Genomic DNA, 461,373 nt, shown 5'->3' with positions numbered 1-461,373 from the left:
CGAGATCGGCGCCATTGACGCCGGCGGCGCGGAAGAGCGCGCGGGCGCCTGCCATGTTGCGGCCGTGGGTGACTGTAAACGAGCGATAGGTCGGCATATGACCATTGAGCCAGAGCGTTAGGCTCTGTGGAAGTGAGTAGTTGTACTAGTACTGGTGATACTATGATCTGATGATTCGGCCACGGACCGCCCGCGGCGTGCAGCTCGGTGAGTTCTTGACCGCACGACGCAGAGCTCAGCCACGCGCGGAGCACGGGCTCCCGCCGGGGAGTCGGCGCAGTGAAGTGGGGCTTAGCCGGGAAGAGGTTGCGACGCTCTCGGGAATTAGCGTGAGCTGGTACACCTGGCTGGAACAGGGGCGCGAAATCAACGCCTCGCGCCAGGTGCTGAGCGCGGTGGCGCGGGTGCTGCGCCTCACCGATTCGGAGACCGAGTACGTCTTCGCGCTCGCTGGCCCCGGGCGCGAGCCCGTGTCGGTGCCCGTGGATCGCGCGCCCGCCCACCTGCTCCACCTCATCGCTGCGTTCGACTTCCCCGCGTTCATTCTTGCGAGCGATTGGACCATAGTGGGCTGGAATGCCGGCTATGAGTGGCTCTACGGCTCGATCGCGACCACCGCGCCCGCGGAGCGCAACCTCCTGCGCCTCGTCTACACCGATCCGCGGCTCCGTGACATCCTGCCCAACTGGGAGCTCGACAGTCGGAGCTTCCTTGCGGAGTTTCGTGCGGAGTCCGGCATTCGATTGGGATCGGCACGGCACAGCGCCGTCGTGCAGGGGCTCATTGAGGAAAGTGCCGACTTTCGCGCGCACTGGGCTGAGCAGTCCGTCGTTCGGTTCCGCTCCCGCCTGCGCACCTTTGCCCACCCTGAAGCGGGCGAGCTCGTGTTCGAGCACCACCGGCTCGTGCCGTCGGATGCACCGGACCTGCACATCGTCATGTACCCACCGGCGGGCGAAAAGTAGCGTTCCTGGGCGCGTGCGTGCGCGCGTGTCGGGGGTGCCCGCTAGCGTTCTCGCATGACTGAAACACTCAGCGCCGCGGAGGCGAGGCGAATCGCTCTCGCCGCGCAGGGCTTTTCCAGTTCCGCGCGGCTGCGGCAGCGGCGACCGTTCGACCCCGCGTTGGAAGCCCTGCACGTGCTGCAGATTGACTCGGTGAATGTGTTCTCGCGCAGCCACTACCTCCCCGTATTCTCGCGGCACGGTGCGTACTCGCACGCGGCGCTTGATCGCCATCTGTGGGAGGGCAGCGAGTACACGGAGTACTGGGCGCATGAGGCAGCGTTTCTCCCCGTGGCCGACCGACCCCTATTTGGGTGGCGCATGGCTGACTTCCGGGATCGCTTCGCCGCGAACGGTCGAGCCGCACAGCTTGCGCCCGAGATCGCGCGCCTGCGCAGGCTGCTCGCCGACGGGCAGCCGCGTTTTGTTCGCGAACTCGAGGAAGGGCCGCGCGAGAAGCGCGGTCCCTGGTGGGACTGGAGCGACACCAAGCAGGCCGTTGAGGTCATGTTTGCGGAGGGGGAGGTGGTGTCGGCCGGGCGCGAGGGCTTTCAGCGCCGCTACACCCTGGCCGAGCACGCTCTCCCAGCGGCCGCGCTTGCTGAGGTGCCGCGGGCGGATGCTCAGCGCCAGCTCATTTCCCGCGCGGCGCGCTCACTCGGTGTCGGCACACTCGCGGACCTCGCCGACTATCACCGGCTCAAGGCTGCCCCCGCTCGCGCGGCAGTCCGCGCCCTGGAGGAATCAGGGGAGCTCGTGCCCGTGCAGGTTGCGGGGTGGCGCCGAGCCTCAGGCGCGGTGGAATCCGCGTGGCGGCACCGCGACGCGCGGCTTCCATCCCGGCTCGCGCCCGACGCGCTTCTCACCCCGTTTGATCCGGTGGTGTGGTTTCGGCCGCGCGCCGAGCGCATGTTCGACTTTCACTACCGCATCGAGATCTACACACCCAAGGAGCAGCGCCAGTTTGGGTACTACTGCCTGCCACTCATGGTGGCGGGAAAACTGGCGGGCCGGATCGACCTGAAAGCGGATCGTGAGGCGCGGGTGCTGCTCGTGCAGGCTGCCTGGCGCGAACCGGGCGCGCCCGGCCGCACGAGTGAGGTCGCCACAGCACTCCTCGCCCGTGCCGCAGCGTGGCAGGGGCTTGCCGAAGTGCGGGTCTCAGGCGTCGGGAACCTGCCGTTGCCCGCGCGGTTTGACGCCGCCTGAGCCGCACCGAATGCGGCGTATCAGACGCGGAGAGTCCCCGATCCCACCCTCCCGACTCGATCTCGACACGCGGTAGTGCGCGGTGCGCGGTGGCTGGTCACATGTGCACAGTGCTGGGCTGCACTGTGTGTGGTGGGCTGCCCGCTGCCCTGCAAGAGCCAGATTTGCCCGTCTGGCGCGGGGTGTGCCCGCTGATCGAGTCGGTACCGACTCCGCTGTGTGAAGTTGTGTCGTACACTGCGCCGGGCGGAGTCCGCCGCCCCGGCGGCTAGTCCCCGAGGAGCTCGTGCGCCCAGTTCGCCTGCTGCACGCGCGCATCAAGCTCACGCAACTCGCGGGCCAGCGCGTCTGCCTGCGTGCGGAGCGTCGGCACCTCGAGGGCACTGAGCTCGCGGAGCTCCGAGCGCATCTGACGGTACGCGCCACTGCCCTGTGCGGCCTCCGCAGCCTCGACGAGGATCGCGTGGCGCATGCGCAGGCTATCGCGGAGCGCGAGCGCGTCGGTCATGGTGACGGTCTTCGCCTCCGTTGCGCCCGCATCTCGCCGGCGGCCGCCCGAACTGCGCGTGGGTGCCGTTGGGAGCGCGACCTCGATCGCTGAGTTCGTGGCGTTGATGCTGCGGACCAGCTGCTCGAGCTCACCGACAGCGAGCGCGGCCTCGGCGAGCAGCGCCTTCGCGTCCTCCGAGGGTTCCTCGCCCTCCTGGTAGCGCGCGTTTGCGACGATGCGTGCTCGGAGCTGTGCGATGCGCTTCTGCGTATCAGCGCGGAGCGCAAGCGCTTCTGCGAGTTTCACCCGGTGCCTCAATTCTCGTGGTGTGCTCGGCGGGAACGCCAGGCTAGCACGCGCGGGCGCGGGGATTCTGCGGAGAGGTGAGATCAGCTGTGCGCGGATCCCGATCTGAATGTCAGAGGGTGGCGTTAGTCTTTTTGGTATGGAACCTACGCGCAGCGTCCGCCCCTTCGAGGTGATCAGCGAGTACGAGCCGAGCGGCGATCAGCCCAAGGCAATCGCAGAGCTTGCCGACCGAATTAACGCTGGTGAGACCGATGTTGTGCTCCTCGGTGCAACGGGTACGGGCAAGTCGGCGACGACCGCTTGGCTCATCGAGGCGGTGCAGCGCCCCACGCTCATCCTCGCCCACAATAAGACGCTCGCCGCGCAGCTCGCGAGCGAGTTCCGTCAGCTCATGCCGAACAACTCGGTTGAGTACTTCGTGAGCTACTACGACTACTACCAGCCGGAAGCGTACGTACCGCAGACGGACACGTTCATCGAGAAGGACTCCTCCGTGAACGCGGAGGTAGAACGGCTGCGTCACTCTACGACGAACGCGCTCCTCAGTCGGCGTGACACCGTCGTCGTCTCGACCGTCTCGTGCATCTACGGTCTCGGCAAGCCCGAGGAGTACTACGAGGCAATGGTGCCGCTCGTGGTGGGGGACGTGCTGAATCGCGATGTGCTCCTGCGGCGCTTCGTGGACATGCAGTACCAGCGCAACGACATCGAGTTTGTGCGCGGCAACTTCCGCGTTCGGGGCGACACGGTCGAGATCATCCCGATGTACGAGGAGCTCGCGATCCGCATCGAGTTCTTCGGTGACGAGATCGAGGCGCTGTACTACCTACACCCAGTCACGGGCGATGTGATCAAGCAGGTCGAGACCGTCTCGGTGTTCCCCGGCTCGCACTACGTTGCAAGCCGCGAGGTGATGAACCGAGCGATGGGCACCATCTCCGACGAGCTCGACGCTCGGCTCGACGAGCTGAAGCGACAGAACAAGCTGGTAGAAGAGCAGCGGCTGCGCATGCGCACCACCTTTGACCTCGAGATGATGGAACAGATCGGGTTCTGCTCGGGCATCGAGAACTACTCGCGTCACATCGACGGACGTGAGAAGGGCGAGGCGCCGCACTGCTTGCTCGACTACTTCCCGGACGATTTCCTGGTGGTCATCGACGAGTCGCACGTCACGGTGCCGCAGATCGGTGCGATGTATGAGGGCGATGCATCACGCAAGCGCACGCTCGTCGATCATGGGTTCCGGCTGCCGAGCGCGCTCGACAACCGGCCGCTCACCTTCGGCGAGTTCAACGATCGGGTGGGCCAGATCGTGTATCTGTCGGCCACCCCGGGCAAGTACGAGCTCGAGCGGGCAGACGGCATCGTTGAGCAGATCATCCGCCCGACCGGATTGATCGACCCCGAAATCATTGTGAAGCCGAGTGAGGGGCAGATCGATGATCTGCTCGAGGAAGTGCGCGTCCGAGCAGAGCGCGATGAGCGCGTGCTCGTCACGACCCTCACGAAGAAGATGGCCGAGCAGCTCACCACCTTCATGGAGGAGGCGGGGGTGCGCGTGCGCTACTTGCACTCCGATGTCGATACGCTGCGCCGCGTCGAGTTGCTGACCGAGCTACGCGCGGGGGTCTACGACGTGCTCGTCGGCATCAACCTGCTGCGTGAGGGCCTCGACCTGCCCGAGGTCTCGCTGGTGGCGATCCTCGACGCCGACAAGGAGGGGTTCCTCCGCTCCAGTACCTCGCTCATTCAGACGATCGGCCGCGCGGCACGAAACGTTTCCGGGCAAGTGCACATGTACGCCGACAAGATCACCCGCTCCATGCGCGAAGCAATTGACGAGACGAATCGTCGTCGCGAGATCCAGGTCGCGTACAACACGGAGCACGGCATCGATCCACAGCCGCTGCGCAAGAAGATCGGCGACATCACCGAGATGCTCGCGCGAGAGGCTGCTGACACGGAGGACGTGCTCTCACGGACGGGCGCGCATTCCCAGCGCAAGGGCGATTCGCCGCAGCGTGCGAAGGGCAAGGCCGCGGCGCGCGCCGGCGCGATCGCGGCCGAGGGCTCGGCGAAGCTTGAGGAGCTGATCGGTGATCTCACAGAGCAGATGCTCGCGGCCGCCGAGGAGCTGAAGTTTGAGCTCGCGGCGCGACTGCGCGACGAGGTGTCTGAGCTGAAGCGAGAGCTGCGGAGCATGGACGCCGCCGGGCACCTCTAAGCGCTCGGCGCGGTCGTGTACCACGAACTCCGAGTCCCCGCAGTGGGGACGCTCTGGTGGGCTCACGCGGAGCATCCAGCGTCATTCTCTGATGGTGAGGCTGGTGGGGCGACTGGTGGAGAGGCTGGCGGTCGGATCATCGCGGCGGATGGGAGCGCCGACCTCATCCTCCGTGATGACTCGCTGCTCGTCGCCGGCCCGTCGACACGCGCTCTCCGCGCGCAGGGATCCCGATCCGGGGTCACCGTGGGGGTGCGCTTTGACCCCGGGGCTGCCGGCCTCGCGCTCTCGCAGTCCGCGGCGCCGCTTCGCGATGCGCAGCTCGCCGGGACGGCGGTGCTCAGCCCGCTACAGCTGCGCTCCGCGCTGAGTCTCCTCCGGCGTGTCCGTGGCGCGGTTGTAGAAGCAGGTCAGGCGGGCGACACGGCCTCCCGCCTGCCCGGTGAGGCGCAAGCTCGTGCGGTTCAGGCTGCAGCGGCCGCGTTGCAGCTCGCCTACGCTCCCGTGCTCGCGGAGCAGCGGCACTGGCGCTCCGCGGTGCGCAGCGCAGCGGCGAGTGGCGCCCCCGCGGCTGCGGTGGCGGGTGAGTTCGGGGTGTCCGAGCGCCACTTTCGACGGCGGATGACGGAGGACTTCGGCTACGGATTCACGAGCCTGCGACGGGTGCTCCGCGCGGAACGCGCGCATGAGCTGCTCCGCGGCGGAGTGCCGGTTGTGGACGTCGCCGCGCGTGGGGGCTATGCCGACCAGGCTCACCTCACCCGCGAGCTGCGCGACATCGCGGGCACCACCCCGGGGCGAGTCTCACGCTACGCCGCGGGGAGCGGCGCGTAGAGATCGACCGCGTTGCCGTCGGGGTCGTGCACGGTGGCGTAGCGCTGGCCCCACGGCGCATCCCAGGGGGCGGTTGCGGCAGCGGCGGGGAAGCGAGCGGTGACCTCGGCGTACGCGGCATCAACCGCGGCGGGGGAGTCCGCCTCGCACGCGAAGCCGATGCGGCCCGGGCCAGTCGGCAGCACGAAGTCGGGATTGAAGCTGTGGATCGTAGTGAGCGGATCCCACGCGAGCGTGGTACCGCCCGGGAGCGCCACCTCCACGTGGGGTTCCGCGTCGAGCCCCTCGGGAATGTCGAGACCAAGCGTGCGATAAAAGGCGAGCGAGGCCGAGAGGTCGCTCGTGACGATGCCGATGAAGTTCAGTGCGAGTGTCATGCGGCAAGCGTACGCTCACGCGTGATGGCCGTCTTGAAGAAAACGGCCATCACGCGTTCGTGAGCGCGGGTGCTCACGCGGCGCAGAAGACCAGGCGCCCCGAAAAGTTCAGACCTGGCCGATCGGCTCGCGCTTCTCCGCCTGGAAAGCGTCCTCACGACGGCCGTAGGCCCAGTACGGCGAAAGGGACAGCTGTGCGCGGTCCAGGCCGCGCTCGTCGGTGAAGTACGGCCGCAGCGCCTTCATCGCCCCCCGCTCGCCGTGCACGAACACCTGCACACGGCCGGGCAGCCACGTTGCAGCGCGTACCGCATCGACAAGCACTGTTGAGGTGCCGGCTTCGGCGTCACCGCGATGCAGCCAGGTGACGTTGATTCCGGTGGGGGCGTCGAGGGAAAGCTCGTCCTCCGGGCCGCCCACCTCGATGAGAGCGGTGCCGACCGCGTCGCGCGGCATGGCCTCAAGCGCCGCCGCGATCGCGGGGATGGCGGCCTCATCGCCCGCCAGGAGGTGCCAATCCGCGGTGGGGTCGGGGGCATAGCCACCGCCGATGCCACGGAGAACGACAGCGTCGCCCGGCTGCGCGCGGTCAGCCCAGGGCCCTGCGACTCCCGCTTCGCCGTGGGTCACGAAGTCGATCCAAATCTCGCCGGCGTCGAGATCAAAGCGCCGGATCGAGTAGGTGCGCGTCGAGGGCATCTGCTCCGGGCTCAGTTCCTCCCGCAGCGCATCGAGATCGTACGGCGGTTTCAGCGGCGTATCGGGCTGCGTGAACAGCATCTTGCTGTACGCGTCCGTCTTTCCGTTCGGCTCAATCTGCGCGACCCCTGGACCGCCGGCGACGATGCGCACGAGGTGACGGGAGAGCTGAACGCGTTCGAGCACCTCGAGTACGATTTGCGGCCGCGCGGTGCGTGCGGCGCGCGTCGGCGCTGCTGCTGCTGCGGGAGCGGCGGCGGGGGACTCGGGAGTGCTCATGGGGACCTCAATCGTCTGATGTTTGTGCACCCTCCACCCTGTCACACCCGTATGTTTCCTGCCAGGGTGGGGCACGGGAAGCCCCTCATGCGCGAGATCGGTTCGCTCAGGGCGTCGCGAGCGCCGCGCGACCCATCGCACATATGTTCGAATTTCCAGTCAGTGCAGCATAAGATGGTGGGGTGAGCTCGAAGAACCCCGCACCGATCCGTTCCTCCGCCGCCCACGCGCAGATCAGCGTGCAGGGCGCCCGCGTGCATAACCTGCAGAACGTGGATTTGGCGATCCCGCGCGACTCGATGGTCGTGTTCACCGGCCTCTCGGGGAGCGGGAAGTCGAGCCTTGCGTTCGACACGATCTTCGCCGAGGGGCAGCGCCGCTATGTCGAGTCGCTGAGCGCGTACGCCCGGCAGTTCCTAGGTCAGGTGGATCGCCCCGACGTTGATTTCATCGAGGGGTTGAGCCCCGCGGTGTCCATCGACCAGAAGTCAACGAATCGCAACCCGCGCTCTACCGTGGGCACGATTACCGAGATCTATGACTACATGCGACTGCTCTGGGCGCGCATCGGCGTGCCGCACTGTGCGGTGTGCGGCGAACGCATCGCGTCGCAGACCGTGCAGCAGATCGCTGATCAGCTGATGGAGCTCGAGGAGCGCACGCGTTTCCAGGTGCTTGCCCCGGTGGTGAGTAAGAAGAAGGGCGAGTTCGTCGACCTCTTCCAGGACCTCGCGGCGAGCGGTTACTCGCGCGCGCACGTGGATGGCGAGCTCATTCAGCTGTCCGACCCGCCGAAGCTGAAGAAGCAGATCAAACACGATATCTCAGTGGTGATCGACCGCCTGGTCGCGGGCCCTGAGGTCCTCGGCCGGTTGACCGACTCCCTAGAGACCGCACTGCGCCTGTCCGGGGGACTCGTCACGATTGACTTCGTTGACCGTGAAGCCGGGGCGGCGGATCGCACCCAACTCTTCTCCGAGCACCTGTCGTGCCCGAACCAGCACCCCGTGCAGCTCACCGAGATCGAGCCGCGCACCTTTTCCTTCAACGCGCCCTTCGGTGCCTGCAGTACCTGCTCCGGTCTCGGAACTAGCATGTCGGTCGACGATGACCTCGTGCTCGGTGATCCCGAGCTGTCGATTGGCGAGGGCGTCATCATCCCGTGGACGAGCCAAGGCAAGAGCCTCTACCAGTACTACGAGAAGCTGTTGATCGGTCTCGCGAACGATCTCGAGTTCTCGCTTGATACGCCCTGGGGTGAATTGAGTGACGAGGTGCGCGAAGCGGTGCTTCACGGCAATAACTTCAAGGTCAACGTGCGCTGGAAGAACCGCTTCGGCCGTGAGGTGAAGTACTCCTCGGGGTTTGAAGGCGTGATCCCGTTCATCGAGCGGCAGTACGCCGAAGCCGAGAGCGACACGAAGCGCGATCGGTGGTCCGAGTTCCTCCGTGAGGTGCCCTGCCACGCTTGCAACGGTCAGCGGCTGAAGCCCGAGGTGCTTGCGGTCACGGTCAACGAGCAGTCGATCGCGGGGGTGGGCGAATTCAGCCTGAGCGACGCGAAGCGCTTCTTCGACGAGGTGACGCTCTCCGAGCGCGAGGCGAAGATTGCCGCGCAGGTGCTGCGTGAGATCCGACTCCGCTTCGACTTCCTCATCGAGGTGGGGCTCGGCTACCTGACTCTCGCGCGCGGCGCAGGCACACTCTCAGGCGGTGAGGCGCAGCGCATTCGCCTCGCCACGCAGATCGGCTCCGGCCTCACGGGTGTGCTCTACGTGCTCGACGAGCCCTCCATCGGTCTCCACCAGCGAGACAACCGACGCCTGATTGAAACCCTCATCAAGCTGCGCGATCTCGGCAACACGCTCATCGTGGTGGAACACGACGAAGAAACGATCGAGGCCGCCGATTGGATCGTCGACATCGGTCCCGGCGCCGGGGTTGAGGGCGGCACGGTGGTGCACTCAGGTGAGTACGCGGAGCTGATTGCCAACGAGCGATCCATCACCGGTGACTACCTGGCGGGGCGCCGTTCGATCGAGACGCCCAAGAAGCGGCGCAAGCGCGATCGGAAGCGCGAGCTGAAGGTGGTGGGTGCCCGGTCGAACAACCTGCAGAACGTCGATGCCACCTTCCCGCTCGGCGTGATGACTGCGGTGACCGGCGTGTCTGGCTCGGGGAAGTCGACGCTTGTGAACGACATCCTCTACCGGGTGCTCGCGAACCAGCTCAACGGGGCGCGCCTGGTGCCCGGCAAGCACACTCGCATCACCGGTCTGGAGCACCTCGACAAGGTGGTGCACGTCGATCAGGCACCCATCGGTCGGACCCCGCGATCGAACCCCGCGACCTACACCGGTGTGTTCGACAAGATCCGCACGCTGTTCTCAGAGACTCCCGAGGCGAAGACTCGCGGCTATCTCCCGGGTCGCTTCAGCTTCAACGTCAAGGGTGGCCGCTGCGAGGCATGCTCGGGCGATGGCACGCTGAAGATCGAGATGAACTTCCTGCCCGACGTGTACGTCGCGTGCGAGGTGTGCGGTGGTTCGCGCTACAACCGCGAGACCCTCCAGGTGCGCTACAAGGGCAAGAACATCTCCGAGGTGCTCGAGATGCCGATCGCTGAGGCGGAGGAGTTCTTCAAGCCGATCTCGTCGATCCACCGCTACATGAAGACGCTCGTCGATGTGGGGCTTGGCTACGTTCGTCTCGGGCAGAGCGCGACGACGCTCTCGGGTGGCGAGGCGCAGCGCGTCAAGCTTGCCACTGAGCTGCAGAAGCGTTCGAACGGCCGCAGCATCTACGTCCTCGACGAGCCCACCACCGGCCTGCACTTCGAAGACGTTCGCAAGCTTCTCCTTGTGCTCAACGGCCTGGTCGATAAGGGCAATACCGTGATTACGATTGAGCACAACCTGGACGTGATCCGGAGCGCAGACTGGATTATCGATCTCGGGCCCGAGGGGGGCTCGGGCGGTGGCACGATCCTTGCCGAGGGGACGCCGGAGCAGCTCGCGAAGCATCCGGAGAGCCACACTGGTCGCTTCCTTGCCGAGGTGCTCGAGGGCTGGGCTGCGAAGTCCGCGCGCGCGGTGGAAGCGAGCGCGAAGGCGAGCGCGTGATCGCCGCCTCAGGGGGCATTGAGGGACCGCACGCAGCCGCCCCGGCCGACGGGGAGCCTGCGGGGAGGAACGCGAGCGCAGATTCTGTGACCTCGGAGATCGGGATCACGGACAACCGCGCGTCGTTCCGGCCTGCGCAGGGCGAGATCCCGACCTCGCCGGGCGTCTATCGCTTCAGCGACAAGTACGGCCGCGTGCTGTACATCGGAAAGGCGAAAAACCTTCGGGCCAGGCTCGCAAACTACTTCCAGCCGCTGCACTCACTCATGCCGCGGACCCGGCGCATGCTGGCGCTCGCGGCGAAACTGGATTGGACCGTTGTCGCCACCGACACCGAGTCTCTCGTGCTCGAGCACACGTGGATCACGGAGTTCAAGCCACCGTTCAACGTCCAGTTCAAGGACGACAAGACCTATCCGTACCTCGCGGTCACCCTGCGCGAGGAGTCGCCGCGGCTGATCATCACCCGCAACGAGAAGATTCGCGGTGCCCGGTATTTCGGCCCGTACCCCAAGGTGTGGGCGCTGCGCGAGACGACGGGGCTGCTGCAGCAGGCGTTTCCGATTCGCACCTGCAACGACGCCGATTACAAACGTGCGATGTCGAGCGGTCGTCCCTGCCTCGCGGGGCAGATCGGCCGGTGCCACGGCCCGTGTTCGCAGCTCATCTCGATTGAGGATCACCGGGCGCGAGTCGAGGAGCTCGTCGCGTTCCTCGCAGGCGGAGACACGAGCCACCTGCGGGCACTGCAACACGGGATGCGCGAGGCGGCACTCGAGCAGCGCTACGAGGAGGCAGCGCGGCTCCGTGATCAGGTGCAGGCCGTGCAGCACGTGCTCGAGAAGAACGCGGTGGTGCTCGGGCACGACGTGAACCTCGACGTGTTCGGTTTGCGGGCCGATGAGCTCGCGGCTGCGGCTCACCAGTTCATCATTCGCGGGGGGCGCATTCGCGGTGAGCGCAGCTGGATCGTCGACGTTGAGCTCGACGATTCGCCGAGCACGCTGCTCGAACAGGTTGTCCAGTCGGCGTACGAGGGGGAGCGCGAGCCCCCGCCCGAGATTCTTGTCCCGCTGCTGCCCGAGGGCTCCGAAGCGCTCGAGAACGCGCTCAGCGCGAAGCGTCCCCGGCGCGGCAGGGTCCGCGTGCGCGTACCCGAGCGTGGCGAAAAGGTACAGCTCATGGAGCGCGCGGTGCTGAACGCTGGTGAGCACCTCATCAGGCACAAGCTCAAGCGAGCCGCCGACCTCACGGCGCGTACGGACGCGCTCGCCGAGCTGCAGCGCGCGCTCGGCATGATTGAGGCGCCACTTCGGATCGAGTGTGTGGACGTCTCGCACCTGCAGGGCACCGGGGTGGTGGCCTCCCTTGTCGTGTTCGAAGACGGGCTTCCCGCGAAGGGGGCATATCGCAAGTACCGGATCGAAGAGACCACCGACGATACCGACTCGATTTACCAGGTGATCTCACGCCGCGCTGCGCAGTTGAACGCCGCCCGCGAAGCTGGCGAGCAGCCGAGCGGGATCTATCGCGATCGCCCACAGCTCCTCATCGTTGACGGTGGGGAGCCGCAGGTGAAGGCAGCCGCCCGCGCGTTGCGGGAGGCGGGAATCACGGACATCGCGCTGTGTGGCGTCGCCAAGCGACTCGAAGAGCTCTGGCTGCCCGATGATCCGTTCCCTGTCATTTTGCCGCGCACGAGTGAGGCGCTGTTCCTCGTGCAGCGCGTGCGCGACGAGGCGCACCGCTTCGCGATCACCTTCCAGCGGCAGCGACGCAGCACGGCGATTGCGAGCCAACTTTCGGAGATCCCGGGCCTTGGACCGAAGCGAGTGCAGGGCCTGCTCAAATACTTCGGCTCCGTAGCGCGTCTGCGGGCTGCAAGTCTTGAGGAGCTCTCTGCGGCGCCCGGGCTCGGGCCCAGGCTCGCCGAACAGGTGCGAGCGCACCTCGGGGAGGTGCCAGCGGATTCTGCTTCGAGTGATGTGGCTGACGCTAAGCTGGAGACGGCATCCACGACGGAGCCGGGCGAGGAGGGAAGCGCATGAGCGAGGTGGAATCCACGCAGGAGATACTGATCGTGACGGGGATGTCAGGGGCCGGTCGAAGCACCGTCGCCAACACCCTCGAAGACCTGGGCTGGTACGTTGTCGACAACCTCCCGCTCACGATGCTGAAGACCCTGGCTGACATGGCAGACCGCTCGGGCGGGGCGCTGCCAAAGATCGCCGCGGTCGTTGATGTTCGTGGTCGTGACCTGTTCGCCGATATTCAGCACACCGTCACTGAGCTTCGCGAGAATGCCACCGTTCGTGTGGTGTTCCTAGACGCTACCGATGAGATTCTCGTTCGACGCTATGAGTCTGTCCGGCGTCCGCACCCCTTCCAGGCCGAGGCCGGCAGCCTGCTCGAGGGCATTCGTTTGGAGCGTGATCGGCTGCAAGAGTTGCGCGCTTCGAGCGACGTAGCGATCGATACCTCGCGCTACAACGTGCACGATCTTTCGACGGCTACACGGGAACTTTTCTCCGACGACAACACGCCCGGCCTGCAGCTGTCGGTGGTGAGCTTCGGCTTCAAGTACGGTGCGCCCACAGACGTGGACCTGATGGTCGATATGCGCTTCCTCCCGAACCCGTTTTGGGAGCCTGAGCTGCGCGCTCTCACCGGAGTTGACGCGGAAGTCAAGGACTACGTTCTGAGTCGTGACGGCGCAACGGAATTCCTCGACAACTACGTTGCAGCGCTCACTCCGGTGCTTGCTGGCTTCCAGCGCGAGAACAAGCGACACGCCTCACTCGCGGTAGGATGCACCGGCGGCAAACATCGTTCTGTCGCCACCGCACGCGAGCTCGCTGATCGACTCGCGGGCCTTCCGGGCGTCAGTGTCAGTCTGCGCCACCGCGACCTCGGTCGCGAGTAGATTCTGCAGCGCTGCTTCGGCGCCCCGCCTTCCCATATCCTGATTTTTGAGAGGACTCATTCGTGCTGTCGACCCTTGAGGTGAAGAGTGAGCTGGTACGTTTCCCCGTCCAGCGCACTGGAGAGCGTGTCGCCGAGGTCGCAACGATCCTCCGCCTGGCTGGCGGACTCCACACCATTTCCGGGCGCATTGCGCTCGAGGCGGAGCTCCACACTCCACAGATCGTGCAGCGGGTCCGCAAGGACCTCGCCGAACTGTACGGCGTGCGCTCCGAGGCCAAGCAGCTGCCTCCGTCGAGCACCCGCCCGGGCGCACCGCAGTTCCTCGTTCGTGTACTGGACGGTGAGACGCTTGCTCGCCAGCTTGGCCTGCTTGATCCTCGCCGCCGGCAGATCCGTGGTTTGCCGAACCGGCTCACGACGGGAGCGCAGCCCGAGCTTGCCGCCGTGTGGCGCGGTGCGTTCATGGCGCGCGGAGGTCTGACTGCCCCCGGCCGTTCCGCAAGCCTCGAGGTCGTGTGCCCGAGCAACGAGGTCGCGATGGCACTCGTCGGAGCCGCGAGCCGTCTGGGCATCGATGCAAAGAGCCGCGAGATCCGGGGTCAGAATAAGGTTTTGATTCGTGACGCCGAGGCGATCGGCGCGATGCTTGGCGCGATGGGCGCAGAGCAAGCCCGCAACAGCTGGGACGAGCTCCGTCGCGCGCGCGAGACCCGCGCGACTGCGAACCGTCTCGTGAACTTCGACGATGCAAACCTTCGTCGTTCCGCACAGGCTTCCGTCGCGGCGTGCGCACGCGTGGAGCGCGCCCTGGAGATTCTTGGCGACGAGATTCCCGAGCACCTCAAGTACGCCGGCGAGCTGCGACTGCAGCACCGGGAGGCAAGCCTCGATGACCTCGGCGCGCGTGCTGAGCCCGTGCTCACGAAGGACGCGATCGCTGGGCGAATCCGGCGCCTGCTCGCGATGGCCGACAAGGAGGCCGCGGCTCGCGGCATTCCCGGCACTGAGGCGAGCCTCCCCGAGGAACTCGACCGGATCTGACCCCCAGGCGGGGCCCGGCAGGGCCCCGCCTTTCCTGTGGAGTTTCCCGCCACCTCGACCCGCGTCGTCGATAGACTGTGATGGACCACTGCCCGTCGCAGAGATTGGAGCGCCTCATGGCTGCCTATTCACTTCCTGAACTTCCGTACGATTACGCTGCCCTCGAGCCGCACATCAGCGGCAAGATCATGCAGCTGCACCACGACAAGCACCACCAGGCCTACGTCACGGGTGCGAACACCGCCCTCGACCAGTTGGCCGAGGCGCGCGACTCCGGCAACCTCGCTGCGGTCAACAAGCTCGAGAAGGACCTCGCGTTCAACGTTGGCGGCCACGTCAACCACACCATCTTCTGGAACAACATGTCGCCCGAGGGCGGCGAGCGCCCCGAGGGTGAGCTCGCAGCGGCAATCGACGAGTTCTTCGGCGACTTCGAGAAGTTCCAGGCACACTTCACCGCGACCGCGATGGGCGTGCAGGGCTCCGGCTGGGCCGTTTTGGCGTGGGATGCACTGGGGCAGCGCCCGAACATCGTCCAGCTGTTCGACCAGCAGGGCAACCTCCCCGCGGGCACCGTGCCGCTCCTCATGCTCGATGTGTGGGAGCACGCGTACTACCTCGATTACCTCAACGTTCGCGCGGACTACGTGAAGGCGTTCTGGAACATCGCGAACTGGCAGGACGTCGCGAAGCGCTTCGAAGCTGCTCGCACACAGACGCCCGGCCTGATCTAACCGCCGACTCAAGGAGCCCGCCGCACCCATGCGCACCATTGAATCCCTGGGATCGCTCAGCGAGAAGACGGTCATCGTCCGCTGCGATCTGAACGTCCCGCTTTCGGATGGCGTGATCACCGACGACGGCCGCATTCGCGCGTCGCTCGCAACGATCACCGAACTCCGTGAAGCAGGAGCAAAGATCGTTCTCATCAGCCACCTCGGTCGCCCGAAGGGTGAGCCCGAGGAGCGCTTCTCGCTTCGCCCAGTGGCGACGCGGATGGCGGAACTGCTCGGCGCTCCCGTGCAGTTCGTGGCGGAGACGGTGGGGGAGATCGCCGCCGCAGCGGTCGCAGCGCTGGCCCCCGGGGATGTGGTGTTGCTCGAGAACCTCCGCTTCAACGCGGGAGAGACGAGCAAGGATGATGCGGAGCGCGCCGCGTTCGCGCAGCAGCTCGCCGCTTTCGGAGACGCCTTCGTGTCCGATGGCTTTGGGGTCGTGCACCGCCGCCAGGCGAGCGTGTATGACCTCGCGAAGCTGCTGCCGAGCGCGGCGGGCCGCCTCGTTGCGGCAGAGCTCGAGGTGCTCAAGCGCCTCACCGAGTCCGCTGAGCGGCCGTACGCGGTCGTGTTGGGCGGCTCGAAGGTTTCGGACAAGCTGGGCGTCATCTCGCACCTCTTGGAGCGAGTCGATACGCTGCTCATCGGCGGCGGCATGCTGTTCACCTTCCTTGCTGCGCAGGGCTTCAAGGTGGGCGCGAGCCTCTTGGAGGTCGACCAGCTCGACACCGTTCGCGGCTACCTGCAGACCGCTGCGGAGCGTGGAGTACAGATCGTTCTGCCGAGCGACGTTGTCGTGGCCGAGGCGTTTGCAGCGGATGCGGCTCACGAGGTCGTTCCCGCGGATTCGATCGAGTCCTCAACGTTCGGCGCAAATGGGCTTGGCCTCGATATCGGCCCCGAGTCCGCCCTCGCATTTGCGACGGTGATCGCGGAGTCGCAGACGGTGTTCTGGAACGGCCCAATGGGTGTCTTCGAGATGCCCGCGTTCGCGAACGGCACGCGCACGGTTGCCGAGGCCCTCACGAAGACTGCGGGCTTCACCGTCGTCGGTGGTGGTGATTCCGCTGCCGCGGTGCGCGCGCTCGGTTTTGCCGATGACCAGTTTGGTCACATCTCAACCGGCGGCGGCGCGAGCCTCGAGTTCCTCGAGGGCAAGCAGCTGCCCGGGCTCGAGGTGCTCGCATGAGCGACGAGAACCTGACCACCGCGCCGGCCCGTGAACCTCTGCCCTTTGCTGCCCGCACCCCGCTGATTGCCGGCAACTGGAAGATGAACCTCGACCACCTCCAGGCCATCGCGCTCGTGCAGAAGCTTGCGTGGGCGCTGAAGGATGCGCGGCATGACTATGCGGACGGGGAGGTGGCGGTTTTCCCGCCCTTTACTGATCTTCGCTCCGTGCAGACTCTGCTCACCGCAGACAAGCTTCCGCTCGCGCTCGGCGCGCAGGACCTGTCTCCGCATGATGCGGGTGCGTACACGGGAGACATTTCCGCGGCGATGCTCGCGAAGCTCGACGTGCGCTACGCGCTCGTTGGGCACTCCGAGCGACGTCATGGGCATGGCGAGTCAGACGAGACGGTCGGTGCGAAGGCTCTCGCCGCGCACCGGGGCGGCATGATTCCCATGATCTGCGTCGGGGAGACTGCCGCGGATCTTGAGGAGCACGGTGCCGCGGCGGTGCCGCTTGCCCAGCTCGCGGCTGCCCTTGCTCCGCTCCCGAAGGGTGCGGAGTATGTGATCGCGTACGAGCCCGTGTGGGCAATTGGCAGTGGTCAGGCAGCTACCGCCGATCAGGCTGAAGAGGTCGCCCGTGCGCTGCGCGAAGCTCTGCGCGATCTGCGCGATGACGCAGAGGCCGCTGCGACCAGGATCCTCTACGGCGGTTCGGTGACGAGCCAGAACATTGCCGGCTTCCTGAAACAGCCGAACGTCGATGGCGCGCTGGTCGGTGGCGCCAGCCTCAAGGCTGATGAGTTCAGCCGGATCGTGCAGTTCAAGAAGCACGTTACCGCTGCGTAGCCTGTCGCACCCCGTATTTTCGTCGCCGCCGGTATACTGGCAGCTGGCGCTTCACGCCCTCAACTCCGAAAGGTGCTCTGCGTGCTCATCCTCAAGATCGCACTGATCGTGATTCTCGTGCTCACGAGTCTCCTGCTGACCCTGTTCATCCTCCTCCACAAGGGACGCGGTGGCGGGCTTTCCGACATGTTCGGTGGCGGGGTGACCTCGAGCCTGGGCTCTTCGGGGGTCGCGGAGCGCAACCTCAATCGCATTACCGTGGTCGTGTCGATCATCTGGGTTGCTTCGATCGTCGGACTCGGGCTGATCGCCCGCTTCTCCGTCGTCTAACCACCCCACCCGACACACCACTCAGAAAGGGATTCCGTGGCAGGCAGTAACGCCATCCGCGGCGCCCGCGTCGGTTCTGGCCCCATGGGGGAGAAGGACCACGGCGCGCGCGCTGAACGCACTCAGGTTTCGTACTGGGACGCCCTCGGCAACGAGACCGTCCGCTACTTCGCGGCCGATGTCTCCGACGAGGAGATCCCCGAGCAGATTGACTCGCCGACCTCGGGCCTTCCCGCTGGTCGCGACAAGGCGAACCCGCCGCAGCTGCTCAAGAACGAGCCGTACAAGACGCACCTCGCCTACGTGAAGGAGCGGCGCACCCCCGAGGAAGCCGAAGAGCTCCTCGAAGCAGCACTGCTCAAGCTTCGCCAGCGTCGCGGGACGGCCCGCGCAACGGCCTAAGCATTCGGCCGGCGCTCTGCCGGCCTGAACACCGCAATACGGCAGCGGCCCCGATGCATTCCATCGGGGCCGCTGCCGTATTGCTTCGTGCTGCTCTGGTGGCGCTAGGCCAGTGCCCGGAGCAGCTGTGCGACAAGTGCCGAAGGATCAACGGTCTCCAGCGCAAACACTGAACGCCCGCGAGAGGCGAGCACTTCGCGATCCCCGCGTGCCTGTGCCGCAATCAGCGTTGCAAACCCTGAGTCCGCGCCCGGGATCGCGACGTCTTCACTGCTCCCACCGCTGAGCTGCAGGAACGAGCCAAGCGCCGGGCCACCCTTGTGAAGCTGCCCCACTGAATGCAGGTAGCGTGGGCCCCAGCCGAGCGCCACGGGTACCTCAAACTCTTGCGCGAGCGCGTCTCGCAGGCGCTCGAGCTCAGCCGCATACGGAGCGGTGGGATCGAGATAGGCCTGAATTGCGAGGTATCCGTTCGCGGGCACGGATGCGCGCAGAGCCGCGAGGAGTTCCGCGCAGTCACCGGGGCCGGGAACGACAGGACTCGCGAGCAGCCGAGCGGGGAGATCCACGATCCTTGACCCCGGTGTGGTTCCGTCCGAATCATTGCTCTGGGTAAGCACCGCGCGCGCCGCAACCTTTGCCGATTCAACATCGGGCTGATTGAACGGATCGATGTTCATGAGATGGCCGAGGAGTGCCGTCGCGGTCTCCCACAGCAAAAGCTGTGCGCCCAGGCCGCCAGCGACCTGGAGTTCCGGTGCGTTCGGCCCGGACTCTGGTGCGGCACCGGCCTCGCGTACGAGCACGCGGGTGAGATTCGCGGGGTGAGTGCCAGCCTCGGGCGCCCCAGCATGCAGCGCTATCGGTAGCACTCCGTAGCCCGACTTGCCTGTCGACTCCGCGACGAGCTGCTCGACCCAGGTGCCGAGGCCCCACGCCGTGTCCGCACGCTCGATGATCCCCAGCACGTACTCTTCCGGAAGGTCCGCATGGATCGCGGCGGCCAGTTGCAGTGCAGGATTCTCCTGCGAGTCCTCAAGCAGGAATGGGCGCAGCGCGCACGCTTCAGCGAGGAGCGCCCGCACGTCGATTCCCGCGAGCGCGGTCGGCACTAGGCCGAAGGCGGTCAGGGCAGAAAACCTACCACCGACGTCGGGGTCTGCATAGCACACCCGCTGTCCGGCAGCGCGCGCAGCAGCGGCGAGCGGGGAGCCGGGATCCGTGACCACGATAATGCGCTCGGCCGGATCCAGTCCGGCAGCGGTGAACGCGGCCGTGAACGCAGCACGGTGGCTCTGCGTCTCAATGGTGCTTCCGGATTTTGAGCTCACCACAACGAGTGTTCTGCTGAGATCCGAACCGAGCGTCTGGGCGATGAATGCCGGGTGGGTTGAATCGACGACGGTGAGTGGCCGGCCGGCCCAGCGCGCAATCACCTCTGGGGCGAGGCTCGATCCACCCATGCCGCACAGCACCACGCGGTCCAGTCCGAGCGCATCGAGCTCTGCGCGGATGTCCTCCGCCGCAGCGATTGCCGAGAGCGCGTTCCGCTCAAAATCAGTCCATCCCAGTCGATACGCGGCCGAAGAGGTTGCGGGCCAGAGGGTGGTGTCTCGGGCGAACAGGCGGCTTGCCGCTCGATCCGCGACGAGTGCCGCCATGGTTGCTGCGTACCGGGCCGGGGGCTGCGCAATCGTCACGGTGAGCGGGGCCGAGGCGCGCATTAGGCAACCGCCTCCTCGAGGGCGCTCGCAACCGTGGCGCACAGCTCATCCCACGAGGCGTCGAACTTCGCGAGTCCTTCCGATTCAAGCACCTCAGTCACTGCAACGTAGTCGATGCCGAGTCCGTCAAGCGTGTTGAGTACCTGGTTGGACTCGAGGTACTGCGTCGTGACGGTATCGCCGCGAATCTCACCGTGGTCGGCTAGCGCCTCCAGCGTTGCTGCGGGCATGGTGTTCACCGTGCCGGAGGCGACGAGCTCAGTAACGTAGAGCGTGTCCGGGAGCTTCGGGTTCTTCACGCCGGTGGACGCCCAGAGCGGGCGCTGCGCTTGTGCTCCGAGCGACAGGAGCATCTGTGCTCGCTCGCTGTTAAACGTCTCTGCGTACACCTCGTAGGCGAGCCGCGCGTTTGCGATCCCTGCCTGGCTCTCAAGCGCGAGCGCCTCGGGGGTGCCGAGCGCGGCGAGGCGGGCGTCGACCTCAGTGTCGAGACGCGAAACGAAGAAGGATGCGACCGAGTGAATCTCGTTCAGGTTCTTTCCTGCGGCGCGAGAGAGCTCGAGGCCAGTCAGGTACGCGTTGATGACCTGGCGGTAACGCTGAATGCTGAAGATCAGTGTCACGTTCACGCTGATTCCCTCGGCAATCAGTGCGGTAATTGCGGGAAGCCCCTCGGTCGTCGCGGGAACCTTGATCATGGCATTCGGGCGATTCACCCGGGCCCAGAGTTCCCGGCCTTGTTGGATGGTGCCCTCGGTGTCGCGTGCGAGTCGCGGCTCAACCTCGATCGACACACGGCCGTCAGCGCCGCCGCTCCCCGTGTAGGTCTCGGCAAAAAGGTCACACGCGTCGGCAACGTCGCTGGTGGTGAGCTCGATAATTGTCTCCGCGACCCCGAGCCCCCGGGCGGCGCAAGACGCGATGCGCTCTCCATAGCCGACGCCACCCGCGAGAGCCGACGCAAAGATCGTGGGGTTCGTGGTGACCCCGACGACGTTGTGGCTCGCGCGTAGCGTGCTAAGCTCCCCGCTCTCGATCCGGCTCCGGGAAAGATCATCAAGCCAGATGCTGACGCCGGCCTCGCTCAGGTCGGCGGTGGGGGAGTTCGTCATGGTGGGGTGCTCCTTGAAATCGTGTGGGGCGGGGCGCCGGGTCTTGTGAACCCGGGCACCCCGCCAAGATGCGCTCGGGACTAGGCCGCGAGCGAGGCGCGAGCCGCGGAAACAACGGCCTCGGTCGTGATGCCAAACTCGCGGAAGAGGGTCTCGAAGTCGGCAGAGGCGCCGAAGTGCTCGATCGAGACAGAACGACCGCGGTCGCCCACGAAGCGCTCCCAGCCCAGGCTGAGCCCTGCTTCGACGCTGACGCGAGCCGTGACGGCCGCGGGAATCACGCTGTCTCGGTACTCCGTAGTCTGCTCGGCAAACCACTCGAGGCAGGGAGCGGAGATCACGCGTGCTCCCACGCCCTCCGCAGCCAGGCGTTCCCGGGCTTCAACGGCGAGCTGCACCTCGGATCCGGTGGCGATCAAGAGCACGTCGAGCGAGTCAGTGGGCGTGTCTGCGAGCACGTAGGCGCCCCGACGCACGCCTTCCGCTGCCTGCTCGGGCGTGGCGAAGTCGCCACCGCGGGGGAGTACGGGCACGTTCTGGCGAGTCAGCGCCAGGCCTGCGGGGCCGGCGTGACGCGTGAGAATCTCGTGCCAGGCAATCGACACCTCATTGGCATCTGCGGGGCGCACAACCGCCAGGTTCGGGATCGCACGGAGCGTGGCGAGCTGCTCGATCGGCTGGTGGGTGGGGCCATCCTCACCCAGTGCGATGGAGTCGTGCGTCCACACGAACACGCTCGGAACGTTCATCAGCGCAGCGAGGCGCACGGCGGGCCGCATGTAGTCGCTGAAGATGAGGAAGGTGCCACCGTAGCTGCGCGTCTTGCCATGCAGCTGGATGCCGTTCAGAATGGCACCCATCGCGTGCTCGCGGATGCCGAAGTGCAGCACGCGACCGTAGGGGTCGCCTGACCAGGTGCTGGTCGAGTGGCCAGCCGGTACGAACGACGGAACCCCAGGAATGGTCGTGTTGTTTGAGCCCGCGAGGTCAGCAGAGCCACCCCACAGCTCGGGCATGATCGGACCGAGCGCGGCGAGGACCTTCCCGCTCGCTGAACGGGTGGCCACGCTCGCGCCTGGCTCGAACGTCGGAAGCGCCTCAAGCGCGCCCTCGGGCAGCTCCTGCGCCTCGACGCGATCGAAGAGCGCCTTCCGCTCCGGGTTGGCCGCAGCCCAGGCGTCAAAACTCTGCTGCCACTCTGCGCGGTGCGCGGCTCCGCGATCCGCGGCCTTACGCGTGTGGGCGATGACCTCGGGGGCGACAGCGAAGTGCTCCGCGGGATCGAAACCGAGGGCCTCCTTCAGGCCGGCGAGTTCCTCTGCGCCAAGCTTTGCGCCGTGGATTCCGCCCGTGTTCTGTTTGCCGGGGGAAGGCCAGCCGATGATGGTCTTGAGGATGATGAGGCTCGGCTTCGTCGTTTCGGACTTCGCCTCCTCGATCGCGCGGTTGAGCTCCGCGAGATCCTCGACGTATGCGCCCGTCTTCTTCCAGTCGACCTCGATGACCTGCCAGCCGTAGGACTCGTAGCGCTTCGCAACGTCCTCGGAGAACGAGATATCCGTGTCGTCCTCGATGGAAATCTGGTTGGAGTCGTAGATGGCGATCAGGTTGCCGAGCTCCTGGTGCCCCGCGAGTGAGGACGCCTCGCTCGTCACTCCCTCCTGCAGGTCGCCGTCGCCGGCCACGACGTAGATGAAGTGATCGAACGGGCTCGTGCCCGGCGCGGCCTCGGGATCGAAGAGACCGCGCTCGTAGCGGGCGGCATAGGCGAAGCCCACGGCGGAAGCGAGCCCCTGGCCGAGGGGGCCAGTGGTGATCTCAACGCCGTCGGTGTGACCGTACTCGGGATGACCGGGCGTCTTTGAGCCCCAGGTGCGGAGCGCCTTCAGGTCGTCGAGCTCCAGGCCATAGCCGCCCATGTAGAGCTGCACGTACTGCGTGAGTGAGGAGTGGCCCACAGAGAGGATGAAGCGGTCGCGGCCCACCCATCCGCTGTCGCTCGGGTCGTGGCGCATCACCTTCTGGTGCAGCAGGTACGAAACGGGTGCGAGGCTGATCGCCGTACCGGGATGCCCGTTCCCGACCTTCTCAACGGCATCCGCCGCGAGGACGCGCGCGGTGTTGACCGCGAGATCGTCGATTTCATCCCACTGCAATTCGATTCCCAAGACTGACCTTTCATTGGGGAAGAAGATACGGAGGCGCCGCCCGGCGGTCCACGGACAATCCTAGCCGGAAGGGGGTACCATGGGGGTGTGATGTCCACGCAGATCCCCACGCAGGAAGCGCAGCCCCGCCGCTCATTCGGTCGCACCGTCAAGAACTACGTTGCGCTGACCAAGCCACGAGTGATGGAGCTACTGCTCGTGGTCACCGTCCCCGCGATGATTCTCGCGCAGGGAGGGCTGCCGAACCTGTGGTTGGTACTCGCCACGCTTATCGGCGGTGCGATGAGTGCCGGGTCTGCGGGAGCGTTCAACTGCTACATCGATCGCGACATGGACCGCAAGATGAAGCGCACGGAGAACCGGCCGCTCGTCACCGGCGAGATCTCCGATCGCAATGCGCTGGTGTTCGCCTGGGTACTCGGTGCGCTCTCCGTGGTCTGGCTGTTGGCCACCACGAACTGGCTCGCTGCGGCACTCTCGGCCGCCGCGATCTTCTTCTACGTGGTCATTTACACTCTGCTGCTCAAGCGGCACAGCGAGCAGAACATCATCTGGGGCGGCATCGCCGGCTGCTTCCCCGTGCTCATCGGCTGGGCCGCAGTGACGGGTTCGCTTGACTGGCCAGCCTGGGTCTTCTTCCTCATCATCTTCCTCTGGACTCCGGCGCACTACTGGCCGCTCTCCATGCGGTACCGCGACGACTACGCTGCAGCGGGGGTACCGATGCTCGGCGTGGTGCGCGGGCGCGCCACCGTCGGCCTGCAGGTGATCCTCTACGCGTGGGCGACCGTCGTGTCGAGCCTCCTGCTGATCCCCGCCCCAGGCATTGGCTGGCTGTACACGTCCGTCGCGCTCCTCGCTGGTGGCTACTTCATCCTCCAGTCGCACCGCCTCTACGGCAGCGCAATTCGTGGCCAGGAGGGAAAGCCGATGCAGGTGTTCCACGGCTCGATCACCTACCTCTCGGTACTCTCGATCGCAATCGCGGTCGACCCGCTCCTCCCGTTCTAAGAACGGCGAGTCGTCGTCGTGACGGAGCAGAGCTCCGGCGAACGAGTTGCACTACCGCAACGACCACTTTCACGTCGCAGCGTGGTGATCGCCTCGTGCGCTGCGGGAGCGCTCGTACTTGGCGCTGGCGTTGCGAGCGCGGTGGTGCTTCGCGAGTACTCGCAGGAGACCGAACGTTTGTGTGCGGCCGCGCTGAGCGAGTACCGTGAGCTGCTCAGCACGGAGCTCAGCGGCGCGCGGGGCGACGCAGCGACCGCGATTGCGTCCGCAACGCCGGCCGAGCTCGCTGCCGCGATGGCCGGGGCGAGTGACATCGCCCCCTCGCGGGCGGTGCAGGATGGGGTCGATGCGACGGAGCGCGCGCTCGACGACGCGAGTCAGGTGCGTATGAAGCCAGCGTGCACGGACCGCAGCCAACTTGCCGCACTGGCAACAACGAAGAGCGAGGCGGAGGACCTCATCGCGGGGCTCACAACCGCTACGACTGCGCTCGCTGACGAAGTGCGCGTGTTCAGCGCGGCGGAGCAGCAACGGATCGACGCCGCACGATCCCGGGCAGATGCAGAGCGACGCGCGAAAGAAGCAGCCGAACGCGAAGCTGCTGCCGCTGCGGAGGAAGCAGCGTTGGCCGAGCAGAACCAGCTCGTCGAGGAACCCGCCCAGGAGTTTGTGCCGGGCATGGGTGAAGGAGAGTGGCTGTCCGGCCCCGAACTCGCCGAGTCGCTCGAAGTCACCTGGGACCCGAGTGCCGGGCATGACAACTACCTGCCGAACACGCAGCCTGGCGGCGGCGGGGATGGGAGCGGCGGGCAACCCTGGTAGGGCCGCCCGCCCCACCGCGACTAGGCGCGCTCGGTGACCGGCGCCACCCGTTGGCGGGTTTCGACGAGCGCGAGGAAGAGCCCAGCGGCCAACAGGCACGCGAGCACCATGTGGATGCCCACAAGGATCGGTGGAAGTGCCATCCGTGCCTGGAGCACGCCGACAATGATCTGCGCGATCATTACCACGATTGACCAGCCTGCCCAGCGAGCGACGCGGTAGGCGCGCTCGCTCCGGGCCAGGAACACCGTTACTGCTGTGAAGAGCAGCGTGCCGTACGCGGCGACCGCGTGCACGGTCTGCAGCGCTTCGGAATCAAGTCCATTGCGAGCGGCTCCGCCGTCTCCGGCGTGCGGGCCCGAGCCCGTGGTGAGAATGCCGAGAACGACCGCGACGAAGCCAAAGATCCCTGCGAGCCACACGGTCTGCAGCAGGGGAGCGGACACCGAGAGACGACGCGGACCCGGGCCGCTGTACACGCGGAGCACGAGCAGAGCAGCGAGCATGACGAGCACCACGCTCGAGAGGAAGTGCAGCCCGACCACGTAGGGGTTCAGGCCAGTGAGTACCGTGATGCCGCCAATGATCGCTTGGATGAACACACTCAGTGCGGGCACCACGGTAAGCCAGAACAGGTCACGGCGCTGCTTGCGGAAGCGCCACACGGCGATGACCGCGAGGATCGCAACGATCTCCAGCAGGAAGAACAGCGTCCGGTTACCGAACTCGATGTAGGAGTGGATGCCCATCGCTGGGTTGTTGACGAAGGACTCGTCGGTGCACTTGGGCCAAGTATCGCAGCCCAAGCCAGAGCCGGTGAGACGCACGGCGCCGCCGGTCGCAACGATCAGCACCTGCGTGGCAAAGACCCACCAGGCGAGCGCCCGGACGCGGGAAGTCACCCCATCGGGCATCCAGCCGGAGAACCGGCGTGCTGTGGTCGCTTCGGTCGTGGTGGCGCTGGACACCGGGGCTCCTCTCGGGTGCCTCTCAGAGGTTGCTGAGGCGCTGCGCGCGCCCCTCCCGAAACCGGGTTAAAACCTGTAGAATGAGAAGCTGTGGTTGCGTACGGCGAACCCGGGTCAGGTGCAGGGCACCGGATCGGTTCCGTCCGAAGCCCAGACTACTGCACCGCTGCAGGGAACCCGATGCGTGCACTCCGCACCTCGCGAGCCGGATTCTCCGGATTTGCGCTGGGTTGCCCGGCGAGACGAATAATGAGGGAGGGATCATGCCGGAGGTATTGATCGACCGGCCCGAGCTTGAAGGCTTGGGTCAGTACGAATTCGGCTGGCACGACAGCGATAAGGCTGGCTCGGAAGCGAAACGCGGCCTGAGCGAGCAGGTCGTGCGCGAGATTTCGGAGCTCAAGAATGAGCCCGAGTGGATGCTGCAGCGTCGCCTGAAAGCTCTGCAGATCTTTGGTCGGAAGCCGATGCCCGCGTGGGGCGCGGATCTCTCCGGCATCGATTTCGACAACATCAAGTACTTCGTGCGCTCCACGGAGAAGCAGGCAACCTCCTGGGAGGAACTGCCTGAGGAGATCAAGGAGACGTACGAGCGGCTCGGCATCCCCGAGGCTGAGCGCCAGCGCCTCGTTGCCGGCGTTGCTGCGCAGTACGAGTCGGAGGTTGTCTACCACCAGATCCGCGAGGATCTGGAAGAGCAGGGCGTCCTCTTCCTGGACACGGACACCGCGCTCAAGGAGCACCCCGAGATCTTCGAGGAGTACTTCGGTACGGTCATCCCGTCGGGTGACAACAAGTTTGCCGCGCTGAACACGGCCGTCTGGTCGGGCGGCTCGTTCGTGTACGTCCCCAAGGGTGTGCACGTAGAGATCCCGCTCCAGGCCTACTTCCGTATCAACACGGAGAACATGGGCCAGTTCGAGCGCACGCTCATCATCGCCGACGAAGGCAGCTACGTGCACTACATCGAGGGTTGCACGGCTCCCATTTACAAGTCGGACTCGCTGCACTCGGCCGTGGTTGAGATCATCGTGAAGAAGAACGCGCGCGTTCGCTACACGACGATTCAGAACTGGTCGAACAACGTGTACAACCTCGTGACGAAGCGTGCGATCGCTGAAGAGGGCGCGACCATGGAGTGGGTCGATGGCAACATCGGCTCGAAGGTCACGATGAAGTACCCGTCGATCTACCTCACGGGCGAGCACGCCAAGGGTGAAACGCTCTCCGTCGCGTTCGCTGGCCCCGGTCAGCACCAGGACACCGGCGCGAAGATGATTCACCTCGCACCGCACACGAAGTCCTCGATCCTCGCGAAGTCGATCGCTCGCGGCGGCGGCCGTAGCGGCTACCGAGGTGAGGTTCGTGTTGAGGCCAACGCGCACCACGCAGCTAACTCTGTGGTCTGTGACGCGCTGCTCGTCGATACGATTTCTCGTTCGGACACGTACCCCGCGATTGACATCCGCACCGATGATGCGACCCTCGCGCACGAGGCCACCGTCACCCGCGTGAGCGAAGAGCAGCTCTTCTACCTCATGAGCCGCGGCCTCTCGGAGGAGGAGTCGATGGCGATGATCGTTCGCGGCTTCATCGAGCCGATCGCCCGTGAGCTCCCGATGGAGTACGCACTCGAGCTGAACAAGCTCATCGAGATGAGCATGGAAGGATCCGTCGGTTAACGATGACAACGCTTCAGACTGAACAGCACGGCGCAAAGGCGCACAGCGATGGCGATTGGGAGAACCGGGTCCCGGTTCAAACTCGTTCGGACCGCCTGAAGTCGGCGAATATTGCTGACTTTGCAGACGTCACGGGCCGCGAGGTGAACTGGAAGTACACTCCGGTCGCCGAGCTCGCTGAGCTTCTCTCCGGCGAACTCGCTGATGGGGCCTCCGCGCTTGAGATCTCGGAGGCCGAGGGCGTCGAGGTCACCTCGATCCCCATGGACTCCGAGCTCGTTGGCCGCGGTGGACTTCCCGAAGACCGCGCCGCAGCGAACGCGTGGGGCCAGGCCGGAACCGCGCAGCGTATTCTCCTCACGAGCGAGGAGCGTCAGACGGTCACCGTGAAGCGCACCGCGCTCACGAGTACACCGACCGCAGCGCACACGATCATCGAGGCGGCCGCGCAGGCGAACGCCCTCGTGATTCTCGAGAACACGGGCGACGCGAACCTGACGGAGACCGTTGAAATCGTGGTCGGCGAGGGCGCAAACCTCACCGTTGTTTCGCTTCAGGAGTGGAACGAGGGCGCCGTTCACCTCGCGAGCCACAATGCGGTTGTTGCCCGCGACGGCAACCTCCAGCACATTGTGGTCTCGCTCGGCGGCAAGATCGTGCGGGTCAACCCCTCGATTCACCTCGATGGTCAGGGCGCGAACGGTGAGGCCTACGGTGCTTACTTCGCAGACGCCGGCCAGCACCTCGAGCACCAGGTCTACATCGACCACAATGCGCCTCACACCCGCAGCCGTGTCGCCTACAAGGGTGCACTGCAGGGTGAGGCCGCGCACGCGGTGTGGATCGGCGATGTGCTGATTCGTCGCGTCGCGACAGGCACGGACAGCTACGAGGAGAACCGCAACCTCACGCTCACCGAGGGCACCCGTGCGGACTCGATCCCGAACCTGGAAATCGAGACCGGTGATATCGAGGGCGCCGGTCACGCCTCGACGACGGGCCGTTTCGACGAGGAGCACATCTTCTACCTCCAGAGCCGCGGTATCTCTGAGGATGAGGCACGCAAGCTTGTGGTGCGCGGCTTCCTCTTCGAGGTCATCCAGCGCATCGGAAACGAGCAGATCGAAGAGCGCCTCCAGGCCGCAATTGAGGCCGAGCTGCAGCAGAGCGTGTTGGCGTAATGTCCCGAATGAAGGCGCTCGATTTGAGCGATCTTGTGCAGGACCAGGCGACCCGTGTCGTCCTGGACGGCGTGCCGATGGCCGTCGTTCTGGACGGCCAGGGCGCCGTCCACGCCATTGGCGACGTCTGCACGCACGGCGACATCAGCCTCTCCGAGGGCTTCGTCGAGGGTGACACACTCGAGTGCTGGGCCCACGGCTCCGCATTCTCGCTGTGCACCGGCAAGCCGCTCAACCTCCCGGCCTACGAGCCGGTACCCGTTTACGTCGTCGAAATCGAAGACGGCGTCGTATACATTGATCCCCACGTTACGAAAGAGATTGCCGTATGACTTCTGTGCTTGAAATCAAGGACCTGCACGTCAGCGTTGAGACTGAGCAGGGCCCCAAGCCCATCCTCAAGGGTGTGGATCTCACGATCCGCAAGGGCGAGACGCACGCGATCATGGGCCCCAACGGCTCGGGCAAGTCGACGCTCGCGTACGCTGTCGCCGGCCACCCCCGCTACGAGATCACCAGCGGGCAGATTCTGCTCGACGGTGAGGACATCACCGAGATGGGTCCCGACGAGCGCGCACAGGCGGGTATGTTCCTCGCCATGCAGTACCCCGTCGAGATCCCCGGTGTGACGAACGCGAACTTCCTCCGTACCGCGAAGACGGCAATCGACGGCGAAGCGCCCGCGATCCGCTCGTGGATGGGCGAGGTGAAGGAAGCCATGGCGAACCTGCGCATGGATGAGTCCTTCGCGTCGCGCAACGTGAACGAGGGCTTCTCGGGTGGCGAGAAGAAGCGCAACGAGATTCTTCAGCTGGAGCTCCTCAAGCCGAAGTTCGCTGTGCTCGACGAGACCGACTCCGGCCTCGACGTTGACGCGCTGAAGATCGTCTCGGAGGGCGTCAACCGTGCCAAGGAGAACACCGGTCTCGGTGTACTCCTGATCACGCACTACACCCGCATCCTGCGGTACATCAAGCCCGACTTCGTGCACGTCTTCGTCAACGGTCGCGTTGCCGAAGAGGGCGGCCCGGAGCTCGCCAACCGTCTTGAGGAAGAGGGCTACGACCGTTTCCTCGAGACTGCGTAAGGCGTAGGCTGATCGCATGAGCGAGGAAGCAGCAGTCGTTCCGCAGTCCATCGACCCGGAGTTTCGTGAGCAGGCGCTCGATGCGTTGAAGAACGTATCGGACCCTGAGCTTGGTGTGAACATCGTCGACCTCGGCCTGATCTACGATCTCGCCTTCGACGAGGAGCACGATGCGTTGGTCATCAGCATGACCCTCACGAGCGCCGGCTGCCCGCTCACTGACGTCATCGAGAACGACATCGCAGAGGCGCTGGACGGGCTCGTGACGGCATTCCGCATCAACTGGGTGTGGATGCCGCCGTGGACGCCGGAGCGGATCACCGACGACGGCCGGGATATGATGAGAGCTTTGGGCTTCTCGATCTAACCCGATCGCACCACGATGGTTCGGCCCGGGGCAGGGTTCTCCTGCCCCGGGCCGAACCGCGTGCTGGCCCAGGCTTCACACGCGGAGCCCGCACGCTACTACAGAAGAAGAAGGACCCATGATTATCGTCGAGGATCTCGCCATCGACGTTGGCGCGCGTCGACTCATGTCGGGCGTGAACTTCCGGGTGAACCCCGGTGACAAGATCGGCCTCGTCGGCCGCAACGGCGCGGGCAAGACGACGCTGACGCGCACGCTCTCGGGTGAGCTACAGCCTGCTGAGGGAAAGATCACCATCTCAGGGGAGCTCGGCTTCCTCCCGCAGGACCCGCGCACGGGAGATCCCGAGCAGATTGCGCGGCACCGGATCCTCGATGCGCGCGGCCTCGGCACACTTCAGCAAAACCTCGCAAAGGCCTCATCGGACATGGCGTCCGACGACCCCGCTGTTGCCGAGAAGGCAATGAAGCGCTTCGGCAACTTGACCGATCGCTTTCAGGCGCTGGGCGGCTACGCGGCGGAGTCTGAGGCAGCGTCGATCTCGCACAACCTCGGCCTGCCCGATCGTATTCTCGATCAGCCGCTCAAGACCCTCTCCGGCGGTCAGCGTCGTCGTATCGAGCTCGCCCGCATTCTGTTCTCCGATGCGGACACGATGATCCTGGACGAGCCCACGAACCACCTTGACGCTGATTCAATCGTGTGGCTGCGCGAGTTTTTGAAGACCTATAAGGGTGGCGTGATTGTAATTAGCCACGACATCGATCTTGTGGGAGAGACCGTCAACCGTGTCTTCTACCTGGACGCCAACCGCCAGGTCATCGATGTCTACAACATGGGTTGGAAGCTCTACCAGCGCCAGCGCGCCGCCGACGAAGAACGTCGTCGCAAGGAACGCGCGAACGTGGAGAAGAAGGCCTCCGCACTCAAGGACCAGGCCGCAAAGTTTGGTGCAAAGGCGTCGAAGGCGGCCGCTGCGCACCAGATGGTGGCGCGCGCCGACAAGATGCTCTCAGGCCTTGAAGAGGTGCGCCAGGTCGAGCGCGTGGCGAAGTTGCGTTTCCCCGATCCTGCGCCCTGCGGCAAAACCCCGCTGATGGCCGAGGGGCTCTCGAAGTCCTACGGCTCGCTCGAAATTTTCGCGGGCGTTGATCTCGCGATCGATCGAGGCTCAAAGGTGGTAATCCTGGGGCTGAACGGCGCCGGCAAGACGACACTGCTCCGCCTGCTTGCTCAGGTCGACGAGCCGGACACGGGTCAGATCGTCGCGGGCCATGGGCTCAAGGTCGGGTATTACGCGCAGGAGCACGAGACGCTTGACGTGAAGGCGAGCGTCCTGCAGAACATGATCTCGGTGTCGCAGCACCTCACCGAGATGGAAGCACGCAAGGTGCTCGGTTCGTTCCTCTTCACCGGCGACGATGTGCACAAACCCGCCGGTGTGCTCTCGGGCGGTGAGAAGACCCGCCTCGCCCTTGCAATGCTGGTCGTCTCAAGCGCCAACGTGCTGTTGCTCGACGAGCCGACGAATAACCTCGACCCCGCGAGCCGCGCGGAGATCCTCGACGCGCTTGCGCACTTCACCGGCGCCGTCGTGCTGGTTTCGCACGATGCGGGTGCCGTCGAGGCCCTCAACCCCGAGCGTGTGCTCATCATGCCCGAGGCAACCGAGGATCACTGGTCGAAGGAATACCTCGAGCTCATCGAGCTCGCATAACCGACTCGCATAGCCGACGAGTCATGCATAAGGGGGCGTGCCCGGGAGATTTTCCCTGGGCACGCCCCCTTGTGCATTGCGCGGCGCCTACCCGAGAAGCGCGTCCTCGATATCCGCGTCGCTCGGCCCACGGCGCTTCTTTCGTTCGGCGGCGCGGCGATCCTGCGCCTGAACAAGCCCGCTGTCCGCATTGAGGCTGCGATACTCACGGCGCGCGGCGATGATGACCCCGATGCTGGCGATGATGATGAAAACGTACCACTGCAGCGCGTAGGAAAGATGCGGCCCCTCGTCGCGCTCTGGCTCCGGGGGGAGCACGCCGTGCTCGCCCGCGGGATCCTCTGAGACGAGCATGCCGTACGCGCCCGTGTACGCGTCCGCTTCGGTGCCGGTGAGCCGGGCGAGCTCGGGGAGCTCGATGCTGGCCACGGTGATGCCGACACTCGAACGACCCGCGATCTCGGGTTCGGACGCGCGCAGGCGCGCCTCTACCCGCACCGGCCCTTCTGGCGGAGCGGGGAGATCGGCGAGCTTCACCTCACCGCGCTCCGCGGCGCCACCGTCGGCGTTGACCCAGCCACGATCCACGAAGAACACCTCACCGTCATCGGTGCGGAACGCCTGAATGAGATCCGAGCCGACTCCTCCGGGGCCCGGTCGATTTCGTGCGAGGAAGGGGTCGCCCTCGTACTCGCCGCTCACCCAAACGGTGCGCCACTTTTGGCGGTCGGAGTCAAATGATGAGGGGTCGGGAAGCTCTTCGGCGAGCGGAGCGGCCTCGGAACCGTAGTTCGTGTCGAGCCGTTCGATCTCAGCGCGCGCCTCGGCGCGTCGTTCGAACTGCCAGTTGCCGAGCAGCACGCACGCGACGGAGAAGATGATGAGCATGGTGAAATAGCCAAACCAGCGTCCAGAGCGCAGGAATGACCACCCCACGGCGGGGGCGGCGGGGGAGTGATCGGTGGGTGGCAGCTGCGGCATCTCGTCCTCAGTCGTCAAGCTCGGTCACGGGCACGACCTCAAGCGGAAAGTCGCGTGCGGCGAGGAAATCGTGCAGTGTCTCGCGGTGCGCCTCGCACGCGAGCCAGGTCTTTCGTCGGTCGGGCGTGTGGATCTTCGGATTGCGCCAGTGGATCGCCCAGCTTGCCTCGTCCCGGCACCCCGCGCGCGAGCAGCTGAAGCGATGCTCCGGGGGAAGTCCCAGCGTGACCTGGGGGTTCACGATCCCGCTCATCCCTCGGCCCCGCCGTTCGCAGTTGGGTCATCCGGTGAGCCCGAGCTGCTCGCTCGGCGCGTCGGTTCGACATCGATCACGATGACTTCTGGCGCAACCGTGTCGCCGCGCTGATCGGGATCGGGTTCGGCCGACGCGAGCTGCAGCGGTTCCGGCGCCTCGGGCGCCTCACCCTCGCCGTGCGCAACGGCGTTGCCCACCATGACGGCGAACCAGGGGAGTAGCACGGCGCCCGCGGCAACGAGCAGGATCCACCACCCACGCACCCAGAAGAGCGACACGACGCACAGTACGCGGAGCACCATCGCGATGAAATACATTCGCATCCGATGGGCGCGATCGTCAGCCGGGTTCACTCCTGCTGACGTGACGCTCACACTCTTGGCCATGCGCTCCCTCTCCGGTCCAAGGGACAAGCCTACGCTGCCCAGCTGAACCCCAGCGCATTCCCGCCCGGCAGCGCGTCCCCGGGATGCGGTATGCGCCCTCCCGTAGGCTTGAGAGCAACTGTCAGGACGGAAGGACCCCCATGACCACCTCGCGCACCGTACTCATCACCGGCGGCAACCGCGGCATTGGCTACGCCATCGCTGAGCGGATGATCGCCGACGGGCACCGTGTCGCCGTCACCTCCCGCTCGGGTGAAGGCCCCGCCGGTTCGCTCACCGTGCGTGCCGAGATGACCGATGCTGCCTCGATCGACGCCGCATTCACCGAGGTCGAGGCCCAGCTCGGCCCCGTGGAGGTTGTGGTGGCCAACGCGGGCATCACGAAGGACACGCTGCTGCTCCGCATGACGGAGGAGGAGTTCACCTCGGTGATCGACACGAACCTGACCGGCACCTTCCGCGTGGTAAAGCGCGCCGCAAAGGGGCTGCTGAAGGGACGCTTCGGTCGCGTGATCCTGATCTCGAGCGTAGTCGGGCTCTACGGCGGGCCCGGCCAGATCAACTACTCCTCTTCCAAGGCGGCGCTCGTTGGCTTTGCGCGCTCCCTCACGCGCGAGCTGGGCAGCCGCGGCATCACGGCCAACGTCATCGCCCCGGGCTTCATCGAAACCGACATGACGGCAGAGTTGCCTGAGGCACAGCAGCAGCAGTACCTCGGCTCGATCCCTGCCGGGCGTTTCGGTCAGGTTGCCGAGATCGCAGGCGCCGCCTCGTTCCTCGCAGGTGATGACGCGGCGTACATTTCCGGCGCGGTGATCCCGGTTGACGGTGGCCTGGGGATGGGCCACTAATCTGCTGAACACCCCTGTTCACGCGGGTGGGGCGAGCGTAGCCTGAGTGTATGAACACTCACGCACATCATCGCAGCCCCACCCGCGTCGCCGTTGACGCTCAGGCTCTGGCCGAGCTGTACGCAGCGCCGGAGATTCTGCGCGTCGTGAACGTCTGGGACCCCGTCAGCGCCCGGGTCATCGCTGAACTCCCCGGCACGCGCGCCATCGCCACCGCAGGGCACGCAATCGCGGCGAGCCACGGCTACGGCGACGGCGAGCAGATCCCGCTCGAACTCATGCTCGCGGCGATTGAACGGATCACCGAGGTTGTTGATCTTCCGGTCACCGCGGACCTCGACGGCGGGTACGGGGACGCCGGCGAGACCGTGCGCCGCGCGATTGGCGTGGGAGCTTCGGGCGCCAACATTGAAGACCAGCTGCTGCCGCTCGACGCTTCGGTGGCGCGGATGCGCGCAGCGGTGCGCGCGGGTCGCGACGAGCACGTCGCCTTTGTGCTCAATGCACGCACCGATGCTCTGGTGCGCGCGGGCGACCGCCCCCGCGCAGACTCGATTGCGGATGCGATCAAGCGCGGCCGGGCCTATCTTGCTGAGGGCGCCAGCTGCGTCTTCGTTCCCGGCGTGCTCACGCGCACGGAGACCGAGGACCTCGTCGCGGGCATCGGCGAGCGTGCGATCAGCGTGATTGGCCTCCCCGGCGCGCTCTCGGCTGCGGAGTACGAGGCCCTCGGGGTTGCGCGAATCTCCTACGGCCCGGCGCCGCAGAATGTCGCGCTCACCGCCCTCAAGCGTCTGGGCGAGAGCCTGCTCGACGCCGGCGTGATTCCCGCGGATACCGAGCAGCTCAACAACTTCTAGCTTGGAGAACCGTGCCCGAACTGTCCCCGCGCGGGTGCTGCGCGGGGACGGCGCCTGGCGCTACGCGGTGAGCTGATCGAGGAGCGGGATCGCGGCTGAGAGGTCGTGCTCAATCGACACGTCCGCCTGCTCTCGCACCACGGGCTTCCCGTTGAACGACACGCCGATGGCGGCGACGCGCATCATCTCGAGGTCGTTCGCGCCATCGCCGATCGCAACGGTCGCGGAGAGCGGGATGCCTGACTCCGCGGCCCACTCGCGCAGCGCGGCGGCCTTGGCGGCTGCGTCGATAACGGCTCCGACAGTGCGGCCCGTGAGCACGCCGTCCGCGAGCTCCAGGCGGTTTGCGCGCCAGAAGTCCAGGCCAAGATCCTTCGCGAGCGGGTCGAGGACCTCGTGGAAGCCGCCCGACACGACGGCCACCTTGCCGCCCCGCTCGTGCACCGCGGTGATCAGTTCACGGATGCCGGGCGTGAGCCGCACCCGCTCGTAGGTCTCCTGGAAGACGGACTCCGGCGTGCCGGCCAGCGTGGCCACCCGCTCACCAAGGCTCGCCGAGAAATCGAGTTCACCGCGCATGGCGCGCTCGGTTACCGCCGCAACCTCTTCGCGGGTCCCGGCGACGTCTGCGATCAGCTCGATCACCTCGTCCTGAATGGTGGTGGAATCACAGTCGAGCACTACAAGCGGTGTCACGGTCATGCGCTCCAGTTTAGGCACTCCGCGGTGCGTGGCGTGGCGCGCTCCGCGGCATGGCGCACTCGCTAGGCTGGGCCTATGGTCAATGTGCTGCGCCTCACCGATGTGTCTTATGTGCGCGACCGCCGCCCGATCCTTGACGGGGTCTCCTGGTCGGTCGATGAGTCCGAGCGGTGGGTGATTCTCGGCCCGAACGGCGCGGGCAAGTCCACGCTACTGAAGCTCGCCACCTCTGCAGACCACCCCACCCGGGGCACGGTTGAGGTGCTCAGCGAACAGCTCGGCAAGGTGGACGTGTTCGAACTGCGCAACCGCATCGGTTTCGTTTCCTCCGCAACCGCCCGCCGCATCCCGCCCACGGAGACCGTGCGAGACATCGTGCTCACTGCCGCGTACGCGGTAGAGGGACGTTGGAACGAACAGTACGAGGACATGGACGTGCGACAGGCCGATCGCGTCCTCGCGGAGTGGGATCTCGCCCATCTCGCAGACCGCATCTTCGCCACACTGAGCGACGGTGAGCGCAAGCGCACACTCATCGCGCGTGCGGTCATGACGGACCCCGAGATGCTGCTGCTTGACGAGCCGAGCGCCAGCCTGGATCTCGGCGCACGTGAGCGCCTGCTGCAGATGCTCTCCGGTTTCGCCGCGTCGCCCGCGTCGCCCGCAATGGTGATGGTGACGCACCACGTCGAAGAGATTCCGCCCGGCTTCACTCACGTCCTCATGCTCCGCGACGGCAAGATTCAGGCCGCCGGACCCGTCGCCGACACGCTGACGGCAGAAAACCTCGAGGCCACCTTCGGGATGGCATTCGACCTCACGGTGAGCGGCGGTCGCTACGCGGCTGTGGCTCGTCCCTGATCTCAATCGCGATAAACACCGCCCTCGTCTGCTAAAGTGGATCCTTGGCGCGGTAGTACCGCAAGACTTCGGTGCGCTGAGCGCATCATCATCACGCGAAAATAAGGACACTCATGAAGACCGACATCCACCCCGAGTACAACGCAATCGTGTTCCGCGACCTGGCGTCGGGGGAGACGTTCCTCACTCGCTCCACGCTGACCAGCGAGAAGACCATCGAGCTCGACGGCGTCACCTACCCCGTTCTCGACGTCGAGATCTCGAGCGCTTCGCACCCCTTCTACACGGGCAAGCAGCGCATCATGGACTCGGCCGGCCGCGTCGAGAAGTTCAACCAGCGCTTCAAGGGCTTCGGCGCCTAAGCACTCGGTACACAACGGGCGGCCCGGATCGAAAGATCCGGGCCGCCCGTTGTCGTGTGTGGGGCCGTAGCCTGTGGGCGCGTGGCCGGTGCCGGCACGCGCCTGGCGCTGTGCGTGCGGGGGAGTGGCCCGGCCTGCGCCGACCGGGCCACGCGCGCCTAGCGAATCGGCCAGCGTCCGTCCGCGACGAAGTGCGGATCGCGCTGGCGCCGCATGTAGTCCTGGAAGCTCGCGGCCTGCGCTGCTGCCCAACCCACCTGCGCGGCGTGCAGTTGCTCGAGATCTTCAGGAATCACGTCGGCGTACTTCCGGGCGAGCACCTGCAGTACCCGGCCCGAGGCGATCGCGTCGTCACCGGCGTCGTGCGCGTTCCCGAGTTCGACGCCATGGTGTGCGGCAACTGCCTCAAGCGTGCGCTTGCCCTTGCGGTAGCGATCAAGCTGCTTGTCGAGGATGAGCGGGTCGATTACGGGAGAGATCGTCTCCGGAAGGGGTACACCGTGACGTCGCGCCTCCGCCTGCAGCAGCGTGAGGTCATACGGGGCGTTGTACGCGACGATCGGAAAGCCGCGCTCAATCATCTCGAGCAACTGCGCCACGATCTGCTGCACGCCGACGTTCGCGGCGATCCCGCTTGAGCGCGCGATCTCGGTCGTGATGCCGTGTACGCGTGCAGCTGCGTCCGGGATCTCAACGCCGGGATCGAGCAGCCAGTCGTATCGTTCGGCGACTTCACCGCCGGGCCCAAGCAGGGCGATCGTCGCGCTGACGATGCGCGCCTCGGCGGTGTCGATGCCGGTGGTCTCCGTGTCGAACACGGCGAGGTTCGCGGCCCAAAGGGGGAGTTGCGCGGTCACGGCGCTCCTTTCGTTTCCCTCGATGCTACCGAGCATCGCCACAGTGTGCCGCGCCGCGCGCCCGCGTGGCCTAAGGAGCCTGTCAGCGGCCGCCAGTAAGATCGCTTCGTGAGCATCGCCCCCGTTTCCTTTTCCGAAGCGACGCTCGGGATCGATACCCGCGCGTGGCAGTACGGCGCGCCCGAAGGGCCCACGCTGATCCTCGTCCACGGCTTCCGTGGTGACCACCACGGGCTCGAGGGCATCGCCGTTCGCCTGGCCGAGCAGGCGCCCGAGCTGCGCATCATCGTGCCCGATCTGCCGGGCTTCGGGGAGACGCCCGCTGTGCCGGGCCGGACGCACGACATCGCCCTCTACGGCGAGTGGCTGCGCGCCTTCGCGGCAGCGGCCGCACCGACGGGATACGCAATCCTGGGCCACTCGTTTGGCTCGCTCGTCGTTGCCTCGGCGCTTGACGGGGGGCTGGACCCGCGACGCACGATCCTGATCAATCCGATCTCTGCCCCGGCCCTCGAAGGACCGCAGGCGCTCATGACGCAGCTTGCCATCGGCTACTACCGGGCGGCGGACCTGCTGCCGGAACGTGCGGCGCGCGGCCTGCTCGGCAATCCTGTGATCGTTCGCGTGATGAGCGAGGTGATGGCGAAGACGAGCGACCGCGAGCTGCGTGCGTGGATTCATGCGCAGCACGGCGCGTACTTCAGTACGTTCTCGGATCCGCGGACGCTGCTTGAGGCGTTCCGCGCGTCGGTCTCGCACACGGTTCCCGAGTTCGCTTCCGCGTTCACCGCGCCCACGCTGCTCATCGCGGGGGAGCGGGACGACATCACCCCGCTCGCGAAGCAGCTTGAACTGCAGCACCGCATTCCAGGCGCGCAGCTGGTCATTCTGCCCGGTACCGGGCACCTCGTGCACTACGAGGCAGTCTCCGAGGCGGTCGACGCCATCACTGGATTTCTGCGGGGGAGCGGCGCATGAGGGTCATTGAGATCACTGAGCTCGGGATCCCGGAGCTCGCCGACTACACACAGCTCACCGATGTCGCGCTGCGACGCGTGCGTGAGCCCGAGGAAGGTCTGTACCTCGCCGAGTCGCCGAAGGTCATCGAGCGCGCCCTGCGAGCGGGACACCAGCCGCGCTCGGTGCTTATCCTGCCCGAGTGGCTCGAAAAGATTGAGCCGCTGCTCTCCGATCATCCCGACGTGCCTGTGTATGTGGGGTCCTCAGCGCAGCTCGAGCAACTCACCGGTTTCCACATGCACCGCGGTGCGCTCGCTTCAATGCATCGCCCTGCGCCGCGTGACCCTGCAGAGCTGCTCCGTGCGTCGCGGCGAGTGGTGGTGCTCGAAGACCTCACCGATCACACGAACGTGGGCGCGATCTTCCGCTCGGTGGCCGCGCTCGGCGCCGACGCCGTTCTCCTGAGCCCTGCCTGCGCCGATCCGCTCTACCGTCGGGCGGTGCGCGTCAGCATGGGCGCGGTGCTGCAGGTGCCCTGGGCTCGTTTGCCCGAGTGGCGCGAGGCGGGGCCGCTCTTCCGCGAGGAAGGGTATGAGCTCACCGCGTTCGCGCTGCGAGATGATGCGGAGGATCTCGCGGAGTACGTCGACGAGCTGCCCGAGCGACTCGCACTCATGTTCGGCACCGAGGGCGACGGCCTGAGTCGGCGCGCGCTCGCCTCCTCTGCGCGCTCGGTTGTGATCCCGATGGAGCACGGTGTTGACTCGCTGAACGTGGCCACCGCGGCCGCGCTTGCCCTGTGGGCGGTGCGTACGGGAGATCAACGCGCAGCGCGGGAGTCGCTGAGTGCGGCCGCGGCAGGGGAGGGGAGCCTCCGGTGACGGTGGCAGCCTCCGGTCCCGGGATCGTCGCGGGCGGGCGCAGCCGCGCGCTGTGGGCCACACTGTTCTGGCTCGCGGTGGGCATCGGCTCGTACGTGCTCGGCGTGCGCAATGCGCTCGGTCAGCGCGCGGAGAACAGTGTGCTCGACGCGGCGGAGTTCACCACGAATCCGCCGCCGCCGCTCAATCTTGTGTCGATTCCCACGGTCGCGCTCACGCTCGTGGCGATCGGGCTGCTCGCGCTGTGGGCGCACGGAGTGAAACGCGCGTTCGTCGTCACGCTCGTGCCGGCTCTCGCGGTGATCGCTTCGCAGCTCTTGAAACTGCAACTGCTCACGCGGCCACAGCTCTTCGAGCTCGACGCGCCGAACACTTTTCCGAGCGGCCACATGACCGTGTTCACCGCGGTCGTGGGCGCGCTCATCTGGGCTGTGACCGCACGGATTCGATCACTCGTAGCGCTCGCCGGCGCGGCGTTGCTCGGGGCGGTCGGCTGGCAGCTGCTCGCGTACGGCTGGCACCGCCCGAGCGACGTGTTTGGCGGGGTTGCGCTCGTGTGCTGTGTGTTCGCACTCGCTGGGCTCATTCGCCCCGCGCACACTCGGGGGCGCATGGCTGCAGGGCGCACGGTATCCGTGGGGCTCGCGCTCGTCGGTTGGATTGTGGCGGGCGCTGCGCTTGTGCTTGCCGCTCTCGCCGGCGTGCAGTCCAGCGCTGACCTCATGCTCAGTGCCGGAGAGTTCGGTGCGGTGGCGGCCGGTGCAATCGCTGCACGTTCGCTTCTGCGGCTGAGCGCCGGACAAGACTAAGCCGGGCAACGCCAGAGCCAACGGCGCCAGGGTCGACCGTCAGCACGAGCTGCGAGCACCCAGGCAACGAGGCGCGATGAGCGCTCCGTCACGTTATGTCAGCTTGTGCTGTGGTGGGTCACGGAGCGCGGGGGTGCGGCGTCAGGTGGCACCGGAACCGGCACCGGCACATGTGCGGTCACCTGGCTCTGGCGGCTTCGTGGGGGTCGGTGTCTGCCTGAGCGCAGCTGAGTCGCCTGAGCGCAGCTGAGCTGCCTGAGCGCAGCCGGACCGTCGGTGTGCAGTAGGCCATGCGAGCCCGCACCCGCACACCACTTCGTTGATAATCTATATTATGTCAGCTCAAGCGGATTCAGTCGCCTGTGGGGTCTCCCCGCCCGCCTCCCTATGGACGTCGACTGTGCAAGGTGAGCCTTGCCAAAGTTGGGGTTGAACTGGGGTTTAGTGCAGCCTCACCTTGCTTGCGCAAGTGTGCAAGCGGGTGCATGCTGGTGTCAACGAAGCCACCCGGCGCAGCGAAGGAGTTTACAGATGACGCAGAACGCGGCAGCAACAATCCCCGTGGCTGGTGCTGTTCACGAGGCTGATCGCGCTTCCGGACGCGTGGGCGCAAAGCTCAACTGGCTCCGCGCGGGCGTGCTTGGTGCGAACGACGGCATCGTGTCCGTGGCGGGCGTGGTGATCGGCGTGGCCGCAGCGACGCCGGGCAACACCGTGGCGATCGCAAGCGCCGGCCTTGCGGCGCTGGTTGCAGGCGCCTTCTCTATGGCCGGCGGTGAGTACGTCTCCGTAAGCACCCAGCGTGACACCGAGCGCGCGTTGCTCGAACTGGAGCGTCGGGAGCTTGAGGAGATGCCGGACGCTGAGCTCGCCGAGCTGGCGGATCTGTATCGTCAGAAGGGCCTCTCCCCTGCGGTTGCGCAGCAGGTCGCCGAGGAACTCACGGCGCACGACGCGCTCGCAGCGCACGCGGATATTGAGTTGGGAATTCGGCCCGACGAGCTGACGAACCCCTGGCACGCGGCGCTCTCGTCGTTCATCGCGTTCTTCGCTGGCGCGTTGATCCCGCTCGTGGTCATTCTCTTGCCGCTTGGTGATCCCGCGATCTGGGTGACCGTCGCCTCGGTGATCGTGGGCCTGGTGGCGACCGGCTGGATCAGCGCGGCGCTGGGCGAGGCCCCGAGGCGCCCCGCCATTCGCCGGAACGTGATCATGGGCTCGGCTACGATGGCCGCCACCTATCTGATCGGACTGATGTTTGGTGTCGCGGTGGGATAGCGCCACTGCTCCCCCGCGACTCGCAAAACAGACCGAGGCCCGACCCCGCACACGCGGGGTCGGGCCTCGGGACTGAGATCGTGCGACCTACTCGTTGCCGAGCTTGCCGTCGATGTTGTCGCGCACTTCCTGGATCTTGTCGGCGTGGCTGCCGCCCGTCACCTTGTTTGCGAGATCTGCGGCGCCGTCGAGGATCTTGTCGCTGATCGACTCGGCCTGGTCGCTCTTCAGCGCCTCACCGACCTTCTCCGCGTTCTCCTTCGCGAACTCCCCCACCTTGCCAGCGACCTCAGTCGCCTTCTTACCCAGTTCTTCGATACTCATCATCTATCCTTCGGAGTCGACGTGCCGCCGAGGTTTCGGCTTGCTGTTGCCAGTATGCCGCTTTTGACGTCGCTCGGAAAGCCCTGAACTAGATTTTTGTTCTCCGTCCACCCGCGGAGCATCCGCCAGCAAAGAAAAGCGTGACCTGGGAGGCGTTTCGGGCAAGACTGAGCGGAGTACCCCGTGGTGCGGGGCCACTCGCACCCCCGGATGAGGAGGCCTGTATGTCCATGACCGTACCCATCGGAACCCTGTCAAGCGTCGTCTTCGACTGTCCTGATCCGGCCGCACTCGCCACGTTCTACCAGGGGGTATTCGGCGGCGTCTTGGAACCGGACGATGATGACTGGGTCGATCTCATTCTCCCCGGCGGTGGGCTGCGGATCGGCTTCCAGCGCGCGCCGGGCTACGTTGCTCCGGTGTGGCCCGGAGACGACGGGGCGCAGCAGCTCCACCTCGACATCGCGGTGGGAGATTTGGATCTCGCCCAGCGGCGACTCCTCGAGATCGGCGCGCGTCTGGTGGATGCGCAGCCCACGTTCCGGGTGTATCTCGATCCGGTGGGCCACCCATTCTGCACAATCCACTGAGCGGATCGCAGCGTGCCCGGGCTACTTGCCGTGGCTACTCGCCGCGGCGCTCGCGCAGCACCGCGCGCACGGCAGGTTCGAAGCGCTCGCGCGATAGCACGGTTCCTTCACGGCGCATACCGTCGTGGGTGACGCGGAGGAACCGCTCGGGTGAGATGAAACTCTCGCGTCCCTGGCTGTCCCACGGCCCGGATCCGATCGAGACGAAACCGCGGTGCTGCTTGGTGCTGAGGTAGCAACCGACCGTTGCGTTCTCGTCGAGGCGTGCGATGATCAGCACCGGCCGGTCTTTTCCGCGCCCGTCGTTCTCCACGTAGGGCACCCAGGTCCATACGATCTCGCCCGGATCCGGATCGCCGTCGACTTCCGGCGAGTAGCTCGGCGAGATGCCCGCGAGTTCCTCCGGGCGTAGGTCGCGCGTCGCGCCCGCGCCGAACTGGCCGGGGCTCGCCTCGTACTCCTGCGGTCGGTCGGACGTGCGTTGCTCAGCCGTGCGCTGCTGCTTCGGTTGTTGGGGCCGCGGCTGTTGCGTGGTCTTCCGTGGGGCGGGCTGCTTCGCGGCGCCAGCGTTCGACGACTTGCGGGTCGCCTGCAGGAACGCGTTGATGAACGAGCGGAAGAATTCCGCCCAGCCCCCGGAAGATCCGCTCACGCTGCGGTCTCGCTTGCGGTGAGCGCGTTGAGACGCGAGATGCAGCGGAGGTACTTCTTCCGGTACCCGCCGTCGATCATGCCACCGCCGAAGATAGAGGTCAGCGGAACGCCGGTCGCACGGAGCGGAATCTGTGCGTCGTACACCCGGTCGATGAAGGCGACGAAGCGGAGCGCAGCCGACTGATCGGTGAGCTCCTGCACGTCGCGCAGGCCGATGCACTGGACTCCCCCGAGCAGCCCTGAGTACGCCGAGGGGTGCACGGTCGCGAGATGGGCGATCAGCTCCGAGAAGTCATCGTCGGTCATGCGATCACCCGCGGCAGCAACATCCGCGAGAGCGAAGCGGTACGCATCGTCCGAGAGCACCCGTGCATCGCCCTCGATGTCGCGCTGGCGGTAGTCGACGCCGTCGATGCGAATCGTGCGGAAACGATCCGACATCGCCTGGATTTCGCGCATGAAGTCGGACGCGGCGAAGCGGCCTTCGCCGAGCGCATTCGGCGGCGTGTTCGACGTTGCAACGATCTTTGATCCGGTCGAGGTGAGATCGCCGATGAGTCGGGTCATGAGCATGGTGTCCCCCGGATCATCGAGCTCAAACTCGTCGATACAGATGAGCTTCGCGCCCTGGAGCACTCCCACGGCGCCCGAGTACCCGAGCGCGCCAACGAGCGCCGTGTACTCGATGAATGTGCCGAAGTACTTCCGGCCCGCCGTCGCGTGCCAGGTCGCGGCGAGCAGGTGCGTCTTGCCGACGCCAAAGCCACCGTCGAGGTACACGCCCGGCTTCGTGGGCGCCGGTGCTTCCGCGGGCTTCTTCCGGCCGAAGCCGAAGAACCCGCCGCCGCCGTTGCGCGGTGCGGCCTTCGCGGGGCCTGCAAACGAGCTGAGGATGTCGCGTGCCTCTGCCTGCGACGGGTAGTCGGGATCGGGTCGGTACGACTCGAACGAGGCATGATCGAACTGGGGTGGCGGAACGAGAGTCGCGACGAGTTCGGTTCCGGAAACGCTCGGGCGCCGGTCTACCAGGCGGGCGGCGCTGTGCTGCTTGTCAGAGGACATCGGAGTCAGTCTAGCCCTATGACACGCCCCATACGGAGTCGGGCAGTTCACCGCGCCATCCTGGTTTCGGGAGCGCCCGCACGAAGCTCTCCGTCTGCTTTTCCCACCCGATGGGATCGGTATTCCAGATCTTGACATGCTCGCCATCACGGCTGAGGTGCAGCTGCACGAGGTCCGGGCGCGCGGCGGCGAGCCGTTCGGCGCCGGCGCTCGGCACGAAGGTGTCGCCGCGGCTTGCGTGCACGAGCACGGGCACGGTGAGAGCGGCGGCTACCGTCTCAGGTTGAATGCTCTCGAAATCGATTCCCGCGGCTTCGCCGCCGCGCACTACGCCGCGTTCAAGCAGCGAGATGCCGACGTCGGCGAGCCCCTGCGGAACGGGGATGCGGCTCGCCTGGTGGCGCAGCAGAGCTGGCCAATCAACAGCCGGTGAGTCAAGCACGATGCCGTCAACGGCGGCAGCGCACGGTCCGGCCGTCGCCGAGCGCAGCACCGCGGTGCCGCCCATGGACCAGCCGACGAGGGTCACTCGCTCCGCGCCCCGCCGCACGGCTTCCGCGATCGCCGCGTCGACGTCGCGGCTCTCCGCGATCCCAATCCCGTAGCGGCCGTGCTCTCCCGCGGGTGCGCCGGGATCATTGCGGTACGAGATTACGAGGCTCGTGATACCAGCACGTGCAAGCGGCGCGACGCCGCGCAGCGTCTCAGCGGGCAACGCGCCGCGGCCATGCACATGCACCGCCCAGCGGCCCCGGCTCCCCCGCCGCACACGATCCGGGTGGATGATCCAGGCATCAGCCGTGCCGAGCTCGGTCTCGTACGTGATGCGCTCGGTCCGGAACCCGGTTTCCTCCGGCTCCGTGAACCACCAGCCGGTGATCCGGCCGGTTGTGCCGGGCTCGAGCGACCCGCTCGGGATCCCGACCAGCTCGCGGCGTGCCTCGGTGCCGGAGCGCGCGATCACCGGGCCCAGGCGCGCGTGGCCCGCTCCCCCGGAGAACAGGAGGGAGTACTGGCCCGGCAGCGCAGCGTGGTCACCGCGGAGCTGCACGATGAGGCGCTCGCCCTCGCGGTCAATGCGCGTCACAGTCACGGGCTCACCCGGCGATCGCTCGGGAGTGACGAGAATTCTGGCGAGAGTGGCTCCGCCCACACCGATGACTGCGGCGCCCGCTGCCGCAACGCCCACGCCCACTCCGAGTGCGCGCCCGAGTTTGCTCTGCCAGTTCTGCATCGTCCGTCCTCACCTCGGTGATCCGGCGGAACCCGGCGTGGCTCCGCGAGTTGGTTCACAGGAAACTCTAGTGTCACGAGTGTGATGGCAATGATCGGCGGGTCCTCGATCGAGTTCGACGTCGCAGCAGCGCAGCTCCGAAACGCGCGGTTGCGTAGCGAACTCGTGTCTCAGGAGATCCCCGCACCCGAGCGGATCGCACCGCGTTCGATCGCGCTGGCCGCCGGCATCGTGCGGGGCCCGCGCCGGGACACTGATCGCGCGGCAGACCGCGCGGCAGCGCTCGAGTCCGCCTATGGCGCCGGGCGCATCGTGTTAATGCACGATCCCGAGTCGGCTGCCGAGTGGGGCAGCCCGTTCCGTATTGTGTGTTTCGCGCAGGCGCCGCTCGAGGTGGAGATCGGTGTGGATCCGTTCATCTCCGATGTCGCTTGGTCATGGCTCGTCGACGCGCTCGACTCCCGCGAGGCGGAGTACACGGCGCTCTCCGGCACCGCCACGAAGACGCTCTCAACCGGGTTCGGTACGCTGGAGTCGAGGGGCGATGCCGCTCAGATCGAGCTGCGCGCCTCATGGACGCCGCTCGGAGCCGATTTCACCGCTCACGCGGAGGCTTGGTCGGAGCTGCTCTGCCTGCTCGCCGGTCTCCCCCACGCGGAAGGGGTCGACTCGATCGCGGCGCGACGGGCGCGCCCGACACCCGAGGGAGCCGAGTAGAGCGTGGTAGAACAGTCGGAACTTGAGACCAATTGGTCGCTGATCACCGACAACGAGGGGCTTGCGCGCGCCGCGGCTGAGCTGGCGGCGGCCTCCGGCCCCGTGGGCGTGGACGCCGAGCGTGCATCGGGCTTTACCTACGGCTCGGAGGCGTACCTGGTTCAGGTGTTCCGACGGGACGCTGGCCCCTATCTCTTTGACCCCACCGGTATCACCGATTTTGCGCCGCTCGCTGACGCGATCCGCGGCGAGGAATGGGTGCTGCACGCCGCGAGCCAGGACATCCCCTGCCTCGCTGACCTGGGACTGCACCCGGACCACCTCTTCGACACCGAGCTTGCCGCTCGGTTGCTGGGATACGAGCGCGTGGGGCTCGGCGCCATTGTTGAGTCGCTGCTCGGGATCCATCTGGAGAAGGCGCACTCGGCGGCCGACTGGTCGAAGCGACCGCTGCCCGAGTCCTGGCTCGACTATGCCGCATTCGATGTCGCGCTGCTGCCCGATCTGCGCGATGCCGTGGCCCGCGACCTCGCCGCCCAGGGCAAAGAGGAGTACGCCGCGCAGGAGTTCGAGGCCGCCCGCACCAAGCGGCCGAAGCCGAAGAACCCCGAACCCTGGCGCAAGCTGTCCGGCGGCCACGCCCTGCGCACTCCGCGCAGCCTGGCGCTCGCCCGCGAACTCTGGGAAGCGCGTGATGCACTTGCCCGCGAGCGTGACGTCGCGCCCGGCCGACTCATTCCCGACTCTTCGGTCGTCGCTGCAGCCGCCGCGAACCCCCGCTCGAAGGGGGATCTCGCGCGCCTGCCCAACTTCAAGGGCCGCGCAAGTCGCACCGAGATCGATCGTTGGTGGCGGGCAATCCTCACGGGCAAGACGACCGAGGATCTGCCCGGCGCGAAGCCGCGCGATCCCGATGCGATCCCCCACCACCGCGGCTGGGCGCAGCGGCATCCCGAAGCCGCTGAGCGTCTCACCGAAGCCCGCGCGGTCGTGGAGACGGAGGCGGAGCGCCAGGGAATCCCAATCGAGAACCTGCTCACCCCGGATCACCTGCGGCGACTGGTGTGGCGCCCGCCCGCAGACCGCTCCCCCGAAGGAATTGCACTCCGTCTCACGGAGCTCGGGGCTCGGGCCTGGCAGGTTGGAATTGTCGCACCAATTCTGGCTCCCGTTTTTGTAGAGTAGCGCTAATCCTCCTCCCGATTTCTCGGGAAATATCAGGGAACGCGCACCGCCTCTTCTGAGTTTGAGACTCCGTCTCTAATATGGTGGAAGACCGATCACATACCTGATGGAGGCGAAGTGGCCGCAATGAGAGAAGTCGTGTTCGTAGATGGGGTGCGCACACCCTTCGGACGCGCGGGCGAAAAGGGCATGTACGCGGGAACCCGCGCCGACGACCTCGCGGTCAAGGCGCTGCAGGGGCTGTTGGCACGCAACGAGTCGCTCCCCCTCGACCGAATCGACGATGTCGGCATTGCCGCAACCTCGCAGCAGGGCGACCAGGGCCTCACCCTCGGCCGTACAGTGTCGATCCTTGCTGGAATCCCGCTCAGCGTCCCGGGCTTCGCGCTCGATCGCATGTGCGCGGGCGCGCTCACGGTTGCCTCGTTCATGGGCGCCGCGATCGGCTCCGGCCAGTACGACATCGCCGTCGCAGGCGGTGTCGAGCACATGGGGCGTCACCCGCTCGGCCTCGACGCCGATCCCAATCCCCGCTTTGTTGCAGAGAAGCTGGTGAGCCCCGATGCGCTGAACATGGGTCTCACCGCAGAGCGTCTGCACGACCGCTTCCCGGCACTCACGAAGGAGCGCGCCGATCGCTTCGGCATGCTGAGCCAGCACAAGGTGCAGGCCGCCTACGATCGCGGCGACATCCAGGCCGACCTGGTGCCCGTTGCCACACGCTCTGCGGCTGGCTGGGGCCTCGCGACTGAGGATGAGGGCCGCCGCCCCGAGACCACGATGGAGGGCCTCGCCGGCCTCAAGACGCCGTTCCGTCCGCACGGTCGCGTCACCGCGGGAACCTCGTCACCACTGACCGACGGTGCGACCATGTCGCTGCTTGCCGGCGCGGATACGGCGCGCGAGCTCGGTCTCGGCGCGAAGATGAAGCTCGTGGGCTTCGGCTTTGCGGGTGTGGAGCCGGAGGTGATGGGACTCGGTCCCGTGCCCTCCACCGAGAAGGCGCTGAAGCGCGCGGGCCTTACGATCGATGACATCGGGCTGTTCGAGCTCAACGAGGCGTTTGCGGTGCAGGTGCTCTCGTTCCTCGACCACTTCGGAATCGCCGATGAGGATCCCCGGGTGAACCCGTGGGGCGGTGCGATTGCGCTGGGACACCCGTTGGCAGCGTCGGGCGTGCGTCTGATGATCCAGCTGGCTCGCCAGTTCGCTGAGCGCCCGGACGTGCGCTACGGCATCACCGCGATGTGTGTTGGCCTGGGCCAGGGCGGTACTGCGATCTGGGAGAATCCTCACTTCAACGGCAAGAAGGGCAAGTAACTCGCCATGACTGACTACACCGGTATCGACTTCGCGCCGCTCCTCGCCGCATCGGACGACGAGGTCATCACGGACATGTTCGTGCGCGATGTTGCGCTCGCCTCTGGCGGCACGCTCGCGCTCATCACGATGGACAATGGGCGGGATCACACCCGGCCGAACACGCTCGGGCCGCGCACGCTCGAGCGACTCGGCGGCGTGCTCGACGAGCTCACGAAGCGTGCGGCCGTCGGCGAGATCACAGCAGTGGGCATCACGGGCAAGCCGTTCATCTTCGCCGCTGGCGCGGACCTCTCGAAGGTTTCCACGCTCGCCACCGCCGAGAACGCCCGACTCATGGCTCAGTACGGCCACCACATCCTTGGCAAGCTCGGCACCGTGGGCGTGCCCTCGTTCGCGTTTGTGAACGGCCTCGCGCTCGGCGGCGCGATGGAGATCGCGTTGCACTGCACCTACCGCTCAGTCGACGCGTCGGCCGCGGCCCTCGCCTTCCCTGAGGTCTTCCTCGGCATCATTCCCGGTTGGGGCGGCGCCACCATCGTTCCCAATCTGATCGGGATCGAGAAGGCGCTCGAAGTGATCGTCTCCAACCCGCTGAAGAACAACCGCATGCTCAAGCCGGCGCAGGCCAAGGAGATGGGCCTGTTCGACGAGCTGTTTGGTTCCGCAAGTTTCCTTGAGGAGTCGCTTGCGTGGGCGGATGCAGTGGTGAGCGGTGCGAAGAAGGTGGAACGTCCGAACGTTCCTGGCAAGCTCGAGCGCCTCACCAAGTGGCCCGCTGCGATCAAGATCGCTCGCGACATGCTCAAGGCGCGCATTGGTACGGCTGCGAAGGCGCCCTACGTCGCACTTGACCTGCTGAGCGCCGCGAAGGACAACGACTTGACGCGCGGTTTCGAGCGCGAGGACGATGCGCTGACCGAGCTCATCGCGGGTGATCAGTTCGTCGCGTCGATCTACGCGTTCGACCTCGTGCAGAAGCGTGCGAAGCGACCCGCTGGCGCCCCGGACAAGTCGCTCGCGAAGCCCGTGCAGAAGGTTGGCGTCATCGGCGCAGGCCTGATGGCCAGCCAGTTCGCGCTGCTCTTTGCGCGGAAGCTTCGTGTCCCCGTGGTTATCACGGACTTGGATCAGGGCCGCGTGGATAAGGGCCTCGAGTACATCCGTGGTGAGGTCGACAAGCTGCGCGACAAGGGCCGGCTGTCCTCGGACGACGCGAACCAGGTGAAGGCCCTCGTGAGCGGCACGACCGACAAGGCACTGTTCGCAGATTGCGATTGGGTGATCGAGGCTGTGTTCGAAGAACTCGGTGTCAAGCAGCAGGTCTTCGCAGAGATCGAGCCGATCATCTCGGAGACCGCGGTGATCGCCACGAACACTTCTTCGCTCTCCGTGGAGGAGATCGGTGCGAAGCTCGCGCACCCCGAGCGACTCGTCGGCTTCCACTTCTTCAACCCGGTCGCGGTGATGCCGCTCATCGAGGTTGTGAAGACGCCGAGCACCGACGACGCGACGCTTGCCACCGCCATGGTTGCGGCGCGTAGGCTCGGCAAGAGCGCCGTGATCACCGCCGACCGCCCGGGCTTCGTGGTGAACCGTCTGCTCGCTAAGGTGATGGGCGAAGCAGCGCGGGCGCTCGATGAGGGCACCCCGATGCCTGTGGTCGAGCGTTCGCTTGCCCCGATCGGCCTGCCGATGGGTCCGTTCGAGCTGATCGACCTGGTGGGCTGGAAGGTTGCGGCACACGTACAGGACACGATGGTGAGCGCATTCCCTGAGCGTTTCTACGCCTCACCGAACCTGCACGCGCTTGCTGAGGTGGAAGCCCCGCTCGTGAAGTCGAAGCAGGGCAAGGTTGAGGATCTGTCGAAGGCGGGCCGAAAGGCGCTCAAGCTGGGTTCGACGGCCGTGAGCGAGGAAGAGATCCTCCGCCGCGTGGAGGATGAGCTCGCTGGCGAGATCAAGATCATGCTCGACGAAGGCGTGGTTGCGGCGGCCGAGGATATCGACCTGTGCCTCATCCTGGGCGCCGGCTGGCCCTTCCAAGCGGGTGGCGCGACGCCGTACCTGGATCGTGTGGGCGCAAGCGAGCGTACCTTCGGCGGCACGTTCCACGATCCGCGTATCGCGGCGGCGGGCTAACCCCCTCCCTCGTCAATCACGACGCTGCGTGTGGCCCCGGCCTCGGCCGGGGCCACACCTGCTTTCTCACCTACTGCAACGCATGTTCTCTCTCTACTTGAGGGTGAGGCGACTTTCCGGAGTGGGATCAGGGCTTCCTCGGATTCCCTTGTTTTGCCGCGTGTTTCCGCGGTTTTCTGGGGTCTGAATGTCAGTGGTCACTGCTTGAATGAGCACATGACCACCACCCGAGGTTCTCCCGCTACTGGCTCGCCGACCGCGCCCCGCCGGGCTTCCCGGGTGCGCTTCCAGAAGACCTCCGCGGCTCACACTTCTGCTCCACCCCAGCCACCGGAGTTCGATCCCACCGAGCTCATCACCAAAGCGTTCGCGTCCGCAATCCCGGGTGTCATCCCACCCGTGTTCTCTGTTCGGGTGGTGGATGACGTGGTCGGCATGCTGGAACAGTTTGACCGCTTCCAGAACATTCTCACCGCCGCACGTTTGAACGTTCTTTCGTTCGCGATGGAGACCGCGGTGCACCGCGCCCCTTCCGGAAGCGGTGACATCCCGTACCGTTCCCTGCGTGCCGAGATCGCGACCGCCCTTCATCAGAGCGAACATGTTGTGGAGCGCGATCTGAACCTTGCGAGCGCGCTCACGATGCGTTTCCCTGCGACTCTGCCGCGCATGCTCACCGGGCAGGTTTCTCCCGAGCATGTGCGGGCACTTGTGGAATCCGCGGACGCGTTGGGGCTTGGGCAGGATCCGGATTCGGTGCGTGTGCGGGGCAGGTACGAGGCGGAGGTGTTGCGGCGCGCTGAGTCCCAGACGCCGCAGCGTTTGCGGCCGATCGCGCGGAAGCTTGCCCGTGAGCTCGCGAGATCCCTTCCGAAGCCGGCCCTGTTCCCGGGCGTTGACCCCACGATCGATGACCCATCCACTACTGACCCGGCCAGCACGGGCCCGATTGCCCCTGACCCAGCCAGCACGGACCCAAACGCCGCCGACCCAACGAGCACCGGTCCCGACGGCGCTGCCCCGAGCAGCCTCGACCCCAGCAGCCTCGACCCGAACACCGGGACCTCTGCGGGTGGCGCCCCTGTTCCTTCGCCGGAGTGTGAGCGGCGTGTGTGGGTGCGTGATCACGAGAACGGGATGGCGGAGCTTGTGGCGTTCATGCCGTCACCGGTGGCGTATGCGATTCATGATCGTTTGACGCGGCTCGCGAAGTCCGCGGAAGTCACCGAGCACCAACTCACACGCACCCTCACTGGTCGCGATGGTGTTTCCGCGGGTGCAGGCACCGGCACCGGCACAGGCGCCGTCACGGGTGAAGCGTCACGCGCGCACACCACCGGCAGAACCCAGCGAGTCAGCACGAAGAGCATCGCAGAACGCCGGCGCCTCCTCCGGGAACTCCGTCCGGGTATGAAGGGTGGGCGTCCCGGGGTGCGAGAGATCCGGGCCGGGCTCCCCAAGCGCAGTCGCGCGCAGACTCGCACTGATGTGCTCCGGGATCTGCTCCTTGTCGGGGATCCGATGCGGCTTGTTGCGGGGTCCCCGGAGGAGGCGGTGCGGGCGCACATCCAGGTCGTGGTGACCACCACAGCACCCCCGGCAAGCGCCAATGCGGGCCCCGTCCCGGGCGCACGCCCTGCCGGTCCGACCGGCACTGACTCCACTGCTTCGGCGCCGCCGGAGTTCACGGATGCCGAACTCATCGGGTCCGGACCCATCGACCCTGAACAGATTCGTGGCTACGCAGGTCACGCCGACTTCTGGGAGAAAGTCACCGTGTCCGGTGAGGCCGGGGATGTGCTGAGTGTGGACCGGTACCGGCCCAGTGCACAGATGCGCCGTTTCCTCGGGGCCCGCGACCTGCACTGCAGGTTCCCCGGTTGCCGGGTGCCGGTGAACCGCTGCGATATCGACCACACGATCCCCGCAGCAGATGGCGGCACGACATCCACAGACAACCTTGCCCATCTCTGCCGTGGCCACCACACCATGAAGCACAATTCCGACTGGGACCACCGTTTGTTGCCGGACGGGACAATGCGCTGGCGATCCCCAACCGGACGCGTGTACGACGATGAACCGCCAAGCCGGGTGAGGTTCCTGAAACACGAGAACACCGGACCACCACCCCTATCGTCAGCATCGCCAGGACTGCCAGCACCCTCGGCCTGGCCCCTCGTTCCGCCGGGGCCGGTGGAGGAAGAAGCGCCGGACGACCATCCCTTTTAGCGTGGGTGGGTTTCACCAACGCGGGTGCACGATCCGCGGTGCATGTTCCCGGCCTGTGGTCGGAATGCCACTACGAAGTAGACGAGGTTCAGAACTAAGTCGAAGTGACTGCGCGTTCGGAGAGGACGAGCACCCCTCGTATGGTCTCCGGAGGACTAGATTGCGTGATCAGGCCGCGCGATCGGGATCTTGTCTCCGCGCACCTGCGCGGAAACATCAGCTGCAATCTGCGCGGCGGTGAGTCCCGCGTCCTCCAGCAGCTCATCGCGACTCGCGTGTGCCGGGAACTCGTCGGGTGTGCCCAGCTCACTGACTGCGGTATCGACAGCGGCATCGCGGAGCGCCTGCCGAATTCGAGTGCCGACACCTCCGACCCGGATGCCATCCTCAATGCTGATGAGGAGCCGATGCGTGCGAGCCAGATCGACCACCGAGGCTGCGACGGGAACCACCCAACGAGGATCGACAACGGTCGACGAGATTCCCTCCGCAGCGAGGAGCTCAGCAGCTTCATGAGCGATGTGAGCCATCGGGCCGACAGTCACGAAGAGCACATCGCGTTCGCTCGCCTCGGGCGGTACCTCGCGCAGAATGTCCACACCATCTTCGGTGCGCCGCACAGCGGGAAGTGGGGCTCCAACGGAGCCCTTCGGGTAGCGGATGACCGTTGGGCCGTCGGTGATTGCGACCGCCTCGCCCAAGAGCTCTCGGAGCGACGCCTCGTCGCGGGGAGACGCGATCCGAATGCCGGGAACGACCTGCAGCGTGGCCAGATCCCACACGCCATTGTGGCTGGCGCCGTCTGGTCCAGTGAGGCCAGCTCGATCGAGCACAAAGGTCACGCCAGCGCGGTGGAGCGCCACATCCATCAGCAACTGATCGAAGGCGCGATTCATGAAGGTCGCGTAGATCGCTACGACAGGGTGCAAGCCCCCGTACGCCAGGCCGGCGGCGCTGGTGACTGCGTGCTGCTCAGCGATACCAACGTCGTAGACGCGGCCGGGGTGTCGCTCCGCAAGCGCGTCGAGCCCGGTCGGGGCGAGCATCGCCGCGGTGATCCCCACGATCCGCTCGTCCGTGTCGGCGAGTTCCACGATCCGATCTCGGAAGACACCCGTCCAGCTGGGGCCACTTGAGACCGAAACGGGTTCACCGTTGCCCGGGTTGATCTGGCCTACCGAGTGGAACTGATCTGCCTCGTCGTTTTCCGCGGGAGCGTAGCCGCGTCCCTTCTCTGTGATGACGTGCACCAGCGTGGGCCGGCCGTAGCCCTTGGCCTGACGCAACACCTCTTCGACCGCGGCGAGATCGTGGCCGTCCACAGGACCGAGATACTTGATATCGAGGTTGGAGTATAGGTGGTCGTTGTTGCTGGCACGGCTGAGGAAACCGTGCAGCGCGCCGCGAGCCCCGCGGTAGATGGTGCGGCCGGGGCGACCGAAGCGGGAGAAGAGCTTCTCGCTCCCCTCCTGAAGGTCACGATAGGTGTCCTTCGACCGGACGGAGTTCAGGAAGCGCGCCATCCCGCCGATCGTCGGTGCATACGAACGACCATTGTCGTTGACGACAATGACGAGGTTCCGATCATTATCGTCGGTGATGTTGTTGAGCGCTTCCCAGGTCATTCCGCCCGTGAGTGCGCCGTCGCCGACCAGCGCGACCACGTGGCGGTTCTCCTGGCCGGTGCGGGCGAAGGCGCGTGAGATGCCGTCCGCCCAGCTCAACGAGCTGGAAGCGTGCGAGCTCTCGACGATGTCATGCTCGGACTCTGCGCGCTGTGGGTAGCCTGCAAGACCCCCGCGACGGCGAAGCAGCGAGAAGTCCTTGCGGCCGGTGAGAAGCTTGTGCACGTAGCTCTGGTGCCCCGTGTCGAAGACGATCGGGTCACGCGGCGACTCAAACACGCGGTGCATGGCGATGGTCAGCTCAACCACACCGAGGTTGGGGCCGAGATGGCCGCCAGTCTTCGCGACTTCAGCGATGAGAAACTCGCGAATCTCAGCAGCGAGCGTGCGACACTCCTCTGGGGTCAGGTGATCGAGATCGCGTGGACCGTCGATTCCATCCAGGATCGCCACCCGCATACCTCCCCTTCAGCCCGCCACGTGCGGCGGAGCATCCCATCAGTCTACCCGGCGGCGGATACCGCGCTGAGCAGACCGGCCCGCGTATCGCCGGGGTGGGGCCGGCCATGCCGTGCTCACACGATGGGAGCGCGACGGCGTTGGACGTGGGAATCTCGTGAAGGGTCAGAGTAATGACCCCTCCTTTCTGCGGCGTATCGGTGGGCGGCAGAACGCACAGCGCCCCGCACGATTCGTGCGGGGCGCTGTGCGTTCTCTCCAGGAGATGCCGGTGACTAGACCAGCGAACGGAGCACGTACTGCAGGATGCCGCCGTTGCGGTAGTAGTCGGCTTCGCCCGGGGTGTCGATGCGCACGACCGCGTCGAAGCTGACGGTGCTGCCGTCTTCCTTCGTGGCGGTGACCGCGACCGTCTTCGGGGTGACACCCTCGTTCAGTGCGGTGACGCCGACGATGTCGAAGGACTCGGTGCCGTCAAGGCCGAGCGAATCTGCGCTCTCGCCCGCCGGGAACTGCAGCGGCAGCACGCCCATACCGATCAGGTTCGAGCGGTGAATACGCTCGAAGCTCTCGGTGATGACGGCCTTGACGCCCAGCAGGCGGGTGCCCTTCGCCGCCCAGTCGCGCGACGAGCCCGAGCCGTACTCCTTGCCACCAAGCACCACGAGCGGAACACCAGCTGCCTGGTAGTTCTGCGACGCGTCGTAGATGTACGACTTGGGGCCGCCCTCGAGCGTGAAGTCGCGGGTGAAGCCACCCTCGACGCCAGCGCCATCATTCTCAGCCGCAAGCAGCTGGTTGCGCAGGCGGATGTTCGCGAAGGTGCCGCGAATCATGACCTCGTGGTTGCCGCGGCGCGAGCCGTAGGTGTTGAAGTCGCGAACGGCGATACCATTCTCGATCAGGTACTGGCCAGCAGGCGTCTCGGCGCGGAAGCTGCCCGCGGGGCTGATGTGGTCAGTCGTGACCGAATCGCCCAGCTTCGCGAGGACGCGGGCGCTGGAGATGTCGGTGACGGGCACCGGCTCGAGCGTCATGCCCTCGAAGTAGGGCGCCTTGCGTACGTAGGTCGACTTCTCATCCCACGCGAAGGTGTTCCCGTCCGGGGTGGGCAGCGAGGTCCAGTGCTCGTCGCCATCGAAGACCGTCGCGTACTTCGACTTGAACATGTCCGAGTCGATGGATGCGTCGGCGATCTTCTGCACCTCGGTGGGGTCGGGCCAGATGTCGCGGAGGAAGACGTCGTTACCGTCCTGGTCCTGCCCCAGCGCCTGAGTCTCGAAGTCGAAGTCCATCGTGCCGGCAAGCGAGTACGCGATCACGAGCGGGGGGCTCGCGAGGTAGTTCATCTTGATGTCCGGGTTGATGCGACCCTCGAAGTTACGGTTACCCGAGAGGACAGCGGTGACCGCGAGGTCGTTGTCGTTGACCGCCTGCGAGATCTCCTCGTTGAGGGGGCCCGAGTTACCGATGCAGGTGACGCAGCCGTACCCGACCGTGTAGAAGCCGAGCGCCTCGAGGTCCTGGTTCAGGCCGGACTTCTCGTAGTAGTCCGTCACTACCTTGGATCCGGGAGCGAGCGTGGTCTTGACCCACGGCTGCGCCTTCAGGCCCTTCGCAACCGCGTTGCGAGCGAGCACGCCGGCGGCGAGCATCACGGAAGGGTTCGAGGTGTTCGTGCAGGAGGTGATCGAGGCGAGGGTGACCGCGCCGTGATCGAGCTCGAACTCGTTGCCGGCCTGATCCTTCACCTTGGCGGGGTTCGCTGCCGCAGCGTAGTTCTTGAGATCGGTCTCGAACTGCGTCTTCGCTGCGGTGAGCTCGATGCGATCCTGCGGGCGCTTCGGGCCGGCGATCGAGGACACCACCGTGCTGAGGTCCAGCTCAAGGTACTCACTGAACGAGGGCTCAACGGCGGGGTCGTGCCACATGCCCTGCGCCTGCGTGTACGCCTTGATGAGCTCGATCTGCTCTTCGCTACGGCCGGTGAGGCGCAGGTAGTCGAGGGTGACGTCGTCGACCGGGAACATCGCCGCGGTCGAACCGAACTCGGGGCTCATGTTGCCGATGGTGGCGCGGTTCGCGAGCGGCACGGAACCAACACCCTCGCCGTAGAACTCGACAAACTTGCCGACGACGCCGTGCTTGCGGAGCATCTGCGTGATCGTGAGCACGACATCGGTCGCGGTCACGCCAGCGGGGATCTTGCCCGAGAGCTTGAAGCCCACAACGCGCGGGATAAGCATGGAGATGGGCTGGCCCAGCATGGCTGCCTCAGCCTCGATGCCGCCAACACCCCAGCCGAGAACGCCGAGGCCGTTCTCCATGGTGGTGTGCGAGTCAGTGCCGACACAGGTGTCGGGGTACGCCTGCAGCTTGCCGTCCACCTCGCGGGTGAACGTGACGCGCGCAAGGTACTCGATGTTGACCTGGTGCACGATGCCGGTCCCCGGGGGAACGACCTTGAACTCGTCGAACGCGCCCTGGCCCCAGCGGAGGAACTGGTAGCGCTCGCCGTTGCGCTGGTACTCGATCTCCACGTTGCGGGCAGCCGCGCCTGCGGTGCCGTAGACGTCGGAGATGACCGAGTGGTCGATGACCATCTCGGCGGGTGCGAGCGGGTTGATCTTGTCGGGCGTGCCACCCAGGTCGACAACGGCCTCGCGCATGGTGGCAAGGTCGACGACACAGGGCACGCCGGTGAAGTCCTGCATGATGACGCGCGCGGGCGTGAACTGGATCTCGGTGTCGGGCTCAGCCGACGGATCCCAGTTGCCGAGAGCCTCAATGTGCGCGCGGGTGACGTTTGCGTCATCCTCCGTGCGGAGCAGGTTCTCGAGCAGTACCTTCAGGCTGTACGGCAGACGCTCGTGACCTGGGACCTGATCGATCCGGTAGATCTCGTACTCCCGCTCGCCGACGGCGAGGGTGCTCTTCGCGTCGAAGCTGTTGACGGCTCCCATGAGGCTCCTCCAATTTATCTCGATGTCAAGATAACTCTACACCGAAGTGGAGCCCTTCGCTGTCACTCCGGCGGGGCGTTTTGCCCTGTGCTCTCAACGATATCGGGGTTCGAATCATCAGATGATTTACTCACCCGGTGCACGACAAACCATGTCAGCGCGATGACTGCAGCGAAGAGGGGCGTTCCCATGACGATTCGCGCCGTTCCGAGTGCGGCGACCTGCTCGCCGAGATACATCGGCAGCTGCACGGCGAGCCGCGCGACGAACATGGCGAGCCAGAGGAGCGTGAGCAGCGTTGCGGCGCGTCGCAGCTTCAGGTCGTGGCGCCAGGCGCGGAAGTTTCCGCGGGTGAAGCCGATCACCAGGCCGATTGCGGGCCACCCCACAAGCAGTGAGATCACGAGGCCGAGCGACCAAGCCGCGTTGACCACGAAGCCCCACACGAAGTAGTCGACGCCGCGTCCGGTGATCAACGTAATGACGACCGCGATGCCGACGCCGAGCATGCCGGAGAGCGCCGCGATGGGCGTCTCCCGGCGTACCAGTCGTACGACGAAGAGAAGAACGGCGAGTGCACCGGGGATTACTGCGGCGAGTCGTGCGTCCTGCGTCGGCACGTAGATGCCGAGGAACAGCAAGCTCGGGATCAGGGTCTCTGCGACGCCGCGCCAGCCGCCGATCGCGGCGAGGACGCTTTCCGCGGTGAGTTCTTCGCCGGAGACTCCGCCCTGAACCGCGCGGGCCATGCCGCCGAGCCGGCCCAGGGGCGACTCGGTGGCGTTCTCTGCGGCATTCTTAGCCGAGGGCTGCGCGCCGCTCTCCTCCGCCTCGCTCACGCGGGCTGGGCCCCGCCCTGAGCAGCAGCGTCGCCCTGAGGGCGCTGAGCCTGCACGCCGGCAGGAACGCGCAGCGGGAGCAGCTCGCTCGGGGGCATCGGCTGGTCGCCGCGCACAACGACCACCTCGCGGAACAGGTCGATCACCCGTTCGCGTGCAGAAGCATCGACTGCCGCCTTGCCCATGATCACACCGCGCAGCATCCAGCGGGGGCCGTCCACGGCGATAAAGCGTGCCGTGCGCGTGCCGCCCTGCTCGGCCGGTGCGGGGGTCTCGACGAGGAGCTCGGGGCCGAGCGGACCGGTCTCTTCGACCGCGCTGGCGCCCTGGGCGGCCATCTGCTGAGTGAGCTCGCGGCGCACGCCGTGCCACAGTCCGGTGGTCTTGGGTGCCGCAAACGCCTGTACCTGAAGCAGCGACTCTGCGTACTCAAGGGACACAGCAACGACGCGATTCGCGCGCTCATCGACCTCGAGGCGCAGCTGCAGGCCCTCGCGCGGAGCGACCTTGATGCCGCCAAGATCGACGTACGGGCGCATTGCGGGGACCTCTGCCGCGTCGAACGGGCCGGCAGTATCTCGGTCCGCGGGGTGGGACTTGCTCTCGTCGAGCTCCTCGCCCGCGCTCTCGTGGAGCTCGAGGGCCTCCGCGGAATCTGCGGCCTCCGGGGTGTTCTTCTCGACGTCCTGCGTCTCTGACTTGTCGCTCATGCTCTCTTCGTTTCTTTCGTGTCCTGCGAAATCTGGGTGGTCTGCCCGTGCCGGCCTAGTGCGTCCCCGACTGCACTCCGGTGGAGCCAAAGCCGTTTGCGCCGCGGACGCTGTCGGGCAGCGTGTCGACGGGAACAAACACGGCGCGCGACACGGGCATCACGATCATCTGAGCGATTCGATCCCCCACTGCCACGTCAAAGGAGTGCTCGCGGTCGGTGTTCAACAGAGTGACTTTGATCTCCCCGCGGTACCCGGCGTCGACGGTGCCCGGGGAATTGACCACCGTGATACCGTGCTTCGCCGCGAGGCCGCTTCGCGGTACGACGAATGCGGCATATCCCGTTGGTAACGCGATTGACACCCCGGTGCCAATGAGGGCGCGCTCGCCGGGGCCGAGTGTCACAGCCTCCGTGGCCATCAGATCGGCGCCTGCATCGTCCGCGTGGGCATAGCGGGGCGCGTGCTCGGCCAGAAGTGGAATCTCTACTACATCGCTCACCCGGCCAGGGTATCGGATGCGCATGGGGCGCGCCCGCGCGCACACGCGTCGCGCAGGTGTTCAGGCGATAATGGAGGCATGACGAGTGACGCCGCCGCGGTCCCCGCGGCCTCCGCTGCCCCCAGCTCCGCCGAGTACCGGGAGCGCCTCGTTCCCGGGCCGGGAATGTTCATTGCGCTGCTGCTGGTGGCCCCGGCCGTGGCGCTCATCACGACGCCGATCAACATCAACGCTGCAATCCCCGCCGGGATCATCGTGTACCTCATCGCCGCGGTGACGCTGATCCTGCTCTCCCCCACGATTCGCGTGACGGGCGGGACGCTGGTGGCGGGACACGCATCGATCCCAGTCTCCCAGCTCGGCGAGATTGAGCTACTGGGCGCGAGCCGGCTCCGCGCCGCGATCGGGCCCGGCCTTGATGCGCGAAGCTACCTGTTGGTGCGCGGCTGGGTGAACCGTGGGATTCGCATCGAGAACATCGACCCCAATGATCCCGCTCCCGTGTGGATCATTACGACCCGGCATCCGCAGAAGCTCGCGGACACGATTCGGTCAGCGCAAACGGGCAAGTGACACGTGGGCGCCACCATTGTGGCGCCCACGTGTCGGCACACCCGACGAAAAAGCCTTCGGGCCCGGCTCCACCACTCAGGTGGGGCCGGGCCCGAAGGCGTCTGTCGCGAAGATCCGCGTCGGAAACGCAGCGCTCGTTAGGCCGCGCACTCCGCACAGATCGGACCGAGGTCGGTCTGGTGGTCCATCTGCGAGCGGTGTCGCACCAGGAAGCAGCTCACGCACGTGAACTCATCATCCTGCTGGGGAAGCACGACAACGTCGAGCTCAACGTCAGAGAGGTCCGAGCCGCCCAGGTCGAAACTCGGGTTGTCCGCATCCTCCGAGTCGAGTCCAGATGCACCCTTCGCCGGGCCGCGTTCTTTCAGGGCCTCGATGGAGTCGGCTTCTTCTTCGGACTTCCGGGGGGCGTCGTAATCGGTGGCCATTCTCTCCTGCAATCTTGTGCCGCACTTCGGCACCTCAACCTTCGAGCGGCCACAGTCTGCCGTACGATTCCCCTTTCGCGCAAACTGTGAGGCTTAGAGTTCTCTGTGCGCGTACTCGGAGCAGTTCCTCGGAGCACGAACTTTCCCACGCGCCGCGGCAATGTCGCCTGCTGCCCGCGAGGTGTGCCACCCTGGTTCGCGAGCGAGGAAGGGATGCGCCGATGGACGAACTGCGCTTTGTGCGACGCGAGGATCAGACACTGATCGTTGCGAATGATGCCGACCAGGAATTCCGGCTTGTCGTGGACGACGCCGTGCTCAGCGAGCTCCGGAACCTCAGTCGCCGTGAACGAGATGCCTCGAAGGTGCGTCCGCGTGAGATTCAGTCACTGATTCGTGCGGGTAAGACCCGCGCGCAGGTGATGGAGATCACCGGGCTTGAGGCCTCCGACATCGAGCGGTATGAGGAGCCGGTTCTTGCAGAGCGTCGGTACATCCTTGAACGCGCGCACGCCGTCCCGGTGCGCGCAGATGCACACAGCGAGGCTGATCAACACTTCGGTTCCGTGATTGCGGAGCGCCTGGTGTCGCTTGCGGCAGAGGCCAGTGAGTGGGCATCGTGGCGCGACGAGGAGACAGGCTGGATGGTCAGCCTCGAATTCATCTCACGCGATGTTGCGCACCGTGCCGTGTGGGCGTTCGACCACCGCAAGGGTGGGCTTTCTCCCGTGACCCCGGACGCGGTGACGCTCTCGAAACAGGGCGACGTGGGCGATCGACTGATCCCCAAGCTCCGCGCTGTGGGCGGCAACGACGGCGCATCGAAGTTCGACTCGGGCGCGTTCGACGCCGCCGATCTCCCGGAGGCGACCGATGCGGACGGCGCGGCGCCCGCGGCTGACCCCGAGAGCGCAGCTGGAGACACTGCCGGTGCGAGTGCCCCGACCAACACCCCGATCGGCGTCAGTGGCGGTGCGAGCACCACGGGCAGCCCGGACGATGACATCGAAGCTGACTATGCTCGTCGGCGCGAGATCGATCAGCGCGCCATTAAGACGCACGAGACCCAGCCGATTGACCTGAGTCAGACCGCCGACCTGCTCGATGCCCTCCGCCGCAGACGGGGTGAGCGTGACGAGGCGAACCGCGCCGCGGCACAGGCAGACGTCGATTCGCTCGAGGCGGCGCTTGAAGCGCCCGTCTCCCAGCTCACCGATGGTGAACTGGACGATCGTTCGCAGAAGCTGGACTCGCCGGCTCCTGCTCGGCCTGCCCCCGCCGCTGAGCCGAAGCCAAGCGCCCCACGCAGCATTTGGGGTGCGAGTGGAGTGAGCGGTTCCGCTCCCCCGCTCCGCAGCGCCCACGATCAGCCATCGGCTCCAAGCGGCTCGCGTGCCGCCGGCCCGAGCGACGCTGACGACGATGACAACGACACGGCCCCCGTGGTGCGTGGTGGACGTCCGGCGTTGCCAAGCATCGGCCTTGCGGCCCGTCCTGGTGCCGACACCAACGGCGCTCGACCGGAGGCGGAGGATCGCACGCCCGGTCGACCGAACAGCGATGCGGAGAAGGGCGGCCGGAAGGGACGCGCCTCGATTCCGAGCTGGGACGACATCCTCTTCGGCACCCGGAGTGACGAAGACCCGAACTAGCCGGCGAGCGCCGCGCCGCGCAGCGCGGCAACTCGCGTGACGAGCGCGGTGAAGCCCGTGCCGGCCAGTGCACCGGCAAGCGCCAGGGGCACACCGCGCTCGTCCTCGCTGAAGGATCCGTGCTGCCCAACGAGTGACCGTGCCGACGGGGTATCCGCGCTGACGTAGTACGCAACGCGTTTGCGCGCTGCGATGAACACATCGCCCAGCCTGGGCGCAACCTCTGGCGCAACCGGGCCGAACACGTCGGCGGCGATTGCTTCATCGCGCGTGAAGACCCAGGCGCGATCGCCCTCTGCCGCTGCGATGCGATCTCGCACCTCTGCAATCAGCGCGGGATCGGCCTCGGCCCCGTTCTCTGCGAGGTACAGCGCGCGGAATCGCGGCTCGCCTCCGATTTCGACGACCCCGTCAAGCAGACCGGGAACTGAGTCGAGCAGCACGTGCTGCTCAGCGGGCACGTCAATGATGCCGTGGTCCGCCGTCACTGCGACTCCGACGCCACCAGGAAGTGCGCGCAGGAAGTCGGCGAGCGCGGCGTCAAGGTGCTCCAGACGACGGACCCACTCCGCGCTCTCCCAGCCGTTCTCGTGGGCCGCGCGGTCGAGCTCATCGACGTAGAGATAGATGAGCGTTGACTCCTGGGCTGGTCCGGCTGCCGCGGCGCGGAGTGTCTGCGACGCAATGGCGAAGCGGTCATCGATGCGCTGGCCGGACAGGTAGTCGGCGTCGCTCAGGATCGCGCGTGTGAGCCCGCCCTCTTCGTGCGCTGGCCGGCCGATGACGACGGGGCGGGCGCCGACCTCGCGTGCCTGGGCGAAGAGTGGCGTGGCCCGCTGCCATGAACGCACGTCCGTGATGCCGTCCCACTCGCTGAGCGTGGTGCGAAGGCCGAACTCGGGGTGGCGGATACGGTAGCCCGCGAGACCGTGCTCGCCCGGCAGTCTGCCGGTCGTGATCGCGGTGAGCGCGGCTCCCGTCGTCGACGGGGCGACGGTCTCGATCCTGCGCTGCTGGAGTCCCGCGAGGGTGGGCGCGTGCCCTTTTCGTGCGGCGAGGTTCGCGTGACCCAGCCCATCGACCACGATCAGTACGAATGAGCGAAGCTCGGGCACGAGTGAGACATCAAGGTCATCAAACGATCCTGGGGCGCTCGCGTGTGCGAGAACCGCACGAGGATCTTTGCCCTGACCACGGGAGATGGCGGCCAAACCGCTTGGCAGAATTGCGGCAAGCCTCGCGCCGTTGTCGGCGGCTGTCGGTAGCATATTGACCATTATGACCGAATCGTCCGGAGCACCCCACGAGATCGCCGGCGAACGCATCGAGGACATTGACATCTCGGAAGAGATGGAGGGTTCGTTCCTCGAGTACGCCTACTCCGTGATCTATTCCCGCGCGCTGCCAGATGCGCGCGATGGCCTGAAGCCTGTGCAGCGCCGCATCCTCTTCATGATGACTGACATGGGCCTGCGCCCCGAGAAGGGGCACGTGAAGTCGGCCCGCGTGGTTGGCGAAGTGATGGGCAAGCTGCACCCGCACGGCGATTCGTCGATCTACGACGCACTCGTGCGGATGGCGCAGGGCTTTGCCATGCGCCTGCCGCTCGTCGACGGGCACGGAAACTTCGGTTCGCTCGATGATGGTCCCGCCGCGTCGCGGTACACGGAGGCGCGCCTCGCGGGCGCTGCGCTCGCGATGACCGAGTCGCTCGACGAAAATGTCGTCGATTTCGTGCCGAACTACGACAACCAGATTATGCAGCCGGATGTTCTGCCCTCCGCAGTGCCCAACCTGCTCGTCAATGGCGCGAGCGGTATTGCTGTGGGTATGGCGACGAACCTCGCACCGCACAACCTCATCGAGGTCGTCGATGGGGCGAAGCATCTGCTCCAGCATCCCGAAGCGACGGTTGATGAACTCATGGAGTTCATCCCGGGGCCCGATCTCCCCGGCGGTGGCACCATCGTTGGGCTTGATGGCGTCAAGGATGCGTACCGGACCGGGCGCGGCGCGTTCCGCACGCGAGCGAAGGTTGCTGTTGAGCAGCTCGGCCCGCGTCGTACCGGCCTCATTGTGACCGAGCTCCCGTATCTCGTGGGGCCCGAACGAGTCATCGAGAAGATCAAGCAGGGCGTCGAGGCGAAGAAGCTTTCCGGCATCTCCGATGTGGCCGATCTCACGGATCGCAAAAATGGCTTGCGCCTGGTGATCACGCTGAAGACGGGCTTCGCGCCCGAGGCCGTACTCGAGCAGCTCTACCGCTACACGCCGCTCGAGGACTCCTTCAGCATCAACTCGGTTGCCTTGGTGCAGGGTCAGCCCCAGACGCTCGGGCTGCGCGAGATGTTGCGCGTCTTCCTTGACCACCGCATCTCGGTGATCACCCGTCGCACTGAGCACCGCTTGAGCAAGCGCCGTGACCGCCTGCACCTGGTTGAGGGCCTGCTCATCGCGATCCTCGACATTGACGAGGTGATTCAGCTCATTCGCACGAGCGATGACGCTGAGACCGCACGCACGCGCCTCATGCAGGTCTTCGATCTGTCCGAGCTGCAGGCGGAGTACATTCTCGAGCTGCGACTGCGTCGCCTCACGAAGTTCTCGCGCGTTGAGCTCGAGGCCGAGCGTGATGAGCTGAACGCCGAGATCGCGCAGCTGCTCGAGATACTCGGAAGCGACGAGCGCCTCCGTGGCGTGGTGTCCGATGAGCTGGATCAGGCCGCCGCCGCCTGGGGCACTCCGCGACGCACACTGCTCACGGGTGCGGTGATTCGTCCCACCCGCGCTGCCGCAGCGTCTGCCTCGCTCGAGGTTGCTGACTCCCCGTGCACCGTGCTGCTCTCCGTGACGGGGCGCATGCTGCGGATTGATCGGGATCCGGAAGCCGCTGACGCTCCGCGCGGTCCCTCACGCGCGACCAAGCACGGCGCCATTCTCGCGAGCGTTGACGGCACTGTCCGCGGCGAGCTTGGTGCGGTGATGAACGATGGGACGCTGCACCGCTTTACGCCGGTGGATCTGCCCGTTGTGCCGACCGCGAGCATCGCATTCTCGGCTGGCGTGAAGCTCGCGGACTACCTCGGGATCACGGACAAGAAGCTCCGCGTCGTGGGGATCGTGCCGATCGATACGGATACGCCGATCGGCATGTTCACACAGCAGGGCATCGTGAAGCGCGTGCTGCTCACGGACCTCCCGGCGAAGCCGAGCTTCGAGGTGATCGGACTGAAGGCGGGCGACCAGCTCGTGGGCATCTTCCCCGCACCCGACGGCACCGAGTTTGCAGCGGTGACGAGCGATGCACAGCTGCTGCGCTTCGACGCGACATCCGTGCGCCCGCAGGGCCGCCCGGCCGGCGGCATGGCCGGCATCCGCCTCGGCGACGAGGCGCGTGTGGTGTTCGCCACGGCGATCCCCGCCGCCGGCGAGGCCCGGGTAGTGACGGTGGCGGACAGCTCGATCACGCTTCCCGGCACTGACGTCGCCACCGCCAAGATCACGGACTGGGCAGAGATCCCCGCGAAGGGCCGCGCCACGGGCGGCGTGCGCATTCAGCGCTTCCTGAAGTGGGAAGACCAAATCGCGTGCGCCTGGGTGGGCGTCGGCGAGGCGCGTGCGTTGGCCGCTGACGGCACCGCCCGAAAGCTGCCCAGTGAACTCGGCAAGCGCGATGGCTCGGGCACGCCAATTGACGGGGCCGCAGCGTTCGTCGGGCTCGCATCCTAGACGTGCGTCGCGTGGGGGTTATCCACCGATGAGGGTGACCCCCACGACCACCACGAGCGCCGCCGCGATGCGCAGCACGGGGCGAGACTCGCGGAAGCGCCACGCGCCGTACAATCCCACAAGCACAACGCTCACCTCGCGCATCGGTGCGACGAGCGCAACCGGTGCCAGCGTGATCGCGGTGAGCACGAGCACGTAGGAGAGCGGTGACAGCACGCCGAACGCGAGCAGCCGCTTCCAGCTGCCGCGCCACTCCGCGGCGAGGCGCGCGGCCGCGGTCCGGGCACCGCCACGGCGCAGCAATGCGAGGGTGAAGAACGGCACCTCAGCGAGCGCGCAACCGACCATAAACGCGACGGGTGCAACCCCGAGTTCGGTGACCGTGTAGGCATCCCACACCGTGTAGCTCGCGATCGCGACGCCAGTAAGAAGCCCATAGACGAGCGCGGGATCGAGGCCTGGCTGGCGCCGCCCCTGCCGTCCCACGAGCCCGAAGGCAACGACACCGAGAATGATGAGCGCGACGCCACCGAGCGCCCACCCGCCAGGCCGCTCCCCCAGGAAGAGCACCGCGATGAGCACGGTGAGCAGCGGCCCAGTGCCGCGCGCTGTTGCGTACACCGTAGAGAGGTCCCCGCGGGCATATCCCCGCTGCAGCACGACCATGTAGACGACGTGCAGCACCCCGGAAACGAGCACGCCCAGGAGCACGCCCCCAAGGGTGGCGTCCCCGATTCCTCCCGTGAACGGGATGACCCACACCCAGATGAGTGCGGAGACCAGTGAGCCCCACCACAGGAACGGCATGCCGGAACCGCTCGCGCGGTGGGCGATGATGTTCCACGCAGCGTGGCAAACCGCAGCGGTGAGAACGAGGAGGAGCGCGGTGGGCGACATGGGGGAACCTTCTCTTCGCCGCGGGCACGACGAAGTGGTTCCTCCAGGCTTTTGTCCGTTCAGATGACGCCCGGCCGGGTGGCGGAGCGTGGCGCCGCTCGGACCACGGCGGACGGATGTCCCGGAACCCTAGGCGCTATCACTCTCCACCCTAGCGAGCCTTCGCGGACCTGGCCGACGGCACGCACGGTGGCGCCGAGTGTTCACCTGATCGCCGAGTGTGACACTCAGAGTTCACCTGGCGTGGTTATGCGTCGATGCGATCCCGATCGAGATCGTCAGCGTTCTCAATAATGAACTCCTTGCGGGGCGCAACCTCGTTGCCCATGAGCAACTCGAACACCTGAGACGCAGCGTGCGCGTCCTCGACGCGAACCCGGCGCAGCGTGCGGTGCTCCCGGTCCATGGTCGTTTCAGCCAGCTGATCTGCGTCCATCTCGCCGAGGCCCTTGTAGCGCTGAATCGGCTCCTGGTACTTCTTATTGCGCTTTCGGAGGTCCGTAAGCAGCGCGGTGAGCTCGCGCTCGCTGTACGTGTAGATCACGTCATTGGGCTTGCGGCCCGCATTTTGCACGATGACGCGGTGCAGTGGCGGCACCGCGGCATACACGCGCCCGGCCTCGAGCATCGGTCGCATGTAGCGGAAGAACAGCGTGAGCAGCAGCGTGCGGATGTGCGCGCCGTCGACGTCGGCGTCGCTCATCAAGATCACCTTGCCGTACCGTGCGGATTCGATGTCGAAGTCGCGTCCGGAGCCCGCGCCGATCACCTTGATGATCGCGCCGCATTCCGCGTTGCTCAGCATCTCAGCAACCGACGCCTTCTGCACATTCAGGATCTTGCCGCGAATGGGCAGCAATGCCTGGAACTCGCTGTCGCGCGCAGGACGCGCAGTGCCGAGCGCGCTGTCGCCCTCCACGATGAAGAGTTCAGTCTCGGCGACGTTCTTCGAGCGGCAATCGATGAGTTTTGCCGGCAGTGAGGAGCTCTCGAGCGAACTCTTCCTGCGTGCAGTGTCGCGCTGGGCACGGAGCGCGATGCGCGCCTTCATCTCCGAGACCATCTTCTCGAGCAGCGCGCCGGTCTGCGCCTTATCCGGCTTCTTCGTCGATTCGTAGCGCTCCGTGAGTCCCTTGACGATGGCGCGGGTGACGATCTGGCGCACGGCCGCGGTGCCGAGCACCTCCTTCGTTTGGCCCTCGAACTGTGGCTCGGGCACGCGCACTGTCACGACGGCGGTGAGGCCGGTGAGGATGTCGTCCTTCTCGGGCTTATCGCTGCCCGCCTTGAGTTTTCGTGCGTTCTGCTCAATCTGCTTGCGGAAGAACTTCGTGAGCCCCTGCTCGAAGCCGGCCAGGTGCGTGCCACCCTTGGGGGTCGAGATGATGTTGACGAAGCTCTGAATTTCCGTGTCGTAACCGGTGCCCCAGCGGAGCGCAATGTCCACCTCGCACTCGCGCTCAACCTCGCGGGACACGAGGTGCCCGGTCGCCTCATCCATGACGGGCACGGTCTCCCGGAACGTGCCGGAGTCAGTCACGCGCCAGGTATCGGTGAGCGCGGCGTCAACGGCGAGGTAATCCACGAACTCCGAGATCCCGCCCTCGTATGCGAAGCGGTGCACCGACGCGGCACCGTCTTCCCCGAGCGACTCGGGCCGCTCATCGGTGATCTCAATGCCGAGACCCGGGACGAGGAACGCGGTCTGACGGGCACGCGCCACGAGCGAGTCGGGCTCGAACTGGGCGGAGGCGAGGAAGATCTGAGGGTCAGCCCAGTACCGAACGCGCGTTCCCGTGACGCCCTTCTTGACTTTCCCCACGGCGCGCAGTTCAGAGGAGCTCTCAAACGGGGTGAACGGGCTGTCCGGGCCCTCACCTGCAAAGGTGCCCGGTTCGCCGTGGCGGAACGACATGGCCCAGGTCTTCCCATCGCGGTCGACCTCGACGTCGAGACGTGACGACAGTGCGTTGACAACCGAGGCGCCCACGCCATGCAGGCCGCCCGAGGAGGCGTAGCCGCCGCCGCCGAACTTTCCGCCCGCGTGCAACTTCGTGAAGACGAGCTCGACACCGGAGAGGCCACTCTTTGGCTCGATGTCTACCGGGATCCCGCGACCGTTGTCGGTGACCGTCACGCTGCCGTCAGCGTGCAGGCGGATGCCGATCTCGTCACCGTGACCGGCGAGCGCCTCATCGACAGAGTTATCGATGATCTCCCAGAGGCAGTGCATCAGGCCGCGTGAGTCGGTCGTGCCGATGTACATGCCGGGGCGCTTGCGGACCGCCTCGAGTCCCTCGAGGACGGTGAGATGGCGCGCGGAGTAGTTCGACTCCGCCGCCTGCGATGCTCGCTCAGTGGCCACGTGCAAGGACCCCTTCTGTAAGTTGACTCCCCCACCCTAGGACACGCCACCGACACCCACGTGCAGCGACCCCGGCGAGTGCTGAAGCGGTGCCGCACGCTACGCGGTCAGCGAACCTGAGCGTTCGGAACGCGAGAAAGCTCGCTCGACGTGTTTGGATAGACGTGAACAAAACCCTAGATGGACGGGAGGTCGCCATGACGACAATCGAGCAGGATCGTACGGATACGATCGATGCCGCGGATCGCCCGCTCTCCGCACTCGACCGCTGCGACAGCTGCGGCGCACAGGCATACGTGCGCGTCATGCTGAGCGGGAGCGAGCTGCTGTTCTGCGCGCACCACGCCCACAAGCACGAGGCCAAGCTTCGCCCCATGGCGGAGGTCTGGCACGACGAGAGCCACAAGCTGAACGCGTAGGCGTTCGAGTCCACTTCCACCGCGGGAGCGGGCCCAAGCAACACAGAGAAGGGGCCCGGGAGCAAATGCTCCCGGGCCCCTTCGCGTTCTCCGCCGAAGCGGCAAATGCCGGCCTACTCGAGGTAGTCGCGCAGCTGCTGGCTGCGCGAGGGGTGGCGAAGCTTCGCCATCGTCTTCGATTCAATCTGACGAATGCGCTCACGCGTCACACCGAACGTGTCGCCGATCTGGTCCAGCGTCTTCGGCATGCCGTCGCCGAGGCCGAAGCGCATCCGGATGACGCCCGCCTCGCGCTCGGAGAGCGAATCGAGCAGCTGCTCGAGCTGCTGCTGGAGCATGGTGAAGCCGACCGCGTCAGCCGGGACAACCGCCTCGGTGTCCTCGATGAGGTCACCGAACTCGCTGTCGCCATCCTCGCCCAGCGGCGTGTGCAGGGAGATCGGCTCGCGACCGTACTTCTGCACCTCGATGACCTTCTCGGGGGTCATGTCGAGTTCGCGGCTCAGCTCCTCGGGGGTGGGCTCGCGGCCCAGGTCCTGAAGCATCTGGCGCTGTACACGTGCCAGCTTGTTGATGACCTCGACCATGTGCACGGGGATACGGATTGTGCGGGCCTGGTCTGCCATTGCGCGAGTGATGGCCTGGCGGATCCACCACGTCGCGTAGGTGGAAAACTTGAAGCCCTTCGTGTAGTCGAACTTCTCGACCGCTCGAATGAGGCCCAGGTTGCCTTCCTGGATGAGATCCAGGAACTGCATGCCACGACCCGTGTAGCGCTTCGCAAGCGACACGACGAGGCGGAGGTTCGCTCCCAGCAGGTGGCTCTTGGCGCGCTGGCCATCGCGTGCCACCCACTTGAGCTCGCGCTCAAGCTTCTTCGGAAGCCCCTTCTCGGTTGCCAGCTTCTCCTCTGCGAACAGGCCGGCCTCGATGCGCATCGCAAGCTCAACCTCTTCAGCGGCGTTGAGGAGCGCGACCTTGCCGATCTGCTTCAGGTAGTCCTTCACCGGGTCGGCCGTTGCGCCGGGAATCGCGGTCGTGACGGTCGGAACGTCCTCTTCCTCGCCCGCCTTCAGCACGATCGCGCCACGGGGAAGGGGAACGGTCGGCGCAGGGGCCGGCTTTTCTTCCTCGGCAGCTTCGTGTGACTCGTCATCAACGTCGTCAACGTCGATGTCGTCGAGTGCCTTCGCCGCGGCCCGCTTGGTGACAGGCTTCTTCGCGGGTGCCTTCTTTGCCGCCGGCTTCTTTGCCGCCGGCTTCTTTGCGGCCGGTGACTCTTCGGTTTCGCCAGCCGCGGCAGCCTCAGCTGCGGCCTTGTTGGCCGCACGTGTTGCCGCGGCCTTCTTTGCGGCCTCGGAACGGGCCGATGCCGACTTCGTGGTGGTCGCCTTCGCCGCAGTCTTCGTTGCGGCAGGCTTCGTTGCCGCCGCGGTCGACTCCTGGGCTGTCTCGACGGTGTTCTCGATCGCATCAGCGTCGGACGCGGTGGAAGCCGCCTTCGTCGTTGCGCGAGTCTTGGGGGTGGATGCAGTTGCCACGCAGCCGCCTCTCTCTATCGAATGCCGCGCTGTGCTGTCGAGGCGTCTCGACAAGTGCTCACAGCATGAAAACCCATGTCAAGCCCGAACGATTTCCTCGCAGAGGAAACCGACTCGGATTGAATGGGTTGGTCAGGTTCATTTTAGCACGGCAGCGCCTGCATGGTTGACAGGAGCGGCTGCGCGTCGGATACTCGCGCGGGTTTACTTCGCGTCGCTTCCGGGCTCCTCGTCACCTTCCGCGGTGCGCTGCTGCTCCGCAAGGAAGCGTTCGAGCTCGCTGGCGATCTGGTCGGCAGTCGGGATCGTGCCGTCCTCACTCATCAGGGGTGAGCGCGTGGTCTGGTCCTCCATGTAGGCGTCGTAGCGACGCTCAAGCGTGCGAACCATCTCGAGGGATTCGTCGTTGTCGGCGAGTTGCGAATCGAGCTGAGTCTCGAAGCGTCGCGCCGCCTCACGCACCTCGTCGGTCGACAGCATGAGCCCCGTGGCGGCCATGATGCTGTCGAGCGCGACTCGGAGCGCTTCGGGGTACTCGGTGTTCGCCAGGTAGTGCGGGATCAGGAGCGCAAACCCGGCCACCTCCTCCCCCAAGCTGTGGAGACGGTACTCAAGCACATGCGCGGCAGATGCTGAGATCTTCGTCTTCGGCCGCCACACGGACCGGGCCTCAATGAGGTCGTCGCGTGATCCACTCACGGTGAGCGACAGTGGCCTCGTGTGCGGAACCGGCATCGGGATCGCGTGCGACCAGACGGTGATCGACACCTCGAACTCATGCACCAGCAGGAGCACCGTGTCAATGAAGTGGTCCCAGCGGAAGTCAGGTTCAAAACCGCTCAGCAGAAGGAAGGGGGCACCAAACTCGTCGCGTGCCAGGCTGAGGCTGAGCTCCTCCGGGGCGTAGTCGACGAAGTGATCCTCATCGAACGTGATGATCGGTCGCCGCGCGCGGTAGTCAAGGAGCATGTCGGCGTTGAACCGCAGAATCTCCTCCGGCTGGTACTTGCGCCACAGGTACTCCTCGAGTTGCGCGACTGTCCCGCCGGCGTCGCTCAGGCCCTGCATGGCGATGATCAGCGGGAGACCGCGCGGAACGCTCGCTCGGCGCTCGGCGTACTCGGCGGAGAAGATTGATTCGGTCACGCTTCCATCCTACGAATTCCCACGTTTTCTGGTGTGGAAAACATCACGCCAGCAGCGAACCCGATATTCCCTCCGTGTGCTGCCGGGTGCGCCACCCCTCCGGGTGCGCAGCATCGCGGAGGAACCCGCCGCAGACCCTGCGGGATCCCGGCCGAAGGCAGAGTCGCGGGTGTAGGGTGGGCAAGGACTGCCCGCACACGAGCGGGTACCCGCCTCTATTGCGTACATACCGAGGGAGATCCCACTTGGCCGATCAGCAGTTTGACATCGTCGTCTTGGGCGGCGGAAGCGCCGGATACGCCACCGCGATCCGCGCAACGCAGCTCGGGCTCACCGCAGCCGTTATTGAGAAAGACAAGCTGGGCGGCACCTGCCTGCACCGAGGCTGTGTGCCGACGAAGGCGCTGCTTCACGCGGCGGAGGTCGCGGATGTGGCGCGCGACGGCGAGACCTACGGCATCCTTTCGAGCGTCGCAGGCATCGATATCGCAAAGGTGAACAGCTACCGCGAGAACCTTGTCGCCGGCAAGCACAAGGGCCTGCAGGGCCTCCTCAAGGCGAACAAGATCACCGTCATTGAGGGTGAGGGCAAGCTCGTCGCCGCGAACACCGTGCAGGTTGGCGCGGATCGCGTGATCGGAAAGCACGTCGTGCTCGCAACCGGTTCCTACTCGCGTTCGCTTCCCGGTCTTGAGATCGGTGGGCGTGTCATCACGAGCGAGCACGCGCTTGAGCTCCAGGAGGTGCCCGCTCGGGTCATCATCCTCGGCGGCGGTGTGATTGGCGTCGAGTTTGCAAGCGTTTGGCGCTCCTTCGGGGCTGAAGTGACCATCGTTGAGGGTCTCCCCCATCTCGTGCCGAACGAGGAGGAGTCCGTCTCGAAGCAGCTCGAGCGTGCCTTCCGCAAGCGCAAGATCGACTTCAAGCTCGGAGTTCGTTTCCAGTCGGTCACGCAGGACGCATCGAGCGTCACCGTCAACCTCGAAGACGGCACGGTGCTCACCGCTGACTACCTCCTCGTTGCAGTGGGCCGTGGCCCCTCGACGCAGGGGCTCGGCTACGAAGAGGTCGGCATCCAGATGGATCGTGGCTTTGTGCTGACGAACGAGCGACTCGCTACGAACGTGCCCGGCGTATACGCCGTTGGCGATATCGTTCCCGGCCTGCAGCTCGCGCACCGTGGCTACCAGCAGGGCATCTTCGTTGCCGAGGAGATTGCTGGCCTGAACCCGGTCATCGTTGAAGACGTGAACATCCCCAAGGTGACCTACTGCGACCCGGAGATTGCCTCCGTCGGTCTGACCGAGGCCAAGGCCAAGGAGAAGTACGGCGCTGAGAACGTGACCAGCTACGAGTACAACCTGGCAGGGAACGCGAAGAGCTCGATCCTCGGCACCGCGGGTTCGGTGAAGGCCGTTCGTGTGGTTGATGGCCCCGTCGTCGGTGTCCACATGATCGGCGCCCGCGTGGGCGAGCTGGTGGGCGAGGCACAGCTCATCGTGAACTGGGAGGCGTACCCGGAGGACGTTGCACCGTTTGTGCACGGCCACCCCACGCAGAACGAGACCATCGGCGAGACGATGCTGAAGCTCGCCGGCAAGCCGCTGCACGCAATCTAAGCGCGGCGATAGACAGACTGATACGAACGGAGAAATACACGATGAGTGAATCGGTGGTCCTCCCCGCACTGGGTGAGAGCGTGACCGAGGGCACGGTGACCCGCTGGCTGAAGAACATCGGGGACACCGTCGAGATCGATGAGCCCCTGCTTGAGGTCTCGACCGACAAGGTCGACACTGAGATCCCCTCGCCCGTGGCGGGCGTGCTCCAGGAGATCCTGGTGCAGGAGGATGAGACCGCTGAGGTTGGCGCGATTCTCGCGGTCGTGGGCGACGGATCGGCCGCTCCCGCGGCACCTGCCGCTCCGGCAGCAGAGGCGCCCGCAGCTCCGGCCGCACCCGTGGCAGAGGCCCCCGCGGCCGCTGCGCCCGCGGCTCCTGCTGCGCCCGCGGCTCCGGCCGGCGGTGAAGAGGTTGTGCTGCCCTCGCTTGGCGAGAGCATCACCGAGGGTACCGTGACGCGCTGGCTCAAGAATGTTGGTGATGCGGTCGAGGTCGACGAGCCGCTGCTTGAGGTGTCGACTGACAAGGTTGACACCGAGGTGCCCTCGCCGATCGCCGGTGTGCTTCAGGAGATCCTGGTGCAGGAAGACGAGACCGTCGAGGTCGGTGCAGCGCTCGCTCGTATCGGCTCGGGCGCAGTGCAGGCAGATCCGGCCCCGGTCGCAGAGGCTCCCGCGGCGGCTCCGGCCCCCGAAACTCCTGCTGCCGCCGCCGCCCCGGCACCTGCTGCCGCCCCGGCACCTGCTGCTGCTCCGGCACCTGCTGCTGCACCGGCACCCGCACCCGCACCCGCAGCTGCACCGGCACCGGCACCGGCAGCCCCCGCGGCAGCTCCCGCCGCTGCTGCGAACTACGTCACCCCGATCGTGCGCAAGCTCGCGAACGAACGTGGCGTTGATCTGAGCACGGTGACCGGCACCGGTGTGGGCGGTCGCATCCGCAAGGAGGACGTGCTCGCCGCGGCTCCCGCTGCGCAGGCCGCGGCTCCCGCACCTGCAACCGCTGCTGCCCCCGTGGTCGAGGTTTCGGAGCTGCGTGGCACCACGCAGAAGATGAGCCGCCTTCGCAAGGTCATCGCGGAGCGCGCGGTCGCATCGCTGCAGGAGACCGCACAGCTGACTACCGTGGTCGAGGTCGATGTGACCAAGGTCGCCCAGCTGCGCCAGGCAAAGAAGGACGAGTTCCTCGCGAAGACCGGGTCGAAGCTCTCCTTCCTGCCTTTCTTTGCATTCGCTGCCGCCGAGGCGCTGCGAACTTACCCGATCATCAACGCCACCGTTGAGGGCGACTCGATCGTCTACCCCGATACTGAGAACATCAGCATCGCGGTGGACACCGAGCGCGGGCTGCTGACCCCGGTGCTCCGCGCTGCCGGTGAGAAGAACCTCGCAGAGATTTCGGGCGAGATCGCGGACCTTGCCGCGCGTACGCGCGACAACAAGCTGACCCCGGATGAGCTGAGCGGCGGAACCTTCACGCTGACCAACACCGGATCACGTGGCGCGCTCTTCGACACGCCGCTGGTCTTCCTCCCGCAGGTCGCCATCCTCGGTACCGGTGCGGTCGTGAAGAAGCCCGTGGTGGTCTCGGGGCCCGAGGGCGATGCGATCGCCGTGCGCTCCACGGTCTACCTGGCGCTCTCCTATGATCACCGAATCGTCGACGGTGCAGACGCAGCGCGCTTCCTGACGCAGGTCCGCCTGCGTCTTGAGGCAGGCGACTTCGCGGCGAATCTCGGAATCTAAACACACATCCCGCGGTGTTCGGCTCGGTCGGCCACCGCGCGGATGAACCCATGTAGGGCCGCAGCACTCACAGAGCGCTGCGGCCCTACGTGCGTCTGTGGGCTGTGCGCCTTCGTCTCTGCTTCGCAGCCTCAACGCCCCCGTCCTGTGTGGCCTCCGCCGGGGTGATGCGACTCCGGACGGCTGCCTGCACCGCCTCACGTGCGCGAACCGGGTGCCACGTTTTGCCGAGTGCGCTGAGCTCTGCGAGGCACTCTGCAAGCGCCTCCATGAGGAGTGCTGCGCCGCTCATCTCCCGCCGCCCGGTTTGCCGCACCCGAATGCAGCGATGGAGCTGTTCCAGGGGCACGCCGAGCACCTCGCAGCCGACATCGTGCCCCACGCGTGCGTGTGCGCCTCCCATCGCCTCGCCCAGGCACCGGCCGATTGTTCGCGCGGCGATCCCCCGTTCGCACAAGGCTTCGAGTCGTGCTGCGGCTCGCGCGGCTGATCCCGGGTGTGAAGCTTCAGGGTGAGCAGCCGCTGCGCGCGTGGCTCCGGGGCGGGCGTCCGGAGTATTCACACAGTATCGTTTCATGCGGCAAGCCTGACTGATCATTCAGCGTGCGAACGAGTTCTGTGATGCACTCCACAGAGTTCGACTGAGGCTCGCGTTGACCGCGGGGTGTGAGCGGCTTTCGCTCACGGCACAGCGATGGGCGACTCCCCGTGTTCGGGGAAGGGCGCGAGAACCGATATCCTAAGGGGTATGGCAGCAGAGAAGGCGAAGCGCGACGGTCGCATCAAGCAGATGATCGAGATCTATCGGACCACGAAGGTCCATGATCGGAATCTCCCTTGGGTGTTGCTCGCGGTCTTTATCGCCCCGATCCTCGTGGCCGTGCTGCTTGCATGGCTGCTCCCCGGCGGTTGGTTCGGCTGGGTCATCTGGCCGATCTCGGGCATCCTTGTGGGCCTGCTCCTGGTCATGATTGTGCTTGGACGGCGCGCCGAGAAGATGGCGTACCAGCAGATTGAGGGCCGCGCGGGCGCTGTGGGCGCCGTCGTGCAGGGCGCGCTTCGCCGTTCGTGGCGCGGTTCAGAGGTTCCGATTGCAATCAACCGCAACCAGGATGCTGTGTACCGCGTCGTGGGCCGCGGTGGTGTCGTGCTGATCTCGGAGGGCTCGCGCAGCCGTACCGAGCGCATGGCAGCTGATGAAGAGCGGAAGGTCAAGCGAGCGCTTCGCAATGTCGAGGTTGTGCACCTCTACGTCGGCCCGGACGGTGACGGAATCCCCCTCGCCAAGCTTTCGAAGACGCTGGTGAAGCTGAAGCCGAAGCTCTCGCGCAACGAGGTTGCAGCGGTCTACAACCGACTGAGCTCCCTACAGGCGGCTCCCGTCGGTATCCCGAAGGGCATGGACCCGAACCGCATCCGTTCGCAGCGCCCGCGCTAAGCACGATGCCCGCTTCGACTCCCCAGCGCTTCGGCGACCTCGAGCCCAGCAAGTGGCCCGGCGAACGGCTCGGACTCCCTGAGTCTGGGCCGCGCTCGGTTGGCAGAATCGGTCGGCGCATCGTCGCGATCCTGATCGACTGGGGCCTCGCAGCGCTCCCGGCCTACTTTCTTGTGGGTGGCCCCAATGCGAGCCTGTGGAACTTCCTGTTCTTCGCGTTGATGCAGATCATTTTTATCCCGACTATTGGCGGTTCGATCGGTCACCGACTGGTGGGGCTCCGCGTCGTGCCGATTGCCGGCGGATGGGTCGGCGTCTGGCGGCCGTTCGTGCGCACCCTGCTCCTCTGCCTCGTCATCCCCCTCCTCGTGTGGGATTCGGATCAGCGCGCATTCCACGACAAGATCGCGGGAACCGTTCTCGTCAGGGGATGAATTCGGATCACTTTTCTGCGTCGTGTAACACTCGCGAAACATGAGAATCACGGTTCCGAAACGGTGGGCGCATAAGCTGGAGTGAAGCGAACGGTGCCGAAGGGCACACTGGCAATGAGGAGCAGCATGTTCACCACCCCCCAGGAAGTCATCGACTTCATCAAGGAAACCGACGTCAAGTTTGTTGATATCCGGTTCACCGATCTCCCCGGGGTGCAGCAGCACTTCAACATCCCCGCAGCAACAGTCGAGGACGATTTCTTCGAGGTCGGCCAGATGTTCGACGGTTCCTCCATTCGCGGGTTCTCCGGCATTGCTGAGTCGGATCTGCAGCTGATCCCCGATGTGACCACGTGCTACGTCGACCAGTTCCGCCTCGAGCGCACCCTCATCGTGGTGTGCGACATCTTCAACCCGCGCACCGGCGAGATCTACTCGAAGGATCCCCGCCAGGTCGCCAAGAAGGCGGAGCAGTACCTCATCTCGACCGGCATCGCGGACACCGCGTTCTTCGCGCCCGAAGCCGAGTTCTACATCCTCGACTCCGTTCGGTATGAGAATACCCCGCAGCGCACCTTCTACGAGATCGACTCCGAAGAAGCGCACTGGAACTCGGGCCGCAAGGTCGAGGGCGGCAATCTTGGAAACACGACGCCCGCGAAGGGCGGCTACTTCCCCGTCTCCCCCGTCGATAAGCAAGCCGATCTGCGCGACGACATCTCGCTGCGCCTCGTCGAGGCCGGCCTGCACCTCGAGCGCGCGCACCACGAGGTGGGCGCGCCCGGCCAGGCGGAGATCAATTACCGATTCGACACCATGGTGAACGCGGCTGACGATGTGCTGAAGTTCAAGTACATCGTGAAGAACACGGCAGAGCTGTGGGGCAAGACGGCCACGTTCATGCCGAAGCCTGTCTTCGGCGACAATGGCTCGGGCATGCACACCCACATGTCGCTCTGGAAGGGTGGGGATCCCCTCTTCTACGATGAGAACGGCTACGCAGGCCTCTCGGACACCGCGCGCTGGTACATCGGGGGCATCCTCCACCACGCGCCTGCGCTGCTCGCGTTCACGAACCCCACGATCAACAGCTACCGCCGCCTGGTGAAGGGCTACGAGGCCCCGGTGAACCTCGCGTACTCGGCAGGAAACCGCTCCGCCGCCGTGCGGATCCCGCTCACCGGTTCGAACCCGAAGGCAAAGCGCATCGAGTTCCGCGCTCCCGATGCATCGGGCAACCCGTACCTCGCGTTCGCGGCGCAGCTGATGGCGGGCCTGGACGGCATCCGCAACCGCATCGAGCCGATGGAGCCGATCGACAAGGATCTCTACGAGCTCCCGCCGGAGGAGGCAAAGAACATCCCGCAGGTGCCGGGTTCGCTCGAGGAAGCTCTTGCGGCGCTCGAGGCTGACCACGACTTCCTGCTCGAGGGAGGCGTGTTCACCGAGGAGCTGATTCAGACCTGGATCGATCTCAAGCACGAGCTCGAGATTGCCCCGATGGCGCTCCGCCCGCACCCGTTCGAGTTCGAGCTCTACTACGGCGTGTAACTCACACAGCGCGCGGGTTGGCGACCGGTTTCGGTGCCAACCCGCGCGTGCGTTTCTGCTACCTTCCCCCCGCCTCCGCCGTTGGGTCGGGGATCTCATGATGCTGTGCGTTGGGCAGGCGGCTCGCGGGAAGGATCGCGACGGCGCTGACGCCAGCGAGGATCAATAGCCCGAGCTTGAGTGCCGCCAAGCGGGCGCTCTCGTTCACCTCGATGAAAGCCGCGACTTGCGCGGGGCTCGCATCAGTTTCATCGAGGGCTTCGGCAAGCTGGTCGTTGGAAACAAAGCTCGATGCGTCGATATCGGCCTGAGCAATCAATTCCGGTGAGACATCGACATGGCTCGCGAGGGATGCCGCGATGTTTGCGCTCAAGAGCCCCACGAGGAGCGCACCGGCAACTGCAGTGCCGACAGCGCTTGCGAGGTTCTGCGTAGTCCCACGCACAGAACCCACGTCACCAGCAAGTTCCTTGGGGGCCGAGGTCACCAGCACGTTGAAGACCAGCGTGACCAAGGCGCCCTGACCCACCCCGAACACGAACAGCCCGAGGATGGTCGGGAGCGTCTCCCAATTGTTGGTGACGACGAGCGCGAGCCAGACAAGCGCAACAGTAGTGAGCGTGAAAGAAAACACGCCAATCGCTCGCGGGGTAAACCGCCGGTAGAAGCGAACCACGAGCGTCGCCGTGATGAACACGGTGAGGTTGAACGGCAGCATCGCCAGCGACGTATCAAACGGGGTTCTGCCCTGAACAATCTGAATGTACAGCGGAACAGTGAAGTTCAGCGCTGCTTCAAGCCCAACGACAATAAACATCGCATAGATTGCAGCGCGTTCAGGGCCTGAGCCAAACACGCGGAGGCTGACGAGTGGTTCTTCTCCACGGCGAGTCCGGCGTCTCGTCCAGACGAAGAATGCCTGGACGAGAACGATGCCGAGCACAACGAGAAGCGGGGCCGGGGACAGGCCCACCACGGAGAACGGGGCTTCGTCCGTCGAACTCAGCACTCCCCACCGGTTGAGATTGTTCACGCCGAGGGTCAGCGCGACGATACCGGCGCCGATGAGCGTAGCGCCACCAACATCGATCTGAACCCTGCCGTCCCCGCGATCGGCTCGAAGCCGAAAACTGAGTACAAACACTGCGAGCGCGATCACGAGCACCACGAGAAACACGGGTCGCCAGCCGACAAATGTTGCGAGCGTGCCCCCCAGCAGGAACGCGGTGACTCCGGCAAGTGCGCGTGCGGAGCCCAGCGAACCGATCGCTGTCGCCTGCTGCGCGCCCCGGTAGTTCTCCGCGATCAACGCGACGAGACTCGGAACGATGATTGCCGCGGATGCGCCCGCGAGCGCCTGAGCGAGCACCACCCAGCCCACGCTGGGCGCGAGCACCATAGTCAACGCGGAGAGCGCGAACACAGCGATCACGCTCCGAAACATGATGACCCAGCCGATTCGTTGACCGAGTTTTGCGCCCACCATCACGAGTGCGGCGACGACGAGTCCGTAGGTGACGATCGCTGTGCTGACGTCCGTGGCGGGGACATTGAACTCCGCGACCATACCCCCGAGCGTCACCGGAAGGGCCGCGACGTTGTACGACATCAAGATCTGCGCGAGGAACAGCCCGATCATTGGCACCCAGGATCTTCGGGGCATGACGTCAGATACGTCAGGACGTGCTGCGAGTGACATGAGGCTCTCCATCCTGGACAAAGTGTGAAGCTGAAGCGAAGACGTTGAGTCCCAGCGCCCGCGAGAGATAGGCGGCGGCGATCTGCCCGCGTACGCTGTTTCCTGCCGAGTCGAGCGGAGGCGCAAACGTTCCGATGCCGGCCTTCCCCGGGGCGACAGCGATGAGGCCCCCTGAAACGCCTGACTTTCCGGGGAGGCCGACTTCGAGCAGCCATTCTCCCGAGTTCTCGTAGAGGCCGGAGGACGCCATGACGGCAAGTGTGTCGCGTGCCACGTGCGCGGAGACGACTCGCTCACCAGTGACGGGATTGACTCCGCCGTCTGCAAGCGTGGCGGCCATCACCGCGAGATCGTGAGCATCGACGCTCAGTGCGCACTGGCGGGTGTACACATCAACGAGTTCGTCGGGGTCCTGCCGAATGCGTCCGTAGCTCACGAGCAACTGGGCGATTGCCGTGTTTCGGTGACGGGTCTCAAGCTCTGATCGATACACCCGCTCATCCACCTGCAGTGCGCGTCCAGCGAACCGCGATAGCCCGTCGTGAATGAACTCCCAGCGTTCGGCGGTACTCGCGCCCGGAACAAGCCCGGTGGTCGTCAGTGCACCCGCATTCACCATTGGATTCCGCGGGTGCCCGTCGTACAGCTCAAGCGCGATGATGGAGTTGAACGCGAGCCCGGTGTTGTTCACGCCGACCGTCGAAAAGGCGGCGTCGTGCCCAAGGTGCTCGCAGACAAGCGCGTACACAAACACTTTGGAAATCGACTGGATCGAGAACTCGTCTCGCGTGTTTCCTTCCTCATGTGCTTCACCATGAACATCAACAACGCTGACCCCGAAGGCTTCTGGGTCGGCGAGGGCGAGGGCCGGGATATAGCTGGCGAGCTCGCCTTCGGCATGACGACCAGCGTGCCGGTAGGCAGCTTCGACAAGCTCGTCAATGCGGTGGCGCTCTGGAAGTCGCCCCGTGGCTACCTGCTGGTCAACATGCGCGACATCGAGCTCCATCACTCCCCCACCTTCAATGGCGTGGGTGGCGTCGACCACGGCTCGCACCGCGATCACCGTCACTCTCTGTGCACAATGTAAACCCATCACGGGTCCATGTCACGGTTTTCTTTGCGCGATGCTGGGCGCATGCGAAGCCCTGCTGCTCCCCCGCGCCCTGCACCGCGTATGGGGACGCGAACAGGCCCGCGACCAGTTGCCTGGTCGCGGGCCTGTTGGTGCGGGCGGGAAACCCTCCCGATGCAACGTCGCTGTTGCGGCGCTGAGTAGCGCGGTGGCGCTAGGACTCGAGTTCGTCGTCGAACTCGGAGCCATCCTCGGCGAGGATAGCCTCAAGAAGTGACTGTAAGTAATGCATAACGATCAGGTTACGCTTCGATAACGTCCTTGGGAAGCCCTTTGGGTAAACACAGGGGAAACACTTCGTAAGGAGCGCGTGACTCCCCCGGGTCAGCGACGCTAGAGGCGCTCGGGAAACTCGAGCTCGTCATACCCGAAGAACTCCCGCTCGACCACGCCGCGGGCACGACGAGACACCGAGAACCAACGCTCCTCGAGTTCGGATGTGCGTCGCTCAGGCAGGCCGAGCACGCTCGCGATCCCCTCGAGCTCCACGCGATCGGTGGGAAGCGAGTCGCTCGCGCGCCCATTCCAAAGCTTCAGGGCGGAACGCACACTGCTCGCGTATCGCCACGAGTCGGCAAGGTGGGCCGCGTCCTCCGCGCCGATGAGCTCATGGTCAACAGCCGCATCGAGCGCCGACAGCGTCGACACCGTGCGAAGCGCCGGGATCTCGGCACCATTTCTGAGCTGCAGCAGCTGTACCAGCCATTCGACGTCGGTGAGCCCGCCGGGACCGAGCTTGAGATGCCGCTTGGGATCCGCACCGCGCGGCAAGCGCTCCGCCTCGACCCGGGCCTTCATGCGGCGCACCTCGCGCACCTGCTCGTCGGTGAACGTTGCCGGATAACGGATCTGGTCGGCGAGCGCTACGAACGCGGCGCCGAGCGTGCTGTCACCCGCGACGGGGCGAGCCCGGAGCAGCGCCTGTGCTTCCCAGGTGACGGACCAGCGCTCGTAGTAGACACGTGAGGCCTCGAGGCTGCGTGCGATGGGACCGTTCTTCCCCTCGGGTCGGAGATCGAAATCGAGGTCGACCGGAAAACGAGGATCCGACACCAGCCGACGAAGCTCGGTGACGCGCTTGATCGCGGCGCGGGCGGCCTGGTCAACCGCGATGCTCGGTGCGGGTTGGAACACAGCGATCAGATCGATGTCCGAGGCAAACCCGAGCTCGCCACCCCCGTAGCGACCCATGCCGATGAGCGCGAGATCAAATTCGTGCGGTTGTTCCGCCGCGACCGCAGCCCGGTCCAGCATGATGAGCAGGGCGTCGAGGAGTGCTGTGTGCGCCGCGTCGAGACCCTGCGCGACCTCGGGCTCATCAATCACGCCCGTGATGCGCCCCATCGCGAGCCGGAGCACCTCTCGCCGGTGCACGCCGCGGAGCGCTGCTCCGGCCTCATCCACAGTGGCGCGCCGTGATGCGAGTGAGCGCATCTCGTCGCGCAGCGTATCGAGCGCTCGCGGGAGGAGGGCCGCATCGCTTTCGAGCCAGGCGACTGCCTCAGGAATCGTCTCCAAGAGCTCCGCCGCGAAGCGAGAGGAGGAGAGCACGCGCGTGAGCCGCTCGGCAGCCTCAGCTCCGTCGCGGAGGAGGCGCAGGTACCAGGGTGATTCACGGTTCGCCTCGCTGACCCGACGGAATGCGAGGAGCCCGAAGTCTGGGTCCGTGCCGTCTGCAAGCCATTGCAGCAGAACCGGGAGGAGATTCCGGTGAATGCGCGCGCGACGCGATGTGCCGCGCGTGAGTTCAGCGAGGTGTCGAATGGCGCCCTCGGGGTCGCGGAAACCGATGCTCGCGAGTCGGGCGCGCGCCTCGGCGCTGCCGAGGGCGAACTCCTCCTCGGGGAGCGCCGCGACGGCACTGAGGAGCGGAGCGTAGAAGATCTTGAGGTGCAGCTCGCGCACCTCGCGCTTGACGCTCTCCCACTCGCGCAGCAGGGCAACACCCGTCGGTGCGAGTCCGCTCGCACGGGCAAGTACTCGGAGGCCCTCCTCGTCGAGCGGCATGATCGCCGTTCGACGAAGCTCGCGCAGCTGAAGCCGATGCTCCAGAACACGGAGGAACCGATAGTCGGTCGCGAGTCGCTCGCCGTCGCTGCGCGCAATGTAGCCACCGTCTACGAGCGCCTGGAGTGCCGGTAAGGTCCCGCGGAGGTGCAAGCGGTCGTCGTACTGGCCATGGACGAGCTGCAGAAGCTGCACACTGAACTCGATGTCGCGCAGCCCACCTGGGCCAAGCTTCAACTGGACTTCAAGGTCATCCGTGTCGATGTGCTCCGTGACTCGCTCGCGCATGCGCTGCACCGAACCGACGAAGTCCTCACGATTGGACGACGCCCACACCGCGTCCCGCGTGCCAGCGACAAACTCGTCGCCAAGCTCGAGGTCGCCGGCAAGCGGCCGAGCTTTGAGCAGCGCCTGGAACTCCCACCCCTTCGCCCAGCGCTCGTAGTACGTGAGCATCGAACCGAGTGTGCGCACGAGCGCACCGTGGCGTCCCTCGGGACGCAAGTTCGCGTCGAGTTCCCACAGGGGCGGTTCGATGCACGGGTCGTGGATTCCGCGCATCGTCTCGCTCGCGAGGCGGGTGGCGATCCTGATCAGCGTGTCTGTGTTGAGGAGATCTGCGCCAGCATCTTCGTCGGTGCCCGGCTGCGTGGCGCTGCGCGCGATGAACACGACGTCAACGTCCGAGACGACGTTCAGCTCTTCGGCGCCGCACTTGCCCATGGCAATCACCGCGAGCTGCGTGGCGTCAATGCGCTCGCGCCGCACCGCCGGTCCGCTCACTCCAGCAGCAAGGCTGGCGCGGGCGACGGCGAGCGAGGCTTCCACCGCGGCGCCCGCAAGCGCGGAGAGGCTCGAAGCGACGTGCTCAAACGACTCGAGCGCGAGTCCCTCGGCCGTGCGCTCGAGATCGAAGAGCATGACGCTCGCGAGAAGTGAGCGATACGCCACACGCAACTCGGCCCAGCCGGCAGGACCCGCGAGCGCAACGCCCGTTGCTGTGTCGTGCACCGAAGAGAGGAGCACCGCGAGCGCCTGCTCCGCGGGCACGAGGGCTCCCCCGCGTGCAAGGAGCTCCGCGAGCCCCTCGGGTCGGCGCACGAAGAAGTCGCCAAGCGCGGGAGACGCGCCGACGAGACGGCACAGGCGAACGAGCTGCTCGGCATCCAGCGACGCGACAAGCTCCGTCTCCCCCTCAGCGAGCGCTCGAATGCGCACGAGCGCCGCATCGGGGTCAGCTGCGGCAGCGAATGCCGCGAGCAGCTCACTCTGCGTCACGCTCACGCAGGGCAGCAGCTCCTGGAGTGCCGTGCGTGAGGCGGTGAGCTCCTGGAAACCGGCGCGCGCGAGCTCGGCGAGCTTCAATTCGGGGCGTGGATCCGCCATTGCGGGGAGAATCCTCGCCTAGACCGTGTCGAGCATGGATGACAGCTCGTACGGCGTGACCTGGCTCCGGTACTCGGCTACCTCGCGCCGCTTGTCACGCAGGAAGTAGGCGAACACCTGCTCACCGAGAGTCTCTGCAACCAGCTCGGAGCGTTCCATCACCGCAAGCGCGTGGTCGAGGCTCGTGGGAAGTGCGTCGAAGCCCATTGCGCGGCGCTCGCCGTCCGAGAGCGCCCACACGTTGTTCTCGGCCTCGGGCGGCAGCTCGTACTCTTCCTCGATGCCCTTGAGGCCGGCCGCGAGGAGCACGGAGAACCCAAGATAGGGGTTCACGGCGCTGTCGAGTGCGCGGTACTCCACGCGGGCCGCGCCACCCTTGCCCGGCTTGTACATCGGGACGCGTACAAGCGCAGAGCGGTTGTTGTGCCCCCAGCTCACGAATGAGGGGGCCTCGTCGCCGCCCCACAGGCGCTTATAGGAGTTGATGTACTGGTTGGTGACCGCGGTGATCTCCGGAGCGTGGCGAAGCAGGCCCGCGACGAAACGCCGGCCAGTCTGCGAAAGCTGGTACTTCGCACCCGGGTCGTAGAACGCGTTCGTGTCGCCCTCGAATAGCGAGAGATGGGTGTGCATGCCGGAGCCGGGGTGCCCGGCGAGCGGTTTCGGCATGAAGGTTGCGTGCACGCCCTGGGTGATCGCCACCTCTTTCACGACCGTGCGGAAGGTCATGAGGTTGTCGGCCGTGGTCAGTGCGTCGGCGTACCGCAGGTCGATCTCGTTCTGCCCGGGGCCGGCCTCGTGGTGGCTGAACTCGACCGAGATTCCGAGATCCTCAAGCATCGCGACGCTCTCGCGCCGGAAGTCATGTGCGGTGCCGCCCGGCACGTTGTCGAAGTAGCCCGCGCGGTCGACCGGGGTCGGGCCCTCAGCTCCAAACTCCTTGGACTTCAGGAGGTAGAACTCGATTTCCGGGTGCGTGTAGAAGGTGAACCCACGGTCGGCGGCGTGCGCGAGTGTGCGCTTCAACACGTTGCGCGGATCCGCAACCGCGGGCTCCCCGTTCGGGGTGCGGATGTCGCAGAACATGCGCGCGGTCGGCGCGTCCTGACTGCGCCAGGGCAGCAGTTGGAACGTTGCGGGGTCGGGGATCGCGAGCAGGTCTGACTCATACGCCCGGGTGAGGCCCTCAATCGCGGAGCCGTCGAAGCCGATGCCTTCGCTGAAGGCACCCTCCACCTCGGCCGGCGCAAGCGCAACCGATTTCAAAGTCCCGGAAACATCGCTGAACCAGAGGCGCACGAACTTGACGCCCCGCTCCTCGATCGTGCGAAGGACGAAATCGCGCTGCTTGCTCACACCGGCTCCGTTCGTTGCCGCGCGGCGGCTCGCGCCACGCGTGGGTGTCTCGCGCGCCGCGTGCTCCGCGGTGCGCTCGCGTTCAGACTACCGCGCACGCGTGTCAGGCGTGTTACGGCGACCGGAGAGTGCGCCGAGTAGCGGTCTAGTTGTCCTCGGTCGACTCTTCTTCCTCGCGCCACGCACGTGCGCGCTCCTCGAGAATCTGGTTGGCGTGCGCCGCTTCCTCCCGTGTCGAGAACGGTCCCACGCGATCTACGGACAGCGACTGCGGCCCCTCCTCGACCTCACCGGTGCGCGTGTTGAACCAGTAGGTCTCCTCGGGATCCTCGATCCCCCAGTCCCGCTTACTCATGATCCGAGTCCTTCCGCTTCGGCGGTGCCCGCAGCAAGCACTGCGTGCACTTCATAGACTAGAGCCATGCCCTTCGACGCACACGGACATTTGATTCCCGGTATTCGCCCCGCGCAGCGGCAGGTTCCCGCAAGCATTGCGCGGCCGCCCTACGTTGGCCTCGTGACGCCGCCGCCGTACGAGGGCGACAACACGTACACGGCGGAAGAGGTCGCGAAGATTCGCGCGGCCGGACGGATTGCTTCCCGCGCGCTCGACGCGGTGGGCGAGGCGGTTCGCCCCGGCGTCACGACCGCAGAGTTGGATCGCGTAGCGCACGAGGTGGTCGTCGCCGCCGGCGCGTACCCCTCGACTCTCGGCTACCGCGGTTACCCCGCGTCATCGTGCACCTCGGTGAACGAGGTGATCTGTCACGGCATCCCCGATGACACTGTGCTGCGCGAGGGTGACCTTGTGAACGTCGACGTGACCGCGTATCTGGATGGCTTCCATGGCGACACGAACCGCACCTATCGCGTGGGTGAGGTGGCCGAAGAGGTTGACCTGCTCATCGAGCGCACGCACGAGGCGATGATGCGCGGCATCAAAGCCGCGAAGCCGGGCCGCGCCGTCAACGTGATCGGTCGTGTCATCGAAACGTACGCGAAGCGCTTCGGCTATGGGGTGGTGCGTGACTTTACCGGACACGGCGTCGGCTCTTCATTCCACTCCGGGCTCATCATCCCACACTACGACTCGGCGCCGAGCTACGGCGACATCATCGTTCCGGGCATGGTGTTCACGGTCGAGCCGATGCTCACGCTCGGCGGACATGAGTGGGATCAGTGGGACGACGGCTGGACGGTCACGACGCGCGACAAGAGCATCACCGCGCAGTTTGAGCACACCGTCGTGATTCGCGAGGATGGCTTCGAGCTGCTCACGGTCTCGGACTAGCGGCCTGCCACGATCGCTCACACCCGGTAGGTGCTCAGCCCGAAGCTCCGGTCCAGAATTCTGGACCGGAGCTTCGCACAGGCTTAGCGAACGATACGGCGGATCGTAAGGAGGCCGGCACCGACGAGCAGCAACGCTCCCGCTGCGAACCCCAGGGTGCTGGGGCTCATGGGGCTGCCGGTTCGAGCGAGTTCGGTAGCAGTGCCCTTTCCGGAGTTCGGAGACGTCGTACCGGAGTCGGTGGTGCCTGCGTCGGTCGTTCCGGGCTCGGTGGTCCCGGGGTCGGTCGTTCCGGGGTCGGTGGTGCCAGGGTCGGTCGTTCCGGGCTCGGTGGTGCCAGGGTCGGTCGTTCCGGGCTCGGTGGTGCCAGGGTCGGTGGTCCCGGGGTCGGTGGTCCCGGGGTCGGTCGACTCGTCCTCGAACTCTACCGAGCAGGTGACGGGCGTGCTGAACTCTACGTCTTGGTCCTTGCTCCAGGTCCACGTGGCCTGACTCCAAGCCGTAGTGACGAAGGAGCCGGCAAGTGACGTGATCAATGGGACGGTGCCAGTCGCATCATCGGGAACCGTGAGCGTGAACTGAAGCACGCTGGTCGAGTCTTCACTCAGGAGCCACGGAAGCGGAAAATCGCTCGGTCGCACTTGCTCCCCGACGACACCATTTGTGACGACGGTGCGGGCGTCGACGTCGTGTACCCAGGTGATTTCCTGGTGTGCAAGCGCGGCGCTTTCCCAGGGTGCGGCCTCGTTGCCGATCACTTGATCGACCTGCCAGTCGGATTGTGAGGGGTCACTCGCAGGCCCTGTCACCACACTCTGGCTCACACGCAACGCACTTGCGGCAACCGCATCCCCGAGGGTGATCCTGTTTGTTGCATCGCGGAACTCCGCGGGAAGCGGCGCATAGCGGTCATCCACGCCGGGTGTGGTGTCCTGACCGGCGAGCGTGTTCTGGTCAACGTAGGTCACCTCGAAGGTCCGGTCGCCGGATTGCACAACCTGGAGGTTTCGGATGCCGCCGTGGAAGATGTCGCACACAATGTCACCAGCGGCTGCCTGCGCAGGTTCGGTGTTCCCCGGCCCCAAAGTGATTCCTGTCGCGACGCCGACTCCGAGGGTCGCGATTGCTCCGGCAGCGAGGATCTTCTTGTTCTTCAATACCGTTCCCTTACCTTCTCGCGAGCATGCGCCCGAGGTCTCAAGTTCGAGACCATGAGTGACCCGTCTCACTGTGCACGGGCGGGCTGGGCGAGGCGGTGATCGCCACGCATTCCCATTCTGGCCCGACCAGCACACTAACACGGATGTGGCGTTCTCTCAGAAAGACAAAAGGTCACGGCCGAGATTTACATAGTGGCGCGCATTGCGGTCACCCGTCATCGCGAGCGAAGTGCGCGTGAGCTCGCGTACTCCCAACCCAGTGGCACAGCGAGCGCAGCGGGGGCAGCCATGAGCAGGAAGATGGGGTCCCCCAGGTTGACGGCGGAGATCCCCCCGGCGGACGAGGCGATGAGACCGAGCTCGGTGAGCACCCCCACGGCTGCGCCCAAGCCAGTAAAGGCAACCCGATGCACCCACTTGTTCGACTGGGACCGCAGGAGCTTGCCGAGCAGCCAAGCGAGAGCCGGCCCGTACGTGACGCACGCGAACGCGGACGCCATCAGCGAGAACATGAAAACTGGCAGCAGGTACATGGCGTCTTCGAGGGTGGGCGGGGCAAATGTTGCCGTGCCAGCCAGCCACGTAGCGAGGGCGGTGACCATCTGTGCGAGGATCAGCGTGCCGATCAGCAGCGCCTGGTAGAGCACGAATGCGACGATCACGCCGGGAACCAGCTCGTCGAAGGTGAAGTCCATCGGGAAGCGTGCGGAGCGCACTGAGCTGCGCGCGTACCGATCCGGGCGCGACGCCTCGAGAAACTCGCTCATAGGCTCAGCATAGGTCAGTCGCTGGGGCGGCCCGAGCGGCCAAGTAGGCGGAGGAGCTGTGCACGCGAAGGGTGGAATGGGCCGGATCATACGCCGGGTTCTGTCTCCCCGACCGCAGCCGGGGTGACGGTCATCTCTCTCGGGGCACTGTTGCCAGTACCCTCTAGCGGCCTACCCGAGGACTCGGCGGGGCGCGTCATCATCCTCTGTCTGGCCTTGCTCCGAACGAGGTTTACCTGGCCGCCCGTGTCACCACGAGCGCCGGTGGTCTCTTACACCACCCTTTCAGCCTTACCGCGCTCAGCATGCTGGGCGCGGCGGTCTACTCTCTGTTGCACTTTCTCGCGGGTTACCCCGGGTGGGCGTTACCCACCGTTCTCCCCTGCGGAGCCCGGACGTTCCTCGGCGCGTGCACTTTCGTGCCGCGACGCGACCGTCTCACCAGCCCATTCCAACGTCGATTCTACACCTCGGGGGTCGTGTCCTCCGCGACGCGCACCAAGATCGCGCCAGTGCCGGGGCAGAACAGCAGCTCGTCGGGTGCGGCGGCGTTGAAATCACTGAGCTCGGCCGGGGTGAGTGCCATGTTGCTGGCCTCAGACACGGCACCGCGCAGACGCGCAGCCCCGATCCCGATCCGGCCGCGCAGCTCCTCGTACACACCGAGCAGATCACGCTGGATCTCGGCTGCAAGCCCGCCACGCTCCTCGGTGTTCGACGCAAGCTCGCGGTCGATCTGCGCCTCTGCGCTGTCAATCGACTCCTGAATCTTCGCGCGCCGGGCATCTACGCCACCAAGCACGCGCTCTGCTTCGGTGAAGGCTGCCTGTGCGGTCTCCTGCTGCTCCATGAGCTCGAGCTCGCGTTCCTCAAGCTCGCCCATGCGGCGCGCCAGCGTGTCGAGTTCGCTCTGCAGTGCCTGTGCCTCCTTCGGGGAGGTGCTGACCGCCATGAGTTCCTCGTCGCGTGTGCGGCGCTGGCGCACCATCGCGACGTCCGCCTCGATGCGCTCAATCTCCGCGGTGAGCGTGTCGAGCTCACGCTGCGCGGCCATGAACTGCTCGCGTGAGGCCGCGATCTCGTCGGCGAGGCCGTCAAGTTCAGCGCGCTCCGGCAGCGTTGTGCGCTTGCGGCGCAGGCGCGCAATCGTCGTGTCGAGGTCGTGGAGATCGAGCAGCAGTTGCTGCTGCCGGGGGCTAGCCTTCATAGGGCTAGCCTACCGTCGCGCACCGGCCACTGGGTTACGCGGCGGCACCCGGTTCAGCGAGAGCGCCCACCGAAAAGGCCCACGGGTCAGTGCGCGCGCTGCTCACGCTGAATGCCACGCCGGGGAGCCTCGCGCCGAGCGTCTCTGCGGCGCCCGCGAGCCACAACGACTCGCTCGCCCAGTGCGCGACGTCGATGAGCGCGGGGCCACCCGCCGCTGCGCCGAGCTCCAGTGACTCCTGAGCGGGGTGATGCCGCAGATCAGACGTCACGTAGACATCCGCTGCGCGCACGAGCGGATGGTCGAGCAAGCTGTCTCCCGCACCGCCGAGAAGCGCGACGCGAGATACCTCTCGATTGGGATCCCCTCCGACCCGTACTCCGCTCACGGTCTGCGGGAGGATCTCTGCGAGACGCTCAGCGAGTTCGCGGAGCGACGTCGGGTGCGGCAGCGTGCCCACTCGGCCGATTCCTGCGCCAGGGTGCGCGGCGGGGTGCTGGCTCGGGACAATGGGCTGCGCGTGCACAAGCCCCAGACGGCGCGCGAAAACATCGGACACCCCGTCTGCCGGCGCATCGGCGTTCGTGTGCGCCGAGTAGAGCGCGCAGCCACCTCGAATGAGCCGAGCAACGAGCGCCCCCTTCGCCGTGTCTTCGGCGAGGGTGTGCACGCCGCGGAGCAACAGCGGGTGGTGAGTGAAGAGGAGATCCGCTCCCGTGTCGAGCGCCTCGGTCACCGTCGCCTCGGTCACGTCGACCGCAAGGAGTGCGCGCGTCAGGGCGGCCCGCGGGTCACCAGAGGTGAGGCCCACGCGGTCCCAGCTCTCCGCCGTGGCGAGCGGCCAGAGTTCGTCTGCCACCTCGAGGAAGTCTGCAAGCCGGGTGTCCGGCTCGGTGGCGGACGCCTCGGGTGTGGTGAACTCTGAGCGATCGGACACGCTTACCTCCGGAGCAGCTTGCGGGCGATGACGTTGCCGAGCAGCTGCACGAGCTGCACGATCACGATGATGACGAGCACGGCAGACCAGGTAACCCACGGGTTGAACTGCCGATACCCGTACTGTAGCGCGAGGTTGCCGAGCCCGCCGCCGCCCACGACTCCCGCCATCGCGGTCATGTCGACCACCGCAATGAACGCGAAGGTGTAGCCGAGTACCAGCGGCCCGAGCCCCTCCGGGATGAGCACCGTGAAGATCGTGCGGACCGGTCCCGCACCCATGGCGCGCGCGGCCTCGATGACACCGGGCGATACCGTGAGCAAGTTTTGCTCAACGAGGCGTGCGATGCCAAACATCGCCGCGAATGTCAGCACGAATAGCAGCGCGCGTGCGCCCATACCCGTGCCCACGACGAGACGAGCGAGCGGGGTAAGCGCGCCAATCAACACCACGAAAGGAATGGGGCGGAAGAAATTCACGAGGAAGTTCAGAGTCCAGAAGACCGGACGATTCTCGAGGAGCCCGCCCTGCCGAGTCACAGTGAGCGCAACGCCCACGATGAGGCCGAGCGCGCCACCGACGCCGAGCGTGAAGACGGCGTAGAAGATCGTCTCGAGGGTTGCCTCGAGGAATTTGCCGTTCGCGAGGAGTTCAAGCAAGCGATCCATTATGCGAGCACCTCCAGCTCGGTCTCCTGCGCGAGCGCCGCAACCGCGTGCTCGACGCGCAGCTCGTCGCCGATGAGCTCCAGCGTGAGCTTGCCAAAGCTGCGTCCGCCCACGTCGGTGATCCCGCCGTGAATGATACTGACGCCCACACCGCGTTCCGCCAGGGTGCGGAACACGACGGGCTGATCGACATCACCGTCGCGGAAGGTCAGGCTGACGAGCCGGCCGCGATGACGCCGGCGGAGTTGCTCAAGATGCTCGGATCCCGGCTCGCTCGGCAGCGCGGTGGCAACGAACTTGCGCGTTGTCTCGCTCGTGGGCGCCGAAAAGACCTCGAACACGTCGCCCTGCTCGACTGCGCGACCGCTGTCCATCACGGTGACTCGGTGGGCAATCTCTCGCACCACGTCCATCTCGTGCGTGATCAAAATGATCGTGATGCCGAGCTCGTCGTTGACGCGCTTCAACAGGCCGAGTACCTCACGGGAGGTCTCGGGATCGAGCGCGCTCGTCGCCTCGTCAGCGAGCAGCACGCCAGGGTTCGTCGCAAGCGCGCGAGCGATGCCCACACGCTGCTTCTGGCCTCCGGAAAGCTCATCCGGATAGGCCCCCGCGCGATCCTGGAGCCCTACGAAGCTGAGCAGCTCGGCGACGCGGGCAGCGCGCTCGTCGGGAGCGACGCCCGCCACTACGAGCGGGTACTCCACGTTCTTCGCAATCGTCTTCGACTGGAAGAGGTTGAACTGCTGGAAGATCATGCCGATCTGTGAGCGCACCGGCCGCAGCTGACGCTCGCTGAGTGCGGTCAGCTCGTTGGCGCCAACGGAGATCGTGCCGCTCGTGGCGCGCTCCAGCCCGTTGATCAGGCGGAGAAGCGTGCTCTTGCCCGCACCGGAGTACCCGATGATGGCGTGGATCTCGCCCGACGCAACCTCGATGGAGACATCGTCGACCGCAACAATCTCAGGATCGTTCTTGCCACGGCCGGGATACCGTTTTCCCACCCCGCTCAGTTGCACGCGTGTCACCCTGTGGGTCCTCTCGCTCGGCTGTGGCCGCCTCGCGCGGCCGGAATCTATTGTGACGGGCGCGTGCCCGAAGACCACAATCGGGGCGGTGAGAATTCTCACCGCCCCGATGCGGGACGCGGGCCAAGGCCCGCGCTGAGTGCTCGCGTGACTACTTCGTAGCTGCGTAGTCCTTCTGCGCCTGGGCGAGAATGTCGGCAAGCTCAGCAGCCGGCGTGTTGAGCGGCACCGCGCCCTCACCGACGTAGTCCTTCACTGCCTTCTGAACCTCGGGATTGTTCTGGTAGATGTCCACGAGCTTCAGGTAGGTCTTATTGTTCTTGTCCTCCGCACGCGCAGCGAAGATGTTCGTGTACGGTGCGGCCGCGGGATCCTCGGCGCTGTCGGAACCGAGCGAGTCGGAGAACTTCAGGCCCGCCGGCTCCACAAAGTCGTTGTTCACGACGCCGCCATCAACGTCGGGCAGCACGCCCGGGATGCCGGCCGCGTCGAGCTCGGTGACCTTCACCTTCGACGAATCGGCGAGGACGTCCTCGAGCGTGGAGCCCGAGTTGCCGCCGTCCTTCAGCTCAATGAGGCCGAGCTTCTGGAGCACGAGCAGCGCGCGTGCGCGGTTCGAGGGATCGTTCGGCACCGCCACGGTGCCACCCTTCGGGATGTCCTCGATCTTGTCGTACTTTGCCGAGAACAGGTTCATTGGGTAGATCACGGTGGAGCCGAGGGCCACCAGGTCGTCGCTGGCCTCCTCGTTGTACTCGGCGAGGTAAGCGATGTGCTGGAACTGGTTGAGGTCGAGCTCGCCCTCGGCCAGCAGCGGGTTCGGCTGCGGGTACTCGGCGAAGTCAACGATCTCGACGGTGATTCCCTCGTCAGCTGCCGCTGCAACAAAGGTGTCCCAGTAGGGCTGACCGCCGGGCACGACGCCGATCTTCACAGTCTCGCTCTCGCTGTCCGCTGCGGGCGCGCAGCCCGCGAGGGCAGCTGCGCCGGCGAGGGCGAGGGCGGTGAATGAGGCGGCGATGGTGCGGCGCTTCGTGAAAGTCATGGGGATCCCCTTGGCTCGGTGCGATGAAATGTCGGTGGTGGCTGCGAGGCTGGGCTCGAGCCGAACACCTCAAGCCTCAGGCATGTCCGCCGCCACGCGGTAATCGCGGTGTCACACAGCGTCATGCGCGTGGGATACTGGAGGTGACGCGACAGCGTACCGGCGGGCAGGCCGATCCCTCTTCATACCGTTTGGAAGGAACCCTCCGTTCACATGAACCAGCGTGCTGATGCTCACCTCGAAGCTTGGAAGGCGAAGCAGGAACTCGCAGAGCGGATGATTCCGCTGATCGGTCAGCTGTACCGCGACCACGATGTGGTGATGTCGGTGCACGGCCGCAGCCTCATCGGCCGTTCCTCCGTCGACATCATCCGCGCCCACCGCTCGGCGCGCAAGATTGACGACGTTGAGCTCCCCCTCGCTGAGACCTCGGCGATCGTCGAGACGCTCGCGCAGCTGCAGCCCGGCCCGGTATCCGTGGACCTGGCGCTCCTCGCCAACGGCTTCCGCGCGTCGGGCAGCTCCGACCTTGCGGCGTACCTCCGCGAGGTGCTCGCTCCCGCGTTCGAGGCGAAGCCCGGTACCGGCACCGACGTGGTGCTGTACGGCTTCGGTCGAATCGGGCGCCTCCTCGCTCGCATCATCATCGACCACTCGGGCTCGGGCAACGGGCTCAACCTGCGCGCCATCGTGGTGCGTAAGGGCTCCGAGAACGACCTGCAGAAGCGCGCAAACCTCCTGCGCCGCGACTCGGTGCACGGCCCCTTCAACGGCACCATCACCGTACTCGAGGACGAGGACGCGATCCTTGCAAACGGCGTGCGGATCCAGGTCATCTACTCGAACGATCCCGCAAGCGTTGACTACACGCAGTACGGCATCGAGGACGCGATCCTCGTTGACAACACGGGCCGCTGGCGCGACGCCGAGGGCCTCGGTCAGCACCTGAAGAACCAGGGCATCGCCCGCGTGCTGCTCACCGCTCCCGGTAAGGGCGACATGCTGAACGTCGTCTACGGCGTCAACAACGACAAGATCACCGACGCAGACACGATCGTGTCGGCCGCATCGTGCACCACGAACGCGATCACCCCGGTGCTCAAGGTGATGAACGATCAGTTCGGAGTGAAGCGTGGGCACGTTGAGACCGTGCACGCGTACACGAACGATCAGAACCTCATCGACAACTTCCACAAGGGCGATCGTCGTGGCCGCTCGGCAGCACTCAACATGGTGCTCACCGAGACCGGTGCGGCGAAGGCCGTGTCGAAGGCGCTGCCCGAGTTCGAGGGCAAGCTGACGGGCAACGCTATTCGCGTTCCCACCCCGGACGTGTCGATGGCTGTGCTGAACCTGCAGCTCGAGCGCGAGACCACCGTCGAGGAGATCAACTCCTTCCTCGAGCAGGTGTCGCTCACGGGTGCACTGCGCACGCAGATCGACTACGTCGAGTCGCCCGAGATCGTCTCGACCGACTTCGTTGGCGCGAACCGCGCGGGCATCGTCGATGGCCTCGCAACGATCGTCACTGGCGATTCCGCGGTGCTCTACGTCTGGTATGACAACGAGTACGGATACAGCTGCCAGGTCGTGCGCGTCATCGAGCAGCTCGCAGGGAGCCACCCGGCTCAGCTGCCCGCGCTGACGGCGTAACCGCGTCGCCGCGCCGCGCGGCTACGCTCACGAAACATCCCGAGAGAAAGGACCGAACATGTCGGAGAAGTACCTCATCGGAGTAGACGGATCGGAGCAGAGCCGCGTGGCGCTCGCGTGGGGCCTTGCGCGCGCCACGGAGCGTGGGGCAAGCGTTCGCTTGCTGCACGTTGCGGATGACTCGTTCCTTTCGGAGAGTGTCGCATTCCTCTCCGAGGCTCAGAAGGCCTCAGAACAGATGCTCGAGGCAGAAATCGCGCACGCGCGCAGCCTCGGATTCGTTGGCGAAATCAGCGGCACGGCGGTTGTGGGACACCCGATCGCCGAGGTCGAGGAAGCCTCGAAGCAGGCCGATCTGCTGGTCCTGGGCCAGCACGCCGGCAGTCGCTTCTCGGGCTCCTTCTTCGGCACGCGCGCGGTGAAGGTCGCAGCGACGGCGCACTGCCCCGTAGCGGTGATCCCGAACAGCGAGGTGCAGCCCAACGCCGGCGTGGTCGTCGGCATCGACGGCTCTGAGGCCTCGCAGCGTGCCATCGCCTACGCCGCAGAGGAAGCGTCGTTCCGCGGCGTGCCCCTCATCGCGGTCTACGCGTGGATGCCGCCCCTCACGCCGGGGCTCGAGTACCTCTGGAGTGAGGAACTCGTCGAGTCCCAGAGGAGTGCCGCGGAGGAAGCAATCGCCATTGGTGTGGCTGGTCTTGCGGAGCGCTACCCTGATCTCGAGGTGCGCCGCGAGATCGTGCAGTCGCCTCCGGTTGCCGCGCTGGTGCAGGTGGCGCAGGGTGCAGAACTGCTCGTCGTCGGAAGCCGCGGCCGCGGTGGGATCTCCCGCCTGCTGCTCGGATCCGTCAGCCACGGCGTACTGCAGGCGCTGCCCTGCCCCGTGATTGTTACGCGCGCGGACTAGCCCGCACACTACGGCACGTACAGTGCCGGGGAGGGGCGCGCTCGGTCGGATTTAATCCGCTCCGGGGGCGCCCCTCCCCCTTTGTCTCGGCCCGGGCCCGGGCGCCGCCGCCGCCGAGTGTCAGTCTGGAATGCCCGGGATGTATCTCAATGAATCAGAAAGAAGGCGTCGCCATGGCTGCCGTGTCAATCGAACGCATCATCACCAGTGGCTTCATCGGCGCGGGGCGACCTGGCTTCCCGGCCGGGGGCATTGCCCTCGAGAACAACGTCTGGTTGGTGGGCGACGAGGAGCGCGTACTCATTATCGACGCAGCGCACGATGCTGACGCTATTGTCGCGGCTGTCGGCGACCGGGAGGTCCTCGGACTGCTCCTCACCCACGGGCACGAAGACCATGTCAACGCCGCGGTGCAGGTGGCTCAGGCGCTCGACACGCACATCTACCTGCACCCTGCCGACCTGCTCCTCTGGCACGAGACCCACGGCGAGGCGCTCCCGGACTTCGAGCTGGCACACGGTGCGACGTTCCAGGTGGGCGACATTGAACTCGCAACCCGTCACACCCCGGGCCACACCCCGGGCTCCGTCTGCTTCGTCGCCCCCGCGCTCGACACCGTGTTCTCCGGGGACACACTCTTCCAGGGTGGTCCCGGTGCAACTCGCTGGGAGTACTCGAGCTTTCCGGGCATCGTCGAGTCCATCCGAACGCAGCTCTTCACGCTGCCAACGGAGCTTACGGTGCAGCCCGGACACGGCGACCACACGACGATTGGGATCGAGCAGCCCGCGCTCGAAGCTTGGCTCTCGCAGCGCCCGTAACCTCACGGTCGCTCGCGGCGGGTAAGATTCCGGGGTGTTCTCCCCCGCTTCTCCCGCCGCCACTGCCCTGTCCCGCAACCGTCGCGTCATTGCGCTCTTCGCGCTCGCCCTCGGCGGTTTCGGGATCGGGGTGACCGAGTTCGCCACGATGGGCTTGCTGCCCAACATTGCCCAGGATCTGCTGCCCGGATTTGCAGCGGCGCCGGAGGCGGAAATCGCGCGTGCGGGGATCCTGATCACGGCATACGCTCTCGGCGTTGTGGTGGGGGCACCGACCGTCGCGATCGCGGCCTCCCGCATGTCGCAGTCAAGCCTCACCTTCTGGCTGCTCGGCGTCTTTGTGCTGGGCTCGCTCGCCTCTGCGCTGATGCCGAGCTTCGGAACACTTGCCCTCGCTCGGTTCATTGCGGCGCTCCCCCACGGCGCGTACTTTGGTGTCGCCTCGCTGCTCGCTGCGCGGCTCATGGGACCGGGCAAGCAGGGGCAGGGCATCGCGCTCGCGCTGTCGGGGCTGACGATCGCAAATGTCGTGGGCGTTCCGCTCGCAACCTGGTTGGGGCAGCTCGCCGGGTGGCGGGCCGCGTACATCTTCGTCGCGGCGATCTTTGCGATCACCCTTGTGCTGACGCTCGTTTTTCTCCCACGGGTTCCAGGAAATCCGTCGCGTACGCCCGCGCGCGAGCTCGTGGCCTTTACGAATCCTCGCATCTGGCTCATGATCGGGGTTGGGGCGATCGGTTTTGGCGGTTTCTTCGCCGTCTACTCGTACATCGCAGAGGTGGCAACGCGGGTGGCCGGACTGCCAGCCGGCGCGGTGCCGTGGGTGCTCGCGTGTGTGGGCGTTGGCATGACGCTCGGAAACCTCCTCGGCGGGTGGGCGAGCGACCGTCACCTGAGCAGAACGATTGTGTGGGGGTTCAGCAGCCTGATCGTGGCGTTGATCGCCTACGCCCTGTGGGCGGACACTGCGGTGTCACTCATCGTGCTCGCAGTTCTCGTGGGGCTCACCTCGTCGGTGCTGGTGCCGTCAATTCAGGCGCGACTCATTCGCATTGCCCACGAGGCGGAACTGCTGGGCGCTGCGGTGAACCACGCAGCCTTCAATATCGGTAACAGCCTCGGTGCGTGGCTCGGCGGTCTCGTGATTGCGGCAGGCTTGGGCTATCTCGCGCCGGGCTGGGTCGGCGCAACGCTTGCCGCGGTGGGCCTGGCGCTCGCAGGGGTGAGCTTCGCGGTGGAGCGCCGTGACAAGCTGCGAGGCCGCGACACCGTGGGCATTCGCGTCGTTGGCGACCCGAAGCTGGACTAATCGATCGTTTCGCCCAGCTCGTGGAACTCGCGGTCGATGTAACTCATGGCCGGCCCGACCTCACCAAATACGGCGCCCACAACTTCCGCCACGACGATCACCGACGAGCCAACGCCGAGCGAATGCAGCGTACGGCAGCGGAGCGCGACACGCGTGTTCGGGAGGTACGGTTCGCCGGTAACGAGCTCCGCCCATCCCTGCTCCGGGGTAAAGCGCTCCGCGCCGGAGACAGCGAAGGAGCGCGCCACCTCTGCGTGCCGCGCATCAAGCAGGTGTACGAGGTAGCTGTCTGCACCCAGAACACCACCGGCGCTGCCCGTCGCCCGTGTCACGGAAAATGAGAGCGTGGGCGGATCGATCCCAACCGAAGAGACGCTCGACGCGGTGAGCCCGACGGGGCCTTCCTCGGTCAGCGCCGTGATCACGGCGACACCCATGGGGTGGTGCCTGAACGCGAGCTTCAATGCATCGACGCCCTCATTCAGATCGGCATCGTAGCGCCGCAAGCCCGGATCCTGATCAGTCACGTGAGTCCTCCTGTGTCTCCAGTGCGTAGCGGAACGCAGCACTCCGGTGCGCCCGTGCCGTGAACTGCAACGTCTGCGCGACGCACAGCATTCCCGAAGGGCGATCGCGCCGTTTCGAGCGTACCCTGAGGGTATGCAGCTTCGAGATATTCCCCTCACCACGATTAGCGGGACACGCACCTCGCTCGCAGAGTTCGGCGAGCAAGCGATTCTGGTCGTGAACGTCGCATCGAAGTGTGGGCTCACGCCGCAGTATGCGAAGCTCGAGGCGCTGCAGCGGGAGTATGGTCCGCGCGGCTTCACCGTACTTGGCGTACCGTGCAATCAGTTTCTGGGGCAGGAGCCGGGTACGGCAGATGAGATTGCGACGTTCTGCTCGGCGAGCTACGGGGTCACCTTCCCCCTACTGGAGAAGACACTCGTGAATGGGCGCCGCTCCCACGCGCTCTACCGCGAGCTTCGCTCAGTTCCCGATGCGGGTGGCCGCGCCGGGCGGGTGCAGTGGAACTTTGAGAAATTCCTCATTGCTCCTGATGGCCGGGTCTCTCGGTTCCGCCCGAAGACGGAGCCGGATGATCCGTCGATCATCGCGGCAATCGAGGCGGCGCTTCCCGCCGCATAACCGAATCCGTGGCGTGGGGGCGTATCCTCTTCGGATGACCGTTCTCATTGATCCTCCCGCCTGGCCGGCGCACAACCGGTTGTGGTCGCATCTCGTGAGCGACTCATCGCTCGGCGAGCTGCATGCGTTTGCAGCAGCGAACGGGATCCCTGAGCGTGGCTTCGATTGGGATCACTACGATGTGCCCGAGGAGATGCACGCGCGTCTCGTCAGCGCTGGCGCGGTGACGGTGAGCGGCAACGAGCTTGTGCGCAGGCTCATCGCCTCGGGCCTCCGCGTGCGGGCGCGGGATCGCCGAGCGGCGTAGCGGAGCGCTCGATCTCTGCGCGGCTAGGAAACCTCCTCGCGCAGATCCGGCACCTCGTCAAGGGTGAGCACATCCGCGGTATTCACGGCGCGTCCAGGCGACGCAGCGTGCAGGGCCGCAGCGCCGAGTGCCGTCAGCACCCCGGTCGCGCGAGACTGGCCGAGACCGCGAGCCGAGAGCAGCGTCCCGGTGCGTCGATTGACAGCTACGAGTGACCACTCCGCGCTCCCCCAGTGCGGCACCTTGGCGAGCAGCGGCGCGAGTTTGGGTGCCCGGCCAACGAGTCTGAGCGCCGCTGTCTTCGGGCGGTTCCCCGTTACCAGGTAGCTACGCACCGTCACCTTCTGAGCAGAGCCAAGTAGTAGGTGATCGGGGAAGTCGGCGCGGAGGTAGCTCCGCGTACCCGTCGGCGAGGGGAGACGACGGAGCTCTCGCAGATTGATGATCGCGCGTCGCTCGGGGGGCTCGTGGATCGGCGCGCCAGCGAGCCCCGCCGTCCAGGCGACCGCCGCAGGCCCGTGTGCCTCGCCCGTCCCGAGCGCGATACCGAGATCGATCTCATCGTCCGGCTGCGTCGGAAGCGCGTGGACCAGCAGCGTGCTGAGCCCAGGGGCGAGGCCCGCCCCGAGCAGCACCGACTGCCCCGGGGCGGCCTCAGCAGCGACGCGTTCAAGGTACCTCCCGGTGGCCGAGATATCGACGAACGCGGCTGGGAATGACGCCGCCGCGAGCGCCGGGTTCTCAACGCCCGAAGCGTTGATCACGACATCGTGCGTGCTCGCATGTGCCATGAGCTGCCCGATCCCGGCAGGCGTGGACAGGTCGATGCGGGCGGCAGCGCTCCGCCGTCCGGCAACGGTCGTCGTGTGGCCCGCTCGTTCAAGCTCTGCGACGATGACTTGGCCCACCGCCCCGCTGCCGCCGAGCACGAGCGCCCTCACGCTTGCGCTCCCGTGGAGGGACGCGTGCGGAGCCGCCGAGCGCGAATTGTGGCGATGCCACGCAGCGCGAGCGGCACCGCCCACAGCACCGCGACGGGAACCACGATGCTGATGGTGAGGGCGAGGGCGAGCGGTTCGGGCCAGCCTGCCGCGAGGGGCGCGATGAGGGCGCGCGTTGCGAGCGCGAGAGGGAGGATTGCGGCCCAGGTGGCCAGCACGCGCAGGTGCGCGGGAAGCGGTGACATGTTTCTCCAAACGTATGTTTGGAAGTGAGCATATGTCCCGTGGTGCCCATTTGCAAACATACGTTTGGAAATGGGCTACGCTGTCCCCATGGCATGGGACACGGCAGCAACGCGGCACGCACTCCTCGAAGCGGGGGTGCGTCAGTTCTCGCGTCACGGCTTCGCCGGTGCGCGCATGGATGCAATTGGGGTCGACGCGGGCGTCAATAAAGAGCGCGTCTATCAGTACTTTGGGAACAAGCGCGGACTGTTCGATGCCGTGCTGGCAGACCGACTCGGCGATCTGCTCGGCGCCGCAGGAAGCCCAGCTCCTGGCTCCGGCCCCCGAGGTGTTGGTGAGTACGCTGGCGCCCTCTTTGACCGCTTTGCGGAGCACCCAGAACTTGCGCGACTCCTCGCGTGGGAGAGCTTGGAGCTGGAGGACGCGGCTGACGCGAATGATCGCGCTGCCAACTGTGCTGTGCAGGCGCGTGCGCTCAGCGCCGCACTTCCGGGCCTCTCCGTCAACGCGGCACCGCAGTTGCTCTTGTCTGTGGTGTCCCTCTGCGCGAGCTGGTGGGCGCTTGGTTGCATTGCGGAGATGATTGCGCCCGCCGTCACGGTGTCGGCGCGGCGCGCGGAAATCGTCGCGCAGGCGATCCTCCTTGCGGAAGCGACCCAGGCGCCGCGCGCGGAGACGCCGAGTTCTCACACCGCCTCACCGTGAAAAGCACAACGCCCCATCCGCCGTGGGCGGATGGGGCGTTTCTGGTGGGCCCGGCCGGGATCGAACCGACGACATCCACGGTGTAAACGTGGCGCTCTACCAGCTGAGCTACAGGCCCGAGCGAATCGGACTCCCCAAGTGTAGGGGATTCCGATCCGCGAATGCGAATTAGGCGATTTCCGCGAGTGCCGTGCGGTACGACGCGAAGTCGCGAGCCTCGCCGGGAGCAGTCTCGAAGGATGCGAGCACGCGACGATCCTCACCAATCACGAGGGTGGCGCGCGTCGCGATGCCGGCTTCCTCGACGAAGACACCGTACTCCTTGGCGACCTGGCCGTGCGGCCAGAAGTCGGAGAGGATCGAGAACTCGTAGCCCTCCTGATCCGCCCACGCCTTCAGCGCCCACACGGAGTCAACCGAGATGCCGAGCAGGCGAACCTTGCTATCGGCAAAGATAGCGAGGTTGTCACGCAGCTCGCACAGCTCGCCCGTGCAGATTCCGGAGAACGCAAGCGGGAAGAAGACGAGAGCAACCGGCCCCTCCGCCACGAGCTCCGAGAGCGTCAGCTCTTCACCGTGCTGATCCGACAGGGTGAAATCGGGCGCCTGTGCGCCGACCTCGAGCACCATAGTGTGCTCCTTTCTCGGTGCGAAGCACCGGGGTGAACAGTCCGTCGGCTCAACACTAGCGAGGAGGCGGCGCCGACAGAACATGTCGGGTGTCCGAACATTCTGCGAATCACCCCTGCTCCCGGGCGCGGCGACCGCACGAAACGCCCGGCGCATCCGCGACTTTTCGCCATGCAGGCACGCGGATCCGAATCTCATACCATTCCACATCGTGGATGTTCGATAGTGTGGGAATCACACCCGCGAACCACGCGGGCGCCTCTCGTGCTGCGTTCCGTCGCATCAAGCCGCTTCGCAAGCGCAGCACGCCTCTGGTGAATGGAGCACAATCTTGGCTGTGAACACGCAGGATCCGTACGCACCCGACAGCGACGATCTGGATCCCCAGGAGACCGCCGAGTGGCGCGAGTCTCTCGACGCGGTGGTGGAGGAGCGCGGCGCTGGCCGCGGTCGCGAAATCATGACGAGCCTCTTGGACCGCTCGCGTCAGCTTCACTTGAATGTGCCGCAGGTCCCCACGACGGACTACGTCAACACGATCGCCTCTGAGGATGAGCCGGACTTCCCCGGCAACGAAGAGCTTGAGCGCCGCTACCGCTCCTGGATCCGCTGGAACGCAGCGATGACGGTGCACCGCGCGCAGGCGCCCGGCATCGGCGTTGGCGGACACATCTCGACGTACGCCTCGGCGGCGTCGCTGTATGAGGTGGGCTTCAACCACTTCTTCCGCGGCCAGGATCACCCGGGCGGCGGTGACCAGATCTTCGTGCAGGGCCACGCCTCCCCCGGCATGTACTCGCGCGCGTTCCTCGAGGGTCGGCTCACCGCGGATCAGCTCGATGGCTTCCGCCAGGAGAAGTCGCACGCTGGTGGCGGGCTCCCCTCCTACCCGCACCCGCGACTCGCTCCCGACTTCTGGCAGTTCCCCACGGTCTCCATGGGGCTCGGCCCGATCAACGCCATCTACCAGGCGCAGGTCAACAAGTACCTGACGAACCGCGGCATCAAGGACGCCTCGGACCAGCACGTCTGGGCCTTCCTCGGCGACGGGGAGATGGACGAGGTGGAGAGCCGCGGCCAGTTGCAGGTTGCGGCGAACGAGGGTCTCGACAACCTCACCTTCGTGATCAACGCAAACCTCCAGCGCCTCGACGGCCCCGTTCGCGGCAACGGCAAGATCATCCAGGAGCTTGAGAGCTACTTCCGTGGCGCGGGCTGGAACGTCATCAAGGTGATCTGGGGACGCGAGTGGGATGACCTCCTCAACCGTGACTCCGACGGCGCGCTGCTCAACCTGATGAACACCACGCCCGACGGCGACTTCCAGACCTACAAGGCGGAGAATGGCGGCTTCGTGCGCGACCACTTCTTCGGACGCGACGAGCGCGCGCTGCGCCTCGTTGAGAACTACTCGGACGAGCAGGTCTGGGGCCTTCGCCGCGGTGGCCACGACTACCGCAAGGTCTACGCAGCCTACAAGGCGGCGATGGAGCACAAGGGGCGTCCCACCGTCATCATCGCGAAGACGATCAAGGGCTATGGCCTCGGCCCCCACTTCGAGGGGCGCAATGCCACGCACCAGATGAAGAAGATGACGCTGGAAGATCTGAAGATGTTCCGCGACACGATGCACATCCCGATCACGGACGCGCAGCTCGAAGCGGATCCGTACCGCCCGCCGTACTACCACCCGGGCGCACAGGACGAGGCGATCGAGTACATCCACGAGCGTCGACGCTCGCTCGGCGGCTACCTGCCCGAGCGCCGCTCCACGCACGTTGACCTCGCCGTGCCCGTCGAGAAGTCGTACGCAATCGCGGCGAAGGGCTCGGGAACGCAGGAAGCCGCGACCACCATGGTGTTCGTGCGCCTGCTCAAGGACCTGATGCGCGACGGCGAGTTCGGCAAGCGCATCGTTCCGATCATCCCCGACGAGGCACGCACCTTCGGGATGGACTCCTTCTTCCCCACGAAGAAGATCTACAACCCGCACGGTCAGAACTACGTCTCCGTCGACCGCGACCTGCTGCTCGCCTACAAGGAGAGCCCCGAGGGTGTACTCATCCACGTGGGCATCAACGAGGCCGGCGCATCGGCGGCCTTCACCGCGGTGGGGACCTCGTACTCGACGCACGGTGAGCCGCTCATCCCGGTCTACATCTTCTACTCGATGTTTGGTTTCCAGCGCACCGGAGATGCGCTGTGGGCAGCTGGCGACCAGATGGCTCGCGGCTTCCTGATCGGTGCCACCGCCGGGCGGACCACGCTCACCGGCGAGGGACTGCAGCACGCGGACGGACACTCGCTTGCGCTCGCTTCGACCAACCCCGCAGTGGTCGCGTACGACCCCGCATACGGCTACGAGATCGGGCACATCATGCGCGCCGGTATCGAGCGGATGTACGGCGGCACCCACCCGGATCCCAATGTGATCTACTACCTCACCGTCTACAACGAGCCGATGATTCATCCCGCGGAGCCCGCGGATGTGGACGTCGACGGCATCGTGCGCGGCATCCACCGCGTGCAGGCTGCGAGCTCGGGCACGCACCGCGCGCAGATCCTCGCCTCCGGCGTCGCTGTGCCGTGGGCGCGGGAAGCCGCAGAGCTCCTCGCGAAGGACTGGGACGTGGCCGCCGACGTGTGGAGCGTCACGAGCTGGAACGAGCTGCAGCGCGACGGTGCGGCGGCAGAGCGCGATGCACTTCGCGATCTCGCGGCGACGCCGCGCACGCCGTACCTCACGGAGAAGCTCGCAGGTGCTGAAGGTCCCGTGGTTGCGGTCAGCGACTGGGCGACCCAGGTGCCCGAGCAGATCCGCCCCTACGTCCCGGGTGACTACTCGGTGCTTGGAGCCGATGGCTTCGGCTTCTCTGACACGCGCGCAGCGGCACGTCGGTACTTCGGCATCGACCGCGAGTCCGTCGTTGTGAAGGTGCTTCAGCGCCTCGCCGCGCAGGGCAAGATCGCCGCTGACATCCCGGCACGCGCCGCGGCACAGTACCGCCTGAACGACGTGAACGCCGGCACCACCGGCGGCGCGGGCGGGGACGCGTAGGAAAGATGGCTCGGAGGGTCGGTCGCTGATGGACCGTGCGAAAGAGCAGGAGTTGGCGTGGCTGCGCACCATTACCGGTGAGCTGTCCACGCTAACTCTGACGCGCCTCGACGAGACGCTGCCCTGGTACGGAAGTATGCCGCCGAGCCGCCGTTCTGCGGTGGGGCTCGTGGCGCAGACCGGTATCACCTCCTTCATCCAGTGGTACGAGGACCCCACCTCAACGCCCTGGATCGCCTCCGACGTGTTCAGCGCTGCGCCGCGCGAACTACTGCGCTCGATCAGTCTGCAGGAGACCCTGCAGCTGATTCGCGTAGTGGTCACGGTCGTCGAAGAGCGCGTCGGGCCCCGAAGCGAAGCGCTCCGGGAAGCGATCATGCACTACTCCCGGGACGTGGCTTTCGCGGCCGCGGACGTCTACGCCCGCGCCGCGGAGGCGCGCGGTCTCTGGGACGCACGCCTTGAGGCGCTCGTCGTCGACTCGATCCTCACGGGCGAGAGCGACGACGAGCTGCCGAGCCGCATCGCCGCCCTCGGGTGGCACGGTGACGGTGAAGCGGCGGTGCTCGTCGGTTCTGCTGAGCGCACCGTCGATGTTGATCAGCTGCGTCGTTCGGCACGCCACGCCGGGGCCGACGTGCTCATCGGTTTGCAGGGCACCCGCCTGGTGCTGGTGCTCGGCCGCGTCGACCCCGCACAACAGGAGAGTTCGTCAGCAACGCCAGCACCGGAGCCACTCCCCTTCATCGAGATTGCGACTCGGCTTGCGGACGGATTCTCCGATGGACCGCTCGTGCTCGGACCGGCGGTGGCCAACCTCGTTGACGCATCGCGGAGCGCTCGAGCGGCGCTCGCAGGCGTCGCGGTCGCGCGATCGTGGCGAAAGGCGCCGCGCCCGGTGCTCGCGGACGACCTCCTCCCCGAGCGTGCGCTCGCCGGAGACGGGCTTGCTCGCCGCACGTTGATCGAGCAGATCTACGAGCCGCTTGCCGCACACTCGGGCGAACTGCTCGAAACGCTCTGGTGCTATCTCGACAACGGACGCTCGCTTGAGGCCACCGCCCGCGAGCTGTTCGTGCACCCCAACACCGTGCGCTATCGGCTCAAGAAGGTGTCCGATGTCATCGGCTGGAACGCGACTGGCGCCCGCGAAGCGCTGATCCTGCAATCCGCACTGATCGCGGGCTCCATCGCGCAGCACGGCCGCCGTCCGAGTACCCAGAAGTAGCTGCCGAGCCCCCTGGGACGAGCGCAGGCGCGCCGGATTCCACCAAAAATACGCGATCTCTACAACGATCTTTTGGATTTATGGTGGGGAATATGCAGGATGAGCGCCCCTGATCTGAGAAACTGGAACACGTGATTGTCATCGCCTGCCCTGGACAGGGCTCCCAGACCCCCGGTTTTCTGAGCGAGTGGCTCGAGCTGCCCGGCGGCCGCGAGTTCCTCACCGAGGCCTCCGAACGCGCCGGAGTGGACCTCATCGCTCACGGTACGCAGAGCGACGCCGACACCATCCGCGATACCGCGATCGCCCAGCCGCTCATTGTGGCCGCGAGCATTCTGGCCTGGCGTGAGCTTTCCGCGCGCACAGACCTCAGCGGCGTTGGCGTGGCCGGTCACTCGGTTGGCGAGTTCGCTGCGGCCACCGTAGCGGGCGTCCTCACCGCCGGGGACGCACTGGAACTCGTTGGAGTGCGCGGCCGCGCGATGGCGGAGGCCGCTGCTCGCGAAGAGACCGGCATGGCAGCTGTGGTCGGTGGCGTTGAGGACGACGTGCTCGCACGAATCGCCGCACACGGACTGACGCCTGCGAACCGCAACGGCGGCGGGCAGATCGTCGCTGCCGGATCCCGATCTGCTCTTGCCGCGCTCGCTGAGGATGCCCCCCGCGGCGCACGCGTGATCGCACTGCAGGTGGCGGGCGCGTTCCACACCGAGTACATGGCCAGCGCGATCCCCGCCCTGCGCGACGCGGCCGCGAACGTCACCGCGACAGACCCGAGCCACCCCTTGTGGACGAATGCCGACGGGTCGCGCGTTGCGAGCGGCGCACAGTACGTCGAGCTGCTCGTCTCGCAGATCGCACAGCCCGTGCGCTGGGACGCCTGCATGACAGACTTCCAGGAGGCCGGCATCACCGGCCTCATCGAGCTCACTCCCGCGGGGGCGCTCACCGGTATCGCGAAGCGCGCGCTCAAGGGCGTGCCCGCGGTCGCCGTCAAGTCACCCGCCGATCTCGACGCGGCGGTCGCTCTGATCGCCGACGCCGCCTGACCGAAGGACACCTCACTATGTCTCCTCTCGTGCAGCCCACCGGGCCGATGCACTCCCGGATCCTTTCCATCGGCGCCGCCCGCGGCGACCTCGATGTGCCGAACGATGATCTCGTCGGGCCGATCGATTCCTCGGATGAGTGGATCCGCCAGCGCACGGGCATCATCCAGCGTCGCCGAGCGAGCGCAGAGCTCTCGGCCGTCGACCTCGCGGTTGCCGCAGGTGAAGAGGCAATCACGCGCTCCGGCCTCGACCGCGCCGCGATCGACGGCGTGATCATCTCCACGATCTCGAACGTGGCAGTGACGCCCTCCATGGCCTCGCTCGCCGCGCACCGACTCGGCCTGACCCCCGCCGCCGCGTTCGACATCTCGGCCGCATGCGCCGGATATGTGTACGGCGTCGCGCAGGCGGATGCTCTGGTGCGTTCGGGCGTGTGCACCAACGTGCTCGTCATCGGCGCTGAGAAGTTGTCGGATCTCGTGGACCCCACGGATCGCAGCATCTCCTTCCTGCTCGCTGACGGCGCCGGTGCTGTCGTGGTGGGGGCCAGCGATCACGCTGCGATCGGCCCGACCGTGTGGGGCTCGGACGGCGAGAAGTGGGACACGATCCGGATGACCTCGACGTTCGAGGAGTACCGGAACAATCCGACCGAGGTCGCCTGGCCGACGCTCCGCCAGGACGGCCAGACCGTGTTCCGCTGGGCCGTCTGGGAGATGGCCAAGGTCGCGCGCCAGACGCTCGAGGAATCGGGCATCGAGGCGAAGGATCTCGCGGCGTTCATCCCCCACCAGGCAAACGCGCGTATCGTCGACGAGTTCGCGAAGCAGCTGAAGCTCCCGGAGAGCGTTGTCGTTGCCCGAGACATCGAGATGCAGGGCAACACCTCCGCAGCATCGATCCCGCTCGCGATGCACGCATTGCTCGAAGAGCACCCCGAACTGTCCGGTGGCCTGGCCCTGACGATCGGCTTCGGCGCCGGTCTCGTCTACGGCGCACAGGTCGTCGAACTCCCGTAGGCGTTCTCGCGCGCGGCTCCCGCCCGCGGCAGCGACGCCCCGATACACTTCATCAGCCAGAACCAATCTAAGGAGAAACACCATGGCATTCAGCAACGAAGAGGTCCTCGCAGGTCTTGCAGAGCTCATCAACGACGAGACCGGGATCGCGGCTGACGTCGTCGCACTCGACAAGTCGTTCACCGACGATCTCGACATCGACTCGATCTCCATGATGACGATCGTCGTCAACGCGGAGGAGAAGTTCGACGTGAAGATCCCCGACGAGGAAGTCAAGAACCTCAAGACCGTCGGCGACGCCGTCGATTTCATCGTCAAGGCTCAGGCCTAAGACGCCCCGGCTGCCGGGAGACGGGCACCTGCCCGTCTCCCCGCCCGGAACCCACGCCCAGCCCAGGATTTCACCACACCGGAGCACCAACACATGACGAAGAAGATTGTCGTTACCGGCATCGGCGCCACCTCCCCGATCGGCGGAACTGCCGCGGAGAGCTGGGACGCGCTCATCGCCGGCGCCTCTGGCGCGAAGACCCTTGCCCACGACTGGGTGGCACAGTACGACCTTCCCGTGCACTTCGCCGCCGAGGCGAAGGTACGACCCGAGGAAGTTCTCGCGCGCCCCGTCGCGAAGCGCCTCGACCCCTCGAGCCAGTTCGCCCTGATTGCGGCGATGGAAGCGTTTGCCGACGCAGGCTCCCCAGAACTTGATTCCGAGCGCCTCGGCGTTGACTGGGCCACCGGTATTGGTGGGCTCTGGTCGCTCCTCGATGCTTGGGATACCCTCCGCGAGAAGGGGCCGCGCCGGGTGATGCCGCTGACGGTTCCGATGCTCATGCCCAACGCTCCCGCTGCGGCTGTGTCGATGCACTTCGAGGCACGCGCCTACGCCCGCACCGTGGCCTCCGCGTGCGCGTCGAGCACCGAGTCGATCGCCGCAGCGTACGAGCACATTCAGGCGGGCTACGCCGATGTGGTCATCGCCGGTGGCTCGGAGTCCGCGATTCACCCCATCACGCTTGCCGCGTTCTCGTCGATGCAGGCACTCTCGAAGCGCAACGACTCCCCCGAGACCGCGTCGCGACCGTACAGTATTGACCGCGACGGCTTCGTCATGGGTGAGGGCGCCGCGGCGCTCGTCATCGAGAGCGAGGAACACGCACTTGCTCGCGGCGCAAAGATCTATGCAGAGATCGCGGGCGGAGGCGTGACTGCTGATTCGTACCACATCACCGCGAACGATCCCGAGGGTCGTGGCGCCAGCCGTGCGGTTGAGCTCGCGCTCACGCAGGCCGGTGCGACGCCGGATGAGGTCACGCACATTAACGCGCACGCGACCTCCACCCCCGTCGGTGACATTGCCGAGTACGCCGCGCTCCGCAAGGTGTTCGGCGACCGGATCGACGAGATTCCCGTATCCGCGACCAAGGGTGCGACCGGGCACCTGCTCGGCGGCACCGGCGCACTCGAGGCGCTCTTCACCATTCTCGCGGTGAAGAACCGGGTCGCTCCCCCGACGATCAACCTCTCCGAGCAGGATCCCGAGATTCCGCTTCAGGTATCGGGCACGCCGCAGCAACTCGGTGATGCGCCTCAGCTGGCCATCTCGAACTCCTTCGGTTTCGGTGGCCACAATGCTGTTGTAGCGATCCGCTCCTACGACGCGTAGACACCCGGAAATGACTGAGGCCCGCTCCCATTCGGGAGCGGGCCTCAGTCGTTTCTCAGCTGATGCGGAGCGTGGCTTACGCTGCGATGTGCGAGGCGAGGAACCAGCGATCCTTGTCGAGCTGCTGTGCGATCGCGATTGCGATGTCCTGGCTCACGGGATCGATCTCCTCGAGGCCCTTTACCGCCGCGTAGACGGTGACCAACGTCGCGTCAATCTGCGCAACCATGTCACGAATGGCTGCCTCGGCCTGCTGGAAGCCATCGGCGAGCTCGGGCGTGGTCGTGCGGGCCGCAACGGTGCCGATGCGGCCGTCAACGGGAAGGCCCAGAGCGACGATGCGCTCCGCGACCTCGTCGTACGCGTCGCGGGCGCGGTCGACGACCTCGTCAAGGAGCTCGTGCACCGCAATGAAGTTCGCGCCGCGCACGTGCCAGTGAGCCTGCTTGCCGTTCACCGACAGTGCGATGAGGTCGTGTACGACGGGCGTGAGGTACTGAGACACACCGCTCGGGCGGTGCAGCTCGCCCTGGGCTGCGGGAACAGTGATCTGAGTCGTTGCCATGAAGTGATCCCCTTCGTTTTGGATGAGCCTGAACCGTGTGGATCCGTAGCTCCTATCAACCAACAACACCTACGCTACGCCGATTATTTCGGAGCGCAAGCAAGGAAAGGCTCGGCTAACCGGCGCAAAACTGCCAGATGGGGCGAAGATTTCCGCCCCATCTGCGCGCCGCTACGCGAGCACCTGTGCGAGGAAATCGAGCGGCTCGACACGAGGTCCGGTAAAGAACGGGACCTCTTCCTTCACGTGCCGACGCGCGTCGGTGGCACGCAGCTCGCGCATCAGGTCGACGATGCGGAGGAGGTCACCGGACTCAAACGCCAGCAGCCACTCATAGTCCCCGAGTGCGAACGATGCGACCGTGTTGGCAAGCACGTCGCCGTAGTCGCGGGCGGCAGCACCGTGCTCGCGCAGCATCTCCCGGCGCTCCGCATCCGGCAGGAGGTACCAGTCGTTGCTGCGCACGAACGGGTACACGCACACGAAGTCACCGGGGGCGTCTCCCGCGAGGAAGGCGGGCACGTGGCCGCGGTTAAACTCGGCTGCGCGGTGGACGCCGATGTTCGACCAGACCGGCTCGAGTCGGCCGGCGGTCCACTCAAGTACGGTGCGGTACGCCTGCTGCAGCGCGCCGGTCGTGGGCGCGTGCCACCAGATCATCAGATCGGAGTCGGCGCGGAACCCTGCGACGTCGTACCAGCCACGCGTCGAAAGGCCAGGGATCGCCTCGAGCTCGGCGACCAGCCCGGATGCAATCCCGCGCCATGCGGGGGTGACTCCTACCCCGCTCTGGGCACGAGTCTCCCGGAAGACCGCGTACATCGTGTAGTTGGTTTCGGCGTTGATCCGCTCCGCGTGCGCGCTGTGGTCAACGACAGGGGTAGTCGTAGTCATGATTCTCCTTGGCAGATTCGGCTGTGGTGAACGGCTAGTCGTCGGCGCCGGCGATGACGGGAATCCCGGTGACCTCGTCGTGGCGCATGCGGCAGCTGCCGGGCGGGGCAACATCAGGGAAGGCCCCGAGCGAACCGGCGGTGTCCACGGGAACCTCGGTTCCGCGCTCGCGGGCCGCACGCTCAAGGATCATGTCCACGAGCCCACGAATGAACGGCTCACGCACACTCACCGTGCCGGCCCGTGCCGCGGCGATGCCGTGCTCGGCAGCCGTTTCCAGCGCCTCGACGTCGAGATCGAATGCGACCTCCATGTGGTCCGAGATGAACCCGATCGGCGCGATGACAATCTTGGTCACGCCGGCCTGCGCAAGCTCGGCAATGTGGTCGTTCACGTCCGGCTCGAGCCAGGGAGTGCGGGGGTCGCCAGAGCGTGAGCAGTATGCGAGCGACGAGGGCAGCGGGGCCCCGGTCTCCTGTGCCAGCGCCGCATCGATCACCGCGCGAACGTCCTCGTGCTGCTCGCGATACCCCGGCCCGGTGACCGCCGAAGCTTCCTGCATGGTGTTGGGAATCGAGTGCGTCACATAGACGATGTGAGCGCCAGCGATGCCGCCCTCGAGGGAGGCGCCCGCCTCACGGATCGCGTCGAGGTTTGCCTGCACGAAGCCCGGGTCGTTGAAGAACGGACGCAGGATGTCGATCTCCGGTGCAGCGGCGCCCAGCTCGGTCGTTGCCGCCGCGAGGTGCTCACGATACTGGCGGCTCCCTGAATACGATGCGTAGGCACTCGTGACCAGCGTGATGACCCGTTTCACACCAAAGGCGTGGGCGTCGCGCAGCGTATCAACCGTGTAGGGGTGCCAGTTCCGGTTTCCCCACACGACCGGGAGGGTGATCTCGCGGCGTGCAAGTTCCGCCTGCAGCGCGGCGACGAGCTCAAGATTCTGCTCGTTGATGGGGCTCCGCCCGCCGAAGTGGTGGTAATGCTCGCCCACCTCGGCGAGGCGAGCCTCGGGAATTCCCTTTCCGCGGGTGACGTTGCGGAGGAAGGGAATGACATCGTCGGTCTCGTTCGGACCGCCGAAAGAACACACGAGGAGGGCGTCGTAAGGCAGGGCGTTTTCCGTCATGCTTTGCACCGTACCACCAGGTTTCCTGTAGATCTGATGTATAACATCGGATGTGTAAGATCTGATCTGGAATTCCGTGATTCGCACGAGTTTTCGGCCCGCCACAAGCGCGGCCACGCCACGCACTCATCGACAGGACCCCCGTGCCCCGCTCCCGCATCTGGCTCGCAGCCGGGCTTTCCGTGACCCTGCTGCTGGGCGTCTCGCTCGCTTCGCTGGCGCTCGGGATCGTGCGGATCCCCGTTGGCGAGACACTCGCGGGGCTCTTCTCCCCGAACGATGTGCCGCACCGCACCTCGGCGGTGCTTTGGACGATACGCCTGCCCCGCGTTGTGGTGGCCATGCTCGTTGGCGCCGCGCTCGCAATCTCCGGTGTGGTGATGCAGGCAATCCTCCGGAACCCCCTCGCAGAGCCGGGCATTACGGGTGTGTCTGCCGGTGCCGCCGTCGGTGCGGTCGCGAGCATGACGCTGGGTTTCACCGGCTCGGCCCAGTGGGGAATACCCATCGCCGCCTTCATTGGCGCTGCGGCGGTGACCCTCGTGCTGCAGTTCGTGCTCCACACCCGACGTGACCTCGGCTCTGCCACCGTGATCCTCATCGGCGTCTCCCTCAGCGCACTCGCCGGGGCGCTCATCAACATCCTCGTCGCAAACGCGAGCGACGATGCGGTCGTGCGGAGCGCAATGTTCTGGCTCGCCGGCGATCTTGAGCTGCGCACCTGGCAGCACGCGGCGCTCGCCGTCGCACCGATCGTGCTTGGCGGAGCCTGGATCCTCGGCCGCCATCGTCAGCTTGACGCCCTCGCTCTCGGCGATCAGATCGCCGCAACTTCCGGGGTGCACGTCCACCGGGAGCGTTTCACCCTGCTACTCGTCGCTTCGCTCGTGACCGGCGCAGCCGTCGCGGTGAGCGGCGTGATCAGCTTTGTGGGCCTGGTCGTGCCGCACGCGATGCGATTGCTCATCGGCGCATCGCACGCGCGGCTGCTGCCGCTTTCGGCGCTCGGCGGCGCGCTATTCATGGTGGTGGCGGACACGATTGCACGCACGGCGTTCGGAGCGGTGGTGGTACAGACGGGCGTGGTGGCGGCGCTGATTGGGGCCCCCGTCTTCCTCGCCCTCCTGCTCCGGAGAGGAGCGCGCTCGTGAATCGCATGCGTCACGGCCGTGAAGGCACGGCATTCGGCGGCGCACGCCTCGCTCGCTTTGCCGCTATTCGTGGGGGCCTGACGCTCAGCGATCCCATCTCCCTCGAACTTCGTCCCGGCAGCGTTCTCGGCCTGGTCGGTCCGAACGGCGCGGGGAAGTCTTCTCTCCTCGCGGCGCTTGCGCATACCGGGGTCGAGCACGTGGGGAGCTTCGACATCAACGGTGTGCCGCTTGACCGGATGCGCCCCCGCGCCCGAGCGGAGGCCCTCGCGCTTCTCCCCCAGGATCTGGCAGCGCCCGCCGAGCTCACCGTCGGGGAGCTCGTCGGCGTGGGCGCGCGTGCCGGCGGAGCAACGAACGTCGCAGAGACCGTTGGATCCGCGCTGCAGCGCAGCGGAATCCCAGAGCTCCACGCGCGACGCTTCGGGAGCCTTTCCGGGGGCCAGCGTCAGCTCGCGCACCTGGCACGAGTGCTTGCTCAGGGCACGCCGGTGGTGCTCCTCGACGAACCCACCTCGGCGCTTGACCTTGCGCACCAGCGGTCGGTCGAGCAGACGATCACTGCCCTCGCCGCGAGCGGTCGAATTGTGGTCGCCGCGCTGCACGACCTCGGCTTCGCGCTCCACGTGAGTACCGCGGTGCTCCTGCTCAACGGGGATGGCACAACTGTGGCGGGCCCACCTGAGCAAGTGCTCACCGCCGAGCGCGTGCATGCGGCATATGGCGTCCCGACCGAGGTGCACACCACGCCCGGCGGCCGACGCGTGATCGTGCCCCGTGAGTGACGCGAACGAATCCCATCCCCCATTCGTGCTCTGAATTCCCGAAGCCCTGAACTCTTGAATCCGTACCTTTCGAAAGGATCGCCGTGCTTGCCCGTCGACGTACCTCCTCCGCTCTGCTCGCATCCGCCGCAGCGCTGACCCTGCTGCTGAGCGGCTGCGCACCGAGTTCAGCAGCACCTGTGGCGAGTGACCACACCACAACAGACGACACTGCGGGCTTCCCGCGCACCATCGAGATCCCTGGTGCGCACGGCACCAAGGCAACAAGCCTCACGCTCGAGGCGGCACCCGAGACGATCGCCGCCCTCGACTACGAGAGCGCTGAGGTGCTCGCCGAGCTCGGGCTTGCCGAACATCTCGTGTTGGTGCCCGAAGCGGTGTTGAACCCGGCCCTTGGCGGTCACATTGATGAGCTGAGCGCAGTTCCAGAGACGATTCCGGTGGCAATGGAGCTCGACCCGGAAACGGTGATCGCCCTCGATCCCGATCTCGTGGTCATGAGTCCCCGGCACGGCGCCGAATCGCGGATGGGTGGGGTGTTTGCGCAAGCGGGCGTGCCGACATTGCAGCTTCCCGATTCGTGGACCGGCATCCCTGAGCTGACCGCAAACATCGAGTTGATCGGAGAGGCGACGGGTGCCGATGACACAGCGAACGCGCTCGCGAAGCAGCTGGAGACTGGGCTGGCGTCGAGCGCGACTCCGAGCAACGCGCGAGTGCTGGTGCTCAGCAACCAGGCTGGGCGCCCGTTTGTCACCGCGGGGAACGCCTTCCCGCTGCGGCTACTCGAACTTACCGGCGCACAGGATGTGAGCGCGGAGCTCGGGATCACTGCGACGGGCCCCATCAGTGCCGAACAAATCATCGAGGCAAATCCCGACGGCATCCTGCTCGTCGATATGAACGGCAGCGGCGAGCGACTCTTCAGCGAGCTGCTGAAGAACCCCGCGGTCGCCGCGCTCACCGGCGCCGAGCGCACGCTGCTCGTTACCGGTCGCGAAGTGCAGGCCCTCGGCCTGAGTTCTACCGTCGACGGCTTGGCCACGCTGACGCAGTGGGTGGCCACGCTCGACGCGCCGTAGCGCTACGCGCGGGTGCCGCCTGCCCGCGTCCCACTCCGCGGAGAAATCTTCGATCTCGGTGCTATTCCCCGAGAGTCCACCGAGATTTTGGATTTCTCCGGGGAAAAGTGCGGGCAGCTGGCGGCGCGTGCCCAGCCGCGCCGAGCACGCGCTCGCTATAGTTGAGCCACGTATTCAGTTTCTCCACAGGAGTTGCTTCGATGGCTACCACAACACGCGGATCGCAGAAAGCGCGCGACACGCTCGAGTTTCTGCGCGAAAAAATTTCGAGCAGCGAGTGGGACGTCGGCACCCTCATTCCCAAGGAGCCCGAGCTCATGGAGCTCATCGGGGTCGGGAAATCGACCGTGCGCGAGGCGGTGCGCTCCCTCGCAGCGTTTGGCATGCTCGAGACAGTGCCGGGCGTCGGCACGTTCGTGCGCGCACGGACGCCGGTGAGCACCCTGCTCACCGAGTTTCTCGCTGACCACGACCTCGAAGAGGTGCTCGTCTACCGACGCTCGCTCGAAATCGAAGCAGCCCAGCACGCTGCAGTGCACCGCACGGAGGAGCAGCTCGCGGGCCTGCGTGAAGCGGTGCGCCGGGCGCAGGAGGCAGCACCGGGCAGCGCGGTCGACTCGTGCGACCACAGCACCAACCCCGGGTCCTTCCACCTCCTTGTGGTCGAAGCGAGCGGAAGCAAGCTGCTGCTTGATCTCTACCTCGGCGTGATGTCTCTCCTGCAGCGCGCCGCTGCGGAGGGCCGCGTTATTCTCGGCACGACCCTCGACACTATGCACCTCGATCATGGCGCGGTTCTGGACGCGATCGCCGAGCGCGACGTGCGCAGCGCCGCCCACTCGATGGCTCTGCATGTGGACCGCGATCTGGGCCTTCGCACGGACATGCTTGACTTCTCCGCACAGACTGAGCGCGCAGCGTCATTGATTGGCGCGGGTTTTGACCCGGGGGCTCACCCGGATAGCGATGAGTCCGCGCCGGTCGAACTCACGCTGCGGATGGGTGGCCAGGAGCCGGCTCGCCCCTAGTCCCTCGTGAGGCGATCACGAATCGCAGCAAGATCCGGCTCGCCGAGCCCGAGCCCCTCGCTGATGTAGCTCGACATATTCCCGAACCTGGTGCGCACCTCGGTGCGAGCGGCCGCGAGGTAGCTCTCGTCCACACCCAGCAACGGGATGAGCAGATCGGGATCGACCCCAGCCGCAGCAACCCGCGCGAAGAGCGGGGAGAACGTGGGCAGAAGGTCGCGGTTTGTTTGGAGGTAGTCGGCGAGAATGTCCGCTTCCGACGCGCCGGCAATCGTGAGAAGCGTGACCGCGGCCCAGCCCGTGCGATCCTTCCCCGTGGTGCAGTGAAAGAGCACCGTTTCGTCGTGAGCGCCGTGAGCAAGACCCCGGAAAAACTCGCGGTAGGCCTCGAGCGCCGACGGGAGCGCCACAATGTCTCGATAGGAGTCGCGGAGGAGCTCGGCCGCGTCGCCTCCCTGGAGGAGCGTCAGAAACTGACTGGGATCCGCCATGAGCTCCGCAAGATTCGCGGCAGCCGCGGCGTGCGCGCTATCCGCCAGCACATCGAGCGCGGAGCTGGTGATGTCGGGCGGCAACTGATCTGGCGCTGCGGAGATCTCCCCCGCCGTACGAAAGTCCACCACCGCGGTGACGCCGCGCGATACGAGGGCCGCCCCGTCTGTCGCATCGAGCTTCGCAAGACTTGCTGAACGCAGGACGCGCCCGGGCGCGATCGTGCCTGTCGGAGTCGAGATGCCCCCGAAGTCCCGGAGGTTCGCAACAGTGCCGAGCGGGATGTGGCGGTCAAGCGTGTGCATGGGAGCTCCTTTGCGGGTGCCGAGCAAGTGATCTCAGCCTACCCACTCTGCGGGGGCACGGCCTGAGCGCCACGACCCCATAGGATAGAGGGGTTGTTTCGGGGCGGTAGCTCAGTTGGTTAGAGCATCGGACTCATAATCCGCCGGTCACGGGTTCAAGCCCCGTCCGCCCTACCATGCATGACCGGCTCCGCTGTGGTGCGAGGCGTGCGCCGCGGGAGTATCGATTCTCGCGGGTGCGCTCTTTCCGGATCGAGACTCGGCGATACATGCCCGGGACTCCGCGCTCCCTCGCCGCCTAATTTGCTATAGCATATAGGGATGTGGCACATCGGACCGAAGGAGACGAGATGACGACCACCACCGGAGCGCAGGCCGCGCACGCGGAGGAACAGGCGGCGATTGGCCGCAGCGCGATGAAAAAGGCAATCTGGCGCCTCGCCCCATTCTTGGGCGTGCTCTACCTGGTTGCGTACATTGACCGAAACAATGCCGGTTTCGCAAAACTTGAGATGACCGCTTCGCTCGGCATGACCGAGGCCGCGTTTGGGCTCGCCGCCGGTATCTTCTTCATCGGGTATCTCCTCTTCGAGGTGCCCAGCAACCTGCTCCTTGAGCGCTTCGGTGCGCGGAAGTGGATTGCCCGAATCATGGCGAGCTGGGGCATTGTCGCCGTCATCACCGCGTTCGTGCAGGACGCAGTGCAATTCGGTGTCATTCGCTTCATTCTGGGTGTCGCGGAAGCCGGCTTCTTCCCCGGGGTGCTGCTCTACCTCACGCTCTGGTTCCCTCGCGAGTACCGCACGCAGGTCCTCGTGATCTTCAGCCTCTCGAACCCACTCGCAAACGCGATCGCTGCCCCCATCTCGGGGTGGATCATGAATCTTCACGGCATGTGGGGACTCGAGGGCTGGCAGCTCGTCTTCATCCTCGAGGGCATTCCCGCGGTGCTGCTCGCGTTCGCTGTGTTGAAGTGGCTGCCGGATAGCCCGAAGGATGCCAAGTGGCTTACCGCCGCCGAGCGCGACTGGATCGCGGATTCACTCGCTCGCGAGGCGGCGGACACCGAGTCGCGCCACGGCAAGATTCGCCTGCGTGAGGTGTTCAGCAACGGCAAGCTCTGGGCGCTGATCTTCCTCTTCTTTGGCATCGTGTTCGGCGCGTACGGGCTTGGATTGTGGCTGCCCACCATCGTGAAGAGCATGGGAGATTTCGACAACGGCACCACCGGCCTACTGGTTGCGATCCCGAACCTGTGCGCTGCGCTCGTGATGATCCCATGGGAGCGTGCAGCACGTCGGCAGGGCAACATTCCACGGCAGGTCGGTATCGCGCTCACCATCACCGCGCTTGCGCTCATCGCAGCGGTCGCCGCACAGGGAACCCCCGTCTTGGCGCTCGGCGCGCTGTGCGTGGGCATGTCCGCGCTCTTCTCGTCCACGCCGCTCTTCTGGAGCCTGCCGCCGCTGCTGCTCACCGGCACGGCGGCAGCAGCTGGCCTCGCCTTCATCAACTCGGTCGGCAACCTCGCAGGCTTCGCCGGTCCGTACGCGATCGGCTGGGTCAGCCAGACCACCGGTTCTGCGGTCTGGGGCCTGTTGCTCATCGCGGCGCTCACACTCATGGGCGCCACGATCGCCTTCATTCTGGGCCGGCGTGGCCTCTTCGCGGGCCAGTTGCCCGGCGATGCCGCGCAGCTGAAGAGCTCGTAGCGGGAGGCCCACCGCGGCACGGGGGCGCGGAGTGCAGATGCACTCCGCGCCCCCGCTGCATTACGCGGGTGCGCACGCCATGGCGAGCGTGGCCGCACACAGGAGGCCGAGGTACGACCACGCGTGCGCCCGGTCAGGAAGTCGCAGCGGCCGCCTGCGCAGCCACACGATCACGGGAATGGACCCTGTGAGCAAGGCGGCAGCGGCGGCGAGATCGACTGCGCCGAACAGCCCGACATGGGCGTTCTGCATGGACACGCCACCACCAAGCGTGAGGAACACCGCAAGCGCGGGCGCGCTGAGCGCGAGTGTGAGGGGATTGGCGAGCGCCGTGGCGTCCGACATGGGGGCGCCAGCGCGACGAAGCAGCGGGACGGTCATCACGCTTCCCCCGACGCCGAGGAACGCGGCGAGCGCTCCAATCGGCAGGCCGAGCCAGCTCGGCACGCCGAACCGTGGTGCGGTCTGGCCCGGTGCCGCAACCGGACGAAAGAATCCGGGACGCAGCAGCAGGTCGGCAATCGTCACGCATAGGTACGCGACAAATCCCCAGCGCACGAGCCACGGCGAGGCGCCGAGCCCCGCGACCGCCCCGAGTGCGCCGCCCAGCGCGAGCAACGGGAGGAGCGCGCGGGCGCCGCGCAGTTGCACGAGCGTGCGGCGTGGGGTCGCGGCGGTTGCGACTCCGGCGCCCACGAGCATCACAGCGGAGGACGTGGCGACGGCCACAGTAAGTGCTCCCGCACCGAGGCTGGCGTCCGCCCACGCGATCACGGGGACCGCGACAAAGCCGCCGCCGAACCCGAACAGCACGGTGGTGAGGCCAGAAAGGAGACCGATCCCACAGAGAACGGCAAGCGTCGCAAAGTCCATGCATTCAGTTCAGCAGCATGAGTGGCGGCTGACATTCGAAGTGCGGCAGAGTTTCAGAGATTGTCAGCCAAACCCGCGTACGATGAAGACCATGCCGACCGCACACGAGGCGCTCCTCTCCGACCTCGATCCACTGCCGCGAGCGATCGTCGCGATTGCGACCGACTACCCGCCCGGCCACCTGCTCGACTGGCACGAGCACCGCCGTGCGCAGCTCCTGTACGGCGCGACGGGCACGATGCTTGTCGAAACAGCTGACGGCGCGTGGACAGTGCCGCCGGAGCGCGCGGTCGCGATCCCGCCCGAAACTCCGCACCGCGTGCGCATGCTCGACGTGGTGACGAACAGTCTGTACCTCGAGCCGAGCGCCGTTCCCTGGTGGCCGCAGGAGTGCACGGTCGTCGAGGTCTCCGCGCTGCTGCGAGAGCTCCTCGCGGCAGCCGTGCGTATGCCTGCCGAGTACGATCTCGCAGGCAGGGATGGCGCGCTCGCGGCGCTCCTCCTGCACGAGCTGCACGAGCTCGCACCGCTCCCCTTCCACATCAGCCTCCCTCGCACGCCAGAGTTCGTACGCCTCTGCCGCGCATACCTCAGGGAGCCTGATGCAGGAGTCTCGAACGCTGAGTGGGCGCGGACGCTCGCGATGAGCGAACGGAGCTTCACACGAGCTTTTCGAGCCGACGTCGGCGAGAGCCCCGCGGCCTGGCGCATGCGAGCGCGCTTGCTCGCGGCGCTCCCGCTGCTACAGCAGCACACGGTCACCGAGGTGGCCATGCAGCTGGGCTATTCGAGCCCGGCGAGCTTCTCCGCAGCGTTCACGCACACCTTCGGCCGCGCGCCATCAGCGCTTTCAGGGCCCCGAGTCACTCGACGATGATGGTGGTCTGCTCCACGCGGGTTCCGCGCAGGCGCACCGCACCCCAGCACAGCGAGATACCAAAGAGCAGCATCGCGATGCCCGCGCAGAAGGCCACGATGCCAAGCGCCGTCGCAGGCCAGATCAGGGCGAAGACGCCGCCCAGGATCGCGAGGATCCCCGGGACGAGAAGGAAGCCGGAGCCGCCTCGAGCCATGCGGAGCGACAGGATGAGCCAGGAGACGCCCACGACGATCAATGCGGCGCCCACAAGAATCACGAGCGCTTTTCCAGTGAGTGCTGAGAACACCATCGCGAGGATCCCGGCGAGAATGAAAACTGAGCCGACCACCCGCGTACCCACGCTCGCGCTTCCGCGGACAAGCATCGCGAGCCCGTTCGCAATCAGTGCGGCGCCGAAGATCACCGCGAGCATTCCGCTCGCCGCGACGAACGGCCACACGAGCAGACCAATGCCCGCGAGCGCGACGAAGATGCCGACGATGAGCAGCACCCACCAGGGTGCGCGGCGAGACTCCGTCGTGATGATCCGGATCGGCTGCTCACTCATGTTCGCTCCTTGTTCGGGCTGCGGGGTTAGGGCTCGCCACCGCCCCCGTCGTCAGTATCTCACGCCGTGTGTTCAGGTGCACCCTGTTGCGCGGATTCCTCTCCCCCGGCCTGGGGGTGGAACCGCGCGAGTCCAAGCACCCCGGCGATCGCGACCAGACCGGAGGCAATGTAGACCAGGATCGCCCAGCCCGGCGCTCCCGCTGCTTCCTGCAGCACGACAATGCCGATGAGTACTGCGACGATCGGATCGATCACGGTGAGGCCGGCGACGACGAGGTCCGGCGGCCCCGAGGAGTAGGCGTTCTGTACGAACACCATACCGAGGAGCGCGCCGACCACCAGGGCGGCCACGCAGGCCCAGGTGAGCCACTCGAACTCGCCCTGCTGCAGCCGGCCGATCACGGCCTTCGCAAAGGTCGCCACGAAGCCATAGAGAATCCCGGCTCCTACGATGTAGAGGAGCGCAATGCCGCGGTGCCGGAAAGCGACAAACAGGACAAGGGAAAGCGCGAGCACCGCAGCGAACGTGAGCAAAATCACGATGAGCTTCGTGTCGGTGACCGGGCGATCCCGTGCCGTGAACGCAGCGATTGTGACGAACGCGACGATTCCCAGTACCGCGAGGGCGAGGGAGGCACGGACGCGCTTGCCGAGATGGACTCCGCTCACGCGGGAGTTGAGAATCGACGTGATGATGAGCCCGACCACGCCGATCGGCTGCACGATGATCAGCGGTGAGAGGGATAGCGAGCCGATCTGAAAGGCGACCGCCAGGCCGAGCAGCACCGTGCCGACCACCCACGACGGGCGGCGGAGCAGGTTGCGGATATGACCCCAGGAGAGCCCAGAACCGGCGCTCTCCCCCACAATGCGCTCGACCTTGTTCAGGCCGCGCGACTGATATTGCGCGCCGAAGGCGAGGAGCGCAGCTCCCACTAGCGCGAGTGGGATCCCGAGAAACTGGGTGGGGTCGAGATCCGCAACCTGCATCATCACGCCCCGTTCAGCTCGAGGTCGCGTTCGCCGCCACGCATCACATCGAGGAGCCGGGCCGCAGCCCGGGGAACCTCGTCGTTCACGATGATCTCATCGAACTCGTCGGCGGCCGCAAGCTCAATCTTTGCGGTCTCGAGGCGACGCGTGCGTTCCTCCTCGTCCTCGGTGCCGCGGCCCACGAGTCGGTGCACAAGCTCGTCCCAGCTCGGCGGGGCGAGGAACACCAGGCGTGCCTCCGGCATGCTCGCGCGTACCTGACGCGCGCCCTGGAGGTCGATCTCCAGCAGCATGAGCTCACCGCGAGCGGCGGCCTCGTCGACCGGACCGCGCGGGGTGCCGTAGCGGTGCTTGTTGTGCACGGTCGCCCACTCGAGGAGTTCATCGGACGCGAGCATCCGGTCAAAGCCCTCGTCATCAACGAAGATGTAGTGCGAACCATCGACCTCGCCGGGCCGCGGATCCCGCGTCGTCGCGGAGACTGAGTGCCGCACCTCGGGGTAGTGCTCGCGAATGTACGCGGCGACTGTGCCCTTGCCCACCGCGGTGGGACCGGCGAGCACCGTGAGCGGCGGGCGCCCCGTGGCCGTCTCTGCACCCGTGCGTTCACGCACAAAACGCTCAAGTCGCTCGCGCTGGAGCGCACCGAGACCGCCGAGACGTTTCCGTTCGGAGATGTCGAGCTGTTCACGCACGCGTTCCGCCTTCACCACGCCAATCGCGGGGAAGGACAGGAGGAAGTCGGTGATACGCAGCGTCGCTGCGGGGCTTCCCGGAACACGCGACTGTTCAAGCACGCGGAGCGGCGACAGCTCCCCGTTTCGCAAGCGACGCTTCAATTCGGCGCGCGCCTGTCGCGCCGCGATCGCGGCGCGATTCGCCGCGACGCGATCAACCGCAGGCATGGAGCGTGCGGTGGGATCGGTTGAGTTGCTCATCTTCTCTCCACTCATCTTCGTTCCCCCAGCCAGCTACACCGTCAGCGCGGTCGCGACGGCGTCGGCCCGAGCGCGAACGCGCGCTGCGAGCCCCTCGGCGCCCCCGGCGAGCACGCTGCGAGACTCGCTCGCGAGCAGCGCCCAGCCCAGGCCACCGAAGATCTTTCCCGCGTCCTCGACGCGGGCGCCCTGGAACCCGAAACCGGGCGCCAAGACGGGAAGTGCGGGCCGCGCGGGAGGCGCGGCCGGGTCGATGCCGAACTCGGCAAGGTCGAGTGTTGCGCCGAGCACAACCCCCACCGAGTTCACGTGGTCGTCTGCGACGCCCTCGATCGCGAGCGCGTCGTCAAGCATCGCGCGTGCCACCGATCGGCCATCGGCGCGCTTCGCGAGCTGTACCTCGCGCGCCTCCGGATTGGAAGTCGCCGCGAGCACGAACAAGCCCTTGCCATGCTCGCGAACGTGCGGGAGGGCGCCGTCCAGGCTCCCGAACCCCTGGTATGCGGCGACGGTCATCGCGTCGGCCTCGAGCGGCGAGCCTGGCTGGAGCCAGGCGTCCGCGTATGCGGCGAAGCTTGATCCAATGTCGCCACGCTTCACGTCCGCGATGACGAGCACCCCAGCAGCGCGGGCATCTGCGAGAACGCGCTCGAGCGCGATAAAGCCTGCAGAACCGAAGCGCTCGAAGAAAGCGATCTGCGGCTTCACGCAGGCGGCAACGCCGGCCGCGGCCGCGACCACATCGCGACCCATCCGCTCGGCCCCAGCCGCATCATCGGCGAGCCCCCAATCGGCGAGCAGCGGTGCGTGGGGATCGATCCCCACGCACAGGTGTCGCTTCGCAGCGAGCTCTGACGCGAGCCGGGTACCGAACGTCGGGGTGCTCATCGTGCAGCGGCCTCCTCAGCGCGTGCGGCCACGCGATCCGCTTCATACTCCTGCAACGACTTGACGTCGAAGCCGAGCTTCTGGGCAGACACAGCACCCACCGCAGCTGACAGCTCGGAGACGGTCGTGAAGATCGGCTTGTCGGCAGCAACGGCAGCCGCCCGAATCTCGTAGCCGTCAGCGCGCGCGGAGCTGCCCGAGGGGGTGTTGACGATCATGTCGACCTCGCCGCGGTTGATGAGATCAACGATCGTGTCACCCTCCGCCTGCGCGTGGTGCTTCCGGACCACCTCGGACTCGATGCCGTTGCGGGCAAGCACGACCTGCGTGCCGGGGGTTGCGAGAATGCGGTAGCCGAGTTCCTGCATGCGGAGTGCGGGGAGCACGACCGAGCGCTTGTCGCGATCGGCGACCGAGAGAAAGACCGTGCCCGAGACCGGCAGCTCGCTGCCCGCGGCAGACTGGCTCTTCGCAAACGCGGTCGGGAAGTCGCGGTCCATGCCCATGACCTCACCGGTCGAGCGCATCTCGGGGCCGAGCAGCGAGTCGACAACGAGACCCTCGTGCGTGCGGAAGCGCTTGAACGGCAGCACCGCCTCCTTCACAGCGATCGGCGAATCGATTGGAGCGCGCGAACCATCGCGCTCGGGCAGGAGACCCGCCTCGATGAGCTGAGCGATCGACTCGCCCGCCATCACGCGCGACGCGGCCTTTGCGAGAGGAATACCGAGCGCCTTCGAAACGAAGGGCACCGTGCGGCTCGCGCGGGGGTTCGCCTCGAGGACGTAGAGCACGCCCTGCCCAATGGCGAACTGCACATTGAGCAGGCCGCGCACGCCCAGGCCCGCAGCGATGCCGAGCGTGGCCTCGCGTACCTGTGCGATCTGGTCGTGGCCGAGCGTTACGGGCGGCAGCGTGCAGCTCGAGTCGCCCGAGTGCACACCCGCTTCCTCGATGTGCTCCATGACTCCGCCGACGTAGAGCTGCTCGCCGTCGTAGAGGGCGTCAACGTCAATCTCGATCGCGTCGTCCAGGAAACGGTCGACGAGCAGCGGGTGGCCAGGGCCCACGAGGGCGTGGCCCTCAATACGGCCAAAGTAGCCACGCAGCGACTCGGTGTCGTACACGATCTCCATGCCACGGCCGCCGAGCACGAACGACGGGCGAACGAGTACGGGGTACCCGATCTCCTCGGCGATGCGCACGGCACCCTCCTCGTCGATCGCGGTGCCGTTGCGCGGTGCCACAAGGCCGGCCCGCTCAAGGATTCCCGCGAACGCACCTCGCTCCTCCGCGAGATCGATCGCCTCGGGGGTGGTACCGAGGATCGGGATCCCGGCATCCTTCAGCGGCTGCGCGAGGCCCAGTGCGGTCTGGCCGCCCAGCTGGACGACGACGCCCAAAAGCTCGCCCGATGCCTGCTCGGCGTGAATCACTTCAAGCACGTCCTCGAGCGTGAGGGGCTCGAAGTAAAGGCGATCCGAGGTGTCGTAGTCGGTCGACACGGTCTCGGGGTTGCAGTTGATCATGATGGTCTCGTAGCCCGCGTCCGAGAGTGCGAACGAGGCGTGCACGCAGGAGTAGTCGAACTCGACGCCCTGGCCAATGCGGTTGGGGCCCGAACCGAGGATGACGACCTTCTTGCGGTCGGACGGCGTGACCTCGGTCTCCAGGTCGTACGACGAGTAGTGGTACGGGGTCAGCGCAGGGAACTCGCCGGCGCAGGTATCCACCGTCTTGAAGACCGGGCGCAGGCCGAGGCCGTGACGGAGGCCGCGCACCTCGGACTCCGAGATGCCGCGAATCGCAGCGATCTGGGCATCAGAGAAGCCGTGGTCCTTTGCCTCGCGCAGCACATCAAGGGTGAGCTGCGGAGCCGCCTTGACGAGCTCTGCGACCTCGTTGATCAGCACGATCTGGTCGAGGAACCAGGGGTCGATCGCGGTCGACTCAAAGACCTGCTCGATCGTCGCGCCGAGGCGAAGCGCCTGCTGCACGTCAACGATGCGGCCGTCGGTGGGACGCTTGATCGTCTCAAGCAGCGTTGCGACGCGGTCCGCAGCAGTCGCCGAGTCGATCGCGTCCCAGTGGAACGAGGTGCCGCGCTTCTCGAGTGAACGCAGCGACTTCTGCAGGGCGGTCGTGAAGTTCCGGCCGATCGCCATCGCCTCGCCGACCGACTTCATGGTCGTGGTGAGCGTGTCGTCGGCGGCGGGGAACTTCTCGAACGCGAAGCGCGGAGTCTTCACAACGATGTAGTCGATCGCGGGCTCGAAGGAGGCCGGGGTCTTCTGCGTGATGTCGTTCGGGATCTCGTCGAGCGTGTAGCCGATCGCAAGCTTCGCGGCGATCTTGGCAATCGGGAAGCCCGTCGCCTTCGAAGCGAGCGCGGAGGAACGCGAGACGCGCGGGTTCATCTCGATGACCACCACACGACCATCAACCGGATCGATTGCGAACTGAATGTTGCAGCCGCCCGTGTCCACGCCGACGCGACGAATGATGTCGATCGAGATGTCGCGAAGGTTCTGGAACTCACGGTCGGTGAGCGTCAGCGCCGGGGCAACGGTGATCGAGTCGCCCGTGTGCACGCCCACGGCGTCGACGTTTTCGATGGAGCACACGACAACCGCGTTGTCCTTGGTGTCGCGCATGAGCTCAAGCTCATACTCCTTCCAACCGAGGATCGACTCCTCGAGGAGCACCTCCGTCGTCGGGCTGTAGTGCAGGCCGTCGGTGACGATGCGTACGAGCTCTTCCTCGGTGTAGGCGAAGCCCGAACCGAGACCACCCATGGTGAAGGACGGACGCACGACGAGCGGGTACCCGAGGTCCAGGGCGTACTCCTTCGCCTCCTCGAGGGTGTGTGCCACGTAGGACTTCGCGACGCCCGCACCAGCGGCGATGGCGATGTCCTTGAACAGCTGGCGATCCTCACCCTTCTGGATGGCGTCGACCTTCGCGCCGATCAGCTCGACGTTGTACTTCTCGAGGATGCCCTGCTCGTGCAGCTCCATGGCCGCGTTGAGCGCTGTCTGGCCACCCAGGGTGGGCAGGATCGCGTCGGGCTTCTCCTTCTGAATGATCGTCTCGATGACCGCGGCGGTGATCGGCTCGACGTAGGTCGCGTCGGCGAAGTCGGGGTCGGTCATGATCGTCGCGGGGTTCGAGTTCACGAGGATGACGCGCACGCCCTCCTCCCGCAGCACACGGCAGGCCTGAGTACCGGAGTAATCGAACTCGCAGGCCTGGCCGATGACGATCGGGCCGGAACCGATGACGAGAACGGAATTAATGTCTGAACGCTTGGGCATGGCTCTTAGGCTCCCTGGGTGGTCGTGTCGGCGGCTGCGGCGCGGTCTTGGACCAGAGCGCGGAAGCGGTCGAAGAGGTAGAAGGCGTCGTGCGGGCCAGCGGCCGCCTCAGGGTGGTACTGCACGGAGAACGCGGGGATATCGAGGCACTCGAGACCCTCAACGACCTGATCGTTGAGGCTCACGTGGCTGACCTGCACGCGGCCGAAGCCGGCGGGCGACTCAGTCTCGCCCTCGAGCGGGGCGTCGACAGCGAAGCCGTGGTTCTGCGCGGTGATTTCAACGCGACCCGTGCGCTTGTCGAGCACCGGCTGGTTGATTCCGCGGTGACCGAAGGGCAGCTTGTAGGTGTCGAAGCCGAGCGCGCGGCCGAGCAGCTGGTTGCCGAAGCAGATGCCGAAGTACGGGATGCCGTCGCGCAGCAGCTGCTCGAGGAGTTCCACCTGCGCCGTGCTTGCCGAGGGGTCGCCGGGGCCGTTCGAGTAGAAGAGCGCGTCGGGAGCGAGCGCGCGGATCTCCTCGAGTGTCGTGCCCGCGGGGAGCACGATCACGTCGAAGCCGTGCTCAGACAGGTAACGCACGGTGGCGCGCTTGATGCCCAGGTCGAGGACCGCGATCGAGCCAACTCGTGCAACGCCCTCTGCTGCGGGGACGTCGTAGCGCTCGGGCGTCGTGACCTCCTGCGAGAGGTTCTTGCCTGCCATACCAGCCTGCTCGCGCACGAGCTCGAGCTGCGCCTCGTCGGAGAGATCAAGCTCGGCGCCGGAGAAGACTCCGGCGCGCATCGCACCAGCGGAGCGGATGCGGCGCGTGACCGCACGGGTGTCGATGCCTGAAATGCCGACGACGCCATCATTCGCGAGATCCTCATCGAGCGAGCGCTCGGCACGGAAGTTCGAGACGCGGCGTGCGGGATCGCGCACGATGAAGCCGGAGACCCAGATCTTGCGCGACTCCATGTCGTCGTCGTTCGAGCCGGTGTTTCCGATGTGCGGCGCGGTCATGAGCACGATCTGTCCTGCGTAGGACGGGTCAGTCAGGGTCTCCTGGTACCCGGTCATGCCGGTAGAGAAGACGATCTCGCCCAGGGTGCGACCCGTTGCGCCATACGCGCGGCCGGTGTATCGGGTGCCGTCCTCGAGAACGAGCACCGCAGCGCCGTTCGGCACTACGGCGGCTGGCGGCGCCGTTACTTCGGTCGTGTTCGTGGTCACGCTTCCTCCTGGATCGTGGGGTGAGTGGTGTTGGTCTGTGTGCCGGCCGCGGAACCCGAGGTTCTGTGCTGGCTGACTGCGGCGACGGCTTCGGCGAAGCGAGCCTGTTCCGCGGGGTCTGCGAGTCGGAAACTCGACTCAAGTTCGCGCGCGTCACTTCCCGGAGCGGGAAGTGCCCAGCGCAGGAGCGAGAGACCGCCGGGCTCGACGGCCTTCCCGATTCGGCCGCCGGCGGCGCCGGAGCCAATGATCTGCGATGCGGGGATCGTCACGGGTGCCTCGCCGGTCACGGCAATGGTCACGCCGTCACCGTGCACCGTGACCTCTGCGTACCCCTTGTAGCGCAGCCCGGGAATGGCTACACGCTCGAGCGGGGCTCCGGCAGGCGTGGTGGAGACGTAGCTCGCACGCGGGAAGTGCGCAAGCGGTGCGCCGGTGAGCTCGGGCTGCGGCGTCGCGCTCGCGATTGCCGCATCGCGGCGAGTCCGCCCGCGCCACGCGATCCACATTCCGGCGAACGCGAGTACCGCGATCGACGACATGAGGATGATGAATGTGGTGCGGCTCATCGCACACCTCCCTGAACTGCGCCGGCAGTGTGAGCGGCTGCTGCGACCTGCGCCGCGTCAATCAGCTCGCCGTCAGCCACCGTGAGGTAGCCCCGGCGCACGGTGTGCACGATGCGGCCGGGCAGCTCCATACCAAGGTACGGCGAGTTCTCGCTGAGGCCCTGCAGGCGAGCGAGGTCGAATGTGCTGCTCCCCGCAGGGTCCACGAGCACGAGGTCGGCCACCTGGCCGGCGTCGAGCACGCTCGGGTGGTCGCTGAGCCCGCCGATCTGTGCGGGGCGCTGCGACAGCAGCTGCTCAAGCTCGGCCCAGCTGATGTGTCCCTCGGCGATGAGCGTGAGGAGCGCAATCGGGAGCGCCGACTCCAGGCCGACCATGCCAAACGCGGCGGCGTCCCACTCGCACTCCTTCGCCTCGATCGGGTGCGGAGCATGGTCGGTGGCGATGATGTCAATGACGCCCTCGGCGACCGCGCGGCGCAAGGCCTGCACGTCCTCCTCGCGGCGCAGCGGAGGGTTGACCTTGTAGCGCGCATCGTAGCTGCGAACGAGCTCTTCGGTCAGGATGAGGTGGTGTGGTGTTACCTCAGCGGTCACCTGCACGCCCCGGGCCTTCGCCCAGCGCACCACCTCAACCGAGCCGGCCGTCGAGAGGTGGCAGATGTGCAGTCGCGAGCCCGTGTGTTCGGCGAGCAACACATCGCGAGCGATGATCGATTCCTCGGCAACCGCGGGCCAGCCCTTCAGCCCGAGCTCGCTCGAGAGAGTGCCCTCGTTCATCTGCGCGCCTTCAGTGAGCCGGGGATCCTGTGCGTGCTGCGCGATGACACCGCCGAACGTCTTCACGTACTCGAGCGCCCGACGCATGAGCAGCGGGTCATGCACGCACTTGCCATCGTCGGAAAAGACGCGCACCTGGGCGCGGGACTGCGCCATCGCGCCGATCTCGCTGAGCTTCTCGCCAGCGAGATCCTCGGTTACCGCGCCAATCGGGCGCACCGTTGCGTAGCCACCAGCATCGCCGAGGGCCTGCACCTGCTCCACCACACCCGCCGTGTCCTGCACGGGGAGCGTGTTTGCCATTGCGAAGACACTCGTGAAGCCGCCAGCGGCCGCCGCGCGAGTGCCGGTGAGCACCGTCTCCGACTGCTCAAAACCTGGCTCGCGCAGGTGCGTGTGCAGGTCGACAAGTCCAGTCAGTGCGATGAGTCCGGCAGCGTCAATGACGCGCTCGTCCGCGCGTGCTTCGAGGCCCGTGCCACGCTCCACGATGCGCCCATCGGCGATGCGCAGGTCCACCGGCTCCGCGGCGAGTGTGTCGCTGCCGCGCTCGGTGAGCGTCGCAGCGAGGCGCGCCCCGCGGATCAGGATTCCGGGATTCGTGGTCATTCGGTCTCTCCTCCACGGGGGGTGATTCGTTCAGGTGTTGCTTGGGCGCCGCGCTCGCCGGAGAGCAGCAGATACAGGGCAGCCATTCGCACGGACACGCCGTTCGCGACCTGCTCAAGCACCGTGGAACGCGGCGAGTCGGCAGCGCGCGAGGAAATCTCGAGCCCCCGATTCATGGGTCCCGGGTGCATCACAATCGCCCGCTCGGTGAGGGCGGCCAACCGGGCGTCGTCGAGGCCCCAGTTGCGGGCGTACTCTCGCTCGTTCGGGAAGAACGCGGCGTGCATGCGCTCCGTCTGGATGCGCAGCAGCATGACGACGTCGGGGCGCTCTACGCGCAGCGCAGTGTCGAGGGAGTGATGGATCGTCACGGGCCACTCGCGCGTGCCGTAGGGCAGGAGCGTCTCCGGGGCGACAAAGCTGACGCGTGCGCCGAGCACATTCAGGAGCCACAGGTTCGAGCGGGCCACGCGAGAGTGCGCAATGTCGCCCACAATGACCACGGAGACGCCGTCAAGATCGCGACCACGGCTTGCCTCGCCAAAGAGCCTCCGTCGCATGGTAAACGCGTCAAGGAGGGCCTGCGTCGGGTGCTCGTGCGTCCCATCACCGGCGTTCAGCACGCCAGCGTCGATCCAGCCGCTCGAGGCGAGTCGCGCAGGGGCGCCGGATGCGGGGTGCCGGATCACGACGCCGTCCGCGCCGATCGCCTGCAGGGTCTGAGCGGTGTCCTTTAGCGATTCGCCCTTCGACACCGAGGAACCCTTCGCGCTGAAGTTGATCACATCTGCGGAGAGGCGCTTTGCGGCGGCCTCGAACGAGATGCGCGTGCGTGTCGAATCCTCGAAGAAGAGGTTCACGACAGTCTTTCCGCGCAGGGTCGGTAGCTTCTTGACCTCGCGCTGCTGCGTCGCGGCCATGTCCTCCGCGGTGTCGAGGATAAGAATCGCCTCATCGCGGGTGAGTGTCTTCGTGTCGAGCAGGTGCCTCACGCGCGAGCCTCCTCGGCCTGGTGCGTACCCTCGCCCGTGTCATCGGAGGAGATCGTCACCTCGTCGACCCCGTCGTGCTCGGCGAGACGCACGGAGATGCGCTCATGCTTCGCGCTCGGGAGGTTCTTCCCGATGTAGTCCGCGCGAATGGGCAGCTCGCGGTGCCCGCGATCGATCAGCGCGGCAAGGCGAACCGCCTTCGGCCGACCATGATCGCCCAGCGCATCGAGTGCCGCGCGGACGGTGCGCCCGGAGTACAACACATCATCGACCAGCACGACCGTGCTGCCGTCGATGCCGCTCACGGGCATGTCCGTCGGGTGCGGCGTCCGGGTCGGATTCTGCGCAAGATCGTCACGGTACATCGTGACATCGAGGCTTGCAACGGGAACGCGCTCGCCCTCAATGCGGGAGATCGTGTCGGCAATCCGCGCGGCGAGAAACGTGCCACGCGTGGGGATGCCCACGAGAACAAGGCCAGCAACGCCCTTGTTCGCCTCGATAATTTCGTGCGAGATTCGAGTCAGCGCCCGCGAGATTTCTGCGCTTTCCAGCACAACACGCGTACCCATATTCGAGCCCCCCTTCTCCGCCTCACAGGACGGCAGTTAAAGAAAAGCTGATGAGAACCATCATAGCGGATCAGAACCGCTGCGGTGTGCGGGCGCGCACAGGGGCGCGCCCGCACCGGCGTTAGTCGTGCGCGTGGTCCGCGATACGACCCAGCACGCCGTTGACGAAACGACCGGAGTCATCCGTCGAGTATTCCTTTGCGAGCTCCACGGCCTCGTCGATCGCGACGGGCGTGGGAACTTCAGCGTTGAAGAGGATCTCCCACGCGGCAAGGCGCAGAAGCGCGCGGTCCACGTTGGGCATCCGATCGAGCGTCCATCCCTGGGCGTAGCTCATGATGAGCTCGTCGATCTCGTCGCGGTGGTCGGTGACCCCATCGACGATTTCACGCGCGTACAGCCAGGAGGCTGCCCGGTCGGGCTCCCCCGCAGCACGCTTCGCCTCAGCGTTGACGATGGTGAGGATCGACTCTCCACGCACATCGGCCTGGTAGAGCATGTCAAGCGCGCGCTTGCGCGCCTTCGTCCGAGCCGACAACGTTAGTCGTTCACGCGGCCGAGGTAGTCACCCGTGCGGGTGTCCACCTTGATCTTGGTGCCTGCCTCGAGGAAGAGCGGCACCTGGATCTCAGCGCCCGTCTCGACGGTTGCGGGCTTCGTGCCGCCGGTGGAGCGATCACCCTGCAGACCGGGCTCGGTGTACGTGACCTCGAGCACCACGGAGGCGGGCATCTCAAGGTAGAGGGGCTCGCCCTCGTGGAGGCCGATCTGCACCTGCTGGCTCTCCAGCATGTACTTCGCGGCGTCGCCCACGACAACGGCGGACACAGTCAACTGGTCGTAGTCAGACTGGTCCATGAACACGAAGTCAGCGCCATCCTGGTAGAGGTACTGGAAGTCGCGGCGGTCCACGTTCGCGGTCTCGATCTTCGCGCCGGCGTTGTACGTCTTGTCGATGATCTTGCCCGACACTACGTTCTTCTGCTTCGTGCGAACGAACGCGCCACCCTTGCCCGGCTTGACGTGCTGGAACTCGACCACGCTCCAGAGCTGACCGTTCTCCTTGATAACGGTGCCGTTCTTGATGTCGTTCGAGGTTGCCATGCAGGTTCTCCGGGTTCTGTGAGGTTCAGGCGCGCGACTGCGCCGAACCAGTGTACACCTGCGCCCCACCCGTCCCGCCTGATTCGTTCAGGGTGTTTCATCCCCCGCTGGCCCAGCACCCCACGCTTGTGCCCTCGCCGCAGACTTCGGCGCGGGCAGTGCCGCCAGGCATAGGCTGGCGCGCATGCATATGATCTTCCGCACTCTGTGGCACTTGTGGTTCGTCGGACGGCGCGGCACCGCGCTCGGCTTTGGCGATGTGGGGCGATCACGGTTCCGCGTGTGGCCGACCGACATGGACATGCTCCGCCACATGAACAACGGCAAGTACCTGTCGATCATGGACGTCGCGCGCTTCGACCTGCTGCAGCGCAACGGCGTGTGGGAGCTGTTCCAGCGCGAAGGGTGGTACCCGGTGGTTGTCGGGCAAACCATCTCGTACCGGAAGTCGCTGAACCCGTGGCAGCGCTTCTGGATCGAGACCCGCATTCTGGGCTTCGACGAGCAGGCGGTGTACATCGAGCAGCGCTTCGTGCGCCCGGACTCGGCGCGACGCCCCGAGATCTATGCCCGCGCGTATGTTCGGTCCCGAATCCTCCGCCGCACCGGAGGTGTCGTCCCCATCGCAGAGATCATCGAGAAGAGCGGTGCGAACCCTGCAGAGTTGCAGGTGCCCACCGAGGTGCTCGAGTGGGGGCAGGCCACCAGGTTGCCGTCGACGCGCGATGCCGCGACGAGCGAGTGGGACTGATCTCGATCCGATTAGGCGAGCGGGGCGCGCGAGCCGAGATGGGGGCCTTGGTTTCCCGTCTCGCGGCAGGTGATTCGAATCACGCGTTCGCCAGCATCGTAAACGTGACGAGCCGCAAGCCGGCCGTCCGCGATGGACCCCGCGAGCCAGGTGAACGTGCCCGTGTCGATCGGCTGCTCCCCCGCGAGAATGCGCATGAGCTGCAGCATGAGCAGTTCGGGCAGTGACACGTGTGGTCCGTGTGCAAAACCGAGCCCGAGCACGCTTGGCGTGGGCTGCCCCGGCACGAGGCGCAGGGTCCACCGCGCCACCGCGCCGGACGAGGGACGCTGCGCAACGACCGGCAACGGCCCCGCACCCTCGGGAATACGATCGAGCGCGTCGAATCCGCGCTCCGCGTCTGCGGCGAGGATCAGTGGGGAGACGCCGTCCGCGCTCTTCAGCACATCCGGGTGCGCTGAGCCCGCCCGGGTGAACGCCGCGCGCCAGCGGTCGATCCCCAGGCCGTACGGTGCCGGTACGGGAACCAGATCGGGGCGATCGCCTAAGAGCTCACCAAAATGGCCGAGGTCGCTTCCTGCTGCGGCAAACGCTTCCGGTTCGGGGAGCTCAGCCTCGAGGAGCCGCGCCGCAGCGCGGGCGCGGGCAAAGGCCGTGTCGAAGCGCCCGGCAACCGCGGGGTCAGTGATCGCGGTGAACGCGGCGCCGGCGAGCACCGCACCAGCCTCGCGATCGAGCCAGGCGTCGAACTCTGCCGCCGCACCCGAGCCGGCCGCGGGTGCGCTCATCGACTCGAAGTCGCGCGCGAGGCTTGGAAAGAGCGCTCGCACCAACTGCAACTGCTCATCATGCCCTGGCTGCACCATCATGTCCCCAGGCTACTACCGGCCCGGGTGCGCGAGCTGCTGCGCAACATCCGCGGCAATGATGTCGTGGAGCGCGCCCGCAAGCTGCGTGGGATCATCGACGCGGATACCGTCAGGGGCATAGCGCGCACGCAGGTCGTCCGTGCCGAGTCCACACCCGATCACACGGACGCCCGCCTGCTGCAAGAGCCGGAGCTGGCGCGCGGCCGCGAGCGGGTCGTTCGATCCGCCATCGCTGATGAGGAACACGAGGCGCGTTCGGGCGATCCCGTCCGCGTCGCTCACGGGGCGGCCGCCGGCCAGTCCCAGCTCGGCACCGGCCGCCGCAAGCGCCGCGCCGTCGTTCGTGGAGCCCTGCGGGCTGCGGATCGCGGCGTCGAGCTCGCGCCGTACCGCGTCGCTCAACCCGCGGGACAGCGGCTTCACCGTGTGCGCCTCAGCGTCGAACACGACGAGCGCGGTGCGCACGTCGAGCTCGAGACCGGTCCCGGTCGCCCGCTCAGCGAACTCGATATCACGCTCCACCGCGGCGAGCGACTCGAGCAGCACGATCATCGCGTCGGACGCCGCCGCCGCGATGCGCCCCTGCATGGATGCCGATCGATCGATGAGAAACACGTAGTCCGTGCTCCCCGCGCGCCGGGCACGGCGGGGCATCTGCACGCGACTGCGGTATGCGTCTGGCCGGGGAATGCCGGCGCGCGCCTGGGCGAGGGCCGTGGGGAGCGCCTCTCCGGCAAGTTCCTCGCCCTCCGGCCGGGGCCGCCGACTGAGCGTGGGCCGCAGCGCAATGCGCTCGGCGATCACCCGCGCCCAGACCTCCCGCATGCGCTCGATCGCGGCTCCGAGGTCAGCGACCCGTGCGCGATACTCGTGCAGCGCCGTCGCGCCGGCGTAGCCGCCCCCACCGGCGTACTCGCCAGGTTCACGCGGTGCGGCGTCGTCATCCCGGCCGGCCTCTGCCTCGGCGGCGAGAGCCGCTTCCCAGAACGCGCCAGCGCCCGGGAGCGGGGTCTCCAGCATGCGCTCGACGAAGCCCGCCTGCTCAGCCGCGAAGAGATCCGCTCCCTCCGCGCGCTCCTGTCCCTCCCCAGCGCGAGCGCGCTCTTGCTCATCTGCGGCAGCATCGGCGGCGCCCTCGCTCAGCTCAGCATCAGCTCCCGGTGCAGCCTCGTCCTCGGCGCCGGGGGCGCCCGCAAGGCCTTCGACCCCTGGCTCCGGCTTGTCCACGACACCGGCTTCGGAGCCCGAATCCAGGCCCGCCGCTGCGAGATCGGCGGTGAGCAGGCGCTCATACGGCGGGAGCAGCAGCACGAGCGCACGCTCGTACCGCTGCAGGGCGGGCCGTGTGGAGTCCGGCGCCAGCACGAGACTCAGGGCATCACGGCCAGCGCCGCCGGCAGTGGCGAGCTGCGCAAGCTCCGCGGCGACGAGCGCGTCGCTCGGTGCACCCCCGAATCGGAAGCCCATGCCGCGCGCGAGCAGCTGGGTCACCCACTGCACGTGCCGGGGCAGCGTATCGGGGTCCGCAGGCAGACTGCGCGTCAGCGCCGCCGCGAGAGGCACGCGCAGACCCGGCATCGCTTGGAGGAGCTCGCGCGCAGACTGCAGCCGAATCACCGCGTCCAGAAGCGGCGTAAGCTCGGGGCGCTGCGCCACCACAGAGTCGCGGCGCCGAGCGCGAGCCGGTGCGAGTCGTGCAGCCCGGGGGCCCTCCCACAGGTGCAGCAGTGCAAGCGCGACGGCTTCCTCCGCGGAGTGACCACGCACGCTGTACCAACCAAGGCCGACGTGCAGCACGCCATCAGCAATTGACCAGTCATCACCCTCGTGGACTTCGATGGGAAGGCCGAGTACTGCCCCCGCCGCGGCGAGCCGTGCCCGCAGCTCCGCTCCCGCCTCGCTCGTCATGCACTTCACCCTAGCGGGCGGATGCGCGGCGACCCGCCGCTCATCATCCGGGTGGTAGCGTGACGAGCATGCACTCCTTCGATCCCACCGCGGTGCTTGCTGAAGCGCGCGAACTCCAAGCTGAACTGCGCCGCGTGCGCCGTGCGATCGTAGCCGAGGGTGACCCCGAGCGGAGTGCAGAGCATGTCGCGGATCGTGACGCGCTTCGCACCAAGCTGAACGCGCTCGCCGCAGAACCGGAGCACCAAGAGGTGCTCGAAGGCGCACTCACTGCGCGGGCTGCTGCGCTCCGGACCGCGGTGATGGCACGCCGGAGAGAGCTCGCGAGCCGCGCAGCTGGCGCTGAGGCAGACGAGCTCGTTTCCCGGGCCATCGCGCAACACCGTAGCCTCACGTCGCGCGAGCGCACGCGCGTGGCGGCCCTGCGCGCCGACGCCGCAGCCCCCGCATGCCCTGCCGGAGCGGACCAGGACGCCATGCTCTCACCGCTCGACGGAGTGCTCGAGGCGCTCGGCACACTCCGCCTGCGCGAAGCACGCGATCAGTTGCGGAATGGTTTGCTCCTCACTGGACAGATGCGCGGGATCATCGCGGAGGCCGCGCCCGCCCTCCTCCGCGGCGATCCCGTGCTGCTCCTGGGTGAAACCGGCGGCGCGAAGACCGCACTCGCCGAGCATCTCGCACGCACTACGACAGGTGCGGAACCCGAGCTCGTATCCGGCTACGGCGACATCTCCTCGGCGCAGGTGATCGGCACCCACGAACTCCGGGCCGAGAACGGCGCGACCGTGAGTGTGTTTACGCCGGGTCCCCTGCTTCGCGCGATGCAGGAGGGGCGAGCGGTGATCCTCGACGAGGTGAACGCGATGCCTGCGGAGTTCCTGAAACGCCTCAACCGGATCCTGCAGTTGCGCCCGGGCGATACGCTTCGCGTGCAGGAGGATGCGGGCCGCGAAGTGCGCATCGCGCCGGGCTTCGCGATCCTCGCGACGGCAAATGAGCAGACTCCCCACCGCTACCGCGGCGTCGACCGGCTGAGCTCCGAACTCGTCAACCGCTTCGGGGCGAACAGCTATCGCGTGCACTACCCGGACACCGGGGTCCGCTTTGAGGACTTCCCCGTGGAGAACGGCCTGCTCGCGGCGGCCGCGGCCGTCGACTCGGACGGCCTGTTGCCGAGCGAGTGGCGGGCGGACGAGCTCGTGCGCGTGGCGCGCGCCGCCTTCATCAGTCAGCAGGTGTTCTCTGGAGCGGTATCGGACGGCTTCGGAGAATACGTCAGCACCGAGCGCGAGATCGACGGCCGGCCGGGTCTCGAAGAGTCAGTCCTGGCCCCGCGCACACTCGTCGCGATGGTGCAGAAGGTCAGCGCGAGCGCGGGATCCGTGACGCTTGAAGGCGCGCTCACCCGCTTCGTGGAGGGTGTCATGCACCGTGAGGATCGACGCGTCCTCGCGCTCATCTTGGAAGGTCAGGGCTTCAGCCTGGGCACGCGGTAGCGCGCCTAGGGTCGCGTCCAGACGAGCACTGGCGGCGCCGCTACGCTCCAATTCGTATGTCTCGCCGTGCGATGAGCGGCTGTCCCAGGAGCGCGAGTATCGCGGTCCCCACCGCGAGCCAAAGCGGTTGCCACCATCCCCAGCGGTCTTCGCCCGCCGCGCTCAGCAGCGTCGACCCAAAGTAGCTCAACAGCGCGAAGCCGGTGGGGATCCACGTTGCGCGCGCGGTCCGCCCCGTCGCCGCGGCAGAGAACAACGCAAGCGCGGCGAACCACCACCCGAGCAGGATGAGCAACGCGCAGGCGATCACCAGATGGGCACTGCTGATGCCGACACCCGACACCGCTATCCCCACCCAGCACCCCAGCCCGAGCGCCACTCCCACGAGCGCGACATTCACGGCGGCGGCCGCCCCGACGGTCCAGTACGCGCGGGCCCGAGAGAAGGGCTGAGCGAGCAGCAGAGACATGCGGCGGTGCTGCTCCTCGCCGGCGAGGCCCGCGCTCGCCGCAACAACGCCCACCAGGATGACCGCGGCCGGGGCGAGCAGCCCGAAGATTTCCAAATGCAGAAAACCTGCGGGAGTGGCAAGGTCGCCGCCCCCGAAGAGCGCGGCAATCGCTGCGGGAAAAGTCGCGGCAAAGCTGCCCGCTGCTCTCAGGAGCAGGCGGATGCCGGGCAGCGCTTGGAGTCGTGTGAGCACTCCCGTCGCCACGCTCAGGCGCAGTTCGCGTGTCCGGAAGCCGAGCACGCCCGCTCCAGTCAGCGCGATCGCGCCGCCCACGGACAGGGCGATCTGGCCGACGTCCACGCCGTTCACGAGCGGACTCGAGCCATTGCACCAGTGCCAGGGAATCCAATTCGCCGCGCCCGCGTGCCAGAGCGGCAGGAGGCTGGAGCCCAACCAACCGAGCACCATGACGGCCACCGCGGCGCCCGCGGCCGCGGTTTTCCGCCCCGTTGCGGCGCCGATCGCGAGTGCGAGCGCTGCGTGGAAGAGCGCGGCGGCCCCCCAGAGCAGCACTCCGCCGGCGCACACGAGCACGAGGATCGCAGTTGCGGGGGCGAGCACATAGCCCGCGCGAGACACGGGGGCGGCGAGAATCAGCGAGAGCGTGCGGTCCTGTTCCTCGCCAGCGACGGCGTGAGCGCCCAGCGCGATCGCGACGCCGACGAATGCGAGTGACCCAAGGACGCCAGCATCTCGCTGTAGGCCAGGACCGCCGGGGCTGCGTGCGCGGGGATGCCGATGAGCGCGCGCACCGCTTCCGGGAGCTCGGCGTAGATCCCCAGATCGATGCGCGCGTACACCGAAAGGCCGAGTACAAGCATCGCAGCCGTACTCGGTGCGTTACCGCGTTGAGCAACTCGGCGAACTCGCCAACGAGGTTCAGCTCCACGCGATCCGGGTGGAGCACCAGATCGCGCACGCCCGGCACCGCGCTGAGATCCGCTTCGGTGAGCACCCCTTCGAAGTCAATCTCGACTCGGCGCATCTGGCGACCGCGCAGCGCTGAGACCGTCTCGACGGCGACGAGGTGGCCCTGCCGGATGATGCCGACTCGGTCGGTCACTCGTTCCACCTCGGCGAGGGTGTGACTCGAGAGGAACACCGTGCGTCCATCCTCGGCGACCTCGCGCATCATTGCCCAAAACTCGTGCTGCACGAGCAGGTCGAGGCCCGCGTTTGGTTCATCGAGGATGACGAGCTCGGGCCGATGCATGAATGCGGCAATGAGGCCGACCTTCTGTCGATTGCCTGTGGAGAGCTCCCCCACCCGCTTGTCGAGATCTGCGCTGAGCCGCTCGGCGAGCTCGGCGGCAAAGGCCCAGGCGGCATCGGTGTCAGCGCCTCGTCGCAGTCGACTGAGAAACTGGAGGGTCTCTCGCCCCGTCATGGCTGGCCAGAGGGCAAGATCAGCGGGAAGATATCCGAGCTTTCCCCGCACGCTCACATCGGGCGGGGGCTGGCCGAGCACGAACGCACGGCCCGCGCTCTGCCGCAGCTCCCCCATGAGCGTGCGAATGAGGGTCGACTTCTCGGCCCCGTTGGGGCCCAGAAAGCCGAACACCTCACCCGCTGATACCTCGAGGTCGATTCCTGAAAGCGCCGGAAACGACCCATACTGCTTCGCCAACCCGGTGGTGAGGATGGGATGCATGTCTCCTCCTGCGGGTGCGCGGCGCCGCGGGGTGGCGAGTGTCACCCGGAAGGAGAGGCGGTGCCTGCCTTCGCCTTGTTCTGAGCGTAAAACTGACGGGGGGATTGCGCAATCGGTGATCCCCGAATTGTTCTCGGGGCTACGTGGCAGGCGCCTCGTACGTGAGCACGCGGGCCACATCATTGGCTGGCTTCTTCTCGCCGGCGAGCACCTCGAAATCAAGGTGGTTCTGGCGGGGCGGCAACGGGCAGGTCACGAAGTTCGTCACCGCGCAGGGCAGCGCATGCGCGTAGTTGAAGTCGATGAAGTCGATCCGCTCCGCGCCATCGCCGGAGAACTGCAGCTCGACGACGCGGCCAGCGCCGTAGCTCACGGGCCCGCTCGTGCGGTCCCGAATGTGGGCCACCGGCTGCACACCGTGTGCTGAGTCCTTCCCGATGAGCACAACCTCGTAGTCGGTCCCGCCGTGTGAGAACGCGAGCGTGCCAATCTGCGTGGTCGTCTCGCGCACGCCGGTCTCAACGGTCACCGCTTCGATGTCGTTGCGCGCGCTCGGGGTGAACACCGAGGGAATACGCCAAGCAGGGTCGTATTCGAACGCGGTGAGGCCGATCTCTGCGGCAGATACCGAGACGTGCGGATCGCGCACGCGCACGCCGAGGATTCGATCCCCCGCATCGTTCGTCCGCGGCACGGTCTCGACCTCGCGGTCGCCGAAGTAGACGGGCACACTGCCGCCGTGCCCGTACGTCTGGTTTCGGCCCGTCGGGATCTCGACGGGCGCACTCGGGTACTCGCCGTTGACGGAGAGGTTCGGCCCGGACACCGGGGGCGTGTAGAGAACCCGCCCCTCGGACACCGCCCAGGTGCCGGGCAGCCCCTCAAGCACCGCGCCCGCCGTGCCTTCGTGCAGCCAGAACTGCGCCACAAGCGCGGTCCACCCGTATGGGCGAGTCAGCTCGGCGACGCGCGTGTGGCGCCACTCGCGCCATTGGCCAGCAAGATGCTCATTCGTGGGCATCAGATCTCCTTCGTGTTGGGAAAAACTTCGGGGTCCCTCGTGCCGAGTACGGGAGCCGCGGAACTCGCTGCCTCGGGCAGGTGACCCGCGGCAGCCCGCGCGCTTCGGTGCACAAACTCGCACACTCGGGCGAACGAGTCGGCGCTCGCGTGTGCGTTGCCGTGCGGCGTGCCGCCGTTCGAGTACGAGACGCCCGACACCGGATGCCGCCGTGCGATTTCCGTCGCCGGCAGATGCGGGATCGTAATGCCGTGTCCCGCGTCTGCGTAGTCAAGGTGCAGTCGCTCAGCACGATGCCCGCTGTGCGCAAGCGCATCGAGCGCCAGCTGCGACGCGAAGCTCGAGGGCCACGCACGATCATCGAGGCCGGACACACAGAGTACGGGGCCACGGAACTTCTCGATAGGGATCCGGGTCTGCCGTGCAAGCTGCCGATCCCGGAGGCCATCAACGTAGATGTCCGAGGCTCGCGTGGGCGGCACGTCGCCACCCCAGGGGTGCCAGGTGACCCCCGCGTTCTCACGCCAGAGGTGCGGCAGCGGGGCGTCGTTCTCCGTCCAGGTCGGCCCGCTCCAGCCCTCGCTGGGGTCTGCCGCCCCCTGCGCGCCAAAGACAAACGCGCCGGGGACGAACGCCACCGCAGCCAGAATGCGCTCCGGGAAACGGGAGGCGAGCAGCAGGGTGAGCTCGCCGCCGCGGGACTGTCCGCTCACGACCGGGGCGCCGCCGAGCGGAGCGAGCTCGCGGGCGGTGTACGCGAGTGCGCGCTCGAAGTATTCAAGCGGCGTATGCGAGATGTAGTGCGACAGCCCGGGCACACGGAAGTAGCCGAGTGCAAACGCCTGGATCCCTTCCGCCGCGTAGAGTGCGGCTCGCGCCTCGTTGATCCCGCCGCCCGATCCGTTCATCACGATGATCGTGGGAAATGGGCCGGCACCCGTCGGGCGAAACAGCGTACCAACGAGCCCATCCGCGCGCACCTCCGTGCGGGTCACTCCGGGCGCGAGGAGGTGCTGTTCCACCGTGGCCTCAGCGGTCTCGTCCCCGCTTGCAGCGGTGTCGCTGAAGTAGCTGCCGGTCCCCGCAACGAGGCGCGCGGTGAGGCGCGTGAGGATCGGCGCGGTAACGTCCTCGGGCTCCGAACTCCCGCCGTGCGAGGTCTCCCGCGCCTGAGCCCAGAACAAGCCCATCGCGTCGGGCACACGGTAGTCGCCCGATACGGGGGCAGCGGTGTCGAGGTCGACAGTCCCTTGAGCATCCACAAGGAACGTTGCCTCTGCGGCCCAACGCTCGACGCCCCGCACCGTCTCCGCGCGCAGCGAGACCAGCGAGCCCGGGATCGCGCCGGTCACCCGGATCAAGCGACGTGCGGAGAGGAGCCCGCTCTCAGGGCTCACGTGGAGTGCCAGCTGCGCGTTCATCGTGGTGCCTCCCCCGAGGTTCGCGCTGCGTCCGCCGCGGCCCGAAGAGCGGTGAGCGCCAAACTCTCGACCTGAACGCGTGCCGTCGAGTCCAGCGTCAACTCGTTCCCGAGCGCATCGAACCGTGCCGGGAGGTGACCGCCCGCGTGTACCCAGTCCGCCGCGAGACGCGCCGCATCGTCGGCCGCCGCCACGCCACCGGCCCGAGCAGGATCAAACGCGAGGACCATCGCACCCCGTCCCGCCGCCCCGGGTCCGGTCTCGCGGCCACCGACGGCGACGCCTGCGAGCAGCTCAACGAGCAGCCCGCCGAGGGAGCCGACGAGACTCTCGGGGAGAATCGCGAACACGCGTGCGGGGTCGAGCGTCGCGTCGCCCGCCGTGTCAACGGCCACGCCCTCGGGCAGTCGCTCGCCGCGAGCCGTGCGGGCCCGCAGCTCGGCAAGCGTCAGTGGTGCGGTCGCGAAATCGGCGACGAGCGGCGGCGAGTTGCGCCGTGGTGTCGCAATCGCAATCGGGTTTGTACCGATCGCGGGCTGCGAGCTCCCCCAGGGCGCCACGATCGCGGGTGCTTGTGCGGCGACCAGGGCCACTCGCCCCTCCAGAGCAAGGTCTCGTGCCGCAAGCCCGAGCACGCCGAGCGCGCCCACTCGGCGCAAGCCGATCAGGCCGATGCCGTGCGTCGCAGTCGCGGATCCCGCGCGAGAGACCGCGACCGCGAGAGCGAGCGGTCCAGGAACGCCCGCTCCATCGAGACTGAGAATGGCTGTGCCGGGCGCGCTCACCGCGGGCGCAGAATGCACGCCCGCCGCAGGCGCGCCGATGCGCGCGAGATCCTTCACCAGCATGCTGAGACCGAAAGCGCCGAGACCGAGCACTTCAGCCTCGACGAGCCAGCGCGCCGCGCGGTCGAGGTCCGCGGGCGTTGCGCTCGCAGCGGCGGCGTACGGTGCGAAAACGGCGACGAGTTCGGCGCGGAGTTCACCGCAGCTGAGTTCCGTCCGGTTCGTCGCGACCGCGCCCGCCGAGCCAGCGCGCTGCGGGGTCGCCATTAGTACTTCACCCAGGGAACAAGTCGCCGCTCGATGAAGCCCTCGAGTGCGGTGGCCGCATACCCCAAGACCGAAATCGTCACGATGCCGACGTACATTTTCGACACCGCGAACGTGGACCAGGAACTCCAGATGAGGTACCCCAGGCCGCTCTGCGAACCGACGAACTCGGATGCCGCAATAATCACGAACGCGCCTCCCGTGGCGAGCTTGATCCCCGTAAAGATCGAGGGCAGCGCGTACGGGAAGGACACCGTGAACCAGCGCTGCACGGGCGACGCGCCATTCGCCTTCGCAACATCGTTGAAGAGCGGCGGGGTTTGCATCACACCGCTCATCGTGTTGAAGAACAGGTAGAAGAACACGCCAATTGCCACGATGACGTACTTGCTCGTCTCGCCGAGGCCGAAGATCAGCAGCAGGAGCGGGAAGATCGCCACCTTCGGAATGGGTAGGAGGCTTGCGAAGATCGGTTCGAGGAGCTGGCGCAGCGGGCGCACCGAGCCCAGCAAGACGCCGAGCAGCACGCCGGGCACGGCGCCCAGCACGAAACCGATCGCAATTCGCGAGAGCGTCATCGCGGTGTGTTCGAGCAGCACACCGTCGAGCAGCATCGCGACGAACGTCTCGACAATCGAGCTTGGGGCCGGGAAGAAGCGTGCATCGAGCACACCCACGCGGCTGAGCAGCTCCCAGACGAGCAGCAGCATGAGCGGCGTGTACGGCCCGATTCGTCGAATCCACGGGGAGCCCCGTTCCGCCGCAACTGCGGAGTGCAGCTCCTGTTCAATCTCTGCCGGGATCGCCGGCGTCGTGCGATCGCTCATGCGGCCGACTCCTCCTCAGGGCGCTGCTCGAGCAGCTCCCACAGCTTCACCGTGATCTCGCCATAGCGCGGGTCGCGGCGCAATTCCTTGATGTCGCGCGGGCGCCCGAACGGGATTTCGATCTCATCGATGATGCGGCCAGGTCGGTGCGACATCACCACCACGCGGTCGGCAAGTGTCAGCGCCTCATCGACCGAGTGCGTGATGAAGAGCACCGATTTGGAGGTCTGTTCCCAGATGCGCAGGAGTTCCTGCTGGAGCACGACGCGGGTCTGCTCATCGAGCGCGCCAAACGGCTCATCCATGAGAAGCACATCACCATCATCCGCGAGCGCACGCGCAACCGAGGTGCGCTGACGCATTCCGCCGGAAATCTGCGCCGGATAGTAACTCGCGAAGTCCTGGAGGCCCACGAGTTCGAGGAGCTCCGTCACCCGGGTTCGTCGCTCAGCGCGAGGCACCCCGCGCAGCTTGAGCGGGTACGCGACATTCTCGGCGATCGTGAGCCATGGGAAGATCCCGTGCTCCTGAAACACCACTGACGGTCGGCTCTGGGTCGTCACGCTTCCCGAGCTCGGCTTCTCCAGCCCGGCCGCGACACGCAGAAGTGTGCTCTTCCCGCACCCCGAGGGGCCAAGCACGCACACAAACTCGCGTTCCTTGATCTCGAGGGACACGTCCTGCACCGCGACAAGGAGCTCGTCTCGCGACTCAGCGTTCGGGAACGCCTTCCAGAGGTTCTGGATCGAGATTCCGGTCACTTGGCGGCAGCCTCCTGCGACTGCTTCACAGCTGCAGCGAGAATGTCTGCGCGGAAGATGTCCTTGATCCCTGAGTCGCCCGTGAACTCCAGAGTCTTCCGCTCACGGAAGAACTCTTCCTGCTCGGCAACGTCTGCCCAGTCGATCGCGCCCTCGGGGTCCTGCACCGTGAGGCCAATTTCGGTCAGCGTCTCAACCGGGAGATCAGTGTACTCGGCGATGATCGCCTGGTCGGCGGGATCCTTCCAGCCGCCGTCTTCAAGCTCCTGGACCGCACGGAGGTAGGCCGCGGTGAACGCGGTGACCGCCTCCGGGTACTTGTCGACGTACTCGCTGTTGAACGCGAGCGCACCAAGCTCGACACCGGCCTGGTAGCTGACGTCAAGGATCTCGTGGCCGAGGCCCTGCGCCGTGATGGCCGAGGAGATCGGTTCGATCGTCCAGCTCGCGTCGATCGAGCCGTTCGCAAGCGCCGGCGGAATATCGCCGGGCGAAAGGTTGACGAGCTCGACGTCGTCGAGCGTCAGCCCCGCCGTGTCGAGTGCGCGGTACACCGAGTACACCCCGAAGCCACCGGTTCCGGGGACGCCAATCTTCTTCCCCTTGAGCTCAGCGACATCGGTGATGCCCGACTTCTCGGACGCCATCAGTGGCGCAGGGTTCTTCCCCTCGTCGGGCACGCGGGAGACGCTCGCAATCACCGAGATCGATGCGCCCGCCTTCGTCGCGTTGAAGAGACCTGCGCCCCAGGTTGCGCCGCCCGCGACAATGCCGCCCGTGCTGACCTGCTGGTACGTCTCCCCCGAGCTTCCGCTCTTCGAGATCAGTTCGACGTCCACGCCGGCGTCCTCGAAGTAGCCCTTCTCCTCCGCGATGAAGAACGGCGCGTAGTCGGCGTAGGGCGAGTAGAGGAAAGTGATCTTCGGGGCGTCAGCCGGATCTCCGCTTCCCGCAGGGGCATCGGCTGTGGCGCAGCTCGTCAGCAGTGCGGCTCCGGCAAGGAGGGCGATGCCTCCGGCGATTCGGCGGCGAAGGCTCATGTGTAGGCTCCCGGGTCGAGGCAGGGCGCGGCCCATCGCCGCGCATTCCGCCAATCTATCGGCAGGCACGTGCCGCGCGCGGCACGTTGCGTCACAATTGGTCACACCCGTGATCGAGCCTGGCGAGCGGCCAGAAGGAAGCCTGCGAACTAGTTCGCGATCTCCTGGTAAGCGAACTGCAGCATAGAGTCGTCGACGCCGGCCAGAACACGCGGCTTGCCGATCTCGTCGAGCACGATGAACCGCAGCATCCCGGCGCGCGCCTTCTTGTCTCGCTGCATCGTCGCGAGGAGGCCGGCCCAGCGCCCTGCCGGGTAATTGAGCGGCAGCGTGAGCGAGGAGAGAATACGGCGGTGGCGATCCACCGCTGCGTCCGAGAGTGCACCCGCCATGCGGCCAAGCTCCGCGGCGTACATCATGCCGATGGAGATCGCGACGCCGTGACGCCACTGGTAGCGCTCCGCGTGCTCAATCGCGTGCCCAAGCGTGTGGCCGTAGTTCAAAATCTCGCGCAGCCCACCCTCGCGGAAGTCTTCCGACACCACTCGCGCTTTCACACCGACGGCAAGCTCGATGAGGCGCTGGAACTCCGGGGTCTGCGGATCGGTCGCGCGATCGACGTCAGCCTCGAGGATGTCGAGAATTTCGGGCTCGGCGATGAAGCCGCACTTCGCAACCTCAGCGAAGCCCGCGAGAATCTCATTGCGCGGCAGCGAGTCGACGAGATCGATATCGCAGATGACGCCCGCGGGAGCAGTGAAGGTGCCGACGAGGTTCTTGCCCTCGTTGGTATTGATGCCCGTCTTGCCGCCAACGGCCGCATCGACCATTCCGAGAACGCTCGTGGGGATCTGCACGAGGCGGACACCCCGCAACCAGGTGCCAGCGACAAAGCCCGCAAGGTCAGTCACGGCACCGCCGCCGAGTCCGATGATCGCGTCGGTGCGGGTGAAGTCCGACTGGCCGAGGATCTGCCAGCAGAACGCGGCGACCTCAACACGCTTCGCGGACTCGGCATCAGGGACCTCCGCGAGCAGCACGTGCGCGTAACGCTCCTGCAGCGAGTCGCGCAGGTCGCTCGCGATCTTCCCGACCGTGGGAGTGTGGATGATGAGCACCTTCGCCACGCGGTCCCCGAGAGCCTCGGGCACTCGCTCGATGGCACCACGGCCGATCGTGATCGTGTACTCGGATTCACCCGTGACCTGAATCTCCGTGAACGGGCTGGTGGTGCCGTCGGTGGCCTGGTCCTGCGGGGTCATGCTTCACTCCTTGTCGGTGGCGTCTGTTCGCCGGTTCCGGGGATGGGGCCGCGCTTCTTGCCAAAGCTGCGTGCCCACTGCGCGACGCGTCGCGCAAGCTGTTCTTTCGTCGCACGATCGGTGCGGTAGGTCACGTCGGAGACCTCCTCATAGAGCGGCCGGCGCTCCTCGAGGATGCGGCCCCACGCGTTCGGGTCATCGCGCAACAGCGGCCGGCGCGAGAGATTCGCGGTACGGAGCACCGCCTCTTGCGTGGTCATCAGCAGCACAACCGGGAACGAGGCGAGCAACTCACGCGTCCGCTCGGTCAGCACGGCGCCGCCGCCGAGTGCCACGATCCTGCCCCCGCGGTGCGCGAGCTCCTGCGCGATCACATCGGCCTCAATCCGGCGGAACTCGGGCTCGCCGTGGGCCGCGAAGAAATCGGTGATCGCCCCGTGCTGGCGCACGAACACGGCGTCCGTGTCCACGAACGGCACGCCGAGTTCGCGCGCAACGCGCTTGCCGAGGCTTGTCTTGCCTGCGGCCATGGGACCAACGAAGACGATTGCACGATCCGGCAGACGCACAGCAGAGCGTCGCCGTCGCCGTCGCCGACTGCGCGAGGCCGCCCGGCTGCGAGGCGCGCCAGCTGACGCACCCGACTCTCCGCTCTCAGGCGGATGCTGCAGCTCGGGCGTACTCGGCGGCGCGGGTTTCGGCGCAGCCGCGGGCGGGCCGCTTGGCCGCCCCGCCCGGCGCTTCCCGGTCACGACTCGATGGCGGTCGACAAGCGCTCGGGGATCGCGGCGAGATAGGACTCGAGGTTCCGCTTCGTCTCCGCGACACTGTCGCCGCCGAACTTCTCGGTTACCGCGTCTGCGAGCACGAGAGCCACCATCGCCTCGGCGACAACGCCAGCGGCAGGAACCGCGGACACATCCGAACGCTGGTGGTGAGCCTTCGCTTCTTCGCCCGTCGCGACGTCCACCGTCGGCAGAGCGTGGGGCACCGTGGCGATGGGCTTCATCCCCGCGCGGACGCGGAGCACCTGACCCGTGGTCATCCCACCCTCGATACCGCCAGCGCGGCCCGTCTCGCGGGCGATCTGTCCGTCAGCGATGTGCAACTCGTCATGCGCTTCCGAGCCGCGGCGGCGCGTGGTCTCAAACCCATCGCCCACCTCGACGGCCTTGATCGCCTGGATACCCATGAGCGCTCCTGCGAGGCGGGAATCGAGTCGACGATCCCAGTGCACGTAGGAACCGAGCCCCGGCGGCAGACCGTAGGCAAGCACCTCGACGATGCCTCCGATCGTGTCGCCAGATTTCTTCGTATCGTCGACTTCCGCAACCATGCGGGCGCTCGTTACGGCATCAAAGCAGCGGAGCGGATCCGCGTCGAGTGCCGGTGTGTCCTCGGGTCGGGGCAGCGGGCCGCCGGCGGGCGCCTCAATCGTGCCGAGCGACACCGTGTGGCTCACGAGACCAATGCCCAACTCACTGAGGAAGGCACGGGCCACGGCCCCGAGTGCCACGCGGGCAGCGGTCTCGCGCGCGCTTGCACGCTCGAGCACGGGTCGTGCCTCGTCGAAGCCGTACTTCTGCATGCCGGCGAGATCAGCGTGCCCGGGTCGCGGGCGCGTCAGCGCCGCGCCGCGGCCGCGAGACTTCTCCGACAGCTCGGTCGGCTCCGCGCTCATCACCTCGGCCCACTTCGGCCACTCCGTGTTCCCGATGCGGATCGCGACGGGCCCTCCGATGGAGACGCCCTGGACGACACCGCCCGAGACGTTCAGCTCGTCCTGCTCGAACTTCATCCGCGAGCCACGGCCATAGCCGAGCTTGCGGCGCGCGAGATCAGCACGGATCTCTGCGAGCGAGACGGGCACGCCAGCCGGCAGCCCTTCGAGGACAGCAATCAGTTCGGGTCCGTGGGACTCTCCAGCGGTAAGCCAACGCAGCATAAGGACTATCCTCCCACACTGGAGGGTGCTGTCGCTGCGCGCATGGCCGCGCGCACCGCTGATTCCTCAGCCAGCGGGATACTGGGATCGCCCCCGCTGAAGATCCGAATCTGCACGATCGCCTGTTCAACAAGCATGTCGGTGCCGGGCAAGGCTCGCCCACCGGCGCGTTCGTGGCGCCGCGCGAGCGGGGAGGGCCACGGGTCGTATGCGACGTCGAAGAGCGGTGCCGCGTGCAGGGTGTCGGGCAGGTCAAGAGAGGTAGCGGCGGGTCCCGGGAGTGTCGAGATGGCGAGCGTTGGCTGCCACTCACGGAGCTCGGGATCGCTGAGCCCCATTCCTGCGCAGTGCATATCGCTCGAGCCGTCGAAGCGCTGCGCAAGCGCGATGGCGGCTTCGGGCCTGCGGCCCACTACGTGAAGTTCGCGGGCCCCGAGCTGGCGGGCCGCCAGCACCGCCGAGACCGCAGTGGCCCCCGTGCCCAGCACCACCGTGCGCGCCGCGTCGAGGTTCGCCGCGGCGATCGCGCGAGCGAGCCCCGCAACGTCGGTGTTGAAGCCGTCCCACCCGCCATCGTCGCGGTGTCGAAGGGTATTCACGACTCCGCTCTCGCGCGCGATCGGATCGAGGGAGGTCGCGAGTCGGAAGGCTTCCTCCTTCAGCGGCATCGTGAGCGACAGACCGCGCCATTCCGGGCCGCGGCCGGCGAGGAAGGGGCCGAGGCCCGCCGCACCGCACCGCACCGCGGAGTAGCGCCAGTCCAGTCCAAGCACTGTATACGCCGCGCGGTGAATGCGCGGCGACAGCGAGTGCCCGATCGGCGAGCCGAGAACAGCGAGCTGTTCGGGCACCTAGCACCCCTTGCCGGGGTTGGCCGCACACCACTCGTTGAGCTTCGCAACCGACGCCTCGTGCTCCTCCTGCGTCACACTGAACGCGGATTCGCGTGTGTCAAGGTTGATCGCCACGAAGTAGATCCAGTCCCCCGGCTCAGGGTTGAGAGCGGCGTCGATCGCGTCACGCCCGGGATTCGCGATCGGCCCCTTCGGTAGCCCCTTGTGCACGTACGTGTTCCACGGGTTGTCATCGGAGAGTGCTTCGTCCGTCGACCAGACCGAGCCGTCCTCGTGCTGTCCCATCCCGTACTGCGCCGTGGAGTCCATCTGGAGCAGCATGTCGTCGGCCAGACGGTTTGCGATGACGCGCGACACCTTGCCAAAGTCCTCGATGCGCCCGCCCTCCTTCTGCACCATCGCGGCAATGGTCAGCACCCGCTCGCGGTCGGCCTCAGCGACCCCCGCCTCGTCAAGCACTTGCTTCTGCTGATCGACCAAGCGCTGGATGGCCTCTGCGCCCGTGGTGTCAGACTCGAACTCGTACGTCGCCGGGAAGAGCCAGCCCTCCAGGCTGTCCACACCATCGGGCAGGCCGTACGCTGCGGGATCCTTGATGGCATCCTGCAACTCGGAGAGCGGAATGTCAGCGCCCGCTGCGACGAGTTCAATCGTCTGCTCGACGGTTTTCCCCTCGGGAATCATGGCGGTGAAGTTCATCCGGTTCTCCGGGTCCTGCAACGCTTCGAGCGCGGCCTGCGAGCTCATCTGCAGTTTCATCCGGTACGAGCCGGGCTGGAACTCGACCGCGGGATCCTGGTCGAGCAGCAGCCGGTAGAACGCCTCTGAGGTCTTCACGACATCCGCCTCTGCCAGGGTGATGGCCACGTTTTCGCCGATCTCGCCCTCGGTGATCACGATGATCGCGTCTCCCGTGCCGGGGCCCTCGTAGTCGTTCGAGGTCCACCCCAGGGTTTCAGAGATTCGCTCCCCGAACTGCGACCAGAGGTAGGCTCCTGCGGCCGCAAGGCCACCGAGGAGGGCGACCGTGACGATCAGTGAGATCGCAATGCGCTTCCCACGCCCGGAGGCGCGCTCCCGCTCGCGTGCTCGTGCGTTCATGCGTCTGACTCCTTCGCATTCGCGCCGGCCACCGCGACCGGGCTCCCGGGTGCCGTCCCCTGCGCGCGCTCGGTATCGAGTGCGTGCTGCAGGATCACCACCGCTGCCGCTTGATCGATGATCGAGCGACTCTGTTTGGTCTTCTTCCCGGCCTGGCGCAGTTGCCCCTGAGCCGAAACTGTGGACAGGCGCTCGTCAACGAGGCGCACGGGCACAGTGGTGCTCGCGAGTCGCGCTGCAAGTTGCTCGGCGAACCCAACGGCGTCATCCGTAGAGAGCGTCCGCTCGCCGCGCATATTGAGCGGCAGGCCGACGATCACCTCGAACGCATCGAGCTCAGCTGCAATCGCTGCGATGCGTGCGAGATCGGCATCGCCGTCCGTCGCGCGCGCCACGGTTTCCAAGGGCGTGGCAAGCATGCCGTGGAGGTCTGAGCGGGCGACACCGACGCGGGCCTTGCCCACGTCGATGCCGAGTCGCACTCCGCTACGCACGCCGCCTACTCCGCGAGCCGACCGCGGATCGCAGCGAGAGCCGCGTCAATCTGGGTGGGATCAGCGCCACCGCCCTGCGCGAGATCCGGCTTGCCGCCACCGCCGCCGCCGAGCACCTGGGCGCCCAGCTTGGCCAGATCGCCCGCGCGAACTCCAGCATTCCGAGCGCCTTCAGTGGTTGCCGCAATGACGACCGGCTTGCCGCCCGCATCGCCCGCGAGCACCACGACGGCCGCGTCGGCTGCCAGACGATCGCGGGCCTGGATTGCGAGGCCACGGACATCGTCAGCCGAGCCCACCGCACCCAGCGAGTGGAGCACCGCACGCACGTTGCCAATCGGCTCGGCGCTCGCGACCAGTTCGGGGACGCGCTGAGCCAGCTTCTCCGCCTCGAACGCCGCAATCTTTTTCTCCGCGGCCTTCAGCTGCGCACCGAGATCCTGCACACGGCCTACGAGCTCCGCGCGCGGCACACGCAGGCCGCTCGCGAGCTGCTGCACGATGGCGCGCTCCGCAGCGAAGCTCTGGAACGCTTCGAGCCCAACGAGCGACTCCACGCGCCGGTTGGTGGAGCCGACCGAGCTCTCGGAGACGAGGTTGATCATTCCGACCTCGGAGGAGCTCGACACGTGGGTTCCCGCGCACAGTTCGCGCGACCACGGCCCTCCAATGTCAACCACGCGCACGCGGTCGCCATACTTCTCGCCAAAGAGCGCCATGGCACCCATCGCCTTCGCCTCGTCAATACCCATCTCACGGGTGACGACCTCGTAGTTGGAGCGAATCGCGAGGTTTGAAATCTCCTCGATCTCACTCTTCGTTTCCGCGCTGAGCGCTTCCGAGTGCGTGAAGTCGAGACGCATGTAGCCGGCCTTGTTGTAGGAGCCCGCCTGGTGGGCGCTCGCGCCCAGAACGTCACGCAGCGCCGCATGGACGATGTGCGTTGCGGAGTGGGCCTGCGTCGCTCCGCGACGGTAGTTGGCATCCACACGAGTCTCCGCGCGCTGATCGATGCCGATCGTACCGACGCTGACCTTGACGGTGTGCACAATGAGGCCGGGGACGGGCTTCTGCACGTCAAGCACCTCGGCCTCGAAGCCGTCGCCCACGATCACGCCCTGATCCGAGTCCTGTCCGCCGGACTCTGCCCACAGCGAGGTCTCGGACAGCACGAGTTCGGCGATCTGGCCCTCGTGCGCCTCACGCACGGGCACGCCGTCAACGACGAGGCCGAGCACGCGGCTCTCGTGAACAAGCTCGTCGTACCCCGTGAATAGAGTCTCGCCCAGGCCGCGGAGCTCCTTGTACACGGAGAGATCCGCGCGCTGCCCCTTCTTCGCCTTTGCGTCGGCCTTCGCGCGGTCGCGCTGCTCCTGCATCAGCTCGGTGAACACCGTGCGGTCCACTGCAACGCCGGCCTCCTCCGCGATCTCGAGCGTGAGCTCGATCGGGAAGCCGTGAGTGTCGTGCAGTAGAAACGCGGTGTCGCCGGGAACGGCGACTGAGCCGGCCTTGGCCGTCTCGACCGCGGTGTCGAGGATCTGAATGCCCGATGCAAGCGTGCGCAGGAAGGTCTTCTCCTCTGCGTAGGCAGCTCGTGAAATGAAGTCAAAGTCGCGCGCGACCGCCGGGTACGCCTCCTGCATCGCGTCCCGCGAGACTGGGAAGAGCTCAGAGAAGCTCGCGCCGTCGAAGCCGAGCAGACGCATCGAGAGAATCACCCGGCGCAGCAGACGCCGCAGAATGTACCCGCGCCCCTCGTTCGAGGGCGTCACTCCGTCGGCGATCAGCATGAGGCCGCTACGCACGTGGTCAGCGATGACGCGCAGGCGCACGTCATCGGCGTGATCGGCGCCGTAGGTCTTGCCCGTGAGCTCTGCCGCGCGGTCGAGCACGGGGCGCACCTGATCGATCTCGTACATGTTCTGGACGCCCTGCTTGATGAACGCGACGCGCTCAAGGCCCATGCCCGTATCGATGTTCTTCTTGGGCAGCTCTCCGAGAATCGTGAAGTCAGTCTTCGACTTCACGTCGGCGACCTCGTACTGCATGAAGACCAGGTTCCAGATCTCCACGTAGCGATCGTCATCGGTCGCCGGGCCGCCATCGATCCCGTGCTCGGGGCCGAGATCGAAGAAGATCTCCGAGCACGGGCCCGCGGGACCGGGCTGCCCCGTCGACCAGTAGTTCGTGTCCTTCCCGAGACGCTGAATTCGCTCGTCGGGCAGGCTCGAGTGTTCGCGCCACAGCGCGATCGCTTCCTCGTCCTCCTCGTACACGGTGACCCACAGGTCCTTCGCGTCGAAGCCGAGGCCCCCGTCCACCTCGGGCGTGGTGAGGAGCTCCCAGGCGAACTGGATCGCGCCCTCCTTGAAGTAGTCGCCGAAGGAGAAGTTTCCGCACATCTGGAAGAAGGTGCCGTGACGCGGCGTGCGCCCCACCTCCTCGATGTCGTTCGTTCGGATGCACTTCTGCACGCTCGTCGCTCGGGAGTACGGCGCGGGCACCAGACCGGAAAGGTACGGCACAAACGGGACCATTCCGGCGACCGTGAACATCAGGCTGGGGTCATCGCTCACCAGAGAAGCGGACGGGACAACGGTGTGTCCTCGCTTCTCGAAGAAGTCAAGCCAGCGGCGGTGGATTTCAGCGGTCTGCATCCGTGAATCTTTCTTGTGATGGGGATTGTCGTTCGAGCGCTCGCGCGGTGCAGACCAACGGTCTCCCTGCGGGCAGCGCGTGAAGCTTGGGGGAGGCTAGGCCTTATCGCGCAGATCGCGCAGCGCGTCCTCGAGGTCATCAGCGAGATCTGACTCGTCAGCTTCCGACTCATAGCCGCTCGCAAAGGCGCGACTGAACTCACTCATGCCGCGGTTCACACGGTCAAAAAAGCGGCGACCCTCGGGGCTCTGGTTCACGAAGTGTGCCGCGACGAAGCCCAGCACAACTCCACCCAGCAGCAACATCAGCTTGCGCATGTCTCATTCCTCCTGTCGGCGAACGAACGCGGTGGGGGCCGCGCCGGAAAACACCGACCAGCTTAGCGGGTTCCTTCTCCCCCGGGCCGGATATCCACTGACACCACGCAGGCCCGGAAACGCCTCAGGGGCGCCGGATCACTCCGACGCCCCTGAGGCGGCTGTGCGCAAACGTGCGGCTTAGCGTCCCGAGTAGTACTCGACGACGAGCTGCACTTCACAGGTCACGGGGACCTCAGCGCGCTTCGGGCGACGCACGAGGCGTGCCTGGAGCTTGTCGAGCTCAACCTCGAGGTAGCCCGGAACGGGGGGCAGCACCTCGGCGTGGCCACCGGCAGCGGCGACCTGGAAAGGCTCGGTGCCCTCGGAGCGCTCCTTGACGTGGATGAGCTGTCCCGGCTTCACACGGAAGGAGGGACGGTCAACGATCTTGCCGTCGACGAGGATGTGGCGGTGCACAACCATCTGACGAGCCTGTGCGGTGGTGCGGGCGAAGCCGGCACGGAGCACGAGGGCGTCGAGGCGCATTTCGAGGAGCTCGACGAGGTTCTCACCCGTCAGACCGTCCTGGCGGCGAGCTTCCTTGAACGCAATGGTGAGCTGCTTCTCGCGGATGCCGTACTGAGCCCGGAGACGCTGCTTCTCGCGCAGACGAACGGCGTAGTCGCTGTCGCTCTTACGCTTGGTGCGGCCGTGCTGGCCGGGGCCGTAGGGGCGCTTCTCGAGGTAACGAGCTGCCTTCGGCGTGAGCGCGATCCCGAGCGAGCGGGAAAGGCGGGTCTTGGAACGGGTACGCGACGTAGTCGACACGTGAGTCCTTTCGGGTTTTCTGGAAATAGCGCACACAATCTGACGATCGTGCGGCGTGTGTTCTCTCGGCCACGCTGCGCCCGCATTCACGACCCTCGGAAGGGCACGCAATGCACGCGACGCAGCACACCGTTTTCGGTGAGGGAACGACCAGCGCAGAAACCCGGCTACAGGGCGACTGCCACAAGGGCCCGTGCGCAGCCAGCGTCGGGTCCAGTGTTGGCCAGCGTCTAGCTTAGCACGAAGCAGGCGCGGCGTGCGGGCGGTTCATGACTGCCCGGCGCGGGTGATCCTCCGCAGCTTGTCCAGACGTTCCGCGAGCTCGCGCTCGTTGCCGTGTGTCGTCGGTGAGTAATACACCCGCTCACGAATCTCCTCGGGCAGGTACTGCTGCGTCGACACCCCGCGCGGGTCGGAGTGCGGGTAAATGTAGCCTTTTCCGTGCCCCATCCGTTTCGCGCCCGGATAGTGCGCGTCGCGGAGATGCAGCGGGACCGGTCCGAATCGCCCGGCCTTCACATCTGCGATCGCCGTATCGATTGCAGAGATGACCGCGTTCGACTTGGGTGCAGTTGCAATGTAGATCGTGGCCTCGGCGAGCGGGATTCGTGCTTCTGGCAGACCAATCAGCTGTGCGGCCTCGGCGGCGGCGACCGCGACCTGGAGCGCGCGCGGATCAGCGAGCCCCACGTCTTCTGCGGCGTGGACGATGAGCCTGCGCGCAATGAATCGGGGATCCTCGCCTGCCTCGATCATGCGAGCGAGGTAGTGAATCGCCGCATCGGGATCGGAGCCGCGCATGGATTTGATGAACGCGCTCGTGACGTCGTAGTGCTGATCGCCGTTTCGGTCGTAGCGGAGAAGGGCACGATTCACGGCGGCCGAGACGACGTCGGGCGTGATGACGGGGCGCGCAGGCGCCTCCGCGCTTGCCGACTCCTCGCGTACCGTCTCCTCACTTGCTGAATCGCTGCTCTCCAGCGCTGCAGCCGAGGCCGCGGCAGCCTCAAGTCCGGTCAGCGCGCGCCGCGCATCACCTGAAGCGAGCTGCACGAGCGCATCCAGGGCCTCCGGCTCCACCTCGACGGCGCCATCGAGCCCCCGTGGCTCCGTGAGCGCCCGCTCCAACAGCGTGCGCAGGTCGGAATCGTCAAGCGGCTCGAGCGTCAGGAGCAGGGAGCGCGAGAGGAGCGGGCTGATCACCGAGAACGAAGGGTTTTCGGTGGTTGCAGCGACGAGCGTCACCCAACCGTTCTCCACGCCCGGCAGGAGCGCGTCTTGCTGCGCCTTCGTGAAGCGGTGGATCTCGTCGAGAAAGAGCACGGTCGCAATTCCGTAGAGATCGCGGTCGTTGAGCGCGCGCTCCATCACGGTGCGCACGTCCTTCACCCCAGCGGTGATGGCCGAAAGCTCGACGAAGCGGCGGCCACTCGAGTGCGCGATCGCCTGGGCCAGCGTGGTCTTGCCCGTGCCCGGCGGACCCCAGAGGATCACCGAGACGGCTCCCCCGCCGCCCTCCGTGTCGGCGGCGAGCACGCGAAGCGGCGAGCCGGGGTGCAGCAGGTGTTGCTGTCCCACGACCTCGTCGAGAGAGCGCGGGCGCATTCGTACCGCGAGGGGCGCGGTTGCCGCGGGAAGAGCTGGGGTGTCCACGTCACCATGCTAACCGGCGCCTCTGACAGGGCGGAGACAAGGTCCTCCCGCGCACGCCACTCCCGGAAACACAGCACTCCAAGGGGCATCCCGGCGCCCGCTGTGGCATAGTGGAGGAGTCTATTCCGTATGGTCGGCACGGCCGGCCCCCACACCCGACAAGTGAGCAGAACCGTGAGCGAAGCGACCAACGAAACGCCCTGGGGACGAGTCGACGACGACCGGACCGTATATGTGCGGGAGGGCGAGGGCGAACGAGCGGTCGGGTCATACCCAGACGGCACCCCCGAGGAGGCGCTTGCCTACTTCACCCGCAAGTTTGCGGACCTTGAGGGTCAGGTCAGCCTGCTTGAGGCGCGCATTGCGCGCGGCACCGCCGACGGCTCGGCTGCTGAGTCGGTCACGAAGCTGCAGGAGCAGCTCGTTGAGCCCGCAGCGGTGGGTGACATCGCCGGACTGCGCACGCGCGTCGAGGCGCTCGTCACGAAGACTGCCGCGCTGAGCGAGAAGCAGCAGGCCGAGCGCGAGGCCGCACGCCAGGAGGCCGTCGCCAAGCGCGAAGCCATCGCGGCGGAGGCTGAGCGCCTCGCTGCCCAGCCCGAGAACTCGATTCGCTGGAAGGACACGAGCCAGGCGTTTGAGCAGCTGTTCACCGACTGGCAGACCGCCCAGCGCAGTGGGCCGCAGATCCCCAAGGCGCAGGCAGACGCCCTGTGGAAGCGCTTCCGCTCCGCTCGTCAGTCCTTCGACACGGCTCGTCGCGCGCACTTCGCGCAGATGGACGCCACCAACAAGGACGTGAAGCAGCGCAAGGAGCGCATCATCGCGGCCGCAGAGGCACTTGCCCCGAAGGGCGTCGATGGCATCCCCGCGTACCGCGGCCTGCTCGACGAGTGGAAGGCTTCGGGCCGCGCGAGCCGCAAGATCGATGATCAGCTGTGGGCTCGATTTAAGGCTGCCGGCGACGTGCTCTACCAGGCGAAGGCCGCAGAGGCCGCGCAGACGAATGAGGAGTACGCGGCGAACCTTGCACAGAAGCAGGAGATTCTCGGCGAAGCCGAGCCTATCCTGCAGGTGAGCGAGCACACTGCCGCGCGGAAGCAGCTCACGGCAATCCAGCTGCGTTGGGACGAGGTGGGTCGAGTCCCCCGCGAGGCGCTGCGCGATGTTGAGGGCCGGCTCCGAAAGATCGAGGACCACGTCAAGCACCTCGAGGAGGAGCACTGGCGGAAGACGAACCCGGAGACCAAGGCACGCAGCGAGGGCCTCCGCGGACAGCTTGAGAACTCGATCGCTGAGCTCACCGCGGAGATCTCCGCCGCTGAGGCGGCGGGCGACGCGAAGGCGAAGCAGGCCGCGGAAGAGAAGCTCGCCACGCAGCAGTCCTGGCTCGCGGCACTCGGCGACTAGTTTGTTGCGTCCCGGCTGCCTCACCTGAGCGCGGTCGGAGAAGGAGCGCCCCGGGAACTGCACAGTTCCCGGGGCGTTCTGCGTGTATAAGACTCGTGCTCGGTGCGCGTCGCCCACACACTCAGGATCTACCGACATGCAGCAAGTTATCCACACGAGCGCTCCGAGTGCAGCTGTGTGTTGCTCAGGTCGGCGAGACTCGAGGCATGCCAGCTCTTATCGCACCGCAGCACAGAACCGCTCCACTCGGGGTGCCCCGACACGATCTCCTGCCGGGCCCCGTGCAGCGCGCAGAGCTCATCCGCGGGACGCTCGTGCACTGTGGACCGGGTGTGCGTGGCGCTGGGTGGCCGGATACTCCCCTCGTCCGCGCTGTGGCGCTCGCGCCATGGCTGACGCCGGACCGCACGGCGATACTCCTCACCGCGGCGTGGATCTGGGGAGCAGCCCACAGCGCTGGTGCTCCGCTCGAGTTCGCCTCAGCGGCACGCGCGAACACGGCCAGTGAACGCGGTGTGCGAGCGCGTTCGCGCCAGCTCTCGCCCCGGGAGCCTGAGCTGCTGCACCTCGGTCGTGCGACGGTGACCACGCCCACGAGAACCGTCGCCGATCTCCTTCGATTGAGCGCCGTGCTCACGCGGGAGATCCACATCGCCTGCCGCGTCCTCGCGGTCTTCCGTGGTGCAGACGCCGCGCAGGTCGCTGCGGCGCTCACCGCTGGGCCTGCGCCGCACCGGCGCAGAGCGCTCACGCGGCTCTCGCGGGTCTCTCCAGTCTGGCTCGAATCAGGCGCTGAGAGCGCTGCGCCTAGTTCGTGATCCGATAGACGTCGTAGACGCCATCAATGCGACGCACGGCATTGAGTACGTGGTCCAAGTGGGTCGCGTTCGCCATCTCGAAGACGAAGCGACTGATCGCCAGCCGTGAACTTGACGTGTTCACCGAAGCAGAGAGGATGTTCACGTGATGCTCGGAGAGCGTGCGCGTCACGTCGGACAGCAGCCCGGAGCGGTCGAGCGCCTCGACCTGAATCTGCACGAGGAAGACGCTCTTCGAGGTGGGTGCCCACTCGACATCAACGAGCCGGTCCTGCTGGGTGCGCAGGTTCTGGAAGTTGTGGCAGTCGATCCGGTGCACAGAAACGCCCTGCCCCTTCGTCACGAAGCCCTGGATCTCATCCCCCGGAACGGGGGTGCAGCACTTCGCGAGCTTTGCAAGCACGTCGGACGCGCCCGTCACCACGACACCGCTCGAGTCGGTGTGACGCTGCGGACGCGGTGCGTCAATGATCGGAACGGTTGCAAGCGCGGGCTCCGTGGAGCTCTGTTCGTCGAGCACCAGCGCGGTGACCTTCTCGACCACAGACTGGGCGGAGACGTGGTTGGCGCCCACCGCGGCGTACAGCGCAGTCACGTCCGCGTAGCGCAGCTGCAGCGCAACCTGCTGCAGCGCCTCCGAGTTCATGACGCGATGGAGCGGCAAGCCTTGCTTCCGGAGCGCCTTCGCGATCTCCGTCTTCCCGGTCTCGGCGGCTTCCTCGCGGCGCTCCTTCGTGAACCACTGGCGAATCTTATTCTGGGCGCGCTTGCTCTTGACGAAGGTGAGCCAGTTCTTATTTGGGCCCGCGTTCGGGTCCTTCGAGGTGAATACCTCGACGACATCGCCGTTCTGGAGCGCGGTCTCGAGCGGAACGAGCCTGCCGTTGACGCGCGCGCCCATCGTGCGGTGCCCCACCTCGGTGTGCACCGCATACGCGAAGTCGACGGTCGTGCCCCCGGCGGGGAGCCCGATGACGCGTCCCTTCGGGGTGAAGACGTAGACTTCCTTCGCGCCGATCTCGAAACGCAGCGCGTCGAGGAACTCGCTCGGGTCCTCCGTCTCAGCCTGCCAGTCAGAGATGTGGGCAAGCCAGGCCATATCGTTCGACGACGGCGCGGCGCCCGGTGCCTGGCGCTGCTTGTACTTCCAGTGCGCAGCAACGCCGTACTCCGCACGCTGATGCATCTCAACGGTGCGGATCTGGATCTCAACGGCGCGACCATCGGGCCCGATCACCGTGGTGTGCAGCGACTGGTACAGATTGAACTTCGGCGTGGCGATGTAGTCCTTGAACCGGCCGGGAATCGGAGTCCACCGCGCATGGACCGCACCGAGCACCGCGTAGCAATCTCGAATCGACTGGACCAGCACGCGGATCCCGACGAGGTCATAGATGTCGTCAAAGTCACGGCCCCGGACAATCATCTTCTGGTAGATCGAGTAGAGCTCCTTGGGGCGCCCCGTCACCTCGCCGCGAATTCGGGCGTCGCGAAGATCAGCCTCGATCGAGCTGATCACCACACCCACGAGCTCGTCGCGCTGGGGATTGCGCTGCGAGATGAGATTTTCGATCTCGGCGTAGAGCTTCGGCTTCAGCACCGCGAAGGAGAGATCCTCAAGCTCGGCCTTGATCGACTGAATGCCCAGGCGATGCGCAAGCGGGGCGTAAATCTCGAGCGTCTCCTGCGCCTTCCGCTTCGCGGAGTCACCAGAGACAAAGCCCCAGGTCCGGGCGTTGTGCAGGCGGTCGGCGAGCTTGATGACCAGCACCCGGATGTCCTTCGACATCGCAACGACCATCTTGCGCACGGTCTCGGCCTGCGCCGAGTCGCCGTACTTGACCTTGTCAAGCTTCGTGACGCCGTCGACGAGCATGGCGATCTCCTCGCCAAAATCTTCGGTCAGCTGCTCGAGCGTGTAGTCCGTATCCTCCACCGTGTCGTGGAGCAACGCTGCCGCAATCGCCACGGGGGCGACACCGAGCTCGGCGAGGATCTGCGCGACCGCAATCGGGTGTGTGATGTACGGCTCACCGGAGCGACGCTTCTGGCCACGGTGCGCGCGCTCCGCTGTGGTGTACGCCCGCTCGATCACCGAGAGATCCGCGCGCGGGTAGTTGCCGCGCACAGTACGCACCAACTGGTCTACCGCACCCGGCGCGCTGCCTCGAGAGAAGATTCTGGGCACAAGCCTGCGCAGCGCGGTCGTGCCGCCGTGCGTTACATCACTCGTTGCCACCCTGCCTCCTCCTCGAATGTTTGAACGCTACACCACGGGCGCCCATTCCGACGAACTGGGCGCCCGCGCCGCGCGTGCTACTTCGATTCGGTGGGAGTAGGGACTTCCTCGACCGCGTCCTCACCACGTGCACGACGCACACGAGCGTCATGCCGCTTGATCTCGGGCTCACCCTCGCGCAGGTGTGCGTACGCCGGCGCAGCGATGAAGATCGTCGAGTACGCGCCGACCAGGATGCCAATGAAGAGCGCAAGAGAGATGTCGCGTAGCGTGCCTGCACCGAGCATAAATGCGCCGATGAAGAGGATCGAGCCGACCGGCAGCAGCGCAACGATCGATGTGTTGATCGAACGCACAAGCGTCTGATTCACGCCCAGGTTGACGGCCTCACCAAAGGTACGACGCTCATTGAGTTCACCCGGGAGCGTGTTCTCGCGGATCTTATCGAAGACCACAACGGTGTCGTAGAGCGAATACCCGAGGATCGTCAGGAAGCCGATCATCGCCGCCGGAGTGATCTCGAAGCCCGAGATTCCGTAAATCCCAGCGGTGATCACGAGGTCGTGCAGCAGCGCAACGATCGCCGCGAGCGACATCTTCCAGGTACGGAAGTAGATCGCCATGACCAACGCTGCGAAGAGGATGAACACCACGAGCGCGATAATCGCCTGCCGGGTGATGTCCTGTCCCCAAGCAGGACCAATGTAGGAGTAGGTGACTTCCTGCTCCTGGACGCCATACGCCTCAGCCAGCGCTGCGGTGACCTCGCGGTTCTCCGCTTCCTTGAGGGCTTCGGTCTGCACACGGATGTCCGTGGGACCGAGCAGGCTCACGCGAGGCGTGCTCTTCGGCAGCACCGATGCGACGGCCTTCTCAGCCACCTGGGGATCACGTTCCTCACCCTGGGTGAGGTGCACCTGGAACTGGCTGCCACCGGTGAACTCGATACCGAAGCTGAAACCGCCGCGGAGCATCGGTCCAACGATCGAGAGAATGATGAGCACGATCGAGATCGCGTACCAGCGCTTGCGGCGCCCCACGAAGTCAATCGACTTCTCGCCGGTGTAGAGCGCGTTGCCGAACTCTGAGAATGAGCGAGCCATGTCAGCTCTCCTTTCCGACGGTAGCGCCCGCAGCCTCGGCTGCCTTGCGCTCCGCGATCGTCTGACGGCGTTCCGCTTCCTTCTGGCTTCGAGCGACCTTCTTGCCCGCACCCTTTGAAGCGATCACCGGTTCGCGGAACTGCGCACGGCCGCGGTAGACCGCGCCCAGGCGCTTCGGGTCGAGGCCCGAGAACGGGTGTCCGCTCTGGTAGAAGCGAGTACGCGCGAGGAGCGTCATCATCGGGTGCGTGAAGAGCGCGACCACCAGCACGTCAACGAGCGTGGTGAGACCGAGCGTGAACGCGAAGCCCTTCACGTTGCCGACCGCCAGGATGAAGAGAATCACGGCGGCGAGGAAGTTCACACCGTCTGATGCAAGGACCGTGCGGAACGCGCGCTTCCAGCCGTGCTCCACTGCCCGATCGATCGAGAACCCGTCGCGCAGGGCGTCACGAATTCGCTCGAAGTACACAATGAACGAGTCCGCGGTGAAGCCGACCGCAACGATGATGCCGGCGACGCCCGCGAGCGAAAGGCGGTATCCCTGTCGCCACGAGAAGAAGGTGAGCAGCAGGTACGTCAGCACGCCGGCGATCGCGAGCGACGCGATGGTCAGAGATCCAAGCGCGCGGTACTGGAAGAGCGAGTAGACCATAACGAGCAGCAGACCGATCAGGCCGGCGAGCAGGCCGTAGCCGAGCTGGCTTGCGCCCAGCGTCGCGGAGATGTCTTCCTGGCTCTGCACCGTGAAGTCGATCGGCAGCGCACCGAACTTCAACTGGTCCGCAAGCGCCTGCGACGTCTCCTGCGTGAAGTTGCCACTAATCGAGGGGCGACCATCAAGAATCTGCCCCTGCATCTGCGGGGCGGAGAGGACGCGGCCATCAAGCACGAACGCAAACTGGTCCTGCGGCGTCGGCGCACCGTACAGGCGCGTGCTGATCTTGCCGAAGACCTCGGTGCCCTTCTTGTTCATCGTGATCTGCACGACCCAACCACCGGTGGTCGCACCGTTCTGGTTCGTCGCCATCTGTGCGGACGCGTCCGTGATGACATCGCCCTTCAGTTCGACCGGGCCGAGGATGTACTTCTGAGTGCCCGTTTCGTCACACGTGATGAGCGGCACATCGGGATCAGCGTTGCCGGTCTCGAGCGCGGCATCAGACTGACAGGTGAACGCGTCGAACTTTGTCTGCAAGCCGGGCGTAATCCACGCGAGGTCACCGGCGTTGTCCGGCTTGGTCTCTGGCACGAGATCCTCGGGCGTGAGCGCGTCAGCCTTGGCTCGTGCCTCTTCGGCCGCGGCGATCGCCTGCTGGCGGGTCTCCTCAGCAGCCTTCTCCGCGTCGGTGAGCTCTACCGGGTTCCCGTCCTCATCCGTCTTGGGTTCGGGCGCGGGCTGCTGCGTGAGATCGACGCCGATTCCGGTGGCGAGCACCGGGCGGAAGTCGAGCTTTGCGGAGGCCTCAATTCGGTTCAGCGTGGCTTCGTCGGCCTTGCCGGGAATCGACACCGAAATGTGCTGATTTCCCTGCGTGGTAATTTCCGCCTCGGAAACACCCGCCGCATCAACGCGCTGACGAATGATGGAAACGGCTTGCTGGAGCTGCTCACCACTGACGGTCTTGCCGTCGGTCTGCTCGGCGGCGAGCAGGATCTGCGTGCCTCCCTGCAGATCGAGGGCGAGTTTCGGCGTCCACGTCGCATCGCTTCTGAACACGCCATAGGTGATCAGACCCGCGAGGCCCACGAGGAGGACCAATAGGAAGACCAGGGAGCGACGGGCTCCCCGGACGGCTGGAGTGGACGCCAAAACGACTGCTTTCTCTCAGTGCTGGGGTGGAACGGTCGCGGGTCTCCCCGCGACCACGCGGCTACGCCTTCGGCGTCTGCTCGCCACCCTGCGGGTCGGTGTCCGGGCGATCGGTGTCGCTCTCAGCCGCGGGCGTCTCGGTCTCTGCAGCGGGGGCCACCGGCTCTTCAGCGGCCGCGGCAGCTTCGCCGTTCGCGTTTGCGATGCGCTCGCCGAACTCGGGATCATCGTCGGGCGCAAGGGTGCTCGTCGCGTCCTCTGCGGGCGCCTCGTTGGGCGTGACGATCTGAGCGATCGCGTTGCGGTGCGCAACGAGGGTCGACGTGCCACTGCGCACGACAACCTTGTTGTCTTCCTCGTCGACCGACTCGATCGTCCCGAAGATGCCGGACTGGAGCATGACCTCCGCGCCCGGACGCAGCCCGTTCTGGAGCTCCTGCATCGCCTGCTGGCGCTTCTTCCCGTTGCGGAACATGAAGAAGATAAGCAGCGCGATCAGCGCAAACATCAGAATGGTAATCGGGTCCATCGGAACTGAGGTCCTTTCGTGGGCGTGCCCGTGCGGTTGCAGTTGGCACAATCCTTACGAGTCTAGCGCTCAGCCTCTGTACCGTGTGTGGGTTTTTCCACCGAATATGCAGCTTTAGCTGGGCGGAACGAGGCCGACGTGCTCCCACCCCAGCCGCGTAGCGATGCGACCGCGAGGTGTGCGCGTCACGAGCCCGGTGCGTACCAAGAACGGCTCGACGACCGCCTCGATCGTCTCGGCTTCCTCACCCACCGAGACCGCCAGCGTGGAGAGCCCCACCGGTCCCCCACCAAAGCGCTCGACGATCGCGCGGAGCACCTCGCGGTCGAGGCGATCGAGACCGTGCTCATCGACGTCATAGAGGGCGAGAGCCGCCTGCACCGATGCGGTATCCCCTGGGGTACCGTGGACAAGTGCGTAGTCGCGCACACGCCGCAGCAGCCGGTTCGCGATTCGAGGGGTTCCTCGGGAACGGCCAGCAATCTCATCGATGCCGTGATCCGAGAGTTCGAAGCCGAGCAGGCCAGCGGCACGGCGCACCACACTCGCGAGTTCATGGTCCGCGTAAAACTCGAGGTGCGCCGTGAATCCGAAGCGATCGCGCAGCGGGTTCGGCAACAAACCGGATCGCGTCGTCGCGCCAACAAGCGTGAACGGCGCAAGCTCGAGCGGCACTGACGTAGCGCCTGCCCCCTTGCCCACCATGATGTCGACCTTGAAGTCTTCCATCGCGAGGTACAGCATCTCTTCGGCGCTGCGGGCCATTCGATGAATCTCGTCAATAAAGAGCACCTCGCCCGGAGTGAGCGCGGACAGCACCGCGGCGAGGTCCCCCGCGTGCTGAATCGCCGGACCGGAGGTTTGATGCAGCGGCTTGTCGAGCTCGGCCGCAACGATCATCGAGAGCGTCGTCTTGCCGAGCCCTGGCGGACCCGCGAGGAGGATGTGATCAGGCGTGCGCTGCTGGATGGTCGCGGCATTCAGGAGGAGCGACAGCTGGCTCCGCACCTTCGCCTGACCCACGAACTCGGCGAGCGTCGCGGGCCTGAGGGCCCCCTCATAGCCCTGCTCCGATGGGGTGGCCTGCGCGGAGAGCTCGCCGGTCACCGCGTGGCCCCGCTGTTCGCCCGGGATCCTGGCCGGCCGGCCTGGAGCAGCGCAAGTGCTGCACGCAACAGGCCCGCATGTTCCTCAGGGGCGCCCGCGGTGAGCGCATCGGCGACCGCGCCCTCTGCGTCGCCCTGACTCCACCCGAGGCCAACAAGGCCCTCGGCGACCGCCTCGGCAGCACCAGTCGCGATGGGTGCGGCCAGCTGCTCGGACCCCGCCCCGAGATCGAGCGTGTCGAGCTTCCCAGCGAGCGACACCACGATGAGCTTCGCGGTCTTCGGGCCGATACCCGACACCTTGCGAAACGGCTTCTCATCCTCAGCGGCCACCGCGCGCGCAATCTCCGCCGGCGAGAGCCCAGACAAGACACCGAGTGCGCTTCTTGGCCCCACACCGGATACCGCGATGAGGTGTCCAAAGACGTCGAGTTCGGCCTGCTCAGCGAAGCCAAACAGCGTGAGCGAGTCCTCGCGCACCACAAGCGAGGTGTGCATCGATACCACGTCGCCTGGATGGTGCTGCGGTACGCGGCCGCTCGGCACCTCAACACGAACGCCCAGGCCGCCGAGGCCCACTACTGCCCAGCCGGCGCCCGAGGACAAGACCGGACCCTGAATCGATGCAATCACATCGCCCACCCTATGGGTTGCGACCGACACGTCGGGCCCGCCACTCCGCGCCATTCGAACAAAAGTACGAATGCGCGAGTGGCGGGCCCGACGTCGGCAAACTCCCTAGACGGCCGCGGCGGCCACCTCCGGCTGAGCCGCCCCGCGCACCGCGCGGTTGACCGAGGAGATGATGGCCTTGAGCGTGGCGCGGCTCGTGTCCGGGTCGATGCCGACGCCCCACAGTCGCTGCCCGTCGACCTCGAGGTCCACATAGGCCGCTGCGACGGCGTCGCCGCCGGAGCTCATCGCGTGCTCAACGTAGTCAAAGAGCGTGACGGAGTGACCATCTTCGGTCAGCGCCGCGATGAAGGCGTCGACGGGGCCATTGCCGCGGGCGGTCGCCTGCTTCTGCTCGGTACCGTCACGGTAGTCAACGACGAGTTCGGTGACTCCGTCGCCCGTGCTCGTGGCCGCGGTGCGGAAGATCTCGTAGCGGCCCCAGCGCTCAGCACCATTCCCGTTTGCGGGGAGGTACTCGTCCTGGAAAATGCGCCAGATCGCCTCGCTCGACATCTCGCCACCCTCGCTGTCGGTGACGTTCTGAACGACAGCGCTGAACTCGATCTGCAGTCGACGCGGCAGGTCGAGGTTGTGGTCCGTCTTCAGCAGGTACGCGACCCCGCCCTTCCCGGACTGCGAGTTCACGCGGATGACCGCCTCGTAGGAACGACCCAGATCCTTCGGATCGACGGGCAGGTAGGGAACCGCCCACTCGATATCGTCGATGGACTTTCCAGCGGCTTCGGCATCCTGCGCCATGCGCTCGAAGCCCTTCTTGATCGCGTCCTGGTGAGATCCGGAGAACGCGGTGTAGACGAGGTCGCCCGCCCAAGGGCTGCGCTCGGGGACGCGGAGCTGGTTGCAGTACTCGGCGGTGCGTCGCACCTCGTCCAGGCGCGAGAAGTCGATCATGGGATCGATTCCCTGCGTGAACATGTTGATGCCGAGCGCAACGAGATCGACGTTGCCGGTGCGCTCGCCGTTGCCGAACAGGCACCCCTCAATGCGATCCGCTCCCGCGAGGTAGCCGAGCTCTGCCGCGGCGACGCCGGTGCCTCGATCGTTGTGGGGGTGCAGCGAGAGGATGACGTTCTCGCGGTGGTTCAGGTTGCGGCCCATCCACTCGATGGAGTCGGCGTAGACATTCGGCGTTGCCATCTCGACCGTGGCGGGCAGGTTGATGATCACCTTACGCTCGGGAGTGGGCTCGAACACCTCGAGTACCGCGTTGCAGACCTCGGCGGCGTACTCGAGCTCGGTGCCGGTGTACGACTCGGGCGAGTACTCGTAGTAAATCTCGGTGCCCTCGGCAATGTGCTCCGCGGCCTTGCACATCTTGGCGCCCTCGACAGCAATCTGCTTGATGCCCTCGCGGTCGGAGCGGAACACCACGTCGCGCTGAAGGATTGACGTGGAGTTGTAGAGGTGCACGATGGCCTGCTTCGCTCCGATGAGCGACTCGTACGTGCGGGTGATGAGGTGCTCTCGCGCTTGCGTCAGTACCTGAATCGTCACATCGTCCGGGATCGCGCCCTCTTCGATGAGCTGGCGAACAAAGTCGAAGTCAGTCTGGCTTGCCGAGGGGAAGCCCACCTCGATCTCCTTGTAGCCCATCTTGACGAGCAGATCGAACATGATCCGCTTGCGCTCGGGGCTCATGGGATCGATGAGCGCCTGATTCCCATCGCGGAGATCAACTGCGCACCAGCGCGGTGCCTCGGTAATCCGCTTGGTGGGCCAGGTGCGATCCGGCAGCTCCACGGGGATAATCTCGTGGAAGGGGCGGTAGCGGTGAATCGGCATACCAGAAGGCTGCTGCGTGTTCTTCATGGGCTCGTCTTTCTCGTCGGGTTCTCATATCGCTCAGCCAAACACGAACACCGCGACGAGGGAGGCCTGAGAATTAGGACTCGTCGCGGCAGCTAAGGAGAAGCGAGCCGAACAGCATGTGGCCACCCTATCACGGGCGCCGCACCGCCCGAGTCGCCCCGTGGATCTGCTACGCCTGCGTAGGCTGGAGTCCATGACACATCTTCGCCGGTTCGGGCTCTCGCTCATCACCTTGCTTGGGGCCGTTGGGCTCGCACTGTTCGCACCGGGTGCTGCCTCCGCGAACGCCGATGGCGACTTGGATGCGTTCAGCTACCGCAGCTGGCACGTTGAGATTGAGCTGGATCGCACTGCCGACGGCCGTGCCACCGCGCACCTGGTTGAGCGGATCACCGCGGAGTTTCCCGATGTCGATCAGAACAAGGGGATGGTGCGCGGGATCCCGGATGTGTACCAGGGTGCCCGAACCGATCCCCGCGACTTCAGCGTGACCGACGCGGCCGGCACCCCCATCCCGTTCGAGGTCGACACCGTCAGCTCCGACTCGGGAGACGACTTCCTCGCCGTGCTCACCGGCGACGACCGCTATGTCCACGGCGCGCAGGACTACGTGATCAGTTACACGCTGGACGATGTGGTCCTCGCGCGTGACGACGGGAAGGCCGACGAGTTCTACTGGGATCTCGTACCATTCACGCGCGCTCAGCCGATCGGCGAATTCGCCGCCGAAGTCACCCTCTCCCCCGCACTGAGTGCGGAACTCACGGGCCAGTCACGCTGCTACGCCGGCACGGAAGGTTCGAAGTCTCAGTGCACGGTTGCTCGGATTCCTGGCAGCGATCCCGCGCTGTTCCAGGTCGCACCGACGTCGCTCGCGCCCAACGAGGGGGTCTCCGTTGCGATTGGGATGGCACCCGGCACGATCACTCAGCCTGAGGAGCGATTGCCGAACTTCGCGCTCGATACTTTGCCACTCATTGTTGCGGGCGGCGGCCTTGCCGCGGGCGGTGCAAGCACCCTGGCCGTGGTGCACATGCGGCGGGCGCGACGCGGCACCCGAGCGGTCGTGGCCCAGTACGACGTGCCGGCTGGGCTCCCGCCGCTCCTGGCAGGACCGCTCGCGGGCGCGTCGCATCCCACCACTCCCGCTGAGCTGGTGCATCTGGCACTGCTCGGCGCCACCCGCATTGAGGAGGTGCCGCGGAAGGACGGCAAGCCTCGCAAGAAACCGCGTCTGGGATTCCGCCTGCTCGATGCCACCAGGGTGGGCGATCCGCTGGACACCGCGGCCGTCGATACCCTCTTCGCGGGGAAGGCCGCGGGCACGCTCTTTCCGATCCCGAAGGAGAGCTCGAAGTTCTCCTCGCAGATGACTGAGCTCGCGGCTCGCGGGCCTCAGGCGGCACTCGATCGCGGCTATCAAGAGAAGGTGCGAAGTCCGCTCGGGCGGACGCTGGGCTTTGTGAGCCTCGCGACTGCCGCGGTACTCGTCGTGTTCGTCGTGTTGGGGGCGTCCACGCGGCTCTCAGCGACGCCGGCGATCGCTGCGATCCTCGCGGTGCTGTGCCTCGGCTTCGGCATCGCCGGAGTCATCAAGCACCGAGTCCTCACTGCCGCGGGCGCGGAGGCACGGAACTACCTGTTGGGCGTCCGCGAGTTCATTCGCGTGGCGGAAGCGGATCGGATCGCCATGCTTCAGGCGGCGTCGACCGCTGAGCGACGCAGGGTCGATGGCAGCGAAGTCATCGAGGTGTACGAGCGCCTGCTCCCCTACGCCATGCTGTTCGGACTCGAAAAGGAGTGGGGCAAGGCGCTCGCGACCCGCTATGAGCAGGAGCCAACGTATCTGCCGCTGTGGTACCCGGGGGTCGTTTCGGCAGGATTCGGCAACTTCGATCGCTCAATCTCGCAGCTCACGTCTTCGCTGGCCAATGCGACAAGCACGTCGTCCAGCAGCGCGGGCGGTTCGAGCGGAGGTGGCTTCGCGGGCGGTGGCGGCGGCGGCGGCTTCGCCGGCGGCCGCTAGCTCGTTGGTCGTCCGCTGACCGCTCCGACCGGGGTAGGTACGCAACACGGGGGTAGGTTTCCACGCATGGAAACCTACCCCCGTGTTGACAAGCTGCCCAGCGCGGGTGCACGGGGCGCGACTGGAAGATCTAGCCGCGCGGTCGGTACTGTGCCTCGCCGAAACCGATGATGAAGTAGCCGATCGGGTTCAACAGCCAGAGCAGGAAGATCGCGAACGCGCCACCCTTGCCAAAGCGCTCAGCCATGCGGATCGCGACGAACAGCGCGAAGATAAAGCCCACGATCGGGATGATGTAGAGCAGCGTCATCCAGGCCGAGTAGCCGGCGACCTTTACGAGGATGAAAATGTTGACGATCGGGATGAGCGCCAGAATGCCCGGGTACCCGGCCTTCGAGAAGACCCGCCAGAGCGCAATTGCTGAGAGCACGTACCAAACTAGGGCGGCTGCGCCGCTCACTGCGCCGAGCGCGCTGAAGTCGGCCTGTGCGGTGATATCGTCCATCGTTCCCTTCCCCCGCTTCCCGGGGCGGAAGCGTTAGAAGCCGAGTTTACCGAGCGCCTTCGGGTCGCGCTGCCACTCCTTGAGCACCTTGACGCGCATCGACAGGTAGACCCGTCGTCCGAGGAGGGTCTCAATTTCGCGTCGGGCAGTCTCGCCGACGTGGCGCAAGCGAGAGCCACCCTTGCCGATCACGATGCCCTTCTGGCTGTCGCGCTCAACATAGAGTGACGCGTAGATCTCGAGGAGGCCCGGGGTGCCGTCCTCCTCGGGATCACGCTCAACGCGATCGTCCACCGTGGCGGCAAGCGAGTGCGGCAGCTCGTCGCGCACACCGTCGAGGGCGGCCTCACGGATCAGCTCAGCGATCCGATCGTCCTCGCTCTCTTCGGTCGTCTCTTCCGAGTCGTAGAGCGGAGGCGACTGCGGCATGAGCTCGAGGAGCACGTCCGAGAGCACATCCAGCTGCTCACGCGTCACAGCCGAGATCGGCACCACGGCGTCCCACTCGCGGAGGGTGCCGAGGCGTGTCAACTGATCGATGATCTCGGTCTGCGATGCCTCGTCGACCTTCGTCAGGATGGCGACCTTCTTCGCCCGAGGGAAGTCATCGAGCCGCTCGTTGATGAAGCGGTCGCCGGGGCCGAGCTTCTCGGTTGCAGGCACGCAAAAACCAATGACATCGACATCACCCAGAGTTGCCTCCACGAGTGCGTTCAGCCGCTCACCAAGCAGCGTGCGCGGCCGGTGAATTCCGGGCGTGTCCACGATAATCAACTGGCCGTTCGGGCGGTGCGCGATGCCGCGAATCGCCCGCCGGGTGGTCTGCGGCTTCGGGCTCGTGATGGCGATCTTCTCGCCAACGAGCGCGTTCGTGAGGGTCGACTTGCCAACGTTCGGGCGGCCCACAAAGGAGACGAACCCGGCACGGAAGTCAGCGTCCGCACCGCCCGCCGCGCTCACAGCGTCGCTCTCGTGCTGCTCCGTCATACTTCTTCCTCCGAGTCTGTTTCGCCCAACCAACGGGCTTCGACGGCCAGCAGTCGCTGCCGTCGACGTTCAAGTGCTGTTGCTGTGAGACCGATTCCGGCGACGGTCACGGTGTCGCCCTGTTCTGGCAAGCGGCCCAGGGTCTTCGCGAAGAGGCCACCCACGGTGTCCACCTCATCATCGTCAAGTTCGATGCCGAACAGCTCGCCCAGGTCGTCCACGGACAAGCGCGCGCTCACCAGGTACGAGCCGTCGGCCTGCTCCGCCGCCTCAGGAACGTCCCGGTCGTACTCGTCGCTGATCTCGCCGAGGAGCTCCTCGATCAGATCCTCAAGCGTCACGAGGCCGGAGATGCCACCGTACTCGTCGACAACGAGCGCAAGGTGGTTCGCCTCCTGCTGCATCTGCCGCAGGAGCTTGTCCGCACGCTGTGTCTCGGGTACAAACACCGCGGGCTTCATCACGCGGGTCACGGGCGACGAGAGCGCTTCCTCGGTGCGCCGCAGGTGGAAACCACTGAGATCACGCAGGTAGGCAATTCCCACCACATCGTCCACGTCGCCGGAGATCACTGGCACGCGTGAGTGACGCGAGGCGATCACGAAGTCGAGCGCTTCACGCACCGTCGCTGTGCTCTCAAGCGTGACCATATCAATCCGCGGCACCATCACCTCGCGCACGAGCGTGTCGCCGAACTCCATGATGGAGTGAATGTACTCGCGATCGTCGTCTTCCAGAAGTTCTCGCTCGGCGGCCTGATCCACCATCGAGAGGAGCTGCTGCTCGTCGCGGATCCGTGAGCTGCCCGCCCCACGGCCAGGCGTGACCCGATCCCCAAATCGCTTCAGCGCAACGGCGATGGGCCCGAGGATCACCGTTATCCCGCGAATCGTTGGTGCCGCGAAGCGGATCACTTGATCCGGATGGTGCGTTCCCACCGTGCGCGGGCTGGAGCCGACAAGCACGAACGTGAGCGCGGTCATCACGAGCGAGGCGAGCACCAGCTCGAGCCAGAGCTCGTCAAGTGAGTACGCAAGCACGAGGGTGATGAGCACCGCGGCGAGCGTCTCCGCGAACACACGCGCAAAGCTCAGCGCGTTCGAGTGGCGATCCTCATCATCCGCGATTGCGCGAATTGCGGATCCGGTGCGCGGTGAGGCCTCAGCCAGCGTGAGGAGCTCCGCACGCGACCGCACCCCCAGCGCGGCGTCTGCTGCGGCGAGCAGACCACCACTCGCGAGCAGAACAACCGCCGCTCCGAGCAGCAGTGCGACGAGCGCAGGGCTCATCGAGAGCGCTCGCGCATGGCGAAGGAGAGGAGCAGATCGCGCTGGAGACCGAACATCTCAGCCTCCTCATCGGGCGTCGCGTGGTCGTAACCCAGCAAATGCAGCATGCCGTGCGTGAGGAGCACGGAAATCTCTTGCGCGAGATCGTGCCCGGCTGCCTCAGCCTGGGCCTCGGCGACCTGGGGGCAGATCACGATGTCGCCCAGCAACCCAGCCGGGGTCTGCGCGTCAACACGGCCGGGGCGCAGCTCGTCCATCGGAAAGCTCAGCACATCGGTCGGGCCGGGCTCGTCCATCCACTGCACGTGGAGCTGCTCAATCGCAGCCTCGTTCACCAGCACCACACCGAGCTCCGTATCCGGGTGCACGTGCATTGACTCGAGCACAAACGCGGCGAGCCGCTGCATGCGGCTCTCCTCGACCTCGATCTCCGACTCGTTGTTGATCTCCACGCTCATCGCTGTGCCTCCTCGGCAGTGTCGTTCTCTTCGGCGGGGCGCACCGCCGCCTGGCGCGCAGCGAACTGGCGCTCATCAAATGCTGTGTAGGCGTCGACGATGCGACCCACGAGGCTGTGTCGCACGATGTCGTCGGCGCCGAGTTCTGCGAAGTGGATGTCCTCGACGCCCCGCAAAATCTTGTTCACCACGCGCAGACCGCTCGCCTTCGCGGGCACATCAACCTGCGTGATATCGCCCGTGACGACCATCTTCGAGCCGTACCCGAGCCGTGTCAGGAACATCTTCATCTGCTCGGGCGTGGTGTTTTGCGCTTCGTCGAGAATCACAAACGCCTCGTTCAGCGTGCGGCCGCGCATGTAGGCGAGCGGAGCGACCTCGATCGTGCCGCTCGCGAGCAGCTTGGGTACGAGCTCCGCGTCCATCATCGAGCCGATCGCGTCGAAGAGCGGGCGCAGGTACGGGTCGATCTTGTCCTCAAGGCTGCCGGGGAGGTAGCCGAGCCGTTCACCGGCCTCAACCGCGGGTCGCGTCAGGATAATCTTCGCCACCTCGCGCCGCTGCAACGCCTGCACGGCCTTCGCCATCGCGAGGTAGGTCTTTCCGGTGCCGGCGGGCCCGATTCCAAACACGATGGTGTTCGCATCAATGGCGTCGACGTAGGCGCGCTGACCACGTGTCTGCGGGCGAATCGAGTTGCCACGCACTGAGAGAATGGGTTCGCTCAGCACCTGCGCGGCGGTTGCCCCGCTTCCCTCCTGCACCATACGAGTGACCTCTCTCACGTCGTTTCGGGAGACCGGCCCGCTGCGGCGCGCAATCTCGAGCACCTCGAGCACGACCGCCTCGGCGGCTCGTACTTCAGATGCGGGGCCGCGCAACGTGAGCACCTCGTCGCGGGCGTGGAACCTCACCGTCGGGTGCTGCGCTTCAAGGTCGCGAATGAGCTGGTCACGGTGCCCCAGGAACGAGGCCAAGTCGACGCCGCGCATCAGCAGCGTGCGTTGCAGCTGCGCCGCTTCTGGGGTGCCGTCTGCCAAGGGTGGTTCAGGCTCCACCGAGCGACCCCTCCTCGAGGCTGCCGGCGAGCACGTGCGCGTGCACGTGGAACACGGTCTGGCCGGCCGATGCACCGCTATTGAACACGAGGCGGAACTCGCCGTTAGCGTGCTCGGACGCGAGCTGCTTCGCAACCGCCACCATTTCCGCGAGCGTCTCGGGCTCGGCGGCCGCGAGCTCAACCACGTTGTCGTATGCGGTCGTCTTCGGGATCACGAGGATGTGGACGGGTGCCTGGGGGTGCATATCGGGGAACGCGATGACGCGCTCCGTCTCCGCGAGGAGCTCGACGGGGATCTCCCCCGAAACGATCTTGCCGAACACCGTATCTGCTGCCATGCCGCTCATTCTACGCCAGCGCTTCGAATGAGCAGATCGGGATCGGGCCCACTGCCACCCAAACGCACAGGGTTGGCGCTCACCAGCGACCGAGGGCAACGTTGAGCACCGCGAGCGCGGCGGGGCCGGCGCTCGATGTGCGGAGCACCGTCTCGCCGAGCACGAGGATTGTGGCGCCGGCCGCTTCAAGCGTGTCGAGCTCGGCGTCACTGAAACCGCCCTCGGGTCCAATCACCACACGGATCTCGGCGAGCGCTACACCCTTCGCTCCGGCGGCCCATGCGCTGAGCGCGGTTTCGCCCCGGGGGTGGAGCACCAGTACGGCGGTGTCCTCGCGTGCGGCGGCGGCCGCGAGATCATCGATCCCGAGCTGATCGGTGACCTCCGGAAGCCAGGCGCGAAGCGATTGCTTTGCGGCCTCGCGCGCAATGCGCTGCCACTTTGCGGTGCCCCGTTCGGCCTTCTCTGCGCCGGTCCAGCGAGACACCGAACGCTCGGCGCCCCACGGCGAGATGGCGTCGACGCCGAACTCGGTGGCCTGTTCGACGGCACGCTCGTCGCGGTCACCCTTCGCAAGCGCTTGGACGAGCGTCAGCCGGGTCGCCGGTCGCGCGTGCTCGCGCACACGGTCAATCTGCACCGCGAAACGCTGCTTCTCCACAACGGTGACGTCGCCCTCCGCGAGCAGGCCCGCACCGTTTCCCACGAGGATTCGCTCGCCGACGCGCAGTCGGCTCACCCGCACCGCGTGGTGGGCCTCATCGCCATCGATCTCGACGGTGGCGCCGGCCGCGAACGCCGTTGCCGGCAGCCCCTCGCGATAGTAGAGGTTCGCCACGACTAGCCCTGCCGGAAGAAGCGGTCTCGAATCTTGCCGAAGAAGCCCTGGTGGAACTCGCCGAGGTGGGGCGGATCGTCCTTGCGCAGCGTAGCGAACTGGCGCACAAGATCCTTCTCGCGACTCGAAAGCTTCTGCGGGGTCTGTACCTGCACCGCGATCTTCAGGTCGCCCCGCGTGGTGCTGCGCAGACCCTGGATGCCGCGTCCGCGAACCGTGATGACGTCGCCAGACTGTACGCCGGCGGTCACCTCGGTTTCTACCGTGCCATCGAGGCCTTCCAGGCTCGCCTCGGCGCCGAGAATTGCGTCGGCCATCGACACCTGCATCGTGCAGAGCAGGTCGTTGCCATCGCGGCTGAAGATATCGTGGTGCATCACGCGGAACTCAATGAAGAGATCACCGTTCGGCCCGCCGCCGGGGCCCACCTCGCCGCCGCCGCGCATCTGCAGGCGGGTCCCGGTGTCGATTCCAGAGGGCACGTCGACGTTGAGGGTGCGGCGCTCGCGCACGCGCCCCTTGCCCGCGCACTCCACACAGGGGTGTTCAATAATGGTGCCGTAGCCCTGGCAGCTACCGCACGGGTGCATCGTCATGACGTTGCCAAAGAGCGAACGAACTTGGCGCTGCACCTGCCCCTGGCCGCCGCACACGTCACAGGTGACGGGGTGCGTACCGGGCTGCGTGCAGCTGCCCTGGCACACCGAGCACAGCACGGCGGTGTTGATCGTCACTTCGCGCTGCACGCCAAAGATGACGTCCTCGAGCGACACGTCGACGCGGATCATCGCGTCGTCGCCGCGCTCGGCGCGCGACCGAGGGCCGCGCTGACCACCACCGAAGCCGCCGCCGAAGAAGGTCTCGAAGATGTCCCCGAAGCCGTTCGCGCCACCCTGGCCGCCGCCCATGTCGTAGCGCTGACGCTGCTCAGGATCGCTCAGCACGTCGTACGCGTGGGTCACGCCCTTGAAGCGCTCCGCCGCATCCTCGCTCGGGTTCACGTCGGGGTGGAGCTCGCGGGCAAGCCGACGGTACGCCTTCTTGATCTCCTCGGGCGTCGCCTCGCGCGATACGCCCAGCGTCTCGTAGTGATCAGCCACGGGTGAAACTCCTCAGATGTGTTGCTTGGGTGAGTGGAGCAGAAGCTGTACAGGCTACCGCTCCTCCCCCAGAATTCGATTCAGGTAACGGGCGACCGCCCGTACCGCGGAAATATTGCCGGCATAGTCCATGCGCAGAGGGCCAAGCACGCCGATCTTCGAGACCGAGGCGCCCTCTTCCTCATAGTTCGAAGCGATCACGGACGCCGCGGAAAGCCCGTAGGCGTGATTCTCGCGCCCGATCGACGCAGCAACGTCCCGGCCGTCTTGCACGAGCTCGTCGAAGAGCCGCAGGAGGGTGACCTGCTCTTCGATCGCCTCCAGGACCACGGGGAGTGAGCCCTGAAATTCCCCCGGGCGAGAGAGATTCGCGGCCCCCGCCACGGCAATCCGGTCGCTGCGGTTTGCGCGGAGCTGGGTCTCAACGACTTCCAGCACGCGCCGCACCAGCTCGGCCTCGTCCGGGGTTGACCAGTCGTCAACGCGCTCGGCGAGCTCGGTGATCGCCGCTGCTGCGGCTTCCACGTCGCTCCCCACGGCGGCCGCCGCGATCCGATCGCGCAGGCCGTGTACCCAGGCCTCGGTGACCTGCGCAGCGGGCAGCCAAGCGATCTGCTGCTCCACCACGCCGCTGCCAAGGATAAGCACGCAGAGCACACGATCCTCAGCGATCGCCACCAGGTCGATGTGGCGCACCACGGTGCGGCGCAGCGAGGGATACTGCGCGACCGCAACCTGGTTTGTCAGCTGGGAGAGGAGGCGTACCGTGCGGCCCATGACGTCGTGCAGATCGCTCGACTCCCCGAGGAACCGCTCAATCGCGGTGCGCTGAGCGGCCGTCAGCGGGCGCACCTTCGCGAGGGTGTCAACGTATAGCCGGTAGCCCTTGTCCGTGGGCACCCGCCCCGAGGAGGTATGCGGCTGGGCGATCAACTCGTCGTCTTCGAGCAACGCCATGTCGTTGCGAATCGTGGCTGCGGACACACCGAACTGGTGTCGATCCACGATCGCTTTGGATCCGACGGGCTCGTTCGACGAGACGTAATCGCTCACGATCGCATGCAGGACGGCCAGGCTGCGTTCTGAAACCACTCGCCCCTCCTCGCCGTCTTGCCGGGTTGGCACTCCCAAACCCTGAGTGCTAAGTCTAGCGCAGCAGGTGCCCGCCGCAGCCCGCCTCGCTCAGAGCGAACCCGCGTGTCTTCCGCAGAGCTCGCTCCGGGCGGCGTTCACGCACCCAGCAATCGGTGCACCACAGTGTCTGCGAGGAGTCGACCGCGCAGCGTCGGCACGATGCGGCCGCTAATCGCGGCTCGGCCGTCGATGAGCCCGTCAGCGATCAGCTGTGGCACCGCCCGGCGTTCATCTGCCGTCAGGGTGTCCGTGGAAAGGCCGTCGAAGATCCGAGTCTCAAGCAGCACGCGCTCCTCGCGACGCGCATCCTCGGTCAGCGTCTCCCGCGAGTGCGCAGGAGAAACTTCCGCGTGCACACGGCTCGCGTAGGCGCCCGGATGCTTCACGTTCCACCAGCGGACGCCGCCGACGTGGCTGTGCGCGCCCGGCCCTGCTGCCCACCAGTCCTCACCGGTCCAGTACGAGAGGTTGTGGCGCGAGCGTGTGTCCGCGGAGCGCGACCAGTTGCTGATCTCGTACCAGCTGAACCCCGCCTCGGCGAAGCGCGCGTCCGCCAGCTCGTACATCTCTGCGTGGAGATCCTCGTCCGGCTCCGCAACTTCACCGCGCTTGATCTGCGCGGCGAGCTTCGTGCCGGCCTCAACAATCAGCGCGTAGGCGGAGATATGATCCGGTTCGCTCGCGAGCGCTGCGTCAATCGAGCGCTGCCAGTCATCGAGCGACTCCCCTGGTGTGCCATAGATCAGATCGACGCTCACCTGCAGGCCGGCTTCTTTCGCCCAGGCCACAACCTGTGGCACACGCTCCGGGGTATGGGTGCGATCGAGCGTGGCCAGTACGTGCGGCACGGCCGACTGCATCCCCACGCTCACCCGCGTAAAACCTGCCGCTGCAAGTTCGCGGAGGTAGTCGAGGTCCACCGAATCCGGGTTGGCCTCGGTGGTAACCTCGGCCCCAGGGGCGAGGCCCCACTCGCTTTGGATCGTGCTCAGCATCGCGGTGAGGTCTGACGCGGGCAAAAGCGTCGGCGTGCCTCCTCCAAAGAACACCGTCGAAACTGGCCGCTCTGGAAGGCCCGATTCGCGGAGCACGCGCGCTCCAAACTCGAGCTCCCACTGCACCTGCTCGGCGTACTCATCGCGACGGGTTCCGCCGAGCTCGCTTGCCGTATAGGTGTTGAAGTCACAGTAGCCACAGCGCACCCTGCAGTACGGCACGTGGACGTAGACGCCAAAGCGGCGATCCTCGGCCCCGGCGATCACGCTCCCGGGGAGCGCTCCGTTCTCGGGTGCTGGGTCGCCCTCGGGCAGCACACTCGGCATGAGCTACGCCGACCGCGGCGAACTTGGCCGCCGCTGATGCGAGTTGCTCGAGATGGGAGCGTCGCTCGCAGTGGACGGCACTTCTGGGCGCACTTCAGCCGCTGCTTCGGTTTCAACCTCTGTCGCTCCTTCGCCCGCGGGCTCGGCGTCAGGCTCGGCTTCCTCCGCGTCGGTCTCAGACAGCTCGATCACCGCGGTGACGGGAGCCTCATCGACGACCTCCGCGGGTGCCGCTGGTTCCTCCGATGCCTCGGCAGGGGCCGTCGGCTCGGGGGCGACGTCGGAGACACCCTCCCCGCTGGCACCGAGCGTTGCGCTCGGCTGAGCGCCAGGCAGCAGTGCAGCAAGTTGCGCGCGCACCGCTGCAACCGCGCCGCGCACCTCGGCGCGTGCACGCAGACCAAAGAGCCCGCCCTTTGGCGCAGCAAGAAAACCGCGCGCGACCGCCCACACCGTGTCATCGTCGCGCAGCTCGACCCTGAAAAGCTGCTCGCCAACGGCACCGTTCTCGTCGCTCGTGCCCCAGGCGAAGCCGATGACGCGGGCCTCGGTGATCGTGTAGATCACCAGCACCGCTCGGTCTTCGTTGCCCGGGATGCTGAGCGTCGCACGAGTACCCGCAACCACGAACGGCTCACCATTCGGGCCGAAGTGCTCTTCAGGCTCCGCGGCGGCCTGCGGCACACCGTCGCTGTCGAACTGCGGACCCTGGTACTCGGATCCGGCGCCGCGCTCGTTCTCGGTCACCGTCGCGCCAGCACCTCGCTGGGCACCCCAGGTCATGAGCAAGCTCGAGGCCAGGATGAATCGCTCCTGGCCGCTCCCAAGACGCAGCTCCTCTCGGTACGGCGTGCTGCCCTCCGGCGGGAAGCGCAGCAAATCGGGTGCGCGCGAAGCGCCCACCGCGGCGTACGCAACGGGCATGTCGACGTGACTCTTGCGCCGGGTTCCTTCCCCAGAGCTCATCGCTTCGACTGCTCCTTGCCCTCCACATCGCCGGAAAGCGCCGCAATGAAAGCTTCCTGCGGCACCTCGACGCGACCGACCATCTTCATGCGCTTCTTGCCTTCCTTCTGCTTCTCGAGCAGCTTGCGCTTCCGGCTGATGTCGCCGCCGTAGCACTTGGCAAGCACGTCCTTGCGGATGGCGCGAATGTTCTCTCGAGCAATGACGCGCGCGCCAATCGCCGCCTGAATCGGGACCTCGAACTGCTGACGCGGGATCAGCTTCCGCAGGCGCTCCGTCATCATCGTGCCGTAGTGGTACGCGTTGTCGCGGTGCACGATCGCGCTAAATGCGTCGACCTTGTCGCCCTGCAGCAGGATGTCAACCTTCACGAGGTCGGCTTCCTGGTCTCCCATGGGCTCGTAGTCGAGGCTCGCGTAGCCCTGCGTGCGGCTCTTCAGGTGATCGAAGAAGTCGAACACGATCTCACCGAGCGGAATGCTGTAGCGCAGCTCGACGCGCTCGCCCAGGTATTCCATGCCCAGCAGGCTGCCGCGACGGCTCTGGCACAGCTCCATGATCGCGCCAACGTAGTCCTTCGGCGCGAGGATGGCGGTCTTGACGACGGGCTCACGCACGCTCGAGATCTTGCCATCGGGGTACTCAGACGGGTTGGTCACAGTGACGGTGCTGCCGTCCTCGGTGACCACCTGGTAGACCACGCTCGGCGCGGTCGCGATCAGATCGAGATCGAACTCACGGCGCAGACGCTCCGAGATGATCTCGAGGTGCAAGAGGCCCAGGAAGCCACAGCGGAAGCCGAAGCCAAGCGCCACAGACGTCTCGGGTTCGAACTGCAGCGCGGCGTCCTCAAGCTTCAACTTGTCGAGCGCCTCGCGCAGAATCGGGTAGTCGCTCCCGTCGAGCGGGTACAGTCCCGAGAACACCATCGGCTTCGGATCGGTGTAGCCGGGCAGCGCCTCCGTTGCAGGGTTGCGCTTCGCGGTGACCGTGTCGCCCACCTTCGACTGACGCACGTCCTTCACGCCGGTGATCAGGTAGCCGACCTCGCCAACGGCAAGGCCCTTGGTGGGCGTGGGCTCGGGCGAGGACACGCCGATCTCGAGCGCCTCAAGATCCGATCCGTTCGACATCATCTGGATCTTCTCGCGCGGGCTGAGCTTTCCGTCGACCATGCGCACGTAGGTCACAACGCCGCGGTACGGGTCATACACGGAGTCGAAGATCATCGCGCGCGGCGGCGCATCAGCGACACCGACGGGAGCCGGGATGCGTGCGACCACGAGGTCGAGCAGTTCCTCGACGCCGGCGCCGGTCTTGCCCGAAACCTTCAGGATCTCGTCGGGGTTGCCGCCGATCAGTTCGGCGATCTCGCGCGACACCCGCTCGGGGTCGGCGGCGGGAAGATCAATCTTGTTCAGCACGGGAATGATCTCGAGATCGTTCTCCATCGCGAGGTACAGGTTCGCGAGAGTCTGAGCCTCGATGCCCTGCGCTGCGTCGACGAGGAGGATCGCACCCTCGCACGCGGCGAGTGAGCGAGATACCTCGTAGCTGAAGTCGACGTGACCGGGCGTATCGATCATGTTGAGGGCGTAGGAGTTGCCATCGGCATCCCAGTGCATGCGCACTGCCTGCGACTTGATCGTGATGCCGCGCTCGCGCTCGATATCCATGCGATCGAGGTATTGCGCCCGCATCTCGCGGTCAGGGACAGTGCCCGTGACCTGCAGCATGCGGTCGGCAAGCGTCGACTTGCCGTGATCGATGTGCGCGATGATGCAGAAGTTGCGAATGCGCGCGGGGTCGGTCGACGCCGGGACTGGGGGGTTGACGCTGCGTGGAGACATTGTGAGCCATTATCGCACGGCCCACGTGCGAGGTGTCCATTTCACGCGCGTGCGCGCGGCGCGTGTGATCAGGGGCATATCTTCCAGGCACGTGCGCCCCGAGGCGTCGCACTCGTGGAGGCAGTAGTGCAACACACCTCCGAGAAGACGTTTCTCTGGGCCCGGGCGTCTGATAGAGTGGGCTCTTGGCTTGCGTGTGGCTCACACCACACAACCCGCAAGGTGCCCTCTCTCGCCGCGCGGATCCATCTGTTTCACCCGTACCGGATAAGGACACACCACAACGTGGCAAACATCAAGTCGCAGATCAAGCGCATCAAGACCAACCTGAAGGCGACTGAGCGCAACAAGGCGTACAAGAGCGAGCTCCGCACCGCCGTGCGCGCTACCCGCACCGCGATCGCCGCTGGCGACAAGGCGCTTGCGCAGGAGAAGCTGCAGCTTGCCACCCGCAAGCTCGACAAGGCTGTCTCCAAGGGCGTCATCCACAAGAACCAGGCTGCGAACCGCAAGTCGGCTCTCGCTGCGAAGGTTGCTGCGCTCTAAGCTTCTGGCTTTCTGACCTACATGGGTCACGAAGGGGCTCCGCTTCGGCGGGGCCCCTTTTGCATGCCCCAGGGTTCGTTCAATATCACCCCGTCCACCCCGCGCAGAGCCGATTGCCTGCGCGGGGTAGTGAGTTAGCGGGCGCGACCGCGCCGCGCAACGAGCAGCACGAACTTCTCGAGCGCGTACTCCGGGTCGCGGGTGCCGCCCTTGAGCATCCATTCCGTTTCGGCAGCCTGGTCAATACAGCGGGCAAGGTCACCCTCGCGCCAACCGCGAACCTCCCGCTGCGCGCGCTCAACCTGCCACGGTGCCATGCCGAGCTCCTTCGCGAGCTGACCGCTGCTGCCGCTCGCGCCGTAGACACGAGCGAGCGCTCGCACCTTCATGTTGAGCGCGGCGAGCAGCGGGATCGGGTCCGTGCCCGTGGAGAGCGCCTGGCGCAGCAGCACGAGAGCATCTGCGCCACGACCCGCCGTCGCTGCATCGGCCACCCGGAACGCGTTCGTCTCCACGCGCCCCTCGGTTGCGCGGTTCACTTCATCCTCACCAATGCGCGCGCCGACATCAGAGACAAGCTGCGCACACGCACCCGCGAGCTCACCGATACCGCCGGAGTACGCTGCCGCGAGCATGCGCGAGGCCCCAGGGGTCGCTTGCGCGCCCAGGCGCCGGAACTCCGCCTGCACAAAGGCGAGGCGGTCTGCGTCCTTCTTTACCTCGGGGCAGGCGATCTCGATGGCACCCCCCGTGCCCTTGCGGAGGAGGTCCAGGAGCGCCTTTCCGCGCTGACCCCCCGCGTGGCGGAGCACCAGCACGGTGTCCTCTGCAGGCTCAGCGACGTAGCGCTTCGCGTCTTCCAGGAACGCATCAGAGCACTTCTCGACGGCCTCAACACGGATGAGACGCGGCTCCGCGAACAGTGAGGGGCTCGCTACCGTGAACAGCTCGCCCGCGGCGTAGCTCGCCGCATCAATGTCGTGCACCTCAAGGTCGGGGTGCGTCGCAAGGAGCTGAGCGCGGATCGACTGACCAGCACGGTCTGCGAGAAACGCCTCGGGCCCGCTCACGAGAACAACCGGGGCCGGCCGGGCCTCGGACCACTCGATCTGCGGGAACTTCGCTGGGGTACTTCGTGCTGCTGCCACCTCCTCAGCCTAGCTGGGACCGGCGACACTCGGACGCTGCCTCACGGCTGCTCGGGCTTCCCATCGGGGTACTCGGCCCACACCACGATCCGGCCTGGCTCACCACTGAGGGCGAGCGTGCCAGCCGTGTCAGTGCGCCACACCGCAGTTCCTGCACTCTCGAGCTGACGCAGCGTTTCTCCCGCCGGGTGCCCATACCGATTCCCCGCTCCCACCGAGATCACTGCAAGCTCGGCACCAGCCGCCGCGGCAATGCACGGGTGTTGATCACGCGAGCCGTGGTGCGCAACTTTCAGCACGTCAGCGCGCACGGCTCCGGCCAAAGCCGCGCATGCGGTGGCTTTTGCGTCAGGTACTCCATGCCCAGTCAGCAGCGCACGCTGTGCGGCGCGTCCCGTATCTCCCGTGAGCAGCACCGTAAGTTCACCCGCGTACACTTGCAAGACCACGCTTGCACCGTTCGCATCCGGGGGCGTAATCCCGCGACGTGGACCAAGGGCACGCCAACGCACTGCATCGCCGCCAAGGTCGCCACCCCAGAGCATCGTGAGTGGCACTCGCGCTGCCACAAGCTCGGCAACGAGCGACCGCTGTTCGCCGTCTTCTTGATTGGGTGGTGCAATCAGCGCCTGTTCCGTGCGGTCGAGCACCTCGCGAAGTGCGCCGATGTGATCGCGGTGATCGTGGCTGAGCACCAGCCAGGCGAGTGAGCGCACCCCAAAGCGATCGAGGCACGCGCGTAGAGCCGCTGGATCGTCCCCGGTGTCCACCAGCATGACCTCGCGTGGCGCGCTCGGATTTCGGATGAGGATCGCATCCCCCTGCCCCACATCGCACACGACGACGCTCCAGTCCTGAGGCACCGCGAGTCGGCCCACCGCGGGCACCAGGAGCGTCGGGGCGACAAGTGCCCCCATGCCCACACCGACGAGCATCGCTGACGCTCGGCGCGTACTCGCCCTCGGCTTGGGTGAGTCGCGCCAGGGTGCGCGGCGGTGCGGCCTGCGAACAGAACTCCGGACCGCCAGCACACACCCGAGCAACAGGAGAGACTCCGAGGCCGCGAGGAACACCGCCCCCGGCCAGCCGGCAGGCCACGGGAGACGCGCGAGCGGGAGCCCCGCGCTCACCGCCGCGGTGCCCATCACCCATCGTGCGGGGATCGTTGCGAGGCCGAGCAGCAGGGCCCCGAGCGGCGTTGAGAGCGGAAGCAAGAGGAGCGCAAGCAGGCCAAGCCCTGTTCCCACCGGCGCCGCGGGGGCAGCGAGCACATTCGCGAGCACGGCGACGGCCGAGATCTCCGGCTGAAGGAGAATGAGGAACGGCGCGCAGGCAAGCTGCGCGACGAGCGCGACCGCCACCGGTAGCGCGACCCACCCGGGCAGTCGCACGCGATGCCTGAGCACACCGGCGACCGGCGCGGCGGCGAGCAAGATCGCAAGGGTCGCGACCACCGACAACACGAATCCCGGGTGCAGCGCCTGCCACGGGTCGCGGACCAGCAGCACGAGAACGGCGACGCCGAGCGCGGGCAATGAGATCGCACGACGCCCACCAAAGCGCGACAGGAGTATCACCGTCGCCATGACTGCCGCGCGGTACACGCTGGGCTCCGGGCCCACGACAATGACGAAGAGCAGCAGCGAACCTGCCTGCACGGTGATCCGTGTACGCCGTCCAAGCCGAAGCCAAGCAGCGAGCTGGCCGACCCCGCCAGTGACGAGCGCACAGTTTGCACCGGACACCGCCACGAGGTGGGTGAGGCCGCTCGCCCGCATCTGCGAGCTGAGCGTCTCGCTCACGAGGGAGGTGTCGCCGACTGCGAGGCCGGGAACGAGCTCGGCACCGGGGAAATCGCCAGCTCGGACGTTCAGTGCAGCGCGCAATGCTGCCGCGGTTCGCTCCGGTGGTGGCGCGGGCTCACTCAGTTCGACCTCGCGCACACGGATGCCCGCAGCGGCGGACGCGCTGGGCTCAAGGGGCACGAGTCGTCCTCGAACACGCAGCTGCGCCCCGGGCGCCCACTCGGCAGTGCCACACTCTTGGACGCGCTCGCCGCACCAGAGGAGCACCGGCGCGATCCCACGGGCTGTCTGCGTGGTGCCGGCGGCCCAGGGACGCCCCGTTGATCCGAGGGAGACAAAGCCCGTGAGGCGCACCTCGCGTACCGCATCGGCCGGGCCCTGGCGAAGTTCCGACCGCGCTGCCTCGCCGGCGCTGAGCTGCACCCCGAGCAATACCAGACACGCAGCTGCGATCAGCACGGACACAAGGGCGCTCCCCCGCCGGGCCCCTCGGTGTCGACGCTCGCGCCACAGCGCGGCCGCGAGGGCGCTCACGCCGAGCCCCGCGCCCACCCAACTCAGCCAGGCACCACCGCCGAGTGGCAGCACGATTGCGGTGGCGAGCCACACGACAAGCGCCGGCGCGAGCACACGCCAGTGGCCCGGCGTCACGGCACCACGTACTCTCGCAGCCCGTCGAGGGTCTTCTCGCCAATCCCGGGGACCTCAAGGAGCTGCTCGATGGACACGAAGCCACCATTCGACTCGCGCCACTCGAGGATGCTCGCCGCGAGCGCCGGGCCGATGCGCGGAAGCGTTTCCAGCTCCGCCGCGCTCGCGCGGCTCAGGCTCACGAGGTGAGCGGCAGGCTGCGCGGCTCCCCCGCCAGTCTCACCCCTTGCAGTCTCACCCCTTGCAGTCTCACCCCTTGCAGTCCCACTCCCTCCGGGCGCAATCCCGTCGGCCGCGCCTGGCGCCCCCGCAACAGCAGCCTCCTGCGCGTTCGGCACGCGCACTTGCTCACCGTCTTGCAGCGGGCGCGCGAGATTCACCCCTGCGAGCTCCGCGGCTTCTGTCGCCCCACCGGCGGCAGCAATCGCATCGGCAACCCGGGAGGCGGGTGCCAGCTCGACGAGCCCGGGGTCACGGACCTCTCCCACTACGTGGATCCACAGCGTCGCGCCACTCCCTGCTGCGTCGCTCGGTAGGCTGTCACCCGCCGCCGGGAGGGCGTGCGGTTTTGCTCCCTCGGCAGAAGTCTCGCCGGGCGGCGCATTCGCCGCGTGTTCGCCCGGCACCCCTGGACTCACTCGACTCACAGGACTCGCCGCGCCACCGCTGCGCACGGCAGCCACACCAACAGCCACCAGCACGACAATGACGAAGACGGTGATCCCTGCCCAGACAGGAGCCCGCAGCGCACGGAGCACACGCTCTCGCCAGGGCAGCGTCGGATCCCGACGCAACGCCGGCCGCGCATCCTCATGGCTCGCGGCGACGCGAAGGCTCTCCGGTGCAGCCCGCTCAGCTCCCCGGTGGCCTGCCGGATCCGGTGCCCTTCCCGTGACGGGTGCCTTCTCCGGAGCGGATTGGGGTGCGTGCTCGCTGAGCTCCGCAAGCACCCGTTCAGCGCTCCACGCGCGCGTAGCCACACGGTCACGCCGATGCGGTCCCGTCGCCTGAAGCGGGGCAGGGTGCTGAGTCATGCCGCCACGTTAGGCGCGTCACTGCGCGCGAGCGGAACCGTCTCGCCAGGAGCCCACTTCTGTGGAATAGCGTCGACCAGAAGATGATGTGAGCGAGGCGATAACTCGCCAGAGGCGCCGGCGCTTCCAGCAGAATCACGAACATCTGACTAAAGTTAGGTGACACTAAGAATACTTCCACAAAGGTTTCCATGCTCTCCCTCGCTCCGCGCCCCACGCTCGCCATGCCCGGCCCCCACCTCACCGCCGGTCTTGAGCGCAACGTCGCGCACCCCTACCTCCTCACCACGAGCGTGCACGAGCCGGAACACCCCGTGATCTGGACGCCACACACGCACCCCGAGCACGAGCTGCTGTGGACAGACCGCGGCGTCGCGACCATGCACGTCGCGGGTCGCCAGTGGACCGTCACCCCGGGCATTGGCCTGTGGATCCCCGCCGGCGTGGAGCACGAGGGACAGACCCGGGACCGCACCGCCGTGCGCGCCACCTATTTCGCAACGGCGGGGTGGGCGGAGAGCTGGCACCGGCCGGTCGCGGTACGCCTTGTCCCTGCAGTGCGCGAACTCCTCATCCACCTGAAGCGCGCACAGATGACGGTCGAGCAGCGCGTGCGTGCCCAGCGCGTCTGCGTCGACATGCTCGAGACGACCGAGACGACCGAGACGATCGAGCTCGATGTGCCCATCCCGAGCGACCCGCGCCTGGCGATGCTCGTCGAGATGATCCTCCACGATCCCGCCGACGACCGCTCGCTCGAGCAGTGGGCGTCCCTGCTCAACATGACGGCGCGTACGCTGACGCGCGCGTTCTCCGCGGAGATCGCATTGAGCTTTGCGCAGTGGCGACGCTTGGTACGGATGCGCGCGGCGCTCGGCCTGCTCGCCGACGGCATGAGCGTCAAGGTCGTCGCACGGGAGGTCGGCTACAGCACTCCCAGCGCCTTCGTCACAGCGTTTCGAAAGACGGTCGGCGCGACCCCGGGCGAGTACGCGGGTCGGCTCTGATCCCGCACTGTCCGGATCTCGACACGGCCTGTCCCCCGATCGCACACCCCGCCCCGTAGCGTCGTTCTCGTGCCTGCTCCAGCTGTCTCTGCCGCTCCATCGGCGCCCTCGCCCCCACGAACCCGGGCATCGAACACCGCCACAGCTTCCCGACCCCGACGCGGCCTTCCCGGCGGCGCGCTGAGCCGCTCGGCTGGGCTTGCGATCGCACTCGCGGCGCTCGTCGCGGTCGCCGTGCTCAGCATCCTCATCGGTGCGCGCGGGATCGGCATCGCGACGGTGTGGGAGGCGCTCACCGCCCCCGCAAATCTCGAGGCGCACCACGTGATTCGCGAGCTGCGGCTGCCACGAACGGTAGTCGCGATCGTGGTGGGTGCGGGGCTCGGCATCGCGGGTGCCCTCATCCAGGCGCTCACCCGCAACCCGCTCGCGGATCCCGGCATCCTCGGGGTGAATTCGGGCGCGTCATTCGCGGTTGCGGTGGGAATCGGTATCTTCGGTGCACGCTCCCTCTCGGCCACGATGTGGTGGGCGTTCGCCGGTGCGCTCATCGTGACCATCGGCGTGTACGCGATCGGCGCTGCCGGGCGCGGCGGCGCCGATCCGCTCCGGCTTGTGCTCGCCGGTGTTGCGCTTGGCGCGGTGTTGAGCGGGCTCACAAGTGCAATGACGCTCCTCGATCCGCAGGCCTTCGACGCCATGCGCAACTGGGGCGCCGGATCCGTCGTCGGCCGTGAACTCGCTCAGATCTGGCCCGTGCTCCCCTGCCTCGGCGTGGGGCTCGTGCTCGCCCTCGTGGCGGCGCGTCCCCTCAACGCGATCGCACTCGGCGAAGACCTCGCCGCCGCGCTCGGCGCGAACGTGCTGCGCACCCGAGTGCTCGTGGTCATCGCGGTCACGCTCCTCGCAGGCGGTGCCACCGCTATCGCGGGCCCCATCGGCTTTGTCGGGCTGATGATCCCCCACGTCGCGCGTTGGATCGTCGGACCAGACCAGCGCTGGATCATGGCGTACACCGTCGTGCTCGCACCGATCCTGCTCCTCGTCTCCGATATCGCCGGGCGCCTGATCATGCGCCCCGCGGAGATCCCCGTCGGCATCGTCACCGCCTTCGTCGGTGCACCCGTGCTGATCGTACTGATTCGCCGGAAGCGGGTGAGCGCGCTGTGAGCACTGGGCGGAGCTACTGGCGCATCCAGAGTAGACGCGTGGGATTCCGGCTCGACACCCGCACTGTGTGGGTGAGCATCATCCTCGCGGGCGTCTGCCTGGTGCTCGCAGTGCTCGGGCTCACGGTGGGCGAGCTGCCGCTCACGATCAGCGAGGTCTGGCAGGCGATCACCGGCGCCACCGCGGACTTCACCAGCACCGTCGTCGTCGAGTGGCGCCTCCCCCGCGTACTCGCCGCCATCGTGTTCGGCGCGGCACTGGGGGCGAGTGGGGCGGTCTTCCAGTCGCTCACCCGCAACCCGCTCGCGAGCCCCGACATCCTTGGATTCTCGGCGGGTGCGTACACGGGCGCGCTGCTCGTGATCGTCGTGCCCGGCGGCGGCTACCTCGCAGTCGCAGCCGGCGCGCTCGCTGGCGGACTCGCCGCGGCCGCGGTGGTCTCGCTGCTCGCATTCCGTGGCGGAATGCAGGGGTTCCGCCTCATCGTCGTGGGAATCGCGGTCTCCGCTATGCTCAGCTCCGTCAACACCTGGCTGACGCTCACCGCAGATCTTGAGACCGCGCTCGTCGCCGCGGTGTGGGGCGCTGGTTCGCTCAACGGCATGACCTGGCAGCAGGCCGGCACCGGAAGCGCGCTCGTCGCGATCCTGCTCGCGATCACCCTGCTGCTCTCCCGTCCGCTCCGCCAGCTCGAGCTCGGCGATGACGCGGCGCAGGCGCTCGGTGTGCGCGTCGAGCGCACCCGGCTGCTCCTCATGCTCGTCTCCGTGGGGCTCATCGCCGTGGTGACCGCCGCCGCGGGGCCCATCGCCTTCGTCGCGCTCGCGGCCCCGCAAATCGCGCGGCGCGTGACCCGCAGCCCCGGCGTTTCAGTTCCCGCGTCGGCGCTCATGGGCGCGGCGCTGCTCGCCGCCTCCGACTTCGCAGCGCTCAACGCGTTCCCCGTCATGCTGCCGGTCGGCACCGTGACGGTGGTGTTCGGCGGCGCCTACCTGCTCTGGCTCCTCGTCCACGAGGCGCGAAAGCGCTGGTAAACACCAAGCGCGTCCCAAACGCGAACCCGGTCGTCCGCCTCGCGCAGGCCCACGCTTCTAGCGTGGAATCGAGCGGCGGACCCCACCCGCCCCGAACCCATATCCGTGTGTCGCACGCACGCGCACACCCGAACGCTAGGAGCCGAATGCCCTCCCTGTCTGATGCCACCCAGGCCTCTCTTCCTGCCACCGCACTGGCGCGCCCCCGGCTCCGCCGCTTCGTGACCGCAGGGCTTGCCACGCTCGCCGCCGCGGGCCTGCTCGCAGGATGCGCCTCGGGCCCCGCGGGCGACTCCGCCAAGGCTGACGCGGCCAAGACCGACGACACCATCGAGTTCTCCTACGAGGGCTACGAGGCGACGCTCCCCGCCGATCCGGAGCGGGTGGTGGTACTCGATAGCCGCGCCGGGCTCGAGATGGCGCTTCTCGCGGAGTACCCCATCGTCGCGACCGCGTACGGGACCGATAGCCCGCTCTCCCCGCTCGTCGATGCGGACACCGCGCACCTCAAGAACTCAGCGTTCGATCTGAACCGCGAGGAGATCGCTTCCTACAAGCCCGACCTCATTGTCGTGGGCACCGGGTGGTGGAACTACTACGAGGGTGAGGACTTCAAGCTCGGCGAGATCGCTCCCGTGCTCGCAGTGAACGACGGCATCGATGTCGCGGGCGCATCGGTCGACAAGCCCTTCGTCGCGATGACGGATCAGCTGGAGCTGCTGGGCCGCGCCGACCAGGCCGAGGCCGCCATCGCCGACTACGAGGCCGCCGTCGACTCAGCACGTGAGCGCGTGGGCGACTACGCGAAGGGCAAGACCGCCACGGTCATCCACGCCCCCGTGGACAACTTCACGGTGATCTCCCATGACTCGATCTACCAGGTGGTGCTGCCCGCGCTCGGCTTCACGATCCTCGAGAACGAGCAGATCAGTGAAGCGCCGCTCCACCCGTCGGGCGAGGGCCACACCTTGAGCTACGAGAATGCGGTGAGCGCGCTGGGTGATGCCGACATGGCGATCATCTTGAAGGCTGAGCGCGATGCCGCGCTCGACCCGCTGCTGAAGCGCGTGCCCGCGGTGGAGACCGGCAACTGGATCGACGGGAACCTTGCCGAGCGTTTCGGCTTCGCGCTCACCTACACGAGCTTCGTGAATGGCGTCGCGGACGCAATTGAGGCGTTCCCGAAGGCCTAACCGCACACCGCACGAACAACGCCCCCGGGATTCCTCCCGGGGGCGTTTCGCTTGGGGCGCGGCGGCCTAGGCGGGCTTCGTCGCGATGCTCACGATCTTCGGCACTCGGACGACGGTGTGCACGACGGTACGATCGCCGATCGCGCGCTGCACAGCGGACGAGGCACGAGCGGCAGCTTCCGCCTCCGCCTCCGAGACCGACGCGGGCAGCGTGAGGCGGTCGCGCACCTTGCCATCGACCTGCACCACCATCGTCACCTCGTCCTCAACCAGCAGATCGGGATCGGCCTTCGGCCAGGTGCTCAGCGCCACCGTCGCCTCATGCCCGAGCTTCGCCCACATGTCCTCAGCGGCGAACGGAGCGAACAGCGAGAGGATCTGCGCGATCGCCTCGGCGGACTCGCGGACGGCGGGATCAGCGACCCCAGCTCCCGAGTCGATCGCCTTACGCGTCACGTTCACCTGCTCCATGAGGCGCGCGACGACCACGTTGAACTTGTAGCCCTCGATGAGCGTAGGTGCGTCGGCGAGCAGGTGATGCGTCGCGCGCCGGAGTGCCTTGTCGCCGCCCACGGCGTCCGTGCCAACGGGCGCGCCCGCGCGCTCCACGTCGTCAGCGATACGCCAAGCGCGGGCCAGGAACTTCGCGGAGCCCTGCACGGACACGTCAGCCCAGTCGATGTCGTCCTCGGGGGGCCCAGCGAACGCGAGGGTGACGCGCAGTGCGTCGGCGCCGTGCGCCTGGAGCTCGCTCGCGAACTCAACGAGGTTGCCCTTCGACTTCGACATCTTCGCGCCGTCCTGCAGCACCATGCCCTGGTTGAGCAGCGAAGTGAACGGCTCCTCGAAGTTCAGGTAGCCGAGATCGTGCAGCACCTTCGTGATGAAGCGCGAGTAGAGCAGGTGCAGAATCGCGTGCTCCACGCCACCTGCGTACTGATCGATCGGACCCCAGGTGCGGGCCTGCTCGGGATCGAACGCCTGCGTGCTGTCGTTCGCTGACAGGAAGCGGAGGAAGTACCACGAGCTGTCCACGAAGGTGTCCATCGTGTCGGGATCGCGGGTCCAACTCTCACCGGTTTCCGGGTCCACCACGGTGGCCCACTCGGTCGCGGCACCGAGGGGCGAGGAGCCCTTCGGCTTCAGGTCGAGCCCCTCAGAGGCGGGGAGCTCGACGGGCAGCTGATCCTGCGCGACCGGGCGCATCTCGCCGTCGGCCCCGTGGAGAATCGGGATCGGGGTGCCCCAGTAGCGCTGACGCGAGATCAGCCAGTCACGCAGGCGGTACGTCGTGGCGGCGCGGCCAGTGCCGCGCGCCTCGAGTACCTCGATCGCCTTCGCGATCGCCTCGGTCTTGCCGAGCCCGTCGAGCTCGGCCGAGTTGACGAGAACGCCCTCACCGGCGGTCGCGATGCCAGACTCAGCGGGATCGGGCAGCTGCGCGCCGTCCTCGTCGCGCACGTCGACAACCACGCGCACCGCGAGATCAAACTTGCGCGCGAAGTCCAGGTCACGCTGATCGTGCGCGGGCACGGCCATGATCGCGCCGTGGCCGTAGTCGGCAAGCACGTAGTCGGATGCCCACACGGGAATGCGCTCGCCGTTCACGGGATTGATCGCGTAGCGGCCCAGGAAGACGCCCGTCTTCTCGCGCTCCGTGCTCTGGCGCTCGATCTCGGTCTGCTTCTGCGTCTGCTCGAGGTATGCCTGGAACTGCATGCGCACATCGGCGTCCGCCTCGGCGACCAGCTCTGCGGCAAGATCGGCGTCGGGAGCAACCACCATGAAGGTCGCGCCGTGCAGCGTGTCGGGGCGGGTCGTGAAGACCGGCACCTTCTCGGCGCGGCCCTCGATCTCGAACTCCACCTCGGCACCGCGCGAGCGGCCGATCCAGTTGCGCTGCATGTTCAGCACCTTGGTCGGCCACTGACCCTCGAGCTGATCGAGGTCGTCGAGCAGGCGGTCCGCGTAATCGGTGATGCGGAAGTACCACTGCGTGAGCTTCTTCTTCACGACGATGGCGCCCGAGCGCTCCGACGTCCCATCAGCGAGCACCTGCTCGTTGGCGAGCACGGTCTGGTCTACCGGATCCCAGTTGACCCAGCTCGCCTTGCGGTACGCGAGGCCCTTCTCGTACATCTTGAGGAACAGCCACTGGTTCCAGCGGTAGTACTCGGGGTCGCTCGTGTGCAGCACACGGCTCCAGTCGAACGACGGAGCGTAGAGCCGGAAGCTCGCCTTCTGCTGCGCAATGTTCGCGTAGGTCCACTCGCGGGGATCGACGCCGCGCTTGATAGCCGCGTTCTCCGCGGGAAGGCCGAAGGAGTCCCAGCCGATCGGGTGGAGCACCTCGTACCCCTGCCCGCGCCAGTAGCGCGCAAGCACGTCACCAAAGCAGAACGCCTCGGCGTGACCCATGTGGAGGTCGCCAGACGGGTAGGGGAACATGTCGAGGACGTACTTCTTGGGGCGTTCTGCGTCGCCCGAGCCCACCTCAAACGGTTTCAGCTCGTCCCAGACGGGAAGCCAGCGATCCTGAATCGCCTGAAAGTCGTAGCCCTCGGCATCACGGCCCTGCTGCTCGGTCACACACACCTCGATCTTGGTTCGCCTCGTCGCGCGACGGCGCGACACATACCCTCCAGGTTACCGCGTTCGACCGGGATCCCTGCCGCTTACTCGTTCACCGTGTCGAGCGCGCTCAGCAACGCTGCCGCCTTCAGGTGCTTCTCCGCCAACTCCGTGGCGGCGCGCGAATCTGCGGTGATCCCCCCGCCGGCGCCGATCCGTGCTTCGCGGAGGGCCCCCGTGCCGCGGAACTCGACCCCCCGAATCGTCATTGCGAGCTCCGCGTCGCCGTCCGCATCCAGCCAACCGAAACACCCCGCGTACAGCCCGCGCGGGCCCGCTTCAAGTCCCCGGAGAATCTCCACCGCCCGCCGCTTCGGTGCGCCCGTCATCGAACCGCCGGGGAAGCAAGCGGCGATCACCTGCGAGGTCTGCTGCCCGGGCCGCAGCGTGCCCGACACCGTGCTGACGAGCTGATGCACGTGCGGGTGCTGCTCAACACGAAGGAACCCCGACACCGCGACAGACTCGGGAGCGCACACGCGCGAGAGGTCGTTGCGCATCAGGTCGACAATCATCAGGTTCTCCGCGCGCTCTTTCGGGTCCCGCTGCAGCTCAGCCGCCAACTGCTCGTCAGCCGCCGGAGAGTCGCCGCGCGGCCGGGTTCCCTTGATCGGGTGTGTCGCGACGCGCGCGCCCCGCACGCTGAGAAAGCGCTCGGGGCTGGCGCTGACGAGCGCGCGCCCCGGCGTGACGATGAGCCCGCCGCGCAGCGCGCCTGCCCGCTCCCGCAGCCGCAGAAACACGTCGAGCGGGCGTGCTCTCGTCGCAAGGCTGAGCGTGTCGGTGAGGCAGAGCACGTACGCCTCGCCCTCACGAATCGCGGACTTGCACGCCTCGACCGCGGCTTCGTAGCTGGGGTCGTCGTGCCGCCAGCGCCCGGTCTGCGGCGCACCGCTCGCTCGGGCGTCCGCCGCACGCGTGGCGTGAGTGGAGCGCGCAGCCATGCGAGGTTCATCGCCTGGTGCGCCCTCGCTGAGCAGCGCACCGTAGCGTGTCAGCCATTCATCGATGCTGGCCTGAGACCCGGCGCGCAATTCGCCGCGCTCACCAGCGACGGCGATCACCACGTCCGCCCGAAGCGCCAGCGCCGCGGGAGCGGTATCAGGCGTGGGATCGAGGCCGAGGAGCGCCTCGCCGAACTCGTAGCCGAGCGCGGCCACCCAGCCGGCGCAGAACCCTGCCGCGTCCCCGGATGCTGGTCCGGCCGCGCCCGAGATTCGCTCGAGAAACTCGTGCGGCCGGCCCGCCACGGGGACAGCGAGCTCCGCCGCGATCCCGAGGTAGCTCACAGGAGGTTCACCCGGCGCCGCGGCGGCACCATCGAGCCAGAACCACGATTGCGTACGCTCATCGAGGGCCGCGCTCAATCGCTGGGCGAGCCCGATCGCACCGCCGACAATCGTCACTGCGCGCCGTGCCCGCCCCGCTTCTGTCTCCGCCACCCGCTCAGCGTAGCGCGGTGGTACGCTCGCGACATGACGGAGCAGGCTGGCGTGCGCGAACTTCTCGTCGCCGACTCGTTCCGCGTGCGCGTGCGCGACGGCGTGGCCGAGGTGCGCGGCTGGCAGGCGCACCTCGACCGCTTCCGCGGCTCCGCGGTGGAAGCGCTGGCCGCCCCGGAGTCCGTGCGTGCCGCCGAACGGGACGCACGGGAGCTCACAGCGCGGCTTGCCGACGCCGCCCGTGAGGCGCTACTCTCCCCCACACACCGTGGCGCATCGTCGTCATTCGAGGTCGCTGCCGCGCCGATCCCACTGGGTGAGAACGACCGCGCGCGGCTCACCGCGTTCCTCACGGCGGCGCGCGGCGAGATCGCCGCCGCGGGCGCGGGCTTCCCCCGACTTGAGCTGTGGCGCGAGTCAGACGGCACCACGTCGTTTGACCTTTCCCTCCGCCCGCTCCCCGAGCTGCGCGATTCCATCGAGCTGCGCACAGCAGGTCCGGTGGAACTCAAGCACGCCACCCGCAAGGGGCCGAACATCGGCGCGCTCACTCGGCTCAATCGCGAGCTGGGCGCAGAGGCGCTCCTCCTCAGCCCGACGGGCACCGTGCGCGAGGGTGCGACAACGAGTCTCATCGTCTGGGGTGACGATGGCGATCGCTCTGGCAGGGTCATCGCTTCCCAGGAGCGGGTGGCCTCAGTCACCGAGGACCTGCTCGTCGAAGCGGCAGCCCGTCGACTCGTCGGCACGAAGCCCGAGCGGTCGCGGGGCGGCGCCCTCTCACGGGGTGGTTTCGGCACCCCCAGCGGCGGGCTCGGGAGCTCACACAGCGGCTCGGACCGCGGCACGGACCGCGACACAGACCCGACGCCCGAGCAGCTCCTGGGGCACGAGGTGTGGGCCGTGAACGCCCTGCACGGGATTCGGCCGGTGTCGCACCTCGACGGGGTCGCGCTCCCGCTTCCGGTCGGCCCACGGCTCGCCTGGTTCCGCGCGGCGCTCGAACGGGCCTGGCAGCCCGTACGTTAGGCGGCAGGTGCCTCGAGGTGCAGACGCGTGGCCTCGATCCCGCTCGGCAGCTCGGTGTGCGTGATCAGGATCACCGCGCGATCCTCGGGCACCGCGCCGACAAGGTCGGTGAGCAACCGGTCGGCAAGCTCGCGGTCCACTCCCGCCGTCGGCTCATCGAGCACGACGATCGGGAAGTCGGCGAGGAGCGCGCGTGCGAGAGCGATGCGCTGCGCCTGCCCACCCGAGACGAGCGCTCCGTGCTCGCCCACCTGCGCGTCGAGGCCACCCCGGGAGCGGGCCCAGTCCCCCAGGCCCACGCGGTCAAGCGCGGCCATCAGCTCGTCGTCGCTCGCGGTGTCTCGCGCGAACTTCAGGTTCTGCCGCAGATCAGCGTCAAAGAGGTGCGGCTGCTGCTCGCACAGGCCCACCGTCTCACGGACCACCGCGATGGGAAGCTCACGCACTTCGCTGCCGCGCAGGCGATACGAACCGCAATAATCGAGGAATCGCACGAGCGCGAGGGCGAGCGTGCTCTTGCCGGCTCCGCTCTCTCCCGTGACGACGAGCGTCTCGCCGGCGTTCACCTCGAAGCTCACCCCGCTGACCGCGTCGCGCGCGGCGGCCGGGTGACGCACCGTGAGCGCTTCGACCGCGAGGAGCGGCGCGCAGGGCACTGCGGGCCCAGTCTTCGCGGCGGACCCGGGGGTCTCCCACGGAATCTCAGCGGGCAGCGGCGTCTCGGTGAGTGCCGCGACGCGATCCGCGCTCGACTGCACCACCCTGCGTGCGGCGAGAGCCGCGGGCACCTGGGCGAACACTTCGAACACCGCAGCGGGAACGACCACGGCTGCGGCGAACAGGGGCGCCGAGAGGCCCGCGCCCACCGCGGGGGCGAGCGCAAGGAGCGTCACGACCGAGGCGAGTCCGGCCGCACCCGCGAGGATCGCGCCGCTCGTTCCGGCGGAGCGAGCACGGCGCAGCTGCACCGCCGAGAGCCGGGCCTCGGCCGCGGCGATTCGATCGCGCTGAGCGCCGAGCGCACCGTACGCAGCGAGCACCTCGGAGGCGGCAAAGCGCTCGAGCAGCGCGTCGACGAGGCCGGCGCGCGCGGCGCTGAGTTCGCGATCCGAGGCGCCCGCGGAGCGCTGCGCGAGCCAGACGGCAAGCGCGCCGGAGAGCACCAGGATAGCGGTGAGAATGAGGGCCGCCACGGGCGAGATGAGCGCGATCACGACGATGCTGAGCGCCACGACCGTGGCACTGACCGCGAGCGGCTGCCGCACGCGCAAGGGCTCATCCTGCAGCTGATCGACGTCGTCGACGAACGCGGCAAGCACCTCTCCACGGCGGTGCGACTCGATTGCGCCGGGAATGCGCGGAATCAGCGCGGTAAACGTGTCAGCGCGGAGCGACGCGAGCTGAGCGAGTGCGGCGTCGTGGCTGAACATCCGCTCGGTGTAGCGGAATGCGGCGCGGCCGATCGCGAGGGCACGCACGCCCACGATCGCGAAGGTGAGGTGCAGGATCGGCGGCTGCTCTCCGGCTCGCACGATCAACCACATGCTCAGGCCGAGCAGCGCGACGACGCAGCCGTCGGCGAGCACGCCAAACGCAAGCCCCGGAAAGCGACGCTGCGCGGAGGGCAGGGCCCGCGCGAGCACGCGGCGGCGTGCGGCGGTGAGGTCCGTCTGAGTGCTCATCGCGCGAGCTCCTTCGTCTCGTCGACCGGAGCCGCGGTGATGCGCACCACCCGGTCTGCCGAATCAATCACTTCGGCTCGATGACTCACCACGAGCACCGCGCGTCCGGTCTCGGCCTCAGCCCGCAGGCTCTGGCACACCGCACGCTCCGTATCTCGATCGAGCGCGGAGGTTGGCTCATCGAGCAGCAACGCGGCGTCAGGCCCCAGGGTCCACGCACGATACAGCGCTCGCGCAATCGCGATGCGCTGTGCTTGGCCGCCTGAGACTCCCGCGCCGGCGGCGCCCAGCATCAACTCGGGATCCAGCTCGGGGAGTGCCGCCGCGGAAAGCGCGCGACGCACGAGCGCGGGATCGGCGGGCGCCGCCGATCCCAAGCTCACGTTTTCGGCGACGGTGCCCTGCAGGAGGCCTGGGCGCTGTCCCGACCAGGCCACGTGCTTCGGGCGCGTGAGCCGACCAGCAACAGGCGTCACGAAGCCGAGCAGGGCAGCGAGCAGGGTGGACTTGCCCGCGCCAGAGGGGCCGGCGAGCGCGACGACCTCACCGGGCGCGACGCGAAGGTCGACCGGTCCCACGGCGATGCGGTCACCACGCGTGATGCACACGGCTGCGAGCTCGATCTCGCCCCCCGCTGCGGCGGCGACAGTGCCGGCCGCGCCCGGCTGCGTCTCATTCTCTTCGCCCTCAATCAGCGCGAAGACGTCTGCCGAGGCAGAGAGCCCCTCGGTTGAGGCGTGGAAGGCAGCGCCGACCTGGCGAATGGGGATGAACACCTCGGGCAGAAGAAGCAAGACGAAGAGGCCGAGTCCGAGTGGGAACTCAGCGCTCACGAGGCGCGTTCCCACCGTCACGGCGACCAGCGCAATCGAGAAAGTGCCTGCGAGATCGAGCACGAAGCCGGACAGGAATGTGACGCGCAGCACCTTCATGGTGCGCGAGCGATACTCGTTCGTGGCACGCGCGATCCGCGTCGATTGCCGATCTTCGCGGCGGAAGATCTTCAGGGTTGCGAGACCTGACACGGCGTCGAGGAACGAGGTGGAGAGGTGCTGCAGCTGTTCCCACTGCCGGTCCTGCACGCTCTGGGTTGCCATGCCGATAAGGATCATGAAGACGGGGATGATCGGGAAGACGATGAGCACCGTGATCCCGCTCACCGGGTCTGCGATCAACACCGCGAGAATCAGGATCGGCGTCGCAATCGCGGTGAGGATGAGCTGCGGCACGTAGCCGGAGAAGTAGCCGTCGAGCGCGTCAAGACCACGGCCCAGTACGGTGGCAAGCTCGGCGTCGGAGCGGCCATCACCGCGCTCGGGGGTCCGCGCGTCGATCGCGGTGAGCGCGGCGGCGCGCAGCTCGGACTTCACGCGTACCGCGCCGCGCGCGGCAACCGTGTCCATCCCCCAGGCAGCGAGCGAGCGGACGCACAGCGCGAGGACGGCCCCGCCCACGAGCAGCGGAAGGTGATCCTGCGCGAACGCTCCCTCGGCGATGCGGCCCGAGCCCCCACCCTCGCCCGCGAGCGCGGGAAGCGCGACGACCGTGATGGTCTGCGCGAGGAACCAGCTCCAGGCGAGAATCGCGAGTGTGCGGATCAGACCGAGCACTCCCCCGAGCAGGAACACGCTGCGCGCAGCGCGGGCGTGACGAAGCAGACGCGGATCGAAAGGTTTCACGAGCATCCTGTTGCGGTCGGAGGGGCGAGAACGAGCTGAGAGCGCGCCATACTCGAGTCTATGGGAGCAGCGCGGCGTACATCTGATGAAACCCCGGGTGGAAGCGCACGGCCCCGGGAAGTGATGATCACCTCCCGGGGCCGTGTGCGCGGCGTGCACTGGGCGCGTGACGAAACCACGCGCCCAGCGAGCACCTAGTGTGCGCCCGCGGGGATGACGTCCCGCGAGAGGCGCTTGCGGAACACCCAGTACGTCCACGCCTGGTAGGCGAGCACGAGCGGCAGGGTGAACACGGCAACCCAGGTCATCAGCTCGAGGGTCTTCTGCGAGCTCGCAGCACCCTCAATCGACATCGAGTAGGCGGGATCGATGCTCGAATGCATCAGGTTCGGGAACAGCGCCATGAAGATGGTCAGCAGCGCGAACGCGATTGCAACGGCGTTGCCCGTGAATGCCCAGCCTTCGCGACCCCGGAGGTTCGCAACCCACGCACCAATCAGTGCCACTGCGGCAACAACCGCGCAGGTGACGATCAGCCACAGGGTGTCGCTCTCGAGGTGCTGCACGATCGTCCAGATGAGGAACGCAGCGCCGGCGACGATCGCCGCGATGCCGACCTTGGTCGCGAGTGCCCGAGCGCGCTCACGCATGTCTCCAACCGTCTTCAGCGCTACGAACACGAGTCCGTGCGTGAAGGTGATGAGCAGCATGGTGAGGCCGCCAAGCAGGCCGTACGGGTTCAGCAGCGTCAGCAGCGTGCCCTCGTAGATCCAGCCCCCGCCCTCGAGCGGCGCGATCGGCACGCCCTGCACGAGGTTCGCAAACGCGACACCCCAGAGCAGCGGCGGCAGGACGGAGCCCCAGAAGATGAACTGATCAAACCAGCGGGTCCAGTTGCGGCCCTTGCCCTGGTGACGGTACTCGAACGAGACACCGCGGAGGATCAGCGCGACCAGGATGAGCAGCAGCGCGAGGTAGAACCCCGAGAACATCGTCGCGTACCACTCAGGGAACGCTGCGAAGAGCGAGGCGCCAGCCACAATCAGCCAGGTCTCGTTGAGGTCCCAAACCGGGCCGATCGTGTTGATCAGCAGGCGGCGGTCGGTGTCGTCCTTGCCGAGGAACGGCAGGGACATGCCCACGCCGAAGTCGAAGCCGTCGAGCACGAAGTACCCGATGAGCATGACACCGACAATCAAGAACCAGAGTGTGGTGAGTTCCATGTTGGCTTCGCCTCCTTAGTAAACCGTGGCCAGGGCCTGCTGGTCGGGCTCGCCTTCGGCGTCATTCTCGATCGCCGGCGGTCCCTCCTTCGCGGCCTTCGTGATGAGCTTGAACTCGACGACTGCAAGCGCACCGTACACGATCGTGAAGACGATCAGTGACACGAGCACCGCCCAGCCGGGCACACCCGGCGACACGCCTTGTTCGGTGGTCATCACCCCGAACACGATCCAGGGCTGGCGGCCCATCTCAGTGAAGATCCAGCCGACGAGCGAGGCGAGCATCGGGATCGGTGCCGTCCAGATGGCGACCTTCCACGTCCACGCCGGCAGCTCGGTGTTCTTGCGGGTGAGCCACAGGCCCACGGCAGAGACGAGCGCCGCGATCGCGCCAAGTCCGATCATCCAGCGGAACGCCCAGTAGGTCACCCAAATGATGGGGGCGAACTGGCCGTCCGTCGGACAGGTCATCATCGAGTCAGCACCGCAGTACATGGCCTCGTAGTCGCTCTGCAGGTTGCGGATGCCCTCGACCGAGCCGTCGAACGTGCCGGTCGAGAGGAACGACAGCAGGTACGGGATGCGGATCGAGAAGATCTCGTGCGCGCCGTCCGGGGTACCCAGGCTGAAGATCGAGAACGATGCGTCGGCACCCGAGGCGTTCTCATAGAGCGCCTCGGCGGCAGCCATCTTCATCGGCTGCGTTTCCGTCATCACCATGCCGAGCGAGTGGCCGGTGAGGCCCACGCCCAGGAACGCGATGATGTTCGTCCACGCGCCGAAGCGCAGCGCCGTGCGCATCTCGTCAACAAACTGGTTGCGCTTCAGGTGCCAGGCAGCGACCGCCACCATGACCGTACCGGCGAACATCAGCGCCGCGAAGATCGTGTGCGGGAATTGCGTGATCGCGACGGGGTTGAGGAGCACATCGCCGATGCTCTCAAGCTCGGCACGCCCCTTCTCTTCGTTCAGGTTGTAGCCGACCGGGTTCTGCATGAATGCGTTCGCCGCGAGGATGAAGTACGCAGAGAGCACCGTGCCGATCCAGACGAACCAGATGGTCATCAGGTGGATCTTCTTCGGCAGCTTGTCCCAGCCGAAGATCCAGAGCCCAATGAAGGTCGCCTCAAAGAAGAAGGCGATGAGGCCCTCCATCGCAAGCGGTGCACCGAAGATATCGCCGACGAAGCGCGAGTAGTTCGACCAGTTCATACCGAACTGGAACTCCTGGACGATGCCAGTGACGACACCCATCGCGAAGTTGATCAAGAAGATCTTGCCGAAGAGGCGCGTCAGCTTCAGGTACTTAACCTTGCCGGTGCGAACCCAGACCGTCTGCAGAATCGCGACGAGCAGGCTCAACCCGATGGTCAGCGGCACAAAGATGAAGTGGTACAGCGTTGTCAAGCCGAACTGCCATCGAGCAAGCGTCAACGCGTCGAGGAATTCGTTCATGTATCGCTCCTGAACGAAGGAGGTGGTACCCCACACATGGAGCCACACTCCCGTAGTGAGATCCGCCACGAGATGTAATTCTCGCCGGAGCTCCCGATCGGCGATCGGGTCTTCACAGAATACCAATATCTGTGAATCACCTGCGAATCAATTTTGATATCAACAAACTTTTACCTCGGGCACAAGGTACTTTTTTCTCGACGCCAAACAAACTCGCGGCACGCACGATGTTGGGAAGTTACCAGAGCGTCGGGGCCCAGGGAATGGGCCCACGGTACCGTCAGCGGATCCACGGGAACGCTGGGATCACCGCTCACTACACTCGGTGAAATGACGGAGCTCCTCGACACGATCATCGCCGCGCTACGCGACCTCGATCCGGCGATCCGCACCCTGATCGCGGGGATCGGGATCCTGCTCGAGACCTCAGTGTTCGTGGGCCTCATCGTGCCAGGTGACACCATCGCGCTCGTGGCCGCGCTCGGCGTGGACGGCACGGCGCAGTTCGCCTGGCTCGTGTTCGCCCTCGTAGCGGGTGCGCTCGCCGGCGAGAGTATCGGTTTCGCGCTGGGCCGCTGGGTCGGGCCGAGGCTGCGTGCGAGCCGCCTCGGGCAGCGGCTCGGGGAAGACAAGTGGCGCCTCGCTGACCACTACCTCGGTGAGCGGGGCGGGGTCGCGGTGTTCCTCTCCCGCTTTCTTCCCGTGCTGCACTCGCTGATCCCGCTCACCGCGGGCATGACCGGCATGAGGTACCGCACGTTCTTGAAGTGGACCGCGGCCGCGAGCGTGCTCTGGTCGCTCATCGTCGTCTCCCTCGGCGCGGGCGCGGCGGCGGGCTATGAGCAGCTCGCGGGGCGCGTGAAGGGCGCCGGCTACATCTTCGTTGGCGCTGCAATCCTCGTTCTACTGATTCTCTGGGCCCTCAAGCGCGCGTTCTTCTCCCGGGAGCGTCGCCACCTCGAGTCCGGTGAGGATGCGGCGTAGCGCGCAGCGCATCAGCCAAACGCTCTAGAATGTCTTAGGTGACTGCCCCCGACCAGCCCGACTCCCGCCCCCGCTTCGCGGCGCGACTTGAGGACTGGATCCATGTCCGCCGTGCCCGCCGTGCCGTCTCGCGCGGAAAATCGCCGTCGGTCATCCCGTACATCGGGTATGGCAGCACCGAGTGGGTGCGCGTGCTCGGCCGAGTGCTGTACCTGAAACCCGACACTCGCGAGCACACTCGCTTCCGGCCCGATGTCGCGCAGGTCTCGCGTGTGCGCGGCTGGCGCACCTTCACGAGCTTGTCGGCGCCGCACGAGCGCGTTCGCGTACACATCGACGGACAGTTCGTCGCGGAGGTGACCGCCGATCGCGGCGGCGTCATTGACTCCATTGTTCCGGTGCAGCTCTCCCCGGGCTGGCACACGGTCTCACTGCAGACCGGCGACAGCGAAGTCGCCGACGCCCCCGTCAACATCGTTGATCCTGCCGCGAAGTTTGGGGTGCTCTCGGACGTGGACGACACGATCCTCATCACGGCGCTCCCCAAGCCCTTCGTTGCCGCCTGGAACAGCTTTGTGCTCGACGAGCATGCCCGCTCGGCCACCCCCGGCATGGCCGTGATGCTCGACCACCTGGTCGCCCGGCACCCCGGCTCCCCCGTTGTGTACCTCTCGACGGGCGCGTGGAACGCCGCTCCCGCGCTCAGCCGGTTCCTCGCACGCAATCTGTACCCGATGGGCCCGCTGCTGCTCACGGATTGGGGCCCCACGCACGATCGCTGGTTCCGCAGCGGGCGCGAGCATAAGCAGCGTGAGCTGAAGCGCCTCGCTGCCGAGTTTCCCGAGGTCCGCTGGGTGCTCATCGGTGACGATGGTCAGCACGACGAGTCGCTGTACCACGAGTTCGCGACCGCGCACCCGCAGAACGTGGCCGCCGTTGCGATCCGACAGCTCTCGATTGGCGAGGCCGTGCTCGCGGGTGGTCGTTCGAAGGCTCGACTCAACCGAACCACGAGCGGTGTGCCGTGGGTGTACGGACCCGACGGGGCGACGCTCCGCGAGGAGCTGCGCAAGCTCGGCGTGCTGTGAGCGGGCCCACCACTCACCCGTTCCGGAGGTTCGAACGGAACCTCACCGGGCGCTTCACGGTGGCTGTCCGCCCGTCCTGGTACCAACTTGCGAAGGCGGCCGCGGCGGCGATCCTCACCTGGTTCACCTGCCTGCTCATCTTCCCCGAGCAGCTGCCCATCTTCGGCGCGATTGCTGCTCTGATCGTCATGCAGGACAATGTCGATCTTTCGCTCACGCGCGGCATCGAGCGCGTCGTGGGCGTGCTCGTCGGCATCTCGGTCGCGCTCGGCGCCGGGGCGCTCTTCGGCCCCCAGTCGTGGCTGTTCATCGCGGCGATTGTCGTCGCGATGGCAGTGGGTTGGCTGCTGCGCATGTCGCCGTCGTCCACAAACCAGATCGCGATCACCGCACTCCTCATGATCGCGCTCGGCGGCCTCGAACTGCACTATGGGGCCGAGCGGCTCATCGAGACCGCGATCGGCGCGGCCATCGGTGTCGCCCTCAACGCGCTCGTCGTTGCCCCCGTGAAGAATTCCTCGGTCAACGAGGCGATTGTGGCGCTCACCGATCACTCAGCCCGTGTGCTCACGCGCATCGCCGACGCGCTCGACGAGCCCCGCGATCGCGCGTGGCTGGCCGAGATGCTTGCCGAGGCCCGCACGCTGCAGGATGAGCGCGGCCGTGTCCACGATCTGCTCCGTCAGGCCCGCGAGAGCCTGCGCTTCAATCCCCGGAGTCGCCGCTACCGCCAAGGCCTCGCCGACGACGACGCACTCTTCCAGCGCCTCCAGCGCATCGTGACGCAAATCATCGGTATGGCTCGAGCGACGGCAGACCTCTACGATCCCGAACTGGTGACCGATCCATCCGTGATCGGCATGGTCGAGGAGATGCGGCGGGCCGCCCACGATCTTGAGCGCCTCGGGCACCTCACCTCCGACGTGGCGGCCACGAGCCCCATCGAACCTCCCGCGCTCACACAGCCCTACACGATCCCGCAGCCCCACCCCGAGCACTGGGTGTTGATTGGCTCGCTCATGGAGGATCTCCGGCGGGTGCGGGGTCGCATCACTGGCGAGCTCGACTGAGGCCAGGCCCCCAGACGTGCGAGGGGCGGGGCACCACCCGGAAGGTGATGCCCCGCCCCGCTCGCCCGGCGCAGTGCGGCGCCGCGCAGGCGCGCTTACGCCTGGAGTGCCGCCTGAACGTCGATGTTGATCGTCACGTCAGAGCCGAGCAGCAGGCCGCCCTTCTCGAGGGGCGCGTTCCAGCTGAGACCGAAGTCCTCGCGCTTCACGGTCGTGGTTGCGGTGAAGCCGGCCTTGTAGTTGCCGTAGCCGTCCTCGCCGAAGCCACCGAACTCAAAGTTGAAGGTGACGGGCTTCGTCACGCCGCGCATGGTGAGCTCGCCGTCGACCTTGAAGTCGCCGTTCTCCTCGCGCGCACCGGTCGAGACGAAGGTGAGCTGCGGGAACTCTTCGGCAGCGAAGAAGTCGCCGGTGCGCAGGTGGCCGTCGCGGTTCTTCTCGTTCGTGTTCACCGATGCAACGTCGGCAGACGCGGTGACAGTCGACTCGAGGGGGTTTTCGGCGGTCACGAAGGTCGCGTCGAAGTTCTCGAACTTGCCCTTGACCTTGCTGATGGCGAGGTGGCGCACAGAGAAGCCGACCTCGGAGTGGGTGGGGTCGATCACCCAGGTGCCTACGCGGTAGCCGGGGATCTGCTCAGCGGTGATGGTCATGCTCTGCCTTTCGTTTGGGGGCGGTACACGGGGTGCAACAGATACATGCAAACGAATATTCCTTGTTTCCCGAAAAACTATTCCGCCGGGCGCGTCGGCACTGCGTCTGCCGTCATTCGCTACCCTGGAGCCATGTCTCAGCGCCGGCCCTCACCCCTCGGCGGAGCGCGGCCGCGCCGCGAGGAACTCGCCCGCTTCGCCAGCCACGCCCCAGGAGCAGCCGACGAGCCTGGCACGCTCGATGACGTGCTCCCGGATGGGCCCGGCGATCCCGCGCTGCGATTGCTCATCGTTGGCGTCAATCCGGGGCTCTGGACCGCGGCCGTAAACGCCCCATTCGCGTACCCGGGAAATCGTTTCTGGCCCTCGCTCCACCGAGCTGGCCTCACAGACACCCTCGTCGAAGCAAGCCGGGGGCTCTCGCCCGCTGACGAGCGTCAGCTCATCGACCGCGGGATCGGGATCACCAACCTAATTGGGCGCGCCACGGCTGCCGAGCGCGACCTCACGCGGGAGGAATATCCCACTGCGGGGCGACGCCTCGTGGAGCGGATCAGCGAGCTCCGTCCGCACACGGTCGCAATTGCCGGCATTGGTGCGTTCCGCAAAGCGTTTGCGCAGCCCCGGGCCGCGCTCGGCAGGCAGGACATCGAGCGCATTCCTGGGTGGCCCACCGACATCCAGCTCTGGGTGGTCCCCCAGCCCAGCGGCCTCAACGCACACGAGACCGTCGAATCGCTCGCGGAGAAGTGGCGGGCGGTGTGGGCCGACAGCGCTGAACAGAACTGGGGTTCCAGCGGAGAGGTGCGCTCTTAGCGGGGTCGCCGCTTTGCGCTCTCGCGGGCGCGGAGCACCGTCTCGCCGACCACGGCGCGCGGCTCGAAGCTGCCGTAGCGTCGGCGAGCCGCTTCGCCAATGAGGAAGTCGCTCAGTGCCGGGTTCTTCGGGAGGAGCGAGCCGTGCAGATAGCTGCCGATCACGTTGCCCGTGCGGGCGCCCTCGACCCCATCGTTCGGGTTGTTTCCCGCTCCCTGCACCACGCGGCCCAGCGGCTCGGAGCCCGGCCCCAGTGTGGTGTTGCCGCTGTGATTCTCGTAGCCGATGATCTCACCGAACTCGGCGGTGTCGAGCACGATGTTGCCGATCATGCGCTCGGTGCCGCCGCGAGTCTCGACGTCCAGCACGCCAATGCCAGCGAGCTCTTCGCCCGTGTGCGTGATGAAGCGGTGGCCAAAGAGCTGGTAGAGCCCACACACCATCAGCATGGGGACCCCGTCCGTGGCGAGCGCACGGATCTCATCCGCGCGCGCGGCGAGGTCGGCAGCAACACGGCCCTGGCCTGAGTCCTGGCCACCGCCGCCGACCACGATATCGATCTGCTGCGGCAGGACGTCGCCCGGGTTGATCTCCACCACGCGGGGCGCAAAGCCGTGCGCGCGTGCGCGACGCTCGAGAGCGAGGACGTTGCCGCGATCCCCGTAGATGTTCATGTCGCGCGGATAGAGCGACACGATCACGAGTTCGCGAGAGCCCTCCCCCGCAGAAACTGCTGCGCTCACCAGATGTCCTCCACATCAGTCAGCTCCGCGAGTGCGCGGCGGAGTTCGAGCATGGCCGTATAGGTGCAGTAGATGCGTCGCGGCTGACCCATGGTGCGCTCCCGGAACGCTGCGAGTGCACGGCCGAGATCCTCCTCGACTGCGCCGACCGGAACATCATCGTGCTCGAGCCGCAGCGCCATGTCCCACGCGCGGGCACCGCTCACGGTGTCCACGCCCGCGGGGGCGAGCGAGCTGAAATCCACGTCCCACAGCCAGGACATGTCGCGCCCATCCGCGTACTGGTCGTTGATTGCGATCATCGCGGCGACGCCGTCGGCGGCAAATGATGCGAGGCCGAGACGGAACCCCGCGGGATTCTTCACGAGGACGAGCTCAAGCGGCTGGCCGTCGAGCTCCAGTTGCTCGCCGCGACCAAACGCCGGGCGCACCTCGGCGAGCGCCTCGACAATGCGCGCGGTGTCCGCGGGCGGGGCGATCCGGGCCGCGCGATCCGGCAGTGGGCCAGCGGCGAGCACCTGGCGCACGACCGCGAGCGCGGCTGCCGCGTTAAACGTGTTGTACAGGCCCTCGAGTTTCAGGCTGGTCCGATGCGACGCATCGTCGATTTGGAACACCGCCTCGTGGTCACCCAGCTCCACGAGCGTCACGTCGGCGCCGCCAGCCGGGCCCTCGCGCACGGCGGGAGCTCCCGCGTGGAAGTCGTCGTCGCTCGGGAACGTCGCCAGAAGGTCGTCGGACAAACCGAACTCACGCACATCGACGGCGGCGGACCGCTGGCGCGTGCGCTCCCCGATCTCGCGGATCAGCCGATCCTCGCGGTTGACCACGAGCCCTTCGCTTGTCGCGTCCGCGATGCGCTGCAGCAGCTTCGCAGTCGTGTCGATTTCGCCGAAGCGGTCGAGCTGATCTCGCAGCACATTGAGCAGCAGCGTGAAGCGCGGCGGCACGCGGTCGATGAAGTACATCGCGTGCGCCTCATCGAGTTCGAGCACGGCGATGTCTGCGTCGAGGCGGCCGGCGAGCGACCCCTCGGCAACCGCCGCGGCGACGACTCCGCGCGAGAAGTTCGAGCCCGTGCGGTTTGTGAAGACCCGAAGCCCCTGGGCCTCGAGCATCTCGACGATCATCTTCGTGGTCGTCGTCTTGCCGTTCGTTCCGCTCACCGCGACCACCCCGTAGGGCAGCCGGCCGAGCACACGGCCGAGGAAGCCCGGATCAAGCTTCTCGACGACAAGCCCGGGGATTGCCGAGCCGCCACCGCGCAGGCGCGCCGCCTGCCGAACGCTCTTCCCGATGAGGGCGGAGATCACATCACGCATGGAGCAAGCCTAGTGGAGAGGGACTAGTCGTCCGCTGCGTGGCGGCCGGCGGACTCGCCGCGCTGCTCGCGCGTGAGGAGCTCGGGGCGCACGCGGCGCGTACGCTCAACGCTCTGCTCGGTGCGCCAGGCCGCAATCGCGGCGTGGTTGCCGCTCAGCAGGACCGGCGGTACGGCACGACCGCGCCACTCGGCGGGCTTCGTGTAGCTCGGGTACTCCAGCAGGCCGTCCTCGTGCGATTCCTCGACGAGGCTCTCGGGGTTGCCCACCACGCCCGGCACGAGGCGCGCGATGGCCTCGATCATGGCGATCGTCGCGACCTCGCCGCCGTTCAATATGTAGTCACCGATGCTGACGAGCCGCACGCGACCCCGCTCGGCATACTCCTCGAACACACGCTGGTCGATCCCCTCGTATCGACCACAGCCGAACACCAGGTGCGGTTCCTCCGCGAGCTCACGCGCCATGCGCTGGGTAAACACCTCGCCAGCGGGCGACGGGAAGATGATGAGCGGATCGGGATCAGCCCCATCCTCTGCGAGCACCGCGTCCAGCGCAGTGCCCCAAGGTTCCGGCTTCATGACCATGCCCGCGCCGCCACCGCTTGGCGTGTCGTCAACGGTGCGGTGCTTGTCGTGCGCGTGCTCGCGCAGATCGTGGACGCGCACGTCCACGATGCCGCGCTGCTTTGCCTTGCCGAGCAGTGAGAGCTCGAGCGCGTCAAAGTAGCCGGGGAAGATCGAGACGACGTCGATCCTCATGCGCCGGTCTCCTCATCGCGCACGCGCGCCGCCGGTTGCCCGGCGTCCGGACCGCCCGCGATCTCGGCTTCGCGCTCCACGAACAGCCCGGCAGGCGGGGTGACGTGCACCACGCCGGCCTCGATATCGACGCTCGGCACGATCTGCTCGACGAACGGCACGAGCACCGCGCCGGTCTCGGTCGTGACGACCAAGAGGTCCTGCGCCGGGAAGTGCTGCACCTCGGCCACGACACCGAGCTTCCGCTCGCCTTCGACAACGTCAAGCCCAACGAGCTGGTGGTGATACCAGGCATTCTCTTCCTCGCCATCGGCCACGGCATCCTCGTCAATCCAGAGGATTGCCCGCACGATGCCCTCGGCAGCGGTGCGATCGGGGAGCTCCGCGAAGAAGCCGACCGGCGAGTCGTTAAACCAGCGCAGCTCGCGCAGCGTGATCGTGCGCCCAAACCAGGGCGACTCCTCGGGGACCTGAAGGTAAAACTCGGCGCCTGGCACGAAGCGCAGCTCCGGGTTGTCCGTGAAGAGCTCGAGCTTGATGCCGCCCTTCAGGCCGTGCGGCTTCGTCAGACGGCCAACACGCAAACTCCCCGCCCCGCTAGCGGGACGGGGAGCATGCGCGCGCCCGGAGGCGCCGGCCATCAGGCGTCGCTTCCGGTCGAGACGGCCTCGGCGGCGTCGTCAGTATCGACGACGTCAACGCGCACGCGCTCACCCGCGGCAAGCGAGTTCACGACGGTGCGCAGCGAGGAGGCGGTGCGGCCGCCACGGCCGATCACGCGACCGAGATCCCCGGGGTGCACGCGCACCTCGAGCACCTCGCCGCGCGATCCACCGCGGGCGTCAACCCGCACTCGATCCGGATGGTCAACGATTCCTCGGACGAGATGTCCGAGGGCGTCAGCGAGCGCCTGTTCAGCCAAGAGGATTAGTCCTCGGTGGTCTCAGCGGCCTCGGTGGCCTCCTCGGCGGGAGCCTCAGCAGCCTCCTCAGCGGGGGCCGCAGCCGGCTTCTCAGCCTTGGGACGAAGAACGGCCTTCTTCGAAGCGTCTGCCTCGAAGACAGCCTTCGCCTCGGGAGCCTTGACCTGCGACTCGGTCGAGCCCTCGCCCGAGAACTTGCCCCAGTCACCCGTGAGCTTGAGGATCGCTGCAACCTGCTCGGTCGGCTGTGCGCCGACGCTCAGCCAGTACTGTGCACGATCCGAGTCAACCTCGATGAAGGAGGGGTTCTCGGTGGGGTGGTACTTGCCGATCTCCTCGATCACACGACCGTCGCGCTTGGTGCGCGAGTCGGCAACGACGATGCGGTAGTAAGGTGCGCGGATCTTGCCGAGGCGCTTGAGGCGGATCTTGACTGCCATGAGATGACTCCTTGATTGTGAAACGACGACACGCGACGAAACTGGGCCGCTGCGCGAAAGCCTGGGCACGCGAATGCGTGAACTCGTCTATTTTGCCACAGCGACACCCTGTTTCGCAATTTTTGCTGGGACCAGGAGTTTTAGAGTCCACCTCCGAGCTGATCCGCCATCCAGGCCTCAATTCCTGCCGCGTCAATGGGCAGTGCGTCGCTCAACACCTCGGTGCCGCTGTCGGTGACGATGAGGTCGTCCTCGAGCCGCACACCGATCCCGCGCAGCTCAGGCGGCACGGTCTCGTCCCACGCGTGGAAGTAGAGTCCCGGCTCAACGGTCAAGGCCATGCCTGCCTGCACGGTACCCCCGAGATACGCCTCGTAGCTCGAGCCGTCGCAGTCGTGCACGTCGAGACCGAGATGGTGGCCGACGCCGCACACGATGTACCGACGATGCTGTTGGCCGTGCTCCGAGAGCGCCTCATCGACCGACACGGGGAGCAGCCCCCAATCCGCGAGTCCGCGTGCAATGACTTCCATGCTTGCCGCATGGAAGTCCGCCCACGGCCGCCCGGGGGCAACCGCCGCGAGGCCAGCGCGGTGCGAGCGCTCAACGAGGTCGTGCACCTCGCGCTGCACCGCACTGAAGGTGCCGCTCGCGGGGAGCGTACGCGTGACGTCTGCCGTGTAGCCCGAGCGTCCTTCCACACCCATGTCGAGAAGCAGGAGTTCTTCGGGCAGGATCTCGCCGTCCGCACGCACCCAGTGCAGCACGGGCGCGTGCGCTCCGGACCCGACGATCGTCGTGTACCCCGGCGCCTGACCCACCGTGCGGGCGTGGCGATCAAAGGTGCCCTGCAGCCAGCGCTCTCCCCCGCGCTCGATGGCGCGCGGGATTTCACGACGCACCTCGGCGAAGCCGTCCACCGTGTTGAGGATGGCACGGCGGAGTTCGGCGACCTCCCACGCGTCCTTGAACATGCGCAGCTCGGAGAGCACGCGTGCGAGCTCGGCAGAGCGCGGCGTCCCCTCGAGGTGCGCTCCCGCCCCCGCCGCCACGACAGCGGCGCCCGCGACGAGCGCGCCCACCGGGAGTCGCAGCTCGGCGATCGGCTTCACGGTGAGGCCCAGCGCTGCCTGCAACTCGGCGACTCCCGGCTGCGGCCCCACCCACAACTCGCCGTGCGCAGCAGACGCATGGAACGCTGCCTCCCCGGGGCGCGCGGGCGGCGTGACGTAGAGCACCGCGTCATGGCCGCCCGCCGCGGGCGTGAGCACGAGGACACCGTCTTCGACGCCGTACCCAACGAGCCAGAGGAAATCGCTGTCGGCACGGAACTCGAAGAAGTTATCGTTCACGCGCAGCTGCGCACGACCCGCCGTGATCACGAGCGCCTGGCCGGGCAGCTCGGCAGAGAGCCGGGCGCGGTGCGCTGCCGCAGCTTCTGCCGCCCCAGTTTCCACGCGCGGCGTGCGATCCGCCTCCCCCCAGCCGGTACTGATCCACTCCGTGAAACCCGGCGTGGTGGACAGCAGCGGCATGCGCGGATCGCGCCGTACCGCGCGCGAGTTCGGCATTCCGGACTCCCAGTCAACAGTGCGGACCGCGGCGCCGAGCCCGGACAGGCTCGTGGCGTGGGGTGCGTGGGAGGCGTGCGAGGCGTGGGACATCAGTGATTCTCCTCCTGAGAACTAGTTGCGGGTGGTGGGGGTGCCGCCGAGCCGATGCTCGAGGGCGGTGAAGAGCCGCTCGGCGACACCGTCGTGGTGAACGCCATCGTGCTCGAATTCGTTCGTGACCCAAGCATGCAGCGCAGACACGCGCGCCGCGGTGTCGAGCGACAGCCCCGCGTCGACGTACATATCGTCGAAGTAGACGGCCGCCTCCACCGGCACAGCGTTCTGCGCGAGCTTTGCGGTGTCGTACATTTCGATCGGCCATTCTCGCGCAGCGAGTATTTCAACTCCCGCGCGGAAGCCGCGGAGCGCGCGGATCTCCTCGAACATCCAGGGGAATACCATCTCGCCCGTGAAGAGCAGTGACCTGGCGCCGGGAGCGAACTCGGGCCGCGCATCGCGCTCGCGCTGCGCCGCCCAGGCGGAGGGACCCGGCCCGTAGATGCTCTCCTGCAATGCAATGAAGAGCGGATTCGTGGCAAACCCCGTCGCCTCACCCACCGTCTCGAGGAAGGTGTCGCTCAAGCGTGTCTCGTCCGCGTCGGCGAAGGCTTCGTCGAGGAGCCAGTGCACCCGGTCGAAGCCCGGGGCCATACCGAAGTCGAGTCCCAGCGTCTGGAATCGCTGCACGGTGAGGCGATCCCCATCCGCGAGTCGCACGTCCTCCGCCTCGAGCAGGTCCGCGATCCGGTCCACCCGACCCGTGAGGTGCGGGGCCCGCTCTCGGAACACCCGATTCTTCTCGAGCACGCGCGGGAAGGTGCGGCGGTACACCTCTGCGGGATCAGGCTCGAGCGCGGCGAGCCCACCCGTCACTGCCGAAGCCACGAGCGCCTCCGGCGCGGTGGAGAGGTAGTGCAGCGTGAGGAAGCCGCCATAGCTCTGCCCAATCGACCACCACTGGCGCCCGGCGTAATGCGTCGCGCGCACCGCCTCAAGATCTCGCACAATCGAGTCCGCACGGTGGAGCGACAGCCGCCGTGCTGATTCTTCGGCTGGCAGCTCGGCGAAGTCTCTGCCGGAGAGCGGTGTGGAGCGGCCCGTCCCCCGCTGGTCCGGGATCACGAGTCGGAACCTGCGGAGCGCTGCCCCCACCCACGAGCTTCGGGCGAGCGGGCGCGTTCCCTTGCCGCCAGGACCACCCTGCAGGTGGACGAGGAGCGGCAGGTCCTCCGAGCGGCGCTCAGCGGCGACGAGCTCGCGTGCGTACACGCGGATCGTTTCACCCTCTGGGTCGTTCCAGTCAAGCGGCACCGTCGTCCACACGTCGCGCGCGACGATGTCCGTGCCAATCAGGTACTCAGCGCTTCGCTGCATGGGGTATCCGTCCTTCCAATGGTGGGTCACTCGAACTACTTGCCGGCGGTGCGAACGCGCGAGTCGAGCAGCGCGTACAGCGTATCGACCACGAGGTTTGAGATGACCACGAAGACACCGCCGAGCAGTACGATCGCGATCACCACGGGCCGATCCTGCATTGCCACGCTCGTGACTGCGAGAGCGCCCACGCCCTGGAGGCCGAACACCTGCTCGATCACAATCACGCCACCGAGCAGCATGCCGATGTCGATCCCGAGCTGGGTGACGAGCGGCGGCATGGCACTGCGGAAGGCGTGCACATACGTCACCCGCCGCTCTGTGAGGCCCTTCGCGCGCGCGGTGCGCACGTAGTCCTGCCCGAGCACCTCAAGCATCTGGCCGCGGGTGAGCCGCGCGTACACAGCGCTCGTAACGAGCGCGAGCGTGCACCAGGGCAGGATCAGGTGCCACGCCCACTGCAACGGATCCTGCGCGAAGGGCACGTAGCCGGAGGGCGGGAAGAGCGTAATCCCCAGCTTTGTCGGCAGGAAGTAGAGCGTGTAGAGCGCGAGCATGCCGAGCACGAACGTGGGGAAACTGATGCCCACAATGGCAAAGCCCTGACCCAGTCGATCCCGCACGCTGCCGGGCCGCTTCGCCGATGCAATGCCGATCGGGATGCCAATGAGGAGCCACACGATGACAGCGCCAAACACGAGCGACATCGTGATCGGGATCCGGGTGAGCACGATGTCCGCGACCGGCAGGTTGGTCCGGTACGAGTATCCCAGGTCGCCCTGCACGAGGTTGCCGATGAACATGAGGTACTGCTCAAGCATCGGCTTGTCGAGCCCGAGATTCGTGCGGATCTGCGCCATCAGCTCCTCGGTCGCCTTGTCGCCCGCGATAATGCGCGCGGGGTCGGAGGGCGTGACGTAGAACAGCACGAAGACGAACACGCTGAGGAGAAACAGCACGAGCACACCAAAGCCGATGCGCGAGGCGAGGAAGCGAACCATCACTTCCCTCCCTTCGTGGAGGACGGGTCGAGCGCATCGCGCAGACCGTCACCGAGCAGATTGAACGCGAGCGTCAGCGCGAGGAGGGCGAGACCGGGAACGAGCACCATCCACGGCGCCACCATGTACATCGAGCCGTTCGCCGCGTCCGCGAGCATGTTGCCCCAGCTGGGCGTCGGCGGCACGATGCCGAGGCCGAGGAACGACAGGGTGGCCTCGAACACGATCGCCGCGGGGATCATGAGCGTGGTGTAGACGATGATCGGCACCACGAGGTTCGGCAGCACACCCGTGAACATGATGGACATCCGTGACTCGCCGAGTGAGCGGGCAGCCTCCACGAACTCGCGCTCGCGGATGGCGAGCACCTGACCGCGGATCACGCGTGCGAGCCCGGTCCAGCTGAAGAAGACGATGACGGCGATGGAGAGCTGCAGACTCGGGCCGAGCACCGACACCGTGGCGATTGCGACGAGCAAGAACGGCACGCTCATCACCAGGTCGATCACCCGGCTGAGGATCGTGTCGACCACGCCGCCGAAGAAGCCGGCGATCATTCCGATGAGAATGCCGATCGCCGACGCAATGAGCGATGCAACAACGCCGACCAGCAGCGACACGCGTGCGCCATAGGCAAGTCGGACCAGGATGTCGCGGCCGAGCTGATCGGTGCCGAGGATGAACTCACTGCTCGGTCCCACCGGTATGCCCGCTGACGACAGCCCGGTCTCGCGGAACTGCTCGGTTGGCCCGTGCCCGGTCCACTGTGCCACGAGCGGCGCGCCCAGCGCGAACGCCACGATCAGCACAATGACGATCGCGGAGACGATGCTCGCGGGATCACGGACGAGGCGAGCGGCAGTGAGCTGCCAGGAGCTGCGCGCCTTGACCTCCGCGGCACGCCGAGCGGCAGCCGCCGGGGTGATGAGCACCTTGGTCTCTTTTGAGAAAACGCGGTTCATGCGTGGGCCTCCGTCCCAGAGACCGCCGCCGCGGCAAGGAGCTCTCGCTCGCGCGGACGGCGGGGAATCTCGGGCGCCGCCGCGGCAAGCAGGCGCTGCGTAAAGGGCTGCTGCGGGGCGCCGTAGACGGCTTCCGCTTCACCAAGCTCGATGATGCGGCCGCCCTCCATCACGGCGATGCGGTCGCACACGTGCCGCACCACGGCGAGGTCGTGGGAGATGAACAGGTAGGTGAGTCCCAGCTCGCGTTGCAGCTCGTCGAGGAGGTTCAGCACCTGGGCCTGAATCGACACGTCGAGCGCCGAGACCGGTTCGTCCAAGATCACGAGCTCAGGCCGAAGCGCAATCGCACGCGCGATGCCGATCCGCTGCCGTTGGCCCCCCGAGAACTGAGACGGGAAGCGGTTGAAGTGTTCGGGGTTGAGACCCACCAGCTCCATCAGTTCCTGCACCCGAGCCTGGCGCTCGCGACCAGACGCGACCCCGTGGATCCGAAACGGGTCCCCAATAATCGCGCCGACGCGACGCTTCGGGTTCAGTGACCCGAAAGGATCCTGGAACACGACCTGCACGCGCCGCCGCTGGGCACGCCACTCCTCACCGCGCAACTCCGACGTATCGCGGCCGTCGAAGTGAACAGTTCCACTCGTCTGCGGGATGAGGCCCGCAATCGCGCGGGCAAGGGTGGTCTTCCCACAGCCACTCTCTCCCACGAGGCCGAGCGTTTCACCACGCCGCACCGACAGGCTGATGCCGTCGAGCACACGCTTGGGCGCTGCCCGTCGTTGCCGAAATTCGAGCGCCAGATCACGCACTTCCACAATCGCGTCGTCCTCGGAGATCGCCAGCGCAGGCAGCTTGGGATCGGGCGGTGCGGGGGCGCTCGGCGGCGTCTCGAGCCAGCACAGTGCCTCGGTGCCGTCGGAAAACTCGCGCAGCGGCGGACGCTGGCCACAAATCTCCATCGCATCCGGGCAGCGGCTCTGGAACACGCAGCCGCTCGGCGGTGTCAAGAGGCTCGGCGTGCGTCCAGCGATCGGCACGAGCGGCGCGCCCGGAGCCGTATTGAATGAAGAGGAGCGCAGCAACCCGGCCGTGTAGGGGTGGGCCGGGTTGCCGAGCACCTGGGCGCTCTCCCCCAGCTCAAGGCGACGCCCCCCGTACATCACCATGACGCGATCGGCGACGCGCGCCAGCACGCCGAGGTCGTGGCTGATCATGATGACCGTAGCCCCCAGGTCCGCGCGCATCTCTGCGAGCAGATCGAGGATCTGTGCCTGCACGGTCGAGTCCAGAGCGGTGGTGGGCTCGTCGGCGATGATGATCGCCGGCCCCAGGGAAAGCGCCATCGCAATCATGACGCGCTGGCGCATCCCGCCTGAGAACTGGTGCGGGTATGCGTCGAAGCGCTCCACCGCGTTCGGGATCCGCACCTTCTCGAGCAGCTCGATCGCCCGCGCCTTCGCCTCAGCTTTCGTCACCTGCTCGTGGGCGCAGATCTGCTCAACGATCTGCCACCCGATGGTGTACTGCGGGTGCAGGCTCGAGAGCGGATCCTGGAAGATCATGCTGATCTCCTTGCCGCGGAGCCTGCGAAGCCCATCGGCACCGAGAGTCAGCAGGTTTTGCCCTCGAAACGACACCGTCCCGGACGTCTTCGCCTGCGGGATCAACCCCATGACTGACTGCACGAGTACGGACTTCCCGGAGCCAGACTCGCCCACGATGCCGAAGAACTCGCCCTCCCGCACGTCAAATGAGACATCCTGCACAGCGTGCACATCGCCATCCTCTGTGGGGATGTCCACCACGAGATTCGACACTTCAAGAATCGTCATCCGATTCACCTTTCCCAGGCGCGGGTGGGGCGGTGCGACCACACAGGAGCACCGCCCCACCCTGCTACCGAGTTGTTACTTCGTGAGCCAGACGTTCGTCCAGTCGCCGTTCTGGGCGAGCGCATAGATCTCGAAGTTCTCGACGCGCGCTGAGTGGTAATTGGCCTTCTTTCGAGCGACAATGCTCACAATGGGCGAGTCCTGCATCACGGTCTCGTCCACCTGGTGCCAGAGCTTGCCTGCCTCCTCAGGGGTCGCTGCTGACAGTGCCTCGGTGGCGAGCTTGTTTGCCTCATCGTTGTTGTAGTCGACGTAGTTGTAGGTCTGCGGGGTACCGTCGAACGTGAACTGCGGCTGGAACACCGAGCGCGCAGCGCCGCCTACCCAATCCGGGGACCAGCCCACCAGTGCAACGTCCCACTCGCCGCCGGTCGTGTTCTCCACGTTTGACATGAAGTTGGCGTAGTAGTCCGTCGGCGGGACTGGGAAGAGCTCAACCGTAATACCCGCGGCCTCGAGGCTCGCCTGTACCGTCTGTGCGATGTCGGGCTGGGTGCCTAGGTTTCGGTAGGGGAACTTGAGCGTGAGGTTCTCGACTCCCGCTTTCGCCAGCAGCTCCTTCGCCTTCTCCGGGTCCGCCTTGCCCGACTTGTCGCCGTACAGCGAGAAGTCCTCGTAGCCGTTAACGCCAGGGCCGAAGATACCGTTCGTTACGGTAGCGATGTCCTCGCCGCCCATCACCTGCACGACTGCGGGCTTGTCGATGGCGTACTGAATAGCCTGACGCACCTCGAGCTTCTGCAATGCGCCGCCGTTGTTGTCGGTTTTCGTGTTGAACCAGAGGAACTGATCGATGCCACCGTTCTCCATAGTGGAGAACTTCTCATCGTTCGCGGTTGTGAGCTGCTGAATGTTCGCGGGGCTCGGTTGGAGGTCGAAAAGAAGATCCGCGGAGCCAGCCTGCAGCTGCTGCATGGCGGCGTCGGCCTCGAGACCCATGGTCATCTGGATCTCGTCGACGTACGCGCCGCGGAGCGGATCGCTCTTCACGTCCCAGGCCTCGTTGCGAACGAACTTCATCGAGACGTCGGGCTTGTGCTCGGCCACCGTGTACGGGCCTGAAGCAATGAAGTTGTTGCGGTACTCGGGTGAGTCCGGCAGGTAGTCGAGCACCTCAATCGGCGCGGGGTTGGCCGTCGGCAGGCTGAGCATCGAGGTGAAGTCGGATGCGGGCTCAGTGAGTGTAAACACCACGGTCTTGTCGTCGGGCGTCTCAATGCCGGAGATGTCGTTCTTCTCGATGTAGTCCTTCATCGGCCCGACCTCGGGAGCCACCTTCGCGAAGCCATCGCAGAAGCTCTCCATGCCGTCGATCAGATTGATGAAGTACCCACCGAGCGCCGCCCCGATATGCGGATTGCAGATGCGCTTGATCCCGCGCTCGACGTCGCTCGCCACGATCGCGCGAGCGCCGTCTGGAGCACCCCACTGCGCACCGTCGCGCAGTGTAATCGTGTAGGTGAGACCATCGTTTGTGGGCTCTGGAACCTCGGTCGCGAGATCACCGGTCAACTCCACACGCTTGTCGACCTCGTTCGACGACTCGTAGCTCAGGATCGAACGGGAGATCGCGCGGACCACGCTGTTCACCGGCACATAGGCCGTGAGCTGCGGGTCGAGCCGATCCACATCGCCGTTCGCGAGCACCTTGAGGGTGCCGCCCGTCTGGGGTTCACCGGCAGCGTCGCCACCGCCCCCGCCACCGCTCGCACAGCCGGTGAGGCCGATCGCGGCAACGGCCACCATGGCCGCGCCTGTCAGGATCTTGTTCCGAGTCATTGAGTCACCCTTGATTCGTTGAGTCGCACAGCACCGCTCGGCCTGTGGTCGGGATCAGGGAGAAGCCCCATCACCCGGTTAGTACAATAGTACATGTCAGAGTGTACATGGCGCAGAAAAATCACGGCTCGGTCACGATCCGAGAGACCGGGCGGGCGGAAGCCAGAACAGCTAGCTCAGGTCGAGCAGCCACCCCAGCACAAAGGGGAAGGTGAAGAACGCCGCACCGAGGGCGCACACGAGCGCTACGGTCCACACGCGCGAGCCGCGCGCGAGCCGCTGCCCAGGCGCGGCGACCTGCAGGCGCGGACGCGCAGCGCGCGGGTCGGTGTAGTGGCGGGCCTGGTGGCCGAGCTCCGCGCCGAGTACCTCCGCGAAGAGCAGCAGCGCCGTGGTCTCCGAACGGTCCCAGCGCCGCCCCACGCGGCGCGACACAATGAGGATCCGATCCTCGACAACCTCGATATCCCAGTGCTTCCCGTGATCGATGAGCACTGCCATCACATCGGGCGTGAGGAGCTCAAGCGCGTCGCGCGCGTAACCCTTGGGGGCATAGCTCGCGAAGTAGCGGTCGAAGTTGCCCTCCAAGGAGAGTCGTTGCGCCCCTGCAAGGAACTCTCTGAGCCGTCCGTTCGACAGCGAATCAATGACGAGGTGCGGGAGGGCACGGGGAGCACGGAGCTGGAGGTAGCGGAAGCCGAGGAGCGGGCCTCGCGCATCGTTCTTCCCCCCAGAATACGACGCGATCGCGAGCTGAAGCGACGGCTCTGCCCCCAGCCAGGCGGGCTGCTCCGCAGGGGAAAGCGAGAAGTTGGCGCGGAAGCGCGCTGCATCGCCCGGCACCGCGAGCATGCCGAGCCGTCTGCGTCGCGCCGCCCCGCGCGCTGTCCCATCGTTCGGCTCCGCAAAGAAGATCCCGCGCGCGGGCGGCGCAGCACCCAGCCGGGCGTAGCTCAAGCCACGAGCGGCGGCGAAGCTGCGAAACGCGAGCTCGCGGCGCAACTCACGCGGCCGATCCAACAGGATCACCGCGAACACGCCGAGCATGAGGACCAACCAGAAGCCCCCAACCACGAGGCCGCCGCGCATCCACTCAAGCCACGCGGGGAGAGATATTGGTGCGGGGAACTCGCCAGCGAGCGAGGTCCACAGCAGCAGTGCGGCGATCGTGGGAACCACCAGCGCGGCGCCACCCGCCGCCCGCCAGAAGACGCGCGGCTCCGCGGCGCGCACTTGGCCCCAGCTGATCCGCGCGGGCCACTCGCGTCGGAAGAGCGTGAGACGCTCGGCTGCCGCAGCGCCGTGCGGCAGCGAACTCACTTAGCGCATGCCCTTCCCCAGCATCTGCTGCAGCTTCGCCATATCTTCCTCGGTCGGCTGCGCGCCCGCACCCTTCCCCAGGCCGAAACCGGAACCCGTGGGCGTCTCGGCCTGCTTCGCGGCCACGCCCGCGGCTTCCTGGGCACGCTTCGCGGGGTTGCCGGAGCGCTGCTTGCCCTTACTCTTGGCCTGCTGCTTCTTCTTCCCGCCGTGGCCGCCCATGCCGGGCATCGGGCCCATTCCGGGAATCTGCGGGACACCGCCGCGGGCAACAGTCTTCATCATCTTCGCGGCCTGCTCGAAGCGCTGCACGAGCGCGTTCACATCGGTCACGGTCATCCCAGAGCCCTTGGCGATGCGCAGGCGTCGCGACCCGTTGAGGATCTTCGGGTTCTGCCGCTCAGCCTTCGTCATCGACTGGATGATTGCCTCGGTGCGCACGATCTCGCGCTCATCGAAGTTGTCGAGCTGCTCCTTCATCTTCCCCATGCCGGGAAGCATGCCCATCATCTTCTTGATGGAGCCGGCGCCACGAAGCTGCTGCATCTGGCCGAGGAAGTCGTCGAGCGTAAACTCGTCCTTCGCGATCTTCTCGGCGACCTTCCGCGCCTCGTCCTCATCGAACGCGCTCTGTGCCTGCTCGATCAGCGAGAGGATATCGCCGAGGTCAAGGATGCGGCTCGCCATCCGGTCGGGGTGGAACGGCTCGAAATCCCCAAGCCCCTCACCCGTCGAGGCGAACAGGATCGGGCGTCCGGTCACGCCGCGGATCGACAGCGCCGCGCCACCGCGGGCGTCGCCGTCGAGCTTCGTCAGCACGACACCGGTGAAGTCCACGCCCTCCTGGAAGGCCTGCGCGGTTGCAACGGCGTCCTGGCCGATCATCGCGTCAATCACGAAGAGGACCTCGTCGGGTTCCACCGCCTTGCGGATGTCCGCAGCCTGCTGCATGAGCTCCTGGTCAACACCCAGTCGACCAGCCGTGTCGACGATCACGAAGTCGTGCTGCTTCGCGCGCGCCTCGGCAACACCCCCCTTGGCCACCTTGACGGGATCGCCAACGCCATTGCCCGGCTCGGGCGCGTAGATTGCCACGCCGGCCTGCTCAGCGACCACGCCAAGCTGTGTGACGGCGTTCGGTCGCTGCAGGTCACACGCAACGAGCATCGGCGTGTGGCCCTGATCCTTCAGCCACTTCGCCAGCTTGCCCGCGAGGGTCGTTTTACCCGCGCCCTGCAGGCCGGCGAGCATGATGACCGTCGGCGGCTTCTTCGCGAACTGCAGCCGGCGCTGCTCACCACCAAGAATCGCGACGAGCTCTTCGTTGACGATCTGCACGACCTGCTGAGCGGGGTTGAGCGCAGCATTGACCTCGTCGCCGAGGGCACGCTCACGCACCTTCCCTGTGAAGTCCTTCACGACGTCGAGCGCGACGTCTGCTTCGAGCAGCGCGCGTCGAATCTCGCGGACGGTGCTGTCAACGTCAGACGCGGAGAGCTTGCCCTTCGCACGCAGGTTCTTGAAGGTGTCGGTGAGCCGCGCAGAGAGGTTTCCGAAAGTAGCCATGATGGGTCGATTCTAGCTCTTTGCACGACGCAGGTGCGCATCATGCAGCGGTGGCCCGGGTCGTGTCGACCCGGGCCACCATGAGTGGATGTGAACTACTTCGCGCTGTAGTCGTAGAAGCCGCGTCCTGCGCCCTTCCCGAGCCAGCCCTTGTCGATGTACTCACGCTTGATGTGCGCGGCGAACTCCTGCATCTCGGGATCCTCGCTTGACGCCCCCAGCTGGTAGGGCGTCATCATGCCGACGACGTCGTATATCTCGAACGGGCCGGTCGGTGCTCCCGTTGCGATCTTCCAGGTCTTGTCGATGTCCTCGGGCGTTGCGACGCCGCGCACGAGCAACCGTGCACCGGCATTCAAGAACGGGACCAGGAGGGAGTTCAGCACGTATCCCGGCTGCTCCTTGTGGATGCGGATCGGCACCATTCCGATCTCTTCCGCGAACTGGGCGACCGCTTCGAACACCGCGGGATCGGTGCCCTCGTGCCCCATCACCTCGCCGACATTGAACTTCCACACCTCATTTGCGAAGTGGAGCGCAAGGAACTTCTCGGGGCGGCCGGTGAAGGGCGCGATGTCGCTCGGCAGGAGGGTCGAGGAGTTCGTGGCGAAGATCGTCTTCGCGGGGGCGAGCTCTCCCACCCGCTCCCAGGTGCTCTGCTTGATGTCGAGCCGCTCAGGAACCGCCTCGATCACGAGATCAGCATCGGCGAGCGCGTCGGCGAGATCCGAGGACGTCCGGATTCGAGCCACCGCCGCATCGAGCTTTTCGGGCGTGGCGTCGGGCAGGTCGCGCAGGTAGAGCGGCTTCAGGTATTCCCAGCGCTCGGCGAGCTTGCCGAGAATCTCATCGCTGAGGTCGTACGCGACCACCTGCTTGCCCGAATACGCCGCCTGGAAGATGATCTGGGAGCCGAGGACGCCGGTTCCCAGGACGGTGAGGTTCTGCATGTCTACCCTTTCTCGAACGCCCCGCCTGGTTGGCGTGGCTTTCGGTCCGGCGGCCGCAGCTCGTGGCTCAGCCGTCAGGCCTCGTTCTTCTAGGTATACCGCACTTTTGCACTCAGCGGTCAGTTTTTCGCGACGGGCGGAAGAAACTGCGCCGCACGCAGCTATCCGACGAGCTGCTGGGCAAACACGTGCGGGGTGAAGCCCGTGAGGTCAGTGATGCCCTCTCCCTGACCGACCAACTTGATCGGCAGCCCCGTCTTCTCCTGTACCGAGAGCACGAAGCCCCCCTTCGCCGAACCGTCAAGCTTCGTGAGCACGAGTCCCGTCACCCCTGCGTGTTCGATGAACGCTTCCGCCTGCGCGAGCCCGTTCTGGCCCGTCGTTGCGTCGAGCACCAGCAGCACCTCAGCCACGGGCGCCTGCTTCTCGATCACGCGGCGCACCTTGCCGAGCTCGTCCATGAGGCCGCCCTTGGTCTGCAGGCGCCCCGCGGTATCGATGATCGCGATCTCGAAGTCCTCCTCGATGGCCCGCTGCACGGTCTGGAACGCAACCGAGGCGGGATCCTGGCCCTGCTGCTGCGGCTTCACGATGTCCACGCCCGCGCGATCAGCCCACGTGGCGAGCTGCTCAACCGCGGCCGCACGGAAGGTGTCTGCGGCACCGACAATGATCCGCTTGTCGAAATTCTTGAGGTAGTTGGCAAACTTCCCAATGGTCGTCGTCTTGCCGACCCCGTTCACCCCCACCACGAGAATCACGGCCGGCCGCTCGGAGAGCCGAAGCGTCGGATCGTACTTGGCGAGGCGCTCCTCGACGGCGTCGCGGAGCATACTGCGGAGCTCCTTGACCTCGGTGACACGGTGCCGATCGACGTCCTCACGGAGCTGGTCGAGGATGCTCTCCGTGACGTCGGGGCCGAAATCTGCGGTGATGAGGGCGGTCTCCAGATCGTCCCACGTGTCTTCAGTGATCAGCGCGGGGCCGCTGAAGATGTTGCGGAATGCCTTCGAGAAAGACCAGGATCGCTCAGCCATACCCTGAGTCTAGTGGTGGGGTCTCGTGGTGGGCTCTCGTGGTGGGCTCTCGCCCGCTTCAGACGGCTCAGTCCTCGCGGGTGATGCGCTGACCGACCACGGCGGAGATCCCGTCCTGCCGCATCGAGACCCCGTAGAGCGCGTCGGCGATCTCCATGGTGCGCTTTTGGTGGGTGATGATGATGAGCTGCGAGTTCTCGCGCAGCCGCTCAAACACCTGCAGCAGTCGTCCGAGGTTTGCGTCGTCGAGCGCCGCTTCAACCTCGTCGACGATGTAGAACGGGCTCGGCCGCGCCTGGAAGATCGCGATGAGCCACGCCACCGCCGCCAGCGAACGTTCTCCGCCGGACAGCAGCGAGAGGCGTTCGACTTGCTTGCCGGCGGGCCGGACCGTCATTTCGATCCCCGTGCCGAGCAGATCCTCGGGCGCACTCAGCGCGATCTCGCCAGAGCCGCCCGGGAAGAGGATCGGAAACACCTCGGCAAACGCGGCCCGGGTGTCCTCGAACGCCGCCGCAAAGATTCCCTGCATCTTCTCGTCGAGTTCGCTGATGATCGCGAGCAGGTCGGCGCGCGTCTTCGTGAGGTCAGCGAGCTGTTCGGTGAGGAACGAGTGGCGCTGCTCAAGCGCCGCGAACTCCTCGAGAGCAAGCGGGTTGATTCGCCCGAGCTCCGCCAAGCGCTTCTCCGCCTTGGCCAGTCGCCTCTCCTGCTCCGCACGCACAAACGGACGCGTCCTGACCTGCTGCACCGCCTCGTTGACGGTGGCAGTGTCGCTCGCGGCAGCCGGCTGGTCGAGGCCAAGCTCCGCGGCAAGCTCGGCCTCGAGGGCATTCGCGAACCGCGGCTCGGGATCGGCTCCGCCGGAAGCCAGCGCCTGCGTCTCAACGTCGGCGACGGCGTTGGCGTCTGGCTCGGGAATCGGCTGTTCGGGGCCATACTCTGCGATCAGCACGTCCTCGACGAGCCCGAGCTCGTTGCCCGCCCGCTCGAGAAGGCCGGAGAGCTGCAGCTTCCGCTCGTAGCTTTTCAGTTCAGCGCCGTGCACGCGCTCGGTGAGGCCGTGCAACGTGTGCCGCAGCTCCGCGTCTTCGGCGCGCAGGAGCGTGAGTTCCTGGCTGTGCCTCGCGCGTTCGGCCTCCGCCTGTTGCTGCGCAAGCCGCGCCTCGGCGAGCGAGCGATCGCAGGCGTCGAGAATCCCCGGCAGCGCCTCCGCAACGCGCTCCGCCTGTGCCACTTGCCGCGCCCGCAGCACGGCGCGCCTCGCCGCTTCCTCGGCAGCGCGCTGCTCTGCGGCGAGCTGCGCGATCAGCGCTTCGTGCCGCGCGAGGCCGGCGCGCGCACGCTCGCGGGCCGTCTCCAATCCGAGTCGACGCTCGAGCTCCGCAGCACGGGCCATTTCAAGCTCCGCGAGCAGGCCATCTCGCTGGCTGGCATCGAGGATCGGTCGCGGTGCCGCCTCCGCCTCGCGCAGCGCGTGCGCAGCACGGTTCGCCTGCTGCTCGAGCGGCGCTGCCGACGCTGCGACAGACGCGAGTCCCTGACGCGAACGCTCGGCTTCCGCGGCCGCGGAGTCCGCCCGGGTGGCGAGGCGGTTGCGTTCCTGCGCGATCTCCGCCAATCGAGCGTCAGCAGCGCGCAGCTGCGCGAACGACTCCTGGGTTGCGCGCTTTGCACGCGCGGCGTGCTCGCGCAGCTCCGCAAGTTCCAGTTCCGTGCCCGCGATCTGCTCAGCGACCTCGTCACGACGCTGCGTGGCCTGCTCGAGCTCCGCCGTGAGCGCGATGCGGGAAGGCGCGCCACCGGATCCACCGCTCAGCGTGTACGCGGTGAGTACGTCGCCGTCATCGGTGACCACCGTGTACCCGCCCCCGGGCAGGAGCCGAGTGAGCTCGGGCGCTGCTGCCACTGCCGCGTTCAGGCTGGGCGCGACGTAGCTTCGGGCGAGGAGGCCACGTACACCGTCGGGCGCAGCGAGCAGCAGATCAACCGCGCGCGTGAGGCCGGAAACCTCGGGTGCCGCGTCCGCGAGTTCGGCGCAGTACGAGAGCACGACCCGAAGTCTGCCGAGGTCCTGATCCCGAGCGAGATCCACGGCACGCTCCGCCGCAACCGTGTCCGCTGCAAGGAGTGCGTCGGCGTACGAGCCGAGCGCGGCGCCCACAGCGGCTTCAGCGCCCTCGCGCACGCGCACGCGCTCGGCGACCCGCCCCGTGATCCCGGGGCGGGACTCCGCGAGCAGCGCGCCTGACGCGTCCCGCTGGTCAAGCGTGCGGGCGAGCGCACCCACGCGGGCATCGAGTCCGGCACGCTCCTGCTCCAGTTCGTGTACCCGGTCGCGCGCAGCGTCACGCAGGGCTTCGGCCTGGGTCTGGGCGTCCTGTGCGGCGCGGTGCGCATCGTCAAGCCCGCCTTCAGGGCCCTCCGCAGCCTCCTCGCGGGCGGCAAAATCCGCGAGCTGGTCGCGCGCCTCGGCGAGCCGCGCCTCAGCCTGCGCAACTGCGTGCTCGCGTCGTGCGATCTCCTCGCCCACGGTCGCATGCTTCTGCGCCGCCGCCTCTGCCCTGCCGCGCAACTGCGACAGCTCGAGGTCGTGCTTCGATACCAGTGCGCTCTGAGCCGCAATGTGCTCGTCGATCGCGTCGAGCGCCTGCTGCGCGCGGCGGGTCGCCGCTCCGGCGGCCTCCCACGCCGTCTCAGCCTCGGGCACGGCGTCCGCGAGCTGGGCCGCCTCGGCCTCGGCCTCATCCACGGCGCCCTGACCGATGCGCGACAGCTGTTCGGGAGCCTCGGCCTGCGTCGCGAGGAACGTGAGGCGCTGCTGGGTTTGGGCGAACAGTCCGCGCAGTTTCGCCTGCACCGACTCGAGCCCAATCGTCACACGCCGGGCTGCGTCAAGCTCGTCACTCTGCTGCTCGGCTTCGAGCCGCTGGATCCGAAGCTGCTTCTGCTCGGTCTGCTCCTGCAGCACGATGCGCTCGGAGTGCCGCTCCGCCTCGTCGCGAGAGAGCGCGTCGAGCTCCGCGCGCACTCGGGCAACGTCGTCGGCGAGGAGCCTGGCCTTTGCGTCACGCACCTCGGCGGCGATGCCCTGCGCCGCGCGGGCGACCTCGGCCTGGCGTCCCAGCGGCTTGAGCTGTCGCCGGATCTCCCCCGCAAGGTCGTTCAAGCGGGTGAGGTTCGTTTCCATCGCATCGAGCTTGCGGAGCGTGCGCTCCTTGCGCCGCCGGTGCTTCAGGATCCCGGCGGCCTCTTCGATGAAGCCGCGGCGATCCTCCGGGGTGGCTCGGAGTACCGCGTCGAGCTGGCCCTGACCGACGATGACATGCATCTCGCGACCGAGGCCCGAGTCGCTCAGCAGCTCCTGCACATCGAGCAGCCGGCACGCCTCGCCGTTGATCGCGTACTCGCTCGAACCGTTGCGGAACAGCGTGCGACTGATCGTCACCTCGGTGTAGTCGATCGGCAGCGCACCGTCAGCGTTGTCAATGGTGAGGCGCACCTCTGCTCGGCCGAGCGGGCCCCGTGTCGCGGTGCCCGCAAAGATGACGTCTTCCATCTTCCCGCCGCGCAGCGTCTTCGCGCCCTGCTCACCCATCACCCAAGCGAGTGCATCAACGACGTTCGATTTCCCTGACCCGTTCGGGCCGACAATCGCGGTGACGCCGGGTTCAAACTGGAACGTGGTTGGTTGGGCGAAGGACTTGAAGCCCTTGAGCGTGAGGCTCTTCAGGTGCACGCTGCCTCCTCCCCACGCCGCATCGGCCGCTGATACTCCCCCGAGCTTAGCGGTGACCGGGTGCCGCGCCCCAGAAGGTGCGGGGCGCGGCCGAAGGAATCGCTACGCTTTCGCGACCTCAACCGAGATCGGCGTCGGGTTCGCAAAGAGGTCGTACACCGGGCAGTTCACGTCGACCGCATCGCGCAGCTGCTCGTACCGCTCCTGGGACTCCGGGCCCGTGAGCTCAATACGGAGACGGATCGCGCTGAAGCCGGGGCGCACCGTATCGTCCTTCCCGAGGAGCCGTGCAGCGTCGAGATCACCCTCCGCGGTCACATCAATGTCATCAACCTGGATGCCGAGGGCCTGTGCGTACAGTCGATACACGACCACCTGGCAGCCGATCAGCGCGCCGAGCGCGAGCTCGACCGGGCTCGGGGCGACGTCGTCCCCTGCGAGCGGCGCGGGCTCATCGATGACGAACTCGTGCTTGCCCGATCGCAGCCGAGTGGCGACCGCACCCTCGCCGCTGCCTGTCACGCGGTAGGTGAGCTTCGAGGAATCGCGGCGCGCGTCGATCCGCGCGCTCCACGCGGCGCCAGCAGCGTCGAGCCGAGTGGCACGATCCGCGGGCGCAATCTCGGGGATGTCAATGGTGGGCAGTGTGTCCGTCAGCGTCGTCATGCGGGCAACGGTACTGACGGTCGCCCGGCCGCGCACTTCTCCGCGACACAGTCGGTCACGCGAGGTCACGCGGCGTCATACGGCGCGCGGCATGCTGAGCAGCGGACCTCTACGCGGGCAGGATCGTTGTCGTTCGGATGCCGCGCACGCGTTCAGTTTCGAGCCGGAGGCCAAGCCCACGCAGTGTCGTCACGAGCGCAGCCGGAGGCAGCGGGAGGTGCTCCTCGGGCCGGTTGTTGCGGTGCAGCTGCCCCACTGTCCAGCGCTCACGCCGCCCAGCCGCATCAACCACCACCCGCGCCGGCGCACCATCGTGCACGATCACGATGCGTCGCAGTTTGGCAAGCCGGGCGACGGTGCGATCAGCGCTGTCGCCACCGATTGACACCGTTGCCGTTTCGCCCGACAGCGTCAGCGTGATCGGACGCGCCTGCGTGGAGAGGCGAAAGTACCCCACGAGTGCAGCAATGACGCCGCCGACGAGTATGGCGACGAGTACCGCGCTTGCGAGGCCCGACCCGGCGACACCCGCCACGCCGCCCGTGGTGACGCCCACGAACGCGCACACCGCCAGAAAGCCCGGTGAGTATGCCGCACGCACCCGGCTCGCCGTGAAGCGCAACTGCGCCCCGCCACTCACCAGTGTCCACTGCGCTGCATCCGTATCGCCCACGGAGCTCAGCCTAGCGATCCGGCCCCGCAGGAATTGACGAGCGGGGGCCCGGCCGAAGCCGAACCCCCGCTTTCGAGGTGCGCCCCTGGGAGGGGCGAGGTGAACCTTAGAACTGGTTCATCGTGTTGTCCTTGCCGCCAGCCTTGAGCGCTGCATCACCGGCGAAGTACTCCTTGTGGTTGTCACCAATGTCGCTGCCAGCCATGTTCTGGTGCTTCACGGTTGCGATGCCCTGGCGGATCTCTTCGCGCTGCACGTCGCGAACGTAGGTGAGCATGCCCTCGTCACCGAAGTAGCCCTTCGCGAGGTTGTCGGTCGACAGCGCCGCGGTGTGGTAGGTCGGGAGCGTGATGAGGTGGTGGAAGATGCCGGCACGAGCCGAGCCGTCCTTCTGGAAGGTGCGGATCTTCTCGTCAGCGAGTTCAGCGAGCTCGGTGCCGTCGTACTCGACCGCCATGAGCTTCTCGCGATCGTATGCCGACACGTCCTTGCCTTCTTCGGCCAGCTGATCGAACGCCTGCTGACGGAAGTTGAGCGTCCAGTTGAAGGAGGGGCTGTTGTTGTACACGAGCTTCGCATTCGGGACGACCTCGCGAATGCGGTCGACCATGCCTGCGATCTGCTCGACGTGCGGCTTCTCGGTCTCGATCCAGAGGAGGTCGGCGCCGTTCTGCAGCGAGGTGATGCAGTCGAGCACGCAACGGTCCTCGCCCGTGCCCTTACGGAACTGGTAGAGGTTCGAAGCGAGGCGCTTCGGGCGGAGGAGCTTGCCGTCGCGCTTGATGACGACGTCACCGTTGCCAAGATCAGCCTCAGAGATCTCCTCGACATCGAGGAACGCGTTGTACTGGTCGCCCAGGTCACCGGGGGTGTTCGTGACGGCCAGCTTCTGCGTGAGGCCGGCGCCGAGCGAGTCGGTACGGGCAACGATCACGCCATTGTCGATGCCAAGCTCAAGGAATGCGTAGCGCACCGCGTTGATCTTCGCGAGGAAGTCCTCGTGGGGAACCGTGACCTTGCCATCCTGGTGACCGCACTGCTTCTCATCCGAGACCTGGTTCTCGATCTGGATCGCGCACGCGCCCGCCTCGATCATCTTCTTCGCGAGCAGGTACGTGGCCTCGGGGTTACCGAAGCCCGCATCGATGTCGGCGATAATCGGCACAACGTGCGTCTCGTAGTTGTCGATCTGCGACTGGATGAACTCCACCGCGGTCTCGTCGCCGGCGACACGAGCGTCGTCGAGCTGCGTGAAGAGCAGGTCGAGCTCACGCGCGTCAGCCTGGCGCAGGAAGGTGTACAGCTCCTCGATCAGTGCGGGGACCGAGGTCTTCTCGTGCATCGACTGATCGGGCAGCGGGCCGAACTCCGAGCGGAGTGCAGCAACCATCCAGCCCGAGAGGTAGAGGTAGCGCTTGTTCGTGGTCTTCAGGTGCTTCTTGATCGAGATCAGCTTCTGCTGGCCGATGAAGCCGTGCCACACACCGAGCGACTGCGTGTAGACGGAGGAGTCGCCGTCGTACTCGGCCATGTCGCGGCGCATGATGTCTGCGGTGTACTGGGCAATCTCAAGACCCGTCTTGAATCGGTTCTGCGCACGCATGCGAGCGACGTACTCGGGGTTGATCTGGTCCCAGCCCGAACCGCTCTGCGCCTTGAGCGCCTCCACGGCGTCGATGTCGTTCTGGAATGCAGTCATGATGACTCCTTTGTAGTGGCTGCCAGATCACTTTCGCGGTGACCTTCCTGGACTAGTTCTCACTCTGCACCCTCCGAAACCCCCTCACTGCACAAATCAAGGGGTGAAATACTCGAGTATTTCTACTCGTCGGAAAATCTGCAGCACCGACGCCGCTTTCGGTGACACTCTCGACGCAGCATGGCAGCCCATAGGCTGGAACTCCGTACCCACCGAGAGGAGTGCCATGACTCCCCCAACTCCGGACCCGCGCTCACCCCGCGCGGCAGGCACTGACCCCGAACGATCCCACGGCGAGTTCTCGCACATCGAGCGCGCTCACGGCGTCGCGCGCGTCGGCCCGCTTGTCGCCCTGGGGGTCGGGGCGGCGTTTGCGGGCGTCATCGCGTTTGCCACCGGAATCGCGGCGACCTGGCTCATCCCCCTCGCGCTGATCACGTTCGGTGCATCGTGGGCTTGGGCTGCCGCGATCTCGGTCACGGTGGACTCGGAGCGAGCCCGGTTCCGCGCCCCGCTCGTGTCTCGAGCATTATCCCGCTCCGACGTCAGCCAGATCACCGTCACCGCAGACGACGGCATGAATCCGAGCATCATCAACTGGCCTGCGGCACCCGCCACCGTGGCTGGGGCCCGCATGCTCCGCTTCAGCATGGGCGGCACCGCTGCCGTGACGATCTCGACGTCCACTGGATCCGGCATCCAGTTCGTGGCACGCGATCGGGAGGCCGCACAAAGAATTGCAGACGCCTTCCAGGCCTAGGCTCGGGCCAGAGCGACAGGGTCGTCAACGTGATGCACAGGCGCGGGCCCGATCATGGCACCATTCTCGCGTGCACGACCAAGTGATGGGCAACGGAATACGGGAGATGGTCGCGAGCACGTGACGCAGCTGCGGCCGGTGAAGTACCGCGCCTCAGCGCCCGAAGCCTGCGAACGACTGGTCGCGCTCGCTTGTTTCCTCCTTGAAGAACAGGGAGAAGCCCTGCGCAGCTAAGGCCTAGTGGTCCTGGTCTGCCTGCGTGACGTGCACGGTGCCGGGCACGTGGTGCGGAGGCGCGTAAATACTGTAGACACGCATCGGCTCATCGCCGATGTTGCTGATGTTGTGCCAGACACCGCTCGGCACGAACACTCCCCAATCAGCGCCCACTTCTTCGTCAAACGTCAGCTGCTCGGCCGAGGGGCCCATCTGCACGCGTCCGCGCCCCTGCTCAAGGCGGAGGAACTGGTCCGTGTCGCCATGAAGTTCGAGGCCAATATCGCCACCCACCGGGATCGACATCAGCGTCATCTGGAGAAACTCGCCCGTCCACAGCGTCGTACGAAACACCTCGTTCGTGCGCGTCGCGTCCTCGAGGTTGACGACGTAGGGATTGGGGCCATGATCCGTGTGCTCGCTCATGGCCACACGCTAACACCAGAGTTTTCATTGGTCCAGCATAAAAACCTCTGAAGAGCACGGGAGGGCGCGGCACTGTGAGCCGCCGCCCCAGGCGGTCGGAGCACCGCCGGGCGAGCAAGACTGCAACGTGCACTGCTGCAATACTGGGCTTCATGCCCCCCCCTCCACGCCTCGACTCACGCTTCGCGAAATGACCGCGGATGATCTCCCCGCATTGCGAGCCATCTTGCAGGACGAGATCACGATGACCGCGTATGAGGGGGCGTTCGATGAGGCGCTCGTCCAGGCCTGGTTGCGTCGCGCGCTGGATCGCTACCGCGATGACGGGTTCGGGCTGTGGGCGGTGATCCTGCGCGAGACAGGCGAGTTCATCGGACAGTGCGGCCTCACACGGCAGCACATCCTGGGCGAGAATGTGATTGAGGTCGGGTATCTCTTCAATCGAGCGCACTGGCACCAGGGCTATGCTGTTGAGGCGGCAACGGCCTGCCGAGACTACGCCTTCACTCAGCTCGATGCGCGCCGTGTGTGGTCGCAGGTTCGCAACACCAATACCGCGTCGATGAATGTCGCGATCCGAATCGGTATGACGGTGCGCGGGCACTTCACCATGCAGTACCGGGGGGCCGAGCTGCCCCATCTCGCATTCGCGGTCGATCGAGCAGCGGAAGCTGCACCCTCGGACCTCAGCGAAGCTGCGTGAAATATGGCGCCTGGGCGCGCTGGGTCCTCGCGGCCTGCGGGTTCAAGTCCGAGCACCACGCGGGGTAGAGACGGAATCCACGTTTTCCGGTTTGCGTGCTCGTGCGCACGATTCCGAGCGCGCGCAGTGCTGCAGTTGGAAGGCGAAAGACCCCAAAGCGCGATTCGTCCCGGACAAACACCAGCAGCCCCGCCATACTCGCGTCCTCAGAGAACGGCCGCGTCGCGCCCACGCGGTCCCGTTCCCAGAACGCCACAAATGCACCGGGCTTGCGCGGCGTCACACGCGCGGTGCGAATGCGCCACAGCTCCGCATCGCAGACCACCGTGCCAGCCTCGTAGTCGCTGCCCTGTTCCTCAGCCTGCGGCTCTGCATCCGCGAACCGTAAGTCGCGTGATAGTGCGGCGTACTGAGCAAACGCGGAGAACTTCATCGTCCCAGCCTAGCGAGCACCGCAGGATTCCCCCGCCGCTAAGCTCAACGTGCCGCACACGCGCGGGTCAGTCGAAGGGGGAAACGATGGACGATTCGGTCGCACGACTCTGGGCTCAGTATCGAGGGGTGACCCCATCAGTACCTGCGAGCCTGCCGCTGTCGTACTCGTTCAGCGACAACGCTGAAGAAGCCGACGCTCTACTCGAACTCGTACTGTCGGGCGTGAAGTGCGCAACTGCGCCGTCAGTCGCCGAACTGGAGCTCGCTGGAGACCCGATCCCGCAGCCAGGCGACTATGCCATCGTGACGGACGAGGCCGGAATCGCACGCGCCGTCATTCAAACGCGGTCGGTCGAGATTCGGCGTTTCGCCGATGTGGACGAGGAGTTTGCGCGAACCGAAGGCGAAGGCGATCGAACCCTCAGCTGGTGGCGGACTGCCCACCAGGGCTATTACTCTCGCGTACTCGCCGGCACCGCCTACGCAGTGAGCGATGATCTTGAGGTTGTCTGCGAGGAGTTCGACCTTCTTTTTGCTGCCCCGGAACTGCACACGAAGTAGTCTCGCGAAAGCGACCAGTTCTCAACGCCGACGCTGGCAGCGGGGGCAGAAATGGCTCGAGCGCCCGCCGAAGGGAATTCGCTTCAGTGGCTCGCCACATCTATGACACGGTTCTCCCCCGCGACCATATGCATTGAGCGAGTGCGCGAAATACCCAGCTTGCCCGTTCACGTTGACGTACTGCTCGTCGAAGCTCGTGCCGCCCTCGGCGAGTGCCTGCGCAAATACGTCGCGGAGAAGTGCGAGGAGCCCGGTGAGGCGTGCCGCGGAGATCCGGCGTCCGGGTGTCTCAGGGTGCATCCGAGCGCGCCACAACGCCTCGTCCGCGTAGATGTTGCCCACCCCGCTCACGAGCGATTGATCGAGCAAGAGCTGCTTGATCCCGGAGCCACGACGGCGAGCCGAGGCGACGAACTCGGCATCATCAAAGTGCGGATCGAGCGGATCACGGGCAATGCGTGAAGCCTGCACGGGCAGCAACGCAGGAACTTCCGCGTCGCCCCCGAAGCCACCCGGCGCGCCGTCGGGCGTGGGTGCGAGGCGATCGAGGGCGAGCGAGCCAAAAAGACGCTGATCCGCGAAGTCAAGGCGCAGCTCGCCATGCGTGGGGTGCCCGATCCAAAGCCGAATGCGCACGTGTCGATCGTCAAGTGCCGTCGTGTCCCGAAGCAGGAGTTGACCGCTCATGCCGAGGTGAGCGAGGAGCGACCATGGCTCTGCGGTAGGCCGCTCGGCGGCAACCGGCACCCACATAAACTTCCCGCGCCGCGCCGGCGATCCCAGCGTGAGGCCGGTGACCCGGCGCTCAAAGTCGGCAGCGCGCGTTGCCGCAGCCTCAGCGGGCAGGGTGACGCCGTGCCCGCCGAGGCCATCGTCGCCGCCGAGCGGTACGTGGCGCTTGAGCGCGCGCGGATCCCGCACCTCCGCAGCAACCACGCGTGCTCCGGTAACGGCGGGGGCCAGCCCCGCACGCACCACCTCAACTTCGGGAAGCTCCGGCACGTGGACTAGCCTGCGCGTTGCCGCAGCTTGGCGAGCGCGTCGCGCGCGGCGGCGAGCTCAGCGTTCTTCTTGCTCGTCCCCGAGCCCCGGCCCGCAACCCCGGCGATCTTGACGTGCGCGGTGTAGCGCCGGTCGTGATCGGGCCCGGTGCCGTAGGTTTCGTACGGCGGGTGCGGCAGGCCCCGCTTCCCGGCTTCCTGCTGGAGCGCGGTCTTCGGATCGAGCGCATCCGTGAATCGATCGGGATCAGCGAGCAGCGTGTCCACAAGCCCGAGCACAAAGCGCTCAGCCTCCGCGGGGCCGGCCGAGAGATACACAGCACCGATGAGCGCCTCCACAGCATCCGCGAGGAGAGAATCCTTCTCACGGCCGCCGGTGAGCTCCTCACCCTTGCCGAGCAGAAGAACGGCGCCCACGCCGAGGTCGCGCGCCAACTCTGCGAGCGCCACCGAGGATACGAGCGCAGCTCGACGCTTGGCGAGTTCGCCCTCGCTCAGTTCTGGGTAGTCGCGATACAGCTTGACCGTCACTGCCTGGCCAAGGATGGAGTCGCCGAGAAATTCGAGGCGCTCGTTGTGCGGGGCACCGCCGTGCTCGTACGCCCACGAGCGGTGGGTCAGAGCGAGCTGTCCGAGTTCCGGCTCAACCGCAACACCGAGTGAAACAAGAAAGCCGTCGAGGCCACCCAGAGGGGACCCCGACGGCTTCTTGCGGTCGGTGCGCGGGAGCGATGATTCGTTCCCGTTCACGCGGCAGTCTTAGATGTCAGCGACCTTGCGGCCCTTGTACTCGAGGAACAGGGGGGTGCCCTGCGAGTCCTCGACCACGCGAGCGCGGTGCGGCAGGCTGTACACGGTCTTGCCGTTCTCAACGGTCTTGACCAGCGAAGGCACAGCGGCCTTCCATGCCGAACGGCGGTGACGGGTGTTCGAGCGCGACATCTTCCGCTTGGGAACAGCCATGATGTTCTCTTTCCTACTTGCTTTCAGACCCGGGATGTTCCCCCGAGCCAGGTTCTAGTTCAGCCGTGACGGTCTCAGCACTGGCATCAAAACCAGCCAGCGCCGCCCAACGCGGATCAATTTCCACATCAGGCACCGCCGCAGCCGATGCCTCGCGCAGCTCACCGGACTCGGGATCGAGTCCCGGGCAGTCCGGGCGACACACAGGCTGGAACGGAAGTGCAAGCACTACCGCGTCTCGGAGCGGAGGTTCAAGATCCACGTGATCACCGTGAACCTCATACTCGTCGGCCTCCGTAGGAGTATACGCGAAAAGCTCCTGAAACTCGACTTGAAACGGCGTGGTGAAATCTTTCAGGCATCGACCGCACTCAGCGTGCATCGTCGTGCGCGCCTCCGCCGATACCAGGATCCCTTCGTGCACCGATTCGAGCCGCACATCGAGCTCGATCTCAGCCCCTGCGGGGATTTCAGCGAGTGCCTCGCCCCACTTTTCAGGCAGCGAGATCGTGCGTGAGCGCTCACGCATCTCGCCCGGGCGATTCAGAATGTCGCGAATGCTCTCCTGGAACACACGGCTTGCTGCCCCGCGGCCGTTCGCCACGGCCTCTCCCCCGGCCATCAGGCAGGCCGCTTCTTGTCCAGGAAGCGCGCAACCGCGGGCGGGACGTACGGGCTTACGTCGCCGCCGAGCGAGGCCACCTGCCGCACCAGTGTGCTTGACACGTGCGCGTGCGCCGGGTCGGGCAGCATGAACACCGTCTCGACACCGGCGAGGCTGCGGTTCATCAACACCATCGGCGTCTCGTACGCCACATCGATCTGGGAGCGAATGCCCTTTACGAGGACCGACGCCCCGACCTCGGTGCAGTAGTCGACCAGCAGGCCGACCGACCACGAGGCGACAAGGATGTTGTCCGGAATATCCGGGTCTTCTTCGAGGGACTTCTTGATCAAACCGACGCGCTCAGAGAGCGGCAGCATGGCGTTTTTGCCCGGGTTGTGCACGACGAGCACGTGCACCTCATCGAACACGCCGGCTGCTCGCCGGATGACATCGAGATGCCCCAGGGTCACGGGATCAAACGATCCGGGGACGACTGCGATCTTACTCATGCGACTAGCCTAGCCGCCCAGCCTCTAGAGTCCGTGCTGTTTTGCGAAGATCACGGCGTGTACACGGTCACGCAGTTGGAGCTTCGCAAGCACACGCCCCACGTGGGTCTTCACCGTAGATTCTGAGAGGAAGAGTTCCCCGCTGATCTCGCCATTGTTTTTTCCCTCAGCGATGAGCCGGAGCACATCGAGCTCCCGCTCAGTGAGCACCTCAAGCTCGGGCGCAATCCCCGCGACCGCGGGCGCCTCCGTCGACATTGCGAAGCCGAAGCTGGGTGCTGCAACGCCTTCCTGGGGCAACGTGCCATTCAGTCGCAGCTGTTCAAGGAGTCGCTTCGTGACGCTCGGTGCCATCGTCGCGTCTCCCGCGGCGACACGACGGATCGCATCAACGAGCTCGGTGGGACGCGCATCCTTCAGCAGGAAGCCACTCGCACCTGCCTGGATGGCTCCGGTCGCGTACTCGTCAAGATCGAAAGTGGTGAGCACAACCACACGCACGTCTGGAAAACGCTCAACGACTGCCCGGGTCGCGTCAATGCCGTTCATCCCGGGCATGCGCACATCCATGAGAACGATGTCGCAGCCCGCGCCCGCTTGCTCGAGCCGCCCGAGGCTTGCCAGCGCCTCCTCGCCGTCGCTCGCCTCGGCGACCACGTCGATTCCGGGCTCCCCCAGCAGCACGAGACGGAATCCCGTACGAATGAGTTCTTGATCATCGACCAGCATCACGCGAATCGGGGTGTCGGTCATTCGGTCTGCTCCTCGGGTTTGCGCGGCGCACCGCGCTCGGATGAAACTTCGGGGTGCGGCGTGCGAGCGGCAGCACTCACGGGGAGAACCGCCCAGAGGCGCCAGCCGCCGCCTCCGGCCTCCGTGACCGGCCCCGATTCGATGTGGCCGCCAAACACGCGCGCGCGTTCGCTGAGACCAGCAAGCCCGCGGCCAGAGCCCACGCCCACAACGGGGCGCACGGAACCTGCTGCGCGGCCATAGTCACGTACCTCCACGCTCGTGCGGTCTGGGTAGCGCGCGACCTCGACGGTGGCTCGCGCTCCCGTGCCTGCGTAGCGCAGGACGTTCGTGAGCCCCTCCTGCACCACGCGGTACACGGCGAGCTCCTGCCCCCGGTCACCCGAGGCACTGCCTGAGACGGTGAGGGAGACGCGCAGGCCCGCACTCGTGAAGCTCTGCACCAGTTCTGGCAGCTCCTGCACGCCAGGCTGCGGGACGAGCTCTGCCCGATCCTCGGGCGCATGGAGCGCGCCAAGCAGTCGCCGCATTTCACCAAGCGCGGTGCGGCCAGTCTCCGCGCTTCGGTGCATCGCGTCAGCAGCGGCTTCCGGCGCGGCCTCCGCCGCACGTGCCGCTCCCTCCGAAAGCGCGATCATGACTGACACAGAGTGCGCCACGATGTCGTGCATCTCGCGGGCGATACGCGAGCGTTCCTCCGCCACTGCGAGTTGCGCAAGCTGATGGCGCTCGCGTGCCAGCTGGTGGGCACGGTCGATGATTGCCTCCAGGTAGCGTCGTCGGTTGCCCAGGTTGATGCCGAGCATGAGGATGGCGAGCAGCCACAGTGCGGTCAGCAGGCTGATCCCGAGAAACTCAGTGGGTGAACGCACGATGCCCATGTCTGCGCTGATCATCCCCGCGGGCCCGGTTTGCGCGAGCTGCTGCGCGGCACGGCGAGAGTCGAGCGCAAGCTGCAGCAGGCTCCCCACGACCGCGATGCCGTAGCCGAGCCAGCCCGCCGAGACGCTGCGGTAAACCGGAACCGCGTAGATCATGAAGAGCAGTGCAACCCCGTTGGCAAACCCCTGCATGCCCTGCTCGCCGAACATCACAAGCACCACAACGATGAGCCCCGCGAGCGGGTACCGGCGCCGGAAGAACAGCGCCGTCGCGACCACTGCGACACGAATCGCGGTGAGCGGCCAGAGCGGCCACTCGAGATACCTGGGCACGCCGAACCATGTTTCCGGGTCAGCGGTGCCACTCCAGTTCGCCGCCGAAAGCAGATCGAGCAGTACGCCGAACAGACTGCCCAACACGAACCAGACGACGATAAACACGTCAACGACAACGGGGTGCGCCGCGAGCGCCCGGCGTATCACGCCGGGCGCTCTCGGGAGCCGCACTTCGGCTTCGCTGATCATCCCCCTAGCCTAACTTCTTCGCCGCGAGCGGCGTCTGAGCGTTAGCGAGCGTCGCGTCGCTTGAACAAGATCGCTGCGGGCACGACCGTGACCGCGGCCCAGATGACCATTGCGGTGAGTGCCACCCAGTACCCGGGTTCCATGGGCATGGTGGTCAGGCCCTGCGAGAGGGTTCCACCGAGCGGGGTGGGGAGGTACATGCTTGCGGTGCCGACCCATTCCCAACCCGTGATGCTGAGCACCTGGAAGACAATGGGCATCACGAAGGTGATTCCAGCGACCACAGCAACGCCACCGGCGGTGGAGCGCAGCAGCGCCGCAACGCCGAATGCAAAGAGCGCGATGAGCACCAGGTACGCGATGGTTCCGAGCGCACCGGAGATCACGGGGGTGGTGCCGAGCTGAGCTGCCGCGTCGGGCAGGCAGAGCACCGCGACCGCAAGCCCACCGAGCACGAGGAGCGCCGCCGTGAGTGCGGAGAGCGCCGCGAGCACGAGCGCCTTCGCCACGAACACCGGCGTGCGCTTCGGCACCGCGGTCAGCGTCGACAGGATCATGCCACTTGAGTACTCGCTCGAGATCGCGAAGACACCAAGCACACCAAAGATGAGTGCCAGGAATGGCGCCGACAGCGTGCTCGACATGAGGAGGTAGCTCTGAAGGCCTTCGCCCCCGGCACTAAACATTCCCGCGTTGCCGTCGCGGATCTCGCCGCTCATGAGCACGGCCATGAGCGTGCTGATCCCCAGCCCGGAGAGCACGGTAATCAGAAGGGTCAGCCGCACCGAGAGGAGCGAAGACAGCTTAATACGTTCGCTGCGCAGGACGCCGCCGAACGTCTGCCCCGGACCGGGCAGCGGTACGCGGGTGGCACCAGTGGGGCCCGGCGCGGGCGCCGAGCTGCCGTCGATAATGAGCGTTGAAGTCATGATGAAAGTCCTTAGGGCTTGTCTGCCAAAGAGCTGAGGCGACGCGCGACTACGCGGTCGCGTACTCGAGCTCGGAACGGGTGAGGTCCAGGTAGGCGTCCTCGAGGCTCGCCGCAACTGGGCTAAGCTCGTGCAGGACGATGCCGTGCGCTGCCGCGACACCACCAATCTCCGGTGCAGACAGTCCGCCCACGGTGAATGACTCGTCTCCAGCCGGCTCGAGCGTTGCCGTCGTGTTCGGCACCGACATGAGCAGTGAGGCAAGCCGCGCCGCTTCGGGGCTGCGCACCGTGACGCGCTGCTGCCGCCCCGCGGAGATGAACTCGCCAATGGGGGCGTCAGCGACCACGCGGCCACGGCCCAGCACAATCACGTGGTCCGCGGTCTGCGCCATCTCGCTCATGAGGTGGCTCGACAGGAGCACCGTGCGCCCCTCGCTCGCGAGGTGGCGCACGAGCTGGCGCACCCAGAGCACACCGTCGGGGTCGAGCCCGTTGACCGGCTCGTCAAGGATCAGCACGCGCGGATCACCGAGCAGTGCGGCGGCGATGCCGAGTCGCTGCCCCATGCCGAGCGAGAAGCCGCCTACCCGCTTGTTGGCGACCGCGCCGAGACCCGTCTGCTCGAGCACCTCGTGCACGCGCCGCTCCGGGATGCGGTGTGTTGCCGCAAGCGCGCGGAGGTGGCTGCGGGCTGTGCGCCCGGGGTGCACGCCCTTCGCGTCGAGGAGCGCTCCCACTTCGTGGAGCGGAGCCGGCAGGTCGGCGTACCGGCGCCCATGAATCGTGACCGTTCCGGCGGTAGGCCGGTCGAGCCCAACCATGAGCCGCATGCTCGTCGACTTGCCTGCGCCATTCGGGCCGAGGAACCCCGTCACCTGGCCGGGCTGAATCGTGAAGCTCACGTCATCGACGGCAAGCTTGCCGCCGTACCGCTTGCTCAGGCCGCGTGCCTCAATCATGGTGCCTCCTTGAAATCTGCTGCCGGACTCCCGGCGATAGTTCCAAGGTAGATTCTCGTGCGGCGCCGCGCATCAGCCGTCGGTGCCTTGCCCAGTGGTACCTGGGTATGAAAGTCCGTTTCGCGGAGGCGCTAGGACTTCGCGAGGTTGTCGAGATGCCCAGCCTCGCGCTCGCTCGCAAGGATCGCGGCGAGTTCAGGGGCGGTCTCAAGCTCAGGATCGTGGTCGAGCAGCGCCGCCGCAAGTTCACGCGTGTGCACGATGAGATCCCCGTGCTCGACCACGCGCAACAGGCGGAGAGTCGAGCGGCCACCCGACTGCTCTGTGCCGAGGATGTCGCCCTCCCGACGCAGTTCGAGGTCGACCTCCGCGAGCGCGAAGCCATCTGTCGTCGCCGCGATCGCGTCGATTCGTTCACGCGCAACGGAGCCCTGCTCAGCCGCAGTCATGAGGAGACACAACCCCGCGTGGGCGCCTCGTCCCACCCGGCCACGCAACTGGTGGAGCTGCGAGATGCCGAAGCGATCCGCGTCTCGAACGATCATGATGGTCGCGTTCGGCACGTTCACGCCGACCTCGATCACGGTGGTCGCGACAAGCAGTTGGATCTGGCCATCCGCGAAGGCGCGCATGATCTGATCTTTCTCGGGCCCAGGCATGCCGCCGTGGAGCCCGGCGATCGAGATCCCGGCGAAGTCCGGACGCGCTTGCAGCTCGGCTACCGTATCGGCGACATTCGCGAGGGGACGCGGAGTGGCTCCGTCACCGCGCACGCCGCTCACGGCAGACTCGCCGTCGGCTTCCGGCTCCAGCTCCTCCCCCGCTTCAACCTCGTCCGCGGCGATTGCGGGGCAGACCACGTACACCTGCCGCCCGGCATGAATGTCTTCCACCGCGCGCGCCCACACACGGGCGGCGCGCGCGGGCATCTCGAGTTCGGGCACCGTGAACGTCTCGATGCCCAACCGACCAGGCGGAAGCTCGCGAATCGTCGTCACTTCGAGGTCGCCAAATGCCGTCAGCGCGACGGTTCGTGGGATGGGTGTCGCGGTCATCGCGAGCACATGCGGCTGTGCCCCCTTCTGCCGGAGGGTTTCACGTTGCTCGACGCCGAAGCGGTGCTGCTCGTCGACGACGATGAGCCCGAGGTCCGCGAACATCACCGCATCTCCGAGCAGCGCGTGCGTGCCGACCGCGATCTGCGCAGCACCCGCCGCGATCGCGAGCAGCGTGCGCTTGCGCTCCGCGGCGGGCATACGACCGGTGAGGAGTACCGGGCTCAGCGACTCGGTGAGCTCCGGCCCGAGGGCCTCGCAGATCGAACGGAAGTGCTGCGCGGCAAGCACCTCCGTGGGCGCGAGAAGCGCGCTTTGCCCACCGCTTCCCGCGACCTGCAGCATTGCCCGCAGCGCAACGAGTGTCTTGCCCGAGCCCACCTCACCCTGCAGCAATCGGTGCATGGGATGCGGCTCCGCAAGGTCTGCAGCAATCGCCGCGCCCGCGCGCCGCTGATCGCCCGTCAGTTCGAACGGCAACTCAGCGTCGAAGCGCTCGAGTGCTGCTCCGCCCAGTGGGCGCGGGGTGCTCTGCTGGGCGGCTGCACGCCGACGCCGGTCGAGGAGCGCGAGTTGCAGCTCGAACGCCTCACGGAACCGTAGGCTCTCCCGCGCACCACGCCAGTCTGCGTCATGCTGCGGCCGGTGCACGAGCTCGAGCGCGCGGTGGTACGGCATGAGACCCTCGCTCCGAACGAGGGCAGCAGGAAGCGGGTCGGACACTGGCGCGAGCGCGTCGAGCGCGAGCTCAACGGCGCGCTGCACGGTCCAACTGGGCATCTGCGCGGTCGCCGGGTAGATCGGTACCGGCGTCTCCGCCCATGCCTTCGCCGCGGCCTCGTCCAGCTGCTCCCCGCCTGGCGCGTCGTCGCGGTTGTCAAACAGTTCGTACTCGGGGTGCTGGAGCTGGAGCTGCCCGCGATACTCACTCACCTTCCCCGCGAAGATGCCACGCCGCCCCGAGATGAGGTCTTTCGCCCGCCACTCCTGGTTGAAGAAGGTCAGGGTGAGAGAACCGGTCCCATCGGTGATGCGCACCTCGAGGATGCTGCCTCGCCGGCGCTGCATGAATCGGGTGCGCACATCGAGGACCTGCGCGACCACCGTGATCTGCTCACCAAGCGGCAGGCCGGAGAGCGGGGTGAGCTCGCCACGCCGGGAATAGCGCCGCGGCACGTGGAGCACGAGATCACCGACGGTCTGCATGCCAAACGACTTCTCCAGCGGCTTCGCGGTGCGAGCGCCCACAACGCCGGCGAGACTCGTCTCGAGAGTGACCTGGGACATGCCTCCAGCGTAGCGTCGACCACTGACACTGCGCGTGTGCGCGCGAGTCCACGCTACCCTCGGAGAGTGACCAGAATCATTGCGGGGGCGGCCGGTTCGCTCCGACTCGCCGTTCCGAAGGCCGGGACCAGACCGACGAGCGATCGCGTCCGCGAGGCGATCTTCTCCACCCTTGAGTCGTGGGATCTCGTGCGCGAAGCACGCGTCCTCGACCTCTACGCGGGGTCCGGTGCGCTGGGGCTCGAGGCCGCAAGTCGTGGCGCGCGGCGCATTGCGCTCGTCGAAAAACACGCGCCGGCGGCTCAGGTCGCGTCCCAGAACGTGCGCACCGTACTCGGCGCCTTTCGCGGTGGCGACTCGCCGGAAATCACGGTCGCGCGGCAGTCAGTGCAGGGCTACCTCGACGACGCGCACGCGCGCGGTGAGCGCGCCTTGTGGGACGTCGCGCTGCTCGATCCGCCCTACGACCTCGGCGAAGAAGAGCTCACCGGCAACCTGACAGCGTTGCTCCCCCTCTTGGCGCCCGATGCCGCGGTACTGGTTGAGCGCAGCTCGCGAAGCCCCGAGCCCACCCTTCCAGCAGGGCTCGTCCCCGTGCGCGAGAAGCGCTACGGCGAGACCGCACTCTGGTGGTCAGAACTCGAAGCCTCCTAGAAAGTTATGCAGAATGGGCGTAATCTTGCGTTATGCCCAATAATTTAGTCAAGCGCCGCTGGACCACGGAGCGGTGGGAAGCGCACATCGGCGAGCAGCTGCGACGCGCTCGCCGCGCCGAGCAGTGGTCACAAGCGGAGCTTGCCCGCCGAGCGAACATCAACCGCAACTCGGTGAGCGCGCTCGAGCGCGGCGAAGGGTCCAGTCTCGCGACCCTCATCAGGGTGGTCCGTGCGCTCGGCCGCAGCGACTGGCTCGATGAGCTCGCGCCAGATCCGGGCCCGAGCCCCATGTCGCTCCTCCGCGAGCAGCAGGAACGCGAGCGCGGGATCCGCCCGCGGCGGGGGGCAGAAGCATGACATTCACGCGGGTAGACGTTCTCGAAGTCCGCGCCTGGGGCGAAACCGTCGGCGCGCTCTCCAGTGGGCGCGGCGGGGTCGCCGCATTCGAGTATGCGCCCGGGTGGCGCGACCGCGAGCTCTCGCCGCTCCTCATGCCCACGATCCCGCGCGGCAGGATCTGGTCTTTTCCAGAGCTTCCTGAGGAGACGTTCCACGGACTGCCACCGCTCATCGCGGACTCGGCCCCCGATCGCTTCGGCAACTCGGTGATCGCGGCGGCGCTCGCCCGCCAGGGCATCTTGCCCAGTGACGTGCGCCCGATCGATCGGCTCGCCTACGTCGGCGAGCGGGCACTCGGCGCGCTCACCTTCCACCCCGCGCAGTCACCCGGCGCGGCGGCTTCTTCACTCGAGCTCGGGCAGCTGGTGGAGGCCGCGCGCGCCGCTGTGCACGGCTCGCTCGATCCCACCACACGCACGAGCGCCGTGAATGATCTCCTCCAGGTCGGCAGTTCGGCGGGCGGCGCACGCCCAAAAGCGATCATCGCCTGGAACCGGGAGAGCGACGAGATTCGCGCGGGTGGCATCGCTGCCCCCGCAGGCTTCGAGCAATGGCTGCTCAAGTTTGACGGCGTCGGATCGGATACTCAGCTCGGCGCGACGGGTGAGTACGGTCGAACAGAGTATGCCTACGCCCTCATGGCCGGCGCCGCCGGGATCGAAATGGCCGAGTGTCGATTGCTCGAGGAGGGCGGCCGCGCCCACTTCATGACGCGCCGCTTCGACCGACCCGGCACCACGGGCGATCGCCTGCACATGCAGTCGCTCTGTGCGCTCGCGGGCGCAGACTTCAATGCTCTGGGCACGCATGACTACGCGACGCTCTTCCTTGTGGCAGAAGAACTAGGGCTTGAAGTCGGCGAGCAGCTCTTCCGGCGCGCCTGCTTCAACGTGCTCGCCGCGAACAACGACGATCACACAAAGAATCACGCATTCACGATGGCGCAGGATGGCGCTTGGCGGCTCTCCCCCGCGTACGACCTCACATTCGCGTACAGCCCATCGAGTGTGTGGCTACGGCAGCACCTCATGTCGGTAAATGGCCGCTTCGAGTACATCACCGCACGGGATCTCCTCACCCTCGCCGACCAGTTCGCCGTTCCCGGAGCCCGCGCGGTCCTGAGCGAGGTTGGGGATGCAGTGGCGCGCTGGCCGGAGTTTGCCGAGGTGGCTGGCATCTCGGCGGCGCGTATCTCCGAGGTGCAGGAGCGACTCGACACAGTGCGCGCCGAGCTCACCACCGCGTAGGCCGAAAGGCCGCCAGGCAGAACGCACAGCGGGCCCCGAGATCAGGTGATCCCGGAGCCCGCTGTGTTGTGACGCGACTAGCGCGGCAGCAGAGTGTACTTCGACGAGAGGAACTCGTGGATGCCCTCGAAGCCGCCCTCGCGGCCGAGGCCCGACTGCTTCAGGCCACCGAAGGGCGCTGCAGCGTTCGAGACGAGGCCCGTGTTCAGGCCCATCATGCCGCTCTCGAGCTTCTCGATCATGCGGTGCCCACGGTGGATGTTCTCCGTGAAGACGTAGCTGATGAGGCCGTACTCGGTGTTGTTCGCGATCTCAACAGCCTCCTCCTCAGTGGAGAAGCGGATCACGCCGAGGAGGGGTCCGAAGATCTCCTCGCGCATGATCGCCGACTGCGGGGTGAGGTGATCGACGACGGTGGGCTGGAAGAAGCTGCCCGGACCCTCGATCGCCTCGCCACCGGTGACGACCGTTGCGCCGGTGTCCACTGCGTCCTGCACCAGGCGCGCCGTGTTCGCGACGGCCTTCTCGTCGACGAGGGCGCCGATGTCGAAGCCCTCCTCGGCGCCACGGCCGACCGAGAAGGCAGCGACCTTCTCGCTCACGCGGCGCACGAACTCGTCCGCGACCGACTCGTGCACGATCACGCGGTTGGCTGCAGTGCAGGCCTGACCGATGTTGCGGAACTTCGCGAGCATTGCACCCTCGACCGCGCGATCCAGATCGGCGTCCTCGAACACGATGAAGGGAGCGTTGCCGCCGAGCTCCATCGAGGTCCGGAGTACGTTCTGCGCAGCAGCCTCAAGCAGCTTGACACCCACGGGGGTCGAGCCGGTGAAGCTGAGCTTGCGGAGTCGGGGATCCGAGAGGATCGCGCTCGACTGTGCGCTCGACTTCGAGGTTGCGACGACGTTGACCACACCGGCGGGGAGGCCGGCCTCTTCGAGCAGCTGCGCGAAGAAGATGGTGGTGAGCGGCGTCAGCGCGGCGGGCTTGATGACCACGGTGCAGCCAGCGGCCAGCGCCGGAGCGATCTTGCGGGTCGCCATCGCGAGGGGGAAGTTCCACGGGGTGATGAAGTAGCACGGACCCACGGGGAGGTGCGAGACGAGCATGTTGCCCGTGCCCTCGGGGTTCTGCCGGTAGTCACCCTGCACGCGGACGGCCTCTTCCGAGAACCAGCGCAGGAACTCGCCACCGTAGTTGACCTCGCCACGAGCCTCGGCGATGGGCTTGCCCATCTCCATGCTCATGAGGAGCGCGAACTCCTCCTTGCGCTCCATGAGCAGGTCGAAGGTGCGACGAAGGATGTTCGAGCGCTCGCGGGCCGGCGTTGCCGCCCAGCTGTCCTGCGCGGCGACGGCAGCATCGAGCGCGCGCACGGCGTCCTCGACAGTGGCGTCAGCGATCGACTTGATGACCTCGCCGGTGGCGGGATCGTGCACGTCGAGCGTTGCACCCGAGGTTGCGGGCTCCCAGGTGCCGCCGATACCAAGACCGGACTGGACGCGGTCGAGCAGTTCCTGCTCGTTGGGCTTCAGAGCCATAATTCAGTGTCCTTTCGGGGTGGACTTAGGCGTTCGCCTTGAGGGCGTCTGCAACGATCTGCAGGCCCTCGCGGAGCAGCTCGTCGGAGATCGAGAGCGGCGGGAGGAAGCGGACCACGTTGCCGTAGGTGCCGCAGGTAAGGAGGATGACGCCCTCGTTCGCTGCGTGCTTCGCGATCGCACCGGTGAGCGCGGCGGCGGGCTTCATGGAGCCCGACTCGACGAACTCGACGGCCATCATTGCGCCGCGGCCACGGATGTCGCCGATGCGATCGTCCGTCTTCTGCAGCTCAGTGAAGAACTCGGTGATGATTGCACCGATCTCGCTGGCACGAGCAGCGAGGTTCTCCTTCTCGTAGGTCTCGATCGTTGCGAGCGCAGCGGCGCACGAGATCGGGCTACCGGTGTAGGTGCCACCGAGGCCTCCCGCGTGAGCGGAATCCATGATCTCGGCGCGGCCGGTCACAGCCGACAGGGGCAGGCCACCGGCGATGCCCTTTGCGGTGGTAACGAGGTCGGGAACGACACCCTCGTGGTTTGCAGCGAAGAGATCACCGGTACGTGCGAAGCCGGTCTGCACCTCGTCGAGGATGAAGACAACGCCGTTGGCGGTCGCCCACTCCTGCAGTGCGGGGAGGAAGCCCTCGGCGGGAGCGATGAAGCCGCCCTCACCCTGGATGGGCTCGATGATGATCGCGGCGAGGTTGGCAGCGCCGACCTGCTTCTCGATCTGCGTCAGCGCAACCTCGGCTGCCTCAGCACCGGTCAGGCCGTCGCGGTAGGGGTAGGAGGTCGCAACGCGGGTGATCTCCGGAGCGAAGGGACCGAAGCCATCCTTGTAGGGCATGTTCTTTGCGGTCATGCCCATGGTGAGGTTGGTGCGGCCGTGGTACGCGTGATCGAAGACGACGACGCCGTTCTTCTTGGTGTAGTGACGCGCGATCTTGATCGCGTTCTCGACTGCCTCAGCGCCCGAGTTGAAGAGCGCCGAACGCTTCTCGTGATCACCGGGGGTCAGCTCGTTGAGCTTCTCCGCAACCTGCACGTAGCCCTCGTAGGGGGTTACGGTGAAGCAGGTGTGCGTGAACTGCTGAACCTGCGCGGTCACAGCCTCGACGACGGCGGGAGCCGAGTTGCCAACACCGGTCACGGCGATGCCGGAGCCCAGGTCGATGAGCGAGTTGCCGTCGGCGTCAACCATGACGCCGCCGCCTGCTGCAACGATCGAGACGGGGAGCGCCACGCCAACACCAGCGGCAACCGCAGCGTTCTTGCGCGCGAGCAGCTCCTGCGACTTCGGGCCGGGGATGCTGGTAACGAGCTTGCGCTCCTGCGGAAGCGAGGGGCCGCCGATGACATCGACCATGAGTGATTCTCCTTGCGTAGCTGTCGCGCGGGCGGCACCCCGCTCGCGCGTCCAAATGATTCGGCTTCAGCATAACGCCATCACCCACCTGCACAATGTGCCAGAATGGCGAGTGCGCCGATCAGCTTTCGACACATCGGCATCGGCGCGTCAGTGGCACGAAAGGAGTCGTTCATGCAGCGAGAACCGGCCCGAGCAGGCGACGCCGCCACCCCGCATCCAACGATCGAACTCGGCGAGCTCCTGCACCAATACCAGTTGGGGCTGGTCCTCATCGCGGGCACGGACGAGACGACGGCGAGCCGCCCAGTGCAGTGGGTGCACGTCAGCGAGCTCGAGGATCCCACGCCGTTTCTCACGCCGCGCACTGTGCTCCTCACGACCGGCGCACGCTTCGACGTGGTGCAAGAGCAGCGCGACGCCGATGCGTACGTGCAGGGCCTCGTTGAGGCGGGCGTCACCGCGCTCGGCGTGGCCATCGGCCTGCACTGGGATCGCGTGCCCGCCCCCATCGTCGCCGCGTGCGACCGCTTCGGACTCCCGCTCTTCCGCGTCCCCTACGACACCGCATTCATCGAAATTGTGCAGACGGCCGCCCGACTCATTGACGCGCAGACCCGTGACCGCGATATTTGGGCGATCGACTCGCAGCGCGCAGTGACCGCGGCGTCCCTGCACCGAGACGGATTGGGATCCGCGGTTCGCGAGGCCGCAGCGCGACTGAACAAGTGGGTCGGCGTCACCGATCGTTCGGGGCGCCTCGTGGAGTTCGCGCCGCAGGACGCACGCTCGCAGGTGCGCGCCGAGTGGATCCAACGCGAAACTCGGCACCTGATCTCGCGCGGTCTGAGCGCCGGGCGCATCGGTGGCGAAGCCGCGGAGGGTGGCCTCCAGATGCAGACGCTTGGGCGGCAAGGGCAGGTGCTTGGCGTCCTCGTCGTCGAGGATCGCGGCGTGCCCGACAACGCCGAGCGCACCCTGCTTGGCCTTGTGGGAGCCCTCGCAACGGTGCAGCTTGAGCACCGCAGTGGCATGGACGCGGCGCAGGCCTCACTCCGTGGCGCGATCCTGCATCTGCTGGTGGCGGAGCAGTTCGCGCTCGCGGAGCGGCTCTCGGAGGGAGCCCTGATCCGGATCCCGAGCGGGGCCGTCGCCGCCGTTCGCTATCGGGGGCCGATCGAACCGGACCCGAGCTTTGCCGAGGATCTCTACTCGCTCGACGCTGGGAGCCCCGGGCTCATCGGTGCGCTCTACGCCGACGCACCGCTCATTGTGACGGAGACCAGACACCTCCCTGCCGTGAAGCGGCTGCTCGTCGCGCATCGGCTTCCCGCCGGCATCTCTGAGCGTGGCACGCTGAGCGGCGTGATTGGGCTCAGCGAGCTCGTGGGCCAGGCGGACCGAGCGCTCGAGGCCGCGCTGGGGTCTGACTCGGATGTTCCCGTCGAGTATCGGCCGGAGCTGCACGGTGGCGTGCTGCGGCTGCTGGCCGCGCAGCCCGAGGCTGGTGCACGTGCTGCCGCGCTGCTCGCGCCGGTGCGGCACCACGATGAGCGGCATGACGATCGCATCGAGGAGAGCCTCACGACGTGGCTCGCACACCACGGGCAGACGAGCCCGGCCGCGAGCGAGCTCGGTATCCACCGGCACACGCTGAAGGCACGCGTGCAGACGGCAGCGAGCCTGTTGCAGCTGGACCTCGACTCGCCTGATGCGCGTGCGGAGCTCTGGGCGGCGCTCCGGGTGCTCGCCTCGCGGGAAGTCGTCTGAGTCATTTTCGATCGGGATCAGGGCCGCAGCGTCCGCGCCCGGTCTCGTGCCTGCGGGCGCTCTCCGCGTGGGGAACCAATGTCAGTGGTCCATGAGTCAATAGGGGCATGGACACCAACGGAGGTACCCCACACGGCCGCGCAGGGCCGTCGCCCAACATCCAGGCTGTTGACGCCGAATTCGCCGAGCTTCGCGGGCTCGAGCACGCGCGGCGCCTCGCGGACGCTGCCCGGCTGCGCGCGCTCGCGCGGATCTTGGCCCTCGCGGTACCGACCCCGGTGGGGCAGGCTGGCCCCGGAAGTGCGGGCGGCGCACACGCAGCACGTGCGCGCATGATCGCGTATCGCTCACTCCGATTTGAGCTCGCCGCGACGCTGAGTACGAGCGAGCACGTCGCGGAGCGCATGCTCGACACCGCGGCGGTGGCCAGCGAGCAGTACGCAGAGTCACTCGCCACACTCGAGGCCGGCGCGATCTCACTTCCCCACGTGGAGGTCATCGTCACGGAGGGCAGCGTCTTCACGACCGGTTCCCCCGAGCACGACAGCCCCCTTCGCCGGCGCTACGAGCGTGAGGTGCTCGAGGTCGCGCGTCACGCACCGCCCCAGCGGCTCCGACCGATCGCCCGTCGCATTGCCGCGGAGCTTGCGGAGGTACCGCTCGCCGAGCGCCATCGGGAGGCCCGCGAGCGGCGCCACGTCAGGGTCACGGAGGAGACAGACGGTATGTCTCTCCTCACCGCGTTTCTGCCATCCGTTGACGCGCACGCAATCCACGACCGCTTGACTCGGCGGGTGGCGGTATTGCGGAGGTCCTCGGGGTCGGCCCCGTCGATCCTGACACGGCCAGGGAACTCGCCGCGTCCGGCGACGTGTGGAATCGAGTCCGCGTCGACGACGACGGCACGGTGCTCACGGTTGGGCGCTACCGCCCGAGCCCCGAAATCCGGCGCTTCCTCGCGATGCGAGACCTGCACTGCAGGGCCCCGGGCTGTACGATCCCTGCCCAGCGCTGCGACATTGACCACACGGTCGACGCGGCGCGCGGCGGTGCGACGAGCACGGACAATCTCGCGCACCTCTGCCGGGGGCACCACACGGTGAAGCATCACGGCGGCTGGCGGCTTTCCCAAAGCGAGGGCGGTGTCGCGCACTGGACGAGCGCTTCGGGGCAAGAGTTCCGCGAGGAGCCACCCAGCCGGGTCCGCTTCCGGGCGCGCCCCGAGCGCCCGGGGAAGACCGAGCGACCGGGAAAAACCGAACGCCCGGGGATGACCGAGCGCCCGGCCAAGTCCTCGCCACCCCGCCGCGCGGGCCGCTAGGAAGCCCCGCCGTTAGGAAGCCTCGGCCGCTAGGAAGCGCTCGCGGAGAAGTGCGCCTCAAGATCGACCGACACCGCGATGTCTTGCACGTTGACCTCGGTGGGGGCCGAATCCGCGGCCATCGCGAAGCGCGGCGCACCGATCGGGCTGATCCCGCCTCCGCCAAACTGCGTGTCGCGCAGCTCGACAAGCTCGAGTGAGCTCAGGCCTAGCGCTGCGGCGTAGTCAACGGCCGTCTCACGAGCATCAGCGACCGCCTCAGCGCGTAGCTCGCGGAGCACCGCCGTACGGCTCGAGTCGCTCAGCTTCCAGCTCAAGCGCGGATCTACGCCGCCCTCCGCGAGCTCGGTGGTCAGCGCGCCCACCTGGTCGAGTGCGGTCAGCTCAACGGACACGCTGACCGACGCGCGGTGCTCAATCACCTGCGCGCCGCGCTCATCGCGCCAGCTATTCGTGTAGGTGGAGAGTGCATCAGCGCTGTAGCTCGCGGCAGCGCCGCTGCCAACGAGCTCCTGGGCGCGTGCGACGAGGCGTGCATGCTCGGCAGCGGCCTCCGCAACCACCGTTTTCCGCTCGGGCCCCACGTGCGAGGTGCTGAGCGACAGCTCAACCCGGTCGGCCGGCAGGCGTCGCTCCGCGTGCCCGGAAACGGAAATCTGTGGTGCCAGCTTGCTGCTCATCGTGTCCCCTATCACGCATGCGCGGGCGCGTCCCACGCGAGGCGACCTCCGCCCTGCGGCAACTGTACTCCGCGAGCTACGCTCCCGGCCAGCGCACCACGTACGGATCCCATCCGCTCGGAGCGACGGGCGCACCATCGAGCAAGAGACCGGACGAGTCGCCGTGCCCGGGAAGCGCTGCGGGAGATACCTCGCCGATCACCGAGAACCCGTGGGGCAGCTCCGCCGTGGGCGGGAAGGTGGCGAGCAAGCCGTGATCCTCTCCCCCGCTCAGCATCGCCTCAATCGGCACCGCGACTCCCTGCTGCACCCCGAAGGCCTCGCTGAGCCGCGCCGAAGAGAGATCGAGCCTCACCTCGCTCGCTCGCGCCATTCGGTGGGCGTCAATCGAGAGCGAGTCGGACACGTCCATCATTGCGGAGGCGCCCGCAGCCGCGGCAGCGATCCCGAGCGGAATCGGCGGGGTGGGCGCAAGCTGTGCGGAGAGAATCTCGGGCTGCGTCTCCCACAGCTCAGCCATCGGGGCGGGGTCGGCGATCCCGTCCTCGTCCGCCGCCGCTGCGAACAACAGCGAGAGGCCCATACCCGCGAGCCCGAGCTCACCCGCGTACGCAATGCGGTCACCAGCGCGGGCACCGGAGCGCGTGACCGCGGGCCGGTCCGCAAGTTCGCCGAGCGCGGTGACTGCCGCGGTGATCACGGGCGCCGTCCCCAGGTCGCCACCGACCACCCCGCAGCCGGGCGCCAGCGTGCGACACGCGGCGGTCATTCCCTCAGCGATCTGCTCGAGCAAGGAAACCGGAGTGTCACGCGGCACCGCGAGCGCGAGAGTCAGCGCCGTCGGGCGGGCCCCCATTGCGGCGACGTCGGAGAGATTCGTTGCGGCGAGCTTCCAGCCGAGCTCGAAGCCGCCGTGCCAGGCAGCGCGAAAGTCTGGCCCCTCGATCATCGTGTCGGTGGTCACTACCAGCTCGCCGCGCACACTGAGCACCGCGCAGTCATCGCCGGGTCCGAGCACGGCCGCATCCGCGACTGACAACCGAGACAGCACGCGCTGCAACACACCGCTCTCGCCGAGCTCTCCCACCGTCTGCGCCATGTTCTCAAACTACCCCAGCTAGGCTGAGGGGGTGATCTCGCACACGCTCTCTCGCCGTCCCCTCGTCCGTACGATCTCGGTCCTCGCGGCCATCGGCGGAGTTGCCACAATTCTCACGGGCTGCGCCGGCACCGTGCCGATGGACCCGGCAGCGGACGCGAACAACCCAGCGTGCGCAGACGTGATCGTGCGCCTGCCCAAGACCGTCGCGGGTGAGGAGCGTCGCTCCACGACCGCGCAGAGCACGGGCGCCTGGGGCGACAACGCCGCCGTGCAGCTGGTGTGCGGGGTGGAGCCGAGCGGTCCCACCACCGACAGCTGCGTGAACGTCAACGGCGTCGACTGGATCATCGACGAGTCCGCTGCCCCGATCTACCGTTTCGAGGCGTACGGCCGGGATCCCGGTCTCGCGGTCTTCATCGACTCCGAGCAGGTCTCGGGCACTGAGGCCGCGGTCGATCTCAGCGCTGTCGCGAAGGAGCTTCCCCAGACGCGCCAGTGCCTCGACCTGACCGACAGCCTCGATATCACCAAGCAGAAGTGAGCCGAGCGCCGCGGCCCTAGTACGCCGGGCGCTTCGCGATCGCGAGCTCGATGAGCTCGGTGATGAGCTCGGTGTAGCTGAGCCCCGACTCTTCCCAGAGGCGCGGGTACATCGAGATGGGCGTAAACCCGGGAAGCGTGTTGATCTCGTTCAACACGGGACCATCCGCCGTGAGGAAGAAATCAATCCGGGCGTGGCCTGCGCACTGCGTCACCTCGTACGCGCGCACGGCAGCATCGCGGATCGCAGCAAACTCTTCGGCCGTCACGTCCGCCGGGAGAGCCAGCTCGACACCTGCGCCGCCGAGATACTTCGCCTCGAAGTCGTAGAAGTCGCGGCCGGTGAAGACAATCTCCCCGATCACGGAGCTCGTGCGGGGCGCGCTATCGCCGCGTCCCTCGAGCACGGCAATCTCGACCTCGCGGCCGGTAACGCCAGACTCGATCAGCACCGTGCGGTCCTCAGCGAACGCGATGTCGAGCGCGGCGGGGATCTCGTCGGCACTCGTCACGCGGCTCACGCCCACGCTCGATCCCGCTCGGGCAGGCTTCACGAACAACGGGTAGCTGAGGCCCTCGTCGACGCGCTGGACGAGGTACGGATCAGCGTCGAGCTGCTCCTTCGTCACCGTGCGCCACGGCGCAACACCAATCCCAGCATCAGCGAGAACCACCTTGACCGCGTGCTTGTCCATGCACAGCGCCGAGCCGAGTACACCGCTGCCCACGTACGGCATGTCGACGAGGTCGAGCATGCCCTGCACGGTGCCGTCTTCGCCGTAGGGCCCGTGCAGCATCGGGAGTACCGCGTCCACATGGCCGAGGCTGCGCAGTGCGCCAGACTGATCGATCAGCGTGAGCGTGCGCGTGGCGGTCGAGGCGGGCCAGAGCACGCGGGTGCCGTTGTCGCGCACCTCAGGCAGGGCGCCGGCCTCCAGCTTGTAGCCCGCAAGGTCGTCCTCCTGCATGAGCACGGTGGCACCCTGCTTGGTCATGCCGACAAGGATCACGTCGAACAGTGCACGGTCGATCGAACGCAGCACGCCCGCGGCGGTGACGCAGCTGATGCCGTGCTCGCTCGAACGGCCACCGAACAGGATGGCAACCGTTCGCCGTGCGGGCTGCGCGCCCGCCTCAGAAGCGGCCATGGGCTGGGTGTCAGTCACGCGGGGGTTCCCTTCATACGGTTCACAAAGCGCCGCCAGCGGCCTGGCTGGCTCGTGTCCAGGCGTTGCTCGGGGCGGGGCACATCATCCTCGGTCGCGAGGTGCGGCCCGAGGTTTGCGGGCGCCATCGTGCCGCTCAGCACCATCTGCACCTGCTCGACAATGGGCATCACGATGCCCCGCTCACGCGCAAGCTCAAGCACGGGCGGCACGGAGGTGATGCCCTCGGCCACCTGCTGCATCTGCTCTTTCGTCTCCTCCTGCGAGTACCCCTGACCGATCAGGCGGCCCGCAGTGTTGTTTCGCGACAGCGGCGATTGGCAGGTGGCGATCAGGTCGCCAAGCCCAGCGAGGCCCGAAAGTGTCGCCACGTCGGCGCCCGACGCGACGGCGAACTCCGTCATCTCCGCGAGACCGCGCGTGATAATGGCTGCCTTCGTGTTCTCGCCGTAACCGACGCCATCGACGATGCCGATCGCGAGCGCGATGAGGTTCTTCAACACGCCGCCCAGCTCGGTGCCGATCACATCGGTGTTCACGTAGGTGCGGAAGTAGGGCGCCGATGCCGCAGTGGCGATCTCCTGCGCCACGCTCAGATCGACGCAGGAGGCAACCGCACCGGTCGGTTGCTCCTTCGCGATCTCGAGGGCGATGTTCGGGCCAGAGACAGCCGCGATCCGCTCCGCAGGAAGGTCAAGTGTGTCGGCGATCACTTCGGACATCCGCATGGTTGTCGAGCGCTCGACGCCCTTCACGAGGCTCACGAGCACGCTGCGGCGATCGAGGAAGGGCTCGAGGTCGAGCAAATTCTGCCGCAGCGTCTGGCTCGGCACAGCGAGGAACACGAGGCGCGCACCGCGGAGCGCGGTGGCAAGATCGCTCGTTGCCGACAGCCGCTTCGGGAGGTTGATTCCCGGCAGGTACTGCGTATTGCGCTTCGCGACCTGGATCTCCTGCGCGAGTTCCGGGCGTCGTGCCCAGATCGTCACGTCGCACCCGGCGTCGGTGAGCACCTTCGCGAAGGTGGTTCCCCAGCTCCCGGCGCCGATCACTGCGACCTTTCGGCCTCGATTTCGGCGGCCATTGACCGTGGTCGCCGTTGGTGCTGCGCTACTCAAAACGTCCCGTCTCACTCTGCTGGTGCTTACTCGGATCCCACCGCTCAGCCGGAGGGGTTTCGCCCCGCAGGTCAGCGAGGAGCGCGGTGATCGCGTCCATCAGTTCGCGCGTTGCCTCGTTGACCGTTCGCTGGTCAATGGGCTTGTTCGCGTACTTGCTGAGATCGAGCGGCTCACCGACTGAGACGTGGATCGTCTTTCGGGGGAAAGGGTGGATGCGCTTCGCATAGCGCGGCATCAGGTCCTGCGTACCCCAGTGCGCGACAGGAATCACGGGAATCCCCGATTCGAGCGCCAGGCGGATCGCGCCGCTCTTGCCGCGCATCGGCCACAGATCGGGATCGCGGGTCAGCGTCCCTTCCGGGTACACGATGACCCCGGCGTCGCGGGCGATGAGCTCGGACGCGGCGCCGATCGGATTCGCGCCTCCCGTGCTCGGACGTGCGGCGCCGACGCGCTCTACGGGGATCTGTCCCGAGGCGCGAAGCAGCCAGCCGAACACGGGCACCTTGAAGAGACTCGCCTTCGCCATGAAGCGCGGCAAACGTCCCAGGTGCCACACTGCGGCACCGACCGCGATCGGGTCGATCTCGCTGTAGTGATTCGGCGCGAGGATGAAGGGGCCTGTCTGCGGCAGCTTCGACTGCGGAGTGAAGCGATACCGCACCATGAGCGACCACAGCGGCAGGACAAGGCCCGCCAGCAGCCAGAACACGGATGGGCGTCGTTGCTCCGCAGAAGAGCGGCCGCGAATCTTTACCGTGTCAGTCATAACTCACATTATCCCGGAGGCTCGGTCCGACAGCGGAATGCCGGACCGAGTCTGCCGCAGAAGCTTCGATCGCGTGGTCGGCCGGCTTAGCTTTCGTAGACGAAATCTGCGCCGAGCAGGCGAAGCTTCTCAATGAAGTTCTCGTAGCCGCGCGAGATGATGCCGAGGTTCGTGACCTTCGACTGTCCCTCGGCGGTGAGCGCCGCGATGAGGTGGCTGAAGCCGCCGCGCAGATCCGGAACCTCGATGTCCGCCGCGGTAAGTGGGGTCGGGCCGGTGATCACTGCAGCCTGCTCGAACTCGCGGCGCATGACGCGGCGCTCGTCTGCGGCAAGCCCGTTCTTGTGCACCACGATGTTCGCGCCCATCTGGTTGAGCGCATCGGTGAAGCCGAAGCGATTCTCGTAGACGGTCTCGTGGATGGTCGAGGTCCCCTGCGCCTGGGTGAGGGCGACCACGAGCGGCTGCTGCCAGTCGGTCATGAAGCCGGGGTGCACATCGGTCTCGATGGTCACAGGCTTCAACTCGCCACCCGGGTGCCAGAAACGAATGCCGTCGTCGTGCACGTCGAAATCGCCGCCGACCTTGCGGAAGACGTTCAGGAAGGTCATCATCTCTTCCTGCTTCACTCCGCCGACGAAGACGTCGCCCTTGGTCGCAAGTGCCGCAGCGGCCCAGCTTGCGGCCTCGTTGCGGTCGAAGATGGCGCGGTGGTTGTATCCGCGGAGCGACTCGACGCCCTCAATGAAGATGACGCGGTTCGGCTCCATCGAGATGATGGCGCCCATCTTCTGCAGGATGCAGATGAGGTCGACGATCTCGGGCTCGATCGCGGCGTTGCGCAGCTCGGTCTGCCCCTCGGCGAGCACCGCGGTGAGCAGCACCTGCTCGGTCGCACCGACCGAGGGGTAGGGCAGCTCGATGTTGGCGCCCTTGAGGCCGTTCGGGGCCGTCAGGCTAATGCCGCTCGGGAGCTTCTCGATGACCGCACCGAACTCGCGCAGCGCGTCGAGGTGGAAGTCAATCGGGCGATCACCGATGCGGCAGCCACCGAGATCGGGGATGAAGGCCTCGCCGAGGCGATGCAGCAGCGGTCCACAGAAGAGGATCGGAATGCGCGAGGAACCCGCGTGCGCATCGATATCGGCCTTGTGTGCCATCTCCACGTTCGAGGGGTCGAGGCGCCACTCGCCGGGCTCTTCGCCTCGGGTGATGAGCACGCCGTGGAGCGCGAGCAGGCCGGCCACCACGCGTACGTCCGAGATGTTCGGCACGTTGCGGAGCACGCTCGGGGTCTGGCCGAGGAGCGCGGCGACCATCGCCTTGGTGGCAAGGTTCTTCGCGCCGCGCACCTCGACACGGCCCTGCAGCGGACGCCCGCCGTTAATGATGATCTCGTCAGAGGTCAGGCCCACGCGGGCGCCAGCTTTTTGGGCGTCGCGCTTCCGGCCCTCCGCGGCTTCCTCCTCAGGGCTGCGCTTCAGCGCATCCTCGGGAAGCTCCGCGTCGTCTACGGGGGTGTTCACTGCTTCGGTCACTCGGTGTCTCCGAACTCTATGCGGTCTGGGCCAGCGGCGTCGTAGTCGGCATCCACGCCGGGCGGCGGGATTCGAACTCGGCGATCGCGTCCTCGTTGCGGAGGGTCAACGAAATATCGTCGAGCCCTTCCATGAGGCGCCAGCGGGTGTAGTCGTCAATGTCAAAGGGAACGGTGAGGTCGCCGACCGTCACCGTGCGATCTTCCAGGCTCACCGTGAGCTTGACGCCGGGCTCGGCGTCCATCGCTGCCCACAACTGCTCCACGTCGCTCTCGGTCACCTGCGCGGCGAGCAGGCCCTGCTTGCCGGAGTTCCCGCGGAAGATGTCCGCGAAACGCGGCGAGATAACCACCTTGAAGCCGTAGTCGCGAAGCGCCCACACGGCGTGCTCACGCGACGAGCCGGTGCCAAAGTCAGGCCCGGCGACAAGGATCTCGACGCCGCTGTACTCGGGCTGGTTTAGCACGAAGCTCTCGTCCTGGCGCCAGTGGTGAAAAAGCGCGTCGTCGAACCCGGTCTTCGTGACCCGCTTCAGGAAGACTGCGGGGATGATCTGGTCGGTGTCAACGTTCGAGCGCTTGAGCGGAGCGGCAATGCCCGTGATGGTGATGAACTTTTCCATGGTGAATTACGCCTCCGCCTTCTCGCTCGCGTCGTGGGTGATGCCGTTTGCGGCATCAGTCTGCAGGTCCCAGGGGCTCGACAGCGTGCCACGAATCGCGGTCGCTGCGGCAACCAGCGGCGACACGAGGTGTGTCCGGCCGCCCTTGCCCTGTCGTCCTTCGAAGTTACGGTTCGAGGTCGACGCGCAACGCTCGCCGGGCTCGAGCTGATCAGGGTTCATTCCCAGGCACATTGAGCAGCCCGCGAAGCGCCACTCACCACCGAACGCCTCGACGATCTTGTCGATGCCCTCGGCCTCAGCCTCAAGGCGCACACGCGCCGAGCCGGGAACCACCATGAGACGAACACCCTCGGCCTTCTGCTTCCCCTTGATGAGGTGTGCAAAGGTGCGCAGGTCGTCGAGCCGGCTATTCGTGCACGACCCCATGAACACTGCGTCCACCGCGATGTCCTTCATGGGCATGCCCGCGGTGAGATCCATGTACTCGAGCGCACGCTCAGCGGCGGCACGCTCGTTCGGATCCGCAATCTCTGCGGGGTTCGGCACAGTGTCACTGAGCAGCACGCCCTGGCCCGGGTTCGTTCCCCAGGTCACGAAGGGCTCGAGCTCGTTCGCGTCGATGAACACCTCAGCGTCGAACGTGGCGCCCTCGTCCGTGGGGAGGGTCTTCCAGTACTCGACGGCAGCGTCCCAGTCGGCACCCTGCGGGGCGTGTTCGCGACCCTGCACGTAGTCGAAGGTGATCTGATCGGGCGCAACCATTCCGGCACGAGCGCCAGCCTCAATCGACATGTTGCAGATCGTCATTCGGCCGTCCATGGACAGCGAACGGATCGCCGAGCCGCGGTACTCGAGCACGTAGCCCTGCCCGCCGCCCGTGCCAATCTTCGCGATCACTGCGAGGATGATGTCCTTCGCGGTGACGCCGGGGCGGAGCTCGCCCTCGACGTTGATCGCCATCGTCTTGAACGGCTTCAGCGGGAGCGTCTGCGTCGCCATGACATGCTCGACCTCGCTCGTGCCGATGCCGAACGCAAGTGCACCGAACGCGCCGTGGGTCGACGTGTGGCTGTCACCACACACCACGGTGATTCCCGGCATCGTGAGGCCTAGCTGCGGACCCATCACGTGGACGATGCCCTGCTCCTTGTCGCCCAGCGGGTGAGCGCGGACACCGAACGCCTCAACGTTCTGGCGAAGGGTGTCGATCTGCAGACGGCTCGTCGGGTCTTCGATCTGACGCGTGATGTTCAGCGTCGGGGTGTTGTGGTCCTCGGTGGCGATCATGAGATCGACACGGCGCAGCGGCCGATCCGCCGCACGGAGCCCGTCGAACGCCTGCGGGCTGGTGACCTCGTGGATCAGGTGGAGGTCGATGTAGATCAGGTCAGGCTCGCCATTCTCGCCCTTGACGACGACGTGGTCGTCCCAGAGCTTCTCGGCCAGCGTGCGCGGCTGCTTCGCCGCGGCAATGCCGGATCCTGATGCGTTCTGATCGCTCATTCTTGCTTCTCTTCTCAGTCTCTACGCTGTACAAGCAGTGCGCGGCACGAATTATTCCTTCGCACCAACGCGGTGCAGATTCGGCCATGCGGGAACTCCGCGACGGGGCGGCCGAAGGCTAGAACCCGTCGCGGCTGTGAAGAAGCAGTCGCCGCATACGCATAGGGGCCACTCTACCACTGGCCCCCGAGAGAGCGCGGCACCCCAGGCCGCAGTGGCGTGCCGGGGGTGCCGCTGGTGCCAGAGCGAAAGCGCTGCCGGCCAGTGGTCACTGAGGATCAGTCCTCAGTGTGAGACTCGGCCGCTCCGAGGTGGATCCGCTCTCCGCCGGCCCGCTCCTCACGCTTCACCTTGATCAGGCTCGCCACCGTTGCGATGAGCATCGCGACCACGATGAAGCCGAGCGACATCCAGGTGGAGATCTCGGGCACCGGCACTGGGTTGCCGCCGTTGATGAACGGCAACTCGTTCTCGTGGAGCGCGTGGAGAATCAGCTTGACGCCGATGAACGCGAGAATCGCGGCGATACCGTACTTCAGGTACTCGAGCCGCTCGAGCAGACCGCCCAACAGGAAGTAGAGCTGGCGCAGGCCCATCAGCGCGAACACGTTCGCAGTGAACACAATGAAGGGGCTCTGCGTGATGCCGAAGATCGCGGGGATCGAGTCGAGCGCGAACAGCAGGTCGGTCGCGCCGAGCGAGATCAGCACGAGCAAGAACGGGGTGAACATCCGCTTGCCGTCGACCTCGGTACGGAGCTTTCCGCCGTCGTACTCGTCGGTGAACGGCATGACCTTCTTGACCTGACGAATCAGCCAGCCGTCGCCTTGCTCCTCGTGCCCCCCTGGCTTGATCTGCTGCCACGCAGTCCAGATCAACCAGGCGCCAAACACGAAGAAGATCGCGATGAAGCGCTCGATGATGGCCGCACCCACAAGGATGAAGATGCCACGGAAGATGAGCGCGAGCACGATCCCGATCATGAGGGCACGCTGCTGATACGCCGTCGGCACCTTGAACGCCGCGAGAATCAGCACGAACACGAAGAGATTGTCGATCGAGAGACTGTACTCAGTGAGCCAGCCCGCGAGGAACTCGGTGCCGTGCTGCACATCGCCGAGCAGGAAGATCGCGCCAGCGAACGCGAGCGCGAGCAGCACATAGAACCCCACCCACAGGCTCGCCTCGCGCATGGAGGGAACGTGGGGGCGGCGGATGATGAGCAGGAGATCGACGACGAGGATCGCGACGAGCACGATCATCGAAGTGATCTCGAACCAGAGTGGGAGTACTTGGGTCACGGGTGAAGCCTTCTCCTTCGGCTGGCGCAGGGTGCGCAAAAGACCGAAAGTCTCTTCCCGGCGTCGGCCCGATGTGGCCCGCGCCGCGCCCGCACCGGCCACGCGATCTGCGCGCAGCGTATTGACGACACGGACGAAACGGAATACTCCCCTTCGCAGAGAGCAACTATACCCGTAATCGACTCCCCCAGCGTTGCCAGCCCGGGCTGCGATAGCATGTGACTCCGCTTTTCGCTCACCCCCAGCAGCAGGAGAACCTCAGTGAATCAACGCAAGACGTCGCCGATTGCGCGCAGCGCCGAGCACGGCCCGGGCGCGGCGTCGCGCACCCTCGCCGCGTTCATCTTTGCGAGCCGCTGGCTCCAGGCGCCGCTGTACCTCGGCCTCATCATCGCGCAGGCGGTCTACGTCATCCTGTTCTTCGTTGAGCTCTGGCATCTTGTGGAAAAGGTCGTGGTGACCGGACAGGTGACTGAGACCGACATCATGCTGAGCGTGCTCGCGCTCATCGACATCGTGATGATCGCGAACCTCCTCATCATGGTGATCATCGGCGGCTACGAGACCTTCGTCTCGAAGATTCGCGTACAGGGCCACCATGATGAGCCCGATTGGCTCTCGCACGTCAACGCCAACCTCCTGAAGGTCAAGCTCGCTGTCTCGATCATCTCGATCTCCTCGATCCACCTCCTGAAGACCTTCATCGAGGTGGGCCGCATGGAAGATGGCCTCGTAAAGTCCGGCGACAAGGTGATCTACTCGTCGACGGGCGTGTTCTGGGAGGTCATGATCCACCTCGCCTTCATCGTGTCCGCGCTCGCGCTCGCCTGGATCGACAAGATGGCGCAGCACCATCCCGCGGTGCAGCGCGACGAGGTCACGGCCGGTGGCATGGAGGCCGAGCTGCTCGCGCCGATCGCCGCGCCCGCCGCAGCGCCCGCGCCCACCGCACCACAGGCCGCCGCAGAGCAAGTCGCCACTGAGCAAGTCGCCACAGAGCACACCGGTTTCGTTACCGTCCGGCTTCCCGCAGGCGCGCCGCTCCCCGAGGGCGCGGAGGTCATCGAGCGGTAGCTCGAGTGTGCGGGGGCGCGTTTCGCGGCGCTCCCCCGCACACCACTAAGCTGGTCTGGTGCCACCCACGTGGCACGCGCGCGAGTGGCGGAATTGGCAGACGCGCTGGATTTAGGTTCCAGTGTCTTCGGACGTGGGGGTTCAAGTCCCCCCTCGCGCACGCAAAGCGATATGACCCCTAACCTGTGATCACGTTCTCCAGGTTGGGGTCTTTTGCGTCAGAAACGCAATAGTCTCAGCACTGGGTGGCTCGTTGCGATCGGAGCGGCAGTTACGCAGCGTCGAGGGCGATCTGCCCAGTTGCCCTCCACTCGACAATCCCTTCGTCCATCGCTTTCGCGTCGATCCCATGCTCGCGCAGCCACACGGCAGCTTCGCGGGAAAGACGGCACAGTTCGCCACGGCAGTAGAGCGCGACCTCAACACCACTCGGGATCTCGGCATACCGGTCTTCGAGCTCGGTGAGCGGGATTGAGACGGCACCGGGGAAATGTGCTGCGTCAAACTCGTCCTTCGGCCGCACATCGACAACGAACATGTCCGAGGTCACCGCGGCCGGGTCGATCGTTGGCCCCTGCGCTCGCGGCTCACCCATGTACGCCTGCACGACATCACGGAGCTTGGAACTCCGAGCTAGCGCAACACGCTTGGCTGCGGTGTACAGTTCCGCGACGTCGTCATCGGCGAGCCGGTAGAAGATGGTCGTACGCTGGCGTCGCGTTCGCACAAGACCAGCACGCTTGAGCGACTGCAGGTGCGCAGAGGTCGTTGTCACCCCCATGCCCGTGAGGGTGGCCAGATCTTCGACGGAGTGCTCACCCTGCGCCATGAGTTCAAGCAGTTCCAGGCGGCGCCCATTCGCTATCGCCTTCGTGACTTCGGCGAACACGTCAAACACGTCCGCCTTGCTCAGGCCGTTCGTATTCTGATCATTCATGGAATAATGGTAGCAGTCGATCTCGCGCGCCTATTTCTCGCCCAGAACAGTACTGGGATAAGCACCAGAGCGAGGACACCGCCGCCGATCGCGAGCGCCTGATAACTGGTCGCGTTCATCACCACGCCCGACATCATGCCGCCGCCAGCGCCTGCGAGAGCAACGAGCACGTCAATCTTGCCCTGCGCCTGTGGCCGGTTCTGCGGCACAGTGGCATCGACGACGAGCGCGGTGCCCGCGACGAGGCCAAAATTCCACCCAACTCCGAGAAACACGAGCGCGAGGACGAGAAGGAATAGCGAATCACCGGGCGCCAGCGCTGCAAGGACTCCCGCAAGCAGCAATGTCACGCCGGAGGCGATGACCATCGGGGTGCGCCCGAGCTTGTCGACCAAGATCCCGGTGAACAGCGAAGGCAGCCACATCGCACCGACGTGCAGACCAATGACGAGGCCGACGGCTGCCATCTCGTGGTGGTGGGCACGCATGTGGATCGGAGTCATCGTCATGATCGCGATCATCACGACCTGCGTGAGCACCATGACCGTCGCCCCCACATATGCGCCGATGCCCATCTTGGGCACGGACAACGCAGCGCCTGGGGTGCCAACGCGGCTTCGTGGGGCCTCTTCCGCGATGCTGCGCGCAAGCAAATACGGGTCCGGGCGCAGGAACAAGAACAGCACGATTCCAGCAGCGCCGTAGGCGGCAGCCGCGAGAATGAACGGGCCAGCGAGCGTTGGCACGCCGATCGAATCCGCGAAGGCTCCGAGCGGCTCAATGAGGTTCGGTCCTGCTACCGCGCCGATGGTGGTCGCAACCATTGCCATGCTCGCACCGAACCCTCGCCGGTGCGCCGGCGCCAGATCGGTGCCCGCGTAGCGCGCTTGCAGATTCGTGGCGGTGCCGGAGCCGTAGACGAACAAGGCAACGAACAGCAACGGCACACTGTCGATGACCGCGGCGATCACCACGCCGAGCGCACCCAGGCCACCTGCGATGAACCCGTAGGCGAGACCGAGGCGACGCCCGAGACGCTGCGTGGAACGACCCACCAAGTACGCGGCAAGGGCAGAGCCGAGCGTGAACAGGCCGGTGAGCAACCCGGAGAGTGCATCCGAGCCCAGCATGTCCTGGGCGAGGAGCGCACCGACAGCGATACCCGCTGCGAGACCGGCTCCACCGAGCACCTGGCTGAGGATGACGACGGTCAGCGTGCGCCTATGCACGCGAGCCCGCTCGATTTCGGTAACACTCATCGTCGACCGGTCGAGGTTCTGGCTATGCGACATCGAGCGTGACCTCCCGCGCGGCCAGGTGCTCGACGGCGAATCCGTCTGTGCTGTCCTCGATTTCGTTATTCCATTCATTCATGGAATAATATATTAGCACTTGCCGCGCCCGCGGCGACAATCAGAAAGGAATCTTCCCGTGGCACGCATCCTCTTCGTCCTTCACGACCCGCCGTACGGTACCGAGCGCGTCTTCAATGGACTGCGTTGGGCCGACTCCCACGCAAAGAATGGCGACGAGGTCAAGATCTTCTGCTTCGGAGACTCAGTGATCGCGGCAGTGCAGGGCCAGCAGACCCCGAACGGCTACTACAACACCGGGAAACAGATCACCGGAGTAGTACGCAAGGGTGGCGAGATCGGCCTCTGCGCCACGTGCATGGATGCTCGCGGCCTGAGCGATGACAGCCTTCTCGACGGAGCGCACCGCTCATCGATGCAGGAACTCACCGCCTGGACAAGCTGGGCCGACAAAGTCATCAACGTCTAGGTATGAGCGCGAGCTCGTCACCTGGCACTCTCGCCGGATCTTCTCAGGCCACGAGGGCGTCTGTTGCTGCCGGGGCTCGAATTCACTTCAAGGCCGTATTCAGGCGGCACCCATCGTTCCCCTCGGAGATATCTGGCTCCTCGGCGCAATCTGCACATAGAGTTCCGAGGAAGCAGATATCTCCGTGGCGAACGTACGCGGCCTCAAATGTTAGGCACGCTTCTTGCGGCGCAGCAGCAGCGCACTGCCCGCGAGAAGCGCCGCGCCGCCGAGCATCAATGGAAGCTCGATTCCCGGGCCGCCCGTTGCCGCGAGGCCGTCGCGCGGCGCGGACGTTCCGCCGCCGCTGCCGTCTCCGCCGCCGGAACCTGGGTCGGCCTCCGTACCCGGGTCCGTTTCGGGGTCAGCGTCTGGGTCGGGGTCTACCGGTGTCAGCTTCGCGTAGCTGATGGTCCCCACTGCCGTTGAAGCTCCGGCTTCCACCACCGCGTGCTCACTCGGTGCAGAGATTTCCAGCGTAAGCTGCCTGGACTCGTCACCGCGAAAGCCTGGAGTCGTCGGCACTTCGACTTGCTGTGAGGAATCGTCTCCGGCCTCCCAGGAGAGTTCAACGTCCACTGGAGTGAAGTGGGTGCCTGCGTGCGCTGTGCCATCCTGTGTGCGGACGCGTACCGTGACTGGCCCCGTCCACGTTCGTTCCGCGGCGTCTGTGCGAGTCACGGTGAATACTGCAGCCTCCCCCGCGCGCACCTCTGGCTCCCCCACGACGGCAAGCAGACTGGGATCGGGGACTTCTGCGACGATCACTCCTTCAACCTCCGAGGGGCTGCCGAATTCGCCGTAGGCGCCCGGTTCACTGAGCCGCACCTGGAAGGTTCGGTCCGGATCCCCCGCGGCCACGCGCTCGGTCGCCACAGTCACCGTCTTCGAATCAGTATCCCCCGCCTCCCAGGTCAGCGTGGTCGGAGCAACTGCGGTGAAGTGCGTACCGCCCTCCGCAGAGCCGTCAACGGTCTCTACCACGACGCTGGTCTCGCCCTCCCAGGGCAGCTGCGTCGCGTTCACGCGAGAGACCTCGAAGGAGAGCGTCTCTCCCGCGATCCCCTGCTGATCGCCGTTCAGAGCAAATACGGTGAGCTCGGGCTCGGGTGCGGTGATCGTCCCGGTCACCGAGCTCACCTTTCCGAGCGCTGCGAACGTGCTGGGCTCGCTTAGCTCCACCGCAAAATTCCGTTCCGGGTCGCCCGCGGCTGGCGCCAGCGTAGGGACGACGAACTGCTTCGCGGCAAAGTCGTTCGGCCCCCACTCGAGCGTTGCAGTGGTCTCCTCGTAGTGTGTGCCCGCCAGCGCAGACACGTCGGCCGTGGACACCTGCACGCTCGCCACCCCGGTCCAGGGGTCTTCTGCGGCGCGGCTCCGACTCACCTCAAATGTCAGAGACTCCCCGCCCTCGGCTCGCTGGGGGCCGGTGAAGTTCAACTCGTTGGGCACCGGAGTCGGGGCGACGATCGTCACGTCGGTGGAACCCCCCGCGCCAATTGCCACGAGGCCAGCCGGCTCGGCACCGGCGAGTTCCAGGGTGAAGCGGCGGTCAGGGTCGCCTGCTGCAGTTTCAAGCGTCGCCACCGTGACTTCCCGCGGTGACGTGTCGCCGTCGGCCCAGCTGAGCGTCTCGGCGAGAGGTGTGTAGTGGACGCCGGCGCGCGCTGGGTTCTCGTCGCCTGCGGCCCCGTCTTGCGTAGCCACAGTCACGGAGGCCGCGCCCGCGTAGCCGTCGTTCGCGCGCGTCACGGTGAACGTCGCCGACCCCCCGGCTGCAACCGTCTGGTCGTGGCTGAGTTCGACCGTCGCAGTTCCAGGATCGGCAACCGCGATATCGAGCCGCTGCGTCATCGTGTTGCCGAGGGCATCAGCGACACGCAGATCAAACGCCCACTCGCCGAACGTTTCTGGCGTGCCCGAGAGCTTGCCCTCAGCATCGATCTGCAGCCAGTCGGGACGTTCCACCCCATCCCGCGGCACAAGCTCAAAGCTCGCGGCGGGGAAGCCCTGGGTGTACGTTGTCTGCTGCTCCCAGGGCTGCTGGAACGTGAGCGTCGCCGAGTCTTCGCTCGTAATCGTGCTCCACACAATCGGGTGATACACGGTTCCGGTGTAGCGATCGTTGTCGAGCTCGTTGGTCTCGGAAAACGTGTACTCCGCAGTAGGAATCGCGGAATACACGGTGATGTCAACGTACGGCAAGTCCGGTGAGAGCACCGGCGCCTGGTTTCCGCCGAAGCGGGGGAATGTGATCCCGTCGCGCAGCGCCAGCTCACCGCTCACATCAGCCCGGTAGCGCTTTGCTCCGCGCGGCACCCAGACATCTTCAAGATGGATCTGCTGCGCGGTGACCGCCATCGTCCCGTCGGAGCGGCTGCCCGGAGCTGCCGGGAGCCCCTCGAGCGATTGAATATGGTTGCCCATCGCCTGGAGACTCTTCAGACCGGCCAGTTCGCGTAACGGTGCAAGCGTGGTGGCCCCGATTGCGTCCATGTGAATTCGGTACAGCAGGGGCTTGTTTCCAATGGCGGTGATGTTGTCGCCCAGGTCGCTGTTGTGGTCGATCTCGAGCGTCTTCAAAGCTGCCGCGTTCTCGATGCCCGCCAGGCTAGTGAGCTGCGCGCGTGACATGCTCAAATTCGAAAGCGCGGTGAGTTTCGCAAGCGGTTCCAGGCTGCTCACCTGTGTGTGCGTAGCGGAGATCGAGGTGAGCTTCGTCAGCTCGGAGAGCGGGGCCAGGCTGTCGATTCCCGTCATTTGGGCGTTCAGGTAGCTCAGCTCAGTCAGGCCAGCGAGCGGAGCAAGGTCCGTGAGGAGCGGGTTCTGCGAGATCGTCAGGTCTCGGAGCGAGCGCAGCTTCGCGAGGGCTTCAAAGTCGCTCAGCGCCGCATTGCGGGAGGCATCCAGTGTGGTGAGGCTCGTCATCGTGGCGAGTGGCTCGAGCGTGGTGAGCTTCGGGTTGCCTACAACGGTGAGCCGCGAGAGTTTGCCCGCACCACTCACCACGCCAAGCGAGGCGTCCGTGAGGTTCGCGTCTGTGAGTGTGAGGCTCGAGAGCTTCGGCATCGTCGTGAGCGGACGCAGCACACCACTTCCGGAGAGGTCATGTCGCCCACCCAGGAAGGCAAGCGTGCGCAGGTCGTTCGCCGCCTCCAAGCCCTCGAGAGAGGTCACAGCGAAGTCGCCGTTGCAGGTCATCACGGTGATGCCCTCAATCTCGGCCTGCATGATCGGCGCATCCGGCGCTCGACTCGCTCCGAGCTTCGCATTGACACACGCGGTGAGCTCGGGATCGGCGAGGTGCACCCCTGCCGCCCTGTTCGCGCCCTCGTTCGCGAGCGCTGGCGAGCCTACGCCTCCAAGACTCGCCGCGATAGCCACCGCCGCACTCGCGGCAAGCAGACTTCTCCCCCAGAAACTCGCCATTGCACTCCCAGCTTCCTGAACTCACTCGGCGCCGTGCGCGCACGATGGATTCGCTGCCCCACCCCCGGTACGCAGCCTACACAGATCCTATCTATCCGCTATGGCAAATGGCTACCCATGCCCTGCACCCGTCACCGTCGGGCCAGCCGCGTGAGAAAGAGCGCACAGATCGCGCCCGCGAGTGTGAGACAGCCACCGAGTTGGAAGGCGAGGCGCGCACCCGCGATAACCGCACCCGCTCCCGCGACCGGCGCCGATGCGGAACCAACCGCGAGCGCCCCGACGAGCGCGGCCGTGCCCGCAGCGCCTGCGAGCTGCTGCAATGTGTTCAGAATGGCACTCCCGTGCCCGAAGAGCGGGGCAGGAAGCGCACTCATGCTGTGCGTCATCATGGGCGTGAGCACGAGCGCCATACCCGCTGAAAACATCACGTGCATTGCGATCAGCTCGCCGAGCGAGGTCGCCTGGGTGAGCGCACTGAGCCACCACTGCGCACCACTCATCAGCAGGAGCCCGGGGATCACAATCACCCGCGCACCGATGAGGTCGGTGAGCCGACCCACGATCGGCGCGAGCACTCCCTGGGTCACTCCCCCGGGAAGCAGCATCAGCCCAGTTGCCAACACGCTCATACCGAGCCCGCTCTGCGCGGCGATCGGCAGTACGACCACCGTTCCTAGGAGCACGCCAAACGCGATCATGATGAGCACGACTCCGAGCGTGAAATTCCGCTCTGCGAAGGGGCGCAAGTCGAGCAGTGCTCGATCTCCATCGCGCTGTAGCCCGAGCTGCCGGCGCGCGAACAGCGCAAGCGCCGCCACGCCAATCACCAGCGAGAGCACGGGACTCCAGGCCCCCTCGGCAATGTCCGCCGCGGTCGACAACGCCGCCACGAGCCCGCCGAACCCCAACAGGGACAGCACGACCGAGCGGATGTCGAGTGGGACCCGCTCACCGCCACCCATTCGCGGCAGGAACACCAGGCCCACCCCGAGCGCGATTGCCGCCACGGGAATCATCAGCCCAAACACCCAGCGCCACCCGAGCGCCTCGATAATCACGCCGGAGAGCGTGGGGCCGATGGCCGGGGCCACGGCGATCACAATTGAATTCAGGCCCATCACACTCCCCCGGCGCTGCGGCGCCACAAGGCTCAGCGTCGTCGTCATGAGGAGCGGCATGATGATCGCGGTGCCACACGCCTGCACCACACGAGCCGCGAGCATCACGGGGAAGCTTGGCGCCAACGAGGCGATGAGCGTACCGAGGACGAACAGCACGAGCGCGGCGCCGAAGAGCGCTCGCAGCGAGAAGCGACGCAGCAAGAAGCCGGTCGTGGGAATCACGACCGCCATCGTGAGGAGAAACCCGGTGGTGAGCCACTGCGCGACGTTTGCGGAGACGCCAAACTCAGTCATTAGGGGCGGCAGGGCGACGCTCAACACGGTCTCGTTGAGGATCATGACAAACGCGGAGAACGCAAGCACGGCAATCGTTGCGGTGATCGCGCGAGTCGTGGGGGCCGGCGACTCGGCTGGCATAGGAGTTGTCACGAGCGGTGTGGCCTTTCATGAGGATTCATCAGATGAATAATCATGACACACAGTGCCAATATTTGCGGCGACGGCCGGAGCGCAGTATCTTCGGGCGTACGCCCGTTGACGGATCACACGGCGTGTCAGCTGCGTGCACCCCAGCACGCAAGAATCAGGGAGCACCGTGACAGAGGCCCAGCAATCTCTCGCCACGAGCGAGGGCGTCCGCGCGCGCAAGCACCGCGAAACCGCTCAGCGGATCCACCTGGCTGCGCTCGAATTCGCGGAACGGGACACAACACCTCACGCGCCGCGCACCGCAGCCACCGTCGGCGAGATCGCGGCCGCCGCTGGCGTCTCGAGACGAACGTTCTTCCGCTACTACAACAACCGAGAGGACGCGGTTCTCGCCGGCCATGCACGCGCACTCGCCGGCGCCACAGCACTCCCGCTGGTCGTCACATCAGCGACTGAGACAACCCAGGCGATTGAGCATCTCTTCGATGCGATCCTCGCGGCGGAGGGCTCCCCCGAGCTTGCCGAGCATCGTCGGGTCGGCGCGCTGCTCCGCACCGATCGCCAACTCCACGCTCACGCCGCCACTCAAGACGCCGCGATCGCGGCGGTACTTCGCGATCGCATCAGAGTTCAGCTCCCCCGCATGGACACGAGTGACCTCGAACTCGATTGCGAGCTCAGTGTCCTCGTGTGGCGGCACGGCTGGCAACGTTGGTCAGCGCAGGCCGACGTCCCCGATGCGGAGACGCCGGCCGAGAGCCATCGCCGGACGCGCGCGCGGTTTCATTCGCTCATCGCACGCGCTGACAGCTAGCGGGCGCCGAGCGTCGCGCCCCCGGGACGGGAGAAAACGTTGATTGGTGGCGAGCTACTGCGCACTCACTAGACCCCGGCGGTCGCGGCCCCGTGGCCCGAGCCTTCAACGCTCGGGGTCTCCTCCAGGGTTGCCGCGATCCCGGCAATCACTGCGGCAACGCCCCGTGTGTATGCGAGCGGACTGTGGGAGGCCGCTGCCGCACCAGGCCCCTCGGCCCGCAACGCGGTACGCGCGCGCACCACCAGAAACCCTGTCGCGAACGCATCCGCGGTACCCAGTGCAACACGGGCATCACTCGGATGCAAGCCGCCAGCGATGAGCGCACGCTCGGCACTCGCGAGATGAGGGGCAACTGGCCCGTCCGCGTACGGGGCGAGCGCAAGAAGCTCGAACGAGCGTGGGAACCGCTCGGCGAGTGAATTGTATGCGTCGAGCACCTCGGCGAGATGCTCGCGCCAATCGCCCCCGGCACGAGCAGTCACGCCCGGCATGTCGAGCTCCGCGATCAGCCGCTCGACGATCGCTTGCAGCAGATCGTCCCGCCCGCGCACATGCGTGTACAGCGTCATCGTGCCAGCCCCCAGCTCAGACGCGAGCGCACGCATCGTCAACTCCTCGAGCCCCGCGGCTTCAGCGAGCCGAAGCGCAGCCTCAGCGATCACCCCACGGTTCAGGGGCTCGCGCCCCGCATTTCCCCGGGGCGCAGCTGTGGTGTCGGTCTGTTCGGCCATGCCTGCTAGAGTAGCCCCGTACAACGTACCGTACAACGTACGGGTTGCGACGATGCGGCCCAGAGAAGGAAAACCATGGATCTGAACTATCTCACCGCCACGGAGTCCGTACGTCGCTTCACTTCAGGCGAGCTCTCTCCCGTTGAGCTGCTCGATGCGGTCGTCGCGCGCACCGCCGCTACGGAGCCGCACGTTGGCGCGGTCACCGAGGAGCTCCTCGAGGACGCGTACAGAGCAGCTCGAACGGCCGAGACGCGCTACCGCAGCGGAGACGCACGTCCGCTGGAGGGAGTGCCACTCATGGTAAAGGATGAGCAGCCCATTGCCGGCCGCCTCGCCGAGGAGGGCTCGTTGCTCGAACAGGGCACTGTCGCAGACATCACCCACCCGATCGTCGAGCGCATCTTCGACGCGGGCGCAGTGGTGCACGGTCGCACCACGACCCCCGAGTTCTGCTGCTCCCCGGTGACACACACCGCGCTCTGGGGTACCACGCGAAACCCCCACAACACCGAAATGACGCCCGGCGGCTCCTCGGGTGGCTCGGGCGCGGTGCTCGCCGCTGGCTCAACGATTCTCGCGACCGGCTCAGACATCGGCGGCTCAATTCGGATCCCCTCGTCCTACTGCGGTGTTGTTGGATTCAAGCCCCCGTTCGCACGAGTGCCCGGGCTCCCGCCATTCAACAGCGACACGTACTGCGCAGACGGACCCATGGGCCGCAGCGTCGCAGACGTCGCGATGCTGCAGAACGTGATTTCCGGCCCGTGGGCGGGCGACCCGGCGTCACTGCGCCCCCAGCTGCGCGTCTAGGGTGCAGTCGAGAGTCTTGCGGGCGTGAAGATTGCGCTCAGCTTCACGCTCGGCTGCTACTCCCCCGATCCCGCAGTCATTGAGAACACCCGCGCCGTCGCCGATGCACTGCGCGCGGCGGGTGCGATTGTCGAAGAGGTCGATCTGCCCTGGACTCTCGAGGAGGTGCTTCGAACCTCGTGGGCGCACTTCGGCGCGGTGATGGGCCCCTTCATCGAGAGCGTCGGCAATGGTGATCCTGAGCAGCTCGCTCAGCTCATGCCGTACACGCACGCATTTATTGACTCTGCGAGCGACTCGATGGGCTACGTTGACGGGCTCGCCGCCGAGACCGCGTTCTACCGGCCGCTCGGCGAGATCCTTGGGCGCTACGACGCCCTCCTCTGCCCCACCATCGCAAACACAGGTATGCCCGCAGATGCCGCCTGCACCGATAGCAAGGCCACCTTCTCGGAGCTGATGACGCTGCCGTTCAACATCGTGGGCCGCGTCCCGGTGCTCGCGATCCCCTCAGGCCGCGCACCGAATGGGGTGCCGACCGGCGTGCAGATCGTCGGTCGCACCTTTGACGACCAGACAGTCTTCCGCATCGGCGCAGCCGCTGAGGCGGAGCTCGGGCTGTGGACGAACGCCGACTGGTGGCCCGCGTTTTAGCTCGCTGAATCCCCGCGCACCCCGCCCCGTTGCGCAGCCGCGCCCGCGAGCACCACGAGTGCGATGCCGGCGATCTGCAGCGGAGTGGGGCGCTGTGCGAGCAGCAGCGCCCCGAGAAACACTCCGAACGCCGGTTCGAGCGACATAAGCGTGCCGAACGCGGTGTGCGTCATCCGTCGCAGCGCCAGCATCTCAAGCCCGAGCGAGATCACCGGGGTGAGCGCCGCGAGCCCGAGCGCGAGCGCGAGCTGCGGCAGCGTGAGCTCACCGAGGAGCGGCGGGATCCCGAGCGGCGCAGCAAGAACCGCCGCGATCGGAATCGTGAGTGAGAGGGCGCTCACCCCAGTGAAGCGGTCGCCCACACGCTGGGTCAGCAGCATGTAGCTCCCCCAGCCGATACCTGCAAGCACCGCGAAGCCGATGCCCACCGGATCGACGGCTCCGCTCCACGGCTCCGTGAGCAGGACCACGCCGCCGAGCGCGAGGCCCGGCCACACGAGCGCACGGCGCCCCCCGCTCATCATCGCGGCCACCCCCAGCGGGCCAAGGAACTCGATCGCGACTGCAGTACCCAGCGGGATGCGATCGATCGCGAAGAGGAACGCCATCATCATGAGCGCCGTCGCCGCACCCAGTCCGACGAGCGGGAGCAGGTCCCGGCGTCGCACCCGACGCAGCGGCGGGCGGGCGATCATCACCAGGATCACCGCCCCGAGAGTGAGCCGCAGCCACGCGGTGCCCGCGGGGCCGAGCTCATCGATCAGCCCGACCGACAGCGCGTTCACAAGTTGAATGATGAGCATCGCCGCGACCGCGAGCGTCCACGGGGGCACACCCCCGTCGCCACGCCCAAACCGCACGGGCGTGCCCTGTCCCCCGGTCATGCGGACGGCCGCAGCACGGCGGACACGGCGAGGTGATCGCTGTCACCGATCGGCGTCGTCGTCATCTCTCTCGCGTCAAAGCCGCGCAGCAGGATGTGATCCAAGCGCACCACAGGGAACTGCGCTGGCCAGGAGAATCCGAAACCGCCCGCACCTTGACGGGGTTCGGCCAAGAGCTCGCGCAGCGGAACAAAGGAGCGGTCGTCACTGCTCGCGTTGAAATCACCGGCCGCGATGATACGGGGGCTGCCGTCGTTTCGGATCTCATCTGCGAGCTCGGCCAGCATTTCGTCGCGCGGCGCGTGTCCGTCGATCCGCGCCGACGCCGCGTGGACGACGTACACCTCGGTATCACCGCCGGGCGTGGCAATGGTCGCGCGCAGCGCGCGATCCCACCCGAGCCCCAGGTCGAGCGGCTCTGACGTGAGGATCGGATACCGGCTCCACAGCCCGACCGTGCTCGCGTGCGCCTCGTACGGGTACGTCTCACGCAGTGCCACGGCGACCGTCTCACGCTGTTCCGTAGCGATCTCCTGGAGCGCGAGCAGGTCGGCGCCCTCGCCGCGAAGCTTCTCCGCTGTCGCTCGGGCCCCAGCGGTATCACCGGCGCTGACGCGCACATTCTGACTCAGCACCGACACCGCGTCTGTATTGCCGACCATGGCCACCGGCTCAAGCGGCAAGATCCGCGGCACGAACACCCAGGACCAGGCGGCCACCGCCACGAGACTCACCAGGATCCCGAGCCACGCGCGGCGAGCAAGTGCAGCGATGAGGAGAAGAGCCACCAGAACGCCGAGCCACGGCAACGCCGCCTCAAACGGCATGGCAAGCCCGAAGCTATTCGGGAAGCGCGCGGGCGCAAGAAACGCCGCCGCGAGCACCGCAGCGCATGCCGCGATGAGGATCCCGACGCGCCTGCGCCCGTTCCGTCGTGCCACGTCCACCCGTTCCTTGCCCACAGTCTCCGAAGCGGCCATCGTGAGGATGCCGCGAAGCCCTTGATGCTAGCAAGCGAGGAATGCGCGCTCCTGATCAATTGCCGAGCGGGGTGTGCGCGAGACCCAGCTCGCGGTCGCCGTACGTGGCCCGCACCTCGGCAATGACGACCCGATAGCGTCCGAGCCACTCAGCGGCGCGCCGCTTCGCGATCCCGTGCGTGTCCATGCCGATCAACTGCTGCAACGCGTCAAGCGTCTCCCAGTAGTACACCTCGGAGTGCAGCCCATTCTCGGGGTTCACCCAGTGTTCCTCACCGAGAAAGCCCGGAATCTGACGGGCGCGTGTCGCGATCTCGTCGTCAAGACGATAGAACTCTTCGCCACGCTCGCGCGCCTCGAAGATAAACGTTGAGCTGTAGCTCATTCCCCCTCCTCAGGGTGGTCACGCAGCCAGGCGAGCACCTGCTGCGCGTGGGTGTTGGGTGGAAAGATCGGGTAGAAGACGTGCTCGACTCGCCCATCGCGCACCACCAGGGTGATTCGCGCGAACAGCCGTGGGTGCCCGGGCGCAGCGAATGTGGGCAAACGGAGCGCATCGGCGAGACGCAGCTCGGGATCCGAGAGCATCGGGAACGGGAGGCGCAACCGCTCGCAGAGCTCAGCCTGGTAGTCCGGATCCTGGCTCGAGAGCCCGAACACCCGTGCCGCTCCCGCCTCTTGGAGCTCGGTGAAGTGATCACGGAAGTCGCAGGCCTCCGTTGAGCAGCCACGGGCGCCAGGAATCGCGTCCCAGCCGTCGGGAAGGTCGGTGCCCGGCCGTCCGGATAGCGGATAGGCGTAGATGATCGTGCGACCTGTCCCGAGGCCAGCTAGTGACAGCCGCCCGCCGTCTGAGCGCCCAAGCGTGAGGTCTGGCAGCGGGAGGCCGGGCACGTGCCGTGCGGCACCGTCGTCCTCCGGCTGCGGGAGCCCCGGGGGCAAGACGGTGTAGTCCGGGGCAGGGGGCTCACCGGCGGTGGGCTCAGCGACGGGAGCCTCAGCCGCAAAGCCGCGGCCCGCGGCTCGGTCGAGACGCAGGGCAAGCTCGGAGCGCCGCGCGCTCAGCTCAGCAATGGCCCGATCCAGCTCGGCGATGGCGTCGCGGTACGCAGCAAGGGAGCTGACGCATTCGTCGCCGTGCTCATGCCCGTCAGACAGGCACTCGACGAAGGGAGCTGCACGGCTGGGCGCGATCCCAAGCTCCGCGAGCGCTCGGATCTCTTGCACTGCGCGGAGGTCCGCGCCATCGAAGTCCCGGTACCCGTTCGTGTCGCGTTCGGGTGCGAGAAGGCCGATCTCTTCGTAGTAGCGCACGGCCTTCACCGACACTCCCGCGCGACGCGCAAGCTCCCCGATCCGCATCTTTCCCTCCACTTCCACGACTGAGCTGTCTGAACTCACGGTAAACCCTCCCCCCAGGGGACGAGTCAAGCCGACAAGGGGGTAGTCTGGTCTGTGGTTCTTGTGCGCACGCGTTTCTTCGCGGATGAGTCGCACTGAATGAGTTCTGAACACCGACCGAGGCGAGGTGAGTACGTGCCCAGTGACAGTTGCAGTCAGCAGCCGGACGCGGTGACCGTTCCCTCCCCTTGGACCCAGAGGTAGAGTTCCGCACGTCGTCCGGCACCCTCGGACGCCCCGCCCCGGGCGCGACCGAATCATTTTCCGCGCACCCTAGGCGGTGCGTGCCGGCAAGGAGCGACCCATGACCTCACCCCAGATCCAGAACATGGATGATCTGGCCACCACGATCGAGCAGCTGTTCGCGGCGCGTGACCTGACCGCCCTCACCGAGGTGTTGGCGCCTCTTCCCGCGACCGATCTCGTGCCTCTCTTCGAGCGGCTGAGCCGAAAGCAGCGAGCCGTGATCTATCGGCTGCTGCCGAAGGACAGCGCTGCCGAGGTCTTCGAGCTGCTCGACCCGCCGTTGCAGAGCGATCTGCTGCACGGCCTGCAAGACTCCGAGGTTGCGCAGCTCTTCGTCGACCTCGATCACGACGATCGACTGTGGCTACTCGACGAGGTGCCGGCCGCGCTCGCTACCCGGCTGCTCCGCGGTCTCCCCGAGCACGAGCGCGTGCTTACCTCCGCACTCCTCGGCTACCCGCAAGACAGCATCGGTCGCCGCATGTCGCTCGAGTACGTGTCAACGCGTGCCGCGTTTACCGTCGAAGAGACGATGCGGCGAGTGCGTGAGCGGCTGCAGGACGCCGAAACCGTCTACACGATTCCGGTGCTCGATGACTCCCGTCACGTGGTGGGGATTGTGAGCCTGCGCGATCTCCTGAGCGCCGAGGGCGATATCTCCGTCGCCGAGCTCATGAAGGACGCGCGCACCGCCGAGGCCGCGTCCGATGCGGAAGAGGCTGCGCGTCGCTGCGCGGACCTGAAGCTCCTCGCCATGCCGATCGTCGACCGCGAGAACCGGCTCGTGGGGATGCTGACCATCGACGACGCGATCCGCATTCTCGAGCACGAGGAGAGCGAGGACGCTGCACGTCAGGGCGGCACCGAGCCGCTGCGCCGCCCGTACCTGTCCACCCCGGTGAGCACCCTCGTACGCTCGCGCGTCGTGTGGCTTCTGGTGCTCGCCGTTGGTGCAACGCTCACGGTGCAGGTGCTCTCGGTATTCGAGGCTACGATCGAGCAGGTCACCGTGCTCGCGCTCTTCGTGCCCCTCCTGATCGGCACGGGCGGCAACACCGGCAACCAGGCCGCGACTACCGTGACCCGCGCGCTCGCGCTCGGCGATGTGAAGTCGCGCGACTTCATGCGGGTGCTCACCCGAGAGCTGCGTACGGGCGGCCTCCTCGGCCTGCTGCTCGGCACGATCGGCTTCACGATCGCCTCGATTGCGTACTCGGTGGAAATCGGACTCGTGATCGGGCTCACGCTGCTGTGCGTCTGCACGCTCGCTGCCGCGGTGGGCGGCTGCATGCCACTCATTGCTCGGGCGGTGAAGGTCGACCCCGCAGTGTTCTCGAACCCCTTCATCTCGACCTTCGTCGACGCGTCGGGCCTGATCATCTACTTCCTGATCGCACGCGCCATCCTCGGCCTCTAGCGCCGGAAACAACGCAGCGGGGCCCCAGACCGAAGAGTCTGGCGCCCCGCTGCGGTTGTTGCGACTACCAGCCCTCGGTGAGCACCCGGTCGAGCGCCGCGACCACGAAGTCGGCGCTCTCACGTGTGAGGCAGAGCGGTGGCTTCACCTTCAGCACGTTTGAGCGCTCTGAGGTGGTGAGCACGATGACACCGAGCTCCCTGAGACGCTCGCAGATCGCGGCAGCCTCGGCGGCTGCGGGCTCCATCGTCTCGCGGTCGCGCACGAGCTCGACACCGAGGTAGAGGCCCTCACCGTGCACCGGGCCGATCAGCGCGTGCCGGTCAGCGAGCGAACGGAAGCCCGCCGCCAGGTGCTCCCCCACCACGCGCGCGTTCTCTTGGAGGCCCTCCTCGGCCATCGCGTCGAGCACCGCGATGCCCACACGGCAGCTCAACGGGTTTCCGCCAGCTGACGAGAAGAACTGCCCCTGCGACGCCAGCGCATCCGCTACCCGCTTCGACGTGATCACGCCACCGATCGGGAAGCCATTGCCCATCGGCTTCGCGATTGCGATGATGTCCGGGCGCACGCCCGACTGCTCAAATCCCCAGAACGAGGATCCCATGCGTCCGAAGCCCACCTGCACCTCGTCGGCGATGCAGAGCCCGCCGGCCGCGCGAACTCGCTCATAGGCGGCTTGCAGGTATCCCTCGGGCAGCATCACGCCGCCCGCGTTCCCCAGTACCGACTCGCAGATGAACGCGGCAACACCTCGGCCCTCCGTCGCGAGCGCGTCGAGGTCGGCACCGAGATCTGCGGCGTAGCGCTCTCCGACGCTCAGGTCGGCGGCGTCGCCACGATACGTACCGCGGAATCGGTTCGGTACATCGGCGACGTGCACCCAGTCGGGCCGGTTCTCCAGCGCGTACGGGTTGTCGTACGCGCTCGTAGTCACCGCGTCGGAGGCCATCGTCCAGCCGTGATATGCCTCACGGAGCGCCACAACGGTGCGCTGCCCGGTGGCGGTCTGTGCCAGACGGAGCGCGAGGTCAACAGCTTCGGAACCACTGTTCACGAGCAACACGGTGTCGAGCTCAGAGTCCTCGGGTAGCTGCGCAAGCAGGCGCTCGCTGTACTCTGCAAGCTCGCGGAACAGGAAGCGCGAGTTCGTGTTGAGCACTCGGATCTGGCGATTCACTGCGTCGGCAACGCCCGGGTGGCCGTGGCCCAGTCCCGTGACGTTGTTCACCATGTCGACGTATGCACGACCGGTCGTGTCGATCAGGTGGTGGCGCCACCCCCGCTCGATCTGCATGGGGCGCTCGTAGTACCGCTCCTGCGCGCTCGCGAAGATCTGCTCTCGGCGCGCAAGCTCATCGCCCGCCTCGTCGCGCTGTGCCAGCTCCGGCAGGGCAAGCAGCCCGGCCGGATCGTGCGTGAAGCGGCGCCAGGCCGCGACGCGTTCCGGTTCGACGAGCTGAGCACGGCCGGGTTCCGGCGTCGGCACCGAGAGGATCGGCGGCTCAGCCCCCTCGGCTGCGTCGCTCCGCACCAACGCAACGGTGAGCGGTCGAGCGGCGTCGGCTGCGCGCAGCTCGCCCAGCGTGGCGCCGGCGGCAAGCTCGCTCCCCGGCATCACGCTCGATGCCACCGCGAAGCCATCGATCGAAAGGATCCAGCCCCCAGCGGTTTCAAGCAGCAGGCCACGATCGGTCACCGTGCGCACCACGCCCGCCGCGGGTGCCGCCACGAGCTCAGCAACGCCCGCCGGCACCCACACCTCAGTGCCGAGCGGCCAGCTCGCGGCGCCCGATGCACGATCGATCTCAGTGCGGGTGAGGCGGTACACGCCGTATGGAAGCACCGCGGCGGCCGCGCCGGTGGTCCATGCGCTGGCAACGAGTTCCGCTTCCGCATGAGTCTCCTGCCAGACGCCACCCGCCAGCGCCTCCGACTCCACGCCGGGGTCGAGCACAGTCACAGTGCCGACGAGCTCGGGCAACAGCGAGCGGAGTGGTTCGGCAGCGCTGCGCTCCAACCCGGCGCCGGGGGCGACACTCAGCTGCAGCCCGGCAGCGCTCGGAGCACCATGGAACCCCAATCGGACGAGCACCTGTTCGGTGGCTTCCGCGAGCGGCAGCGCGGTCGCAGCGTCGAAAATAGCCTGCTCACCCGCAATCCGTTCGCGCGCGTACTCATTGCCACCGTCGATCTCGAGCTGGCGCCACCCGCTTGCCACGAGCACGGCGGCGCGCAGCACGATGAGCGGCCAGACCGCCCGAGCTTCCGCAGGGGAGAGTGGGGCATCGCGATGGAACGCGGCGATGAGATCGAGCAATCGCAGCGGCCGCTCGGGATCGTGGTGCAGCATCGACGATGCGGTCACTGAGAGCTCAGCCACCCGCCAGCCGTACGCGAGGTCACCCAGGTCAAGCACGGTGTGTGGATGTACGCGCGAGTCGTCGCCCGGCAGCCCCGTAACGTTGTCGTCGGTGAGGTCGCCGTGGATTGCCTGCGTGGGCAGCTCAGCCGCAACCTCCTCGAGCGCGAACTGCGCACGGTTCGCGGCGTCCACGACGCGCTCCCGAATCTCCGCATCAGCAATCGCCGATGCGAGCGCGAGCGTCTGCTCGTGCGCCACGGCCATCACCCACATGTGGTCGCGGTCAAGTCCCGGGTGCTGCAACTCAGCCAGGGCGCGCACGGAGGCCGCCGCGAGCGCACCGAACTCCTCCAGCACACGCGGCGCGAAGTAGCCGAGGTCCACCATGGGCGCGCCCGGTGCGAACTCACTGCGGCGAACGGCAAAGCCACCCCAGCGCTGGGTCTCCTCCCCGTCGAGTCCAGGCAGCACCGCTGCGACCGGCACGCCCGCCGCGCGGTACGCCTCGAGCGCTGCGTGCTGCGCGTCTCGTTCGGGATCGGTAAACACGGGATTGTCGACGCGCAGCACACTGCGCGAGCCATCCCCCTCGGTCAGCACAAAATTGCGGTCCTGATTACTGCCGAGTTCGGTCGCAACCGCCTCGATCCCATAGCACTCGCGCGCAATCGAGGCCGCGTCGGCCTCGGAAACGTCGGGGCGGACCAAGCCGCCCGTCTGCTCTTCCGTCATCGTGAGATCTCCATCTCTGGTGTCGAAAATAGTGTCGTGCGTGTGTTGGGTGCCGGCGTCGCGGATGCGGGGCACTCGGGCTCGGATCATGGGACCACACAAGCCAGCGTTCAGGGGCGCCTACAGGCGCGTGCGAATCTCCTCTGCAAGCGCGGTGAAGGCGCGGGTTCGGTGCGAGTGCTGATCCTTCTCTGCTGCGGTCATCTCCGCAGCCGAGCGGCAGCTGCCCTCCGGCTGGAAAACCGGGTCGTAGCCGAAGCCGCCCTCACCGGCGGGCGCACGAAGCACAGACCCTTTCCAGACACCGAGCTCGCACACCTCCTCAGGGGCGGCACCGTCGGTTCCCGGGATGACGAGTGCCGCAGCGCACACGAAGCCCGCGGCGCGGTGCTCGTCCGCGAGGTCGCTGAGCTGCCACAGCAGGAGATCGACGTTTGCCGTGTCGCTGCGCGCGGGACCACCCCAGCGCGCGGAAAAAATGCCTGGGCAGCCACCCAGCACGTCCACCGCGATGCCCGAGTCGTCCGCAATTGCGGGGAGTCCCGTGTGCTCCGCTGCGGCCCGCGCCTTCAACAGCGCGTTCTCTTCAAAGCTCGTGCCGTTCTCTACCGGCTCGGGGCCGTCGTAGCCGATGAGCTCGATCCCCGGGATCAGGGGGCCGAGGATGCGCTGCAGCTCAGTCAGTTTGTGTGCGTTGTGCGACGCGAGCACCAATTGCTGGGTCATGCGGAGCGCTCCTCAGAGAGAACCGCGCGCTGCAGCTCGCTGAGCTCCCCCGCGCTCGCGAGCGCAAGGTCCAGCAGCGTGTCGAGCTCCGCGCGCTTGAACGGCACTCCCTCAGCGGTGCCCTGCACCTCCACGAAGTCGCCCGAACCGGTCACAACGACGTTCATGTCGGTCTCTGCACGGGAGTCCTCGGTGTACGCAAGGTCGCTCATCGCGGTCTCTCCCACGATGCCGACGGACACTGCGGCCACGCTATCGGTGAGCGGCTGCGCCTTCCGCGCGATGTGACCCTGCGCGCGCGCCCACTCGATCGCATCCGCGAGGGCGACGTACGCACCAGTGATCGAGGCCGTGCGCGTGCCACCGTCCGCCTGCAGCACATCGCAGTCGATCACGATCGTGTTCTCGCCGAGCGCCTTCGTGTCGATGACCGCTCGAAGGCTCCGCCCGATCAACCGGGAGATCTCATGCGTGCGTCCGCCGATCTTGCCCTTCACGGACTCGCGCTGCATCCGCTCGTTCGTCGAGCGCGGCAGCATCGAGTACTCCGCAGTGACCCAGCCCGTCCCCTTCCCCATCAGCCAGCGCGGCACGCCAGGAGTGAAGGACGCGGTGCAGAGCACCTTGGTGTTGCCGAATGAGATGAGGGCGCTGCCCTCGGCCTGTCCGCTCCAGCCACGTTCGATCGTAACGGGTCGCATCTCGGCCGGGGTGCGGCCGTCTGCTCGGGTGAGCTCAGTCATGTTGAGAACCTCTCTGAGAAGGGTGGGAAAATCTTGGCGCCGCGGGCGTCAGCCCGGGAGCTGAATAGCGCCGGTCTGCACGCGCTCCACGCGCTCGATGCTGTTGCCGAGCATGCGCCGCGCGAGCGTCACAAACGCCTCTGTGTCGGGCCCCGTCGCTTCGTAGCGCACGGTCGGCTCGCCCGCGTCAGCGGGACGCAAGAGGCCGCGCTCGGTGAGTGTCTGGAACACCTCGCTCGCGGTCTCAAGGTCACTCGAGACGAGGGCGACGTCAGGGCCAACGACCTGACGCAGCGCGCCGCGCAAGAACGGATAGTGCGTGCAACCGAGCACGAGGGTGTCGATCCCCTCGGCGATGAGCGGCGCAAGGTACTGCTGTGCGACAGCATGAACACGCGGACCGCTCGTCTCGCCCGCCTCGGCGAACTCGACGAAGCGGGGAGCCGCGGCGGACGTGAGCGCGATCTCTGGGCGCATGGCAAAAAGATCGTCGTAGGCACGCGATTGGATGGTCCCCTGGGTGCCAATCAACCCCACGCGTCCATTCCGGGTGATTGCAGCTGCGCTCCGCACAGTCGGCGCGATCACCTCGATCACCGGGACGTCGTACCGCTCGCGCGCGTCTCGCAGCACCGCCGCGGATGCGGTGTTGCACGCGATCACGAGCATCTTGACCCCCTGCGCGACCAGGTCGTCGAGAATCTCGAGCGCGAAGCGGCGCACCTCAGCAATGGGGCGCGGACCGTACGGCGTGCGAGCGGTGTCGCCCACGTAGATCATCGATTCACCGGGCAACTGATCGCGGATCGCCCGTGCCACCGTGAGTCCACCTACACCCGAGTCAAACACCCCGATGGGAGCTTCCGGGCTGATGGTACGCGCGCTCATTCCTCCAGCTTAGCGGAGGGGTCAGGGCAGGGATTTGATCCAGGTAGCGCGGTGCATCTCGGTGAGTCCCGCCGCCGCGAGCCCTGCATAGTGCGCCTTCGAGCCGTAGCCCTTGTTCGAGTCCCAGCCGTACTCGGGGTGCTCCTCGTGGGCGGCGCGCATCACGGCGTCGCGCTCCACCTTCGCGCGCACCGACGCCGCGGCGACGCTCGCGCACGCGCGATCCGCCCCGACACGGGTGTGCACCGTGAGCGGTCGCTTCAGCACGGGGCTCAGCCAATCGTGCGAACCATCGAGAATGATCACGGCATCATTGACCGGCACGCCGAGCTCGTGGAGGGCGAGGAGCGCACGACGCGCCGCAGCGCCAAGCATCGCAGTGATCCCGAGCGAGTCGATCTCCTCCGCACTCGCGAAGCCCACGGCGCCCTGACCCCACTCGCGCACGAGCGGCGCAAGGGCGTCCCGTCGCTTCTCGCTGAGCAGCTTGGAGTCGCGCAGGCCCTCCGGGAACTCTGCTGTGCCCACGACGACAACCTGCGCGCCGACCGCCACGGGCCCCGCGATCGCGCCGCGTCCCACCTCGTCGAGACCGATGACCAGGGTCGCACCGTCGGCAAAGTACGCTGCCTCGACGTCGAGCGTGGGGTCCTTCGAGGGCTTCGCCGGCTTCGGCTCAGTCACCCTTCGCCTGCTCCACGCCCGTGAACGTCCCCTCGGGAACGCCGAGCCAGGTGAAGCGATCGAGCGGCCAGTTCAGCACGAAGGCGCGGCCCACAATCTCCGATTCGGGCACGAAGCCCTTGCCCGGCTGATCCTGGTTGTAGCGCGAGTCCTTGCTCTGGTAGCGGTTGTCGCCCATCACCCAGATCGAGTTCTCCGGCACCGTCACATCAAAATCGATCTTGGAGGCGCGTGTCTCCCCCGGCGGAATCACGATGTACGACTCGTCAATCGGCACACCGTTCACCATGACACGGCCCTGCGCGTCGCAGCACTGCACGCGGTCGCCGCCCACACCGATGACCCGCTTCACGACGTACTCGTTACTGGTGTCTGCGGCGAGTCCGAGCGTCTGCAGCACCTTCTCAAACCCGGTCGGCGGGTTCTCCCCGCGGGGGTAGAGCCACCCGCCCGGGTCCTTGAACACGACGACATCGCCGCGCTCCACGTCCATCACGTTGGGGACGAGCTGGTTGACCAGGATCCGGTCGTTCACCTCGAGCGTGTGCTCCATCGACGGCGATGGGATGTAGAAGCTCCGCACGAGGAACGTCTTGAGCAGGAACGACACTAGGAAAGCGACGATCAGGATCACTAGCAGGTCGCGCACGAACCCGATGAACCCGCCTCGACGTGTCCGACCGCCTGCGCTGTGCTCGGCCTCACTCATGTGCGCTCCTTGCTGTATCGGCCGCGCGGTGCTCGCGCGGCGTCCGCTCGCGCAGTGCGCGGGCAACATCTCTGGTGAGACACTTCAGGCTCCCATACCCTGGCGGGAGGGAGCCTGAAAGCGTCACGGGCGTGTCGAATGACGTACCCAGGAATCAGTGCGCAGCTTACGCGTCGCGCTTCTCCTTGATCTTGGCCTTCTTGCCGGTGAGGCCGCGCAGGTAGTACAGCTTCGCGCGACGAACGTCACCGCGGGTGACGACCTCGATCTTGTCGATCGCGGGCGAGTGCACGGGGAACTTACGCTCCACACCCACCTGGAAGCTGATCTTGCGGACCGTGAAGGTCTCGCGAACGCCCTCGCCGTGACGCGAGATCACAACGCCCTGGAACACCTGGACACGCGAGCGGTTGCCCTCGACGATGTTGACGTGCACCTTGACGGTGTCGCCGGCACGGAAGGCGGGGATGTCGCTCTTGAGCGACGCGGCATCGACGTGGTCGAGCTTCTGCATGATGTTCTCTCTCTGCGCCCGCCGCAAGTCGGAACGCGGATTTTCAAAGTATTAAAGAGGTGTTGGCTCACGGTGTGTGCGGACCCTCGCGGCAGTGCCGCACCGTGGCACAAGGATCAATTATGCCACATCGAGAGGCGAAGCCGCATCACCGTGCTTCGGCGCGGCGACGCGGTAGCGGGCGGTGAGGAAGGCGCCGTTCGTGCCGTGCTCAGTCAGCTCAAGATCGAGGCGTCGTGGCAGGAGCGGGCGCCCCGCGCCAAGCGTCACTGGCGCGATCGACAGTTGCACCTCGTCGAGGAGCCCGGCATCGGCGAACTGGCCAGCGAGATCACCGCCGCCGACGACCCACAGGTCTCGCCCGTCTGCTGCCGCAAACATTTCGGCGTAGACATCGGCGACCGAGCCGTTCGCGAAGCGCACGTCCGGCGTCGCGCCGCTCGCGCTCAGGGCAGGTGGAGCGAGATCCCGGCTCGTGAGGACCCACGCGGGGACGTCATAGCTCCACCCGCCGTTCGCAAGTACCCACTCGTAGGTGGTGGAGCCCATCACGATGGCGCCGATGCCGGGAATGAACTGCTCGTAGTCGTTCCCTCCGCCCGGCACTTGCTCCTGCGACAGCAGCCAGTCAAGTGAATCGTTCTCATCGGCGATGAAGCCGTCAAGGGATGACGCAACGTAGTAGATCAGTCGAGACATGTGGGAGTCCTTTCGTTGAGTTCAGAGTGGGGCGAGACTGGCTACGCCTCGCCGCGGCGCGCGCGAAGCCAGAGGATGGGATCGCCGCCATCGCGTTCGAGTCCGTGCTCCGCGAGCATGCCTCGTGCAAGTTCGCGGCGATGGGCGGCATAGTGCAGCACGTGTGCGACGACCCCGCTCAGCTGGAAGCTCTCGGGAGGCTCGCAGAGCGCGTCGATCACGCGGTCCTGCCAGGCCCCCTTCCGATCAATCTCGCGGACTCTCGCGGTCCACGCGGCGGACACCGCCGCGTGCCGCTCAGCGAGTTCAGCGAGGAGCTTCGGCGAGTTCAGCGCGGGCGCCTTCGGCTGAATGCGCCCCTCAACCACCGCGAGCCAGATTTCCTTGGCGCCCACCAGACCAGCGAGCACCGCGGCGATGCTCGCTTCCTCACCCGTCCAGTCGAGCACGCGCTGGCCAGGCCGCTGCGCGTGCATGACCACCTCGGCCGGGAGCGTCGCCGCGTATGCGATGAGCGCGGCGGTATCGTCGGCATCGTGGAGGAGCTGCTGCTCAAGCAGCGGACTGCTCGCGGTACGCTGCTCCTCGATCCACATCGACATCGGTGGGTGGAAGTGAATACCGTTGGCACTCGGCAGCCAGTGCCCAGCGCCGTGAACGCTCGGCGGAGCGCCGAACGCGCGGGTGTACGCGCGGCTGAAGCCCTCCGCAGAGTCATAGCCCGCCGAGAGCGCGGCGTCGATCACGCGCGCCCCATCGCTCAGTTGCCAGGCTGCACGCTCAAGGAGCACGCGTCGGCGAAGCGCCGCCGGCGACTCTCCGGCGGCAGCCGAGACCGTCCGCGCGAAATGGAAACGCGAGGCGTGCGCTGCTCCCGCCATCTCGTCGAGCGTGCGATTGGGTTCCGCGAGCACAGCGTCAAGGAGTTCGCGAAGGCGATCCGGCTCTGATGTGGTCATGCCTCCAGTCTGACTCGCTCACAGGACATGCGCATGACCGTTCTTGCGCAGTTGTGGGGCAGCTTGCGGGAAGCCCCGTGCGCACGTCGGTGGCGACTGAGAAGATCGAGGTATGGCAGATCCAGCGATTTCCACTCACTCGCAAGCGCTGACGGTGCTGCGGCAGCTCACCGGTGCCGCCACGGCAGAGTTTCATCCGGGCCAGTTTGAGGCCATCAGCGCTCTCGTCGATGAGGGGCGGCGGGCGCTTGTGGTGCAGCGCACCGGGTGGGGGAAGTCGGCGGTCTACTTCGTGGCGACCGCGCTACTTCGAGAACGGGGCGCCGGGCCCACGCTACTCGTGTCTCCGCTGCTCGCGCTCATGCGAGACCAGGTGGCGGCGGCGGAGCGCGCCGGGGTGCGCGCAGCCGCCATCAACTCGGCGACCGCCGACGAGTGGGAGGAGATTGAGGGGCGCCTTGCCCGCGACGAGATCGACGTGCTCCTTGTCTCCCCCGAGCGGCTGAATAATCCGCGCTTTCGTGACACGCAACTCCCCACGATCCTGGCGCGGATGGGACTGCTCGTGATCGATGAGGCGCACTGCATCTCTGACTGGGGCCACGATTTCCGCCCGGACTACCGGCGCATCGCCGCGCTGCTCGCGGGGCTCGAACGGCACGTCCCGGTGCTCGCGACCACGGCGACCGCCAATGCCCGCGTTGTCGCTGATGTGGTCGAGCAACTGGGCAGCGACGTGCTCACGCTGCGGGGCACGCTCGCTCGTGACTCGCTGCGACTCGGCTGCCTTCGGCTCCCCTCCGCGGAGACTCGGCTTGCCTGGCTCGTGGAGCACCTGGGCGGCTTCACCGGAAGCGGGATCGTGTACGCCCTCACCGTGTCCGCCGCGGAGGACACCGCACTTCTCCTCCGCGATGCTGGCTACGAGGTCGCGGCGTACACCGGCCGAACTGACCCGGAGGAACGGGCGCGACTCGAGTCCGCGCTGAAGAACAACGAGGTGAAAGCGCTCGTCGCGACGAGTGCTCTGGGCATGGGGTTCGACAAGCCGGACCTGGGATTCGTGCTGCACCTCGGGGCGCCGTCCTCCCCCGTCGCGTATTACCAGCAGGTGGGTCGAGCCGGGCGTGGCACCGCGCACGCCGATGTGTTGCTGCTCCCCGGCGCTGAGGACCAGGCGATCTGGCAGTACTTTGCCACCTCGTCGATGCCCGATCCCGAACGCGCGCGGGCGGTCATCGAGGCGCTCGGCGCCCCGGATGCGACGCCACTGTCAACGCCTGCGCTGGAGGCCCGCGTCGACTTGCGACGCACGCAGCTTGAGCTGTTGCTCAAGGTGCTCGATGTCGATGGAGCGGTGAACCGTGTTGCCGGCGGGTGGGTGGCAACCGCTGCGGCGTGGCACTACGACGCTGAGCGGTACCGCCGCATCGCTGCGGCCCGGGAGGCGGAGCAGGAGGCCATGCTGAGGTACGAACGCGGCGACGCGTGCCGTATGGCTGAGCTGCAGCGCGAACTCGACGATCCCACCGCGGCAGACTGCGGTCGCTGCGACGTCTGTGCTGGGCCGTGGTACCCCGCTGAGGTTGCCGCGGGCGCGACCGCGCGGGCAACGAGCCGCCTGCAGCAGGCAGGCGTGCCGGTTGACCCCCGCGGGCAGTGGCCCGCCGGCGCAGACCGGCGAGGCCTCCCCGTGCGGGGGCGGATCGCGGCGAACGAGCGCGCCGAGCCGGGGCGGGTCGTCGCCCGACTCACCGACCTCGGATGGGGCGGACCGCTGCGCGAACTCCTCGCGCCCGGCGCAGCGGATCAGCCGCTCCCCGGAGCGCTGCTCGCGGCGGTGCTCACCACGCTCCGCGACTGGCCCTGGGCCGAGCGGCCTGTCGGCATTGTCGCAATGCCGTCATTCACGCGCCCCACGCTGATCAGCAGCACCGCTGCGACCATCGCGGAGCGCGGCAAGTTGCCCTTCCTGGGCACGCTCGATTTCGCAGACGACCGGCCAGCCGCCGGCCCGGGCGGCAACAGCGCGTTTCGGCTCGCGTCCGTGTGGGGCCGGTGGAGCGTGGGCCCGGAACTCGCTGCCGTGGTCGCCCAGGCGCCGGGCCCCCTGCTGCTTGTCGACGATCTCGTAGACAGCCGTTGGTCGTTCACCGTCGCAGCGCGCGAACTGCGGCGGGCCGGGGCGCCCGCAGTGCTCCCGTTCGCGCTCGCCTCAGTCGGCTAGCTCCCTCGGGGGGCTCAGCTAGTGCTGGCAGCCCGGGCACCAGTACAGCTTGCGCGCGCCAAACTCCTCGAGAATGATGTTCGCGCCGCAACGCTTGCATGGCGTCCCCTCGAGCTTGTACACCCAGTGGCGTTCATCTCGCTCGACCAGGGCCCGCTGATACGCCTCGCCCTCAAGACCGTCAATCGTGATCATCTGCCCGACCGTGATCCCGATCTCGAGAAGTTCCGCCCAGTCGTCCCACAGCGCCTCAAGCACGGTGCGATCCAGCGTGTTCGCCGGGGTGTGGGGATTGAGCTCGGCGCGGAAGAGCATCTCAGCTCGGTACACGTTGCCAATGCCCGCCACGACGGACTGATCCATGAGCACGAGGCCGATCGGCGTCTTCTTCTTCCGCGCGCGCTCCACGAATCGCGCGCGTTCGGCCGGCGTATTCGCGTTTGCGGGATCAGGCCCCAACCGCTGCACGACCGCATCGACCTCTGCTGGTGTGAGCACCTCGCAGGCGGTCGGGCCGCGGAGATCGGCACACACGGTGTCGGTGAGGAGCCGCACGCGCACCTGCCCCACGGGTTCAGGCGGGAAGGACTCTGACGCAGCCGATTCCTTGTCGGTCTCCGCCATACGCACGCGGGTCCGCCTGGGCGCCCCGATGGAGGTCACCGAGTCCTCGGCGTCGCGGTCAACATGGTTGCCGGGACCCGAGTTCTCCCCGTTCTGTCCGAGCCGCGAGTGGCCGGGGGTCTGCCCGTGGATCTGAATCGACGAGTCGATTCGCACCTCACCGGAGAAGTCCCATGCACCGTAGATCCCGAGGTGCACGCGCAGCCACTGATCCCCCTCGAACTCGAGGAACATCTGCTTCCCGACCGCGCGCGCATCGAGCACCTTGCGCCCGTCGAGGAGCGCAGCGCCCTGCGCAAAGCGTCCCTGCGGACTCGACACCGCTGGGTGCTCGCCGACGAAGTTCACGCCAAACTGCCGCGCAATGCGGTGAACAGAATGCCCCTCAGGCATGCTTAACCCAGCTGGTCGACGTGCTTGCCGGCGATATCGCCCGTCTGCTCGTACTCGCCGAGCTGCGCGATCCGGCGCACGTGACGCTCATCCCCGGGGAACGGCGTATTGATGAACAGCTCGATGAACCGGATCGCGTCTTCCACGGGGTGCTGGCGGGCGCCGATGGAGATGACGTTCGCATTGTTGTGCTCGCGCGCGAGCTCGGCGGTCGAGTCGTTCCACACGAGCGCCGCCCGGATCCCGGCAACCTTGTTCGCGGCGATCTGCTCGCCGTTCCCCGAGCCGCCGAAGACCACGCCGAGCGCTTCCACGCCCGCGCGCTGATCCTGCGCAACGCCGATGGCGGCGTTGATGCAGAACGAGGGGTAATCATCGAGCGCGTCATACTCGGCGGGCCCGTGGTCAATAACCTCGTGCCCGAGGCCCTGCAGATGCTGCTGCAGCTGCTGGCTAAATTCGAGTCCGGCGTGGTCAGTGGCTACATGGATGCGCATGGGGTCAATCCTAGCGGCGCGAGCGCCTTCGCTAGAACTGCGGCCCGGCGCTCCGACCACGCTTGAGCTCGTAGAAGCCAGGCACGCTCGCGGCAGCAACGATGCCGTCCCAGAGCCGCAGCGCCGTCTCCCCAGTCGGAGCAGGTGTCACGACCGGCCCGAAGAACGCGTTGCCATTGACCGAGATGATCGGCACGCCCACATCGGGGCCCGCGATCGCCATCGCGTGATCAGTGTTGGCCCGCAGCGTCGCATCGGAGGCCTCGGTGTCCGCAGCGGCGGCGAGCGCGGCATCGAGCCCCAACTCGGCGAGCGCCTCGGCGATGATCGCGTCAGTGTCTGTGCGGGCGCCCGGGTGAATGCGCGTACCGAAGGCGGTGTACAGCGGGCCCACTACGTCCTGACCGTGCGCCACACGCGCCGCCTCTACGACGCGCCCCAGCCGCTGCCCGGCGAGGTGGTGCGGGGTGTGATCGTTCGGCTCGTTGCCCTCATTGAGAATCGCGAGGCTGATCGGGTGCCAGGTGACCTCGAACCCGCGAGCCTCAGCGACTTCGTTCGCCCACCGGCTGGTCATCCAGCACCAGGGGCAGATGGGGTCGAACCAGAACTCGACCTCGGGCTTCTCGGGAATCGGCTGCGCAGCGTTCATGTCACCAGCCTACCCGGGGGCGGCGGGCATAAGGTGGGAGTCGTCACAACCGTTTACTCGTCAGGAGCAGTACGTGCCAGGAACGAACCTCACCCGCGTCGAGGCCCAGGAGCGGGCCGCAGTCGTCGCAACGCAGCGCTACGAGGTGGCGCTCGATCTCACCACCGGTCCGGAGACGTTTACCGCGGCCACGACGATCCACTTCACCGGCACCGCGGGCGCCGACACTTTTGTTGACCTCATCGCAGACTCGGTTGAGCGGGTCGCGCTCAATGGGGTCGAGCTGGATCCCGCAGCCGTGTTCGCGGACTCCCGCGTTCAGCTGCCCGGACTCGCCGCGGAAAACACCGTGGTAATCGAGTCGACGCAGCGCTACACCAACACGGGCGAGGGCCTGCACCGCTTTGTGGACCCCGCCGACGGCGAGGTGTACTTGTACTCACAGTTCGAGGTGCCCGACTCGCGCCGGATGTTCGCGGTGTTCGAGCAGCCCGATCTCAAGGCCACCTTCGCGTTCACCATCACGGCGCCCGCGCGCTGGAAGGTCGTCTCGAACCAGCCCACTCCCGCCGCCGTTTCGGCTGGCACCAAGGCTGCTGCGCAGGGTGCCGACTGGGCGGAGCAGGAGATCGCGACGTGGACGTTTGAGCCCACTCCCGTGATGTCCAGCTACATCACCGCGCTCATTGCCGGCCCCTACGCCGAGGTGCGCTCGGAGCTCACGAGCCGCGATGGCCGCACGATTCCGCTCGGCGTCTTCTGCCGCGAGTCGCTCTCGGAGTACCTCGACGCCGACTACATCTTCGAGAAGACCCGCGAGGGCTTCGCCTTCTTCGAGGAGCAGTTCGACTTCCCCTACCCGTTCGACAAGTACGATCAGCTCTTCGTTCCCGAGTACAACATGGGCGCAATGGAGAACATCGGCGCGGTGACCTTCACCGAGGCCTACGTGTTCCGCAGCCAGGTCACCGATGCGATGCGGGAGCGCCGGGTCGTCACGATCCTGCATGAGCTCGCGCACATGTGGTTCGGCGACCTCGTCACCATGCGCTGGTGGAACGACCTGTGGCTCAACGAATCGTTCGCGGAGTACATGTCCACGCTCGGTGTCGCCGAGGCCACCGAGTGGACCGAGTGCTGGACGACGTTTGTTGCTTCGGAGAAGTCGTGGGCGTACCGCCAGGATCAGCTCCCGTCGACACACCCGATTGTCGCCGAGATCCGCGACCTCGAGGACGTGCTCGTCAACTTTGACGGCATCACGTATGCGAAGGGCGCCTCGGTGCTGAAGCAGCTCGTCGCATGGGTGGGCCGCGAACCCTTCATGCAGGGCGTGCACGAGTACTTCGTGAAGCACCAGTACTCCAACACCGAGCTCCCCGACCTCATGCGCGAGCTGGAGGCGAAGTCCGGCCGCGACCTCTCCGACTGGACGAAGAAGTGGCTCGAGACCGCGGGCGTCAATACGCTGCGCCCCGTCTTCGAGCTCGACGAGACCGGCAGCTACACGAGCTTCGCGATCGAGCAGACCGCGATCGCCGAGTACCCGACGATCCGACCCCATCGCATCGCGGTGGGCCTGTACGGCACCGACGATGACGGCAGCGTCCGCCGCCTGCAGCGCCTCGAGCTCGATATCGATGGCCCGCGCACCGAGGTCCCGGCGCTTGTGGGCGTCGCGCAGCCCGAACTGCTGCTGCTCAACGACGACGATCTCACGTACGCGAAGATCCGCCTGGACGAGCGCTCCCTTGAGACGACCGCCGCGAAGCTCGGCAGTGTCGAGGATTCGCTCGCTCGCGCGCTCCTCTGGGGCACGCTCTGGGACGCGACGCGCGACGCCGAGTTCCCCGCCTCACGCTTCGTGGACATCGTGCTCGCACACATCGGCAACGAGTCCGCGTCGACCACGCTGCGCACGCTCCTCGGCCAGCTGCTGCTCTCCGCTTCGAGCTACGTCTCTCCTGAGCGCCGCGCAGCCACCCTGGAGAAGGTTGCCGACGCGCTCTGGCGACTCGCGGTCGATGCCGAGCCCGGAAGCGACCGCCAGTTCCAGTTCGTCAAGTCGTTCGGCCAGCTGGCTGAGAGCACCGAACAGCTCGACACGGTGCAGGGGCTCTTCGACGGGTCGCTCCCCCTCGACGGTCTCGACATCGACACGGATCTCGGCTGGGAGCTGCTCATCGCGCTTGCCGCCGGCGGCCGCAGCTCGCTCGAACAGATCGAGGCCCGTCTCACTGAGGATCGTACGGCGAGTGGCAACCAGTCCGCTGCGCACGCACGCGCAGCGCTCCCCACGGCAGCCGACAAGGAGGCCGCGTGGGTGTCGGTGTTCGATGACGCGAACAAGCCGAACGCCATCGTGCGCGCCACGGGGCTCGGTTTCACGCGTGCGCACGACGTGACGCTCCTCGAGCCGTATGTCGAGCGCTTCTTCGCGACACTGACGCCCGTGTGGGAGTCGCGCAGCTACGCGATCGCCGAGGAACTCATCGAGGGCTTCTACCCGGCCCCGCTGGCGCACGCGGCCCTCGCCGAGGCGACCCGCCAGTGGCTGGACGCGAATCCCGCGGCACCCGCAGCGCTTCGCCGCATGATCTCCGAGCACCTCGCCGGGGTCGAGCGGGCGCTGCGCGCGCAGCAGGCTGACCAGGCAGCACAGGGCGCGTAATGAGTGAGTTCGGCGCGGCGCTCGCGAGCTTCTACGAGACTTATCACACGGCGATCAACATCTCCGTGATTGTGGTCGTGGCGGGGCTCGCCAACTGGGCGCTGCGCCGACTCCTCATGCGCACGGTCACACAGGTAGTGCGCGGCGTCAAGCGCGCACAGGATGTGGAGACCACTTCCGAGATCATGGCGGCGCCCTACGTGAACGCGCGCGCCGTGCAGCGCACGCGCACGCTCGGCACCGTCGGGCGGCACGTGATCTCCTGGACGGTGGTGATCACCGCACTAATTTTGATCCTCGCGCAGCTGGGAGTGGACCTCGGCGCGGTGCTCACCTCAGCCGGCATTGTCGCTGCGGGTCTCGCCTTTGGCGCGCAGAACATCGTGAAGGACATCCTCAACGGCATCTTCATGGTGTTCGAGGACCAGTTGGGCGTGGGCGACGTGGTGCAAATCGACACGATTAGCGGCACCGTCGAGGACGTGGGCATCCGCGTCACGCAGGTTCGCGCGCTCGACGGCACCCTCTGGCACATTCGCAACGGCGAGATCCTCACCCTCGGCAACTCTTCGCAGGGGTGGGGGCGCGCGCTCATCGACGTGACGGTGGACGCGGATCAGGATCTCACCCATGTGTCCGACGTGATGGTGCAGGCGGCGCGCGCGCTCCTCACCTCCGAGCGCTACGCCCGCAAGGTCACGGGCGAGCCCGAGGTTCTCGGTCTCGAGAGCGTGTTCGGCGACCGTGCCACCCTGCGCCTCGCCGTTCGCACGCGCCCCGAGGCACAATGGGAGGTGCAGCGCGGCATCCGCGCGGAGATTCGCCGCGCGTTCAAGGACGAGGGCATCGTGCTCTCCGATGAGCGCCCCAATCTGCCGGGAGGCACCGCATGACCGACACCACTCCGAACACCCCGACGCCGCGTCTCACGCTGCGGACCGGATCCGACGGCGCCGCGGTCACCGAGACGCTCTGGTCGCAGGTCGGCGGCACCGAGACCTTCGAGGTGATCGCACGCGCGTTCTACCGCGGCGTGCGCGAGGACGAGGTGCTCGCGCCGATGTACCCGCAGGACGATTGGGAGGGCGCCACCTGGCGGCTGCGTGCGTTCCTCGAGCAGTACTGGGGCGGGCCGACGAGCTATTCGGAGGAGCGCGGGCATCCCCGTCTGCGGATGCGACACCAGCCGTTCGCGGTGACGCCCGATGCGAAGGAGCGCTGGCTGCGCCACATGCACGCCGCGCTCGACGAAGCTGCGCTTTCCCCCATGCACGATGCGGCCTTCCGCGACTACATCGAGCGTGCGGCGCTCGCTATGGTGAACCGCTTCGAGTAACACGGCGCAGCACACAGGATTCGAGGGGTGCGCTCCGGGCGATCCCGACCTATACTCGCGCCATGACACTCCGCCTGACTGATGATCCCGCTGCGGACGCGCTCTTGTCCGCGAACCCGCTCGCGCTGCTCATCGGCATGCTGCTCGACCAGCAGGTTGCCATGGAGGTCGCGTTCTCTGGCCCGCTGAAGATCGAGCAGCGGCTCGGGGCGGTCGACGCCGCGGCGATCGCGGGAGCCGATCCCGATCTGGTGTCTGCCGCGTTCTCGCAAACACCTGCTGTGCATCGCTTCCCCGGGTCAATGGCCGGCCGCACCCAGGCGCTCTGCCAGGTGCTCGTCGACGAGTGGGGCGGAGATGCGGCGGCGATCTGGACACGCGACTCCCCCGACGGGCCGACCGTGCTGAAGCGCTTGCAGACTCTCCCTGGGTTCGGGCCGCAGAAGGCGAAGATCTTTCTCGCGCTGCTCGGAAAGCAACGCGGCTTCGCCGGCGAAGGATGGCGCGAGGCATCCGCCCCGTATGGCGAGGAGGGCTCGTACCGGAGCGTTGCCGACATCACCTCGCCGGAGACCCTGCAGCTCGTGCGCGAGACGAAGCGGGCCGCCAAGGCAGCCGCGAAGGGCCAGTAGCCCGCCGGTCCGGGCGGAGTCGAGGCGACGCGTCGGAGCATCTCCCGCGCGCGGTGTACGCTCGTATGGTCGCCTCCGTAGCTCAGTGGATAGAGCAACGGCCTTCTAATCCGTCGGTCGCAGGTTCGAATCCTGCCGGGGGCACCAAGCTTTAGGGACGATTCCCGCGGCGCGGAAGCCGTGGGATCAAGACCGGTGTCTCACTCGTGTACGCCTCGTAGTCGGGCTGCCCGCCCCAGCGCTTCTCAGCTTTCGCTTCGAGCAGCGGGATCCCGCTCACGCGGGTGAGCAGCACGGCCACCAGAATCGGCGAGAGCAGTGCGATCCATTGCCAGCCGCTCAGCACTGGCGCAGCGACCAGGAACACGCCGATCCAGAGCAGGATCTCCCCGAAGTAGTTGGGGTGTCGGGACGTCGACCAGAGGCCTGAGCGAATGAATTTCCCCGCGTTTCGCGGGTCGGCCTTGAACGCAGACTTCTGAAGATCGGCAATCACTTCGAACGCGAAGCCCGCAAGCCACACCACAACGCCGACGATGGCGAGCCAGTTCATGGGCGCGCGCTCCGCAGCGTCACCGCTCAGCGCAATCCAGGCTGCGGAGGCAGTGACGCTCACCCAGAGCCCCTGAATCACCCACACGCGAAGGAATACCAGCGGCTGCTGCTTGATCTCGGCGAAGCGGTCATCCTCACCCGCTCGGCGGACTCTGAGGAAGAGGAACGAGCCAAGTCGCGCCGCCCAGATGATCACCATCGCTGCGAGGACCAGGCCCCGAAGGTCTGGTGCCGGGGCGAGGAGCACCAACGCGATCGAGACTCCGATGTAGGTGAGCGCTCCCGTGAGGTCGAAGAAGCGTTCACTCTGGAGCAGCGCAGCGGGGATGAAGGCGAGCAGCTGCACCACGTACGCGGCAAGGACCGCGAGCGCGAAGAGCGGAACTCCGCCCAGAGCAGCGCCGCCCGCTGATCCGGCGATCGCAACGACGCCGCCCAGGAGGAGGGCAATCAGGATGCCAATCAGTGCGGAACGGTTTTTCGGTGACACGATTTTCCTCAGTTTCCTGTGTGGTGCAGCGGTTGGGCGTAGCTTTCTTCGACGAGCAGTGCGCCGCGATCGAGCGCCACCCGCCGCTTGATCTTGAGTGTTGGGGTGATGAGCGCTGGGTCGTTCAGATCTGCGGAGATGACCGTGTAGCGCCGCACCTGCTCTGCGCGGGAGACGAGCGAGTTCGCGTGCGCAATGGTGTCCGCAAGCTCGGCACGAATCCGCTCATCCGTGACCTCGTCGAAGCCCCCTGGGCCCGCCACGCCAATCGTCACGCCCTCGCGCGCCGCCCACGCGATGAGTTCATCTGGGTCGAGGACGAGGAGCGCAGACAGGTACGAGCGTCCCTCTCCCACCATGACGGCGTGCGAGACGAGCGGGTGCGCCGCTGCCACGTTCTCCCAGCGCATCGGCACGACGGTCTTTCCCGTCGATGTCACGATCACGTCTTTCAGCCGCCCACTCAGCGTGAGCCGGCCGTGCTCATCTAGTGAACCGAGGTCCCCGGTGCGGAAGAACCCATCGACGAACGCATGCTCGTTGTGCGCCGGATCGCGATAGCCCTCGAACACGCCAATGCCACGGGCGAGCACCTCGCCTGCGTCGCTGATGCGCACCGTCAGCCCGGGGAGCGGGGCCCCCACCGTACCGGAGCGGATACTGCGCGGCAGATTGCCCGTGAGCGGTGCGGTGGTCTCCGTCAGCCCGTAGCCCTCGATCACGGGCACGCCAATCCCCCGGAAGAGCAGGGAGAGTTCCGCGTCGAGCGCCGCGCCGCCGGAGAGCATGTAGTCGAGGCGGCCGCCCAGCACGGCGCGGAGCTTGCGGTAGAACACGCGGTCGAACACCGCGTGTCGGGCACGGAGCGCGAGCGTCGAGCGTACCGCCTCGCCGTCATCCCGCGCCTCTGCGATTCGCGCCCAGGAGACTGCGGTGTGCTCTGCCGAACGCCACACGCGCCCCAGCCCCCGGTCCTCCGCCTTCTGCGCGGCGGCGGCTCGAACCTTTTCGAGCACGCGGGGCACCACCACCAAAAAACTTGGCCGCAAGACTCGCAGCGACGGGACCACCTGGGCAGGGTCGGCGAGATGCGCAATTCGCATTCCGCTCGCGAGGCAGATGAGCTGCAAGCCTCGAGCGAGCACGTGCGCGAGCGGCAGGAAGATGATGGTGTTCCCCGTGTCACGAACGACATCCTGGTACGCGGCCGCGATCCCCAGTACCTGTCCGAGGAAGTTTCTGTGGCTCAGCACCGCGCCCTTCGGCTCACCCGTGGTGCCCGATGTGTAGACAATCGTTGCGGGCGACTCCGGCCCGGCCAGCCGTCGCCGCGTGTCAAGGACTTCGTCACTCACCTCCGATGCGCGCGCAGCGAGCGCTCCGAGGCTCCGCGCGTCCGCATTCATGGGCGGATCCCCCATCACCCACACGCCAATCGTGTCGTGCGACGCCTGCTGCAGCGCGGCGTCGAGAACGCACAGCTGGGTCGCGTCCCCTGCAACCGCGAGCCGCACCCGGGCATCCCCCACAATCGCGGCGACCTGCTCGGCGGATGCCGTGTCATAGATCGGCACAACGACGGCCCCCGCAAACCACGATGCAAGGTCGGCGACCGCCCACTCGTAGCGCGTCGCGGACATGATCCCGATCGCGTCGCCCGGGGAGACGCCGGCAGCGATGAACCCCTTCGCGAGCGCGGTGACCTCGGCGAGAAATTCCTCAGTTGAGACCTGGCGCCACTGCCCACCGGGATCGCTCGGGTCTGTCGGAACCTCGAAGGCGGCGTGTTGCGGGGCCCGCTGCGCCCGCCGAAGCAGCAGATCCGTCACATTGCGGTGGCCCGAGAGATCCACCTGCATGGGCGTCGACCATTCCTGCACCATCTGCTGCTCCCATCACCCACGACCCGGCGTTTCGGGCCCTTCGCAGCGCAACCGAAGAGCTGCGCGTATGCAATCATCTTAGCCAGGCGAATATCTTGCCGACAATAACTAATTAGTTTGCGGGCGACTTCCGGGCACATCGCGAGGCCTGGCGCACGCACCACCCGCTTCATACTCCGTCACACAGCCCCCAGGCGACCGCTCAACTCGTACGCTCGAGTCAGCCCGCACCACCCCGCCGAGAGGAACCCCGTCGTGAGCTTTCACCCCCAGATGCAGTCAGCCACCTTTGCCCGCCTCGAGGCGTCAAACTACGGGCTCATCTCCAAGCGTTCGACCGCGCTCGAGGGCGTCGAAGCCACCCAGGTCACGTTTCACGCAGGAGCGCGCTGGTCAACGGATCTGAAAGAGGCTGCGGGCACAGAGCTGTGCGAGCTGCCGCACGTTGCGGTGGTCACCGCGGGCACCCTGGGAGTCGAGATGCGGGATGGCACCTACCAGGAGTTCTCCGCGGGCGACGCGATGCTACTCCCGCCGGGTCACGACGCCTGGGCCGTCGGCGACACGGACTGCACGTTCGTTGAATTCTCGCAGGGCAACAACTACTACGCCGAGTAGTGCGCAGAGAACATCGCTCGAAGTGAACGAGGAACTCGACCACATCATCGTTGGCGGTGGCGTCATCGGCCTCGCCACCGCCTGGCAGCTATCACTGCGCGGGGAGCGGGTGCATCTGCTCGAGCAGTTCGGCCCACACCACACCCGAGGCGCGTCGCACGGCTCCACTCGCAACATCAACAACGCGTACCGCGAGGAGCACTATCTCGGCCTGTTCGATGAGGCACTGGCGCTCTGGCGCGAACTCGAGACCGGCGCGAGCACCCCGCTCCTCGGACTCCAAGGACTCGTGACTCATGGCGAAGAGCAGACCGTCCGGGAGACACACGCCGCTCTTGCCGCACGCGGCGCGGACGTTGCGCTCATCTCCCCCGCCGAGGCGACGGCACGCTGGGCTGGCATGCGCTTCGCGGGCCCGGTGCTCCTCAGCCGCACCGCTGGCGTTGGCTACGCCGCACGCGCACTCGACGCATTCGAGGCCGCTGCGACGCGGCACGACGCACGGATCGAGCGCGGTGCGACCGTTGCCGAGATTCTTCCTGGGGACGCCAGCTCTCGCGTTGAGTACACGGACGCGGCCGGGGTTCGCCGCACGCTCAGCGCACCGAGCGTCATCGTCGCAGCGGGAGCGTGGGCCCGGCCGCTGCTTGCCGGGCTCGTCGAGTTGCCGCGACTGCGGGTCACGGAGGAGCACCCGGCCCACTTCGCCCCGCGGGATGCCGCGCTGCTCTGGCCGTCGTTCAACCACATGTTCGATGACGAGCAGCTCGAGGCGCGAGGCGGCAACGTCTACGGGATGCCAAGCCCTGGCGAGGGCGTGAAAGTGGGGCTTCACCTCGTTGGGCACGAGGTCGACCCGGACGCGCGCACCTTCGGCGCAACTGCGGAGGCGCGGGCAGCACTCCGCGAACACGTGGCCGAGTGGTTCCCCGGCCTCGACCCCGCGAGCGCTGACGAGATCAGTTGCACGTACACCTCAACCGATTCGGGACGCTTCGTGCTGGATCGCGTGGGATCGCTGACCATTGCCGCGGGCTTCTCGGGCCACGGCTACAAGTTCGCGCCAGCAGTCGGCCGTATCCTTGCCGACGCTGCCACCGGCCTCACCCTCCCCCCAGAGCCGTTCCGCCTTGGAGCACATTAGCTGGCCCGATTCTCCGCCGTCTCGTCCGGCACGATGCTGTTGAGTGAGCCAGCTCCACTGCAGCCGCAACAACACCCGCGGCCGCCAAACCCACGGGTCAGGCGGGGGTGACTTCAGACACTCGAGCAGTTCACTCCACTTGCGCGTCAGTCGACGTCTGCGGACATATTGCCCGTGCGGTCCTGCGTCCAATAGCCGATCGCGTGGTGCCGATCACGCGCGAGACCGAGCCGCGTGCGCAGCTCGCGACGGATCGCGCGGCTGGTCGCGGCTTCGCACGCCACCCACGCGTACCAGGGTTCGCCCGGCTCATCGAGCTGCGCAACCTCTTCGAGCAGCGCACTAGGCGCCAGTCCGTTGCCTGTCCCGACTCGCCACACCAACTCGACATCAGCTCGCGTATCGAACTGCTGGATATCGGCTTCGCTCGGCACCTCGACGATGGCGCGCGCACGCACCTCAGCGGGGAGCTGCTCGAGAATGCGGCCGAGCCCTGGCACGCCCGTCGCATCGGCAACGAGCAACTGGAACTGCGCGTCCTCGGGTGCCGCGTAGTACGAGGAGGGCTCGTCCCGGGTTCCGGCTCCGAAGATCCCAATGATGTGCCCCGTTTCGGCACGCTCAGCCCAGCTGGAGGCAAGTCCGCCCTCGTGCACCACGAAGTCGATGTCGAGGAGACGCCCACCCTCGTGCACACCGCGCACGGTGTAGTGGCGCCAGGGTGGTTCTTCACCAGTCCAGCCGCGCCCATACTCGGGCAGGTTGAACACGTCAATGCGTGCCTCGGTCTCACCGGGTGCCGGGAGCGCGATATCGATTCGCTCATCGCCGCGCCCGTGCGTGGGCCAGCGCCACTTACCCACCGCTTCGAAGCGAATACGCAACATGTTCGGAGTCAGGAAGCGCTTCTCGACGACGCGCGCGGGCGCACATGGGATCGCCACGGCTAGGCCCCCTGCGCCCGCACCGCACCTGCGAACACGGAGAATCGGCACGCGTCACAGCGTGCACGGGAGAATGGTCGGATCGTCGACGGCACAGTTGTCCTCTTGCGTAAATCTGGCCAGCGCACGGTTGCCCTGACCTTCATCAGACTACGGTCGCCTGATGTCGCGTAACGGTCGGGTCGTGTTGCGTTTCGACCATATCCGCGGCACAGGTGTGGCGGGCACAGCGCACCAACCGCAGCGCGGACGCCGCTCAGCCAGCCCAGTTGCGCACATCTCCAACAGCCAATTTTGCACTCCCAGGAGAATCGTGCATAATTGCACTTTATGAACGAGAGTGCAGTTGAGTCCGGGCGGGCAGCCAAGATGCGACGCACGCGCATCGCGATCACCGAGCACGCCCGCAAGCTCACCGCGGCACACGGCCTCGCCGGATTCACCATCGAGGACGTGTGCGAGCCCGCGGGGATCTCGCGTCGCACCTTCTTCAACTACTTCCCCTCGAAAGAGGCCGCGGTCGTCGGCTCCCCCGCCGACCCATTTGAGAGCGAGGCGGTCCGCCGATTCTCGGCTGCCGGCGCTCGCGATGGCCAGATCAGCCCCGCACTCCTCGACGAGCTCGTTGAGGTTGCCGTGGAAATGATGGACGAGGTCTTCGACATCGCGGGCACCATCACGCACGTCAACCAGATCATCGCACGCGAGCCCGAGTTCATGGAAAAGTTCATGCATGACTCGGAGGAAATGAATCAGCGATTCACCGCGGTGATCGAAGAGCGTGAGGGCCTCGCACCCGGAGACCAGCGCGCGGCGATCGCACTCCAGGTACTCGGCGGGTTGCTGCATCACGCCGCTCACGCGTTCTTCGGCCGCGGCGAGACCGGCAGCATTGGCCCCGAGCTGCGGCGAGCGCTGACGCTCAGTCGAGAGCTCTTCACCGGCACCCCGCCCGTGTCACGCTAATTTCCTCCCCGTTCCATCCGTTCCCCACCTGCCCGGCTCCCACAGCGGGGCCAGGTTTCCCGATCCCGAAAGCCTCATCGCATGACAGCAACTGCCTCAGCGCAGGCCGGCCAGGCCCCGCTTCTCCTCACACAACGCAGAATCTGGATCATCTTCTCCGCTCTCATCGCGGGAATGATGCTCTCAAGCCTTGACCAAACCATCGTGTCGACCGCGATGCCCACGATCGTCGGACAGCTCGGCGGCGTGGAGCACCAGGCGTGGATCACCACCGCGTACCTCCTCGCCACCACCATCGTCATGCCGATCTACGGCAAGTTTGGCGATGTCCTGGGGCGGCGCACACTGTTCCTCGTCGCGATCGCCCTGTTCACACTCGCGTCAGTTGGCGCAGCCTTCGCGCCAGACTTCCTCTGGTTTGTGATCTTCCGCGCCATGCAGGGCCTCGGCGGCGGTGGCCTCATGATCCTGTCGCAGGCGATTATCGCCGATATTGTTCCCGCCTCCGAGCGTGGAAAGTACATGGGACCCCTCGGCGCGATCTTCGGGCTCTCCGCGGTTGCCGGTCCCCTGCTCGGCGGCTTCTTCGTCGACCACCTCACCTGGCAGTGGGCGTTCTACATCAACGTCCCAGTGGGCATCGCCGCATTCGCGATCGCTTGGTTCGCGCTCACGCTGCCGAGCAAGAAGGCTGAAAAGAAGATCGACATCCTCGGCGTCCTGACGCTTTCGATCGCGACGACCTGCCTCATCTTCTTCACCGACTTCGGCGGCAAGGCCGAGTACGGCTGGGATGCGCCGGCGACGTGGCTGTGGGGCGCGGGCCTGCTCCTCGCCGCGCTCTCGTTCGTGCTTGTCGAGGCGCGAGCAGAAGACCCGATCATCCCACTCGGGCTCTTCAAGAACCCGATCTTCATCAATGCGACGGCCATCGGCTTCACCCTGGGCCTTGGCATGTTCTCGGCGATCGCTTTCGTGCCGACCTTCCTGCAGATGTCGTCCGGTGCCTCCGCTGCCGCTTCGGGCCTCCTTATGCTCCCCATGATGGCGGGCATGATGGGCACGTCCATCTGGTCGGGCATCATGATCACGAAGCGCCAGAAGTACCGCATGTACCCCATCGTGGGCACGCTCATCACGGCGGGCGCAATGACCGCCATGACCACACTCGCGGCGAGCACCCCTATTTGGCTCATCTGCGTATATCTGTTCGTGTTCGGCGCTGGCCTCGGCCTGATCATGCAGGTCGTGGTGCTCGTGGTGCAGAACGCCGTGGACCCGTCAATGGTGGGAACAGCGACAAGTACCAACAACTACTTCCGCGAGGTGGGTGCATCCCTGGGTGTCGCGATCTTCGGCGCGATGTTCACCACCCGACTGAGCGAAAAGCTCGGAGAGGTGTTCGCCGGGGCCGGCGTGCCGAACGCCGGTGAGGCGGTCGCGACGATCGACCCGCAGAAGCTTTCCGAGATGCCCGACGCGATTCGGGACGGCGTCGTGAACGCGTACGCCGATTCGCTCGCCCCGGTGTTCTGGTACCTCATTCCGTTCATCCTCATCGCGTTCGTTCTCGCACTGTTCCTCAAGCAGATTCCACTCTCGGATCAGTCCGGCATGGTCGCACGCGGCGAGGCCGTTGCGGGCGAAGAAGCCGAGGCACTCGAGGCTGCCCAGCGCGGACGCACCGAATCGGGCTCCGCGGAGCCCGAAGCGGCACGCCCCGAACGTACGTCGCCCGACGCGTAGCCGCGATCGGACCCCGGTGGCCCGGCGGAGCATCGCGCTTCCGCCGGGCCACCTGCGCACCCGGCTAGACTCGTGGGGTGCATGCCTCTCCCCGCGCTCGGCTCCCTTTCGAGGTCTGGGCGCTTGTCGCCGGCGGTTTCACCGTCGCACTCGGCTACGGCGTGGTGGCGCCCGCGATTCCCCAGTTCGCACTCGAATTCGGGGTCTCCACCTTCGCGGCATCCGCGATCGTGAGCGCATTCGCGTTCATGCGCCTCGTCTCCGCTCCGCTTGCCGGCTGGCTCGTCGGGAAGTTTGGTGAGCGCCGCAGCTACACCGCGGGCATTCTGATCGTCGCGGGATCAACCGGCGCCGCCGCGCTCGCGATGAACTACGGCCAGTTCGTCGTGCTCCGTGGCCTCGGCGGAATCGGCTCCACGATGTTCACCGTTGCGTCCACCGCGCTCCTCATCAAGGTGAGCCCGCCAACAGCGCGGGGCCGAGTCGCGAGCCTCAACGCGGCAGGCTTCCTCCTCGGCGGGCTTCTGGGCCCCGTGTTCGGCGGCCTCGTCGCTGGCTTCGGGCTGCGCGCGCCGTTCGTCTTCTACTTCCTCACGCTGATCGCGGCCGCCATCGTCGTGACCATCGCGCTCCGCCGCTCGCAGGCAGCGGGAAGCCCGGACCCCGAGGCACACGGCGTCCCGGCAATGACGCTGCGCGAGGCGATCGGGATCGGGCAGTACCGCACCCTCCTGCTGTCCGTGTTCGCGTTCGGCTGGACATCGTTCGGTGTGCGCGTCTCAGTGATCCCCATCTTCATCGCCGTCGCGTTCCACGGCGATGCGGCGACCGCAGCCTGGATCCTCGCCGCATACGCGGCGGGCAATGCGATCTTGATCTTCCCGTCCGGGCGCTGGAACGACACGCTGGGACGCAAACCGATGCTCATCATCGGCATGCTCACGCTCGCCGCCACCTACGCCGCGTTCCCCGCCTCGCCCACGCTGTGGGTCGCCGCGGCGCTCATGTTCGTGGCTGGTGCCGGCTCGGCGCTCGTCAACCCCGGGCAGCAGGCTGTGCTCGCCGATGTGCTCGCGCAGCGGCGCGGCGGCAACGTGGTTGCCGCGTACTCGATGACGAGCGACCTCGGCGGCGTGCTTGGCCCGCTCATCGCCGGCGCGATTGTCGACTGGGCAGGGTTCGGCTGGGCCTTCGGCGTCACAGCGCTGCTCGTCGCGGTTGCCGGCGTCGCGTGGACGCTCGTCCCCGACTCGCGCACGCTCGGTGGCGCGCCGGACCTCGGGGACGCAGGCCCGAGCCGCTAGCCTTCGAGGTCGTCGACGCCCGGCTGCCAGCTCAGGCCCGGTCGGCCCCACCCATTCTTGCGCTGTGCCTTATGCGCGCCACGGTTCTCGGGGTGCACCAGGCGGTCAACATAGAGCAGACCTTCAAGGTGATCGAACTCGTGCTGGAGGATGCGGGCGAACCAGCCACTCGCCTGAATCTCGAACGGGTTCCCGTCGACGTCCTGTGCGCGCAGCAGCGCGCGGGGCGAACGGCGCAGCGCGAACCGCTCTCCGGGGAACGAAAGGCAACCCTCAACCTCATCTTCGCCGGGCAGACCCGGCTCGAGCGGCGCGATCCACAGCTCCGGGTTGATCGCAACTCCCTGTGCGGGGGCCTCATCCTGATCGTCGTACATCCACACGAAGACTCGCTTGCCAACGCCCACCTGTGGGGCCGCGAGGCCCACTCCCGGCGCAGCCACGGTCGTCTCGAACATATCGTCGACGAGTGTGCGGAGCTCAGCGTCAAACTCCGTGACGGGCTCGGCGGGACGGTGCAGGACGGGGTCGCCAGAGATGACGATGGGAAGAACAGCCATGCTCGCAAGTGTAGAGCGTTGCCCGCACTCGTGCGCCCAGCTCCGTGCGTTCAGCCCCCTGCCGGGCACGAGCCCACAGCGATAGACTGGGGCGGTTCCGGCGCACCCGCGCCGCGACCCCGTCGAGAGGACCCCACATGTCGAACACCCCCGCCGAGCAGATCGTATGGATCGACTGCGAGATGACGGGCCTCGACGTGGATCAGGATGGGCTCTGCGAAATCGCCGTCATCGTCACCGACTTCGAGCTGAATCCGCTCGACCCCGGCTTCGAGATCGTCATCAACCCGGGCGAAGACGCCCTCGCGCACATGAACGACTTCGTACGCAAGATGCACGAGACCTCCGGCCTCCTCCCCCGCATCGCAGATGGTGCGAGCCTCGCCGACGCGGAAGCACAGGTCATCGAATACCTGCGCCGCTTCGTGACCGCCGGTCGCCGGCCACTCGTCGCAGGAAACACGATCGGCATGGACCGCCGCTTCATCGCCAAGTACATGCCCACGCTCGAAGAGCGACTGCACTACCGCAGCGTGGATGTCTCCACGATCAAGGAGCTCAGCCGGCGCTGGTACCCCGCGGCCTACTTCGGCGCCCCCGAGAAGAACGGCGGTCATCGCGCACTTGCCGACATCGCGGAGTCAATCCAGGAACTCGCGTACTTCCGCGACGCAGTGATGGTGGCGCAGCCCGGCCCCGACAAGTCCGCCTCCCAGCAGCTCTCCCAGACCGCAACCGAGCGCTTCGCGGCGCTGATCTCGGGGCCTGCCCCCGAGACGGTGGCACCCGACGCGCTCTAACCCTGCGCCGCCGCACGCTGCTCCCGGCGCAGGCTGAAGCCGGCACACGCCGCCGGATCCCACGCAAGTTCTCGCTCGAATGAGGGATGTGCCCGCGTGTCGAACTCCCGAGCCGTGGCATAATTGACGCGGTTCGACCGCTGCAGGTCACGTCGAACGCTTCGCGTGTGATGGTCGCGTCACGGAGAACGTCAGTAGGAGAACGCATGGGTGCGCTGAAGCGAGAGACCATTTTGATGGGTGTCTTCGCAGCATTCGCTCTGGCTGCCGCGGTGTGTGGCGCAGTGCAGTTGCCGGGCGCCTCTCCGCAATCGTGGACACTCGTGATCACCGTCATCGTCGGCGTGATCATTTGCAGCCCGCTCCAGTTCAACGTGGGGCGCGACGCGAGCTTCCCCCTCGTGGGCGTGTCGATCGTGATGCTCACGATCCCGCCGTTCGAGCAACGGCCCTGGCTCAGCGTGTGCGTGTGGATTATCGGGCTCGGGATCTCTCAGCTGCTCATCCGGCGCATCGCGCTGCACGCGCTCTACCTCACTGGCCTCAGCGGCGCTGCTGCCGCAGGATTCATGCTCATCCGCGTGTGGCTCGAGGCGTTCGGAGTCTGGGAGGGCGTGGCCTTCCTGAGCGGCACCGCGCTGTACTACGGCATCTTCGTGCTTGGTGAGCTCGCACGGCGCAGCCTCCAGCAGGCGGACGCGAATGTGCTCGCCCGCAGTGCGCCGCTCAGCTTTGGGCGGCTCGCCCTCGTCACGCTCGCGGTGACCACCGCATCCATCCTGATGCGCAGCATCGACCGCAACCTCATTCCCTGGCTCGAGCAAAACTCAGAGCTCACTCGGTCCCCCTTTGTGGTGCTCTTCACCGCACTCATGTGTTACGTCCTGGCGCAGCGACTCCGCGCAATTGAGGGAAAGCGCCGACTCGATGCCGTCGTAGCCTCTGCGGTTGAGCTCCCGCAGGAGAGCGGTGCGAAGCTGGCTCTGGCCCTGCAGAACCGCGCCTGCGACCTGGTTCGCGCCAGCCACGCGGAGGTTCGCGATACCGCCCCCGAACGCGGGGAGATCGGCGCGCGCGTTGTGCTCCAACCCGGTTGCGAGCAGTTCCTCATCGCCACCCGAAAGGTTGGGGGAACCGCCTTCAGCCGCGAAGACGACCGGGCTCTCGCGTCGCTCGCGCATCTCGCAAGTGAGGCCGCTCGCATTCAGCACGAGGTGAACTCACTCGAGCGGCGCGCGAACACCGATCCGCTCACCGGACTCCCGAACTATGGCGCGTTCCAAAAGGCACTGGTGCACGCGAACGAGTTCCGCCTGTACCACGAGGGCATCGCGCTGCTCTTTATCGACCTCGACAACTTCAAGCGCTTGAACGACACCCACGGGCATCGCACGGGCGACGAGCTGCTGCGCGAAGTCGCGAGGCGCCTGGAACGCACCGCGGGTGGCGGCGACTTCGTCTCGCGCGTCGGCGGAGACGAGTTCGTGGTGATCCTCGCGGGTCTCGTGTCCATTGAGCATGCGAAGGAGTCCGCAGAACGGATCATCGCGGCGGTCAGTGAGCGGGTGTCACTCGAGGGGGAGGATATCCGGCCCGCGGTGAGCGCCGGCCTCGCGTTCTCGCACCACCGCGAGCTCGATGCGCAGACGCTCGTTGAGGACGCGGATCGCACCATGCTCCAGGCGAAGCGCTCGCGCCACGAGAATGGCGCGAGCGGGGGCGGAAGTAGCGTCAGCGTCTCGTCTCGGCGCTCCACGCGCACCAACGACATCGTCGCGCGCGCAATCCAGAGCCAGCGCCTCAACCTCGCGTTCCAGCCCATCGTGCGTCTCGACACCTCGCGCGTGTGGGGCTTCGAGGCGCTGGTGCGCTACGTGGATCCGGAGCTTGGACCGATCTCCCCGCCGTCGCTCGTGGCGCGCGCTAAGAGCCTCGGGCTCATGAACGAGCTGACCTGCCAGGTCATTTCGAAGGCGCTGACGACCGCAACCGAGTTCGTCCGTATCAACCCGGAGCTCGACACCATCACCGTGAATCTTGAGCTGATGCAGATCAGCGAGGATCAGCTCGGTCCGTTCATCCGGGAGGCCGCAGCCGCGCACCCCGAGGTGAAGCTCTGCATCGAGCTCAACGAGCGCTCGCTCCGCGACGTGACCGACGAGCTCCGGCGCGACGCCGAGCGGCTTCAGCGCGCGGGCATCATTATCGCGCTCGACGACTACGGCTCGGATGACTCGTCAGTGGGCGCGCTCGTGCACTTCCCCATGAACATCCTCAAGATCGACAAGAGCCTCATCAGCAACCTCGACGATGTGCGCCAGCGCGAAGTGGTGAAAGCGCTGCAGGGCTTCGGAGACAGCCTCGGGCGCACCACCGTAGTCGAGGGCGTCGAGGACGCACAGATGGCCGCGGTGCTCGCAGAGCTGGGTGTGAGCAACGCTCAGGGCTACTTCTACGGCCGCCCGATCTCAGCGGCGCTCACCATCGCCCGCATTCGGCGTTGGGGAACACAGGCGGTCACGACGGCCTAGTCCGGGGCTACTCCCCCGCGGGCGTCACGTCGACGCCGCCGTTGAGCCGCGCGATTGCTTCGTCCGCGTTGAACGCGGGATCCGGCTCGATGAACGCGTCGACCACGCCCATGAAGGCGAGCGCCGCAACCGACCACGACTCCACACCCGCCGCGTGCTCCGCCGCTGCTTCCTCGACGCCGAGCGTCTCGAAGTGGGCTTCAACGAGCGCAGGGACTGTTGCGCGCACGATACCGAGCCCCTCGATCACCGACGCAGCCGCCACAACGAACGGCTGGTAGTCGCCGCGGAGCAGGGGCCGGAGGCGGTACCCCACGGTGGGAAGCACGTTGCGGTAGAAACTCTCCATCGTCTCGACGAACGCGAGCTCGCTCGCCCGGAGAGCGTCAATCACTCGGGTGCGCGCCTCACCCTCAGGCCACGACAGGATTGTCGTGGACAGCGCGGCGTAGGTGCGCCACTTGCTCGAGGCGGTGACCACGTCGAAGTTGTACTCCGCCGCGGTACGAATCACATCGACCAGCACCGCCCGTCGCCCCTCTGCAGAGCGCAGATCACCGCTGCGCATGCCGAGGTACTGCCACGTTGTGAGGAGCGTCTCTGAGTCCGCTCGGTCGATTTGCGCGTGGTTGGCGAGCTCACAGAACAGTTCGGCAAGGTAGGCCTCGGGTGAGGACCAGATCTGGGCGAACTGCTTGGGCGTCGCGCCAGCGGTCGCGACGAGCTGCTCGACGATCTTCGCCGGGACGCCCAGGGAAAGACCGACGGTTTCGACGTGCTCTTCGCCGGTACGGAGGATCCGCGTGCGCACATCATCGAGCGGCGACTGACCTCGACCAGCCGCACGAATCCAGTTCTCTCCCGGCACGAGTGCTCCCATCACGACGTCGTTAGCTCGCTCTATCGTAGCAACGTCGCCACCGACATGCGGTAACATCGCGCGCCCGCGCGCCGAGAAACTGTGAGCAGGCGCCACGCGATCCCAAATCGTTTCCGGAGCGGTGCTGCGGTGGCCCCGGCCCGTAGGGCAGAATGAGACGTCAGAGATTTCGCGGCGTGATGGGTCGCCGCGTATCGCCGTGCGCGCATCCCTCGCGCAGCTTCCCCGAAGGACTCCGCGTTGTCCCAAATCGATCGTTCTGTGACCAATCACGATGTCATCCCCGTTCTCAGTTCCGGGGTGTTCGATGAGCATCCGACCGCGCGGCTGGCGTGCGGTCTGCTCGCTGTCGACGGCGTTCCCCTCCCCGGGCTCGAGGCGGAGTACACGGCACACTTCTCGCTGCGCCGCCGCGTCTACGTCGACCAAACGGGCCAGCTCTCGGAGAGCGACATCCTCGAGGACGGAACCGACCGCGACGCCGACGATGCACGCTCCGCGACCTTCGCGGTGTTCGAGAATCATCGCGAGGGCGTTCGCGTGCTGGGCGTCTCGCGCCTCATCGTGCGCGGCACCGAAACACAGCTGCCCGTGGAGGAGTTCTGCCCGGAGTCGTTCCCCGCGGGCCCGCTCTCTGAGCGGAGCGTCGAGGTGTCGCGCATGATCGCACGCCACGAAACCGCAGCAATGCAGGATCTCGTGCAGTGGCACCTCTTCACGCTCATGCTCGCGTACATCGCGAACCACGAGCTTGAGCGCACCTTTGCGATCATCGAGCCCTGGTTCGAGCGCCACCTGAACAGCATCATCTCGATCTCGCGCATCGGTGAACCCCGCTACGTCGAGCACTACCTCGACTACAACCTGCCGATCGAGATTGACATTCCGGCGTCCGCCGAGCTCACGAACACGCGCCGGGCCGGCTCGATCGACGGCTACCGCGCTGCTGAGCCCGGGCTTACCTTCCTCGGGCGCGCGCCGCACGTGGCTCGCAGCGCGGCGGCGGTCTAGCCTCACGGCCGGCCGGGCGCTCCCCCGGCTGAGCCTTTCACCTGACAGCCGCATCAGGCGGTCTGCCCGGCAGATGCCGGAGCAGACCGCCTGAGACACAAAAACACCCCCGATTCGAAAATCGGGGGTGTTTTCCTTGGGGTGGCTAACGGGACTTGAACCCGCGACCACCGGCACCACAAGCCGGTGCTCTACCAACTGAGCTATAGCCACCATGCTGACCTGACGTTCACCGGGGCGAACGAGGCAACTCTACGATCATAACCCATGGCAGTCCCCCGCTGCGAACTCGCGTGTCATCCCGGGTGTGCCGCGAGGTCATCAGTCGCTTGCCACGCATTCACACCCACGCCTCGCGCCAGCTGTGTAGGGTGAAGATATGCTCGCCATGCCGCCCGAAGAGTTCGAGGCCCTCGTCGCCGACGGCCTCGATTCGCTGCACGACGACATGCTCGCCCAGCTCGACAACGTGATTTTCTTGGTGGAAGACCGGCCCGCCGATGGCAGCGACATTCTCGGTGTGTACGAAGGCTTCTCGCTCGCTGAACGCAATGTGTATGGCTACGGAGAAGAGCCCGATCGAATCATCCTGTTTCGCGAGAATCTGCTCGAGCACTGCGCGGATTACGAGGAACTGGTGCATGAAATCCGCGTGACCCTCGTCCACGAGATCGCGCACTTCTACGGCCTGAGCGAGGCACGTATTCATGAACTCGGGTGGGGCTGATGGTCATGGCGGGAACTGAGACGAGTCGACGTGAGGCGACGCGTGTGCTTCCCGACAGCGGGTGGCAGACCGTGGTGTGGGATGATCCGGTGAACCTCATGTCGTACGTCTCGTTTGTCTTTCGGACGCACTTCGGCTTCGACGCGCAGCACGCCGAAGAACTCATGCTCCGTGTGCACCATCGAGGCAGCGCAGTTGTCGCAGAGGGCGGCCGCGAGGCGATGGAGATGCACGTTGAGGCGATGCATGGCTACGGGCTCTGGGCAACGATTCGAGAGGTGGGAACTCAGTGAAGCTGATCCCCCAGCCGAACGGGATGCACGTCGTGTTTGAACGCGATGAAGCTGCGATGCTTGACCAGCTCGTCTCCCAGCTTGCCCAGCTCCTCGACAGCCACAGCGGGACGGCACTTGACCCGGATCCATTTTTCGCGAGCCTCGAGGTTGGCGGAAGCGACGCGTTGCCGAGCGACCCCGCACTCGCCCGCCTCTTCCCTGATGCGTACGAGGGGACAAGCGAGGCCTCCGAGTTTCGCAAGGTGACGGAGCAGGGGCTCGTGAACCGCAAACTCCAGGACGCGCTCTTCGTCACGAGTGCACTCGGCGTCGGGCAGATCGACGACGAGGCTCGCGCACAGCGGAAGGATGACGCGGACATCGAGTCTCGTGATGACGCGGACTCCGGTGCCGTGATCGTGGAGATCTCAATTACCACCCTGCCGGTCTGGGTTCGCACGCTGACCGCGCTGCGGCTCGCGATCGCCGCCCGCATCGGCCTCGACGAGCACGATGATCGCGAACGGCTGCTCTCCGACGAAGAGACGCGGGGAACGGTGCTGGTGTTCGACTGGCTTGCAGCAGTGCTCGAGTCGCTCCTCACCGTTATGCAGAGCGACGTGCCGAGCGAACCCTCGCACGACTAGCCACGCCCGCCCGGAGCGGCTCGTCTAGCTCGGGTCTTCCAGCGAGCGAGGATCGACGACCGTGCCGCGCCCCGTCAGGAGGCTCGCGGACGTGATACCCGCCGAACCGAAACGGTCTTTCAACTCGTCGACCGCCTGGTCAACCGCGCGCCACTCGTCGTCGTCGCTCCAGAGCCCCACAGGCTCGCTGCCGGCTGGGCGGAGCTGTTCCGCCCGCACGCCGATGAGGCGCACCGGACGCACCGCATCGAGGCTCGCGTAGAGCTCGCGCGCCGTCTGCACGATGCGGCGCGTTGCGTTGGTGGCCTCGGCGAGCGTTCGCGATCGCGTAACCGTCTCAAACGTGTCCCACCGGACCTTGATCGCGATCGTGCGCGCCTCAAACTGCGCAGCACGGAGCCGCTCACCCGTGCGCGTCGCGAGCCGAAGCAGCTCGCGGTCAATCACCGCGGGATCGCTAACGTCACCCGCGAAGGTCTCTTCGTGCCCGATGCTCTTCTCCGTGCGCGTGGTCTCGACCGCGCGCGCGTCGCGGCCATTCGCGAGCGCGTGCAGCTTCATTGCGCTCGCGGACCCCACGATTCGAGTGAGCGATGGAAGCGGTTCCCGTGCGAGGTCGGCGACGGTGTGGATGGCCCGTGACTTGAGCGCGCGTGCGGTGGCCCGCCCCACGCCCCACATCGCTTCGACAGGCAGGCTGTGCAGAAACTCGAGCGTGCGCGCCGGGGGGATCTCGAGTACCCCGTCGGGCTTCGCGCGCTGCGACGCAAGCTTGGCCACAAACTTCGTTGCCGCGAGGCCCACCGACGCGGGCAGCCCCGTTCGCTCACGCACCCGGTGCCGAATCGCGCGCGCAATCTCGATGGGCGAGCCGAACAGTTTCATCGAGCCCGCAACGTCGAGGAACGCCTCGTCGATACTCAAGGGTTCGACAAGCGGAGTGAACTCGTGGAAAACGCTCATCACCTCGCGAGAGGCGAGCCGATACTTCTCAAACGTCGGAGTGATGAGCACCAGTTCGGGGCACAGCTGTTTTGCGCGAGCCACCGGCATCGCAGAGCGCACCCCGTAGCGACGCGCCTCGTAGCTCGCGCTCGATACGACGGAGCGCACGGTGTCGTGCGCCGCCGCAACGGGCCGGCCGACGAGCTCCGGCCGATCGAGCAGCTCGACCGACACGAAGAAGGAGTCCATATCGACGTGCAGCATCGATGCCTCGGTGCGCTGCGCTTCGGTCATGCATCCATTGCATCACACACCACCGACGTTTCCAGTACCGTTGAGGAAGACCCCACCCGCTCCAGCAGCAAGGCAGGCAGATGGCACGGCAAAACTCCCCCACCGCACGTCCGAGTGTCGAGGCCCTTCGCGGCCGTCCCAGCGCTGATGTGCTGATTATCGGCGGCGGGATTAACGGCATTGCCACCTTCCGAGAGCTCGCCCTTCAGGGAGTCGACGTCGCCCTCGTTGAGCGCGGCGACTACGTCTCGGGCGCGTCGTCCGCTTCGAGTCACATGGTGCACGGCGGCGTGCGCTACCTCGAGAACGGCGAGCTGCGGCTTGTCCGCGAGGCGGTCCAGGAGCGGAATCGGCTGCTGAAGAACGCCCCGCACTACGTCGCCCCGCTGCAAACCACGATCCCAATCTTCAAAACGTTTGCAGGGGTCCTCTCCGCACCGTTCCGTCTGCTCGTCACCCACGGCCGCGGAAAGCCCAGCGAGCGCGGAGCGCTGCTCATCAAAATCGGCTTGTTGATGTACGACACGTTCTCGCGTGGGGGCGGCCGGGTGCCGAGACACCGCTTCCACGGTCGGGAGCGCTCGCTGCGCGCTCTGCCCCGGCTCAATCCACGCATCAAATACACCGCAACGTACTACGACGCGTCGATGCACGATCCGGAGCGGCTCGCGCTCGACGTGCTGCAGGATGGTCTCGCGGCGGGGCGAGAGCGGCACACGGGCGCTGACGCGAACTCGCGCGCCGCAAACTATCTCTCCGCGGTCGGCTATCGGGACGGAGCGACTGTGCTCCGTGACGAAACCACTGGGGATGAGTTCCCGTTCCACGCAAAGGTAATCGTCAACACCAGCGGCCCCTGGACCGACGAGACGAATGCAGCGCTCGGCCGACCGAGCTCGTTTATGGGTGGCACGAAGGGCTCGCACATCGTGCTCGACCACCCCGAACTTCTCGATGCCACCCGTGGGCGCGAGATGTTCTTTGAGCACTCCGACGGGCGCATCGTGCTGATCTATCCGCTCAAGGGGCGCGTCATGGTGGGCACGACCGACATCGACGCCGATCCGGCCACGCCGACGGTCTGCACTGACGATGAGGTCGACTACTTCTTCGACCTCATCCCCCATGTCTTCCCCGGAATCGCGGTCGATCGATCGCACATCGTCTACACGTTCTCCGGCATCCGCCCCCTCCCGAAGCACGACGACACAGCGCCAGGGTTCGTGTCCCGCGACTACCGGATCGAGCACGGCTGGCTGGGAGCGGTGCGCACCCTGAGCCTCGTGGGCGGGAAGTGGACGACCTTCCGCGCGCTCGGTGAGCACCTCGCAGACGAGACTCTCGCGCTGCTCGGCGCCCCCCGCACCGTGAGCACTCGCGCCACCGCAATCGGCGGCGGCGCGGGCTTCCCGCGAGACGCAGCGGCACGCAAGGTCTGGCTGGCCCGGCATCGCGGCGACCACGATCCCGCCCTCGTGGATCAGCTCCTGCAGCGCTATGGAACGCAGGCGACCGAGGTGCTCGCGGCGCTTCCCCAGAAGCCGACGCCACTCGCGCACGTGCCTGGCTACACCGCGGAGGAGCTTGCCTACTTGGCTGAGACTGAGCAGGTGCAGCATCTCGATGACGTGCTGCTTCGGCGCACGTCGATCGCGTTTGTTGGCGGTCTGAGTTCCGCGGCCCTCGAGGAGGTCGCCGCAGCGATCGCACCCGTACTCGGGTGGAGCGCCACGACGCAAAAGGCCGAGGTGAAGCGCGCGAGCGAGCTGCTCCGCGCCGCACACCGCGTCTCACTCGACGGCCCCGGCCTCACCCCGGCGTAAACAAGGAGTTTCGATGCGCAACTTCGTACTGTCCATTGACCAGGGCACCACCTCCTCGCGAGCGATCATCTTCGACCGCACGGGTTCGGTTGTGGCGCTGGGTCAGAAAGAGCATCGGCAGATCATGCCGAGCGCCGGACTCGTTGAGCACGACGCCAGTGAGATCTGGCAGAACGTGCAAGAGGTCATCGGCACGGCACTCGGACGGGCAGACCTGACAGGGGCAGACATCGCCGCCGTCGGCATCACGAACCAGCGCGAAACCACGATCATGTGGGATCGCGCCACGGGCAGCCCTGTGCACCACGCAATCGTTTGGCAGGACACGCGCTCGCAGGATATCGTCGATCGTCTCGCCGCTAACGGCGGGCCGGATCGCTTCCGCGAGCTGACCGGGCTCCCCCTCACCGCCTATTTCTCCGCATCGAAGATTGCCTGGCTGCTCCAGAACGTGCCGGGGCTGCGGGAGCGCGCGGAAGCGGGCGAGATCCTCTTTGGCACACCGGACACCTGGGTACTCTGGAACCTCACCGGCGGTCCGGATGGGGGCGTCCACGCCACGGACGTGACCAATGCGTCGCGAACGCTCTTGATGGATCTGCGCACGCGCGCATGGAGCCCCGAGCTCCTCGCCGCGTTCGACATTCCCGAGTCCCTCCTGCCGGAGATCCGTTCGTCCTCGGAGGTGTACGGATCCGCCGAGGCATCCTCCCTCTTGCACGGAGTTCCCGTCGCGGGCATCCTGGGTGATCAGCAAGCCGCGGCCTTCGGGCAAGCCGCATTCGATGCCGGTGAATCGAAGAACACCTACGGCACCGGTTGCTTTCTCCTCATGCAGACGGGCGCAGAGCTCGTCCATTCGAGCAATGGGCTCATCACGACGGCGGGCTACCAGCTTGGCAACGGCCCCGTTCACTATGCACTCGAGGGATCCATCGCAGTCACGGGATCACTCATCCAGTGGCTCCGAGATCAGCTCGGGATCATTCCCTCTGCCGAAGAAGTGGAGCCCCTCGCGCTCAGCGTGCCGGATAACGGCGGCGTGTACATCGTGCCGGCCTTCTCCGGGCTCTTTGCGCCGTATTGGCGGCCGGATGCGCGTGGCACCATCGTCGGGCTCACCAGGTACTCAAATCGCGGGCACTTTGCGCGTGCCGCGCTCGAAGCGGTTGCGTACCAAACCCGTGACGTGCTCGACGCGGTGAACGCGGACGTCGAAGTTCCATTGACCGAGCTCCGCGTCGACGGCGGAATGGTGGCAAACACGACGCTCATGCAGTTTCAGGCCGACATCCTCGGCGTCCCGGTGGTGCGACCCAGAGTCGCCGAGACCACTGCGCTCGGCGCCGCCTACGTTGCGGGGCTCGCAGTGGGGTTCTGGCGGGATCTCGACGAACTGCGTGCGAACTGGCGAGAAGGCGAACGGTGGGAGCCGCGGCTCGAAGAGGCGGAGCGTGCACGGCTCCTCCGGGAGTGGCGCAAAGCAGTCACGAAGTCCACGGGGTGGGTCGACGACGACACACCGCACTAGTGTGTGGAAGACCGCGGCCCCAACCTCCAAATCGCAACCGCGGTCACCAAGAGGTACAGAACGTTGAAGACGGCAGCTGCCGCGAGCAGGGCTTCCGCTCCGGTTCCTTGCGAGCCGTGCGTATCGATCCCGCCCGTGGCAAGAATCGTAGTCGGATCTGTAATCGCGTGGAGCGCAATCGCCCACCACAGGCGTCCAGTCGAAATTAACGCAAGGTACATCATCCCGCCAAAACCGAATGCGTACGCCGCAGTGACCAGCACCGTTGCTACAGATTGACCTGAAACGACGTTCCCCAGATGGAGCACGGCAAAAAGGGTTGCCGACACGATCAACACCGTTCGCTCCCCGAACCCCGCGTTTTGCAATACACGGACTGCGATTCCTCGAGTCAGGAGCTCCTCAGCGAAGCCGATACACAGGCCAAGCAGGAGTATAGAAAGCACAAGAAGCCACGAGTAGCGTGACCACTCAGTGGCGACTACCCGCAACGCGACCGGCAAGATCATGATGGCTATGACGGCCCACAGCCAACGTGGATGCAATACCGGATGAGCTTTGAAGAGGCTCCTCGTCCACCGTAGAGAACCCGAGAACGCGAGCAGGAGTGCCCCCATCACCGCGATGGGGACAGCAATACCGAACATCACACTTGCGGGGGTAGAGATCGGGTCTTTTGCGTCGATGGTCGACGCAAAAAGAGTTGAGGTGGCGAGCCCAACGAGTTGGTAGAGCAGCCAATAGCCGACCACCAACAGCGCAGCTTTCCACCAGCCTCCGGTGTTCCAGAAAGCACGCCACCGGTTGCGTTCATGTAGCATGCTGAGCTCCTCTGCCGTAGGGGTAGAGAAGAAGCGTATCCAGAAAAACGCTTCTCCCACAAGAATAATGAGGCGTGCGACAACGACGACCGTGGGCAGCCGCCCAAACGAACCATGGTGCGCATGAGCGCCTGTTTTTGGGGCCAAAAAAGGGAGGGCCACACCCGCAAGCCACCATCACTGGTGACCAACAAGTGCAACCCTCCCTATAAAAAGGTGTCCGGCGGTGTCCTACTCTCCCACACCCTCCCGAGTGCAGTACCATCGGCGCAGTCAGCCTTAGCTTCCGGGTTCGGAATGTAACCGGGCGTTTCCCTGACGCTATAACCGCCGTAACTCTATCAACATATCAACCACACCCACCCCACAAGGGTGTTGTGTGTGGCCGTCCGTTGGGAACCACAAAGTGGACGCGAAACATCGTTACATCTGAAAACCTATGCCCACCCAAAAGGTGGTGGAAATCAAGTCATCGGCTTATTAGTACCAGTCAGCTCCACCCGTTACCGAGCTTCCACATCTGGCCTATCAACCCAGTCATCTACTGGGAGCCTCACACACTCAAAGTGTACGGAGATCTCATCTCGAGGCCGGCTTCCCGCTTAGATGCTTTCAGCGGTTATCCATCCCGAACGTAGCCAACCAGCCATGCCCTTGGCAGAACAACTGGCACACCAGAGGTCCGTCCAACCCGGTCCTCTCGTACTAGGGTCAGATCCTCTCAAATCTCCAACGCGCGCAGAGGATAGGGACCGAACTGTCTCACGACGTTCTAAACCCAGCTCGCGTACCGCTTTAATGGGCGAACAGCCCAACCCTTGGGACCAACTCCAGCCCCAGGATGCGACGAGCCGACATCGAGGTGCCAAACCATGCCGTCGATATGGACTCTTGGGCAAGATCAGCCTGTTATCCCCGAGGTACCTTTTATCCGTTGAGCGACAGCGCTTCCACAAGCCACTGCCGGATCACTAGTCCCGACTTTCGTCCCTGCTCGACCTGTCAGTCTCACAGTCAAGCTCCCTTGTGCACTTACACTCGCCACCTGATTGCCAACCAGGTTGAGGGAACCTTTGGGCGCCTCCGTTACATTTTGGGAGGCAACCGCCCCAGTTAAACTACCCACCAGGCACTGTCCTAAAACCCGATCAGGGTTCGTAGTTAGATATCCAATATGACCAGAGTGGTATTTCAACAACGACTCCACCAACACTAGCGTGCCAGCTTCACAGTCTCCCACCTATCCTACACAAGCCACACCGAACACCAATACCAAGCTGTAGTAAAGGTCACGGGGTCTTTCCGTCCTTCTGCGCGTAACGAGCATCTTTACTCGTACTGCAATTTCGCCGAGTTCACGGTGGAGACAGCTGGGGAATCGTTACGCCATTCGTGCAGGTCGGAACTTACCCGACAAGGAATTTCGCTACCTTAGGATGGTTATAGTTACCACCGCCGTTTACTGGGGCTTAAATTCAAAGCTTCGACCCAAAAGTCTAACCTCTCCTCTTAACCTTCCAGCACCGGGCAGGCGTCAGTCCGTATACGTCCACTTGCGTGTTGGCACGGACCTGTGTTTTTAGTAAACAGTCGTTCCCCACTGGTCTCTGCGGCCACCACACCCTTTCCGGAGTAAATCCGTATAAGTGGATGGCCCCCCTTCTCCCGAAGTTACGGGGGCATTTTGCCGAGTTCCTTCACCATGATTATCTCGATCTCCTGAGTATTCTCTACCTGACCACCTGAGTCGGTTTGGGGTACGGGCAACAGCAAACCTCACGTCGATGCTTTTCTCGGCAGCATAGGATCACCTGCTTCCCCAAACGGGTCCGCATCGTATCTCACCCAAAGCCGAAAACTATTAATAAACGACGGGCTACATACTTACACCGGGACAACCATCGCCCGGCACAGGCTACCTTCCTGCGTCACACCTCACGCTCACCACCCCAGTTCGGGTTCGCAGCCGCCACCGAACATCACCCGAAGGATCCATCCAGCTTTGGATTGCTTAGCACTACTAGTTAGGTCTTTGACGGTTTACCGCCGGTACGGGAATATCAACCCGTTGTCCATCGACTACGCCTGTCGGCCTCGCCTTAGGTCCCGACTTACCCAGGGCAGATTAGCTTGACCCTGGAACCCTTGGTCTTCCGGAGGACGGGTTTCTCACCCGTCTTTCGCTACTCATGCCTGCATTCTCACTCGTGTGGCATCCACGACTGGTTCACACCGCCGCTTCACTCGCCACACGACGCTCTCCTACCCATCCATACGGCTGGACCACGAAGGCCTACCTGTTATATGAATGCCACAACTTCGGTGGCGTGCTTGAGCCCCGTTACATTGTCGGCGCGGAATCACTTGACCAGTGAGCTATTACGCACTCTTTCAAGGGTGGCTGCTTCTAAGCCAACCTCCTGGTTGTCACAGCAACTCCACATCCTTTTCCACTTAGCACGCGCTTTGGGACCTTAGTTGGTGATCTGGGTTGTTTCCCTCTCGACTATGAAGCTTATCCCCCACAGTCTCACTGCTGCGCTCTCACTTACCGGCATTCGGAGTTTAGCTGACGTCAGTAACCTTGTAGGGCCCATCGGCCATCCAGTAGCTCTACCTCCGGCAAGAAACACGCAACGCTGCACCTAAATGCATTTCGGAGAGAACCAGCTATCACGAAGTTTGATTGGCCTTTCACCCCTATCCACAGCTCATCCCCTCAGTTTTCAACCTAAGTGGGTTCGGTCCTCCACGCGCTCTTACACACGCTTCAACCTGGCCATGGATAGATCACTTCGCTTCGGGTCTAGGACACGCGACTGAATCGCCCTATTCAGACTCGCTTTCGCTACGGCTTCCCCACACGGGTTAACCTCGCCACATATCGCTAACTCGCAGGCTCATTCTTCAAAAGGCACGCAGTCACACCAACAAAGGGTGCTCCTACGGATTGTAAGCAAACGGTTTCAGGTACTATTTCACTCCCCTCCCGGGGTACTTTTCACCTTTCCCTCACGGTACTAGTCCGCTATCGGTCATCTGGGAGTATTTAGGCTTATCAGGTGGTCCTGACAGATTCACACGGGATTTCTCGGGCCCCGTGCTACTTGGGATACACACCACGCGGTAAAACCATTTCGGATACGGGACTCTCACCCACTCCGGTCCGCCGTTCCAAGCGGTTCTCCTATAGCTTCACTCTCACGTTCGAGACTCAGCAGCGTCTCACGGCATGTCCCGCAACCCCGACCATGCAACCCCTGCCAGGTATCACACATGATCGGTTTAGCCTCATCCGGGTTCGCTCGCCACTACTACCGGAATCACTGTTGTTTTCTCTTCCTGTGGGTACTGAGATGTTTCACTTCCCCACGTTCCCTCTACCCGCCCTATATATTCAGGCGGGAGTCACCAGGTCAGCAAGCCGCCTGGCGGGGTTTCCCCATTCGGAAATCCTCGAATCACAGCCCGTTTATCGGCTCCCCGAGGCTTATCGCAGATTACTACGTCCTTCTTCGGCTCCAGATGCCAAGGCATCCACCGTTTGCTCTTAGAAACTTGAAATCACATAAGTATTCAGAAACACACACCCACCCAAAAAGATGAGCATGTGACCAATGAAATTACATTAAGAATCAGTAACACCACCAACACAAAACACACCCCCAAAAGGATACGAATCATGCGTGGCATCACTAGATGCTCGCGTCCACTGTGTAGTTCTCAACGTACGGTCGATCCCACAATCATGAGCAACACGTCCCATAACCGCAGGTCAGAAAACCAAGTCCACCCACCCCCAAAGAGGCAGATCGGCTGGTCTTCCAGGACCCAATAGTATGCACCAGAGAAACACCAACTCACACACCCACACGTTCCAACAACCCTGTCCACGAGGAACAACGCTGCGTACTAGCACAGGCGAGCAAATCAATGCTTGCATTGTCAAATGTTCCACCCATGAGCGGTTGCGCATCACACGTGTGGTGATGATCGCACCATTCTGCAACAACAATGTTGTTGAGTGCTCCTTAGAAAGGAGGTGATCCAGCCGCACCTTCCGGTACGGCTACCTTGTTACGACTTAGTCCTAATCACCAGTCCCACCTTCGACAGCTCCCTCCACAAGGGTTAGGCCACCGGCTTCGGGTGTTACCGACTTTCATGACTTGACGGGCGGTGTGTACAAGGCCCGGGAACGTATTCACCGCAGCGTTGCTGATCTGCGATTACTAGCGACTCCGACTTCATGGGGTCGAGTTGCAGACCCCAATCCGAACTGAGACCGACTTTTTGGGATTCGCTCCACCTCGCGGTATCGCAGCCCTTTGTATCGGCCATTGTAGCATGCGTGAAGCCCAAGACATAAGGGGCATGATGATTTGACGTCATCCCCACCTTCCTCCGTGTTGACCACGGCAGTATCCCATGAGTTCCCACCATAACGTGCTGGCAACATAGGACGAGGGTTGCGCTCGTTGCCGGACTTAACCGAACATCTCACGACACGAGCTGACGACAACCATGCACCACCTGTATAGAAGTGTCCAAAGAGTTCTGTATCTCTACAGCGTTCTTCTATATGTCAAGCCTTGGTAAGGTTCTTCGCGTTGCATCGAATTAATCCGCATGCTCCGCCGCTTGTGCGGGCCCCCGTCAATTCCTTTGAGTTTTAGCCTTGCGGCCGTACTCCCCAGGCGGGGAACTTAATGCGTTAGCTACGACACAGAACCCGTGGAACAGGCCCTACATCTAGTTCCCAACGTTTACGGCATGGACTACCAGGGTATCTAATCCTGTTCGCTCCCCATGCTTTCGCTCCTCAGCGTCAGTTACGGCCCAGAGATCTGCCTTCGCCATCGGTGTTCCTCCTGATATCTGCGCATTCCACCGCTACACCAGGAATTCCAATCTCCCCTACCGCACTCTAGCCTGCCCGTACCCACTGCAGGCCCGAGGTTGAGCCTCGGGTTTTCACAGCAGACGCGACAAGCCGCCTACGAGCTCTTTACGCCCAATAATTCCGGACAACGCTTGCACCCTACGTATTACCGCGGCTGCTGGCACGTAGTTAGCCGGTGCTTTTTCTGCAGGTACCGTCACTTTCGCTTCTTCCCTACTAAAAGAGGTTTACAACCCGAAGGCCGTCATCCCTCACGCGGCGTTGCTGCATCAGGCTTGCGCCCATTGTGCAATATTCCCCACTGCTGCCTCCCGTAGGAGTCTGGGCCGTGTCTCAGTCCCAGTGTGGCCGGTCACCCTCTCAGGCCGGCTACCCGTCGTCGCCTTGGTGAGCCACTACCTCACCAACAAGCTGATAGGCCGCGAGCCCATCCTTCACCGATAAATCTTTCCCACAACAGACCATGCGGCCATTGTGCATATCCAGTATTAGACACCGTTTCCAGTGCTTATCCCAGAGTGAAGGGCAGGTTGCTCACGTGTTACTCACCCGTTCGCCACTCTTCCACCCAGCAAGCTGGGCTTCATCGTTCGACTTGCATGTGTTAAGCACGCCGCCAGCGTTCGTCCTGAGCCAGGATCAAACTCTCCGTAAAAAATTACATGCACCCTGGTAAGCGGAATAAGCCACCACGATGCGAGTTCAACCTGACAAAACGAACATCATTACTGACGTTCATATAATTTGTCCAAAAGGAATCGCCATCAACCAAACCCAAAAGGGCTTAGCGACGGGATAAATAATTGGCATTTGACAATCAAGTGCACACTATTGAGTTCTCAAAGACCAGACGCCACCCGTAGAATCCCCCCAAGGAACCCTTCCGAACAGCAACTGTCTCGTGTCGACTCTCAACACACCTCACAAACCGTGAGGGCTGAGGCTGGGAACAACGTTCACCACTCGACTCGACGAGAATCTTACTTTACACGACCGGCGCGAGAATTTCAAACTCGCTGCAGATCATCAATTGGAAGATCCGTCTGGCTTCCGGCTGAGCGGCTTTCGCTGCCTGCCCGGTTGCGCTGACAAGGGATTACATTACGCAGTTCCGCACCACACCGCAAACCGACACGCGCTCCCGGGCGCGTCCTGCCTGACGCGCGCCTGCGCCCGTCCTCCCGAGATTCGGAGAGAGTGAGTGCTTAGATGGACAGGTGAACGAGCAAACACCCCTGACTCCCCCGCCCTCCCCCGACGACTTCGGCTTCTCAGTCGAGCACCATCTTGAGCAGGGCGTAGTCGGGAGCGCCGGCGTTCCACTCGGCCGTGCGGGCACCATCCGCACCCCGCACGGGGAGATCCAGACCCCTGCGTTCATCCCGGTCGGTACGAAGGCGACGGTCAAGGCAGTGCTCCCTGAGACCGTGACACAGCTCGGCGGCCAGGCTGTCCTGGCGAACGCCTACCATCTCTTCCTCCAGCCGGGCTCGGATCTCGTGGACGAAGCCGGCGGCCTCGGTCGGTTCATGAACTGGGACGGTCCGACCTTTACGGACTCCGGCGGGTTCCAGGTGATGTCACTGGGTGTTGGGTTCAAGAAGGTCATCTCGATGACAGAGACCGCGCACTCCGATGCTGAGGTGATCGCGAAGAACAAGGAACGCCTCGCACACGTGGACGAGGACGGGGTCACCTTCAAGTCATTCATCAACGGCGACAAGCATCGTTTCACCCCCGAGGTGTCGATGCAGATCCAGCATCAGCTTGGCGCTGACATCATTTTTGCGTTCGATGAGTGCACCACGCTGCTCAACACTCGCGCCTACCAGGAGGACTCCGTTGCGCGGACTGCGCGCTGGGCTGTTCGTTGCCTCGACGAGCATGCGCGCCAGACCGCTGATCGCGGGCACCGCCCGTACCAAGCGCTCTTCGGAGTCGTGCAGGGGGCGCAGTACGAAGACCTACGTCGTGAAGCCGCTCGCGGTCTCGCTGGAATGACCGGCGCAGATGCGGGCGATCAGCGGTTCGATGGGTTTGGAATCGGCGGCGCCCTCGAGAAGAGCGAGCTCGGCACCATTGTTTCGTGGGTGACCGATGAGCTCCCCGAAGAAAGGCCCCGCCACCTTCTCGGGATCTCGGAGCCCGACGACCTCTTCGCCGCGATCGCCGCGGGGGCCGACACCTTCGATTGCGTGGCACCCTCCCGCCAGGCACGCGGCGGGAGCATGTATTCGGCGAACGGGCGCATCAATGCGAAGGCCGCGACACAGCGCCGACGCTTTGAACCGCTTGAGGAGGGCTGCGACTGCTACACCTGCGAGAACTACACCGCGGCGTACCTGCACCACCTGTTCAAGGCAAAGGAAATGCTCGGATCGACACTCGCCACCATTCACAACGAGCGATTCATTGTGCGCCTGGTCGACCGCATTCGCGCGAGCATCCTTGACGGCACCTTTGTTGAGCTCCGCGACGAGGTCTTGGGTCGGATCTATGGCCCGGAGTTCGCCCGTGCCGCGGCGGCGGCACAGCCGCAGCACGCGGAGCGGTAACCGCAGCTGGCCCGGCTCCGAGTACTCGGGGCCGGGCCAGCTGCGTGGTCCGGGTGTATCGACCTACGCAGAGTGGGCGGTTGTTGCTGCAGCTCGCTGCTCTGCGGCCCGAACGCGTGAAATGACTCGTGTGGTGACGGGGAGCAGTACGACCTCGGCCAATACCTTGATGCCGTAGCCCAGGGCGGTGTATCCGAGGAAGTCCCACCCCTCGAGCACGCCCCAGAACGCAATCGTGCAAAACACCACCGTGTCCACGACCTGCCCCACCACTGTGGAAGCAATCAGGCGGGTCCGCAGGAAGCGCCCTGAGGTCCGGCGACGCAGCCAGACCAGCACCCACGCGTTGATCAACTGACCAGCGAGGAATGCACCCAGGCTTGCGGCGACGATTCGCGGCACGAAACCCAGCACCGACTCAAACGCTGCTTGGTTCTCCCATCCGGGGGCGGCAGGCGAAAGCTGCGTCACCCAGATCGTCAGCGATGTGAGAAGCGAGAGCGCGAACGCGGTGAAGATTGCACGGCGCGCGGCCTTCAGACCGTACACCTCCGCAAGCACGTCGCCCACGATGTACACAAGCGGGAAGAGGAATACGCCACCGTCCACGATGAATGGGCCGAGCGAAAGCTCCCCCAACTGCACCGGGCCAAACGCGATGAGCTTCACCGCGACGATGTTCGAGATGAGGAGCAGCCCCACAAAACTCGCGACCACCACCGCGTAGCGAGCCCCAGCCGCAGCGGCTCGGGTACCCGCAGTCGCAGGTGAGTATTCGGACTCGGAGAGCCCGCTTGAATCAGTGTCGCTCACGAGCAGTTCTCGCTCACTCATCAATCAGCCCGACGCCGAGGGCACCGCGGATCATGTCCATGTTGAGCTTCGCCGCAACGCGCGCACCATTGCCGGCAGCAATAATGAGCTGCTGCGGCCCGGGCGGCACGATGTCGCCCACCGCGTAGACTCCGCGCACCGCGGTCTCGCCGCGCTCGTCGGTGACCACCAAGCCCCAGTCGTCGCGTTCGATGGGCAGCTCGCCCATGAACTCAACCGGCGCGTTCCAGCGTGGGCGCACGAAGCCACCCACACGCGGAATCACCTCGCCATCCGCGAGTCGAACCCCGGTCATGTCGGCCTTCTCGCCGACGATGTCATCAATGGCACGGCGCTCCACACGAATGCCAATCGCCGAGAGCTGAGCTTCCTGCTCCGCCCGGATGGTGTCGGCCCCGTTGGTGAACACGATGAGGTCCGAACTAAACCGACTAATCAGCAGCGCACGCGCAAAAAGATCTGCGGTCTCACCAATCAGCACGAGTGGCTTGTCCGTCTTCTCGAATCCGTCGCACTCAACACAACTGTGCAACGCCGTACCGTAGTACGCGCGGATCATCGGGAGCGGCGGCAGTTCTTCGGTGAGACCCGCGGCAATCAGCACGCGACGCGCGATGTACTCCACGTCGGCGGCACCCCGGATCCCCGTGCCGCGCACGCGGAATCCGATCCCGTCGGGGAAGCCCGCAGCACGGGCCTCGTCCGCCGTGAGCGGGGTCACCTCGCGGGTCATGGCCTGAGCGAAGATCGCGGAGGGATAGCCCTCAAACTCTTCGCGGCCGAGCCGACGCAGCTCGAGCGGCGAGGCCCCGTCACGGGTCAGGAAGCCGTGCGACTGGAGCGTGGCCGAGTGCCGAGGGCGGTTGCTATCCAGGATGGCAATCCGGCGGTTCGCGCGAACCAGCTGAAGCCCGGCCGACAACCCTGCGGGGCCACCACCAATGATCGCAACGCCGATCGGCGCCTCGGGCACACGCTCAGTCACGGTTCCTCCCCTACTCGCCCGCCGTGTCCGCGAGGTGCGCGGCAAGCTTCCGCAGACGCGCGAGGGTGTCTGCACGGCCAATCAATTCAAAGGACTCAAAGAGCGGCGGCGAGACGCGACGCCCCGAAGCGGCAACACGGAGCGCCCCAAACGCCACGCGCGGCTTCAGCTCAAGCCCCTCGATGAGGGCGGTCTGCAGCGCGTTCTGGATCGCCTCGGTGTTCCACTCGGCAGCACCGAGTCCCTCGAGCGCGGCAAGGCCAGCTTCAAGGACCTGCGGCGCATCAGCCTTCAGAGACTTCAGCGCGTCCTCCTCGTAGCTGAGTGCATCAGCCGTGGTGAAGAGGAAGCCCATCATCGGGGTGACCTCGGAGAGCACCGTGACCCGGCTCTGCACGAGCGGCACAGCGCGACGCACAATCTCAAGCTGCTCTGCATTCGGCTCGACCGGCAGCGCACCACCAGCGATCAGATAGGGCAGGATCCGCGAACCAAAATCTTCCTCCGTGAGGAGTCGAATGTGGTCGGCGTTGATCGAGTCGGCCTTCTTCTGGTCGAAGCGGGCCGGGTTCGGGTTCACATCGCGCACGTCGAACGCCGCGATCATCTCATCGCTCGTGAAGACGTCACGATCGGCGGAAAGCGACCAGCCGAGCAGCGACAGGTAGTTCAGCAGCCCCTCGGGGATGAACCCGCGCTCACGATGATGCAGGAGGTTCGACTCGGGGTCGCGCTTCGACAGCTTCTTGTTTCCCTCACCGAGCACGTACGGCAGATGACCGAACTGCGGGATCGCAGCCTCGATGCCCAGCTCCACGAGCGCGCTGTGCAGCGCGATCTGACGCGGGGTGGAGGACAACAGGTCCTCGCCGCGCAGCACATGGGTGATGCCCATCAGCGCGTCGTCCACCGGGTTCACCAGGGTGTAGAGCGGCGCACCGTTCGGGCGCACGACGACGAAGTCGATCGTCGAGCCGGCGGGGAACGTAATGTCGCCACGCACGAGGTCGGTGAACGAGAGGTCAACGTCGGGGACGCGGAAGCGCAGTGCGGGCTCGCGTCCCTCGGCGCGGAAGGCCGCGCGCTGCTCGTCAGTCAGGTCACGGTCGAAGTTGTCGTAGCCGAGCTGCTTCGGGCGACCTGCAGCCTCGTTGCGCGCATCGATCTCTTCGGCGGTCGAGTAGCTCTCGTAGAGGTGCCCGGCCTCGCGCAGGCGGGCAATGATCCCCTGGTAGATTTCACCGCGCTGCGACTGTCGGTAGGGGCCGTGCTCGCCCCCCGCGTCGATGCCCTCGTCCCAGTCAAGGCCGAGCCAGCGCAGTGAATCGAGGATCTGGCTGTAGCTCTCCTCGCTGTCACGCGCGGCATCGGTGTCCTCGATGCGGAACACGAAGGTGCCTCCGGTGTGACGCGCGTATGCCCAGTTGAAGAGGGCAGTGCGCACCATGCCGACGTGCGGGGTGCCGGTCGGCGAAGGGCAGAAACGGACGCGAACGTCGGAGCCGGTCGCGCTGGAAAACTTGGGGGTCTCGGTGTGTGACATCAGATCTATCCTACCCTCGGGAAACGGTCGTGAGGCGAATGGCGAGCGCCGCGCCGAGCACAATGAACACACCGGCGACAATCGAGACGAGCGGGAAGCCACCGGCTGCGAAGAGCGCACCCGATGCGGCGCCGAAGAGTGCGCCCGCAGCGTTCATCGCGGTGTCCGACTGGCCCTGCCGGGCGGGTCGGTCAGCGCTCGGGGTGAGATCCGTGACCAGCACCGCACCCGCAACGGTAACCATGCACCACCCGATCCCCAGCAAAATCAACGCCGTCTGAATGATGGGAACCGAATCGCCACCGAAGCCCGTGCCGAGCGAGGCGATGCCGAGCACGCCGAAGCCACCAAGCACAACCGGGATCGGTCCCAGCTTGCTCGTCAACGCACCAAACACCGGGGAAAGCGCGTACATGCCAGCGATGTGCAGGCTGATCGTCAGGCCCACAAGGGTGATACTGCCGCCGTGGTGGGTGAGATGCAGCGGAGTCATGGCCATGAGCCCCACCATGACGGCGTGGGCGATCGCGATGAGCGCGATCGCGAGGAACTGGGAAGAGCGCGAGGCGCGGCGCTTCGCATCTTCGAGCAGCGCAGGGCGCTCTGCTGCATCAGCGACCGCACTCGGCGCGGGCGTCTCCGACTCCAGCGCTGCCAGCCGACGTGCCTCGAGCAGCGGGTCTGGGCGGAGCCCGATCCACACGACGAGGCCGGCCGCAATCTGCGCAGCGATCGTGAAGAAGAAGATGCCAGCAAGCCCGGGCAAACCGAGCGCCTCACCCAGGCGCTCGCCCGGGCCGATGAGGTTCGGGCCCGTGACGGCACCGATAGTGATCGACCACACGACGAGCGAGAGGTCGCGCGCGCGATTCTCGGGAAGGGCGAGGTCGGCTGCGGCAAAGCGCGACTGCAGTTGGACGGCCACCGCAATGCCGAGCACCGCCAGACCCACGAAGAGCAGCACCGACCACCGCTCGGCCGAGGCGACGACCACGAGGACGGCGCCGAGCACGGCGATCGCGTTTCCCGTGGCGAGTGCCACGCGACGTCCTCGCCGCGCGGCAAGCCGAGCAAGCGGCATCCCCGCGATCGCCGCGCCCACGGCGTTCATGGTCGAGCCGAAACCGGAGAGGGCGGGATTCCCCGTGATGTCTGCAATCAGCAGCGCGCCCGCGGAGAGCGAAGCACCGACGCCGAGGCCGCCCAGAATCGTAGCGAGCGCGAGGACGCCGACCATGCGGCGTTGCACACTCGCCGGCGCACGATGCACGACGGTACCAACGCTCACGCGATCACCTCGAGTCCCCACCGCGCTCCATCGACGCCGGCGAGCAACCGCTTCGCGAGGCGCACCTGTGGGCTCTCGTTCGCGGTGGCCATCGAGACAATGCCAATCGTGCGGTAGCGCGGTGGATCAAGCGGCAGCGCTCGCGCGTCATCGGGAAGCGTGCGAGCGGCAGCCAGCGCGAGACCGGGAACGAGCGCGACGGCTCCACCCGCGGCAGCCATCGCGAGCATGGCCGGCACATTGTCCGTTTCCTGAATGATGTCAGGTTCGAATCCGGCCTCCCCGGCAGCGCTCAGCAGGTGGCCGCGGCACTTCTCGCAACCCGCGATCCAGTGCTCGTGAGAGAAGTCGCCCAACTTTGCGGACTCCCCTTCCACCTGACGGTCGTCCGACACGACAAGTTTCACCTCCTCGCGCCAGAGCGGCAGGTACGCACTCCCAGCGGGAAGCTCGGCGGCTCCCTCATAGTCAAAGATCAGCGCGCAGTCGACCTCGCCGTCGCGGAGCATCCCGGCAGCCGCCGGCGGCTCCGCCTCGCGATACTGCAGCGCAACGTCGGGCGCCTCCGCCGCGAGTCGGCGCATGAGATCGGGCACGAGCGTCGCTGAGGCAGACGGAAAGCCGACCATGCGGAGGGTCCCCGCGCGCGCACCTCTGAGGTCGTCGATCGCCGCGAGAGCGGCATCGATCTCCGCGACAACGGTACGGCCGTGGTCCGCGAGGATCTGCCCCGCCGTGGTCAACCGGATCCCCCGCCCGCTGCGCTCAATGAGCGGCACCGCGAGCCGGGTCTCCACCCGCTTGATGCGCTGGCTCACTGCGGGCTGGCTGAGCCCGAGGCTCCCCGCAGCCGCCGTCAGCGAGCCAGTCGTTGCGAGCGCGTGGAGAATGCGCAGCTCAGTAGAGTCGATTGAGCCGATCGGATCGGCTGTTCGCTGAGTGGTCATGGGATCGAGTCTACCCGGGACATAACCTCAGGCGAAGCAAATGAACAGAATGATTCTGTTTCATTATGACTGCCCGCGGGTGCGTCCTCGACCCGCCCCAATTACGCTTCTGCGAACGCCGCCGCTTCAGCTCGATCCTGCTCTGTTGCCACCAGCTGGCCGCAGGCGCCGTCGATCTCCTTGCCGCGCGTATCGCGCAGCGTCGTCGGGATGCCCGCAGCGTTCAGCCGATCCACGAATTCCCGGGTCACCTCACGGGTCGACGAGGTCCAGATCGAACCCGGCGTGGGGTTCAGCGGAATCGGGTTCACGTGCACCCAGCCGCGGCCACGCTGGTTGAGCCGCTCCGCGAGCAGGTCCGCGCGCCAGGCGTGGTCGTTCATGTCCTTGATCAGCGCGTACTCGATCGATACGCGACGCCCGGTCTTCTCGTAGTAGCCGTACGCGGCGTCGAGCACCTCGTCGACCTTCCAACGGCTATTGACCGGGATCAGCTCGTCGCGCAGCTGATCGTCCGGCGCGTGCAGCGAGAGCGCAAACGTAATGGCGAGGTCTTCGTCCGCGAGCTTCCGGATCGCGGGCGCAAGCCCCACGGTCGACACGGTGATACCGCGGGCCGACATGCCGAGCCCCTCAGGAGCGGGCGCCACCATGCGGTGCACCGCGTTCATGACGCGCTTGTAGTTGGCGAGCGGCTCCCCCATGCCCATGAACACGATGTTGTTCACGCGCTCGGCCTCGGCGCCGTTGCCTTCCTCACGCGCCCGGCCCAGCCCACCCTCGGCAATGACGCGGTTCGCCTGGACGACCTGGTCGAGGATCTCGGCGGTCGACATGTTCCGGGTGAGACCCGCCTGACCGGTGGCGCAAAATGGGCAGTTCATACCGCAACCGCACTGGCTCGACACGCAGAGCGTGATGCGGCCTGGGTAGCGCATCAGCACGGACTCGACGAGTGCACCGTCGAAGAGCCGCCAGAGGAACTTGATCGTCGATCCATCATCAGTAACGAGTCGCTTCACCTCGGTGAGCAGCGGCGGGAAGAGCGCCTCGGCAACCTCCGCGCGACGATCCTTCGGAAGATCGGTCATCTGCTCGGGATCGGTGACGTAGTTGTCGAAGTACTGCTTTGAAATCTGCTTCGCTCGGAACTTCGGCAGGCCGAGTTCCACGATCTTCGCTTCGCGTTCCGCGAGCGTCAGGTCGGCGAGGTGCGTGGCCGGCTGCTTGACGCGCGGCGAGGCGAACTGCAGCGTCGGCCGCCCGTCTGGGCTCGTGAGCTGCTTCCAGCCCTCCGTCTTCGGGCGCACCTGAGGGCGCCGCGCGAGACCGCCCGTGTTGGGTCGCGTCTTGATGAACTTCGCTTCCTCAGCGCCGCGTTCGTGATTCAGCTTGTTGGGATCCACTGCTCTATTGTCGCAGGTCAAACTGCGTGGGTGGTCACCGGCTCACAGCAAGCGGGAGCGGATCAGGAAGCGCTCACCCTCCGGGGCCTCGAGCGAGAAGCCACTCCCCCGACCGGGCACCGCGTCAACCGTCAGGTGCGTGTGGGCCCAGAGCGCAAACTGCTCACGGGACATCCAGAACGGAATCTCGCGTGCATCGGCATCAGATTCTCGAGCGGGCTCGAGCTCTAGCGTTCCGAGCAGCACGTCTTGCCCTCCGGTGCGAAACTCCCCCGCCTGGTAACACATGGGCGCGCTGCCGTCGCAGCAGCCGCCCGACTGGTGAAACATAAGTGGCCCGTGAATCTCCCAGAGCCGCTCGATGAGCGCGAGCGCCGCGGGCGTGAACGCCAGACGGCTCTCGGTCTCGCCCTCGACCTCTGGACGGGCGGCTCGAGTGCGATCCTGATCTGCCATGGTTCTCTCCTTGGGTCGTCGTGGGCGTGTGGGCCCGGGGCTCAGCTCACAGCCCCGGGCCCACACTGGGGTGTCGCTACGCGCTCGCCAGGCGAAGCACCACGCGGCCGTCGATCTTGCCGGCGCGCATCTCGTCAAGCACCTCGTTTACGTCATCGAGCGGGCGCTCGGCAACGGTCGGGTGGATCAGCCCGCGGGCGTAGAAATCGAGAGCCTCGATCATGTCCTGGCGCGTCCCCACGATTGAGCCACGAATCGTCAACCCCTTGAGCACGATGTCGAAGATGGGAGCCGGGAAGTCCCCGGGCGGCAAGCCGTTGAACACGATGGTGCCGCCGCGGCGGGTCATACCGATCGCCTGCCCGAACGCCGAGGGGTGCACAGCGGTGACGAGCACCCCGTGGCTCCCACCTGTCTGGCGCTGGATCGCCTCGACCGGATCCTCGTTCAGCGCATTGACGGTCACCTCAGCGCCGTGCTTCTTCGCGAGCGCAAGTTTGTCGTCGGCAATGTCCACCGCCGCGACACGCATGCCCATCGCCACGGCATACTGCACCGCGATGTGACCGAGGCCGCCAATGCCCGAGATCACGACCCACTGGCCAGGGCGCACGCCCGTGACCTTCAGGCCCTTGTAGACCGTCACGCCAGCGCAGAGCACCGGCGCCACCTCGACGGGATCCGAGCCCGCGGGCACGACTGCCGCGTACTCCGCGTCCACGAGCATGTACTCCGCAAACGAGCCGTCAACCGAGTAGCCACCATTCTGCTGCTGTTCGCACAGCGTCTCCCAGCCGGTGCGACAGTGCTCGCAGTGGCCACACGCGGACCACAGCCACGCATTCCCCACGAGATCACCCACGGCAACGTTCGTGACTCCCTCGCCGACGGCTTCGACGAGGCCAACGCCCTCGTGTCCGGGGATGAACGGCGGGCTCGGCTTCACAGGCCAGTCGCCTTCAACGGCGTGCAGGTCGGTGTGGCAGACGCCGGTGGTCAGCACGCGCACCAGCGCCTGGCCGGCACCCGGGGTCGGAACGGACTGATCGGCGACGTCCAAGCGGGCACCAAAGCTCGGCACGGATGCGGCGCGCATCGTTGAAGTGGTCATGGGAGATTCCTTTCGACGGTGAATGGAGTACTACGTGAGTGGGAAGGGGCAAGAACGCGTCGGCTTAGAAGAAGCCGTCTGCGGTCTCCTTGTAGCTGACGAGCAGGTTCTTGGTCTGCTGGTAGTGATCAAGCATCATGAGGTGGTTTTCGCGCCCGATGCCGCTCGACTTGTAGCCACCGAAGGCCGCGTGTGCCGGGTAGGCGTGGTAGTTGTTCACCCAGACACGGCCCGCCTGAATGGCGCGACCCGCGCGATACGCGGTGTTGCCGTTGCGACTCCACACGCCGGCGCCCAGCCCGTACAGGGTGTCGTTCGCGATCCGCACCGCGTCATCGAAGTCCGTGAACGTGGTTGCGGCAACGACGGGCCCGAAGATCTCCTCCTGGAAGATCCGCATCGAGTTGTCGCCGCGGAAGATCGTCGGCTGGATGTAGAAGCCGTCCGCGAACTCACCTCCGAGGTCGGCGACGCCGCCTCCCGTGAGCACCTGCGCACCCTCCTGCTTGCCGATATCAAGGTACGACTTGATCTTTTCGAACTGATCGTTCGACGCCTGCGCACCCATCATCGTGTCGGTGTCGAGCGGGTTGCCGCGCGTGATGCGCTCGGTGCGCTCTGCCACCGCGTCGAGGAAGTCATCCGCGATCGAGGCCTGAATCAGCGCACGCGAGGGGCACGTGCACACTTCCCCCTGGTTGAGGGCGAACATCGTGAACCCTTCCTTCGCCTTATCGAAGTACGCATCGTCCTGCGCCATCACGTCCTCGAAGAAGAGATTCGGGCTCTTCCCGCCGAGCTCGAGCGTCACGGGGATGATGTTCTCCGAGGCGTACTGCATGATGAGGCGTCCGGTGGTTGTCTCACCCGTGAAGGCAATCTTGCGGATGCGCTTGTTGGTCGCGAGGGGCTTCCCGGCCTCAGCGCCAAAGCCGTTCACAATGTTGACGACCCCGGCGGGAAGCAGATCACCGATCAGTTCGAACAGCACCAGGATCGAGGCCGGCGTTTGCTCGGCCGGCTTCAGCACGATGGCGTTGCCCGCTGCGAGCGCCGGCGCAAGCTTCCACGTCGCCATGAGGATCGGGAAGTTCCAGGGGATGATCTGGCCCACCACCCCGAGCGGCTCGTGGAAGTGATACGCGACCATGTCCTCGTTGATCTGGGAAAGTCCACCCTCCTGCGCGCGGATCGCACCAGCGAAGTAGCGGAAGTGATCGATCGCAAGCGGAATGTCGGCGTTGAGCGTCTCGCGCACCGCCTTGCCGTTGTCCCAGGTCTCCGCCACTGCGAGGAGCTCAAGGTTCTGCTCCATGCGATCCGCGATCTTGTTCAGAATCAGCGCGCGCTCGGCGGGGCTTGTCTGGCCCCACGCGGGTGCCGCCGCGTGGGCTGCGTCGAGCGCCGCCTCAATGTCTTCAGCGGTGCCGCGGGCGATCTCGCAGAAGGCCTTGCCCGTGACGGGGGTGACGTTCTCGAAATACTGGCCCTTCACGGGGCGCACCCACTCGCCGCCGATGTAGTGCTCGTAGCGGCTCTTGAAATTGACCAGCGAATCCGGCTGGCCGGGGGCTGCGTACACAGTCATGACGTGTCTCCTTTGACATCGTTGCGGGTGCCGGGATTTCCCGGTCCTCCGAACGTATCGCTGGGAACGTTGCGTTCACGTTGCATCGACGTTGCAGCGTGGTTTCGGGCGCGCAACAGTCGCCCGGTTCGGCTGGTTACTGCTCGCCGCGCAACGCTTCGAGCTTGGCCACCACGTGGGCGCGCCGGGGTGAGCGCGCGGGAAGCACCTGGAGCAAGGTCTCCCAGATGTGCGCGTCCGCCCAGGCCCACTGCTGCGCGTACGCAAACAGCTGATCGGGATCAGCGCGCTCAAGCATCGTCTCCCGCAATGTCGCGTCGAGTTCGGCACGCAAGCGCTCAGCCACGGGCGACACGGAGGTGGGCAGCACTGGGCCGGCATAGCCTGCGAGCGCCGCGGTGTGCTCCCCAGCGTCCAGCTGCGCCAACGCGTCTGAGGCGTCCACCCGCAGCGGTCCGTCGAGCGCGTACGGCCGGGACTGCAGGCGGAGCGGCACGGCCTCCGCGGCGAACCACCGGCGCAGGCGCACAAGTTCAGCGCGGAGCGTCTGCTCTGCGTCGGCCCGCCCGTACACCTCCTCTGCGAGCTGCTCGGCTGAGCACCCGGCCGGCGAGGCCGCGAGCGCGAGCAGTATCTCCGCGTGGCGCCCCGTCAGCGGGGCAGATCCGGCTTCCCACTCCAGGGTGGCCTCCTCACGCCCGAGCACGCACAGTCGAGGCGCGGAAGGGCCGGGATCGAGCTCGAGATCCGGATCGGGATCAGCGCCGTGTCCCGCCGCGGGGCCCACCTGCGCGTGCGCGAATCCGCTCGCCGCCGCTGCGGCACTCGCGCGGGCCGGGTTCAAGAGTTCGCGGAGCCGGGCAAGCTGCAACTCCGCCTCAATCGCTGCGAGTGTCGCCTGCAGGAGGGGCAACAAGTGCGGTGAGGCGGCGCTGTCGCCGCCCGTCACATCAACCACGCCCAAGATCTCACCGCTTAGCGGGTCGTGCACGGGCGCCGCAGTGCAACTCCACTCGTGCACTGCGCGACTGAAGTGCTCGGCCCCCAACACCTGCAGCGCCTGGTCAAGCTCAATCGCACTGCCGGGAGCGCTCGTGCCCACCGAGTGCTCGGACCAGTCCATGCCCGCCCGAAACCCCATCTCGGCGGCACGGGTACGCAGGCGGGCGTCGCCGTCCACCCAGAGCAGGCGACCGGCTGAGTCTCCCACGGCGACGATGAGCCCGGACTCACGCGCCTCATCAAACAGCAGCTTGCGGATCACGGGAAGCACGCTCGACAGCGGGTGGATCCTCCGCAGCTCGTCCAACGCAGCGCCGTCAAGCGCGGGGCGTTCAAGCACCCGGTCGGGATGGATCGTGCCGCGCTGTGAGCGGAGCCAGGAGTCGAGTACGAACGGACGCACACCGGGCGTCGCCGCGAAACGCTCGCGCAGCTCGAGCTCCGCATTCGGATCGTGCAGGGCTGCGCTCGCAGCCGAACTCACAAACCGCTCGTGCGCACGTTCAAGCGCCCGCCGACGTTCTCGGACGGACTCTCCGCGCTGCAGCGCCTGCCATGAGCTCGGCACTCGACCTCCTCGTTGCGGCCCTTGTTGCCTCCCGAGCGTAGCCCATGTGGCCCCCGCCGTGGCTGCGATTATCCGGGGCTTCTGCGCCGTCCCGCCGCCCGGTGCGAGAGGCGTCGCCGCAGCTTCACAATCATCAGGCAGAACGAGCCGACGAGCAGCAGCCCGAAGAGCCCGGCGCCCACCCACAAATTCGGGATGATCCCAACGATGCCGATGAAGGCGATGGCGAGGAGCAGCAGCATCTCACGCACCTCATTGCCGAACTGCTGCAGCCTCGCTGGTCTGGCGCGGACCACCGCAAGCTGCTGTGCAGCAAGCCCAAGCCGAGCCCGTGTGGCGGCGTCGATGAACAGGGTCGGAATGTCGGGATGAATGCCCAGGGTGCTGCGCGCTCCGGGGAAGCGATCGTCCCAGCTCCCGGTCGAGACGCGGACGCGCTCCTGCCACACGTCCTCGGGCACCTGAAACGCCTTGACGACAAGGGTGCGCACCTGCCCGTCGTCTCCAGCGGCGCCTTCGAGGACCACGTAGTCACCGCTCGAGATGCCCAGTAGCTGCAGCGACAGCTCACTCATGAGGCACACCTCGCGCTCGGTGCTCGAAGGATCCGCGAGCGTGACCCGGAACGAAACATAGTTGGGCGCCCCGAGCAGCGCATCAAACGAGTCGCGCCGCTCCACGGTCACGGGCCGCAGGATCGCCCGCTCCCCCACTTCAAGCCCCGCGCCCATCCGCAACATGTGGTCAACCTCGATCAGATCGGGATCCGCGGGCGGAGCGGCATCTCCGTTCGATGTGTACACCGATGCGATCACACGGGGCGCACGCGCAGCGACTCCACCGTGCAGTGCCTCAGAAACAATCTCGACGTGCGTGGGATTGCCGAGCGCCGAGCGGACACGTTCGCCGAGGCGCACCACGGAGTTTCCTCGGCGCTCGAGGAGATCGTGGGTTCGCCCAACGGTCACGCTCAATCCGTCACGCCCCGCGAGCCCCGGGAGCGGGGCTGCGGGCCGCTGCGGGAATGGAAACCCGTATCGAGCCGCTTCGCTCCCCATGCAATCGGTGCGCTCGGCGAGCATGTTTCGATGCAGAACGTGGTTGCTTCGCTGCAGGGTTTCGAGGGATCCTTGCGCTCCCGGCAGTGCGGCGAACAGTTCCGCGGGTGTGCTCCCCCAGGCCTCCCTGCACACCTCGTCCTCGAGCAGCGCTCGCAGGGCACGCTCTTGCGTCGGCAGCCGGCGCGCGGTGATGTCCTCTGGCTCGATCAGCCCAGCGTCCGCTGTACCGAAGATGAAGGGGCCGCGCGCATCGCCGATCACGCCGTGATGCGCGACGTACGCGTAGGCGCCGGGAATGCGCTCGCCCGTTTCGAGCAGAATCTGCGCGTCGTCTACCCACACGCGCCGGTACCAGGGCGATTCAGTGGCGTCGATCGCGCGCAGCTGTGCCCGGCTGACAAACTGCACGGTCGTCGCGGTCGTTGCGCCCACCTCCGGGAAAATCGTCGCAGGGAGATACCCGGCGGGGGCGAGGAAGGAGGTAAAGCCCACGCGATACCCAGTGATTCGCGCACGAATCGACGGGACCACCAGTTGCGTGGACTCGGCCTCGAACTTATTGCGCAGCTGGGACGGCGCAGCGTTTGAGCCGATCGCGATCACGGGGACGAGGCCGTCCGCAATCGCGCCGGTGAGCTCTTCCAACACGCTGTTCAGTGTCGGCGAGACGCGGTGAGAGAGCCCGAGCTCGCGCGCAGATTCCTCATCGATCGCAACCCGGCAGCTGCCCAAGCGCTGTTCTGTCGGCGCTTCCCACGTGAGCGGGTCGCTCCAGCGGTCAAGAATGCGCCACACACGGTCCTGGGTAATCAGCACCGACGCGGCTGGAACGGCCCCGGGGTAGCTCAGGGGCTCGCGCCGGGGAGCGGCGGAGCCCGCGAATTCGGGGCCGTTCCAGTCGTTCATGCGTCTACTTACTGGGCCGCAGCGGCGTCGCGGACCGGGTTGCGGAGGATCCCGATCCCCTCGATCTCTACCTCAACGGTGTCGCCCGCCTCGAGCAGTCCGACACCCGCGGGTGTCCCCGTGAGAATCACGTCGCCCGGCAGCAGCGTAAATGCTTGCGAGGCGAACGCGACAATCTTCGCGAGCGAGTGGATCAGCTGCGCGGTGCTGCCCTCCTGGCGCACCTCACCGTTGACCCGGGTGACAATGCGCGCATCCGAGAGATCGGGATCGGTCTCGATGACCGGGCCGAGCGGGCAGAACGTGTCAAACCCCTTCCCCCGGGTCCACTGACCATCCGCGATCTGCAGGTCACGCGCGGTCACATCGTTTGCGCACGTGAAGCCGAACACGTAGCTGAGCGCTTCCTCCTCGGACACGTTCTTCGCAACGGCACCAATGACCATCGCGAGCTCGCCCTCGTGCTCAACCCGTTCAGAGATCTCGGGCCGAACAATGGCGTCCCCGGGCCCGATCACCGAGGTGTTGGGCTTCAGGAACAGCACGGGCTCCGCGGGGGTCTCACCACCCGTCACGCCCGCCATCTCCGCGATGTGGTCGGCGTAGTTCTTTCCGACACACACGACCTTCGAGCGTGGGATCACGGGGGCAAGCAGGCGCACCTCTTCAAGCTTGAGCCGTCGCCCCGTCGTGTCGTAGCCCGCCACGATGGGATCGGCCATCAGCTCGACGAGCTCGACGCCCTCACCGTTCTCCGCCCGGTCGAGAATCCCAAAGGAAATCTCGCCATCGATCTGGAAGCGCGCGACCTTCATCGTGCGTCCGCCGGGACGATGACCTCAAGCCAGCCGTGACGATCCTCACGCGTGCCGAACTGGATCCCCGTGAGCTCTTCGCGGAGCGACATCGTGAGCTCACCCGGCGCGTTCGCCCCGAAATCGATCGCGAAGTCTTCGGACTTGAGCTGCTGTATCGGCGTGATCACTGCGGCGGTGCCGCAGGCGAAAGCCTCCGTGATCGTGCCATCGGCGACCCCCTCGCGCCACTCGGTGACCGTGATCTCGCGTTCTTCAACGGTATGCCCGCGATCCTTCGCAAGCTGGATGAGGCTGCGGCGCGTGATCCCATCGAGGATGTTGCCGTTCAGCTGCGGGGTGAGCACCGTGCCGTCGGCGCGCACTAGGAACAGGTTCATGCCGCCGAGCTCGTCGATCGTGTCCGTCGTCGCCGAGTCAGTGAAGAGCACCTGCTGGCAGCCGTTCTCTGCGGCCACCTGCTGCGGGAGGAGCGAGGCAGCGTAGTTGCCGCCGCACTTCGCGGCCCCCGTGCCGCCGCGCCCCGCACGGGCCAGATCCTGCGAGAGCCAGATCGACACCGGCTTCACCCCACCCGAGAAGTAGGGGCCCGCCGGGCTAGCGATGATGAGGAAGCGTGCGCGCTCCGCGGCCCGCACCCCGAGGAAGCTCTCATCGGCGATCATGAACGGGCGCAGGTACAGGCTTTGGTCGGCACCACTCGGCACCCAGTCCGCGTCGATACGCACGAGCTCGCGTACGCCCTGCACGAAGATTTCTTCGGGGATTTCGGGCAGAGCGAGGCGCACAGCCGACTCGTTGAGTCGGCGCGCGTTCGCTTCTGGGCGGAAGGTAACGATCGAGCCATCGGCGCGGCGGTAGGCCTTCAGCCCTTCGAAGATCTCCTGCCCGTAGTGCAGCACGGAGGAGGCAGGGTCGAGCGGAATCGGACCGTACGGAATGACCTCAGCGTCATGCCACCCCGCGTCCTTGGTCCAGGCCACGGACACCATGTGGTCAGTGAAGACGTTGCCGAAGCCGGGATCAACGAGCAGCGCCTCGCGCTCGGCGGCGGAGCGGCGCTGGGCCTCGGTGTGGGTGAATACCAGGTCAGTCATGAGGTGTTCCTTCTGAAGAAGAGCGGGTGCGGGAGGGTCGAGCCTGGTGCGTCGTTAGCGCGAGGGCAGAGCCGCGATGATTGCGTCGCCAACTGCCGCGGTCGCGCGGGCGGCGTCGCCGCGAACAGCGAGGTCGGCGCGGACCGCTTCGCGGACGCGGTCCGCCTCTGCGCCGAGGTCCAGGTGATCGAGGAGGAGAGCCGCGGAGAGGATCGCCGCGGTCGGGTCCGCCTTCTGCTGCCCAGCGATGTCGGGCGCAGAGCCGTGTACGGGCTCGAACATGCTCGGGAACGTGCCGTCGGGATTGATGTTGCCGGACGCCGCGAGCCCGATGCCGCCGCCGATAGCGCCGGCCAGGTCCGTGAGGATGTCTCCGAACAGGTTATCAGTGACGATCACGTCGAAGCGCGCGGGATCCTGCACCATGAAAATCGTGGCGGCATCGACGTGCATGTAGTCGACCGCGATCTCGGGGTACTCCGCGGAGACCGCGGCGACGACGCGCTGCCAGATCGCTCCCGCGTGTACGAGCACGTTTGTCTTGTGCACCCAGGTCAGCTTCTTGCGGGGGCGCGACTGAGCCGTCTCGAACGCGTAGCGGACCACGCGCTCCACGCCCATCGCGGTGTTCACCGATACTTCCGTGGCGACCTCATGCGGCGTGCCGGCGCGCAGCGTGCCGCCGTTCCCAACGTAGGGGCCTTCGGTGCCCTCGCGCACTACGACGAAGTCGACTTCGCCCGGAGCTCGAAGCGTCGACTCAACGCCGGGGAAGAGTGTGCACGGCCTCACGTTCGCGTAGTGGTCGAAGTCGAAGCGCAGCTTGAGCAGCAGCCCGCGTTCGATGTTCGCGTGCTTGAGTCGCGCGTCTCCAGGGACACCGCCGACCGCACCGAAGAGGATCGCGTCGTGCTCGGCGATTGCCTGCTGCTCTTCCTCGGGCAGGGTTTCTCCGGTCTCGAGGAACCGTTCGGCACCGAGCTTGAATTCGGTACGCGCGAGTTCCACGTCACCGCCCACGAGAACCGCGTCGAGGACGCGATTCGCCTGCTCGATCACCTCCGGGCCAATACCGTCGCCGGGAAGTACTGCGAGCTTGATGGTGCGGGTCACTGAGCGCTCCTCTATGTGCGTGGACAGAACCCTCCCAGCATATCCGCGCGAGCGACCCGAGAAACAACGAAAGCCCCACCCGAAGGTGAGGCTTTCGATCCGGTGACCCCAGCGGGATTCGAACCCGCGTTACCGCCGTGAGAGGGCGGCGTACTAGGCCGCTATACGATGGGGCCGGACGCTGTTCCCTGAGCTCCGAGGTCTCCCCCGTTGCGCTGGCAACCTGACTATCTTGGCACAGCTCGCGGCTGGGCGCAAAATCTGCCCACCTGAGTTGGCGCGTCGCTTCACAGCTGCGGTCTCATCACTACGCACGGCCAGCCTGCAGCCACCCAGAATGCAGTCGCTCAGAATGGGTGGTCGTCGGGATCGTCGTCAACGACGGGCCGTGGAGGAACAAGCGGTCGTGCTGTGCGAACCGGCGGTGTCGGCGGCGGGGCCGTTGACCTCGTCACTGATGGCCTCGGTGGTGGCGTTCCGGTGTTGTCGTGTTTCAGGAACCTCACCCGGCTCGGCGGTTCATCGTCGTACACGCGTCCGGTTGGGGACCGCCAGCGCATTGTCCCGTCCGGCAACAAACGGTGGTCCCAGTCAGAGTTGTGCTTCATGGTGTGGTGGCCCCGGCAGAGATGTGCGAGGTTGTCTGTGGATGTCGTGCCGCCATCTGCTGCGGGGATGGTGTGGTCAATATCGCAGCGGTTCACCGGCACCCGGCAGCCGGGGAACCTGCAGTGCAGGTCGCGGGCCCCGAGGAAGCGACGCATCTGTGCACTGGGCCGATACCGGTCCACACTCAGCACATCCCCACTCTCACCCGACACGGTGACCTTCTCCCAGAAGTCGGCGTGGCCTGCGTAGCCGCGAATCTGATCGGGGTCGACGGGTCCGGACCCGATGAGTTCGGCATCCGTGAACTCCGGCTGCGCGGATGGTGCTGTGCCAGTCGCGGTCTGGTCGGTGGCTGTGGGCTTCGCGGCCTGGGCACCAGGCACGGGAGCAGCGCTGTCGTTTGGTGGGGGTGTTCTGGTGGTCACCACGACCTGGATGTGCGCCCGCACCGCCTCCTCCGGAGACCCCGCAACCAGCCGCATCGGATCCCCGGCAAGGAGCAGGTCCCGGAGCACATCCGTGCGGGTCTGCGCGCGGCTGCGCTTGGGGATCCCTGCCCGGATCTCTCGGACCCCGGGACGCCCACCTTTCATGCCCGGGCGGAGTTCCCGGAGGAGGCGCCGTCGTTCTGCGACACTCTGTGCTCTCACACCCCGTGGCTTGCGCGTGGGGTGCGCGGGTGACGCTTCACCCGTGCCCGTGTCTGCGGGACCGGTGCCGCTGTCCGTGAGGGCGCGGGCGAGTTGATGCTCGGTTACTTCCGCGGACTTCGCGAGCCGCGTCAAACGATCATGAATCGCATACGCCACAGGTGACGGCATGAACGCCACCAGCTCCGCCATCCCGTTCTCGTGATCACGCACCCACACTTTTCGCTCACACTCCGGCGAAGGAACAGGGGCGCCGCCGGTCTGGCCGGGGCTGTTGGGGTCGAGGCCGTTCGGGTCAGCGCCGTCGGGACCGGTGATCGTTGGGTCGGCGGCGTTTGGGTCCGCACTGCTGGGATCACCGGTGCTGGGGTCTGTGTTGCTGGGGTCAGTGCCGGACGGCCCTGGGGAAGCCGTGTCCGGACCAGCAGAGCCACCGCTCGTGGGGTCAACGCCCGGGAACGGGGCCGGCTTCGGCAGTGATCTCGCGAGCTCACGGGCAAGCTTCCGCGCGATCGGCCGCAAACGCTGCGGCGTCTGGGACTCAGCACGCCGCAGCACCTCCGCCTCGTACCTGCCCCGCACACGCACCGACTCCGAGTCCTGTCCAAGCCCCAGCGCGTCCGAGGACTCTACGAGTGCGCGCACATGCTCGGGAGAAACCTGGCCGGTGAGCATGCGCGGCAGGGTGGCCGGGAAACGCATCGTGAGTGCGCTCGCAAGGTTCAGATCGCGTTCCACAACATGTTCGCTCTGATGAAGGGCGGTCGCGATCTCGGCACGCAGGGAGCGATATGGGATGTCGCCGCTTCCGGAAGGGGCGCGGTGCACCGCGGTCTCCATCGCGAAGGAGAGAACGTTCAGGCGTGCGGCGGTGAGGATGTTCTGGAAGCGGTCAAACTGTTCCAGTATGCCGACCACGTCATCGACCACCCGAACGGAGAACACGGGTGGGATGACACCGGGGGCTACGGACGCGAATGCTTTGGTGATGAGCTCGGTGGGGTCGAACTCCGGCGGCTGGGGTGGAGCAGAAGTGTGAGCCGCGGAGGTCTTCTGGAAGCGCACCCGGGAAGCCCGGCGCGGCGCGAGCGGCGAGCCAGCAGGGGGAGAACCTCGGGTGGTGGTCATGTGCTCATTCAAGCAGTGACCACTGACATTCAGACCCCAGAAAACCGCGGAAACACGCGGCAAAACAGGACACCGTGAGGAACCCCTGATCCCACTCTGGAAAGTCAGTTCACCCTCAAGAAGAGGGTGAAAGTGGGGCGTGGCAAATAAACCGTGAATCGGGAGGGCCCGGGGAAAGCCGCAGAAACAACGAAAGCCCCACCCGAAGGTGAGGCTTTCGATCCGGTGACCCCAGCGGGATTCGAACCCGCGTTACCGCCGTGAGAGGGCGGCGTACTAGGCCGCTATACGATGGGGCCGGACGCTGTTCCCTGAGCTTCGAGGTTTCCCCCGCCGCGCTGGCAACTCATTTAGTTTGCCATGGGTCCGGGGCAACAGCAAACTCGCGCCAGCGGCCCGCGCGTGTCACCGCGGAATTCCGGCATTTTTCACCGCTCGAGCTACTGCGTGAGGCTGGGCCGAAGACGCGAGTACGCCCACGCCCCGAGGCAGACGAGCGCCACACCGGTCGTCACCGCCGCGGCGACCGGCGAGCCCGCAGACCACGCCGCCCCCAGCGCTCCCCCGACCAGCAACGCAACGACCGGACCGTCGATCGTCCAGATGAAAACGTTCATGGCCGAGACGTCACCCATCGGGGTCGGCACCGGCGCGAGCAACCGGAGCGGGATCGTGCCCTTCAGCGCAGCCGCAGCGCGTAACAGCACCAGCACCGCCGCAAACCCCGGCGCGCTCCACACCGCGAGGAATCCGTCCGGCGTTGTCTGCCACCCACCCAAGCCGAGCGTCGCGAAAGAGATCGCGGCCGCAGCGCCACCCGCCACAGCCAGAGTGCTCGCAAGCAGCGGGGTCAGCGCGTGCGCCGCGATCAGCGCGCCAGGGCTCAGCGGAAGCAGGGCGGGCGATCCAGCCCCGCCCGCCGCGGTCACCATTCCGCGACACCACGGTTGCACCGAGAACGAACCCACCGCAACCGCCACGGCACCCATGAGTGCCGCACCGCCGAGTCCCGCCCCTGACTGCACCGCGACCGCCCACAGCACTCCCGCACTGGCCACCCCGATGGCGGCTGCGAGGCTTCGCCCCGGCGCGCGGACGAGGCCCAACAGATCACGCCGGAGCAGCATGCCCCAGAGCCGAGCGCTCGGTCGCAGCCGAAGCCGCCGGCCCATGGTCACCGGCGCCCCGAAACGAGCGAGCGCAGCCGTCGGATCACCGGTCAAGGCGAGCGCACTCGCAGCGTCCCAGTTGACCGCCTGTTCGCGCAGGAGTTCGCGGGGCAGGCGAGCGGCGAGCGGAACCGCCCCGCACACCACAACCAGCGCCGCGGCGACAGGCATGACGAGTGCGCGGAGCAGACTGGGCATGTGTACGGCGGACACCTCAACGGCTCCGCCCGCAGCGCCGGAGGCAGTCCCAGCGGGCACGCTCAGTTCGAGCACTCGGCTAGCCCCGGACCACGGGTCACCCAGTGGCCCCCAAATGAGCTGGGCTGCGGCGAGCACTGCCAACACGGCGGCGAGCACCGCACGCGTCCGAAGGCCCACCTGCCCAACAAGCAACGCGCCGACGAGTACCACCCCGACACACATTCCTGCCACGACGACCGAGACCAGCACCGCCCAAGGAAGCGGCCCGCGAAGCAGCGCCGCGATAGCCCATACTCCGCCGAGCACTGCACCCAGCGCAGCTCCGGCAAGCAGCCATCGCACCACGGGCGGAGCGAGCAGACGCCACCGCGCAATAGGCGTTGGGAACAGCAGATCAAGCTGCGGGAGTCCCGCGCGTGCGGGTCCGCCGCGACCGCCAAGGAACACGACCCCGGCCGTTGTGGCAGTGAGCAGTGCCGCGAGTGCGCCCGGCTGCTGAACGAGATCAGGCAGCACGGGCGCGGCCCCCAGCACCGACGTGCGAACCGCGGGCGCCACCACGATGATGGTCAGCATGATCGCGAGGTAGATCCGATACGAGACATCGCCCGCGCTCAGCGTGTCGCCACGCGCGCGGCGGACGGCACGAACCGCCCGGAGCGCGGCGGCGTCTGCGCGGAAGCTGCCCTGGGAGAGCTTCATTGCCCGCTCGCAGCTCCGACGAGCACCTCAGCGTCAGCAACCCGCGCAACCAGCTCGGGATCGTGCGATGCGAACGCGAGCGCCACCCCAGCGGCCCGTGCGGCGCACAGCACCTCGGCAACGATGCCGCGGCGATCCGGATCAAGCCGCTGCTCCGGCTCATCGAGCAACAACACCGAGCAGGGCCGCGCGAGGGTCACGGCGAGCGAGACGAGCTGCCGCTGCCCACTCGAGAGCTCGTTCGGGAAGCGATCCGCGAGTGCCCCGATGCCGAACGCCTCGAGCGCGGCGTCGCCGAGCCCGCTCCAGCGCGGGGGCGCCGCGGGGCCGGCACCGCGCGGGTCACGGGCGCGCTCTCCCCCAGTCGTCTCGCCTGACCATGCGGCCGAAATGAGCGCGATGTGGTCGCGAAGCGTGAGGTCGGGATAGAGCGTGGGCGGCTCGATGAGCGCGGTGATGTGCCGTCGCACGGCGCGATCGCGATCGTCGATTCGCTCACCAAACAGCGTGCACTCCCCCGCGCTGGGGCGAAGCCTGCCCGTCAGCACGCGGAGCAACGTGGTCTTGCCCGCGCCATTCGGCCCGCGGACGGCGACTGCACGTCCCTCCTGCAGCGCGATCGACGTGGCGGGCAGCAGCTGCGCACCGTCGATGTCGACGCTCGTCCGGTCGGCCCGGAGCACCGGCGCGGCGTCGCTCGCGGACCGCACTTCCGGATCCCGATCTGCAGGAATCAGCGCGCCGCTCGCAGCGTCTTCGCGGCGGCCCGACGCTTCAGCTTTTTGTCCACGTAGAACGCCATGAACAGCCACCCGCCAAGAGCGGTGATGAGCCACACGATGATCGGCGCGAGCACCCAGGAACTCACGCCGTGGATTTCGATGCCGCCGGTGAAGAGGGTCGCGACCCACAGCGCGAGCACGGTCGCTACGAGCCCGACGCCACCCGCAAGAGGCGCTGCGTAGCGCTGCGCAATGTTCAGCACGAACGGCCCGAAGAGCGCGTGCGCGAGGGTGAAGACGCCGAGCGCGATGAAGAAGCCAGCAAGGTGCAGCGTCACGCCGGGGAGCGCAAAGTGGATGACGATGAGGGCGATCGCGCCCAGCACGATCTGCGCGACGATTTGGTAGAGGAACCGCATGACACTCCTTCGCTCGTGCGACGGGCGCCGCTCTGCCGATCAGCGTAGCGCAGTGCTAGGCATCGCGTCGCTCGCGCGGCCGGAACCACTTCGCGGGCGTATTCGGCCCATCCCACACTTGGATGATCCCCCAGGCCACCGCCGCGATCGGCACCGCGAGCACCGCACCCAGGACCCCGCTGAGAACGGTACCGATGGTCAAGGCAAGCAGAATCACCAGAGAGTGAAGTTTCAACGCACGACCCATGAGTACCGGCTGGAGGAAGTTCCCCTCGAGCTGGTTGACGAGCACGACAACGCCCACCACCAAGATCGCGTTGACTGGCCCATTCGCCACCAGAGCCACAAGCGCAGCCAAGATGCCGGCGAGCGTCGCACCGACAATCGGGATGAAGGCAAGCACAAACACGAGCACGGCGAGCGGCAGCGCAAGCGGCACCTGCAGGATCACGAGGCCGATCCAGATGCCGATAGCGTCGACCGCGGCAACCGCCGCCGTACCGCGCACATACGAGCCGAGCGTCGCCACAGTCTTCTGGCCGGCGCGCTCTGCCCGCGCGAGGCCGGCGCCGGTGAACGGGCGCAGCAGGAACTGCCAGATCTGCGGACCATCCTTCAGGAAGAAGAACAACACGACGATCATGAGCACCAGGCTGGTCACAAATCCGGTGACCGCGCCCACGCCTGCGATCGCGCCCGAGCCAAACTGGGCGCTGGTCACGAAATCAACAACGGTCTTCTGCCACTCGGCGAGTTGCTCGCTGCTCGGTGCGATGGGGAGCGTCTGCACCCAGTCGAGCACCTGCGTGAAGCCATCGTGGGCCTGCTCCGCAAGCTCGTCCCACTCGTCTTGCACGGCCCACACGATGAGCCACCCCACCCCGGTGAGGATGAGCGCGATCGCGAGCAGCACGAGTACCGTCGCGAGCGCCGGCGGCACGTTTCGCGCGCGCAGCCACCGCATCACCGGCGAGAACGTGCTCGCCAAGATGAGCGCCAAGAGGATCGGGATCACCACGGTGCTGAGCGAGCGTAGGCCCAGCACCACCACGGTGGTGAGGGCCAGCACGATAATGACCTGCAGCGAGCGAGTCGCGACAAGACCAAAGCCATCGCCCCATGCGCGGCCCGCACGTCCCGCAGGTGCCTCGGGGACGAGTCCCTGTGCGGGATCCGGGGCGCCACCAGTGCGGCGTTCAAGCTCGGCAACCCGACGCGCAAGCTGCCTCTGTCGCTGTCCTCCGAACACGATGACCTCCCCGATCCCGATGTGGTTTTCGGAGTCTACGCCTGGACGGCGCGCTCCGCGATGAATGCGCGAAGCGCCGCCGCGTCGTTGCCCATCTCGGTCACGTGCTGCGGCAGCTCGAGCAGGTCCGCGAGGTGCTCGGGCATGCCTAGCTCGATCCCGGTCGCCTCCCGAACGATGTCGGGGAACTTCTCGGGCTTCGCGGTCTCGAGCACCAGCATCGGAATACCGGGCTCGACGTGCTCGCGCGCGACCTTCACGCCATCGGCGGTGTGCGGGTCGATGATGATTCCGCTCGAGGCATGCACGTCACGAATGGTCGCGACACGATCCGCGTGCGTGCTCGTGCCACTCTGGAACCCGAACTCGGTGTCCAGGCGCGGCAGTTCCTGCGTGAGATCGATGCGGCCAGTCTCGGCGAGTTCCTCCCAGGCGGCGGCGAGGCGCGCGGTGTCCCGGCCCAACAAGTCGAAGATGAAGCGCTCGATGTTCGATGCCTTTGAGATGTCCATCGAGGGACTCGAAGTCGCGTAGGTCTCCGCGGCGCCGCGCGGCTCGTAGATGCCCGTGCGGAAGAACTGATCGAGCACGTTGTTCTCGTTCGCGGCGAGCACGAGGCGGCGGATGGGCAGCCCCATTGCGCGGGCCATGTGCCCCGAGAGGATGTTGCCAAAGTTGCCGGACGGAACAGTGAACGAGACCTCGAAGGCTGCTCGTTCGTCCGCGGCAACCGCATCCGTCGCACGGAGCCAGGCCCAGAAGTAGTAGACCATCTGCGCACTAATGCGGCCGAGGTTGATCGAGTTGACGGTGCCGAGCTCGTGCGCGCGCTTAAACTCGAGGTCTCCCGAGAGCTCCTTCACGAGGTTCTGGCAGTCGTCGAACACGCCAGCAACGGCGATGTTGTGGATGTTCGCATCGGTGAGCGAGTACATCTGTGCGCGCTGGAAGTCACTCATCCGGCCCTGCGGCGAGAGCATGAACACCGCGATGCCCTCCTTGCCACGGAGCGCGTACTCCGCTGCCGAGCCGGTGTCGCCCGAGGTTGCGCCGATGATGTTCAACGCGCGGTCGCTGCGGGCGAGGACGTACTCGAGCGACTGGCCGAGAAACTGCATCGCCATGTCCTTGAAAGCGAGGGTCGGCCCCTCGGACAGGCCAACCAACGAGATCTGCTCGTCGATCGCCGTGAGCGGCACAATCTCCTCAGCAACGAAGTTCTCCGAGCTGTACGCTGCGGCGCACATCTGCGCAAGGTCCGCACGCGGAATATCCGTCGCATACAGGCTCAGGATCTCTGTTGCGAGCTCAGCGTACGAGAGTCCGCGCAGCGCTTCGATGCGCTCGGCGGTGAGCTGCGGAACGGTCTCCGGAACCACGAGGCCGCCATCGGTGGCGAGACCTTCCAGCAGGATCGCGCTGTACGGTGCCGGGGCCATGCCGCCGCGGGTCGAGATGTACTTCAACTTTGCTCCTCGTCGTTGGTGACCTCCCCCATTCTATTCAGCTATGCATACCGGCCGTGGTTTCGCTCGCCTCGACCACTTGGTTGGAGGTGTCGGGAAGCCCGTTATTACAATGGAAGAGTGCGCGTCGCATTCGATGCGTGCGCGGAGCCGCTGGCACTCCCCCGCTGCGCTGAGTTCCGCCCGTCCTCCGCCCCCACCAGGAGCTTCATCCGCCATGTCTCACCCCACCACCCCCGGCTCGGAGAACCCGCAGCCCGTCGATCCCAACGCTGTTCCCGCGGCACCGCAGGCCCCCGCAGCACCTCAGGTCCCCGAGGCTCCCGCAGAGGCTGTGCCCGCTGAGCCTGCTGCTCCCGCTGAGCCTGCTGCTCCCACTGAGCCCGCCATCGCGCCGCCCACGTACACGCAGCCCGAGTACACGCAGCCCCCGGCCTACGCAGCGGCTCCGCCCGCCCCGCCCGCCGGACCGGGCGCGATGCCCGCCGGTGCGCCGTACCCGGGCCAGCCGCAGCAGCAGCCGCCCATGAACGCGCTCGCGATCGTGGCGCTCGTCACCGGCATCTTGATGAACGTCGTAGGCATCATCTGCGGCCACATTGCGCTCTCGCAGATCAAGCGCACGGGTGAGCGCGGCCGCGGCATGGCCCTTGCGGGAACGATCATCGGCTATGTGAGCCTCGGCCTCTCGATCATTGGCATGATCTTCTTCTTCATCTTCGCTGGCTTCGCAGTCCAGGCAGCGAACACCGCCGCCGAGTCTTCGCTCAGCCAGTACGAAGACGCAACCGCCGAGCTCGAGGACGCACTCGAGGGCAACTCGAGCGATCTCGATGCCACCGCCGGTGACGCAGACCGCTCCGCGGAGTTCTGCGCCGCGCTTGAAGATGCGATCGACAAGACGGACCCGAACACCACCGAGTACTCGGCCGACGAGGTCGCCCGCTACACGAAGCTCGGCGAGGTCGAGAGCCCCAACAAGGAGCTGTACGCGAAGTTCGCCGAACTGATCGCCGACCCCGCGAAGATTGCCACGACCGATGACGCTGTGCAGATCTCCGAGGACGCCATGACCGCGATCACCGAGGACTACGTCGCCTGCATGTAGGTTTCTCGCATGACCGACGAATCAGAGCCCTGCGCGGACTTCCCGCGTGGGGCTCTGGTCGTCTGACCCGCTGCACCACTAACGTTAGTGACAGGTACTTTCCAGGAGGGAGAACGAATGTTCAAGGGGTTCAAAGAGTTTCTGCTGCGCGGCAACGTCGTCGATCTGGCTGTTGCCGTTGTCATTGGCGCGGCCTTCAACGCCGTCGTGCAGAAGGTCGTCGATTCGCTGATCAACCCGATCATCGGGATGGTGTTCAAGGCCGATTCACTTGACGGTGCGCTCCTCGTTGAGCTGCCCGGCGGTGGTTCGATCGCGTTTGGCGCGCTCATCGGCGCGATCCTCAACTTCCTGATTGTCGCGGCAGTCGTGTACTTCGTGTTCGTCATGCCGATGAACAAGCTTCGCGATATGAGCAAGAAGGATGCGGACGAGGAGGTTGCCGCCGAGACCGAGCAGGAGCTGCTCGTCGAGATCCGCGACCTGCTGCGTGCGCAGGCGACCGCGTCGGGCCAGGTGCCGGCAGCACCCGCAGCACCGGAGGCACCGGGCGCGCACCGCGAGTAGGCTCGCTGCGGGCTGCGCAGGCAGCACACCGACAACAGAGCACGACTCGGAGAAATCCAGAGTCTCGGTGAGAATTCCCTCGCGGGATCCGAGATATCTGCGTTCTCCGGGTCGTGCTCTGTTTTGGATGTGTCTGCTGCGTGAGGTAGCCCGGCGTGCGCGTTTACGCGGTGCGGGCGTTCAGCCGTGCGAGGAACAGCGCCTCGGTGAGGAGCGACTTGCGGAACGACTCGATGTGCAACGACTCGTTCGGGCTGTGCGCCCGACCATCGGGATCCTCCACGCCCGTCACCAGGATCTGTGCACCCGGGAACTCCTCGACGAGCTCAGCGATGAACGGAATCGAGCCGCCCACCCCGATATCGACGGGCTCGCGCTCCCACGCGTCGGCCATTGCGCCACGGACCTCGGTCACGGCCCACCCGCTCGTGTCGACAAGGAAGGCCTGACCAAAGTCGGGGTCCTCGAAGCTCAGCTGCGCCCCGAACGGCGCGTTCGTCTCGAGATGCTGCTGGATCGCTGCGTAGGCGGCGGCAGGATCCTGGCCGGGGGCGATCCGCGCGCTCACGCGCACGCGCACCCCGGGAATCAGCGTGTTCGACGCGTTCGCAACGTCGGGTGCATCGATCCCCGTGATCGTGACGGCCGGCTGCGCCCAGAGCCGCGAGAGGATCTCGCCGCGACCGATCGGCGTTACGCCGTCGAGCAGGCCGGCCTCCTCGCGGAGGCGATCCTCGCCGTATGCCGGGAGGTCGAGGTCGGCCGTGACGAGGCCGGGCACGGCCACTGCGCCGTCTGCGTCCCACAGCGAGTCGAGCACGCGGACGGCCGCAAGCATGCCGTCCGGCACGGCTCCGCCGAACATGCCGGAGTGCGAGGCGTGATCCAGCGTGTCGATGCGCAGGTTGAACGCCACTGCGCCGCGCAGCGCCACCGTGAGCGCAGGGGTCTCGATATCCCAGTTGCTGGAGTCTGCGACGATGATCGCGTCTGCCGCGAGCAGTTCCTTGTTCTCGCGCAGGAAGTTCCCGAAGGACTGCGACGCCCACTCTTCCTCGCCCTCAATGAAGAGCGCGATGCCGAGTTCGAGCTCGCGCCCCTCAGCCTCGGCCGCCGCGGCGAACGCGCGGATCGCCCCCAAGTGCGCCATCACGCCGGCCTTGTCGTCCGCGGCTCCGCGCCCGTACAGGCGACCGTTCCGCTCGGTCGGCTCGAACGGCGGCGTCTCCCAGTCCTCGTCCTTGCCGGGCGGCTGCACGTCGTGGTGCGCGTAGAGCAGCACTGTCGGCTTGCCGTTCTTTGGCTCCCGCCGAGCCACCACCGCGGGCTGCCCCAGCTCGGTGCCACCCTCCACCGGCGCGCGGCGAATATCCACAACATCGAACACGCCGGTCTCCCGCAGCAGCGCGGCAATCGCCTCAGCGCTCTGCGCAACGTGCGCCGTGTCGAACGCGGGCCACGACACGGAGGGAATACGCACCAGCGCCGACAGATCCTCCATCGTCTGGCCAAACTGCGCGTCGACGACCGAGCGGATGCCCGCCTCGAGCGCGCTCTGTTCCTGAGTCATGAGACTTCTTTCTCCCAGGCGCGTCGGCCGCATCGCACACGCGTGGGCCGGCAGCGCTCCCTGTTCACCATACGAATTCAGACTATCGCCGGGAGTTGCACCCGTCATGCAGCGGGACGGGCGATCACCGCGGCGCGCTCAGCAAGCGGCGTGCCTGCTGCAACAACTTCGTCAACGAAGTTCGCATCACCGACTCGCGTGGGATCAAGCCACGCGTCGTGCGTTTCCCGCGCCAGGATGAGGGGCATGCGTGGGTGCACCTCGGTGGCGGCGCCGACCGCGTCGCGGGTGACGAGCGCGTAGCTCAGCAGCGGCGCACCATCCGGCTGCGGCACGGGTGTGACGATCGCTGCGATGCCAAACAGTTCATCGTCTGGCAGCGCGAACGTGTGACTCTTCTCGATGTACCAGTGCGCGGGGAGGATCGCCCGGCGCTGCAGTGGGTCGTGCCATTTTCGAGCGAGCGCGTCTGAGCGCGCGTTGAACGCGGAAAACTTTGCCGGGGCTCCCCCAACGTGCAGCCACCACCAGCCGAGGTCCACCCGTCGTTCGCCAAAGCCCTCGTGGATCAGCGGGTTGAGATTTCGCGCGTTGCGCCCGGTGATCCGCGCAGTGGAGCGCTGCTCCCTCGCCCACTCGGCGATGCGGGCACGACTCTCGGGCTCGTGCATGGGCGGCAGGTCAAAGCTCAGCCCCAGATCGTGCGGCCCACCGCCGAGCCCATAACTTGCGCACATGGCGCTCACTCTAGTCGCGCTGCGCGCCACGCGACACTGCGGAGTACGATACCGACATGACGCTGACGATCTCCACCACGCTTGCGCCGCACGGCCCGGCAACTGCGCTGATTTTGAGCGACGAGCAGAGCGCCGAACTGGGCGGCGGAGCTCGCGCGGCGGTGCGCGTCACCATCGCGGGCCGCACGGCCCGGCTCCGGCTCGCGCGCATGGGCGGCCAGAATATGATCGGCCTTTCGAAGGCCGCCCGCTCAGAGCTTGGCGTCGAGATCGGGGACGCAGTGATCGCCGAGATCGAACTCGATACTGAGGAACGCACGGTGTCCGTTCCCGGGGAGCTGAGCGCCGCGCTCGACGCGCACGCCGGCGCACGTGCAGCGTTCGACGCGTTCTCCTACACGCGCCGCAAGGAGCTCGCGCTCGGTGTTGCGAGCGCAAAGCGGGCGGAGACACGCGAGCGCCGCATCGCCGCGGTGCTTGCGGCCACGCTCGCCGAGCTGGACGCTACGCCGGCTGCAGAGGCGTAGCCACCCGGCCGGCCCGCGCGGCCCAGCGCCCGTCTTCCTTCGTCACCCGAATCGGGTGTTCGAACGCACGCGAGATCACTTCGGTGGTGACCACGTCGTCGACGGCGCCTGCCGCGACAATCTCTCCGTGCGCAATCACCACGGCGTGGGTGGTGCTCTCGGGGAGCTCCTCGAGGTGGTGCGTCACGAGGATCGAGGTCAGTTCAGGCGCCGCGATCGCGAGCTCGTCGAGCGTCTCAAGGAACTGCTCGCGCGCGGCAACATCAAGCCCTGTCGTCGGCTCGTCGAGCAGCAGGAGCCGCGGCTCAGCGACGAGCGCGCGGGCAATGAGCGCGCGACCGCGCTCACCCTGCGACAGTGTAGGCCAGCGTGCATCCCGCCGGTGCGCGAGCCCCACGCGCGCGATCGCCGCGTCCGCCCGCACAATGTCACCGTCGCTCGGAGCCCAGCGCATCGGCAGCTCGATGGTTGCGGTGAGGCCGGTGAGTACCACCTCAAGCATGGTCAGCGGCGTGCTCAGCGGGTGCCGCGGGTTCACATGCCCAATCTCGTGGCGCAGTGCCTGCAGGTCGACCCTGCCGAGGCGGTGTCCGAGCACGTGCGCGGTGCCTGAGGTGGGATGGGTCTGCGCACCGCAGAACCCAAGAATGGTGCTCTTGCCCGCACCGTTCGGGCCGAGCAGTGCCCAGCGCTCCCCCGCGCGAACGGTGAGTGTGATCCCGCGCAGAATGTCGTTTCCGCGTCGGCGGAACACCACATCGTCGAGTTCGAGTACTGCGTCGGTCATGCGAGGCCTTCCTTCAGGGAGCTCAAATGGTTGCGGCTGAGCTGCGCGGCTCGAGCGGGATCACGATCCGCCACCGCATCCGCGAGTTCGACGTGCACTCCATGATCCGCCTCGCTCCCGAAGGCGACGCGGATGCGCAGCATCTCGATCATGGCCTGGCGCACCCGGGGCGTAAATCCGTCAAAGAGCTCGAGCAGGATTGGGTTGTGCGCGGCTGCCACGATTGCGCGATGGAACGCGGTGTCGGCGTCCACGTGCTCGGGAATCTCGGCGCGCTGCACCGAGCGGTGATCGAGGGTGCGCCGAATCGCGCGCAAATCGGCAGGAGTCCGGCGTTCCGCGGCGAGTGACGCGGCCTCAGTCTCGATTGCTGCGCGCGCCTCAATCACGGCGATGATCCCGGCGCGGGCGAGCACCGCATCCCAATCTTCGCGAGCGTCGAGTGCGGTGACGAACACCCCGGCGCCCTGCCGCGAGGCGAGCACCCCACGGCCGGCGAGCTGGCGGATCGCCTCGCGCACGGTGGAGCGTCCGACGCCCAGCTGTGGTGCGAGCGTGGTCTCACCGGGCAGCTTCGCCCCGAGCTCCCACTCGCCCGCACGGATGCGCGACAGCAGCAGCTCCGCGGCCTGCTCGGCGAGCGGTGCGCGGCTGAGGGCGGGCGCCGCGATGCGCCCCGTCGCGGCGGAATCAGAGGAAGACATGCACGTAGCGTAGCACTCCTCAACTTGTCTGAGGAGTTGTGTTACTGTGTTGCCATGCGAACGCGCACCCTCCTCCTTCGTCGCCACGACGGGGCCTGACCGACCGGCTCCCCGTCGTGGTGTCGATCGTGCCGGTCTCCCCAGACACGACGCGAGGAGTTTCCTATGTCACACGCACGCCCCTTCCCCACGATCAACACACCAGCAGGCCCCCGCCCGAGCGGAGCGCCCGCATGGAACCGACAGCGCGGTTCGCAGATGCCGAGCCACCGCTATCGCTCGGCCTACGACCGCGTCGAGATTCCCCTCACCGAGCGCAGCTGGCCGAGCGCCCAGCTCACGCAGGCGCCGCTCTGGGTGCCGGTGGACCTGCGCGACGGGAACCAGGCGCTCGCCGAGCCCATGGACCCCGCGCGGAAGCGTCGCTTCTTCGAGCTGATGGTGGCTATGGGGTACACCGAGATTGAAGTCGGCTACCCCTCGGCTTCGCAAACGGACTACGACTTCGTTCGACTCATCGCGGAGAACGAAATCGCGCCCGAGCACGTCACTATCGTCGTGTTCACCCCGGCACGCCGCGACCTCATCGAACGCACGGTCGAATCAATCCGGGGAATTCGCAACCCGGTGGTCATCCACATGTACACGGCAACCGCTCCCACCTGGCGCGATACCGTTCTCGGGAAGGATCGCCAGACCCTCACCGAGCTCATTCTCGACGGCGGGCGTGAGGTAGTGCGCGCCGCGGGCGGGCTACCGAACGTGCGGTTCGAGTTCTCGCCGGAGGTGTTCAACCTCACCGAGCCCGACTTCGCGCTCGACGTCTGCGACGCCATGACCACGCTCTGGGACGCAACCCCGGAGCGGCCCGTGATCCTGAACCTGCCAGCCACGGTGGAGATCGCGAGCCCCAACGTGTACGCGGACCAAATCGAGTACATGCACCGCAACCTCGCACGCCGCGACAGCGTGATCCTGTCTGTTCACCCTCACAACGATCGCGGCACGGGGATCGCGTGCGCCGAACTCGCGGTGCTCGCGGGGGCGCAAAGGGTGGAGGGGTGCATCTTCGGCAACGGCGAACGCACCGGCAACGTGGACATCGCGACCCTCGCCCTCAATCTGCACGCGCAGGGCATCGACCCGATGATCGATTTCTCCGACATCGATGAGATTCGCCGCACGGTCGAGCACGCAAATCGCATTGAAGTGCATCCGCGCCACCCGTACGTCGGTGATCTCGTCCACACGGCGTTCAGCGGCACTCACCAGGACGCGATCAAGAAGGGCTTCGCGGAGCACCGGGAGCGAGCCATCGCCACCGGGATCGCGGAGCGTGAGCTCGAGTGGCACGTCCCCTATTTGCCGGTTGACCCGGCGGATCTCGGGCGCAGCTATGACGCAGTGATCCGAGTGAACTCGCAGTCAGGCAAGGGCGGTATCGCGTACCTGCTCGAAGCCGAACTGGGCATCGAGCTGCCGCGCCGTTTCCAGATCGAGTTTGCACGACGCGTGCAGCAGCACACGGACGCGAGCGGCGCCGAGGTGCGCGCGTCGGAACTCTGGGATTTGTTCCAGCGAGAGTACCTCGCGGCGACCCCATCGGGGATCGAGCTGCGCACACACGAAACCTCGGGTGATGGCGCTGCGTCACGGAGTCGCTTCACCCTGCATATTGGGGGCGACGACTACACGCACGACGCGAGCGGCGCCCACGGCGAGGATGGCCCCGTCGCGGCGCTCGCCGAGGCGCTTGCCACACACGGGGCACCGCTCGAAGTGCTGTCGCTGCACCAGACGAGTGTTGGCATGGGGAGCAACAGCGCCGCGCTCACGCTGCTCGAGTACCGCGACGCCGAGGGATACCCGGCGTGGGCCGCGGGGAGCTCTTCTTCCGTCCTCGAGGCAAGCCTCGCCGCGGTGATCCGCGCAGCAAACAGCCGGCACGCGAGGTAGCACCTCACGTCGAGGCACATCGCTCAGCGGGTTTCACGGCAGCAATGCCGCTGAGCGAGGTTTGGGGCAGCCGCGCGGCTGCCCCGAACCCCCTCCGCAGCTACTTCGCGCGGGTCAGGGTGCCGAGCTCGCCACCATCGCGGTCGAGCACGGTGAGGGTGTTCCCATCGACAGTTGCCGTGCCAGCGAGCGAGAGCCAGGTGTCGACACCATCGCAGAACTTCCGCGTCGTCGCGTAGCGGCCAAAGTCAAAAGTGCCCGCGTCCACGGTGCCGGCGCCCACCATGGTGTTGCAGCCGTCGGAGCCGTTGAACGCACCGTCCTCCGTGATCTCCAACGTTGGCGCGTGCTCCCCCGAGCCCTTCCACGAGCCCGTGAACGACGGTCCAGCGGCGCAGCCACTCAGTGCAAGCACGGCTGCAGCGGACACGGTAGCGGCGGTCAGGAGGGCTCGACGCATGGGCAGACTCTTCTCTCGGGATGCTCTCTGGCGCGGTATGTGACGCCTATGAATAGTGTATCGACCGCCTTCGACATTGTCGGAGCGAATTCTCCTCACGCGAGGACGGCTTCCCCTTCTCTGCGGAGCTGCGTACTCTGAGAGCATGGCACTCAACTGGAAGATCGTCATCGACTGCGCGGATCCGCACGCCCTCGCAGACTTCTGGGCGGCAGCGCTCGAGTACACCGTGGAGGATCCCGGGCAGCTCGTCTCCGAGTTGCAGGAGGGCGGAAAGATTCCGGCAGGCGAGGTCCTCACGCATCTGGGGAGCCCCCGCTTCGTCGGCTACGCCGCGATCCGCCACCCCGAAGATCCGTTCAACGCGTTCACCGGCGTCGGCGCCGGCCGTCGCATTCTCTTTCAGCGCGTGCCCGAGCCGAAGCAAGGGAAGAATCGCGTGCACCTCGATCTGCACGACGATGGCGGCGACATCGAGTCACTCGTGACCCGCCTTGAGGCGTTTGGCGCCCGCCGCATTGAGTACGTGGACGAGGGGCCCGCGGGCCGCTGGTGGGTGATGGGTGACCCGGAGGGCAACGAGTTCTGCGCCGCGGCCTGACCCCACGCCCGCCGCACTAGCCGTCGAGGTAGAACGTGCTCTCTGGATCGTGAACGATGCGCTGCGTCGCCGCAGCGTGACTGCGCACCGCGGGGTCACTACTGCGCGTCGCCGCATCGAGCACCGGGTCGGCGTCTTCCCCCAGCGCAACGAACGCTCGTGCGAGGCTGCGCTGCACATCGATGTCTCCGCGCCCGAGCTCGCCCGCGAGCGCATCAGCAAGCGCTCGCTCCGCACCGGGCGGGGCAAGCTGAACCGAGGTGCGCCAGGCGGCGCGGGCCACCTCGTCGTCGGGGTCGTGCAGGTGCACGGCCGTGATGTGCGACCAGCTCGCGGGGTCGCCGATCTTCGAGAGCGTGTGCAGCGCCTGGCTCCGCGCCTGCGGAGTCGATGAGTCGAGTTCAGCGGTGATCAGCGGGAGCGCGTCAGCCGCGGGGTGCCGCACAATCGCCCAGGTGAGCATCTCACGCACCTGGAAGTCGTCCTCCACAGCGCAGCGCGCCACCAGAATGGGCAGCTCAACCGGAACAGGAGTGGTGCCGGCTGCGAGCGTGGCGTTCAGTCGCACCTGCGCGTCACCGTGCGCCAGCGCGCGGGCGCGCGACGATGCCGATGCAACGGGCTCAGGGTTCTGGTTCATTTCTGCAGCGTAGCAGCGAGGAACTCCTCCGTGGCAGCCACCACTTCTTCGCTCTGTGTGTGGTGCAGGTAGTGATCCGCGTCAATCTCGAGCGTCACCGCATGATCCACCGTTGCCGCCTGCGCCTCGTGCATCGCAGTCCAGGTGGGGAACGCCGGGTTGTTCGCCTGGTACATGAGGAGAACGGGCAGCGAGCTCGGGAAGGTCTGGCCCTCCGCTCGGGCGAAGTTGCGGCCGAGCAGATGCACCTCGTCGAGATACGTGGGAGCCATCGAGTTCTTCATCGTGGTCACGTGAATACGTTCGCGGTCCGTGTCCGTGTACGCGGGGTTCTCCGCGAGCGGATCACCACCGAGCGCGGTCATCACCCGCAAGAGCCCCAGCCCGCGGATCGCCGGGGCAGCCTGAATGATTGCGGGAACCTGGTCCATGCCGGGCTGCTCGGGCACCGAGGTATCAATTCCAACGAAGGCGGTCACCTCGTCCGGGTAATTCGCTACGTACTCCAGCGCGTAGAGCCCCGTGATCGAGTGCCCCATGAGCACATACTCCGCAACGTCGAAGTGCTGCACCGCGGCGTGGATCTCACGAACAATGTTCTCGGTTGTCCGCGGGGTATCGGCCTGATCGCTCAGGCCGTAGCCGAAGGGCTCAACCGCGAGGATGCGGTACTCGTCTTCCAGGCCGCGGATCACGGGAGCGAAGTCAGCGACCGGCGACGAGGTGCCCGCGCCCGGCGTCAGCACGATCGTCGTCTCCCCCGAACCAAACTCCGCAACGTTCATCTGTTTCCCGTCGACCTCCACCAGCGTGCCGTACGGCGCGAGCGCGGCCACCTCGCGCTCCGTTTGCACGAGGTTCACCACCGAAGTTGTCGCGAGGGCGGCGGCGAACACGCCGACCACCGTTCCCATGCTGATGAGCGTGATCTTGAGGGGCTTCTTCACGGTGCTGCTTGAACCAATCGTTTGTGGGCAAACAAATGCCCCACCAGTCTGGCAATCGCGCGACCCGCGAAGCTGGCAATTCCCGCATCATCGGCTGCGCCAGTGCTGCACCCTAGTTCCGCACAATAGTCGCGGAGCGACACGAGACCCCACCGTACTCGTGCCGCTCCGCGGTCGTACCCGGCCCACTCAGGACTGGAACGCTAGTTCACCGCCTGAGCACCGCGCATCCACGGTGGCACGAGGTCAGTGATGTGTTGAGCGAGAGCCCCAGGCTCGAGCTCGAGATCACCGAGAAGCCAGCTCATGAGCACACTTGCCACACCGGAAGACGCAAAGTTCGACGCAATGCTCACGCTGACCTGGTCTGGGATGGGGTGGAGCCTGGCAAGGTGATACTCAAGCGCCCCCGCGAGCACATCCGCGAGACCTCGCTCGCTCACGCCTGGCGGAGACATCGCGATCACCGCGCGGTAGAACGCCCAGTTCTCTTCAAAGTGCGCGACCAACTGGCGGTTCGCCCGGCGAACTCCGAAATCAAGGCCACCTCCCGCGACATCGGCTTCCGCCAAGACTGCGATCGCTACGAGCCGCGTGCGCTGCAGGTAGAGCGCAAAATCGCCCAGACCCTCGAAGTGCTTGTAGAACACGGAGCGACTCACGCCCGCGCGCCGCACAAGTGAGGTCACCGAAATGTCGGCGTGCTCGCGCCCCAGCTCCTCAGCAGCCGCGCACAAGCGCTCGCGCACGGCCACGCTGCGCGGGTCAGTGCTGTGCACGACCTGCCGCACGGACCGTTCCTGCGCCCGCGTCTGCCCCGTGCGGGGTGCGCCCGAATGGCTCGACATGCTGACACGGCAACACGCTCATGGACACGTGTCTACGAAACCGCGGCGCTTTCGCGCTGGAGGTGGGGGCAGGATTCGAACCTGCGTGCACGGCTTTGCGAGCCGCGACCTCTCCACTCGGTCACCCCACCGGAAGTACTGCTCAGCTCAGTCGAATTCCACCCCTCCCATTGCCGCCCACGCAAGATCGTCGGCGAGCCGAGCCTGCTCGGCGTCATCAAGCGCGTGCACAGTCAGCCGCACCCACGCAGCGAACGTCGCGCCGAGGGCGAATTCGTGCCCCCCGCGGGCGAGCCATCCCCGCTCACGCAAGCGCGGCAGCATGTCAACGGCGGGAGCACCGGTGCGCACCCACACATTGAGCCCGTCCCTCCCGCTTCCCGTAAGCCCGACGCGTGCGAGCTGTGCCACAAACGACGACGCCCGCTCCGCGTAATGCGCAGACGCGCGCGCCGTGCGCTCGTCGCTCCCGGGTGCCGTCAGCAGCGCGAGGCTCACCCGCTGCAGCAGGTGACTCACCCACGTGATGCCTCCGCTGATCCTCAGTGCCAGCTGCTCCGCCGTGAGCGGATCACTGGCGACCAGCGCCACGCGAAGATCTGGGCCCAGCACTTTCGACAGCGATCGCACGAGCGCCCAGCGCCGATGCGTACTTGGCACGATCGTCGCGTAGCGCGCAGTGGAAAGGAGTGCGAAGTGATCATCCTCGATGATCAGAACATGTGGGAAGTCGGCGAGCACCGCGCGCAGCTCCGCCGCGCGCTCTTCAGTGAGACTCACCCCCGTGGGGTTGTGCGCGCGCGGCGTGCACACGACCGCACGCGCACCCGCTTCGAGCGCACTGCGCAGCTCGTCCGGCCGCATCCCCGCCTCATCGACAGTCACGGCAAGTGGGCGATAGCCCGCCTGCTTCACGGTGCTGATGCTCGTGAGAAAGCAGGGGTCTTCAAGCGCCACAGCGTCACCCGGAGCCAGGGCTTGTGCGAGCAGCCGTTCGACGCCGTCGACCGCCCCGGAGGTGACCGTCAGCGCAAAGGGACGCGACTGATCCCGCGCGATCCACTTCGTCGCCCACTCAGCAAGCCCGGGATCACTGGTCGCCTCGCCATAGACCCGTGGGGGCGCGGGCGCGAGGCGAACCGAGAGCGGATCCGGCAGGAGCGCAGGATCCGGGTTCCCGTGCCCCACATCCCGGAGCAGTGCTCCCCGATCACGCGCGTCCTCGACCGCTCGCCCCTCCTCCGGGAGCACCGCGAGCGGATCGAGCAGGATCGTGCCGCCGCCGCGCCTCGTCACGGCGATGCCTGCGCTCACGAGCAATCGGTACGCGGCGAGCGCCGTGTTCCGGTTGACTCCCAGCTGCTCCGCGAGTGCACGCACGGGCGGCAGAGCGTCGCCCGGCACGAGGCTCCCCGCATCCAACTGCGCACGAACACTCGCCGCGATCTCCTCGGCGGTTGCGCCAAAGAGTGCGGTTGCCCCCGCCCCTGCGGTGCGTCGCGCCTGCTGCATACGTTCTCCTCGCGGCGGGGTTCGGCGACCCCAACGCACCGAATCCCCGCCATCTCTGTCTGACAGCACCCATGCTACGGTTTGACCTATGACAAGTCAATCGGATGCTGAACTGCCCATCCACGACTTCCCCACCGCAACCGGGGTGACGGACTTCGTGCACAACATCGCCGCCGTGCGCGGCAAGATCGCCAAAGCCGCTGAACGCGTGGGGCGTGAGCCGCGGGAGGTGCGCCTGCTCCCCGTCAGCAAGACGGTGCCCGAAGACCGCATTCGTCTTGCGGTCCAGGCGGGCTGCCGCGAGCTCGGAGAGAACAAGGTGCAGGAGGCTGCGCGAAAGTCCGCGGCGCTCGCTGATCTCGACGTCCGGTGGTCGGTGATCGGACACCTCCAGACAAACAAGGCCCGCGATGTGGCCGCGTTTGCGAGCGAGTTCCAGGCCCTCGACAGCGAACGCGCTGCAGCGGCGCTCGATCGCAGGCTTCAGGCCGCAGGCCGGTCGCTCGATGTATTCGTACAGGTGAACACCTCCGCGGAGCCGCAAAAGTACGGCTTGCCACCGGAAGACGTCGCGGCGTTCCTCAAGACGCTACCCCACTATTCGGCGCTCCGCGTGCGCGGCCTCATGACGCTCGCCGTGTTCAGTTCGGACACCGAGCGCGTGCGCGCCTGCTTCAGCCGACTCCGCACACTGCGCGACCGTCTGCGCGACAGCGATCCCGATCTACTGGGGGACGCCGGCCTATCCATGGGCATGTCGGGCGACTATGAGATCGCGGTTGAAGAGGGCGCGACCTGCGTGCGCGTCGGTCAGGCAATCTTCGGGGCGCGCCAGGTGCCAGACAGCCACTACTGGCCGGGGCTCTAGGCCGCCACGACCGGTGTGACCGGAGTGACACAGATACTCCTCTCACGCGGAGAACGCAAGCCCCTGTCTTCTCACCTCGACACGGGGTAGCTTCGGCCCCGTACCGAGCGAGACTCGCTTGGCCGGAAAGGGGCTGAAATCATGAGTTTCCTGGCTTTTCTGATCCTCGGCTTGATCGCCGGAGCAATAGCGAAAGCGATCATGCCAGGTGAACACGGCGGAGGCTGGTTCACAACACTGATCCTCGGCGTGGTGGGCGCCATGCTCGGCGGCTGGCTGGGCGGGTTGATCTTTGGCGCGGACATGGGTGCCTTCTGGTCGCTGCAGTCCTGGCTCCTCGCAATCGGCGGCTCGATTGTCGTGCTGCTGCTCTTCGGCCTCTTCGCAGGCAGGAAGGAGGGCGCGCACTAGCACGCGGGCACCGCACATACCCGCGGTGGTTCACGGGGCGCCGGGGCTGCATGTCCCCGGCGCCCCGCCCGCGCGTGCGAGCGCGTCGTTTGGCTGGAGCGGCTAGCTCAGCTCCGGGTGCTGGCGCGCGAACTTTTCCGCTTCTTCCTCGCTCACCACGACGAGACCCTGCGCGGTGTGTGAGCGGGCGGTGAGCACGCGCAGCCACACCGGATTCAGCTCGGGTGTGCGGCTCCCCGCAAAGCGGAAGCCGAGCGCCACGTGTGGCGACAGCCACAGCGACACGCGACCGCTCCCCTGCTCCGGAGTCTTGCTCCAGCTCAGGTAGCAGCTCTCCTGCGTGCGCAGCTTCTGGCCGATCACGACCTTCAGATGCGCGAGCAGGCGATCGTCAAACTCGTACTCATGCGTTCCGTGCATCAGATAGCCCATGAGCTGATCTTTGCATGCCTTTTCCCTGTTCGGGTAGCTTTCGCATGCCTTCCGCTTACGAGAGCAGGCGGCGCAGCCAGGAAGAAAACCCCTCAACCGCGAAGACGATCACGAGCACGCACAGGAGCAGGAACAGCAGCTCGTGCTGGTTGATGCGTGCGGCCGCCGAGAGCATGTAGCCGATGCCTCCGCCGCCGACGATTCCGAGCACTGTCGCAGAGCGGATGTTCGTGTCAAGCAGGTAGAGCGTGTGCCCAATGAACGCGGGCACCGCCTGCGGGAATGTAGCGCCGGCGAAGACCTGCGTGCGGCCTGCCCCCACCGCCGTGAGCGCGCGCTCCGGGCCCGGGTTCACCTCCTCGAGCGAGTCGGCCACGAGCTTGCCGAGCAGCCCCACCCCGCCGATGCCGAGTGCCAGTACCGCGGCGCCAGGGCCCAGCCCGGTGAGGATGATGAAGAAGAGCGCCAGGAGTAGTTCGGGCAGACCTCGGATCACGACGAGCAGGAACCGCGCGGTACCGCGCACGGCGGGGTTCGGGGCCACATTTCGTGCCGCGAGCGTGCCAATGAGCAGCGAGAACACCACTGCGAAGAGCGTTGCCGCAAACGCGATCTGCACGGTTTCGAGCAGCGCGACGGCCACCTCGCCCCACTTCTCCTCCGCGAGCGCGGGCGGCCAGAGCCGCCCCACCGCGATGCCGAGGTTCTGCCAGAAGTTGGCGAAGCTGCTCCCCTGTGTGCCCGCGATAACGATCGAGGCGGCAAGCACCGCGGCTGCGCCCCAGATCAGCGCCGCCAGTCGCACCCGATCTGGCGTCCACGGCACGCGACCCGCGCGGCCCAGCCGGAGCTGTGCATCGGCACGACGCGAGTCAGCAGCACGATGCGCGGGATCCGGGGTCCACCGGCGCACCAAGCGATGCGCGATGCTCCGACCCGCGGGCTGCGCCCCGAGCAGGGAGCGGCGAATCAGCGCGGACGCGATCTCGAAGGCCACGCACAGCACAAAGATGATGATCGCGAACGGCATCGCCGCGCGATAGTTGAGCGTCTGCATGGCGATGCTCAGCTCCTGCCCCAGCCCGGCCACCCCCACGAAGCCGAGGATCACTGAGACACGCAGGTTGATATCCGCGCGATGCAGCACGATTGCAATGTACGCGGGGAGGATCTGCGGCCAGACGGCGCCCCAGAACTGCTGCGACTTGCCGGCCCCCGTCGCGCGAAGCGCCCGCACGGGCCCGTCATCGATCTGCTCGATCGCGTCAGCCGTGAGCTTGCTGATCATGCCGATTGAGTGAATACCGAGCGCAAGCACGCCCGCGAGTGCGCCCTGACCAATGATCAGCGCGAAGATCATCGCCATGATCGCGTCGGGTGCGGCACGAGTCGTCACCCCGAGGAAGCGGCCGAGCACACCACTCGCACGGCTCGGCGCGGTGTTGCGCGCCGCAAGGTACGCAACGGGGATCGAAATGGCTGCCGCAAGGGCGGTGCCGCAAAAGACGATCGCGAGTGTGAGGGCGCACAGCCAAAGGGTTTCGCCCACGGTTGGCCAGACAAACGGCACGGTGCGCGCGAGGAACGACCCCGCGTACTCGGTGCCGCGCACCATCTGCTCGAACGAGAGGCCGACGCCACGGAACGACCACAGCGCCGCAGCGAGCAGCGCGAGGAGGAGTGTCGTTGCGATGACGCCGTTCCGGCTCGGCGCCGGGAGCGTCACGCGGCGCGCGTTGCCCGAGCCGCGCGGAGTGCGCTGTGGAGTGCGCTGGGGAGTGCGCTCGAGGGTCGTGCTGCCGCTCACGCCGTCACCCCGGAGAGCGCGGGGACGGGGTGAGCTTCGGGATCCCGATCGAAATCCGAGAGCGGAAGCTCGGCGACGTTCGCGGGCGCAACCTGGCGATACACGCGCATGACGGTCTCACGGTCGAGCCCGGCGGCCGGGGTATCGAGCACGGTGGCCCCGTGCCGCAGCCCGACGATGCGGTCTGCCCACGACAGGGCGAGATCCACCTGGTGGAGCGTGCACAAGACGGTCAGTTCGCGCCGCACCGCGATCTCGCGGATGAGGCGCATGACCTGCTGGGACGACTCCGGGTCGAGGGAGGCGACGGGCTCATCTGCAAGGAGGATCTCGGGATCTTGCATGAGCGCCCGAGCGATTGCGACGCGCTGCTGCTGCCCGCCCGAAAGCGTGTCCGCGCGCTGGAAGGCGTGCGCTTCAAGCCCTACCTCGGCGAGCAGGTCGAGTGCGCGCACCCGGAGCGCGCGGGGGTAGCTCAGCAAGCCGAGGCGCGGACCCCGGAGCGTGGCGAGTGCTCCCGTGAGCACGTTCTCGAGCACGGTGACCGGGCCGACCAGCTCAAACTGCTGAAAGATGAAGCCGACGCGGCTGCGCAGCTCGCGGAGTGACCGACCGCGCAGGGCCGACACCTCGGAGCCGAGCACACGCACCTCACCGGAGGACGCGGTCTCAAGGCCGTTCAGATGGCGCAGCAGGGTGGACTTGCCCGAGCCTGAAAGGCCGAGCAGCACCACAACCTCGCCGGCAGCGACGTTGAGGGAGACGGCATCAAGTGCGGTCGTGGGGCCGAATTGCTTGCTGACGTCTGCGAGCTGGATCACCGGGGTGGGTGGCATGTGCGGGGCTCCTTCGGGCGGGAGGCGGAAGTGTGTGGGAGGAAAGATCCGGGCACGGGGCCCGACGCAACGCGCCGAGCCCCAGAACCGGTGGATGCCGTGATTACGGCTGGCACTGCGCGGCGCCGGTCTCCTCGCAGACCTTGCGCACGCTGTCGTAGTAGGAGTCCTCGACCGGCACGAGCTCGTAGAAGAACGCCTTGAACGCGTCGGTCACTTCGATCCCCTCAGCCGCGATCTCGTCGAGCGTGATGTTCTGCAGCGCGTCGGAGAGGCTCTGCTGCACGTCGCTCGGCAGGTTCGTCGACATGACGAGCGGCGCACCGGGCACGGTCACCCGGTTGATCACGGTGAGATCGCCCTCGGCGAAGAGGCCATCCGCGATGCCGGTGGTCTCGACGACCGCGTCCTCAGCGAAGCCTGCATCGCACTCGACGCCCTGCGCGGTCTTCTGCGCCGACGCGTCGTGCCCGCCTGCGAACACGGGGGTGACATCCTTCTCGGGATCGAGGCCAACCGCGAGCAGCTCGGCGCTCGGGTAGAGGTATCCGGATGTCGAGCCGGGATCGACGAAGCAGACCTTCTTGCCCTTCAGATCCTCAATCTTCGTGATGTCCGACCCCTTCGGAACGACGGTGAGCGACTCGTATCCGGGCTCCTCACCCTCGGTCGTCACGGTCACGCCGAGGGGGGTGAGCTTGGCGCCGCCGTTGGTGGCCGCGACGTAGGTGAAGCCGGAGAAGTTGCCAATGTCGATGCGGCCGGCGATCGAGGCCTCGACGAGCGCGGCGTAGTCGGTGGACTGGACGAGCTCGACCTCTTTGCCGGTCTTCGCCGCAATGTAGTCGACGAGCGGCTGGAAGTTGCTGTCGACCGACTGCTGGTCCGGGACCATGCCCATGACCAGCGTGTTCTCGTCCTTCGCGAAGCCCTCGGCGGAGTTCGAAGTCTCGGCGCCGTCAGCGGCCTGCTCAGCGGCGGGCGCGCAGGCGGCGAGCGTGCCGACGAGGGAGAGCCCGGCGACGAGAGCGAGTCCGCGGCGGAGTGATGCGTTCACGGGGTGTGACCTTTCGGTTGTGAGTGGGGTACTGCGGGTGGGTGATTCAGGTGAAGTTTGGAAGGTTTCGCGGGCGGCGAGGTGATCGGCTCAGCGCCGCGCGGGCCGCCGCGCAGCCAGTGCGCGCACCCAGACGGGGGTCGCGCCACGAAGGTCCGGGACGACGGCGTCGGCGTGCTCTGCCCACGAGGTGTCTTCAGCTCGGACGAGCACTGCGGTGCATCCTGCGGCGAGCGCGGCGCGAAGCCCCACCTCGGAGTCCTCAAACACCACGCACTCGGCGCTCTCCCGCCCCAGCAGGCTGGCAGCGATCCGGTAGGGGGCGGGGTCGGGCTTCGTGGCGGGCACGTCGTCTGCAGTCACGAAGTAGGAGAAGGCGCTGAGGTCGACGTGGCGTGCGGCGGTTTCGAGCCAGCGGCGGGAGGAGCTAGTCACGAGGGCCATCGGGATCCCGGCCGCGCGCAGCCCCGCGAGCATCTCTTCGGCGCCAGGGCACCACTCGATCGTGCCCTCGAGCGCGGTGAGCGAGGCTTCCTCAAGGAGCTCGCCGATCGTGCACTCGCTGAGCGGGCTGCGCAGCTCAGCGCGGATGAGCTCGCCCGCCTGTGCAACGGTGGCGCCTTCGAGGCGGGAGATGAGTTCCGCCGATGCGATCCCGCCCAGGTCTGCGACGACCGCGCAAACAGTTTCGAGCCAGGTGCGCTCGGTGTCGAGGAGGGTGCCGTCAAGGTCGCAGAGCACAACACAGGGGGCGAGCGAGGTGGTGTCGCTCGGCACAAGTGCTTCGGAGGCGGGAATGCTGTTCACCCGTTCATTACGGCGCGTGCGGATGAGCAGTTGAGAACCGTGCGATGAACGGGATCTGAACGTTTTCGGACGTCCCCTGTGATGGCGCGGACAACTGCGCACGGCTGTTCAAAACCTCGCCGCCTGGGGAGATGACGGGCGCTAACCTGGCCCCGTGACTTCCCCGCGTCCCACGTCTCACCGCGATGTTCTCCGCGACCTCCTCGCTCGTATTGTCGACGGCGAGTTCGTCGCTGGCACGGCGCTTCCCTCGGAGACCCGGCTTGCCGAGCGCTACGGCGTTGCCCGCGGCACGGTGCGCAATGCGCTCGCGGGTTTGGAGGACCGGGGCATGGTGTCCCCCGTGCAGGGTGCGGGCTGGATCGTGCAGTCGACGCTCCACACGCAGAGCTTTGTTGAGCTGCGTTCGTTCGCGCAGTGGGCGCGCAGCAAAGGGATGACGCCTGGTGGGCTCGTGCACGCGACCGAGCGCGGGAACGCAAGCTCGGCGGAGGCACGCAAGCTGCGCGTCGCGTCGCGAAGCGCGGTGCTGCGCGTTACGCGCACGCGCACCCTGGGCGGCCGGGTCGTGATGTTGGAGCGCACGACATACCCCGGGTGGATTGCCGAGCGCATTGCGACGATCCCCGCGGATGAGGCGTCGGTTGTTGACGTGATGCAGTCGCAGTTTGGGGTGACCACGGCGCACGCGGACCATGCGATCGATGCGGTGCCGGCGTCGAGCGCGGATTCGGCACTCCTCGGAGTGCGCCGCTCGAGTCCTCTGCTTCGTGTACGCCGCACGAGCTACACGGCCAGCGGGCAGGCCATCGAGTACGGCGAGGACCGCTACCTCCCGGACACGGTCACCTTCCAGGTGCAGGCGTCAAGCGTCAGCAACACGCTCACCCGCAGCGAGTTCTCTGACGCGTAGGAGCCTGCTGAGTGTCGAACGCAGAAGGCGGTGTGGCTTCGCGCTATCGTTCGAGGAGTCGCCGCCCGCTCTAGGAGGACCCCGTGACGATCCGTCGTGTCGCAGACTCAAGTGTTGCCGAGGTGTTTTCGCTCCCGCTTCGAATACCGAGCTATCAGCGCCCGTACTCGTGGTCTGCTTCCACCGCGATGCAGCTCTTCGACGACCTGCACGAGTGGTTTACCAGGAGCGTTTCAGGCGCAACACCCGAGGGCGAGACACCCTACGTGCTCGGCTCGGTGATTCTGCATGAGCGCCACAGCGCGGACGGCCTGGTCTATGACCTTGTTGACGGGCAGCAGCGCATGTTGACCCTTCGAATCCTCCTGACTCTGCTCGATACAAAAGCGTCTCCCGAGACTTCAAGTGACGCGCCCCCAGCGAGCGGAACAAGCGCACCGCCGATTGTGCATGCTCGATCGGCCCTGCGCCGGGCGATGACCAGGCACTTCGGAGACGACAGCGCGGACCGGAAGCGCTTCGCCAGCGCGATTCGTGCACGCTGCCAGATCGTACAAGTGGTGACCGATAGCGAAGATGAAGCCTTTCGTATCTTTGACTCGCAGAACTATCGCGGGAAGCCGCTCTCCCCACACGATCTCCTCAAGGCCCACCACCTTCGAGAAATGGCGCACGAGAACGATACGGTGACACAAGCCGTCATTGAGCAGTGGGAGAACGCGAGCGATAGTGACCTGCATCGGCTGTTCGGGCTGTATCTCTACCGCATCAAGCGTTGGTCTGCGGGAGAGCGAGCTGGAGAGTTCACCGCCGCAGATGTCGGCTCCTTCAAAGGGATCACCCTCGCAGACGCACATGTTCCCAGCCTGCGGTACCACTTGGCTTCGCAGGAGGCCCTGCCCCTGCTCAACGCCTGGTCCGATAGTGGCACGCTCCCGCAGCTGACCGGTGAACACAGCAGGTTCCAATTGACAGAACCGCTTCGAGCCGGGCGCGGCTTCTTTGAGATGACCGCGTTCATGCTCAGCGAGGTGGAACGGCTGCTCGCTGAGCCCGTGCCCGGTCAGGCACCCCAGGCTGATCAGCCACCAAAGACTTTTGCGGCGTGGCGAAAACAACCGCGCTATCAAAAGTGTGTGGATCTGTACATCGCTGCTGTGCTGCTCTACGTGAATCGCTTTGGGGAGGAAACTCGAACCGAGGCAGAACCAGCGCTATTCGTTTGGGCGTTTCAGCTCCGGACGAGGCTCCTCCGCGTGCAGCACCAATCAATCGAGCTTCTTGCTACGGGAGCGACTCCTGGAGGGCAAGAAAGCCAACCGTCACCGTTCACGCTACTCCGTGCTTCATTCGACGGGAGAGCGGTACACCGGTTGACTCCAGTAGTCACGCAGCGCGCCAAAGAGTTCGAGGCAGATCTCTTTGCTGTCTTGGAAAGGATGCACGGATGAGTGTTGAAAACAACGCACGCGAAGTACTCGGCGCAAAACAGGATCTCTCCTCAGAGAGTCTCACCATCAGCCAGCTTTTCGCGTCCGACACCTCGTACTCCGTTCCTGTCTATCAGCGAAACTACGCATGGGAGGCGTCGCAGATCGAGCAACTACTCGAGGACGTCGCCGACGCACTGCGCGCCAGTCGCGCCGACGATTCCTCGCAGGGGTACTTCCTGGGCAACGTGGTTGTGCGGAAGAAGGCGCCGCCGGTCGGGGGTCGAAGCGACGTGTTCTCGGTTGTGGATGGTCAGCAGCGGCTCACAACGCTCGCCCTCGTTTTCACAGTCCTGAGATCCGAAGGGGTGACCACGACACCTCCGGGAGCCACTGAGAGCCTCCACTACGAGTCGCGGCCGCGCTCCACAGCCACACTTCGGCTCGTTGCAGAGGGGACGGATCCTCAAACGGCACATCGAAGCGAGAACCTCGACGCTGGGATCCTCCAGGCGGTAAACGTCATCACACAACACCTCAGGGGCCCAAGGTTTCGGGGCCAGCTCACCGAGTTTGCTCACTTCCTGCAGCACGGCGTAACCGTTGTTCGCGTAGCGCTTCCCCGGAGCACGGATCTCAATCGCTACTTCGAGGTCATGAACACTCGCGGCAGACAACTCCAGCAGGTGGATATCGTCAAGGCGCGTCTGATGGCTGAACTGCGAAACGTCAGCGGAGACTCCCAACCATCTGACCAACTGCAGCTCGCGCGAGAACTCGCAACCTTTGCATGGGTCTGGGATGCGTGTGCCGATATGGACCGCTACGTGCAGCAAGCGCTGACAACAAACGATCAGGCACTGCGGGAGAAACTGTTTACGCCGGGCTCGTGGTCGTGGCTCACGGCAAAGAGCTTTGCCGACCTCGTGACCGCACGGACCCACGAACGCACCACCGGAGCGTCAAGATTCCTCACACCAAGTGAGCACGATGACGCGCTCACGCTCGACTCAGCGATCGCAAGGTACGAAACGGTCGCCACATCAGACGCACGGCCTGGCGAAGACCCCGAGCAGTTTCGTTCAACGATCGAGTTCCCTTCGTTCCTACTCCACGCGCTGCAGGTGTTTCGACAGCGCTCGTCGAGTTCAGACTCGGCTGACCCCCTTCCCGTGCAGACGGCGGAGAACGTCGACGAGGCCGAATACGTCGACTCCAGCCTCGATGACAAACGCCTGATTCAGCTGTTTGCGGAGGAGTTCTCAGGCGCTGGGGCCGCGCATGTTCGCAAATTTGCTTGGGTGCTGCTCCAAGTGCGGAATCTCTTCGATGCGTTCATCCTCAAACGGGAGTATCTCTCCCGCGCTGGGGAGGATGGGGCCTGGTCGCTTCGCCGTGTGACCAGGCGGACGAGCAATGATCGCGACAGCACGGGCTACGTTGGCACGTTCGCTGCACCTGCTCAGTCAGAAGACCGGGATCCGGGTGAAGCTGCTGGGCGCAATGACACCCGACAGGGTCAACTTCTGCTCCTCGAATCGATGCTGCGAGTTACCTACACCTCGCCACGGAGCATGCACTGGATCACGCTAATTCTTTGCCACGTAGCCGGAGCCGCGGACCCGGCACTGATCCACGAGTCCGAGCTCGTCGAGGTGGTGCAAAGCTACGCACGCGGCAGGGTGCGGTCTGCTTTCCCGCAGGAGGCAGAGCCGCGCGGCTTCGATATTCCTCGCATTGTCTTCACGTACCTCGATTACCTCCTGTTGAGTTCCGAACACCGAGGAAGCGCTGGCGGTTTTGCGTTTGGCTTCCGCACCTCGATCGAGCACTTTTACCCGCAGAACCCAGCGGAGGAGCAACACTCACTCGCGCCCCTCTCCGAGGAAGACCTGCACTGCCTGGGAAACCTCGCACTCGTCAGCGTGAGCAGCAACTCACGCTTTGGAAATCTTCTCCCCACCTCAAAAGCCGCGGACTACAACGCGACAATCGAGCAGCAGAGCCCCAAGCTGGCAGTGATGGCGGAGCTCACTCGTCAGGCAAAGAAGTGGAGCCCGGAGATGGTACGGGCACACCACCGCGAGATGGTGGCCCTTATCCAAGAGGACCTTCGCCTCGGGGAGGTTCCCTCAAGGAGGCAGTCGGCCAACATCACGGCGTGAGCGTCTAACGCACGCGCAGCGCGCCCGGCTGCACCGAGATCTCGATGCGGCTCACCTCACCCAGCTCGTCGCCATCCACCTCGAACACCCGCGGTTCGGCGAGGTCCACGGTGAGCGCGGTCAAGCGCTCGTGCGCGGCACTCGCGCTGCTCTCCGCGGAGTCACCCCCGGTGAGCATGCGCTTCACCCCGTTGTCCCAGACCATGTTGCGCAGGGTGTCCGCCCACCCGGCGACGCCGTCGGCACGCAGGAGCAGGAGATCGAGCTTGCCGTCGCTCGGGTCTGCGTCGGGCAGCAGCGTGATGCCGCCCTGGAGCATGCCGCAGTTTCCCACGATCAGCGTGTGCGCGTGCTCGTCGATGGCGGCTCCCCCATCCCGTGCGAGCTGCAGGTCGATGACTTCACTCGCGGCGACCGCGCGGCCGAGCGATTCGACGTAGGCAAGCCAGCCCGCACGCGCCTTCAAATCGTCGTCGGTCTCCGTGATCATGTGCGCATCGATCCCGAAGCCCGCCATCACCGCGAATGCGTGGCGCTCCGTCCCACCGTCGGCACGTGTGAGCTCCACCCAACCCAGATCAATCTCGGTGCCTTCCTCAGAAAACGCCCGATCACACGCAGCGGCGGGGTCGCCGAGCGGCACCCCCAGGTTTCGGGCAAGCAGGTTGCCGGTGCCGAGCGGAATGATCCCGAGATCGGCCTCCGCTGAGCCCGCAAGCTCCTCTGCCACTGCGCGCACCGTGCCATCGCCGCCTGCGGCAAGCACCAGGGTGGCGCCGGCGTCGAGCGCCGCTCGAGTGGCTGCTCGCCCTGGATCATCCGGGCTCGTTTCGTGCCAGCTCAGGTCATCCGAACGGTCGGCGGGGATCGCCTGTTCGAGATCCTCCCGACTCGTCTTCGACGGATTCCACACAATCCCTACGCGCGCAGCGTTCACAGCTCATCCCTCCGACAGTGGCGGGCCCACCGCGCGAGGGTCCGCTGCGATGGCACCCGTCTTACTTCGAGCCTAGAGGGCGTGCTCGACTGTCAGGCTGAGCAATCGGTGGCAGTTCAGCGGGGCGGGGCAGCACCCGCGGCTGGGGATCAGCGCGAGGGCGACTCCCCCGACGCAGCGGCGGGTGCCTGGGCGTCCACCTCGCTCGACTCGGCTACGTCTTCCTCGGCTACGTTTTCGTCGGCCCCGTCGCCCTCAGCAACGGGCTCCTTCGGGCACCGCAGATGCGTCGGCTTTCCTGGGCCACCGCGGTCGATGCGATGCAGCTTCATCGAGTGCCCGCACACCGGGCACTTCGGATCTGCCGGCTGAACGTACGCGGGCTCGCCACGATCGCCGAGCTGCGCCGGCCCTTCGAACTGGTAGAAGAGGCGCTGCACGGCAGCATAGAACCCCGGCACCCCGTCGTAGGGAGTCTTGTGCCAGAGATGGTACTTTTCTCGTTTTTGTTTGCGCACAAACAAAATGTTACCACAGAACGTTTGTGCACAAATGAGTTAGAATCTGAGCATGGCAACCGAGTCAACTCCCGAGGATCTGCTGAAGCTGGATCGCCAGGTGTGCTTCGCCCTCGCCGTGGCGAGCCGCAGCGTCATCGGCGTGTACCGCCCCATTCTTGAGCCACTCGGCCTCACCCACCCGCAGTACCTCGTCATGCTGGCGCTCTGGGAGAACGCACCGGTGCGCTTCCGAGATCTCGCGGACTCGCTCCGCCTGGATCCCGCGACGCTCTCACCGCTCGTGAAGCGCCTGGAAAGCCTCGGGCTGATCGCGCGCCAACCGGTCGCAGACGATGATCGCACCTTCGCCCTCGCACCGACCCTCGAGGGGGCAGCCCTTCGCGAGCAGGCCCTCGACGTCCCGCCCGCCGTGATCAGCCGCCTCGGGCTGCCGATCGAACGACTCGAGGCGCTGCGCGACGAACTCACTACGATCATCGCGGCGGTCGACGCGGGCGCCTAACTCTCGTTGGGGCCGCTGTCGCCCCGGCCGGTGAACTCATCCATCGAAGAGTAGACCTTGAAGACGCGCCCCGCTACGAAGTCCCAGGCCCGCGTCGGCAGCACGCCGCGAAACGCCAGTGCAAGCTTCACCGTCCACGGCTTCGTCACGACCGGCGTGCCCCGCAGCATGCCCCGCCAGGCTGCCGCGACGGCCCGCTTCGGTGTCATGATCGGCGTCAGGAGGGGCCCGCGCGCGCCCGCAAACATTCCCGTTGAGATGTAGCTCGGGCAGAACGTGGTGACCGCGACGTGGGCGTGGCCGGTGCGCTCCAGCTCCAGTCGCAGCGACTCACTCCACCCGATCATTGCCCACTTCGACGCGGCATACACGCTCATGCGCGGGTTCGGCAGCGTGCCCGCGGCTGACGCGATGTTGAGGATTCGCTTGGGGCGCGAGCGATCATCGAGCATGGCGGGCAGCACCTCCCGGCTCAACCACATCGGGGCAATCGCATTGACGCGCATAGTGAGTTCGATGTCGCGTTCGGCGTCGTGCTCCCAGAACAGCGCGCCCCGCACGATCCCCGCATTGTTGATCAGCACATCGGGAGCACCGAGCTCCTCGCGGACCCGCGCCATCCCGCGAGACACCGCATCGCGATCCGCAATGTCGATCGCATACGCGCGAACGGTGAGTGTGGAAACGTCGGATTGGGATCGCGCCCCTCGCCCAGCTGCCCGCATGAGTTCCGCGGCAAGCGCCTCGGCACGATCCCGGTCAACGTCCCAGAGGGCGATTGCGGCAGCGCCCTCCCGCGCGGCCCGACGCGCATAGAGCTCCCCCATGCCCCGCGCAGCACCCGTGATGAGCACCGTTGCGCCACGCACTACAGATTGTTCCGCTTGCTTCTTCGCCATGCGGCCAGCGTAGTCCCGGCAACACCTGCCGAGCACAGTTCCCGTTCCGCGGAAACAAAAAGCCCCTGGCTTTCCGCAGAAAGTCAGGGGCTTTGGTGGCTGGGATACCAGGACTCGAACCTAGAATGACGGTACCAGAAACCGTTGTGTTGCCAATTACACCATATCCCAATGTTGGAAACTGCTCTCCGGAGGAGCGCCGCACCGAGAGTTAACTTTACCCGCTCGTGGCCCCGAACACCAAACCGGCCCGCGGGAACGGGATCCCGGGCGCGCCATGCGGCCCGGGATCCCGCGGTTAGCTTCCGCTCCCCTGCTCGACGTACCCGTCGGCAGCACGCCGCGGCACAAAGACCACGGGGGCAGGCGCGTGCCGCACGATCTTTGCCGCGTGCGAGCCGAGGGAGATCCGTGCGAGCGCGCCCGCGCTACTCGAGCCGAGCAGCAGCACCTCTGCGGGACCCCACGGGATCGCGCGAAGCGCCGCACGCCAGTCCTTCCCAGCACCGACGACCAGCTCCACGGCGCTCGGCCGCGGGGCACGCCCGTCGATCTCGCGCTCAAGAGTCGCCGCACGTTCTCGAATGAGGGACTCCCACTCAGCGATCACCGCGTCTTCCGCAGCAAAGCCGATCGCGGCACCGAGGAGGCCCCGTGGGCGGGGGTGGAACGAGGCGATGCGAACGCTCGCCCCCGCTTCCGCGGCGACGGCCGCCGCTGCGAGCACGAGCTCCCCTGAGGTGTCGGATCCGTTGTACGCGGCGGTGATGCGCTCGAGGCGAGCCCCGGGCTCCGCCACATACCCGTGCGGGGCGATTGCGACCGGCAGCTCAGCGCTCTGGAGCAGTCCGATCCCGACAGATCCCAGCACGATGCCATCGTCAGCACCGTCACCCGGCTCGCCCGCCTCGCCGAGCACCAGGCGAACGGCTCGCGCGTCCTCGCACACTTCGAGGAGCCCACGGCGGGCGCTGGACGCAGAACGGATGACGCTGCGCACTTCGAGGTCGTCGAGCGCGCTCGCGCACTCCTCGCGCACTCCCGCAATCGCCTCGGCCGCGGCGGCTTCGAGGTAGCGCAGGTACTCTCCGTCCACACCGCCACCGCCCGGGGTCCAGCCCGCAGGGGTGACCTCGGCAAGCACGAGGGGCTGAGCATACGAGCGAGCGAGCAGCGCACCCAGGTGCACGGCGGCCACGGACGGGTGCCCCGGGGCGATTCCGACGACAACGGTCATCGCTCGCCCCGATCCCGATCGAGGGGTGCGTTCTCGAGATCGAAGTCCTCGTCCGCGAGCTCATCCGCACTGGAATCCGCGTAGCGGTACTTCCCGGGGCCGGTGAGCACGATCATGCCCGTGTCGATACGGTGGCCGAGCACTGAGTTCTTGCGGCCGGTGAAGTAGTACCAGACCAGCACGATGATCGTCCACGCCGCGAACACGAAGATCGTGATGGGGCGGAGATCCTTGATGATCCAGAGGCAGCCGATGATCGACAGGATCGGGATCACCGGGTAGAGCGGCACGCGGAACTTGCGCTCCAGGTCGGGCTCACGCCGGCGAAGCACCATCACGGCAATCGAGACCACGAGGAACGCGGCGAGCGTGCCGATCGAGGTCATCTCGGCGAGGAAGTTGATGGGCAGCACGCCCGCGAGGATCGCGACAATCACGGAGACAATGATCGTGTTCGCGATCGGGGTCATGGTGCGCGGGTTGACCTTCTGGAAGATCTTCGGCGCCATGCCGTCGCGGCTCATCGCAAAGAGAATACGGGTCTGGCCATACAGCACCACCAGGGTCACGCTGAAGATGGAGATCACGGCCCCTGCGGCCACCACGGTGCCCGGCCAGGTCGCCCCAACGATGTTCTCAAGGATGGCAGAGAGGCCCGCGCTCTGACCCGCGAAGTCGCCCGCGGCCTGGGCGCCAAGCGCGGTCACCGCGACGAGCACGTAAACGGCGGTGACGATAATGAGCGCGGTGATGAGCGCGATCGGCAGATTGCGGCGCGGGTTCTTTGCCTCATCGCCGGCGGTTGCGACTGCGTCAAGACCAACGAACGAGAAGAAGATAATGCCGGCGCCCGTCATAATTCCGGTGAAGCCGAAGGGTGCGAAGTTTGCGAAGTGGTCAGCGTTCCAGCCGGTGATACCCACGGCGACGAAGAAGAGCAGCACGGCGATCTTCGTGAGCACCATGAGCGTGTTTGCGATCACGGACTCGGATGTACCGCGGATCAGCAGGAGGCAGCAGAGCCCGATCAGGATCACTGCGGGCAGGTTAATGATGCCGCCTTCCTCGGGCGCATAGAGCAGTGCGTGCGGGAGCTCCCAGCCGAGCAGGTTCACGAAGAGCTGGTTCACGTACTGCGACCAGCCGACCGCGACGGCGGCGGTCGAGACGCCGTACTCGAGGAGCAGACAGGCGGCGACTCCCATTGCGGGCAGCTCGCCGAGCGTGCTGTAGGCGTAGGAGTACGAGGAGCCCGACACGGGCACGCTGCTCGCGAGCTCCGCGTAGCACAGCACCGACAGCCCGGCCACGAGGCCGGCGATCACGAACGACCAGAGCACTGCAGGGCCCGCAATCGGCACCGCCTCGGAGAGGATAAAGAAAATACCGGTTCCGATTGTGCCGCCCACGCCGATGAGCGTCAGCTGGAACAGACCGATGCTGCGCTTGAGCTCGCTGCCTTCCTCACCGCCATCTCGGGGAACGGGCTTCACTCGGAAGAGCTGCTGTCGCAGGGTGCTCGCCATGTCAGTCTTACTCCAGACTTCGTTGTCTCACGCGGCAGTGGCCGCGATCGGTCGTACCCGGCGCCAGGGTGCTGAGCGCCGGTGATCCAGTTGCTGGATCATGCGGGGAGCGGCGTGAGCGCGCCGCTCCCCACCGCACCCCGGAGCGGATCTTGTCCGTTCCGGGGCGCACGTGTGGGTGGGGCTACGGGTTCCGCACGACGCGGAACTGCGAAACATCGGGATCGACCGCCCCGCGCACGTAGCCCGTGGGAGATGCGGCCACCGCGTGCAAGAACTCGACCGCCGCTGCGGTGATCTCCTCGCCGGGCATCACGTTCGGGATTCCCGGCGGATACGCCGCGAGCGTGTCCGCGGAGACGCGGCCCACTGCTTCGGCAGCCGACACGAGTTCAGTGTCACCGAAGAAGCCCTCCCGCGGCGAGAGCCGACGGGTGCCCGGCGCGGGGAGCGCGGGGAATGCCTCAACGTTTGCCTGCTCGGCGCGCGCGGTGGTCGCCTCGGGTGACTCGACCACGGCGACAAGCGCGGCGTAAACCGCGTCGACGTCCGGCGTCTTCCCGGCACCGATCACCGCAACGATCGACGTGGCCGTGGACATCTCGAAGTAGAGCGCATGGTCGGCGATGAGGCGGTCACGCAGCCAGTGGCCGGAGAGTCCGGTGGCCGAGACGTCGATCGGCACTCGGAGCAGGTCGGTGTCCACGATGTCGGGGAACGCGTCGAAGTGATCACTCACCACGTCGAAGCGCTCGTCAGCGCGCAGCAGTTCGCGCAGTCGCTTCGCGGTGGCAACCGAACGGCCAATCGCCGCCTCGCCGCCCACGAGGGCGGCACGCGCGATATCCAGCGAAGCGCGCAGAATCGCACTGGTCGAGGTGGATGCTGTCATCGAGAGCGCACGCTCCACGAGCGGCTCGAGCTGCTCCGCGTAGGGGCCATGCCCCAGGTGCAGCATCGCAGACTGGGTGAGCGAGCCGGCAAGCTTGTGCGTGCTCGAGATCACGAGGTCGGCGCCGAGCCGGGCGGGCGACTCCGGCAGTTCGGGGTGGAAGCCGAAGTGCGGCCCCCACGCGCCGTCGACGATGAGCGGTGCGCCGTGGGCGTGCGCCACCTCAGAGAGGCCCCGCACATCAGAGACGGAACCAAAGTAGCTCGGCGAAATCACGTACACCGCCGCTGCCGGGCGACCGTCAGCCGCAGCCTCCGCGAGCGCGCGATCGAGCGCCTCGGGAGACACCCCGTGCGCCATACCGTTCGCGTCATCGACCGCGGGGAACACGTACGAAGGTGTGATGCCGGCGAGCAGCACACCGTCGCTGAAGCTCGAGTGTGCGCTGCGCTGAGCGAGCAGGTGCTCCCCCAGACCACGCGCCGCGAGCGCCGCCGTGCGATTCGCCTGCGAGGCACCGTTTGTGAGGAACCAGGTGCGCTTCGCTCCCCACGCATCGGCGGCAAGCGCGAGCGCTTCGTCGAGCGGCGAGTCGCTCTCAAGATCAAGCCCTTCAAGCAGCATGGGGACGTCGAGACGCAGCGCCCGCTCCCCCAGGAAGTCGGCAAGCCGCCCGCTGATCCCACGGTCGCTTCCGCCGTGCCCGGGCACCATCAGCTGCGTCGGATCGCGCTCGATGTAGCGCTCCAGCGCATCCGCAAACGGGGTGCGCTCGTGTCGGCGGAGACGGTCATCGCGAGCGGTGCTCGCCTGGTCGAGATCGGCGGTCTCGAGCGTCGCAACGCGCGCGTCGGACGTGGCATCTGCATGGAACATGAGTTCCATCCTGTCCGGGAAGGGCGCCCAAATGAATCCTCAGATCCCTCAGGACTCACATACGCCATATGTGGCAGAATTGACGTTTGTTTCGACGCACACTATATGGAGTAGGTGACAGGGTGATCGATCTTCGCCAGCTGCAGGCGCTGCGTGCGGTGCACGCAACGGGGTCGGTCACACAGGCGGCGCGCATACTCGCGTGGAGCCAACCCACCGTCGACTACCATCTCCGCAATCTCGATGCGCTCGTCGGGGCACCACTACTCGAACGCAGCTCACGCGGCAGCACGCTCACCCCAGTCGGGCACCTGGTACTGGATCGCGCACGCGAGATCCTCACGCTGAGCGAGCGCACGCTGCACGACGCCCGCGAGTTCACGCAGATGGGCCAGACGCGGCTCCGGTTTGGCACCTTCCCCACGGCCGCGGCCCGCCTCCTCCCCTCGATCGCCGCCCAGCTGAGCGATCTGAGCATCGAACTCGACGCCGTGCTCGAAGAGGTCTCCCCGCTCGTGCGCGACGTGAACCGCCGCGAACTCGATGCCGCGCTTCTGTACTCGGTGCCCGGCCACGACCTGCCGTTTCGACCTGACATCGCCACCGTCGAGGTGCTGCGCGATCCGCTGATGCTGGCGCTCCCCGTCGGGCACCCGCTGGCCGACCACTCCTCGATCAGCATGGAGACGCTGCTCACCCTCCGCACCGAGCGCTGGCTTCTCGGTGCAACCGAGGACGACCCCATGGACGCCGTGGTGGTCGACGCATTCGCCGCCGCTGGCTACACGCTTGAGGTTGCGATCCGCTCCGACGACTTCCAGGTCATGCTCGGCATGATCGCGGCGCGCATGGTCATCGGACTCGTCGCGCAACTCGCCGCCGGCCACAGCCACCCCGGCGTGATCCTGAAGCCCATCGAGGATCCAACGTTCGCGCGTTCGGTGCTGCTTGCGGCTCCGACCGAGCCGAGCACGGGCCGGCCGTCAGCCGCCGTGCGCCAGCTCGCGCTCGCAATCAAGCAGGCGGTTGCCGAGGCCGAGTAGCCTCGGCGCTACGCCGCGGTGGCAGGATCCCGATCAGGATCCTGCTCCGCGTCGACCGGCTCTGCGCCGCGGCCGTCGAGCGCATCGATGTACCGCAGCACGATCCCCTCACGGAGCGCCCACGGGGAGATGGTCAGTGTCGACACCTCAAACACCTTCATCGCGGTGCGAAGCACCACCGCGCCGGCCATGATCTGGTAGCCGCGCTCAGGGGTAATGCCGGGCAGATACTCCCGCACGTTCGAGGGCATATCCCGCAGCGTCGGCTCCCACTCGCGCAGACCCGTGTAGTGCAGCGGGGCGAGATCGCCCGTCTCGGGATCCGGCGGGCCACCGATGAGGCGCGCAAGTGAGCGAATGGTCTTCGAGGTTCCCACGACCCGCTTCGGCCTGGGGCGATCAAGAAAGAGTTCTTCGCGCACGCGCGTGAACTCGGCCCGGGCGTGCGATCGTAGCGCCGAGACCGCCTCACGCGTGGGCGGATCCTCGGGGAGATAGTTGATGGTCGTGCGGCCCGCTCCCAGCGGCAGGGACACCTGCACATCGGGGTACTCGTCGACGCCCTGGGCGATCTCGAAGGATCCGCCGCCGATGTCGAAGAGCAGGATCTCGCCGGCCGACCAGCCGAGCCAACGGCGCACCGCGAGCATGGTGATTCGTGCCTCGTCTTCGCCCGAGAGCACGTCGAGCACCACTCCGATCTCGCGCGTCACGCGGGCGAGCACGTCCTCACCGTTCGGCGCCTCGCGAATCGCGCTCGTCGCCGTGCAGATGAGGTCGTCGACCCCGATCTCGTGGGCGGTGCGCACCGACTCCGCGATTGCCGCGATGATGAGCTGCACACCCTCCTCGACAATCGCACCCTCGGCATCGAGATATCGCATCAGCCGCAGAATGGATCGTTGCGAGTGGTACGGGTTGGGGCTCGCGCCGGGGTGCGCATCGACCACCAGTAGGTGGACGGTGTTGGAACCGACGTCGATCACTCCGAGGCGCATATCCTCAGTCTAGAGCGCTCAGTATACGCCGCCCGCACCCGGGAGCTGGATCGCCCCCGTGGCAACGGACACGCCCGCCGAGCCCGCGGCGGAAGACGATTGGTGCCCCCAGCTCTCGAGGATCGCTGCGGTTCCCGACACTCCGAAGCGGGTGGCGCCGGCGGCCGCAAGCTCGCGCACCGCTGCCGCCGTGCGGATTCCTCCCGATGCCTTCACGCCGAGCCGACCCCCCACGGTCTCTGCCATGATCTGCACGGCGTGCACGCTCGCTCCTCCCGCCGGGTCGAAGCCGGTGGAGGTCTTCACAAAATCGGCTCTGGCGGCTTCCGCGGCGCGGCAGGCAGCGACGATCTGCGCATCGCTCAGCGCGGCGGTCTCGAGGATCACCTTGAGCACGACGCCGGGCACCGCGTCGCGCACCGCCTGGATCTCGGCCTGCACGCCGCCCCAGTCGCCGGCACGCGCAAGGCCACGGTTCATCACCATATCGATCTCGGCGGCACCGTCCGCAACCGCCTGCGCGGCCTCGGCGGCCTTCACCTCGGCGGTGTGGACGCCGCTCGGAAAGCCCACAACCGTGACGATCTGCACGGCGCTACTGCGGAGCGGAGCTGCGGCATCCTCCACCAGCGTGGGGCTGATGCACACGCGCCCGACCCCAAGCCTGCGCGCGTCGAGCAGGAACTGCTCAAGCTCGGCCGGTGTGGTGCCCGGCGCGAGGAGTGTGTGGTCTGCGTTCGCGAGGAACGTCTCAGTGGTGAAATCTGCGGCGGTGGTCATGCGGTCTCCGTCCCTGGGGTGAGGGGGCCAGGTGCCGGCCCCGGCGCGGGCGCAATCGCCTCGCGCTTCGTCTTCGCCCAGCTGTTTCGTCCGATCAGCTGTCGCAAGAGTGCACGATACACGACCGGGTAGATCAGCCACGAGTAGAAGAGATAGAGGTGCGCGAGCAGCAGGTTCATGAGAAACGGTACGAGCCCGGGCCGGCGCCGGGTAAAGAAGACGCCCGCGATGCCCGGCCCCGCCGAGAACACGTAGAAGAGCACGATGATGAAGATCGACCAGTGCGGCCGGTACAGCCCGAAGGCGAGGAAAATCACGCTCAGCACCACCGACAGGCCCACGATGGCCTGCACGATCGGCGTCAGGAGGTACCAGAGCTGGTCAACCTTCGCGACGAACCCGAGGTGCGGGTTGCGCATGCTCGGCCAGATTCGATCCAGCACCTGCCACGCGCCCTGAGACCAGCGCGTCCGCTGTCGATACAGCGCACGCAGCGAGTGCAGACCTTGCTGATTGATGGTCACCACGGTCGACTGCGCGCCGCGCCACCCGGCGTGGATGAGCCGCAGCCCGATGTCCTGGTCCTCGGTCAGCCGCCCGGCGAGCCACGGCCCGCGGTTCCCAGCAGTGTCCTCCTCGGCGACGCTATCGAGCGCGGCGAGGCGGTTGAACTGCCCGTTCCCGCCCATATTTGCGGTGCCCCAGGCGACACGACCGAGTTGGAACACGCTGCCAAACACACCGAACTCGAGGTCTTGCGCCCAGGTGATAAACCCGTGCCGGTTATAGATGCGTACCTGCGACTGCACGCCACCCACGAGGGGGTCCGCGAAGTGGGCTGCGACGCGCCAAGCCTCCGGGTCGAGCCGTCCGTCAGCGTCAACAATGGTCACGATAACCCGAGCCGGGTCCCAGCCTGCGTACACGCCGGAGCCCAGAATTCGTGCGTGAAGATAGCGCCACGCGTCATTCAACGCCTCGGACTTTCCTTGACGCGCGTTCGGAGGCACCCGCGTGAGCACGGTGAGCTCGGGCGCTGCAAGCCCGGCGAGAATTTCCCCCGTCTTGTCGCTCGAGCCGTCATTGATGACGAGGATCCGTTTGTGGGTCACCTCGACCTCGAGCAGCCGGCTCACCGAGTCGGTGATCGTGATCTCCTCGTTGAGCGCAGGAACCATGAACACCCACAGGAAATCGTCCTCTCCGGACTTCTCCCGCGGCTGCCGATCAACGTCGCGCAGCTCGCGGCGGATCAGCGCTGCTCGAATAATGAGCACGATGAGTGAGACGAAGCTGCCCAGGATGCCCACGAGAGCGGCCCAGAATATCGGGATCGCCCAGATCGGCAGCCCGTCGTAGAGGTGGATGAGGAAGTACAGGATCTCCCCGATACTGGGCACGGTGAATGCGGGATGCAGCGCCACCGCGGTGTCACCCGCGAGTCCGGCCGTCATTCCGCCCCGCCCGCGGCCACGACCGCTGCGGGCGCGTGGGGAAGCATGGCTGCTGGGTCGGCGGCAGTGTCAAGGGTGCGGGCAAGCTCCACCGCGGAGACCGCAACGGAGGCGCCCGAACTCGCGACCGCGAGCTCGGGGGTCACCGAGGCGTGGCGAGGCTGCACCCCCGAGCTGAGTGGGGCGCCTCCCTCATCGCCGTCGCGATCGAGTCCGAGCCGCCGCAGCACGGCATCGCGTAGCCCGTTCCCGGAGAGTTCGTGCGGTGGCTCCCCCGCGCGCAAAATGTGTTCGAGGGCCTGCACGATGCGCTCGGATGCGTGACCATCGCCGTACGGATTCGGCTTTGCCGCGCGACGAGCGTGCTCCAGGTCATCTTCGAGCAGCACGGCCGCCTCAGCAATGATTCGATTGGGATCGGTTCCCACGAGTGTCAGCGTGCCAGCGTCAACGCCTTCACCTCGCTCAGTCGTGTCCCGAGCCACAAGCACGGGGGTGCCGAGCGCGGGTGCCTCCTCCTGCACACCGCCGGAGTCGGTGATGATGAGCCGGGCGGCGCCCATGAGGTGAGCAAACGCGAGGTAATCGCGGGGCTCGACAAGCAGCGCGTTCTCGCGGTCACTGAGCGCATCGAGCAGCGGGCCACGGGCAACTGGGTTCGGGTGCATAGGCACGACGAAACGGGCGTTCGGGTACCGCTCGCTGAGTTCACGGATCGCCGCGGCAATCCGCTGCAGGCCAGCGCCCCAGTTCTCGCGCCGGTGGGCAGTGACGAGCACGATGGGGTGCGCGGGATCCGGCTCCAGGCCTTCAAGCCCCGGGCCGAAGCCGCTCGCCTCCGCCGCAGCCCAGCGCAGCATATCGATTGACGTGTTTCCCGTCACGATGACGCGATCGTAGTCGACGCCCTCCCGCACCAGGTTCATCTTGTTGGCGGTCGTCGGTGCGAGGTGCAGCGCCGCGATCCGCGAGATCAGCTGCCGGTTTCCCTCTTCGGGGAACGGGGAGAGCAGGTCCGAGGTTCGCAGGCCCGCCTCGACATGCACCACTGGGATTTGGAGGTTGAACGACGCAAGCGCCGCGGCGGCGGCGGAACTCGTGTCCCCGTGCACGAGGCACGCAACCGCGCCACTCACCTCTCGACGTCCGTCTGCTTGGAACTCGGAGGGCACTGCCTGGCCGCTCCAAATCCGGTCGATTCCCACCATGATGCGCGCGAACATCTCGTTCAGGGTGGGGCGCACGCCGTCCCGGGGCTCCGACACCCGGAGGTTCGCGTCGATCCGCAGCCCGGAACGGAGAATCAGGTCCTCAACCAGCTCCATGTGCTGCCCCGTCGCGATCACAACTGGGCGAAACGTCCCTGAGTCTTGCAGCGCCCGAATCACCGGGATCATCTTGATGGCCTCGGGCCTCGTGCCAATGACCACCAGCACACGGGTGCGCTCTGCGTACGGAATATGCATGGTGTCTCCCTCGCGGTCCCCGGCAGCACCACACTGCCCCGCGGCGGCCGCGAATTCGGCCGTCCATCTGCGCTGTATTCTAGGGATCCACGGGTGCGGCGCGCCAGACTCGGCGCGCCGCGCGGCTAGTCCTGGAACGGGCCCACGCGCTGCACGCGCACCGCGGGCTCGCCGTCCGCTTCAGATTCCGCGAGGTCGATGATCCCCTCGATTGCCCAGTCACGATCGCCCGACGGGTCAAGCAGCACCTGCCGGAAGCGCCACTCGCCAGCTGCCGCCGTGCTCTTGTCGATCTCGAGCAGGGCGGCATTTCGCGCGTCAGCATCCGTGCGAATCTCGTCGTACTCCGTGAAGTAGCCCGCGAGCGCATCGCGCCAGCGCTGCTCACCAAAACCGTGGGCGCCGTCAAGCTCGGCGAGCTCGGCGTAGCGTTCGAAGGCCGCGGCCTGCACCCGCCGGAAGAGCGCGTTGCGCAGCATCACCGCGAACGCGCGCTCGTTCGCAAGCACCGAGCGCGCGGGCGGGGCGAGGTCAACGGTCGCGGACTGCGCCGCGGCATGCGCTTCAGGATCGGGGTGCGCAAGCTCCTCCCACTCGTCCACAAGGCTCGAGTCAACCTGGCGCACCAACTCACCGAGCCAGTCGATGAGTTCCTCGAGCTCGGGGCTCTTCGCCTGCTCCGGCACGGTGCGCTCGATCGCGCGGTATGCGTCGCTCAAGTAGCGAAGCACCCCGCCCTCGGCGCGGCCGAGCTGGTAGAAGGACACGAGATCGCGGAACCCGAAGGCGCGCTCCACCATGTCGCGCACGATCGACTTCGGGCGCAGCTCGTAGTCACGCGCCCAAGGCACCTCTTTCACGTAGGCCTCGTACGCCTCGTCGAGCAGTTCCTTCAACGGCTGCGGGTGGGTGATCTCCTCGAGCAGTTCCATCCGCTCCTCGTACTCGATCCCCTCGGCCTTCATCGCTGCGACTGCTTCCCCACGTGCGCGGTGCTCCTGCGCCCGCACGATCGCGCGCGGGTCCTCAAGCGTTGCCTCGATGATCGAGATCACGTCGAGCGGATAGCTCACTGACTCGGGATCCAGCAGTTCGATTGCTGCAAGCGCGAACGGTGAGAGCGGCTGGTTGAGCGCAAAGTTTGCCTGGAGTTCAACGGTGAGGCGCAGCAGTCGCTGCCCCTGTGCGTCCTCGTGGACCTCCACGATGCCGCCGTTCCGCAGCGTGCGGAAAATCTCGAGCGCGGTGCGCGCGTGTGCGAACTGCCGTGCCCGCGGCTCGTGGCTGTCGAAAATGAGCATCTGCATCGTGTTGAGGGCCTCGCCCTCCCACTCCTCGCCGCGGCCAATGACGCCCAGCACCATCGAGTGAGTGACTCGCATGCGGCTGACAAGCGGCTCGGGTTCGGACGCAACGAGCTTGTCGAGTGTCTGCTCGCTCCACGCGACGAAGCCCTGCGGCGGTGCCTTCTTCTTCGCGGGCTTCGCCTTTTTTCCGCCCTTTCCGTCAGCTGCCTTCGCCGCCGCCTTCGCCGCCGCCTTCGCGTTCTCGATCTCGTGCTCCGGCGCAAGCGCGATGACATCGCCCTCGGTGTCGTAGCCCGCACGGCCCGCGCGGCCGGCAATCTGGTGGAACTCTCGCGCCGAGAGCCGGCGCATCTTTTCACCGTCGAACTTCGTGAGCGCCGTAATGACGACGGTGCGGATCGGCACATTGATGCCGACGCCGAGCGTATCCGTTCCGCAAATCACCCGGAGGAGTCCACGCTGCGCGAGCTGCTCGACGAGTCGGCGGTAGCGCGGCAGCATCCCGGCGTGGTGCACGCCGATCCCCGAACGCACGAGTCGCGAGAGCGTGCCGCCGAAACCAGTCGAGAACCGGAAATCACCAATCGCCGCTGCGATCTCGTCGCGGCCGGCGCGATCGACGATCTTGATGGACGCGAGCGCCTGGGCCTGCTCAACGGCGTGCGATTGGTTGAAGTGGACGAGGTACGCCGGCACTTCACGGTCAGCGATGAGCTGCTCCACGACCTCGTGCGCGGGGGCGACCTCGTAACTGAAACTCAGCGGCACCGGGCGCTCAACCCCCGTGACGAGCGCGGTGTCGCGCCCCGTCGCGTCGCTGAGATCTGCCGCGAGCTCGGTGACGTCGCCGAGCGTTGCCGACATCAGCAAGAACTGCGCGTCGTGCATCAGCAGGAGCGGCACCTGCCACGCCCACCCGCGATCCGGGTCCGCGTAGTAGTGGAACTCGTCCATGATCACCTGAGTGATGCCGCCGGTCTCGGGGTTATCGACGTTTTTGTCGCGAATTGCGAGGTTCGCGAGAATCTCCGCCGTGCAGCAGAGGATCGGGGCGTCCGGGTTAATCGAGCTGTCTCCCGTGACCATCCCCACGCGCTCCGCACCAAAGATCCCCACGAGGTCAAAGAACTTCTCGCTCACGAGCGCCTTGATCGGGGCGGTGTAGACGGTACGCCGGCCCTCCGCGAGCGCAATGAAGTGCGCTCCAATCGCCACGAGCGACTTTCCGGTTCCAGTCGGCGTCGCAAGGATCACGTTGCTGCCAAGCGTGATGCCGAGGATCGCCTCCTCCTGTGCTGGGTAGAGACGCAGGCCCCGCTCGGTCTCGGCCCACGATTCAAACGCGGCGAATGCCTCATCCGCGCCGCCCGCGCGGGCGGCGTCGAGGGCCTGATCGAGGCTCATGCGTCGGTGTTCTCCTTCGTGGTGTCTGCGCCGTCGTTCGCACGTGCGGCGCCAAGCTCGGCGAACTTCGCCTGCATCGTCGGGTTGCCCCGAGTCAGCTTCTTCACCGTGACTCCCTGTGCCTTGTCGTTTGCGAGGCGCAGATTGTTCTCCGATTTGAGCAGCTGCTCCCGCACCTTCTCCATCTCGCGAATCGACGTGTCGATGCGCTTGATCGCCTCCGCAAACTGCGCGGAAGCGAGCTCGTAGTTCCGCCCGAATGCACTCTTAAACGTGTCAAGCTCACTCTCGAACTCCGTGATGTCGATGTTCTGCGACTTCACGTGCTCAAGTTCGGTCTTGTACTGCAGCGCCCCCAGTGCGGCGTTGCGCAGCAGGGTGATGAGCGGCAGGAAGAACTGCGGGCGCACGACGTACATTTTCGGGTAGCGGTGCGACACATCAACAATACCGCTGTTGTAGAGCTCACTTTCGGGCTCAAGGAGCGACACGAGCACCGCGTACTCGCAGCCCTTCTCTCGCCGATCCTTATCGAGCTCCTTCAGGAAGTCCTCGTTCTTCTTCTTTGTCGCGGTCTCGTCCGCCTCGTTCTTCATCTCGAACATGATCGAGACCACCTCGATGCCGGCCGCATCGAAGTCACGGAAGATGTAGTCGCCCTTGCTTCCGCTCCGCGCATCGTTATCTTTCTCGAAATACGCGTGCGGGAACGCCGTGGCACGAATCTGATTGAACGTGTTCTCGCAGTGCAGCTCGAGAGTCTCACCGATCATCTTCGTCGACAGGCGCGCTTTCATATCCCGAATACGCACGATCTCGTTGTCGCGGTCCTTGAGCTGGGTCTCGTAGCGCTCAGTGAGCGCGCGCTCAGCGAGCTGCTTCTCGAGCTGCGCCTGCTGTAGGCTGCTCCGTGCTTCGTCGCGCTCTTTCTCAATGCGGCCCACGGCTTCCGTCACCGCGAGCTTTCTCGCCGTCGCCTCGCCAGCCAGCTGCGCGCGGAGCTCAGCGAGCTCGCGCTCCTGCGGCGCAACGGCCTCGCGCAGCGCGGCCTCGTGCCGCTCGCGCGTCAGGGTTTCGGCGGCGGCCCACTCCCGCTTCGCCTCCGCAAGCTCTGCGGCGAGCGCGTCGCGATCCTTCTCGACCTGCCCGAGCGCCTCCGCGACAGCGAGCCGCTGTGCGGTCTCTCCTTCGGCAAGTTGCGCCTGAAGCCGTTGGATCTCCGTATCTTTCGCGGCTTCAGCCTGCTGGAGTTTGCTGGCTGAGGTGACGCGAGCGAGCTCGAGGGCTGCGTCTTTCTCCTGCTCGGCGAGCTGGAGTCGCTCGTGCAGTTGCGCCTCAAACTCGCTGTCGCGCACCTGCTTCACGATGTCGGCATAGCCTGCCTCGTCGACGGTGAACGACTTCCCGCAGTGCGGGCACTTGATCTCGCGCATCAGCGCCTCCTGCGGGATTCGCGGTCTGTACCTTCCTGCTCCACCCTGGCACAGGCCGCCGACATTCGACCCGCGCCGGGCCGCCGGTACACTGACCGGCATGGCCGATCCCCTGCTGTTCCGTCCGTTCCGTCTCCGCAACCTTGAGGTGCGCAATCGCCTGTGGGTGTCGCCCATGTGCCAATACTCGGTGCCGGCGGCCGATGGGGTTCCCACGGATTGGCATCTGCAGCACTACGGCGCGCTGGCTCGGGGTGGGGCGGGGCTCGTGATGGTAGAGGCAACCGCTGTGGTCGCAGAAGGGCGGATCTCGCCGCGCGACCTCGGGCTGTGGAGCGACGCGCAGGTACCGGCGTTCGCGCGGATTGCTGAGCTGGCGCACGCACACGGTGCTCGCATTGGGGTGCAGCTCGGGCATGCGGGCCGCAAGGCGTCGACGCACCCGTGGCTGCCGGACGCCGCCACGGGGTCCGTCGATGTGGCGGCAGGCGGCTGGGAGACCGTCGGTGCCTCCCCCATCCCGTTTGGAGATCTCGCGACACCGCGCGAACTCACGCGCGATGAGATTCCCGGCGTCACTGCGGCGTTTGTTGCTGCGGCCGGTCGAGCCGTCGCCGCTGGCTTCGACGCGATCGAGGTTCACGCTGCGCACGGCTATCTGCTTCACTCATTCCTCTCACCGTTCTCCAACCACCGGGATGACGCGTACGGTGGCGATCTCGCCGGTCGCGCACGGCTATTGCGCGAGACCGTGCGTGCGCTTCGCGCTGCGCACCCGGAGCTCCCGATTGTGGTTCGAGTGTCGGCCACCGAGTGGGTGCCCGGCGGGTTCTCCCTCGAGGAGTGCGGCATCGTTGCCGGGTGGCTTGCCGAGGACGGAGCGGACCTCGTCGATGCGTCCTCGGGCGCGAATCTGCCGGATGCCCGGATCCCCATTGGCCCCTCATATCAGGTGCCGCTCGCAGCTGAGTTGCGTGGTGGCCCGCTCGCCGTCGGCACGGTCGGCATGATCACGGAGTCTGCGCAGGCCGAGGCGATTCTCGTCACGGAGCAGGCCGACATCGTCTCCATCGGCCGCCCGCTGCTCGCCGACCCGCACCTGCCGCTGCGCTGGGCCCGCGAACTCCGCGCCCCGTCTGCCGAGTCGCTCACGCCTGGGCCTTATCACCGCGCGCGGTTCTAGGGCTCGGTTCTCGGGCTCGGTTCTCGGGCTCGGTCCTCGGGGTTGTTCCTCGAGCACGGACGCGGCGGACGCGCGGATCGCGCAGCAGTGCCTGTCGGTGGCGGGGTCTATTCTGACTCCATGACAGAGATCCTCAGCCGCGACGATCTGCTTCGTGTGCGCATGCGCGCTTTGGGTTTGGCAGCTGGCACCAGTGCTGACGACGGCAACGGCGACGGGGCCGCACGGATCGCGGCGACCGCTCGCCGTATGCTCGCGGTGCAGGGGCAGGACTGGCGGGCGTCGCGGTGGGCCCTCGGCGTGCGCACGCCGGGAACGACCGTGAGTGATGTGCACGCGGCGTTCGAAAGCGGACTCCTCGTGCGGTCATGGCCGATGCGCGGCACGATCCACGTTGTGGCGGCCGAAGACATCACCTGGCTGCAGCGCGCTACGAACCATCGGGTGCTCGCAGGTGCTCCGCGGCGGCGCGCATTCCTTGGTCTGAGCGACGCCACCCTTGATCAGCTCGTCGACATTTCGCTTATTGCGCTGGCGGGCGGGCGGGCGCTGAGCCGCGACGAACTTGCCAGCGTGTGGACGGACGCGGGGATCGAGTGGCAGAGCGGGTGGCGGTACCACGTGATCTGGTGGTTGTGCCAGAACGGACTCGCGACGTTTGGCCCGCTCCGCAATGCGAGCGAGCCGCTGCTCGTACGCGCCGATGAGTGGGTGACGTCCCCGCGCTCGCTTGAGGGCGACGAAGCGCTCGCGGAACTGGCCGCGCGCTATATTGCCGCACGTGGGCCCGTCAGTGCGAAGGACCTCGCGTGGTGGACCGGTCTCACGATCCGCGAGGCCCGGCACGCACTCCGGCTCGCGGCGGCGCAGGGCACGGCCGACGCGGTGCGCCTCGCGAGCGCGGACGGACCAGAGCTGTGGCTCGCCCCGGCGCAGCTCGGCGCGCTGCTCCCCGCAGCGAGTTCGAGTTCCGCTGAGGACCTGGCGTGGCAACTCCTCCCCGCATTCGACGAGCATCTCCTGGGCTACACGGAGCGCGACGCGCAGCTCGATCCCGCGCACTTTGCGCACATCGTGCCAGGCCGCAACGGGATGTTCCTCGCAACTGTGACGGAGAACGGCCGCACACGCGCTACCTGGCGACGCGGTGCTCGAGCGCGCAGCGGCATCGAGGTCACACCGCTCCCCGGCGAGACCGTCACCGCGGAGGCCCTCGCGCCTCGTGTCGAAGAGTGGAGCGCATTCCACGAGACCGACACGCTGCCGCTCACGATCATGGCGGCAGCACCAATGCCGCCCCAGCCAACACCCGGAGCATGAGAGTGTAGACCCATGGAAGTTGCCCTCGTCGCGGTCCTCGCAGTCGTCATTTTGGTCGGCATGTCTATCCTGGGTGGCCGGATCGGCGTGGCTGCTCCCCTGCTCCTCGTCGTCGTCGGCATCGGCATCGGCTACCTCCCCTTCGTGCCGCTCGTTGAAGTGGACCCCGAGCTCATCCTGCTCGGTGTGCTCCCGCCGCTCCTCTACGCGGCCGCGGTGAACGTGCCGCTCGTTGACTTCCGACGGAACCTGCGCCCCGTCGTCGGATTGTCTGTCCTGCTGGTGCTTATCACTGCGGTGGTGATCGGCGCGGTGCTGCACTTCGCGGTCCCGCAGATCCCGCTCCCCGTCGCCATCGCGCTCGGCGCGGTGATCAGCCCCACTGACGCCGTCGCCGCGACGTCGATTGGCAAGCGCCTCGGCATGCCTGACCGGGTGGTCGCCATCCTCGAGGGCGAAAGCCTCGTCAACGACGCAACCTCGCTCGTGCTCCTCAAGACCGCGGTCGCGGCGGTTGCCGGCAGCTTTGTGTTCTGGGAAGCAGCGGGCTCGTTCGCGTTCTCTGTCACCACCGCGATCGTCGTCGGCGGGCTCATGGGTGTGCTCACGGTGTGGCTCCGCTCCAAGCTTCGCAACCCGGTGTATGACACGCTCGTCTCGTTCACGGTTCCGTTCGTCGCGTTCATTCCGGCCGAGGCCATGCACGCGTCGGGTGTGCTCGCGGTGGTGATCACGGGGCTCTACACGGGGCACCATGCCTCACGCCGCTTCAGCGCGACCGCACGCATGAATGAGCGGCTCAACTGGCGCACCCTCCAGTTCGCGCTCGAGAACGGCGTGTTCTTGCTCATGGGATTGCAGCTCCACGCGCTGGTCGAGCACGTCGGAGACAGCCCGATCCGCCTCGAGCACGTCGCACTCATCGCGCTCGCGCTCGTCAGCGTGCTGATCGGGTGTCGGGCGCTCTTCATGCTGCCGCTGCTGCTCTCCATGCGCGGCACCGCGCGGCGGTACGAGCAGCGCAGCAATGGATTCACGCGATTGGCGCGCCGCGCTCGCGCGACGGACGATCCGAATTCGCGGCGCGTGCAGCGGGTCGAGTTGCTTGCGGAACGCTCGCGTGCCGACCTTGAGCACGAGCGCGCGCAGCCGCTCGGGTGGCGCGACGGTGCGGCGCTCTCCTGGAGCGGCATGCGTGGCGTGGTCACGCTCGCGGCTGCCCAGTCCATCCCGGTGGGCATTCCCTACCGAGCGCAGGTCATCCTGATCGCGTTCGCGGTCGCCGTCATCACGCTGCTCCTGCACGGGCTCTCGCTCCCGCTCGTCATTCGGAAGCTGTGGCCGAATGGCTCCGGGGCCGGGGCGAGCAAGGCTGAACTCGTGTCCCTCAAGGGCGATCTCGTTGAGGCTGCAAACGCCGCAATCGACGACGCGCTCGCGAGCGACGACCCGGAACACCCGATGGTGCCCGAGGAAGTCGTGCAGCGTGCACGGGCAAGCGCGAAGATCAGCCTGACGCCCATCACACTCACCCGGGGCGGTACGGGCGGCATTATTCTGCCCAGCGAAGAGACCCCGGCCCGGGCGTACATGCGGCTGAGCCGAGTGGGGCTCGAGGCGCAGCGCGCGGCCCTTCTCGAAGAGCGAGCCATCGGGCGGTACAGCTCACACGCGCTGCACGCGGCGGAGCTCGCGCTCGACGCGCACGAGACCCGCCTGACGCCGCCCGGCACCCACTAGCGAGAGGATCGCCAGAGTTCCCGGATCAGGGGTCCAGCAAAGTCAGCGAATTTCCACGCCCGCGGCAGCGAGCTCGCGCAGGGCCGCCGCTGAGCTCTCGGGAGCGACCCCAGCAATGAATTCCGAGCGCACGCGCACGCGCAGCCCCTGCGCCACAGCGTCGAGCGCGGAGGCACGAACGCAGTAGTCGGTCGCAATACCCACGACGTCAAGTTCGTCAATGCCGCGCTCACGCAGCACCTCCGCAAGGCCACGCCCGTCGAGCGTGGTGCCCTCGAACGCGGAGTATGCGGGCGTCCCCGCGCCCTTCCGCACGTGAACGTCGATGTGACCGAGGTCGAGCGCCGGGTGGTACTCAGCCCCGGGCGTGCCCTGCACACAGTGCGGCGGCCAGGTGGACGCAAAGTCTGGTGCCGAGCCCGGCGCCGCGAAGTGCCCACCGTTGCTTGAGTCCGCCTCGTGCCAGTCTCGCGATGCGGCGACGAGAGCGAACCGCTCGGGATCGCGCGCCAGAAGCTCGGAGATGCCCGCTGCGACGGCGTTTCCGCCGGTGACACCGAGCGCACCGCCCTCCGTGAAGTCGTTCTGCACATCAACGATCAAGAGCCCACGGGCCATGGCCCCTCCAACCTCGCGAGTCAACAAGCAACGCTCTCAGCCTACGTGTCGAGCGACGAAATGGAAGCTAGCTCGCGCGGACTGGGTTCTGGTGATGGCTGAACACGATGCTCGTGCGCGTCGAGGAGACCGCCGGGTCCGCGGACAGGTGCTCGGTAACGAAGTCGCGCACGTGATCGGAATCACGCGCGGCGAGATGGATGATGAAGTCCTCAACTCCGCCCAGGAAGAAGAGCTGCATCACCTCGGGCAACCCACGGAGCTCGTCGCTCAGCTCCGTAATGCGCTGCCGGGCTCCCGAGCGCACGGTCACGCTGATGAGCACTTCGAGCCCCAGCCCCATCGCTCGGGGATCAACCGTCGCGGTAAACCCAGTGATGATGCGGCGAGACACGAGGCTGCGCACGCGGGCGATGCAGGTCGAAGCCGCCACGCCGACGCGTTCCGCAAGCTCCGCATTCGTCATCCGACCATTGGACTGCAATTCATCGACGATCTTGCGGTCAATCTCGTCCAATTCCAGCTCTGGGCGCAGATTCTTCGACCCCTCAGACATTGCTCACCGCTCTCACTCGCAGAAATCTCACCGTCACGACGAATTCCGAAGAGAATTCACCTTTTCTCTACTGATTACGAATATACTGCACAATTAGTAGGTTCCACCGCATCGTACGACGTGCTGCCATGTCGAAGCTGGGGCGGAACTCCACTTCCATCACACCCGCTGATTTCTTTGGAGCATGTCATGCGCGTCGGTATTCCCACCGAGATCAAGAACAATGAGAACCGCGTCGCCATCACGCAGGCTGGCGTCTTCGAGCTGACCCGTCGTGGCCACGAGGTGCTCGTGCAGGCCGGCGCTGGCGTCGGCTCGGCCATCACCGATGCAGAGTACGCTGCTGCCGGTGCCAAGATCGTCGAGGGCGCGGACCAGGTTTGGGCCGAGTCGGACATGATCCTCAAGGTCAAGGAGCCCATCGCTTCTGAGTACGACAAGATGCGCAAGGGACAGGTGCTCTTCACCTACCTGCACCTCGCAGCTGACCGCACCCTCACCGATGCAGTCCTGAACTCCGGCACCACCGCCATCGCGTACGAGACCGTGCAGCTCGCAAACCGCGCTCTTCCGCTGCTCGCCCCGATGTCCGAGGTTGCTGGCCGCCTGTCCGTGCAGGTTGGCGCATACTCGCTGATGAAGGCCGCTGGCGGCCGCGGCGTCCTCCTCGGCGGCGTCACCGCGACCCGTCGCGGCAAGGTTGTCGTCATCGGCGGCGGCGCTGCCGGCGAGCAGGCTGCGCGTATCGCGTACGGCATGGGCGCTGAGGTGACCGTGATCGACATCGCGATCCCCCGCCTGAAGCAGCTTGAGGACGAGTTCAACGGTCGCATCCAGACCCGCACCTCGAACGCTCACAACATCACCGAGGCGCTGAAGGACGCCGATCTCGTGATCGGCTCCGTGCTGATCCCCGGCGAGAAGGCACCGAAGCTCGTCACCGACGAGATGGTCGCTCAGATGAAGCCGGGCTCGGTGCTCGTCGACATCGCGATCGACCAGGGTGGCTGCTTCGAGAACTCGCGCCCCACCACGCACGACGATCCCACCTTCGCAGTGCACAACTCGATCTACTACTGCGTGGCGAACATGCCGGGCGCGGTCCCCGAGACCTCGACCGCTGCGCTCACCAACGCCACCCTCCCCTACGTCGTCGCACTCGCCGACAAGGGCTGGGTCAAGGCACTGAACGATGACGCTGCGCTGGCCAAGGGCCTCAACGCGCACGACGGCGTGGTCACCTTCAAGGGTGTCGCCGACGCGTTCGACGGCCTCGCGTTCTCGACCGTTGAGGACGTGCTCGCAGCCAACGCGTAAGCACAGGGCGTACTCTGGATCCTATGGATCTGAAGTTCACTTTCGGAGGGGCGTCACCGGATCAGCATGATCACGGTGGCGCCCCTTCGGGCGTCTCCCCCCTCCCACTGTCCGCAAAGCCCGTATCGCTCGGCCCGACGAGCACCGTGCTCGATGTGGTGCTCCGACGCGCCGACGGCGAGCTCGTTGCAGAAGCGCTTTCCGGTGACGCCGTCACCTACGGCCGCGCGCCCGTCGCTGATGCCGACGCGAACGATGCGCCCGCATTCGCGAAGGCGCTGCGGTCCGCAATCTCGCGCGTGATCGCCGAGCTCGACAGCCCGCTCTCCGATTCCGTGACTGCGCTCGTGTTCGATCTCGGCGCGGACAACGACGCAGCGCTCGCCGCGCTCGGTCTCGACGCAGCGACGCCCGTCGTCGACGCTGCGCTCCAGCGCCGCTCTGGCCTCGCGATGGGCACACCCGTGCGACTCGGCGCCTAAGCAGACGCTCCCCGCACCAAACGAGAGGCACGCCCCCTAGCATGGGGTCGTGTCTCTCAGTCTGCGGAAGCTGCTTCTCAACCCCTCACTGCACCTGCGCCTCATCGTTGGCGGCGCAGAGGGGACCCCCGACGATGAAGCGCTCGACCGCGACTTTGAGTGGCTGCACGCCACCGACATGATCGACCCCACGCCCTTCCTGGGTCCCGCCGAAGTGATCCTCTCGCTCGGCTGGCAGTTTCCCGTCACGGAGGCTGCGGATCCCGCGGTGCCGGAAGTGCGCGTCGCCCCCGCACGCCTCTCACGCATGTACGACGACTACGCGGCACTCGTCGCCGCTCACGGCGTCATCGGCATTGGTTTCGGCAGCGACGTGCTGCATCGCGGGGTGCCGCAACCGCTCATCCAGGCGTGCCGGAAGCACGGACTCATCCTGTTCGAGGTGCCCTACGAGATCTCGTTCATGGATCTCCTCCAGGAAGCCGCGCGCGTACTGAAGCGCGACCAGACCGAGCGCTACGGCCGCTCGCTCCGCGCGCAGAAAGCAATCGCGAACGCGGCGACGCGCAGGGACGGACTGAACGCAACGCTGCGCGAAACCGCGCGGCAGCTCGGCTGCGGCGTCGCGCTCTACGACCCGCTCGGTCACGCGGTCACCGTGATCGATTCCCCCGAGGGCCGACGCGTGAGCGAGGCACAACTCACCGCGGCCGTGCAGGAGACCCTCACGAGCGGGCAGCGCTTCCGCTCCGTGCAGGTGACCCCCGAGGTCGAGGCGGTGCTGCAGCTTCTCGGGGAGCCCGGCGACCCGAGCGGTATGCTCGTGCTGACGCTCAGCCAGGCCTTCGACGACGTGTCCCGCAATGTGCTCTCGAGTGTGCTTGCCCTCGTGAGCGTCTCACTCGAACAGAACCAGGCACTCGAGGGGCTTCACGGCACCCTGCGCGAGGCGCTGCTGCAGCTCCTGCTCTCCGGCAACGTGGGCGTCACCTCGCACATTGTCGAGAGCGTTTGGCGGCCGCTCCCCCGACTGCCGCTGGTCACACTCGTTGGGGTCCCCCACCACTTCGATGCCGCGCGCGTGCTGCCCGCGCTCGAGACGCTGCAGGCTCAGGAGGAGCTGCGCATCTTCTTCGCGCGCTACCGGAGCGACGTGGCCATCCTCGTCAGCGAAGCGGAGGCGGATCGCGTCATCGCGCACCTCGGCGGCTTCGCGCTCACGCTCGGGAGGTCTCGCTGCGAACGGTGGGAGGGGCTCGAACTTGCGCTCGAGGAAGCGAAGAAGGCCGCAGAGTTTGGGCTGCGCCGAGACTCCTCTGAGGTCACTGCGTTCCCCGACATTTGGCGGGCCGGGGTGTCCGACCTCATCGACTCCTCAGACGCCGCCCACGTCGCGCGACGCCTCCTCGGGCCGCTCACGGAGCACGACGCCGCGAACGATACGGAGCTGCTCCGCACGCTCAGCGTGTGGCTGCGGCACCACGGGCGCCCGCTCCCGGCATCGCGCGAGCTGGGGGTCCATCGCCACACCCTGGCGCACCGACTCCAGCTCGTCTCGCAGCTCACAGGCGCGGACCTCGAGGATTTCCAGCTCCGCGCGGAGTTCGCGCTCGCGCTGCGCTATTTCCAGACGGAACAAACAGTCGAGTAGCACCACGCGCACTCGACACTTTGTAAACAACCACACCCACGAAAGCTTCGACGCTCGGTCGATCCCGATCTGATTTTTCACCAAGCTGGTGAATGCACCGACGCTCTGCACCGCCCATGCTGGTGAGTGGCCCGTTCGAGGCCCGACACGCAAAGGAGCGATGTATGACGAAACTCAAGAGGAGCCTCGGCTTCGGCGCCGCATACGCGGCGTCCACCGGGCTCGTGGTCTCCGGCACCGCCATGGTGTCGCTCGGCAACGGATTTGGCACGGGCGGCCTCGCCTTCGCGATCCCGGCGTTCATCGGCCTCATCATCATCACGATGGTCGCCATCTCGTACGGCGAGCTCGCGTCAATGCTTCCGGGCGGCGGCATGGTCGGCGAGTACACGCTCCCCGCGCTCGGCCGTCTTCCCGCGATCCTTGCGGTGCTCGGTGGATACCTCGTGCTCGTCTCCGCCGACGGCGGCACGCAGCTCATGGTTGCGGGCGATTCCTTCGAAGGCCTTACTGGCTTCCCCGCGCCGGCTTTCTCCTTCATTCTGCTCGGGATCCTTCTCACGCTGAACATCTCCGGCGTCGACATCTTCGCCCGCGTGCAGATCCCCGTCGTGTTCGGCATGATGGGCATCCTCGCGGTCATGGGGCTCGCCGGCGTGTTCGGCTTCACCTCGCAGACCCCCGTCGACAACCCCGTACTCAACACCGATTGGGGCACGCTCGCGTCGATGGGCGCCGTGGCGATCTGGCTCTACATCGGCATGGAGTTCGTTGCGCCGCTCGCGGAAGAGGTGCGCAAGCCGTGGAAGACGATTCCCGCTGCCATGATCATCGGCGTCACCACGATCTTCCTCGTCGATGTGCTCTTCGGCTGGGGCGCGACGCGATTCGCTGACCTTGCGGAGATGGCGAGCTCCTCGATCCCGCATGTGGTGGGCGCCACCGCAATCTTCGGCGCCACCGGCGGACTCATCATGACGGTCGTGACGATTCTTGCCTCGTTCTCGACGGGCAACTCGTACCTCGCCGCAATTCCGCGCATGCTCTATGGCCTCGCGAACGAGGGCCTGCTGCCGAAGTGGCTTGCGAAGGTCAGCCGCCGCACCCGTGTGCCCTGGGCCGGCATGATCGTCACTGCAGCGTGCATGGCTTCCGTGCTGCTGTACTCGACCTTCGCGCAGGGCGGCATCGAGCTGATCCTCAATCTGATTAGCATTGCGTGCACCACCTGGTTGTTCAGCTACATCATCGCGCAGGTCGACGTGATGGTGCTGCGCCGCAAGTACCCGAACGCGCGCCGTCCGTTCAAGACGCCCTTCTACCCGGTGCCCCAGGTGCTCGGCATCGCATCGTGCGTCTACCTCATCGTGTTTATCGTTCCCGAGATGTCGCAGCGCATTGTGATCTGGTCGAGCGCCGCCGTCATCCTCGGCGCCATCGCGCTCTTCGCGGTGATCTGGCTGAAGCGCAACCGGCTGCCGCTGTTCACCCCGACGGACCTCACGCACACGCAGAACAACATCGTGGTGCGCTCGGAGAGCCTCGAGGACGATGAGGTCGCGCGATGAGCAGCCGCGAACCGCACTTCGGGCCCGCTGTGCCCGGATTGGGATCGGGGCCGGCCGCACCCTCCGGCCGCCCGCGTCGCAGGCGCCGCCACCCGCTCGCGGGCGCTGGGCCGATCGTTGATCGCGCACGTGCCGCGCTCGTTCGAACCGCGGCCGAGTTCGGCGAGGTCGTGCGGAAGGATCAGACGAGCGTCACCGTGCGCACTGGAGACGGGATCGAAGTGACCCTCAGCTACGACGGGGGAAACTTCATCTTCTCCCGCGTGTACAACCTGACGCTCACGGCGTCGCTGCCCGCCGCGTCCGACGTGCCCACCGGGCTCGTGCTCTCGCATCGCGAGCGGAGCGGCCCCCGTTTCGTGCGCGGCGCGGACCGCGGCGCCGCACGGGCGACGAAGGACCCGCAGCTGGCCGCGCTGAACACGAACGTGTCCGCGCGACTGCGCGCGGTCGATCTCCTCTCAGGGACGGTCGCTGGCCCTCGCAGTGCGCGGCGCCTCACACTCACCCCCATGGGTGGTTCGTATGTGTGGGTACTCATTCCCCCGGTGTTCAAAGCCACCGCATTCCCCGCAGGCGAGCCCGAACGACTCCTCGACATCATTCGGGAGCTACGCTCCTGGTCGCCCGTCTCCGCCTAGTCTCTCTCGAAAGGACCAATCCGTGATCACCATGAACGCGGCCGTGTTTGTCGGCCCGAACCAGCCCCTTGAACTGCGCGAACTGACAATCTCCGACGAGCCCGGCCCGCAGGAGGTGCTCGTCAAGCTCGCCGCTTCCGGGGTGTGCCACAGCGACCTGCACGCGCTCGACGGCGATTGGGACACCCCCGCCCCGCTCGTGCTGGGCCACGAGGGCGCCGGGATCGTGCAGGCGGTCGGTTCCGAGGTTACCGAGCTTGCCGAGGGCGATCACGTGATCCTCTCGTGGACCCCGTCCTGCCAGAAGTGCGAGTTCTGCGTCTCCGGCCGCCCGGTTCTCTGCCAGCTGGCCAACGAGACCGCGTACCAGCACGTCTTCTTCGACGGGAAGCCCCGTCTGCGCGATGGCGACGAAGATGTGCGCAGCTTCCTCGCGGTCGGCTCGTTCGGTGAGTACGCGATGGTGCCCGCGTCAGCCGCGATTCGCATTCGCAAGGATGCCCCGCTCGCGCAGGCGGCGCTCGTCGGTTGCGCAGTCACCACGGGCATCGGCGCGGTCACGAACACGGCAGGCGTCGAGCCCGGCAGCACCGTGCTCGTCGTGGGCTGCGGCGGCGTCGGCCTGAACGTGGTGCAGGGTGCCCGGCTCGCCGGCGCGAAGCAGATCATCGTCGCCGATGTGAGCCAGGAGAAGCTTGAGCTCGGCCGCACCTTCGGCGCGACGCACGTGATCAACAGCCGTGAGGTCGACCTCGTCGACACGGTTCGCGAGCTCACCGACGGCCGCGGGGTCGACTACGCGTTTGAGGCGATCGGCCTGCCGTTCACCATCGAAGCGTGTTACGAGGCGATCCGCCGTGGCGGCACCGCGGTCGTGGTGGGTCAGGTGGCAGACGGCGTGAAGATCTCGATCGACCCGTTCGTGATGAGCGACCAGGAGAAGAGCCTCATCGGTTCGAACTACGGCTCAAGTCGCCAGTCGATCGACTTCCCGAAGATCATCGACCTGTACATGGAGGGCCGCGTCGATCTCGATTCGATGGTCACCGATCGGATCGCCCTCAACGAGGTGAACGAGGCGTTTGCTGAGATGCGCAAGGGCCGCGGTATTCGTTCGGTGATCGAGTACGGCGCGTAGCCACGGCACACGAACGGCCCCGGGACGCGCAGTGTGCGCCCCGGGGCCGTTCGTCTTTCCGCGCGGCTCAGCCCTGGAACTTGAGAATGCGCTCCAATGCCTCGGCCACAGCGCTCTCGCCGGCCGCGTACGAGAGCCGAACCGCGCGATTCCCCGCAACGGGGTCGAAGTCCGTGCCGGGCACGACGGCAACATCGCCACGCTCGAGCAGGGCACGCGCGTAGCTCGAGGAGTCTCCGAAGCGCTCGAGCTGCGGCCCGAGTTCGGAGTAGTAGTAGAAGGCACCGTCCGACGGAGCAGCGGCACCCCACTCGAGCTGCGGGGCCGCATCAAGAATCAGCGTGCGGGCGCGAGCGAAACCGGAGACGATCGCGTCACGCTCTGCGTAGCTCTCTGGAGTGAATGCGGTGAGCGCGAGCTCCTGCGCGGGCGCGGGGGGTGAGAGGGCAAAGTTCGATGCGAGTGCCTCGACCGGCGCCACGAGCGCCTGCGGCAGGATCGCCCAGCCGAGGCGCCAGCCGGTCATGCCCCAGTACTTCGAGAACGAGTTGATGACCACCGCTTCGGGGTCAAGTTCGCGTAGGGTAACACCGCGCGGGTCGGGCTCCCCCGCCTCGGGGAACGTGATCCCGTGGTAGATCTCATCACTGATGATGCGGACGCTGTGCGCCACGCACCAGTCCACGAGCCCCGTGAGTGCGGCGCGGCCGAGCATGGTTCCGGTCGGGTTGGCTGGAGACGCGAGCACGAGCCCCGCGAGCGGTCCGTGGGCCGCCACCGCTGCAGCGAGCAGCTCAGGCGTGGGCTGGTACCGGGTCTCTGGCCCGGTTGGGATCTCCACCACCTGGACGCCGAGCGCCGTGAGGATGTTGCGATAGGCGGGGTATCCCGGGCTCGCAAGGGCGACACGATCGCCCGGGTCGAACGCCGCAAGGAACACCAGCTGGAACGCCCCCGACGACCCGGTGGTTACCGCGACCGTGCCCGGATCCACGTCAATGCCATACCAGGAGCGGTAGTGACCAGCGATCGCCTCGCGAAGCGGGGTGGTCCCCAGCGGGCCGGTATACCCCGCGGGTTGGAAGGTGCCCGGCGCCGGGCGAGCGCTCGGCTCCCCCGCACAGAGTGACACGATGTCGTGCCCCGCAGCGCGGCGTCGCGCCACCTCGTCGGTGATCTGCATCACTTCAAAGGCAGGAATCTCGGAGCGGGCGGAAACACCCAACTGGGCGCCCACGGGCGACGCGGGCAAGCGCCGGGCGGGCGGAGTCTTCAACGGGCCACCTGGGGTCATCATGCCTCCACGCTATCTTGCATCGCAGGAGAGTCCTGCGACTTCTCACGAGAAGGAACTGCCGCGTCGAGGTGACGCAGGAAAATGATGAGCCACGCGAAGATGATGCCGGCTGCGACAAGCTCGAACGCCGCAAGGTTGTAGTATCCAAGCGGCCAGAAGAGCAGCGCGGAGAACGCGATGCCGATCAGCACGACGTCGGAGAACAGCAGGAACACGCGTGAAAAGCCGTCGAGAATCCAGCGCAGGCCGATGAGCAGCGCGCCGAACACCACCGCCATTCCGGTCGCGAAGGTGTTGTGCACGAGCAGGCTCACATTCACCGGCACGAGTCCCACACCGGCGAGACCAACGCCGACGCCGAGAAACGCCCACTGGACGAGCCGCACGTTTCGGGTGCGGCTCGGCGGCGCGGCAGCCGCCCACACGGTCAAAGAGCCAGCGATCAGCGATCCGAGCGACGCCATGAGCAGACCGCCGACGATGAGCGTCGAGTTGAAGACGATGCTGCTGAGGCTCTCGCCGACCCCTAACTCGCTAAAGTGCAGTCGCCACCACTCCGCATCGCTCGTGCTGAGCATTGCCACGAGCACGCCGCCGGTCATGAACACCGCGAACAGCGTGGACAGTCGCGCGGTGGTGAGGTCGCCGCCCGAGAGCGTGCCCGCGTACCCCGCCGCGGCGCTGAGCAACACGGTGATCATGATGCTCGTGAAGGCGTCCACCTGCAGCCCCATGAAACCGCGCATCAGCACCGAGGTGGTGAGTCCCACCAGCAGAATCGCGATGCCCGCGTGCACGAGCGCAATGGCGAGCGCGTTGACTATGGCCTGCGCTCGGACCGCTGCTGGTCGCCACCCGGGCACGGGCGGAATCGGTGAGCGCAGGTGTTCCACCACCGATGTCACCGCCGCCGCACAGGCTGCGAGCACCAGCCCGACGCTGCCGGGCGAGACCGCACCCCAGAGCGGCACGGGGCCGTGGAATGCGATGAGCCCCGTGACGAGCGCAACGAGTGCCGCAATCAGCGCTGCGGCGAACGCGCGCGTTTCGCGACGCAGCCGCGGCGAATCCTGCACGCTTTCCTCCCCCGGGTACAGCAGCCGGAAGACGGTGTCGAGCGCGCGGTGCGTCCGCGTGGGGGTGACGGAGTTCATGGGCTCAGTGTAGAGCCGGGCTCGCGTCAGATCGCCGCGCCGCGGCTCTTCCCGCCAACGCTTTCGACGCCACCACCCACTGCGTGCGTGGTGCGACTGGCTCGCTCAGTGAGGCGCAGGTAGCCGGACAGCGCCGCGACGCCCTCGGCGCTTCCGGGCAAGCCGTCGCCGAGCCGTTCGGAGGAGACTAGGTGCGCGGCCCACTGTGCCCGGCTGATCGCCACGTTCAGTCGGTTGCGCATCAGGAGAAATTCGAGCCCCCGCGGCACGTCCTCAGCACTCGACGCCGCGAGCGTGACGATAGCGATGGCTGCCTCCATGCCCTGGAACCGGTCGACGGTACCAACGCGTACGCCCCCGAGCCCGGCTGCAGCGAGCGCGTCGGACACGCACTCGACCTGCGCGTTGTACGCGGCAACAACGATGACATCGTGGGCCGTGAGGGAGCGAGCGCGGGCGCCGCCATCGTCAAGTGTCCCTGCGAGCGCCGTGCGCACGAGCTCCACCACGACTTCAGCCTCCTCGACCGAGAACGTCGCGTTCCCGCGATGCGCAACGGGATGCCAGACGAGGCCCTCTGGGCCGGCCCCGGTGACACTGCGCAAGCTCGCGCTCGTGTGCGCGTGGAGGCGCCCCTCGTACGAGAGTTCGGAGACCACCTCCGCGAGAGCCGGGCGCATGCGACGGGTCTCCGCGAGAAAGTACCCCTGCGCGCTGGGAATCGTGTCGTGATTGCCGATCAGCCAGGCGAGCGCGGACGTATCCACGGGCTCGGGGTGGGTCCCCTGCGAGACCTGCGGCAGCTGCTGCGGATCGCCGAGCAGCAGCAGGCGCTGCGCGGAAACGGACGCGGCAATCGTTGGCGCAAGCGAGAACTGGCCGGCCTCATCGATGACCAGGAGGTCAAGGGCACGACGCGGGAAACGCGTGCCATTGCTGAAGTCCCACGCCGTGCCACCCACCACGCAGCCCCGACCGAGCTCGGCGTTGTCGCGCAGAAAGCCCGCGTGCCCGTTTCGCCCAATCACCGTGTACGGCGGCTCAGGCGCGTCAGGTGCAAGCGCGCCGCCCTGCGGCACTTTGCCCACCGCACCCGGGTGCAGGCCAGCAGCGACAACCCCCTCGAGCACGTTCTCGACAACGCGGTGTGATTGCGCAACCACCCCAATGCGCCAGCCGTCTCGTTCCACCAGCTGCCGGATGACGCGAGCAGCGAGGTATGTCTTCCCGGTGCCTGGCGGGCCCTGCACCGCAAGCGCCGATCGGTCTAAGCGGCGGAGACTCGCGATCACCGCCCCGATCGTTCGTGCGTCTTCCTGTCCGCCGCCAGCGCGCAGCGCCTCCTCTGAATCCGGTTGCACTGGCGGCACGCCGCCAGTGAGTCGCGGCGGGTCGCGTCGCAGGAGCCCGACGACCGGGTCGGCATACTCGAGGCCCGATGCGAGCGCATCAGCGTACTCCTGACCCCACTCCTCGATCGCCACGCGCTGCTGCCCCTCGTTCGGCGGCGGCCCGGGAGTCACGGCAACGGGAAGTACCGCATACTCCGCCGCATCACGCGGCAGGGTTTCTGCAACGAGGATGCCCCGCTCGTCTCGCTCAAGCACGCGGGCGAGGCGAGCGGTGCGCTCACCGGGGCCGGTCCGCGGGTCCCGGAAAGGACCGGGCGCGGCGTACACGAGAAACACCTCGCCGCCGGCTTTCGCCGAGCTGCCCGGCGCGAGCTCGCCGCCGAGCCGAAGCGTTCGCCGCTGCACGCGACCGCGTGGTGGGGTGTGCCAGCTTTCCTCGACGCGACTGAGTGCTGGGTCAACCACGAGAACATCGCGAGTATCCGCCCACTCCTCAATCGGCTCGATGAGCCGAGCGAAGTGCTCCCACCAGAACGACTTGCGCTCACGCGCGTGGTAGTCGATCGCGCTGCCGGCAAGCGCCGCCGCGACACGATCTCGCGGATCCGCGGCATGCGTGGCGTGCTGCGTGAGCGCCTCCGCCAGACCGCTCACCTCGAATTCGCGCTCGGAGTCTGGCTCCGGGCGCGGAGCCGGATCGACCCCGTGCTGCCGTGCAATCCCCAGGAGCCAATCGCGCAGCCGAAGCGTCGAAACGCAGTCGTAACGGTTGTAGTCGGCAATCGCTTCCAATCGCGCGGCCCCCACTGCCTTCACCGCCAGGTCTGCGCTCGCAAGCTGCGCGGTCGCGTCTGCATACTCGGTGACCGACTGCGCTGCCGAGGTGACGCCCGCCTCATCGCGCAGCTCCTCACCCATGTAGAGCGGCTCCAACTTCTTGATGGAGTACGAGCGCGAGCCCACAAGCAATGCGCGGCGCACAATCGGGAAGAGGTCGATGAGCACGTCATCCCGCAGCAGCGCGTCGACCTCGGCCTCCCCGACGCCATGGCGGGCCGCGATGCTGAGCAGGTGGGTGCGCTCGTACGACGCGTAGTGGTAGACGCGCATCCCCGGGTACGCGGCACGGCGCTCGGCAAGAAGCGCGAGAAAACGCTCAAGTGCTCGCCGCTCGGCCGTGAGATCGTGCGCCCAGAGCCCCGTGAACTGCTCTGCCGTGTCCACGAAACCGAACAGGTAGTCGATCCCCCAGCGAGCGGATTCGGCGTCCCCCGGCTCGCGATAGAGCGGATCCCCCTCAAAGTCGAAGAACAGGTCCCCGGGATTCGGCGCCGGAATCGCGGCGAGTGCCGCCGGGTCCACGACGCGCACGAGGGGCGGGCCGAGCCTGGGCGCGCCAACCTGCACCTCGGCCTGCGCCGCGAGCTTTGTCAGCGTCGCCGGGCGGATACCAGGTACCGTCGTCTCCCCGGAAACGATGCGCGGCAGCTCCGCTGCGACCGCGTCGATCGTTCGGAATCCGGCGACCCAAAGCGCATCCCGCTGCGTGCCGCGCATCCCGGCGATCAAGAGCGGGTCGCGCGTGCGCTCGATTTCGGGCGCACACACCTCGCACCGACCACAGGCTGCGATCTCGGGGGTGCCCCAGGCGAGCGGCGGCGCGCTGGCCCGTGTGCCATCGGGGCCGGTCTCGCATGCCCGGTCAAGGATGAGCCGATGCAGCCGCGCTCGACGCGCGCGGAAGACCGGCGCGATGTCTGCAACCCGATGGCTCGAGCGAGCCCCATCGCCCAGGATGAGCGTCGCCGTCGGCGCAACCGGCACCCCGATGCGCTCCAGTTGCTCGGCATACGCGGCGAGCTGCATGAGCGCAGAGACGCGGGCCTTTCGCGCGAGCTTCGTGTCTTCCACTTCGAATGCTCCATCAGGGGTGCGGCGCAGGAAGTCGGCGAACCCGACAAAGCCGATCTCGGGCTCACCCGGCCGAGCAGCGCGCTGATCTGGTTCGAAGAAGGTTGCCTGAAAAACAACCTCCGCAGCTCCCAGGAGTGCGGATCGCGTGAGCTCGGCCACCGCGATCAGGTCTGGCTCGGCAACGCTCTTCGGCCGCGGAATTTCCACCACGCCGCCCGACTCTCCGACAGCGCCCGCGCCGAACTCGCTCCGGTACGCATCAAGCGTGCGCTCCTCGTGCGCGTCGCCGAGACGTGCGGCACGGGCCAGCATGGGGTCGTCGTCAGGAGGCACGACAACGTCGCGTCCAAACTTCGCATCAGCCCGACGCAAAAACGCGAACTCGCACGCGCTGGCCGCCGTCAGGTCACTCGCGCTCGTCATAATGCGCTCGCCGCCGTCGCTTCGCTGCTGCAGAAACACGGGACCCCCTTCGTTAATTTGCCCGCGCGGCCGATTCCGCCGTTCAGACGACGGTATCGCGCGCCGCCGACATTCACGCGAATCTCCCGATCCACGGCGCTTTCTCGGCGACACCCACTAGACTGGTGGGCACAGGGCGTGTTCTTCCCGCCCCGCGTCGCTGACGTTCAGCCGCCCGGACTCTGGTCGCGGGCCGCCGGAGCATTCGCGGCGAACGACTGCGCGATCCCGCGCACTCGCCGATTCCCGCAGCCCGCGTCCGCCTCTCGGCATGGCATCCGTCCGCCGCGCGCTGCATCGATGCAGAAAGGTCCCTGTGACCGAGACCACCACCCCCACGTTCGAATCGCTCGGCGTCCCGGCAGCCATTGCTGACGCACTCGCGAAGAACGGAAAGTCCGCGCCGTTCCCGATCCAGCGCGACACCCTCCCCGACACGCTTGCCGGCCGCGACGTGCTCGGCCGCGGCCGCACCGGCTCCGGCAAGACCATCGCCTTTGGCATCCCGCTGGTGGCGAACCTCGCCGAGGATGTCGTGGCGAAGCGTCGCCCCAGCCGTCCGCGCGCTATCGTGCTCGCCCCGACTCGCGAGCTCGTCACGCAGATCGCCGAAACGGTGAAGATGCTCGCCGACCCCGTCGGGGTGAAGGTCACCACCATCTTCGGTGGGATCCCGCAGCGTCGCCAGGAGGTCGCGCTCGAGGGCGGTGTCGATATCGTCGTGGCCGCACCCGGTCGCCTGGACGACCTCATGAAGCAGGGTCTCGTCTCGCTCGACGGCGTCGAGATCACCGTGCTCGACGAGGCCGATCACATGGCCGACATGGGCTTCCTGCCCGTCGTCACGCGAATCCTGAACAAGACCCCGAAGATGGGGCAGCGCCTCCTCTTCAGCGCCACCCTCGACAACGGGGTGGACGCGCTGGTGAAGAAGTACCTGCACAACCCGATTCTGCACTCCGTTGATTCGGCAGAGTCCCCCGTGCCGCAGCTGACGCACCACGTGTTCGAGGTGGCCGGTAAGGACGACAAGGATGCACTCATTGAGGCGCTCGCTTCGGGCACCGCGCGTCGCATCTTCTTCACCCGAATGAAGCACCAGGCGAAGCGTCTCGCAAAGCAGCTCACGTCGCGCGGGATTCCTGCGGTGGAGCTGCAGGGCAACCTCTCGCAGAACGCGCGTGATCGCAACCTTGCCGAGTTTGTCAGCGGTGACGCGAAGGTGCTCGTCGCGACCGACGTTGCCGCCCGCGGTGTGCACGTCGACGGCGTCGAGCTCGTGGTGCACATCGACCCGCCCGTCGAGCACAAGGCGTACCTCCACCGCTCCGGCCGCACGGCACGCGCCGGCAATGAGGGCGACGTGGTCACGCTCGTGCTGCCCGAGCAGCGCGGCGAGATGCGCCAGATCATGCGCGCAGCAAAGATCCGCGTCACGCCGCGTCCGGTCAACCCGAACGCTGCGAGCATTGATCCCGAGGTGCTCGCTCTGATCGGTGAGGTCGCGCCGCGCGTCGACGCTCGCGAGACCGAGCGCCGTCGCGCCGAGGCACAGGCCGCGCAGCAGCGCGCTGCCGGCCACAACCCCTCGGGGCAGGGCAAGTCGACGGGCGCAAACGCAAAGCGGAAGCGTTCACGTGGCGGCCGCGGGCGCGGCGACGGTGCGGCTGCGAGCGGCACCCCCACCCAGGCGGGTGGCGCAGGCCGCGGGCAGCAGTCCGGCGGCGGTCGTGGGCGCGGCGGCCAGGGCGGTCAGGGTCGCGGCGCTCAGTCGCAGGGCGAGCAGGGCGGCCAGCGCCAGGGTGGCCGCGGCCAGCAGGGTCAGGGGCATCAGAGCGCGGGCCGCGGGCAGGGCCAACAGGGCGGCCAGCGCCGTTCGGGCCGGCGCGCACAGGGCGGCGGCCCGGTCTACTCGACGAGCTCCTAACCTCGTCGGAGTGGCGGGGATCCGCGCGGCGCACGCAGCCCGCGGGTTCCCCGCTGATTCCACCTCCGAGAATGCGGCGCGCCGACGCGCGCCAGTTCCACCAAATTTCGCGCCGAACTTCGGCGTTCCGCGATAGCACGCACGGCCGCCGCGGCCATATACTTTTCTGATGGGTATTTACGGGGAGCTGGGCAAGAACCCCGGCGTATTTCGGGTGTTGGTGTCGCAGCTGCTGGCCCGATTCCCGTTTGGGATGCTCTCGATCATCCTGCTGCTGCACATCCAGGTCTCGTACGGTGACTACACCTCGGCCGGCATCGTCCTAGCGACGCAGAGCCTCGGCCAGGCCGTCTCCGGACCACTGAGCAGCCGCCTCATGGGTCGCCTCGGCATGCGCCCCGTGCTCTCGGTCACCTCGGTGATCTGCGCCGTGCTGCTCGTCACGATCGCGTTCGTGCACCTGCCGCTCTTCGTGGTCGCCGGCCTCGCGCTGCTCGTGGGTCTCACCACCCCGCCGATCACGCCCGCGGTGCGCACGATCTACCCGAAGCTCGTGCCGAGCAAGCAGCTCGCGGGCCTCTTCTCACTCGACGCCGCAGCGCAGGAGCTGATCTGGGTGCTCGGCCCGGTCGTCGCCGTGTTCGTCACCTCGCAGTTCGGCACCACCGCCGGCCTGTGTGTGGCGGCTGGCTTTATGGTGTTCGGTGGCGCATGGTTCATCCTCTCGAAGCCGGTCGGCCAGGTGAAGATCCCGCCGTCGAAGCGCGGCTTCGGCGCGGTACTCCGCTACCCCACCGTCATCATCTCGACCATCGTCGGTTTCTTCTTCGTCGCCTCGTTCGCCGCGATTGAGGCAGGCATTGTCGCCGCGTTCTCGAGCGGCGAAGGCGCCGGCCACGGGAGCATGGAGTCAGGCATCGTGCTCGCACTTTTCGCCGGCGGCTCGCTCGTGGGCGGCTTGCTCATGGGTCACCGCGAACTGCGCCCCACCTCGCTCCTGCTGCGCATCCTCGTGGTGCTGGCCGGCACCCTCGCCTGCCTCGTCAGCCTGAACATCTGGTGGCTCGGCGCTGTGCTCTTCCTGGGCGGCCTCGGCACCGCTCCCGCCTTCGCCGCGATTTCGAGCATCGTGAGCTCCACCGTGAAGTTCTCCGAGACTGCCGAGGCCTACGGCTGGGTCGGCACGGGCCAACTCGTCGGCGTGGCCACGGGCTCGGCGCTCGCCGGCATTGCGATCGACGTCGCGGGCGCGCACGGCGCGATCGTGGTGTCCTCGATCCTGCTCGGAATCTGCGCGATCGTCGCGGCCACCACGCTGCGTTGGCTGCCCGACCTGCGCGGTCGCGCAATCGAGTCGCCGCCGGAGACCGGTACCATCACCATCCCGTTGAACTAGCGTCCCTGCGGGGTCGCGCACCGAGGAGGCCGCAGACGATGGGGTACACACGACCCGAGATCCGGAGCCTGGAGTTTCGCGATGCTGCGGGCGCGGTGATCCCGTTTGGGGAGCGCTGGGCGGATCGCGACGACGGGCCGCCCGAGGACGCGTATTCGCGCGAGGAACACCCGGAGCGCTTCGCGCCGCTGCACACCATCGCCGAGGCGCTCATCGCGCATCTCCGCGACGCCTACGATGTGGCGGTTTGGGAGGGCACGGCCTCGTTCTCTGAGCTGCTCAACGCCCCCGGGATCGACGAGTCGACGCGTGCCGTGCGCATCACGCCGCGCGATCCGCACTGCGCGCCGATCACGCTGACCTTCACGGACCTCCCCGGCGTCATGCTCACTTCCGGCTACTACTCGGACACCGCGTTTCCCTCATGCGGCTGCAGCGCCTGCGATGAAACCTGGGAAGAGGAGGGTGCGCGGCTAGAGGACCACGTGCTCGCGATCGTTGCGGGCGGGTTCACGGAGCGGGCATGGCCGTCCCCTTGGCGGGAACTTCGTGCGCCCGACGGGAGCTGGGCGGAGAGCGGCTCTGTTCAGGAGGGCACGGTGCCCGCGGAGCGCCTCGCCACGGCCGAAGCGCGGCTCGCGGAGCTGCGGCGCGCGCACCCTGCGGGAAACTGGCAACCCTGGCCGGTTCGCGTACGCCCGTAATCTCACGAACGGCATGCAGCTTGGGATCCGGAGGCGCGATGCCCGCCCCGGGCCGACCCGCTGCACCGGCCTGACCCGCAGATCAGGCACCGTGCACCGAGAACGGGGCTGGATCCGCGCGGCTGCGCCACACTGGAGTGACCGACGTCACAGCGATCAGTGGAGGGGTGCGTGTCCGCAGACAACACCATGCACATGGCCAACAGCTTCGATCCGCGGGGAGCCAGCGCGCTTGACGTGGCTGACCGAGAGCTTCTCGCGCGGCGCACGCGTGTGCTGGGCGCGCCGTACCGCTTGTTCTACGAGCGCCCCGTGCACGCGGTGCGCGGGGATGGGGTGCTGCTCTACGACGCGGCGGGCCTGGACTACCTCGATGCGTACAACAATGTGCCCGTCGTGGGGCACTCGAATCCGCAGGTGCGGGAGCGGGTCTCGGCACAGCTCGACGTGTTGAACACCCACACCCGATACCTCACTGATGCGGTGGTCGACTACGCGGAGCGCCTCACCGGGCTGTTCGACATTGCCGATGCGCAGGCGGTGTTCGTGTGCACCGGGAGCGAGGCGGTGGATCTCGCGTTGCGCATGGCGCGGCACGTGACCGGGAGGCGCGGAGTCATTGCGACGGCGCATGCCTACCACGGCACCACGGAGGCAGCCGCGGCGATTTCGCCGAGCCTCGGCCCGAACAACCCGATTCCCAGCGAGGTCGAACTTGTCGCCGCACCCGATCTCGCGCGTGAAGACCCTGCGAGTGCGGCGGGCGCGTTTGCCGCTCGAGTCACCGAGGCGATCACCGCGCTGCGTGCGCGGGGGCACGAGCCCGCGGCGTTGATCGTGGACTCCGTCATGTCGAGCGATGGGCTGCAGGGCACCGCCGCTCGGGTGCTCGAACCCGCGGCCGCCGTAGCCGGGGCGGCCGGCGCCCTATACATCGCCGATGAGGTGCAAGCTGGTTTTGGGCGCACGGGTGCGTGGTGGGGCTACCCGAATCAGGGGGTGCGCCCCGACCTCGTGGTGCTCGGCAAGCCGATGGGCAACGGGATCCCGATCGCGGGCGTGATTGGGCGCCCTGACGTGTTCAAGGTGTTCGGCCGCGACGTGCGCTACTTCAATACCTTCGGCGGGAACCCCGTCAGTATCGCCGCGGCGGGCGCCGTGCTCGACGAGCTCGAGAATCGGCGGCTCCTCGCGAGCGCGAGCACGGTGGGCGATCTTCTGCTCCGCGAGTGCACTGCGCTCGCGGGCACACATGGCAGAGTTTCCGCGGTGCGCGGGTCGGGCCTCTTCCTCGCACTCGAGATCGCTGATCCAGCGACGGGGGCTGCCGACGCGGCCCGTGCCGCCGCGATCGTCAATCACATGCGCGAGAACCGCGTACTGATTTCCGCATCCGGGGTCTCAGCGAACGTGCTCAAGGTGCGGCCGCCGCTCGTGTTCGCGGAGTCCGACGCCCCTCGCCTGCTCGACGCGCTCGACGCCGCGCTGGCTGCGCCCCTCGCAGGGTAGCTTCTCCGCCAGAGGGCAGGCTCTCGCGCGATAAACCCTGCCCCGCTGCGGCGAATCTACCCCGCGGGGGTGGCAGGCGCGGCGACGCGCTCTGCCATCCGCGGCGCGGACTCCTCGAGCAGACGCTCGAGCGCGGGCCAGGTTGCGGCCATCCGCGCACGCGCGTACGACGCGTTCTCCCCCACACTCCGCTCGGTCCACGTGCTCGCGTTCACGGCCAACCGGGCGACCGCGAGCGGAAACACCACGTCGAGCTCCGCCTCCGTGAGCGCCGCCCGCTCCAGATAGCCGCCCACCACGTCGCAGAACGCTGCGGCCGGGTCGTCTTGCCGGAGCGTGGCGTACGCGGCAGCGACCGCGAGCTCGGCGACGCGCAGGGTGAACACCGCGTCGTTGAAGTCGACCACCCCGGTAATCCGCAGCGCGTCATCAGCGCCGCGCTCCCCCAGCAGATTGAAGTCGTGCAGGTCCTGGTGCACGGTCGTACGCGGCAGGGCGGGGAGCACGTGCGCGATCGCGTCGAAGCCCGCAAGCGCACGCTCGATCAGCGCACGCTGCACGGGATCAGTCACCGCGGGCATCGTCGCGCGAATCGCGTCGCCCGCACGCTCAATCAGCCAGTGGTGGCCCGGCGACCCGGCTGCGCGGTCGTTCAGCACCGCGAGGCGGTCCACCACCTCGGCGGCAAGGCTCCCCAACTGTCGTCGATACGCGGTGCCCGTCGCCCCGAACTCGGAGACGTCACGACCGCCGATCCACGTGGTCACACGAATGAGCCCAGCCCACGCGCCGCCCAGGGTCACGTGCACACCGGGCTCTCCCGAACGAGCAGGCAGGAGGCGTGGGCTTGCCACCGAGAGCGGGCGCTGCTCGAGCGCGCGCAGTACGGCGTCCTGCCACTCGATCGCCGACCGATCGAGTGGGGCGGGCGACGCTCGCAGAAAACGATGCGCCCCGGTGTGATCGGTCACCCGGTAGTTCAGATCGAGTTCCCCGCCGAGCTGCGTGAAGCGCGCCCCGCGCAGCCCATAGTGCACCTCCAGCACACTAGCGAGCTCCGCCAGCTGGGCTTCGTTCAGGCCTGCAGGGTGGTCAGGGGTGTGTGCCATCGCGGCTCCTTTGCGTGCGTCGCTCACAACTTCGCGTTCGACGCACTATCGCGTCATCACCCATCTGACCATGCTCTGACGCACAGGACCAGATCCCCGCAGCCCCGACATCGTGCCCTAAAGTGTGCAGCATGCACTCACCGTCGCGTCACCCGCAGGTCTCTGCCACCGCGCGCCGCTTGCTCGCGGACGAACTCGAGCATCTCGTCGCTGTCTCTACCGAACGGCTCATCGAGGTTGAGCCTTCGTACCGCTCGCTCGGCGGCGAGACGCTCGCAGAGCAGATGCGCAAGAACCTCTCACTCACCCTCGCACGCATCGCCGGCGATCCCCCGGCGCCCGAGTTTGCCCACGCGGCCGCCGAAACCGGTGAGATTCGCGCCGCGCAGCAGGTGGACTTGCTCGCGGTGTCGCGCTCATTTCGGATCGACCTGCAGCTGCTTTGGGAAGCATTCCTCGATGATGCGCGCCGCGCCGGCCTCGAAACCAACGCCGACTATCTCGCGGGCCTCTTGCAAGTGTGGGAGGCGGTCGAGGCGAACATCAACGAGATGACGGAGGCGTACCGCCGCACAGCCGAGCGCCTCCGACAGCAGCACACCGAGATTCGAACGGCAGCTTTCCAGCGCCTCCTCGACCTGGGCGAGAGCCGAAATCCCGCCGGCGTCGCCAAGCAGCTCACCACACTCGCTTTCGATCCCCGCCGCCCCTTTCTCGTGCTCGTGTCCGATCTTCGCGAGGGCGACTACTCGGCGATCTCGGTGGTGCAGACCCGACTCTCGCGCCACGGTGCGCGAAGCTACTTCGGGTGGCAGCAGCAGTCGCTCGTTGGGCTCATCCAAGTTCCGGCTCGCGACGCGGCCCACCGGGCCGACGACCTTGCGCCGCTCATCGCGGAGCTCGGCGAACACCGCACCGCGCTCGCGGAGGTCCCCACACCGGGGGCGGTCGGACGCGCACTCCACGGCGCGCGGCAGCTCGTCACCACTGCGACGAGCCCCGGGGTGCGCCAGCTCCGCAACCACTGGCTCGAGGCCGTGACCTCCGCCGAACCCGAGATCACCGGAGCGCTCGCCGAGCAGGTGTTCGCAGGATTCGCCGAGCTCAGCGACCACGTGCGCGAGGAGTTAACTCGAGTCATCACCGCGTTCCTCAGCACGAACGGAACGATCACCGAGGTGAGTCAGGCCGCGTTTCGCCACCGCAACACGGTCCGCGCCCGCCTTGCCCAGATCGAGAACCTCACTGGACTCTCACTCGCGCACCCGAGCGACATCGCACTTCTCGCGCTCGCGTTCAGCGCGTGGCGACGGGACAGCACAGTTCACAGCTGACTAGCGGCGTGAGCCTCCAGCGCCCGCACTAGGGTAATCACCATGATGCGCCGACGCTCCCTCGCCCTGCTCGCCGCGGCCGGGCTCCTGCTCGCTCCGCTCAGCGCCTGCGCGGCGCTGCCCGGTGGCGCCCATGAGTCCGGTGGTTCGAGCAATGCCGCGGCCAGCCCTGACGTGCAGTCGCTGCCGGCTGAGCCGTTTGATCTGGGCGGCGCGGCGATCGGCGGGGACGGGTCCGTCTCCCGCGCCGAGGCGGCTCCGGGCGACTCCCGCTCGATCACGCGCAGTGCTGACTTGTCGCTCCACGTGAGCGATGTCTCCGGCGCTGCCGATCGCGTCACGTCGATCGCGGAGGCCGCGGGTGGCACGGTCGAGTCGCGTTCAGACAACGCTGCGCTCGGCGCAACTCCGGCGGGCAGCTCGCTCACAGTCCGCGTGCCGTCAGAGCGGCTCGACGCGACGCTTGACGAGCTCAGCGCGCTGGGCGAGGTGACCACGCGCACGGTGACCGCGACCGAGGTCACCACCGAGCACGTCGACCTCACCGCACGCGTCGCCGCCCTGCAGCAATCGATTGACCGCCTCACCAAGTTGATGGCCGAGGCCGACACCACGAGCGAGCTCCTCGAAGCCGAGTCCGCGCTTGCCGCACGCCAGCAGGAGCTTGACGGTCTGAGTGCTCAGCTCAAGTGGCTCGACTCACAGGTTGATCAGGCGACGATCTGGGTCTCGCTCACGAGCCCCTCCGCGCTCCCCGGCGGGCCGACGAGTTTCTGGGACGGCGTGCTCGCCGGGCTCCGCTCGATCGGCGCGGCGGCCTCCGGGGGGCTCGTGGTGCTCGGGATCCTGCTCCCGTGGGCAGCGATCGGCGGCATCATCACCGCGGCGGTACTGCTCATCGTCCGTGCGGTGCGCCGACGCGGACGCCGAGCACACATCGAGGCCCCGGCGGCACCCGGCGTGCCTCACGAGACGGGAACCCCCGTCGCGACGGGCGACGCGTCCACCCCCGCCGCGCCCCGGGACGAGCGGGCGCTATAGGGCAGCGCTGAGCTCTGCGATCGGGATCACGGAGCCGAGAATCCGCTCGGCGGCGCGGTGACCCGACATGAGGGCAGCGGTCACGGTCGCGGGGTCTTCCTCCCACGTGGTCTCCCCCGCGATGTGCAGCACACCACCGATTGGTTCGGCGAGCCGGACATGGTCGGCTCGCTCGGATCCCACCGTCATGTAGGCGTATGAACCGTGTGAGAACGGGTCGTCCTGCCAGTGGGTGATGTGTGCGTGCGCGGGGGCCGGCACATCGGGGCCGTAGATCTCACGCAGGGCACCGAGCACGGACTCGACCACGCGGGCATCGTCCCACTCACGGATCGCCCGCGCGCACGGCCCGGCCGCGAAAGTGAGCAGCGTGGGCTCACCGCTCAGCGCAGTGACGTCGTACCAAGAGTGCCACCAGGTGCCTGCCTCGCCCTGTCGACGGATCGCATACACGCCCTCGTCCCAGAACTTCGCGGGGAACCGGAGAAACACCTTCTCGAAGGCGTTCATCGTGAGCCCCGCGAGCGCGGCGGCATTCGTCTCGGGCAGGGGCGGGGTGATCTCAATTTCCCCGGCCTTGAGCACCCCGACGGGCACGGTCAGCACCGCGTGCGCTGCGGTGAAGCGTTCCCCGCCCGCGGTCACGGTAACGCCGTCTGCACTCCAGTCGATCCCCGTCACAACGGTGTCGAGTCGCACATCGAGCCCGTTCGCGAGCCCTGAGGCGAGCCGATCGTAGCCCTCCGGGAACACCACTTCGTCGCCGTCGACGGCATCGTCGTCGAGTCCGTGCGCGTCGAGATCCGCGATCCACGCACCGTACTGCTCTTCGGTGCGGTGCTGCAGGTACTCGCGTACCCGTTCGCCCCGCTCAGCCTCCCAACCGAGCTCTGCGAGGGTCTCCGCAACGACATCCGCGTACGAGGCGCCCGAGGCGCTGCGCGCCACCGTTGCAACGAGCCGCTCATCGAACGCGGAAACATCGGCGATAAAGGCGTTCGCAGCGTCGTCGCTCAGGCGCTCGCCCGCCGGCCCGTAGTACGCAACCGGCCGACCGCCGGCCTGGAAGCTCCCCATTGTGAACTCAATGTCGGGCATGCCGAACGCCTGCGTGACCGCGTGCACCGCACTGTCATCGATGCCGTGAATCCACGAGGCGCCAAGGTCGGTGACCCGTCCGTCGGCGCGCTCGGTGTGCAGACGGCCGCCCACGCGGTCGCGTGCCTCCAGCACCACCACGCGCTGCCCCGCGCGGGTGAGCAGGCGCGCGGCCGCGAGGCCCGACACCCCCGCTCCCACAACAATCGTGTCGAGTCGGTTCGGGGTGATGGCTGACATGGTGCCCTCCTGCGGGTGGAACGGAGCGGGGTGAGGATTCGATCGGGATCCCGGATCCCGATCGAAAGACGCGGGATCCGGGGTGCGTCGCCGGCCTACTCGTCGGGAACGAGCACCTCGGTGTCGCGGTTCAGGCTCTCGCCGCGGAAGAACGGTTTCGAGTCGGGGCGGAGCCACCAGATCGCCATGAACACAAACCCGATGAGGATCGCGCCAACGCCGATCACGAACGCGCCGCCCACACCGAGGAGCACGGTCTCGCCGTAGTCCTTCGCCCACATGTCGATTGCCGACTGCACGAAGGCGTAGCCCAGCATGAGGCCGCCGAGCGCGGGCAGGATGCCGCGCATCCACAGGTTGCGTGCGCTGTCGCGCAGGGTGTCGCGGAAGTACCAGACGCAGGCGAACGAAGTGATTGCGTAGTAGAGCGCCACGGCGAGGCCCATCGAGGTGAGCGAGTCGGCGAGCATGTCCTCGGACAGGAGTGACATTCCGACGTAGTAGATGATCGCGGCGATGCCCATCACCGTGGTCGAGAACCACGGGGTCTTGAACTTGGGGTGCAGTTCGGCGAACTTCGCGGGGAGCGCGCGGTACACGGCCATCGAGAGGGTGCCGCGCGCCGTCGGCAGAATCGTGGTCTGGGTCGACGACGCGGCCGAGAGCAGCACGCCGAGGATCAGGAACCAGCCCCACGGGCCAAACAGCGCGTTGCCGAGCACTGTGAACACGTCATCGAGGTTCTCGGCGTTCGTGAGGCCGAAGCCGGTGTCGCCAAAGCCGGCGAACATCATCACCGCGACCGAGACTCCGACGTAGAGGATGATCAGCACGACGATGCTCGAGAGCGCCGCGCGGCCCGGGGTCTTGCGCGGGTTCTTCGTCTCCTCGTTGAGGGCGAGGCAGGTGTCCCAGCCCCAGTAGATGAAGAGCGCGAGGAGCACGGCCTGCATGAAGCCCGACCACGAGGTGAGCTCAGCGGGGTTGAACCAGTTCCAGTCAAAGGAGACCGAGCCGGCGTTCGTGCCGGCGCCCGCGTGCATGAGCGCGAGCACGCCAAAGAGCACCATCGCGACGATCTGGATGCCGACGAGCACCATCTGCAGGCGCTCACCGATCTGCACACCGATCGTGCTCACGAAGGTCATGAGCGCCATGAAGACGACGGACGTCGCGATGACGATGCCCCGGTTGGCGGCGAATTCCTCGTTCCCGAGCAGCAGCCAGAAGTACTGGCCCGTGATCTCTCCGACGTTCGCGAGCACCATGATCGAGGCGACGGCCACAGCCCAGCCGCCAATCCAGCCGACCACCGGCCCGAACGCTTTGGTCCCCCACACAAAGGTGGTGCCGCAGTCTGGAATCTCGCGGTTCAGCTCCTGGTAGGCGAACGCGGCGAAGACCATCGGGATACACGCGACGATGAACACGAGCGGGGCCTGCGCCCCGACCGCGACAATCACGTAGCCGAGCGTGGCCGCGAGCGAGTAGAGCGGCGCGGTCGACGCGAGCCCGATCATGGTCGATCCGACAACGCCGAGCGCGCCCTCGTTGAGCCCTTTACCGACGTGGATGTGACCGGTCTCGGTCGCATTGTCCAAGGTGTGCTTCGTCATTGCAGTACTTCTCTCGATTCTGGCGGCGTCGCCAGGCGCTTCATTACGTCACGTGCAGAACTCAATGCCACTGTCATGCACACTGACATTCTGCACCATCCTCGGCACGTTGTGCGCCACTCCGGGACTCAGCGCTCGCCCAGGGGGTGCCCAGCTTGCGTCCGGGCACGCGGGAAGACTCCCCCGTTCTGCGGGTGGAGCACCGCAATTGCAACGAATTCCGCGGCGAAACGCCCCATACGGTATCGGAATCAGCAGCAGAGACACACTGGATCCACGCGAACTCGGTGCGCGCCGCGCTAGTGCGGGGCATCGCGGTGTGGGACACTAAGAGTTGTCACTATCCCCGACGAAGTCACTAAGGAGTGAGTCATTTATGGGCACGTTCGCCGTAATTAACCCGGCTACGGGCGAGACCATCGCCGAGTACCCCGACGCGACCACGGAGGAGATCGAGGCCTCGCTGGCCGCGGCCCAGCAGGCGTACACGGAGTGGGCTCGCAAGACCACCGTCGCCGAGCGCGCCGCACTCGCCAAGCGCGCCGCAGAACTCTTCGACGAGCGCAAGGATGAGCTCGGCGCGATCATCAACCGCGAGATGGGCAAGCCCCTCGAGCAGTCGGTCGGCGAGGCAGAGTTCTCGGGCGCCATCACGGCAGCGTTCGCGGACAACGCCGAGAAGTGGCTCGCAGACGAGGAGCTCGAGGTCGAGGACGGCCTCAAGACCTTCTTCCGCTTCCAGGGCACCGGCGTGATCCTCGGCATCATGCCGTGGAACTACCCCTACTACCAGGTTGCGCGCTTCGCAGTGCCGAACCTGATCCTCGGCAACACCATCGTCCTGAAGCACGCCGCACAGTGCCCCGAGTCGGCACTCGCGCTCGAGCAGCTGTTCCTCGACGCAGGCTTCCCGAAGGGCGCGTACGTCAACATCTTCGCGACGCACGACCAGATCTCGGACATCATTGCTGACGATCGCGTCCAGGGCGTTTCGCTCACGGGCTCGGAGCGCGCAGGCGCCATCGTTGCTGAGCAGGCCGGCCGCGCACTGAAGAAGTGCGTGCTCGAGCTGGGTGGCTCGGACGTCTTCCTCGTGCTCGACACCGACGATCTCGACCACGCGGTCGAGCACGCAGTTGGCGGCCGCATGGAGAACACCGGCCAGGCGTGCAACGGCTCGAAGCGCATTGTCGTCATGGACAAGTACTTCGACGAGTTCAGCGAGAAGTTCAAGGCTGCGATCGCTGGCCAGTCGTACGAGGCTGGCGACTTCGGTCCCATGTCTTCGGCTGCTGCCACCAAGACGCTCACCGCTCAGGTGCAGGGTGCGCTCGACCAGGGCGCCGAGGTGCTCGTGGGCGACAACTCGCCCGAGGGGAACCTCTACACCCCGTCGGTGATCACGAACATCACCCCCGCGATGGACGTGTACAGCCAGGAGCTCTTCGGCCCCGTCGCGCAGCTCTACAAGGTGTCGAGCGACGCCGAGGCAATCGAGCTCGCAAACTCCTCGCCCTACGGCCTGGGTTCCGTCGTGATCTGCGACGACCTGGATCGTGCGGAGCAGGTCGGTAACCAGCTCGACGTGGGCATGGTCTTCATCGGTGGCGCTGGCCTCGAGGGCGCTGACGTGCCCTTCGGTGGCGTCAAGAAGTCCGGCTACGGCCGTGAGCTCGGCAAGGTCGGCATGCTCGAGTTCGCAAACAAGAAGCTCTTCCGCTTCGCCGCGAAGTAAGCCGCACGCGGGGTACACCCCGCGCAGCTAAAGGGGGCCCGGATCTTTCGATCCGGGCCCCCTTTTGAGTTCCGACGCCGCCTAGCGCGCCAGGAAGATCGGCTCGAAGAACGCGGCCACCGCGGCCGGGTCACTGAGCGGCAGCACCGCGGACACGTAGTGGTCGGGGCGAACGATCACCACGGCGCCGTCGCGGCTGATCCCACGCAGATCGAAAATGTCCTCGCCCGGCTTTGCCGCGTAGATCTTTTCGTAGTCGACCAGCTGGAACGGGCCCACGAGCGGCAGGAACAGCTTCGACACCTGCGAGATGTCCACCCCGTGGTGCTCCTGCTGGAACACGGCCTTCACGTCAAACAGCGCATCGATGTCGGCGCCGAGCGGGGTGAAGCGCTGCAGCGGCGAGGCGGTGTTCGAGAGCATCCAGTTCGCCCAGCTCTCCAGCTGCGTGCCCGCGGCGTCCGCGAACGCGTACACGCGGAAGCGCCCATCCGCACGATGGTGGTGGCCCAGGTGCACATCGACGGCGTCCGAGACACGGGTCGTCCGCACCGACTTGAAGCGCTTGCCAATCGGGAACCCGGCCGCAAGCTCCTGATACTCGTTGTCCCCCGTGAGCAGCGACTCCGTGTACTCGGTCATGAAGCCCGCAGGGAACTCGGCGGTCTGCACGTAGAACTCCTCGAGCTCCTTCGGCGACGCGAACTCCTCTGGCTTCTTCGCCATGAGCGTCGACCACTCCTTGTCGAAGTCGATGAGGTTCTTCGCGGTGACGCGGCGCTCGTCGGAGTAGGTCTGCAGCAGCGAGTCAGGGCTCAGGCCCTCGAGCACGTAGCCGAGCTTCCAGCCGAGATTCCAGCCGTCCTGCATCGAGACGTTCATGCCCTGGCCAGCCTTTGCACTGTGCGTGTGGCAGGCGTCGCCCATCAGGAACACGCGCTGCTTCCCATCGGGTGCGGTCTCCGCGTCGTCGAAGCGATCGGTCAAACGGTGCGCCACCTCGTAGACGCTGTGCCAGGGCACGTTTCGCACGTCGAGCGTGTACGGGCTCAGGATCGCGTTTGCCTGCGCGATCACCGCCTCGAGCGGGGTGTCGCGCACCTTGCCGCCATCGTTCTCATCCGTCTCGCCCAGATCGACGTAGATGCGCGCGAGGTGGTTGCCCTCACGTGGGATGTGCAGGATCGACCCCGCCTCCGAATGAATAATGCACTTCTTGCGGAAGTCGGGGAAGTCCGTGACGGCGAGCACGTCCATGACGCCCCAGGCGTGGAGCGAGGTGGAGCCCTGCAGTGAGCCACCGATTGAGCGGCGCACCTGCGAGCGAGCACCATCGGCGCCGATCACATACTTCGCGTGCACCACGCGGGTGGGGCCGACGCTGGCATTGTCCGCGGTGGCCGCGTTGATGCCCGCACCGCTCTGGCCGGTGACCTCGCGCAGCGTGACCGCGACGGGGTACTCCCCCTCACCCACCTCGAGGTCGACGAACTCCCAGCCGTAGTCGATGTCGCCCCGGGTGGGTGCGCGACGCGCGTACTCTGCGAAGTAGTCAATGACGCGCGCCTGGTTGACGATCAGGTGCGGGAACTCGCTGATGCCGTTCGGGTCGTCGTCAGTGTGGCCCGTGCGCGTGATGTGGCTCGGATCCTTGGGATCCGCCGACCAGAACGCCGTTTCGGTGATCTGGTACGCCTCGTCGATGATCGCGTTGGCAAAACCGAAGGCCTGAAAGGTCTCAACGCTGCGGGCCTGAATGCCGTCGGCTTGGCCGAGCACCAGACGGCCGTCGCGACGCTCAACGACGCGCGTCACAACGTTCGGAAACTGCGCGAGCTGCGCGGCGGCGACGATGCCGGCCGGACCCGAGCCCACGATGAGCACATCGATTTCATCCGGCAGCTCACTCGGCCGGTCGAGACCAATGCCCGCTGCCGGCTGAACCCGAGGGTCCGTGGAGACATATCCGTGGTGGTGGAACTGCACTGTTTCTCCTCACTCTGCCGCGCTTCCGCCCGGCGGTGTTCACCATTTGAACACGAAGTTTGAATATCGCACATCTAGGATAAACCGCGGCGCGCGAACACACAACATCCCGCGCCTCAAGTATCAGGCCACAATGGAGGCATGACGACCCCCCGAGAGACCGGCGCACCAACCGCCGGCTCCCAGACCCTTTCGCGCGGCCTGCGCGCACTCGAGATCCTCGCCGATGCGGACTCGCCGATGACCATTACCGAACTCGCCGAGGGCCTCGGCGTGCACCGCTCGAACGCGTACCGAATCTTGCGCACGCTCGAGCAGCACCGTTTCGTCGTGCGCGATGCCGCTGGCCGGATCCGCCTCGGCCCGAAACTCACGGTCCTGGCACGCGGCGTCGCGCCGATGCTCCACACCGCAGCAACGCCCACCGTGTCCGAGCTCGCATACGCACTCGGGATGACGGTGTTCGTCACGGTGCTCGACGCCGACGAGGTCGTGACCCTCGTCTCGGTGGAGCCATCGAACGTGTCGGCAACGATCGCCCGCAACCCCGGCGTGCGACACCCGGTCGATCGCGGCGCCCCCGGCCACGCGATCGAGGCGATCCTCACCCCCGCCGAGCGCACCGCCGCATTCGGAAGCCCCGACCCCAGCGAGGCCGCGCTCGACGCGCGGCGTGAAGGGTTCGCGATCAGCCGCAACGAGGTGATCGACGGCGTCACGGCCATCGCGGTACCGCTGCGCATCGAGGGCGAACCGCCCGCCGCGCTCGCCGTGGTCCACTTCAACCTGCCCGAGTCCGTCGACGAGGTGGTGACCGCGCTCAAGGACGCGGCCGACCGCATCACGCAGAACTACCGTTAACCGCCCGGCAACCCACTAGGATGAATCTGTCCAGCTCGGTCGAGACTCTCAGACCCGGCCGGCTAAGGCGCGCGAAAAAGGGGCGCTGCTGCAGAGCATCGATGCTCTCGCGAGACATACACGGTTCCCACCCATTCAATTCTCTTCATTGAAGGATGCTGTGATGTCTACTCCGTCCACGCTCACGCGTACTCTCGCTGCCGCCCTGGCCCGCCATGCTGATCGCAGCTTCGGCCTCATGGGCAACGGCAACGCCCACCTCATCGAAAGCCTCGCCGACGTTGGCGTGCCGTACACCGCGGTGCGCCACGAGGCCGGCACGGTCGCCGCCGCGGACGCCTACTCTCGCGTGAGCGGCAAGCTCGCGATTGCCACGACCACGTACGGCGCGGGGTTCACAAACACGCTCACCGCGCTCGCCGAGGCCGCGCAGGCCCGTATTCCGATGCTCGTCGTCGTGGGCGACGCCCCGAGCTCGGGCCCGCGCCCCTGGGACGTAGACCAGGAGATGCTCGCTGCCGCGCTGGGCGTGCGCACGCACATGCTCACGGTGACGAACATCGAGCGCACGGTCGACCGCGCGGTCTCGTACGCGATGCGTTTCCGGCGCCCCGTGGTGCTCGGCATCCCGTACGACCTCGTCACTGCCCCTGTTGCCGCACCTGAGACCGGGATCGACATGAGCGACCCTGCGGTTCTCGCAGCACTCTCCGCGTCCGTCGCCAACGCTCCCGCCCCTGCACCGAGCTACGCGGCCCCCGAGGGCGAGCCCATCGCGGCCCTCGCCGGGCACCAGCTTGAGGCCGCAGCCCGTGCGCTGCTCGAGGCCGAGCGCCCGCTCGTGCTCGCGGGCCGTGGCGCCCACGTCTCCGGCGCCGCGGCAGAGCTGGGCCGCATTGCGGACGCACTCGGAGCGCTGACCTCGACGACCGCCCTCTCGCGTGGGATCTTCCCCGTCGCCGAATTCGACCTCGGGGTCACGGGCGGCTTCGGCCAGATCCCCGCGATGGAGGTCATCGCACAGGCCGACGTGGTGCTTGTTGTCGGCGCGGCGCTCAACCAGTTCACCATGCGCTTCGGCGACCTCTTTGGCGCCGGCACGACGGTGATTCGCATCGACGCCGAGCAGGTAGCCGCACCGAAGACGAACCACCCCATCACGCACCTTCTGCTGCAGGGCGACGCGAAGGCCACCCTCACGACCCTGCTCGGCGCGCTCGAGGACGCGGGCGCCCGAACGGGCGGCTGGCGAGACCGCGTCGCGGGTCTTGAGCCGGGCGGCGTGCTCCGTGTGCGCAGCACGGGGCTCGAGGAGCACCCGGACGGGGTGTGCGCAGACGGGCGTCTCGACCCGCGCGCGGTTGCCTCGCGGATCGGCGAGCTGCTGCCCGCGAACCGACACGTCACGACCGACGGCGGGCACTTCCTCGGCTGGGCAAACATGTACTGGCCGGTGGCCTCGCCGGAGCGCATGATCATGGTGGGCACGGCCTACCAGACGATCGGGCTGGGTTTCTCGACCGTTGCAGGCGTCGCTGCCGCGGCTCCGGAGAGCACCACGGTGCTCAGCACCGGCGACGGCGGCGGCCTCATGGCACTGGCCGACCTCGAGACCGCAATCCGCACGGCGCAGAGCGGCGTGATCGTGGTGTGGAACGACGGCGCGTACGGCGCAGAGGTGCACCTGTACGGCCTCATGGGGCTCGATGAGGCGCCGATGCTCATCCCCGATGTCGACTTTGCCGCGCTCGGCTCGGCGCTCGGTGCGCAGGGCGTGCGCGTGGAGTCGCTCGCCGACCTCGACGCGCTCGCGGACTGGACTGCAGCGGGCGCGAGCGGCACGATCCTGCTCGACTGCCGCGTCTCACGCAGCGTGGTCGCAGAGTACCAGCGCGAGATTCAGCGGGTCAACGGGCTCGAGGTGCCCGAGCACTAGGCCGTGGGTGGGCGGCCGGACCCCGGCCGCCCACACGACACTCGGTTGTGCCAGTCGTGCGGGATCACCTAGCGCTCAGTGTTCCAGAGCACGTGCGAGCCGTCTGCCTGGGTCGCCTGCCACACGGCGCCGCACTGCTGCACCTCGGTAATCCCCACATCTTGCAGCAGCAGCATCGAGGCGATGGATCCCGGGGAGGAATCTGCCGCTGAGCAGCCCTCGCTCAACGCGGCGCCGGTCCATGACGCGGCCAGTTCGTCGCCATCCTGAATGAGTCGCACGCGCTCCGCGGCGGCGGGGAAGTCTGCGGGCAGCACCCCGTCGGCGATAAGCCTCTCAAGTTCGGCGGTCGTGGGGGCGGTGTCGCTCGGCCCAGCGGTCGAGGTTTCGCCGCCGTCTCCCCCAGAGTTCGTGTCCTCGCCCGCTGGGCTGCCGCTTGCGCAGCCCGCGAGGAGGAGTACGGCAGCGGCGGCGGCAGTTGCGCCGATCACGCCAGCGCGACGGGTGGTCATGCGTCCTCGAGCCATCTCGGGTCCTCTCATGCGGTGGATCCGATGCTAGCGAGATTGCCTGTGCGCGGCCACTGCACTTTCCGGCAGTGCGCTGGGAGGCCAGGGGCGCGAGTGATCAGCCCACCCGAAACACGGTATGCCGCACCGCGTTGGCCTCGCGCGCACCGTCTGCGAGGAACACGGCGTCCTGCAGAGCGGCCCACGTCGCTGACGCCGCCTCGAAGCGGAGCACGGCCCGAAAGTACACGCCGTCCGGCGTCGCACGCCGAATGCCACTGGCGTGAATGCCGATCAGTTCACCGGCGTCAGTGCGCGCCTCGTAGCGCGCATCGATTTCGACCGTGCCGTCCGCGCGCACGAGTTGCCGGTCCGAGCCACCGGGGAGCACCGCAGCCCGGAGGCCCGCGAACGATTCCCCGATTCCGAGCAGCGTGCCGCCCAGAATCGGGGTGACACGTCGTTCACCGTCGCGAGTCACCCCAAACGTGAGCGGAGCACCCAACGTGACCGCGATCTGACACGCTGGCTTGAGCGAGAGCGGCGACCCCGCGTGCGATGCGGTGATCACGCGCGCGGCTCGACGCTCAGCGAGGTGCGCTCATTCAGCTTCGCAGGATCGAATCCGGCGGCGCGCTTGTAGTCTGCGGCGATCGCCTCGAGCTCAGCCTCGGGAATCACGTCGTGGATGTGCGCGAAGCCCTCGGGAGCACGCTCACGCGCAAGCTGCATCACGCGCTCCGGCCCCGTTTGCCGGGTCATGTCGAGCAGTCGCGCGGTTGCTGGGCGCCGTGCGGCCTCGTACGTCGCGAGTGCGCTGTCGAGATCGGGATCGGGAGCAGCGCCAATCGCGTGCACCAGCGTGCGCGCATCGAGTGTGGCCTGCGAGCCACCGTTCGAGCCGTTCGGGTACATCGCGTGGGCGGCATCACCGAGCAGCGTCATCCGACCAAACGTCCACCGCGGGATCGCATCTCGATCCACCATGGGGTATTCGAGCAGCTCCTCCGCGCTTGCGATGATCGCCGGAATGTCCAGCCAGTCGGTCTCCCAGCCCGCGAAGAGCGCCGCGACCGGGCCGCGCTCCACCTGCCGGTTCCAGTCGGCTGACGGCGAACCTGCCACGCGCCGCTCGGCAATGAAGTTGATGCGCTGCCGCCCGTCCGCGAGCGGCGCGCCCAGCGGGTACGCCACAAACTTCTGCTCGGCATCTCCCATCATGAACATCGTGCGCCCACCGAGGATGGGATCGACGATGGCGGTGCCACGCCAGAGCGTGAGGCCGCTCCACACCGGCGCCCCTTCCTCTGGATAGCGCTGCGCACGCGCCGCCGAGTGGATCCCGTCGGCAGCGACGATGAGCTCAGCCGCAAGCGTGCGCTCACCGTCCGCGGTCTCGAAAGTCGCCCTGCGCCCATCCTCGGCCACCTCGACCAGGCGGTGCCCAAGCCGGATCACGTCGCCGAGCCGCTCTGTCACGAGGTCGCGCAGCAGCAGCTGCAGCTTGCCGCGGTGCACGGAGAGTTGGGGCCAACGGTAGCCGGCCCGTGTGCCGCGCGGTTCCTCCCAGATCAGCTGCCCGCGCCGTGTGTAGTAGGCGAGCGTTTCGGGCTCCACGCCGAGTTCAGCCACCCGGTCAAGAACCCCCAGTTCGTCAAGCTCGCGCGCGGCGTGCGGCAGCAGGTTGAGCCCGACACCGAGGCCGCGGAACTCCGAGCTGCGCTCGGCGATGACGATGTCCGTGTGTCCGGCCGCGTGGAGACTCAGCGCGGTCATGAGCCCGCCGACCCCGGCCCCGATGATGAGCGTCTGCATGGTCGTGTCCTTGTGGTCCGTCGGTCAGGCCCAGGCTGGGCGCGGCACCGAGTCGATGAGCATTCGGGTGTAGTCGTGCTGCGGCGTGCTGAGCAGCGCCTCGGTCGGACCGCTCTCCACGATCTCGCCGCGACGCATCACGAGGGTCTCGTCGCACACCCGCCGCACCACGCCGAGGTCGTGGCTGATGAAGAGAATCGTCAGCCCCTGCTCCGCACGAACGCGGGCGAGCAGATCGAGCACCTGCGCCTGCACCGAGACATCGAGCGCGCTTGTCGCCTCATCCATCACGAGCAGTTGCGGCTCGATCGCGATCGCGCGCGCGATGGCCACGCGCTGTCGCTGCCCGCCCGAGAGGGTCCGCGGCAGCGCCTGCGCGTGCTCCGCCTGGAGCCCGACGTCGTCAAGCAGCGCGAGCGCCCGGCGCGTCGCTTCCGCCGGCGTCAGCCCGGTGTGCAACCGAAGCGTGTCCTCAATCGCGCGGCCCACAGGAATGCGGGGATCGAGCGAAAGGTAGGGATCCTGGAACACCATCTGGGCGCTGCGCGCGCGGGCCAGCCGCGCGTCCCGCCCCTTCGGCACCGCGGTGCGCTCGGCGCCGCCGATCCGCAGCACGCCCGAGTCTGCCTGCTCGAGCCCGATGATCATGCGCGCGAGGGTGGACTTGCCCGAACCGGACTCGCCCACGACGCCGAGGGATCCGCCGCGCGGGATCGTGAGTGACGCATCGCGCACCGCGTGCACCGCCTCGCGGCCACGCGGGTGGTAGGTCTTCGAGAGCCCCTCCACGAGCACCAGCGGGGAGTCGCCCCCTGCCGCGGCCGCACCCTCGGAGGCAACGCCGGCACGCGACGCCACAGTTTCCGCCGGGTCGACCTCGACGCTCGGCGTCGCCGCGATGAGCCGCTTCGTGTAGTCGGCGGTCGGCGCTGTGAATATCTCACGTGCGCCGCCCTGCTCGACGACGCTGCCGCCGCTCATCACGTACACGCGATCGCAGATCGAGGCGGCCAGGTTGAGGTCGTGCGTGATGAAGAGCATGCCCATGCCGCGCGCCGCGCGCTGCTCCTGGAGCACCTGGATGATCTCGGCCTGCGTGGTCACGTCGAGCGCGGTGGTCGGCTCATCGCAGATGAGCAGCTTCGGCTCGCTCGACAGCGCGCCGGCAATCATGACGCGCTGCAGCATGCCGCCCGAGAACTCGTGCGGATACTGTCCCAGGTGGTCCTCGGGTCGCGGGAGCCGAACGGCGCGAAGCAGTTCGAGCGCCTTGATGCGAGCCGCACTCGACGAGACCCCTTGGCACAGCCGCAACGACTCGGTCATGTGGTCGCCGATCGTGCGCATCGGGTTGATCCCCGCTCGCGGATCCTGGAAGATCATCGCCGCGCTCGAGCGTCGCACCGACAGCAGCTCGCGCTTCGAGGCGCCGAGCACTTCCCGGCCATCGCAGCTCACGCTGCCCCCGGTGATCGCCCCGCCGGGAAGGAGACCGAGCACAGAGCGCGCGGTGAGCGACTTCCCCGAGCCGGACTCCCCCACGAGGCCAATCGTTTCGCCTGCCTCGACGCGAATCGAGATGCCGTCGAGCAGGCGCTTGCCGTTCGGCAGGTCAAGGGTCAGGTCTTCGATGTTGAGCAGTGTCATGCGGACACACCCCCTCCGATTCGTTCCGAGAGTTCCTCGCCGATGATGTTGACGGCAACCACGACGATGACAACCGCGATCGCCGGCACCACCGCGGGCAAGAAATGCCCGCCAGCGATGCCTGGCTGCGCCTCGTTGATCATCGCGCCCCAGTCGGCCGTGGGCGCCTGGACACCGAGGCCCAGGAAGGAAAGGCCAGCGAGCTCGGCGAGCACGTAGCCGAAGTTGAGCGTCGACTGCGCGCCGACGATGGGCACGACGTTGGGAAGCACGCGTCGAAGCGCGATCCAGGAGCCGCTGAAGCCCTGCACCCGGTACGCCGCAACGTATGGACGGTTGCGCTCGGCGGTGATGAGCGAGCGCGTCAGGCGTGCGACGAAGGGCGCGTAGGCGAGGCTCATCGCGATGACCGGGGCGACGAGGCCCTTGCCGAACAGCGCGACAGCCATGATCCCGATCAAGAGCGCGGGGAACGCGAAGATCACGTCGAAAATGCGCCCGAGCACGGCGTCGACCCACCCGCCGCGCCACGCGGCGAGGAGGCCGAGCAGGATGCCGACGATCGTGGAGAACACGACAACGAGCAGCGGGCCAAGGAGCGCGGTGCGCGCGCCCCAGATCATGCGGCTGAGGATATCGCGGCCGAGACCGTCGGTGCCCAGCCAGTGGGCGGCGGTCGGCCCGCCGTTGAATGCCATGAAATCGACCGCGTCGGGGTCGTAGGGAGCAACAAACGGGGCGAGTGCCGCGGCGAGCGTCACTGCGCCGAGCACGATCACGCTGGACAGAAAGAGCCAGCTCGAGCGTCGCACTCGCGGCGCGCGCATCACGCGCACCGCGGTCGTGGGATTAGGGATCGTCATCGCGCATCAGCTCCTGCGGCGGCACGGGGGTCAATGAGGGGTTCGAGCAGGTCGACCACAGCGTTCACCACGACAAAGGCGGTGACGACAAGGAGGACAATCATCTGCACAACCGGGAAGTCGAGTCGGTCGACCGACTGCACGAGCAGCGAGCCCAGCCCCGAAATACCGAAGGCGGACTCAACGATCGTGCTCGCGACAAGCAGACCCGCGACAAGCAGGCCGCTCACCGTGACAATCGGGCCGATCGAGTTTCGGAAGACGTGGCGGCGGATCACCGTGCCGCGCTTGATTCCGCGGCTCAGTGCGACCTCGACGTGTTCGCGGCCGATCTGTTCGACCATGGAGGACCGTGTCACCTTGCCGATCAGCACGACGAAGGAGATGGCCAACGCGAGGGAAGGCAGGAACAGGTGGTACACCGTGTCCCAGAAGCCGGTTCCCGAGCCGAAGGTCGGGAACCACCCGAGCGTCACGGCAAACACCGAGATGAGCACGATGGCCCCAACGAACGAGGGGATCGCACCGAGCACCGTGAGGAAGATCAGCGTGGCCCGGTCGGCAAGCTTTCCCTTGTTCAGCGCAGCGATGACGCCGGAGCTGATGCCCACGATCGCGATCATCAGGCCGGCCATGACGACGAGCCCCAGGGTGACAGACAGGCGGTCGCCAATGACCGTCGATACATCCTGACGGAATTGCAGGGAGCGGCCGAAGTCGCCCCGGAAGATACCGAACAGCCAGTTAAAGTACTGCTCCCAGGGGGGCAGGTTGAGTCCATACTGCTCAGTCACCGCGACAACCGCTTCCGGGCTCGGCTTCCGCCCGCGCAAGAGGAACCGGACGGGATCGCCCGGAACGATAAAGCGCGAGAAGAAGACGAGCAGGGAAGCGAGAAACAGCGTGAGCAGGAGCGCACCCAGTTTGGATGCGATACGGCGCACGTACATCATCGTCGTTTCTCCGATCAGGGTTTCGGGCGGCGGCGTGCTGCCGCCGCCCGAGACGGGGTGAGGTTAGCGGGCGCCCAGCGTTGCGGCCCACGGGTAGTAGAGGAACGCGATCGACGGCGAGAGGCCAGTGACTCGTTCCCCGAGGTACATCGCGTTCGGCACTGCGGCGAGTGGCAGCCAGGGCAGTTCGGCGTTGGCGAGCTGCTGCGCCTGCGCGGTGAGCGCGCTGCGCTCCTTGGGATCCATCGTCGAGACCGCGTCGGTGACGAGCTGATCGAACTCCGGGTTCGACCAGTTGCCGTAGTTGCTGAACTCACCGGTCCGCAGCACCGAGTACATCTCGAGCGGGTCTGGGCTCGAGAGGTACCAGACCGTGTAGAAGAGGTCGACGCCCTCGCGCGCGGCCGGGTCCGAGAAGAGCGTGGTGTAGGCGGCCGGGGTGACCGTGTTGATCTTCGGCTCGAGCCCGATGGCCTTCGCCGCGGCCGCGGTGGCCTGCGATACAACTGCAAACTCCTGGTTAATCGGCGCAGTGGCGATCGTGATCTCCTGACCGGTCGCGCCGGCCTCCTCAATCAGCTGTTTGGCGGCCTCGATGTCGAAGGGGTACGCCTCGATGTCCGTGAACGCGGCCTGTGTTGCCGCAGGGTCACCATCGGCCCACACCGACTCGGTCGTAAACACATCCGTGGGCTCGCCCACGCCGCTCGTCATTGCCTCGAGGATCCCCTGCCGGTCGATCGCCATGAGGAGCGCTTTGCGCACCCGCGGGTCGCCGAGCGGCCCCTCTAGGTTCGACACCACCAGGTTCGAAACCGCAGTGTTCATGCCGAAGAGCACGTCGCCCTTGCCAGCGTCCTCGAGATTCCGCGCGGCATCGAGTGGCAGCACCCAGCTGCCATCCGCCTCGCCCGATTTCAGTGCATTGGTGCGCGCAGTCGCGTCCGCCATGAAGACGAAGTCGAACTTCTCAGACTTCGCCCGCAACCCCGCATCCCAATACCCATCAAACCGACTCAAAGAAATCTTCTCCCCCGACTTCCACGAATCAAACCGGAACGGCCCCGTGCAATTCACCCCACCAGACGAATTCCCATAATCCGCACCCGCCGCAGCAAGCGTCGCAGCCGACTCCACCACACCCGCAGAACCCCCCATCCCCAAATTGAACTGAGAATCCGGGATCTTCGTCGTCACCGTCACCTCAAGCGGCCCCGTCTCCTCAATCGACACCACGTTCTGGTACACACTCGCCCACGACGACCCCACCGCAGGATCCACATGACGCCGCATCGACGCCACCACATCCGCAGCCGTCAACACCGCCCCATCATGAAACTGCACCCCATCACGAATCTGATAGACCCACGTCGTCGGCGTCGGATTCGCAAACGACTCCGCAAGCCCCGGCGACAACGAAAAATCAGGATTCAACCGCAACAACGACTCACACACATTCGCGAGCACCTGGTTATCCGCGTAATCAAACGCATACGCATAATCCAACGAGAACGGCTCCGCGTAACTCGCCCACGTCACCTGATCAATCTCACCCGACGGCGCCGCCGTCTGATCCGTCACCGACCACTCGATCGGACCAGCAGAGGTGGCGCCGCCTGAACAGGCGGTGAGGGTAACGCCTGCGACAGCGAGGCCCGCGATGAGCGCGGCGCCGCGGGCGCGGCTCCGCTTCGAGAGTGTGAACACCAGTGTTCTCCTTGGGTGTGGGTGCAGCGCCAGGCGCGTGCGGGGATGAAAAGGTGAGGAAATAGCGGAAAGAGTGGATCAGGCCGGGACGCGCTATTCGGCGCGTGCGTAGACGAGGTCGCCCTCGATCCAGGTCTCCCGGACGCGTGCGGTGTGCAGCGCTTCGGGATCCAGATCGAACGGGTTGGGCGAGATAACCACCAGGTTCGCGAGATAGCCCTCGCGGATGCTGCCTGTGTCGTGGTCTCGATGGTTCACGTACGCCGTGCCGGAGGTGTATGCCGCGAGCGCAGTGCTGAGCGCGAGCTGCTGCGTGGCTCCGCCGAGCGGCTCCGCATCAATCTCGGGACCGACCCGTGTGACACCGATGTGGATCGCGGCGAGCGGGTCCGCCGTCGAGACGGGCCAGTCGCTGCCGGCAGCGAGGCGGGCGCCGCCGCGCTCCAGGTCACCGAACGGGTACTGCCGGTTCACGGCTCCGTCTTGCAGGAACGGGAGTGTGAGCGTGTCCAGTTGCTCCTCATGCGTAGCCCAGAGCATCTGCATGTTGGCCGTTGCGTCGACCTCGGCGAAGCGCTTCGCGTCCTCCTCGGTGACCACCTGGAGGTGGGCGAGGTGGTGGCGCGCATCGCTCACGCCATTTGCGGCACGAGCCGCAGCCACCGCGTCGAGTGCGTCGCGCACGGCGCGATCCCCGAGCGCATGGAAGTGCACCTGCATGCCCGCGGCGTCGAGCTGGGTCACCGCCGCCTCGAGAATTTCGGGAGCGATAAAGGAGATCCCGTGGTTGCAGGTGCTGTGTCCCTGTTCGTCGAGGTACGGCTCAATCATTGCGGCGGTGAAGTTTTCGGCGACCCCGTCGACCATCATTTTGACGGTGCCGAGCGAGAAGCGATCTGCCGTTCCGCTCGCCTCGCGCGTGTCACGACGAGCAATCTTTTCGGCGATCTGCTCGATCCCCCGATCACGCTCCCACCACTGGGAGCCGACCACGTGGACTTTGAGGGTGCCCTCGTCAATTGCGCGCTCGTATGCTTCGAGTGTGCCGGCGCCCGGCCCGTCTGCACCGACCCAGGCGTCCTGCCAGCCGGTGATGCCCTGGGCGATCAGGTCATCCTGTGCCCGCAACAGACCACGGTAGATGAGCTCTTCCGAGAGCGCCGGCTTCACGTGATCGAACAGTGCTCCAGCGCCCTCGTGAAAGGTGCCGGCGGGGAAGCCGTCGGCTTCGCGCTCGATGCGTCCGTCCTCGGGGTCCGGCGTCTCGGCGTCGAGCCCCGCCGCGCGGATCGCCGCGGTGTTTGCCCACGTGCTGTGGTGGTCACGGCTCATCAGCAGCACCGGGCGATCGAGCGTCACCGCGTCGATGAGCCCGCGCGTTGGCGCACCTCCAGGGAAGTGGTCCATGGACCAGCCACCGCCCAGAATCCAGGGCTCCGCCGGTGCGGCCGCCGCATACTCCGCGATCAAGCGCACGGCATCCGCCGCGTTCTCCGACGCGGTCAGATCGCACTGCAGCGATTCGACACCGCCGCTGATCGGGTGGATGTGCGCGTCTTGAAACCCGGGCGAGAGGAGGGCCCCCGCCAGGTCGACCCTGCGGGTATCCGGTCCGGCCAGCGCCTCAGCATCAGCTTCGGGCACCACCGCGGTGATGCGACCGCCGGTCACCGCGACGGCGACACCGCGCTGCGGTTCCCCGCTCCCGGTGAAGACGGCCCCTCCGATGAACAATACTTCGCTCGGCATCTCACTCCTTGTTCGACTTTGAATCGGAATGAGATGGAGCGTACGGGAGAACGGCCACCTTTGTCAAAGCCTTTGACAAAGGTGGTGTCACCGTGTTTTTCTAGCCCGCCGCCCACAATGCCCCGCCTCCCGCACGAGATGCTCTACGCTGGGCCGAGGGAAGGAATCGAATGACCACGACGCCCGCCACCGCGCCAACGCGAGGCCGGTCCGGCGCACGAAAGGTGCGCCTCGACGTCGACATGATCGTCGCCGCCGGCCTCGCTGTTGCCGCCGAAACCCGATCGAACGAGTTTTCGGCAAAGGCTCTGGGGCTGAGCCTCGGAGTGGACCCCTCCGCGATTTACCGCCATTTCCGCAGCAAAGGCCACCTGATGGAGGTGCTCCTCGACGAGCTGCACGTTCGCGCCCTCGCGACAATCGAGGCCCCGGCCGAGGACTGGCGTGGTCGCGTGATAGAGCTCGCCGAGGGAACACTGCGCGAATACGCTGCGCACCCGTCCATCGCCGCCGAGGCAATGGTGCTGACCACACACGGACCGGGCGAGCTCGGGGCCATAGAGCTGCTTCTCGATTCACTCGACCGCGCTGGGCTCCCACCCGCCGACGTCGTGCAGCACTACGCACTACTGTCGTCGTACATCCTGTCGACCGCCTCTGGAATCGCCCGCGCGCGCATCGAGAGCGGTGAGCTCGACCCGTCCCCGGAGACCTCGCCCTGGTTTGATGGCCCCATCCTCGCCGACCCGCGCACGTATCCACAGATCGCGCGGTTCACCGGCCCCCTCGCTGATCTCGAGGACCGCAAGACGTTTATGCTCGGCGTCACAACGCTGCTCGACTCCGCCGAGCAGACCGCGGGGCGGGCCGCGGGGCGCTAGGATCCCGCACAGGCCAGTCCTCGATCAGGACGCGGCGGGTCCAAGCCCGGCCACCAGGCGAGCGAACGCCGCAGTCACGACGTCAGGGCGACTCCCGCCGGCAACGCGAATGGCCCCCTCGCGGAGGGCACCCACGAGCAGCACCGCGGTCGCAGCCGGATCCACATCGGGAGCTACCTCACCACCTGCGCGCGCGGCCTCGAGGTCTCCCTCGATCATCGCGACACTCGCACCCGAGCCGATTCCGCGCTCCGCCCCCGACACAATCAGCGTCGGGCCAGACACATTGAAGAAGTGTCCCAGCTTTGGGTCTGCGGCGAGCGCGATCATTTCGTGCGCGTGGGCCGAAAGGCGCCCGCGCCAGTCGGCCGCACCCGAGACCGCGGCACGCGTGCGCGCAACGAGGTCGGTGCCGAGCCGCGCGTACGCTGCACGAAGCAGCTCATCGCGCCCGCCCGGGAAGTGTGCGTAGACCGTTCCCCGAGAGATGCCAGATTGCGCGGAGACGCGGTCAATCGTGGCGGCTTCGAGCCCATCACTTGCGATGACCACGAGCACTGCATCGACCAGTTCCTGGCGGGTGCGCGCTTGCCGCCGTTCGCGGAGCGTCGTTCCCGGGGCAGCAGTCTCTTCGGTCACACGCTCAGTCTAGAGCCGAACTCGAGCCTTGTGTACCTGGAATCCATTTTCTATACTCTGAGTATAGATTTGGCGATGCCGCCGACTCCCCTGCACAAAGGAGCCCCATGAGCGACCACGAGCGCGCCGTCGCGATCGAACTGGCCCGCGCCGCCTTGCCCCTGTACGAGCTGCCCGCAGACACCCCACTCACCCTGCTGAAACAGCGGGAGAACGTTGTTTTCGCGCTCAGCTCGGGAGGTCGCGAGTACGTCTTGCGGGTGCACCGCCGCGGGTACCACTCGGACGCGGAGCTCGCGTGCGAGCTCGACTTCGTGCGCGCGCTGTCCACTGAGGGCGTCGCCGTACCGCACTTCATCCCAGCCCGCGACGGTCTGGGGTTCTGCGTAGTCGGCGACGATCACCCCGCGGGCCCGCACCAGGTGGATCTCCAGCTGCGCATCCAGAACTCGGGCAACTTTGGCGACGAGCGCACCGCCGTCGCGGGAACCGCGGAACTCTCCCCGGAGGACTTTCGGGAGCTCGGTCGCCTGACCGCCGAAGTCCACGCCGCGAGCGTCCGCTCGGGCTACACGATGGCGGTGCCGCGCGACGACTGGGACATCGAGGGCCTGGTCGGCGATGACCCCGCGTGGGGCGACCCGCTTCGACTCACTGAGCTCGACGGCGACGATCTCGACACGGTGCGCCGCGCGATCGTCCGTATTCGCGAGGTACTCACCGCCTACGGCACGCCACAGCACCGCTTTGGTCCGATCCACGCCGACCTCACACCAGAAAACGTGCTGCGCACACCGGCAGGGCTCGTGCTCATCGACTTCGACGACTTCGCGGCAGGGTGGCACCTCTTCGACCTCGCCACAGCGATCTATTTCTTCACCCCACACCCGCGGGCGACCGAGTACCGCGCGGAGCTCTTCGCAGGCTACGAGTCCGTGCGCCCACTCGACAAGGCCGATCACGCGGCCTTCCCCGCGATGCTCCTGGCCCGCGGACTCACCTACCTCGGCTGGGCAGCCGATCGGCGCGGGGAACCAACCGCCGAGTGGCATGCGACCGAGGTACTCCCCCACGTGGTCCGCCTCGCACGGGAGCTTCTCGCGGACACCGCTCCCCGCATCACCTCGCCCCTGAAACACGACGCACCACCCGCCACGGAGAAGCCATGACCACGAACGACGCACTCATCGCCCGCCGCGCCCGCACCATCGGCCCGTACTCACCGCTCTTTTACGACGAGCCCCTCCACTTCGTGTCCGGCCAGGGAGTCTGGCTCACTGAGGCATCAGGCGCGCGCTTTCTCGACGGATACAACAACGTGCCGCATGTTGGCCACGCGAACCCCCGCGTGGTGCAGGCGCTCACCGAGCAGGCGGCGCGCCTCAACATCCACACGCGCTACCTCAATGAGCGCGTGCTCGACTACTCGGAACAGCTCCTCGCCACCTTCGCCCCGGGCCTCGACCGGGTGCTCTACGGCAACTCGGGATCGGAGGCGAACGAGCTCGCCATCCGCATTGCGCGCCAGCTCACTGGTGCGACCGGCATGCTGGTCTCCGACTATAGCTATCACGGCACAACGATTACCCTCGCTCAGCTGACCACCGGCCTCCGCACCCGCGAACCACTCGCCCCGCACGTGCGCGCGATCCGCGTACCCGACCTCGACTCCGACCCGCGCCCCGCGGAACTCGTACTCGCCGCCGCGCTGCAGGACGTCGACGACGCGATCGCCGAACTCCAGGAGGCGGGCTTCGGCCTTGCCGCGAGCCTGTTCGACCCACTCTTCTCGACCGAGGGCATGGCACGTGTGCCGGAGGGCTACGTCGCGGGCCTCGTTGACCGCGTGCGCCACGCCGGCGGACTCGTGATCGCGGACGAAGTGCAGAGCGGTTTCGGCCGCACGGGCAGCCACATGTGGGGGCACGCATGGGCTGGCATGGATCCCGATCTGGTGACCCTGGGAAAGCCGATGGGCAACGGCCACCCCATGTCCGCCGTCGTGACCAGCGAGCGCGTGCTCGACGAGTTCGGTTCGCGGAACGAGTTCTTCAACACGTTCGCGGGAAACCCGGTGTCGGCCGCCGTGGGCCAGGCTGTGCTCGACGAGATGGCTGCGGAACAGCTGATGGCCCGCGCCGAGCGCCTCGGCACGGAGGCCCGGAGTGCGTTCGACTCGCTCGCGACGCGCCACGACTTCGTGCGCGCGGCGAAGGGCGTCGGCATGTTCCTCGGGCTCGAGTTTGCGCTCGACGGCCACCCCGCGCCCGAGCTCGCGAAGCAGGTGGTCGAGGGCGTGAAGCGCCGGGGCGTGCTCATTTCGCGCATCGGGCGCCACGAGAGCGTGCTGAAGGTTCGCCCGCCGCTCGCGTTCGGCCACGCCGAACTTCCCGCACTCCTCGGCGCACTGGGCGAGGCACTCGACGAGGCAAGTTCGACGCTCTAGGGTGTAGTCTCTGGGCACAGGGTGGCAGCGCGGCTCCAGATGTGGGCCCTACACACACGCCACCGCAGCGACGCAGTGAGGTGATGAGGCATGCAGACGGCCCAGCCGCAGCGCGCGTCCGATCCGGGACAGCGCCCCACACACGTTGACGGGCTTGCAGACTTCCGCACGCTCGTCAGCTCGGCCTTTGTGCCACTCAAGATCACCACCGAGCGCGACGAACCCTTCGCAGCTCGCTCCGCTTCAGCGCAGGCCGACGACGTCGTGTTCACGGAGATCGCCGCGCGCCCGCACCTCGTTGAGCGCACCCCCGAGAACATCGCGGATGGTGGCAGTGGCTACTACAAGGTGAGTTTGCTGCTCGCGGGCTCCAGCATCCTCGTGCAAGATGGCCGCGAGGTCATTATGCGGGCGGGCGACCTCTCGGTGTACGACACCTCGCGCCCCTACTCACTCCTCTTTGGTGAGGATTTCCGCAACCTCATCATGATGTTCCCGAAGGATCGGCTGGAACTGCCCATCCCCTTCACAGAACAGCTCACCGCGGTGTCGCTGAGTCAGGCGCACCAGGGCCTCGCCTCGGTGGTCTCCGCCTTCCTCGCGCAGTTCCCCGCGCAGCTCACCCCGCTCGACGACCGGGTGCGCACCAAGCTTGCGCACACCAGCCTCGATCTGATGGGCACGCTGTTCTCGAGCATTCTCGATGCGGATCCTGCCCAGCGTGATCCCCACCAGATGCTGCTCCAGAAAATCACAACATACATCGAGCTTCACCTTGCTTCGCCGGAGCTCTCCCCCGGCACGATTGCTGCGGCGCACTATATTTCGACGCGGCACCTGCACGCGTTGTTCCGGCAGGCCGAAACAACTGTTTCGACGTGGATCCGCGAGCGCCGACTGGAGCGCTGCCGCACCGACCTGCTCGACCCCGTGCTCGCAGACCGCACCGTTGCCGCGATCGCGAGCCGGTGGGGCTTCGCGGACGCCGCGCACTTCAGCCGCGTGTTCAAGTCCGCGTACGGCGTCTCCCCGAGCGAGCTGCGCCTCAGCTAGGCCGGCGCACGCTCCCGCACCACCTTCGGAGCGCCGGGCGCTTTCTGGCGTGGCCGCAATCATTCCGTGATGCGAGTTGACTCGCAGAGCACGGGCATTGATTCTGACGGCAAGGCCGCCCTCGATGTGGTGCGGGAAATCTATACGCTGCGTACAGTTCTGAGCGAAGGACGGGCAGCGTTGCCCGGCAGGCTCGAGGATGGGCTGGGCCACCGCTGTCTGCAGTTTCGTGCGACACAAAGGAGTGGACCCGATGACCCAGACACGCAGCGACGACCTCACCGCGGCCGATCCGAGCGAGTGGCGCAGCTACGACGAGTTCGCCGCGGGCATTGACACGTTCCGTCTGCCCGACACCTCGCTCGCGGGTGTGGCGCTCACGCTCACCTTGGAGGACGGCAGCGAGCTTGCCTTCGAATTCGGCGCGGACGAGGTGGCGTGGAGCGGCACCGGAGCGCTTGCGACCGCTTCCGAACATCACGACCCGTACGAGGCGGTGCGTGTGCGCGACGACGTCGTGTTCGTGCACCTCCCGCTCAGCTCCCGTGAGCACGAGGCCCTCACGATCGTGTACTCCGACACCTCGCACCGCGCGCTCGTCACACGCTCTGAGATCGGACCGGCGGACAGCGTGGGCGTCGATGGGGATGAGCCGCGCGTCTCGCAGACGTTCTGGTCGGCCGTGACGGGCGGCGGCGTGCCCAGCGGTGAGATTCCCGGCCCGTCACGCGATCTGATCGGCAAGCGCAACCTCTACCGCTACAGCCCCTTCCACCTCTACGAGCACGTCTACATCTCGAGCGAGCGGTACGCCTGGCAGTGCGTGCAGGGCGTGCAGCGCGGCCACGGTGACATGGACATGTCGACGGTGTGGAAGTTCGAGGACGGGCTCTACCTGTTCTGCTTCCGCGAATTCCGCATCGCAGTGGCGAGTGTGTGGCTGCACGATCTCGGCTATGCGCTCCGCACCACGGGCGCGTTCCTGGGCATCAACGGCGCAGGAGAAGCCGAGCACTCTCGTGCGGGCGGCTACATCTATCCGATCGGCTCGGTCGACTACCCCGACGTTCAGCCGGTGTAGCTCGGCACGCCCCTCCCAAACATTTCGTTCCCTTTCGAAAGGACCCCTCATGAAATCACGCATTCTCGGCGCCGCGGCACTCACCGCGGTCGCCGCCCTGGCCCTCAGCGGCTGCGCCGGCAGCGGCGGAACCGGTGGCGGCGACGGCGCCCCCATCAAGATTGGCTCCGTCAATACCCTGAGCGGCGCAGCCACCTTCCCCGAAGCGAGCGCTGCTGCGCAGGCCGTGTTTGATCGCGTCAACGCCGACGGCGGTGTGAACGGCCACCAGATCGAGTACAAGACCGTCGACGACAAGGGGGACCCCGCGTCGGCGACGGCCGCAGCGCGCGAGCTTGTCGGCAGCGACGAGGTCGTCGCTCTCGTGGGCGGCGCCTCGCTCATCGAGTGCGAGATCAACCAGGATTACTACACGCAGGAGAGCGTGCTCTCGATGCCCGGCATTGGCGTGGACACGGGCTGCTTCAACTCCCCGAACATCGCCCCGGTGAATCTGGGCCCGTTCAACGACATGACCCTCACCCTGCTCAATGGTTCCGAGAACCTCGGGCTCGACGACATCTGCGTGCTGCTCGAGATTGCGGGATCCACGAAGCCCGCGTACCTGGCCGGCGTTGAGAAGTGGACCGAGATCACGGGCAAGAAGCCGCTGCTTGTCGACGACAGCCTGCCCTACGGTGGCTCGGACTACACGCCCTACATCGTGAAGGCGAAAAACGCGGGCTGCAAGGCCATTGCGGTGAACTCGATTGAGCCCGACGGCATCGGCCAGGTCAAGGCTGCTCAGGCGCAGGGGTGGGACGACGTCTCCTTCCTGCTGCTCACCGCCGTGTACAGCGAGAACTTCGCCTCCGCGCTCGATTGGACGGGCGCGGGCGTCCACGTTCCCGCCGAGTTCTACCCGTTCACCGATGACAACGAGATCAACGCCGACTGGAAGTCGCTGATGGAGGAGAACGACATCGCGCTCACTTCGTTCAGCCAGGGGGGCTACCTCGCAGCGATGAACTTCGTTGAGGTGCTCACGGGCATGGACGGCGACTACACGCGCGAGTCCGTTTCGAAGGCCCTCCATGACATGGCCCCGATCGAGAGCCCGATGGTGGCGTTCCCCTACCAGTTCGACAAGATCGCCGCGCAGGACTACACCCCCGGCGGCTGGCCGGTCATCCTGAAGTCGGGCACGAAGGCCTGGGAGAAGGCCGCGGAAGACTGGCTGCTCCCCGCCAGCTAACTCCCCGCGAGCGAGTTCTCCGCGGGTGAGGTGCCCGCGAACTCACTCCCCGCAGCGCCCGGCGCGGCAGTTGCCGCGCCGGGCGCCACACCCGTCGTCTTCCACGCAGAGGAGTCTCATGCGCTTTTTGTCCCCTTTCTCGCAGCGCCGCGGAGCCTCCGCATGAACGGTGGCGCGCTCCTGCAGGGCGCCCTCGCGGGCCTTGCTTCCGGCGGTCTCTACGCGGTCCTCGCGGTCACACTCACGCTCATGAGCCGCCTCGTCCGAGTCGTGAACTTCGCGCAGGCCGCCACGGGAATGTTCGCGGCGTTCGCGGCCGTGTGGTGCGCGAGCTCGCTCGGGCTTCCCGTGTGGGCGGCCACGATCCTGGGCGTCGTCATCGGCGCCGCACTCAACGGCGCGATTGGCTGGATCGCCGCGACGTGGCTCTCGGAGGCATCCGTGACGCTCCGATCCGCGATGACTGTCGCCCCACTCCTCATGCTCATCTCGCTGTCGTTCATCCTGTTCGGCAACAAACCGCAGCCGTTCGCGCCGATTCTCCAGGGGCCCGCATTCACTATTGCGGGCGTGGTGGTGAGCTGGGTCACCGTCGTCATGGTGCTCCTCGCGGTGGTCGTCGCTGCGGGCTGCGCGATCTTGCTCCGGCGCACGACCGTGGGCACGCAGCTGCGCGCGCTCTCCGAGCGCCCCACGACCGCTGAGCTGATCGGGATCGCGGCCAAGCCGCTGTCGATAGGCGTCTGGGCGGTCACCGGCGCAATCTCGGCGATCACTGTGATGGTGATCGCCCCCTCGCAGTCAAACGATGCGATCAGCCTGTCGATGCTCATCATCCCGGCTTCTGCTGCGGCGCTGCTCGGCGGCTTCCGACGTCTCGACCTCGCGGTGGTTGGCGGACTACTGCTCGGGGTGATCTCGGGAGTCGTCGCGCAGATCCCAGCGGTCTCCTTCGTCCGCAACTTCATCCCGTTCCTCTTCATTGTCGTGTTGCTGCTCTGGTCGCAGCGGAAGGAGGTGTGGGATGCTGCTCGCTAATCGCCGTCTTCGCACAGTCCTGCCCATCGCTATCGCCGTCGCGGGGGTCGCCCTCGCCTGGGCGCTCAGCGTCGGCTTGTCTGGCTATTACGTCTTCCTCGGCATCAGCGCGCTGACCGCGATCATCGCCGTGCTCGGACTCGGCGTGGTCACCGGCTCAGCCGGGATCATTGCGCTGTCTCAGCTCACGTTTGCCGCGATCGGTGCGTGGGTGGTGGCCTGGCTCAGCACGAACGAGGCGCCGGGCGGCTTCATCGTCTGGCTCCTCCTCGGCGGCCTCGCCGGCGGCCTCGCGGGTGTGCTCATCGGGCTCCCCGCGCTCCGTCTGCGCGGGGTGAACCTCGCAGTGGTCACCCTTGGCTTCGCTGCAGCTTTCGATGTGATGCTTGTACAGATTCAGTTCCCCGGCTCGGTTGACGGCATTGCCGTGACACGCCCGGGCGCCTTCTCCAGCGACCGCGAGTACTTCTTCTTCGCGGCGATCGTGATGATCCTGTGCGCCCTGATCGTCTCGTGGCTGCAGGGCAGCCGCATGGGGAGCGGGTGGAAGGCGGTCGCATTCTCCGAGCGCGGCACCGCCGCGGTGGGGCAAAGTGTGTCTGCCGCAAAGCTCTCGGCGTTCGCGGTGAGCGCGGCGCTCGGCGGAATCTCGGGCGGGCTCCTCGCCGGGCAAGTGCAGCTCCCCTTCGCTTCGAGCTTCGCGCCGCTGCAGTCGCTCGCGCTCTACATCCTCGCGGTGATGAGCGGCGCGTATCTCATTGACATGGCGATCTTCGGTGGCATCCTCTGGGTCGTCGTTCCCGAGCTCCTCAAGAAGTGGGGGGTGCCACAAGACTGGGGGTTCGTCGTCTTCGGTCTGCTGGGCATTCAAGCGCTCACGAGTGGGTCGAACCTCGGCGAGGGCATCCGCAGCGTGCTCCGCAGGCGGGCAACTCGGCGCGCTGCCGCAGCCGCGGCAGCAGCACCCCCGGAGGTGGCAACGAGCGTGCTCGACGTGTTCGCTGTGCCCGAGGCCGCCGACCCTGTCCCGGCCGACGCTCCCCCCGTGCTTGAGGTCTCCGAGCTCACCGTTCAATTCGGCGCACTCACGGCACTCGACCACGTGACGCTTGCGGTGCACCCGCGCAGCATCATGGGCCTTATCGGCCCCAACGGTGCGGGCAAGTCCACCTTCGTCGACGCGGTGAGCGGGTTCCTTCCGCAGCACACCGGCCGCACGCTGCTGGACGGCGCGGACATCAGCACGCTTTCCCCCGTGCAGCGCGCACGGCGCGGCCTGCGGCGCACGTTCCAGCAAGATCGAGTACCGCCGCAGCTCACCGTCGAGGCCTACGTGCGCTTTGTGGCGCGCCGCCGTCTCGATCACGATGAGCTCGCCGATGCGCTCGCGTTCCTCGGCTGTCCGCCCCCGGAAACCCCGCTGACCGTCGTAGATGTGGGAACGCGCCGCCTCATCGAAGTTGCCGCTGCAGTACTCGCAGGCCCTCGCCTGCTCATCCTCGACGAGCCAGCCGCCGGGCTCTCGCACGAGGAGCATGTGCAGTTTGGTCACCGACTCACACGGATTCCATCACGCTTCGATACCGCGATTGTGTTGATCGAGCACGATCTCGATCTCGTGCGCACGGTGTGCGGCGAGCTCACCGTCCTCGATTTTGGCAAGGTGCTCGCTCAGGGCCCCACCGCCGAAGTACTCGATACCCCCGCCGTCATCGCGGCGTACATGGGAGATGCGGAGGTCAACTCATGAGCGAACTCCAGCTCACCGGAGTCACGGTCGCACGCGGCGCAGGCCCGGTCGTTTCTGATGTCGATCTCACGCTGCGCGCCGGCGAAGTGCTCGCACTCGTGGGACCGAACGGCGCGGGCAAGACGAGCCTGCTCGAGTCGGTGTCGGGAGTGATCCCGCACACCGCGGGCGAGATTAGCGTCGACGGCGATTCGATTGCGCGACGCACACGCGTCCAGCGGGCACGCGCCGGAATTGCGCACATCGAGCAGGGGCGAGCGATCTTTCCGTCGCTCACGGTGCGCGAGAACATCATGCTCACGGCCAAGAGCGAGGCGGTGCTCACCGAGGTGCTCGCTTCGTTCCCCGAACTCGAGAAACGCATCGACTCTGCGGCGGTGCTGCTCTCCGGCGGTGAACAGCAGATGGTGGTCCTCGCGCGCGCGTTCGCTTCGAAACCGCGTTTCCTGCTCATCGACGAGATGTCGCTCGGCCTCGCACCGGTGGTGTTTATGCGACTGCTTCCCGTCATTCAGAGCATCGCGCACTCTGGCGTGGGCGTGCTGCTCGTCGAACAGTTCACGCACCTCGCGCTCGGCATCGCCGACGAGGCGATGGTGCTCGCAAGCGGGCGCGTGAGCCACCCGCAGGGGGCGGCAGATGCGCTTGCGGCAGATCCCGAGTTGCTCCGCACCGCGTACCTCGGCGGGTAGCTCCGGGAGAACGAGCGGAGGCCCGCACCCCATCGGGTGCGGGCCTCCAACGTGTACGCGAGGTCACGCGGCGCGAACGGCTACACCACGTCGGCATCCGGCGTGCGCACACCGAGCGCGAGCGCCTCGTTCAGTTGCACCGGATCACCCGCGGCCGAACCGCCGTCGACGAGGTACTCGCCGCCCGTAAGGTAGCTCGCGTCCGCCGACGCCAAGAACGCGACGAGGGTTGCGACCTCCTCAGGCTTTCCGGCGCGGCCCAGCGCAGCAAATGGGAAGTGGTCGGCGGCTGCGCCGAGGTCACCGATCATGGGGGTGAGGATCGTGCCCGGGTGCACCGAGTTCACGCGAATGCCGTGCGGCCCGAGCTCGAGCGCGGCGGAGCGGGTCAGACCGCGCACGGCGAACTTGCTCGCCGAGTAGGCCGTCGCGTTCGCTTGGCCTTGGATGCCCGCGAGCGAGGAGATGTTGATGATGGAGCCGGATCCCTGCTCGCGCATGCTTGGCGTGACTGCCTGCATTCCGAGGAAGACACCGCGGACGTTCACCGCAAGGATACGATCGAGCGCGTCGACCGTCTCCTCAGAGAGCGGCAGCATCCGAAGAATGCCGGCGTTGTTGACGAGGGTGTCGATGCGCCCGTGGCGCTCGAGCGTGTGGTCGATGACGCGCGCCCAATCCTCGGGCTTCGTCACGTCGTGCGGCACAAAGCTTGCGCGCTCGCCGAGGCGCGCCGCGAGTGCCTCGCCGGCTTCCACGGCGAAGTCTGTGATGACGACGGACGCGCCGCGCGCAAGAAAGAGCTCGGCCTCCGCCGCACCCTGCCCGCCGGCACCACCCGTGATGATGGCAACGTTGTCGTGAAGAGGGGCACTGTTCTGCTGAGTCATGGCATATCCCTTCCGGCCCAGCCGTCGGTCGCCTGGACCTCAGGTCCACTTTATCAGCGCTTGAATCCCTGATCAGGATACACTTTCTCAGCACACTCTGCTACACATCTCACTGGACCTCACCTGCCGGCGCGCGTCACATCCCGGCGTGCTCGAACGCCACTGTCGGCAGGTCGACGATGTGCGCTCCACCATCCGCGACCAGCACCGAACCCGTCATGTACGACGACTCGCTCGAGCCAAGGAATCGCACGATGGAGGCAATCTCTGCAGCCTCGGCGGGGCGGCCAAGCGGCACATCACGCGTCACCGCCGCGTAGCCCGCGGCACGATCAACGATCTCCGGTGCGTGCGAGGCGAACTCGTCCATCTCCGCGTCGGCCATGGGCGTGCGTACCCAGCCCGGGCACACCGCGTTCACCCGCACGCCGCGCCGACTGTAGTCCCGCGCGAGCGTCTTCGTGAGTCCGATGAGCGCGTGCTTTCCAACGGTGTATCCCGCGACGGAGGGCCCAGCGAAGAGGCCGGCGAGGGAGGACACGATCACAATCTCAGCGCTGCCACTGCGTTCCGCGCTCGCGAGCAGGGCCGGCAGCGTCTCGCGGGCCATCACGAACGCGGTGGTGAGGTTTGCTGACATCGCGGCCGCCCAGTTCTCATCACTCGTCTCAGCCACCGGCGCAAAGCCGTGGCCACCGGCGTTGGCCACGAGCACGTCGATGCGACCCCAACGCGCGAGAATCTCGGCGACCGCCGCCGCAGCCGATGCACCGTCGGCCGCATCCGCCACAACGGGGAATGCGCCGGTCTCCGCGGCCACCGCGTCAAGCGGCTCCCTGCGCCGCCCGACGATCGCAACTCGCGCACCGTCCGCTGCGTACCGCGCCGCTATTGCTGCACCGATCCCGGTTCCGCCGCCCGTCACCACGACAACGCGTTCCTGTACCGATTCCTGAGTCGCCATGCCGCGCTCCCTTCGTCTTCATTGACGTTCACTGATCCCCTGCTTTGGGATGCTTCCATCCTGAGGGCGAACTCCCTGTCCGGGCAGAACTCGGCCCGCCTGGTCAACACCCCAGCACACACAGTCAACGCTTGTGGATCTTCCCCCCGCGATACTGGGGATGGAGTTGTCCGGCGCTGGGCCGCTCCTTCACGATCGAACGGAGTCACCGATGACCCACCCCGCCCCTGAACTCCTGCTCACCGGAGGACGCATCTACACGGTTTCCCCGGACGCACCGTGGGCGGAAGCGCTCGCCGTCGCGGATGGACGCATCGTTGCCGTGGGCTCGCACGCGGAAGTTTCGGCGCTTGCCGGGCCGGAGACGGAGGTGCGGGACCTCGGTGGAGCGTTCGTGATGCCTGGCCTCGTCGACGTGCACAATCATCACTTCCTCGCGGGGAAGGAAGAGCTATTCGAGCTGCGTGTGCCGATCGGCGCAACTCTCGACGGGATCATCGACGCAGTGCGCGCGTACGCCAAGGGCCTCCCTGCCGATGCGTGGGTGGTCGGCGGCCCCTGGGCGAGCGACCGGCTGGGCGATGTGAACTCCGCCGCTGCGCTTGACCGGCTCGACGAGGCTGCCGGCGGCCGACCCGTCATGCTTGCCGACGACTCGCACCACAATCGCTGGGTGAGCTCGCGCGCGATGGCACTCGCCGGAATCGCGGCTGGCCAGCCCGGCGTACTCACCGACGCACTCGCCGGGGGCCGCGCAACGGGTGTGCTACTTGAAGCAGCGGGGCTCCCCGTTGCGCGCGCCCAGGAAGCCGCGGGTGGCCTCACCCCCGAGCAGGAGCGCGCGGCCGCCCAACGGGGCGTCGAGATCCTCAATTCATTCGGTGTCACCGCGTTCCAGGATGCGGGCGTCTCCACGCACATTCTCGAGGCGCTGCACGCTCTCGACACGGCCGGGGATCTCGACGCCTGGGTGGTCACCTCCCTGCTCATCAACGATGAGATCTTCGGGTACTCGGCGATCGGCGAAGAGCTCGTGTTCGACGGCGAGCGTTTCCGCACCGAGCATCATCGCCCCGACTTCGTGAAGATCTTCCTCGACGGCGTGCCGCCCACCCGCACGGGCGCGTTTCTCGAGCCGTACTTGCCCGATGACGCGCACGGCGCGCACTTCCATGGCGAGACGCTCTTGCAGCCCGAGGAGCTTGAACTCTGGCTACGCCGAGTCGCCGATGTGGGCCTCTCCGCGAAGATTCACTGCACCGGCGACGCCTCCGTACACGCGGTCCTGAACGCGGTTGAGGCGGTGCGTGCGGCTGGCTACACCGAAGCGCGCTACCAGGTGGCCCACGGGCAGTTCGTACATCCGGACGATATCCCCCGCTTTGCGACGCTCGGCGTCGCAGCAGATATCTCGCCCTTCATCTGGGTCCCCGGCCCGATCGTTGAAGCGATCCGCGAGGTCTTGCCCCGCGAGCGCGCCGATCAGATGCAGCCCAACCGAGCGCTCCTCGACGCGGGCGCCATCGTGGCGGGCGGCTCGGACTGGCCGGTGTCCCCGTCCCCCAACGCATGGGAGGGCATCCACGGCCTCGTCACCCGAGAGGATCCGAGCGGCGCCTACCCGGGGACGCTGTGGCCTGAGCAGGCGATCACGCTTGACGAAGCAATCTCCGCGTTCACAATCCGCGGCGCCGAAGCGATGGGGCTCGCGGACGAGACCGGGTCCCTTGAGGTCGGAAAGTCGGCAGACTTCGTGCTGCTCAATCGAGATCCGTTCGCGCATCCGGCGGCTGAGCTCGTGCAGACCACGGTGAGCGAAACGTGGTTCGCCGGCAGGCGCGTCTACGCGGCGGCTCCCGAGACGGAGGTGTGATCGTGCACAAGCTCGTCGTGCTCTACCCGGAGCCAACCGATCGCGCCGCTTTCGAGGCCTACTACCGCGAGACCCATCTCCCGCTCTGCGCGCAGCTGCCCGGGGTTCAACAGATCACCTTCTCGATTGGGATCACGGAGCCGGGCGCCGGACCGTTCTTCGCGGTGTTTGAGGCGGTGTTCGACTCGGCGACAGACCTCGCTGCCGCGCTCCAGTCCCCCGCGGGCCAGGCCGTCGAGGCGGACGTGCCGAACTATGCGACCGGCGGGGCCACCGTCTTGAGCTACGCGGTTGAGTCTCTCACGAGCGGCGAGACGAGCTTCGCGGAGCGGTAGCTCGAGCCCGACCGTGTGAGGGTCCACCGGCGCCAGTGCTTCGTGGACAGCCGCACGGGCGCGTGCTCCTGGACGTAGCGGGCGGCCCCGCCGAGCTGAGCGTCCGCGGGCAAAGAGAGCCACATCGAGAGTTTGGATGAGCCCGCGCCGAACGTGCCACGGAGCCCTGATACCCCGAGCTGTCTGCCGGAACCATCGACGGCGAAGCCGCCGCAGTGCTCGGCGCTCAGGCCTGAGTAGGGTGACCCCGTAGCGGGGTCGATCAGCCCACCACTCACTCGCGCCGTGATTGCGAGCTGCGGCGCGGTGTCGGCGTTCTCCGTTGCACCGGCTGCCGCCAACACCTGCAGCGCATCCCCAATCCGGTCGACGGGGAGTCGCCACTCGACGAGCGCGCGTTGCCGAGCACTCGGACCGCCCAGCGCTGCGCTCACCGCGTCTTCCGCGGCGCGCGCAGCGGAGGCAGCGTCTTCGCCCGATCCGAGCCGAAGGAGCCGCATGCCCCACACCGGCGGAACATCGGGCCTCAGGCAGGCGGCAAGGAACCGATCCCACGCCGCGAGCGCGCGCTCAGGCTGCCGGATCCGCATGGCGTGCGCACCGCCAGCAGAGGCGGGAAGCCCGTCGTAGGTGACAATCTCGTGCGTGAGCTCCATGCACTCAGACTACGCGGACCGCGCTACTCGGCAAGGGCGGCGACCGCCGCGTCGATGCCCGCGATCACCGTGCGGTCGTGCGCGGAGCGCGCGCCAGGCACGTAGCACAGCGCCTCGATCTCCCCGCCCGAGAAGCGGAATGCGCCGTGACGCTCGTGCAGCTCCCAGTCGACGGGCCCGCCGTAGTCGTAGCCCACGCTGATACCCGTGAACGGGGCCATGCCGAGCAGCATGGGAACGGCGGGGATCGCCGCGACCTCTGCCCCGTCGACGTGGACGCTCACCCGCCAGCGGAGCCCCGCGATCTCGTCGGCACGCAGCACGATCTCGCGCGCCCCCGCCGCGAGCACCGGCCCGCGCGCCCGATGCATCTCGCCGTAGGCGTTGTAGGAGAGGAGCGGCGCCCCGTGCTCGAGCGCGAGGAGGTAACCCCCACCCTGGTCGCCGTGCGCGACGAGCACGCCGTGGCCCGAGCCGCTCGCAGGCAGCTCGAGCGAGATCTCCACCGCGAAGGAGCGGAGCACCGTGAGCTTTGACGCGCGGAAGCGCTCGAGCGGGGGTCGGAACGGCACCAGGCTCACGGGCTCGCCGAGCCGCGCCTCGCTCGCGGGGCGCCGCTCGTGCATCGTGCCGAGGTCGTCGAGCGGGAAGACGGTGTTTGCCCACGCCTCGTCGCGCCACCGTTCCGCGAGCGCCGCGACGTGCTCGGGCCGCTCGGCCGCGAGATCGCGGGTCTCCGTGGGGTCCGCGTCGAGGTCGTAGAGCTCCCAGTGCCCGCCCGCGCTCCCCTCCGCGCGTGTGGGTGGCACTGGCGAGACGGCCTTCCAGCGGCCGTCGACGAGCGCGCGGCGGCCCACGCACTCGAAGTACTGCTGTTCGCGCCCGGCCGCGCCCGGATCGCCGAGGATCGCCGCGGCGCTCCTCCCGTCGGCGTCGAGCGCGGTGCGCCCCGCACGCTCGGAGAGCCGGCGTACTCCGGCGAGTTCGAGCAGCGTCGGCGCGAGGTCGGAGACGAACACGAATTGGTCGCGCAGCCCCCGCGCAGTCTCGGGGGCGCCCGGCCAAGAGATGACGAGCGGCGCATGGACCCCACCCTCGTAGGTGGTCGACTTGTAAGCCCGGAACGGCGTGTTCGAGGCTCGCGCCCACCCGCTCGGATACTGGCTGAACACGCGCGGCCCGCCGATCTCGGCGAGCGGACGCGGCACGTCGCGCACCCAATCCTCGGGCAGACCGGGCACCGTGCCGAACTGCGCGAAGTAGCTCCGAGTGCCGTTCGGTCCGCCCTCGGCCGTTCCGCCGTTGTCGCTCGTGACGACGATGATTGTGCGCTCCAGCTCCCCGAGCTCGGTGAGCCGCGAGACGATGCGCGCGACGCTCGCGTCGACCTCCGCGACCGCCGCCGCGTACACCTCCATGTGCCGGGCGAACAGCGCGCGCTCCGCGTCGTCGAGCGCGGCCCACTCGGGAATCCGATCGGCGTCGGCCGCTGCGCCGCTCGGCAGCTCGGCGTGGGCGGGGACGACGCCGAGCTCGCGTTGCCGAGCGAAGCGGTGCTCCCGGAGCCGGTCCCAGCCCGCCGCGTACCGCCCTTCCTGCCGCGCGATGTCGGCGGGTTTCGCCTGGATGGGCCCGTGCACCGAGGTGTGCGCGAAGTAGAGGAAGAAAGGCCGCTCGGCGTCGTTCGCTCTGAGATCATCGATCATCCCGAGCGCTTCGTCGACCAGCTCGTCGGTGAGGAAGTAGCCGGGCGGGAACTCGGTTCGCGGGTCGACGGAGTTGTCGCGGACGAGGCGGTGCGGGTGGTGGAGGGAGGTGAAGCCGTCCATGCTGCCGAAGTAGCGGTCGAAGCCGCGCTGCAGCGGCCAGGACGAGCGGTCTGCCCCATCGTGGAGCCGGGACTCGAGCGTGAGGTGCCACTTCCCCACCGCGAAAGTCGCGTAGCCTCCGGCCCGGAGCGACTCCGCAAGGGTCGGCGCCGCCGCGGGGAGCTCGCACGTGAAGCCCGGGTAGCCGGGATCAGTGTGCGCCACGAAGCCGAAGCCCGCGCGATGCGGGTTCAGCCCGGTGAGGAGCGCGGCCCGCGCGGGCGAGCACATCGGCGCCGTGCGGTAGTTCGTGAACGTCCAGCCCTCGGCGGCGAGCGCGTCGATCGCGGGGGTGGCAATCTCGCTGCCGAACGGCCCGAGGTCGCTGAAACCGAGATCGTCGACGAGGATCACCACGACGTTCGGAGCGTCCGCGGCGGCCCGGGCCTCCTCGGGCCACCACGGCGTGGAGTCGGAGGCGAACTCCGCGGCGT

General features: G+C 66.7%; 401 protein-coding genes, 9 tRNA genes, 3 rRNA genes, 1 other RNA gene and 2 pseudogenes (2 of these 416 cut by a window edge). 157 read left to right on the top strand and 259 right to left on the bottom strand.

Features of this window, described 5'->3' with window-relative positions:
- On the bottom strand, positions 1–97 hold the 5' end (the start) of the coding sequence (gene ilvD / locus ACR81A_RS07940; RefSeq protein ID WP_202382765.1) for a dihydroxy-acid dehydratase. 1,763 nt of this gene lie to the left of the window's left edge; the window shows 97 of its 1,860 coding nt (coding positions 1–97); it begins with the start codon at positions 95–97; its stop codon lies beyond the left edge, outside the window.
- Between the two features lie 73 nt (positions 98–170).
- On the opposite strand from ilvD, the gene ACR81A_RS07935 reads away from it, so the two are divergent.
- Together ACR81A_RS07935 and ACR81A_RS07930 are read left to right on the top strand one after the other, a co-directional pair.
- Positions 171–965 carry a helix-turn-helix transcriptional regulator gene (locus ACR81A_RS07935; protein ID WP_202382764.1) on the top strand — a complete coding sequence of 265 codons (795 nt, stop codon included), beginning with the start codon at positions 171–173 and terminating at the stop codon, positions 963–965.
- 54 nt (positions 966–1,019) lie between these two features.
- Positions 1,020–2,213, top strand: a complete 1,194-nt coding sequence (locus tag ACR81A_RS07930; RefSeq protein ID WP_440311545.1) for a winged helix-turn-helix domain-containing protein — start codon at positions 1,020–1,022, stop codon at positions 2,211–2,213.
- Between the two features lie 268 nt (positions 2,214–2,481).
- Here the strand turns inward: ACR81A_RS07930 and ACR81A_RS07925 are convergent, their stop codons facing one another.
- Complete coding sequence (locus ACR81A_RS07925; protein WP_440311544.1) at positions 2,482–3,009, bottom strand: DIP1984 family protein; 528 nt, start codon at positions 3,007–3,009, stop codon at positions 2,482–2,484.
- A 139-nt stretch (positions 3,010–3,148) separates the two neighbouring features.
- Between ACR81A_RS07925 and uvrB the strand changes: the two genes are divergently transcribed.
- Positions 3,149–5,239 (top strand): excinuclease ABC subunit UvrB, encoded by a 2,091-nt coding sequence (uvrB, locus tag ACR81A_RS07920; protein WP_202382761.1) that lies wholly within the window; start codon positions 3,149–3,151, stop codon positions 5,237–5,239.
- A 15-nt stretch (positions 5,240–5,254) separates the two neighbouring features.
- Positions 5,255–6,073 carry a helix-turn-helix domain-containing protein gene (locus tag ACR81A_RS07915; RefSeq protein WP_440311543.1) on the top strand — a complete coding sequence of 273 codons (819 nt, stop codon included), beginning with the start codon at positions 5,255–5,257 and terminating at the stop codon, positions 6,071–6,073.
- Here ACR81A_RS07915 and ACR81A_RS07910 read toward each other — a convergent pair.
- The gene (locus tag ACR81A_RS07910; protein ID WP_440311542.1) at positions 6,049–6,450 is read right to left on the bottom strand and encodes a VOC family protein; all 402 of its coding nucleotides are present in this window, start codon (positions 6,448–6,450) and stop codon (positions 6,049–6,051) included. The genes ACR81A_RS07915 and ACR81A_RS07910 overlap by 25 nt on opposite strands.
- A 108-nt stretch (positions 6,451–6,558) precedes the next feature.
- Positions 6,559–7,428 (bottom strand): siderophore-interacting protein, encoded by an 870-nt coding sequence (locus tag ACR81A_RS07905; protein ID WP_202382757.1) that lies wholly within the window; start codon positions 7,426–7,428, stop codon positions 6,559–6,561.
- Positions 7,429–7,610: 182 nt separating this feature from the next.
- Between ACR81A_RS07905 and uvrA the strand changes: the two genes are divergently transcribed.
- From uvrA to ACR81A_RS07860, 9 genes are all read left to right on the top strand, one after another.
- Complete coding sequence (gene uvrA, locus ACR81A_RS07900) at positions 7,611–10,550, top strand: excinuclease ABC subunit UvrA (RefSeq protein WP_202382756.1); 2,940 nt, start codon at positions 7,611–7,613, stop codon at positions 10,548–10,550.
- 86 nt (positions 10,551–10,636) lie between these two features.
- Entirely contained in the window at positions 10,637–12,598 is a 1,962-nt protein-coding gene (gene uvrC / locus ACR81A_RS07895) for an excinuclease ABC subunit UvrC (RefSeq protein WP_440313139.1), read from the top strand.
- On the top strand, positions 12,595–13,473 hold the full coding sequence (gene rapZ, locus ACR81A_RS07890) for an RNase adapter RapZ (protein ID WP_440311541.1): 879 nt from the start codon (positions 12,595–12,597) through the stop codon (positions 13,471–13,473). The genes uvrC and rapZ overlap by 4 nt, the downstream gene beginning before the upstream one ends.
- A gap of 62 nt (positions 13,474–13,535) precedes the next feature.
- On the top strand, positions 13,536–14,516 hold the full coding sequence (whiA, locus tag ACR81A_RS07885; RefSeq protein ID WP_202382754.1) for a DNA-binding protein WhiA: 981 nt from the start codon (positions 13,536–13,538) through the stop codon (positions 14,514–14,516).
- Between the two features lie 116 nt (positions 14,517–14,632).
- The gene (locus ACR81A_RS07880) at positions 14,633–15,250 is read left to right on the top strand and encodes a superoxide dismutase (RefSeq protein WP_202382753.1); all 618 of its coding nucleotides are present in this window, start codon (positions 14,633–14,635) and stop codon (positions 15,248–15,250) included.
- Positions 15,251–15,278: 28 nt separating this feature from the next.
- Positions 15,279–16,481: a phosphoglycerate kinase gene (locus tag ACR81A_RS07875; RefSeq protein ID WP_440311540.1), complete on the top strand. Its 1,203-nt coding sequence runs from the start codon at positions 15,279–15,281 to the stop codon at positions 16,479–16,481.
- On the top strand, positions 16,478–17,314 hold the full coding sequence (gene tpiA / locus ACR81A_RS07870) for a triose-phosphate isomerase (protein WP_202382751.1): 837 nt from the start codon (positions 16,478–16,480) through the stop codon (positions 17,312–17,314). The genes ACR81A_RS07875 and tpiA overlap by 4 nt, the downstream gene beginning before the upstream one ends.
- Positions 17,315–17,395: 81 nt before the next feature.
- Complete coding sequence (secG, locus tag ACR81A_RS07865) at positions 17,396–17,644, top strand: preprotein translocase subunit SecG (protein WP_125099191.1); 249 nt, start codon at positions 17,396–17,398, stop codon at positions 17,642–17,644.
- Between the two features lie 36 nt (positions 17,645–17,680).
- Positions 17,681–18,046: an RNA polymerase-binding protein RbpA gene (locus tag ACR81A_RS07860; protein WP_202382749.1), complete on the top strand. Its 366-nt coding sequence runs from the start codon at positions 17,681–17,683 to the stop codon at positions 18,044–18,046.
- Between the two features lie 104 nt (positions 18,047–18,150).
- Here ACR81A_RS07860 and ACR81A_RS07855 read toward each other — a convergent pair whose 3' ends face one another.
- From ACR81A_RS07855 to tkt, 3 genes are all read right to left on the bottom strand, one after another.
- Entirely contained in the window at positions 18,151–19,770 is a 1,620-nt protein-coding gene (locus tag ACR81A_RS07855) for a glucose-6-phosphate isomerase (RefSeq protein ID WP_202382748.1), read from the bottom strand.
- On the bottom strand, positions 19,770–20,882 hold the full coding sequence (gene tal, locus ACR81A_RS07850; RefSeq protein WP_440311539.1) for a transaldolase: 1,113 nt from the start codon (positions 20,880–20,882) through the stop codon (positions 19,770–19,772). Before tal ends, ACR81A_RS07855 begins: the two co-directional genes overlap by 1 nt.
- Before the next feature lie 80 nt (positions 20,883–20,962).
- On the bottom strand, positions 20,963–23,050 hold the full coding sequence (tkt, locus tag ACR81A_RS07845; RefSeq protein WP_202382746.1) for a transketolase: 2,088 nt from the start codon (positions 23,048–23,050) through the stop codon (positions 20,963–20,965).
- A gap of 90 nt (positions 23,051–23,140) precedes the next feature.
- On the opposite strand from tkt, the gene ACR81A_RS07840 reads away from it, so the two are divergent.
- Both ACR81A_RS07840 and ACR81A_RS07835 read left to right on the top strand, forming a co-directional pair.
- The gene (locus ACR81A_RS07840; protein WP_202382745.1) at positions 23,141–24,061 is read left to right on the top strand and encodes a heme o synthase; all 921 of its coding nucleotides are present in this window, start codon (positions 23,141–23,143) and stop codon (positions 24,059–24,061) included.
- An 81-nt stretch (positions 24,062–24,142) separates the two neighbouring features.
- Entirely contained in the window at positions 24,143–24,883 is a 741-nt protein-coding gene (locus ACR81A_RS07835) for a hypothetical protein (RefSeq protein WP_440311538.1), read from the top strand.
- Between the two features lie 20 nt (positions 24,884–24,903).
- Here ACR81A_RS07835 and ACR81A_RS07830 read toward each other — a convergent pair whose 3' ends face one another.
- Positions 24,904–25,851, bottom strand: a complete 948-nt coding sequence (locus ACR81A_RS07830) for a COX15/CtaA family protein (protein WP_202382743.1) — start codon at positions 25,849–25,851, stop codon at positions 24,904–24,906.
- A 263-nt stretch (positions 25,852–26,114) separates the two neighbouring features.
- On the opposite strand from ACR81A_RS07830, the gene sufB reads away from it, so the two are divergent.
- The 6 genes from sufB (at position 26,115) to ACR81A_RS07800 (ending at position 31,885) form a co-directional block, all read left to right on the top strand.
- Positions 26,115–27,533 (top strand): Fe-S cluster assembly protein SufB, encoded by a 1,419-nt coding sequence (gene sufB, locus ACR81A_RS07825; protein ID WP_202382741.1) that lies wholly within the window; start codon positions 26,115–26,117, stop codon positions 27,531–27,533.
- 2 nt (positions 27,534–27,535) lie between these two features.
- A complete protein-coding gene (gene sufD / locus ACR81A_RS07820; RefSeq protein WP_440311537.1) occupies positions 27,536–28,714 on the top strand; it encodes a Fe-S cluster assembly protein SufD in 1,179 nt (392 codons plus the stop codon).
- Positions 28,714–29,046 carry a non-heme iron oxygenase ferredoxin subunit gene (locus ACR81A_RS07815; protein WP_125099182.1) on the top strand — a complete coding sequence of 111 codons (333 nt, stop codon included), beginning with the start codon at positions 28,714–28,716 and terminating at the stop codon, positions 29,044–29,046. The genes sufD and ACR81A_RS07815 overlap by 1 nt, the downstream gene beginning before the upstream one ends.
- On the top strand, positions 29,043–29,801 hold the full coding sequence (gene sufC, locus ACR81A_RS07810; protein ID WP_202382738.1) for a Fe-S cluster assembly ATPase SufC: 759 nt from the start codon (positions 29,043–29,045) through the stop codon (positions 29,799–29,801). Before ACR81A_RS07815 ends, sufC begins: the two co-directional genes overlap by 4 nt.
- A 16-nt stretch (positions 29,802–29,817) precedes the next feature.
- Entirely contained in the window at positions 29,818–30,168 is a 351-nt protein-coding gene (locus ACR81A_RS07805) for a metal-sulfur cluster assembly factor (RefSeq protein WP_025132587.1), read from the top strand.
- 118 nt (positions 30,169–30,286) lie between these two features.
- Positions 30,287–31,885 carry an ABC-F family ATP-binding cassette domain-containing protein gene (locus ACR81A_RS07800; RefSeq protein WP_202382737.1) on the top strand — a complete coding sequence of 533 codons (1,599 nt, stop codon included), beginning with the start codon at positions 30,287–30,289 and terminating at the stop codon, positions 31,883–31,885.
- 87 nt (positions 31,886–31,972) lie between these two features.
- Here the strand turns inward: ACR81A_RS07800 and ACR81A_RS07795 are convergent, their stop codons facing one another.
- Genes ACR81A_RS07795 through ACR81A_RS07785 form a run of 3 tightly spaced genes read right to left on the bottom strand, consistent with a single transcriptional unit; the run spans position 31,973 to position 33,508 of the window.
- Positions 31,973–32,884: an SURF1 family cytochrome oxidase biogenesis protein gene (locus ACR81A_RS07795; RefSeq protein ID WP_440311536.1), complete on the bottom strand. Its 912-nt coding sequence runs from the start codon at positions 32,882–32,884 to the stop codon at positions 31,973–31,975.
- Positions 32,874–33,119: a hypothetical protein gene (locus tag ACR81A_RS07790; protein WP_440311535.1), complete on the bottom strand. Its 246-nt coding sequence runs from the start codon at positions 33,117–33,119 to the stop codon at positions 32,874–32,876. Before ACR81A_RS07790 ends, ACR81A_RS07795 begins: the two co-directional genes overlap by 11 nt.
- Entirely contained in the window at positions 33,116–33,508 is a 393-nt protein-coding gene (locus ACR81A_RS07785) for a DUF3099 domain-containing protein (RefSeq protein ID WP_202382735.1), read from the bottom strand. Before ACR81A_RS07785 ends, ACR81A_RS07790 begins: the two co-directional genes overlap by 4 nt.
- A 140-nt stretch (positions 33,509–33,648) precedes the next feature.
- On the opposite strand from ACR81A_RS07785, the gene fabG reads away from it, so the two are divergent.
- Together fabG and ACR81A_RS07775 are read left to right on the top strand one after the other, a co-directional pair.
- Positions 33,649–34,359: a 3-oxoacyl-ACP reductase FabG gene (gene fabG / locus ACR81A_RS07780; RefSeq protein WP_202382733.1), complete on the top strand. Its 711-nt coding sequence runs from the start codon at positions 33,649–33,651 to the stop codon at positions 34,357–34,359.
- 50 nt (positions 34,360–34,409) lie between these two features.
- On the top strand, positions 34,410–35,219 hold the full coding sequence (locus tag ACR81A_RS07775; RefSeq protein ID WP_440311534.1) for an isocitrate lyase/PEP mutase family protein: 810 nt from the start codon (positions 34,410–34,412) through the stop codon (positions 35,217–35,219).
- Between the two features lie 60 nt (positions 35,220–35,279).
- Here ACR81A_RS07775 and serB read toward each other — a convergent pair whose 3' ends face one another.
- On the bottom strand, positions 35,280–35,921 hold the full coding sequence (gene serB / locus ACR81A_RS07770) for a phosphoserine phosphatase SerB (RefSeq protein WP_440311533.1): 642 nt from the start codon (positions 35,919–35,921) through the stop codon (positions 35,280–35,282).
- Positions 35,922–35,996: 75 nt separating this feature from the next.
- Here serB and ACR81A_RS07765 point away from each other — a divergent pair, with 75 nt between their 5' ends.
- Complete coding sequence (locus ACR81A_RS07765; protein ID WP_440311532.1) at positions 35,997–36,782, top strand: ABC transporter ATP-binding protein; 786 nt, start codon at positions 35,997–35,999, stop codon at positions 36,780–36,782.
- A gap of 113 nt (positions 36,783–36,895) precedes the next feature.
- Entirely contained in the window at positions 36,896–37,144 is a 249-nt protein-coding gene (locus ACR81A_RS07760) for a type B 50S ribosomal protein L31 (protein WP_025134864.1), read from the top strand.
- A 158-nt stretch (positions 37,145–37,302) separates the two neighbouring features.
- Here ACR81A_RS07760 and ACR81A_RS07755 read toward each other — a convergent pair whose 3' ends face one another.
- Complete coding sequence (locus tag ACR81A_RS07755; RefSeq protein WP_202382724.1) at positions 37,303–38,001, bottom strand: exonuclease domain-containing protein; 699 nt, start codon at positions 37,999–38,001, stop codon at positions 37,303–37,305.
- A gap of 108 nt (positions 38,002–38,109) precedes the next feature.
- Here ACR81A_RS07755 and ACR81A_RS07750 point away from each other — a divergent pair, with 108 nt between their 5' ends.
- The 4 genes from ACR81A_RS07750 (at position 38,110) to ACR81A_RS07735 (ending at position 41,929) form a co-directional block, all read left to right on the top strand.
- The gene (locus ACR81A_RS07750) at positions 38,110–38,979 is read left to right on the top strand and encodes an alpha/beta fold hydrolase (RefSeq protein WP_440311531.1); all 870 of its coding nucleotides are present in this window, start codon (positions 38,110–38,112) and stop codon (positions 38,977–38,979) included.
- The gene (locus ACR81A_RS07745) at positions 38,976–39,842 is read left to right on the top strand and encodes a TrmH family RNA methyltransferase (RefSeq protein ID WP_440311530.1); all 867 of its coding nucleotides are present in this window, start codon (positions 38,976–38,978) and stop codon (positions 39,840–39,842) included. The genes ACR81A_RS07750 and ACR81A_RS07745 overlap by 4 nt, the downstream gene beginning before the upstream one ends.
- Positions 39,839–40,651 carry a phosphatase PAP2 family protein gene (locus ACR81A_RS07740; RefSeq protein WP_440311529.1) on the top strand — a complete coding sequence of 271 codons (813 nt, stop codon included), beginning with the start codon at positions 39,839–39,841 and terminating at the stop codon, positions 40,649–40,651. The genes ACR81A_RS07745 and ACR81A_RS07740 overlap by 4 nt, the downstream gene beginning before the upstream one ends.
- A 531-nt stretch (positions 40,652–41,182) precedes the next feature.
- Positions 41,183–41,929: a VIT1/CCC1 transporter family protein gene (locus tag ACR81A_RS07735; protein WP_440311528.1), complete on the top strand. Its 747-nt coding sequence runs from the start codon at positions 41,183–41,185 to the stop codon at positions 41,927–41,929.
- Positions 41,930–42,016: 87 nt separating this feature from the next.
- Here the strand turns inward: ACR81A_RS07735 and ACR81A_RS07730 are convergent, their stop codons facing one another.
- The gene (locus ACR81A_RS07730; protein ID WP_202382718.1) at positions 42,017–42,253 is read right to left on the bottom strand and encodes an Rv0909 family putative TA system antitoxin; all 237 of its coding nucleotides are present in this window, start codon (positions 42,251–42,253) and stop codon (positions 42,017–42,019) included.
- 224 nt (positions 42,254–42,477) lie between these two features.
- Between ACR81A_RS07730 and ACR81A_RS07725 the strand changes: the two genes are divergently transcribed.
- On the top strand, positions 42,478–42,843 hold the full coding sequence (locus tag ACR81A_RS07725; protein WP_237462794.1) for a VOC family protein: 366 nt from the start codon (positions 42,478–42,480) through the stop codon (positions 42,841–42,843).
- 34 nt (positions 42,844–42,877) lie between these two features.
- On the opposite strand, the gene ACR81A_RS07720 is transcribed toward ACR81A_RS07725, so the two are convergent.
- Genes ACR81A_RS07720 through ACR81A_RS07710 form a run of 3 tightly spaced genes read right to left on the bottom strand, consistent with a single transcriptional unit; the run spans position 42,878 to position 45,793 of the window.
- Complete coding sequence (locus ACR81A_RS07720; protein WP_337248981.1) at positions 42,878–43,495, bottom strand: type II toxin-antitoxin system PemK/MazF family toxin; 618 nt, start codon at positions 43,493–43,495, stop codon at positions 42,878–42,880.
- Positions 43,492–44,559 (bottom strand): cell division protein ZapE, encoded by a 1,068-nt coding sequence (gene zapE, locus ACR81A_RS07715; protein WP_202382717.1) that lies wholly within the window; start codon positions 44,557–44,559, stop codon positions 43,492–43,494. Before zapE ends, ACR81A_RS07720 begins: the two co-directional genes overlap by 4 nt.
- 16 nt (positions 44,560–44,575) lie before the next feature.
- Positions 44,576–45,793 (bottom strand): alpha/beta hydrolase family protein, encoded by a 1,218-nt coding sequence (locus ACR81A_RS07710; protein WP_202382716.1) that lies wholly within the window; start codon positions 45,791–45,793, stop codon positions 44,576–44,578.
- A gap of 84 nt (positions 45,794–45,877) precedes the next feature.
- Here ACR81A_RS07710 and ACR81A_RS07705 point away from each other — a divergent pair, with 84 nt between their 5' ends.
- The 5 genes from ACR81A_RS07705 to ACR81A_RS07685 all read left to right on the top strand — a co-directional run bounded on the left by ACR81A_RS07705 (position 45,878) and on the right by ACR81A_RS07685 (position 53,386).
- On the top strand, positions 45,878–46,510 hold the full coding sequence (locus ACR81A_RS07705; protein ID WP_202382975.1) for a DUF3000 domain-containing protein: 633 nt from the start codon (positions 45,878–45,880) through the stop codon (positions 46,508–46,510).
- A 3-nt stretch (positions 46,511–46,513) separates the two neighbouring features.
- Positions 46,514–47,695, top strand: a complete 1,182-nt coding sequence (locus tag ACR81A_RS07700; protein WP_202382715.1) for an HRDC domain-containing protein — start codon at positions 46,514–46,516, stop codon at positions 47,693–47,695.
- Positions 47,696–47,821: 126 nt separating this feature from the next.
- Positions 47,822–49,015, top strand: a complete 1,194-nt coding sequence (locus tag ACR81A_RS07695) for a thiolase family protein (RefSeq protein WP_237462822.1) — start codon at positions 47,822–47,824, stop codon at positions 49,013–49,015.
- Positions 49,016–49,021: 6 nt separating this feature from the next.
- Positions 49,022–51,157 carry a 3-hydroxyacyl-CoA dehydrogenase NAD-binding domain-containing protein gene (locus ACR81A_RS07690; RefSeq protein WP_440311527.1) on the top strand — a complete coding sequence of 712 codons (2,136 nt, stop codon included), beginning with the start codon at positions 49,022–49,024 and terminating at the stop codon, positions 51,155–51,157.
- Positions 51,158–51,373: 216 nt separating this feature from the next.
- On the top strand, positions 51,374–53,386 hold the full coding sequence (locus ACR81A_RS07685; RefSeq protein ID WP_440311526.1) for a DUF222 domain-containing protein: 2,013 nt from the start codon (positions 51,374–51,376) through the stop codon (positions 53,384–53,386).
- Positions 53,387–53,541: 155 nt separating this feature from the next.
- Here the strand turns inward: ACR81A_RS07685 and dxs are convergent, their stop codons facing one another.
- The 5 genes from dxs to dut all read right to left on the bottom strand — a co-directional run bounded on the left by dxs (position 53,542) and on the right by dut (position 60,484).
- Complete coding sequence (gene dxs / locus ACR81A_RS07680; protein WP_440313138.1) at positions 53,542–55,464, bottom strand: 1-deoxy-D-xylulose-5-phosphate synthase; 1,923 nt, start codon at positions 55,462–55,464, stop codon at positions 53,542–53,544.
- Positions 55,465–55,745: 281 nt separating this feature from the next.
- Positions 55,746–58,433 (bottom strand): aconitate hydratase AcnA, encoded by a 2,688-nt coding sequence (acnA, locus tag ACR81A_RS07675; RefSeq protein ID WP_202382711.1) that lies wholly within the window; start codon positions 58,431–58,433, stop codon positions 55,746–55,748.
- A gap of 62 nt (positions 58,434–58,495) precedes the next feature.
- Positions 58,496–59,272 carry a DUF3159 domain-containing protein gene (locus tag ACR81A_RS07670; RefSeq protein WP_202382710.1) on the bottom strand — a complete coding sequence of 259 codons (777 nt, stop codon included), beginning with the start codon at positions 59,270–59,272 and terminating at the stop codon, positions 58,496–58,498.
- On the bottom strand, positions 59,269–59,982 hold the full coding sequence (locus ACR81A_RS07665) for a DUF3710 domain-containing protein (protein ID WP_202382709.1): 714 nt from the start codon (positions 59,980–59,982) through the stop codon (positions 59,269–59,271). The genes ACR81A_RS07670 and ACR81A_RS07665 overlap by 4 nt, the downstream gene beginning before the upstream one ends.
- Positions 59,983–60,037: 55 nt before the next feature.
- Positions 60,038–60,484, bottom strand: coding sequence for a dUTP diphosphatase (gene dut, locus ACR81A_RS07660; RefSeq protein WP_440311525.1), 447 nt, complete (start codon positions 60,482–60,484; stop codon positions 60,038–60,040).
- A gap of 78 nt (positions 60,485–60,562) precedes the next feature.
- On the opposite strand from dut, the gene ACR81A_RS07655 reads away from it, so the two are divergent.
- On the top strand, positions 60,563–61,057 hold the full coding sequence (locus ACR81A_RS07655; protein WP_202382706.1) for a DUF3093 domain-containing protein: 495 nt from the start codon (positions 60,563–60,565) through the stop codon (positions 61,055–61,057).
- A gap of 137 nt (positions 61,058–61,194) precedes the next feature.
- On the opposite strand, the gene ACR81A_RS07650 is transcribed toward ACR81A_RS07655, so the two are convergent.
- Positions 61,195–61,485, bottom strand: coding sequence for a DUF4193 domain-containing protein (locus ACR81A_RS07650; RefSeq protein ID WP_125099741.1), 291 nt, complete (start codon positions 61,483–61,485; stop codon positions 61,195–61,197).
- Positions 61,486–61,706: 221 nt separating this feature from the next.
- Here ACR81A_RS07650 and sepH point away from each other — a divergent pair, with 221 nt between their 5' ends.
- Positions 61,707–63,137 carry a septation protein SepH gene (gene sepH, locus ACR81A_RS07645; protein WP_440311524.1) on the top strand — a complete coding sequence of 477 codons (1,431 nt, stop codon included), beginning with the start codon at positions 61,707–61,709 and terminating at the stop codon, positions 63,135–63,137.
- Here sepH and ACR81A_RS07640 read toward each other — a convergent pair.
- A complete protein-coding gene (locus tag ACR81A_RS07640) occupies positions 63,134–64,405 on the bottom strand; it encodes an alkaline phosphatase family protein (protein WP_440311523.1) in 1,272 nt (423 codons plus the stop codon). The genes sepH and ACR81A_RS07640 overlap by 4 nt on opposite strands.
- A gap of 10 nt (positions 64,406–64,415) precedes the next feature.
- On the opposite strand from ACR81A_RS07640, the gene ACR81A_RS07635 reads away from it, so the two are divergent.
- On the top strand, positions 64,416–66,866 hold the full coding sequence (locus ACR81A_RS07635) for a DNA gyrase/topoisomerase IV subunit A (protein WP_202382702.1): 2,451 nt from the start codon (positions 64,416–64,418) through the stop codon (positions 66,864–66,866).
- Positions 66,867–66,884: 18 nt separating this feature from the next.
- Here ACR81A_RS07635 and ACR81A_RS07630 read toward each other — a convergent pair whose 3' ends face one another.
- On the bottom strand, positions 66,885–67,763 hold the full coding sequence (locus tag ACR81A_RS07630; protein WP_440311522.1) for an EamA family transporter: 879 nt from the start codon (positions 67,761–67,763) through the stop codon (positions 66,885–66,887).
- A 247-nt stretch (positions 67,764–68,010) separates the two neighbouring features.
- Positions 68,011–70,128: a DNA gyrase subunit B gene (locus ACR81A_RS07625; RefSeq protein WP_202382700.1), complete on the bottom strand. Its 2,118-nt coding sequence runs from the start codon at positions 70,126–70,128 to the stop codon at positions 68,011–68,013.
- A gap of 197 nt (positions 70,129–70,325) precedes the next feature.
- Here ACR81A_RS07625 and ACR81A_RS07620 point away from each other — a divergent pair, with 197 nt between their 5' ends.
- Positions 70,326–70,547: a DUF7455 domain-containing protein gene (locus tag ACR81A_RS07620; RefSeq protein WP_440311521.1), complete on the top strand. Its 222-nt coding sequence runs from the start codon at positions 70,326–70,328 to the stop codon at positions 70,545–70,547.
- 113 nt (positions 70,548–70,660) lie between these two features.
- On the opposite strand, the gene ACR81A_RS07615 is transcribed toward ACR81A_RS07620, so the two are convergent.
- A complete protein-coding gene (locus ACR81A_RS07615; RefSeq protein WP_440311520.1) occupies positions 70,661–72,088 on the bottom strand; it encodes an RNA polymerase sigma factor in 1,428 nt (475 codons plus the stop codon).
- A gap of 204 nt (positions 72,089–72,292) precedes the next feature.
- Entirely contained in the window at positions 72,293–73,234 is a 942-nt protein-coding gene (locus ACR81A_RS07610) for a PAC2 family protein (RefSeq protein ID WP_202382697.1), read from the bottom strand.
- A gap of 245 nt (positions 73,235–73,479) precedes the next feature.
- On the opposite strand from ACR81A_RS07610, the gene lpdA reads away from it, so the two are divergent.
- The 5 genes from lpdA to glnA (ACR81A_RS07585) all read left to right on the top strand — a co-directional run bounded on the left by lpdA (position 73,480) and on the right by glnA (ACR81A_RS07585) (position 80,024).
- Positions 73,480–74,853, top strand: coding sequence for a dihydrolipoyl dehydrogenase (gene lpdA / locus ACR81A_RS07605; protein ID WP_202382696.1), 1,374 nt, complete (start codon positions 73,480–73,482; stop codon positions 74,851–74,853).
- Between the two features lie 41 nt (positions 74,854–74,894).
- Entirely contained in the window at positions 74,895–76,601 is a 1,707-nt protein-coding gene (gene sucB / locus ACR81A_RS07600; protein ID WP_440311519.1) for a 2-oxoglutarate dehydrogenase, E2 component, dihydrolipoamide succinyltransferase, read from the top strand.
- A 748-nt stretch (positions 76,602–77,349) separates the two neighbouring features.
- Positions 77,350–78,039, top strand: a complete 690-nt coding sequence (locus ACR81A_RS07595) for a DUF4191 domain-containing protein (protein WP_202382693.1) — start codon at positions 77,350–77,352, stop codon at positions 78,037–78,039.
- A gap of 5 nt (positions 78,040–78,044) precedes the next feature.
- Complete coding sequence (locus ACR81A_RS07590; RefSeq protein WP_202382692.1) at positions 78,045–78,473, top strand: RDD family protein; 429 nt, start codon at positions 78,045–78,047, stop codon at positions 78,471–78,473.
- A gap of 126 nt (positions 78,474–78,599) precedes the next feature.
- On the top strand, positions 78,600–80,024 hold the full coding sequence (gene glnA, locus ACR81A_RS07585) for a type I glutamate--ammonia ligase (protein WP_202382691.1): 1,425 nt from the start codon (positions 78,600–78,602) through the stop codon (positions 80,022–80,024).
- Positions 80,025–80,082: 58 nt separating this feature from the next.
- On the opposite strand, the gene ACR81A_RS07580 is transcribed toward glnA (ACR81A_RS07585), so the two are convergent.
- From ACR81A_RS07580 to ACR81A_RS07560, 5 genes are all read right to left on the bottom strand, one after another.
- Positions 80,083–81,723 carry an MFS transporter gene (locus tag ACR81A_RS07580; RefSeq protein ID WP_440311518.1) on the bottom strand — a complete coding sequence of 547 codons (1,641 nt, stop codon included), beginning with the start codon at positions 81,721–81,723 and terminating at the stop codon, positions 80,083–80,085.
- The gene (gene glsA / locus ACR81A_RS07575; protein WP_440313137.1) at positions 81,701–82,732 is read right to left on the bottom strand and encodes a glutaminase A; all 1,032 of its coding nucleotides are present in this window, start codon (positions 82,730–82,732) and stop codon (positions 81,701–81,703) included. Before glsA ends, ACR81A_RS07580 begins: the two co-directional genes overlap by 23 nt.
- Positions 82,733–83,191: 459 nt before the next feature.
- Positions 83,192–86,251, bottom strand: coding sequence for a bifunctional [glutamine synthetase] adenylyltransferase/[glutamine synthetase]-adenylyl-L-tyrosine phosphorylase (locus ACR81A_RS07570; protein WP_440311517.1), 3,060 nt, complete (start codon positions 86,249–86,251; stop codon positions 83,192–83,194).
- Between the two features lie 18 nt (positions 86,252–86,269).
- Positions 86,270–87,607: a type I glutamate--ammonia ligase gene (gene glnA / locus ACR81A_RS07565; protein WP_202382688.1), complete on the bottom strand. Its 1,338-nt coding sequence runs from the start codon at positions 87,605–87,607 to the stop codon at positions 86,270–86,272.
- A gap of 145 nt (positions 87,608–87,752) precedes the next feature.
- Entirely contained in the window at positions 87,753–87,962 is a 210-nt protein-coding gene (locus ACR81A_RS07560) for a methionine aminopeptidase (protein WP_440311516.1), read from the bottom strand.
- A 66-nt stretch (positions 87,963–88,028) separates the two neighbouring features.
- Between ACR81A_RS07560 and map the strand changes: the two genes are divergently transcribed.
- A complete protein-coding gene (gene map, locus ACR81A_RS07555) occupies positions 88,029–88,898 on the top strand; it encodes a type I methionyl aminopeptidase (protein WP_440311515.1) in 870 nt (289 codons plus the stop codon).
- Between the two features lie 83 nt (positions 88,899–88,981).
- Here map and ACR81A_RS07550 read toward each other — a convergent pair whose 3' ends face one another.
- The 8 genes from ACR81A_RS07550 to ACR81A_RS07515 form a co-directional block, all read right to left on the bottom strand.
- Positions 88,982–90,055: a hypothetical protein gene (locus tag ACR81A_RS07550; protein WP_440311514.1), complete on the bottom strand. Its 1,074-nt coding sequence runs from the start codon at positions 90,053–90,055 to the stop codon at positions 88,982–88,984.
- Between the two features lie 218 nt (positions 90,056–90,273).
- Positions 90,274–90,825: a hypothetical protein gene (locus tag ACR81A_RS07545; RefSeq protein ID WP_202382681.1), complete on the bottom strand. Its 552-nt coding sequence runs from the start codon at positions 90,823–90,825 to the stop codon at positions 90,274–90,276.
- A 73-nt stretch (positions 90,826–90,898) separates the two neighbouring features.
- Positions 90,899–91,274: RNase P RNA component class A (gene rnpB / locus ACR81A_RS07540), an RNA gene on the bottom strand.
- Positions 91,275–91,288: 14 nt separating this feature from the next.
- Positions 91,289–92,032: a zinc ribbon domain-containing protein gene (locus ACR81A_RS07535; protein ID WP_202382679.1), complete on the bottom strand. Its 744-nt coding sequence runs from the start codon at positions 92,030–92,032 to the stop codon at positions 91,289–91,291.
- Positions 92,033–92,066: 34 nt separating this feature from the next.
- Entirely contained in the window at positions 92,067–92,969 is a 903-nt protein-coding gene (locus ACR81A_RS07530; RefSeq protein ID WP_440311513.1) for a Nif3-like dinuclear metal center hexameric protein, read from the bottom strand.
- Between the two features lie 2 nt (positions 92,970–92,971).
- On the bottom strand, positions 92,972–93,637 hold the full coding sequence (locus tag ACR81A_RS07525) for a methionine ABC transporter permease (protein WP_202382676.1): 666 nt from the start codon (positions 93,635–93,637) through the stop codon (positions 92,972–92,974).
- On the bottom strand, positions 93,637–94,665 hold the full coding sequence (locus ACR81A_RS07520) for an ATP-binding cassette domain-containing protein (RefSeq protein ID WP_202382674.1): 1,029 nt from the start codon (positions 94,663–94,665) through the stop codon (positions 93,637–93,639). Before ACR81A_RS07520 ends, ACR81A_RS07525 begins: the two co-directional genes overlap by 1 nt.
- A 151-nt stretch (positions 94,666–94,816) precedes the next feature.
- On the bottom strand, positions 94,817–95,710 hold the full coding sequence (locus tag ACR81A_RS07515; protein WP_202382673.1) for a MetQ/NlpA family ABC transporter substrate-binding protein: 894 nt from the start codon (positions 95,708–95,710) through the stop codon (positions 94,817–94,819).
- Positions 95,711–95,923: 213 nt separating this feature from the next.
- Here ACR81A_RS07515 and ACR81A_RS07510 point away from each other — a divergent pair, with 213 nt between their 5' ends.
- The 4 genes from ACR81A_RS07510 to ACR81A_RS07495 all read left to right on the top strand — a co-directional run bounded on the left by ACR81A_RS07510 (position 95,924) and on the right by ACR81A_RS07495 (position 100,400).
- Positions 95,924–97,363, top strand: a complete 1,440-nt coding sequence (locus tag ACR81A_RS07510) for a glyceraldehyde-3-phosphate dehydrogenase (RefSeq protein WP_202382671.1) — start codon at positions 95,924–95,926, stop codon at positions 97,361–97,363.
- 58 nt (positions 97,364–97,421) lie between these two features.
- A complete protein-coding gene (locus ACR81A_RS07505; protein ID WP_202382669.1) occupies positions 97,422–98,270 on the top strand; it encodes a universal stress protein in 849 nt (282 codons plus the stop codon).
- Positions 98,271–98,443: 173 nt separating this feature from the next.
- Complete coding sequence (locus ACR81A_RS07500) at positions 98,444–99,091, top strand: MBL fold metallo-hydrolase (RefSeq protein WP_440311512.1); 648 nt, start codon at positions 98,444–98,446, stop codon at positions 99,089–99,091.
- 34 nt (positions 99,092–99,125) lie between these two features.
- Complete coding sequence (locus tag ACR81A_RS07495) at positions 99,126–100,400, top strand: MFS transporter (RefSeq protein ID WP_440311511.1); 1,275 nt, start codon at positions 99,126–99,128, stop codon at positions 100,398–100,400.
- Here ACR81A_RS07495 and ACR81A_RS07490 read toward each other — a convergent pair.
- On the bottom strand, positions 100,397–100,927 hold the full coding sequence (locus tag ACR81A_RS07490) for a flavin reductase family protein (RefSeq protein WP_420029095.1): 531 nt from the start codon (positions 100,925–100,927) through the stop codon (positions 100,397–100,399). The genes ACR81A_RS07495 and ACR81A_RS07490 overlap by 4 nt on opposite strands.
- Positions 100,928–101,060: 133 nt before the next feature.
- Here ACR81A_RS07490 and ACR81A_RS07485 point away from each other — a divergent pair, with 133 nt between their 5' ends.
- Positions 101,061–101,549, top strand: a complete 489-nt coding sequence (locus tag ACR81A_RS07485) for a glutathione peroxidase (protein ID WP_440311510.1) — start codon at positions 101,061–101,063, stop codon at positions 101,547–101,549.
- A gap of 34 nt (positions 101,550–101,583) precedes the next feature.
- A complete protein-coding gene (locus tag ACR81A_RS07480; RefSeq protein ID WP_202382666.1) occupies positions 101,584–101,856 on the top strand; it encodes a DUF4031 domain-containing protein in 273 nt (90 codons plus the stop codon).
- Positions 101,857–101,879: 23 nt separating this feature from the next.
- Here ACR81A_RS07480 and ACR81A_RS07475 read toward each other — a convergent pair whose 3' ends face one another.
- Positions 101,880–102,797, bottom strand: coding sequence for an NAD-dependent epimerase/dehydratase family protein (locus tag ACR81A_RS07475; protein WP_440311509.1), 918 nt, complete (start codon positions 102,795–102,797; stop codon positions 101,880–101,882).
- Positions 102,794–103,042: a hypothetical protein gene (locus ACR81A_RS07470; protein ID WP_202382664.1), complete on the bottom strand. Its 249-nt coding sequence runs from the start codon at positions 103,040–103,042 to the stop codon at positions 102,794–102,796. The genes ACR81A_RS07475 and ACR81A_RS07470 overlap by 4 nt, the downstream gene beginning before the upstream one ends.
- 88 nt (positions 103,043–103,130) lie before the next feature.
- Here ACR81A_RS07470 and ACR81A_RS07465 point away from each other — a divergent pair, with 88 nt between their 5' ends.
- Entirely contained in the window at positions 103,131–103,748 is a 618-nt protein-coding gene (locus ACR81A_RS07465) for a TetR/AcrR family transcriptional regulator (RefSeq protein ID WP_440311508.1), read from the top strand.
- A 42-nt stretch (positions 103,749–103,790) separates the two neighbouring features.
- On the opposite strand, the gene ACR81A_RS07460 is transcribed toward ACR81A_RS07465, so the two are convergent.
- A tRNA-Val gene (locus tag ACR81A_RS07460) sits at positions 103,791–103,866 on the bottom strand.
- A 50-nt stretch (positions 103,867–103,916) separates the two neighbouring features.
- A complete protein-coding gene (locus ACR81A_RS07455; RefSeq protein ID WP_202383183.1) occupies positions 103,917–104,378 on the bottom strand; it encodes a peroxiredoxin in 462 nt (153 codons plus the stop codon).
- Between the two features lie 331 nt (positions 104,379–104,709).
- Here ACR81A_RS07455 and aceE point away from each other — a divergent pair, with 331 nt between their 5' ends.
- The 6 genes from aceE to ACR81A_RS07425 all read left to right on the top strand — a co-directional run bounded on the left by aceE (position 104,710) and on the right by ACR81A_RS07425 (position 112,401).
- Complete coding sequence (aceE, locus tag ACR81A_RS07450; RefSeq protein WP_202383182.1) at positions 104,710–107,436, top strand: pyruvate dehydrogenase (acetyl-transferring), homodimeric type; 2,727 nt, start codon at positions 104,710–104,712, stop codon at positions 107,434–107,436.
- A 28-nt stretch (positions 107,437–107,464) separates the two neighbouring features.
- Positions 107,465–108,664 (top strand): PucR family transcriptional regulator, encoded by a 1,200-nt coding sequence (locus tag ACR81A_RS07445; protein WP_202383181.1) that lies wholly within the window; start codon positions 107,465–107,467, stop codon positions 108,662–108,664.
- A gap of 131 nt (positions 108,665–108,795) precedes the next feature.
- On the top strand, positions 108,796–109,713 hold the full coding sequence (locus ACR81A_RS07440) for an ACP S-malonyltransferase (RefSeq protein ID WP_440311507.1): 918 nt from the start codon (positions 108,796–108,798) through the stop codon (positions 109,711–109,713).
- A gap of 17 nt (positions 109,714–109,730) precedes the next feature.
- A complete protein-coding gene (locus ACR81A_RS07435; RefSeq protein WP_440311506.1) occupies positions 109,731–110,735 on the top strand; it encodes a beta-ketoacyl-ACP synthase III in 1,005 nt (334 codons plus the stop codon).
- Positions 110,736–110,817: 82 nt separating this feature from the next.
- Positions 110,818–111,066 (top strand): acyl carrier protein, encoded by a 249-nt coding sequence (locus ACR81A_RS07430; protein ID WP_017794148.1) that lies wholly within the window; start codon positions 110,818–110,820, stop codon positions 111,064–111,066.
- 93 nt (positions 111,067–111,159) lie between these two features.
- Entirely contained in the window at positions 111,160–112,401 is a 1,242-nt protein-coding gene (locus ACR81A_RS07425; protein WP_440311505.1) for a beta-ketoacyl-[acyl-carrier-protein] synthase family protein, read from the top strand.
- A 76-nt stretch (positions 112,402–112,477) separates the two neighbouring features.
- On the opposite strand, the gene ACR81A_RS07420 is transcribed toward ACR81A_RS07425, so the two are convergent.
- The 3 genes from ACR81A_RS07420 to ACR81A_RS07410 all read right to left on the bottom strand — a co-directional run bounded on the left by ACR81A_RS07420 (position 112,478) and on the right by ACR81A_RS07410 (position 114,992).
- Entirely contained in the window at positions 112,478–112,966 is a 489-nt protein-coding gene (locus ACR81A_RS07420) for a Dps family protein (RefSeq protein WP_202383177.1), read from the bottom strand.
- A gap of 171 nt (positions 112,967–113,137) precedes the next feature.
- Complete coding sequence (gene hemQ, locus ACR81A_RS07415) at positions 113,138–113,860, bottom strand: hydrogen peroxide-dependent heme synthase (RefSeq protein WP_440311504.1); 723 nt, start codon at positions 113,858–113,860, stop codon at positions 113,138–113,140.
- A 34-nt stretch (positions 113,861–113,894) separates the two neighbouring features.
- Complete coding sequence (locus ACR81A_RS07410; protein WP_440311503.1) at positions 113,895–114,992, bottom strand: ferrochelatase; 1,098 nt, start codon at positions 114,990–114,992, stop codon at positions 113,895–113,897.
- A 143-nt stretch (positions 114,993–115,135) separates the two neighbouring features.
- Here ACR81A_RS07410 and ACR81A_RS07405 point away from each other — a divergent pair, with 143 nt between their 5' ends.
- The 4 genes from ACR81A_RS07405 (at position 115,136) to ACR81A_RS07390 (ending at position 119,038) form a co-directional block, all read left to right on the top strand.
- The gene (locus ACR81A_RS07405) at positions 115,136–116,143 is read left to right on the top strand and encodes a FecCD family ABC transporter permease (RefSeq protein WP_440311502.1); all 1,008 of its coding nucleotides are present in this window, start codon (positions 115,136–115,138) and stop codon (positions 116,141–116,143) included.
- 5 nt (positions 116,144–116,148) lie between these two features.
- Positions 116,149–116,928 (top strand): ABC transporter ATP-binding protein, encoded by a 780-nt coding sequence (locus ACR81A_RS07400; protein ID WP_440313136.1) that lies wholly within the window; start codon positions 116,149–116,151, stop codon positions 116,926–116,928.
- A gap of 83 nt (positions 116,929–117,011) precedes the next feature.
- Complete coding sequence (locus ACR81A_RS07395; RefSeq protein ID WP_440311501.1) at positions 117,012–118,010, top strand: ABC transporter substrate-binding protein; 999 nt, start codon at positions 117,012–117,014, stop codon at positions 118,008–118,010.
- 200 nt (positions 118,011–118,210) lie between these two features.
- A complete protein-coding gene (locus ACR81A_RS07390) occupies positions 118,211–119,038 on the top strand; it encodes a FadR/GntR family transcriptional regulator (protein WP_202383171.1) in 828 nt (275 codons plus the stop codon).
- Here the strand turns inward: ACR81A_RS07390 and ACR81A_RS07385 are convergent.
- Positions 119,035–119,835 (bottom strand): tyrosine-protein phosphatase, encoded by an 801-nt coding sequence (locus tag ACR81A_RS07385; RefSeq protein WP_202383170.1) that lies wholly within the window; start codon positions 119,833–119,835, stop codon positions 119,035–119,037. The two genes, ACR81A_RS07390 and ACR81A_RS07385, sit on opposite strands and share 4 nt — an antisense overlap.
- Positions 119,836–119,935: 100 nt before the next feature.
- Here ACR81A_RS07385 and ACR81A_RS07380 point away from each other — a divergent pair.
- Both ACR81A_RS07380 and ACR81A_RS07375 read left to right on the top strand, forming a co-directional pair.
- Positions 119,936–120,012, top strand: a tRNA-Ile gene (locus tag ACR81A_RS07380).
- A gap of 173 nt (positions 120,013–120,185) precedes the next feature.
- Positions 120,186–121,547, top strand: a complete 1,362-nt coding sequence (locus ACR81A_RS07375) for an MFS transporter (RefSeq protein WP_440311500.1) — start codon at positions 120,186–120,188, stop codon at positions 121,545–121,547.
- A gap of 60 nt (positions 121,548–121,607) precedes the next feature.
- Here ACR81A_RS07375 and ACR81A_RS07370 read toward each other — a convergent pair whose 3' ends face one another.
- Positions 121,608–122,420: a sulfite exporter TauE/SafE family protein gene (locus ACR81A_RS07370; protein ID WP_440311499.1), complete on the bottom strand. Its 813-nt coding sequence runs from the start codon at positions 122,418–122,420 to the stop codon at positions 121,608–121,610.
- Between the two features lie 91 nt (positions 122,421–122,511).
- Here ACR81A_RS07370 and ACR81A_RS07365 point away from each other — a divergent pair, with 91 nt between their 5' ends.
- A complete protein-coding gene (locus ACR81A_RS07365; RefSeq protein ID WP_202383167.1) occupies positions 122,512–123,297 on the top strand; it encodes an AraC family transcriptional regulator in 786 nt (261 codons plus the stop codon).
- Here ACR81A_RS07365 and ACR81A_RS07360 read toward each other — a convergent pair.
- From ACR81A_RS07360 to efp, 12 genes are all read right to left on the bottom strand, one after another.
- Positions 123,284–123,847, bottom strand: a complete 564-nt coding sequence (locus tag ACR81A_RS07360) for an HdeD family acid-resistance protein (RefSeq protein ID WP_440311498.1) — start codon at positions 123,845–123,847, stop codon at positions 123,284–123,286. The two genes, ACR81A_RS07365 and ACR81A_RS07360, sit on opposite strands and share 14 nt — an antisense overlap.
- Before the next feature lie 59 nt (positions 123,848–123,906).
- Positions 123,907–124,842, bottom strand: coding sequence for a DMT family transporter (locus ACR81A_RS07355; RefSeq protein WP_440311497.1), 936 nt, complete (start codon positions 124,840–124,842; stop codon positions 123,907–123,909).
- Positions 124,842–125,780: a guanylate kinase gene (gmk, locus tag ACR81A_RS07350; protein ID WP_202383164.1), complete on the bottom strand. Its 939-nt coding sequence runs from the start codon at positions 125,778–125,780 to the stop codon at positions 124,842–124,844. Before gmk ends, ACR81A_RS07355 begins: the two co-directional genes overlap by 1 nt.
- A 33-nt stretch (positions 125,781–125,813) precedes the next feature.
- Positions 125,814–126,668 (bottom strand): orotidine-5'-phosphate decarboxylase, encoded by an 855-nt coding sequence (pyrF, locus tag ACR81A_RS07345; protein ID WP_202383163.1) that lies wholly within the window; start codon positions 126,666–126,668, stop codon positions 125,814–125,816.
- Positions 126,665–129,982, bottom strand: a complete 3,318-nt coding sequence (gene carB / locus ACR81A_RS07340) for a carbamoyl-phosphate synthase large subunit (RefSeq protein ID WP_440311496.1) — start codon at positions 129,980–129,982, stop codon at positions 126,665–126,667. Before carB ends, pyrF begins: the two co-directional genes overlap by 4 nt.
- 5 nt (positions 129,983–129,987) lie before the next feature.
- The gene (gene carA, locus ACR81A_RS07335; protein WP_440311495.1) at positions 129,988–131,196 is read right to left on the bottom strand and encodes a glutamine-hydrolyzing carbamoyl-phosphate synthase small subunit; all 1,209 of its coding nucleotides are present in this window, start codon (positions 131,194–131,196) and stop codon (positions 129,988–129,990) included.
- Complete coding sequence (locus ACR81A_RS07330) at positions 131,193–131,765, bottom strand: PH-like domain-containing protein (protein WP_440311494.1); 573 nt, start codon at positions 131,763–131,765, stop codon at positions 131,193–131,195. Before ACR81A_RS07330 ends, carA begins: the two co-directional genes overlap by 4 nt.
- Positions 131,762–133,153, bottom strand: coding sequence for a dihydroorotase (locus ACR81A_RS07325; protein WP_440311493.1), 1,392 nt, complete (start codon positions 133,151–133,153; stop codon positions 131,762–131,764). The genes ACR81A_RS07330 and ACR81A_RS07325 overlap by 4 nt, the downstream gene beginning before the upstream one ends.
- Positions 133,150–134,145: an aspartate carbamoyltransferase catalytic subunit gene (locus tag ACR81A_RS07320; protein ID WP_202383158.1), complete on the bottom strand. Its 996-nt coding sequence runs from the start codon at positions 134,143–134,145 to the stop codon at positions 133,150–133,152. The genes ACR81A_RS07325 and ACR81A_RS07320 overlap by 4 nt, the downstream gene beginning before the upstream one ends.
- Positions 134,142–134,717 carry a bifunctional pyr operon transcriptional regulator/uracil phosphoribosyltransferase PyrR gene (pyrR, locus tag ACR81A_RS07315; protein ID WP_202383157.1) on the bottom strand — a complete coding sequence of 192 codons (576 nt, stop codon included), beginning with the start codon at positions 134,715–134,717 and terminating at the stop codon, positions 134,142–134,144. The genes ACR81A_RS07320 and pyrR overlap by 4 nt, the downstream gene beginning before the upstream one ends.
- A gap of 121 nt (positions 134,718–134,838) precedes the next feature.
- Positions 134,839–135,255: a transcription antitermination factor NusB gene (gene nusB, locus ACR81A_RS07310; protein WP_202383156.1), complete on the bottom strand. Its 417-nt coding sequence runs from the start codon at positions 135,253–135,255 to the stop codon at positions 134,839–134,841.
- Between the two features lie 2 nt (positions 135,256–135,257).
- Positions 135,258–135,821 carry an elongation factor P gene (gene efp, locus ACR81A_RS07305; protein ID WP_202383155.1) on the bottom strand — a complete coding sequence of 188 codons (564 nt, stop codon included), beginning with the start codon at positions 135,819–135,821 and terminating at the stop codon, positions 135,258–135,260.
- A 184-nt stretch (positions 135,822–136,005) separates the two neighbouring features.
- On the opposite strand from efp, the gene ACR81A_RS07300 reads away from it, so the two are divergent.
- Positions 136,006–136,572, top strand: coding sequence for an acyl-CoA thioesterase (locus tag ACR81A_RS07300; protein WP_202383154.1), 567 nt, complete (start codon positions 136,006–136,008; stop codon positions 136,570–136,572).
- Between the two features lie 11 nt (positions 136,573–136,583).
- On the opposite strand, the gene ACR81A_RS07295 is transcribed toward ACR81A_RS07300, so the two are convergent.
- Complete coding sequence (locus ACR81A_RS07295; RefSeq protein ID WP_440311492.1) at positions 136,584–137,441, bottom strand: hypothetical protein; 858 nt, start codon at positions 137,439–137,441, stop codon at positions 136,584–136,586.
- A gap of 12 nt (positions 137,442–137,453) precedes the next feature.
- Entirely contained in the window at positions 137,454–139,349 is a 1,896-nt protein-coding gene (locus ACR81A_RS07290; protein ID WP_440311491.1) for a VWA domain-containing protein, read from the bottom strand.
- A gap of 68 nt (positions 139,350–139,417) precedes the next feature.
- Between ACR81A_RS07290 and ACR81A_RS07285 the strand changes: the two genes are divergently transcribed.
- A complete protein-coding gene (locus ACR81A_RS07285; RefSeq protein ID WP_440311490.1) occupies positions 139,418–140,848 on the top strand; it encodes an AAA family ATPase in 1,431 nt (476 codons plus the stop codon).
- Positions 140,849–140,888: 40 nt separating this feature from the next.
- Here ACR81A_RS07285 and ACR81A_RS07280 read toward each other — a convergent pair whose 3' ends face one another.
- Complete coding sequence (locus tag ACR81A_RS07280; RefSeq protein WP_440311489.1) at positions 140,889–141,938, bottom strand: hypothetical protein; 1,050 nt, start codon at positions 141,936–141,938, stop codon at positions 140,889–140,891.
- Positions 141,939–142,194: 256 nt separating this feature from the next.
- Here ACR81A_RS07280 and ACR81A_RS07275 point away from each other — a divergent pair, with 256 nt between their 5' ends.
- Positions 142,195–142,365 carry a hypothetical protein gene (locus tag ACR81A_RS07275; RefSeq protein WP_440311488.1) on the top strand — a complete coding sequence of 57 codons (171 nt, stop codon included), beginning with the start codon at positions 142,195–142,197 and terminating at the stop codon, positions 142,363–142,365.
- 228 nt (positions 142,366–142,593) lie between these two features.
- Here the strand turns inward: ACR81A_RS07275 and ACR81A_RS07270 are convergent.
- From ACR81A_RS07270 to ACR81A_RS07190, 17 genes and pseudogenes are all read right to left on the bottom strand, one after another.
- A pseudogene (locus tag ACR81A_RS07270) lies at positions 142,594–143,010 on the bottom strand (ATP-binding cassette domain-containing protein); the annotation flags it as partial.
- Positions 143,011–143,149: 139 nt separating this feature from the next.
- Entirely contained in the window at positions 143,150–144,031 is an 882-nt protein-coding gene (locus ACR81A_RS07265) for a DUF1684 domain-containing protein (protein WP_202383150.1), read from the bottom strand.
- The gene (locus ACR81A_RS07260) at positions 144,031–145,452 is read right to left on the bottom strand and encodes an acyl-CoA thioesterase/bile acid-CoA:amino acid N-acyltransferase family protein (RefSeq protein WP_202383149.1); all 1,422 of its coding nucleotides are present in this window, start codon (positions 145,450–145,452) and stop codon (positions 144,031–144,033) included. The genes ACR81A_RS07265 and ACR81A_RS07260 overlap by 1 nt, the downstream gene beginning before the upstream one ends.
- The gene (locus ACR81A_RS07255; RefSeq protein ID WP_202383148.1) at positions 145,449–146,504 is read right to left on the bottom strand and encodes an Ldh family oxidoreductase; all 1,056 of its coding nucleotides are present in this window, start codon (positions 146,502–146,504) and stop codon (positions 145,449–145,451) included. The genes ACR81A_RS07260 and ACR81A_RS07255 overlap by 4 nt, the downstream gene beginning before the upstream one ends.
- Positions 146,504–147,331 (bottom strand): ABC transporter permease, encoded by an 828-nt coding sequence (locus tag ACR81A_RS07250; RefSeq protein ID WP_440311487.1) that lies wholly within the window; start codon positions 147,329–147,331, stop codon positions 146,504–146,506. Before ACR81A_RS07250 ends, ACR81A_RS07255 begins: the two co-directional genes overlap by 1 nt.
- Positions 147,328–148,092 carry an ATP-binding cassette domain-containing protein gene (locus ACR81A_RS07245; RefSeq protein WP_202383146.1) on the bottom strand — a complete coding sequence of 255 codons (765 nt, stop codon included), beginning with the start codon at positions 148,090–148,092 and terminating at the stop codon, positions 147,328–147,330. The genes ACR81A_RS07250 and ACR81A_RS07245 overlap by 4 nt, the downstream gene beginning before the upstream one ends.
- On the bottom strand, positions 148,089–149,132 hold the full coding sequence (locus tag ACR81A_RS07240; protein ID WP_440311486.1) for an ABC transporter substrate-binding protein: 1,044 nt from the start codon (positions 149,130–149,132) through the stop codon (positions 148,089–148,091). The genes ACR81A_RS07245 and ACR81A_RS07240 overlap by 4 nt, the downstream gene beginning before the upstream one ends.
- A 149-nt stretch (positions 149,133–149,281) precedes the next feature.
- Positions 149,282–150,394 (bottom strand): 3-dehydroquinate synthase, encoded by a 1,113-nt coding sequence (aroB, locus tag ACR81A_RS07235; RefSeq protein ID WP_440311485.1) that lies wholly within the window; start codon positions 150,392–150,394, stop codon positions 149,282–149,284.
- Positions 150,391–150,963: a shikimate kinase gene (locus ACR81A_RS07230; protein ID WP_343993075.1), complete on the bottom strand. Its 573-nt coding sequence runs from the start codon at positions 150,961–150,963 to the stop codon at positions 150,391–150,393. The genes aroB and ACR81A_RS07230 overlap by 4 nt, the downstream gene beginning before the upstream one ends.
- 179 nt (positions 150,964–151,142) lie before the next feature.
- A complete protein-coding gene (gene aroC, locus ACR81A_RS07225) occupies positions 151,143–152,339 on the bottom strand; it encodes a chorismate synthase (RefSeq protein ID WP_440311484.1) in 1,197 nt (398 codons plus the stop codon).
- Positions 152,340–152,344: 5 nt separating this feature from the next.
- Positions 152,345–153,190, bottom strand: coding sequence for a shikimate dehydrogenase family protein (locus tag ACR81A_RS07220; protein WP_440311483.1), 846 nt, complete (start codon positions 153,188–153,190; stop codon positions 152,345–152,347).
- Positions 153,191–154,294 carry an endolytic transglycosylase MltG gene (gene mltG / locus ACR81A_RS07215; RefSeq protein WP_440311482.1) on the bottom strand — a complete coding sequence of 368 codons (1,104 nt, stop codon included), beginning with the start codon at positions 154,292–154,294 and terminating at the stop codon, positions 153,191–153,193.
- On the bottom strand, positions 154,291–154,788 hold the full coding sequence (ruvX, locus tag ACR81A_RS07210) for a Holliday junction resolvase RuvX (RefSeq protein WP_440311481.1): 498 nt from the start codon (positions 154,786–154,788) through the stop codon (positions 154,291–154,293). The genes mltG and ruvX overlap by 4 nt, the downstream gene beginning before the upstream one ends.
- A 5-nt stretch (positions 154,789–154,793) precedes the next feature.
- Positions 154,794–157,448, bottom strand: coding sequence for an alanine--tRNA ligase (gene alaS / locus ACR81A_RS07205; protein ID WP_440311480.1), 2,655 nt, complete (start codon positions 157,446–157,448; stop codon positions 154,794–154,796).
- Between the two features lie 96 nt (positions 157,449–157,544).
- Positions 157,545–157,766, bottom strand: a complete 222-nt coding sequence (locus ACR81A_RS07200) for a hypothetical protein (RefSeq protein ID WP_202383137.1) — start codon at positions 157,764–157,766, stop codon at positions 157,545–157,547.
- Between the two features lie 180 nt (positions 157,767–157,946).
- Positions 157,947–158,576, bottom strand: coding sequence for a 30S ribosomal protein S4 (gene rpsD / locus ACR81A_RS07195; RefSeq protein ID WP_202383136.1), 630 nt, complete (start codon positions 158,574–158,576; stop codon positions 157,947–157,949).
- A 267-nt stretch (positions 158,577–158,843) separates the two neighbouring features.
- Positions 158,844–160,181 (bottom strand): replication-associated recombination protein A, encoded by a 1,338-nt coding sequence (locus ACR81A_RS07190; protein ID WP_440313135.1) that lies wholly within the window; start codon positions 160,179–160,181, stop codon positions 158,844–158,846.
- Positions 160,182–160,403: 222 nt separating this feature from the next.
- Between ACR81A_RS07190 and ACR81A_RS07185 the strand changes: the two genes are divergently transcribed.
- The gene (locus ACR81A_RS07185; protein WP_440311479.1) at positions 160,404–161,639 is read left to right on the top strand and encodes a DUF349 domain-containing protein; all 1,236 of its coding nucleotides are present in this window, start codon (positions 160,404–160,406) and stop codon (positions 161,637–161,639) included.
- Between the two features lie 206 nt (positions 161,640–161,845).
- Positions 161,846–162,457, top strand: a complete 612-nt coding sequence (locus tag ACR81A_RS07180; RefSeq protein WP_440311478.1) for a hypothetical protein — start codon at positions 161,846–161,848, stop codon at positions 162,455–162,457.
- On the opposite strand, the gene ACR81A_RS07175 is transcribed toward ACR81A_RS07180, so the two are convergent.
- From ACR81A_RS07175 to leuA, 7 genes are all read right to left on the bottom strand, one after another.
- Entirely contained in the window at positions 162,447–164,696 is a 2,250-nt protein-coding gene (locus ACR81A_RS07175; RefSeq protein WP_440311477.1) for a RelA/SpoT family protein, read from the bottom strand. The two genes, ACR81A_RS07180 and ACR81A_RS07175, sit on opposite strands and share 11 nt — an antisense overlap.
- Positions 164,697–164,773: 77 nt before the next feature.
- The gene (gene secF / locus ACR81A_RS07170) at positions 164,774–165,799 is read right to left on the bottom strand and encodes a protein translocase subunit SecF (protein WP_440311476.1); all 1,026 of its coding nucleotides are present in this window, start codon (positions 165,797–165,799) and stop codon (positions 164,774–164,776) included.
- 1 nt (position 165,800) lies between these two features.
- Positions 165,801–167,561: a protein translocase subunit SecD gene (gene secD, locus ACR81A_RS07165; RefSeq protein WP_440311475.1), complete on the bottom strand. Its 1,761-nt coding sequence runs from the start codon at positions 167,559–167,561 to the stop codon at positions 165,801–165,803.
- A 112-nt stretch (positions 167,562–167,673) separates the two neighbouring features.
- Positions 167,674–168,141 carry a preprotein translocase subunit YajC gene (yajC, locus tag ACR81A_RS07160; protein ID WP_440311474.1) on the bottom strand — a complete coding sequence of 156 codons (468 nt, stop codon included), beginning with the start codon at positions 168,139–168,141 and terminating at the stop codon, positions 167,674–167,676.
- A gap of 114 nt (positions 168,142–168,255) precedes the next feature.
- Positions 168,256–169,248: a Holliday junction branch migration DNA helicase RuvB gene (gene ruvB, locus ACR81A_RS07155; protein WP_202383129.1), complete on the bottom strand. Its 993-nt coding sequence runs from the start codon at positions 169,246–169,248 to the stop codon at positions 168,256–168,258.
- On the bottom strand, positions 169,245–169,880 hold the full coding sequence (ruvA, locus tag ACR81A_RS07150) for a Holliday junction branch migration protein RuvA (RefSeq protein WP_440311473.1): 636 nt from the start codon (positions 169,878–169,880) through the stop codon (positions 169,245–169,247). Before ruvA ends, ruvB begins: the two co-directional genes overlap by 4 nt.
- A gap of 105 nt (positions 169,881–169,985) precedes the next feature.
- Complete coding sequence (leuA, locus tag ACR81A_RS07145) at positions 169,986–171,752, bottom strand: 2-isopropylmalate synthase (protein WP_440311472.1); 1,767 nt, start codon at positions 171,750–171,752, stop codon at positions 169,986–169,988.
- Positions 171,753–171,945: 193 nt separating this feature from the next.
- Between leuA and ACR81A_RS07140 the strand changes: the two genes are divergently transcribed.
- Entirely contained in the window at positions 171,946–173,778 is a 1,833-nt protein-coding gene (locus tag ACR81A_RS07140; protein ID WP_440311471.1) for a DUF2207 domain-containing protein, read from the top strand.
- Between the two features lie 130 nt (positions 173,779–173,908).
- Here ACR81A_RS07140 and ACR81A_RS07135 read toward each other — a convergent pair whose 3' ends face one another.
- From ACR81A_RS07135 to lepA, 12 genes are all read right to left on the bottom strand, one after another.
- Positions 173,909–174,283 carry a DUF5684 domain-containing protein gene (locus ACR81A_RS07135; protein WP_202383125.1) on the bottom strand — a complete coding sequence of 125 codons (375 nt, stop codon included), beginning with the start codon at positions 174,281–174,283 and terminating at the stop codon, positions 173,909–173,911.
- A 33-nt stretch (positions 174,284–174,316) separates the two neighbouring features.
- Complete coding sequence (gene era, locus ACR81A_RS07130) at positions 174,317–175,270, bottom strand: GTPase Era (RefSeq protein ID WP_440311470.1); 954 nt, start codon at positions 175,268–175,270, stop codon at positions 174,317–174,319.
- The gene (locus ACR81A_RS07125; protein WP_440311469.1) at positions 175,267–176,559 is read right to left on the bottom strand and encodes a hemolysin family protein; all 1,293 of its coding nucleotides are present in this window, start codon (positions 176,557–176,559) and stop codon (positions 175,267–175,269) included. Before ACR81A_RS07125 ends, era begins: the two co-directional genes overlap by 4 nt.
- Positions 176,556–177,017, bottom strand: coding sequence for an rRNA maturation RNase YbeY (gene ybeY, locus ACR81A_RS07120; protein ID WP_202383122.1), 462 nt, complete (start codon positions 177,015–177,017; stop codon positions 176,556–176,558). The genes ACR81A_RS07125 and ybeY overlap by 4 nt, the downstream gene beginning before the upstream one ends.
- Positions 177,014–178,009 carry a PhoH family protein gene (locus ACR81A_RS07115; RefSeq protein WP_440313134.1) on the bottom strand — a complete coding sequence of 332 codons (996 nt, stop codon included), beginning with the start codon at positions 178,007–178,009 and terminating at the stop codon, positions 177,014–177,016. The genes ybeY and ACR81A_RS07115 overlap by 4 nt, the downstream gene beginning before the upstream one ends.
- Positions 178,010–178,064: 55 nt before the next feature.
- Positions 178,065–178,415: an HIT domain-containing protein gene (locus tag ACR81A_RS07110; RefSeq protein ID WP_440311468.1), complete on the bottom strand. Its 351-nt coding sequence runs from the start codon at positions 178,413–178,415 to the stop codon at positions 178,065–178,067.
- 79 nt (positions 178,416–178,494) lie between these two features.
- Positions 178,495–179,253, bottom strand: coding sequence for a 16S rRNA (uracil(1498)-N(3))-methyltransferase (locus tag ACR81A_RS07105; protein WP_440311467.1), 759 nt, complete (start codon positions 179,251–179,253; stop codon positions 178,495–178,497).
- Between the two features lie 2 nt (positions 179,254–179,255).
- Positions 179,256–180,353 (bottom strand): molecular chaperone DnaJ, encoded by a 1,098-nt coding sequence (gene dnaJ / locus ACR81A_RS07100; RefSeq protein ID WP_440311466.1) that lies wholly within the window; start codon positions 180,351–180,353, stop codon positions 179,256–179,258.
- A gap of 54 nt (positions 180,354–180,407) precedes the next feature.
- Positions 180,408–181,445 (bottom strand): heat-inducible transcriptional repressor HrcA, encoded by a 1,038-nt coding sequence (gene hrcA, locus ACR81A_RS07095; protein ID WP_440311465.1) that lies wholly within the window; start codon positions 181,443–181,445, stop codon positions 180,408–180,410.
- A gap of 137 nt (positions 181,446–181,582) precedes the next feature.
- Entirely contained in the window at positions 181,583–182,809 is a 1,227-nt protein-coding gene (hemW, locus tag ACR81A_RS07090; RefSeq protein WP_440311464.1) for a radical SAM family heme chaperone HemW, read from the bottom strand.
- 3 nt (positions 182,810–182,812) lie between these two features.
- On the bottom strand, positions 182,813–183,775 hold the full coding sequence (locus tag ACR81A_RS07085; protein ID WP_440311463.1) for a DUF1990 family protein: 963 nt from the start codon (positions 183,773–183,775) through the stop codon (positions 182,813–182,815).
- Positions 183,772–185,625, bottom strand: coding sequence for a translation elongation factor 4 (gene lepA, locus ACR81A_RS07080; RefSeq protein ID WP_440311462.1), 1,854 nt, complete (start codon positions 185,623–185,625; stop codon positions 183,772–183,774). Before lepA ends, ACR81A_RS07085 begins: the two co-directional genes overlap by 4 nt.
- Before the next feature lie 285 nt (positions 185,626–185,910).
- On the opposite strand from lepA, the gene rpsT reads away from it, so the two are divergent.
- Positions 185,911–186,171, top strand: a complete 261-nt coding sequence (gene rpsT, locus ACR81A_RS07075) for a 30S ribosomal protein S20 (RefSeq protein ID WP_202383114.1) — start codon at positions 185,911–185,913, stop codon at positions 186,169–186,171.
- A 134-nt stretch (positions 186,172–186,305) separates the two neighbouring features.
- Here the strand turns inward: rpsT and holA are convergent, their stop codons facing one another.
- The 3 genes from holA to ACR81A_RS07060 are packed head-to-tail and all read right to left on the bottom strand — an operon-like array spanning position 186,306 to position 190,809.
- Positions 186,306–187,319, bottom strand: a complete 1,014-nt coding sequence (gene holA, locus ACR81A_RS07070) for a DNA polymerase III subunit delta (protein ID WP_440311461.1) — start codon at positions 187,317–187,319, stop codon at positions 186,306–186,308.
- A gap of 41 nt (positions 187,320–187,360) precedes the next feature.
- A complete protein-coding gene (locus ACR81A_RS07065; RefSeq protein ID WP_440311460.1) occupies positions 187,361–189,775 on the bottom strand; it encodes a ComEC/Rec2 family competence protein in 2,415 nt (804 codons plus the stop codon).
- On the bottom strand, positions 189,772–190,809 hold the full coding sequence (locus ACR81A_RS07060) for a helix-hairpin-helix domain-containing protein (RefSeq protein ID WP_440313115.1): 1,038 nt from the start codon (positions 190,807–190,809) through the stop codon (positions 189,772–189,774). The genes ACR81A_RS07065 and ACR81A_RS07060 overlap by 4 nt, the downstream gene beginning before the upstream one ends.
- A gap of 191 nt (positions 190,810–191,000) precedes the next feature.
- On the opposite strand from ACR81A_RS07060, the gene ACR81A_RS07055 reads away from it, so the two are divergent.
- From ACR81A_RS07055 to ACR81A_RS07040, 4 genes are all read left to right on the top strand, one after another.
- Positions 191,001–191,816: an AraC family transcriptional regulator gene (locus ACR81A_RS07055; RefSeq protein WP_440313114.1), complete on the top strand. Its 816-nt coding sequence runs from the start codon at positions 191,001–191,003 to the stop codon at positions 191,814–191,816.
- Between the two features lie 69 nt (positions 191,817–191,885).
- Positions 191,886–192,986 carry a FecCD family ABC transporter permease gene (locus tag ACR81A_RS07050; RefSeq protein ID WP_440313113.1) on the top strand — a complete coding sequence of 367 codons (1,101 nt, stop codon included), beginning with the start codon at positions 191,886–191,888 and terminating at the stop codon, positions 192,984–192,986.
- A gap of 38 nt (positions 192,987–193,024) precedes the next feature.
- Positions 193,025–194,020 (top strand): FecCD family ABC transporter permease, encoded by a 996-nt coding sequence (locus ACR81A_RS07045; RefSeq protein WP_440313112.1) that lies wholly within the window; start codon positions 193,025–193,027, stop codon positions 194,018–194,020.
- A gap of 146 nt (positions 194,021–194,166) precedes the next feature.
- The gene (locus tag ACR81A_RS07040; RefSeq protein WP_202383108.1) at positions 194,167–195,213 is read left to right on the top strand and encodes an ABC transporter substrate-binding protein; all 1,047 of its coding nucleotides are present in this window, start codon (positions 194,167–194,169) and stop codon (positions 195,211–195,213) included.
- Between the two features lie 66 nt (positions 195,214–195,279).
- On the opposite strand, the gene leuS is transcribed toward ACR81A_RS07040, so the two are convergent.
- Both leuS and ACR81A_RS07030 read right to left on the bottom strand, forming a co-directional pair.
- Complete coding sequence (leuS, locus tag ACR81A_RS07035) at positions 195,280–197,802, bottom strand: leucine--tRNA ligase (protein WP_202383107.1); 2,523 nt, start codon at positions 197,800–197,802, stop codon at positions 195,280–195,282.
- Between the two features lie 86 nt (positions 197,803–197,888).
- A complete protein-coding gene (locus tag ACR81A_RS07030; protein WP_440313111.1) occupies positions 197,889–199,286 on the bottom strand; it encodes an anthranilate synthase component I family protein in 1,398 nt (465 codons plus the stop codon).
- A gap of 33 nt (positions 199,287–199,319) precedes the next feature.
- Here ACR81A_RS07030 and ACR81A_RS07025 point away from each other — a divergent pair, with 33 nt between their 5' ends.
- Positions 199,320–200,315: a hypothetical protein gene (locus ACR81A_RS07025; protein WP_440313110.1), complete on the top strand. Its 996-nt coding sequence runs from the start codon at positions 199,320–199,322 to the stop codon at positions 200,313–200,315.
- On the opposite strand, the gene cydC is transcribed toward ACR81A_RS07025, so the two are convergent.
- The 4 genes from cydC to ACR81A_RS07005 form a co-directional block, all read right to left on the bottom strand.
- Positions 200,312–201,997, bottom strand: coding sequence for a thiol reductant ABC exporter subunit CydC (cydC, locus tag ACR81A_RS07020; RefSeq protein ID WP_440313109.1), 1,686 nt, complete (start codon positions 201,995–201,997; stop codon positions 200,312–200,314). The two genes, ACR81A_RS07025 and cydC, sit on opposite strands and share 4 nt — an antisense overlap.
- The gene (gene cydD / locus ACR81A_RS07015) at positions 201,994–203,676 is read right to left on the bottom strand and encodes a thiol reductant ABC exporter subunit CydD (RefSeq protein WP_202383104.1); all 1,683 of its coding nucleotides are present in this window, start codon (positions 203,674–203,676) and stop codon (positions 201,994–201,996) included. The genes cydC and cydD overlap by 4 nt, the downstream gene beginning before the upstream one ends.
- A 194-nt stretch (positions 203,677–203,870) precedes the next feature.
- The gene (gene cydB / locus ACR81A_RS07010) at positions 203,871–204,899 is read right to left on the bottom strand and encodes a cytochrome d ubiquinol oxidase subunit II (RefSeq protein ID WP_440313108.1); all 1,029 of its coding nucleotides are present in this window, start codon (positions 204,897–204,899) and stop codon (positions 203,871–203,873) included.
- Between the two features lie 15 nt (positions 204,900–204,914).
- Positions 204,915–206,354, bottom strand: a complete 1,440-nt coding sequence (locus tag ACR81A_RS07005) for a cytochrome ubiquinol oxidase subunit I (protein WP_202383102.1) — start codon at positions 206,352–206,354, stop codon at positions 204,915–204,917.
- A 330-nt stretch (positions 206,355–206,684) separates the two neighbouring features.
- Here ACR81A_RS07005 and ACR81A_RS07000 point away from each other — a divergent pair, with 330 nt between their 5' ends.
- Genes ACR81A_RS07000 through ACR81A_RS06990 form a run of 3 tightly spaced genes read left to right on the top strand, consistent with a single transcriptional unit; the run spans position 206,685 to position 209,496 of the window.
- Positions 206,685–207,338 (top strand): DedA family protein, encoded by a 654-nt coding sequence (locus ACR81A_RS07000; protein WP_440313107.1) that lies wholly within the window; start codon positions 206,685–206,687, stop codon positions 207,336–207,338.
- Positions 207,339–207,376: 38 nt separating this feature from the next.
- On the top strand, positions 207,377–208,426 hold the full coding sequence (locus tag ACR81A_RS06995) for an App1 family protein (RefSeq protein WP_337249003.1): 1,050 nt from the start codon (positions 207,377–207,379) through the stop codon (positions 208,424–208,426).
- Positions 208,423–209,496: an FUSC family protein gene (locus ACR81A_RS06990; RefSeq protein WP_202383100.1), complete on the top strand. Its 1,074-nt coding sequence runs from the start codon at positions 208,423–208,425 to the stop codon at positions 209,494–209,496. Before ACR81A_RS06995 ends, ACR81A_RS06990 begins: the two co-directional genes overlap by 4 nt.
- Positions 209,497–209,591: 95 nt before the next feature.
- Here the strand turns inward: ACR81A_RS06990 and ACR81A_RS06985 are convergent, their stop codons facing one another.
- Positions 209,592–210,149 carry a YceI family protein gene (locus ACR81A_RS06985; protein ID WP_202383099.1) on the bottom strand — a complete coding sequence of 186 codons (558 nt, stop codon included), beginning with the start codon at positions 210,147–210,149 and terminating at the stop codon, positions 209,592–209,594.
- A gap of 132 nt (positions 210,150–210,281) precedes the next feature.
- Between ACR81A_RS06985 and ACR81A_RS06980 the strand changes: the two genes are divergently transcribed.
- Positions 210,282–210,965, top strand: coding sequence for a mismatch-specific DNA-glycosylase (locus ACR81A_RS06980; protein ID WP_440313106.1), 684 nt, complete (start codon positions 210,282–210,284; stop codon positions 210,963–210,965).
- On the opposite strand, the gene ACR81A_RS06975 is transcribed toward ACR81A_RS06980, so the two are convergent.
- The 20 genes from ACR81A_RS06975 to ACR81A_RS06880 form a co-directional block, all read right to left on the bottom strand.
- A complete protein-coding gene (locus ACR81A_RS06975; RefSeq protein ID WP_337249002.1) occupies positions 210,962–211,708 on the bottom strand; it encodes a type 1 glutamine amidotransferase in 747 nt (248 codons plus the stop codon). The genes ACR81A_RS06980 and ACR81A_RS06975 overlap by 4 nt on opposite strands.
- On the bottom strand, positions 211,705–213,030 hold the full coding sequence (locus tag ACR81A_RS06970; protein WP_202383097.1) for a Mur ligase family protein: 1,326 nt from the start codon (positions 213,028–213,030) through the stop codon (positions 211,705–211,707). The genes ACR81A_RS06975 and ACR81A_RS06970 overlap by 4 nt, the downstream gene beginning before the upstream one ends.
- A 23-nt stretch (positions 213,031–213,053) precedes the next feature.
- Entirely contained in the window at positions 213,054–213,791 is a 738-nt protein-coding gene (trmD, locus tag ACR81A_RS06965) for a tRNA (guanosine(37)-N1)-methyltransferase TrmD (protein WP_202383096.1), read from the bottom strand.
- A complete protein-coding gene (gene rimM, locus ACR81A_RS06960; protein WP_202383095.1) occupies positions 213,788–214,432 on the bottom strand; it encodes a ribosome maturation factor RimM in 645 nt (214 codons plus the stop codon). Before rimM ends, trmD begins: the two co-directional genes overlap by 4 nt.
- Positions 214,432–214,713 carry an RNA-binding protein gene (locus ACR81A_RS06955; RefSeq protein ID WP_202383094.1) on the bottom strand — a complete coding sequence of 94 codons (282 nt, stop codon included), beginning with the start codon at positions 214,711–214,713 and terminating at the stop codon, positions 214,432–214,434. The genes rimM and ACR81A_RS06955 overlap by 1 nt, the downstream gene beginning before the upstream one ends.
- Positions 214,714–214,718: 5 nt before the next feature.
- The gene (gene rpsP / locus ACR81A_RS06950; protein WP_202383093.1) at positions 214,719–215,153 is read right to left on the bottom strand and encodes a 30S ribosomal protein S16; all 435 of its coding nucleotides are present in this window, start codon (positions 215,151–215,153) and stop codon (positions 214,719–214,721) included.
- Between the two features lie 140 nt (positions 215,154–215,293).
- Positions 215,294–216,817 (bottom strand): aminopeptidase P family protein, encoded by a 1,524-nt coding sequence (locus ACR81A_RS06945; protein WP_440313105.1) that lies wholly within the window; start codon positions 216,815–216,817, stop codon positions 215,294–215,296.
- A 21-nt stretch (positions 216,818–216,838) separates the two neighbouring features.
- Positions 216,839–218,140 (bottom strand): alpha/beta fold hydrolase, encoded by a 1,302-nt coding sequence (locus ACR81A_RS06940; protein WP_440313104.1) that lies wholly within the window; start codon positions 218,138–218,140, stop codon positions 216,839–216,841.
- Between the two features lie 35 nt (positions 218,141–218,175).
- A complete protein-coding gene (locus ACR81A_RS06935) occupies positions 218,176–219,141 on the bottom strand; it encodes an ABC transporter permease (protein WP_440313103.1) in 966 nt (321 codons plus the stop codon).
- Positions 219,141–220,103: an ABC transporter permease gene (locus tag ACR81A_RS06930; RefSeq protein ID WP_440313102.1), complete on the bottom strand. Its 963-nt coding sequence runs from the start codon at positions 220,101–220,103 to the stop codon at positions 219,141–219,143. The genes ACR81A_RS06935 and ACR81A_RS06930 overlap by 1 nt, the downstream gene beginning before the upstream one ends.
- Positions 220,100–221,941 (bottom strand): ABC transporter ATP-binding protein, encoded by a 1,842-nt coding sequence (locus ACR81A_RS06925; RefSeq protein ID WP_440313101.1) that lies wholly within the window; start codon positions 221,939–221,941, stop codon positions 220,100–220,102. The genes ACR81A_RS06930 and ACR81A_RS06925 overlap by 4 nt, the downstream gene beginning before the upstream one ends.
- A 75-nt stretch (positions 221,942–222,016) precedes the next feature.
- A complete protein-coding gene (locus ACR81A_RS06920) occupies positions 222,017–223,780 on the bottom strand; it encodes an ABC transporter substrate-binding protein (RefSeq protein ID WP_440313100.1) in 1,764 nt (587 codons plus the stop codon).
- A 171-nt stretch (positions 223,781–223,951) separates the two neighbouring features.
- On the bottom strand, positions 223,952–225,100 hold the full coding sequence (locus ACR81A_RS06915; RefSeq protein WP_440313099.1) for a hypothetical protein: 1,149 nt from the start codon (positions 225,098–225,100) through the stop codon (positions 223,952–223,954).
- Positions 225,101–226,666 carry a signal recognition particle protein gene (ffh, locus tag ACR81A_RS06910; RefSeq protein ID WP_202383086.1) on the bottom strand — a complete coding sequence of 522 codons (1,566 nt, stop codon included), beginning with the start codon at positions 226,664–226,666 and terminating at the stop codon, positions 225,101–225,103.
- Between the two features lie 95 nt (positions 226,667–226,761).
- Positions 226,762–227,616 (bottom strand): 3-hydroxyacyl-CoA dehydrogenase, encoded by an 855-nt coding sequence (locus tag ACR81A_RS06905; RefSeq protein WP_202383085.1) that lies wholly within the window; start codon positions 227,614–227,616, stop codon positions 226,762–226,764.
- A gap of 161 nt (positions 227,617–227,777) precedes the next feature.
- Positions 227,778–228,653 (bottom strand): signal recognition particle-docking protein FtsY, encoded by an 876-nt coding sequence (ftsY, locus tag ACR81A_RS06900; RefSeq protein WP_202383084.1) that lies wholly within the window; start codon positions 228,651–228,653, stop codon positions 227,778–227,780.
- 67 nt (positions 228,654–228,720) lie between these two features.
- Positions 228,721–232,392: a chromosome segregation SMC family protein gene (locus ACR81A_RS06895; protein ID WP_440313098.1), complete on the bottom strand. Its 3,672-nt coding sequence runs from the start codon at positions 232,390–232,392 to the stop codon at positions 228,721–228,723.
- 102 nt (positions 232,393–232,494) lie between these two features.
- Positions 232,495–233,058 carry an OsmC family protein gene (locus tag ACR81A_RS06890; protein ID WP_202383082.1) on the bottom strand — a complete coding sequence of 188 codons (564 nt, stop codon included), beginning with the start codon at positions 233,056–233,058 and terminating at the stop codon, positions 232,495–232,497.
- Positions 233,059–233,167: 109 nt separating this feature from the next.
- Complete coding sequence (locus ACR81A_RS06885) at positions 233,168–233,731, bottom strand: hypothetical protein (protein ID WP_440313097.1); 564 nt, start codon at positions 233,729–233,731, stop codon at positions 233,168–233,170.
- Between the two features lie 106 nt (positions 233,732–233,837).
- Complete coding sequence (locus ACR81A_RS06880; protein WP_202383080.1) at positions 233,838–235,430, bottom strand: isocitrate lyase; 1,593 nt, start codon at positions 235,428–235,430, stop codon at positions 233,838–233,840.
- Between the two features lie 226 nt (positions 235,431–235,656).
- Between ACR81A_RS06880 and ACR81A_RS06875 the strand changes: the two genes are divergently transcribed.
- The gene (locus ACR81A_RS06875; protein WP_440313096.1) at positions 235,657–236,190 is read left to right on the top strand and encodes a hypothetical protein; all 534 of its coding nucleotides are present in this window, start codon (positions 235,657–235,659) and stop codon (positions 236,188–236,190) included.
- 237 nt (positions 236,191–236,427) lie between these two features.
- Here ACR81A_RS06875 and ACR81A_RS06870 read toward each other — a convergent pair whose 3' ends face one another.
- Entirely contained in the window at positions 236,428–236,832 is a 405-nt protein-coding gene (locus ACR81A_RS06870; protein WP_440313095.1) for a cupin domain-containing protein, read from the bottom strand.
- A gap of 127 nt (positions 236,833–236,959) precedes the next feature.
- On the opposite strand from ACR81A_RS06870, the gene ACR81A_RS06865 reads away from it, so the two are divergent.
- On the top strand, positions 236,960–237,535 hold the full coding sequence (locus tag ACR81A_RS06865) for a GNAT family N-acetyltransferase (RefSeq protein WP_440313094.1): 576 nt from the start codon (positions 236,960–236,962) through the stop codon (positions 237,533–237,535).
- Here the strand turns inward: ACR81A_RS06865 and ACR81A_RS06860 are convergent.
- The gene (locus ACR81A_RS06860; RefSeq protein WP_440313093.1) at positions 237,519–237,968 is read right to left on the bottom strand and encodes a MepB family protein; all 450 of its coding nucleotides are present in this window, start codon (positions 237,966–237,968) and stop codon (positions 237,519–237,521) included. The two genes, ACR81A_RS06865 and ACR81A_RS06860, sit on opposite strands and share 17 nt — an antisense overlap.
- 128 nt (positions 237,969–238,096) lie before the next feature.
- Here ACR81A_RS06860 and ACR81A_RS06855 point away from each other — a divergent pair, with 128 nt between their 5' ends.
- Positions 238,097–238,531 (top strand): ASCH domain-containing protein, encoded by a 435-nt coding sequence (locus tag ACR81A_RS06855; protein WP_440313092.1) that lies wholly within the window; start codon positions 238,097–238,099, stop codon positions 238,529–238,531.
- A 21-nt stretch (positions 238,532–238,552) separates the two neighbouring features.
- On the opposite strand, the gene mutM is transcribed toward ACR81A_RS06855, so the two are convergent.
- From mutM to ACR81A_RS06805, 10 genes are all read right to left on the bottom strand, one after another.
- Positions 238,553–239,533, bottom strand: coding sequence for a bifunctional DNA-formamidopyrimidine glycosylase/DNA-(apurinic or apyrimidinic site) lyase (mutM, locus tag ACR81A_RS06850; RefSeq protein WP_440313091.1), 981 nt, complete (start codon positions 239,531–239,533; stop codon positions 238,553–238,555).
- A gap of 5 nt (positions 239,534–239,538) precedes the next feature.
- Positions 239,539–240,222, bottom strand: a complete 684-nt coding sequence (gene rnc, locus ACR81A_RS06845; protein ID WP_237462909.1) for a ribonuclease III — start codon at positions 240,220–240,222, stop codon at positions 239,539–239,541.
- Between the two features lie 69 nt (positions 240,223–240,291).
- Positions 240,292–240,495: a 50S ribosomal protein L32 gene (gene rpmF / locus ACR81A_RS06840; protein ID WP_202383066.1), complete on the bottom strand. Its 204-nt coding sequence runs from the start codon at positions 240,493–240,495 to the stop codon at positions 240,292–240,294.
- Between the two features lie 13 nt (positions 240,496–240,508).
- Complete coding sequence (locus ACR81A_RS06835; protein ID WP_202383065.1) at positions 240,509–241,117, bottom strand: YceD family protein; 609 nt, start codon at positions 241,115–241,117, stop codon at positions 240,509–240,511.
- The gene (gene coaD / locus ACR81A_RS06830) at positions 241,117–241,611 is read right to left on the bottom strand and encodes a pantetheine-phosphate adenylyltransferase (protein ID WP_202383064.1); all 495 of its coding nucleotides are present in this window, start codon (positions 241,609–241,611) and stop codon (positions 241,117–241,119) included. Before coaD ends, ACR81A_RS06835 begins: the two co-directional genes overlap by 1 nt.
- A 24-nt stretch (positions 241,612–241,635) precedes the next feature.
- The gene (locus tag ACR81A_RS06825; protein ID WP_440313090.1) at positions 241,636–242,364 is read right to left on the bottom strand and encodes a response regulator; all 729 of its coding nucleotides are present in this window, start codon (positions 242,362–242,364) and stop codon (positions 241,636–241,638) included.
- Entirely contained in the window at positions 242,361–243,770 is a 1,410-nt protein-coding gene (locus tag ACR81A_RS06820; protein ID WP_202383062.1) for a sensor histidine kinase, read from the bottom strand. Before ACR81A_RS06820 ends, ACR81A_RS06825 begins: the two co-directional genes overlap by 4 nt.
- A gap of 41 nt (positions 243,771–243,811) precedes the next feature.
- Positions 243,812–244,699 (bottom strand): ABC transporter permease, encoded by an 888-nt coding sequence (locus ACR81A_RS06815; protein WP_202383061.1) that lies wholly within the window; start codon positions 244,697–244,699, stop codon positions 243,812–243,814.
- A 49-nt stretch (positions 244,700–244,748) separates the two neighbouring features.
- Entirely contained in the window at positions 244,749–245,660 is a 912-nt protein-coding gene (locus tag ACR81A_RS06810; RefSeq protein WP_440313089.1) for an ABC transporter ATP-binding protein, read from the bottom strand.
- 131 nt (positions 245,661–245,791) lie between these two features.
- Entirely contained in the window at positions 245,792–248,002 is a 2,211-nt protein-coding gene (locus ACR81A_RS06805) for an ATP-dependent DNA helicase RecG (protein ID WP_202383059.1), read from the bottom strand.
- Positions 248,003–248,068: 66 nt separating this feature from the next.
- On the opposite strand from ACR81A_RS06805, the gene ACR81A_RS06800 reads away from it, so the two are divergent.
- From ACR81A_RS06800 to ACR81A_RS06790, 3 genes are read left to right on the top strand one after another with little or no spacing between them, the layout of a single operon-like run.
- Positions 248,069–248,656, top strand: coding sequence for an RsmD family RNA methyltransferase (locus tag ACR81A_RS06800; RefSeq protein ID WP_440313088.1), 588 nt, complete (start codon positions 248,069–248,071; stop codon positions 248,654–248,656).
- Positions 248,657–248,688: 32 nt separating this feature from the next.
- Positions 248,689–249,015: a helix-turn-helix transcriptional regulator gene (locus ACR81A_RS06795; RefSeq protein WP_202383057.1), complete on the top strand. Its 327-nt coding sequence runs from the start codon at positions 248,689–248,691 to the stop codon at positions 249,013–249,015.
- Positions 249,012–250,304, top strand: a complete 1,293-nt coding sequence (locus tag ACR81A_RS06790; RefSeq protein ID WP_440313087.1) for a type II toxin-antitoxin system HipA family toxin — start codon at positions 249,012–249,014, stop codon at positions 250,302–250,304. The genes ACR81A_RS06795 and ACR81A_RS06790 overlap by 4 nt, the downstream gene beginning before the upstream one ends.
- 77 nt (positions 250,305–250,381) lie before the next feature.
- On the opposite strand, the gene ACR81A_RS06785 is transcribed toward ACR81A_RS06790, so the two are convergent.
- Together ACR81A_RS06785 and gabT are read right to left on the bottom strand one after the other, a co-directional pair.
- Positions 250,382–251,848: an NAD-dependent succinate-semialdehyde dehydrogenase gene (locus ACR81A_RS06785; protein WP_202383055.1), complete on the bottom strand. Its 1,467-nt coding sequence runs from the start codon at positions 251,846–251,848 to the stop codon at positions 250,382–250,384.
- 25 nt (positions 251,849–251,873) lie between these two features.
- A complete protein-coding gene (gene gabT / locus ACR81A_RS06780; protein ID WP_202383054.1) occupies positions 251,874–253,214 on the bottom strand; it encodes a 4-aminobutyrate--2-oxoglutarate transaminase in 1,341 nt (446 codons plus the stop codon).
- 174 nt (positions 253,215–253,388) lie between these two features.
- On the opposite strand from gabT, the gene ACR81A_RS06775 reads away from it, so the two are divergent.
- Together ACR81A_RS06775 and ACR81A_RS06770 are read left to right on the top strand one after the other, a co-directional pair.
- The gene (locus ACR81A_RS06775; RefSeq protein ID WP_440313086.1) at positions 253,389–254,984 is read left to right on the top strand and encodes a PucR family transcriptional regulator ligand-binding domain-containing protein; all 1,596 of its coding nucleotides are present in this window, start codon (positions 253,389–253,391) and stop codon (positions 254,982–254,984) included.
- Between the two features lie 107 nt (positions 254,985–255,091).
- Positions 255,092–256,087 carry a DUF222 domain-containing protein gene (locus ACR81A_RS06770; RefSeq protein ID WP_440313085.1) on the top strand — a complete coding sequence of 332 codons (996 nt, stop codon included), beginning with the start codon at positions 255,092–255,094 and terminating at the stop codon, positions 256,085–256,087.
- Positions 256,088–256,334: 247 nt separating this feature from the next.
- Here the strand turns inward: ACR81A_RS06770 and ACR81A_RS06765 are convergent, their stop codons facing one another.
- Together ACR81A_RS06765 and thiL are read right to left on the bottom strand one after the other, a co-directional pair.
- Entirely contained in the window at positions 256,335–256,985 is a 651-nt protein-coding gene (locus ACR81A_RS06765) for an SIMPL domain-containing protein (RefSeq protein WP_440313084.1), read from the bottom strand.
- 76 nt (positions 256,986–257,061) lie between these two features.
- Positions 257,062–258,084 carry a thiamine-phosphate kinase gene (gene thiL / locus ACR81A_RS06760; RefSeq protein ID WP_202383050.1) on the bottom strand — a complete coding sequence of 341 codons (1,023 nt, stop codon included), beginning with the start codon at positions 258,082–258,084 and terminating at the stop codon, positions 257,062–257,064.
- Between the two features lie 31 nt (positions 258,085–258,115).
- Between thiL and ACR81A_RS06755 the strand changes: the two genes are divergently transcribed.
- Positions 258,116–258,628: a DUF3515 family protein gene (locus ACR81A_RS06755; RefSeq protein ID WP_337249001.1), complete on the top strand. Its 513-nt coding sequence runs from the start codon at positions 258,116–258,118 to the stop codon at positions 258,626–258,628.
- Positions 258,629–258,644: 16 nt separating this feature from the next.
- On the opposite strand, the gene ACR81A_RS06750 is transcribed toward ACR81A_RS06755, so the two are convergent.
- The 7 genes from ACR81A_RS06750 to ACR81A_RS06720 all read right to left on the bottom strand — a co-directional run bounded on the left by ACR81A_RS06750 (position 258,645) and on the right by ACR81A_RS06720 (position 266,650).
- A complete protein-coding gene (locus ACR81A_RS06750) occupies positions 258,645–259,775 on the bottom strand; it encodes a D-alanine--D-alanine ligase family protein (protein ID WP_440313133.1) in 1,131 nt (376 codons plus the stop codon).
- Positions 259,776–259,789: 14 nt separating this feature from the next.
- Positions 259,790–260,911 carry an NAD(P)H-dependent glycerol-3-phosphate dehydrogenase gene (locus ACR81A_RS06745; RefSeq protein WP_202383049.1) on the bottom strand — a complete coding sequence of 374 codons (1,122 nt, stop codon included), beginning with the start codon at positions 260,909–260,911 and terminating at the stop codon, positions 259,790–259,792.
- Positions 260,904–261,683: a lysophospholipid acyltransferase family protein gene (locus tag ACR81A_RS06740; protein ID WP_202383048.1), complete on the bottom strand. Its 780-nt coding sequence runs from the start codon at positions 261,681–261,683 to the stop codon at positions 260,904–260,906. The genes ACR81A_RS06745 and ACR81A_RS06740 overlap by 8 nt, the downstream gene beginning before the upstream one ends.
- Before the next feature lie 86 nt (positions 261,684–261,769).
- Entirely contained in the window at positions 261,770–263,098 is a 1,329-nt protein-coding gene (gene murA, locus ACR81A_RS06735; protein ID WP_202383191.1) for a UDP-N-acetylglucosamine 1-carboxyvinyltransferase, read from the bottom strand.
- A 139-nt stretch (positions 263,099–263,237) separates the two neighbouring features.
- Positions 263,238–263,843 carry a 3-isopropylmalate dehydratase small subunit gene (gene leuD, locus ACR81A_RS06730; protein ID WP_440313083.1) on the bottom strand — a complete coding sequence of 202 codons (606 nt, stop codon included), beginning with the start codon at positions 263,841–263,843 and terminating at the stop codon, positions 263,238–263,240.
- A 6-nt stretch (positions 263,844–263,849) separates the two neighbouring features.
- Positions 263,850–265,349, bottom strand: a complete 1,500-nt coding sequence (gene leuC / locus ACR81A_RS06725) for a 3-isopropylmalate dehydratase large subunit (protein ID WP_202383046.1) — start codon at positions 265,347–265,349, stop codon at positions 263,850–263,852.
- Between the two features lie 278 nt (positions 265,350–265,627).
- The gene (locus ACR81A_RS06720) at positions 265,628–266,650 is read right to left on the bottom strand and encodes a TerC/Alx family metal homeostasis membrane protein (protein WP_202383045.1); all 1,023 of its coding nucleotides are present in this window, start codon (positions 266,648–266,650) and stop codon (positions 265,628–265,630) included.
- A gap of 261 nt (positions 266,651–266,911) precedes the next feature.
- On the opposite strand from ACR81A_RS06720, the gene ACR81A_RS06715 reads away from it, so the two are divergent.
- Positions 266,912–267,724 (top strand): TIGR00645 family protein, encoded by an 813-nt coding sequence (locus ACR81A_RS06715; protein ID WP_440313082.1) that lies wholly within the window; start codon positions 266,912–266,914, stop codon positions 267,722–267,724.
- Between the two features lie 78 nt (positions 267,725–267,802).
- Positions 267,803–267,884, top strand: a tRNA-Leu gene (locus ACR81A_RS06710).
- A gap of 111 nt (positions 267,885–267,995) precedes the next feature.
- Here ACR81A_RS06710 and ACR81A_RS06705 read toward each other — a convergent pair.
- Positions 267,996–268,661 (bottom strand): metalloregulator ArsR/SmtB family transcription factor, encoded by a 666-nt coding sequence (locus tag ACR81A_RS06705; RefSeq protein WP_440313081.1) that lies wholly within the window; start codon positions 268,659–268,661, stop codon positions 267,996–267,998.
- Positions 268,658–269,920, bottom strand: coding sequence for an MFS transporter (locus ACR81A_RS06700; RefSeq protein WP_440313080.1), 1,263 nt, complete (start codon positions 269,918–269,920; stop codon positions 268,658–268,660). Before ACR81A_RS06700 ends, ACR81A_RS06705 begins: the two co-directional genes overlap by 4 nt.
- Positions 269,921–270,092: 172 nt before the next feature.
- On the opposite strand from ACR81A_RS06700, the gene ACR81A_RS06695 reads away from it, so the two are divergent.
- Entirely contained in the window at positions 270,093–270,443 is a 351-nt protein-coding gene (locus tag ACR81A_RS06695; RefSeq protein WP_440313079.1) for a DsrE/DsrF/TusD sulfur relay family protein, read from the top strand.
- Between the two features lie 210 nt (positions 270,444–270,653).
- On the opposite strand, the gene ACR81A_RS06690 is transcribed toward ACR81A_RS06695, so the two are convergent.
- Positions 270,654–273,911, bottom strand: coding sequence for a Calx-beta domain-containing protein (locus tag ACR81A_RS06690; protein WP_440313078.1), 3,258 nt, complete (start codon positions 273,909–273,911; stop codon positions 270,654–270,656).
- 131 nt (positions 273,912–274,042) lie between these two features.
- Entirely contained in the window at positions 274,043–275,452 is a 1,410-nt protein-coding gene (locus ACR81A_RS06685; RefSeq protein WP_440313077.1) for a DHA2 family efflux MFS transporter permease subunit, read from the bottom strand.
- 178 nt (positions 275,453–275,630) lie between these two features.
- Between ACR81A_RS06685 and ACR81A_RS06680 the strand changes: the two genes are divergently transcribed.
- Positions 275,631–276,278 carry a TetR family transcriptional regulator gene (locus ACR81A_RS06680; protein WP_440313076.1) on the top strand — a complete coding sequence of 216 codons (648 nt, stop codon included), beginning with the start codon at positions 275,631–275,633 and terminating at the stop codon, positions 276,276–276,278.
- 68 nt (positions 276,279–276,346) lie between these two features.
- Here ACR81A_RS06680 and ACR81A_RS06675 read toward each other — a convergent pair whose 3' ends face one another.
- Positions 276,347–277,012 carry a TetR/AcrR family transcriptional regulator gene (locus tag ACR81A_RS06675; protein WP_440313075.1) on the bottom strand — a complete coding sequence of 222 codons (666 nt, stop codon included), beginning with the start codon at positions 277,010–277,012 and terminating at the stop codon, positions 276,347–276,349.
- 75 nt (positions 277,013–277,087) lie between these two features.
- Here ACR81A_RS06675 and ACR81A_RS06670 point away from each other — a divergent pair.
- Positions 277,088–278,479: pseudogene (locus ACR81A_RS06670) on the top strand (amidase).
- Here ACR81A_RS06670 and ACR81A_RS06665 read toward each other — a convergent pair.
- From ACR81A_RS06665 to ACR81A_RS06650, 4 genes are all read right to left on the bottom strand, one after another.
- Entirely contained in the window at positions 278,476–279,363 is an 888-nt protein-coding gene (locus ACR81A_RS06665; protein ID WP_440313074.1) for an EamA family transporter, read from the bottom strand. The pseudogene ACR81A_RS06670 and the gene ACR81A_RS06665 overlap by 4 nt on opposite strands.
- Complete coding sequence (locus tag ACR81A_RS06660; RefSeq protein WP_440313073.1) at positions 279,360–280,304, bottom strand: endonuclease/exonuclease/phosphatase family protein; 945 nt, start codon at positions 280,302–280,304, stop codon at positions 279,360–279,362. The genes ACR81A_RS06665 and ACR81A_RS06660 overlap by 4 nt, the downstream gene beginning before the upstream one ends.
- Before the next feature lie 94 nt (positions 280,305–280,398).
- Positions 280,399–280,728 carry an antibiotic biosynthesis monooxygenase family protein gene (locus ACR81A_RS06655; protein WP_202383035.1) on the bottom strand — a complete coding sequence of 110 codons (330 nt, stop codon included), beginning with the start codon at positions 280,726–280,728 and terminating at the stop codon, positions 280,399–280,401.
- Positions 280,725–281,744 carry a MerR family DNA-binding transcriptional regulator gene (locus ACR81A_RS06650; RefSeq protein WP_337249000.1) on the bottom strand — a complete coding sequence of 340 codons (1,020 nt, stop codon included), beginning with the start codon at positions 281,742–281,744 and terminating at the stop codon, positions 280,725–280,727. The genes ACR81A_RS06655 and ACR81A_RS06650 overlap by 4 nt, the downstream gene beginning before the upstream one ends.
- A 304-nt stretch (positions 281,745–282,048) precedes the next feature.
- On the opposite strand from ACR81A_RS06650, the gene mgtE reads away from it, so the two are divergent.
- The gene (mgtE, locus tag ACR81A_RS06645) at positions 282,049–283,407 is read left to right on the top strand and encodes a magnesium transporter (protein WP_202383034.1); all 1,359 of its coding nucleotides are present in this window, start codon (positions 282,049–282,051) and stop codon (positions 283,405–283,407) included.
- A gap of 64 nt (positions 283,408–283,471) precedes the next feature.
- Here mgtE and ACR81A_RS06640 read toward each other — a convergent pair whose 3' ends face one another.
- From ACR81A_RS06640 to ACR81A_RS06600, 9 genes are all read right to left on the bottom strand, one after another.
- Positions 283,472–286,504: an aminotransferase gene (locus ACR81A_RS06640; RefSeq protein WP_440313072.1), complete on the bottom strand. Its 3,033-nt coding sequence runs from the start codon at positions 286,502–286,504 to the stop codon at positions 283,472–283,474.
- Positions 286,505–286,624: 120 nt separating this feature from the next.
- On the bottom strand, positions 286,625–287,230 hold the full coding sequence (locus ACR81A_RS06635; RefSeq protein ID WP_202383032.1) for a non-canonical purine NTP pyrophosphatase: 606 nt from the start codon (positions 287,228–287,230) through the stop codon (positions 286,625–286,627).
- Positions 287,227–287,973: a ribonuclease PH gene (rph, locus tag ACR81A_RS06630; RefSeq protein ID WP_440313071.1), complete on the bottom strand. Its 747-nt coding sequence runs from the start codon at positions 287,971–287,973 to the stop codon at positions 287,227–287,229. Before rph ends, ACR81A_RS06635 begins: the two co-directional genes overlap by 4 nt.
- A 48-nt stretch (positions 287,974–288,021) precedes the next feature.
- Entirely contained in the window at positions 288,022–288,861 is an 840-nt protein-coding gene (gene murI, locus ACR81A_RS06625) for a glutamate racemase (protein ID WP_440313070.1), read from the bottom strand.
- Positions 288,862–288,882: 21 nt separating this feature from the next.
- Positions 288,883–289,545, bottom strand: a complete 663-nt coding sequence (locus ACR81A_RS06620) for a ribonuclease HII (protein ID WP_202383029.1) — start codon at positions 289,543–289,545, stop codon at positions 288,883–288,885.
- Complete coding sequence (gene lepB / locus ACR81A_RS06615) at positions 289,538–290,254, bottom strand: signal peptidase I (RefSeq protein WP_440313069.1); 717 nt, start codon at positions 290,252–290,254, stop codon at positions 289,538–289,540. Before lepB ends, ACR81A_RS06620 begins: the two co-directional genes overlap by 8 nt.
- 166 nt (positions 290,255–290,420) lie before the next feature.
- Positions 290,421–290,768 (bottom strand): 50S ribosomal protein L19, encoded by a 348-nt coding sequence (rplS, locus tag ACR81A_RS06610; RefSeq protein ID WP_125099645.1) that lies wholly within the window; start codon positions 290,766–290,768, stop codon positions 290,421–290,423.
- Between the two features lie 120 nt (positions 290,769–290,888).
- The gene (locus tag ACR81A_RS06605) at positions 290,889–291,467 is read right to left on the bottom strand and encodes a dihydrofolate reductase family protein (RefSeq protein WP_440313068.1); all 579 of its coding nucleotides are present in this window, start codon (positions 291,465–291,467) and stop codon (positions 290,889–290,891) included.
- Between the two features lie 41 nt (positions 291,468–291,508).
- The gene (locus ACR81A_RS06600) at positions 291,509–292,426 is read right to left on the bottom strand and encodes a helix-turn-helix transcriptional regulator (protein WP_440313067.1); all 918 of its coding nucleotides are present in this window, start codon (positions 292,424–292,426) and stop codon (positions 291,509–291,511) included.
- 112 nt (positions 292,427–292,538) lie between these two features.
- Between ACR81A_RS06600 and ACR81A_RS06595 the strand changes: the two genes are divergently transcribed.
- Positions 292,539–294,653, top strand: a complete 2,115-nt coding sequence (locus ACR81A_RS06595; RefSeq protein ID WP_440313066.1) for a RecQ family ATP-dependent DNA helicase — start codon at positions 292,539–292,541, stop codon at positions 294,651–294,653.
- An 18-nt stretch (positions 294,654–294,671) separates the two neighbouring features.
- Here ACR81A_RS06595 and ACR81A_RS06590 read toward each other — a convergent pair whose 3' ends face one another.
- The 3 genes from ACR81A_RS06590 to ACR81A_RS06580 are packed head-to-tail and all read right to left on the bottom strand — an operon-like array spanning position 294,672 to position 296,819.
- Positions 294,672–295,670, bottom strand: a complete 999-nt coding sequence (locus tag ACR81A_RS06590) for an Fpg/Nei family DNA glycosylase (RefSeq protein WP_440313065.1) — start codon at positions 295,668–295,670, stop codon at positions 294,672–294,674.
- A 2-nt stretch (positions 295,671–295,672) separates the two neighbouring features.
- A complete protein-coding gene (locus ACR81A_RS06585) occupies positions 295,673–296,167 on the bottom strand; it encodes a ribose-5-phosphate isomerase (RefSeq protein ID WP_202383023.1) in 495 nt (164 codons plus the stop codon).
- Positions 296,168–296,198: 31 nt separating this feature from the next.
- Positions 296,199–296,819, bottom strand: a complete 621-nt coding sequence (locus tag ACR81A_RS06580; RefSeq protein WP_440313064.1) for a mycothiol-dependent nitroreductase Rv2466c family protein — start codon at positions 296,817–296,819, stop codon at positions 296,199–296,201.
- A gap of 73 nt (positions 296,820–296,892) precedes the next feature.
- Between ACR81A_RS06580 and pepN the strand changes: the two genes are divergently transcribed.
- From pepN to ACR81A_RS06555, 5 genes are all read left to right on the top strand, one after another.
- Positions 296,893–299,490 (top strand): aminopeptidase N, encoded by a 2,598-nt coding sequence (gene pepN, locus ACR81A_RS06575; protein WP_440313063.1) that lies wholly within the window; start codon positions 296,893–296,895, stop codon positions 299,488–299,490.
- Positions 299,490–300,383, top strand: coding sequence for a mechanosensitive ion channel family protein (locus ACR81A_RS06570; RefSeq protein ID WP_202383020.1), 894 nt, complete (start codon positions 299,490–299,492; stop codon positions 300,381–300,383). The genes pepN and ACR81A_RS06570 overlap by 1 nt, the downstream gene beginning before the upstream one ends.
- Positions 300,380–300,826: a globin gene (locus tag ACR81A_RS06565; protein ID WP_202383019.1), complete on the top strand. Its 447-nt coding sequence runs from the start codon at positions 300,380–300,382 to the stop codon at positions 300,824–300,826. The genes ACR81A_RS06570 and ACR81A_RS06565 overlap by 4 nt, the downstream gene beginning before the upstream one ends.
- A gap of 62 nt (positions 300,827–300,888) precedes the next feature.
- Positions 300,889–301,458 carry an HhH-GPD-type base excision DNA repair protein gene (locus tag ACR81A_RS06560; RefSeq protein ID WP_202383018.1) on the top strand — a complete coding sequence of 190 codons (570 nt, stop codon included), beginning with the start codon at positions 300,889–300,891 and terminating at the stop codon, positions 301,456–301,458.
- Positions 301,459–301,529: 71 nt separating this feature from the next.
- A tRNA-Arg gene (locus ACR81A_RS06555) sits at positions 301,530–301,605 on the top strand.
- A 4-nt stretch (positions 301,606–301,609) separates the two neighbouring features.
- On the opposite strand, the gene ACR81A_RS06550 is transcribed toward ACR81A_RS06555, so the two are convergent.
- Together ACR81A_RS06550 and ACR81A_RS06545 are read right to left on the bottom strand one after the other, a co-directional pair.
- Complete coding sequence (locus ACR81A_RS06550) at positions 301,610–302,503, bottom strand: DUF1295 domain-containing protein (protein WP_202383017.1); 894 nt, start codon at positions 302,501–302,503, stop codon at positions 301,610–301,612.
- A gap of 8 nt (positions 302,504–302,511) precedes the next feature.
- Positions 302,512–304,386 (bottom strand): AMP-dependent synthetase/ligase, encoded by a 1,875-nt coding sequence (locus tag ACR81A_RS06545; RefSeq protein ID WP_440313062.1) that lies wholly within the window; start codon positions 304,384–304,386, stop codon positions 302,512–302,514.
- A gap of 255 nt (positions 304,387–304,641) precedes the next feature.
- Between ACR81A_RS06545 and ACR81A_RS06540 the strand changes: the two genes are divergently transcribed.
- Together ACR81A_RS06540 and ACR81A_RS06535 are read left to right on the top strand one after the other, a co-directional pair.
- Entirely contained in the window at positions 304,642–305,004 is a 363-nt protein-coding gene (locus ACR81A_RS06540; protein ID WP_337248999.1) for a hypothetical protein, read from the top strand.
- Between the two features lie 22 nt (positions 305,005–305,026).
- Positions 305,027–306,148, top strand: coding sequence for an FAD-dependent oxidoreductase (locus ACR81A_RS06535; RefSeq protein WP_440313061.1), 1,122 nt, complete (start codon positions 305,027–305,029; stop codon positions 306,146–306,148).
- Positions 306,149–306,294: 146 nt separating this feature from the next.
- Here ACR81A_RS06535 and ACR81A_RS06530 read toward each other — a convergent pair whose 3' ends face one another.
- The gene (locus ACR81A_RS06530; RefSeq protein WP_202383014.1) at positions 306,295–307,092 is read right to left on the bottom strand and encodes an SIP domain-containing protein; all 798 of its coding nucleotides are present in this window, start codon (positions 307,090–307,092) and stop codon (positions 306,295–306,297) included.
- Positions 307,093–307,422: 330 nt separating this feature from the next.
- On the opposite strand from ACR81A_RS06530, the gene ACR81A_RS06525 reads away from it, so the two are divergent.
- From ACR81A_RS06525 to ACR81A_RS06515, 3 genes are all read left to right on the top strand, one after another.
- Positions 307,423–308,058, top strand: coding sequence for a TetR/AcrR family transcriptional regulator (locus ACR81A_RS06525; RefSeq protein WP_440313060.1), 636 nt, complete (start codon positions 307,423–307,425; stop codon positions 308,056–308,058).
- An 81-nt stretch (positions 308,059–308,139) separates the two neighbouring features.
- The gene (locus tag ACR81A_RS06520; RefSeq protein WP_440313059.1) at positions 308,140–309,804 is read left to right on the top strand and encodes an MDR family MFS transporter; all 1,665 of its coding nucleotides are present in this window, start codon (positions 308,140–308,142) and stop codon (positions 309,802–309,804) included.
- A 77-nt stretch (positions 309,805–309,881) separates the two neighbouring features.
- Positions 309,882–311,108: an MFS transporter gene (locus ACR81A_RS06515; protein ID WP_202383011.1), complete on the top strand. Its 1,227-nt coding sequence runs from the start codon at positions 309,882–309,884 to the stop codon at positions 311,106–311,108.
- Here ACR81A_RS06515 and def read toward each other — a convergent pair.
- Entirely contained in the window at positions 311,105–311,668 is a 564-nt protein-coding gene (def, locus tag ACR81A_RS06510) for a peptide deformylase (RefSeq protein ID WP_202383010.1), read from the bottom strand. The genes ACR81A_RS06515 and def overlap by 4 nt on opposite strands.
- Before the next feature lie 137 nt (positions 311,669–311,805).
- Here def and orn point away from each other — a divergent pair, with 137 nt between their 5' ends.
- Both orn and ACR81A_RS06500 read left to right on the top strand, forming a co-directional pair.
- Positions 311,806–312,468, top strand: a complete 663-nt coding sequence (gene orn / locus ACR81A_RS06505; protein WP_440313058.1) for an oligoribonuclease — start codon at positions 311,806–311,808, stop codon at positions 312,466–312,468.
- 206 nt (positions 312,469–312,674) lie between these two features.
- A complete protein-coding gene (locus ACR81A_RS06500) occupies positions 312,675–314,999 on the top strand; it encodes a putative bifunctional diguanylate cyclase/phosphodiesterase (protein WP_440313057.1) in 2,325 nt (774 codons plus the stop codon).
- Positions 315,000–315,006: 7 nt separating this feature from the next.
- Here ACR81A_RS06500 and ACR81A_RS06495 read toward each other — a convergent pair whose 3' ends face one another.
- Positions 315,007–315,879 carry a hypothetical protein gene (locus ACR81A_RS06495; protein ID WP_202383007.1) on the bottom strand — a complete coding sequence of 291 codons (873 nt, stop codon included), beginning with the start codon at positions 315,877–315,879 and terminating at the stop codon, positions 315,007–315,009.
- Positions 315,880–316,140: 261 nt separating this feature from the next.
- On the opposite strand from ACR81A_RS06495, the gene ACR81A_RS06490 reads away from it, so the two are divergent.
- Positions 316,141–316,890, top strand: a complete 750-nt coding sequence (locus ACR81A_RS06490) for a hypothetical protein (RefSeq protein WP_337248998.1) — start codon at positions 316,141–316,143, stop codon at positions 316,888–316,890.
- A gap of 137 nt (positions 316,891–317,027) precedes the next feature.
- On the opposite strand, the gene ACR81A_RS06485 is transcribed toward ACR81A_RS06490, so the two are convergent.
- Positions 317,028–317,103, bottom strand: a tRNA-His gene (locus ACR81A_RS06485).
- A gap of 166 nt (positions 317,104–317,269) precedes the next feature.
- On the opposite strand from ACR81A_RS06485, the gene ACR81A_RS06480 reads away from it, so the two are divergent.
- The 3 genes from ACR81A_RS06480 to ACR81A_RS06470 are packed head-to-tail and all read left to right on the top strand — an operon-like array spanning position 317,270 to position 318,539.
- Entirely contained in the window at positions 317,270–317,617 is a 348-nt protein-coding gene (locus ACR81A_RS06480) for a metallopeptidase family protein (RefSeq protein ID WP_440313056.1), read from the top strand.
- A gap of 5 nt (positions 317,618–317,622) precedes the next feature.
- Positions 317,623–317,910 (top strand): ATP-dependent Clp protease adapter ClpS, encoded by a 288-nt coding sequence (clpS, locus tag ACR81A_RS06475; protein WP_202383004.1) that lies wholly within the window; start codon positions 317,623–317,625, stop codon positions 317,908–317,910.
- Positions 317,907–318,539 (top strand): DUF2017 family protein, encoded by a 633-nt coding sequence (locus ACR81A_RS06470; protein ID WP_440313055.1) that lies wholly within the window; start codon positions 317,907–317,909, stop codon positions 318,537–318,539. Before clpS ends, ACR81A_RS06470 begins: the two co-directional genes overlap by 4 nt.
- A gap of 24 nt (positions 318,540–318,563) precedes the next feature.
- On the opposite strand, the gene dinB is transcribed toward ACR81A_RS06470, so the two are convergent.
- Positions 318,564–319,778, bottom strand: a complete 1,215-nt coding sequence (gene dinB, locus ACR81A_RS06465; protein WP_440313054.1) for a DNA polymerase IV — start codon at positions 319,776–319,778, stop codon at positions 318,564–318,566.
- A gap of 80 nt (positions 319,779–319,858) precedes the next feature.
- Between dinB and ACR81A_RS06460 the strand changes: the two genes are divergently transcribed.
- Positions 319,859–321,601: a glycerol-3-phosphate dehydrogenase/oxidase gene (locus ACR81A_RS06460; RefSeq protein ID WP_440313053.1), complete on the top strand. Its 1,743-nt coding sequence runs from the start codon at positions 319,859–319,861 to the stop codon at positions 321,599–321,601.
- Positions 321,602–321,614: 13 nt separating this feature from the next.
- Complete coding sequence (glpK, locus tag ACR81A_RS06455) at positions 321,615–323,132, top strand: glycerol kinase GlpK (RefSeq protein ID WP_440313052.1); 1,518 nt, start codon at positions 321,615–321,617, stop codon at positions 323,130–323,132.
- On the opposite strand, the gene ACR81A_RS06450 is transcribed toward glpK, so the two are convergent.
- The 4 genes from ACR81A_RS06450 to ACR81A_RS06435 form a co-directional block, all read right to left on the bottom strand.
- A complete protein-coding gene (locus tag ACR81A_RS06450) occupies positions 323,129–323,953 on the bottom strand; it encodes a lysostaphin resistance A-like protein (RefSeq protein ID WP_440313051.1) in 825 nt (274 codons plus the stop codon). The genes glpK and ACR81A_RS06450 overlap by 4 nt on opposite strands.
- Before the next feature lie 218 nt (positions 323,954–324,171).
- Positions 324,172–324,288, bottom strand: a 5S ribosomal RNA gene (gene rrf / locus ACR81A_RS06445).
- 125 nt (positions 324,289–324,413) lie between these two features.
- Positions 324,414–327,517, bottom strand: a 23S ribosomal RNA gene (locus tag ACR81A_RS06440).
- Between the two features lie 471 nt (positions 327,518–327,988).
- Positions 327,989–329,511 (bottom strand): 16S ribosomal RNA (locus tag ACR81A_RS06435).
- Together the 16S, 23S and 5S rRNA genes form the textbook arrangement of a ribosomal RNA operon.
- 562 nt (positions 329,512–330,073) lie before the next feature.
- On the opposite strand from ACR81A_RS06435, the gene tgt reads away from it, so the two are divergent.
- Positions 330,074–331,411 carry a tRNA guanosine(34) transglycosylase Tgt gene (tgt, locus tag ACR81A_RS06430; protein WP_337248946.1) on the top strand — a complete coding sequence of 446 codons (1,338 nt, stop codon included), beginning with the start codon at positions 330,074–330,076 and terminating at the stop codon, positions 331,409–331,411.
- A gap of 63 nt (positions 331,412–331,474) precedes the next feature.
- Here tgt and ACR81A_RS06425 read toward each other — a convergent pair whose 3' ends face one another.
- The 22 genes from ACR81A_RS06425 to thrC form a co-directional block, all read right to left on the bottom strand.
- Complete coding sequence (locus tag ACR81A_RS06425; RefSeq protein WP_440313050.1) at positions 331,475–332,224, bottom strand: queuosine precursor transporter; 750 nt, start codon at positions 332,222–332,224, stop codon at positions 331,475–331,477.
- Positions 332,225–332,237: 13 nt separating this feature from the next.
- Complete coding sequence (locus ACR81A_RS06420) at positions 332,238–333,230, bottom strand: NAD(P)/FAD-dependent oxidoreductase (RefSeq protein WP_337248945.1); 993 nt, start codon at positions 333,228–333,230, stop codon at positions 332,238–332,240.
- Between the two features lie 10 nt (positions 333,231–333,240).
- Positions 333,241–334,773, bottom strand: a complete 1,533-nt coding sequence (gene gltX, locus ACR81A_RS06415; protein ID WP_440313049.1) for a glutamate--tRNA ligase — start codon at positions 334,771–334,773, stop codon at positions 333,241–333,243.
- Between the two features lie 10 nt (positions 334,774–334,783).
- Positions 334,784–336,061: an MFS transporter gene (locus tag ACR81A_RS06410; protein WP_440313048.1), complete on the bottom strand. Its 1,278-nt coding sequence runs from the start codon at positions 336,059–336,061 to the stop codon at positions 334,784–334,786.
- The gene (locus ACR81A_RS06405; protein ID WP_440313047.1) at positions 336,058–337,008 is read right to left on the bottom strand and encodes a LysR family transcriptional regulator; all 951 of its coding nucleotides are present in this window, start codon (positions 337,006–337,008) and stop codon (positions 336,058–336,060) included. Before ACR81A_RS06405 ends, ACR81A_RS06410 begins: the two co-directional genes overlap by 4 nt.
- Positions 337,009–337,109: 101 nt before the next feature.
- The gene (gene rlmN / locus ACR81A_RS06400) at positions 337,110–338,414 is read right to left on the bottom strand and encodes a 23S rRNA (adenine(2503)-C(2))-methyltransferase RlmN (protein ID WP_440313046.1); all 1,305 of its coding nucleotides are present in this window, start codon (positions 338,412–338,414) and stop codon (positions 337,110–337,112) included.
- A gap of 42 nt (positions 338,415–338,456) precedes the next feature.
- Positions 338,457–338,870, bottom strand: coding sequence for a DUF779 domain-containing protein (locus ACR81A_RS06395; RefSeq protein ID WP_440313045.1), 414 nt, complete (start codon positions 338,868–338,870; stop codon positions 338,457–338,459).
- 76 nt (positions 338,871–338,946) lie between these two features.
- A complete protein-coding gene (adhP, locus tag ACR81A_RS06390) occupies positions 338,947–339,966 on the bottom strand; it encodes an alcohol dehydrogenase AdhP (RefSeq protein WP_202382186.1) in 1,020 nt (339 codons plus the stop codon).
- 79 nt (positions 339,967–340,045) lie between these two features.
- Positions 340,046–341,569 carry an acetaldehyde dehydrogenase ExaC gene (gene exaC / locus ACR81A_RS06385; protein ID WP_202382135.1) on the bottom strand — a complete coding sequence of 508 codons (1,524 nt, stop codon included), beginning with the start codon at positions 341,567–341,569 and terminating at the stop codon, positions 340,046–340,048.
- Between the two features lie 136 nt (positions 341,570–341,705).
- Positions 341,706–343,139 (bottom strand): GAF domain-containing protein, encoded by a 1,434-nt coding sequence (locus ACR81A_RS06380; protein WP_440313044.1) that lies wholly within the window; start codon positions 343,137–343,139, stop codon positions 341,706–341,708.
- A gap of 68 nt (positions 343,140–343,207) precedes the next feature.
- Positions 343,208–345,106, bottom strand: a complete 1,899-nt coding sequence (locus tag ACR81A_RS06375) for a hypothetical protein (protein WP_440313043.1) — start codon at positions 345,104–345,106, stop codon at positions 343,208–343,210.
- Positions 345,107–345,114: 8 nt separating this feature from the next.
- A complete protein-coding gene (locus ACR81A_RS06370) occupies positions 345,115–345,921 on the bottom strand; it encodes a fumarylacetoacetate hydrolase family protein (protein ID WP_440313042.1) in 807 nt (268 codons plus the stop codon).
- Complete coding sequence (locus ACR81A_RS06365; RefSeq protein WP_202382131.1) at positions 345,918–347,018, bottom strand: branched-chain amino acid aminotransferase; 1,101 nt, start codon at positions 347,016–347,018, stop codon at positions 345,918–345,920. Before ACR81A_RS06365 ends, ACR81A_RS06370 begins: the two co-directional genes overlap by 4 nt.
- Positions 347,019–347,072: 54 nt before the next feature.
- Complete coding sequence (locus ACR81A_RS06360; protein WP_202382130.1) at positions 347,073–348,131, bottom strand: 3-isopropylmalate dehydrogenase; 1,059 nt, start codon at positions 348,129–348,131, stop codon at positions 347,073–347,075.
- A gap of 103 nt (positions 348,132–348,234) precedes the next feature.
- Positions 348,235–348,307, bottom strand: a tRNA-Glu gene (locus ACR81A_RS06355).
- Between the two features lie 171 nt (positions 348,308–348,478).
- Entirely contained in the window at positions 348,479–350,518 is a 2,040-nt protein-coding gene (locus tag ACR81A_RS06350; protein WP_440313041.1) for a DUF222 domain-containing protein, read from the bottom strand.
- 226 nt (positions 350,519–350,744) lie between these two features.
- Positions 350,745–350,817 (bottom strand) — tRNA-Glu (locus ACR81A_RS06345).
- 141 nt (positions 350,818–350,958) lie between these two features.
- A complete protein-coding gene (locus ACR81A_RS06340; RefSeq protein ID WP_440313040.1) occupies positions 350,959–352,590 on the bottom strand; it encodes a hypothetical protein in 1,632 nt (543 codons plus the stop codon).
- Positions 352,587–353,300: an ABC transporter ATP-binding protein gene (locus ACR81A_RS06335; RefSeq protein ID WP_440313039.1), complete on the bottom strand. Its 714-nt coding sequence runs from the start codon at positions 353,298–353,300 to the stop codon at positions 352,587–352,589. The genes ACR81A_RS06340 and ACR81A_RS06335 overlap by 4 nt, the downstream gene beginning before the upstream one ends.
- Positions 353,301–353,323: 23 nt before the next feature.
- Positions 353,324–353,731, bottom strand: coding sequence for a phage holin family protein (locus ACR81A_RS06330; RefSeq protein WP_202382127.1), 408 nt, complete (start codon positions 353,729–353,731; stop codon positions 353,324–353,326).
- A 55-nt stretch (positions 353,732–353,786) separates the two neighbouring features.
- Positions 353,787–354,980: an AI-2E family transporter gene (locus ACR81A_RS06325; RefSeq protein ID WP_202382126.1), complete on the bottom strand. Its 1,194-nt coding sequence runs from the start codon at positions 354,978–354,980 to the stop codon at positions 353,787–353,789.
- Between the two features lie 35 nt (positions 354,981–355,015).
- Positions 355,016–356,446, bottom strand: coding sequence for a threonine synthase (gene thrC, locus ACR81A_RS06320; protein WP_202382125.1), 1,431 nt, complete (start codon positions 356,444–356,446; stop codon positions 355,016–355,018).
- A gap of 217 nt (positions 356,447–356,663) precedes the next feature.
- On the opposite strand from thrC, the gene ACR81A_RS06315 reads away from it, so the two are divergent.
- Positions 356,664–357,554, top strand: a complete 891-nt coding sequence (locus ACR81A_RS06315; RefSeq protein WP_440313038.1) for a DUF4190 domain-containing protein — start codon at positions 356,664–356,666, stop codon at positions 357,552–357,554.
- Between the two features lie 117 nt (positions 357,555–357,671).
- A complete protein-coding gene (gene mscL / locus ACR81A_RS06310) occupies positions 357,672–358,121 on the top strand; it encodes a large conductance mechanosensitive channel protein MscL (RefSeq protein WP_202382123.1) in 450 nt (149 codons plus the stop codon).
- A 163-nt stretch (positions 358,122–358,284) separates the two neighbouring features.
- Here the strand turns inward: mscL and ACR81A_RS06305 are convergent, their stop codons facing one another.
- Together ACR81A_RS06305 and ACR81A_RS06300 are read right to left on the bottom strand one after the other, a co-directional pair.
- Positions 358,285–359,691 carry a dipeptidase gene (locus tag ACR81A_RS06305; protein ID WP_202382122.1) on the bottom strand — a complete coding sequence of 469 codons (1,407 nt, stop codon included), beginning with the start codon at positions 359,689–359,691 and terminating at the stop codon, positions 358,285–358,287.
- Between the two features lie 104 nt (positions 359,692–359,795).
- Positions 359,796–360,428: an SOS response-associated peptidase family protein gene (locus ACR81A_RS06300; RefSeq protein ID WP_202382121.1), complete on the bottom strand. Its 633-nt coding sequence runs from the start codon at positions 360,426–360,428 to the stop codon at positions 359,796–359,798.
- A gap of 56 nt (positions 360,429–360,484) precedes the next feature.
- Here ACR81A_RS06300 and ACR81A_RS06295 point away from each other — a divergent pair, with 56 nt between their 5' ends.
- The gene (locus ACR81A_RS06295) at positions 360,485–360,955 is read left to right on the top strand and encodes a YdeI/OmpD-associated family protein (protein ID WP_440313037.1); all 471 of its coding nucleotides are present in this window, start codon (positions 360,485–360,487) and stop codon (positions 360,953–360,955) included.
- Here the strand turns inward: ACR81A_RS06295 and ACR81A_RS06290 are convergent.
- Positions 360,933–361,742, bottom strand: a complete 810-nt coding sequence (locus ACR81A_RS06290) for an ABC transporter ATP-binding protein (RefSeq protein ID WP_202382119.1) — start codon at positions 361,740–361,742, stop codon at positions 360,933–360,935. The two genes, ACR81A_RS06295 and ACR81A_RS06290, sit on opposite strands and share 23 nt — an antisense overlap.
- Positions 361,739–362,446, bottom strand: a complete 708-nt coding sequence (locus ACR81A_RS06285) for a FadR/GntR family transcriptional regulator (protein WP_440313036.1) — start codon at positions 362,444–362,446, stop codon at positions 361,739–361,741. Before ACR81A_RS06285 ends, ACR81A_RS06290 begins: the two co-directional genes overlap by 4 nt.
- A gap of 165 nt (positions 362,447–362,611) precedes the next feature.
- Between ACR81A_RS06285 and ACR81A_RS06280 the strand changes: the two genes are divergently transcribed.
- Positions 362,612–364,402: a 2-isopropylmalate synthase gene (locus ACR81A_RS06280; RefSeq protein WP_440313035.1), complete on the top strand. Its 1,791-nt coding sequence runs from the start codon at positions 362,612–362,614 to the stop codon at positions 364,400–364,402.
- A gap of 100 nt (positions 364,403–364,502) precedes the next feature.
- Here ACR81A_RS06280 and ACR81A_RS06275 read toward each other — a convergent pair whose 3' ends face one another.
- Positions 364,503–364,862: an META domain-containing protein gene (locus tag ACR81A_RS06275; protein WP_440313034.1), complete on the bottom strand. Its 360-nt coding sequence runs from the start codon at positions 364,860–364,862 to the stop codon at positions 364,503–364,505.
- A gap of 145 nt (positions 364,863–365,007) precedes the next feature.
- Between ACR81A_RS06275 and ACR81A_RS06270 the strand changes: the two genes are divergently transcribed.
- Positions 365,008–365,463 (top strand): VOC family protein, encoded by a 456-nt coding sequence (locus tag ACR81A_RS06270; protein WP_202382115.1) that lies wholly within the window; start codon positions 365,008–365,010, stop codon positions 365,461–365,463.
- Positions 365,464–365,479: 16 nt separating this feature from the next.
- Here the strand turns inward: ACR81A_RS06270 and ACR81A_RS06265 are convergent, their stop codons facing one another.
- From ACR81A_RS06265 to ACR81A_RS06245, 5 genes are all read right to left on the bottom strand, one after another.
- Positions 365,480–366,103 (bottom strand): HEAT repeat domain-containing protein, encoded by a 624-nt coding sequence (locus tag ACR81A_RS06265; protein WP_440313033.1) that lies wholly within the window; start codon positions 366,101–366,103, stop codon positions 365,480–365,482.
- Positions 366,100–367,050 carry an alpha/beta fold hydrolase gene (locus ACR81A_RS06260; protein ID WP_440313032.1) on the bottom strand — a complete coding sequence of 317 codons (951 nt, stop codon included), beginning with the start codon at positions 367,048–367,050 and terminating at the stop codon, positions 366,100–366,102. Before ACR81A_RS06260 ends, ACR81A_RS06265 begins: the two co-directional genes overlap by 4 nt.
- 203 nt (positions 367,051–367,253) lie before the next feature.
- On the bottom strand, positions 367,254–367,898 hold the full coding sequence (locus ACR81A_RS06255; RefSeq protein ID WP_440313031.1) for a TetR/AcrR family transcriptional regulator: 645 nt from the start codon (positions 367,896–367,898) through the stop codon (positions 367,254–367,256).
- Positions 367,899–367,955: 57 nt separating this feature from the next.
- Positions 367,956–368,029, bottom strand: a tRNA-Cys gene (locus tag ACR81A_RS06250).
- A gap of 16 nt (positions 368,030–368,045) precedes the next feature.
- Positions 368,046–369,410 (bottom strand): aminotransferase class I/II-fold pyridoxal phosphate-dependent enzyme, encoded by a 1,365-nt coding sequence (locus ACR81A_RS06245; protein ID WP_440313030.1) that lies wholly within the window; start codon positions 369,408–369,410, stop codon positions 368,046–368,048.
- 88 nt (positions 369,411–369,498) lie between these two features.
- Here ACR81A_RS06245 and ACR81A_RS06240 point away from each other — a divergent pair, with 88 nt between their 5' ends.
- Positions 369,499–370,278 carry a YggS family pyridoxal phosphate-dependent enzyme gene (locus ACR81A_RS06240; protein WP_440313029.1) on the top strand — a complete coding sequence of 260 codons (780 nt, stop codon included), beginning with the start codon at positions 369,499–369,501 and terminating at the stop codon, positions 370,276–370,278.
- 141 nt (positions 370,279–370,419) lie between these two features.
- On the top strand, positions 370,420–370,689 hold the full coding sequence (locus ACR81A_RS06235) for a GlsB/YeaQ/YmgE family stress response membrane protein (RefSeq protein WP_202382110.1): 270 nt from the start codon (positions 370,420–370,422) through the stop codon (positions 370,687–370,689).
- A gap of 102 nt (positions 370,690–370,791) precedes the next feature.
- On the opposite strand, the gene ACR81A_RS06230 is transcribed toward ACR81A_RS06235, so the two are convergent.
- The 5 genes from ACR81A_RS06230 to ACR81A_RS06210 all read right to left on the bottom strand — a co-directional run bounded on the left by ACR81A_RS06230 (position 370,792) and on the right by ACR81A_RS06210 (position 375,628).
- On the bottom strand, positions 370,792–371,109 hold the full coding sequence (locus tag ACR81A_RS06230) for a DUF7882 family protein (protein WP_440313028.1): 318 nt from the start codon (positions 371,107–371,109) through the stop codon (positions 370,792–370,794).
- A gap of 67 nt (positions 371,110–371,176) precedes the next feature.
- Positions 371,177–372,928 (bottom strand): phosphonate ABC transporter, permease protein PhnE, encoded by a 1,752-nt coding sequence (phnE, locus tag ACR81A_RS06225; RefSeq protein ID WP_440313027.1) that lies wholly within the window; start codon positions 372,926–372,928, stop codon positions 371,177–371,179.
- Entirely contained in the window at positions 372,925–373,764 is an 840-nt protein-coding gene (gene phnC / locus ACR81A_RS06220; RefSeq protein ID WP_202382107.1) for a phosphonate ABC transporter ATP-binding protein, read from the bottom strand. The genes phnE and phnC overlap by 4 nt, the downstream gene beginning before the upstream one ends.
- Positions 373,765–373,867: 103 nt before the next feature.
- The gene (locus ACR81A_RS06215; protein WP_440313026.1) at positions 373,868–374,821 is read right to left on the bottom strand and encodes a phosphate/phosphite/phosphonate ABC transporter substrate-binding protein; all 954 of its coding nucleotides are present in this window, start codon (positions 374,819–374,821) and stop codon (positions 373,868–373,870) included.
- A 90-nt stretch (positions 374,822–374,911) separates the two neighbouring features.
- Complete coding sequence (locus ACR81A_RS06210) at positions 374,912–375,628, bottom strand: HAD family hydrolase (RefSeq protein WP_440313025.1); 717 nt, start codon at positions 375,626–375,628, stop codon at positions 374,912–374,914.
- 154 nt (positions 375,629–375,782) lie between these two features.
- On the opposite strand from ACR81A_RS06210, the gene ACR81A_RS06205 reads away from it, so the two are divergent.
- The 3 genes from ACR81A_RS06205 (at position 375,783) to ACR81A_RS06195 (ending at position 380,136) form a co-directional block, all read left to right on the top strand.
- On the top strand, positions 375,783–376,541 hold the full coding sequence (locus ACR81A_RS06205) for a UTRA domain-containing protein (protein WP_202382104.1): 759 nt from the start codon (positions 375,783–375,785) through the stop codon (positions 376,539–376,541).
- An 83-nt stretch (positions 376,542–376,624) separates the two neighbouring features.
- Positions 376,625–377,992 (top strand): DUF262 domain-containing protein, encoded by a 1,368-nt coding sequence (locus ACR81A_RS06200; protein WP_440313024.1) that lies wholly within the window; start codon positions 376,625–376,627, stop codon positions 377,990–377,992.
- Positions 377,989–380,136: a DUF262 domain-containing protein gene (locus ACR81A_RS06195; protein WP_440313023.1), complete on the top strand. Its 2,148-nt coding sequence runs from the start codon at positions 377,989–377,991 to the stop codon at positions 380,134–380,136. Before ACR81A_RS06200 ends, ACR81A_RS06195 begins: the two co-directional genes overlap by 4 nt.
- 4 nt (positions 380,137–380,140) lie before the next feature.
- On the opposite strand, the gene ACR81A_RS06190 is transcribed toward ACR81A_RS06195, so the two are convergent.
- Both ACR81A_RS06190 and ACR81A_RS06185 read right to left on the bottom strand, forming a co-directional pair.
- On the bottom strand, positions 380,141–381,073 hold the full coding sequence (locus ACR81A_RS06190) for a diacylglycerol/lipid kinase family protein (RefSeq protein WP_440313022.1): 933 nt from the start codon (positions 381,071–381,073) through the stop codon (positions 380,141–380,143).
- A gap of 149 nt (positions 381,074–381,222) precedes the next feature.
- On the bottom strand, positions 381,223–381,591 hold the full coding sequence (locus ACR81A_RS06185; RefSeq protein WP_237462587.1) for a hypothetical protein: 369 nt from the start codon (positions 381,589–381,591) through the stop codon (positions 381,223–381,225).
- 52 nt (positions 381,592–381,643) lie between these two features.
- On the opposite strand from ACR81A_RS06185, the gene ACR81A_RS06180 reads away from it, so the two are divergent.
- On the top strand, positions 381,644–382,096 hold the full coding sequence (locus ACR81A_RS06180) for a MarR family winged helix-turn-helix transcriptional regulator (RefSeq protein ID WP_440313021.1): 453 nt from the start codon (positions 381,644–381,646) through the stop codon (positions 382,094–382,096).
- Here the strand turns inward: ACR81A_RS06180 and ACR81A_RS06175 are convergent.
- The 5 genes from ACR81A_RS06175 to ACR81A_RS06155 all read right to left on the bottom strand — a co-directional run bounded on the left by ACR81A_RS06175 (position 382,093) and on the right by ACR81A_RS06155 (position 387,526).
- Positions 382,093–382,995, bottom strand: a complete 903-nt coding sequence (locus ACR81A_RS06175) for an SDR family NAD(P)-dependent oxidoreductase (protein WP_202382101.1) — start codon at positions 382,993–382,995, stop codon at positions 382,093–382,095. The genes ACR81A_RS06180 and ACR81A_RS06175 overlap by 4 nt on opposite strands.
- 96 nt (positions 382,996–383,091) lie before the next feature.
- Positions 383,092–383,166: transfer RNA gene (locus ACR81A_RS06170), tRNA-Gln, on the bottom strand.
- Between the two features lie 127 nt (positions 383,167–383,293).
- Positions 383,294–384,232: a universal stress protein gene (locus ACR81A_RS06165; protein WP_440313020.1), complete on the bottom strand. Its 939-nt coding sequence runs from the start codon at positions 384,230–384,232 to the stop codon at positions 383,294–383,296.
- Positions 384,229–385,758 carry an amino acid permease gene (locus ACR81A_RS06160; protein ID WP_440313019.1) on the bottom strand — a complete coding sequence of 510 codons (1,530 nt, stop codon included), beginning with the start codon at positions 385,756–385,758 and terminating at the stop codon, positions 384,229–384,231. Before ACR81A_RS06160 ends, ACR81A_RS06165 begins: the two co-directional genes overlap by 4 nt.
- A 184-nt stretch (positions 385,759–385,942) precedes the next feature.
- Complete coding sequence (locus ACR81A_RS06155) at positions 385,943–387,526, bottom strand: aminotransferase class I/II-fold pyridoxal phosphate-dependent enzyme (RefSeq protein ID WP_202382099.1); 1,584 nt, start codon at positions 387,524–387,526, stop codon at positions 385,943–385,945.
- A 122-nt stretch (positions 387,527–387,648) separates the two neighbouring features.
- Between ACR81A_RS06155 and ACR81A_RS06150 the strand changes: the two genes are divergently transcribed.
- Entirely contained in the window at positions 387,649–388,569 is a 921-nt protein-coding gene (locus ACR81A_RS06150; RefSeq protein WP_202382098.1) for a LysR substrate-binding domain-containing protein, read from the top strand.
- A gap of 8 nt (positions 388,570–388,577) precedes the next feature.
- Here the strand turns inward: ACR81A_RS06150 and ACR81A_RS06145 are convergent, their stop codons facing one another.
- From ACR81A_RS06145 to ACR81A_RS06120, 6 genes are all read right to left on the bottom strand, one after another.
- Positions 388,578–389,567: a Ppx/GppA phosphatase family protein gene (locus ACR81A_RS06145; RefSeq protein WP_440313018.1), complete on the bottom strand. Its 990-nt coding sequence runs from the start codon at positions 389,565–389,567 to the stop codon at positions 388,578–388,580.
- 18 nt (positions 389,568–389,585) lie between these two features.
- Positions 389,586–390,347 (bottom strand): deoxyribose-phosphate aldolase, encoded by a 762-nt coding sequence (gene deoC, locus ACR81A_RS06140; protein WP_440313017.1) that lies wholly within the window; start codon positions 390,345–390,347, stop codon positions 389,586–389,588.
- Positions 390,344–391,801, bottom strand: coding sequence for a glycosyltransferase family 2 protein (locus ACR81A_RS06135; RefSeq protein ID WP_440313016.1), 1,458 nt, complete (start codon positions 391,799–391,801; stop codon positions 390,344–390,346). The genes deoC and ACR81A_RS06135 overlap by 4 nt, the downstream gene beginning before the upstream one ends.
- On the bottom strand, positions 391,798–393,267 hold the full coding sequence (gene wecB / locus ACR81A_RS06130; RefSeq protein WP_440313015.1) for a non-hydrolyzing UDP-N-acetylglucosamine 2-epimerase: 1,470 nt from the start codon (positions 393,265–393,267) through the stop codon (positions 391,798–391,800). The genes ACR81A_RS06135 and wecB overlap by 4 nt, the downstream gene beginning before the upstream one ends.
- A 125-nt stretch (positions 393,268–393,392) precedes the next feature.
- Positions 393,393–395,978 carry a DEAD/DEAH box helicase gene (locus tag ACR81A_RS06125; RefSeq protein WP_202382093.1) on the bottom strand — a complete coding sequence of 862 codons (2,586 nt, stop codon included), beginning with the start codon at positions 395,976–395,978 and terminating at the stop codon, positions 393,393–393,395.
- Positions 395,975–397,411, bottom strand: coding sequence for a DUF2130 domain-containing protein (locus ACR81A_RS06120; RefSeq protein ID WP_202382092.1), 1,437 nt, complete (start codon positions 397,409–397,411; stop codon positions 395,975–395,977). The genes ACR81A_RS06125 and ACR81A_RS06120 overlap by 4 nt, the downstream gene beginning before the upstream one ends.
- Positions 397,412–397,511: 100 nt before the next feature.
- Between ACR81A_RS06120 and ACR81A_RS06115 the strand changes: the two genes are divergently transcribed.
- From ACR81A_RS06115 to ACR81A_RS06105, 3 genes are all read left to right on the top strand, one after another.
- The gene (locus ACR81A_RS06115) at positions 397,512–398,594 is read left to right on the top strand and encodes an NADH:flavin oxidoreductase/NADH oxidase (protein WP_440313014.1); all 1,083 of its coding nucleotides are present in this window, start codon (positions 397,512–397,514) and stop codon (positions 398,592–398,594) included.
- A gap of 120 nt (positions 398,595–398,714) precedes the next feature.
- Positions 398,715–399,914, top strand: a complete 1,200-nt coding sequence (locus ACR81A_RS06110; RefSeq protein WP_440313013.1) for a winged helix DNA-binding domain-containing protein — start codon at positions 398,715–398,717, stop codon at positions 399,912–399,914.
- A gap of 12 nt (positions 399,915–399,926) precedes the next feature.
- Positions 399,927–401,654 (top strand): cation:proton antiporter, encoded by a 1,728-nt coding sequence (locus tag ACR81A_RS06105; RefSeq protein WP_202382089.1) that lies wholly within the window; start codon positions 399,927–399,929, stop codon positions 401,652–401,654.
- Positions 401,655–401,696: 42 nt separating this feature from the next.
- On the opposite strand, the gene ACR81A_RS06100 is transcribed toward ACR81A_RS06105, so the two are convergent.
- Together ACR81A_RS06100 and ACR81A_RS06095 are read right to left on the bottom strand one after the other, a co-directional pair.
- Positions 401,697–402,272: an isochorismatase family protein gene (locus ACR81A_RS06100; protein WP_202382088.1), complete on the bottom strand. Its 576-nt coding sequence runs from the start codon at positions 402,270–402,272 to the stop codon at positions 401,697–401,699.
- A gap of 67 nt (positions 402,273–402,339) precedes the next feature.
- Complete coding sequence (locus ACR81A_RS06095) at positions 402,340–402,828, bottom strand: Lrp/AsnC family transcriptional regulator (protein WP_202382087.1); 489 nt, start codon at positions 402,826–402,828, stop codon at positions 402,340–402,342.
- 189 nt (positions 402,829–403,017) lie between these two features.
- Between ACR81A_RS06095 and ald the strand changes: the two genes are divergently transcribed.
- The 6 genes from ald to ACR81A_RS06065 all read left to right on the top strand — a co-directional run bounded on the left by ald (position 403,018) and on the right by ACR81A_RS06065 (position 409,625).
- Positions 403,018–404,145 carry an alanine dehydrogenase gene (gene ald / locus ACR81A_RS06090; protein WP_202382086.1) on the top strand — a complete coding sequence of 376 codons (1,128 nt, stop codon included), beginning with the start codon at positions 403,018–403,020 and terminating at the stop codon, positions 404,143–404,145.
- 23 nt (positions 404,146–404,168) lie between these two features.
- On the top strand, positions 404,169–404,627 hold the full coding sequence (locus tag ACR81A_RS06085) for a hypothetical protein (protein ID WP_202382085.1): 459 nt from the start codon (positions 404,169–404,171) through the stop codon (positions 404,625–404,627).
- Positions 404,628–404,676: 49 nt separating this feature from the next.
- Positions 404,677–406,278, top strand: coding sequence for a helix-turn-helix domain-containing protein (locus ACR81A_RS06080; protein WP_440313012.1), 1,602 nt, complete (start codon positions 404,677–404,679; stop codon positions 406,276–406,278).
- Between the two features lie 164 nt (positions 406,279–406,442).
- A complete protein-coding gene (locus ACR81A_RS06075; protein ID WP_440313011.1) occupies positions 406,443–407,846 on the top strand; it encodes an APC family permease in 1,404 nt (467 codons plus the stop codon).
- The gene (locus tag ACR81A_RS06070; protein ID WP_440313010.1) at positions 407,843–408,487 is read left to right on the top strand and encodes a hypothetical protein; all 645 of its coding nucleotides are present in this window, start codon (positions 407,843–407,845) and stop codon (positions 408,485–408,487) included. The genes ACR81A_RS06075 and ACR81A_RS06070 overlap by 4 nt, the downstream gene beginning before the upstream one ends.
- A 31-nt stretch (positions 408,488–408,518) precedes the next feature.
- Positions 408,519–409,625, top strand: coding sequence for a Zn-dependent alcohol dehydrogenase (locus tag ACR81A_RS06065; RefSeq protein ID WP_237462660.1), 1,107 nt, complete (start codon positions 408,519–408,521; stop codon positions 409,623–409,625).
- A 67-nt stretch (positions 409,626–409,692) separates the two neighbouring features.
- Here ACR81A_RS06065 and ACR81A_RS06060 read toward each other — a convergent pair whose 3' ends face one another.
- Genes ACR81A_RS06060 through ACR81A_RS06050 form a run of 3 tightly spaced genes read right to left on the bottom strand, consistent with a single transcriptional unit; the run spans position 409,693 to position 415,804 of the window.
- Complete coding sequence (locus ACR81A_RS06060; protein ID WP_202382080.1) at positions 409,693–410,922, bottom strand: pyridoxal phosphate-dependent aminotransferase; 1,230 nt, start codon at positions 410,920–410,922, stop codon at positions 409,693–409,695.
- The gene (locus ACR81A_RS06055; protein ID WP_202382079.1) at positions 410,919–412,076 is read right to left on the bottom strand and encodes a hypothetical protein; all 1,158 of its coding nucleotides are present in this window, start codon (positions 412,074–412,076) and stop codon (positions 410,919–410,921) included. Before ACR81A_RS06055 ends, ACR81A_RS06060 begins: the two co-directional genes overlap by 4 nt.
- A gap of 26 nt (positions 412,077–412,102) precedes the next feature.
- On the bottom strand, positions 412,103–415,804 hold the full coding sequence (locus ACR81A_RS06050; RefSeq protein WP_440313009.1) for a TM0106 family RecB-like putative nuclease: 3,702 nt from the start codon (positions 415,802–415,804) through the stop codon (positions 412,103–412,105).
- Positions 415,805–416,075: 271 nt separating this feature from the next.
- On the opposite strand from ACR81A_RS06050, the gene ACR81A_RS06045 reads away from it, so the two are divergent.
- The 4 genes from ACR81A_RS06045 to ACR81A_RS06030 all read left to right on the top strand — a co-directional run bounded on the left by ACR81A_RS06045 (position 416,076) and on the right by ACR81A_RS06030 (position 421,340).
- Positions 416,076–417,731, top strand: coding sequence for a DEAD/DEAH box helicase (locus tag ACR81A_RS06045; protein ID WP_237462582.1), 1,656 nt, complete (start codon positions 416,076–416,078; stop codon positions 417,729–417,731).
- A 169-nt stretch (positions 417,732–417,900) separates the two neighbouring features.
- Positions 417,901–419,127: an MFS transporter gene (locus tag ACR81A_RS06040; protein ID WP_440313008.1), complete on the top strand. Its 1,227-nt coding sequence runs from the start codon at positions 417,901–417,903 to the stop codon at positions 419,125–419,127.
- A gap of 38 nt (positions 419,128–419,165) precedes the next feature.
- The gene (locus ACR81A_RS06035; RefSeq protein ID WP_202382076.1) at positions 419,166–419,831 is read left to right on the top strand and encodes a DUF6226 family protein; all 666 of its coding nucleotides are present in this window, start codon (positions 419,166–419,168) and stop codon (positions 419,829–419,831) included.
- 171 nt (positions 419,832–420,002) lie between these two features.
- The gene (locus ACR81A_RS06030) at positions 420,003–421,340 is read left to right on the top strand and encodes an aspartate aminotransferase family protein (protein WP_440313007.1); all 1,338 of its coding nucleotides are present in this window, start codon (positions 420,003–420,005) and stop codon (positions 421,338–421,340) included.
- A gap of 56 nt (positions 421,341–421,396) precedes the next feature.
- On the opposite strand, the gene ACR81A_RS06025 is transcribed toward ACR81A_RS06030, so the two are convergent.
- Positions 421,397–422,449 (bottom strand): phosphotransferase, encoded by a 1,053-nt coding sequence (locus tag ACR81A_RS06025; RefSeq protein WP_440313006.1) that lies wholly within the window; start codon positions 422,447–422,449, stop codon positions 421,397–421,399.
- Positions 422,450–422,580: 131 nt separating this feature from the next.
- Here ACR81A_RS06025 and ACR81A_RS06020 point away from each other — a divergent pair, with 131 nt between their 5' ends.
- Both ACR81A_RS06020 and ACR81A_RS06015 read left to right on the top strand, forming a co-directional pair.
- Complete coding sequence (locus tag ACR81A_RS06020) at positions 422,581–423,783, top strand: PucR family transcriptional regulator (protein ID WP_202382074.1); 1,203 nt, start codon at positions 422,581–422,583, stop codon at positions 423,781–423,783.
- Positions 423,784–423,825: 42 nt separating this feature from the next.
- Complete coding sequence (locus ACR81A_RS06015; RefSeq protein WP_440313005.1) at positions 423,826–424,824, top strand: DUF4349 domain-containing protein; 999 nt, start codon at positions 423,826–423,828, stop codon at positions 424,822–424,824.
- On the opposite strand, the gene ACR81A_RS06010 is transcribed toward ACR81A_RS06015, so the two are convergent.
- The gene (locus tag ACR81A_RS06010) at positions 424,819–426,162 is read right to left on the bottom strand and encodes a flavin monoamine oxidase family protein (RefSeq protein ID WP_440313004.1); all 1,344 of its coding nucleotides are present in this window, start codon (positions 426,160–426,162) and stop codon (positions 424,819–424,821) included. The two genes, ACR81A_RS06015 and ACR81A_RS06010, sit on opposite strands and share 6 nt — an antisense overlap.
- A gap of 95 nt (positions 426,163–426,257) precedes the next feature.
- Positions 426,258–427,778 (bottom strand): APC family permease, encoded by a 1,521-nt coding sequence (locus tag ACR81A_RS06005; RefSeq protein ID WP_440313003.1) that lies wholly within the window; start codon positions 427,776–427,778, stop codon positions 426,258–426,260.
- Between the two features lie 376 nt (positions 427,779–428,154).
- On the opposite strand from ACR81A_RS06005, the gene ACR81A_RS06000 reads away from it, so the two are divergent.
- Positions 428,155–429,513: an NAD-dependent succinate-semialdehyde dehydrogenase gene (locus ACR81A_RS06000; RefSeq protein WP_202382070.1), complete on the top strand. Its 1,359-nt coding sequence runs from the start codon at positions 428,155–428,157 to the stop codon at positions 429,511–429,513.
- An 81-nt stretch (positions 429,514–429,594) separates the two neighbouring features.
- Here ACR81A_RS06000 and ACR81A_RS05995 read toward each other — a convergent pair whose 3' ends face one another.
- Positions 429,595–431,499, bottom strand: coding sequence for an FAD-dependent monooxygenase (locus ACR81A_RS05995; protein WP_440313002.1), 1,905 nt, complete (start codon positions 431,497–431,499; stop codon positions 429,595–429,597).
- Positions 431,500–431,640: 141 nt separating this feature from the next.
- Between ACR81A_RS05995 and ACR81A_RS05990 the strand changes: the two genes are divergently transcribed.
- The gene (locus tag ACR81A_RS05990) at positions 431,641–432,360 is read left to right on the top strand and encodes an IclR family transcriptional regulator (RefSeq protein WP_440313001.1); all 720 of its coding nucleotides are present in this window, start codon (positions 431,641–431,643) and stop codon (positions 432,358–432,360) included.
- A 163-nt stretch (positions 432,361–432,523) separates the two neighbouring features.
- The gene (locus ACR81A_RS05985; protein ID WP_440313000.1) at positions 432,524–434,296 is read left to right on the top strand and encodes a thiamine pyrophosphate-binding protein; all 1,773 of its coding nucleotides are present in this window, start codon (positions 432,524–432,526) and stop codon (positions 434,294–434,296) included.
- Positions 434,297–434,364: 68 nt separating this feature from the next.
- Here ACR81A_RS05985 and ACR81A_RS05980 read toward each other — a convergent pair whose 3' ends face one another.
- The 8 genes from ACR81A_RS05980 to ACR81A_RS05945 all read right to left on the bottom strand — a co-directional run bounded on the left by ACR81A_RS05980 (position 434,365) and on the right by ACR81A_RS05945 (position 443,539).
- A complete protein-coding gene (locus tag ACR81A_RS05980) occupies positions 434,365–434,808 on the bottom strand; it encodes a hypothetical protein (RefSeq protein ID WP_202382066.1) in 444 nt (147 codons plus the stop codon).
- 115 nt (positions 434,809–434,923) lie between these two features.
- Entirely contained in the window at positions 434,924–435,376 is a 453-nt protein-coding gene (locus ACR81A_RS05975) for a DUF3237 family protein (protein WP_202382065.1), read from the bottom strand.
- Positions 435,373–436,620: a flavin-dependent oxidoreductase gene (locus ACR81A_RS05970; protein ID WP_202382064.1), complete on the bottom strand. Its 1,248-nt coding sequence runs from the start codon at positions 436,618–436,620 to the stop codon at positions 435,373–435,375. The genes ACR81A_RS05975 and ACR81A_RS05970 overlap by 4 nt, the downstream gene beginning before the upstream one ends.
- A 24-nt stretch (positions 436,621–436,644) precedes the next feature.
- On the bottom strand, positions 436,645–438,267 hold the full coding sequence (locus ACR81A_RS05965; protein ID WP_202382063.1) for a dipeptide ABC transporter ATP-binding protein: 1,623 nt from the start codon (positions 438,265–438,267) through the stop codon (positions 436,645–436,647).
- Entirely contained in the window at positions 438,264–439,130 is an 867-nt protein-coding gene (locus ACR81A_RS05960; RefSeq protein ID WP_202382062.1) for an ABC transporter permease, read from the bottom strand. Before ACR81A_RS05960 ends, ACR81A_RS05965 begins: the two co-directional genes overlap by 4 nt.
- Positions 439,127–440,083: an ABC transporter permease gene (locus ACR81A_RS05955; protein ID WP_440312999.1), complete on the bottom strand. Its 957-nt coding sequence runs from the start codon at positions 440,081–440,083 to the stop codon at positions 439,127–439,129. The genes ACR81A_RS05960 and ACR81A_RS05955 overlap by 4 nt, the downstream gene beginning before the upstream one ends.
- 63 nt (positions 440,084–440,146) lie before the next feature.
- The gene (locus tag ACR81A_RS05950) at positions 440,147–441,790 is read right to left on the bottom strand and encodes an ABC transporter substrate-binding protein (protein ID WP_440312998.1); all 1,644 of its coding nucleotides are present in this window, start codon (positions 441,788–441,790) and stop codon (positions 440,147–440,149) included.
- A gap of 93 nt (positions 441,791–441,883) precedes the next feature.
- Complete coding sequence (locus ACR81A_RS05945; RefSeq protein WP_202382060.1) at positions 441,884–443,539, bottom strand: amidohydrolase; 1,656 nt, start codon at positions 443,537–443,539, stop codon at positions 441,884–441,886.
- A 170-nt stretch (positions 443,540–443,709) separates the two neighbouring features.
- On the opposite strand from ACR81A_RS05945, the gene ACR81A_RS05940 reads away from it, so the two are divergent.
- Entirely contained in the window at positions 443,710–444,420 is a 711-nt protein-coding gene (locus tag ACR81A_RS05940) for a TetR/AcrR family transcriptional regulator (protein WP_237462580.1), read from the top strand.
- A gap of 24 nt (positions 444,421–444,444) precedes the next feature.
- On the opposite strand, the gene ACR81A_RS05935 is transcribed toward ACR81A_RS05940, so the two are convergent.
- Positions 444,445–445,059 (bottom strand): TetR family transcriptional regulator, encoded by a 615-nt coding sequence (locus ACR81A_RS05935; protein ID WP_202382059.1) that lies wholly within the window; start codon positions 445,057–445,059, stop codon positions 444,445–444,447.
- Positions 445,060–445,166: 107 nt separating this feature from the next.
- On the opposite strand from ACR81A_RS05935, the gene ACR81A_RS05930 reads away from it, so the two are divergent.
- From ACR81A_RS05930 to ACR81A_RS05895, 8 genes are all read left to right on the top strand, one after another.
- Positions 445,167–446,228, top strand: coding sequence for a phosphotransferase enzyme family protein (locus tag ACR81A_RS05930; RefSeq protein ID WP_440312997.1), 1,062 nt, complete (start codon positions 445,167–445,169; stop codon positions 446,226–446,228).
- Entirely contained in the window at positions 446,225–447,505 is a 1,281-nt protein-coding gene (locus tag ACR81A_RS05925; RefSeq protein WP_440312996.1) for an aspartate aminotransferase family protein, read from the top strand. The genes ACR81A_RS05930 and ACR81A_RS05925 overlap by 4 nt, the downstream gene beginning before the upstream one ends.
- A 90-nt stretch (positions 447,506–447,595) precedes the next feature.
- Positions 447,596–448,558 (top strand): helix-turn-helix domain-containing protein, encoded by a 963-nt coding sequence (locus ACR81A_RS05920; RefSeq protein WP_202382056.1) that lies wholly within the window; start codon positions 447,596–447,598, stop codon positions 448,556–448,558.
- A gap of 253 nt (positions 448,559–448,811) precedes the next feature.
- Positions 448,812–449,639: a MoaF C-terminal domain-containing protein gene (locus tag ACR81A_RS05915; RefSeq protein WP_440312995.1), complete on the top strand. Its 828-nt coding sequence runs from the start codon at positions 448,812–448,814 to the stop codon at positions 449,637–449,639.
- A gap of 49 nt (positions 449,640–449,688) precedes the next feature.
- The gene (locus tag ACR81A_RS05910; protein ID WP_440312994.1) at positions 449,689–450,873 is read left to right on the top strand and encodes an ABC transporter substrate-binding protein; all 1,185 of its coding nucleotides are present in this window, start codon (positions 449,689–449,691) and stop codon (positions 450,871–450,873) included.
- Between the two features lie 30 nt (positions 450,874–450,903).
- Positions 450,904–451,911, top strand: a complete 1,008-nt coding sequence (locus ACR81A_RS05905) for a branched-chain amino acid ABC transporter permease (RefSeq protein WP_440312993.1) — start codon at positions 450,904–450,906, stop codon at positions 451,909–451,911.
- The gene (locus ACR81A_RS05900) at positions 451,898–453,661 is read left to right on the top strand and encodes a branched-chain amino acid ABC transporter ATP-binding protein/permease (protein WP_440312992.1); all 1,764 of its coding nucleotides are present in this window, start codon (positions 451,898–451,900) and stop codon (positions 453,659–453,661) included. The genes ACR81A_RS05905 and ACR81A_RS05900 overlap by 14 nt, the downstream gene beginning before the upstream one ends.
- A complete protein-coding gene (locus tag ACR81A_RS05895; protein WP_440312991.1) occupies positions 453,658–454,353 on the top strand; it encodes an ABC transporter ATP-binding protein in 696 nt (231 codons plus the stop codon). The genes ACR81A_RS05900 and ACR81A_RS05895 overlap by 4 nt, the downstream gene beginning before the upstream one ends.
- Before the next feature lie 80 nt (positions 454,354–454,433).
- Here ACR81A_RS05895 and ACR81A_RS05890 read toward each other — a convergent pair whose 3' ends face one another.
- Complete coding sequence (locus ACR81A_RS05890; RefSeq protein ID WP_440312990.1) at positions 454,434–455,243, bottom strand: SDR family NAD(P)-dependent oxidoreductase; 810 nt, start codon at positions 455,241–455,243, stop codon at positions 454,434–454,436.
- Between the two features lie 136 nt (positions 455,244–455,379).
- A complete protein-coding gene (locus tag ACR81A_RS05885; protein WP_202382050.1) occupies positions 455,380–456,207 on the bottom strand; it encodes an SDR family NAD(P)-dependent oxidoreductase in 828 nt (275 codons plus the stop codon).
- Positions 456,208–456,418: 211 nt separating this feature from the next.
- Between ACR81A_RS05885 and ACR81A_RS05880 the strand changes: the two genes are divergently transcribed.
- Together ACR81A_RS05880 and ACR81A_RS05875 are read left to right on the top strand one after the other, a co-directional pair.
- On the top strand, positions 456,419–458,080 hold the full coding sequence (locus ACR81A_RS05880; protein ID WP_440312989.1) for an amidohydrolase: 1,662 nt from the start codon (positions 456,419–456,421) through the stop codon (positions 458,078–458,080).
- Complete coding sequence (locus ACR81A_RS05875; protein ID WP_440312988.1) at positions 458,077–458,415, top strand: EthD family reductase; 339 nt, start codon at positions 458,077–458,079, stop codon at positions 458,413–458,415. The genes ACR81A_RS05880 and ACR81A_RS05875 overlap by 4 nt, the downstream gene beginning before the upstream one ends.
- Here the strand turns inward: ACR81A_RS05875 and ACR81A_RS05870 are convergent.
- Both ACR81A_RS05870 and ACR81A_RS05865 read right to left on the bottom strand, forming a co-directional pair.
- Positions 458,364–459,071, bottom strand: coding sequence for a hypothetical protein (locus ACR81A_RS05870; RefSeq protein WP_440312987.1), 708 nt, complete (start codon positions 459,069–459,071; stop codon positions 458,364–458,366). The genes ACR81A_RS05875 and ACR81A_RS05870 overlap by 52 nt on opposite strands.
- Before the next feature lie 23 nt (positions 459,072–459,094).
- Positions 459,095–461,373, bottom strand: partial view of an arylsulfatase gene (locus tag ACR81A_RS05865; RefSeq protein WP_440312986.1) — the 3' portion only. Its footprint extends 43 nt past the window's final position; the window shows 2,279 of its 2,322 coding nt (coding positions 44–2,322); its start codon lies off the right edge, out of view; it ends in the stop codon at positions 459,095–459,097.

Source organism: Leucobacter chromiireducens (assembly GCF_051993095.1).
GTDB classification, from domain to species: Bacteria; Actinomycetota; Actinomycetes; order Actinomycetales; family Microbacteriaceae; genus Leucobacter; species Leucobacter chromiireducens.
Note: the sequence above shows the minus strand (reverse complement) of the source record. Positions and strands in the feature narration are given on the sequence as shown.

Excerpts from the sequence above, each read along its gene's own strand:
- ACR81A_RS06375 (WP_440313043.1), bottom strand. The coding sequence starts at position 345,106 with ATGAACGACTGGAACGGCCCCGAATTCGCGGGCTCCGCCGCTCCCCGG.
- ACR81A_RS06270 (WP_202382115.1), top strand. The coding sequence starts at position 365,008 with ATGGCACTCAACTGGAAGATCGTCATCGACTGCGCGGATCCGCACGCC.
- tal (WP_440311539.1), bottom strand. The coding sequence starts at position 20,882 with ATGACGAACTCCCCCACCGCCGACCTGAGCGAGGCCGGCGTCAGCATC.
- ACR81A_RS06925 (WP_440313101.1), bottom strand. The coding sequence starts at position 221,941 with ATGACGATTCTTGAAGTGTCGAATCTCGTGGTGGACATCCCCACAGAG.
- ACR81A_RS06255 (WP_440313031.1), bottom strand. The coding sequence starts at position 367,898 with ATGTCGAGCCATTCGGGCGCACCCCGCACGGGGCAGACGCGGGCGCAG.
- ACR81A_RS07880 (WP_202382753.1), top strand. The coding sequence starts at position 14,633 with ATGGCTGCCTATTCACTTCCTGAACTTCCGTACGATTACGCTGCCCTC.
- ACR81A_RS05945 (WP_202382060.1), bottom strand. The coding sequence starts at position 443,539 with ATGCCGAGCGAAGTATTGTTCATCGGAGGGGCCGTCTTCACCGGGAGC.
- hemQ (WP_440311504.1), bottom strand. The coding sequence starts at position 113,860 with ATGACTACGACTACCCCTGTCGTTGACCACAGCGCGCACGCGGAGCGG.
- ACR81A_RS07190 (WP_440313135.1), bottom strand. The coding sequence starts at position 160,181 with ATGCGCCCGCGCTCTCTCGACGAGGTCGTGGGACAGCAACACCTGCTG.
- ACR81A_RS07255 (WP_202383148.1), bottom strand. The coding sequence starts at position 146,504 with ATGGCGACCCCGCAGCGCGCTGGCTCGGCGGGCGCGGTCGCGACGAAC.
- ACR81A_RS06580 (WP_440313064.1), bottom strand. The coding sequence starts at position 296,819 with ATGAACGCTGCGCAGCCGATTCCCGAGAAGCCCGAGGTCGAGTTCTGG.
- ACR81A_RS06700 (WP_440313080.1), bottom strand. The coding sequence starts at position 269,920 with ATGAGTGTTACCGAAATCGAGCGGGCTCGCGTGCATAGGCGCACGCTG.
- ACR81A_RS06750 (WP_440313133.1), bottom strand. The coding sequence starts at position 259,775 with ATGGCCGCTTCTGAGGCGGGCGCGCAGCCCGCACGGCGAACGGTTGCC.
- ACR81A_RS07855 (WP_202382748.1), bottom strand. The coding sequence starts at position 19,770 with ATGCGCGCCTCGGCCCCGCTCACCGTGACGATTGCGCAGCCCCCGGCC.
- ACR81A_RS06240 (WP_440313029.1), top strand. The coding sequence starts at position 369,499 with ATGACAAGTCAATCGGATGCTGAACTGCCCATCCACGACTTCCCCACC.
- ACR81A_RS06930 (WP_440313102.1), bottom strand. The coding sequence starts at position 220,103 with ATGAACCGCGTTTTCTCAAAAGAGACCAAGGTGCTCATCACCCCGGCG.
- ACR81A_RS07265 (WP_202383150.1), bottom strand. The coding sequence starts at position 144,031 with ATGCCCACGAATGAGCATCTTGCTGGCCAATGGCGCGAGTGGCGCCAC.
- ACR81A_RS07260 (WP_202383149.1), bottom strand. The coding sequence starts at position 145,452 with ATGAACGCGCAGCTGGCACTCCACGTGAGCCCTGAGAGCGGGCTCCTC.
- ACR81A_RS05955 (WP_440312999.1), bottom strand. The coding sequence starts at position 440,083 with ATGATGTACGTGCGCCGTATCGCATCCAAACTGGGTGCGCTCCTGCTC.
- coaD (WP_202383064.1), bottom strand. The coding sequence starts at position 241,611 with ATGAGTAAGATCGCAGTCGTCCCCGGATCGTTTGATCCCGTGACCCTG.
- leuC (WP_202383046.1), bottom strand. The coding sequence starts at position 265,349 with ATGAGCGATCAGAACGCATCAGGATCCGGCATTGCCGCGGCGAAGCAG.
- wecB (WP_440313015.1), bottom strand. The coding sequence starts at position 393,267 with ATGCATATTCCGTACGCAGAGCGCACCCGTGTGCTGGTGGTCATTGGC.
- ACR81A_RS06305 (WP_202382122.1), bottom strand. The coding sequence starts at position 359,691 with ATGACTCAGGAACAGAGCGCGCTCGAGGCGGGCATCCGCTCGGTCGTC.
- sufC (WP_202382738.1), top strand. The coding sequence starts at position 29,043 with ATGACTTCTGTGCTTGAAATCAAGGACCTGCACGTCAGCGTTGAGACT.
- ACR81A_RS06945 (WP_440313105.1), bottom strand. The coding sequence starts at position 216,817 with ATGTCCCACGCCTCGCACGCCTCCCACGCACCCCACGCCACGAGCCTG.
- ACR81A_RS07505 (WP_202382669.1), top strand. The coding sequence starts at position 97,422 with ATGTCGGAGAAGTACCTCATCGGAGTAGACGGATCGGAGCAGAGCCGC.
- ACR81A_RS07765 (WP_440311532.1), top strand. The coding sequence starts at position 35,997 with ATGGTCAATGTGCTGCGCCTCACCGATGTGTCTTATGTGCGCGACCGC.
- exaC (WP_202382135.1), bottom strand. The coding sequence starts at position 341,569 with ATGACTGTGTACGCAGCCCCCGGCCAGCCGGATTCGCTGGTCAATTTC.
- ACR81A_RS05960 (WP_202382062.1), bottom strand. The coding sequence starts at position 439,130 with ATGACGATCCCTAATCCCACGACCGCGGTGCGCGTGATGCGCGCGCCG.
- ACR81A_RS07595 (WP_202382693.1), top strand. The coding sequence starts at position 77,350 with ATGGCAGCAGAGAAGGCGAAGCGCGACGGTCGCATCAAGCAGATGATC.
- leuA (WP_440311472.1), bottom strand. The coding sequence starts at position 171,752 with ATGAAGAACACGCAGCAGCCTTCTGGTATGCCGATTCACCGCTACCGC.
- ACR81A_RS06275 (WP_440313034.1), bottom strand. The coding sequence starts at position 364,862 with ATGCGTCGAGCCCTCCTGACCGCCGCTACCGTGTCCGCTGCAGCCGTG.
- ACR81A_RS06775 (WP_440313086.1), top strand. The coding sequence starts at position 253,389 with ATGCAGCGAGAACCGGCCCGAGCAGGCGACGCCGCCACCCCGCATCCA.
- ACR81A_RS07735 (WP_440311528.1), top strand. The coding sequence starts at position 41,183 with ATGACGCAGAACGCGGCAGCAACAATCCCCGTGGCTGGTGCTGTTCAC.
- ACR81A_RS06980 (WP_440313106.1), top strand. The coding sequence starts at position 210,282 with ATGTCTCAGCGCCGGCCCTCACCCCTCGGCGGAGCGCGGCCGCGCCGC.
- lepA (WP_440311462.1), bottom strand. The coding sequence starts at position 185,625 with ATGTCTCCACGCAGCGTCAACCCCCCAGTCCCGGCGTCGACCGACCCC.
- ACR81A_RS07510 (WP_202382671.1), top strand. The coding sequence starts at position 95,924 with ATGAACCAGCGTGCTGATGCTCACCTCGAAGCTTGGAAGGCGAAGCAG.
- sufD (WP_440311537.1), top strand. The coding sequence starts at position 27,536 with ATGACAACGCTTCAGACTGAACAGCACGGCGCAAAGGCGCACAGCGAT.
- ACR81A_RS06590 (WP_440313065.1), bottom strand. The coding sequence starts at position 295,670 with ATGCCTGAGGGGCATTCTGTTCACCGCATTGCGCGGCAGTTTGGCGTG.
- ACR81A_RS06165 (WP_440313020.1), bottom strand. The coding sequence starts at position 384,232 with ATGACCGTTGTCGTCGGAATCGCCCCGGGGCACCCGTCCGTGGCCGCC.
- ACR81A_RS05980 (WP_202382066.1), bottom strand. The coding sequence starts at position 434,808 with ATGACCACCCGTCGCGCTGGCGTGATCGGCGCAACTGCCGCCGCCGCT.
- ACR81A_RS07125 (WP_440311469.1), bottom strand. The coding sequence starts at position 176,559 with ATGAGCCCTGCGCTCGTCGCACTGCTGCTCGGAGCGGCGGTTGTTCTG.
- ACR81A_RS07365 (WP_202383167.1), top strand. The coding sequence starts at position 122,512 with ATGCCGACCGCACACGAGGCGCTCCTCTCCGACCTCGATCCACTGCCG.
- ACR81A_RS07640 (WP_440311523.1), bottom strand. The coding sequence starts at position 64,405 with ATGCTACCGACAGCCGCCGACAACGGCGCGAGGCTTGCCGCAATTCTG.
- zapE (WP_202382717.1), bottom strand. The coding sequence starts at position 44,559 with ATGTCCTCTGACAAGCAGCACAGCGCCGCCCGCCTGGTAGACCGGCGC.
- uvrB (WP_202382761.1), top strand. The coding sequence starts at position 3,149 with ATGGAACCTACGCGCAGCGTCCGCCCCTTCGAGGTGATCAGCGAGTAC.
- ACR81A_RS05985 (WP_440313000.1), top strand. The coding sequence starts at position 432,524 with ATGTCTACTCCGTCCACGCTCACGCGTACTCTCGCTGCCGCCCTGGCC.
- ACR81A_RS06000 (WP_202382070.1), top strand. The coding sequence starts at position 428,155 with ATGGGCACGTTCGCCGTAATTAACCCGGCTACGGGCGAGACCATCGCC.
- ACR81A_RS07240 (WP_440311486.1), bottom strand. The coding sequence starts at position 149,132 with ATGAGCCTTCGCCGCCGAATCGCCGGAGGCATCGCCCTCCTTGCCGGA.
- ACR81A_RS06010 (WP_440313004.1), bottom strand. The coding sequence starts at position 426,162 with ATGTCAGCCATCACCCCGAACCGACTCGACACGATTGTTGTGGGAGCG.
- rpsP (WP_202383093.1), bottom strand. The coding sequence starts at position 215,153 with ATGGCAGTCAAGATCCGCCTCAAGCGCCTCGGCAAGATCCGCGCACCT.
- ACR81A_RS06100 (WP_202382088.1), bottom strand. The coding sequence starts at position 402,272 with ATGGCCCGTGGGCTCTTGATCGTTGATGTGCAGAACGACTTCACGGAG.
- ACR81A_RS07570 (WP_440311517.1), bottom strand. The coding sequence starts at position 86,251 with ATGGCGGATCCACGCCCCGAATTGAAGCTCGCCGAGCTCGCGCGCGCC.
- ACR81A_RS06135 (WP_440313016.1), bottom strand. The coding sequence starts at position 391,801 with ATGACGGCCGGACTCGCGGGTGACACCGCGGTGGCGCTGCATCCCGCA.
- ACR81A_RS07385 (WP_202383170.1), bottom strand. The coding sequence starts at position 119,835 with ATGCACACGCTTGACCGCCACATCCCGCTCGGCACTGTTGCGAACCTC.
- ACR81A_RS05990 (WP_440313001.1), top strand. The coding sequence starts at position 431,641 with ATGACGACCCCCCGAGAGACCGGCGCACCAACCGCCGGCTCCCAGACC.
- ACR81A_RS06685 (WP_440313077.1), bottom strand. The coding sequence starts at position 275,452 with ATGCCAGCCGAGTCGCCGGCCCCCACGACTCGCGCGATCACCGCAACG.
- ACR81A_RS07785 (WP_202382735.1), bottom strand. The coding sequence starts at position 33,508 with ATGGCCAAGAGTGTGAGCGTCACGTCAGCAGGAGTGAACCCGGCTGAC.
- ACR81A_RS07760 (WP_025134864.1), top strand. The coding sequence starts at position 36,896 with ATGAAGACCGACATCCACCCCGAGTACAACGCAATCGTGTTCCGCGAC.
- ACR81A_RS07470 (WP_202382664.1), bottom strand. The coding sequence starts at position 103,042 with ATGTCACCGCTTCCCGCGCACCTGCGCGTGCTGGCCACCTGGGCCGCA.
- secF (WP_440311476.1), bottom strand. The coding sequence starts at position 165,799 with ATGGCTCGCTCATTCTCAGAGTTCGGCAACGCGCTCTACACCGGCGAG.
- glsA (WP_440313137.1), bottom strand. The coding sequence starts at position 82,732 with ATGGAGCTCGATGTCGCGCATGTTGACCAGCAGGTAGCCACGGGGCGA.
- sufB (WP_202382741.1), top strand. The coding sequence starts at position 26,115 with ATGCCGGAGGTATTGATCGACCGGCCCGAGCTTGAAGGCTTGGGTCAG.
- aroB (WP_440311485.1), bottom strand. The coding sequence starts at position 150,394 with ATGACCCCGCAGGACCAGGCCACCGACGGCACCACCAGCCCGTTCACG.
- aroC (WP_440311484.1), bottom strand. The coding sequence starts at position 152,339 with ATGCTGCGTTGGCTTACCGCTGGAGAGTCCCACGGACCCGAACTGATT.
- ACR81A_RS07695 (WP_237462822.1), top strand. The coding sequence starts at position 47,822 with ATGAGAGAAGTCGTGTTCGTAGATGGGGTGCGCACACCCTTCGGACGC.
- ACR81A_RS06740 (WP_202383048.1), bottom strand. The coding sequence starts at position 261,683 with ATGACTGACACGGTAAAGATTCGCGGCCGCTCTTCTGCGGAGCAACGA.
- ACR81A_RS06045 (WP_237462582.1), top strand. The coding sequence starts at position 416,076 with ATGGCATCCGTCCGCCGCGCGCTGCATCGATGCAGAAAGGTCCCTGTG.
- ACR81A_RS07910 (WP_440311542.1), bottom strand. The coding sequence starts at position 6,450 with ATGACACTCGCACTGAACTTCATCGGCATCGTCACGAGCGACCTCTCG.
- ACR81A_RS06450 (WP_440313051.1), bottom strand. The coding sequence starts at position 323,953 with ATGCTACATGAACGCAACCGGTGGCGTGCTTTCTGGAACACCGGAGGC.
- ACR81A_RS06585 (WP_202383023.1), bottom strand. The coding sequence starts at position 296,167 with ATGCGCATCCATGTAGCCACTGACCACGCCGGACTCGAATTTAGCCAG.
- adhP (WP_202382186.1), bottom strand. The coding sequence starts at position 339,966 with ATGCGCGCCGCATCCGTGCCGAGCTTTGGTGCCCGCTTGGACGTCGCC.
- ACR81A_RS06875 (WP_440313096.1), top strand. The coding sequence starts at position 235,657 with ATGACTCCCCCAACTCCGGACCCGCGCTCACCCCGCGCGGCAGGCACT.
- ACR81A_RS06935 (WP_440313103.1), bottom strand. The coding sequence starts at position 219,141 with ATGGTTCGCTTCCTCGCCTCGCGCATCGGCTTTGGTGTGCTCGTGCTG.
- glpK (WP_440313052.1), top strand. The coding sequence starts at position 321,615 with ATGCGCAACTTCGTACTGTCCATTGACCAGGGCACCACCTCCTCGCGA.
- ACR81A_RS07250 (WP_440311487.1), bottom strand. The coding sequence starts at position 147,331 with ATGAGCGATCGCACGACGCCGGCGATCCCGGCAGAGATTGAACAGGAG.
- ACR81A_RS07390 (WP_202383171.1), top strand. The coding sequence starts at position 118,211 with ATGGCTACCACAACACGCGGATCGCAGAAAGCGCGCGACACGCTCGAG.
- sucB (WP_440311519.1), top strand. The coding sequence starts at position 74,895 with ATGAGTGAATCGGTGGTCCTCCCCGCACTGGGTGAGAGCGTGACCGAG.
- ACR81A_RS07360 (WP_440311498.1), bottom strand. The coding sequence starts at position 123,847 with ATGAGTGAGCAGCCGATCCGGATCATCACGACGGAGTCTCGCCGCGCA.
- ACR81A_RS07295 (WP_440311492.1), bottom strand. The coding sequence starts at position 137,441 with ATGATGGTGCAGCCAGGGCATGATGAGCAGTTGCAGTTGGTGCGAGCG.
- ACR81A_RS05885 (WP_202382050.1), bottom strand. The coding sequence starts at position 456,207 with ATGGCGACTCAGGAATCGGTACAGGAACGCGTTGTCGTGGTGACGGGC.
- ACR81A_RS06055 (WP_202382079.1), bottom strand. The coding sequence starts at position 412,076 with ATGAACTCCGTCACCCCCACGCGGACGCACCGCGCGCTCGACACCGTC.
- ACR81A_RS07370 (WP_440311499.1), bottom strand. The coding sequence starts at position 122,420 with ATGGACTTTGCGACGCTTGCCGTTCTCTGTGGGATCGGTCTCCTTTCT.
- lepB (WP_440313069.1), bottom strand. The coding sequence starts at position 290,254 with ATGAGTGAGGCCGAGCACAGCGCAGGCGGTCGGACACGTCGAGGCGGG.
- carB (WP_440311496.1), bottom strand. The coding sequence starts at position 129,982 with ATGCCCAAGCGTTCAGACATTAATTCCGTTCTCGTCATCGGTTCCGGC.
- ACR81A_RS06705 (WP_440313081.1), bottom strand. The coding sequence starts at position 268,661 with ATGAATGATCAGAATACGAACGGCCTGAGCAAGGCGGACGTGTTTGAC.
- ACR81A_RS06665 (WP_440313074.1), bottom strand. The coding sequence starts at position 279,363 with ATGACCGGGGGACAGGGCACGCCCGTGCGGTTTGGGCGTGGCGACGGG.
- rapZ (WP_440311541.1), top strand. The coding sequence starts at position 12,595 with ATGAGCGAGGTGGAATCCACGCAGGAGATACTGATCGTGACGGGGATG.
- ACR81A_RS06300 (WP_202382121.1), bottom strand. The coding sequence starts at position 360,428 with ATGTGCGCAAGTTATGGGCTCGGCGGTGGGCCGCACGATCTGGGGCTG.
- rimM (WP_202383095.1), bottom strand. The coding sequence starts at position 214,432 with ATGGCCGGCGCCTCCGGGCGCGCGCATGCTCCCCGTCCCGCTAGCGGG.
- ACR81A_RS07355 (WP_440311497.1), bottom strand. The coding sequence starts at position 124,842 with ATGATGCAGGTTGCGGATCTCGACCCCACCCAGTTTCTCGGGATCCCA.
- ACR81A_RS06075 (WP_440313011.1), top strand. The coding sequence starts at position 406,443 with ATGACGAAACTCAAGAGGAGCCTCGGCTTCGGCGCCGCATACGCGGCG.
- ACR81A_RS07690 (WP_440311527.1), top strand. The coding sequence starts at position 49,022 with ATGACTGACTACACCGGTATCGACTTCGCGCCGCTCCTCGCCGCATCG.
- ACR81A_RS05920 (WP_202382056.1), top strand. The coding sequence starts at position 447,596 with ATGCAGACGGCCCAGCCGCAGCGCGCGTCCGATCCGGGACAGCGCCCC.
- pyrR (WP_202383157.1), bottom strand. The coding sequence starts at position 134,717 with ATGGGTACGCGTGTTGTGCTGGAAAGCGCAGAAATCTCGCGGGCGCTG.
- ACR81A_RS07040 (WP_202383108.1), top strand. The coding sequence starts at position 194,167 with ATGCCCTCCCTGTCTGATGCCACCCAGGCCTCTCTTCCTGCCACCGCA.
- ACR81A_RS07055 (WP_440313114.1), top strand. The coding sequence starts at position 191,001 with ATGCTCTCCCTCGCTCCGCGCCCCACGCTCGCCATGCCCGGCCCCCAC.
- ACR81A_RS07140 (WP_440311471.1), top strand. The coding sequence starts at position 171,946 with ATGACACATCTTCGCCGGTTCGGGCTCTCGCTCATCACCTTGCTTGGG.
- ACR81A_RS06280 (WP_440313035.1), top strand. The coding sequence starts at position 362,612 with ATGTCACACGCACGCCCCTTCCCCACGATCAACACACCAGCAGGCCCC.
- ACR81A_RS06015 (WP_440313005.1), top strand. The coding sequence starts at position 423,826 with ATGATGCGCCGACGCTCCCTCGCCCTGCTCGCCGCGGCCGGGCTCCTG.
- acnA (WP_202382711.1), bottom strand. The coding sequence starts at position 58,433 with ATGGGAGCCGTCAACAGCTTCGACGCGAAGAGCACCCTCGCCGTCGGC.
- ACR81A_RS07375 (WP_440311500.1), top strand. The coding sequence starts at position 120,186 with ATGACGACCACCACCGGAGCGCAGGCCGCGCACGCGGAGGAACAGGCG.
- ACR81A_RS06805 (WP_202383059.1), bottom strand. The coding sequence starts at position 248,002 with ATGTCCCAGGTCACTCTCGAGACGAGTCTCGCCGGCGTTGTGGGCGCT.
- ACR81A_RS05940 (WP_237462580.1), top strand. The coding sequence starts at position 443,710 with ATGACCACGACGCCCGCCACCGCGCCAACGCGAGGCCGGTCCGGCGCA.
- gabT (WP_202383054.1), bottom strand. The coding sequence starts at position 253,214 with ATGGTCGATGTCATCGGCGGCCCCTCGCTTCCGCAGGAGCGCAAGCTC.
- ACR81A_RS07535 (WP_202382679.1), bottom strand. The coding sequence starts at position 92,032 with ATGAAGGCTAGCCCCCGGCAGCAGCAACTGCTGCTCGATCTCCACGAC.
- ACR81A_RS07005 (WP_202383102.1), bottom strand. The coding sequence starts at position 206,354 with ATGAACGAATTCCTCGACGCGTTGACGCTTGCTCGATGGCAGTTCGGC.
- ACR81A_RS06940 (WP_440313104.1), bottom strand. The coding sequence starts at position 218,140 with ATGCAGCGAAGCGCTGAGTACCTGATTGGCACGGACATCGTCGCGCGC.
- ACR81A_RS07650 (WP_125099741.1), bottom strand. The coding sequence starts at position 61,485 with ATGGCCACCGATTACGACGCCCCCCGGAAGTCCGAAGAAGAAGCCGAC.
- ACR81A_RS06825 (WP_440313090.1), bottom strand. The coding sequence starts at position 242,364 with ATGACCGACACCCCGATTCGCGTGATGCTGGTCGATGATCAAGAACTC.
- ACR81A_RS06285 (WP_440313036.1), bottom strand. The coding sequence starts at position 362,446 with ATGTCTTCCTCTGATTCCGCCGCGACGGGGCGCATCGCGGCGCCCGCC.
- ACR81A_RS06340 (WP_440313040.1), bottom strand. The coding sequence starts at position 352,590 with ATGAAGCTCTCCCAGGGCAGCTTCCGCGCAGACGCCGCCGCGCTCCGG.
- ACR81A_RS07935 (WP_202382764.1), top strand. The coding sequence starts at position 171 with ATGATTCGGCCACGGACCGCCCGCGGCGTGCAGCTCGGTGAGTTCTTG.
- yajC (WP_440311474.1), bottom strand. The coding sequence starts at position 168,141 with ATGGACCCGATTACCATTCTGATGTTTGCGCTGATCGCGCTGCTTATC.
- ACR81A_RS07180 (WP_440311478.1), top strand. The coding sequence starts at position 161,846 with ATGCCAGCTCTTATCGCACCGCAGCACAGAACCGCTCCACTCGGGGTG.
- ACR81A_RS06350 (WP_440313041.1), bottom strand. The coding sequence starts at position 350,518 with ATGACCACCACCCGAGGTTCTCCCCCTGCTGGCTCGCCGCTCGCGCCG.
- ACR81A_RS06105 (WP_202382089.1), top strand. The coding sequence starts at position 399,927 with ATGGAAGTTGCCCTCGTCGCGGTCCTCGCAGTCGTCATTTTGGTCGGC.
- ACR81A_RS06785 (WP_202383055.1), bottom strand. The coding sequence starts at position 251,848 with ATGGCTCTGAAGCCCAACGAGCAGGAACTGCTCGACCGCGTCCAGTCC.
- mltG (WP_440311482.1), bottom strand. The coding sequence starts at position 154,294 with ATGAACGCACGAGCACGCGAGCGGGAGCGCGCCTCCGGGCGTGGGAAG.
- ACR81A_RS06265 (WP_440313033.1), bottom strand. The coding sequence starts at position 366,103 with ATGAACCAGAACCCTGAGCCCGTTGCATCGGCATCGTCGCGCGCCCGC.
- ACR81A_RS07025 (WP_440313110.1), top strand. The coding sequence starts at position 199,320 with ATGACGGAGCAGGCTGGCGTGCGCGAACTTCTCGTCGCCGACTCGTTC.
- ACR81A_RS06870 (WP_440313095.1), bottom strand. The coding sequence starts at position 236,832 with ATGAGCGAGCACACGGATCATGGCCCCAATCCCTACGTCGTCAACCTC.
- pyrF (WP_202383163.1), bottom strand. The coding sequence starts at position 126,668 with ATGAGCACCCCGACGTTCGGTACCCGGCTCGCGTCAGAGCTCGCTGCG.
- ACR81A_RS06860 (WP_440313093.1), bottom strand. The coding sequence starts at position 237,968 with ATGAAGTTCTCCGCGTTTGCTCAGTACGCCGCACTATCACGCGACTTA.
- trmD (WP_202383096.1), bottom strand. The coding sequence starts at position 213,791 with ATGAGGATCGACGTCGTCTCGATCTTCCCCGGCTACTTTGACGCGCTC.
- ACR81A_RS06970 (WP_202383097.1), bottom strand. The coding sequence starts at position 213,030 with ATGCGTGATGTGATCTCCGCCCTCATCGGGAAGAGCGTTCGGCAGGCG.
- ACR81A_RS06095 (WP_202382087.1), bottom strand. The coding sequence starts at position 402,828 with ATGTCTGAGGGGTCGAAGAATCTGCGCCCAGAGCTGGAATTGGACGAG.
- dinB (WP_440313054.1), bottom strand. The coding sequence starts at position 319,778 with ATGACCGAAGCGCAGCGCACCGAGGCATCGATGCTGCACGTCGATATG.
- ACR81A_RS06370 (WP_440313042.1), bottom strand. The coding sequence starts at position 345,921 with ATGAAGGTCGCGCGCTTCCAGATCGATGGCGAGATTTCCTTTGGGATT.
- sepH (WP_440311524.1), top strand. The coding sequence starts at position 61,707 with ATGGACGAACTGCGCTTTGTGCGACGCGAGGATCAGACACTGATCGTT.
- ACR81A_RS07815 (WP_125099182.1), top strand. The coding sequence starts at position 28,714 with ATGTCCCGAATGAAGGCGCTCGATTTGAGCGATCTTGTGCAGGACCAG.
- ACR81A_RS06520 (WP_440313059.1), top strand. The coding sequence starts at position 308,140 with ATGACAGCAACTGCCTCAGCGCAGGCCGGCCAGGCCCCGCTTCTCCTC.
- ACR81A_RS06070 (WP_440313010.1), top strand. The coding sequence starts at position 407,843 with ATGAGCAGCCGCGAACCGCACTTCGGGCCCGCTGTGCCCGGATTGGGA.
- ACR81A_RS06500 (WP_440313057.1), top strand. The coding sequence starts at position 312,675 with ATGGGTGCGCTGAAGCGAGAGACCATTTTGATGGGTGTCTTCGCAGCA.
- mscL (WP_202382123.1), top strand. The coding sequence starts at position 357,672 with ATGTTCAAGGGGTTCAAAGAGTTTCTGCTGCGCGGCAACGTCGTCGAT.
- ACR81A_RS07400 (WP_440313136.1), top strand. The coding sequence starts at position 116,149 with ATGCGTCACGGCCGTGAAGGCACGGCATTCGGCGGCGCACGCCTCGCT.
- ald (WP_202382086.1), top strand. The coding sequence starts at position 403,018 with ATGCGCGTCGGTATTCCCACCGAGATCAAGAACAATGAGAACCGCGTC.
- ACR81A_RS06120 (WP_202382092.1), bottom strand. The coding sequence starts at position 397,411 with ATGCGCGAGATCAAGTGCCCGCACTGCGGGAAGTCGTTCACCGTCGAC.
- ACR81A_RS06920 (WP_440313100.1), bottom strand. The coding sequence starts at position 223,780 with ATGACTCGGAACAAGATCCTGACAGGCGCGGCCATGGTGGCCGTTGCC.
- ACR81A_RS07485 (WP_440311510.1), top strand. The coding sequence starts at position 101,061 with ATGCAGCTTCGAGATATTCCCCTCACCACGATTAGCGGGACACGCACC.
- ACR81A_RS07290 (WP_440311491.1), bottom strand. The coding sequence starts at position 139,349 with ATGACGAGCGAGGCGGGAGCGGAGCTGCGGGCACGGCTCGCCGCGGCG.
- ACR81A_RS07790 (WP_440311535.1), bottom strand. The coding sequence starts at position 33,119 with ATGAGCGGGATCGTGAACCCCCAGGTCACGCTGGGACTTCCCCCGGAG.
- era (WP_440311470.1), bottom strand. The coding sequence starts at position 175,270 with ATGACGGAGCAGCACGAGAGCGACGCTGTGAGCGCGGCGGGCGGTGCG.
- ACR81A_RS06525 (WP_440313060.1), top strand. The coding sequence starts at position 307,423 with ATGAACGAGAGTGCAGTTGAGTCCGGGCGGGCAGCCAAGATGCGACGC.
- ACR81A_RS07580 (WP_440311518.1), bottom strand. The coding sequence starts at position 81,723 with ATGTCACTCGCAGCACGTCCTGACGTATCTGACGTCATGCCCCGAAGA.
- ACR81A_RS05895 (WP_440312991.1), top strand. The coding sequence starts at position 453,658 with ATGAGCGAACTCCAGCTCACCGGAGTCACGGTCGCACGCGGCGCAGGC.
- ACR81A_RS07000 (WP_440313107.1), top strand. The coding sequence starts at position 206,685 with ATGACGGAGCTCCTCGACACGATCATCGCCGCGCTACGCGACCTCGAT.
- ACR81A_RS07200 (WP_202383137.1), bottom strand. The coding sequence starts at position 157,766 with ATGCGCAAGCTGATGTTGCTGCTGGGTGGAGTTGTGCTGGGCTTCGTC.
- ACR81A_RS06125 (WP_202382093.1), bottom strand. The coding sequence starts at position 395,978 with ATGAGCCTCGATCAGGCCCTCGACGCCGCCCGCGCGGGCGGCGCGGAT.
- ACR81A_RS07525 (WP_202382676.1), bottom strand. The coding sequence starts at position 93,637 with ATGGATCGCTTGCTTGAACTCCTCGCGAACGGCAAATTCCTCGAGGCA.
- ACR81A_RS06770 (WP_440313085.1), top strand. The coding sequence starts at position 255,092 with ATGGACACCAACGGAGGTACCCCACACGGCCGCGCAGGGCCGTCGCCC.
- ACR81A_RS05915 (WP_440312995.1), top strand. The coding sequence starts at position 448,812 with ATGACCCAGACACGCAGCGACGACCTCACCGCGGCCGATCCGAGCGAG.
- ACR81A_RS06065 (WP_237462660.1), top strand. The coding sequence starts at position 408,519 with ATGAACGCGGCCGTGTTTGTCGGCCCGAACCAGCCCCTTGAACTGCGC.
- ACR81A_RS05880 (WP_440312989.1), top strand. The coding sequence starts at position 456,419 with ATGACCCACCCCGCCCCTGAACTCCTGCTCACCGGAGGACGCATCTAC.
- clpS (WP_202383004.1), top strand. The coding sequence starts at position 317,623 with ATGGCGGGAACTGAGACGAGTCGACGTGAGGCGACGCGTGTGCTTCCC.
- ACR81A_RS05965 (WP_202382063.1), bottom strand. The coding sequence starts at position 438,267 with ATGACACTGCTCAACATCGAAGACCTGACCCTTGACCTGCCGAACGGC.
- ACR81A_RS07685 (WP_440311526.1), top strand. The coding sequence starts at position 51,374 with ATGACCACCACCCGAGGTTCTCCCGCTACTGGCTCGCCGACCGCGCCC.
- ACR81A_RS06040 (WP_440313008.1), top strand. The coding sequence starts at position 417,901 with ATGGGTATTTACGGGGAGCTGGGCAAGAACCCCGGCGTATTTCGGGTG.
- hemW (WP_440311464.1), bottom strand. The coding sequence starts at position 182,809 with ATGCCGAGTGTGCTGCCCGAGGGCGACCCAGCACCCGAGAACGGAGCG.
- ACR81A_RS07110 (WP_440311468.1), bottom strand. The coding sequence starts at position 178,415 with ATGGCAGCAGATACGGTGTTCGGCAAGATCGTTTCGGGGGAGATCCCC.
- ACR81A_RS06020 (WP_202382074.1), top strand. The coding sequence starts at position 422,581 with ATGCACTCACCGTCGCGTCACCCGCAGGTCTCTGCCACCGCGCGCCGC.
- ACR81A_RS06985 (WP_202383099.1), bottom strand. The coding sequence starts at position 210,149 with ATGACCATCACCGCTGAGCAGATCCCCGGCTACCGCGTAGGCACCTGG.
- ACR81A_RS06460 (WP_440313053.1), top strand. The coding sequence starts at position 319,859 with ATGGCACGGCAAAACTCCCCCACCGCACGTCCGAGTGTCGAGGCCCTT.
- ACR81A_RS07455 (WP_202383183.1), bottom strand. The coding sequence starts at position 104,378 with ATGGTGCTCGAGGTCGGCGCACAGGCGCCCGATTTCACCCTGTCGGAT.
- ACR81A_RS07800 (WP_202382737.1), top strand. The coding sequence starts at position 30,287 with ATGATTATCGTCGAGGATCTCGCCATCGACGTTGGCGCGCGTCGACTC.
- ACR81A_RS06570 (WP_202383020.1), top strand. The coding sequence starts at position 299,490 with ATGAGTGAGTTCGGCGCGGCGCTCGCGAGCTTCTACGAGACTTATCAC.
- rplS (WP_125099645.1), bottom strand. The coding sequence starts at position 290,768 with ATGCAGAAGCTCGACCACGTCGATGCCGCGTCGCTCAAGAGCGACATC.
- ACR81A_RS07705 (WP_202382975.1), top strand. The coding sequence starts at position 45,878 with ATGGCAATGATCGGCGGGTCCTCGATCGAGTTCGACGTCGCAGCAGCG.
- ACR81A_RS07115 (WP_440313134.1), bottom strand. The coding sequence starts at position 178,009 with ATGCGCGGCGTCGACTTGGCCTCGTTCCTGGGGCACCGTGACCAGCTC.
- ACR81A_RS07465 (WP_440311508.1), top strand. The coding sequence starts at position 103,131 with ATGGCATGGGACACGGCAGCAACGCGGCACGCACTCCTCGAAGCGGGG.
- ACR81A_RS06110 (WP_440313013.1), top strand. The coding sequence starts at position 398,715 with ATGACAGAGATCCTCAGCCGCGACGATCTGCTTCGTGTGCGCATGCGC.
- ACR81A_RS07775 (WP_440311534.1), top strand. The coding sequence starts at position 34,410 with ATGAACACTCACGCACATCATCGCAGCCCCACCCGCGTCGCCGTTGAC.
- ACR81A_RS07905 (WP_202382757.1), bottom strand. The coding sequence starts at position 7,428 with ATGAGCACTCCCGAGTCCCCCGCCGCCGCTCCCGCAGCAGCAGCAGCG.
- ACR81A_RS06160 (WP_440313019.1), bottom strand. The coding sequence starts at position 385,758 with ATGGCGAGCACCCTGCGACAGCAGCTCTTCCGAGTGAAGCCCGTTCCC.
- ACR81A_RS06595 (WP_440313066.1), top strand. The coding sequence starts at position 292,539 with ATGGCAGATCCAGCGATTTCCACTCACTCGCAAGCGCTGACGGTGCTG.
- ACR81A_RS06315 (WP_440313038.1), top strand. The coding sequence starts at position 356,664 with ATGTCTCACCCCACCACCCCCGGCTCGGAGAACCCGCAGCCCGTCGAT.
- ACR81A_RS06330 (WP_202382127.1), bottom strand. The coding sequence starts at position 353,731 with ATGCGGTTCCTCTACCAAATCGTCGCGCAGATCGTGCTGGGCGCGATC.
- ACR81A_RS07745 (WP_440311530.1), top strand. The coding sequence starts at position 38,976 with ATGAGGGTCATTGAGATCACTGAGCTCGGGATCCCGGAGCTCGCCGAC.
- ACR81A_RS07425 (WP_440311505.1), top strand. The coding sequence starts at position 111,160 with ATGACGAAGAAGATTGTCGTTACCGGCATCGGCGCCACCTCCCCGATC.
- alaS (WP_440311480.1), bottom strand. The coding sequence starts at position 157,448 with ATGCAGACCGCTGAAATCCACCGCCGCTGGCTTGACTTCTTCGAGAAG.
- ACR81A_RS07665 (WP_202382709.1), bottom strand. The coding sequence starts at position 59,982 with ATGAGCGACAAGTCAGAGACGCAGGACGTCGAGAAGAACACCCCGGAG.
- ACR81A_RS06245 (WP_440313030.1), bottom strand. The coding sequence starts at position 369,410 with ATGCAGCAGGCGCGACGCACCGCAGGGGCGGGGGCAACCGCACTCTTT.
- ACR81A_RS06230 (WP_440313028.1), bottom strand. The coding sequence starts at position 371,109 with ATGCACGGAACGCATGAGTACGAGTTTGACGATCGCCTGCTCGCGCAT.
- ACR81A_RS07515 (WP_202382673.1), bottom strand. The coding sequence starts at position 95,710 with ATGACTTTCACGAAGCGCCGCACCATCGCCGCCTCATTCACCGCCCTC.
- phnC (WP_202382107.1), bottom strand. The coding sequence starts at position 373,764 with ATGCCACCCACCCCGGTGATCCAGCTCGCAGACGTCAGCAAGCAATTC.
- ACR81A_RS07730 (WP_202382718.1), bottom strand. The coding sequence starts at position 42,253 with ATGAGTATCGAAGAACTGGGTAAGAAGGCGACTGAGGTCGCTGGCAAG.
- tpiA (WP_202382751.1), top strand. The coding sequence starts at position 16,478 with ATGAGCGACGAGAACCTGACCACCGCGCCGGCCCGTGAACCTCTGCCC.
- ftsY (WP_202383084.1), bottom strand. The coding sequence starts at position 228,653 with ATGGCTGAGCGATCCTGGTCTTTCTCGAAGGCATTCCGCAACATCTTC.
- ACR81A_RS07930 (WP_440311545.1), top strand. The coding sequence starts at position 1,020 with ATGACTGAAACACTCAGCGCCGCGGAGGCGAGGCGAATCGCTCTCGCC.
- ACR81A_RS07875 (WP_440311540.1), top strand. The coding sequence starts at position 15,279 with ATGCGCACCATTGAATCCCTGGGATCGCTCAGCGAGAAGACGGTCATC.
- deoC (WP_440313017.1), bottom strand. The coding sequence starts at position 390,347 with ATGACCACCGCCGCAGATTTCACCACTGAGACGTTCCTCGCGAACGCA.
- ACR81A_RS07330 (WP_440311494.1), bottom strand. The coding sequence starts at position 131,765 with ATGAGCCGCACCACATTCATCATCCTCATGTCGTCGATCGCGGTACTC.
- ACR81A_RS07300 (WP_202383154.1), top strand. The coding sequence starts at position 136,006 with ATGCATATGATCTTCCGCACTCTGTGGCACTTGTGGTTCGTCGGACGG.
- leuD (WP_440313083.1), bottom strand. The coding sequence starts at position 263,843 with ATGGAAAAGTTCATCACCATCACGGGCATTGCCGCTCCGCTCAAGCGC.
- ACR81A_RS06815 (WP_202383061.1), bottom strand. The coding sequence starts at position 244,699 with ATGACTTCAACGCTCATTATCGACGGCAGCTCGGCGCCCGCGCCGGGC.
- cydC (WP_440313109.1), bottom strand. The coding sequence starts at position 201,997 with ATGAGCACTCAGACGGACCTCACCGCCGCACGCCGCCGCGTGCTCGCG.
- ACR81A_RS06175 (WP_202382101.1), bottom strand. The coding sequence starts at position 382,995 with ATGGCGAAGAAGCAAGCGGAACAATCTGTAGTGCGTGGCGCAACGGTG.
- ACR81A_RS07085 (WP_440311463.1), bottom strand. The coding sequence starts at position 183,775 with ATGAGCTCTGGGGAAGGAACCCGGCGCAAGAGTCACGTCGACATGCCC.
- ACR81A_RS06035 (WP_202382076.1), top strand. The coding sequence starts at position 419,166 with ATGGGGTACACACGACCCGAGATCCGGAGCCTGGAGTTTCGCGATGCT.
- ACR81A_RS06145 (WP_440313018.1), bottom strand. The coding sequence starts at position 389,567 with ATGCGCCTCGGAGTGATCGACGTCGGTTCCAACACCGTCCACCTACTG.
- ACR81A_RS07500 (WP_440311512.1), top strand. The coding sequence starts at position 98,444 with ATGGCTGCCGTGTCAATCGAACGCATCATCACCAGTGGCTTCATCGGC.
- ACR81A_RS07725 (WP_237462794.1), top strand. The coding sequence starts at position 42,478 with ATGTCCATGACCGTACCCATCGGAACCCTGTCAAGCGTCGTCTTCGAC.
- def (WP_202383010.1), bottom strand. The coding sequence starts at position 311,668 with ATGGCTGTTCTTCCCATCGTCATCTCTGGCGACCCCGTCCTGCACCGT.
- ACR81A_RS06115 (WP_440313014.1), top strand. The coding sequence starts at position 397,512 with ATGGCCGATCCCCTGCTGTTCCGTCCGTTCCGTCTCCGCAACCTTGAG.
- ACR81A_RS07620 (WP_440311521.1), top strand. The coding sequence starts at position 70,326 with ATGACGACAATCGAGCAGGATCGTACGGATACGATCGATGCCGCGGAT.
- gltX (WP_440313049.1), bottom strand. The coding sequence starts at position 334,773 with ATGTCACACACCGAGACCCCCAAGTTTTCCAGCGCGACCGGCTCCGAC.
- ACR81A_RS06605 (WP_440313068.1), bottom strand. The coding sequence starts at position 291,467 with ATGTCTCGACTGATCTACTACGTTGCGTCATCCCTTGACGGCTTCATC.
- ACR81A_RS06635 (WP_202383032.1), bottom strand. The coding sequence starts at position 287,230 with ATGACCCAGCAATTGGTGCTCGCGTCGCACAACGCACACAAACTGACT.
- rpmF (WP_202383066.1), bottom strand. The coding sequence starts at position 240,495 with ATGGCTGTTCCCAAGCGGAAGATGTCGCGCTCGAACACCCGTCACCGC.
- gmk (WP_202383164.1), bottom strand. The coding sequence starts at position 125,780 with ATGAGCAACTCAACCGATCCCACCGCACGCTCCATGCCTGCGGTTGAT.
- ACR81A_RS06365 (WP_202382131.1), bottom strand. The coding sequence starts at position 347,018 with ATGACTGACCTGGTATTCACCCACACCGAGGCCCAGCGCCGCTCCGCC.
- ACR81A_RS06395 (WP_440313045.1), bottom strand. The coding sequence starts at position 338,870 with ATGGCAGATCAGGATCGCACTCGAGCCGCCCGTCCAGAGGTCGAGGGC.
- ACR81A_RS07840 (WP_202382745.1), top strand. The coding sequence starts at position 23,141 with ATGTCCACGCAGATCCCCACGCAGGAAGCGCAGCCCCGCCGCTCATTC.
- orn (WP_440313058.1), top strand. The coding sequence starts at position 311,806 with ATGTCGAACACCCCCGCCGAGCAGATCGTATGGATCGACTGCGAGATG.
- ACR81A_RS06565 (WP_202383019.1), top strand. The coding sequence starts at position 300,380 with ATGACCGACACCACTCCGAACACCCCGACGCCGCGTCTCACGCTGCGG.
- fabG (WP_202382733.1), top strand. The coding sequence starts at position 33,649 with ATGACCACCTCGCGCACCGTACTCATCACCGGCGGCAACCGCGGCATT.
- ACR81A_RS06600 (WP_440313067.1), bottom strand. The coding sequence starts at position 292,426 with ATGACCACATCAGAGCCGGATCGCCTTCGCGAACTCCTTGACGCTGTG.
- glnA (WP_202382691.1), top strand. The coding sequence starts at position 78,600 with ATGTTCACCACCCCCCAGGAAGTCATCGACTTCATCAAGGAAACCGAC.
- ACR81A_RS06655 (WP_202383035.1), bottom strand. The coding sequence starts at position 280,728 with ATGAGCTACAGCTCAACGTTTATCTTCGAGGCGCGCGAGCGTGGCGAA.
- ACR81A_RS05925 (WP_440312996.1), top strand. The coding sequence starts at position 446,225 with ATGACCACGAACGACGCACTCATCGCCCGCCGCGCCCGCACCATCGGC.
- ACR81A_RS06195 (WP_440313023.1), top strand. The coding sequence starts at position 377,989 with ATGAGTGTTGAAAACAACGCACGCGAAGTACTCGGCGCAAAACAGGAT.
- ACR81A_RS07435 (WP_440311506.1), top strand. The coding sequence starts at position 109,731 with ATGTCTCCTCTCGTGCAGCCCACCGGGCCGATGCACTCCCGGATCCTT.
- ACR81A_RS07590 (WP_202382692.1), top strand. The coding sequence starts at position 78,045 with ATGCCCGCTTCGACTCCCCAGCGCTTCGGCGACCTCGAGCCCAGCAAG.
- ACR81A_RS06290 (WP_202382119.1), bottom strand. The coding sequence starts at position 361,742 with ATGACCGACGCAGTACTCGAACTCGACGATGTGGTGTTCCGCCGACGC.
- ACR81A_RS06495 (WP_202383007.1), bottom strand. The coding sequence starts at position 315,879 with ATGGGAGCACTCGTGCCGGGAGAGAACTGGATTCGTGCGGCTGGTCGA.
- ACR81A_RS07445 (WP_202383181.1), top strand. The coding sequence starts at position 107,465 with ATGGACCGTGCGAAAGAGCAGGAGTTGGCGTGGCTGCGCACCATTACC.
- ACR81A_RS06085 (WP_202382085.1), top strand. The coding sequence starts at position 404,169 with ATGGATCTGAAGTTCACTTTCGGAGGGGCGTCACCGGATCAGCATGAT.
- ACR81A_RS06675 (WP_440313075.1), bottom strand. The coding sequence starts at position 277,012 with ATGGCCGAACAGACCGACACCACAGCTGCGCCCCGGGGAAATGCGGGG.
- ACR81A_RS05910 (WP_440312994.1), top strand. The coding sequence starts at position 449,689 with ATGAAATCACGCATTCTCGGCGCCGCGGCACTCACCGCGGTCGCCGCC.
- efp (WP_202383155.1), bottom strand. The coding sequence starts at position 135,821 with ATGGCAACCTCGAACGACATCAAGAACGGCACCGTTATCAAGGAGAAC.
- ACR81A_RS05970 (WP_202382064.1), bottom strand. The coding sequence starts at position 436,620 with ATGCAGACGCTCATCATCGGGGCCGGGGTCGGCGGGCTCATGACCGCG.
- ACR81A_RS07285 (WP_440311490.1), top strand. The coding sequence starts at position 139,418 with ATGCACTCCTTCGATCCCACCGCGGTGCTTGCTGAAGCGCGCGAACTC.
- ACR81A_RS05900 (WP_440312992.1), top strand. The coding sequence starts at position 451,898 with ATGCTGCTCGCTAATCGCCGTCTTCGCACAGTCCTGCCCATCGCTATC.
- map (WP_440311515.1), top strand. The coding sequence starts at position 88,029 with ATGCCCTTCGACGCACACGGACATTTGATTCCCGGTATTCGCCCCGCG.
- ACR81A_RS06880 (WP_202383080.1), bottom strand. The coding sequence starts at position 235,430 with ATGACTGCATTCCAGAACGACATCGACGCCGTGGAGGCGCTCAAGGCG.
- ACR81A_RS06545 (WP_440313062.1), bottom strand. The coding sequence starts at position 304,386 with ATGGTGCAGGAATGGTCGACGCCCATGCAGGTGGATCTCTCGGGCCAC.
- ACR81A_RS06765 (WP_440313084.1), bottom strand. The coding sequence starts at position 256,985 with ATGAGCAGCAAGCTGGCACCACAGATTTCCGTTTCCGGGCACGCGGAG.
- murI (WP_440313070.1), bottom strand. The coding sequence starts at position 288,861 with ATGAGCGCGCGTACCATCAGCCCGGAAGCTCCCATCGGGGTGTTTGAC.
- ACR81A_RS06480 (WP_440313056.1), top strand. The coding sequence starts at position 317,270 with ATGCTCGCCATGCCGCCCGAAGAGTTCGAGGCCCTCGTCGCCGACGGC.
- ACR81A_RS06155 (WP_202382099.1), bottom strand. The coding sequence starts at position 387,526 with ATGTTCCATGCAGATGCCACGTCCGACGCGCGCGTTGCGACGCTCGAG.
- ACR81A_RS06295 (WP_440313037.1), top strand. The coding sequence starts at position 360,485 with ATGACGCTGACGATCTCCACCACGCTTGCGCCGCACGGCCCGGCAACT.
- mgtE (WP_202383034.1), top strand. The coding sequence starts at position 282,049 with ATGACCTCACCCCAGATCCAGAACATGGATGATCTGGCCACCACGATC.
- serB (WP_440311533.1), bottom strand. The coding sequence starts at position 35,921 with ATGACCGTGACACCGCTTGTAGTGCTCGACTGTGATTCCACCACCATT.
- ACR81A_RS07710 (WP_202382716.1), bottom strand. The coding sequence starts at position 45,793 with ATGCAGAACTGGCAGAGCAAACTCGGGCGCGCACTCGGAGTGGGCGTG.
- ACR81A_RS05930 (WP_440312997.1), top strand. The coding sequence starts at position 445,167 with ATGAGCGACCACGAGCGCGCCGTCGCGATCGAACTGGCCCGCGCCGCC.
- ACR81A_RS07060 (WP_440313115.1), bottom strand. The coding sequence starts at position 190,809 with ATGACTCAGCACCCTGCCCCGCTTCAGGCGACGGGACCGCATCGGCGT.
- thiL (WP_202383050.1), bottom strand. The coding sequence starts at position 258,084 with ATGGCGCAGACGGTGGGAGAGCTCGGCGAGAGCGGTGTGTTGCAGCGC.
- ACR81A_RS06405 (WP_440313047.1), bottom strand. The coding sequence starts at position 337,008 with ATGACCACTCAGCGAACAGCCGATCCGATCGGCTCAATCGACTCTACT.
- rph (WP_440313071.1), bottom strand. The coding sequence starts at position 287,973 with ATGACTGAGCTCACCCGAGCAGACGGCCGCACCCCGGCCGAGATGCGA.
- ACR81A_RS06060 (WP_202382080.1), bottom strand. The coding sequence starts at position 410,922 with ATGATGACCCCAGGTGGCCCGTTGAAGACTCCGCCCGCCCGGCGCTTG.
- ybeY (WP_202383122.1), bottom strand. The coding sequence starts at position 177,017 with ATGAGCGTGGAGATCAACAACGAGTCGGAGATCGAGGTCGAGGAGAGC.
- ACR81A_RS06005 (WP_440313003.1), bottom strand. The coding sequence starts at position 427,778 with ATGACGAAGCACACCTTGGACAATGCGACCGAGACCGGTCACATCCAC.
- ACR81A_RS06890 (WP_202383082.1), bottom strand. The coding sequence starts at position 233,058 with ATGACGACGCTGACGGACACACTGCCCACCATTGACATCCCCGAGATT.
- ACR81A_RS06835 (WP_202383065.1), bottom strand. The coding sequence starts at position 241,117 with ATGGCCGGGGGAGAGGCCGTGGCGAACGGCCGCGGGGCAGCAAGCCGT.
- ACR81A_RS06820 (WP_202383062.1), bottom strand. The coding sequence starts at position 243,770 with ATGATCAGCGAAGCCGAAGTGCGGCTCCCGAGAGCGCCCGGCGTGATA.
- ACR81A_RS07480 (WP_202382666.1), top strand. The coding sequence starts at position 101,584 with ATGACCGTTCTCATTGATCCTCCCGCCTGGCCGGCGCACAACCGGTTG.
- ACR81A_RS07430 (WP_017794148.1), top strand. The coding sequence starts at position 110,818 with ATGGCATTCAGCAACGAAGAGGTCCTCGCAGGTCTTGCAGAGCTCATC.
- ACR81A_RS06795 (WP_202383057.1), top strand. The coding sequence starts at position 248,689 with ATGCCCAATAATTTAGTCAAGCGCCGCTGGACCACGGAGCGGTGGGAA.
- ACR81A_RS07655 (WP_202382706.1), top strand. The coding sequence starts at position 60,563 with ATGACGAGTGACGCCGCCGCGGTCCCCGCGGCCTCCGCTGCCCCCAGC.
- ACR81A_RS06790 (WP_440313087.1), top strand. The coding sequence starts at position 249,012 with ATGACATTCACGCGGGTAGACGTTCTCGAAGTCCGCGCCTGGGGCGAA.
- ACR81A_RS07325 (WP_440311493.1), bottom strand. The coding sequence starts at position 133,153 with ATGACCACGAATCCCGGAATCCTGATCCGCGGGGCGCGCCTCGCTGCG.
- ACR81A_RS06235 (WP_202382110.1), top strand. The coding sequence starts at position 370,420 with ATGAGTTTCCTGGCTTTTCTGATCCTCGGCTTGATCGCCGGAGCAATA.
- cydB (WP_440313108.1), bottom strand. The coding sequence starts at position 204,899 with ATGGAACTCACCACACTCTGGTTCTTGATTGTCGGTGTCATGCTCATC.
- ACR81A_RS06905 (WP_202383085.1), bottom strand. The coding sequence starts at position 227,616 with ATGCAGAACCTCACCGTCCTGGGAACCGGCGTCCTCGGCTCCCAGATC.
- ACR81A_RS07410 (WP_440311503.1), bottom strand. The coding sequence starts at position 114,992 with ATGACGGAAAACGCCCTGCCTTACGACGCCCTCCTCGTGTGTTCTTTC.
- ACR81A_RS07805 (WP_025132587.1), top strand. The coding sequence starts at position 29,818 with ATGAGCGAGGAAGCAGCAGTCGTTCCGCAGTCCATCGACCCGGAGTTT.
- ffh (WP_202383086.1), bottom strand. The coding sequence starts at position 226,666 with ATGGCTACTTTCGGAAACCTCTCTGCGCGGCTCACCGACACCTTCAAG.
- ACR81A_RS07135 (WP_202383125.1), bottom strand. The coding sequence starts at position 174,283 with ATGGACGATATCACCGCACAGGCCGACTTCAGCGCGCTCGGCGCAGTG.
- ACR81A_RS07420 (WP_202383177.1), bottom strand. The coding sequence starts at position 112,966 with ATGGCAACGACTCAGATCACTGTTCCCGCAGCCCAGGGCGAGCTGCAC.
- ACR81A_RS05890 (WP_440312990.1), bottom strand. The coding sequence starts at position 455,243 with ATGACTCAGCAGAACAGTGCCCCTCTTCACGACAACGTTGCCATCATC.
- ACR81A_RS06690 (WP_440313078.1), bottom strand. The coding sequence starts at position 273,911 with ATGGCGAGTTTCTGGGGGAGAAGTCTGCTTGCCGCGAGTGCGGCGGTG.
- ACR81A_RS06560 (WP_202383018.1), top strand. The coding sequence starts at position 300,889 with ATGACACTCCGCCTGACTGATGATCCCGCTGCGGACGCGCTCTTGTCC.
- ACR81A_RS06180 (WP_440313021.1), top strand. The coding sequence starts at position 381,644 with ATGGCAACCGAGTCAACTCCCGAGGATCTGCTGAAGCTGGATCGCCAG.
- ACR81A_RS06640 (WP_440313072.1), bottom strand. The coding sequence starts at position 286,504 with ATGACGGAAGAGCAGACGGGCGGCTTGGTCCGCCCCGACGTTTCCGAG.
- ACR81A_RS07630 (WP_440311522.1), bottom strand. The coding sequence starts at position 67,763 with ATGTCGCCCACCGCGCTCCTCCTCGTTCTCACCGCTGCGGTTTGCCAC.
- ACR81A_RS05870 (WP_440312987.1), bottom strand. The coding sequence starts at position 459,071 with ATGGAGCTCACGCACGAGATTGTCACCTACGACGGGCTTCCCGCCTCT.
- ACR81A_RS07635 (WP_202382702.1), top strand. The coding sequence starts at position 64,416 with ATGACCGAATCGTCCGGAGCACCCCACGAGATCGCCGGCGAACGCATC.
- ACR81A_RS07545 (WP_202382681.1), bottom strand. The coding sequence starts at position 90,825 with ATGAGCGAGTTTCTCGAGGCGTCGCGCCCGGATCGGTACGCGCGCAGC.
- ACR81A_RS07560 (WP_440311516.1), bottom strand. The coding sequence starts at position 87,962 with ATGAGTAAGCGGGACTGGGGGATCGAGGATCCCGAGGAGACCTACTGG.
- ACR81A_RS06810 (WP_440313089.1), bottom strand. The coding sequence starts at position 245,660 with ATGATTGAGGCACGCGGCCTGAGCAAGCGGTACGGCGGCAAGCTTGCC.
- ACR81A_RS06025 (WP_440313006.1), bottom strand. The coding sequence starts at position 422,449 with ATGGCACACACCCCTGACCACCCTGCAGGCCTGAACGAAGCCCAGCTG.